Origin of the sequence: Schaalia cardiffensis F0333 (assembly GCF_005886435.1) — a bacterium.
Taxonomy (GTDB): Bacteria; Actinomycetota; Actinomycetes; order Actinomycetales; family Actinomycetaceae; genus Pauljensenia; species Pauljensenia cardiffensis.
Window position 1 is genome coordinate 403,299 of sequence record NZ_CP040505.1, and the last position, 461,373, is coordinate 864,671.

At 61.7% G+C, this 461,373-nt stretch carries 375 protein-coding genes, 3 tRNA genes, 5 pseudogenes, 1 riboswitch and 1 other annotated feature (2 of these 385 running past the window's edge); of the genes and pseudogenes, 278 read left to right on the plus strand and 105 right to left on the minus strand.

Going from position 1 to position 461,373, the window contains the following annotated elements:
* Nucleotides 1-438, minus strand: partial view of a hypothetical protein gene (locus FFA61_RS01635; protein WP_005962205.1) — the 5' portion only. Its footprint begins 60 nt before the window's first position; only the first 438 of its 498 coding nucleotides appear in the window; its start codon is at nucleotides 436-438; its stop codon lies beyond the left edge, outside the window.
* Nucleotides 439-615: 177 nt separating this feature from the next.
* Between FFA61_RS01635 and glmS the strand changes: the two genes are divergently transcribed.
* From glmS to tsaD, 27 genes are all read left to right on the plus strand, one after another.
* Nucleotides 616-2,529, plus strand: coding sequence for a glutamine--fructose-6-phosphate transaminase (isomerizing) (glmS, locus tag FFA61_RS01640; protein WP_005962204.1), 1,914 nt, complete (start codon nucleotides 616-618; stop codon nucleotides 2,527-2,529).
* Between the two features lie 179 nt (nucleotides 2,530-2,708).
* Nucleotides 2,709-3,602, plus strand: a complete 894-nt coding sequence (locus FFA61_RS01645; protein WP_005962203.1) for a GRP family sugar transporter — start codon at nucleotides 2,709-2,711, stop codon at nucleotides 3,600-3,602.
* 103 nt (nucleotides 3,603-3,705) lie between these two features.
* On the plus strand, nucleotides 3,706-5,304 hold the full coding sequence (locus FFA61_RS01650; protein WP_005962202.1) for a bifunctional ADP-dependent NAD(P)H-hydrate dehydratase/NAD(P)H-hydrate epimerase: 1,599 nt from the start codon (nucleotides 3,706-3,708) through the stop codon (nucleotides 5,302-5,304).
* An 8-nt stretch (nucleotides 5,305-5,312) separates the two neighbouring features.
* Nucleotides 5,313-6,548, plus strand: coding sequence for an alanine racemase (gene alr / locus FFA61_RS01655; protein ID WP_005962201.1), 1,236 nt, complete (start codon nucleotides 5,313-5,315; stop codon nucleotides 6,546-6,548).
* Nucleotides 6,549-6,800: 252 nt separating this feature from the next.
* Complete coding sequence (locus tag FFA61_RS01660) at nucleotides 6,801-7,322, plus strand: hypothetical protein (protein WP_005962200.1); 522 nt, start codon at nucleotides 6,801-6,803, stop codon at nucleotides 7,320-7,322.
* A complete protein-coding gene (locus FFA61_RS01665) occupies nucleotides 7,303-7,863 on the plus strand; it encodes a hypothetical protein (protein ID WP_005962199.1) in 561 nt (186 codons plus the stop codon). The genes FFA61_RS01660 and FFA61_RS01665 overlap by 20 nt, the downstream gene beginning before the upstream one ends.
* Nucleotides 7,864-7,868: 5 nt before the next feature.
* On the plus strand, nucleotides 7,869-8,648 hold the full coding sequence (locus tag FFA61_RS01670; protein WP_005962198.1) for a DeoR/GlpR family DNA-binding transcription regulator: 780 nt from the start codon (nucleotides 7,869-7,871) through the stop codon (nucleotides 8,646-8,648).
* Between the two features lie 333 nt (nucleotides 8,649-8,981).
* Nucleotides 8,982-10,538, plus strand: coding sequence for an ABC transporter substrate-binding protein (locus FFA61_RS01675; protein WP_005962197.1), 1,557 nt, complete (start codon nucleotides 8,982-8,984; stop codon nucleotides 10,536-10,538).
* Nucleotides 10,539-10,542: 4 nt separating this feature from the next.
* The gene (locus tag FFA61_RS01680) at nucleotides 10,543-11,496 is read left to right on the plus strand and encodes an ABC transporter permease (protein ID WP_005962196.1); all 954 of its coding nucleotides are present in this window, start codon (nucleotides 10,543-10,545) and stop codon (nucleotides 11,494-11,496) included.
* On the plus strand, nucleotides 11,493-12,395 hold the full coding sequence (locus FFA61_RS01685) for an ABC transporter permease (RefSeq protein WP_005962195.1): 903 nt from the start codon (nucleotides 11,493-11,495) through the stop codon (nucleotides 12,393-12,395). The genes FFA61_RS01680 and FFA61_RS01685 overlap by 4 nt, the downstream gene beginning before the upstream one ends.
* Nucleotides 12,392-13,390 carry an ABC transporter ATP-binding protein gene (locus FFA61_RS01690; protein WP_005962194.1) on the plus strand — a complete coding sequence of 333 codons (999 nt, stop codon included), beginning with the start codon at nucleotides 12,392-12,394 and terminating at the stop codon, nucleotides 13,388-13,390. Before FFA61_RS01685 ends, FFA61_RS01690 begins: the two co-directional genes overlap by 4 nt.
* Nucleotides 13,387-14,205 (plus strand): ABC transporter ATP-binding protein, encoded by an 819-nt coding sequence (locus FFA61_RS01695; protein WP_005962193.1) that lies wholly within the window; start codon nucleotides 13,387-13,389, stop codon nucleotides 14,203-14,205. Before FFA61_RS01690 ends, FFA61_RS01695 begins: the two co-directional genes overlap by 4 nt.
* Nucleotides 14,205-15,575 carry a hypothetical protein gene (locus tag FFA61_RS01700; protein WP_005962192.1) on the plus strand — a complete coding sequence of 457 codons (1,371 nt, stop codon included), beginning with the start codon at nucleotides 14,205-14,207 and terminating at the stop codon, nucleotides 15,573-15,575. Before FFA61_RS01695 ends, FFA61_RS01700 begins: the two co-directional genes overlap by 1 nt.
* Nucleotides 15,562-16,494, plus strand: coding sequence for a sugar phosphate isomerase family (locus tag FFA61_RS01705; protein ID WP_138588747.1), 933 nt, complete (start codon nucleotides 15,562-15,564; stop codon nucleotides 16,492-16,494). The genes FFA61_RS01700 and FFA61_RS01705 overlap by 14 nt, the downstream gene beginning before the upstream one ends.
* 3 nt (nucleotides 16,495-16,497) lie before the next feature.
* A complete protein-coding gene (locus tag FFA61_RS01710; protein WP_005962190.1) occupies nucleotides 16,498-17,661 on the plus strand; it encodes an N-acetylglucosamine-6-phosphate deacetylase in 1,164 nt (387 codons plus the stop codon).
* Nucleotides 17,654-18,271: an SIS domain-containing protein gene (locus FFA61_RS01715; RefSeq protein ID WP_005962189.1), complete on the plus strand. Its 618-nt coding sequence runs from the start codon at nucleotides 17,654-17,656 to the stop codon at nucleotides 18,269-18,271. Before FFA61_RS01710 ends, FFA61_RS01715 begins: the two co-directional genes overlap by 8 nt.
* A complete protein-coding gene (locus FFA61_RS01720; RefSeq protein WP_005962188.1) occupies nucleotides 18,268-18,972 on the plus strand; it encodes a triose-phosphate isomerase in 705 nt (234 codons plus the stop codon). Before FFA61_RS01715 ends, FFA61_RS01720 begins: the two co-directional genes overlap by 4 nt.
* 33 nt (nucleotides 18,973-19,005) lie before the next feature.
* Nucleotides 19,006-19,509 (plus strand): YjbQ family protein, encoded by a 504-nt coding sequence (locus FFA61_RS01725; protein ID WP_005962187.1) that lies wholly within the window; start codon nucleotides 19,006-19,008, stop codon nucleotides 19,507-19,509.
* Entirely contained in the window at nucleotides 19,506-20,921 is a 1,416-nt protein-coding gene (locus tag FFA61_RS01730; protein WP_005962186.1) for a xylulokinase, read from the plus strand. The genes FFA61_RS01725 and FFA61_RS01730 overlap by 4 nt, the downstream gene beginning before the upstream one ends.
* 114 nt (nucleotides 20,922-21,035) lie before the next feature.
* Nucleotides 21,036-21,659, plus strand: a complete 624-nt coding sequence (tsaE, locus tag FFA61_RS01735) for a tRNA (adenosine(37)-N6)-threonylcarbamoyltransferase complex ATPase subunit type 1 TsaE (protein WP_005962185.1) — start codon at nucleotides 21,036-21,038, stop codon at nucleotides 21,657-21,659.
* Between the two features lie 10 nt (nucleotides 21,660-21,669).
* Entirely contained in the window at nucleotides 21,670-22,365 is a 696-nt protein-coding gene (gene tsaB, locus FFA61_RS01740) for a tRNA (adenosine(37)-N6)-threonylcarbamoyltransferase complex dimerization subunit type 1 TsaB (protein ID WP_040313528.1), read from the plus strand.
* On the plus strand, nucleotides 22,362-22,886 hold the full coding sequence (rimI, locus tag FFA61_RS01745; RefSeq protein ID WP_005962183.1) for a ribosomal protein S18-alanine N-acetyltransferase: 525 nt from the start codon (nucleotides 22,362-22,364) through the stop codon (nucleotides 22,884-22,886). Before tsaB ends, rimI begins: the two co-directional genes overlap by 4 nt.
* Nucleotides 22,887-23,122: 236 nt before the next feature.
* Nucleotides 23,123-23,824: a succinate dehydrogenase cytochrome b subunit gene (locus FFA61_RS01750; protein ID WP_040313527.1), complete on the plus strand. Its 702-nt coding sequence runs from the start codon at nucleotides 23,123-23,125 to the stop codon at nucleotides 23,822-23,824.
* Nucleotides 23,825-23,840: 16 nt separating this feature from the next.
* The gene (locus FFA61_RS01755) at nucleotides 23,841-25,820 is read left to right on the plus strand and encodes a fumarate reductase/succinate dehydrogenase flavoprotein subunit (protein WP_005962181.1); all 1,980 of its coding nucleotides are present in this window, start codon (nucleotides 23,841-23,843) and stop codon (nucleotides 25,818-25,820) included.
* Nucleotides 25,817-26,560, plus strand: a complete 744-nt coding sequence (locus tag FFA61_RS01760) for a succinate dehydrogenase/fumarate reductase iron-sulfur subunit (RefSeq protein WP_005962180.1) — start codon at nucleotides 25,817-25,819, stop codon at nucleotides 26,558-26,560. Before FFA61_RS01755 ends, FFA61_RS01760 begins: the two co-directional genes overlap by 4 nt.
* A gap of 288 nt (nucleotides 26,561-26,848) precedes the next feature.
* Nucleotides 26,849-27,127, plus strand: coding sequence for a hypothetical protein (locus FFA61_RS01765; protein ID WP_233050484.1), 279 nt, complete (start codon nucleotides 26,849-26,851; stop codon nucleotides 27,125-27,127).
* 28 nt (nucleotides 27,128-27,155) lie between these two features.
* Nucleotides 27,156-28,208: a tRNA (adenosine(37)-N6)-threonylcarbamoyltransferase complex transferase subunit TsaD gene (tsaD, locus tag FFA61_RS01770; RefSeq protein WP_005962178.1), complete on the plus strand. Its 1,053-nt coding sequence runs from the start codon at nucleotides 27,156-27,158 to the stop codon at nucleotides 28,206-28,208.
* A 376-nt stretch (nucleotides 28,209-28,584) separates the two neighbouring features.
* On the opposite strand, the gene FFA61_RS01775 is transcribed toward tsaD, so the two are convergent.
* Nucleotides 28,585-29,808: a THUMP-like domain-containing protein gene (locus FFA61_RS01775; RefSeq protein ID WP_040313738.1), complete on the minus strand. Its 1,224-nt coding sequence runs from the start codon at nucleotides 29,806-29,808 to the stop codon at nucleotides 28,585-28,587.
* Nucleotides 29,809-30,338: 530 nt separating this feature from the next.
* Here FFA61_RS01775 and groES point away from each other — a divergent pair.
* On the plus strand, nucleotides 30,339-30,635 hold the full coding sequence (gene groES, locus FFA61_RS01780; protein WP_005962176.1) for a co-chaperone GroES: 297 nt from the start codon (nucleotides 30,339-30,341) through the stop codon (nucleotides 30,633-30,635).
* A gap of 224 nt (nucleotides 30,636-30,859) precedes the next feature.
* Here the strand turns inward: groES and FFA61_RS01785 are convergent, their stop codons facing one another.
* The 3 genes from FFA61_RS01785 to FFA61_RS01795 form a co-directional block, all read right to left on the minus strand.
* Nucleotides 30,860-31,705 (minus strand): cytochrome c biogenesis CcdA family protein, encoded by an 846-nt coding sequence (locus FFA61_RS01785; RefSeq protein ID WP_005962175.1) that lies wholly within the window; start codon nucleotides 31,703-31,705, stop codon nucleotides 30,860-30,862.
* Nucleotides 31,702-32,520, minus strand: a complete 819-nt coding sequence (locus FFA61_RS01790; RefSeq protein WP_005962174.1) for a DsbA family protein — start codon at nucleotides 32,518-32,520, stop codon at nucleotides 31,702-31,704. Before FFA61_RS01790 ends, FFA61_RS01785 begins: the two co-directional genes overlap by 4 nt.
* Nucleotides 32,521-32,622: 102 nt before the next feature.
* Nucleotides 32,623-32,913, minus strand: coding sequence for a WhiB family transcriptional regulator (locus FFA61_RS01795; RefSeq protein ID WP_040313525.1), 291 nt, complete (start codon nucleotides 32,911-32,913; stop codon nucleotides 32,623-32,625).
* A gap of 351 nt (nucleotides 32,914-33,264) precedes the next feature.
* On the opposite strand from FFA61_RS01795, the gene FFA61_RS01800 reads away from it, so the two are divergent.
* From FFA61_RS01800 to FFA61_RS01815, 4 genes are all read left to right on the plus strand, one after another.
* Entirely contained in the window at nucleotides 33,265-34,188 is a 924-nt protein-coding gene (locus tag FFA61_RS01800; protein WP_005962172.1) for a MerR family transcriptional regulator, read from the plus strand.
* Nucleotides 34,189-34,519: 331 nt separating this feature from the next.
* Nucleotides 34,520-35,803, plus strand: coding sequence for an AGE family epimerase/isomerase (locus FFA61_RS01805; RefSeq protein WP_131247162.1), 1,284 nt, complete (start codon nucleotides 34,520-34,522; stop codon nucleotides 35,801-35,803).
* A 139-nt stretch (nucleotides 35,804-35,942) separates the two neighbouring features.
* On the plus strand, nucleotides 35,943-37,466 hold the full coding sequence (gene guaB, locus FFA61_RS01810; RefSeq protein WP_005962170.1) for an IMP dehydrogenase: 1,524 nt from the start codon (nucleotides 35,943-35,945) through the stop codon (nucleotides 37,464-37,466).
* A gap of 221 nt (nucleotides 37,467-37,687) precedes the next feature.
* The gene (locus FFA61_RS01815; RefSeq protein ID WP_005962169.1) at nucleotides 37,688-38,377 is read left to right on the plus strand and encodes a transaldolase family protein; all 690 of its coding nucleotides are present in this window, start codon (nucleotides 37,688-37,690) and stop codon (nucleotides 38,375-38,377) included.
* 4 nt (nucleotides 38,378-38,381) lie between these two features.
* Here the strand turns inward: FFA61_RS01815 and FFA61_RS01820 are convergent, their stop codons facing one another.
* Nucleotides 38,382-39,110 (minus strand): exonuclease domain-containing protein, encoded by a 729-nt coding sequence (locus tag FFA61_RS01820; protein ID WP_040313524.1) that lies wholly within the window; start codon nucleotides 39,108-39,110, stop codon nucleotides 38,382-38,384.
* A gap of 143 nt (nucleotides 39,111-39,253) precedes the next feature.
* On the opposite strand from FFA61_RS01820, the gene FFA61_RS01825 reads away from it, so the two are divergent.
* From FFA61_RS01825 to FFA61_RS01895, 15 genes are all read left to right on the plus strand, one after another.
* Complete coding sequence (locus FFA61_RS01825) at nucleotides 39,254-40,387, plus strand: GuaB3 family IMP dehydrogenase-related protein (protein WP_040313523.1); 1,134 nt, start codon at nucleotides 39,254-39,256, stop codon at nucleotides 40,385-40,387.
* Between the two features lie 174 nt (nucleotides 40,388-40,561).
* On the plus strand, nucleotides 40,562-42,985 hold the full coding sequence (locus FFA61_RS01830; RefSeq protein ID WP_005962166.1) for an ExeM/NucH family extracellular endonuclease: 2,424 nt from the start codon (nucleotides 40,562-40,564) through the stop codon (nucleotides 42,983-42,985).
* A gap of 62 nt (nucleotides 42,986-43,047) precedes the next feature.
* Nucleotides 43,048-45,303: a bifunctional metallophosphatase/5'-nucleotidase gene (locus tag FFA61_RS01835; RefSeq protein WP_005962165.1), complete on the plus strand. Its 2,256-nt coding sequence runs from the start codon at nucleotides 43,048-43,050 to the stop codon at nucleotides 45,301-45,303.
* Between the two features lie 314 nt (nucleotides 45,304-45,617).
* Nucleotides 45,618-46,229 carry a hypothetical protein gene (locus tag FFA61_RS01840; RefSeq protein ID WP_005962164.1) on the plus strand — a complete coding sequence of 204 codons (612 nt, stop codon included), beginning with the start codon at nucleotides 45,618-45,620 and terminating at the stop codon, nucleotides 46,227-46,229.
* A gap of 152 nt (nucleotides 46,230-46,381) precedes the next feature.
* On the plus strand, nucleotides 46,382-47,473 hold the full coding sequence (locus FFA61_RS01845; RefSeq protein WP_005962163.1) for a BMP family lipoprotein: 1,092 nt from the start codon (nucleotides 46,382-46,384) through the stop codon (nucleotides 47,471-47,473).
* A gap of 93 nt (nucleotides 47,474-47,566) precedes the next feature.
* On the plus strand, nucleotides 47,567-49,111 hold the full coding sequence (locus FFA61_RS01850) for an ABC transporter ATP-binding protein (RefSeq protein ID WP_005962162.1): 1,545 nt from the start codon (nucleotides 47,567-47,569) through the stop codon (nucleotides 49,109-49,111).
* Nucleotides 49,108-50,370 carry an ABC transporter permease gene (locus tag FFA61_RS01855; protein WP_005962161.1) on the plus strand — a complete coding sequence of 421 codons (1,263 nt, stop codon included), beginning with the start codon at nucleotides 49,108-49,110 and terminating at the stop codon, nucleotides 50,368-50,370. Before FFA61_RS01850 ends, FFA61_RS01855 begins: the two co-directional genes overlap by 4 nt.
* 56 nt (nucleotides 50,371-50,426) lie before the next feature.
* Nucleotides 50,427-51,650, plus strand: coding sequence for an ABC transporter permease (locus FFA61_RS01860; RefSeq protein WP_051057834.1), 1,224 nt, complete (start codon nucleotides 50,427-50,429; stop codon nucleotides 51,648-51,650).
* Complete coding sequence (locus tag FFA61_RS01865; protein WP_005962159.1) at nucleotides 51,650-52,090, plus strand: cytidine deaminase; 441 nt, start codon at nucleotides 51,650-51,652, stop codon at nucleotides 52,088-52,090. Before FFA61_RS01860 ends, FFA61_RS01865 begins: the two co-directional genes overlap by 1 nt.
* 49 nt (nucleotides 52,091-52,139) lie before the next feature.
* A complete protein-coding gene (locus tag FFA61_RS01870; RefSeq protein ID WP_005962158.1) occupies nucleotides 52,140-53,423 on the plus strand; it encodes a thymidine phosphorylase in 1,284 nt (427 codons plus the stop codon).
* A 236-nt stretch (nucleotides 53,424-53,659) separates the two neighbouring features.
* Nucleotides 53,660-54,610, plus strand: coding sequence for a sugar-binding transcriptional regulator (locus FFA61_RS01875; protein WP_040313522.1), 951 nt, complete (start codon nucleotides 53,660-53,662; stop codon nucleotides 54,608-54,610).
* A 220-nt stretch (nucleotides 54,611-54,830) separates the two neighbouring features.
* Nucleotides 54,831-55,538, plus strand: coding sequence for a purine-nucleoside phosphorylase (gene deoD, locus FFA61_RS01880; protein ID WP_040313732.1), 708 nt, complete (start codon nucleotides 54,831-54,833; stop codon nucleotides 55,536-55,538).
* Between the two features lie 42 nt (nucleotides 55,539-55,580).
* Nucleotides 55,581-56,234 (plus strand): deoxyribose-phosphate aldolase, encoded by a 654-nt coding sequence (gene deoC / locus FFA61_RS01885; RefSeq protein WP_005962155.1) that lies wholly within the window; start codon nucleotides 55,581-55,583, stop codon nucleotides 56,232-56,234.
* 5 nt (nucleotides 56,235-56,239) lie between these two features.
* Entirely contained in the window at nucleotides 56,240-57,922 is a 1,683-nt protein-coding gene (locus FFA61_RS01890; RefSeq protein ID WP_040313731.1) for a phospho-sugar mutase, read from the plus strand.
* Between the two features lie 536 nt (nucleotides 57,923-58,458).
* Nucleotides 58,459-59,853: a DUF418 domain-containing protein gene (locus FFA61_RS01895; protein WP_005962153.1), complete on the plus strand. Its 1,395-nt coding sequence runs from the start codon at nucleotides 58,459-58,461 to the stop codon at nucleotides 59,851-59,853.
* 310 nt (nucleotides 59,854-60,163) lie between these two features.
* Here the strand turns inward: FFA61_RS01895 and FFA61_RS09495 are convergent, their stop codons facing one another.
* From FFA61_RS09495 to FFA61_RS01910, 4 genes are all read right to left on the minus strand, one after another.
* Nucleotides 60,164-60,286, minus strand: a complete 123-nt coding sequence (locus FFA61_RS09495) for a hypothetical protein (RefSeq protein ID WP_278023273.1) — start codon at nucleotides 60,284-60,286, stop codon at nucleotides 60,164-60,166.
* Nucleotides 60,287-61,195: 909 nt separating this feature from the next.
* Complete coding sequence (locus FFA61_RS01900; protein WP_005962150.1) at nucleotides 61,196-61,567, minus strand: hypothetical protein; 372 nt, start codon at nucleotides 61,565-61,567, stop codon at nucleotides 61,196-61,198.
* Entirely contained in the window at nucleotides 61,564-63,846 is a 2,283-nt protein-coding gene (locus FFA61_RS01905; protein ID WP_005962149.1) for an NAD(+) synthase, read from the minus strand. Before FFA61_RS01905 ends, FFA61_RS01900 begins: the two co-directional genes overlap by 4 nt.
* Before the next feature lie 158 nt (nucleotides 63,847-64,004).
* Nucleotides 64,005-64,742 (minus strand): NUDIX hydrolase, encoded by a 738-nt coding sequence (locus tag FFA61_RS01910; protein WP_051057794.1) that lies wholly within the window; start codon nucleotides 64,740-64,742, stop codon nucleotides 64,005-64,007.
* A 90-nt stretch (nucleotides 64,743-64,832) separates the two neighbouring features.
* Here FFA61_RS01910 and FFA61_RS01915 point away from each other — a divergent pair, with 90 nt between their 5' ends.
* Nucleotides 64,833-65,834 (plus strand): SPFH domain-containing protein, encoded by a 1,002-nt coding sequence (locus tag FFA61_RS01915; RefSeq protein ID WP_005962146.1) that lies wholly within the window; start codon nucleotides 64,833-64,835, stop codon nucleotides 65,832-65,834.
* Between the two features lies 1 nt (nucleotide 65,835).
* A complete protein-coding gene (locus tag FFA61_RS01920) occupies nucleotides 65,836-66,723 on the plus strand; it encodes a diacylglycerol kinase catalytic domain-containing protein (protein WP_005962145.1) in 888 nt (295 codons plus the stop codon).
* A gap of 973 nt (nucleotides 66,724-67,696) precedes the next feature.
* Here FFA61_RS01920 and FFA61_RS01925 read toward each other — a convergent pair.
* Nucleotides 67,697-68,893: an acetate/propionate family kinase gene (locus FFA61_RS01925; RefSeq protein ID WP_005962144.1), complete on the minus strand. Its 1,197-nt coding sequence runs from the start codon at nucleotides 68,891-68,893 to the stop codon at nucleotides 67,697-67,699.
* Between the two features lie 178 nt (nucleotides 68,894-69,071).
* Nucleotides 69,072-70,571, minus strand: coding sequence for a phosphate acetyltransferase (pta, locus tag FFA61_RS01930; RefSeq protein ID WP_005962143.1), 1,500 nt, complete (start codon nucleotides 70,569-70,571; stop codon nucleotides 69,072-69,074).
* A gap of 125 nt (nucleotides 70,572-70,696) precedes the next feature.
* On the opposite strand from pta, the gene FFA61_RS01935 reads away from it, so the two are divergent.
* The 3 genes from FFA61_RS01935 (at nucleotide 70,697) to FFA61_RS01945 (ending at nucleotide 74,271) form a co-directional block, all read left to right on the plus strand.
* Complete coding sequence (locus FFA61_RS01935; protein ID WP_040313520.1) at nucleotides 70,697-71,011, plus strand: DUF3017 domain-containing protein; 315 nt, start codon at nucleotides 70,697-70,699, stop codon at nucleotides 71,009-71,011.
* Nucleotides 71,012-71,584: 573 nt separating this feature from the next.
* Nucleotides 71,585-72,805 (plus strand): NADP-dependent isocitrate dehydrogenase, encoded by a 1,221-nt coding sequence (locus FFA61_RS01940; protein WP_005962140.1) that lies wholly within the window; start codon nucleotides 71,585-71,587, stop codon nucleotides 72,803-72,805.
* A gap of 134 nt (nucleotides 72,806-72,939) precedes the next feature.
* On the plus strand, nucleotides 72,940-74,271 hold the full coding sequence (locus FFA61_RS01945) for a dicarboxylate/amino acid:cation symporter (protein ID WP_005962139.1): 1,332 nt from the start codon (nucleotides 72,940-72,942) through the stop codon (nucleotides 74,269-74,271).
* Between the two features lie 430 nt (nucleotides 74,272-74,701).
* Here FFA61_RS01945 and FFA61_RS01950 read toward each other — a convergent pair whose 3' ends face one another.
* Nucleotides 74,702-76,480 carry an amino acid ABC transporter ATP-binding/permease protein gene (locus tag FFA61_RS01950; RefSeq protein WP_005962138.1) on the minus strand — a complete coding sequence of 593 codons (1,779 nt, stop codon included), beginning with the start codon at nucleotides 76,478-76,480 and terminating at the stop codon, nucleotides 74,702-74,704.
* Entirely contained in the window at nucleotides 76,480-78,213 is a 1,734-nt protein-coding gene (locus FFA61_RS01955; RefSeq protein ID WP_005962137.1) for an ABC transporter ATP-binding protein/permease, read from the minus strand. Before FFA61_RS01955 ends, FFA61_RS01950 begins: the two co-directional genes overlap by 1 nt.
* An 884-nt stretch (nucleotides 78,214-79,097) precedes the next feature.
* Between FFA61_RS01955 and FFA61_RS09170 the strand changes: the two genes are divergently transcribed.
* The 11 genes from FFA61_RS09170 (at nucleotide 79,098) to FFA61_RS02010 (ending at nucleotide 93,699) form a co-directional block, all read left to right on the plus strand.
* Nucleotides 79,098-79,781, plus strand: coding sequence for a DUF4352 domain-containing protein (locus FFA61_RS09170; protein ID WP_040313519.1), 684 nt, complete (start codon nucleotides 79,098-79,100; stop codon nucleotides 79,779-79,781).
* Nucleotides 79,782-79,948: 167 nt separating this feature from the next.
* On the plus strand, nucleotides 79,949-82,231 hold the full coding sequence (locus FFA61_RS01965; protein ID WP_040313518.1) for a 6-phosphofructokinase: 2,283 nt from the start codon (nucleotides 79,949-79,951) through the stop codon (nucleotides 82,229-82,231).
* A gap of 94 nt (nucleotides 82,232-82,325) precedes the next feature.
* Nucleotides 82,326-83,999 carry a glucose-6-phosphate isomerase gene (gene pgi / locus FFA61_RS01970; RefSeq protein WP_005962132.1) on the plus strand — a complete coding sequence of 558 codons (1,674 nt, stop codon included), beginning with the start codon at nucleotides 82,326-82,328 and terminating at the stop codon, nucleotides 83,997-83,999.
* Nucleotides 84,000-84,660: 661 nt separating this feature from the next.
* Complete coding sequence (locus FFA61_RS01975) at nucleotides 84,661-85,650, plus strand: malate dehydrogenase (RefSeq protein ID WP_005962130.1); 990 nt, start codon at nucleotides 84,661-84,663, stop codon at nucleotides 85,648-85,650.
* 504 nt (nucleotides 85,651-86,154) lie between these two features.
* Nucleotides 86,155-87,018 carry a formyltetrahydrofolate deformylase gene (gene purU, locus FFA61_RS01980; protein WP_005962129.1) on the plus strand — a complete coding sequence of 288 codons (864 nt, stop codon included), beginning with the start codon at nucleotides 86,155-86,157 and terminating at the stop codon, nucleotides 87,016-87,018.
* A 280-nt stretch (nucleotides 87,019-87,298) separates the two neighbouring features.
* Nucleotides 87,299-87,382: riboswitch (ZMP/ZTP riboswitch) on the plus strand.
* A gap of 40 nt (nucleotides 87,383-87,422) precedes the next feature.
* On the plus strand, nucleotides 87,423-88,715 hold the full coding sequence (gene glyA / locus FFA61_RS01985; RefSeq protein WP_005962127.1) for a serine hydroxymethyltransferase: 1,293 nt from the start codon (nucleotides 87,423-87,425) through the stop codon (nucleotides 88,713-88,715).
* Entirely contained in the window at nucleotides 88,712-89,608 is an 897-nt protein-coding gene (locus FFA61_RS01990; RefSeq protein WP_005962126.1) for a bifunctional methylenetetrahydrofolate dehydrogenase/methenyltetrahydrofolate cyclohydrolase, read from the plus strand. The genes glyA and FFA61_RS01990 overlap by 4 nt, the downstream gene beginning before the upstream one ends.
* A 60-nt stretch (nucleotides 89,609-89,668) precedes the next feature.
* Nucleotides 89,669-90,904, plus strand: a complete 1,236-nt coding sequence (locus tag FFA61_RS01995) for an arginine deiminase (RefSeq protein ID WP_005962125.1) — start codon at nucleotides 89,669-89,671, stop codon at nucleotides 90,902-90,904.
* A gap of 14 nt (nucleotides 90,905-90,918) precedes the next feature.
* Nucleotides 90,919-91,917: an ornithine carbamoyltransferase gene (gene argF / locus FFA61_RS02000; RefSeq protein WP_005962124.1), complete on the plus strand. Its 999-nt coding sequence runs from the start codon at nucleotides 90,919-90,921 to the stop codon at nucleotides 91,915-91,917.
* A 67-nt stretch (nucleotides 91,918-91,984) separates the two neighbouring features.
* The gene (gene argB, locus FFA61_RS02005; protein ID WP_005962123.1) at nucleotides 91,985-92,902 is read left to right on the plus strand and encodes an acetylglutamate kinase; all 918 of its coding nucleotides are present in this window, start codon (nucleotides 91,985-91,987) and stop codon (nucleotides 92,900-92,902) included.
* A complete protein-coding gene (locus tag FFA61_RS02010) occupies nucleotides 92,899-93,699 on the plus strand; it encodes an exodeoxyribonuclease III (protein WP_005962122.1) in 801 nt (266 codons plus the stop codon). The genes argB and FFA61_RS02010 overlap by 4 nt, the downstream gene beginning before the upstream one ends.
* A 273-nt stretch (nucleotides 93,700-93,972) precedes the next feature.
* Here FFA61_RS02010 and FFA61_RS02015 read toward each other — a convergent pair whose 3' ends face one another.
* The gene (locus FFA61_RS02015; RefSeq protein WP_005962121.1) at nucleotides 93,973-94,521 is read right to left on the minus strand and encodes a 2'-5' RNA ligase family protein; all 549 of its coding nucleotides are present in this window, start codon (nucleotides 94,519-94,521) and stop codon (nucleotides 93,973-93,975) included.
* 266 nt (nucleotides 94,522-94,787) lie between these two features.
* On the opposite strand from FFA61_RS02015, the gene FFA61_RS02020 reads away from it, so the two are divergent.
* The 8 genes from FFA61_RS02020 to FFA61_RS02055 all read left to right on the plus strand — a co-directional run bounded on the left by FFA61_RS02020 (nucleotide 94,788) and on the right by FFA61_RS02055 (nucleotide 105,377).
* Entirely contained in the window at nucleotides 94,788-95,699 is a 912-nt protein-coding gene (locus FFA61_RS02020) for an SGNH/GDSL hydrolase family protein (RefSeq protein ID WP_005962120.1), read from the plus strand.
* Nucleotides 95,696-96,313 carry an aminoacyl-tRNA hydrolase gene (gene pth / locus FFA61_RS02025; RefSeq protein ID WP_005962119.1) on the plus strand — a complete coding sequence of 206 codons (618 nt, stop codon included), beginning with the start codon at nucleotides 95,696-95,698 and terminating at the stop codon, nucleotides 96,311-96,313. Before FFA61_RS02020 ends, pth begins: the two co-directional genes overlap by 4 nt.
* Nucleotides 96,310-99,900 carry a transcription-repair coupling factor gene (gene mfd, locus FFA61_RS02030; protein ID WP_005962118.1) on the plus strand — a complete coding sequence of 1,197 codons (3,591 nt, stop codon included), beginning with the start codon at nucleotides 96,310-96,312 and terminating at the stop codon, nucleotides 99,898-99,900. Before pth ends, mfd begins: the two co-directional genes overlap by 4 nt.
* Before the next feature lie 276 nt (nucleotides 99,901-100,176).
* Complete coding sequence (locus FFA61_RS02035; RefSeq protein WP_005962117.1) at nucleotides 100,177-100,764, plus strand: hypothetical protein; 588 nt, start codon at nucleotides 100,177-100,179, stop codon at nucleotides 100,762-100,764.
* A gap of 259 nt (nucleotides 100,765-101,023) precedes the next feature.
* Nucleotides 101,024-102,304, plus strand: coding sequence for a phosphopyruvate hydratase (gene eno, locus FFA61_RS02040; protein WP_040313517.1), 1,281 nt, complete (start codon nucleotides 101,024-101,026; stop codon nucleotides 102,302-102,304).
* Nucleotides 102,305-102,447: 143 nt separating this feature from the next.
* Nucleotides 102,448-103,497 (plus strand): FtsB family cell division protein, encoded by a 1,050-nt coding sequence (locus FFA61_RS02045; RefSeq protein ID WP_083879441.1) that lies wholly within the window; start codon nucleotides 102,448-102,450, stop codon nucleotides 103,495-103,497.
* Entirely contained in the window at nucleotides 103,494-104,009 is a 516-nt protein-coding gene (locus FFA61_RS02050) for a DUF501 domain-containing protein (protein ID WP_005962114.1), read from the plus strand. The genes FFA61_RS02045 and FFA61_RS02050 overlap by 4 nt, the downstream gene beginning before the upstream one ends.
* 399 nt (nucleotides 104,010-104,408) lie before the next feature.
* Nucleotides 104,409-105,377: a Ppx/GppA phosphatase family protein gene (locus tag FFA61_RS02055; protein WP_005962112.1), complete on the plus strand. Its 969-nt coding sequence runs from the start codon at nucleotides 104,409-104,411 to the stop codon at nucleotides 105,375-105,377.
* 274 nt (nucleotides 105,378-105,651) lie between these two features.
* Here the strand turns inward: FFA61_RS02055 and FFA61_RS02060 are convergent, their stop codons facing one another.
* Both FFA61_RS02060 and FFA61_RS02065 read right to left on the minus strand, forming a co-directional pair.
* Complete coding sequence (locus FFA61_RS02060; protein ID WP_131247423.1) at nucleotides 105,652-106,818, minus strand: IS1249 family transposase; 1,167 nt, start codon at nucleotides 106,816-106,818, stop codon at nucleotides 105,652-105,654.
* A gap of 298 nt (nucleotides 106,819-107,116) precedes the next feature.
* Nucleotides 107,117-107,190 (minus strand) — tRNA-Leu (locus FFA61_RS02065).
* A 130-nt stretch (nucleotides 107,191-107,320) separates the two neighbouring features.
* On the opposite strand from FFA61_RS02065, the gene nhaA reads away from it, so the two are divergent.
* The 3 genes from nhaA to FFA61_RS02080 all read left to right on the plus strand — a co-directional run bounded on the left by nhaA (nucleotide 107,321) and on the right by FFA61_RS02080 (nucleotide 110,586).
* Nucleotides 107,321-108,538, plus strand: coding sequence for a Na+/H+ antiporter NhaA (nhaA, locus tag FFA61_RS02070; protein ID WP_005962110.1), 1,218 nt, complete (start codon nucleotides 107,321-107,323; stop codon nucleotides 108,536-108,538).
* 646 nt (nucleotides 108,539-109,184) lie between these two features.
* Nucleotides 109,185-110,144, plus strand: a complete 960-nt coding sequence (locus FFA61_RS02075; protein ID WP_005962109.1) for a Bax inhibitor-1/YccA family protein — start codon at nucleotides 109,185-109,187, stop codon at nucleotides 110,142-110,144.
* A 46-nt stretch (nucleotides 110,145-110,190) separates the two neighbouring features.
* Nucleotides 110,191-110,586, plus strand: coding sequence for an FKBP-type peptidyl-prolyl cis-trans isomerase (locus FFA61_RS02080; protein ID WP_005962108.1), 396 nt, complete (start codon nucleotides 110,191-110,193; stop codon nucleotides 110,584-110,586).
* A gap of 435 nt (nucleotides 110,587-111,021) precedes the next feature.
* Here FFA61_RS02080 and msrA read toward each other — a convergent pair whose 3' ends face one another.
* Nucleotides 111,022-111,630: a peptide-methionine (S)-S-oxide reductase MsrA gene (gene msrA, locus FFA61_RS02085; protein ID WP_005962107.1), complete on the minus strand. Its 609-nt coding sequence runs from the start codon at nucleotides 111,628-111,630 to the stop codon at nucleotides 111,022-111,024.
* Nucleotides 111,631-111,738: 108 nt separating this feature from the next.
* The gene (locus FFA61_RS02090; protein WP_040314463.1) at nucleotides 111,739-112,947 is read right to left on the minus strand and encodes an IS110 family RNA-guided transposase; all 1,209 of its coding nucleotides are present in this window, start codon (nucleotides 112,945-112,947) and stop codon (nucleotides 111,739-111,741) included.
* A gap of 704 nt (nucleotides 112,948-113,651) precedes the next feature.
* Between FFA61_RS02090 and FFA61_RS02095 the strand changes: the two genes are divergently transcribed.
* Entirely contained in the window at nucleotides 113,652-115,073 is a 1,422-nt protein-coding gene (locus FFA61_RS02095) for an AI-2E family transporter (RefSeq protein WP_005962105.1), read from the plus strand.
* Between the two features lie 1,127 nt (nucleotides 115,074-116,200).
* On the opposite strand, the gene greA is transcribed toward FFA61_RS02095, so the two are convergent.
* Both greA and trhA read right to left on the minus strand, forming a co-directional pair.
* Nucleotides 116,201-116,680: a transcription elongation factor GreA gene (greA, locus tag FFA61_RS02100; RefSeq protein ID WP_005962103.1), complete on the minus strand. Its 480-nt coding sequence runs from the start codon at nucleotides 116,678-116,680 to the stop codon at nucleotides 116,201-116,203.
* 165 nt (nucleotides 116,681-116,845) lie between these two features.
* Nucleotides 116,846-117,526, minus strand: a complete 681-nt coding sequence (gene trhA / locus FFA61_RS02105; RefSeq protein ID WP_005962102.1) for a PAQR family membrane homeostasis protein TrhA — start codon at nucleotides 117,524-117,526, stop codon at nucleotides 116,846-116,848.
* Nucleotides 117,527-117,796: 270 nt separating this feature from the next.
* Between trhA and FFA61_RS02110 the strand changes: the two genes are divergently transcribed.
* A complete protein-coding gene (locus tag FFA61_RS02110) occupies nucleotides 117,797-118,555 on the plus strand; it encodes an isoprenyl transferase (protein ID WP_005962101.1) in 759 nt (252 codons plus the stop codon).
* 553 nt (nucleotides 118,556-119,108) lie between these two features.
* Here FFA61_RS02110 and FFA61_RS02115 read toward each other — a convergent pair.
* From FFA61_RS02115 to xseA, 3 genes and pseudogenes are all read right to left on the minus strand, one after another.
* Complete coding sequence (locus FFA61_RS02115) at nucleotides 119,109-120,044, minus strand: carbohydrate kinase family protein (RefSeq protein WP_005962099.1); 936 nt, start codon at nucleotides 120,042-120,044, stop codon at nucleotides 119,109-119,111.
* Nucleotides 120,045-120,088: 44 nt separating this feature from the next.
* Complete coding sequence (locus tag FFA61_RS02120; protein ID WP_005962098.1) at nucleotides 120,089-120,364, minus strand: exodeoxyribonuclease VII small subunit; 276 nt, start codon at nucleotides 120,362-120,364, stop codon at nucleotides 120,089-120,091.
* 847 nt (nucleotides 120,365-121,211) lie between these two features.
* A pseudogene (gene xseA, locus FFA61_RS09385) lies at nucleotides 121,212-122,453 on the minus strand (exodeoxyribonuclease VII large subunit); the annotation flags it as partial.
* Nucleotides 122,454-122,916: 463 nt separating this feature from the next.
* On the opposite strand from xseA, the gene FFA61_RS02130 reads away from it, so the two are divergent.
* On the plus strand, nucleotides 122,917-123,993 hold the full coding sequence (locus FFA61_RS02130; RefSeq protein ID WP_005962095.1) for a 4-hydroxy-3-methylbut-2-enyl diphosphate reductase: 1,077 nt from the start codon (nucleotides 122,917-122,919) through the stop codon (nucleotides 123,991-123,993).
* A 794-nt stretch (nucleotides 123,994-124,787) separates the two neighbouring features.
* Here FFA61_RS02130 and FFA61_RS02135 read toward each other — a convergent pair.
* Complete coding sequence (locus FFA61_RS02135) at nucleotides 124,788-125,852, minus strand: putative endonuclease domain-containing protein (RefSeq protein WP_005962093.1); 1,065 nt, start codon at nucleotides 125,850-125,852, stop codon at nucleotides 124,788-124,790.
* Between the two features lie 342 nt (nucleotides 125,853-126,194).
* Here FFA61_RS02135 and ychF point away from each other — a divergent pair, with 342 nt between their 5' ends.
* From ychF to FFA61_RS02150, 3 genes are all read left to right on the plus strand, one after another.
* The gene (gene ychF, locus FFA61_RS02140) at nucleotides 126,195-127,277 is read left to right on the plus strand and encodes a redox-regulated ATPase YchF (protein WP_040313723.1); all 1,083 of its coding nucleotides are present in this window, start codon (nucleotides 126,195-126,197) and stop codon (nucleotides 127,275-127,277) included.
* 619 nt (nucleotides 127,278-127,896) lie between these two features.
* Entirely contained in the window at nucleotides 127,897-131,160 is a 3,264-nt protein-coding gene (locus FFA61_RS02145) for a DUF5979 domain-containing protein (RefSeq protein ID WP_242600864.1), read from the plus strand.
* Nucleotides 131,161-131,920: 760 nt separating this feature from the next.
* The gene (locus FFA61_RS02150) at nucleotides 131,921-132,892 is read left to right on the plus strand and encodes a diaminopimelate dehydrogenase (protein WP_005962089.1); all 972 of its coding nucleotides are present in this window, start codon (nucleotides 131,921-131,923) and stop codon (nucleotides 132,890-132,892) included.
* 291 nt (nucleotides 132,893-133,183) lie between these two features.
* On the opposite strand, the gene FFA61_RS02155 is transcribed toward FFA61_RS02150, so the two are convergent.
* Entirely contained in the window at nucleotides 133,184-134,644 is a 1,461-nt protein-coding gene (locus FFA61_RS02155) for an amino acid permease (RefSeq protein ID WP_005962088.1), read from the minus strand.
* 485 nt (nucleotides 134,645-135,129) lie between these two features.
* Entirely contained in the window at nucleotides 135,130-135,726 is a 597-nt protein-coding gene (locus FFA61_RS02160; protein WP_005962086.1) for a 1-acyl-sn-glycerol-3-phosphate acyltransferase, read from the minus strand.
* 258 nt (nucleotides 135,727-135,984) lie between these two features.
* On the opposite strand from FFA61_RS02160, the gene typA reads away from it, so the two are divergent.
* Complete coding sequence (typA, locus tag FFA61_RS02165; RefSeq protein ID WP_005962082.1) at nucleotides 135,985-137,904, plus strand: translational GTPase TypA; 1,920 nt, start codon at nucleotides 135,985-135,987, stop codon at nucleotides 137,902-137,904.
* A 260-nt stretch (nucleotides 137,905-138,164) separates the two neighbouring features.
* Here the strand turns inward: typA and FFA61_RS09390 are convergent, their stop codons facing one another.
* The gene (locus FFA61_RS09390) at nucleotides 138,165-138,506 is read right to left on the minus strand and encodes a putative acetyltransferase (RefSeq protein WP_005962080.1); all 342 of its coding nucleotides are present in this window, start codon (nucleotides 138,504-138,506) and stop codon (nucleotides 138,165-138,167) included.
* 51 nt (nucleotides 138,507-138,557) lie between these two features.
* Here FFA61_RS09390 and fdxA point away from each other — a divergent pair, with 51 nt between their 5' ends.
* The 3 genes from fdxA (at nucleotide 138,558) to FFA61_RS02185 (ending at nucleotide 141,500) form a co-directional block, all read left to right on the plus strand.
* Nucleotides 138,558-138,881 (plus strand): ferredoxin, encoded by a 324-nt coding sequence (fdxA, locus tag FFA61_RS02175; RefSeq protein ID WP_005962078.1) that lies wholly within the window; start codon nucleotides 138,558-138,560, stop codon nucleotides 138,879-138,881.
* 16 nt (nucleotides 138,882-138,897) lie between these two features.
* On the plus strand, nucleotides 138,898-140,040 hold the full coding sequence (dapC, locus tag FFA61_RS02180) for a succinyldiaminopimelate transaminase (RefSeq protein ID WP_005962076.1): 1,143 nt from the start codon (nucleotides 138,898-138,900) through the stop codon (nucleotides 140,038-140,040).
* Nucleotides 140,041-140,171: 131 nt separating this feature from the next.
* On the plus strand, nucleotides 140,172-141,500 hold the full coding sequence (locus FFA61_RS02185; RefSeq protein WP_005962074.1) for a citrate synthase: 1,329 nt from the start codon (nucleotides 140,172-140,174) through the stop codon (nucleotides 141,498-141,500).
* A 291-nt stretch (nucleotides 141,501-141,791) separates the two neighbouring features.
* Here FFA61_RS02185 and dapD read toward each other — a convergent pair whose 3' ends face one another.
* Both dapD and FFA61_RS02195 read right to left on the minus strand, forming a co-directional pair.
* The gene (gene dapD, locus FFA61_RS02190) at nucleotides 141,792-142,775 is read right to left on the minus strand and encodes a 2,3,4,5-tetrahydropyridine-2,6-dicarboxylate N-succinyltransferase (RefSeq protein ID WP_040313515.1); all 984 of its coding nucleotides are present in this window, start codon (nucleotides 142,773-142,775) and stop codon (nucleotides 141,792-141,794) included.
* A gap of 255 nt (nucleotides 142,776-143,030) precedes the next feature.
* The gene (locus FFA61_RS02195) at nucleotides 143,031-143,723 is read right to left on the minus strand and encodes a Maf family protein (protein ID WP_040313720.1); all 693 of its coding nucleotides are present in this window, start codon (nucleotides 143,721-143,723) and stop codon (nucleotides 143,031-143,033) included.
* Nucleotides 143,724-144,104: 381 nt separating this feature from the next.
* Here FFA61_RS02195 and FFA61_RS02200 point away from each other — a divergent pair, with 381 nt between their 5' ends.
* The 5 genes from FFA61_RS02200 (at nucleotide 144,105) to purE (ending at nucleotide 149,375) form a co-directional block, all read left to right on the plus strand.
* Nucleotides 144,105-145,145: an adenylate/guanylate cyclase domain-containing protein gene (locus FFA61_RS02200; RefSeq protein ID WP_005962068.1), complete on the plus strand. Its 1,041-nt coding sequence runs from the start codon at nucleotides 144,105-144,107 to the stop codon at nucleotides 145,143-145,145.
* A gap of 154 nt (nucleotides 145,146-145,299) precedes the next feature.
* The gene (locus tag FFA61_RS02205; RefSeq protein ID WP_040313717.1) at nucleotides 145,300-145,974 is read left to right on the plus strand and encodes a response regulator transcription factor; all 675 of its coding nucleotides are present in this window, start codon (nucleotides 145,300-145,302) and stop codon (nucleotides 145,972-145,974) included.
* A gap of 198 nt (nucleotides 145,975-146,172) precedes the next feature.
* Complete coding sequence (locus FFA61_RS02210; protein WP_040313715.1) at nucleotides 146,173-147,498, plus strand: sensor histidine kinase; 1,326 nt, start codon at nucleotides 146,173-146,175, stop codon at nucleotides 147,496-147,498.
* Nucleotides 147,499-147,545: 47 nt separating this feature from the next.
* Complete coding sequence (locus tag FFA61_RS02215) at nucleotides 147,546-148,700, plus strand: 5-(carboxyamino)imidazole ribonucleotide synthase (protein ID WP_005962062.1); 1,155 nt, start codon at nucleotides 147,546-147,548, stop codon at nucleotides 148,698-148,700.
* A 105-nt stretch (nucleotides 148,701-148,805) separates the two neighbouring features.
* Entirely contained in the window at nucleotides 148,806-149,375 is a 570-nt protein-coding gene (purE, locus tag FFA61_RS02220) for a 5-(carboxyamino)imidazole ribonucleotide mutase (protein WP_040313514.1), read from the plus strand.
* Between the two features lie 258 nt (nucleotides 149,376-149,633).
* On the opposite strand, the gene FFA61_RS02225 is transcribed toward purE, so the two are convergent.
* From FFA61_RS02225 to FFA61_RS02240, 4 genes are all read right to left on the minus strand, one after another.
* Nucleotides 149,634-150,899, minus strand: a complete 1,266-nt coding sequence (locus FFA61_RS02225) for an LCP family protein (RefSeq protein WP_005962058.1) — start codon at nucleotides 150,897-150,899, stop codon at nucleotides 149,634-149,636.
* Between the two features lie 425 nt (nucleotides 150,900-151,324).
* Nucleotides 151,325-152,632 carry an LCP family protein gene (locus FFA61_RS02230; protein WP_005962053.1) on the minus strand — a complete coding sequence of 436 codons (1,308 nt, stop codon included), beginning with the start codon at nucleotides 152,630-152,632 and terminating at the stop codon, nucleotides 151,325-151,327.
* A gap of 32 nt (nucleotides 152,633-152,664) precedes the next feature.
* Nucleotides 152,665-153,078: a DUF2304 domain-containing protein gene (locus tag FFA61_RS02235; protein WP_165544451.1), complete on the minus strand. Its 414-nt coding sequence runs from the start codon at nucleotides 153,076-153,078 to the stop codon at nucleotides 152,665-152,667.
* Between the two features lie 2 nt (nucleotides 153,079-153,080).
* Entirely contained in the window at nucleotides 153,081-153,758 is a 678-nt protein-coding gene (locus FFA61_RS02240; protein ID WP_005962050.1) for a glycosyltransferase family 2 protein, read from the minus strand.
* An 89-nt stretch (nucleotides 153,759-153,847) separates the two neighbouring features.
* On the opposite strand from FFA61_RS02240, the gene FFA61_RS02245 reads away from it, so the two are divergent.
* Genes FFA61_RS02245 through FFA61_RS02255 form a run of 3 tightly spaced genes read left to right on the plus strand, consistent with a single transcriptional unit; the run spans nucleotide 153,848 to nucleotide 156,530 of the window.
* Complete coding sequence (locus FFA61_RS02245; RefSeq protein WP_005962049.1) at nucleotides 153,848-154,441, plus strand: acyltransferase; 594 nt, start codon at nucleotides 153,848-153,850, stop codon at nucleotides 154,439-154,441.
* Nucleotides 154,438-155,544 (plus strand): DegT/DnrJ/EryC1/StrS family aminotransferase, encoded by a 1,107-nt coding sequence (locus FFA61_RS02250; RefSeq protein WP_005962048.1) that lies wholly within the window; start codon nucleotides 154,438-154,440, stop codon nucleotides 155,542-155,544. The genes FFA61_RS02245 and FFA61_RS02250 overlap by 4 nt, the downstream gene beginning before the upstream one ends.
* A complete protein-coding gene (locus FFA61_RS02255; protein ID WP_005962047.1) occupies nucleotides 155,541-156,530 on the plus strand; it encodes a Gfo/Idh/MocA family protein in 990 nt (329 codons plus the stop codon). The genes FFA61_RS02250 and FFA61_RS02255 overlap by 4 nt, the downstream gene beginning before the upstream one ends.
* Here FFA61_RS02255 and FFA61_RS02260 read toward each other — a convergent pair.
* Complete coding sequence (locus tag FFA61_RS02260) at nucleotides 156,520-158,304, minus strand: asparagine synthase-related protein (protein WP_005962046.1); 1,785 nt, start codon at nucleotides 158,302-158,304, stop codon at nucleotides 156,520-156,522. The two genes, FFA61_RS02255 and FFA61_RS02260, sit on opposite strands and share 11 nt — an antisense overlap.
* Nucleotides 158,305-158,704: 400 nt before the next feature.
* Here FFA61_RS02260 and FFA61_RS02265 point away from each other — a divergent pair, with 400 nt between their 5' ends.
* Genes FFA61_RS02265 through FFA61_RS02275 form a run of 3 tightly spaced genes read left to right on the plus strand, consistent with a single transcriptional unit; the run spans nucleotide 158,705 to nucleotide 162,185 of the window.
* The gene (locus tag FFA61_RS02265) at nucleotides 158,705-159,913 is read left to right on the plus strand and encodes a lipopolysaccharide biosynthesis protein (RefSeq protein WP_242600863.1); all 1,209 of its coding nucleotides are present in this window, start codon (nucleotides 158,705-158,707) and stop codon (nucleotides 159,911-159,913) included.
* The gene (locus FFA61_RS02270) at nucleotides 159,910-161,088 is read left to right on the plus strand and encodes a glycosyltransferase (RefSeq protein WP_005962042.1); all 1,179 of its coding nucleotides are present in this window, start codon (nucleotides 159,910-159,912) and stop codon (nucleotides 161,086-161,088) included. Before FFA61_RS02265 ends, FFA61_RS02270 begins: the two co-directional genes overlap by 4 nt.
* 5 nt (nucleotides 161,089-161,093) lie before the next feature.
* The gene (locus FFA61_RS02275; protein WP_005962040.1) at nucleotides 161,094-162,185 is read left to right on the plus strand and encodes a glycosyltransferase family protein; all 1,092 of its coding nucleotides are present in this window, start codon (nucleotides 161,094-161,096) and stop codon (nucleotides 162,183-162,185) included.
* A gap of 226 nt (nucleotides 162,186-162,411) precedes the next feature.
* On the opposite strand, the gene FFA61_RS02280 is transcribed toward FFA61_RS02275, so the two are convergent.
* The 3 genes and pseudogenes from FFA61_RS02280 to FFA61_RS02290 form a co-directional block, all read right to left on the minus strand.
* Nucleotides 162,412-163,605: a glycosyltransferase gene (locus FFA61_RS02280; protein WP_005962038.1), complete on the minus strand. Its 1,194-nt coding sequence runs from the start codon at nucleotides 163,603-163,605 to the stop codon at nucleotides 162,412-162,414.
* Between the two features lie 260 nt (nucleotides 163,606-163,865).
* A pseudogene (gene wecB / locus FFA61_RS02285) lies at nucleotides 163,866-164,927 on the minus strand (non-hydrolyzing UDP-N-acetylglucosamine 2-epimerase); the annotation flags it as partial.
* The gene (locus FFA61_RS02290; RefSeq protein WP_040313512.1) at nucleotides 164,918-166,084 is read right to left on the minus strand and encodes a glycosyltransferase; all 1,167 of its coding nucleotides are present in this window, start codon (nucleotides 166,082-166,084) and stop codon (nucleotides 164,918-164,920) included. The pseudogene wecB and the gene FFA61_RS02290, both read right to left, overlap by 10 nt.
* Nucleotides 166,085-166,372: 288 nt before the next feature.
* Here FFA61_RS02290 and FFA61_RS02295 point away from each other — a divergent pair, with 288 nt between their 5' ends.
* From FFA61_RS02295 to FFA61_RS02320, 6 genes are all read left to right on the plus strand, one after another.
* Nucleotides 166,373-167,638 (plus strand): glycosyltransferase family 4 protein, encoded by a 1,266-nt coding sequence (locus FFA61_RS02295; protein WP_005962032.1) that lies wholly within the window; start codon nucleotides 166,373-166,375, stop codon nucleotides 167,636-167,638.
* Between the two features lie 32 nt (nucleotides 167,639-167,670).
* Complete coding sequence (locus FFA61_RS02300; protein WP_005962030.1) at nucleotides 167,671-168,963, plus strand: nucleotide sugar dehydrogenase; 1,293 nt, start codon at nucleotides 167,671-167,673, stop codon at nucleotides 168,961-168,963.
* Between the two features lie 215 nt (nucleotides 168,964-169,178).
* Nucleotides 169,179-170,987 (plus strand): NTP transferase domain-containing protein, encoded by a 1,809-nt coding sequence (locus FFA61_RS02305; RefSeq protein ID WP_005962028.1) that lies wholly within the window; start codon nucleotides 169,179-169,181, stop codon nucleotides 170,985-170,987.
* A complete protein-coding gene (locus FFA61_RS02310; protein ID WP_005962026.1) occupies nucleotides 170,984-171,907 on the plus strand; it encodes a DMT family transporter in 924 nt (307 codons plus the stop codon). Before FFA61_RS02305 ends, FFA61_RS02310 begins: the two co-directional genes overlap by 4 nt.
* A 283-nt stretch (nucleotides 171,908-172,190) precedes the next feature.
* Nucleotides 172,191-172,940: a glycosyltransferase family 2 protein gene (locus FFA61_RS02315; RefSeq protein ID WP_005962024.1), complete on the plus strand. Its 750-nt coding sequence runs from the start codon at nucleotides 172,191-172,193 to the stop codon at nucleotides 172,938-172,940.
* Nucleotides 172,940-173,329, plus strand: a complete 390-nt coding sequence (locus tag FFA61_RS02320) for a DUF2304 domain-containing protein (RefSeq protein WP_005962022.1) — start codon at nucleotides 172,940-172,942, stop codon at nucleotides 173,327-173,329. Before FFA61_RS02315 ends, FFA61_RS02320 begins: the two co-directional genes overlap by 1 nt.
* Nucleotides 173,330-173,478: 149 nt before the next feature.
* On the opposite strand, the gene FFA61_RS02325 is transcribed toward FFA61_RS02320, so the two are convergent.
* The 3 genes from FFA61_RS02325 to FFA61_RS02335 all read right to left on the minus strand — a co-directional run bounded on the left by FFA61_RS02325 (nucleotide 173,479) and on the right by FFA61_RS02335 (nucleotide 177,361).
* Nucleotides 173,479-174,366 (minus strand): glycosyltransferase family 2 protein, encoded by an 888-nt coding sequence (locus FFA61_RS02325; RefSeq protein WP_005962020.1) that lies wholly within the window; start codon nucleotides 174,364-174,366, stop codon nucleotides 173,479-173,481.
* A 127-nt stretch (nucleotides 174,367-174,493) separates the two neighbouring features.
* A complete protein-coding gene (locus FFA61_RS02330; protein ID WP_005962018.1) occupies nucleotides 174,494-175,519 on the minus strand; it encodes an acyltransferase family protein in 1,026 nt (341 codons plus the stop codon).
* Between the two features lie 102 nt (nucleotides 175,520-175,621).
* Nucleotides 175,622-177,361 carry a hypothetical protein gene (locus FFA61_RS02335; RefSeq protein ID WP_131247155.1) on the minus strand — a complete coding sequence of 580 codons (1,740 nt, stop codon included), beginning with the start codon at nucleotides 177,359-177,361 and terminating at the stop codon, nucleotides 175,622-175,624.
* Nucleotides 177,362-177,539: 178 nt separating this feature from the next.
* Between FFA61_RS02335 and FFA61_RS02340 the strand changes: the two genes are divergently transcribed.
* From FFA61_RS02340 to FFA61_RS02370, 7 genes are all read left to right on the plus strand, one after another.
* Nucleotides 177,540-179,315: a rhamnan synthesis F family protein gene (locus tag FFA61_RS02340; protein WP_005962014.1), complete on the plus strand. Its 1,776-nt coding sequence runs from the start codon at nucleotides 177,540-177,542 to the stop codon at nucleotides 179,313-179,315.
* Between the two features lie 96 nt (nucleotides 179,316-179,411).
* Complete coding sequence (locus tag FFA61_RS02345) at nucleotides 179,412-180,269, plus strand: NAD-dependent epimerase/dehydratase family protein (RefSeq protein ID WP_005962012.1); 858 nt, start codon at nucleotides 179,412-179,414, stop codon at nucleotides 180,267-180,269.
* A gap of 39 nt (nucleotides 180,270-180,308) precedes the next feature.
* Nucleotides 180,309-182,207 (plus strand): rhamnan synthesis F family protein, encoded by a 1,899-nt coding sequence (locus tag FFA61_RS02350; protein ID WP_005962010.1) that lies wholly within the window; start codon nucleotides 180,309-180,311, stop codon nucleotides 182,205-182,207.
* Entirely contained in the window at nucleotides 182,204-183,403 is a 1,200-nt protein-coding gene (locus tag FFA61_RS02355) for an acyltransferase (RefSeq protein WP_005962008.1), read from the plus strand. Before FFA61_RS02350 ends, FFA61_RS02355 begins: the two co-directional genes overlap by 4 nt.
* 105 nt (nucleotides 183,404-183,508) lie before the next feature.
* Nucleotides 183,509-184,375: an ABC transporter permease gene (locus FFA61_RS02360; protein WP_005962004.1), complete on the plus strand. Its 867-nt coding sequence runs from the start codon at nucleotides 183,509-183,511 to the stop codon at nucleotides 184,373-184,375.
* A gap of 5 nt (nucleotides 184,376-184,380) precedes the next feature.
* Nucleotides 184,381-185,610, plus strand: a complete 1,230-nt coding sequence (locus FFA61_RS02365) for an ABC transporter ATP-binding protein (RefSeq protein WP_005962002.1) — start codon at nucleotides 184,381-184,383, stop codon at nucleotides 185,608-185,610.
* Nucleotides 185,611-185,764: 154 nt separating this feature from the next.
* Nucleotides 185,765-186,991 (plus strand): hypothetical protein, encoded by a 1,227-nt coding sequence (locus tag FFA61_RS02370; protein WP_131247153.1) that lies wholly within the window; start codon nucleotides 185,765-185,767, stop codon nucleotides 186,989-186,991.
* A gap of 132 nt (nucleotides 186,992-187,123) precedes the next feature.
* On the opposite strand, the gene FFA61_RS02375 is transcribed toward FFA61_RS02370, so the two are convergent.
* From FFA61_RS02375 to rfbA, 4 genes are all read right to left on the minus strand, one after another.
* Nucleotides 187,124-188,758: a DUF2142 domain-containing protein gene (locus FFA61_RS02375; RefSeq protein ID WP_005961998.1), complete on the minus strand. Its 1,635-nt coding sequence runs from the start codon at nucleotides 188,756-188,758 to the stop codon at nucleotides 187,124-187,126.
* Between the two features lie 79 nt (nucleotides 188,759-188,837).
* Nucleotides 188,838-190,106 (minus strand): lipopolysaccharide biosynthesis protein, encoded by a 1,269-nt coding sequence (locus FFA61_RS02380; protein ID WP_005961996.1) that lies wholly within the window; start codon nucleotides 190,104-190,106, stop codon nucleotides 188,838-188,840.
* A gap of 9 nt (nucleotides 190,107-190,115) precedes the next feature.
* Nucleotides 190,116-190,985 (minus strand): LicD family protein, encoded by an 870-nt coding sequence (locus FFA61_RS02385; RefSeq protein ID WP_005961994.1) that lies wholly within the window; start codon nucleotides 190,983-190,985, stop codon nucleotides 190,116-190,118.
* A gap of 150 nt (nucleotides 190,986-191,135) precedes the next feature.
* The gene (gene rfbA / locus FFA61_RS02390; protein ID WP_005961993.1) at nucleotides 191,136-192,008 is read right to left on the minus strand and encodes a glucose-1-phosphate thymidylyltransferase RfbA; all 873 of its coding nucleotides are present in this window, start codon (nucleotides 192,006-192,008) and stop codon (nucleotides 191,136-191,138) included.
* Nucleotides 192,009-192,203: 195 nt separating this feature from the next.
* On the opposite strand from rfbA, the gene FFA61_RS02395 reads away from it, so the two are divergent.
* Nucleotides 192,204-193,652, plus strand: coding sequence for a sugar nucleotide-binding protein (locus FFA61_RS02395; protein ID WP_005961992.1), 1,449 nt, complete (start codon nucleotides 192,204-192,206; stop codon nucleotides 193,650-193,652).
* Between the two features lie 196 nt (nucleotides 193,653-193,848).
* Here FFA61_RS02395 and FFA61_RS02400 read toward each other — a convergent pair whose 3' ends face one another.
* Complete coding sequence (locus FFA61_RS02400; protein ID WP_242600862.1) at nucleotides 193,849-195,327, minus strand: glucosaminidase domain-containing protein; 1,479 nt, start codon at nucleotides 195,325-195,327, stop codon at nucleotides 193,849-193,851.
* A 237-nt stretch (nucleotides 195,328-195,564) separates the two neighbouring features.
* Between FFA61_RS02400 and FFA61_RS02405 the strand changes: the two genes are divergently transcribed.
* The 4 genes from FFA61_RS02405 to FFA61_RS02420 all read left to right on the plus strand — a co-directional run bounded on the left by FFA61_RS02405 (nucleotide 195,565) and on the right by FFA61_RS02420 (nucleotide 199,603).
* Nucleotides 195,565-196,617: a glycosyltransferase family 2 protein gene (locus FFA61_RS02405; protein WP_005961988.1), complete on the plus strand. Its 1,053-nt coding sequence runs from the start codon at nucleotides 195,565-195,567 to the stop codon at nucleotides 196,615-196,617.
* Between the two features lie 74 nt (nucleotides 196,618-196,691).
* Nucleotides 196,692-197,699 (plus strand): dTDP-glucose 4,6-dehydratase, encoded by a 1,008-nt coding sequence (rfbB, locus tag FFA61_RS02410; RefSeq protein ID WP_040313510.1) that lies wholly within the window; start codon nucleotides 196,692-196,694, stop codon nucleotides 197,697-197,699.
* An 18-nt stretch (nucleotides 197,700-197,717) separates the two neighbouring features.
* Nucleotides 197,718-198,641, plus strand: a complete 924-nt coding sequence (locus FFA61_RS02415; RefSeq protein WP_040313509.1) for a glycosyltransferase — start codon at nucleotides 197,718-197,720, stop codon at nucleotides 198,639-198,641.
* A 5-nt stretch (nucleotides 198,642-198,646) separates the two neighbouring features.
* Complete coding sequence (locus FFA61_RS02420; RefSeq protein ID WP_040313508.1) at nucleotides 198,647-199,603, plus strand: NAD-dependent epimerase/dehydratase family protein; 957 nt, start codon at nucleotides 198,647-198,649, stop codon at nucleotides 199,601-199,603.
* 144 nt (nucleotides 199,604-199,747) lie between these two features.
* Here the strand turns inward: FFA61_RS02420 and FFA61_RS02425 are convergent, their stop codons facing one another.
* Nucleotides 199,748-200,446, minus strand: a complete 699-nt coding sequence (locus tag FFA61_RS02425) for a hypothetical protein (protein ID WP_005961981.1) — start codon at nucleotides 200,444-200,446, stop codon at nucleotides 199,748-199,750.
* Between the two features lie 215 nt (nucleotides 200,447-200,661).
* Here FFA61_RS02425 and FFA61_RS02430 point away from each other — a divergent pair, with 215 nt between their 5' ends.
* Genes FFA61_RS02430 through FFA61_RS02440 form a run of 3 tightly spaced genes read left to right on the plus strand, consistent with a single transcriptional unit; the run spans nucleotide 200,662 to nucleotide 205,501 of the window.
* On the plus strand, nucleotides 200,662-200,931 hold the full coding sequence (locus tag FFA61_RS02430; RefSeq protein WP_408602663.1) for a WhiB family transcriptional regulator: 270 nt from the start codon (nucleotides 200,662-200,664) through the stop codon (nucleotides 200,929-200,931).
* An 8-nt stretch (nucleotides 200,932-200,939) separates the two neighbouring features.
* Nucleotides 200,940-204,104: a glycosyltransferase gene (locus tag FFA61_RS02435; RefSeq protein WP_005961977.1), complete on the plus strand. Its 3,165-nt coding sequence runs from the start codon at nucleotides 200,940-200,942 to the stop codon at nucleotides 204,102-204,104.
* Nucleotides 204,101-205,501 carry a DUF5719 family protein gene (locus tag FFA61_RS02440; RefSeq protein ID WP_005961975.1) on the plus strand — a complete coding sequence of 467 codons (1,401 nt, stop codon included), beginning with the start codon at nucleotides 204,101-204,103 and terminating at the stop codon, nucleotides 205,499-205,501. The genes FFA61_RS02435 and FFA61_RS02440 overlap by 4 nt, the downstream gene beginning before the upstream one ends.
* 238 nt (nucleotides 205,502-205,739) lie before the next feature.
* On the opposite strand, the gene FFA61_RS02445 is transcribed toward FFA61_RS02440, so the two are convergent.
* Complete coding sequence (locus tag FFA61_RS02445; RefSeq protein WP_005961973.1) at nucleotides 205,740-206,156, minus strand: metallopeptidase family protein; 417 nt, start codon at nucleotides 206,154-206,156, stop codon at nucleotides 205,740-205,742.
* Nucleotides 206,157-206,383: 227 nt separating this feature from the next.
* Here FFA61_RS02445 and FFA61_RS02450 point away from each other — a divergent pair, with 227 nt between their 5' ends.
* A complete protein-coding gene (locus FFA61_RS02450) occupies nucleotides 206,384-206,836 on the plus strand; it encodes a DUF3499 domain-containing protein (RefSeq protein ID WP_040313698.1) in 453 nt (150 codons plus the stop codon).
* 554 nt (nucleotides 206,837-207,390) lie between these two features.
* Here the strand turns inward: FFA61_RS02450 and FFA61_RS02455 are convergent.
* The gene (locus FFA61_RS02455) at nucleotides 207,391-208,536 is read right to left on the minus strand and encodes a glycerophosphoryl diester phosphodiesterase membrane domain-containing protein (RefSeq protein ID WP_083879438.1); all 1,146 of its coding nucleotides are present in this window, start codon (nucleotides 208,534-208,536) and stop codon (nucleotides 207,391-207,393) included.
* Nucleotides 208,537-208,683: 147 nt separating this feature from the next.
* Here FFA61_RS02455 and mtrA point away from each other — a divergent pair, with 147 nt between their 5' ends.
* From mtrA to secA, 6 genes are all read left to right on the plus strand, one after another.
* Entirely contained in the window at nucleotides 208,684-209,364 is a 681-nt protein-coding gene (gene mtrA / locus FFA61_RS02460; protein ID WP_005961967.1) for an MtrAB system response regulator MtrA, read from the plus strand.
* Between the two features lie 184 nt (nucleotides 209,365-209,548).
* Complete coding sequence (gene mtrB, locus FFA61_RS02465) at nucleotides 209,549-211,150, plus strand: MtrAB system histidine kinase MtrB (protein ID WP_242600861.1); 1,602 nt, start codon at nucleotides 209,549-209,551, stop codon at nucleotides 211,148-211,150.
* A complete protein-coding gene (locus FFA61_RS02470; RefSeq protein ID WP_005961963.1) occupies nucleotides 211,150-212,823 on the plus strand; it encodes an LpqB family beta-propeller domain-containing protein in 1,674 nt (557 codons plus the stop codon). Before mtrB ends, FFA61_RS02470 begins: the two co-directional genes overlap by 1 nt.
* Nucleotides 212,824-213,198: 375 nt before the next feature.
* Nucleotides 213,199-213,906: a ComF family protein gene (locus FFA61_RS02475; protein WP_175406552.1), complete on the plus strand. Its 708-nt coding sequence runs from the start codon at nucleotides 213,199-213,201 to the stop codon at nucleotides 213,904-213,906.
* A gap of 179 nt (nucleotides 213,907-214,085) precedes the next feature.
* On the plus strand, nucleotides 214,086-214,730 hold the full coding sequence (hpf, locus tag FFA61_RS02480; RefSeq protein ID WP_040313507.1) for a ribosome hibernation-promoting factor, HPF/YfiA family: 645 nt from the start codon (nucleotides 214,086-214,088) through the stop codon (nucleotides 214,728-214,730).
* Nucleotides 214,731-215,779: 1,049 nt separating this feature from the next.
* Complete coding sequence (secA, locus tag FFA61_RS02485) at nucleotides 215,780-218,659, plus strand: preprotein translocase subunit SecA (RefSeq protein ID WP_005961956.1); 2,880 nt, start codon at nucleotides 215,780-215,782, stop codon at nucleotides 218,657-218,659.
* A gap of 47 nt (nucleotides 218,660-218,706) precedes the next feature.
* Here secA and FFA61_RS02490 read toward each other — a convergent pair whose 3' ends face one another.
* Both FFA61_RS02490 and FFA61_RS02495 read right to left on the minus strand, forming a co-directional pair.
* On the minus strand, nucleotides 218,707-219,180 hold the full coding sequence (locus FFA61_RS02490; RefSeq protein WP_040313506.1) for an Rv3235 family protein: 474 nt from the start codon (nucleotides 219,178-219,180) through the stop codon (nucleotides 218,707-218,709).
* Nucleotides 219,177-220,037: a LysM peptidoglycan-binding domain-containing protein gene (locus FFA61_RS02495; protein WP_005961952.1), complete on the minus strand. Its 861-nt coding sequence runs from the start codon at nucleotides 220,035-220,037 to the stop codon at nucleotides 219,177-219,179. Before FFA61_RS02495 ends, FFA61_RS02490 begins: the two co-directional genes overlap by 4 nt.
* Nucleotides 220,038-220,309: 272 nt before the next feature.
* Between FFA61_RS02495 and FFA61_RS02500 the strand changes: the two genes are divergently transcribed.
* Nucleotides 220,310-220,876 carry a hypothetical protein gene (locus tag FFA61_RS02500; protein WP_005961950.1) on the plus strand — a complete coding sequence of 189 codons (567 nt, stop codon included), beginning with the start codon at nucleotides 220,310-220,312 and terminating at the stop codon, nucleotides 220,874-220,876.
* 430 nt (nucleotides 220,877-221,306) lie between these two features.
* On the opposite strand, the gene FFA61_RS02505 is transcribed toward FFA61_RS02500, so the two are convergent.
* Nucleotides 221,307-221,516 (minus strand): helix-turn-helix domain-containing protein, encoded by a 210-nt coding sequence (locus tag FFA61_RS02505; protein WP_005961949.1) that lies wholly within the window; start codon nucleotides 221,514-221,516, stop codon nucleotides 221,307-221,309.
* 150 nt (nucleotides 221,517-221,666) lie between these two features.
* Between FFA61_RS02505 and FFA61_RS02510 the strand changes: the two genes are divergently transcribed.
* From FFA61_RS02510 to FFA61_RS02520, 3 genes are read left to right on the plus strand one after another with little or no spacing between them, the layout of a single operon-like run.
* Complete coding sequence (locus FFA61_RS02510) at nucleotides 221,667-222,293, plus strand: flagellar biosynthesis protein FlgA (RefSeq protein WP_138588749.1); 627 nt, start codon at nucleotides 221,667-221,669, stop codon at nucleotides 222,291-222,293.
* Nucleotides 222,290-223,861 carry a CpaE/TadZ family protein gene (locus FFA61_RS02515; protein ID WP_005961945.1) on the plus strand — a complete coding sequence of 524 codons (1,572 nt, stop codon included), beginning with the start codon at nucleotides 222,290-222,292 and terminating at the stop codon, nucleotides 223,859-223,861. The genes FFA61_RS02510 and FFA61_RS02515 overlap by 4 nt, the downstream gene beginning before the upstream one ends.
* A 4-nt stretch (nucleotides 223,862-223,865) precedes the next feature.
* Nucleotides 223,866-224,330, plus strand: a complete 465-nt coding sequence (locus FFA61_RS02520; protein ID WP_005961943.1) for a DUF6912 family protein — start codon at nucleotides 223,866-223,868, stop codon at nucleotides 224,328-224,330.
* Nucleotides 224,331-224,634: 304 nt separating this feature from the next.
* Here the strand turns inward: FFA61_RS02520 and FFA61_RS02525 are convergent, their stop codons facing one another.
* The 6 genes from FFA61_RS02525 to FFA61_RS02550 all read right to left on the minus strand — a co-directional run bounded on the left by FFA61_RS02525 (nucleotide 224,635) and on the right by FFA61_RS02550 (nucleotide 233,557).
* The gene (locus FFA61_RS02525) at nucleotides 224,635-227,790 is read right to left on the minus strand and encodes an AAA family ATPase (RefSeq protein WP_005961941.1); all 3,156 of its coding nucleotides are present in this window, start codon (nucleotides 227,788-227,790) and stop codon (nucleotides 224,635-224,637) included.
* Nucleotides 227,787-228,995 (minus strand): exonuclease SbcCD subunit D, encoded by a 1,209-nt coding sequence (locus tag FFA61_RS02530; RefSeq protein WP_005961939.1) that lies wholly within the window; start codon nucleotides 228,993-228,995, stop codon nucleotides 227,787-227,789. Before FFA61_RS02530 ends, FFA61_RS02525 begins: the two co-directional genes overlap by 4 nt.
* A gap of 377 nt (nucleotides 228,996-229,372) precedes the next feature.
* Nucleotides 229,373-230,191 (minus strand): histidinol-phosphatase, encoded by an 819-nt coding sequence (hisN, locus tag FFA61_RS02535; protein WP_005961937.1) that lies wholly within the window; start codon nucleotides 230,189-230,191, stop codon nucleotides 229,373-229,375.
* Between the two features lie 354 nt (nucleotides 230,192-230,545).
* Entirely contained in the window at nucleotides 230,546-231,601 is a 1,056-nt protein-coding gene (rsgA, locus tag FFA61_RS02540; protein WP_005961935.1) for a ribosome small subunit-dependent GTPase A, read from the minus strand.
* On the minus strand, nucleotides 231,598-232,872 hold the full coding sequence (gene aroA / locus FFA61_RS02545; RefSeq protein WP_005961933.1) for a 3-phosphoshikimate 1-carboxyvinyltransferase: 1,275 nt from the start codon (nucleotides 232,870-232,872) through the stop codon (nucleotides 231,598-231,600). Before aroA ends, rsgA begins: the two co-directional genes overlap by 4 nt.
* A 169-nt stretch (nucleotides 232,873-233,041) precedes the next feature.
* Nucleotides 233,042-233,557, minus strand: a complete 516-nt coding sequence (locus tag FFA61_RS02550; RefSeq protein WP_040313503.1) for a DoxX family protein — start codon at nucleotides 233,555-233,557, stop codon at nucleotides 233,042-233,044.
* Between the two features lie 293 nt (nucleotides 233,558-233,850).
* On the opposite strand from FFA61_RS02550, the gene FFA61_RS02555 reads away from it, so the two are divergent.
* From FFA61_RS02555 to FFA61_RS09580, 3 genes are all read left to right on the plus strand, one after another.
* Complete coding sequence (locus tag FFA61_RS02555; protein WP_005961929.1) at nucleotides 233,851-234,501, plus strand: sigma-70 family RNA polymerase sigma factor; 651 nt, start codon at nucleotides 233,851-233,853, stop codon at nucleotides 234,499-234,501.
* A complete protein-coding gene (locus tag FFA61_RS02560) occupies nucleotides 234,494-234,853 on the plus strand; it encodes an anti-sigma factor (RefSeq protein ID WP_138588751.1) in 360 nt (119 codons plus the stop codon). Before FFA61_RS02555 ends, FFA61_RS02560 begins: the two co-directional genes overlap by 8 nt.
* A gap of 132 nt (nucleotides 234,854-234,985) precedes the next feature.
* The gene (locus FFA61_RS09580) at nucleotides 234,986-235,060 is read left to right on the plus strand and encodes a 50S ribosomal protein bL37 (RefSeq protein WP_131247257.1); all 75 of its coding nucleotides are present in this window, start codon (nucleotides 234,986-234,988) and stop codon (nucleotides 235,058-235,060) included.
* Between the two features lie 231 nt (nucleotides 235,061-235,291).
* On the opposite strand, the gene FFA61_RS02570 is transcribed toward FFA61_RS09580, so the two are convergent.
* The 4 genes from FFA61_RS02570 to FFA61_RS02585 form a co-directional block, all read right to left on the minus strand.
* The gene (locus FFA61_RS02570; protein WP_005961925.1) at nucleotides 235,292-235,984 is read right to left on the minus strand and encodes a response regulator; all 693 of its coding nucleotides are present in this window, start codon (nucleotides 235,982-235,984) and stop codon (nucleotides 235,292-235,294) included.
* Nucleotides 235,981-237,339 (minus strand): sensor histidine kinase, encoded by a 1,359-nt coding sequence (locus FFA61_RS02575; RefSeq protein ID WP_051057789.1) that lies wholly within the window; start codon nucleotides 237,337-237,339, stop codon nucleotides 235,981-235,983. Before FFA61_RS02575 ends, FFA61_RS02570 begins: the two co-directional genes overlap by 4 nt.
* 401 nt (nucleotides 237,340-237,740) lie before the next feature.
* On the minus strand, nucleotides 237,741-238,340 hold the full coding sequence (locus tag FFA61_RS02580; RefSeq protein WP_005961922.1) for a GDSL-type esterase/lipase family protein: 600 nt from the start codon (nucleotides 238,338-238,340) through the stop codon (nucleotides 237,741-237,743).
* 16 nt (nucleotides 238,341-238,356) lie between these two features.
* Nucleotides 238,357-242,124, minus strand: coding sequence for a multifunctional oxoglutarate decarboxylase/oxoglutarate dehydrogenase thiamine pyrophosphate-binding subunit/dihydrolipoyllysine-residue succinyltransferase subunit (locus tag FFA61_RS02585; protein WP_242600888.1), 3,768 nt, complete (start codon nucleotides 242,122-242,124; stop codon nucleotides 238,357-238,359).
* A 467-nt stretch (nucleotides 242,125-242,591) separates the two neighbouring features.
* On the opposite strand from FFA61_RS02585, the gene FFA61_RS02590 reads away from it, so the two are divergent.
* The 4 genes from FFA61_RS02590 to FFA61_RS02605 all read left to right on the plus strand — a co-directional run bounded on the left by FFA61_RS02590 (nucleotide 242,592) and on the right by FFA61_RS02605 (nucleotide 246,924).
* Nucleotides 242,592-243,905, plus strand: a complete 1,314-nt coding sequence (locus FFA61_RS02590; protein WP_040313686.1) for a hemolysin family protein — start codon at nucleotides 242,592-242,594, stop codon at nucleotides 243,903-243,905.
* Nucleotides 243,902-244,969, plus strand: coding sequence for a CNNM domain-containing protein (locus FFA61_RS02595; protein WP_005961917.1), 1,068 nt, complete (start codon nucleotides 243,902-243,904; stop codon nucleotides 244,967-244,969). The genes FFA61_RS02590 and FFA61_RS02595 overlap by 4 nt, the downstream gene beginning before the upstream one ends.
* A gap of 246 nt (nucleotides 244,970-245,215) precedes the next feature.
* Entirely contained in the window at nucleotides 245,216-246,109 is an 894-nt protein-coding gene (locus FFA61_RS02600) for a M23 family metallopeptidase (protein ID WP_242600860.1), read from the plus strand.
* Nucleotides 246,109-246,924 (plus strand): glycerophosphodiester phosphodiesterase family protein, encoded by an 816-nt coding sequence (locus tag FFA61_RS02605; RefSeq protein ID WP_005961911.1) that lies wholly within the window; start codon nucleotides 246,109-246,111, stop codon nucleotides 246,922-246,924. Before FFA61_RS02600 ends, FFA61_RS02605 begins: the two co-directional genes overlap by 1 nt.
* 1,118 nt (nucleotides 246,925-248,042) lie before the next feature.
* Here the strand turns inward: FFA61_RS02605 and FFA61_RS02610 are convergent.
* Both FFA61_RS02610 and FFA61_RS02615 read right to left on the minus strand, forming a co-directional pair.
* Nucleotides 248,043-249,455 (minus strand): sodium:proton antiporter, encoded by a 1,413-nt coding sequence (locus tag FFA61_RS02610; RefSeq protein ID WP_040313501.1) that lies wholly within the window; start codon nucleotides 249,453-249,455, stop codon nucleotides 248,043-248,045.
* 385 nt (nucleotides 249,456-249,840) lie between these two features.
* A tRNA-Arg gene (locus FFA61_RS02615) sits at nucleotides 249,841-249,916 on the minus strand.
* 442 nt (nucleotides 249,917-250,358) lie between these two features.
* Here FFA61_RS02615 and FFA61_RS02620 point away from each other — a divergent pair.
* Complete coding sequence (locus FFA61_RS02620) at nucleotides 250,359-250,814, plus strand: ribose-5-phosphate isomerase (RefSeq protein ID WP_005961905.1); 456 nt, start codon at nucleotides 250,359-250,361, stop codon at nucleotides 250,812-250,814.
* Nucleotides 250,815-250,887: 73 nt separating this feature from the next.
* On the opposite strand, the gene FFA61_RS02625 is transcribed toward FFA61_RS02620, so the two are convergent.
* The 5 genes from FFA61_RS02625 to FFA61_RS02645 all read right to left on the minus strand — a co-directional run bounded on the left by FFA61_RS02625 (nucleotide 250,888) and on the right by FFA61_RS02645 (nucleotide 255,872).
* Nucleotides 250,888-251,550 carry a YesL family protein gene (locus FFA61_RS02625; protein ID WP_005961902.1) on the minus strand — a complete coding sequence of 221 codons (663 nt, stop codon included), beginning with the start codon at nucleotides 251,548-251,550 and terminating at the stop codon, nucleotides 250,888-250,890.
* Between the two features lie 10 nt (nucleotides 251,551-251,560).
* The gene (locus tag FFA61_RS02630; protein ID WP_040313500.1) at nucleotides 251,561-252,619 is read right to left on the minus strand and encodes a LacI family DNA-binding transcriptional regulator; all 1,059 of its coding nucleotides are present in this window, start codon (nucleotides 252,617-252,619) and stop codon (nucleotides 251,561-251,563) included.
* 105 nt (nucleotides 252,620-252,724) lie between these two features.
* The gene (locus tag FFA61_RS02635) at nucleotides 252,725-253,603 is read right to left on the minus strand and encodes a carbohydrate ABC transporter permease (RefSeq protein ID WP_005961898.1); all 879 of its coding nucleotides are present in this window, start codon (nucleotides 253,601-253,603) and stop codon (nucleotides 252,725-252,727) included.
* Nucleotides 253,600-254,445: a carbohydrate ABC transporter permease gene (locus FFA61_RS02640; protein WP_005961896.1), complete on the minus strand. Its 846-nt coding sequence runs from the start codon at nucleotides 254,443-254,445 to the stop codon at nucleotides 253,600-253,602. The genes FFA61_RS02635 and FFA61_RS02640 overlap by 4 nt, the downstream gene beginning before the upstream one ends.
* Before the next feature lie 95 nt (nucleotides 254,446-254,540).
* Complete coding sequence (locus tag FFA61_RS02645) at nucleotides 254,541-255,872, minus strand: ABC transporter substrate-binding protein (protein ID WP_005961894.1); 1,332 nt, start codon at nucleotides 255,870-255,872, stop codon at nucleotides 254,541-254,543.
* 362 nt (nucleotides 255,873-256,234) lie between these two features.
* On the opposite strand from FFA61_RS02645, the gene argS reads away from it, so the two are divergent.
* Together argS and lysA are read left to right on the plus strand one after the other, a co-directional pair.
* Nucleotides 256,235-257,914 carry an arginine--tRNA ligase gene (gene argS, locus FFA61_RS02650; RefSeq protein WP_005961890.1) on the plus strand — a complete coding sequence of 560 codons (1,680 nt, stop codon included), beginning with the start codon at nucleotides 256,235-256,237 and terminating at the stop codon, nucleotides 257,912-257,914.
* A gap of 2 nt (nucleotides 257,915-257,916) precedes the next feature.
* Nucleotides 257,917-259,344, plus strand: a complete 1,428-nt coding sequence (gene lysA, locus FFA61_RS02655) for a diaminopimelate decarboxylase (protein WP_005961888.1) — start codon at nucleotides 257,917-257,919, stop codon at nucleotides 259,342-259,344.
* 368 nt (nucleotides 259,345-259,712) lie between these two features.
* On the opposite strand, the gene FFA61_RS02660 is transcribed toward lysA, so the two are convergent.
* Nucleotides 259,713-260,525, minus strand: coding sequence for a DUF6630 family protein (locus FFA61_RS02660; RefSeq protein WP_005961884.1), 813 nt, complete (start codon nucleotides 260,523-260,525; stop codon nucleotides 259,713-259,715).
* Nucleotides 260,526-261,048: 523 nt separating this feature from the next.
* Complete coding sequence (gene hrpB / locus FFA61_RS02665) at nucleotides 261,049-263,772, minus strand: ATP-dependent helicase HrpB (protein WP_242600859.1); 2,724 nt, start codon at nucleotides 263,770-263,772, stop codon at nucleotides 261,049-261,051.
* 225 nt (nucleotides 263,773-263,997) lie between these two features.
* On the opposite strand from hrpB, the gene FFA61_RS02670 reads away from it, so the two are divergent.
* From FFA61_RS02670 to FFA61_RS02735, 14 genes are all read left to right on the plus strand, one after another.
* Entirely contained in the window at nucleotides 263,998-264,771 is a 774-nt protein-coding gene (locus FFA61_RS02670; protein ID WP_040313498.1) for an ABC transporter ATP-binding protein, read from the plus strand.
* Nucleotides 264,768-265,523 carry an ABC transporter permease gene (locus tag FFA61_RS02675; protein WP_005961877.1) on the plus strand — a complete coding sequence of 252 codons (756 nt, stop codon included), beginning with the start codon at nucleotides 264,768-264,770 and terminating at the stop codon, nucleotides 265,521-265,523. Before FFA61_RS02670 ends, FFA61_RS02675 begins: the two co-directional genes overlap by 4 nt.
* On the plus strand, nucleotides 265,520-266,113 hold the full coding sequence (locus tag FFA61_RS02680; RefSeq protein WP_005961875.1) for a TetR/AcrR family transcriptional regulator: 594 nt from the start codon (nucleotides 265,520-265,522) through the stop codon (nucleotides 266,111-266,113). Before FFA61_RS02675 ends, FFA61_RS02680 begins: the two co-directional genes overlap by 4 nt.
* Nucleotides 266,114-266,507: 394 nt before the next feature.
* On the plus strand, nucleotides 266,508-267,557 hold the full coding sequence (locus tag FFA61_RS02685) for a PhoH family protein (RefSeq protein WP_005961873.1): 1,050 nt from the start codon (nucleotides 266,508-266,510) through the stop codon (nucleotides 267,555-267,557).
* Nucleotides 267,554-268,003 (plus strand): rRNA maturation RNase YbeY, encoded by a 450-nt coding sequence (gene ybeY / locus FFA61_RS02690; protein ID WP_005961871.1) that lies wholly within the window; start codon nucleotides 267,554-267,556, stop codon nucleotides 268,001-268,003. The genes FFA61_RS02685 and ybeY overlap by 4 nt, the downstream gene beginning before the upstream one ends.
* On the plus strand, nucleotides 268,000-269,319 hold the full coding sequence (locus FFA61_RS02695; RefSeq protein ID WP_005961869.1) for a hemolysin family protein: 1,320 nt from the start codon (nucleotides 268,000-268,002) through the stop codon (nucleotides 269,317-269,319). Before ybeY ends, FFA61_RS02695 begins: the two co-directional genes overlap by 4 nt.
* 4 nt (nucleotides 269,320-269,323) lie before the next feature.
* A complete protein-coding gene (era, locus tag FFA61_RS02700) occupies nucleotides 269,324-270,613 on the plus strand; it encodes a GTPase Era (protein ID WP_040313681.1) in 1,290 nt (429 codons plus the stop codon).
* Nucleotides 270,614-271,150: 537 nt separating this feature from the next.
* The gene (gene leuA, locus FFA61_RS02705) at nucleotides 271,151-272,905 is read left to right on the plus strand and encodes a 2-isopropylmalate synthase (protein ID WP_005961865.1); all 1,755 of its coding nucleotides are present in this window, start codon (nucleotides 271,151-271,153) and stop codon (nucleotides 272,903-272,905) included.
* Between the two features lie 278 nt (nucleotides 272,906-273,183).
* The gene (gene recO, locus FFA61_RS02710) at nucleotides 273,184-273,918 is read left to right on the plus strand and encodes a DNA repair protein RecO (RefSeq protein ID WP_040313497.1); all 735 of its coding nucleotides are present in this window, start codon (nucleotides 273,184-273,186) and stop codon (nucleotides 273,916-273,918) included.
* A complete protein-coding gene (locus FFA61_RS02715; protein WP_005961861.1) occupies nucleotides 273,918-274,739 on the plus strand; it encodes an isoprenyl transferase in 822 nt (273 codons plus the stop codon). Before recO ends, FFA61_RS02715 begins: the two co-directional genes overlap by 1 nt.
* Before the next feature lie 240 nt (nucleotides 274,740-274,979).
* Nucleotides 274,980-275,294: a hypothetical protein gene (locus FFA61_RS02720; protein WP_005961860.1), complete on the plus strand. Its 315-nt coding sequence runs from the start codon at nucleotides 274,980-274,982 to the stop codon at nucleotides 275,292-275,294.
* The gene (locus tag FFA61_RS02725; protein WP_005961859.1) at nucleotides 275,291-276,277 is read left to right on the plus strand and encodes a hypothetical protein; all 987 of its coding nucleotides are present in this window, start codon (nucleotides 275,291-275,293) and stop codon (nucleotides 276,275-276,277) included. Before FFA61_RS02720 ends, FFA61_RS02725 begins: the two co-directional genes overlap by 4 nt.
* Nucleotides 276,278-276,486: 209 nt before the next feature.
* Nucleotides 276,487-276,888 carry a hypothetical protein gene (locus FFA61_RS02730; RefSeq protein WP_131247149.1) on the plus strand — a complete coding sequence of 134 codons (402 nt, stop codon included), beginning with the start codon at nucleotides 276,487-276,489 and terminating at the stop codon, nucleotides 276,886-276,888.
* A 24-nt stretch (nucleotides 276,889-276,912) separates the two neighbouring features.
* Nucleotides 276,913-277,239, plus strand: a complete 327-nt coding sequence (locus FFA61_RS02735) for a DUF4176 domain-containing protein (RefSeq protein ID WP_005961857.1) — start codon at nucleotides 276,913-276,915, stop codon at nucleotides 277,237-277,239.
* Between the two features lie 216 nt (nucleotides 277,240-277,455).
* Here FFA61_RS02735 and FFA61_RS02740 read toward each other — a convergent pair whose 3' ends face one another.
* Genes FFA61_RS02740 through FFA61_RS02760 form a run of 5 tightly spaced genes read right to left on the minus strand, consistent with a single transcriptional unit; the run spans nucleotide 277,456 to nucleotide 281,066 of the window.
* Nucleotides 277,456-277,974 carry a hypothetical protein gene (locus tag FFA61_RS02740; protein WP_005961856.1) on the minus strand — a complete coding sequence of 173 codons (519 nt, stop codon included), beginning with the start codon at nucleotides 277,972-277,974 and terminating at the stop codon, nucleotides 277,456-277,458.
* On the minus strand, nucleotides 277,971-278,363 hold the full coding sequence (locus tag FFA61_RS02745; protein ID WP_040313495.1) for a Fur family transcriptional regulator: 393 nt from the start codon (nucleotides 278,361-278,363) through the stop codon (nucleotides 277,971-277,973). The genes FFA61_RS02740 and FFA61_RS02745 overlap by 4 nt, the downstream gene beginning before the upstream one ends.
* 47 nt (nucleotides 278,364-278,410) lie before the next feature.
* Nucleotides 278,411-279,352, minus strand: a complete 942-nt coding sequence (locus tag FFA61_RS02750; protein ID WP_005961854.1) for a metal ABC transporter permease — start codon at nucleotides 279,350-279,352, stop codon at nucleotides 278,411-278,413.
* Nucleotides 279,349-280,182 carry a metal ABC transporter ATP-binding protein gene (locus tag FFA61_RS02755; protein WP_005961853.1) on the minus strand — a complete coding sequence of 278 codons (834 nt, stop codon included), beginning with the start codon at nucleotides 280,180-280,182 and terminating at the stop codon, nucleotides 279,349-279,351. Before FFA61_RS02755 ends, FFA61_RS02750 begins: the two co-directional genes overlap by 4 nt.
* On the minus strand, nucleotides 280,179-281,066 hold the full coding sequence (locus tag FFA61_RS02760; RefSeq protein ID WP_005961851.1) for a metal ABC transporter substrate-binding protein: 888 nt from the start codon (nucleotides 281,064-281,066) through the stop codon (nucleotides 280,179-280,181). Before FFA61_RS02760 ends, FFA61_RS02755 begins: the two co-directional genes overlap by 4 nt.
* A 562-nt stretch (nucleotides 281,067-281,628) precedes the next feature.
* Between FFA61_RS02760 and FFA61_RS02765 the strand changes: the two genes are divergently transcribed.
* The 11 genes and pseudogenes from FFA61_RS02765 (at nucleotide 281,629) to FFA61_RS02805 (ending at nucleotide 295,202) form a co-directional block, all read left to right on the plus strand.
* The gene (locus FFA61_RS02765) at nucleotides 281,629-282,528 is read left to right on the plus strand and encodes a helix-turn-helix domain-containing protein (protein ID WP_005961849.1); all 900 of its coding nucleotides are present in this window, start codon (nucleotides 281,629-281,631) and stop codon (nucleotides 282,526-282,528) included.
* 193 nt (nucleotides 282,529-282,721) lie between these two features.
* A complete protein-coding gene (locus FFA61_RS02770; protein ID WP_207382551.1) occupies nucleotides 282,722-283,018 on the plus strand; it encodes a GyrI-like domain-containing protein in 297 nt (98 codons plus the stop codon).
* A 766-nt stretch (nucleotides 283,019-283,784) separates the two neighbouring features.
* Nucleotides 283,785-284,078: pseudogene (locus FFA61_RS09585) on the plus strand (hypothetical protein); the annotation flags it as partial.
* 870 nt (nucleotides 284,079-284,948) lie between these two features.
* Nucleotides 284,949-288,335, plus strand: a complete 3,387-nt coding sequence (locus FFA61_RS02775) for an NACHT and WD40 repeat domain-containing protein (protein WP_175406553.1) — start codon at nucleotides 284,949-284,951, stop codon at nucleotides 288,333-288,335.
* 154 nt (nucleotides 288,336-288,489) lie between these two features.
* The gene (locus FFA61_RS02780) at nucleotides 288,490-289,881 is read left to right on the plus strand and encodes a glycine--tRNA ligase (RefSeq protein ID WP_040313492.1); all 1,392 of its coding nucleotides are present in this window, start codon (nucleotides 288,490-288,492) and stop codon (nucleotides 289,879-289,881) included.
* A 45-nt stretch (nucleotides 289,882-289,926) separates the two neighbouring features.
* Entirely contained in the window at nucleotides 289,927-291,141 is a 1,215-nt protein-coding gene (gene dusB / locus FFA61_RS02785; RefSeq protein WP_040313677.1) for a tRNA dihydrouridine synthase DusB, read from the plus strand.
* An 83-nt stretch (nucleotides 291,142-291,224) separates the two neighbouring features.
* Nucleotides 291,225-292,238, plus strand: coding sequence for a type I 3-dehydroquinate dehydratase (gene aroD / locus FFA61_RS02790; protein WP_242600858.1), 1,014 nt, complete (start codon nucleotides 291,225-291,227; stop codon nucleotides 292,236-292,238).
* A 141-nt stretch (nucleotides 292,239-292,379) separates the two neighbouring features.
* Nucleotides 292,380-292,697 carry a hypothetical protein gene (locus FFA61_RS09535; protein ID WP_005961834.1) on the plus strand — a complete coding sequence of 106 codons (318 nt, stop codon included), beginning with the start codon at nucleotides 292,380-292,382 and terminating at the stop codon, nucleotides 292,695-292,697.
* Nucleotides 292,664-292,984, plus strand: coding sequence for a hypothetical protein (locus FFA61_RS09270; protein ID WP_005961832.1), 321 nt, complete (start codon nucleotides 292,664-292,666; stop codon nucleotides 292,982-292,984). Before FFA61_RS09535 ends, FFA61_RS09270 begins: the two co-directional genes overlap by 34 nt.
* 122 nt (nucleotides 292,985-293,106) lie before the next feature.
* The gene (locus tag FFA61_RS02800) at nucleotides 293,107-294,534 is read left to right on the plus strand and encodes a sensor histidine kinase (protein ID WP_005961830.1); all 1,428 of its coding nucleotides are present in this window, start codon (nucleotides 293,107-293,109) and stop codon (nucleotides 294,532-294,534) included.
* Nucleotides 294,531-295,202, plus strand: a complete 672-nt coding sequence (locus FFA61_RS02805; RefSeq protein ID WP_005961828.1) for a response regulator transcription factor — start codon at nucleotides 294,531-294,533, stop codon at nucleotides 295,200-295,202. Before FFA61_RS02800 ends, FFA61_RS02805 begins: the two co-directional genes overlap by 4 nt.
* On the opposite strand, the gene FFA61_RS02810 is transcribed toward FFA61_RS02805, so the two are convergent.
* Entirely contained in the window at nucleotides 295,199-295,600 is a 402-nt protein-coding gene (locus FFA61_RS02810; RefSeq protein ID WP_005961826.1) for a hypothetical protein, read from the minus strand. The two genes, FFA61_RS02805 and FFA61_RS02810, sit on opposite strands and share 4 nt — an antisense overlap.
* A 387-nt stretch (nucleotides 295,601-295,987) precedes the next feature.
* Between FFA61_RS02810 and FFA61_RS02815 the strand changes: the two genes are divergently transcribed.
* From FFA61_RS02815 to FFA61_RS02830, 4 genes are all read left to right on the plus strand, one after another.
* Entirely contained in the window at nucleotides 295,988-297,184 is a 1,197-nt protein-coding gene (locus FFA61_RS02815; protein WP_425326409.1) for a deoxyguanosinetriphosphate triphosphohydrolase, read from the plus strand.
* 75 nt (nucleotides 297,185-297,259) lie between these two features.
* Nucleotides 297,260-297,484, plus strand: a complete 225-nt coding sequence (locus FFA61_RS02820; protein WP_131247145.1) for a hypothetical protein — start codon at nucleotides 297,260-297,262, stop codon at nucleotides 297,482-297,484.
* A gap of 52 nt (nucleotides 297,485-297,536) precedes the next feature.
* On the plus strand, nucleotides 297,537-299,498 hold the full coding sequence (dnaG, locus tag FFA61_RS02825; RefSeq protein WP_005961822.1) for a DNA primase: 1,962 nt from the start codon (nucleotides 297,537-297,539) through the stop codon (nucleotides 299,496-299,498).
* A 428-nt stretch (nucleotides 299,499-299,926) separates the two neighbouring features.
* Nucleotides 299,927-300,415: an S-ribosylhomocysteine lyase gene (locus FFA61_RS02830; protein ID WP_005961818.1), complete on the plus strand. Its 489-nt coding sequence runs from the start codon at nucleotides 299,927-299,929 to the stop codon at nucleotides 300,413-300,415.
* 168 nt (nucleotides 300,416-300,583) lie between these two features.
* Here FFA61_RS02830 and FFA61_RS02835 read toward each other — a convergent pair whose 3' ends face one another.
* Nucleotides 300,584-301,069 (minus strand): hypothetical protein, encoded by a 486-nt coding sequence (locus FFA61_RS02835; protein ID WP_005961816.1) that lies wholly within the window; start codon nucleotides 301,067-301,069, stop codon nucleotides 300,584-300,586.
* Between the two features lie 52 nt (nucleotides 301,070-301,121).
* Complete coding sequence (locus FFA61_RS02840) at nucleotides 301,122-302,291, minus strand: hypothetical protein (protein WP_005961814.1); 1,170 nt, start codon at nucleotides 302,289-302,291, stop codon at nucleotides 301,122-301,124.
* Nucleotides 302,292-302,363: 72 nt separating this feature from the next.
* Between FFA61_RS02840 and FFA61_RS02845 the strand changes: the two genes are divergently transcribed.
* The 4 genes from FFA61_RS02845 (at nucleotide 302,364) to infB (ending at nucleotide 307,287) form a co-directional block, all read left to right on the plus strand.
* The gene (locus FFA61_RS02845; RefSeq protein ID WP_005961812.1) at nucleotides 302,364-302,834 is read left to right on the plus strand and encodes a ribosome maturation factor RimP; all 471 of its coding nucleotides are present in this window, start codon (nucleotides 302,364-302,366) and stop codon (nucleotides 302,832-302,834) included.
* Nucleotides 302,835-302,839: 5 nt separating this feature from the next.
* A complete protein-coding gene (nusA, locus tag FFA61_RS02850) occupies nucleotides 302,840-303,886 on the plus strand; it encodes a transcription termination factor NusA (protein WP_040313491.1) in 1,047 nt (348 codons plus the stop codon).
* A 135-nt stretch (nucleotides 303,887-304,021) separates the two neighbouring features.
* Nucleotides 304,022-304,234, plus strand: coding sequence for a YlxR family protein (locus FFA61_RS02855; protein WP_005961808.1), 213 nt, complete (start codon nucleotides 304,022-304,024; stop codon nucleotides 304,232-304,234).
* 107 nt (nucleotides 304,235-304,341) lie between these two features.
* The gene (infB, locus tag FFA61_RS02860; protein ID WP_040313490.1) at nucleotides 304,342-307,287 is read left to right on the plus strand and encodes a translation initiation factor IF-2; all 2,946 of its coding nucleotides are present in this window, start codon (nucleotides 304,342-304,344) and stop codon (nucleotides 307,285-307,287) included.
* 568 nt (nucleotides 307,288-307,855) lie between these two features.
* Here infB and FFA61_RS02865 read toward each other — a convergent pair.
* Entirely contained in the window at nucleotides 307,856-308,887 is a 1,032-nt protein-coding gene (locus FFA61_RS02865) for an endonuclease domain-containing protein (protein WP_005961804.1), read from the minus strand.
* 1,021 nt (nucleotides 308,888-309,908) lie between these two features.
* Here FFA61_RS02865 and rbfA point away from each other — a divergent pair.
* The 7 genes from rbfA (at nucleotide 309,909) to FFA61_RS02900 (ending at nucleotide 318,750) form a co-directional block, all read left to right on the plus strand.
* Nucleotides 309,909-310,346, plus strand: coding sequence for a 30S ribosome-binding factor RbfA (rbfA, locus tag FFA61_RS02870; RefSeq protein WP_005961800.1), 438 nt, complete (start codon nucleotides 309,909-309,911; stop codon nucleotides 310,344-310,346).
* Between the two features lie 2 nt (nucleotides 310,347-310,348).
* Entirely contained in the window at nucleotides 310,349-311,806 is a 1,458-nt protein-coding gene (gene truB / locus FFA61_RS09540; protein ID WP_005961798.1) for a tRNA pseudouridine(55) synthase TruB, read from the plus strand.
* A complete protein-coding gene (locus tag FFA61_RS02880; RefSeq protein ID WP_005961797.1) occupies nucleotides 311,803-312,792 on the plus strand; it encodes a bifunctional riboflavin kinase/FAD synthetase in 990 nt (329 codons plus the stop codon). The genes truB and FFA61_RS02880 overlap by 4 nt, the downstream gene beginning before the upstream one ends.
* A 617-nt stretch (nucleotides 312,793-313,409) precedes the next feature.
* Nucleotides 313,410-313,679: a 30S ribosomal protein S15 gene (rpsO, locus tag FFA61_RS02885; protein ID WP_005961796.1), complete on the plus strand. Its 270-nt coding sequence runs from the start codon at nucleotides 313,410-313,412 to the stop codon at nucleotides 313,677-313,679.
* A 439-nt stretch (nucleotides 313,680-314,118) separates the two neighbouring features.
* Nucleotides 314,119-316,467: a polyribonucleotide nucleotidyltransferase gene (locus FFA61_RS02890; RefSeq protein ID WP_005961795.1), complete on the plus strand. Its 2,349-nt coding sequence runs from the start codon at nucleotides 314,119-314,121 to the stop codon at nucleotides 316,465-316,467.
* 712 nt (nucleotides 316,468-317,179) lie between these two features.
* Nucleotides 317,180-318,055, plus strand: coding sequence for a sensor histidine kinase (locus tag FFA61_RS02895; RefSeq protein ID WP_131247143.1), 876 nt, complete (start codon nucleotides 317,180-317,182; stop codon nucleotides 318,053-318,055).
* Nucleotides 318,052-318,750, plus strand: coding sequence for a response regulator transcription factor (locus tag FFA61_RS02900; protein ID WP_005961793.1), 699 nt, complete (start codon nucleotides 318,052-318,054; stop codon nucleotides 318,748-318,750). Before FFA61_RS02895 ends, FFA61_RS02900 begins: the two co-directional genes overlap by 4 nt.
* Before the next feature lie 607 nt (nucleotides 318,751-319,357).
* Here the strand turns inward: FFA61_RS02900 and FFA61_RS09400 are convergent.
* Genes FFA61_RS09400 through FFA61_RS09590 form a run of 3 tightly spaced genes read right to left on the minus strand, consistent with a single transcriptional unit; the run spans nucleotide 319,358 to nucleotide 320,080 of the window.
* The gene (locus FFA61_RS09400; protein ID WP_005961791.1) at nucleotides 319,358-319,696 is read right to left on the minus strand and encodes a YlcI/YnfO family protein; all 339 of its coding nucleotides are present in this window, start codon (nucleotides 319,694-319,696) and stop codon (nucleotides 319,358-319,360) included.
* Nucleotides 319,693-319,980 (minus strand): hypothetical protein, encoded by a 288-nt coding sequence (locus FFA61_RS02910; RefSeq protein ID WP_131247141.1) that lies wholly within the window; start codon nucleotides 319,978-319,980, stop codon nucleotides 319,693-319,695. Before FFA61_RS02910 ends, FFA61_RS09400 begins: the two co-directional genes overlap by 4 nt.
* 28 nt (nucleotides 319,981-320,008) lie before the next feature.
* The gene (locus FFA61_RS09590) at nucleotides 320,009-320,080 is read right to left on the minus strand and encodes a hypothetical protein (RefSeq protein WP_423213311.1); all 72 of its coding nucleotides are present in this window, start codon (nucleotides 320,078-320,080) and stop codon (nucleotides 320,009-320,011) included.
* An 18-nt stretch (nucleotides 320,081-320,098) separates the two neighbouring features.
* Between FFA61_RS09590 and FFA61_RS09505 the strand changes: the two genes are divergently transcribed.
* Both FFA61_RS09505 and FFA61_RS02920 read left to right on the plus strand, forming a co-directional pair.
* Complete coding sequence (locus tag FFA61_RS09505; RefSeq protein ID WP_005961787.1) at nucleotides 320,099-320,230, plus strand: hypothetical protein; 132 nt, start codon at nucleotides 320,099-320,101, stop codon at nucleotides 320,228-320,230.
* 87 nt (nucleotides 320,231-320,317) lie between these two features.
* Nucleotides 320,318-321,501, plus strand: a pseudogene (locus FFA61_RS02920) (IS3 family transposase).
* A gap of 192 nt (nucleotides 321,502-321,693) precedes the next feature.
* Here FFA61_RS02920 and FFA61_RS02925 read toward each other — a convergent pair.
* Nucleotides 321,694-322,848: pseudogene (locus tag FFA61_RS02925) on the minus strand (IS3 family transposase); the annotation flags it as partial.
* Nucleotides 322,439-322,570 (minus strand) — a sequence feature (AL1L pseudoknot). It overlaps the preceding pseudogene by 132 nt.
* Between FFA61_RS02925 and FFA61_RS02930 the strand changes: the two are divergent.
* The 6 genes from FFA61_RS02930 (at nucleotide 322,847) to FFA61_RS09595 (ending at nucleotide 327,299) form a co-directional block, all read left to right on the plus strand.
* A complete protein-coding gene (locus FFA61_RS02930) occupies nucleotides 322,847-323,092 on the plus strand; it encodes an IS3 family transposase (protein WP_138588755.1) in 246 nt (81 codons plus the stop codon). The pseudogene FFA61_RS02925 and the gene FFA61_RS02930 overlap by 2 nt on opposite strands.
* Nucleotides 323,093-323,249: 157 nt before the next feature.
* Entirely contained in the window at nucleotides 323,250-325,184 is a 1,935-nt protein-coding gene (locus tag FFA61_RS02935; RefSeq protein ID WP_005961775.1) for a hypothetical protein, read from the plus strand.
* Between the two features lie 148 nt (nucleotides 325,185-325,332).
* The gene (locus FFA61_RS02940; protein ID WP_005961773.1) at nucleotides 325,333-325,632 is read left to right on the plus strand and encodes a hypothetical protein; all 300 of its coding nucleotides are present in this window, start codon (nucleotides 325,333-325,335) and stop codon (nucleotides 325,630-325,632) included.
* Between the two features lie 419 nt (nucleotides 325,633-326,051).
* Nucleotides 326,052-326,462, plus strand: coding sequence for a hypothetical protein (locus FFA61_RS02945; protein WP_040313485.1), 411 nt, complete (start codon nucleotides 326,052-326,054; stop codon nucleotides 326,460-326,462).
* A gap of 18 nt (nucleotides 326,463-326,480) precedes the next feature.
* Nucleotides 326,481-326,717: a hypothetical protein gene (locus tag FFA61_RS02950; RefSeq protein WP_005961769.1), complete on the plus strand. Its 237-nt coding sequence runs from the start codon at nucleotides 326,481-326,483 to the stop codon at nucleotides 326,715-326,717.
* Between the two features lie 123 nt (nucleotides 326,718-326,840).
* Nucleotides 326,841-327,299 carry a M16 family metallopeptidase gene (locus FFA61_RS09595; protein ID WP_138588757.1) on the plus strand — a complete coding sequence of 153 codons (459 nt, stop codon included), beginning with the start codon at nucleotides 326,841-326,843 and terminating at the stop codon, nucleotides 327,297-327,299.
* Here FFA61_RS09595 and FFA61_RS02960 read toward each other — a convergent pair.
* Nucleotides 327,184-328,350 (minus strand): IS1249 family transposase, encoded by a 1,167-nt coding sequence (locus FFA61_RS02960; RefSeq protein WP_131247423.1) that lies wholly within the window; start codon nucleotides 328,348-328,350, stop codon nucleotides 327,184-327,186. The two genes, FFA61_RS09595 and FFA61_RS02960, sit on opposite strands and share 116 nt — an antisense overlap.
* Before the next feature lie 102 nt (nucleotides 328,351-328,452).
* Between FFA61_RS02960 and FFA61_RS02965 the strand changes: the two genes are divergently transcribed.
* From FFA61_RS02965 to FFA61_RS03020, 12 genes are all read left to right on the plus strand, one after another.
* On the plus strand, nucleotides 328,453-329,190 hold the full coding sequence (locus FFA61_RS02965) for an NYN domain-containing protein (protein ID WP_083879471.1): 738 nt from the start codon (nucleotides 328,453-328,455) through the stop codon (nucleotides 329,188-329,190).
* Nucleotides 329,191-329,412: 222 nt separating this feature from the next.
* Entirely contained in the window at nucleotides 329,413-330,156 is a 744-nt protein-coding gene (gene dapB, locus FFA61_RS02970) for a 4-hydroxy-tetrahydrodipicolinate reductase (protein WP_005961763.1), read from the plus strand.
* Nucleotides 330,157-330,190: 34 nt separating this feature from the next.
* The gene (locus tag FFA61_RS02975; RefSeq protein WP_131247137.1) at nucleotides 330,191-330,874 is read left to right on the plus strand and encodes a GNAT family N-acetyltransferase; all 684 of its coding nucleotides are present in this window, start codon (nucleotides 330,191-330,193) and stop codon (nucleotides 330,872-330,874) included.
* A gap of 75 nt (nucleotides 330,875-330,949) precedes the next feature.
* Nucleotides 330,950-331,846 (plus strand): 4-hydroxy-tetrahydrodipicolinate synthase, encoded by an 897-nt coding sequence (gene dapA, locus FFA61_RS02980; protein ID WP_005961759.1) that lies wholly within the window; start codon nucleotides 330,950-330,952, stop codon nucleotides 331,844-331,846.
* Nucleotides 331,847-332,981: 1,135 nt separating this feature from the next.
* Nucleotides 332,982-334,307, plus strand: coding sequence for an MFS transporter (locus FFA61_RS02985; protein ID WP_040313484.1), 1,326 nt, complete (start codon nucleotides 332,982-332,984; stop codon nucleotides 334,305-334,307).
* Nucleotides 334,308-334,357: 50 nt separating this feature from the next.
* The gene (locus FFA61_RS02990; RefSeq protein WP_242600856.1) at nucleotides 334,358-335,284 is read left to right on the plus strand and encodes an alpha/beta hydrolase fold domain-containing protein; all 927 of its coding nucleotides are present in this window, start codon (nucleotides 334,358-334,360) and stop codon (nucleotides 335,282-335,284) included.
* A gap of 33 nt (nucleotides 335,285-335,317) precedes the next feature.
* Nucleotides 335,318-336,451, plus strand: coding sequence for a crotonobetainyl-CoA dehydrogenase (caiA, locus tag FFA61_RS02995; protein ID WP_005961753.1), 1,134 nt, complete (start codon nucleotides 335,318-335,320; stop codon nucleotides 336,449-336,451).
* Nucleotides 336,452-336,476: 25 nt separating this feature from the next.
* Entirely contained in the window at nucleotides 336,477-337,697 is a 1,221-nt protein-coding gene (gene caiB / locus FFA61_RS03000) for an L-carnitine CoA-transferase (protein ID WP_005961751.1), read from the plus strand.
* A gap of 6 nt (nucleotides 337,698-337,703) precedes the next feature.
* Nucleotides 337,704-339,278, plus strand: a complete 1,575-nt coding sequence (locus FFA61_RS03005) for an AMP-binding protein (protein WP_040313483.1) — start codon at nucleotides 337,704-337,706, stop codon at nucleotides 339,276-339,278.
* A 28-nt stretch (nucleotides 339,279-339,306) separates the two neighbouring features.
* A complete protein-coding gene (locus FFA61_RS03010; RefSeq protein WP_005961747.1) occupies nucleotides 339,307-340,182 on the plus strand; it encodes a MaoC/PaaZ C-terminal domain-containing protein in 876 nt (291 codons plus the stop codon).
* Nucleotides 340,183-340,343: 161 nt separating this feature from the next.
* Nucleotides 340,344-341,636 (plus strand): MFS transporter, encoded by a 1,293-nt coding sequence (locus FFA61_RS03015; protein ID WP_083879470.1) that lies wholly within the window; start codon nucleotides 340,344-340,346, stop codon nucleotides 341,634-341,636.
* 2 nt (nucleotides 341,637-341,638) lie between these two features.
* Nucleotides 341,639-342,310 (plus strand): MBL fold metallo-hydrolase, encoded by a 672-nt coding sequence (locus tag FFA61_RS03020; protein ID WP_005961743.1) that lies wholly within the window; start codon nucleotides 341,639-341,641, stop codon nucleotides 342,308-342,310.
* Here the strand turns inward: FFA61_RS03020 and FFA61_RS03025 are convergent.
* Nucleotides 342,274-342,906, minus strand: a complete 633-nt coding sequence (locus FFA61_RS03025) for a TetR/AcrR family transcriptional regulator (RefSeq protein WP_040313482.1) — start codon at nucleotides 342,904-342,906, stop codon at nucleotides 342,274-342,276. The genes FFA61_RS03020 and FFA61_RS03025 overlap by 37 nt on opposite strands.
* 123 nt (nucleotides 342,907-343,029) lie before the next feature.
* On the opposite strand from FFA61_RS03025, the gene FFA61_RS03030 reads away from it, so the two are divergent.
* The 14 genes from FFA61_RS03030 to miaB all read left to right on the plus strand — a co-directional run bounded on the left by FFA61_RS03030 (nucleotide 343,030) and on the right by miaB (nucleotide 357,862).
* On the plus strand, nucleotides 343,030-343,791 hold the full coding sequence (locus tag FFA61_RS03030; protein WP_040313661.1) for an electron transfer flavoprotein subunit beta/FixA family protein: 762 nt from the start codon (nucleotides 343,030-343,032) through the stop codon (nucleotides 343,789-343,791).
* Nucleotides 343,792-343,808: 17 nt separating this feature from the next.
* Nucleotides 343,809-344,681 (plus strand): electron transfer flavoprotein subunit alpha/FixB family protein, encoded by an 873-nt coding sequence (locus FFA61_RS03035; protein ID WP_005961737.1) that lies wholly within the window; start codon nucleotides 343,809-343,811, stop codon nucleotides 344,679-344,681.
* A gap of 15 nt (nucleotides 344,682-344,696) precedes the next feature.
* A complete protein-coding gene (locus FFA61_RS03040; protein WP_005961735.1) occupies nucleotides 344,697-345,995 on the plus strand; it encodes an FAD-dependent oxidoreductase in 1,299 nt (432 codons plus the stop codon).
* Between the two features lie 28 nt (nucleotides 345,996-346,023).
* Nucleotides 346,024-346,320, plus strand: coding sequence for a ferredoxin family protein (locus FFA61_RS03045; RefSeq protein ID WP_005961734.1), 297 nt, complete (start codon nucleotides 346,024-346,026; stop codon nucleotides 346,318-346,320).
* A 175-nt stretch (nucleotides 346,321-346,495) separates the two neighbouring features.
* Entirely contained in the window at nucleotides 346,496-348,187 is a 1,692-nt protein-coding gene (locus FFA61_RS03050; RefSeq protein WP_005961733.1) for a ribonuclease J, read from the plus strand.
* 37 nt (nucleotides 348,188-348,224) lie between these two features.
* A complete protein-coding gene (locus tag FFA61_RS03055) occupies nucleotides 348,225-349,181 on the plus strand; it encodes a PfkB family carbohydrate kinase (RefSeq protein WP_005961732.1) in 957 nt (318 codons plus the stop codon).
* A gap of 54 nt (nucleotides 349,182-349,235) precedes the next feature.
* Nucleotides 349,236-352,133 (plus strand): FtsK/SpoIIIE family DNA translocase, encoded by a 2,898-nt coding sequence (locus FFA61_RS03060; RefSeq protein WP_005961731.1) that lies wholly within the window; start codon nucleotides 349,236-349,238, stop codon nucleotides 352,131-352,133.
* A gap of 20 nt (nucleotides 352,134-352,153) precedes the next feature.
* Nucleotides 352,154-352,783 carry a CDP-diacylglycerol--glycerol-3-phosphate 3-phosphatidyltransferase gene (gene pgsA, locus FFA61_RS03065; protein ID WP_005961730.1) on the plus strand — a complete coding sequence of 210 codons (630 nt, stop codon included), beginning with the start codon at nucleotides 352,154-352,156 and terminating at the stop codon, nucleotides 352,781-352,783.
* 166 nt (nucleotides 352,784-352,949) lie between these two features.
* Nucleotides 352,950-353,264, plus strand: a complete 315-nt coding sequence (locus FFA61_RS03070) for a helix-turn-helix domain-containing protein (RefSeq protein WP_005961729.1) — start codon at nucleotides 352,950-352,952, stop codon at nucleotides 353,262-353,264.
* A gap of 2 nt (nucleotides 353,265-353,266) precedes the next feature.
* Nucleotides 353,267-353,500 carry a DUF3046 domain-containing protein gene (locus tag FFA61_RS03075; protein ID WP_005961728.1) on the plus strand — a complete coding sequence of 78 codons (234 nt, stop codon included), beginning with the start codon at nucleotides 353,267-353,269 and terminating at the stop codon, nucleotides 353,498-353,500.
* A 285-nt stretch (nucleotides 353,501-353,785) separates the two neighbouring features.
* Nucleotides 353,786-354,892, plus strand: coding sequence for a recombinase RecA (gene recA, locus FFA61_RS03080; protein WP_040313481.1), 1,107 nt, complete (start codon nucleotides 353,786-353,788; stop codon nucleotides 354,890-354,892).
* A gap of 6 nt (nucleotides 354,893-354,898) precedes the next feature.
* Nucleotides 354,899-355,492 (plus strand): regulatory protein RecX, encoded by a 594-nt coding sequence (locus tag FFA61_RS03085; RefSeq protein ID WP_005961726.1) that lies wholly within the window; start codon nucleotides 354,899-354,901, stop codon nucleotides 355,490-355,492.
* 341 nt (nucleotides 355,493-355,833) lie between these two features.
* On the plus strand, nucleotides 355,834-356,328 hold the full coding sequence (locus FFA61_RS03090) for a CinA family protein (protein ID WP_005961725.1): 495 nt from the start codon (nucleotides 355,834-355,836) through the stop codon (nucleotides 356,326-356,328).
* 73 nt (nucleotides 356,329-356,401) lie between these two features.
* Complete coding sequence (gene miaB / locus FFA61_RS03095) at nucleotides 356,402-357,862, plus strand: tRNA (N6-isopentenyl adenosine(37)-C2)-methylthiotransferase MiaB (protein WP_217495742.1); 1,461 nt, start codon at nucleotides 356,402-356,404, stop codon at nucleotides 357,860-357,862.
* 595 nt (nucleotides 357,863-358,457) lie between these two features.
* On the opposite strand, the gene FFA61_RS03100 is transcribed toward miaB, so the two are convergent.
* Together FFA61_RS03100 and FFA61_RS03105 are read right to left on the minus strand one after the other, a co-directional pair.
* Nucleotides 358,458-359,015: a hypothetical protein gene (locus tag FFA61_RS03100; protein WP_005961722.1), complete on the minus strand. Its 558-nt coding sequence runs from the start codon at nucleotides 359,013-359,015 to the stop codon at nucleotides 358,458-358,460.
* Nucleotides 359,008-359,454, minus strand: a complete 447-nt coding sequence (locus FFA61_RS03105; protein ID WP_005961720.1) for a hypothetical protein — start codon at nucleotides 359,452-359,454, stop codon at nucleotides 359,008-359,010. The genes FFA61_RS03100 and FFA61_RS03105 overlap by 8 nt, the downstream gene beginning before the upstream one ends.
* A 235-nt stretch (nucleotides 359,455-359,689) precedes the next feature.
* Here FFA61_RS03105 and miaA point away from each other — a divergent pair, with 235 nt between their 5' ends.
* On the plus strand, nucleotides 359,690-360,727 hold the full coding sequence (miaA, locus tag FFA61_RS03110; RefSeq protein ID WP_005961718.1) for a tRNA (adenosine(37)-N6)-dimethylallyltransferase MiaA: 1,038 nt from the start codon (nucleotides 359,690-359,692) through the stop codon (nucleotides 360,725-360,727).
* A 274-nt stretch (nucleotides 360,728-361,001) separates the two neighbouring features.
* On the opposite strand, the gene FFA61_RS03115 is transcribed toward miaA, so the two are convergent.
* A complete protein-coding gene (locus FFA61_RS03115) occupies nucleotides 361,002-361,619 on the minus strand; it encodes a class I SAM-dependent methyltransferase (RefSeq protein ID WP_040313479.1) in 618 nt (205 codons plus the stop codon).
* A gap of 247 nt (nucleotides 361,620-361,866) precedes the next feature.
* On the opposite strand from FFA61_RS03115, the gene hflX reads away from it, so the two are divergent.
* The 3 genes from hflX to FFA61_RS03130 all read left to right on the plus strand — a co-directional run bounded on the left by hflX (nucleotide 361,867) and on the right by FFA61_RS03130 (nucleotide 366,676).
* Nucleotides 361,867-363,528, plus strand: a complete 1,662-nt coding sequence (gene hflX, locus FFA61_RS03120) for a GTPase HflX (protein WP_005961714.1) — start codon at nucleotides 361,867-361,869, stop codon at nucleotides 363,526-363,528.
* A complete protein-coding gene (locus tag FFA61_RS03125; RefSeq protein ID WP_005961712.1) occupies nucleotides 363,521-365,494 on the plus strand; it encodes an ATP-dependent DNA helicase in 1,974 nt (657 codons plus the stop codon). The genes hflX and FFA61_RS03125 overlap by 8 nt, the downstream gene beginning before the upstream one ends.
* 192 nt (nucleotides 365,495-365,686) lie before the next feature.
* On the plus strand, nucleotides 365,687-366,676 hold the full coding sequence (locus tag FFA61_RS03130; protein ID WP_005961710.1) for an L-lactate dehydrogenase: 990 nt from the start codon (nucleotides 365,687-365,689) through the stop codon (nucleotides 366,674-366,676).
* Between the two features lie 219 nt (nucleotides 366,677-366,895).
* On the opposite strand, the gene lexA is transcribed toward FFA61_RS03130, so the two are convergent.
* Nucleotides 366,896-367,603, minus strand: a complete 708-nt coding sequence (gene lexA, locus FFA61_RS03135; protein ID WP_005961708.1) for a transcriptional repressor LexA — start codon at nucleotides 367,601-367,603, stop codon at nucleotides 366,896-366,898.
* 188 nt (nucleotides 367,604-367,791) lie between these two features.
* Between lexA and FFA61_RS03145 the strand changes: the two genes are divergently transcribed.
* Nucleotides 367,792-368,274, plus strand: a complete 483-nt coding sequence (locus tag FFA61_RS03145) for a LysM peptidoglycan-binding domain-containing protein (protein WP_040313478.1) — start codon at nucleotides 367,792-367,794, stop codon at nucleotides 368,272-368,274.
* Between the two features lie 69 nt (nucleotides 368,275-368,343).
* Nucleotides 368,344-369,006, plus strand: coding sequence for a transcriptional regulator NrdR (nrdR, locus tag FFA61_RS03150; protein WP_040313476.1), 663 nt, complete (start codon nucleotides 368,344-368,346; stop codon nucleotides 369,004-369,006).
* 157 nt (nucleotides 369,007-369,163) lie between these two features.
* Here nrdR and FFA61_RS03155 read toward each other — a convergent pair whose 3' ends face one another.
* The 3 genes from FFA61_RS03155 to FFA61_RS03170 all read right to left on the minus strand — a co-directional run bounded on the left by FFA61_RS03155 (nucleotide 369,164) and on the right by FFA61_RS03170 (nucleotide 374,806).
* Nucleotides 369,164-370,972 carry a long-chain-fatty-acid--CoA ligase gene (locus tag FFA61_RS03155; protein ID WP_005961697.1) on the minus strand — a complete coding sequence of 603 codons (1,809 nt, stop codon included), beginning with the start codon at nucleotides 370,970-370,972 and terminating at the stop codon, nucleotides 369,164-369,166.
* Between the two features lie 106 nt (nucleotides 370,973-371,078).
* Nucleotides 371,079-372,284, minus strand: a complete 1,206-nt coding sequence (gene serA, locus FFA61_RS03160) for a phosphoglycerate dehydrogenase (protein ID WP_005961695.1) — start codon at nucleotides 372,282-372,284, stop codon at nucleotides 371,079-371,081.
* A 113-nt stretch (nucleotides 372,285-372,397) separates the two neighbouring features.
* The gene (locus FFA61_RS03170; protein WP_005961693.1) at nucleotides 372,398-374,806 is read right to left on the minus strand and encodes a HelD family protein; all 2,409 of its coding nucleotides are present in this window, start codon (nucleotides 374,804-374,806) and stop codon (nucleotides 372,398-372,400) included.
* A 476-nt stretch (nucleotides 374,807-375,282) separates the two neighbouring features.
* Here FFA61_RS03170 and FFA61_RS03175 point away from each other — a divergent pair, with 476 nt between their 5' ends.
* The gene (locus tag FFA61_RS03175) at nucleotides 375,283-376,440 is read left to right on the plus strand and encodes a proteasome assembly chaperone family protein (RefSeq protein WP_005961691.1); all 1,158 of its coding nucleotides are present in this window, start codon (nucleotides 375,283-375,285) and stop codon (nucleotides 376,438-376,440) included.
* 178 nt (nucleotides 376,441-376,618) lie between these two features.
* Here the strand turns inward: FFA61_RS03175 and FFA61_RS03180 are convergent, their stop codons facing one another.
* A complete protein-coding gene (locus FFA61_RS03180; RefSeq protein WP_005961687.1) occupies nucleotides 376,619-377,494 on the minus strand; it encodes a spermidine synthase in 876 nt (291 codons plus the stop codon).
* A gap of 36 nt (nucleotides 377,495-377,530) precedes the next feature.
* Here FFA61_RS03180 and dinB point away from each other — a divergent pair, with 36 nt between their 5' ends.
* From dinB to FFA61_RS03290, 22 genes are all read left to right on the plus strand, one after another.
* Nucleotides 377,531-378,781 carry a DNA polymerase IV gene (gene dinB, locus FFA61_RS03185; protein ID WP_005961686.1) on the plus strand — a complete coding sequence of 417 codons (1,251 nt, stop codon included), beginning with the start codon at nucleotides 377,531-377,533 and terminating at the stop codon, nucleotides 378,779-378,781.
* Between the two features lie 30 nt (nucleotides 378,782-378,811).
* Nucleotides 378,812-379,204 carry a DUF3040 domain-containing protein gene (locus FFA61_RS03190; RefSeq protein ID WP_005961684.1) on the plus strand — a complete coding sequence of 131 codons (393 nt, stop codon included), beginning with the start codon at nucleotides 378,812-378,814 and terminating at the stop codon, nucleotides 379,202-379,204.
* 833 nt (nucleotides 379,205-380,037) lie between these two features.
* Entirely contained in the window at nucleotides 380,038-380,469 is a 432-nt protein-coding gene (mraZ, locus tag FFA61_RS03195; protein ID WP_005961682.1) for a division/cell wall cluster transcriptional repressor MraZ, read from the plus strand.
* Nucleotides 380,470-380,574: 105 nt separating this feature from the next.
* Nucleotides 380,575-381,552, plus strand: coding sequence for a 16S rRNA (cytosine(1402)-N(4))-methyltransferase RsmH (gene rsmH, locus FFA61_RS03200; RefSeq protein ID WP_005961680.1), 978 nt, complete (start codon nucleotides 380,575-380,577; stop codon nucleotides 381,550-381,552).
* On the plus strand, nucleotides 381,549-381,941 hold the full coding sequence (gene ftsL / locus FFA61_RS03205) for a cell division protein FtsL (protein ID WP_005961678.1): 393 nt from the start codon (nucleotides 381,549-381,551) through the stop codon (nucleotides 381,939-381,941). The genes rsmH and ftsL overlap by 4 nt, the downstream gene beginning before the upstream one ends.
* A 9-nt stretch (nucleotides 381,942-381,950) precedes the next feature.
* Nucleotides 381,951-383,714 carry a peptidoglycan D,D-transpeptidase FtsI family protein gene (locus FFA61_RS03210; protein ID WP_005961676.1) on the plus strand — a complete coding sequence of 588 codons (1,764 nt, stop codon included), beginning with the start codon at nucleotides 381,951-381,953 and terminating at the stop codon, nucleotides 383,712-383,714.
* A gap of 35 nt (nucleotides 383,715-383,749) precedes the next feature.
* The gene (locus tag FFA61_RS03215) at nucleotides 383,750-385,153 is read left to right on the plus strand and encodes a UDP-N-acetylmuramoyl-tripeptide--D-alanyl-D-alanine ligase (protein ID WP_040313472.1); all 1,404 of its coding nucleotides are present in this window, start codon (nucleotides 383,750-383,752) and stop codon (nucleotides 385,151-385,153) included.
* The gene (mraY, locus tag FFA61_RS03220) at nucleotides 385,150-386,241 is read left to right on the plus strand and encodes a phospho-N-acetylmuramoyl-pentapeptide-transferase (RefSeq protein ID WP_005961672.1); all 1,092 of its coding nucleotides are present in this window, start codon (nucleotides 385,150-385,152) and stop codon (nucleotides 386,239-386,241) included. Before FFA61_RS03215 ends, mraY begins: the two co-directional genes overlap by 4 nt.
* A complete protein-coding gene (murD, locus tag FFA61_RS03225) occupies nucleotides 386,223-387,683 on the plus strand; it encodes a UDP-N-acetylmuramoyl-L-alanine--D-glutamate ligase (protein ID WP_005961670.1) in 1,461 nt (486 codons plus the stop codon). Before mraY ends, murD begins: the two co-directional genes overlap by 19 nt.
* A complete protein-coding gene (locus tag FFA61_RS03230) occupies nucleotides 387,667-388,962 on the plus strand; it encodes an FtsW/RodA/SpoVE family cell cycle protein (protein ID WP_005961668.1) in 1,296 nt (431 codons plus the stop codon). Before murD ends, FFA61_RS03230 begins: the two co-directional genes overlap by 17 nt.
* Nucleotides 388,959-390,077: a UDP-N-acetylglucosamine--N-acetylmuramyl-(pentapeptide) pyrophosphoryl-undecaprenol N-acetylglucosamine transferase gene (locus FFA61_RS03235; RefSeq protein ID WP_005961666.1), complete on the plus strand. Its 1,119-nt coding sequence runs from the start codon at nucleotides 388,959-388,961 to the stop codon at nucleotides 390,075-390,077. The genes FFA61_RS03230 and FFA61_RS03235 overlap by 4 nt, the downstream gene beginning before the upstream one ends.
* Nucleotides 390,074-391,480 carry a UDP-N-acetylmuramate--L-alanine ligase gene (gene murC / locus FFA61_RS03240; protein ID WP_005961664.1) on the plus strand — a complete coding sequence of 469 codons (1,407 nt, stop codon included), beginning with the start codon at nucleotides 390,074-390,076 and terminating at the stop codon, nucleotides 391,478-391,480. Before FFA61_RS03235 ends, murC begins: the two co-directional genes overlap by 4 nt.
* 320 nt (nucleotides 391,481-391,800) lie before the next feature.
* Nucleotides 391,801-392,601, plus strand: a complete 801-nt coding sequence (locus FFA61_RS03245) for a cell division protein FtsQ/DivIB (RefSeq protein ID WP_051057785.1) — start codon at nucleotides 391,801-391,803, stop codon at nucleotides 392,599-392,601.
* Between the two features lie 324 nt (nucleotides 392,602-392,925).
* Nucleotides 392,926-394,212, plus strand: a complete 1,287-nt coding sequence (gene ftsZ / locus FFA61_RS03250; RefSeq protein ID WP_005961660.1) for a cell division protein FtsZ — start codon at nucleotides 392,926-392,928, stop codon at nucleotides 394,210-394,212.
* A gap of 3 nt (nucleotides 394,213-394,215) precedes the next feature.
* A complete protein-coding gene (locus tag FFA61_RS03255; protein WP_005961659.1) occupies nucleotides 394,216-394,977 on the plus strand; it encodes a purine nucleoside phosphorylase YfiH/LACC1 family protein in 762 nt (253 codons plus the stop codon).
* Nucleotides 394,978-395,406: 429 nt separating this feature from the next.
* Nucleotides 395,407-395,874, plus strand: a complete 468-nt coding sequence (locus FFA61_RS03260) for a cell division protein SepF (protein ID WP_040313652.1) — start codon at nucleotides 395,407-395,409, stop codon at nucleotides 395,872-395,874.
* Between the two features lie 9 nt (nucleotides 395,875-395,883).
* Nucleotides 395,884-396,186 (plus strand): YggT family protein, encoded by a 303-nt coding sequence (locus FFA61_RS03265; RefSeq protein ID WP_005961656.1) that lies wholly within the window; start codon nucleotides 395,884-395,886, stop codon nucleotides 396,184-396,186.
* Nucleotides 396,187-396,362: 176 nt separating this feature from the next.
* The gene (locus FFA61_RS03270) at nucleotides 396,363-396,983 is read left to right on the plus strand and encodes a DivIVA domain-containing protein (protein WP_005961654.1); all 621 of its coding nucleotides are present in this window, start codon (nucleotides 396,363-396,365) and stop codon (nucleotides 396,981-396,983) included.
* 73 nt (nucleotides 396,984-397,056) lie between these two features.
* Nucleotides 397,057-397,701, plus strand: a complete 645-nt coding sequence (gene lspA, locus FFA61_RS03275; RefSeq protein ID WP_005961652.1) for a signal peptidase II — start codon at nucleotides 397,057-397,059, stop codon at nucleotides 397,699-397,701.
* A 7-nt stretch (nucleotides 397,702-397,708) separates the two neighbouring features.
* On the plus strand, nucleotides 397,709-398,611 hold the full coding sequence (locus FFA61_RS03280) for an RluA family pseudouridine synthase (protein ID WP_005961650.1): 903 nt from the start codon (nucleotides 397,709-397,711) through the stop codon (nucleotides 398,609-398,611).
* Nucleotides 398,612-398,718: 107 nt separating this feature from the next.
* Nucleotides 398,719-402,267 carry a DNA polymerase III subunit alpha gene (gene dnaE / locus FFA61_RS03285; protein WP_005961648.1) on the plus strand — a complete coding sequence of 1,183 codons (3,549 nt, stop codon included), beginning with the start codon at nucleotides 398,719-398,721 and terminating at the stop codon, nucleotides 402,265-402,267.
* Nucleotides 402,268-403,078: 811 nt separating this feature from the next.
* On the plus strand, nucleotides 403,079-404,803 hold the full coding sequence (locus FFA61_RS03290) for an Ig-like domain-containing protein (RefSeq protein WP_131247135.1): 1,725 nt from the start codon (nucleotides 403,079-403,081) through the stop codon (nucleotides 404,801-404,803).
* A 586-nt stretch (nucleotides 404,804-405,389) separates the two neighbouring features.
* Here the strand turns inward: FFA61_RS03290 and FFA61_RS03295 are convergent.
* Nucleotides 405,390-405,623: an RNA-binding S4 domain-containing protein gene (locus FFA61_RS03295; protein ID WP_005961644.1), complete on the minus strand. Its 234-nt coding sequence runs from the start codon at nucleotides 405,621-405,623 to the stop codon at nucleotides 405,390-405,392.
* A gap of 505 nt (nucleotides 405,624-406,128) precedes the next feature.
* On the opposite strand from FFA61_RS03295, the gene hisD reads away from it, so the two are divergent.
* From hisD to thiL, 12 genes are all read left to right on the plus strand, one after another.
* The gene (hisD, locus tag FFA61_RS03300; protein WP_005961642.1) at nucleotides 406,129-407,463 is read left to right on the plus strand and encodes a histidinol dehydrogenase; all 1,335 of its coding nucleotides are present in this window, start codon (nucleotides 406,129-406,131) and stop codon (nucleotides 407,461-407,463) included.
* Nucleotides 407,460-408,578 (plus strand): histidinol-phosphate transaminase, encoded by a 1,119-nt coding sequence (locus tag FFA61_RS03305; protein WP_005961640.1) that lies wholly within the window; start codon nucleotides 407,460-407,462, stop codon nucleotides 408,576-408,578. Before hisD ends, FFA61_RS03305 begins: the two co-directional genes overlap by 4 nt.
* Nucleotides 408,575-409,192: an imidazoleglycerol-phosphate dehydratase HisB gene (gene hisB, locus FFA61_RS03310; RefSeq protein ID WP_005961638.1), complete on the plus strand. Its 618-nt coding sequence runs from the start codon at nucleotides 408,575-408,577 to the stop codon at nucleotides 409,190-409,192. Before FFA61_RS03305 ends, hisB begins: the two co-directional genes overlap by 4 nt.
* 60 nt (nucleotides 409,193-409,252) lie before the next feature.
* On the plus strand, nucleotides 409,253-409,972 hold the full coding sequence (locus FFA61_RS03315; protein ID WP_005961636.1) for a hypothetical protein: 720 nt from the start codon (nucleotides 409,253-409,255) through the stop codon (nucleotides 409,970-409,972).
* A 3-nt stretch (nucleotides 409,973-409,975) separates the two neighbouring features.
* Nucleotides 409,976-410,611 (plus strand): imidazole glycerol phosphate synthase subunit HisH, encoded by a 636-nt coding sequence (gene hisH, locus FFA61_RS03320; RefSeq protein WP_005961634.1) that lies wholly within the window; start codon nucleotides 409,976-409,978, stop codon nucleotides 410,609-410,611.
* A gap of 96 nt (nucleotides 410,612-410,707) precedes the next feature.
* Complete coding sequence (gene priA / locus FFA61_RS03325; RefSeq protein WP_005961632.1) at nucleotides 410,708-411,445, plus strand: bifunctional 1-(5-phosphoribosyl)-5-((5-phosphoribosylamino)methylideneamino)imidazole-4-carboxamide isomerase/phosphoribosylanthranilate isomerase PriA; 738 nt, start codon at nucleotides 410,708-410,710, stop codon at nucleotides 411,443-411,445.
* A 134-nt stretch (nucleotides 411,446-411,579) separates the two neighbouring features.
* Nucleotides 411,580-412,374, plus strand: a complete 795-nt coding sequence (locus FFA61_RS03330; RefSeq protein ID WP_051057782.1) for an SseB family protein — start codon at nucleotides 411,580-411,582, stop codon at nucleotides 412,372-412,374.
* Nucleotides 412,375-412,807: 433 nt separating this feature from the next.
* On the plus strand, nucleotides 412,808-413,497 hold the full coding sequence (gene infC / locus FFA61_RS03335; RefSeq protein ID WP_005961628.1) for a translation initiation factor IF-3: 690 nt from the start codon (nucleotides 412,808-412,810) through the stop codon (nucleotides 413,495-413,497).
* A 42-nt stretch (nucleotides 413,498-413,539) separates the two neighbouring features.
* Nucleotides 413,540-413,734 (plus strand): 50S ribosomal protein L35, encoded by a 195-nt coding sequence (rpmI, locus tag FFA61_RS03340; RefSeq protein ID WP_005961626.1) that lies wholly within the window; start codon nucleotides 413,540-413,542, stop codon nucleotides 413,732-413,734.
* 25 nt (nucleotides 413,735-413,759) lie between these two features.
* Nucleotides 413,760-414,140: a 50S ribosomal protein L20 gene (gene rplT, locus FFA61_RS03345; RefSeq protein WP_005961624.1), complete on the plus strand. Its 381-nt coding sequence runs from the start codon at nucleotides 413,760-413,762 to the stop codon at nucleotides 414,138-414,140.
* Nucleotides 414,141-414,169: 29 nt separating this feature from the next.
* A complete protein-coding gene (locus FFA61_RS03350) occupies nucleotides 414,170-414,988 on the plus strand; it encodes a TrmH family RNA methyltransferase (protein WP_005961622.1) in 819 nt (272 codons plus the stop codon).
* 88 nt (nucleotides 414,989-415,076) lie between these two features.
* Nucleotides 415,077-416,066, plus strand: coding sequence for a thiamine-phosphate kinase (gene thiL, locus FFA61_RS03355; protein WP_005961620.1), 990 nt, complete (start codon nucleotides 415,077-415,079; stop codon nucleotides 416,064-416,066).
* 304 nt (nucleotides 416,067-416,370) lie between these two features.
* Here the strand turns inward: thiL and rpmB are convergent, their stop codons facing one another.
* Nucleotides 416,371-416,562 (minus strand): 50S ribosomal protein L28, encoded by a 192-nt coding sequence (rpmB, locus tag FFA61_RS03360; protein WP_005961618.1) that lies wholly within the window; start codon nucleotides 416,560-416,562, stop codon nucleotides 416,371-416,373.
* Nucleotides 416,563-416,833: 271 nt separating this feature from the next.
* Between rpmB and FFA61_RS03365 the strand changes: the two genes are divergently transcribed.
* The 8 genes from FFA61_RS03365 to FFA61_RS03400 all read left to right on the plus strand — a co-directional run bounded on the left by FFA61_RS03365 (nucleotide 416,834) and on the right by FFA61_RS03400 (nucleotide 424,665).
* The gene (locus FFA61_RS03365; RefSeq protein WP_005961616.1) at nucleotides 416,834-418,471 is read left to right on the plus strand and encodes a hypothetical protein; all 1,638 of its coding nucleotides are present in this window, start codon (nucleotides 416,834-416,836) and stop codon (nucleotides 418,469-418,471) included.
* A complete protein-coding gene (locus FFA61_RS03370) occupies nucleotides 418,468-420,633 on the plus strand; it encodes an ATP-dependent DNA helicase RecG (RefSeq protein ID WP_005961614.1) in 2,166 nt (721 codons plus the stop codon). The genes FFA61_RS03365 and FFA61_RS03370 overlap by 4 nt, the downstream gene beginning before the upstream one ends.
* Nucleotides 420,634-420,649: 16 nt before the next feature.
* Nucleotides 420,650-421,315, plus strand: a complete 666-nt coding sequence (rsmD, locus tag FFA61_RS03375; protein ID WP_005961612.1) for a 16S rRNA (guanine(966)-N(2))-methyltransferase RsmD — start codon at nucleotides 420,650-420,652, stop codon at nucleotides 421,313-421,315.
* Nucleotides 421,312-421,809, plus strand: a complete 498-nt coding sequence (gene coaD / locus FFA61_RS03380; protein ID WP_005961611.1) for a pantetheine-phosphate adenylyltransferase — start codon at nucleotides 421,312-421,314, stop codon at nucleotides 421,807-421,809. Before rsmD ends, coaD begins: the two co-directional genes overlap by 4 nt.
* 7 nt (nucleotides 421,810-421,816) lie before the next feature.
* Complete coding sequence (locus FFA61_RS03385; RefSeq protein ID WP_005961610.1) at nucleotides 421,817-422,530, plus strand: hypothetical protein; 714 nt, start codon at nucleotides 421,817-421,819, stop codon at nucleotides 422,528-422,530.
* Nucleotides 422,523-423,077, plus strand: coding sequence for a YceD family protein (locus tag FFA61_RS03390; RefSeq protein WP_005961608.1), 555 nt, complete (start codon nucleotides 422,523-422,525; stop codon nucleotides 423,075-423,077). The genes FFA61_RS03385 and FFA61_RS03390 overlap by 8 nt, the downstream gene beginning before the upstream one ends.
* A gap of 5 nt (nucleotides 423,078-423,082) precedes the next feature.
* Entirely contained in the window at nucleotides 423,083-423,802 is a 720-nt protein-coding gene (gene rnc, locus FFA61_RS03395) for a ribonuclease III (RefSeq protein ID WP_005961606.1), read from the plus strand.
* Between the two features lie 248 nt (nucleotides 423,803-424,050).
* Complete coding sequence (locus FFA61_RS03400; RefSeq protein ID WP_005961604.1) at nucleotides 424,051-424,665, plus strand: response regulator; 615 nt, start codon at nucleotides 424,051-424,053, stop codon at nucleotides 424,663-424,665.
* 596 nt (nucleotides 424,666-425,261) lie between these two features.
* Here the strand turns inward: FFA61_RS03400 and FFA61_RS03405 are convergent.
* From FFA61_RS03405 to FFA61_RS03425, 5 genes are all read right to left on the minus strand, one after another.
* Complete coding sequence (locus tag FFA61_RS03405) at nucleotides 425,262-426,965, minus strand: sensor histidine kinase (RefSeq protein ID WP_005961601.1); 1,704 nt, start codon at nucleotides 426,963-426,965, stop codon at nucleotides 425,262-425,264.
* Nucleotides 426,962-428,722 carry a thiol reductant ABC exporter subunit CydC gene (cydC, locus tag FFA61_RS03410; RefSeq protein WP_005961600.1) on the minus strand — a complete coding sequence of 587 codons (1,761 nt, stop codon included), beginning with the start codon at nucleotides 428,720-428,722 and terminating at the stop codon, nucleotides 426,962-426,964. The genes FFA61_RS03405 and cydC overlap by 4 nt, the downstream gene beginning before the upstream one ends.
* The gene (cydD, locus tag FFA61_RS03415) at nucleotides 428,722-430,521 is read right to left on the minus strand and encodes a thiol reductant ABC exporter subunit CydD (RefSeq protein ID WP_005961599.1); all 1,800 of its coding nucleotides are present in this window, start codon (nucleotides 430,519-430,521) and stop codon (nucleotides 428,722-428,724) included. The genes cydC and cydD overlap by 1 nt, the downstream gene beginning before the upstream one ends.
* A gap of 188 nt (nucleotides 430,522-430,709) precedes the next feature.
* Entirely contained in the window at nucleotides 430,710-431,831 is a 1,122-nt protein-coding gene (gene cydB, locus FFA61_RS03420; RefSeq protein ID WP_005961598.1) for a cytochrome d ubiquinol oxidase subunit II, read from the minus strand.
* A 16-nt stretch (nucleotides 431,832-431,847) separates the two neighbouring features.
* Nucleotides 431,848-433,392, minus strand: coding sequence for a cytochrome ubiquinol oxidase subunit I (locus FFA61_RS03425; protein WP_005961597.1), 1,545 nt, complete (start codon nucleotides 433,390-433,392; stop codon nucleotides 431,848-431,850).
* A 622-nt stretch (nucleotides 433,393-434,014) separates the two neighbouring features.
* Here FFA61_RS03425 and FFA61_RS03430 point away from each other — a divergent pair.
* From FFA61_RS03430 to FFA61_RS03490, 13 genes are all read left to right on the plus strand, one after another.
* Nucleotides 434,015-436,765 carry an Rne/Rng family ribonuclease gene (locus FFA61_RS03430; RefSeq protein ID WP_005961595.1) on the plus strand — a complete coding sequence of 917 codons (2,751 nt, stop codon included), beginning with the start codon at nucleotides 434,015-434,017 and terminating at the stop codon, nucleotides 436,763-436,765.
* A gap of 823 nt (nucleotides 436,766-437,588) precedes the next feature.
* A complete protein-coding gene (rplU, locus tag FFA61_RS03435; RefSeq protein WP_083879432.1) occupies nucleotides 437,589-437,909 on the plus strand; it encodes a 50S ribosomal protein L21 in 321 nt (106 codons plus the stop codon).
* A 33-nt stretch (nucleotides 437,910-437,942) separates the two neighbouring features.
* A complete protein-coding gene (gene rpmA / locus FFA61_RS03440) occupies nucleotides 437,943-438,203 on the plus strand; it encodes a 50S ribosomal protein L27 (RefSeq protein ID WP_005961587.1) in 261 nt (86 codons plus the stop codon).
* A gap of 160 nt (nucleotides 438,204-438,363) precedes the next feature.
* Nucleotides 438,364-439,896, plus strand: a complete 1,533-nt coding sequence (gene obgE / locus FFA61_RS03445) for a GTPase ObgE (RefSeq protein WP_005961585.1) — start codon at nucleotides 438,364-438,366, stop codon at nucleotides 439,894-439,896.
* Nucleotides 439,893-441,008 carry a glutamate 5-kinase gene (gene proB / locus FFA61_RS03450; RefSeq protein ID WP_005961583.1) on the plus strand — a complete coding sequence of 372 codons (1,116 nt, stop codon included), beginning with the start codon at nucleotides 439,893-439,895 and terminating at the stop codon, nucleotides 441,006-441,008. Before obgE ends, proB begins: the two co-directional genes overlap by 4 nt.
* A gap of 422 nt (nucleotides 441,009-441,430) precedes the next feature.
* Nucleotides 441,431-442,711 carry a glutamate-5-semialdehyde dehydrogenase gene (locus FFA61_RS03455; RefSeq protein ID WP_005961581.1) on the plus strand — a complete coding sequence of 427 codons (1,281 nt, stop codon included), beginning with the start codon at nucleotides 441,431-441,433 and terminating at the stop codon, nucleotides 442,709-442,711.
* A gap of 191 nt (nucleotides 442,712-442,902) precedes the next feature.
* Nucleotides 442,903-443,475: a nicotinate-nucleotide adenylyltransferase gene (nadD, locus tag FFA61_RS03460; protein WP_051057826.1), complete on the plus strand. Its 573-nt coding sequence runs from the start codon at nucleotides 442,903-442,905 to the stop codon at nucleotides 443,473-443,475.
* Complete coding sequence (gene rsfS, locus FFA61_RS03465; protein WP_005961577.1) at nucleotides 443,465-443,881, plus strand: ribosome silencing factor; 417 nt, start codon at nucleotides 443,465-443,467, stop codon at nucleotides 443,879-443,881. Before nadD ends, rsfS begins: the two co-directional genes overlap by 11 nt.
* Nucleotides 443,878-444,603, plus strand: a complete 726-nt coding sequence (locus FFA61_RS03470; RefSeq protein WP_005961575.1) for a histidine phosphatase family protein — start codon at nucleotides 443,878-443,880, stop codon at nucleotides 444,601-444,603. The genes rsfS and FFA61_RS03470 overlap by 4 nt, the downstream gene beginning before the upstream one ends.
* Nucleotides 444,604-445,102: 499 nt before the next feature.
* A tRNA-Ala gene (locus FFA61_RS03475) sits at nucleotides 445,103-445,175 on the plus strand.
* 436 nt (nucleotides 445,176-445,611) lie between these two features.
* A complete protein-coding gene (locus FFA61_RS03480; protein WP_005961573.1) occupies nucleotides 445,612-445,836 on the plus strand; it encodes a hypothetical protein in 225 nt (74 codons plus the stop codon).
* A 158-nt stretch (nucleotides 445,837-445,994) separates the two neighbouring features.
* Complete coding sequence (locus FFA61_RS03485; protein WP_131247129.1) at nucleotides 445,995-446,399, plus strand: DUF8612 domain-containing protein; 405 nt, start codon at nucleotides 445,995-445,997, stop codon at nucleotides 446,397-446,399.
* A 24-nt stretch (nucleotides 446,400-446,423) separates the two neighbouring features.
* On the plus strand, nucleotides 446,424-446,789 hold the full coding sequence (locus FFA61_RS03490; protein WP_005961569.1) for an ATP-binding protein: 366 nt from the start codon (nucleotides 446,424-446,426) through the stop codon (nucleotides 446,787-446,789).
* Between the two features lie 464 nt (nucleotides 446,790-447,253).
* On the opposite strand, the gene FFA61_RS03495 is transcribed toward FFA61_RS03490, so the two are convergent.
* Nucleotides 447,254-448,588 (minus strand): DUF5692 family protein, encoded by a 1,335-nt coding sequence (locus tag FFA61_RS03495; RefSeq protein WP_005961567.1) that lies wholly within the window; start codon nucleotides 448,586-448,588, stop codon nucleotides 447,254-447,256.
* Between the two features lie 179 nt (nucleotides 448,589-448,767).
* On the opposite strand from FFA61_RS03495, the gene FFA61_RS03500 reads away from it, so the two are divergent.
* Nucleotides 448,768-449,793 carry a hypothetical protein gene (locus FFA61_RS03500; RefSeq protein ID WP_005961564.1) on the plus strand — a complete coding sequence of 342 codons (1,026 nt, stop codon included), beginning with the start codon at nucleotides 448,768-448,770 and terminating at the stop codon, nucleotides 449,791-449,793.
* A gap of 408 nt (nucleotides 449,794-450,201) precedes the next feature.
* On the opposite strand, the gene FFA61_RS03505 is transcribed toward FFA61_RS03500, so the two are convergent.
* Nucleotides 450,202-451,224, minus strand: a complete 1,023-nt coding sequence (locus tag FFA61_RS03505; protein WP_005961560.1) for a DUF5692 family protein — start codon at nucleotides 451,222-451,224, stop codon at nucleotides 450,202-450,204.
* A gap of 654 nt (nucleotides 451,225-451,878) precedes the next feature.
* Here FFA61_RS03505 and FFA61_RS03510 point away from each other — a divergent pair.
* The 3 genes from FFA61_RS03510 to FFA61_RS03520 all read left to right on the plus strand — a co-directional run bounded on the left by FFA61_RS03510 (nucleotide 451,879) and on the right by FFA61_RS03520 (nucleotide 455,871).
* Nucleotides 451,879-452,697: a Sir2 family NAD-dependent protein deacetylase gene (locus FFA61_RS03510; RefSeq protein WP_005961554.1), complete on the plus strand. Its 819-nt coding sequence runs from the start codon at nucleotides 451,879-451,881 to the stop codon at nucleotides 452,695-452,697.
* 281 nt (nucleotides 452,698-452,978) lie between these two features.
* The gene (locus FFA61_RS03515; RefSeq protein ID WP_005961552.1) at nucleotides 452,979-454,991 is read left to right on the plus strand and encodes a glucose PTS transporter subunit IIA; all 2,013 of its coding nucleotides are present in this window, start codon (nucleotides 452,979-452,981) and stop codon (nucleotides 454,989-454,991) included.
* A 40-nt stretch (nucleotides 454,992-455,031) separates the two neighbouring features.
* Complete coding sequence (locus tag FFA61_RS03520; protein ID WP_005961550.1) at nucleotides 455,032-455,871, plus strand: PRD domain-containing protein; 840 nt, start codon at nucleotides 455,032-455,034, stop codon at nucleotides 455,869-455,871.
* Between the two features lie 96 nt (nucleotides 455,872-455,967).
* Here the strand turns inward: FFA61_RS03520 and pepN are convergent, their stop codons facing one another.
* Together pepN and FFA61_RS03530 are read right to left on the minus strand one after the other, a co-directional pair.
* Entirely contained in the window at nucleotides 455,968-458,538 is a 2,571-nt protein-coding gene (gene pepN, locus FFA61_RS03525; RefSeq protein ID WP_005961548.1) for an aminopeptidase N, read from the minus strand.
* Nucleotides 458,539-458,641: 103 nt separating this feature from the next.
* Nucleotides 458,642-460,639 (minus strand): M13 family metallopeptidase, encoded by a 1,998-nt coding sequence (locus FFA61_RS03530; RefSeq protein WP_005961546.1) that lies wholly within the window; start codon nucleotides 460,637-460,639, stop codon nucleotides 458,642-458,644.
* A gap of 310 nt (nucleotides 460,640-460,949) precedes the next feature.
* Between FFA61_RS03530 and glpA the strand changes: the two genes are divergently transcribed.
* Nucleotides 460,950-461,373, plus strand: the 5' end (the start) of a protein-coding gene (gene glpA, locus FFA61_RS03535; protein ID WP_083879468.1) for an anaerobic glycerol-3-phosphate dehydrogenase subunit GlpA. The gene runs 1,241 nt beyond the window's last position; only the first 424 of its 1,665 coding nucleotides appear in the window; it begins with the start codon at nucleotides 460,950-460,952; its stop codon lies off the right edge, out of view.

The window sequence follows — 461,373 nt, forward strand, 5'->3', positions numbered from 1 at the left end:
CGGGTGTTCGTCGATGACGAGGGTCGTTTTCTGTTCGGCGGAGCCTCCTTGGCGTTTGAGGACTGTGATCTGTGAATCGCTCGCTGCCTGGTCGATTTGGAATCCGAGGGCTTGAGCGGCGCGGACGAGGTCGTCGTGGACCTGTGGTGCTGAGCTGCCTTCGATGGAATAGCAGGCGCTGACGACTTCTGGTTTCGATTTGGCGAGGGGGCCGGCGGCCTCGGGGATTTCGAAGCTGAGGCGGGCGTGGTCTGCGACGAGCTCGCCGACGATCGGATCTTCAGCGAGGGCTTTTAGACGCGTTGACTGCCCCCACCAGCCGGACTGCGCACCGTATCTGTACCCGCCGAAAACGGTGAGTATGAGGACAACGATGAGAGCTCCCGCGATGATAAGGGGACGATGAGAATCTGCGTTGAATAGTTGTCGAGTGACCATTGTGATTGAAGCTATCCCCCGCGGACTTGGGCTTCAAGAGGGGCGCCATCATGTGGGACGCCCAAGGCAGGGGCCTCGTCGGATGTGGCGAGACTGGTGTCGGATGTGGCGAGACTGGCATCCGCGAGCGCTCTTGTAGGTAGGCGTTTGCGGGCCGTGCATGTTGGAATAGTGTCCATGTGTGGAATCGTTGGACATATCGCTTCTCAGGCTTCGCAGCGTTCGCGCGAGGTCGTCATGGGAGGCCTTGCGCGCCTCGAATACCGTGGATACGACTCGGCGGGCATCGCCCTTGAGACCTCCGGAAGTGTCGAGGTCGTCCGAGCGGTCGGGAAACTCTCGAACCTTGCCGACGCCCTGGAAGCTGCTGATCCTGCGCCCGCGATCGCGGCGATTGGGCACACTCGTTGGGCCACTCACGGGCGGCCGACCGTACAGAACGCGCACCCCCATTCGACGCCGGATCACCGCTTCTCCCTGGTGCACAACGGCATCATTGAAAACGCCGACTCCCTGCGCGCGAAACTGGCATCCCAGGGGGCTCACTTCTCCTCCGATACGGACACCGAGGTTGTCGTCCACCTCCTTCAACGCGCCTTCGACTCTGAAGACCTTGAGCCTTGGGAAGGGCCAGCCGAAGGGCTCGAGGGCGAAGAGCTCCAGGCCGCGCGCAGGCTCGTGGTGGCGATGCGCCGAGTGACCGAGGACCTGGAGGGGACTTTCACTCTTCTCGCACTGTGTGCTGATGCCCCGGGCGCGATCGTCGCAGCCCGTCGCTCCTCGCCCCTCGTCGTGGGACTAGGCCAGGACGAGAACTTCCTCGGCTCCGATGTCCTCGCCTTCGTCGAGCACACTTCGCGTGCACTCGAGATCGATCAGGACCAGCAGGTTCTTGTGACCGCGAAGGGGGTGACGATCATCGGTCACGACGCTTCGGTCATGCCGCACAAGGAGTTCGAAATCGATTTCGCTTCTGATCGTGCGACGAAGGGCGGCTGGGCGACCTTCATGGAGAAGGAGATCCACGAACAGCCCCGAGGTGTCGCCGACACCCTCGCTGATCGTCTCGATTCTCATGGGCACCTCGCCCTCGATGAAGTTCGCATCCCCGAGCATGTTCTGCGTGGAGTCGACAAAATCGTCATGATCGGCTGCGGCACCGCCTCCTACGCGGGACAGGTTGCGCGCTACGCGATTGAACACTGGTGCCGCATCCCCGTTGAGGTCGAGCTTTCCTCCGAGTTCCGCTACCGCGACCCCGTTGTCACGGAGAAGACCTTGGTCGTTGCGATCTCCCAATCGGGTGAAACCATGGACACGATTCAGGCGATCCGCCATGCGCGCGAACAGGGCGCGAAAGTCGTCGCAATCGTCAACACCCCAGGCTCGACGATCTCGCGCGAGTCCGACGCGGTTCTTCTCACCCACGCCGGCCCCGAGATCGCGGTCGCCTCGACGAAAGCCTTCACTTCACAGGTGACGGCCTGCTACATCCTCGGCCTTTACCTTGCGCAGGTTCGCGGAAACAAGTACGCCGAGGAGATCGCCGACTACATGGACAAGCTCTTCGAAGCACCGGCGAAGATCCAAGAGGTCCTCGATCGGGGTGAGGCGGTGCGCGAGTTCGCGCGCGCGATGGCGGATACGACTTCGGTCATCTATCTCGGCCGTCATGTCGGTTTCCCGGTCGCCCTCGAAGGCGCTTTGAAACTCAAAGAGATCTGCTACATTCACGCGGAGGGTTTCGCTGCGGGCGAGCTCAAGCACGGTCCCATCGCCCTCGTCGATGAGGGCCAGCCGGTCATTATCATTGTGCCGACTCCGCGCCGCCCCGAACTGCATAACAAGGTCCTCGCGAATATTCAGGAGGTCCGCGCTCGCGGTGCGAGGACGATCGTCATCGCCGAAGAAGGGGATACGTCGGTGGACGCCTTCGCCGAGGTTGTCTTCCGTGTGCCGCCGATCCCGACCTTGTACGCGCCGCTGCTCGCGGTCGTGCCACTGCAGATCTTCGCTTGCGAGCTCGCGATTGCGAAGGGGCTGGATGTTGACCAGCCTCGCAATCTCGCAAAGTCCGTGACGGTCGAGTAGGCGCCCTCCGACGTCGGTGGCCTCCCCACTCCGATGCGGGGAGGCCGCTTCGCGCTTGGAGGACGAGGACGGTCAAGGTCGAGGCAGCGCGCTCGTCCGAGGGGGACGGAGGCCCCCGATGGGGGAGGGGCGCGGGGCGCGCGGCGGGGAGGGGCGGCGCGAGGTACTACCCTTACGCCGTGGCCGACTTCCTCCTCGCACTCAGCCCCTCGTTGATCCTCGGGACGATGAGCGTCCTCCTCGTCGTCCTCGGGGGTGATGACCGGCAACGGATCCTGGGCCTCATGACGGGAGGATTCCTCACCTCGCTCATCGCAACCCCCTTCCTCGGGGTGACCTGGACTCCTCAGTCCTTCGCGATCGCCTACGCCTCCGGTCTCCTGCTCGGCTGGGGCCTGTTCGACCAGACCGTGTGTCTGCGTGTCCTCGGGGTCTCGCGGACGATGCCGACGTCGACCGGCCTTCAGCTCGTGTCGATGTCCCTGGGCGGAGTGCTCCTCTTCGGCGAGTGGCGTCAGGGGGCGTCCTCGCTCTTCGGCGCGGGCGCGATCGTCGCCCTCGCGCTCGGAGTCTGGCTGGCCTCACGGCATGAGAAGTCGGAGTCGGCCGACGGACTCGATTGGCCGCGCGGCATTCGTCTCCTGGCCACCTCGACGATCGGATTGGTCGCCTACCTGCTGCTCGTCCAGTGGTTCGGGATCGACGGGCGCACGGCGCTCCTGCCGCAGGCGCTCGGCTACATGACGGTTGCGCTCATCCTCACCGCGCCGCGCTTCACGCCCTGGGACGGTCCTGCGGACACCCGACGGTCCGCGCGCACGCTGCGCCAGGTGATCCCGGGCATGATGTGGGGATGCGCCGTTCTCATCCTGCAGGTCAGCGCCGACCGCGTCGGAGTTGCAACGGGTTTCACGCTGTCCCAGCTCGGCATCCTCATCTCCACTCCGGCCGGAATCCTCCTGCTCGGGGAGTCCCGTACCCGCAAGGAGATGCGATGGACGATTCTGGGAGTGGCGCTCGTCATCTGCGGTGCGGTGCTCGCGGGCTTCGCGAAGAGCCTCGACCCCGCCTAAGATCGCGCGGCTCGGCTGCGGTGAGGGGATGGCAGGGTGAGGGGATGCCTTCGCCGGGAGGGGCGGAGAGGAAGAAACCCCGGGAAGGTGGGATGATCGCAGTATGATTCCCGCATTCATCCGCGCTGAAGTTCGCGAGGCTGAGGCCCGCCGGGTGCGGGCCGCGCACGCCGAGGGCGATCCGGATCGTCTCATGCGCTCGGCCTCCCGCGCGGTGGCCGACGAGGTGAGGGACTTGCTCGCCGGGAATCCCCCGGCATCCCCGGACGGGGAGGCGGGCCCGAGGGTCTGCGCACTTGTCGGCGGAGGGGACAACGGAGGCGACGCGCTGTATGCGGCCTCTTTCCTCGCCGAACAGGGGGTGCCGTGCGCGGCCGTCTGCTTGAGCCCTCGCGTCCACGAGCGGGCTCGCGCGGCCGCCGAGGAGCAGGGGGTCGTGTGCCTGCCCGCTCATCTCCCGGCGGGGGACGAGCCGCTGGGCTCCTCCCGTGAACTCGCGGAGGCTCTGGACGCCCCGATCTGGATCGACGGGATCTGCGGGACGGGCCTCGTGGGCGGCCTTCGCGAGCCCCTCGCCTCGCGACTGTGCGAGTTGGAGGGCATCCGTTCCGAGCGGGGCGCGCGCGTCGTGGCGATCGATGTGCCCTCAGGTCAGCTGGGCGACGACGGCGAGGTTGAGGGGCCGCTTCTGAAAGCCGAACGCACCGTCACGATGGGGGCGATGAAGTCGGTTCTCGCACTGCCGCCCGCTTCTCGGGCGGCCGGTCGGGTACGCGTGCACGGGCTCGGACTCGACATGGGGCGCAGCCGGGTCATCCTCATGGAGGAGGCCGACGTTCCGGGGCTCATCCGCGTGCCCGGCCCCGACGATCACAAGTACACGCGGGGAGTCGTCGGACTCGTCGCGGGCTCGCAGACCTACCCGGGTGCGGGTGTCCTGGCGGTTCTCGGCGCGCAGGGCGCAGGACCGGGCATGGTCCGCCTGGACGCGCCGACCCGGGTTGCGGACCTGGCGCTCGCGGCCGCCCCGGGGGTCGTTACGAGGGGCGGACGGATCCAGGCGGGCCTCGTCGGGCCGGGAATGGATGAGGACACCCGGCAGGCGGCCCGAGAACTCGCCGGATTCGCCGCCTCCTCGGGGTTGCCGCTCATCATCGATGCGGGTGGCTTGGAGCTGGTGCCGGACCTGCGCGACGAGGGGATCGGCGAGTTTACGGTTCTCACTCCGCATGCCGGTGAGGCAGCCGCCCTGCTCGGAGCGCTCGGCCGGGCGGCGCCGCGATGGCGGGTGGAAGAGCATCCCGCCGAAGCGGCCCGCGCCCTCGCGCAGGCCAGCGGCGCCCGCGTTCTCCTCAAAGGGGCCACGACCCTGCTCGCCACCCCGGATTCCCGGGTGCTCGTCGCGCCCCGGGGGTCGGCTTGGACCGGGGTCGCAGGAGCCGGAGACGTCCTCGCCGGATTCCTCGCGGGCCTTGCAGCGGGGTGGAAGGCCGATCGGGAACGGGGGCTGCCGGGCCGGGACTTCGACGCGCTCATCGCGGCAGGAGCCATGATCCATGCGCTCGCCGGGGCGGATGCCGCTCGCGCCCACGGCCCCCTCGGCGGCCCGATCGGCGCTCTCGACATCGCACGCGCACTGCCCTCGGTGCTCGCTCGCCTCCTGGCCGAATCCGCGGGGAGAGCGGACCCGGTGAGATACTGAGACTCGTGATGCTCCAAACCTCGCAGGACCCGCTCTTCCCGGGCCGGGTGATCGTCGACCTCGGCGCGATTGCCGAGAACCTGGAAGTATTGCGCTCCTTCGCCCCCGGGGTCGCGCAGATGGCGGTCGTCAAGGCCGACGCCTACGGGCACGGCCTTCTGCCCGTCGCAATGGCCGCCCTACAGGCGGGCGCCACCTGGCTGGGCGTCGCTCAGCTCGCCGAGGCGCGCGCACTGCGCGAGGGCCTGGACGCCGCTGGCATCGACCGGAGCGCCGCCCCGATCCTCGCGTGGGTCGCGCCGAGTGGCGCCGACTGGGCGGGCGCCCTCGAAGCGGGCATCGACCTGTCGGTCTCATGGACCTGGGTCCTCGCCGAGATCTGCGCGGCAGCCCGCGTCACCGGGATCCGCGCCCGGATCCACGTGAAGATCGACACTGGGATGTCGCGCGCCGGTTCCACGCGGGCGGACCTCCCCGCCCTCGTCGCCGCAGTCCGTATGGCCGAAGAGGACGGATTGATCGAGGTCGTCGGAGCGTGGAGCCACTTGTCGCGCGGGGACGACCTGAGCGAGGATGGGCGCGCATCCACCGCCGCGCAGGTGGAGGTCTTCGAGCAGGGGCTCAGGAGCTTCGCAGATGCGGGGATCAAACCGCGGATCCGCCATCTGTCGGCGACCTCCGGCATCCTCTGGCATCCGGAGGCCCACTACGACATGGTGCGCGCGGGCATCGGTATGTACGGCTTGAGCCCGGATCCGCTCACCGCGCGCGGCGCGGCGCTCGGCCTGCGTCCCGCGATGACCCTCCGGGCGCCGCTCACCTCGGTCAAGGTCGTCGAGGACGGTGCCCCCGCCTCCTACGGGGGCACCTGGCGCGCCCCGGGCAGGCGCTGGCTCGGCCTGGTCCCCCTGGGCTACGCCGATGGGATCCTGCGCGCAGGATCGAATGGGGCGCCGGTCCTCGTCGAAGGGCGAAAGGCGATCACGACCCGGGTCGTCGGTCGGATCTGCATGGATCAGTTCATCGTCGATCTCGGTGCCGCCGAGGGCGAGCCGGGGGCGCCGAGCGCACGATCGGGGCGGGCCCCCGCGCGGGTCGGCGATACCGCGACCCTCTTCGGCGACCCCGACCGGGGGGCGCCGAGCGCAGACGAGTGGGCGCAAGCCGCCGGAACGATCAACTATGAAATCGTGACGCGCCTAGGGGAGAGGGTTCCCCGCGTTCATCTGTCCGCTGCCGAGTGACCGGAAGCGGGAGACGAGCCGCTCGCGTGCAGGGCGGCTCAGTTCGGGGCGTCGATGGCATATCCTTTCCCGGCTTCAACCTGCGCAGGGCGGGGATGTGCGCCCCTGCGATGCGTGACGTCCGTGGATCCGAGCGTCGGTCAGTCTTCTCTCATCCGGGTGGGGGCGGCTCCGTCATGTGAGCGGGCTGTGCTTCTTGTCTCGCATTTTGTGAAATGTTATGATTGAAACTGATCGAACGAGGGAGATTGTATGAACGACATTCTTCCGTTCACGGATACCAAAGAAAAAGGGGCGGCAGACTTCTACTTCTGCATCAACGCGACTTTCGCCCACATCCAGCGGACCTTCGCCGAGGAGGGCCTGCATCGTTACTGGGAGGATCTCGGGCGAGACTGGATGAGCCCGGTGTGGATGCGGTGGCGCGAGGGTGGTCTCGATGCCGTGGCCGAGTACATGCGTCGTTCTTTCGAGGTTGAACCGGGCGCGGATGTCATCGTCGAGCGGCACCCGGAATCGGTCGAAGTCGAGGTCCGCACCTGCCCCGCCCTCGCTCATCTGCGCGCCTCCGGTCGCGCTCCCATCGAGACCTACTGCCATCACTGCTACGTGGTCATGAACGCCGCGGCTCGTTGTGCGGGGCTCGCAGTCCGACTCGAAGGGGGGAACGGTTCGTGCCGCCAGTGGTTCGGCGTCGCGGCCGGTGCCGCCGACCAGGATCTCATGGAGATCAGGCCCTGTGTGATGGAGGCGGATGATGCTGGGAACCTATGATTTCTGCGGTCACTACGCCTGGACCTTCGCCTGGCTGAAGGAGCGACTCGGGGACGAGGGCTTGGAGGAATACTGGTTGGAAGCCGTGTCAAAGGACTCGCAGCGGCACGCTCGCGAGGCCTTCGCGGACGGTTTCGACGGGATGGAGCGCTACTGGGGGCGAACTCTGGCCTCCGAAGGGGCGGGATGGACCTCGGGGCGTCATGTCGTCGACGGCGAGGAGGTCATGCGGATCGACATGTACGCATGTCCTTCCAAGGGATTCCTTCTGCGCAACGGACTGGGGTTCGGCATCGACTATTGTTCGCACTGCGCGGCGTGGATCGAACCCGCCCTTGAGGAGGCTGGGTTCTCCGCGGATCATGAGCACGACCATCTCGGACACTGCTGGTGGGAGATACGCGCTCTCGAGAGCGAACGGGAAGCCTCCCTCCCCGCAGACCTGTCGGGTGACGAGGATGTGCGACTCGGGGATGCCTGGTCCGAGGGGACGGTGCATCGTGTCGAACGCGTGCGGTCGACAGGGCGACGGAAGGGGTGAATGCCATGGGTAAGCAGGGTCTCGTGGGTGCCGAACGCAGGAAAACGATCCTGAGAATGGTTCAGGAGAGCGGCAGTGCCTCCGTTGCGCAGCTGTGTGCGACGCTGGGTGTTTCCGCGGCGACGATTCACCGCGACCTGGCCGCGCTTGCGAAGGAGGGGGTCGTGGAGCGGGTGCACGGAGGGATTCTCGCCCCTGCGGGCGGAGCGGATGATCCGCACGTCCTCGGTGAGAAGGCGCACCGTCGCGGCGAAAAGGCGGAGATCGCTCGAACCGCGTTGAGTTTCGTCTCCCCCGAGGTTCACAGCGTCTTTCTCGAAGCGAGCACGACTGTTGCGCAGCTCGGCCTCCTTCTGCGCGAACGCCGCGGCCTCGTCTTCCTCACGAACAGTCCGGAGATCGCACTCGAGCTCGTCGCCGAAGGGCTCGAGGTGACCCTCGTCGGAGGGCAGCTGCGTGCGCGCACCCTCGCGACCGTCGGTCCCGATGCGAATCGTCAGATCGGCTTGTCTCGTGTCGATGTCGCGTTCATCGGCGTGAGTGCCATCGACGTCGACGGCTTGTCCTCGATGAATGCGATCGAGGCGGAGACGAAGACTGCGATCATCGCGGCCTCTCGTGCAGTGATCGCGCTCGGTGACCACTCGAAACTGGGGAAGCGGGGATTGGCGCACGTCGCCCGGGCGGACGCGATCAATGCTCTGGTGACGGACGCGCGTGCCGACGATGCCGCGGTTGAGGCTTTGAGGTCGTGTGGGCTGGAGGTCATCATCGCCGAAGGGTGATACTCCACATCCCCTCTCCTCTTCGAGACGGACGCATTCGCGCCGCATGCGGGATTCCGCAGTGAGTCGTGTGGGTGCGGTGCCGCCGTACGCCATGATCTCCTGCGATCAGTGGCGCCCGGCCTGTGAAAACTCTGCGTGCGGTCATGCGCATCGTGCCGCGAGAAGTGCGCTTCATTCTGCTTTGGAATCCCTGTGATCCGCCCGAATCGCGCTGGGATCGCGCCCTTCATGTGGAAGATTCTGCAATTGTATGGAATGTATTTGAGAGGTATTGCAATGTGATGATTGATATGCTTCAATTGGTTTCGCGCTCCAAGGAAGGAGAGAGACATGCGTACCACACGGACTGGTAGCGTGATCGCCCTGGTCATGAGTGCAGCGATGGTGCTGACGGCATGCGGGGGATCGGACAGGGCGTCATCCGGCGCGTCGAATGGAGGCGCCGCCACAGGGGCAGAGAACAAAGTGGTTCTCATCAGCCGACAGGACCCGGGCACCCTGGACTACACGACGAGCCTCCAGACGGCTCTGCTCAACTGGGTCCCCGGCAACGTCGTCGAGCCCCTCCTCACGATGGACGACAAGGGGGAGATCGGCTCCGGACTCGCCGACGTCGAGGTGAACGACGCGTACACCGAGTACACCTTCACCCTCAGGGGCAACAAATTCTCCGACGGAAGCCCCATCACGGCGAAGGACGTCGTCTTCTCCCTCACCAAGATGAAGGAGAGTCCCATTGCCAACTGGGCCGGCGCCTTCGCCAAGGTCACCTCGATCGAAGCGGTCGGTGAGGAGCAGGTCAAGGTCGTCCTCGAACAGCCGAGTCAGGCATTCATCCGCGGCATGACATCGGTTCCCGGCCTCATCCAGCCTGAGGCGGCTTTCGGGCAGATCGCCACCGCCCCCATCGGATCGGGGCCCTACGTCATCGCTGAATACGTGCAGAACTCTCGGATCGTCCTCAAGACGAACCCCAACTACTCGGGGAAGAAACCGGCAATAGAGGAGGCGGAGATCCGCATCATCAGCGACGGTGCCGCAGCCCTCAATGCTCTTAAGTCCGGCGAGGCCGACGGTATGCCGCTCATTCAGAACGACATGTGGGAGCAGCTGAAGAACCAGAAGCTCGACGAGACAATGACTCTCCTCCAGAACCCGGCCATGGGCGAGAAGCAGTACCTCGTCCTCAACGCCGACGGAGCAAACACCAAGAATCCCGAGGTACGTCGAGCCTTCGCCCAGGCGATCGACCGTGAAGCACTCGTCGCTGCAGTGAACGCAGATTGGGCCATGGTCCCGACCTGCGATTACGGCCTCGAAACCGACCCGTGGGTGGAGAAAGCGAGTCCCGATACCTGCCCCGCGCCGGAGGACCCCGCAACAGCGGCCACACTCGCCGATAAACTCGGACTCGGGAGCGCTCCGAGCCGCTTCGTCTCCCTCAGCGACGTTCCCGATCTCTCCCTCCCCGCGGACGTCCTCATCGAACAGTTCAAGGCTGCGGGGATCACGGTTGATCGCGAGGCGATCGACCTCGCACGCTACAGCCAAACGATCTTCCAAGGCCGCCCGCCCCAGTTCGAGGTGACGAACATGAGCGACCCGGCAGGGATCACCCAGTTCGCCTGCCCGGACCCCCAGTCCGCGGGGTGGACGACGTACTGCTCCTCTGAACTCAACGATCTCATCGTCCGAGCGGATGCGGCGCGCGACGCCGCCGAGTACGACGAGCTCCTTTCACAGGCGAACGAGATCCTCAAAAAGGACATGGTCATCGTCCCGCTCACCTACACCTACGGCATCGGACTTGCCAAACCGAACCTGAAGAACGCCGGCGCGCCGTCGGTCGTCTTCCAGGAGATCCCGGTCTACGAGATGTCGTGGTGATCCCATGGTCTCCTTCGCTCTGAGGCGTGTCGGTTACTTCCTCATCGCCGGCTTCGCCGCTTCGGTCCTGATCTTCATCCTGATCCGAGCCGCTGGTGGCAACGTGGCGGCGATCATCCTCGGCCAACACGCCTCGGCGGAGGCGATCACGAAACTCCAGGAGGAGCTCGGCCTCCTCCGTCCGCTCCACGAGCAGTACTTCACGTGGATGGGCGATCTGCTCACGGGCGACCTCGGGCATTCGTTCCGCACAGGGCAGCCCGTCACCGAACTCGTCGCGGGCGCCCTTCCGGTGAGCATTCCGCTGGCGTTGATGGGGCTCCTCCTCTCCCTCGTCATCGCCATCCCCCTCGGTACCTACGCCGCGGTTAAGCAGGACTCGTTCATCGGCACAATCATCGCCTTCTTCAGCCAGGTCGGCATTGCGATTCCCGTGTTCTGGGCCGGAGTGCTCCTCGCCCTCGTCTTCGGGGTGAAAATGCACCTCCTCCCGACGGGAGGATGGACACCGTGGAGTCAGGACCCGGTGGAGGCATTCAAATCCCTCATCCTCCCGGCTATCGCGATCTCACTGACGCTGAGTGCGAGCCTCACCCGTTACGTGCGCACCGCAGTCCTCGACATCATGAACGAGGAATACATCCGCACCGCGCGGGCGACCGGCATGACCCGCACTGAAGCGCTGATGAAGGTAGGGCTGCGCAACGCGATCCTCCCCGTCATCACAGTCGTCGGCATCCAGATCATCGACCTCATCTCCGGGACGGTCATCGTCGAGACGGTCTTCTCGCTCCCGGGACTCGCACGCATGCTCCTCGCCGCAGTCGCGGCACGAGAAGTCATCGTCGTCCAGAGCACGGTCGTCCTCATCATCCTCTTTGTCCTCATCGTGAATCTCATCATCGACCTGCTCTACGGGCTTCTAGACCCCCGCATCCGCCTGGGAGGCAAACAGTGAGCGTCCAATCCTCGCGCGCGGCCGACGCACGGAGCCGGAGCCGAACGAAGGAGCGCAGAAAGCGACCGGGCAACCGGTGGCTCTCCAACGGATCCGTCGTCGTCGGCGGCGCAATCGTCGCCCTCTACCTCATCGTGCTCATCGTCTCCCTCGTGTGGACTCCGAGCGATCCGAACGCCATCGATCCCGTGAACCGCCTCGCGCCGACCGGGACGCCCGGTCACCTTCTCGGCACGGACTCTCTCGGCCGCGACGTCGTCAGCGCCCTCCTCGCAGGTGCGAAGAACTCCGCGGCGGTCGCTGCCGGTGCCTGCGGCCTCAGCGTCGTGGCGGGCACAGCTCTCGGTCTGACGGCGGCCTCCCTCGGGAGGACGACCGACGAACTCATCATGCGAGCGATGGACGTGTGCGTGTCGATCCCCGGCGTCGTCATCGCACTCGTACTCGCGGCGACGATCGGTTCTGGCATCGCTTCGACGATCTTCGCCCTCCTCTTCTTCTTCACGCCGGCCTTCACTCGAATGGTGCGGGCGAACGCGCTGAGGATCCTCGCCGAGGACTTCCCGAAGGTCGCTGAACTCTACGGACGTTCGAAACCGTTCATCGCCGTCCGTCACGTTCTGCCGAACATCTTCTCGATCCTCCTCGTGCAGGCGAGCCAGTACTACGCCGTCGCGATCCTCACTGAGGCGGGACTGTCCTACCTGGGGGTTGGGGTGAACCGTCCCGAAATCTCCTGGGGAATGATGCTCAAGGAAGCCCAGCAAACCGTCGGGATCGATTCCCCGCTCGCGATGTGGCCGGGAGTGGCGATCATGGTGACCGTTCTCGGCCTCAACATCCTCGGCGACGGCGTCCGCGACGTGCTCGACCCCAAACTACGGAGGGCCGACCGATGACGACCTCGACGATTCTCAGCGTCCGCGACCTGCGCGTCGCGAGCGGTGACCGCGCGGCAGTCAGGGGCGTCGACTTCGAGATCCGACGCGGTGAACGCGTCGGTCTCGTCGGTGAGTCAGGATCGGGGAAGTCGATGACGGCCCTGTCCATCATGGGACTCCTCCCACCGTCATGGACGGCGACGGGCAGCGTCATCCACGACGGGGCGGACCTTTTGACGATGAACGAGAAAGAACTGGCCGACAGGCGCGGCCGCACGATTTCGATGGTCTTCCAGGACCCGATGCTCGCACTCAACCCAGTGCGCAGGGTGGGTGCACAGGTGGCCGATGTTCTGCGTCGGCACGAGCATCTTCCACGGGCCGAGGCCGAGCGGCGAGTCGTCCGGCTCTTCGAGGAAATGGGGCTTCCCCGTGCCGAACACCTCAAGGACGCCTACCCCCACCAGCTTTCGGGCGGGCAGCGACAGCGTGTGATGATCGCGACCGCCGTCGCATGCTCCCCCGACCTCATCATCGCCGACGAACCGACGACCGCCCTCGACGTCACGGTGCAGAAACGCGTGCTCCGCCTGCTCAACCGCACCGTCGAGGAGCGGGGGAGCGCCCTGTTCCTCATCACGCACTCGCTCCCAGTCGTTGCCGCGACCTGTCGGAAGGTCGGCGTCATGTACGGCGGGACGCTCGTCGAGTTCGGTGATGTCCAGGCCGTCCTCGGCGCGCCCCGGCACCCCTACACCCGTGCGCTCCTGAGGTCACAGCCCGTCCTCGACCCGGAGAACTTCCACCCGTCGTCCCGCCTGCCCTTCATCCGCGGCTCGGTCCCGAGTCTCAAGGACATGCCTAAAGGCTGTCCCTTTTCGAATCGCTGCGACGAAGCGCACGAGACATGCAACAGGCGTCCTCCGACTCTCACGGTCGACGGCGTGCGCGTGGCGTGTTGGAAAGCTGGCAGCGACGGGGCCGTCCGGAACGGAGATGAGGTGAGGTCGTGAACAAACAAGGCATCCCCGTACTCGCGGCCGAACAGGCGACGCAGAGGTATCCGCTTCCACGGACGAATCCCTTCCGTCGTGCCGAGGTTCTGACGGCGGTCGAAGCGACGGACTTTTGCGTTCACGCGGGTGAGTCCGTGGGGATCGTCGGGGAATCGGGTTCGGGCAAGACGACGCTGTGCCGAATGCTCGTCGGCCAGGAGAAACCGGCCGGAGGGCGGATCCTCCACCGCGGGCGCGACGTCTGGGCGAGAGGTTTCGACACGCTGTCCTACCGCCGCTCCGTTCAAATGGTCTTCCAGAATCCGAAGTCCTCCTTCGACCCTCGAATGACGGTGGGTGAGGCGCTGAGGGAGCCCATGAGGTCCCTCAAAATCGAAGGCGACGCCGAGTCGCGCATCCTTACCGTCCTCGATCAGGTCGGCCTCGACTCGCGCGTGGTGGAGCGCTTCCCGCACGAGTTCTCCGGAGGGCAACTCCAGCGCCTCGCGATCGCGCGCGCACTCATCCCCGGCCCGGAGGTGCTTGTCGCGGACGAGCCCGTTTCGGCGCTGGACGTGTCGATCCAGGCGCAGGTCCTCAACCTCCTCAAGGACCTTGTACGCGACCTCGGTCTCGCGCTCGTCATGATCGCGCACGACTTGTCGGTGGTCGGCTGCACGACCGAGCGGGTCTACGTGATGTCGAACGCCCGCGTCGTCGAGAAGGGGGAGCCCTCGCGCCTCTTCTTCTCACCGTCGGCACCGGAGACGAAGGAATTGGTGGGCGCAGTCCTCAACGTGGGGGACGGGCTCGCCGGAAAGGGACTCGACTGATGTGCAGGTCATGGAAAGCGGGGGTCGCGGTCGCGGATATCACGCCGCCGCTCGGCGTTGAACTCGGCGGCTATCCCTACTTCGAGCGGGGGAACACAGGTGCGCACGACCCGCTCGTCGCTTCGGTCCTCTGCCTCGAGGAAGCGGGGAGGCGCCTCATCCTCATCGCGACGGACCTCTTCTGGATCACACGAGGACAGGCCGACAGCATCCGCAAGGGAGTCGCCGAGGAGACGGGCATCGACCCATCCGCCGTCATCATCACCTGCTCCCACACGCACAGCGCCCCGTGGATGAGCGTCGTCTTCGAAGCCTCCGATGATCAGCCGGACTTCCAGACGATCATCGACGAGGAGTGGATCGCCTCGGTCCGCCGCGCGTGCATCGGTGCCGTATCCGAGGCGGTGGCCTCGGCCTTCGACGCGCGAATAGAAGTCGGTATCGGCAGATGCGGTGCGGATGAGGGAGTGGGCGGGAACAGGCGCCACCCTGAGGAGGGCCCCGTCGACGACGAGCTCCCGGCCCTCGTCGTCAAGGACCTGTCAGGTCGCGTGCGTGCCGTGTGGACGAAGTACTCGTTGCACCCGACGATCCTCCACGGTGAGAGCACGCTCGTCAGCGCCGACTTCCCGGGCGGCACGCGCGCAAGCCTTCACGAGGCCTTCGACGGCGCCGTCCTCTTGTACTCGATGGGAGCAGCAGGGGATCAGTCGCCAAGGTACTTCGCGCGGACGAAGGACTTCGCGGAGGCCGAACGGATCGGCGCGGAACTCGGGCGCGCCCTCTTCGGCGCCGTCGAATCCGCTTCACCCCTGGGGGAGGGGAGGCTGGCGTTCACGAGCAGGACGGTCGAGCTGCTACCGAGGACGTATTCGCCGATCCGGCGCATCGAGTCCGAGCTCGTCGGACTGAAAGCTGAAGAATCGGATCTCGTCGCGGCCGGGGCCCCCTACCTCGATCGTCAGAACGCGAACCTCGCGGTGCTCGGCAAGGAGTGCGAACTGGGCAACGCGCGGCGGGGTGAGGAGTATGCGAGAGCCCGTTTCGCCAGGTGTGCGCCCTTCGAGGTCACGGTCGTCGCACTCGACCGCAGGACGGCGCTGGTCTTTATGCCCGGCGAGCTCTTCTGCGACTTCGGGCTCTCCGTCCGCGCGGCCTCACCCTTCACCCGGACGTGGGTGTCGACCCTGTCCAACGGCGATCTGCCGGGCTACTGCGTTACCCCCGCTGCCCGCGAGGAGGGCGGGTACGAGCCGGGCAATTCCCTCCTGGAAGTGAATGCCGGAGCGCGTCTCGCGGCGGCGGCACTCGAACTCCTCGCGGATCTCTTCGATGACGAAAGGCATGGTGGCACCGATGACGTTCAATGAACGATTCGCCCCCGCGGACTTCATCCCTTTCCGGGACCGGGACGCGATCGACCGCGTGAACGCGCTGACCGGGGAGGAGTTCCTCCACCACGACAATCCCGGGGTTCGCATCCGCGTCGTGTCCGATGCGGGACTCAACACGATGATGGTCTCCGACATGGTCGGCGAGATCGTGCGCGCAAAGGTCGAGGGGAGGCGCTGTGTCCTTGTCCTGCCGAACCCCAATCCGGCATACCGAGAGGTGGCGCGCATCCTCAACGCCGTGCGGATGGATCTCAGCCACGTCACGACCTTCAACATGGATGAATGGGCCGACGAGGACGGGAACGTCGCCGGTCTGGAGTACCGCCAGAGCTTCATCGCGTCGACCAAACGCTTCTTCTGGGACGAGCTCGATCCGGAGCTCCGCATGCCCGCCGAGCAGTTCATCCATCCGACGACTGAGAACATCAGCCGGTACTCGGAGATGATCGAGGAAGCCGGCGGGGCGGACGTCGTTTACACCGGTCCCGGATGGACCGGCCATCTCGCCTTCGTCGAACCCGGGGCCGAATTCTCCGCAGACCTCGACGAATTCCTCACCCAGGGGGCAAGGATCGTCACCCTTCATCCACTGACGATCGCCCAGAACTCCCTCCACGGATCCTTCGGAGCCTCCGGTGACGTGGCCTCAGTCCCGCCGAAAGCGGCGACTATCGGTCCACTCGACGTGGTGCGGGCCAAGCGTCGCGTCGAAATGCACGGGATCACGACGCGCGGGACATTCTCGAGCTGGCAGCGCACGGCGTCGCGACTGGCGATCCACGGTCCTGTGACTCCGCTCGTCCCGACTTCGATCATGCAGCTCCTCGGAGCGGACTTCTATGTGACGGAGAAGATCGCGGCTCCCGTGGTCTGCGATTTCGAGAGTCAGTACTGAGCCATGAGAACGTGCATCGCAGGAGCTGTGCTCGTCACTCCGAACGGCCTGCTCGAAGGACATCACGTCCTCGTCGTCGACGGGCGGATCGCGCTCATCACGCCGAGGGAGGAGATCGCCGAGGAACCCGGAACGGAGGTCGTCGACGCGACGGGCCTCGTCCTCGGCCCGGGCTTCATCGACATCCACTGTCACGGGGGCGGCGGACGCTGGTTCCATGAGGATCCGCTCCCCGCAGCGCGTTTCCACCTCGAGCATGGGACGACGTCCCTTCTCGCGACGACGATCCTCCATGCGGACGCGCGTGAGCAAGTGGAAGCGCTCGCCGTCGCGGCCGACGCCGCGCTCGATCCTGCGGCCGTGAACGTTGTGGGAGTCAACATGGAGGGCCCTTTCCTCCATCCCGAACTCGGCGCGTATCGGGAGTGGTCGCGCCCGGCGAGACCGCAGGAGTACATGGAGTACGTACGTGCGAGCAGGGGAAGCCTTCGGTGGATGACGATCGCTCCCGAGGTGGAGGGAGTGACGCGAATGGTCGACGACCTTCAGGCGGCGACCCGGGGTGCGCTCACGTTCTCCGTGGGGCACTCGAAGGCGACCCGCGATCAGATCCGAGCGCTCATGCCGCGCGGTTTGCGCGCGGCGACGCATCTCATGAACGCCACGGGTGCTGCAGTCGAGCCTGCTCGCTTCGGCGGGACCCGGGAAGTTGGTGTCGACGAGGCGGTGCTTCTCGAGGACTCCATCAGCGCCGAGGTGATCGCGGACTCCGAGGGGGCGCATGTCCGACCGGACCTGCTCCGCTTGATCTTCAAGGTGAAAGGGCCGGAGAGGACGCTTCTCGTCACGGACTGCACGGCGGAGTGTGGCGGTGCGGGCCATGAAGGTCCCGCTGACCTCAATTTCACGGCTTCGGGGGGTCTTGCGGGGAGTTCGCTGACGATGGACCGTGCAGTGGCGAATTTCGTTCGCCACACGGGCGCGGAACTCGCTCAAGCGTGGGATCTGGGTTCGAGGGTTCCCGCTCGCCTCATGGGATTCGCCGATCGGGGCGAGGTGGCCCCCGGGCTGAGGGCGGATCTCGTCCTCGCCCGTTGGGACGGACTGTCCCTCAAGATCGAGGACGTGTGGATCGACGGTGTGTCCGAAGGAGGACGTCATGACTGAGGAACGAGATGGAGCGGCGATCCTGGCCGCCGAGGAAGCACTGCGGATCGAGGCGGGAGCACTCGCGGTGCTCCGTGAACGGGCGGATCTCGAGCAGATCGTCAGGGTCGCCCGTGTTCTCCTCGAGGCGCCGCGGATCATCACGGTCGGTTCGGGCTCGTCCGGTCTGGCGGCGGCAAAGTTCGCGCACTCGCTGTGCTGTGCGGATAATCCGGCGAAGTTCATGCCTCCGTCGGAAGCGGTCCACGGCGGACTGGGAGCCGTCCACGCCGGTGATGCCGTTGTCATGGTGACCCGGGGCGGGGGGACGGAGGAACTCGTGCCGATCATGCACGTCGTCAATGCCCGAGGGGCGACGCTCATCGGGCTGACCGAGAACCTCGACTCGGAGCTGGCGGCGTGCTCAGACATACTCCTCCCGCTCTACATCACGAGGGAGTCCGATCCGCTCGGCACCATGGCGACGACATCGAACACAGTGGTTGGGGTGCTCTTCGACGCTGTCCTCGCGGCGATGATCGCGATATCGGGCTTCACCTCGGCGGAATTCGGCCTCATTCATCCCGGTGGAGCAGTGGGAACGCGTCTCGCGAAGGAGGTGGGACGATGAAGGACGCCATCCCCGCCGATCGGCCCCTGTTCGAGATCGGTCCGAAGGCGTACCTCTACGGGGCGGACGTCGTCGCCCTCGCCCGTGCGGCGGATCGGGCGTCGGAGGAACACGACGTGACCGTGGTGTTCACTTCGCCGATCCTGGAGGCGCGCGCGGTCGTCGATAGTGTCGAGCACATCCTCGTCTGCGTCCCTCACCTCGATCCCATTCGTCCCGGTCGAGGAATCACGGACATCCTTCCGGAGGCCCTCGTCGAGGCGGGGGTGCGCATGGTGATGCTCAACCACGCGGAGCATCCGATCACGTTCACCGTGCTTGAAAAAACGATGCAGCGTGCCGCGGAAGTCGGGCTCGCGACCGCCGTGTGCGCGAGTTCTCTCGCCGAGGTCCGTGCGGTGGCCTCCCTCGGTCCCGACCTTCTCGTCGCAGAACCGACGGAACTCATCGGGACTGGCAAGCCGTCGGGGTTCGACTACGTCGAGGCGTCGAATCGTGCGGTGCGCGAGATCAATCCGGGTGTGCGCGTCCTTCAGGGGGCGGGGATCTCGACACCTGCGGACGTCGAGGCCGTCATCCGCAACGGGGCGGACGCGACGGGATCGTCGAGTGCGATCGCGACAGCGCCGGATCCGTCGGCCATGGCGGAAGCAATGATTCGCGCGGCGCGTCGTGGGTGGGACGCGCGTCCGCGTTCATGACGGCCCACCATCACCACGGAAAGGGAAGAAACGATGAAGGTGCACCGGGAAACGATCGATCTCCAGTCCACGAGGAACCATCCGACGTTCCATGACGTGACGAAGGAGGTGAAGGCGGCGCTCAAGCGTTCAGGAGTGAAAGACGGAATCGCGGTCGTCTACAGCCATCACACGACGTGTTCAGTCCTGACGCAGGAGTGTTCGCACGACAAGACCTACTACGGCCTCGAGTATCTTCAGCAGGATCTCGTCAACACGATGGAGCGCATCGTTCCGCAGTGCCTCGTCGAGGGACAGTACATGCATCCCGGGCCCGCGCACATCCGTTTCGCCATGGATGAGGCGAAGGAAGAAGGCGAGTGGACAAGCCTGAACACGGACGCGCACCTGCGCAGCGTCTTTTTCGGGCGTTCCGAGACGATCGTCGTGGTGGACGGCGAGCTTGATCTCGGTGAGTTCGGCTACATCTACTTCGTCGACTGGGACCAGATCCGTGATCGTCCCAGGCAGTGCCAGGTCCAGATCATCGGAGAGTGATAACGGTGCTCCCCGTGTGGCTCGGTCTTGACGTCGGGACGACCGGCGTGAGGTGCCTTGCCGTGGACGAGGAACTCCGAGTCGTCGCAAGTTCCTACGCAGAGGCCCCTCCCGTCCATGCCCCGGACGGGAGGGTAGAACAGGATCCGTGGGAATGGGTGGAGGCTTCGTGTCACGTGATCGGAGACGTGGTCGACGAGGCCGGACCATCGAGCGTCCAAGCGCTGGGCATTTCCTCGCAGGGGATCTCCCTCATTCCGGTGGATCGGAGGGGAGTGCCGATTCGTCACGCGATCAGTTGGCTCGACGAGCGCGGTGCGCATGTAATGGACGATCTCGCCGCACGCGTCGATCCGGCAGATGTCGTGGCGCGCACCGGAAAGCCCTGGTCCGGCGTCTACACTCTGCCGAAGATCATGTGGATGAGGCGCTTCGAGCCGGAGAACTACGAACGGGTGGGTGCTTTCCTGCAGCCGATGGATTGGCTCCACCTGTGTTTCGTCGGCGAAGCGGTGACCGACCGCACGCTCGCATCGGCCTCGATGGCGGCTTCGCTCGAGGACGGTCTGTGGGACCGTGACCTGCTGGACGCTCTCGAGATCGACAGCGATCTGTTCCCGAAGATCCGTCAATCCGGAACGGAGGCGGGAGTCCTTCGCCGGGAAATAGGCGAACGTCTCGGGGTCGGAACGATCCCGGTGCGTGTCGGCGGGCAGGACCAGAAGCTCGCAGCAATGGCGGCGGGGATAGGGCCCGATGTAGCGACGCTGTGCCTCGGCACATCGGGCGCGCTTGAGGTCCGGGCGGACGCTCCGCTCCCATGGGGCGGCCCATTGTTCAGTTTCCTTGAACCGGGTCAATGGGTTCGAGAGGCTGCGATTCCGACGGCCGGGGCCGCTCACCGCTGGTTCGTCAGGACCGTGCTCGCCGGTGAGAGCTACGACCTCAGTGACGAGCTCGCAGCCGTGGAGCCCGCGGCCGACGCTCCGTTGTTCTTCCCCCGGTTGTCGGATCCGTCGGAGCACGGGTGGCCGCATGCCCCCGGGGGCGTGATGTGGGGACTCGGCCTGGGGACGAATCGGGCCGACCTTGCGCGGTGCGTATACGAAGGGGTTGCTTTCGAGGTCGGCGACCGCTGGCGCCGGATGGGAGCGGAGGCCGAGACCTTACGCGTGTTCGGCGGGGGCGCCCGCTCGGAACCGTGGTGCCGTGTCATCGCATCAGTCCTCGGCAGGCCGGTCGAGCGCTTGCATGTCGCGGAAGCCTCCGCACTCGGAGCCGCAGTGTCGGCAGGCGCTCCGCGTATGCCGCTCACATCGAGAGAGGTGCTCCCCGACGAGTCCGTCATGGCGTGGGAGGAGGAGCGTTTCGAGCACTGGCGTCTCATCGCCGCGCGCCTCGACGGCGGGTGAGGATTCTCGATGTCCGCAGATCCCGGGAGTGCGACAATGGTCCATGCCGCTGCCGGCGGCTCTCCCGTCGGCCCCGCGTTGTGCGACCGGACATGACCTGACGGAGGAGACCCGATGAATGCCCCGCTTTCGGCGACCACCCGCTCACCCGAGCAGACGCGAGCAGTGGGCAGAGCCCTCGGGGAGGTCCTGCAGGCCGGGGACCTCATCATGCTGCGCGGCGGCCTGGGAGCGGGAAAAACCACCTTCACGCAGGGCATCGGAGAAGGGATGGGGGTGCGAGGCCGGGTCGCCTCCCCGACCTTCATTGTTGCCCGAGTCCATCACAGCCTGTCGGGAGGCCCCGATCTCATCCACGCGGATGCCTACCGGATCCGCGACCTTGAAGACCTTGAAACCCTCGACCTGGATTCCAGCCTCGCCGATTCGGTGATCGTCGTCGAATGGGGCGAGGGGAAGACCGAAGCGATGTCTGAAGAGCGCCTCGAAATTGACGTTGAACGCGCCACCGGCGGCGAGGCGGCCTACGACAGTGACACCATCAACCTTGAAACCATGGACGACGGCGAGCGCCGGGTCGAACTGCGCCCGCGCGGGACCCGCTGGGACGGGGTGCTCGATCGGGTTCTCGCGCGCGCCCGCGAGATCATCGCCGAGGGCGAGGCGCAGGCCTTCGATGAAGGCGAGAAGACGGATGACGCAGGGGCCGAATCGGTTGCCCCCGCCTCCGACGAGTAGGATCGACGCCGTGCTTTCACTGTGCCTCGACACTTCAGCCGCAACCACCGTCGCACTCGTCAACGACACACTGGTCCTGTCTCGCGCCGCCAATAAGTCCACGCGACACCACGCCGAGTCCATCGCCGTCCTCGTGACCCAGGTGCTCACCGAGGCGGGGCTTGCGCCGCAGGGGGCAGCCGCCGGACTTGATCGCGTCTGCGTGGGAACCGGCCCCGCCCCCTTCACCGGTCTTCGCGCAGGCCTTGTGTCTGCTCGCGTGTATGCCCGCGCAGCCGCAATCCCCGTGTACGGAGTGTCGAGCCTCGACGCGATTGCCCGCGCCGCCCTTGATCTTCTCCCCCGCGAGACCCGGGTCCTCGCGATCTCTGATGCGCGCCGCAAAGAGCTCTACTGGGGTCTTTACACTGCTGAGGGTGCCGATGATGTGCACCTCGAGGGGCGTCTCGAGGTCGGAAGCGCCGCCGCTCTGTTGTCCTCCCTCCGACAAAGGGATCTACTCATCGTGAGCGCAGGCCCCATTCCCGCCCACTCAGCTGAAGCGCTCGCGGTCGCGGAATTCGGCCCCCAGGTCGAACTCGACCCCGCGATCTTCTCGCGCATCGTCTCCGCCAGGCTCGCCCGCGGAGAGGCAGACTCCCTGTCGACCGCGCCCCTGTACTTGCGCCGCCCGGAGATTCACGGTCAGCCGATGGAACGCTTATGAGTCCGAGACGGGTCCACATCATCCGTGCCGGAAAATCCGATGCGCAACTCCTCCTTGAGCTTGAGCAGCTCCTCTTCCCTGAGGACCCGTGGACGGAGGGGATGATTCGTGAGGAACTCGCTTCACCTTACTCGGACTATCTCCTCGCCCTAGCCCCTGACGAGGAGACAAGAGCTGAAGATGATGATCCTTCGCAGGTCAGGGGCCTCGCACGGGCCGGGGGCCTCGTCTTCGGATACGGCGGAATCAAAACGCTCGGCGATAGTGCGGACATCATGACCATCGGGATCCTGCCCCAGGCCCGTCGCACTGGGCTCGGCAGAATGCTCGTCAAAGCCCTCCTCGAAGAGGGACAGGGGCGGGGAGCTGGGACGGTCTTCTTAGAAGTGCGAGAATCGAATCAGGGGGCGCGCGCCCTCTACACGAGTGAGGGTTTTAGGGAAGTCGGGAGAATCCGGCGCTACTTCCACAATCCCCTCGAGGATGCGATCACGATGCTCAAGGAACTCGAAAGCAACTGAGTTCTGAGAAGAAAAGACGTTTGAACGAATATCGCGACGATCGGCGTATTAAAAAAGGTCTGGAAGAGATCTTTGAAGTGGCAATACAGACTGCCTCGCAGCGAGGATAATCCCGTGTGAACTCGCTGGGGAATCGGCGTGATTGTGCGGGAAACTCGCAACCCCGAGTAAAAGTTCGCTTCCAGTGGGCCGAGGGTCGCAGAATCGGCACGATTTCAGGGCTTATCCTATTCTTCATGGCCACAACAAACGTCGCAACGAAGAAGCGCCGCGCGTGGACCACCAGCGTCTTCATTAAGCAGCTGATGGCCGTCTCGGGCTTCGTATTCGTCTTCTTCCTGCTTTTCCACTCCTACGGCAACCTCAAGATGTTCCTCGGTCAGGAGGCGTATGACCACTACGCCCACTGGCTCAAAGAAGAGGCATTCGTGCCGATCTTCCCGCACGGCGGATTCATTTGGGTCTTCCGCGCCGCGATGCTCCTCATGCTCCTCATCCATCTCTTCGCCGCCGCCTACACGTGGCGGCGTTCGAAGAAGGCGCGCTCGAGCCGCTACGTCGTGAAGAAGTCAGTCACGGACTCCTATGCTGCGCGCACCATGCGCCTGTCCGGCGTCCTGATCTTCCTCATTTTCGTCTTCCACATCTTGCACTTCACCGTGGGTGCAGTGAAGACGGGCTTCGGCGCCGACGCGACCCCCTACGAGCGCATGGTGGCGTCCTTCCAATCGCCGCTGGTTGTCCTCTTGTACCTGCTCTTCGTGGCACTCGTCTGCCTGCACGTGTCGCACGGTTTCTGGTCGATGTTCCAGAGCCTCGGCTGGGTCCGACCCGCCACGCGCAAGGCCATGCTCATCCTCTCCGGCCTCGTCGGCGCCATCATCCTTGTGATGTTCATGGCGCCGCCGCTTGCCATCGCCGCCGGATTCATCTCCTGAGGAAGGTCGAATACTCATGTCTGACACCCTCATCAAGGGCTTTTATCACGAGGGCGAGAAGATCGCCGACACGAAGGCGCCCCTCGATGTTCCGATTGCACAGTGCTGGGAGCAGCGCAAGTTCTCCGCGGCCCTCGTGAACCCGGCCAACCGCCGCAAGCTCCGCGTCATCATCGTCGGCACCGGCCTTGCCGGTGGTGCTGCCGCAGCCTCGCTGGGCGAAATGGGCTACAACGTCGACGTGTTCTTCTACCAGGACTCGGCCCGCCGAGCCCACTCGATCGCCGCCCAGGGCGGCATCAACGCCGCGAAGAACTACCGTAACGACAACGACTCCGTTTACCGTCTCTTCTACGACACGGTCAAGGGCGGCGACTACCGTGCCCGCGAAACGAACGTCTACCGTCTCGCCGAGGTCAGCGCCAACATCATTGACCAGTGCGTCGCTCAGGGCGTCCCCTTCGCCCGCGAATACGGCGGCCTTCTTGATAACCGTTCCTTCGGCGGCGTCCAGGTGTCTCGCACCTTCTACGCTCGCGGCCAGACAGGACAGCAGCTCCTGATCGGCGCCTACCAGGCCCTCGAGCGTCAGGTCGCAGCTGGAACCGTCACCGAGCACGCGCGCCACGAAATGGTCGAGCTCATCGTCTCCGATGGTCGTGCACGAGGCATTGTCGCCCGCGACATGTCCACCGGAAAGCTTGAGACCCACGTCGCCGACGCGGTCGTCCTCGCCACGGGTGGTTACGGAAACGTCTTCTTCCTGTCCACCAACGCCATGGGGTGTAACGCGACCGCGATCTGGCGTGCGCACCGCAAGGGCGCCTACTTCGGCAACCCCTGCTTCACGCAGATCCACCCGACCTGCATCCCCCAGCACGGCGACCAGCAGTCGAAGCTCACCCTCATGTCGGAGTCGCTTCGTAACGACGGCCGCATCTGGGTGCCCAAGAAGGCGGAAGACTGCGAAAAGGATCCGCGCGAGATTCCCGAAGAGGATCGCGATTACTACCTCGAGCGTATCTACCCCTCCTTCGGCAACCTGGTCCCGCGTGACATCGCCTCTCGCCAGGCGAAGAACATGTGCGACGAGGGACGAGGCGTTGGCCCGAAGATCGACGGTGTTGCTCGCGGCGTCTACCTCGACTTCGCCGATGCGATCCAGCGCATGGGCAAGGATGCCGTTTCTGCGAAGTACGGCAACCTTTTCGACATGTACGAGCGCATCACCGGTGACAACCCCTACGAAGTGCCGATGCGCATCTACCCGGCGGTCCACTACACGATGGGCGGCCTGTGGGTCGATTACGACCTCGAGTCGAACCTGCCGGGCCTGTACGTCGCCGGCGAGGCGAACTTCTCCGACCACGGTGCTAACCGCCTGGGCGCTTCGGCGCTCATGCAGGGCCTGTCGGACGGCTACTTCGTTTTGCCGAACACGATCAACGACTACCTGTCGAAGTGTTTCAACCTGCCGAAGCTCGACGAGAACTCTCAGGATGTCGTCGAGGCTCTTCAGGACGCCCAGTCGCGTATCGACACTCTCATGTCTGTGAACGGATCGCGTTCCGTCGACTCCTTCCACAAGGAGCTCGGGCACATCATGTGGGAGTACTGCGGTATGGAACGCACCGAGGCCGGCCTCAAGAAGGCAATCGGACTCATCCGCGAACTGCGCAAGGACTACTGGCTCAACGTCCGTGTTCCCGGCAAGTCGATCGGCGAACTTAACCAGTCCCTCGAGAAGGCCGGCCGCGTCGCCGACTTCATGGAACTGGGTGAACTCATGTGTATCGACGCTCTGCACCGTGAGGAGTCCTGCGGCGGCCACTTCCGGGCCGAGTCGCAGACCCCCGAGGGTGAAGCGATGCGCCACGACGACCAGTACCTGTACGTCGCCGCGTGGGAGTGGACCGGCGAGGGAGAAGCGCCGATCCTCCACAAGGAAGACCTCATCTACAACAACATCGAGTTGAAGCAGCGGAGCTACAAGTGAACCTCACACTGAAGATCTGGCGCCAGAACGGTCCCGACGACCGTGGCGCGATGCACGAGTACCAGGTGAAGGGAATCTCCGAGGGCTCGTCCTTCTTGGAGATGCTCGACATCCTCAACGAGGACCTTTTCGCCCGCGGCGAAGAACCGATCGCCTTTGATTCGGATTGCCGTGAGGGAATCTGCGGTCAGTGCGGCATCGTCATCAATGGCGTTGCTCACGGCCCGGAGGTCACGACCACCTGCCAGCTCCATATGAGGACGTTCCACGATGGTGACGTCATCACGATCGAGCCCTGGCGTGCGGACGCCTTCCCGCTGATCAAGGACCTCGTCGTCAACCGCAGCGCCCTTGACCGCATCATCCAGGCTGGTGGTTACATTTCAGTGAACACCGGTGCGGCCCCGGACGCTCACGCCACTCCGGTTCCGAAGCAGGACGCGGATCGTGCATTCGAGGCTGCAGCCTGCATCGGCTGCGGCGCTTGCGTGGCGGCCTGCCCGAACGCTTCGGCGATGCTTTTCACCTCGGCGAAGGTCACGCACCTCCAGCTCCTTCCCCAGGGCAAGCCGGAGAACTACAAGCGAGTTGTCAACATGCTCAACCAGATGGACGAGGAGGGTTTCGGCACCTGCTCGAACATTGGTGAGTGCGCGGCGGTTTGCCCCAAGCAGATCCCTCTCGATGTTATTGCGACGCTCAACCGTCAGCTCGGCAAGGCTGCCCTGAAGGGCATCTGAGCCGCATATGGCCATCGCGGCGCCCCGGTCGATTCTCTTTCGGCCGGGGCGCCGTCGTATGCGGCTCTTGGGGAAGAGCTGCATACGGCCTCGCCCCTGCGTCCCGGCCTTGAGTTGGAGAAGAGAGGCCGTGGGGAAGAAGTGAGAATGTGACGAAGACGGGAAGCCTTTGCGAAGAAGAGAGGTCGCAGCGAAGAGGGGAGGAGCTCAACGAAGAGGCAAGGAGCTTGGGGGACACTCGCTGCACCATAGAATATGGTGAGCAAAATCGGGGCGGAGGCGAAGAACATGGCCGAATACACAATCAGCAAGGCGGACACCAGCGAAGCGAAGCCCACAGGAGAACAGCGTCCCGCACGCCGCTTTTGGGTCGCATTGACCATCTTCGCCATGTCTGTGTTCACCCTCCTTTCCGTTCTGGCCCTCATCGGCCTCATATTCGGACCCGCTGACATCAAGGCCCTCGCCGATCACGCCTTGCCCTGGTCCCTCCTCGCCCTCGCCCTCGCAGGAGTCGCAATGGCGATCGCAAAGCGACGCCCCAGAGCTCAAGCGGACGAGGCCTGAAGCGGCCCACGGTTTTACACTGGTCGACGTGAGTGAAGCCCTCGTTCTTGGAATTGAATCGACCTGCGATGAGACCGGTGTCGGGATCGTGCGCGGCTGCGAGCTCCTCGTTGACCGAACCGCCACCTCGATGGACCAGTACGCCCGCTACGGCGGCATCATCCCGGAGATCGCTTCTCGCGCCCACCTTGAATCCTTCCTGCCGACCCTCGACTCGGCTCTCGAGGAAGCAGGCGTCACTCTTAAGGAGATTGACGCGATCGGCGTGGCGGCGGGCCCGGGCCTCGTCGGCTCGTTGACGGTTGGGATTTGTGCGGCGAAGGCCCTGGCCTCTGCTCTCGGCAAGCCCCTGTACGGAGTGAACCACATCATCGGCCACCTCGCCGTTGACAAACTCGCCGACGGGCCCCTGCCACAACGATTCGTCGGCCTGGTCGTTTCTGGCGGGCATTCGAATATCCTCCTCGTCGAGGACATCGCCACCGATGTGAAAGAACTGGGCGGAACCCTCGACGATGCCGCAGGTGAGGCTTTCGATAAGGTCGGTCGCCTCCTCGAGCTGCCTTATCCGGGGGGCCCGCACGTTGACCGACTCTCCCAGCTCGGCAATGTTGATGCGATCCGTTTCCCACGCGGTCTTGCCTCCGGAAAGGACAAGGAGCGCCACAAGTACGATTTCTCGTTCTCCGGCTTGAAGACCGCAGTCGCCCGTTACATCGAAGGCGCCCAGGCCAGGGGTGAAGAGTTTTCCCCCGAGGACGTGTGCGCGGGCTTTTCAGAAGCAGTCAATGATTCCCTCACGTCGAAGGCGGTACGCGCCGCCCTTGATACGGGGTGTTCGTCGATTGTTGTCGGTGGAGGGTTTTCTGCGAATTCGCGTCTGCGTTCTTTGCTGAGCGCACGCGCTGAAGCTGCGGGTATTGAAGTGAGGATGCCTCCACTGCGTTTTTGCACGGATAACGGTGCTCAGATTGCGGCTTTGACCTCTGAGCTTGTCAGAGCAGGAGTGGCGCCCTCCGATTGGGATTTCTCCCCGGATTCGAGCATGGCTCTCACCCACCCTTCCGTGCTGCCGCGCTGAATCCACTGGAGCGCCCTGGTGTGAAGCGGCGGAGCGTCCCTGGGGCCCGCGAGTGCGGGTCCAGGTCTCGGATTTCGTGCGAGCCCGAGCAAAGTTCCCGGGGCGTGGGGACGTGGCTTGCACTCAAACGCCAACTCGACGACCTCCTCCCGAAGTCTCCGGGGCGTGGGGACGTGGCTGTGATGCTCGGGTGTTCGGCAAGCCCGAAGCGGGCTTACTGGACCATGGGCGTGCAAGGGGCCCTGTAGGCCGATCAAGGGGTTCGTGTAGGCCGAGCTTGATGAGCAGAAAGCTCCTTGAGCACATGGGCGCGCACAGCTCAGGCTTCCCCTGCTCTCAAGGCCCCTTTGATCGCATGGGCGTGTGGCCAGTCGGCTCAGGAGCGCCGACGACGGGCAATGATTGCACGGTGACGCCCCGCGACCCGCGTGGCGAAGACGACGGCCTCCCCATCGCCCTTGAGCTTCAAGGACTTGCGCAAAGCGGCCGGATCAATATCCGCGCCTCGCTTCTTCACTTCGACTCGGCCAACCCCCAGGGAACGCAGCGCCGAAGAAATCATCTTCGGCTTGAGGGCGACGACGTCCTCGACTTCGAAGCAGCTGAGGAAGGGCGAAAGGAGGGGAGTGTCGGCGCTCAGGTAGGCGATTGACTCGGAGACGAGAGTGGAGGAGGTTTCCTCAGCGAGGCGGTGAATGAGACCCGAACGGATCACCGCGTCATCAGGTTCGGCGATGAACGCGCCGAGCGGGCCGAGGGGAGCGGGCACCCTCAAAGCGTTCGCGGGGCCCTTTTCGGCGAGGACGAACACCTCATTCCCTTTGATGACGACGGCACTGCGGCCCGCTCCTTCGAGGGCGAGAGGGCCGGTCCAGATCGCCGCTTCGACGAGGGAGGCGTCAACGCTCGTCCATTCGACGCGCGCATCAGCGGGCAGGGCCTCATGAGCGATGCCGGGAGCGACCTTGACGCCGACACGGGGGATCGCCTCGCGCCACGACAGGACGAGGGAAAGCGGAGGAGACCAGGACTCGGGGTCCATGATCCTGGCGGAACCGCCTTGTGCTCCTGTGCGCCTGGCGGGGTCGGCGAAAAGAGCATCGATGCCGCTGTGGGCGAGACTGGGAATATCAAGGTCGAGGACGTTGGCGCGTCTAACCTGCGCTGTGGGGTGGGCAGCGAGGTTGAGACGGGCAGCGCTCGCCGCGTCCTCGTCCAGATCTACTGCGAGCACGGCAAGGTCTTCTTTCGCGAAGGCGAGGGAGTCAGAGCCGATGCCGCATCCAAGATCCGCGATGGATGTCGCTCCGGCGTCACGGTAGCGGCGGGCCCTGCGCTCGGACACGATCTTGCGGGTTGCCTGTTCGAGTCCGTCGCGCGTAAAGAAGAGGGAGCCTGCGTCTTCGCCGAATTTTGTGCGGGCTCGTCGACGCAGATCGAGCTGGGTGAGGACGGCGTTTGCGAGTCTTGTTTCAATGCCGCGCTTGCGCAGGGCCTCACCTGCTGCGAGCGGGTCGCTGGGTGAAAAAGCCTCGGCCTCAAGATCAGCGAGGAGACGGGAGCCCTCGGGAGTCAGGAGCGGGTCGAGCGAAGAAGGCACGGGAGGATTCTCGCATGCGAGGACTCCGTGATGCGCTAAGGCGAGAGTGAGCGCGGCGCAGGGGAGAAGAGGACTGTGGGACGTGGACAGTTCAGAGCGTGCGAGGACGAGCGGCAGGACTGAGTGCTGCAAAGAGTTCAAAGGGAGCTGTGTCGAACGCAAAGAGTAGAGGACGGAGAATTCGAACGTACAGATGGCCGATGGGGCAATCGGCGAGAAGACCTGTACGGAAAAGGCTTTTGAGCGCGGGTGCCCCACAGACTCGCAGTCGTGATGCCCGGGGAATGGCGGGTCCATCTTCACGGGGGCATCTTCAATGGAGAGGCTGATCTGCCGGGGCGCATCATGCGCCTCTTTGGGGGGTTGGCGCTGCGTCTTCGACAATCAGGACTGGCACTCAGGTTGCTCGAGTGCCAGAGCGGGCCTATGCTCGTCCCTGAAGCGCGGCCCAGGCCGCGATCGGGTTCCTCACCCGACCCCCGCGACGGCGGGCGAGGGACGAGCAGTTCTTTGAACGAAAGGGAACGACAGTGTCTGTCTCCATCAAGCCCCTCGAAGACCGCGTTGTGATCCGCCAGGTCGAGGCCGAGCGCACCACCGCCTCCGGTCTCGTCATCCCGGACACCGCGAAGGAGAAGCCGCAGGAAGGCGAAGTCGTGGCAGTGGGCCCCGGCCGCATTGACGACAACGGCAACCGCGTCCCGCTCGACGTCAAGGTCGGCGACGTTGTGATCTACTCGCGCTACGGCGGCACCGAGGTCAAGTACGGTGCCGAGGAGTTCCAGATCCTCTCCGCGCGTGACGTCCTCGCGATTGTGGAGCGCTGAGCGGACTCGCTCGAATAGCTTGTCGGGGCCGACATCCTCATGGGTGTCGGCCCCGATCTTTGTTGGCCGAGGGGTGTGAATGCGGGCTGGGGATCCTATGTGGCCTCAACACCGTGAAGCGACCGTGCGCGCTCGCGCGTCACCACCCCGCTAAGGGGGATACCACAACCCAGAGCGGGCCTATCACAAGCAATAGCGGCGACTATCACAAGCCACAGCCGGGCCTACTCGGATTCTTCTTCGCTCCCGCTCAGCGAGCGCGGCCTCATATACCAGGTGGCGCCGAGCACGGCGGCGAGAGCCACGATCAGTGCCCAGCCCGGCACAAGGGTGGCGAAGGAGAGCACAGACTCCTCCCAGGAGGCGAGCCTCGCGGGGGAAACAAGTCCACTCAGCGGATTCGAGGTGCCCGAAACAAGCAAAAGGACGCCGAAGATCACGAGGAGCAGGCCGGAAAGAAGATTCGTCCACGTCGTTTCCCGTCCGAAGAGAAGCAATGGACGAGGACGCATCCAGGGCCGTTCAAAAAGGCGTGCAGAACGCCAGATCAGGGCGAGCAGGCCCAGGGGGAGCGCCATGCCGCTCGCATAACAGGCCATGAGGAGCGCCCCCTGGAGGGGAGAGCCTCCGAGCCCCGCGGCGACGAGAACGCCACCGAGGATCGGACCTGCGCAACCGATCCCGGCAAAACCGTAACCTGCACCCAGGAGGAAGATCGAAAGCGGATGCGTCCGATCACGACTCTTCGCTCCTGGTCGGGAGCGCCCGCGGAAACGAGGAAGTGAGAATCCGAGTGCCTCAATCGTGCCAAGGATGATGAGCAAGAGGGCGCTGAGCGCTGTGATGAGGGGGAGACTCTCGCGCAGTGCGTGGCTCGCCGCTCCGACGAGCGCACCGAGGGGAATCAAAGCTGCGAGCAGGCCCAACCAGAACAGCAGGGTGCGCCACGCCAGCGCCCGCTTCGACTGGAAGGCGTAGGCGAAGAAGGCGGGGAGCACCATGATCGAACATGGGGCGAAGAGGGTGAGGACCCCTCCCAGGAGGGCGGCAAGGGGAGGCAGAGTGCTCACTGGGCTGCGGCCGCCTGCGCTTCGACGGTCGCCCTGACGGATTCGGGGCCGCGGTATCCGGGGACGAAAGAGTCCCCGATGATCATGAAGGGGGTTCCAGTGATGCCAACGGCGTAGGCATCCTGCTTCGCGGCCTCAACGGCGGCGACGGTCTCAGGAGCGTTCATTGCACGACTGAAAGCCTCAAGATCGCCGACTCCGGCTTGCTTCGCGAACTCAATGAGGGACTCTTGCGTGTATTCCGGGTGCTCGCCCTCCCCGGCGGCCGCGTACACGGCGTCGTGGAACTCCCAGAAGCGGTTTTGTTCACCGGCGGCCCGGCCCGCTTGAGCTGCGAGCGGCGAGGACGCAGTGATCTGCGCAAGATCACGCCATTCGATTCTTAAAGTTCCGTCCTCAATGAGATCGTCGAGGGCGGGGGCGACGTCCTTGGCGAAAAGGGTGCAATAAGGGCAGGCGAAGTCGGAGTAGACGACCATAACGACCTTCGCGTCAACCTTCCCTTTAGCTTGGGCATCGTGGGGGTCTCGTTTCACCTGGCTGTGGAGGATTTCAAGGACGTCTGGGCGTGTCTCTGTCGGAGCCGGAGCGTTCGGGTCCTGGGCGGTCTTGCCCTTTTGAGCGTCGGGGCTTTCCTCGCTGGGAGAAGTGGGGGAGTCGGCGCTCTGGGCAGCTCGAGCTTGAGCGAGTTCGCTGGTGAGACGGTGACGATCCGCGAGGAACACGCCGAGGGTGATGACCAGCGCCGCAATGATGAGGAGAAGGACAGCGACGAGGGGCGAACGGGCCGTGGAGGGGCGGGGGGAAGACAACACGGAAGAAACTCCTGCGAGACGAATAGGTGACACAAGTGTTGCAGAAACGCTTCGGGGGCGCCGTTTCGCGGCGCCCCCGAAGTCGGAGTCGATGCTGGGAGCTCAGGAGACTCGACGGGTCTTGGAGCGGATTTCTTCGCGCCGTTCTTCTTCGGTCATGCCACCCCAGATCCCGTAGGGCTCCTGTGCTGCGAGAGCGTATTCGCGACACTGGTCGATCACCGGGCAGTTTGCACAAATCGCCTTCGCATTCGCGGCGCGTCGACGGCGCGTGGAACCGCGCTCGCCCTCAGGGTGGAAGAAGAGTTCTGTGTCGAGGTTGCGACAGGCTCCGTCGTACTGCCAATCCCACGCATCAACCATTGGTCCGGGGAGTCGGGAGACGTCGGTCATTGAAAGGCACCTCGCTTTCGAGGTCGGAACGGGGAGGGTCCCCGGCGACCTTGCCCAGAGTAGTTGCTTGTGCGTAAGTAGTTCAAGATTCACGTCTAAACTCTCAGTGTTTTCCCAGGAATCAGGTCATTTCTGGGATCTTCCTGCAAAAAGAGGGGGCTTCGAGTGAATAGCCTGTGAACAAGTAATGCTATTCATTCTCTTCGTTGTTCCGGTGGCGAACTCGGCGCTGCCGGGTAAGAATGCAGCTACAGGGCCAAGTGAGTCAGTGGCGCTGAGGCGCCCTGGTCGATCACAGTGCATCAAGCAGAAAAAGCCGCTGCATTTGAAGAGAGGAAGGAAAGGGGACGCATGCCTCGAGCTCATCTCGGCACTGAGCGCAGCGTCGGCGCCCCACTGACAGTGACCGCGGTCTCGGTGAAGCTGGGTATCCCCCCTTCGACTCTGAGGACCTGGGAACGCCGATACGGCCTGGGCCCCTCGGATCGGCGGACGGGGGAGCATCGACGATATGTGGACAGCGATATCGCCAGGCTTGCCCGCATGGTCGAACTCGTGCGCCGCGGAGTCACCCCGGCAAACGCCGCAGCCATCGCCCGCAATTGGAGTGAGAGCGATGAAGCCCCCGATTCTCTGCCACCGCATTGCGTGCACGATCTCGTCACGACAACACGAAACGCAACTCCCAAAGCCCTGCGTGAATGCCTCGCCGCCGCGATCTCGACCGAGGGTCTCGTCCACACCTGGTCCAGGCTCGTCAGCCCCGCCCTCGACCGTTTAAGGGGGGACGCTCGAGGGGAACTGCCCGGCAGCGCCCCCTCGATTCAACTGAACGCGGCCTTCCTCGAAGTCCTCGGCTCCATCGCCAAGCAGCGGCCGCGCCGGAAGAATCCTCTCGCCTCCATCGCGATCCTCACAGACACCATGCATGAACTGGCGGCTCACGTCGTCGGAGTCGCACTCATGTGGTACGGGATCGACGCCCGCGTCGTCACAACGGGGCGGATCGGCATGGAGATCGGCCCGGATCGTTTCCGCGCGCACATCGAGAACCGTCCGATCGAACTCGCCATCGTGATGGGCACTGATGCTGACTGTGAAGTGCTCATCCGAGTCATCGCGCAGGATAGCGAAGTGGATGTTCTCCTCGTTGGCGCCGACGCCCCACCCGTAGTGGACGCTCGAGTGATGCGCGTGCGCACCCCCGCCGCCTGCGTCGAAGAGGTCCTCGCCATGCTCGCCCCAGGGGTGGACCTGACAGAGATCGGCGGCTGAAAGGGGCCTGTCCGCGCAATGAGGTGTGCCCATCCCCATCCTCAACGTGACCGCCGCCGACTCCGAACCCTCGTGCTATGAGGCGTGCCCAACATTGAAGCTATTCGTCTCTTTGCCGAGAGCGGGCCCCTCCCCGCGTTACGAGCTATCCCCGCGCTCGATCGTGCACTGTACCCAGAGCCCCCACCCAAAGCTGTGCTACGCCACATCTCTGCCCGCTCAGTGCATTCCTCGCCTCGCTGAGCGCGCCTTGTCGTGCCGTGAGCATGTCACGCGATGCTACGGTTGAAACTCCCAAGCCCCATTCGCAATGATGCAACCGGGAGTCGTAGTGCACACCCCCTGGAATGAAGAGTCCCTCCTGAAATCTTTCGACGAGGACTTCACAGAGCTCATCAGATTCGCCTCTGCATCCGCCGTCGACTCCGGCTTCGCCGCCCTCGATGCTCACGGCCTCGTTGCTCCCGACTCTCCGGTCGAGCTGTGGATCAGCGCGCGCATGACGTACGTCTTCGCTCTCGCGCAATTGCGCGGACTCGAGGGCGCCGAAGCCCTAGTTCGTCACGGGCTTCGATCCTTGAGGGGGCCTTTCCATGATGACGAGTTCGGCGGCTGGTTTTCCGCCCTCGACTCCCATGACGAGGACGCGGCTCCCGCGCCGGGCGCACGCAAGGAGGGCTACGCCCACGCCTTCGTGATCCTCGCGGCCGCTGCCGCCCAGCTCGCAGGCCACGAGGAGGCGCGAGACCTGCTGGACGAGGCCCTCGAAAATCAGGATCGCCACTGGTGGGAGCCCTCCTTCGGGCGTGTGCGCAACTCCTGGAAGCGGGACTGGAGCGAATGCGAGGACTACCGCAGCCTCAACACGAGCATGCACACCGTCGAGGCCTATCTCGCAGCATTCGACGCGAGCGGGCAGAGGCGCTGGCTCGACCGCGCCCGCGAGATGACGCGCTTCGTTGCAGACCTCGGAGCCCGCTTCGCTTGGCGTCTTCCCGAACACTTCGACGCTTCCTGGCGCGTCCAAGCCCAGATGTTCATCGAAAACTCGGCAGATCCCTTCCGCCCCTATGGGGCGACGCCCGGCCACGGCTTCGAGTGGGTGCGCCTCATCCTCCATGCGCGTGCCGCCCTCATCGCCATTGGCGACACCCCGGGCGCCTGGATGCTCGAGGTCGCGCGCGCCCTCGTGGAACGAGCAGACGAGGACGGGTGGGATGCAGGAAGAGTCGGGGGGATCGTCTACACGACAGACTTCGACGGGCGCCCGGTGGTGTCCACGCGCATGCACTGGGCCGGTGCCGAGGCCGTGAACGCCGCGCTGATCCTCGGCCGAGTCCTCGAAGAAGAAGGGGACGAGGCCGGGGTTGAGGCCTGCACTGAGCGCTTCTCGCGCTACGTATCCTGGATGGACCAGTATGCGCACGAGGGCCCGGGCCGATGGATCCACGAGATCAACGAGAGGGGAGAGCCCGGCTGTTCCGTGTGGCCAGGAAAGCCTGATGCCTACCACATTGCGCAGATGCTCACTTTGCCCAGGATCGGAGTGCATCCGGGCTTCGCGGCGGCACTGAAACAAGCAGCGTCAGCGTGGAAAGAGACGGGGGAGTGCTGAAAGAGAAAACGGCGGCCCCAGGTGAGGAGAACACCGGGGAGGCGTGACTCGCAGCCGGGCGCGTGAGACCTGCCACTCGAAGGGCGGGGAAGGGGCAGGCGGTTAGCCCGCGCTCGCGGCGCACGCCTAAACTCTCCACATGGGTGACATTTCTACGACCGACGCTTTCGGTCTTACCGGGCTGACCTACGACGACGTCCTCCTGCTCCCCGAGCTCACAGACGTCGTCCCCTCCACAGTGGACACCACGTCCCGACTCACCAAGAAGATCTCATTGCGCGTGCCCCTCCTCTCGGCCGCCATGGATACCGTCACCGAAGCGCGCATGGCCATCGCGATGGCCCGTCAAGGTGGAATCGGCATCCTCCACCGCAACCTCTCCATCGAAGAGCAGGCCCAACAGGTGCGCCTCGTGAAGCGCTCCGAATCGGGCATGGTGGAAGATCCCGTCACCGTCGGACCTGAGGCCACGATCGAGCAGCTCGACGAGCTATGCGGACACTACCGCGTGTCCGGCCTGCCCGTCGTCTCCGAAGACGGCCACCTGCTCGGCATCATTACGAACCGCGACCTGCGCTTCGTCCCCCAAAGTGACTGGGCGAGGCTGAAAGTCCGCGACTGCATGACTCCCCGCGAACGCCTCGTCATCGGTCACGTTGGAATCTCTCGTGAAGACGCCAAGACCCTCCTTGCCGAACACCGCGTCGAAAAACTCCCGATCGTGGACGAGGACGACCGTCTCACCGGTCTCATCACCGTCAAGGACTTCGTCAAGACTGAGCAGTATCCGAACGCCACGAAGGATGCTCGCGGTCGCCTCATCGTTGGCGCCGCAGTCGGGTACTGGGGTGACACCTGGGAGCGCGCCACCGCCCTCGCCGAAGCCGGAGTCGACGTCCTCGTCGTCGACACTGCGAACGGTGGAGCCAAGCTCGCTCTCGACATGATCCGCCGCATCAAAAACGACCCAGCATTCGACGGCATTGAGATCATCGGCGGTAACGTCGCCACGACCGAGGGCGCTCAGGCCCTGATCGACGCCGGAGTGGACGCGGTCAAGGTCGGAGTCGGACCGGGCTCCATCTGCACGACCCGCGTCGTCGCAGGCGTGGGCGTCCCGCAGATCACCGCGATCGCTCTCGCTGCGAAGGCATGTGGACCAGCGGGTGTTCCCCTCATCGCCGATGGTGGACTCCAGTACTCCGGTGACATCGGCAAGGCCCTTGTCGCCGGCGCTGACACCGTCATGCTTGGCTCGCTCCTTGCGGGCTGCGAGGAGTCCCCCGGTGAGGTCGTCTTCACCAATGGCAAGCAGTTCAAGCGCTACCGCGGCATGGGCTCTCTCGGCGCGATGAGTTCGCGTGGGCGCAAGTCCTATTCGAAGGACCGCTACTTCCAGGCCGATGTCACTTCCGATGACAAGATTGTTCCCGAGGGAATTGAAGGGCAGGTGCCTTTCACCGGTTCCCTCGCCTCTGTTATCTACCAGCTCGTCGGCGGCCTGCATCAGACGATGTTCTACCTGGGTGCTTCCTCGATTGAGGAGATCAAGAAGAACGGTCGCTTCGTGCGGATCACTTCTGCGGGTCTGCGCGAGTCTCACCCCCACGATGTGCAGATGACCTCTGAGGCGCCGAACTACCACTCGACCTCGGGCCGCTGAAAGGCCAGCTGAACCTGAACTGAGAAGAGACGCCGTGCGCCCCACGCCCCCCGGTGTGACGAGCCCAAGCTCTGTCACGCCGGGGGCCTCCATGGGTTCGCATGCCCCTTGGCTGGTCTCCTGCGTGGCGGATGAGTGACTCGGTGAATCTTCCCCTCATCTGATCGCCTACTCTGAACGGGTTGGAATAGTTTTCTAGATCGCGGGAGGCTCGCGCACCCATGCTTATCCTCATCGACCACGCCAATGTTGATGCCATCAAGGAAACCCTGAAGTACTTGCCGATCGATGGCGTCACAACGAACCCCTCGATCCTCTACCGCGAAGGCAAAGAGCCCCTCGAGGTTCTTCACAACATTCGCGCTGTTCTTCCCACCACCTCTCAGCTGCACGTTCAGATCGTGTCTGAAACCGCGGAAGCCATGGTCGATGAGGCGAGGGCGCTGCGTTCTGAACTGGGCGGCAACCTCTTCGTGAAACTGCCCGTGACCCGTGAGGGCTTCCGCGCGATCCCGCTGATCGTCGCCGAGGGCATGCAGGTCACCGCCACCGGCATCCACTCGTCCATGCAGGGCTTCATGGCCGCGAAGGCCGGTGCCCGCTATGTCGCGCCCTATGTCAACCGCATGGACAACTATGGGATTGACGGCGTACGCGTCGCCACGGAAATCCACAAGACCTTGAGGTCCTATGGCCTCGAAGCTGATGTCCTGGCCGCCTCTTTCAAGAACTCCGAGCAGGTGCTTGAACTCGTCCGTCAGGGAGTCGGCGCGATCACCGCCGCCCCCGATGTCCTCGAAGCCTTGATTAAGAACCCGGCGACGGATGCGGCGATCGCCGAGCAGAACCGCCACTTCGATATCCTCGTCGGCAATAAGAGAAGCTGGAAAGACTTGATCGACGAGAAGTGAGGGCTCAGTGCGCGAGCATCGGCCAAGCCGGGTCGATGCTCGCCTCCCGCCCCTTCGAACGCAAGAAGTTCTCAAAGTCAATGGCCCACTCCCGGTGGGCCTGCACCTGGTAGGCGTGCAACTGTCCAGCACTCATCGCCTTCACAGAATCGAATCGCCTCGCCATTCCCGCCAGAACATCCAGAGTCATCTGCACATCAACTTCGGCGGTGTGGGCGTCGGCAGACGCGTCGACCCCGTAGACCGGAGCCATATCCGTCAAGGTTTTCTTTCCCTTGCGGTAGCGGTCGAGTGCGCGATCCAGGACCAGAGGATCGATGAGGAGCATCGGAGTGGCGTCGAGGCGCTGTGCGAAGGTCCCCATGTTGTGGCGGGCGAGTTCCGCATCGAGGAGGGTGATGTCGTAGGAGGCGTTGAAAGCGACGACGGGAAAGCCTCGACGCCAATGCTCGACCAGGGTGGCCGCGACCTCGTCGAGGACTTCCTCAATCGGGCGGCCCTGCGATTTCGCCATGTCGTTCGTGATGCCGTGAACGGCGCTCGCCTGCGCGGGGATCTCCACCCCAGGATCAGCGAGCCAGGTGCGCACCTGGTCTTCGCGTCCCGCCCTCGCCCCGTCGAGGCGAAGGACGAGGGCGGCAGTGACCAGCCGGTCCGTGGCCGGGTCCACGCCCGTCGTTTCAGTGTCAAAGCCCAGCCAGGGCACTTCGCTCCAAGTCGTCGTCGAGTTCATGCCCCTAGTGTGCGTCATCCCTTATGCATGTGCAGACCGCCCAGGTGAAGAGGACTTCTTGTCTTACCCGCCCCTCCACCCCTGTGCATGTGCAGACCTCCTTGCCTCGGATACGTGAAGAGGCGAGCCGATACACTGGGAAAATGAGCAACGAAGTCGAAATTGGCCGCGGAAAACGCGCCAGGCGCGCCTACAGTCTCGACGACATCGCCCTGCTGCCCGCGCGGCGCACACGCGACCCTGAGGATGTGAATGTCGGATGGCAGATTGACGCCTACCACGTCGACATCCCCGTCATGGCTGCTCCCATGGATTCCGTGATGAGTCCTCAAACGGCAATCGACTTCGGCCGCCTGGGCGGGATCGGTGTCCTTGACCTCAACGGATTGTGGACCCGCTACAAGGATCCCGAGCCGATCCTTGAAGAGATCTCACACTTGAGTGAGGAGGAGTCGATCGCTCGCCTCCAGCAGATCTATTCCGAGCCGATCCAGCCGCGCCTCATCACCGAGCGCCTCGCCCAGATCCGTGATGCCGGGGTCGTGGTCGCAGGCAAGCTCTCGCCGCAACTCACCCAGAAGTACTGGCGTTACGTCGTTGATGCGGGCGTCGACCTTTTCGTCATCCGAGGCTCCACAGTGTCCGCGGAGCATGTGTCGAGCCGCCATGAGCCGCTCAACCTCAAGCGTTTCATCTACGAACTCGATGTTCCCGTCATTGTGGGAGGGGTGTGCACGGATACTGCGGCCCTGCACCTCATGAGGACCGGCGCGGCGGGCGTCCTCGTCGGTTTTGGCGGGGGAGCGGCCCATTCGACCCGTCAGTCCCTGGGAGTCCATGCGCCGATGGCGACGGCGATCGCGGATGTTGCGGCAGCCCGGCGCGACTACATGGACGAGTCCGGTGGCCGCTACGTTCACGTTATCGCGGACGGTGGAATCGGGCGTTCCGGGGATCTCGCACGTGCGATCGCCTGCGGAGCGGATGCAGTGATGCTCGGCGCTGCCCTCGCACGCGCGAAGGAAGCGCCCGGACAAGGATGGCATTGGGGCTCTGAAGCGACTCACCCGGATATGCCGCGAGGGCAGAGGGTCCACGTCGGCACCTCGGGAACCTTGGAGCAGATTCTCTACGGTCCTTCGACGAGGGCGGACGGCTCACTCAACTTTGTCGGCGCACTCAAGCGCACGATGGCTTCAACCGGATACGCCGAGGTGAAGGACCTGCAAAAGGTTGAAGTGGTTGTCAGTCCCTACCGGCCCAGTGAAGCCCGCTGAATCGGTGGCGGTGCCGGGAGACAAAGAATTCTCGGTTGGGGGCTAGATCTTGCCCCCACATGTTGTTACGATTGTAAAATCCGCTCTTTACATTATGTGAAGGGTGGGGTCTTGCATGTCAAAGACGACACCACATCACACTGAAGTGGCGACCCCAAACTGGAGACCCATCGTATGACCATCAGCATGAAGAGACTCCTTTCCGGAGCCGCCGCCCTCGCGCTCGTCACCATTCCGATGAGCGCCCAGGCAGCGGAAAGAGCAGCCGAAGACACACCCCCCTCTCACTCCTCTCCCGAGGCCCCCTCCATAGCCGAGCCCCCACTCGCCCCCGAGGAAAGCCCCCAATCGAAGCAGGCCGAGCCTTCCAATGGCCCTGCAGATTCCACAGCCAATAGCCAAGGAGATGAGGCACTCCACAGTTCTCGGGGCTCAGAGCAGACGGGCTCCGGGAACAACACCGCTGAGCCCGCCGAGACCACACAATCGCGACCAGCCCAGGACCGGGCCCTCACCCCGATCCCTGAAATCCAAAAAACAGGGGACGCCGATGATTCGGCTCTTACAGGGACCACCGTCACCACCCTCGGCGTCGTCACCGGAGCCTATCCCAAGAGCGAGGACGGACTCGCCTCGACCCTTGACGGCTTCACAATCCAGACCCCCGGAAGCGGCGGAACCTGGGATCCGGCGCGTAACTCATCAGACGGCCTCTTCGTCTGGGTGGGCAAGAAGAACCTCGACATCCCGGCAATCGGCTCCTGCGTCCAGGTGAGAGGCACCGTCACCGAATTCCCCGCAACCGGGAAGACAACGCCCGCATCCACACCGAGCCTCACCCAGCTCGCCGTCACGGCGATCACCCCCGCCACGGGTTGTGCTCCCATCTCCCCAACCCCCCTGGACTCCCTGCCGAATGCGGAACAATTCGAAGCCCTCGAATCCATGCTCGTCGCCCCATCGGGAAGCTGGACGATCACCGACAACTACCAGGTGAACCAGTACGGCACCCTCGCCCTCACCCCCGGGAGCGAGCCGCTACGAGCGGCGACCGACGTCGTCGCCCCCGGAGGCACGGCAATCGACTACGAAGCGAAGAACGCCGCTGCCGTGATCTCCCTCGATGACGGGACGAACACGAATCTCACGCAGGACGTGGCAACATCGGTCCCCTACGCCTATTTCGCCAACGGCGCCCCGGCCAGGGTCGGCTACCAGGTGAACTTCACGCATCCTGTCCTCGTCGACGTGCGCCACTCGAACTTCGTCTTCCAGCCGAGCCGCATGGTCGCCGGACACCCCGATCGCTCCCCCGTCGCCATCAGCGGCCAGCGCCCCGCAGTCCCCACAGTCAACGGCGACGTGAAAGTCGCGACCTTCAACGTCCTCAACTACTTCTCCGACCTCGGCGAGAACGAGCCCGGCTGCAAGGGATACCCCGATAGGGAAGGCAACTTCGTCACCACGAAGAAATGCACTGTCAGAGGAGCCTGGTCCTCCCAGGCCTTCAGCCAACAGCAAGCGAAGATCGTCACCGCGATCACCATGATCGACGCCGATGTCGTCGCCCTCGAAGAGATCGAGAACCCGGTGGGCGTTGGAATCGGCCCGGACCGCGACACCGCCCTCAAAACCCTTGTGGACGCTCTCAACGCGGCAGCGGGAAGCCCCATCTGGGCATTCGTCCCAAGCCCCGGGACCGTGCCCGCCAAAGAAGACGTCATCCGCACTGCCTTCATCTACAAGCCGAAGACAGTCACCCCCGTCGGCCAATCCCAGATCCTCGACGACCCGGCTTTCACCGGGCTCGCACGTCAACCCCTCGCCCAAGAGTTCACCCCCGTCGTCACCGACCAGCAGATCGGAAAGAACTTCGTCGTCATCGCGAACCACTTCAAGTCCAAGGGCTCGATCCCGAAGGGCATGGAAGAGGGCAACACCGACATCGGCGACGGTCAAGGCAACTCGAACGCGATCCGCGTCGCACAAGCGAGGGCCCTCGCCCTCTTCGCCGCGAAATTCGAGGACAAACCGACCCTCCTCGTCGGAGACTTCAACTCATACTCCAAAGAAGATCCGCTCACAGTCCTGAAAGACGCGGGCTGGATCCACAAGTCGGAAGGCACCTCACCCTCCTACGTTTATCAGGGACGATCGGGCTCCCTCGATCACGTGTTCGCGAACACGGCCGCCGACCCCCTGGTCGTCGACGTCGCCTCCTGGGCGGTGAATGCAGAAGAGTCCATCGCCTTCGAATACTCGAGGTCGAATGCCAACCTCTTCCTCAAGACCGAGATGGACAACCCCTACCGCTCCTCGGACCACAATCCTGAGATCGTGGGCCTCAAACTCGTCAGCGAAAAACCCGGGGACGGGGGCTCCGACCCTGGAACCCACACGCCGAACACTCCCGCAGATCCCGGAGCTGAACAGCCCCCCTCGGCATCGGGGAAAGGGGCATCGCCCGCAGGAGAGTCCTCCTCGAAAGGGCCGGGCTCTCTCGCCTCAACCGGAACCCACGAGGGGCTCCTTGCAGCAGCGGGAATCAGCCTCCTCCTCGCAGCGGCCCTCGCGATTCGGCGTGCACGCCTTTCCTGATAGCTCTATTCGCCATACAAGGCCGCATCCAACGGCACCCATGAAGAAGAATCGGAGAATCAATGAGTAAGACACTACGGCGGACGATACTCGGCACCGGAGCCGTCTTCGCCCTCCTCCTCGCCCCCACAGCGGCACATGCCGAAACAGAGAGCCATGACTCCGGCGAGAAGCCCGCAACTACAGTCGTCACTCTCGATCTGTACAACCTCACAGACGTTCACGGGCACATCGAACAGGTGAAGAAGAAAGGAGTGGTGCGCGAAGCGGGCTTGCCTGCGATGAACTGCTACCTCAAGCAGGCTCGGACCACGAACCCGAACTCCTCCTTCACTCTCCTCGGCGACAATATCGGAGCCTCGCCCTACACCTCGGGCTCCCTGAAAGACAATCCGACGATTGCCGCGCTCAACACCATGTCCCCTCTGGCGTCAACCATTGGCAACCACGAACTCGACATGGGCCAGGCCGTTTTCAAACAGCGCGTCGACGGTTCGAACCCGGGCGAATTCGTGCAAGTGGGCTTCCCCTATCTTGGCGCGAACATCGAAGGCATGGGCACCTGGATGAAAGGCGGGGTCGAAACCCCCTACCTTGGTGATTACGAGGTCTGGACCTCGCCCTCGGGAGTGAAAGTCGCCTTCATTGGCGCGATCGCTGAGGACGTTCCCTATAAGCTCAGCCCCGGCACCACCGCAGGACTGAGCTTCACCGACCCCCTCGCCAAGATCGACGCGCTCGCCAAATCCATCAAGGATAAGGACGAAGCGCAGATCGTCATCGCCATGCTCGACGACGATGTGAAGAACAACTATCCGAAGGTCAGCGAATACGTTGACGGCATCATGGGGGGCGACACCCACGTGCCCTACGAGTTCGACAAGATCGACTCGGCTGAGAAACTCGATTCGAAGAACCCCCTCCTCGCGGGCGTCGCATCGGGTTCCTACACCGATAACCTCGGTCTGATCCGCATTGCCTACGACACTGCGACGAAGAAGGTCCTCTCAGCCGACACCCAGCTGATCCCTGCGGCGAAGGTCGCTGAATGCGGCGTGGACCCTGAGACCCAGGCAGTCGTCAACCAAGCGGTCGCCGACTCTCAGGAAGCAGGAAAAGCGGTTGTTGGAACGGGATACACTCAGCCCTTCCGCCGTGGCGTCTTCACGGCCCCCGGCGGCAAGACCGACCCGGGGTCGAATCGCGGAATCGAATCGAGCCTTGGAGACTTCGTCGCCGACGCCATGAGGGAGACAATCCTCGTTGAGGGCAACACTCCGGTCGATATTGGCATCATCAACGCCGGTGGCCTTCGCGACGACCTCATCCCGAACGAGGACGGGACCATCACCTACGCGCAGTCCTACTCGGTCATGCCCTTCTCGAATGAGCTCGGCTACGTGTCCATCACCGGGGCGGATTTCAAGAGGGCCCTCGAACAGCAGTGGAAGACCGATCTCAACTCGCAGAACTCGCGCCCGCTGCTCAAACTTGGCATCTCGTCGAATGTGCGCTACACCTATGATCCGGCGAAGCCCTACGGTCAGCGCATCACCTCGGTCATGGTGAACGATGAGCCCCTCGACCCGGCGAAGGTCTACACGATTGGATCGGTGACTTTCCTCCTGGCAGGCGGAGACTCCTTCGATGCTCTGACCGCGGGAGGCCCGGCCAAGACGAATGGGAATCTCGATAGGGATAAGTTCAATGAGTTCCTTGCTGCTCATTCGGGTGCGACTCCGCGAGTGGCGAAGTCGTCGATTGGCTTGAGCCTGCCCACTGAGCCGCTTGCAGATGGTACGAGCCTGTCGATTCCGGTGCGGGGTCTTTCCTTCTCCGAAGGTCCCTCGATCACTCAGAACGTGACCTTGAGCTTTGATGCGTCGAAGGGGAGCTCGCCGGTCGATAACAGTCTTCTTGACGAACACGCCTCCGATGAGGCGGCCGTCATCACCACCGATGGTGCGGGGCGGGCGAATGTCGAGGTGAAGGTCTTCGCTGGGCAGCGCTGCGAAGGACACGTAGAAGGCGATGTTGTGAATGTTCCCGTTTCCGTGTCTACGGACTTCGCTGAGGTTGTTACCGCGAGCCAGGGGCTGAGTGTTCCGGTCATCTGCCCGGCGCACCAGGTTGTGCCCGAACCTGAAGGTCAGCAGCCGACGCCCGGCGAGAACAATACCGGCAAGCCCGGCAAACAGGCGGGCAAGGGTTCGGGCAATAATCTCGCCAAGACCGGTTCCTCTGCGGATGTCCTTGGCCTGGGTGCGCTCGTCCTCGCCCTCGTCGGCGCTGGGATGCTTTCCCGCAAACGGGCCTGATGGGGGACAGGACTCTTTGAGGACCAATGCCTTCTTGTGAGTTTTCGGGAAGGCTAGGGGACGAGGGCGGGGCCGGGCACTGAGCTCGGGCCTTGCCCTCGTCTCTCAACTCAGGGTCACGATTTGCTAACGAGCCTGGAACTCACGATCCAGCGTCGTTACACTTGCAAAATCCAATACTGCGAAATGTTAAAGAATTGTGCTGGGTGACACCGTCGTTGCCAGCGCAGCTCAAACACTTCACAGGAACAGCAGTGCTGCGCCGAAGCTTCTCATCGGCGCAGCACGGGTGAAAAGCCGCCAGGAGACGCTCAATGCCTGTATGGGAAATCATCGGATGGACCGGATCGGCCCTCGTCGTCATCTCTCTCGTCATTCCCTCGATCCGCAAATTCAGAACCTTGAATCTGGTGGGCTCGCTCATTGCGACCGTCTACAACATCACCTTCGGGATCTGGCCCTACGCGGCGATGAACGCAGTGATCGCGATTATTGACATCTACTGGCTGATCCGTCTTCACAAGGGAGCGAAGCAGGAGTACCGGATCCTTCCCGTCGATCCTCAATGTGAAATCGTCGCCGACTTCGTGAAACGACACGAGACCAGTATGAGTGAGAACTTCCCGCGTTTTTCCAAGGAGCAACTCCCGGGTGCGAGCGTGTATCTGACCATGTGCGGCAATGAACTCGTCGGACTCTTCGCCCATGAAGCCAGCGGCGAAGGTGCACGCGTCCTCGTTGATTTCGTGACAGAGCGCCATCGTGATCTCAAGCCGGGCACAGTGCTCTACGCCGATTCGGCAGTGCGCCGCAGCGCGGCCCCAGCCCTGATTGTCGACGAGGGCGTCGCCGCAGATCCCGGATACTTCCGCAAAATGGGCTTTGAAGCGCAAGGAGGTGCACTCGTCAGAGCAGTACATGAATGAATGGGGGCTTGACAGCCCCCGCCTCGACTCAGAGAATTTATCTATGCGTCAATTCGGAGTTTTACAAACGTTCTACTGAGACCTCCGGATCGCTCGGCATGAGTCACCGGGAGACGCAGTTCAACGATGAACAACCACACTGGAGGAATCCAATGAAGAACCTCTCGAAGTACCTCGCCGTCGCCGGCGTTGCTGCTATCGCACTGAGCGGCTGCGCCGGAGGCGCCGCCGACAAGTCCGGAGCTGAAGGGGCCACCAAGGGCGCCGACTTCAAAGCATGCGCCGTCTCCGATGCCGGCGGCTGGGATGACAAGTCCTTCAACGAGTCCGCCTACGAGGGACTCGAAGCAGCAAAGAACAACCTCGGCGTGAAGATCAACACCGCCGAATCCTCATCAGACGCCGACTTCGTTCCAAACGTGGAAGCCATGGTCGACGACGGCTGTGACCTCGTCATCGGCGTCGGCTTCAAGATCGAAAAGGCCCTCCACCAGTCTGCCGAGGCGAACACCGACATCAAGTACGCCCTCGTCGACTCGAGCTTCTCCGACGCCGACTTCAACACCGTCGTCGTTGAGAATGGTCGACCTCTCCTCTTCAACACCGCCGACGCCGCCTTCCTCGCGGGCTACGTCGCGGCAGGCATGACGAAGACCGGTAAGGTCGCCACCTTCGGCGGCATCCAGATCCCCTCCGTCTCGGTCTTCATGGATGGTTTCGCCGACGGTGTCGCCGCCTACAACAAGGCCAAAGGCACCGACGTCCAGCTCCTCGGCTGGGACAAGGCCACCCAGAACGGCTCCTTCACCCAGTCCTTCGACGATCAGGCCCTCGGCAAACAGCAGGCCCAACAGTTCATCGACCAGGGCGCCGACATCATCATGCCGGTCGCCGGCCCCGTCGGCCTGGGCGCCGCAGCCGCAGCCAAGGAGAATGGCTCCACCCTCATCATCGGTGTCGACTCCGACTGGTACGACGCCAACCCCGATTACTCCTCGATCATCCTCACCTCGGTGATGAAGCAGATCGGCGCTTCTGTTGAGCAGACCATCAAGGATTCGGTCGAGGGCAAGTTCTCCTCCGAGCCCTACATCGGCTCCCTCGCCAACGGCGGCGTCTCCCTCGCTCCCTTCCACGACTTCGATGCTCAGGTCCCCCAAGAGCTCAAGGACGAGGTCGAGAAGCTCAGCGAGCAGATCAAGAGCGGCGAGCTCAAGATCGAATCGCAAAACAGCCCGAAGTGATCGAGCGTGAGGGCGCGGCGGCGGAACACCCACCGTCGCGCCCTCTACGTCTGTGCACCACTCAACTCGTCGAAGAATGAAGGACGGCAACCAGTGAAACTGGAACTCCGGGGGATCACGAAACGCTTCGGCCCCCTCGTCGCAAACGACCACATCGACCTCAATATCGAAGAAGGGCGCATCCACGCGCTCCTGGGTGAGAACGGCGCGGGCAAATCCACCCTGATGAACGTTCTTTACGGCCTGCACCAGCCCGACGAGGGAGAGATCCTCATCGACGGTAAGCCCGTTGTCTTCAAAGGCCCAGGAGACGCGGTAGCCGCAGGCATCGGCATGGTGCACCAGCACTTCATGCTGATCCCCGTGTTCACAGTCGCCGAATCCATCGCCCTCGGTGATGAGCCCACAGGCAAAGCCGGACTCATTGACATCGCCAAAGCCAGGCAGATCGTGCGCGAGGTCTCGGCGCGCTTCGGATTCGACCTCGACCCTGACGCGAAGATCGAAGACCTGCCGGTCGGCGCCCAACAGCGCGTCGAAATCGTCAAAGCCCTCTCGCGCGAAGCGAAGGTCCTCATCCTCGATGAGCCGACCGCGGTCCTCACACCCCAAGAAACCGATGAACTCATGACGATCATGCGCCAACTCGCAGACTCTGGCACCTCAATCGTGTTCATCACCCACAAGCTACGCGAAGTACGTGCAGTCTCCGATGACATCACCGTCATCAGACGCGGCGCCGTTGTCGGCACAGCCTCCCCTCAAGATTCCGAGAACGAACTCGCCAACAAAATGGTTGGCCGCGCCATCATGCTCAAAGTCGAAAAGGAGGAGGCGAAACCTGCAGGAGGCGGCCTCGTCTTCGATTCCGTCTCCATGCTCGCCCCCTTGGGCAACGCGATTCTCGACCACGTGTCCTTCAGCATCGAACGAGGTGAAATTTTCGCCATCGCGGGCGTTCAGGGCAATGGGCAGACCGAACTTGCCGAAGCGATCCTCGGTCTAGTCAACCCCGACTCCGGTTCGATTGCCCTCGAAGGGATCGACATCACCCACGCCAACCCGCGCAAATCCTTGGAATCGGGAATCGGTTTCGTTCCCGAGGACCGCTCGAAGGACGGCATCATCGCCTCCTTCTCCATCGCCGAAAACCTCGTGCTTGACCAGTACAACAGGGCGCCCTTCTCCGCCGGTCCCATGCTCAAACTCGGAGTCATCGCGAAGAACGCCGAGGACCTGCGCGAGGAATACGACATCCGCCTGACACGCATCGAGGACCCGATCTCTTCTCTTTCGGGCGGCAACCAGCAAAAGGTCGTCGTCGCCCGCGAAATGTCGAAGGAGCTCAAGCTCCTCGTCGTGAACCAGCCGACCCGCGGCGTCGATGTCGGCTCCATCGAGTTCATCCACAAGCAGATCGTTGCGATGCGGGACAAGGGCGTGCCGGTTCTGCTCATCTCCTCCGAACTCGACGAGGTCGTCGCCCTCGCTGATCGGATCGCGGTCATGTACCGCGGGCGCATCATGGGCATTGTGCCCGCGACGACCCCGCGCGAAGTCCTCGGCCTCATGATGGCCGGAGTTCCGCTTGAGGAAGCATTTGCTTCCGGCTCCAACGCTGAAAAGGAGGAGCGATGACGAAGAAGTCACCGTCCACGGCGGGTATCGTTCTCCGCCACGCCCTCGGATCGAAGTGGTTCGTTTCGATCCTCGCTGTCGTCGTCGCATTCGCGCTCGGCGCGATCCTCATTGTCATGGCAGGAGCCTCCGTTTCTGAGGCCTACTACGCCATGTTCCGCGGCGCGATCTTCGACCCGGAGGCTTCGAGCCTCCAACGTCAGATCAAGCCGATCACGAACTCCTTCTTCTACGCGATCCCGCTGATCATCGGCGGCCTCGGCCTAGGCTTCGGCTTCAGGGCGGGACTGTTCAACATCGGCGGACAGGGCCAGGTCATCTTCGGGGCTCTCGCGGCCGTGTGGGTCGGCTTCAGCCTCCACCTGCCCCCGGTCCTACACACGATCCTCGCACTGCTCGCCGCAATCATCGCGGGCGCCCTCTACGCGGGCATCGCAGGCTTCCTCAAGGCGCGCACCGGCGCGAATGAAGTGATCGTCACGATCATGCTCAACTCGATCGCGGGCCTCGCCCTGGGCTATGTCCTCGCTCAAAAGGCGTGGCAGGTCCCCGGCTCCAACCAGCCGCAAACCCCCGTCGTCGCCGACACTGCGGCTTTCACGCCCCTGCTGCCCAACCCCTTCAAATTGCATGCGGGCCTCATCGTCGCGATCATCGCCGTCGTCGTGTTCTGGTGGATCCTCGACCGCTCCACTTTGGGCTTCGAGGTCAAAGCAGTCGGCGCGAACCCGGATGCAGCCCGTACCGCGGGCATCTCCGTCGGACGCATCACGACGATCACCATGATGATTTCCGGTGCTTTCCTCGGCCTGGCGGGCGCGAATGAAGCACTGGGCACCATCGGATACGTATCGCGCGATGTCGCCGGATCCATTGGCTTCGACGCGATCACCGTCGCCCTCCTTGGACGCAACAAGCCAGTGGGCACCTTCTTCGCCGGCCTGCTTTTCGGAGCCTTCAAAGCGGGCGGATACGTCATGCAGCCCAAGGGCGTCCCGATCGACATGATCCTCATCCTCCAGTCGGTCATCGTTTTGCTCATCGCGGCTCCCGCGCTCGTGCGCTGGCTCTTCCACCTGCCCAAGGGTTCGGAGAAGCCCTTGCGGGCACAGCTCGCCGCCCTCGCCCAGACTCCCGCCTCGGCCACTGCACAGTCCCAAGCTTCGGAGCAAGCCAGCGCCGCCAAGACCTTCGCAGCTGGAACGGGTGATGAAGCCGTGAACCCGACGGCCTCACACAAGGAAGGAGACGCACAGTGAGCTTTGAAAAGACTCTCGCTGAACAGACCGAAGTGCAGCTCAAGCGCTCATGGAAGATGCCGATCGCCTACGTGTTGGGGGCAGTCCTGCTCGCCCTCTTCGCTTCGACGGCCTCCGGAGACGTTCATCTCCGCCTCAACGACAGGTCCCAGTCCTACACGCTTGAGGACATCACCACACCGGGCGCCCCGATCCTGTGGGTCCTCTTCGTCCTCGTCGCCCTTATTGCCGCGTGGTCGCTCTTTTGCACGACGACGAGGCGCACTCCCGCCCGTTGGCTTTCCTCCCTGCTCATGGCCCTCGCCGGAATCGGAACCGTTTTCGGCTTCCTCGTGTACGCGGGCAGCGGTTCCAACGGCGTCGTCACCTTGACCTCTCTTCTCGTGTCGACGATCGCGATCTCCACTCCGCTGATCTTCGGTTCCCTCTCGGGCGTCGTCTCCGAGCATGTGGGCGTCGTCAACATCGCAATCGAAGGCGACCTCCTCGTCGGCGCATTCGCCGGCGTCATGGCGGCCTCCTTCTTCCAAACTCCCTATGCGGGCATCATTGCGGCACCTCTCGCCGGCGCTCTCCTCGGCTCCCTCCTCGCTCTCTTCTCGGTGAAGTACGGAGTCGATCAGATCATCGTCGGCGTGGTCCTCAACGTCCTCGCCCTGGGGTTGACGACCTTCTTCTACGGGACCCTCATGAAGGTCTCCCCGCAGACCCTCAACACGAACCAGTTCTCACTCACACCGATCAAGATCCCCCTCCTTGCGGAGATCCCGGTGATCGGGCCGATGCTGTTCAACCAAACGCTCCTCGTGTACCTCATGTATCTCGCGGTCGCCTTCCTCGCGGTGTTCCTCTACCGCTCCCGCTGGGGTCTGCGCCTGCGCGCCTGCGGTGAGCACCCGAAGGCCGCCGACACGGTCGGCATCAACGTGAACCGCACGAGAGGCAGAAACGCGATCCTCGCCTCGAGCTTCGCGGGTCTGGGCGGTGCTTTCTTCACAATCGGTTCGGGCCTGGCATTCACCGACAACATCTCCGCAGGCAATGGGTACATCGCCCTCGCGGCGATGATCCTGGGTAAATGGCATCCGCTCGGAGCGACCTCCGCAGCCCTCATGTTCGGTTTTGCGCAGGCGGTCGCCAGGATGCTCCCGAACGTGTCACCTGCGATTCCCTCCGATCTCGTGTCGATGATCCCCTACCTCGTGACGATCGTCGCCGTCGCCGGATTCGTTGGAAAGTCGAAGGCACCCGCTGCTGAGAACATCCCCTACGTGAAGTGATGTCCACGATGACGAACACGCTTGATGAGCAGACCTGGAAGACCCTCACCGCCGCAGCTGTCGAAGCCATGTGCTCCGCCTACTGCCCGTACTCGCACTTCCCTGTCGGCGCTGCGGGCCTGACGACTGACGGAAGGATGGTCTCGGGGTGCAATGTGGAAAACGCCGGATACGGCGTGACCCTGTGCGCTGAATGCGGAATGATCTCCGACCTGGTGCGCCACGGGGGTGGGCGCCTGAAGGCCGTAGCCATTGTCAATGGCAATGGCCAGGCCTGCGCCCCTTGTGGGCGTTGCCGCCAGCTCATCTTCGAGCACGGAGGCAACGAGTGCCTGATCCTCATGCCCACTGGGCCGATGGCGATGAGTGAGGTCCTGCCCGGCGCCTTCGGGCCGAGCAACCTCAGTGAGGTCACCAGCGGGCAAGCTCTGGCGAAGTGAAGCGATCCGGGCGCCCCGAAGTTGGGGCGCCCGGTGGGAAGGAAACACAATGGAACTCTTCGACGTCGTTGACGTCATCCGCGTCAAGAGGGATGGGCATGCCCTCACGAAGCCCCAGATCGACTGGGTCATTGATGCCTATACGCGAGGTGCGGTCAAAGATGAGCAGATGGCCGCCCTGGCGATGGCCATCTTCTTGCGCGGCATGAACCGTGAGGAGATCTCGCAGTGGACCAGCGCGATGATCGCATCCGGTGAGCGCATGGATTTCGCTTCCTTGGCGCGCCCAACAGCTGATAAACACTCCACCGGAGGGGTCGGCGACAAGATCACCCTGCCACTCGCCCCCCTCGTCGCCGTTTTCGATGTGGCCGTCCCACAGCTGTCGGGTCGCGGTCTCGGTCATACCGGAGGAACCCTCGACAAACTCGAGTCGATCCCCGGGTGGCGAGCAAGCATGTCGAATGAGGAGATCTACTCCCAGCTCGGCGAAGGCTGCGGTGCGGTTATCTGCGCGGCGGGTGCGGGTTTGGCGCCTGCAGATAAGAAACTCTATGCGCTGCGCGACATCACTTCGACGGTCGACTGCATTCCGCTGATTGCCTCTTCGATCATGTCGAAGAAGATCGCTGAGGGGACGGGTTCTCTCGTCCTCGATGTGAAAGTCGGTTCTGGCGCGTTCATGAAGGACATTGATCAGGCGCGCGAATTGGCGCGCACGATGGTGGACCTTGGGGCGGATGCCGACGTGAAGACCTTCGCTTACCTCACCGACATGTCAACGCCCCTGGGGCTCACTGTCGGCAATGCCCTGGAAGTGCGCGAGTCCGTCGAGGTCCTCGCAGGAGGTGGTCCCGCTGATGTGGTGGAACTGACCTGCACCCTCGCCCGCAAGATGCTTGAAATGTCTGGGAAGACGGATGTCGATGTGGAGGCGGCACTTAAAGATGGTCGCGCAATGGATGTGTGGCGCGAGATGATCGAGGCCCAGGGGGGCGAGGTCGATGCCGAACTCCCGATCGGCGCGGAATCGCATGTCGTGTTCGCGCAAGAAGACGGTGTCCTTCACACATTGGATGCGCTGAGCGTCGGCGTTGCCTCATGGCGTTTAGGCGCTGGGCGTGCGGTGAAGGAGGACCCGGTTCAGGCGGGTGCCGGTATTGAAATCCACACGAAGCCGGGTGATCCGGTGAAGAAGGGACAGCCGCTCTTGACGCTGCACACGGATGACGAGTGGAGAATCCCTCGCGCTCTCGAATCCCTCGAAGGTGGCATTGTGATCGGCGACTCGGCCCCAGACGCGGCTTGTGTCGTGCTCGATGAGATCGGGTGATAATTGCAGGTCATGTGAGAGAAGACTCTTCAGCGCTCACTGTGGCGGGCGCCTGAATCATTGGGGGTCCGCCACCTTGATCGGGTCGCGCAGTGTCCTGTGAAGGGGAATCGCGGCTTCGAGCGAAGGACCTGTGTTCCCAAGGGGGCGGGGTGTTCGCGCTGGGGAGTCTCGTGGAGTCGGCAAGACCTTAAGGAGTCGTACAGACAATGGCTCGTGCAATGAAAGGAGGGCAGATGGACAAGAAGGATGAGCAGGCGATCGACGCGGTGAGGCTCTACTACGAGCATGGTTTCAGCCAGGCCGAGGTCGCATCGAAGATGGGGATTTCACGCCCAACCGTTGCCAAGCTCCTTCAGCGCGGCAAGGAGGCGGGCTTCGTCACCATTGAGATTCACGACCCGCGTGAGAAGTCCTCGCTGCTCGCCACTCGTTTGGAGGAGCGTTTCGCTTTGAAGCATGTGCGCGTGGTCCACCCGGTCGCTTCGAATGAGCGAGAGCTCCTTGAAGAATTGGGGCGCGCGGGCGCGGAGCTTGTCGAGTCCCTTGTGCGCGACGGCATGAGCGTCGGAGTGTCCTGGGGGCGCACGATGAATGCGATCGCTTCGCATCTTCGCCCGACGGTGCACAGGGACGTGGAAATCGTCCAACTCAAAGGCGGGACCTCCCATTCCGATCAGGCGACGAATGATTTTGAGATCATGAGGGCCTTTTGCACTGCCTTCAATGCGAGTGCCAGGTATTTGCCGCTTCCTGTGATCTTCGATGATGTCCGGACTTTGAGGATCGTGGAATCCGACCGGCATATTGCGCAGATCCTTGAGGCGGGGCGACGCACGGATCTCGTGGTCTTCACGGTTGGTGCGCTCGCTCGCGAGGCCCTCGTCTTCAACCTCGGGCATCTTCATGAAGAAGAGATCACACGTCTTCTTGAGCGCTCCGTGGGGGATGCCTGCTCTCGTTTCTTCACCGCGAGCGGCGAGGTCGCCGTCCCTGAGATTGACGCGAGGACGGCGGGGATTTCTTTGGTGGACCTGGCTTCCCGGCCAATCCGGGTCCTTGTCGCCGGGGGCCCGAAGAAGGCTGTGGCTCTCAAAACCGCGATGCGGATGGGCTTGGCGACTCACGTGGTCGTTGATCAGGATCTTGCGCTCGCTCTCCTTCTCGAGGACGAGGCCGGGGACTGAAGCGGGGCGGGAAGCGTCGAGGCCGAAGTTCGGACGGGCAACGAATTGAAGCTGAGGGTCGAGGCGGGGGAGGAGCAGATCTCTCTCGCCGTCTCGCTCCGCCCACGAACGGAACAAATGTCAATTTGTTGATTGACGAAATGATATTTGCTGTTTTACCCTGAAACGAGTCTGGGACGATGAGGTCCCGACCGCCCACACTGGAGGACACATGTCTAAGATGAAAGCCACGCCGCACATCAACCCTCAGGGTCCGATCGCGAAAACGATCCTCCTGCCCGGAGACCCGCTTCGCGCGAAGTTCATCGCCGAGACCTACCTGGAGGACGCCCAACAGTTCAACTCCGTGAGGAACATGCTCGGCTTCACCGGCTACTACCAAGGCACTCAGGTGTCTGTCATGGGCTCGGGCATGGGCATCCCCTCGATCTCCCTCTACGCCTGGGAACTCATCCACGTCTACGGCTGTGAAAAGCTCATCCGCATCGGAACCTGCGGCTCCCTCCAGCCCGAGGTCAATGTCTTCGATGTCGTCATCGCCCAGGCGGCCTGCTCGAACTCGAACTTCATCAACCAGTACAACCTTCCCGGAACCTACGCTCCCATCGGCTCCTTCCGTCTGATCGAGGCCGTGCGCGAGCGCGCGAAGGCGAATGGTGTGACCAGCCACGTCGGCAACATTCTCTCCTCCGACACCTTCTACAACGCCGACCCGAGCTTCAACGATCGTTGGGCGAAGATGGGCATCATCGCCGTTGAGATGGAGACTGCCGGTCTGTATGCGACCGCAGCCGACGCCGGAGTCGAAGCCCTCGGCATCTTCACCGTTTCGGACTCCCTCGTCACCGGAGAGGTCACCACGGCGGAGCAGCGTCAGACGGCGTTCACAGACATGATGGAGCTCGCCCTCCCGCTCGCCCAGATCTGATCGCCCGCACACTCGCATTCGAACTCTCAGGAGTATCACAGTATGAAGAAATCCGAAGTCGCCCAGATGATCGACCACACTCTCCTCAAACCCGAGGCGAGCGGGGCCGATGTCGCAAGGATCGTCAAGGAGGGCGCCGAACTGGGCACCTATTCCGTGTGCGTATCGCCCTCGATGCTTCCCCTTGAAGTTCCCGAGGGGCTCCACGTCGCCTGCGTTGTCGGTTTCCCCTCCGGCGCGGTGAAGCCGGAGATCAAGGCAGCCGAAGCCGCCCGCGCGGTCGAGGATGGCACAGATGAGGTCGATATGGTCATCAACCTCGCCCTCGTGAAGGAGGGGCGAGCCAAGGAACTTGAAGCTGAAATCAAGGCCGTCCGAGACGCCGTGCCCGCACCGAAGATCCTCAAGGTCATCATCGAGTCCGCTGCCCTCAGCGACGAGGAGATCATCATGGCCTGCAAAGCCAGTGAAGCTGCGGGCGCCGACTTCGTGAAGACCTCCACAGGCTTCCACCCCGCCGGAGGCGCCTCCGTGCACGCTGTGCGACTCATGCGCGAAACGGTTGGCGACCGACTCGGCGTGAAGGCCTCGGGCGGTATTCGTGACGGCAAGACGGCCCTTGAAATGATCGAGGCCGGAGCCTCCCGCCTGGGAGTCTCCGCTTCCCTCGCGATCCTCGCAGACATCGAGGAGTGAGAGTGATGAACGACGAGCTTTTTGAATCAGCCCGTCAATGGGCGAACCACGATCCCGATACCGCGACCTCCACTCGCCTCCTCGCCTCCCTTGAGGCGGCGGAAAAGGGAGACGAGGCCGCCCTCGCCGAAGTGACGGCCGCAATGTCGGGTCCCCTCGAATTCGGCACCGCCGGTCTTCGCGGCGAAATCGGCCCAGGCGAGTCCCGCATGAATCTCGCCGTCGTCATCCGCGCCACTGCAGGGCTCGCCGCCTACCTGAAGACTCAGACGGATCGCGCTCCCCGCGTCGTCGTGGGCTGTGATGCCCGCTACGGCTCCGTGGATTTCGCCCGCGCGGCCGCCAGGGTCCTCTCCGCGGCGGGCTGCCACGCCCTCGCACTGCCGGTGAAGAATCCGACGCCGCTGACGTCCTTCGCCGTTCGCGCCCTCGACGCGGACGCCGGGATCATGGTGACCGCCTCTCACAATCCCGCTAAGGACAATGGGTACAAGGTCTACCTCGGTGGAACGGTCGTCTCCGACGCCGGCCAGGGTGCCCAGATCGTGCCCCCGCATGATGCCCGAATCGCTGAGGCGATCGCCGCATGCCCGCCCGCCGACGAGGTCCCACAGGACACGCTCAACATTGAAGACGTCGATCCTCGTGACGATTACGTCGCCGCAGCGACCGCCCTCGCCCGTGGCAGCGCCGAGGAGAAGGCCGCTTTGAAGATCACCCTCACTGCCATGCACGGCGTGGGCGGTGCCCTGACGAAGCGGGTCCTCACCGAAGCGGGCTTCACTCAGGTGGATCTCGTCGCCCAACAGGCCGAGCCCGACCCGGACTTCCCGACGGTCTCCTTCCCGAACCCTGAAGAGCCCGGCGCCCTCGACCTCGCAATGGAGGAAGCCCAGCGCAACGCTTCGGACCTCATCATCGCTGTCGACCCGGACGCGGACCGTTGCGCCCTCGCGATCCCAGATCCCAACGCGGAGAAGGGATGGCGTCAGCTCTCCGGTGACGAGATCGGCTCGCTCCTCGGCGAATACATCGCCCAGAGCGCGCCCGCCGGTTCTGTCTTCGCGAATTCGATCGTCTCTTCGCGTCTGCTGGAGCGCATCGCGAGCGAGCACGGCCTCGGCTATCAGCACACTTTGACCGGTTTCAAGTGGATTGCGCGCACCCCGGGGATCCGCTTCGGCTATGAGGAGGCCATTGGTTTTTGCCCCGACCCGGATCAGGCTCGCGATAAGGACGGGATTTCGACCTCGGTCGTCGCTTCCTCCCTCTTCGCCGGCCTCAAGGCCAAGGGCTCGAGCGGACAAGAGGAGCTGGATCGTATGGCGCGCGCCTACGGCTGCTACCTCACCATGCCGCTGACCTTCCGCGTCGATAACCTCGGGCTCATCACCGAGGGAATGGATCGCCTGCGTTCCAATCCTCCGAAGGAACTCGCAGGTTCTCCCGTCACTGAGGTCACCGACCTATCGAAGGGCTGGGATGGGCTTCCGGGGACGAATGCGATCACGGTCCTCACCGAGGCGAACGATCGCGTGATCGCTCGCCCCTCGGGCACGGAGCCGAAGCTCAAGTGCTATCTGGAGGTCATTCTCCCAGTCGAGGACGGGGCAAAGGTCCCCTGGGAGGCGGCGCGCGAGCGCCTGACCCTCATCAAGGCTGAGTTCGCGAAGGCGATCGGCATCTGACCCGGCGTCGATGGGCATCGCCCCGGCACGTGCTCACGCCGAGGTGATACGGCGCCACGAAGGAAGCGGCCCGGACTCGAGTCCGGGCCGCTTTCGTGTGTTTTGGTGGCTTTCCTGTGTTTGAGCTGTTGTCGTGTGTTTTGGTGGTTTTCCTGTGTTTGGGTGGTTGTTGTGTGTTTGTGCGGCTCTCACCTTTCCGGACTGCTTTCGTGTGTTTGGGCCCGCTACGCACGCTGAAGCATCGTCATTCTCCACGTCATGATCTGAGATGGAGCCCGTCCACGCTCCCGCCCCAATCACGAATCTCCTTTCAGCCGCTTGACACACCACAAAAGATCCGCCGCTGTTTGATTGCAGAAAAAGAGACATGACGGGGCAAATGCCAGCAAGGTGGCGAAAAAGCCAGCAAAGCGGGGGAAAGCCGAGGCTGCGGGGGAAGCCAAGGCTGCGGGGGAAGGCAGCTGAAAGAGGAGATGGGGGACAAATCGGGGCTTTCCCCGACCGTAGTATCTTCCCCCTCTGAATACTCTTAACGCATGTCTTCAGCAGCGTCTTTCACCGGAGCCAATTCCCCGCGATACCCCGCGCCAGATGTTGCGCGCGGTTTCATGCTCCTCCTCATCGCCGTGGCAAACGTCCCCGTGTGGTTGATGTTCTTCCCAGTCCAAGCCGAGCCGGGCGTTGCCGACCGATGGTGGATTTTGATGCGGGGGCTTCTCGTGGACCACAGGGCGTATCCGCTCTTTTCCATCCTCTTCGGTTTTGGCCTCATGACGATGGTGATCCGCCGAACACGGGCCCACGTCGGAGCAAGAAGTACCGAACTTGCCTTGCAGATGCCAGACATGCCCCTCCCAGTGCGCGAGCAATGGCTTGCTGGTTTCACAGTTGAAGCTCAAGCGGATGCGCGCAGGCTCGTGCGCAGGCGCGGATTTTGGATGCTCCTTTTCGGCCTCGTCCACTCACTCCTCTTCTTCGGGGACATCATCGGGACCTACGCGCTTGTCGCCATCATTTTCGCCGGTCTCATTGTGAAGAAGCGATTCAAGGTCATGGCGATCATTGGCGGCGTGCAGATCATCTTCATGCTTGTGTTCATGGTCGCAGGTCAGATGATGTTTGAACTCTTCCCAGGTTTACAGGGGGACCCGGGAGTGGGCGGCCTCAACATCATGCTCCACTGGTACTATCCCCTTGCATCCTTCGGACAGTGGGTGGGCTCCACGATCATGACTGCCCTCATCTCTATCGTCGTGCCCTGCACTTTCCTCGGGGCTTGGGTTGCGACGACAGATGTGATGAAGACGCCGGAGCGCTACCGCGGCCTTCTCATCGGACTCGGCATCGGCGGGCTCACCCTCGCGAGTCTGCTCGGAGCTCCCGAGTCCCTCCACGAGGCTGGAATGCTCAGCTGGTGGATGCCCGGTGCGGGGGCGCTTCACGAGTTCTCCGGGCTCTTTGGGGCGATCGGTTGGCTCGCTCTCCTCACCCTTTTCGCTGGCCCTGCCCGCGAGTCCCTCTCTGGCGCGCATCGCTTCCTCTCCGCGATCGGCAAGAGGTCGATGACTGCCTACATTGGTCAATCGATTCTCTTCGCCCTCATTTTCGCGGTGATGGGCCTGTCAGGAGTTCGCAGCGTCACGCCTCTTCAAGGCCTGGGGATTGCGATCGGAGTGTGGGTCGTCCTCGCCCTCTTCTGTCAGCTTCTCGAAGCGCGCGGATACAAGCGCGGGCCGCTGGAGGTCCTCTTGCGCAGGGCTGTCGCGAAGTCCGCTCGTCCCCATCCACTCCCTCAGATCCCCACTTCGACTCCCACGCAAGAGTTTGTGGCGACCGAGGCCGAGGCGGGGGATTCAGCTGAGGGGAGCGAGGCCAGCGCTGCTGTCGGTGCCGTTGCTGAGGAGGCTGCACCTGCCGAGACCACAGGCTGAAGGTGAGGAGCTTCGGCCGAGGGTTGCGAAGTGTCGGTGCCGTGGTCGAAGGCGCTGACTCTGTGGGGAACGGTGCTGCGCTTACTCAGTCGGAGGTTGAGGTGCGCTTCAGTCGTGGGCTGCGAGCCTGGTGCCGGGGGCGGTGTTTCGGGGAGCTGCGTCTGTGGGGAACGGTGCTGAGCTTGTACAGATGGAGGTTGAGGTGCGCTTCAGTCGTGGGCTGCGAGCCTGGTGCCGGGGGCGGTGTTTCGGGGAGCTGCGTCTGTGGGGAACGGTGCTGAGCTTGTACAGATGGAGGTTGAGGCGAGTTTCAGCCGAGGGATGCGAGCCTGGTGCCGAGGCCGAGGCCGAGGCCGAGGTCGTGGCCGTGGTCGAGAGGCGTGAAGCCTGAAGGAATTGGAGCCGTGCTCGCTACCCGGGGCGGTGCCGACATGCCTTTTCGAGGCTCTGCCCTGAAAGAGGCGTGTGCTTGTGGGGAGACTGCTCGTTTCAAAGAAGGGGCGCTGACGAGCCGGGTGTGGTGGGTTGAGGGGGAGAGACGGCCCCCGCTCCTCCTTTCGGGCTAGGAGCCAGGATGTGTGCCTCTCGGCTGTGTTGGGGGGATTGAGAGCAGAGAGAACCTCGGCGCCGCGCCCAGGGCTGACGAAGGTCTGTACAGGCTTGGAGAATTCAGGATTGTCCCCTGAATATGATTTCGACGTCACTCGCTACCTTGCGTCCCTGCCGAGAGTGTGATTTGGGTGCTTAAACGGGGTGGCGGGTGTTCTTGCGTGCCCCTGAATATGATTTTGGCATCACTCTTTACCTTGCGTCCCTGCCGAAAGCATGGTTTGGGTGCTTAAACGGGGTTGGTGGGTGTTCTTGTGTGCCCCTGAATATGGTTTCGGCATCGCTTGGCGGTCGTCGTTCTTGTCGAAAGCATGGTTTGGGTGTTCCAACGGGTTGGCGGGCGTTCATCTACGCCCCTGATTATGGTTTCGGCGTCACTCGCTGCGCTGCGTCCCTGCCGAAAGGACAATCAGGGGAAAGACGCTGCTGTGGGAGACGCTGCCGGGGCAGATGCTACTAGTGTGCTCGACACGGTCAAAGAACGGGCTACGGATAGTCGAGCACAAGCGCATCATGCGCTGTCGTTCAGGGGTATTTCGAGGCCTATTGCTTCGAGTACACGGGGAGTGAGCAGAAGAAAGCCGTCTTCAATGGATGTCCGCCCCTCAGGGGGAGTCTGCCCGGGGATAGCCCGAGAGACTATCTGGGGTATGTAAAGGTCCGCCCCTCAGGGGGTATCCGCCCTCTCAGAGGAGTCTGCTCCCGCTGCCCGGAGCGACGAGCATGGGGAGCCTCAACGGGTGGAATCCTTCGCGGCGCTGTCAGCGGCGGCGCGAGCTACGAGCGTCAAAGCGATCGCCATAATGACCCCCGTGAGAGCGAGAACCCTCGCGAAAGACGGACCTTCTGAACCCATGAAGAAGGCCGCGAGAAGCAGACCAATGAAATGGAAATCCATCACCAGACTGCCCGCGAGCAAAAGGAGCCAGGCGGCCTCGTGCCCCTTCTGACAGGCCGCTTCGGAAGAATCAAGAGCGAAGGAACGCAAACGAAGAGGATCGGACAGACCGACCGCTCCCGCCCGCGCCCGCACAGCGAGGCGCATCAAAATCCCAGAGGCAATGGCGAAGAAGACGAGCGTGAGAATGACGAGAGGAAAGCTCATCGCTCTTCCTTCGCGGCGCCTGCGCCTAAGACATCATCGGAGTTCTCGCCCGGGCCGACGAGCGCACCACTGGAACAGGTAGGGGAGTCGGCACCCGGGCCAACACCTACTCCACTGGAACAGGTAGGGGAGTCGGCACCGGAGGGGTCGGAGTCAATACAGGACTCGTCCCCAGAGACAATGCCCGATCCGGGCACATCCCTCACAGCGCTCTCCAACTCCCTGATCCACGCTTCGCCACTCGCGTCCGAAGGCATCCGCCAGTCGCCTCGCGGCGATAAAGAACCGCCCGCCATGACCTTCGGGCCGTTCGGCAAAGCGGAGCGCTTGAACTGCTGAGAGAAGAATCGGCGTAGGAAAAGGCGCTCCCACTTCACAATTTCCTCAAGAGAGTAGGAGACGCGCTCAGCCTCGGGGAACCCGGCGGGCCACTCGCCCACACTCGCATCTGCCCACGCCTTTTCGGCGAGGAACGCGATCTTCGAGGGGCGAGCACCCCGGCGCAGCAGGTGGAAGAGCGTGAAATCTTGCAGATTGTAGGGACCGATCGTGTCCTGTGTGGATTGGATCTTCTCACCGGGTTTCGTGGGGATGAGTTCAGGGGAGATTTCTGTCGCGAGGATCGACAAGAGTACTTCGCCCGTCGCATCGGAGAACTGTCCGGAGGTGGCGACCCAGCGGATCAGGTGCTGGATCATCGTCTTGGGGACCCCCGTGTTCACCGCATAGTGGCTCATCTGGTCGCCGACACCGTAGGTGCACCAGCCCAATGCGAGCTCGGAAAGGTCGCCGGTGCCCAAGACGATTCCGCCCCTGTGGTTCGCGATGCGGAACAGGTAGTCGGTGCGCAGCCCCGCCTGCACGTTCTCGAAGGTCACATCGTAGATGTTGGCGCCCTCGGCGTAAGGATGGCCCATGTCTGTGAGGAGCTGGCGGGCCGCGGGCGTGATGTCGATCGTCTCGCAGGGGATGCCAAGGGATTCACACAGGGCGAGGGCGTTCGACTTCGTCCCCTCCGAGGTCGCGAAGCCCGGCAGAGTGTAGGCGAGGATGTCTGTGCGGGGCCGCGACGCCAGGTCCATGGCGCGGGCCGCGACGATGAGTGCGTGCGTCGAGTCGAGGCCGCCTGACACTCCGATAACGATCTTCGGCTTGCCGATGGCGCGCAGGCGTTGAACGAGTCCCGAGACTTGGATCGAGTAGGACTCGTAGCAGTCTTGGGCGAGGCGAGCCGGGTCGTCGGGAACGAAGGGGAAACGGTCGACGGGGCGTTCAAGCCCCAGGTCGGTGCGCGCAGGATTGAGCCTCGTCCTCACTCGCGCGAACTCGCAAGCGGGGGAGTGATCGCCGAGGTAGTGGGCGTTGTCCGTGAAGGAGTTTTGACGCCTCCTCTCGTTGAGGATGCGCTCAAGGTCAACGTCGGCGATTGTGAGGGTCCGTCCGCCCGGGATGAAGCGCTCGCCTTCGGCGAGGAGCTCCCCGCACTCGTAGATCATTGTCTGACCGTCCCAGGCGAGGTCGGAGGTGGACTCGCCCTCGCCCGCCGCGCAGTACAGGTAGGCGGCGTTGAGGCGCGCGGAGGCGGAACGGACGAAGAGGCGACGATCTTCAGCGCGCCCCACCGTGATCGGAGAGGCCGAGGGGTTGCAGATGACGCTCGCCCCGGCGAGGGCCGCAAGGGAGCCGGGGGAGACCGGAACCCACATGTCTTCGCAGATTTCCGCGGCAATGACGAGGCCGAGAACGTCCTCCACTTCGATGAGGGTGGAGGCGAAGGGGGCGTATTCGGGGGAGGAATCCTCTCGAGGCTCTTTCGAGGCCGACCATTTCGACACGTCGAGGAAGGAAGGTGTCTGCGCGCCGGGGGTGACGAAGTGGCGTTTTTCGTAGAACTCCCGATAGTTCGGGAGGTGACGTTTAGGAATGAGGGCGAGGATGCGTCCGCGATGGATGACGACCGCGCAGTTGTACAGGGCAGCGTTCACCCTCACTGGCGCTCCGACAACGATGATTGGGAGGAGATCGAGGGAGGCGAGGGCGAGTTCGTGGATGGCGGTCTCGACCTCGTCGAGAAGAACATCTTGGCCGAACAGGTCGTCGATCGCGTAGCCGGAGAGGGACAGTTCCGGGAAGAGGAGGAGAGCGACGCCGCGCTCGGAGGCTTCTTTCGCGATTGACGTGATCTCTTCGGCGTTGCGCAGCGGCTGGGCGGGGTGGACCGGGGCGGTCGCGACGGCGAGACGAGCAAAACCCTGGTCGTAGAGGGAATGGAAGTTCACGGGGCCTCCTAGGGATCTGGATCATTGTCCCCCAAAACCGGGAGCTTCGTCATCGAGGCGAGGGTGAGGGGGTCGGCTTTGGAAAGCCGTGGGAATCGGTGTCCGGTGCAATCGGAGGCGCCTCGACTCAGGGCGATTGAAGTGCAGGCTCAGGGGAATCACTGGGACTTCCTGGGACGCGAGAGTGGAGGGTCGAGGATGGCGGCATTGGGTGAGATGCCTTCTGCGAGTCGATACAGTGCTGCGGGCCTCCCGACGCCCTCGGCGGACATTTTCCCTGTCGTTTCGAGGAAGCCTACGGTCTTGGTGGCTTTGCGGTGGAAATTGCGCGGGTCGAGGCGGCACCCCCACACGGCCTCGTAGACGGAGCGCAGTTCGGCGATCGTAAACTCTGGTGGGCAGAAGGCGGCCGCGAGGGGCGAGTACTCGATCTTTGCGCGCGCGCGTTCAATGCCGTCGGCGAGGATCTGGTCGTGGTCGAAAGCGAGTCGCGTGGTGGCGTTCGGGCCTGCGAGGTCCTCGACCTTGTGCCACTGAACGGCTGCTGCGTCGCCGCCGGCCTGGGGAGTGGCGAATGTGGGGGCGAAAAGAAGGTAGGCGACGGAAAGGACGGGTCCGCGCGGGTCGCGATTCAAAGGTCCGTAGCTTCGCAGTTGTTCGAGGTGTCCTGGTGGGGTGATGCCGGTTTCTTCGCACAGTTCTCGGCGTGCGGCGTCGGCGAGGTTCTCGTGGGCGAGGAGGAAACCGCCGGGCAGGGCGAGTAGGCCTTTGTCGGGTGCGAGGGCTCTTTCGACGAGGAGGACGTGCAGTGAGCCTTCGGTGACGGTGAGAACGACGAGGTCGACGGCGACCGGCATTGTCGCGGCTGTGGGGGGCAGGGGGTGTGGCGGTCTCATACGCCGATCCTATATCTCGTCATCTTGACGCGAAAGCGGGAGAGGAGTTATAGTCAATATGACGATAACCGATGGTAAGGAGAATCTCTCATGGGAACGCTCAACACATACCCCTTCTTCTCGCGCTACCAGGGCGCAGCAAGTGACTTCATCATCTGCATGCGCGCAGGCACCCTTATCCGTTCAGGCGCGGGCCAAGCCTTCTGGTTCCGCTCTGCAGGGACGGCCCTCGCCCAAGTGCCCCTCATCGAAAGGGAGCAGACCGTCCTCGTCAAAGCCGTCTCCTCCGACCAGCAGGACGTCAACGTCCAGGTGAGCCTCACGCACAGGATCGCCGATCCTCTGGCGGCGGCACAGCGCTTCGACTTCGACCTCTTCCCGCGCTCCAGTTCGACTGAAGCACTCGGTGCCTGGCAGATCGGTGAACTCGTCGCCAGAATCGCCCGCTCCGTTACCATTGCCCGGATCGCGACAATGACCCTTGAAGAAGCCCTCGACTCCGGGATGAACGCCGTCGCCGAGGCACTCAACGCAGCAACGACGGGGGAGGAGCGTCTGGCCTCCACCGGTGTGGAGATCTGCGATGTCTGTGTTTTGTCTGTGCGCCCCGACGAAGCTGTCGAATCGGCACTGCGCACCCCTTTGCTCGAACAACTCCAATCCGAGGCGGACCGGGCACTGTATGAGCGCCGCGCCCTCGCCGTCGAACAAGAACAACAGATCTCGAAGACCGAGCTCGCATCCAAGCTTGAACTCGAACGACGCCGCGCCGACCTGGTTGCGCAGGAAGGCCAGAACGCCCGCCGCCAGGCCGAGGAGAAAGCCGCTGCCGACCTCGTCGAAGCCAACGCCAGCGCCGAACGCAGGAACATCCTCTCCACCGCTCAGGCAGAGGAAATCGCACAAGTCGGCGCCGCAAAGAATGAGGTCGAAAAGGCGCGTCTCGACGCGCTCGCGGCACTTGGCGCAGATGTCCTCAAAGCGCTCGCCCTGCGCGACCTTGCTGGGAATCTGCCCGCCGTCGGTCAGATCAATATCACCCCTGACATGCTCCAGGGAGTACTCGCCGACCTGGTCAAAGGTGGAAAGTGACATGCGAAAACGGGCTGTGATCGTCCATCGGCGCACGGAACTCGAGGAGCTGCTCGATCGACACTCCACCAGGGGACAGGTCGAGTTCTTCCTCACATCGAGGAACCGGAGCCTCGCCGAGGTCCAGGAGGTGCACGACCGCCACCAGGAGACGCTGAGGGTAATGCGCTTGGCGATTCCTTCAACATGGGCGAGGACGGAGGTCGACCGTGATTCGTTGTCACGCTTCCTCTTTGCCCCCGAGGATGTGATCGTCGTGGTCGGACAGGACGGATTGGTCGCCAATGTTGCAAAGTACATTGACGCTCAGCCCGTCATCGGGGTCAACGCGGCACCCGGACGTAACCCGGGAGTACTGGTGCGATGCGCCGCCGAGCAGGGTATGGCGGCATTGCGGGCCTTCGACGAAGAACGCCACGTGGCGCTCGAACAGCTGACAATGGTGCGCGCCGAGGTCGATGACACCCGTTCGCTCACCGCGCTGAACGAAATTTTCATCGGGCATGCCTCGCATCAAAGCGCCCGCTACCGGATCAACGGGGGAAGCTCCTTTGAAGATCAATCATCGTCCGGGATCGTCGTGTCGACGGGTACGGGTGCAACAGGATGGGGAGCCTCCCTCGTCAGGGGACGTTCCATGGGGCCGCTTCCCACTCCTGTGGAGCGCAGCCTCGCGTGGTTCGTCCGCGAAGCCTGGCCTTCGCCCACGACCGGCGTCACCATGACCGAGGGAATCCTCAAGGGGGTAGGAACCCTCGAGGTCACCGTCGCCTCGGACCGGCTCGTCGTCTTCGGCGACGGCATCGAATCGGACCGCTGCGAAGTGTCATGGGGACAGCAGATCCGGGTTGGAATCGCCGAGCGGACTCTTGCACTGGTAACCCCTTGAAAACGTCCACCTCCGCGGGAGCGTCATCTCGCGAGTATGCGCGGATCTGGGAAGGCTCCCCGTGCATGCGCTGACAGAGAGCGCTATTACTCAGCAGCGTGCAATGCTCGGGCTTTCGTGTAGCCCTTTCGGATTCCAGGGTTTCCGTCCGATTCCTGTCGTATGACGCCCGTTTATGCAGGCAAACCTGGAATAGGCGCTTGCCTTGGTCGGGAAAGCTGGAATAGGTGGTCGTACGAATTGAGTTCCACGTTCCAGAAGTCGATCTCATACGAGTGCGTTTCCACGTGAACCTGAGCCCCGCACTCGCGCCCTCGACAGGGGAGCTGATGACCGAAGCCCTAAGGAGGAGCAGGCCATGCCATGGCGGCTGGGAGGGAAAGGGAAGAGGAGCTCTGCGCCCACACGCCGTGAAGATCGTGGGAAGCCCACGCCGTGAAGCCCCTGGGAAACCCACGCCATGAACACCCTGGGAAACCCACGCCATGAACACCCTGGGAAACCTCATGCCGTGAACGTCCAGGGGAAAACCAGGGCAAACACTCCGAAAGAGGCGGAGGCCGCCCCATCTCTATCGAAGCGTGGAAAAACGTCATTACCAAAGTAAACAGAACGTCCTTATCGACGCGCACAGAAAGGGGGCGGCTCGGCTGAAGCCGAACCGCCCCAGCATCCGATCAATGACCGGCCAGATGCTCTGAGATGAGGCTGGGCGCTCTCGGCCCTGGCCAGATGCTCTGAGACGAGGCCGGGAGTTCCCTCAAGAAGTCGGTGCGAGATGTCCCCGATACGGCTGGACGTTCCCCGGGGATGCCGGTGCTGTGTGTCCCCGGACAGTCCCAGGTGATCCCAGCCTCGGCCAGGTGTTCCCCCAAGGGTGCCGGTGCCGGACCCCCAGCTCTGGTCAGGTATTCCCAGGCGAAGCCGGGAACTCCTAGACACGCCCACGTCTTCCCAGAGAAGCCCGGTGTTCTCAGATGATCGAGAGCGTTTGGCGCGCGATCGCAAGTTCCTCATTCGTCGGGAAGACAAGGAGGAGAACCTTCGAGTCGGGGGCCGAAATCACGAGGGGTTCGCTGCTGCGGAGCTCATTCTTCTCCACGTCGATCTTCACCCCGAAAGGAGCGAGAGCTTCGGCGAGCTCTCGACGCACACCGGAATCATTCTCGCCGATTCCAGCGGTGAAGCTCATGACATCAAGGCCACCGAGTTCAGCAGCGTAGGAGCCGACATACTTCAGGAGCCGATTGACGTAGATATCCATAGCGACGCGGGCCTTGTGCTGGAGCTCAGGCTCGGAGCCGTCGCGGATGAATGCCCACACAGAACGCATGTCGGACTCGCCGGTCAGGCCCTTCATGCCGGATTCCTTGTTGAAGATGTGGTCGATCTCGTCGATGCTCAAATTACCCTGGCGTGCCAGGTGGAAAACAACGGCCGGGTCGATGTCGCCAGTGCGGGTGCCCATCATCAGGCCTTCAAGCGGAGTGAGGCCCATCGAGGTGTCGATCGGCTTGCCATTGAGGACTGCGGACACGGAGGCGCCATTACCCAGGTGCATGACGATCTGCTTGAGGTCGTCGCGGCCAAGGCGTTTCGCGACCTCTTGAGAGACGAACTGGTGCGAGGTTCCGTGGGCGCCGTAGCGTCGGACCGCGTACTTTTCAGCGACCTCGGCGTTGAGAGCGTAGGTGGCGGTCTTGTCGGGAAGCTGCTGGAAGAAGGCGGTGTCGAAGACGGCGACATGGGGGACATCAGGCATGAGTTCGCGCGCAACGTCGATGCCCTTGAGGTGGGCGGGGTTGTGCAGGGGAGCCATCGGGCAGAGCTGTTCGATGAGGTCGCGGACTTCGTCGGTCACGAGGGCGGGGCCGTCGAAGTACTTGCCGCCCTGAACGATGCGGTGGCCGACGGCGACGATGCCCGCTTCGTCGAGGGCGGGGCCCTTCGTGTCGAAGAGGCGGAGGACTTCACGCATGCCGATCTCGTGGTCGGGGATGGGAAGTTCTTCGGTGGTGACCTCGTCGCCGTGGGCGTGCTTGATGTTGCCGAGGGAGTCGCCGATGCGTTCGACGAGGCCCTTGGCGATGGCCTCTCCGGTTTCGGGGTCGACGAGCTGATATTTGATGGAAGAGGAACCGGAGTTGATGACGAGGACTGTCTGTGTCACGGGTTTGCCTTTCGGGCGTGAATCTGCGTTTCGAGGAGATCAGGGATGAAGTGCAGGGATGAGATGAGAGCTTGGGACCCAGGTCCAAGCTTGAGTCGCGGGCCGGGATTCAGGTCGCAGGCCCAGGTGTGGGGCGATCCTGCGAGGGCAGGACACCCCGCACACGAGCCTCACACACTCAGCCCTGGGCTTGAACTGCGGTCAGAGCGACCGTGTTGACGATGTCTTCGACGAGGGCTCCGCGCGACAGGTCGTTCACCGGCTTGTTGAGGCCCTGGAGGACCGGTCCGACCGCGACCGCGCCCGAGGAACGCTGCACTGCCTTGTATCCGATGTTGCCGGCCTCAAGGGAGGGGAAGACGAAAACATTCGCGCGACCGGCGACGGGTGAGCCGGGGAGTTTCTTCGCGGCGACCGCCATATCGACGGCAGCATCGAACTGGATCGGCCCTTCGAGGGCGAGCTCGGGGGCCTTCTCGCGGGCGAGGCGGGTCGCTTCGACGACGGCGTCAACGGCGGGGCCAGAACCGGAGGTGCCCGTCGAGTAGGAGAGCATTGCGACTCGCGGTTCGACGCCGAACTGGGCTGCGGTGCGCGCGGAGGTCACCGCGATGTCGGCGAGCTGCTCGGGAGTCGGGTTCGGGTTGACAGCGCAATCGCCGAAGGCCCAGACCTGGTCCTTCATGAGCATGAGGAAGATCGAGGAGACGATCGAGACACCGGGAGCGGTCTTGATGATCTGGAAGGAGGGGACGATCGTGTGGGCGGTCGTGTGTGCCGCACCGGAGACCATGCCATCAGCGTCGCCCATATGGACCATGAGGGTGGCGAAGTAGGAGACGTCCTTGATCTTCTCGCGTGCCTGCTCGATGGTGACGCCCTTCTTGGCGCGAAGGCGCGCGAATTCGGCTGCGTACTTCTCAGCGTATGCCGGGTCGTCAACGGAGACGACTAAGGCCGCTGACAGGTCGATGCCGAGTTCTGCGGCCCTTGCGGACACGGCGTCGGCTTCGCCGACAAGGGTGATGTCCGCGATCCCGCGGGCGAGCACTTCAGCGGCGGCGAGCAGGACCCGATCGTCCTCGGGCTCGGGCATGACGATGCGTTTGCGCTGGGCGCGGGCGCGGTCGATGAGGTCCGCCTGGAAAGCGAGGGGGGTGAGAGCGCTCGGGGCCGGGGTGGCGAGCAGAGCGTCAAGCGCTTGGGCGTCGAGGGGGAGGGGCAGGACCGGCACTTCGGCCTCAACGGTGGGGGCGACGCCAGCGGGCAGGGCCACGGCAACGAGCTTCGCTTGGGTGGCCTCGGCCCGTTGGGCGAACACGCGGATTTCCTCTGCGAGCAGCTCAGCGCCCACGCCCTCAGCATCGAGGACGAGGACGACGCCCGCCTGGGCTGAGGCGGCGAGTTCAAGATTCCACGAGACCGCATCGAAGGTCCTCGCGTCGAGAGCGTCGATGCCGTCAACGAGGACGAAGTCGGCCTTCAGGGCACGTAGAGCTTCGAGGACGTTCGGTAGGGCGGCCTGGGGGGAGGTCGCGGCGGAAGAAGCATCGACACCGACGAGGGCGTTCGTGCGCTCGAAAGAGCCGCGTTCTTCGAGGAGAACGGCGAGTTCGTCTGCCGCGTCGTGTGCGACGTTCGCCGATTCTGGGCCTACAACGATGTAGCGGGAAGTCACTGATGCTCCTTCTTCACGTGAAAATGTGCACGACAGTATGCGTCGTGTGAATATGGTAGCGCCGCCTGAGCGTCGAGGAGGGGCTCGGGCTTGGAATCTTCGTGGCTCCCGTTACTCTTGGACCTATGAGCGAGACCCCTGCATCTTCGACCGGAGGCTCTTGGTGGAGCTGGGCGACTCTTGCGATGGTCATTGTTGGGGTCTGTGGGGCTGTGCTCTTGGCGGCGCTGAATCATCCGCATCGGGCGGTCCTCCTCCTCGTGGCCACTCTTGAAGGCTTGGCAGTGGCGCGCCTGGTGATTCCGGGGCGCCCGTGGTTCTCTTCGCGTTCGAAGTGGATGGATGTCACGTTTTTTGGCGGAGTCGGTCTGCTGATCTGGTATTTCGCGCCCTATACCGCGACTGTGGGCATTGTTTCCTCAACGGCTCTGCCGCTGTGAGTACCTTTCCTCGCGCGTAGAGGTGAATGCCTCAATCGCGAGGTTCACCGCTTCGGCGCTGCCACCTTTCCTTGTGCTGAGAGGTGAATGCTCACTCGGCTCGAAATCGTCACCGAACACGCCCGTCTTTCCTGTGCGTAGAAGTGAGGGGGCGACGCCTTGTAAAAACTATCGGCGAGACGAACCGTTTCCCCGCACATGGTGGCGCGTGCGAAGTGAGCTCACCACACGTCCTGCACGACACGCCGTCCCTCGCTCAAGAGCCCGCCATCCGCCCCCGCCTATTCCAGGTTTCCCTGCACAAACTGGCGTCATACGACAGGAAGCGGGCGGCAACTCTGGAATTGAACGCTCACCCTGGAATTGAAGGGGAAACTCGAAGCAGGAGTGCAGCACGGACAAGTCCTTGCTGACCTCGTCCCTTGTGGTTGCAGTGCTCTTCTTGGAGGCTGCAGCCTGCGAGTCGAAGAAGCGCTTTGCTGTGGAAAGGGCTCGCGACGAGCACACCGATCAGTTAATCTCGATGTCGAGATATTTTGATCCGGGAGGCGTCTCCCGAACAGCGGAGGATCCATGTCGAAAATCAAAGTCCAAGGCCCCGTCGTCGACCTCGACGGCGATGAGATGACCCGAATCATCTGGCAGTTCATCAAGGACCGACTGATCTTCCCCTACCTTGACCTCGACCTGAGGTACTACGACCTGTCGATCCAGAACCGCGACGCCACCGACGACCAGGTGACCATCGACGCTGCCAACGCCATCAAAGAGCACGGCGTCGGCATCAAATGCGCGACCATCACCCCCGATGAGGCGCGAGTCGAAGAATTCGGCCTCAAGAAAATGTGGAAGTCCCCTAATGGCACGATCCGCAACATCCTCGGTGGCGTCGTCTTCCGCGAGCCGATCATCATCGACAATGTCCCGCGCCTCGTGCCCGGATGGACCAAGCCGATCGTTGTGGGCCGCCACGCCTTCGGCGACCAGTACCGCGCCACTGACTTCAAAGTTCCCGGCGCGGGCACCGTCACCCTCACCTTCACTCCCGATGACGGTTCGCAGCCCATCGAGCACGAGGTCATCCGCATGCCCGAGGGCGGGGGCGTCACCATGGGCATGTACAACTTCAACGAGTCCATCGCCGACTTCGCCAGGGCATCATTCGAATACGGCCTGAAGAGGAACTACCCGGTCTACCTCTCGACGAAGAACACGATCCTCAAAGCCTACGACGGCGCATTCAAGGACATTTTTGCCGAGGTCTTCGAACGCGAATACAAGGAGCGTTTCGACGCCGCGGGATTGAGCTACGAACACCGCCTCATCGACGATATGGTCGCCTCCTCCCTCAAGTGGTCCGGCGGCTATGTGTGGGCCTGCAAGAACTACGATGGGGACGTTCAATCCGACACCGTCGCTCAAGGTTTTGGCTCGCTCGGACTCATGACTTCCGTCCTCGTGACCCCTGATGGGCGCACGATGGAGGCTGAGGCCGCTCACGGCACCGTCACCCGCCACTACCGCCAACACCAGAAGGGTGAGAAGACCTCGACGAACCCGATCGCCTCGATCTTTGCGTGGACGAGGGGCCTTGCTCACCGGGGCATGCTCGATTCAACACCCGAGCTCATCGACTTCGCGAAGACTCTCGAAGAGGTCGTCATCTCCACGGTCGAGGGCGGGCGCATGACGAAGGACCTTGCGATGCTCATTTCGGATCAGACTCCGTGGCTGACAACAGAAGAGTTCCTCAACACTCTCGATGAGAATCTCACAGCCCGTCTCTCCAGGTGAAGGAGGATTCGCTGAATCTGCGTTGACACGAGTCGGTTGCGCTTCTCGCATTTTGGGACCTGCTTAGACGGATTTCAGGTCACAGGTAAAGAACGGGCATTCTGTAGGTATCCCCTCAATTTCAAGGAGAGACCATGCGGAAGTTCATGGAGAAGAGCGGCATCCTCGTATGGGTGCTCACGGCGATCATCCTCGCCCTTGTTCTCGGTTCAATCAAGATCGGTGACGCCCACCTCGTACCCCAGGGTGTTGGGCGGATCTTCGCGACCTTCTCGACGTTATTCAGCCAGTTCTTGTCATTCGCGATCCCGCTGATCATCATTGGCCTCGTCACCCCGGCGATCGCCGACCTCGGTCGCGGCGCAGGCAAGTGGCTCGGCGTGACCGCAGCGATCGCTTACGGCTCGACACTGTTCTCCGGCTTCCTGACCTATCTCGCGTGCGCCGTGACCTTCCCGAAGATCCTGCAGGGTGGCTTGGCCGATGTCGCCGAGCCTGGATCTGCTCTCGAAACCTACTTCACCGTGGAAATGCCCGCCGCAGTGCCGGTCATGACCGCCCTGCTCCTCTCCTTCGTTGTCGGCATCGGCCTGGCGATGGTGCCCAGAGGCGTTCTGCGCAAGGGATTCATCGAGTTCCGCGCGATCATCACGAAGCTCATTGAACACATCATCATCCCCCTGCTGCCGCTGCACATTTTCGGTATCTTCCTCAACCTCACCTACACCGGTGAGGCCTGGACTGTTATGCGCACCCTCGTTCGAGTGGTCATCGTCGTCCTGATCCTCGAAGTCGTCATCCTCCTCAGCCAGTACCTCATCGCAGGTGTGATCGGTAAGAAGAACCCCATCAAGTCGCTCCTAACGATGATGCCCGCCTACCTGACGGCGCTCGGCACTTCTTCTTCGGCGGCGACGATTCCCGTGACCCTGCGTCAGACGAAGAAGAATGGCGTCTCCAACCCCGTCGCCTCCTTCACCGTCCCGCTGTGTGCCACCATTCACCTGGCGGGTTCGACCTCGAAGATCTTCGCCTTCGCTTTCGCGATCGCTTTCACCCAGGGGATCGACGTGACCCCCGTCCAGTGGGTCGGCTTCGTGTTCATGCTCGGCATCACAATGGTTGCCGCCCCCGGCGTTCCCGGTGGCGCGATCATGGCGGCGACGGGCCTGCTGTCCTCGATGCTCGGCTTCAATGACGCGCAGGTCGCCCTCATGATCGCCACCTACATTGCCCTTGACTCTTTTGGTACCGCCACGAATGTCACCGGCGACGGTGCGATCGCGATCGTTGTCGATCGTTTCGCCGACGGCAGGATTGGTGCCGAGGGCGACCCGGAGAACGCGCGTGAGCTGTCTTTCGATGGCATGAAGTACCTCGACAAGGTGTCCGTCGAGGGGCTTGTCTCCGCTGAAGAACTCAAAGCTTCCGCCGCTCAGGCCGGTGAGAACGCCGTGTCGAACTGAGGCTGTCGTCACAAGCCTTGCTCATATGAGGTGACGTCTGAGGAAGGTTTCTTTCGTCTAAGTCGAAGGAGCTCCTTACAGACTGAAACCGTGAAGTGCGTGTCCCCGCGACCGAGTGGTCGCGGGGACACCTGCATCTTGGAAACATTTGCCTTCCCAAGTGTGCCGACAGATGCCTGCTTGAGCGCGCAGGCGTGTGCTGTCCCGAGTGCGGGCACGCTCCCAGACCCCCTGTACTGCGCAGAATTGACAGAAAAGTCCTCGGTCGAAGCGCTGAAAGGTTCGCTGTGAAGCCGACACCGGAGCCGTTTAGTCGCACTCTTTACCCAGCCGCTCTCAGCCGCCCTTCGCGGGGACACTCTAAGATGAGGCAGCAGAAAAGCTCACTGCGGGGACGAGAGGTACTCAGAGAGACTCACTGCGAAGCAGTTCAGAGTCCGCGGGCTGCCAGGGTGCGCAGCGGTCCTTCCACAGCCCACAATTCACCCGGAGTCCCATTCTGGACGACACGGCCACCATCAATAACGACAATCCGGTCGACCTCGTCCATGACATCAAGACGGTGGGTGATCTCAATGACCGTCGCATCCGCGAAACACTCACGAAGCGCGCCACGCACACTCGCCGCGAGCTCGGCATCCAAATGGGAGGTGAACTCGTCAAGCACCAGCGTGGAAGGGCGGGCAAGGATCGCTCGAGCCAAGGCCAGACGTTGACGCTGACCACCCGACACCGCTGAACCTCGTTCCCCGAGCATCGTCTGATACCCCTGCGGCATGTGCTTGATATCGGCGTCAATACCGGCGATACGGCACGCTTCACGGACCTCCTCCTCGGAGGCGCAGGGCGCAGCGAGACGAACATTGTCCAAGACGCTCGCACGGAACAGATGAGCCTTTTGAGTGACGAGCGCAAGCTCCCGACTCAGCGAATCGCGCGTGAGCGTTGAAACATCGAATCCGTCAATCGTGATCCGACCCGACTGGGGATCATCGAAACGCAAAAGCAACTGCGCGAGCGTCGACTTACCAGAGCCAGAAGCGCCCACCAGACACGTCCATTCGCCCGCGCGGGCGCAAATCGTGATGTCACGCACTGCCGCTTGAGCGGCCTTCGGATAGGAGTAGACGACGTTTTCCCAACGGATCTCATGCGAGGGTGCGGCAGGGAGTTCAAGTGCCCCATCTGGCACCTCGACCGGGGAATGAACCGTGCGGTAGACCCGCTCGGCGGCAGCGAAGGAATTGCCTAAGGCGGCCGCGAGTTCTTCGACCCCTCTCGCGGTTTCCGTCAAACGCAGGACAGCAGCTGCGATTGCAGCGAGCATGGGTGCCGATAGTGAGCCCGCTTGCACGAGCGGCAGACCGAGAGCGAGAAGGACAATAGGTGCGCCAAGAGTAAGTGCCTGGGTGAAAGCGCGTCTGAGCGCTGAACCCATGATCGCAGGTTTGGAGGCTTCGCCGATGGAACGGTCGATTGAGGCCATGTCCTCGAGTCGGCTCGCCATTCGCCCATAGCCGACGACCTCGGACATCCCCTGGATCGAATCGGTGACGTGCTGAACGAGGCGGGCGCGCTCGGAGGCGACGGCCCGCGACGAACGCAAAGACGCCTTCCACCCGAGCGTGGGAGCCAGCGCGATGGAAGCGAAAAGGAAACAGAAAGCGACGAATGCGAGCAGCCAAGAGCCCTTGACGCCAATCACGACCACAATCGTCACTGGAACGACGACAGCTGAGACGAGGGGAGCGAAAGTGTGGGCGAAGAAGACTTCGATCCGATCCACATCCTTGGTCGCCCTCGACAAGAGATCACCCGAACGTGAAACCGCCATCACGCGAGGGGAGCGGGGAATGAGGGCCCTATAGATCTCGGCGCGCAATAGCTCCAAAGATTTGAAAGCGACGAGGTGGCCGAGGAACTGTTCGCCGTAGCGCAGCAAGGCTTTGAGCGCGGCGAGTCCTGCCATGAAGGCGAGGGTCTTCCAGGGCATCGCCGGAGCTGTGCCCGCGGCAAGATCGATCCCAAGAGCGACGACTGTGAAAGCGCCCAGGGCGAAAAGACCCACCCCGGCGAGGAGATCCGCAATCCGGCAGAGTGAGGATGCGAGAAGCGGGGAGAGTACGGGGCGGGTGACGCGGAAAATCCAAGAAAGGAGGATCCTTCGTGGCACCTGCGTCGAAGAAAGCGTGGAATCAGAAGAAGGCATCAGGCTCTGACCTCCTGGGCTTGTTCGGTGAGGAAGCCATCGCGGACCTCGACGACACGGTCGGCGGCGACGAGGGCGCCCGCGCGGTGTGAGACCGTCACGACGGCGCGGCCCGCAGCTGCCGCAGGAATCGCGGCGAGGATCTGCGCCTCACTGGCGAGATCGACCTGGCTGGTCGGTTCATCCAGTAAGAGCACAGGCCTATTGGCGAGGATCGCTCGGGCCAGGGAAAGACGCTGGGCCTGACCACCGGAAAGACCGAGCCCCTGCTCACCGAGCTGAGTGTCGAGGCCCTGGGGCATGTTGCGGACCTCATCGGCCAGGGAAACAGCTTCGAGGGCCTTCCACATCTCAGCCTCACTCGCCTCGGGCGCGCCCAGCCGCAGGTTATCTGCGATCGAGCCGGTGAACAGCCATGTGGATTGGGCGACGAGGGCGCTGTGGGAGCGGAACTGCTCTTGATGCTCGCCGTCAAGAGGAGTCCCTGCGATGCTGAGTGTTCCCACAGAGGGGAAGAGATCACCGGACAGGAGAGCCATGAGAGTGGATTTTCCAGACCCCGAAGGTCCAACGACCGCGAGGTGCTCGCCCGGGGCGACTGAGAAGTCAACCCCGCTTAGCACTGTTCCGCGCTCCTCATCCCAGGTGGCGCTCACATTCTTCACGAGGATTCCCGCACTCGGAGCCTCGCTGGGCTCTGCGCAAGAGGAAGGGCGTGGGGTCGCTTCCTTGGGGGTCTTTCGCGAGAGCAGCTCACGGATTGCACGCTGGTTCGCAAGCCCCCCCATGCCCACATAGAAGAAGGCACCCACATGATCGAGAGGTTCGAGCAGAACATAGGACACGAGGACGATCGCCAGGGCATCGCCACTCGTGATGTGTCCACCTTCGAGGCGCCATGCTGCCAGGGCGAAGGCGACTGTGATGAAGAACAGGGAGAAGAGCACGTCCGTGATGAGGATGACGAGCTGATTCCCGGCGAGAAGACCCATGACGGCTTTCCGGTTCTCTTCGCCTCGTTGACGCAAAGTGGTGTGGGTTCGCCTCGCCGCTCTCGCCAAGGTGAGGGTCGGAAGACCTTGGATCGCGTCGAGGTACTCAGCGGCTAAGCGCATTCGAGCGCGCCGAGAATCCGAGGAGGGGGCCCGCAGCTTCTTGTGTGCCAGGCCGATCATCATGGGGATCGCGATGACCGCGAGGAGGAGGACCACGGCAGAAAGAGGATCGACAAAGAGTGCGAGTACTGCGAGGGCCAGAGCCGGCGAGAGGCCCGCTGCGAGCGTGGGGGCGAGGAAGGTCTGGCGGTAAACGGCGACTCGTTCAGCCCCGTCCGTGAGGAGGGAGACTGTTGAGCCGGTGCGCTGGCGTGCGGCTCGCCCGGGCCCGAGAGCGAAAAGGTGGGAGAGGGCCCTGGCGCGCAGGAGAGGTTCTTCTCGGCATGCCCCTTTTCGGGCGACGAGGTCGGCCACGCCGAGGAAGAGCGCACACAAGGCGGCACTGATGGCTGCGGTGATGAGTAAAGAGCCCGCGTTCCCGTGAAGGAGAGGATCTGAACCGGCTGGGCCTGTGGGCAGAATCGAGCCGAGGGAGCGCGCCGCACAGATCAAAGCCCAAGCCTGCGCCACACCCGCTAAAGCAGTAAGGGTGAAGGAGACGATGTTCGAACGACGTCCCGAGGAGGTGACCAGGGAAGGGGGACGCGGTGTCGTCCTGCCGGATGAAGCGGGGCTCATGAGACTCCTATTCGACGTTTCCAGCCTCGAAGCGCAATCCTGCTCGGCAGCGCTCAACTAAGGCCATACTTACTTTAGGCGGCTTGGGGATCAGACACCATGTCGTCTCCCGAGCTGGGCGGGTGAATGTGTGGAGCAATGAGTCACGTTTTTGAAGCTGAGCTACAAAGTTGTGCGCCTGAGCTACGAGGGTGTATAGGGTGTATGAGGAGAGGAGGGAGAAAAGATAATCCTTGGCGCGAGTTTTCTGCGATGAGTTCAAGTTGTAATATGTCGGGCTTTCTCCATTGTGTGATCAGGAAGATATAATCCCGGTAATCTATTCATGGGATCGAGTTTTTCGAGGATGACCTCGACGGACGCGTCTCTCTTGTGAGGCGGGCTCGGCACGATCCTCAAGATCATAGGAAGCCTGGAAGATGGAGAAGGACTCAATGACGACCAACGACCCCCTCTCAGGAGAATCGAAGGGGGAGGAGGGCATGCCCTCGTTTTCCCCGGCCCTTGGAGCTGACCCGGCTCAACAGCCGATTGAAGGCGGCTATTCGTCCCCTCAGAATTCCCAGACTCCCAGCGCTCCTCAAACGCCGAATCCTTGGGGCCAGCCGACACCCTCCCCTTATTCTCAACAGCCAACTGCTGAGCAGCCCTACGCATTTCCGCAGCAGGCCCCAGCAGGCGGCCCACAAGGCGGAGCCACTCAGCCAGGTGCGCCTTACCCCCGGCAGGGAACCCCGTACCCCCAGCAGGCAAACCCGTATCAGCAGCAAGGAACGCCATACCCTCAGCAGGGCGCTCCCTACCCTCAGCAGTCAACGGCGTACCCCCAGCAGGGTGCTCCCGGTGGTCCGCAGGCTGGAGCCCCCGTCGGGCCTGGAGCGCAAATGCCGGGTGCCGCTCCCACCAATGGTGCGATGTCCTACATGACGCCTCCGACACCTAAGAAGAGCTCTGGCGGCAAGACTCTCATCATTGTTCTCGTTGCGATCCTGGTCGGACTCGTACTCATCGGCGTCATCGCAACGATGAGCATCAAGGCCCTGTCAGCTTCCTCCCCGACGTCTCCTTCAACGAATCAGGGCTCACATTCGCAAGAGAGGCCCAATACGACGGATACGAACCGAGACACCTCGGCCTCGGAGGATACGCCCCCTGTCTCCATCGGCAAGGAAGGCGAGATCACGGACTGGAAGGTCAATGTCGCCACCTATACCCGGGAGGCGAGTGCGGCGATGATGAAGGACAACTCCTTCAACGACCCTGCTCCTGCGGGCATGGACCACACGCTCATCGACTTGACGCTCACCTACACGGGAAGCAATCAGGAAGGTGAGGATTTCCTTTTCGAGCTCGACTTCTACCTCGTTGATGAGAGCGGAAAGAAGTACTCATGGGCTGATGCTGATGGCGTTGCCCCGGATGACCTTTTCGCGAGTTTCGACACCTCCTTGAAGCCGGGGAAGTCAGTCACCGGCCAGCTGCTCTTCGATGTTCCTGAGAACAGCAGCTACACCTTCCGGATGGAGAGTTCGGACACCGGGCAAAAGGTTGAGATTCCACTGAACTGATCCGTTCCTCCCCCGCGGCGCCCTCCTCAGAGGCGCAACGGGGGAGGACTTTCGTTGAGAGCATGTCCTCGGGTCTGAAAAAGAAGGCTCTTCCAATGAGTGGGACTCGTCATAGACTGGACCAGGACGGCCTTCGGCCCAACCCATTGAGAATGGAGCGACACGTCATGAATATCTCCTCGCAGCTCAACGCATCCGACGACTTCCGCATTGGCGTCCTCACTTCCGGCGGAGACGCTCAGGGCATGAACGCCGCCGTACGCGCAGTGATCCGCACCGCCCTCGCGGTCGGCGCCCGCCCCTATGCGGTGCTCGAAGGGTGGGCCGGCGCAGTCCACGGCGGCGACTCCATCAAACCGATGGGCTGGTCTGATGTGTCGAACATTCTTTCGGCAGGGGGTACCGTCATCGGTACGGCCCGCTGCCCCGAGTTCCGCGAGTACGAAGGGCGCCACGCCGCCGCTCGCCACCTCCTCGAGCACGGCATTGATCGCCTCGTCGTCATCGGCGGCGACGGCTCCCTCTCCGGCACCAACGAGTTCCGCACGGAATGGCCCCAGCACGTGCGTGAGCTCGTCGACGAGGGCGTCATCAGCGAAGAAGAGGCAGCAGCACACCCCGCGCTCATTGTCGTCGGCCTCGTCGGCTCCATCGACAACGACATGGTCGGTACCGATATGACAATCGGCGCGGATACCGCCCTTCACCGCATCGTCGACGCCCTCGACCAATTGACGAGTACCGCCGCATCCCACCAGCGCACATTCGTCGTTGAAGTGATGGGGCGCCACTGCGGATACCTGCCGCTCATGGCGGCCGTGGCGGGCGGAGCCGACTACGTCTTCACCCCCGAGAATCCCGCGGGACCCGGCTGGGAGGACGACCTCGCCGAACATCTGCGCCTCGGACGCGAGGCGGGGCGCCGCGAGTCGATCGTCCTCGTCGCTGAGGGTGCTACCGACCGCGACGGCAACCTTCTCACGACTCAGCACATCGCCGACGCCATCACTGAGAAGACCGGTGAGGATGCGCGTGTCACGATCCTCGGCCATGTGCAGCGCGGCGGCTCGCCCTCGGCCTACGACCGTTGGATGTCCACCCTGCTGGGCTATGCCGCCGTGCAAGAGATCCTCACGACAACCCCCGAAGCCGTGCCCTGTATCCTGGGCGTCCGCCACAATCGCATCACCCGCATTCCCCTGATGAAGGCCGTGCAAGAGACCAGAGCAGTCAAAGACTTCATCAAGGCCGGAGACTTCGAGGGCGCACAAAGGGCGCGCGGCGTGTCCTTCACGGCCATGGTGGGCGTCAACGACATCCTCTCAACGCCCCCTCAGCTCACTCCCGAAGCGACGGGCGTCTCCCGCCGTATTGGTATCCTCCACGCCGGGGGCCTCGCTCCGGGCATGAACACGGCGGCTCGCGCGGCTGTACGCCTCGGCATTGCCCGCGGTTGGACGATGCTCGGGATTCGAGGTTCCTGGAGGGGCCTGGCAGACAATGACGTGAGGGAACTGACCTGGGGCGACGTTGAGGGCTGGGCCTTCCAAGGGGGCGCTGAACTCGGCACCCGTCGGGAAGTCCCCGAGATCGAGCAGTATTACTCCCTGGGGCGAGCAATTGAACGCAATGAACTCGACGCCCTGATCGTCATTGGCGGCCTCAACGCCTACCTCGCGGTGCACGCGATGATGAATGAGCGCGACCGTTACCCGGCCTTCCAGATCCCCGTGGTCCTCATCCCCGCGTCTATCGACAACAATTTGCCGGGCTCAGAACTGTCAATCGGCGCTGACACTGCGCTCAACAACGCGACCTGGGCGCTCGACCGCATCAAGGAATCCGCTGCCGCGACCAAACGCTGCTTCATCGCGGAGATCATGGGACGACGCTGCGGCTATCTCACGCTCATGAGTTCTTTGTCCTCGGGCGCTGAGTACATCTACCTGAATGAGGACGCGGCGAACCTGCAGAAGATCGCCGAAGATTCGCGTCGCATGGTCGACTCTTTCAAGGATGGGCGCAGGCTCTTCCTCATCCTCGTCAACGAAGCCGTCTCGAAGTTCTACGACCGAGAGTTCCTCGCCTCCGTGTACGAGGCCGAATCCGAGGGCTACTACGATGTCCGCCACTCCGCCCTCGGGCACCTGCAACAGGGAGGAGCGCCCAGCCCCTTCGACCGGCTTCTCGCGACCAGGCTCACGAACCGCGCTTTGGAGCACCTTCAGAACCAGTTCACCCGGGGTGAGGCCGAGGGCGTGTACATCGGCCAGATCGGCAACCACATTGAAGCGCGCCTCGTGAAGAACATGTTCGACGACCTTGACATCGTCAACCGTCGTCCCTTCGACCAGTGGTGGTGCGAACTCACCCGCATCCAGCGGATCGTATCGATGCAGGACCCGGGGATGCCCGCCCTGACGATCTCGATCGCTGATTCTGAGGAGTGATACCGCCTCAAGGTTCGAATCGAATTCGCAATTCCCATCAACTCAAGGCCCAACTCAAGACCCCGCTCGCCCTATCAACGAAGTAGGAGAACCCATGACCATCCCCACGCTCGATCCGATGATGACCGCCGCTTGGGAGGCCCTCGACGCTCGCGCTGACGCTTTCGACCCCGACCTTCGCGCCTGGTTCGAGGCCGACCCGGATCGCGCGTCGAAGTGGACGAAAACAGCTGCAGATCTGCGCGTTGACCTGTCGAAGAACCTCATTGACGAGGGCGTGCTCGCCGACCTGCTCGCCCTCGCGCAGCAATGCGGCGTCGGGGAACTGCGTGACCGCATGTTCGCCGGAGAACACATCAACACCACTGAGGATCGTGCGGTCCTGCACACTGCGCTGCGCCGCCCCGATACCGACGAACTCATCGTTGACGGCCAAGACGCGATCGCAGATGTCCACGAGGTCCTCGCGAAGGTTTATGACTTCGCCGACCGCGTGCGCTCAGGAGAGTGGGTGGGAATCACCGGCAAAGCGGTCAAGACAATCGTGAATGTCGGTATCGGCGGCTCCGACCTCGGCCCCGTCATGGCCTATGAGGCGCTCAAGCCTTTCGTCCGCGAGGGGCTCGAATGCCGTTTCATTTCGAACATCGACCCGACTGATGCGGGCGAGACGACGAAAGATCTCGACCCGGAGACGACCCTCGTGATCGTCGCTTCGAAGACGTTCACGACCCTGGAGACGATCACGAACGCGAAGGTCGTGCGCGACTGGTTCCTCTCCAGTTTGCGTGAGAAGGGCCTCGCCCAGGATGAGGCGGGGGAGAAGGAAGCGATCGCGAGGCATTTCGTCGCCGTGTCAACTGCCCTCGACAAAGTCGCCGAATTCGGTATCGACCCGAATAACGCCTTCGGCTTTTGGAGTTGGGTCGGTGGCCGCTACTCAGTGGATTCAGCGGTCGGTACTTCCCTCGCGATCGCGATCGGCCCGGACGGCTTTGAGGAGTTCCTCGCGGGCTTCAACGCGATAGATGAGCATTTCTTGAATGCCGCCCCTGAGCAGAACGTCCCGCTCCTCATGGGCCTGCTCAACGTCTGGTACTCGAACTTCCTCGGCGCGGATACGCACGCGGTCCTCCCTTACTCCCAGTATCTGCATCGTTTCCCGGCCTACCTCCAGCAGCTCACCATGGAGTCGAATGGCAAGTCGGTGCGCCGCGATGGCACTCCCGTCACCTATGAGACTGGCGAGGTCTTCTGGGGTGAGCCCGGCACGAATGGGCAGCACGCCTTCTATCAGCTCATCCACCAGGGCACGCGCATGGTCCCGGCGGACTTCATTGCTTTCGCGAACCCTGCCTGGCCGCTCAAGGACGGCGAGGCGGATATGCACGAGCTGTTCTTGTCGAACTTCTTCGCGCAGACGAAGGCCCTCGCCTTCGGTAAGACCTCGGAGGAGGTGCGCGCTGAGGGCACTCCTGAGGCGATCATTCCGGCGCGAGTCTTCACAGGTAACCGCCCGACGACCTCGATCATGGCTGCATCTTTGACGCCGCGCGTCCTCGGTGAGCTGATCGCCCTGTATGAGCACATCACTTTCGTTCAGGGTGCTGTCTGGGGCATCGACTCCTTCGACCAGTGGGGCGTCGAACTGGGTAAGGTTCTCGCTAAGCAGATCCTCCCGGCGATTACCGGTGATACGGATGCTCTCGCTGCCCAGGATTCTTCGACTCGCGGGCTCATCGAGTTCTATCGCGCAAATCGGGCGTGAACCCTGCTATGCCGCGATGCAGGTGCGTCATGCACGGGCTGCATCGCGGCATGGCAGTGCTGTGTTCCCCGGGTGTTCGGGAGTTCGTATCGAGGACGATCCGCCCTTGTACCAGTGCTGCGGATTCATGGTCGCTGTGTATGGCGATCCGTCCAATCCCGATGATGGGCGCAAAGGTGTGGTGTACGTGACGAATGCCAACATCGAGGTAGGTGGTCCGTTTCTCCCTGAGTGAGGAAGACAGTGATTTGAGAGCCTGTCGTTCTTCCTGCGTTTCGGTTTCTGGTTTGCGTACCTGGCATTGAGACCGGCTTCGCCACCACCTCACACAGGCATTCGTCTTGGCTGCTCTGAGTTCCTCAAGTAGGCCCTCGTCCTGACTCAGGCTTTCTTCTTGGCCAGGCTGTTCTCGCCTCCCCACCTCTCTTTACGCATCTGGACGTGGATGCGGGGCGGAAGTCCCTTCGTGTGACGAAGACACTGAGTTCAGCCCCCCGATTCATGGTCTAGATCACGTGCACAAGGTGTGGACACCTGGGACTGCTTTCCCGTGCTCTCACGGTTCAGAAGCAATACGCTTAGACCATCAGCGCGAACTCGTTCGCCCCTGTCGACGTCGACATCCGGCGTCCTTTTCGACAACACTAAGGAGTGCCGCATCATGGCAGAACCTCGTATCGTCACCGTCACCGGCGCCGCCGGTAACATCGGCTACGCCCTGCTGTTCCGCATCGCCTCAGGCCAGCTCTTCGGCCCCGATGTCCCCGTTAAGCTCCACCTCCTCGAAATCCCCCAGGCCGTGAAAGCCGCTGAGGGCACAGCCATGGAGCTCGATGACTGTGCGTTCCCGACCCTTGCCGGCGTCGAGATTTTCGACGATGCCACCAAGGCCTTCGAAGGCACCAACGTCGCCTACCTCGTCGGTGCAATGCCGCGTCGCCAGGGAATGGAGCGCGCTGACCTCCTCGAGGCGAACGCCGGTATCTTCGGCCCCCAGGGCAAGGCCATCAACGACGGCGCCGCAGATGACGTTCGCGTCCTCGTCGTCGGCAACCCGGCCAACACGAACGCCACCATCGCTCAGAACGCAGCCCCGGACGTCCCGGCCTCCCGCTTCACCGCGATGATGCGCCTCGACCACAACCGCGCTGTCGCGCAACTCGCCCACAAGACTGGTGCTGCTGTCGCCGACATCGAGGACGTCGTCGTGTGGGGCAACCACTCCGCCGACCAGTACCCGGACGTCTCCTTCGCGACCGTTGCAGGTAAGCCTGCCACCGAGCTCGTCGATGAGGCTTGGCTCGCCGAAACCTACCGTCCGGTCGTCGCCAAGCGCGGCGCCGCCATCATCGAGGCTCGTGGGGCCTCCTCGGCTGCCTCCGCTGCGAATGCCGCAATCGATCACATGTACTCGTGGATCCACGGCACCCCCGAGGGCGAGTGGGTCACCGCCGGCGTCATGTCCGACGGCACCCACTACGACGTTCCCGCGGGCCTGTGCTTCGGTTTCCCCGTCACCTCCGATGGTGGCGAATGGCAGATTGTTGACGGTCTGGAGATCTGCGCGGCGACCCGCGCGGGCATCGAGCACAACATCAAGGCCCTCCAGGAGGAGTACGACGCCGTTAAGGCGCTCGGCTTCATCAAGTGAGTGAGGCGAGTCCTTGACTCGCGTCGCGTCCTTAAACGGAAGGTGGCCGCAGACCACAAGGTCTGCGGCCACCGCGCGTATCACGTGCGTCTTCTTCGCAGCGTCGGCTCGGCCCAGTCGGGAGGGCTTTGCGGTGGCGGCCCAGCTCGCTTGGACAGCCCAGCGACCCAGCTCTCAGCCGACGGGGTGCAGCATTCTGACAGCGCCCGCAGAGCTTCCACGTAACGCCCCAGCCAGGGAGCTCTTGCAGGCTATCCCCAGCCCTGCGGCTCAGCCCTAAAGAAGAGGACCCACGAGCTCGCACGCCCAGCCTTTGAGCGACATAAGCTCTTCCAATCCCACCGAGTACCCTCGCCCTCGGCAAACAGGTTCCGGTGAGGTGAAGAAGCACAGAACAAGCCGGTGACGAGGCGATTCACCAGCCCTCGGACTTCCTCGAAGCTCCGCCCATCCCTCACCCTGGGCGATTCTTCGACGCACCCTCAAGTTGGCTAACCTTGCTCCATGACTGAAACTGCTGCGCCTTCGAAGCTCGTCCTCACACTCTCATGCCCCGATCAGCCGGGCATCGTTCACGCGGTCTCCGGCGTTATCGGCTCGGTCGAGGGCAATATCATTCAGTCCCAACAGTTCGGCGACCCGGATTCGGGTCTGTTCTTCATGCGCGTCGAAATCGATTCGCCCGTCGGGCGAGCACCCGTCGAAGAAGCAATGGCGGACATCGCGAAGCGTTTCGAGGCGACCTGGAACATTGACGACCTCGGGCGGCCCCTGAGGACCATCATCATGGTGTCACGCGAAGGCCACTGCCTCACTGACCTGCTCTACCGCCAGCGCTCCCAAGGGCTCCCCATTGAGGTCGTCGCAGTCGTCGGCAACCACCCCGACCTTGCGCCCGTCGCCCAGTTCTACGGAGTTCCCTTCCTCAACATTCCTGTCACGAAGGACACGAAGGCTCGGGCGGAAGCTGAACTCCTCGACCTCGTCCGTTCTGAGAACGTTGAACTCATCGTCCTCGCTCGCTACATGCAGATCCTCTCTGAGAAGGTCTGCGAGGAAATGGCCGGGCGGATCATCAACATCCACCACTCCTTCCTTCCCTCCTTCAAGGGCGCCCGCCCCTACGCCCAAGCCCACGACCGCGGCGTCAAACTCATTGGCGCGACCGCCCACTACGTCACCCCCGACCTCGACGAGGGGCCGATCATCGAACAGGATGTCACCCGCGTCACCCACGCGGACTCGACCCCGGACATGGTCTCCCTCGGTCAAGATGTTGAGCGCCGCGTCCTCGCGCAGGCGGTGCGCTGGCACGCCGAGCGTCGTGTCCTCCTCGACGGGGCGAGGACGGTCGTCTTCGCCCGCTGAACTGAGGAGCTCCTGGCTAAGGCCCAGGTTCCTTCCCCCGTCACAAGCGTCACGTCCAGGCACAAGCGGGGCTAAGCAAGGAATGACGGCTGAGCGGAAGAAGCAGGGCGTCACGTCCAGGTGCAAACGGGACCGAGTTCTGGCGCACATGAGACGAGGTAATAACCTCGACCGACTGAACAGCCCCGCAGCCCGCAACTCCTAACGTAAGCGAAACAGGCCGAGCCCAAGGCCCCGCCGCTTGGATCACTCTGCTTGAAGGGAGCGCTCCGCGATACAGTGGTGGGGTCGTGACTGGCGAACAGGTGGGGAACCACCGGGGAGCGATGAACAGGTACTGGGGCCGCCCGCCTGGGCCCGAATGCCGAGCGAGAAATCGGACGTTCCACAACAAGGAGAACCCTATGGATTCCCTCAATGACATGACTCTGGCCGAGCTCGATCCGCAGATCCGGGCCGTCCTCGACGCTGAACTCGAACGTCAGCGCACGACCCTCGAGATGATCGCCTCGGAGAACTTCGTTCCCCGCGCGGTTCTCGAAGCCCAAGGATCCGTGCTGACGAACAAATACGCCGAGGGCTACCCGGGCCGACGCTACTACGGCGGCTGCGAAGCAGTCGATGTCGCAGAATCCCTCGCGATCGAGCGCGCGAAGCAGGTCTTCACAGGCGCTGACTTCGTCAATGTCCAACCTCACGCGGGCGCCCAGGCGAACGCAGCGGCCCTCATGGCGATGGCGAATGTGGGGGACACGATCCTCGGCTTGTCCCTCGCCCACGGCGGACACCTCACGCACGGCATGAAGATCAACTTCTCCGGCAAGAACTATCACGCCGCAGCCTACGAGGTCTCCCCTGAGACGATGCGCATCGAACCCGAGAAGGTCCGCGAGGCCGCTTTGCGTGAGCGTCCGAAGGTCATCATCGCGGGCTGGTCCGCATATCCGCGTCACCTCGACTTCCAGGCCTTCCGCGAGATCGCAGACGAAGTGGGCGCTGTCCTGTGGGTCGATATGGCGCATTTTGCGGGCCTCGTCGCAGCCGGGCTCCACCCCACTCCGATTCCCCACGCCGATGTCGTCACGACGACCGTGCATAAGACCCTCGGCGGCCCCCGTTCGGGAATGATCCTGTCCTCTCGTGGCGAGCAATGGGGCAAGAAGATCAACTCCGCTGTCTTCCCCGGCCAGCAGGGCGGCCCCCTCATGCACGCGATCGCCGCGAAAGCGATCGCCATGAAGGTCGCGCAGACCGAAGAGTTCAAGGATCGTCAACGCCGCACCCTTGAGGGCGCGCAGATCCTCGCCGAACGCCTGAAGGCCGATGACGCGAAGGGCGCGGGAATCACCCTCGTCACCGGGGGCACGGATGTTCACCTCGTCCTCGTGGATCTTGTGAACTCGAAGCTGGACGGCCAGCAGGCCGAAGACCTCCTCCACGAGGTCGGGATCACCGTCAACCGCAATGCCGTCCCCTTCGATCCTCGCCCCCCGAAAGTCACCTCCGGTCTGCGCATCGGCACCCCCGCTCTTGCGACCCGCGGCTTCGACGCGAAAGACTTCGCCGAGGTCGCCGACATTATCGGCACGACTCTCGTGCAGGGCGCGTCCGGAGCTTCCGTCGACGTCGATGGCCTGCGCGCACGCGTGAAGGCCCTGACCGACGCGCATCCGCTCTACGCGGGGCTGGGCGAATGAGGGCGCCGTGGAACGGGCCCGCCCAGGTCCTCGACGGGAAAGCAACGGCCGACGCCATCAAAGCTGAACTCGCTGAAAGGGTTGCGGCGCTTCGCGAGCGCGGCGTCGTTCCCGGGCTCGGCACAATCCTCGTGGGCGAAGACCCCGGCTCGGTCACCTATGTGGCAGGCAAACACCGCGACTGCGCGGAAGTCGGTATTGAGTCGATCCGCGTGGACCTGCCCGCAAGCGCCACCCAGGAACAGATCGAGGCCGCCGTGGACCGTTTGAACGCCGACCCGGCGTGCACGGGCTACATCGTCCAACTCCCCTTACCCAAGGGGATCGACCAGAACGCGGTTCTTGAACGGATCGACCCGGAAAAGGACGCCGACGGCCTGCACCCGACGAACCTCGGGCGTCTGGTTCTGCGCGGTTCGGGGCCGATCGATTCACCGCTTCCCTGCACGCCAAGGGCCGTTATCGAACTCATGACCCGTCACGGGATCGACCTCAAAGGCAAGCACGTGTGCGTCGTCGGTCGTGGGGTCACGGTCGGCCGCTCCATCGGGCTGCTCCTGATCCGCCGCGAGGTGAACGCGACCGTCACCGTGTGCCACACGGGAACGAAGGACCTGGCCGCCCAGGTCCGACAAGCCGATGTCGTCGTCGCAGCCGCAGGCAGCGCGGGCCTCATCACGAAGGACATGGTGAAGCCGGGAGCGGTCGTCCTCGACGTCGGCGTATCGAGGATCGTCGGCGAGGACGGGAAGTCCCGTCTCGCCGGTGACGTTGCCGATGGGGTCGATGAGAGTGCTTCCTGGCTCTCCCCGAACCCCGGGGGAGTGGGCCCGATGACCCGGGCCCTGCTCGTGACCAATGTCGTGGAGGCCGCCGAACGCGGCGCGAAGTGAAGGCAGCGGGAAGGGGCCGACCGGTCCCTTCCCGCCTTGCGCTCAGAAGGGAAAACAGTCATGCAACCACAGGTCACCTCCGAGGTCGGCCCGCTCCGTTCGGTCCTCGTGCACCGTCCAGGCCGGGAGATGAACAGACTCACCCCATCCAACATGGGTGAGCTCCTCTTCGACGACCTCATCTGGCTCGAACGCGCCCAAGCCGAGCATGATGCGATGACCTCGCTGATGCGCAAACGCGGCATCGAGGTCCTCTATTTCACGGACCTGCTCACCGAGGCCCTCGAGGTTGAAGATGGGCGCGAGGAGGCCCTCGAACTCGTCTTCACTGAGCGCACGGTCGGGCCCGCCGCACTCGACGCCCTCCGTGGATTCGCGGCGGCCCTCGCACCCGCAGAACTTGCGGGAATGCTCATTGAAGGACTCACGAAGCGTGAACTCCTTGAGAGGATCGCAGAGCCGCGCTCCGCGTGGGTCTCGGGCCTTGGTCTTGACGATTTCATTCTCGCACCTCTGCCGAACCACCTCTTCACCCGAGACACCTCCTCCTGGATCGCAGGCGGTGTTGCAGTCTCCTCCATGCGCAAGCCCGCACGTCGGCGCGAGACCATCAACCAGGAGATCGTCTACCGCCTCCACCCCCGCTTCGCTGGGAAAGACATTCCCTTCTGGAAGCACGGAACTCTTGACGGTTCGGCCACGATCGAGGGCGGCGACATCATCAACGCGGGCAACGGGGCCCTCATCATCGGCGCCTCCGAACGCACCACCGCTCAGGGCATTGAGCGTCTCGCGCAGCGCCTCTTCAACGGGGGTGCCGCACGTGAGGTCATCGTCTTGCAGATCGCGAAGAAGCGCGCCCAAATGCACCTCGACACGATCTTCACAATGCTCGACGAGGGAGTCTTCACCGCGTATGCGGGCCTTGGTCGCGTCCGCACCCAGTCGATCCGCCCAGGCGCTCGCGGAGGCCTTGACATCACCGTCCATGAGGCTGAGGAGATGGAGTCCGTCATCGCCTCCGCCCTCGGCCTCGATGAGATCCGCATCCTCACAGTTCCCGCTGACTCTTTGACTGCTGAGCGGGAACAGTGGAATGACGGTTCGAACCTGCTCGCCCTCGAACCGGGGGTCGTTATCGCCTACGAGCGCAACACTGCGTCGAACGACTACTTCGCCTCCCAAGGCTTCGAAGTTCTCACCATTCCCGGCAATGAGCTCGGCCGTGGCCGAGGCGGCGCCCACTGCATGACCTGCCCGATTATCCGCGATACCGTATCCGCACCCCGACTTTGAGGAGACACGAACACATGACACACCCCCTCCACGGACGCCACCTGCTGCGCGAGATCGACTTCACTCCCGCCGAGTGGATGTCCCTCATCGACCTCGCGGCCGAGTTGAAAGCGGAGAAGAAGGAAGGGCGAGAGGTCCCTCGCCTCAAGGGACGCAATATCGCCCTCGTCTTTGAGAAGACTTCGACGAGGACCCGCTGCTCCTTCGAGATTGCGGCCGCCGACCAGGGTGCGCACACGACATTCCTGGACCCGACGGCCTCACAGATCGGACACAAGGAGTCCGTCGCCGACACCGCGAGGGTCCTCGGCCGCCTCTTCGACGGCATCGAGTACCGCGGTGATGAGCAGGCGAAGGTCGATACTCTCGCTGAGCTTTCCGGTGTGCCCGTGTGGAACGGCCTGACCGATGACTGGCATCCCACGCAGATGCTCTGCGATGCGCTGACGATGCGCGAGCATGCGGGCAAACCCCTCTCGGAGGTGTCCTACGCCTACGTCGGTGACGCGCGCTTCAACACGGGTCGCTCCCTGCTCGTCAACGGTGCCCTGATCGGCGCGGATGTCCGCATCGTCGCTCCGAAGCAGCTGTGGCCCGACGAAGAGTGCATCGCGAGCGCGAAGAAGATCGCCGCCGAGACGGGCGCGCGCATCACCCTCACGGAGTCCGTTGACGAGGGCGTCGCCGGAGTGGATTTCGTCCACACCGACATCTGGGTGTCCATGGGCGAACCCAAGGAAGTCTGGGATGAGCGCATTGCCCTGCTTTCCGCCTACCAGGTGAACGCGGAACTCATGGCGAAGGCCGCGCCGAATGCGAAGTTCATGCACTGCCTGCCCGCTTTCCACGACCGCAATACGACGATCGGCGAGGAGATCTTCCAGGCGACCGGTCTTGGTGAACTGGAAGTGACGAACGAAGTTTTCGAGGGCCCGGCGTCCATCGTCTTCGATCAGGCGGAGAACCGCATGCACACGATTAAGGCGGTCATGGTCGCAACCCTTGGCGACTGACACGGCAAGAACACGTGTGGCACGGGACGAACACATTCACGGCGTGCACAGGTGGTGAAGGAGAATCATGGCTGAGGCGCAAGCCCCGCATCTGAACAGTGAGCAGAGGGCCCGAGTCCTGGGTGAAGCACTCGGGTGGATGCGCGAGTTCCGCGGCGACATTGTCGTCATCAAGTACGGCGGTCACGCGATGACCGATCCTGATGCGCAGGAGGCATTCGCCTCCGATGTGCAGTTCCTCCAGCACGTCGGAATGTTCCCCGTGGTCGTGCACGGGGGCGGCCCCCAGGTCAGCGCGATGCTCGACAAGCTCGGCATTGAAACACCCTTCCGCGAGGGGGTGCGTGTCACGACCCCTGAGGCGATGGAGATCGTCCGCATGGTTCTCACAGGTCAGGTGCAGCGCCGCCTCGTGTCGCGCCTCAATCAGCGCGACAGTCTCGCGGTCGGCATCTCCGGCGAGGACGGGGCCCTGTTCAATGCGAAACGCAGGACCGGCGTTGACGAGAAGGGAGAGGAGATCGACTTCGGCCTTGTCGGCGAGATCACGAGCGTCGACCCGAGTGCCGTCCTCGAACTCCTCGACGCGGGGCGCATTCCCGTGATCTCGTCAATCGCGATCGATCAGGACAATGCGCGTCAGGTCCTTAACATCAACGCGGACGCTGCGGCCTCGGCCCTGGCGGTCGCCCTGGGCGCCTCCAAGCTCCTCATGCTCACCGATGTTGAGGGCGTGTACTCGAATTATCCGGATCCGGATTCTTTGCTGCACCATACGACGCCTTCGCAATTGCGGGCCCTGGGGGATGCGATCTCTTCGGGCATGATCCCCAAGGTTCAGGCCTGCCTTCAGGCGATCGAGGGCGGTGTCGACGCGGTTCACGTGGTGGACGGGCGTCAGATGCATTCGGTCCTCATTGAGGTGATGACTGACGAGGGCACCGGCACGATGGTTGTTCCCGACTCTGTGGAGAAGGACGCATGAAGATCTCGACTTGCAATGTGAACGGCGTGCGCGCCGCAGCCCGTAAGGGCCTTGCCGATTGGCTGGCCACCGAGGCGCCCGATGTGCTCCTCCTTCAGGAGGTGCGCGCCGAACCGGAGATCACGGAGGGAATCCTCGGGCCCCAGTGGGAGCTTTTGAGCGAACCCAGCCGTATCAAGGGCCGAGCGGGAGTGGCGATCGCCGTGCGCCGGGGAGCTCTGTCCATCGTTGATGTTCGCCACGGCCTTGACGATCAGGAGAGCGAAGCGGACTCGGGCCGCTGGATCGAAGCGACTTTGAGCGCCGGTGGTGAGTCTTGTCGCCTCGTGTCCGCCTACTTCCACTCGGGGGAGAAGGGGACAGTGAGGCAGGACGCGAAAATGGCGCATATGCCGCGCATCGCGACTCGCATGGGGGAGCTTTTGAGTGAGGGCGGCAAGACCCTCGTGTGTGGTGATTTCAATATCGTCCGCTCCAAGTCGGATATTAAGAACTGGACGCCGAACCACAATAAGCGGGCCGGGGTCCTCGACGAGGAGATCGCCTTCCTTGAGGAATGGCTCGACGCGGGATGGCATGATGTCGTCCGCGAGCTTGCGGGTGAGGTGCAGGGCCCTTACTCGTGGTGGTCGCAGCGCGGCAAGGCTTTCGACAATGACACGGGCTGGCGCATCGACTACCATTTCGCGACTCCTGCGATGGCGTCCGCGGCGAGAGACTTCGTCATCGGCCGTGCGCCCTCATACGATTCGCGTTTTTCAGATCATGCTCCTGTCACGGTGAGCTATTCCTTCTGAGATCCTTCACAGCTTCGCCCCGTCCTCGATGAACGAGTGCGGGGCGAGGCTTGTGCGCGGGGCGGAGCATACGCGGGGAGGAGCATAGGGGATCTCGGCACTGCTTGTGGGAGCGGAGAATCCTCAAGGGGTGGGCGGCAAAGAGCCTGGTGCACGCTCGGTGGTTCGACGCTCGCTGCCTCGTCCAGGCCGCGTTCCGGCCCTAAAGTCGGGTGTTGTTGGCGCCCTGGGCAAGCTTGTGAGCTGGCGGCGAATCCGGGCGTGGACGGGGCTTTAGATGGAGGAAGCTTCGAAGTCGAAGAGAGCCATCGTCGAGTACATGCCGTTCTCGTCGACGCGGTCGAGGCGAAAGCCAGGCACTAGCCAGGAGGCCTCGAAGTTCGCGCCGAGGTCGAGGGCAAGGTCGAGTGCGGGGTCATCCACGTCCTGCGCGAGAGTGACATGCGGGTGGTAGGGGAAACGCTGCTCGATGTCGAGAGGCCCGGTGCGGACTTCGTCGGCGAGGTTCGCGCATTCGGCGGCGCCTTCACTCAGGGACAAGAAAGCGACCTGGGAAAGAGGACGGAAAGAATCAGAGCCTTTGAGGGTGACGCGGAAGGGGCTGTGATGCTTTGCGACTTCGCGCAGGTGACGGATCACCTCTGGACGCTCCCCGGTGGGGAAGGGCGTCGGCGGCAGGATCGTGATGTGCGCGGGCACGCGAGAGCCCTGGAGATCACCGAGGCTCAGGCGCAATTCGGTGAGTTGGGTGACCCAGGGCTCCGGGATTGCAATGAGGACGCCGAGCCAGTCTTGGCCGGGGGAGCGGTGGGGGAGGAACATCAATCACCTGAGGTAGACAATGAGGTCAAAGCGCGTGCCCTATCCTAGGCGCGCTCGTCGACTGGATTCCAAACCGCCACCCTATGAGCATTCCCAAAACCACGGCAAGAAGGATCGAGACAGGGGGAGCGTCCTTCGCGAGAGTGTCCCGCCTGCCGGTCTGTTGTGCGCGAAAAACCTTTCACGGTGTGAACTAAAAGCGTGCGGGCCCTGAGAGGCGCTAGAACACGGGCCCTGACAGACACCGGCAACAGAGAGGAGACATCATGGGAGTCAAGCGTTCCATCGGATATGGACTCGCCGGTTCGAGCATCCTCGGCGTGGGAGTCGCCGCGAAGCGCCTCTTCGCACTCGACCGTCAGCGCGGCGCCTACCGTCGAGCCTGGGAGAGCCATTCCCTCGCGACCCTCAAATGGCTGAGCGACCTCGACGGGCAAGGGGGCACTACTGGCGCCCTGGAAGACAGAGACGAAGAGAACGCGGGAGCGAAGGACGAAGAGAACGCACATGCCCAGCGACCTTTCGTGTACGTCGCCCTTGGGGATTCCTCCGTCCAAGGGATCGGCGCTTCGAGCGTGGAAGAAAGCTACCCGGCGCGTCTTGCCTCCGCCATAGAAACGGCGAAGGGCCAAAAAGTCGCCCTCATCAACATCTCCCTATCGGGGGCCACCAGCGAATCAGTGGAAATGGGGCAGATCCCGCTCATGCGAGGCCTCGGGCTCCTCGATCCCGGAAGCGAACCTGACCTCGTGACCCTGACGATCGGCGGTAATGACGTCATGGTCCCCCAGATCACGCCCAGCGCCTACAGCCTTGCCATCGCCCGGATCCTCGATGCCCTCAAAGGACGGGTCCTCGTCTCCACGATCCCCTCATTCGCGCCGATGAGCCAAGACGCGCGAGCCCAGGACATGTCCGAGCTGCTCGCCGAAGAAGCCCGAGCCCACGGTGCGGGCCTCGTAGACATCAGGGCGCTCTCGCAATCGTGGAGCCTGGCGAGCTACGCCTTCCACTACCACGCGGCCGACATGTTCCACCCGAACACGCAGGCCTACGCCGCATGGGCACAAGAGTTCTACAACGTCTTGGCGAAGGACGCGGGACTGCGCCCCCTCGATGTGGCAAGCGCCCCTCAATGGGGCATCGGCTCGCACAGGGTGGCAGAATCGGAAGCATGACCCCCACCTCTCCATGGCTCGTCGTCGGCCTCGGCAACCCCGGCGCCGAATACGCCTCGACCCGCCACAACGTCGGCCACCTCAGTGTTGACGTCCTCCAACGCCGATGCGGCGAAACGTGGAGCGGACACCGAACGGGAACCCATATCGTCCAGGCGCGCCTCGGGATCCTGCCAGGGGGAGCGCCCGGCCCGAAGGTCATCCTCGCGAAATCCGATTCGTACATGAACACTTCGGGAGGGCCGATCGGCCGGCTCATGAGGTTCTTCGACGTGCCCGCCGAACGCCTCCTCGTCATCCACGACGACCTCGACCTCCCCCCTCACGAGCTGCGACTCAAATTCGGCGGCGGCGAGGGCGGACACAATGGGCTCAAATCCATCTCCCAGGCCCTCGGCACGAAGAACTACCACCGCCTGCGCATCGGCATCGGCAGGCCACCGGGCCGCATGGAGGTCGTCGACTTCGTTCTTTCAACGATCCCCTCGAAAGAACGGCCCGAATGGGAGGTCACCTTCGAAGAGACGGCCGACCTCGTTGAATCCATCGTCACCTGCGGCTTTGCGCACACCCAGCAGGAACTCCACTCGAAGAATGCGAGCACTCGCGCGTGAAACTCACTGGCCTTGCCCCACTCATCGGAACCGACGAGGCCCTCGACCGTGCGACGGGCTCTCTCGCGTCAAAAAGGAACGCCACCCTGGTCGCCCCCCTCGGTGTCCGCCCGCCCGCACTCGCCGCCCTCGCACAGGCAAGTAGTGATCTTCCCCTTGTTGTCCTCACAGCGACGGGGCGCGAGGCCGAACGCCTGACGGCGGCCCTGCGTTCCTGGAGCGACGCAGTCGAGATGCTGCCCGCGTGGGAAACTCTCCCGCACGAGCGACTCTCACCGCAGGTCGACACCATGGCCCGACGCATCGCGGTCCTGCGCCGACTCGCTCACCCCGTCGAAGGCGATCCGCATGCGGGGCCGCTGAGCATCCTCGTCATCCCGATCCGAGCCTTCCTCCAGCCCGTCATCCGCGGACTCGCCGAACGTGAACCCGTACGTGTCCACGTCGGTGACCGAGTCGATTTGCCCGACCTGGCCCGTCGACTCGGCGAACTGGGCTACCAGCGCGTCGACATGGTCGAGGGCCGTGGGCAACTCTCGATCCGAGGCGGGATCCTTGATGTTTTCCCACCCCAAGAGGCCCACCCCGTCAGGGTTGAACTCTGGGATGACGAGGTCGATGAGATTCGCGCTTTCTCCGTCCAAGACCAACGCACCCTGGGCGCCCTCGATGATGGCCTGTGGGCGACAGCATGCCGGGAACTGCTCTTAACGAGGGCGGTGCGCGCCCGCGCCCGTGAACTCGCCGCTGAACTGCCCGGTGCCGCTGAGATGCTCGCCCTCGCTTCCGAGGGCATCCCCGCTCCCGGGATTGAGTCCCTCGCACCAGTTTTGAGCTCTGGGATGGAGCGCCTGCTCGATCTTCTCCCCGCAGGCTCACCGATCATCTGCTCTGACCCCGAGCGCGTGCGCGCTCGGGCTGCGGACCTTCTCGCCACCACCGAAGAGTTCCTCGCCGCAGCCTGGTCCGTGGCCGCCGAAGGCGCCCAGACCCCTCTCGAAGCCTCACAGGCATCCTTCCTCAACTTTGAAGAACTCTGGGCATCCGATTCGCGCCCCTGGTGGGAACTCAGCGCACTGCCGCCCGCTGAACTCGCTGAAGCGCTGGGCGAAAGCGAAGAGGACGAGTCCGGTGCCCAAAAGGACACGAGAGCACTGGTCGTCTCCTCCTCACTCATGGCCATGGGAGCGCGTGAGGTGCGCCCCTACCGGGGGGACTTCGCCGCCGCCTGCACAGACCTCGGCGGGCTTGCGAAAAATGGGTGGACCATCGTCGTCACGACCGAGGGCCCAGGACCGGCGCGCCGTATCCGCACGATCCTCTCCGAAGCCGAAGTGCCGGCGACCCTCGTCGATGACATCCTCGATGCCCCCCAGCCCGGCACGGTCGTTGTCACCACCGCGCAAGCCGGATCCGGTTTCGTCGCCCCCGAACTCAAACTCGCGATCCTGAGCGAATCTGACCTCACGGGCCGAGTCGGGGCCTCCACTCGCGACATGCGTCGAATGCCTTCGCGCCGCAAGAAGGGCGTCGACCCCCTCTCGCTCACACCGGGCGACTACATTGTTCACGATCAGCACGGTATCGGGCGTTTCATTGAACTCGTATCGCGCACGACCGGACGCGGTGAAGCTGCGGTGAGGCGCGACTACCTCGTCCTCGAATACGCTCCCTCGAAGCGGGGCCAGCCCGGCGACCGTCTCTACGTGCCCAGCGACTGCCTCGATCAGATCTCGAAATACACCGGCTCCGACCAGCCGAGCCTGACGAAAATGGGCGGCGCCGACTGGGCGAAGACCAAAGCAAAAGCGAAGAAGGCCGTCAACGAGATCGCGAAGGAACTCATCCGCCTCTACGCCGCGCGCCAAGCGACGAAGGGCCACGCCTTCGCGCCCGACACCCCCTGGCAGCGTGAACTCGAAGACGCCTTCCCCTATGTGGAAACCCCCGATCAGCTCGTCACGATCGACGAGGTGAAGGCCGATATGGAAAAGCCGATCCCGATGGATCGTCTCCTCACCGGCGATGTCGGCTACGGCAAGACCGAAATCGCCGTGCGCGCAGCCTTCAAAGCGATCCAGGACGGCAAACAGGCGGCGGTCCTCGTGCCGACAACCCTGCTCGTCCAGCAGCACATCGAGACCTTCACCGAACGCTATGCGGGCTTCCCCGTGACCATTGCGGCGCTCTCACGCTTCTCAACACCGAAAGAGGCCGAGGAAGTCAAAGCAGGGCTCGCCTCAGGCAAAATCGACCTCGTGATCGGCACACATTCGCTGCTCACCGGCGCAATCTCGTTTAAAGCTCTCGGCCTCGTCATCATTGATGAGGAGCAGCGCTTCGGCGTCGAACACAAGGAAACCCTCAAAGCGATCCGCACGGATGTTGATGTGCTGTCCATGTCGGCAACCCCGATCCCGAGGACTTTAGAAATGGCGGTCTCCGGGATCCGTGAAATGTCGATCCTCCAAACTCCCCCGGAAGAGCGCCAACCGGTCCTCACTTTCGTTGGCGCCTACACGGACGCCCAGGTGAGTGCGGCGATCCGCAGGGAGCTCTTACGCGATGGTCAGGTCTTTTTCGTCCACAATCGCGTCGACTCGATCGCCTCGGTCGCCGCCCATATTCAAGAGCTCGTGCCCGAGGCGAGAGTGCGCGTCGCACACGGCAAGCTCTCCGAGCATCAGCTTGAAGAGGTGATCGTCGACTTTTGGAACCACGAGTTCGACGTGCTCGTGTGCACGACCATCGTTGAAACGGGCCTCGACATTTCGAACGCGAATACTTTGATCGTGGACCGCGCCGACGTGTTCGGCCTGTCCCAGTTGCACCAGTTACGAGGACGAGTCGGGCGCGGGCGCGAACGCGCTTACGCCTACTTCTTCTACCCGGCGGATAAGACCCTCACAGAGACCGCGCATGAGCGCCTCAAAACGATCGCTGCGAACACTGACCTGGGGGCGGGCCTGGCGGTCGCACAAAAAGACCTTGAGATCCGAGGAGCGGGGAACCTGCTGGGGGGAGCCCAGTCCGGTCACGTCGAAGGAGTTGGCTTCGACTTGTATGTCCGCATGGTTGCCGACGCGGTCGCCGCCTACCGGGGGCAGGCCCGAGAGGAGAAGAGCGATCTTCGCCTCGACATCGCCGTCGACGCCCACATTCCTGAGGAGTATGTGCCCGGAGAGCGCCTGCGTCTTGAGGTCTACGCGAAGATCGCGGCGATCACCTCGCCCGAGCAGGAGGCGGATGTTCGCGAGGAACTCATCGACCGTTATGGTCCTCTGCCTCGCGAGGTTGAGCTCCTTTTCCTCATTTCGCGTCTGCGCCGCCTTGTGCGCTCGACTGGGATTGAGGAGATTGTCACGCAGGGCAAGTACGTGCGTGTCGGGCCCGTGGAGTTGCGTGACTCTCAGGTTTTGCGTCTCAAACGCCTCCATCCGGGTTCGGTTATCAAAGCTGCGGTTCGTCAAGTGCTCGTGCCTCTTCCTTTGACGCAGAGGATCGGGGGGACTCCCCTCGTTGATGAGGCGCTCCTTCAGTGGGTCGAGACCCTGGTGACGAAGGTTTTGACGCCCTTCTCATCCTGAGCCGTGACTTTTGAGTCCTCCTTTGTTTCTGTGTTTTCTTGGAGGCGCCCTTGTCTTCTCTTCGCAGTTCTGCTTGTGATGGGGGGCGTCATTCTTCGAAGTGGCGAAAATGCGTGAAAAGCATCGAGGACTCAGCGAACACAGAGCCTGAGGAGGGCAAAAGGCGCGAGCCGAAATCGAATACGCAACGTGCGCGGAGTGAGGAAAAGTGTGTGAGGCGACTCGGGGCTTAGACTGGAGCGCGTCCCTATCGGGCAGCCGTGAGGAAGGACTGAGGTGTTCACTGTGAAGAAAGCGGCCGTTATCGCCGCATCATTCGTCGTCGCTCTTGGGCTCGGAGCCTGCTCCGCTCACCCGGGAAGTGCTTTCGTCCTGAACGGCGTCTCCTACTCGGAGTCAGATCTTGCTGCGGCCTCCGCCCAATACAACGCCATGACTGGAGGTACTCTCACTTCCTCCTCCTTGGTGCCGACCCTTGTGAACGTGGAAACGATCGACGCTGCCGCTCAGATGATCGGTATTACGGTCAGTGACCAGGACGTCGATCTCTACTTCGCTTCCCTGGTGGAACAGGGCAGGATTCAGGCGCCCGAAGAGGGTGAACTCACCCCGGTCATGCGCGAGATCATTCGCTCTACGCTGGTCCAACAGCTGCTTGGTCAGCTCAATGAGCCGCAGCGCGAAGCGATGACAGAAGCGTACGCGCAGCTCAAGGAGACGATGGAGCTTGAGGTGAATCCTCGCTACGCCTCCATGGATGCCGAAGGGCAGACCCTCACTCCGCTCTTCGGTGATGTTGTCCAGGCCACCACGTCAACACACAAGCTCCTCAACGGCGGAGGAGCCCCGCGACCGCAGAACTGAGTTCTGCATTCGCAGCTGCATACGCCGACAGCGCGCTGTATCTGCCGGAAACACTTCGTGCCTCGCACGTGGGACGTGTGATTCTTCCCTCCTCGCGGAAAGTGTGACCTAGGGACCATTGTCGCGCCCGGGCCCCGTCCTCGTCGTCAATGAGGCGAAGCCTCGATACTGATTTGAAAAAGCAGTAGGCCAAGGCGGGTGTGACGTACTACCGTTAGCACTGGACATCGTCCACGAAATTGATCGATTGGAGAATGACGTGGCAAGGATTGAGGCAATTGGAGCTCGCGAGATCCTCGACTCGCGCGGTAACCCCACCGTTGAGGTTGAGGTCATGCTCGAAGATGGCACCCTTTCGCGTGCTTCTGTGCCCTCCGGCGCTTCCACCGGCGCCTTCGAGGCCGTCGAACGCCGTGATGGTGACAAGGGCCGTTACCTCGGCAAGGGCGTTCAGGACGCCGTCGATGCCGTGACCGATGTGATCGCCCCCGAACTCATTGACGAGGACGCCTCCGACCAGCGTCACATCGACGAAGCGATGCTCGACCTGGATGGCACCGACAACAAGGGGCGTCTCGGCGCGAACGCCATCTTGGGCGTGTCGCTGGCCGTTGCACGCGCCGCAGCTGACTCTGCGGGCCTCCCGCTCTACCACTACCTCGGCGGCCCGAACGCTCACGTTCTGCCCGTCCCGATGATGAACATCCTCAACGGCGGTTCCCACGCGGACACCAACGTTGACATTCAGGAGTTCATGATCGCCCCCATCGGCGCCCCCACCTTCCGTGAGGCCCTCCGCTGGGGCGCTGAGGTCTACCACACCCTCAAGTCCGTCATCAAGGGCCGTGGCCTGTCCACCGGTCTTGGCGACGAGGGCGGCTTCGCCCCCAACCTCGACTCCAACGCCGCCGCTCTTGACCTCATCATTGAGGCCATCGAGAAGGCTGGCTTCAAGCCTGGCCGCGATATCGGCCTGGCGCTCGACGTCGCTTCGAGCGAGTTCTTCAAGGACGGCCTCTACCAGTTCGAGGGCGAAGGCCGCTCGACCGACTACATGGTCTCCTACTATGAGAAGCTCATCTCCGACTACCCGCTCGTCTCCATCGAAGATCCGCTCTCCGAGGACGAATGGGATGCCTGGAAGGCTCTCACCGCTGAGATCGGCAACCGCGTCCAGCTCGTCGGCGACGACCTCTTCGTCACCAACCCGGCGCGCCTGCGCAAGGGCATCGAGCTTGGTGCCGCGAACGCGCTCCTCGTCAAGGTCAACCAGATCGGCTCTCTGACCGAGACTCTCGACGCTGTCGAGGAAGCACACCGCAACGGCTACCGTTCGATGACCTCGCACCGCTCCGGCGAGACCGAGGACACCACGATCGCCGACCTCGCGGTTGCGACCAACTCCGGCCAGATCAAGACCGGCGCCCCGGCCCGTTCCGAGCGCGTCGCCAAGTACAACCAGCTCCTGCGCATCGAGGAAGAGCTCGGCGATTCCGCCGTGTACGCGGGCGCTTCCTCCTTCCCTCGCGCCTCTTTCTGAGACGCGAGGGCGTGAGCTTGAGTCCTGTCTGATCTTCTGATCGACGCGTGCCCCGGACCGTGTGGTCCGGGGCACGCGTGTTTCATCGGGGTCATCGGTAAGTCGAAGAGACGCAGGAGCGCGCTTAAGGCACCATTGGACGCATGGCTTCTTCCCCGCGTGAGGGGCGCCCCCATGCGCCCAGACGACCGAACCGTACCAGCGGTGCCGGGCGTTCTCACGCGGGCGCCCAGGAGAAGGACTCATCTGCGAGCGGATCTGCCGGGCGCAGGCGTCCTGCCACAGATTCAGGGCAGGCCTCGAAGACCACGGGTGTGTCGTCGACGGGGAAACACGGCCTTTTACAGGCCTTTCGCGGGAAGAAACCGGCAGGACGCGGCCGGGCTGCGGACGGACACGAGACTCGGATGAAAGAACGCGACGCCTCGAAGAACGCGAGTGCATCTTCGACGGGGAAACGCGTCACCCCGCAGCCTTCTCGTGAGATGAAACGGGACACGAGTACCCCGATCACGCCGGAGAAATCTGATCCGAAGGAACGGCTCGAACGCGCCCGCGCCCTGCGCGAACGACGAAACGCTCCCTCCTCGAGGGAAAGGCCGGTCAACGGCCCCCGTCCCGTTCGACAAAGCGGGAAGGGACGCTCGCAGAAGAAGGAAAAGGCTCCGCGTCGTCAGCACTTCCTCTCCAGGGGCGAGTCTTTCGAACTCGGCGGTCAGAGGTTTTCTGTCCGGTGGCTCTCCTTCATCCTCCTCCTCGGGGTTGTCATGGTGCTCCTCGTGCCGAAGCTGTACGTGTGGATGAAGCAGGAGGAGGAACTGCGCGCCATCACCATCCAGGTACAGCTCGCACAACAGCGCAACGCTGAGATGCAGGAGAAGCTCGAACTGTGGAACGACCCTGAGTTCATTGCCTCTCAGGCGCGCGAAAGACTCGGATACGTGAAACCGGGGGAGACCCAGTACACGGTCGTGGATCCGGGTGAGGGATACCAGGACTTGGCGCAGGTCGCGGCCGCCGCAGTGGAAGGGCCTGCGCGCCCGTGGCTCCAGGTTGTCGCCATCCTCCTGGAGGAGGCCGACCATGCGAAGATAGACGAGGACGGGCACTCGGATCCCGCCGCTCAATCCGGGGCAGCGGACTCGTCCGAAACGGACTCGAATGCCGAGAACACCGAGGAGGACGCGCAGTGACGACCAACCCCACAGACCCGAGCATCGCGACCCCTGCCGATCTTGAAGTGCTTCGTGAGCAGCTCGACCGAGTCCCCAGAGGAGTTGTTGGCATTGCCGCACGCTGCGTGTGCGGTCGGCCCCTCGTCGTGAAGACCGCCCCCCGTCTTGAGGACGGAACGCCTTTCCCGACGACCTTCTACTTGACGTGTCCTCCGATCGTGAAGGGGTGCTCGGTTCTGGAGGCCGAGCACATCATGGAGAGCTTCAATGAGCTCCTCACGAATGATGAGGATATTGCGGCCGCCTACCTTCGGGCACACCGCGACTATATTGCTCGGCGCGATGAGCTCGGTGAGGTCGAGGAGATCGCGGGTGTTTCCGCAGGGGGCATGCCGACTCGCGTGAAGTGCTTGCACGCCCTCGTCGGGCACGCCCTCGCAGCAGGCGCCGGGGTGAACCCGATCGGCGACCTCGCCCTGGAGATGCTGGCTGAGCGCGGACTGTGGAGCAGGGAACGTTGCTCTTGCTGAGCGGAGTTCTTGCTGAACGCGGACTGTCGAAAAGGGAGCGCTGTTCTTGGCGCGCAATGGTCTTGCGGCGCTAGCAGCCTGGTCTCGCAACGACACTCGGCTCATGGTTTTCTCTGAGGGGTGCATCTGGCGTGCAGGTTCTCAATACGTTCCGCCTCAGCACTGGTCCTACGAGCCCCTGCTTCTACTGAGCGCGAGCTCAGCGCCTTGCTGTCTCAGGGCAGCATTTCACAGCGCAGACTTACAGCCTTGAATGCTGTTCTACCTGCGTGTTTGGCATGAACACGCCGCTTGAATCGCACGCCATTCAGGGGGCGACACCGTCCTCGACAATTCCCACAAGGTCTGATCGGGCAGCACCCATAGGGCAAGATCTGGCATCTGTGGGAGAATCTTCCAGTGACTCGAGTAGCTGCCATTGACTGCGGAACCAACTCCGTCCGACTCCTCGTCGCCGACGCAGAGCGCAAAGAGGATGGTTCCATCTCCCTCAAAGACCTCACCCGCCAGATGCGCATCGTCCGCCTAGGACAAGGCGTTGATAAAACCGGCAGGCTCGACCCGGCGGCCATTGACCGCACGATCGACGCGATCGTCGAATACGAGCGCATGATCTCCAGACTCGGTGCGACAGCGACGCGTTTCGTCGCAACCTCGGCCTCGCGAGACGCAGAAAACCGCGATGACTTCGTTGCCGCAGTCCGCGAAGTGTTGAACATTGAACCAGAGGTTGTTGAGGGAACCGAAGAAGCCTCCCTGTCCTTTACCGGCGCAGTCTCTGGCCTCGGAGCCGACGCCACCGCCCCGATGCTCGTCGTCGACATCGGCGGAGGATCCACGGAACTCGTCCTCGGGGACAGTGAGGTGCGCCAGGCGATCTCCATTGACATGGGTGCCGTGCGGGTGACGGAAAAGTTCTTCGCGCACTGCTCGCCCGAGGCAGGCATTCCCCTTGAGGATCAGGAGCGTGCGATCGCCTGGATCGACGAACAACTCGACGCAGCAGAGAAGGTCGTCGACATTGACCGGGTGCGTACCCTCATCGGCGTTGCCGGCACGATCACGACCCTGACCGCTCAGGGCCTGGGATTGACCGCCTACCAGCCAGAACTCATCCACGGCGCGCGCCTGAGCCTCGAAGAGACAGAGGCTGCGATCCGCTTCATGGTCGATCAGCCCATCGCAGTGAAGGCCGCGCTGGGCTTCATGCCCGAGGGACGCCAAGACGTGATCGCGGGCGGCGCGCTCATTTGGAGCAGAATCGTCACACGAGTCCTTGAAAAAGCGGCTACGCGCGGCACCGTCATCTCGACAATCATCACCTCCGAGCATGACATCCTCGACGGCATCGCCATGTCGCTCGCCTGACAGCGCCTCTTCACTGCTCCTTCGCTTCCGCCCTCGTCAATCGACGAGGGCGGAGTGCTTATGCGGGTGGGGGAAGAGAAGAAAAGCTCTTGCCCGCGTGAATGGAAGTTGAAGAGACAGGGCGGGAGGCGAGCAGCGAGGTGGCTCGTGGAGAAGAGAAGGGACTCGGGGAGGTGAGTTCAGCCTGTGATGGATGGCAGCGTGCGATGGGCTGAATCGGGACAAAGGGGTTACCGGCAGGAAAGTGTGGCATCGCTCGGGCGTGTCGTGGGGGTTATGTGCGTCCGGCCCAGCCTTTTCGGGTGTGGAAGCCGGTGTCGGGGCTGTAGGCGTTGTCGTAGTGTGTGGGCCCGTCTGGCCGGGGTTGTTGTTTGTGTGTTGTGGGGATGATCGTGTGGGGTTGCCTGGCGTGTTTGTCCCATTCGGCGAGCACTGTGGCGGCGTTGATGGGGTGTTGGTGGTGGGCGAGGAACCAGTGAATTGCGGTGATTTGGCGAGTCGTGTTCCAGCCTGCATGGGCGCGCAGTAGGGCGCGGATTTGAGCGTTGAGGGATTCGATGGGGTTGGTGGTGGATGCGAGGTTTGGTCGGCCAGGGTCGGTGAGGAATGTGAAGAGCTGTTTGTTCTTGAGGAGGCGTTCGAGCCGGTAGTACACGCGCCTGTCGCGTTCGTGGGTGTACCACCATTTCTTGCCTGTGGCTGCTGCCTTTTCGGGGTCTTGGGACGCGTAGGTGCGTTCTTTGAGGTAGTGGGCGTATTCGGTGTGGAAGGCGGCGAGCAGGCTCGCCCAGTGTGCGGCTTCATCCATGGTGGTGACGCGCAAGAGGGAATGGGACAGGCCTTTGAGGGCTTTCCCGGCGGGCGTGTGGGGGTTGTGGGTCAGGTCCACGGTGTTGTTGCGGTGGACATGCACGAGGCAGCGTTGGACCGGTTGGTCTGGTCCCCACAGGGTGCGGATCGCTGCCAGGGCGCCGCCTGCCCCGTCGGTAGTGATGATGCCCGGTGGGGGAAGTGGGCTGAGGAGCTGGGTGTAGGCCGTAGCGTTTTCTCGTCCGGCGGTAACCCAGTTCAACGGTGTGCGCCCGTCGGTGGCGATGAGGATGACCCAGGAGTGGGAAAGGAAGATCCCGTCAATGAACACCTGGTCATGAATGACGCCGTCCATGACTGGGAGGGGTGGTGGGACTTGCCAACACCACGAGGTGCGCTGGCGGAAGGATCGGCCGGTGAGTGTGCCGTCGCGTTCGGCTTGGCTGGTCTTGCCGGTCGCGTAGTTGATGAATGCTTCCAGGTCGTGGCGGCGAGTTACGTCAGGGCGCTTGAGAACTGTCGAGAATGAGCAGTTCCGGCAACGCCACCGGGGCGTACGAGAAGACGTTTTCCCGTTCGCGTTCATCGGCGCTCGGCAGATCGGGCACTTGGGGCGCTTGTCAACACTCACCCGCTCATATAGGCCCCACCCCTATGGGGAACGCGACTTTACGCGGTCAGATCAACGAAAAGTCCGGGTCGATGCCACACTTCCTTGCCGGTATCCCGGACAAAGCGTGTTGTGGGGTGAATCGGGATAAAGAACCTTCAGCAGGAGAGGTAAAGCGAACGCCGAGCGTGCTCCTGTCCAGGTGAGCGAGGCCGGGAAGGAAGCCTCATTCGAAAGAACGAGAGGAGGGGGCGTGCACGGCGAGGGGAAGAACTGTGAGGAGCCGAAGTGAAACAGGGGCGCGAAAGGACAGACACAGTACCCCCAGTCGGACTCGAACCGACAACACGCCGATTTTAAGTCGGCTGCCTCTGCCAATTGGGCTATGGGGGCGGGCGCGCAAAAGACACCAGACACCATGGTAACGGGCTCCGATAGGATTGGCGGACCTCAACCGACGGAAGGACCCCGCCCCATGAGCCCCGCGAAGACCCACGGGACCCCACGGCCGCATCACCGCCCCATGAGAACCCCCCTCGTTCGCATGCGAGACGCGGTCCTCGAGTTCCTGGGAGACGAGACGAAAGCCGGGCTGCTCGTCATCATCATCGCCCTTCTCGCGTTGATCATCTCGAACTCGCCCCTCTCCGATGCCTATTCGCAGCTCTCACACGCTCACTTCGGGCCCTCCGCTCTTGGCCTCAACCTGAGCGTGCACGAGTGGGCCGCCGACGGTCTGCTCACGATCTTCTTCTTCGTCGTCGGTCTTGAACTGAAAACCGAGTTCGTCACCGGAGCGCTGCGCGACATGAAAGAAGCAGCACTGCCGATGCTCGCCGCCGCATTCGGAATGCTCGGCCCCGCCCTCGTCTATGCGGCATTCCAAGCGGTCACGGGCTCAGGGGCGTGGAGCGGATGGGCCGTCCCCACAGCGACCGATATCGCCTTCGCCGTTGCGATCCTCTCGATCTTCGGTAAGGGCATGCCACCGGCCGCGCGCACCTTCCTCCTCACTCTCGCCGTCGTTGATGACCTGCTCGCGATCCTCGTCATCGCTTTCTTCTTCTCCTCGGGACTCAACTTCATTGCCCTCTTTGCGTCTTTTGCCTTCATTGGGCTTTTCGGACTCCTCACCTCGGAAGGCATGCGCCGCCCCTGGATCCTCATCCCGATCGGAGTCATCGCCTGGGCGTGCATGCTCAACTCCGGCGTGCACGCCACAATCGCGGGAGTCCTCCTCGGCCTGATCGTCCCGGCGACGCGCACGAGAAAAGGGCAGATGACCCACGAGTTCGCTCATACGGTGGGACCCTGGTCGGCGGGCCTGGCCCTGCCGGTCTTCGCTTTCTTCGCCGCAGGAGTCTCAGTCCTGGGAGCCGAAGGCGGCCTGTTCGGGGCGCTCGGCGATCCTGTCACCCTCGGCATTGCACTCGCCCTGCCCCTGGGGAAGTTCCTCGGAATCTGGGGGTCGGTGTGGGCTTTGACGAAGTGGACGAAGCTGCGTCTCGCTCACGGTGTCGACTTGCCCGATGTTGCGGCGATGGCTTTGCTTGCGGGGATCGGTTTCACGGTCGCAATGCTCATCGGCGGCCTGGCCTTTACTGACGAGCTCCTGATCGCGCACGCCCGTCTCGGCGTCATTATCGGGACTTTCGCCTCTGCGATCCTGGGTGCGATTGCTTTGAAGATGCGCATTTCCGTTCATGTTCGAGGTGACGCTGCGAAGCGGAAGAAGCGCTGAGCGTCGGCCGCAGTGCGTGTATTAGCGAGCCTGCTTGGCCTGGTGGCGCCTGCGTGGCTTTGCGTGCTGCGACTGCTCTGCTCGGCAGCTCTGTTTGGCTTGGCGTTGAGCGCCCCGTTCTACCGTGCTTGACGCGCCTGCCGGGCTTTGCGTGCTGCGACTGCTCTGCTTGCCTCGGTGTGCCTGCTCTGCTCGACTGCTCTGCTTGGCTCGGCGTCGAGTGCTCGTTCTTACATGCTTGGCGCGCCGATTGGGACGCCTGATCTACTCGGCTGGCCTGGCTGCTTTGCGTTGCTTGGCGCGCCGATTGGGACGCCTCCTCTGTTTGGCGTGAATGCTCTGTCGTGCTTGGCGCGCCGATTCGGGCCGCGCGTGTGCTTGGCAAGGTGGCTCGCGCGTCTCGGCCACTGGTATCGACCTCGTATCTGGCATTCCGCCACCCATCCAGAGTCTCACCCCGCGCCTCGGGAAACCCATTGAACCGAGCAAAGAGTCGAGCCCATGTGGAAAAGCAAACGACCTACCCACAGGGAGGCGATGTGTTCCTTCTCAATTCCTCTTCGCTCAGAGCGTGGAACTTCACCGCGAAGATGAACATCTGGCGTGGGAGAATCAAAGAGGCTACAACTTCAACTCAGGAGGGCGCATGTCTAACCCTGTTTTCGACAAGCTCGAAACTCAGTGGGCACAGCAGTCCCGCACTCCCGCGGGCTATCCGAGCATGCCGGGCTACCAGCCTGGCGCGTATCCGAACGCTGGGGGCGCTCAGTGGACGCCCGGCACTGCCCAGGGAACGCAGCAGACGGCGGGCACAATCCCCTATGGCGCGCCCTACGGCGAGCCCAACGCGCAGGCTCCCCAGTACCCGGGCGGGCCCCTCGAAGAGGCCTACCGTGCTCCGGCGGCCGACGCGGTTGACCGTGGCGTCATGACTTACGACGACGTCATCATGAAGATGGCGATCTCCATGGGAGTGCTTTTCGCCAGCGCCTTCGTTTCGTGGAGCGTCTCGGCGGTTGATGCCTCTCTTGGCGCGATGCTGAGCCTCGTCGGATTCATCGGCGGCTTCATCCTGGCGATGATGAACACCTTCTCGAAGAAGATCCGCCCTGCTCTGGTCCTTACCTATGCAGGCTTCGAGGGCCTCGCCCTCGGCGCGGTCAGCCAGGTCTTCGAACTCATCTACCCGGGCATTGTCGTTCAAGCCCTCATCGCGACCGCCGCTGTTTTCGGTGTCACACTCGCCCTCTTCGCGTCCGGCAAGGTCCGGAACTCTTCGAAGCTCATGCGTTTCACGCTGATCGCACTTGTGAGCATCCTCGTCTACCGTCTCCTCTCGATGGTGCTCACCCTCACCGGTGTGCTCTCCTCGGGTGGTTTCGACTCCATCACCATCATGGGCATCCCGCTTGGTATTGCCGTCGGTCTGATCGCGGTCTTCGTCGGCGCAAGCTGCCTCATCCAGGACTTCGATCAGGCGAAGATCGGCGTGGAGCGCGGCGTTCCGGCGAAATACGCGTGGGCCTGCGCCTTCGGCATCCTCGTGACCGTCGTGTGGATGTACCTCGAGATCCTCAGGCTCATCGCCCGCTTCCGCAACAACTGAGCAGGACCTTTCTCTCGCCTCATTCGTTTCAAGCCAAGGACCACCCATGGAGAACATCACCGTTACCGGCGACTTCGGTCGCAAGCCCTCCCTCACCTTCGAGAACACCCCTTCCGAAGAGCTCCTCGTCGAGGTCCTCAACGAGGGCGACGGTCAGGTCGTCGAAGCGGGCGACACAATCCACTGCCATTACCTCGGACAGATCTTCAACGGAGGAGTCTTCGACAACTCTTACGATCGCGGCCAAGCCTTGTCCTTCCAGATCGGGGTCGGCATGGTGATCCGAGGCTGGGATGATGGTCTTGTCGGCCAGCGCGTCGGTTCGCGAGTCCTCCTCTCGATCCCGCCGGAGTACGGTTACGGCGCTCGCGGAGTGCCGCAGGCGGGTATTGGCGGAACAGACACTCTCGTGTTCGTCACCGACATCCTCGGTGTTGCCTGAGAAGCACAGCGCTCATGACGAGGGCGATCCCTGCGGGGGTCGCCCTCGTTCTTTGTCATGTGTCTGCTGGATACTCGTCGTTTGTTGGTGGTTCGGCTGTTGGTGGTGTGGTGGGCGCTCGTCGTTTGTTAGGCCCTGGGTTCTCCTCGCTTGCTTGCTGGGCATCGGCCTTGCTGGGAGCACACCGGGTTTGCTGCTAGGGCACCGAGCTTGCCGGTAGGGCACCGACGCTCGTCTTCCGCTCAGCCTTCACGGCATGCTCGGCTCTCGGCGGTGCGCTGGAGCGGCTATACACGGTGATCCTTTGGCGAGTCCGAGGGGCATCAGGAATAGGCACTGCTAGAGGAGTGTCTTCAGAAAATGCGGGCACGGCTAGCGAGCCATACGGTGCGGCTAGCTGGCCATGCTTGGTCGATGTGGGTCTTCAGGCTCGTCTCACACGATCGGACAGGGCACCCCGGTTCGCGCATGGCACTCGTAACCATTCGGATTCTTGAAGAGATATTTCTGGTGGTAGTCCTCCGCATACCAGAATGGGCCCGCATCCTGAACCGAGGCGATCTCGGTGGCAATCGCACAAAAGCCACGGGAAGCGAGTTCCTCCTGGTAGGCATCGCGAGCCCGCAGCGCGGTGTCGAGCTGTTCGGGCGTTGTCGTCCAGATTGCGCTTCGGTATTGAGTGCCGATGTCATTGCCTTGGCGGTTCACCTGGGTCGGATCATGAATCTCGAAGAAACGGGAAATGATCTCGGCAGCGCAGGTTGTTTCCACGGAATACACCACTCGAAGGGTCTCAGCATGTCCCGTCGTGTTCGTGCACACGAGTTCGTAGGAGGGATTCTCGAGCTCGCCGCCCATATAGCCAGTCGCTGTCGCGACAACACCAGGAGCGCTCCAGAAGGACTTGTCGACGCCCCAGAAGCATCCGGCGGCTAGGTAGATGACTTCTTCTCCCTCGCCAGGTTCCTTATCGATTGGCGCGTTGAGTGCGGCCGGGGTGGAGAGGAAGGAAAAAGAGCCATTCGTTCGAAGCTTCGCGGTCATGCGCTCATCGAAGCACCTGAGCCCGTCCTCGTCGACTCGAAAAGCTGGGGATCGCCGAGGGCGTAGAGGCTGCTTCGGCGAAAAAGGGGGGTGCCCCTATGTGGTGTGTCAAGCGACGGTTGGTAGTTGGTGGGTGGGTTGGGGGTTGTAGAGGGTGGCGTTTCGGATCATGGCGTGTAGGGTGAGGATGCGGCGGTGGGCTAGGGCGATGACGGCCTGGTTGTGGCGCTTGCCCTGGGCGATCTTGCGGTCGTAGTACGCCCGGGAGACGGGGTCTGAGCGTAGTGAGGCGAAGGCTGAAAGGAACATGGCCCGTTTGAGCCTCTTGTTGCCCGCGTGGGAGGTGTACTCGCCGCGGATCGAGGAGCCGGAGCGTCGGGTGACGGGTGTGAGCCCGGCGTAGGAGGCCAGGTGCGCTCCGGTGTCGAAGGACCGTCCGAGGGTCTCGGCGATGAAAACGGCGGCGGTCCTGACCCCGATGCCGGGCATGGAGGTCAGGACCTGGTAAAGAGGGTGGGCCTCCACCAGGGCCTCGACCTTGGCAGCGACGTCACGGCGTTGGGCGTGCAGGGCGATGAGTTGGCGGGCCAGGTGGGGCAGGACGATTCCGGCGGCGTCGGTGCCGATGACCACGACGTTCTGGGCCTCCAGCGCGCTGATGATCTCGCCGGCCCAGGCCTCGTGGCGGCGGGCGCCGTGGGCCTTGAGCTTAGCGGCCACTCGTACCCGCCCGGCCTTTCGCAGGGCGGTGGGGACGGGCCACGAGGCGATGACCTCAAGGACGGCGTCGTGCTCCAGCCGTGGACCCAGGACCTTCTCCAGGGCGGGGTGGATCTGGGTGTACAGGCCCCGGATCCGGTTCGAGGTCTGGTTGACCTGGCGGGCCAGGTCCAGGTCGAAGCCCGTGAGCATGGACAGGGCGGCTGCGTCCTGGTCCGAGCCGTTGATGGCCCGCAGCGTGTGCGGCATGGTGCGGCCGGCCTGGGCGATGACCGCGGCGTCACGGGCATCGGTCTTAGCGTTGCCCGGGGTCAGGTCCGCGATGCGCCGCATCGACAGGCCAGGCAGGTAGCCCACGGGGATGCCCATGTCCTGGGCCACGGCAACAGCCAGCGCTCCGATGGTGGCGGGCTGGTCCACGACCACCAGCACCCGCCCGTGCCGGGCCAGCCGCTCGTAGAGGTCTCGCAGTCTGGTCTCGTCGTTGGGCAAGGCCTTGTCGAACAGGCGATTACCGTCCCGGTCCAGGGCGGTGGCCCAGTGGTCGGACTTACCCACGTCGATGCCGATGAACACGTCAATGCTGGAGGTCTGCACGTGCCGCTCCCTCGTCTCGTAGGAGATCGGGCCAGCCTTGAGCCGCCGATCCCGCACCCACGTTACGAAAGACCTCGAGCGGGTCGTTCCCCTGATCAGCGGTGAGCAGCAGCCCCGCGGCGGCCGGTGACAACACCCCCCGGACCATTCAAAGACAGGGGCAAAACATCATGCCGACCACCGCTGGCCCAGCCACCGGCACTCATTCACCGGCAACCACCAACAAGGTAACGGGAAAAGGGGAAAACTCTCTTGCGCCTACCGAAGGGGGCCGAGGGGCGGGAAACGGCGAATCGCTCCGGTCCTCTTCTACCAGCACGTCCCTACCGAAGGGGAGGCGAGGCCGGGCAGACGGGGGATAGGAAAGACTCGAGGCCGGACAAACAGGGTATGGAAAAGGCGCGAGGTCCGGGGGAACGGGGGAGAAGAAAGGCCCGAGGCCGGGGTAACGGCAGATACCTGGGGTCAGAGCACCACCATCGCCGACGCACGCCGTATGAGCGTCGGAAACGGCGGACACGAGGGGAAAGCCGTGAGGCGTATTCGCAAGGGAAAACAGGGCGGAGCTGAGAATCTCAGAAAGAGAGGAAGGCGGCAGACTGCGCAAGAATTCTTCCGGTAGAGATGCTCGCCTGGGCCAGGGCGCAAGATGCACACGGGCTCGGGTAGCCTGGTTTTCAGTTTGAAAGGGGAAGGAAAACCGCATGAGTGACGATAGTTCTCGCGCGTTGAGGAGCATCTCCGAGTTCTTTGAGAGGTTCGCGGGACCGCGCCTGAGCCGCGCCAGCGACTTTGACCCAGAGCCGATGGAGTTTCGCAGAGGCGACCCGTTGGACGGGCGCCGCGATGCGGCCGATGCGGTCCCTTGGGCGATGAAGGTCGCGGCGTCCCTGTCTTGGCGGGCGATCGTCATCGCGGTCGCGGCAGCTGGGATCGTGTGGGGGGCCATGCACCTCTCGATCATCATCATGCCGGTCGCGATCGCTCTGCTCCTCGCGGTCCTTCTTGAACCTCTCGTCGGATGGTTCACCCGTCGGCTGAATTTCCCCCGGACCCTGTCGGCGGTCCTGGGCCTCCTCGTCATGCTCGCGGTCGTCGTTGCCTCCCTCTCGCAGGCCGGTTCTGAGATTTTCCGTCAGCTCCCGCGCCTGTTCACCAAGGCGAACGACGGTATTTCCGAGCTTATGCGCTGGCTCGGAGAAGGGCCTCTCAAGCTTGATACGACGATGATTAACCAGGGCATTGAGAAGGTCCAAGGTGAGTTGGCGAACTGGGCGCAGGCGAACTCCTCCTTCCTCGCCTCCTCCGCGCTATCGGTCACCTCCTCGCTCTTCTCGGTCCTCTCCAGCGTCCTCATCATGCTCTTCTGCCTGTTCTTCTTCTTGAAAGAAGGACGGACAATCTGGTTGTGGGTCGTTCGCCTCTTCCCAGCCCCGGCACGCCAGCCGCTGCACGAGTCCGCGATCCGCGGTTGGGTGACTCTCGGCTCCTACGTTCGAACTCAGATCCAAGTGGCGGCGATCGACGCGATCGGCATCGGCCTGGGAGCGTTCTTCCTTGGGCTGCCGATGGTCCTTCCGATTGTTGTCGTCGTGTTCTTCGCGTCCTTCGTGCCGATCGTCGGAGCCCTCGTGTCTGGTGCGATCGCGGTCCTCGTGGCGCTTGTAGACCAGGGGCTCACGGCGGGCGTCATCATGCTGGTCGTGATCTTCGTAGTCCAACAGGTCGAGTCGAACCTCTTGCAGCCTCTCCTCATGTCCCACGCGGTTTCTCTGCATCCCGTTGCGGTCCTGCTCGTCGTCGCGGCTTCTGGCTCGGTGGCAGGTATTCCTGGGGCGATTTTCGGTGTCCCAATTGCCGCCTTCCTCAACGCGACCTTCTTGTATCTGCATGGGTATGACTCGATGCCCGCTCTCGCGAATGACCCGAAGCGGCCTGGAGGACCACCGGGAATGCTCGAGGACATGGTCGCAGCCTCTTACGCCTCGAAGACGAAAGTCGATCCCCGCGAAGGTGCTAGTGCCGTCGACTCCAAGGACGAGGACGAGAACGCGCAAGACTGCTCAGAAGATGCACCCAGCGTTGAGCCGGAATCCGGAGCCAAGGATGAGGCTCACGAAGAGTGAAAGACGTTGAGAGGGCAGTGAAAGACCCTCTGGGCGATGACAGACCCTCAGTGGCATGAAAGGCCCTCTGGGGGTGAGAAGGATTTCAGCGGGCGCTACGAGGCGCACAGCGGGCTCGCTCACCCCTTTGCGGGACAAGCGGGATGGAACCGATGTGAGAGCGACTGAGTCCAAGAGAGCATGGTGAATCCAAGAGGAACCTGGGTGAACCCGAGGGGAACGCGGGTGAAGCCGAAAGGAACACGGGTGAGCCCAAGGGGAACGCGGGTGAAGCCGAAAGGAACACGGGTGAGCCCAAGGGGAACGCGGGTGAAGCCGAAAGGAACCTGGGTGAGCCCAAGGGGAACGCAGGGGAACCCGAGGTGAAGGCGGGGGCGAAGACAAATTGGGCTGCGCCACGACATACAGGGCTACGGCACGACATACAGGGCTGCGGCACTTCCAGCTGCCATGGTCCCAGAGATTCTTCTACCTGCCTCAAGACGGGGAAGGACGGACATCCCCACCAAAGTGGGCGTATCGGAGTGTTCTTGTTGGTGATAGAGCGGCGGTGGGAACAGTTCCGTGGTCCTGATCGTGCGCCGATGGGAATAACTTCGTGGTGCCAGTAGTCTGCCGATGGGAACAGTGTCGTGGCGCCGGAGCCTACAGACAGGAACAACGCCTGAGTGGGGGATGGATTCTCGACAATGGGCAGGAGGCCGGGATCAAGGTGGATCCCGGCCTCCTGCCTCAGTCCAATGAAGACGAATGCCCCGCGCGAGCTGAGCTTGGCCTGGAGTCGTCGAATAGCAGAGACTGCTGAGTAACGGACCGTGATCGTTCGACTGTGAACAGTTCCGATGATCCAAGAGAAAACTCCGCTCAGCCGAGACCATGCGCGCCCTCAGCCGAGGCGATGTCCGCTCTCAGTCGAGAGGCGACGCGCGCAATGAAGCGCGCCTGCCCCCGCAATGAAGCGGGGGCTTGTTCAACTCGGCCGAGACTGTGCCCTTCTTCATGAAGACCGTGCCCGCTCAATGAAACGCGGGGTCTGTCCAGATCAGCCGAGGATGTGCCCGTTCAGCGGAGCATGCTCTTACTCAAGTGAGGCTGCGTCCTTTCACCCGAGTGAAGCACACTCTTGCTCAGCCGACGAAGGGTTTCGCTTCGATGATCTCGACCTCGATCACGCGACCATTCGGCGCCTCGTAGGAGAGCTTGTCTCCCGGGCGGTGACCAATGACAGCCGCGCCCAGCGGGGCCTGCGTGGAGAAAACCTGCACACCGAGGTCACCACCGGCGTCACGGGAGCCCAGCAGGAAGGTCTGCTCGCGTCCCGCAACAGTCGCGGTCACGACCATTCCGGGCTCGACGACGCCGTCATCCGCAGGGGTTTCGCCGACCTCGGCATGCTCGAGCATCTCCTGCAGGGTTTGAATGCGGGTTTCATTCATGGACTGCTCGTTGCGGGCGGCATGGTAGCCGCCGTTCTCACGAAGGTCTCCTTCTTGACGAGCTGCGTCAATGAGCTTCGCGATCTCAGGACGCTTGACCTCAATGCGCTCTCTCAGTTCCTCCTTCAGAAGGTCGTACTGAGCCTGGGTCAGCCACTGGGTATCTGCCATGAGTACCTCCAAGATAAAAAGGGACCGGCACCGCAGGGGCGCCGGCGTTTCGCTGGTGACAGTGTAGCAAGCAGGCGTGAAGCGGGCATGCGTCCCGTCCTCGTCCTGAATAACATACGCGCGCCCTCGTCCATAATGAGCCGGGCGAAACGAAGAACGGAAAGATCAGGCGAGGACTGCGAGATAAACGGCGACGCACTGGCACGCCCACGCGGCGACCGTGAAAGCGTGGAAGATCTCGTGGAAACCGAACCATTTGGGGGAGGGATTGGGCCTCTTCATACCGTAGACGAGCGCTCCGAGCGTATACAGGAGTCCGCCGACGACGATCAAGATGATGACCGCGGCACCGCCTGCCGTCCAAAGCTGAGGCAGATACGCCACAGCGGTCCAGCCGAGGACCACATAAATGAGGGTGGAGAGCCACCGGGGAGCGCTGGGCCAGAAGAGATTGACAAGAATGCCCGCAGCCGCGCCGGTCCAGACCGTTGAAAGGAGCACGATCTGGTCGTGGCTGTTGAGGAGGGCGACCGTGAGGGGCGTATAAGTTCCAGCGATGAGCAGGAAGATGTTCGAGTGATCGAGCCTCCTCCAGACGACCTCCCAGCTCGGCTTCCAGTAGAAACGGTGATACAGGGCGGAGATTCCGAAGAGAAGGAGAGACGCGGCGAGATAAACCGCAGAAGCCCACTTTTCCGGTGTTGTCGGCGCGAGAACGACGAGGACGATCGATGCTGCCAGGGAAAGCGGTGCCGCAACAAGGTGGAGCCAACCACGAAGGTGGGGCTTGATCGCGACGAGCTGGTTGGGGAACCAGGACATCGGCTTGAGTGAAGCGACTCTCATTGGCCCTCCTGATCGAACAAAACGTAACTTACGTTCCCGTAGGTTACTACACCGTAAGTTTGTGGCGCGAGGTCTTATCTGAGAGCAAAACACTCGCAAGACAGTGTCACTGCTCACCTCTGAAGGTAGTCGAGCGAGGAGGAACGCCCTCGACTCAACACTGGTTTGCCTGATCAGGAGGGCAAAATAACGCTAGGCTTTCCAGGCATAGCAGAAGATCGCCTGACTATTGCAGCCCCACAAGGGAAGCCGAATTAAAGGAGGCGCCCAATGTCCGTGTGGAGTCTCGCCTACGACCTCTACGAGAAGCGCCTGCGCGGAGAACTTGCGAAGGGTTCCATCCCCCGCCACATCGGAGTCATCCTCGACGGGAACCGGCGTTGGGCAAAATCAATCGGAGTTCAAGCCTCACAGGGCCACCGTGCCGGCGCCGATAAAATCTCAGAGTTCCTCGGTTGGGCGGATGAAGTCGGAGTCGAGATCGTCACCCTCTGGATGCTCTCGACCGATAACCTTTCGCGTTCTTCCGAAGAACTGGATGAACTCCTCGGGATCATTGCCGACGCCGTTGACCACCTCGCCGCGCAGAAATGGTGCCTCGCCGTCGTCGGCGACCTCGACCTCCTGCCTGAGGCAATCGCTGAACGCATCCGATCGGCCGTCGCTTCAACTTCCAGCCGAAACACAATGAGGGTGAATATCGCCGTCGGTTATGGAGGACGGCACGAGATCACCGAAGCGGTCCGTCAGATTATTTCCGACGCCGCCGCGAAAGGGATCAGCCTCGAAGAACTTGCGAACACCCTCACCGACGCAGACATTACCGATCACCTGTACACGAAGGACCAACCTGACCCTGACCTCGTCATCCGAACCTCAGGAGAGCAGCGTCTCTCGGGCTTCATGATCTGGCAGTCCGTGCACTCGGAGTTCTACTTCTGCGAGGCCTACTGGCCTGATTTCCGTCGCGTTGATTTTCTGCGTGCAATGCGTTCCTACGGTCAGCGCGAACGCCGCCTCGGACGCTGAGGATTCCCTGCCGAGCCCAGAGGGTGTCTTAATCGAGAGAGCGTCCTTATCGAGAGTGCGTCTTAATCGAGCGGGTGTCCTTGCTGCGATCCTTGTCCTTCATAGTGGAAGCATGGCGGAAGCTCTTCTTCGGCTTGTGCTGGGAGCCCTTTGGCTTGTGTTGGGTTCCCCTCGGCTTGTCATAGGAGCTCTTTCTCGCCTCTTGTTGTTCCCTTGTGGGGGGCGGGTTCGCTGTTGGTTCCTGAGCGGAGGGGCATTCGGGTTCGCCGTTGGTTCCTGAGCGGAGGGTTTGGCGGTGTGTGGAGGGGTTATAGCCCCTCCACTTGTCGTTATCGCCTCCACTCAGGCAAGGGCAGACCGTCAACCCTTCCACAATGGCAGGGGCAGACCGTCAACCCCTCCACAAAGGCACGGGCACTGCAGGCTCCCGGCTCAGCCACGGGGGCACTGATCAGTCGAACTTGCGGCCCAAGCGAACTTGCAGCTCACTCGAGCTCGCGGCCGACTTGAGGTTGCAGCCTAACCGAACTCGCAGCCCAACTGACCTTGCGGCTCAGTCAAGCTCATCGGCCCACGGCGGGTTCGCGCCCGCTCGCGAAACCGTCACATCCGACACCTTAGAAGCATGATCGAGAATCGTCTTCACCGCGTCCAGGCCGATGTTTTCGAGCGCACTGCGCCCCTCGGTACCTGCGAGCCCCAGGCCCCACATTGCGTCGAGGATCCCACCCATGAAGGAATCTCCAGCGCCGACTGTGTCGACGACCTTTACCTCGCCGGGCGTCGCCTCGTAGCGGATTCCCGAAGCAGAAACTGCCAGGCCGCCCTTCTTGCCACGGGTCACGATGATGAGACGCGGGCCCATGCTGAGCCACTTCTCAATCACACTTTCAAGTTCGGCGCCGCCGGTCAGCCACGCGATGTCTTCATCCGACACCTTGATGACATCGGAAACACTGACGAAGCGTTCGACGAGCTTTAGGGCGTTGTCTGGATCGCCCATGACTGTCGGGCGCGCGTTCGGGTCGAAAGTGATGAGGGCATGAGGGCGTGCGTCCTTCACAGCCTCGAATACAGCGTTCGCCCCGGGCTCAACGGCAGCGGAAATCGATCCCGCATGAACGATCAAAGCCATTTCAGACACCGGGATCGGCGGTGTCGGGTTCCAATCGAAATCGAAGGTGTAAGTCGCCGCGCCCTTCTCGTCAATCATGGCCGTTGCGGTCGTCGTGCGCTGGGCGCCGTGTGACTCAGGAGTGATGACGACCCGTGAAGCGGTGAAGTGCTCTTCGATGAGGCGACCACGTTCGTCGTCGGCAAACCATGTTGACAGGACAGCGGGACGTCCGAGTCGGCCAAGAGTCATCGCGACATTGGCGGGGGAGCCACCCGGGATCTCACGGGCATCCTCGGGATGGGAGATAGGAGTGACGATGTCGATGAGAGCCTCGCCGATGGCGAGGATATGGGGCTCAGTCGCGAGGTCCATGGGAGTCCTTCCTCGGGCGACGCGCCGATGCGTCGCGATGGACTTCAGTCTAGTTGGCCCGAATCGGAAGCGGGGGTGTCTGCGCGAGAAAGGGGCACGTCCGCGTGAGAAGTCGGAGCCTCTGCACGAGAAAGACGTGCCGAAGCTGCGTCAAGGATCGCGCGGCACCTGTCGGCGAGGGCCTCGCCCCGTTCCCACAAGGCGAGGGTGTCCTCGAGTGGGGCTTGTCCCGATTCGAGGGAGCGGACGATCCCGATGAGCTCGTCGCGGGCCTGTTCATAGCCCAGGGTCTGGACCTCGGGGAGTTCGTTCTCGGGCATGTCAGTTCTCCTGGATGCTTGGGGCGATAGGCGACGAGGACGAGGATGTCGTCGCCACTTCGGTCGCGGCGGGTTGCTTTGTGGTTTCAGACTTTCCGGCTGTATCGGGCTGCTTTGTGGTTGCAGTTTTTTCGGTCGTATGGGGCTGCTTTGTGTTTTCAGGCTGTTCTTTCATTTCGTAACCTTGGGCCACAGTGGAGTGGTTTTCAGACAATTCGACGCTTTCAGCCTGCGCAGCGAGAACAGTCTGCTCGGCAGAGGTGGGTGGCTCAGTGGCCTCAGCCTGTTCGGCCTGCTGGACTACCTTGGCCCTGCTCGCGCCGCTGTCCCTGGCTTGCACTTTCCGGCGCACAGTTCTCTCCTGCTCGGCGGAGTTGAGTGGTTCGTCGGCCTCGGCCTCCTTGGCGGTCTCGACCGTGTCGGCTTCACCGGCCTTGGCGTGCTCACTTGGAGCCGCAGATCTCTCGCGTTTGCAGACCTTGGCGGCGGCTTCGGCCTCTTTCATCTTCTGAAGCTGAGCAGCGGTGAAAATCCTGGGAAGGACAGGCGCCTCATCCGGGGATGAATCGAATACGAAGGCTCCCCCAGTGGGAGCCCCGTCAACAGACGCTCCGTCAACAAACGCGCTGCCAACAGACGCCCCACCAATAGGCTCCCAACCAGCAGAAGCCCCGCTAGCACGAGGCCTTCCAGCAGACGTCCCAGCAACGGGTTCTGAGGCAGAGGACCCCCAACCAGCAGACCCCAAACCAGTAGATCCCCATCCCGTAGACGCTCCAGCAGCGGGACCTCCGCCGACAACGCCGTCGTTCCCCGAAGCCACTGAGCCCTGTCCACTGACAGGACGGGAACCGATGACCTGGGCGAGCAGTCGGCCCCTGGCGACGATCCCCTCGACAAGGGAACCCTTCGGAACCTGAGAAGCGTCACGGACGAGAGTGCCGTCAGGGAGTTTGAGCATGGCATAGCCGCGATCCAAAGTGCCCTGGGGTGACAGGGCTGCAAGGGACGCGCGAGCCTGAGTGAGCGTCTGCGTCTCGGCCGCGAGGCGGCGCTCAATCGCGTGACGCATATGCGTAGTCGAATGCTCCAACTGGACACGATGCGAATCCAAAACGGCGCCGGGGCCTGCCAGCACGGGCCGAGACAACAGCATCTGCAGGGCGTGCTCTTCGCGCGAAAGACGCGTCCCAATCGCTGCGCGCATCCGAGTGAGCGCCTGCATGACCCCCTCGGATTCTTGACGGATATCCGGCACGATTCGCCTGGCCGCGTCCGTCGGAGTTGAAGCACGATAGTCGGCGACCAAATCGAGGAGGGGAGCATCGCCCTCGTGCCCGATCGCGGAAACAATGGGGGTGGAGGCGCGGGCAGCTGCGCGGACCAGCGCCTCCTCAGAAAAGGGAAGGAGATCCTCGACAGAGCCGCCGCCGCGCGCGATGACGATGACCTCGACATCTTCGATCGCGTCGAGTTCGCTAAGAGCCCTCGTCACTTCAGCGAGGCAACGCTCCCCTTGGACGGCGACTTCGCGGATCTGGAAGCGCGCGGATGGCCAGCGGGCTTGAGCGTTGACGAGGACATCGTCCTTCGCTTTCGCATTGCGCCCGCAGATCAGGCCGATCGTGCGAGGCAGGAAGGGGAGGGGCTTCTTCCGCTCCCCCGCGAAGAGTCCTTCTTCGGCGAGGCGACGGCGCACCATCTCGATTCGGGCGAGCAGATCGCCCAAACCCTCGACGACGACTTCCTCCGCGCGCAGGTTCAAAGTGCCGCGACGCTCCCAGAACACGGGCTTGACGCGGGTCACGACTCGCGCACCCTCGACGAATGCCGGTCCTGAGGCGTCGATCAACGAGGGCCAGGCCGTGACCGTCATCGACGTATCCGACTCGATGTCGCGCAGTACGAAGAACGCCATTTTCGTGCCGGGGCGCGGCTTGTACTCGACGACTTGCCCCTCGACCCACAGGGTTGACATGCGGTCGACGTAGATCTTGATGTTCTCCGTCAGGCGGCGCAGCGGCCACGGATTATCGCGCGTCGTATCGGCCGCTTTCGCGGCGGGTGGGCGTGGAGGGGTGTTCGGCACCCGTCAAGGATGCCACAGTCCGCCCTCTGCTCCTCATCGAGGTGAGGCCAGGCTGGTGACTCAGGAAGGACAGGCGTCAGCTGGGGATCATGCGCGGCGGGATCGGCGAGGTGCACCTTGTCGCCTCGTGCGAATGGGGGAGGATGGACGGGCCAGTGGCCAGAGATCAGCGCAGATCTTGTCCTGCGCGAATCGGGAAAGGTGTCTTCAGTCTGGAAGAGCTGCTGAACTGAGGCGTTACCCCTCGCGAATCGGGAGAGGATTTGCGGCTGAATCCGCGTGTCGCGCGTCGTTGACATGCACACAGCGGGGATAAGACGCCGCATTCACCGTGCCCTGCCTCACTGACCTGCGAAGTGCCAATGAGGGGTGCCAAGCGTCCAATCAGGCTTTCAACGTCGCCCTCGTCACCTCAAGGCTCCCGGCTTCGTCGTCCGCGCTCGCGCGCCGCTAATCTGTGAGCATGACTGACGAGACTCCGGACCTGCGAGCTTCCGCCGCCGACACACTCTCCTCCCTGCCTGATGTCAGCGGCGAGGGCGGGCGCATCCTCCTGGCCGCGCCCCGCGGCTACTGCGCCGGTGTTGATCGTGCCGTGGACGTCGTGGAGAAGGCCCTCGACCTATACGGGGCACCCGTGTACGTCCGCAAAGAGATCGTCCACAACAAGTTCGTCGTCGAGTCCCTCACGAAACGCGGTGCGATCTTCGTTCAGGAGACCGACGAAGTGCCCGAGGGTGCGCGAATCGTCTTCTCCGCTCACGGCGTCTCCCCGCAGGTGCACGAGGCCGCAAAGGCCCGCAACCTGGCGACCATCGATGCGACGTGCCCACTCGTGACGAAGGTCCACCGCGAAGCCGTGCGTTTCGCGAAGGACGACTACGACATCATCCTCGTCGGCCACCAAGGCCACGAAGAGGTCGAGGGCACATACGGTGAAGCCCCCTCCCACATCCAGGTCGTCGGCACTCCTGACGAAGTCGATTCGATCGAGGTCCGCGATCCCGAGCGCGTCGTGTGGATCTCCCAGACCACGCTGTCCGTGGACGAAACCCGTGAAACCGTGAACCGTCTGCGTCAACGCTTCCCGAAGCTCAGCGACCCGCCCTCAGACGATATCTGTTACGCGACCCAGAACCGCCAGGTCGCGGTGAAGACAATCGCACCGAAGGTCGATGTCATGGTCGTCGTCGGCTCGGCGAACTCCTCGAACTCTGTGCGCCTCGTGGAAGTTGCGCTCGAGGCCGGGGCTGGTGGCGCTCACCGCGTCGACAAGGCCGAAGAGCTTAAGCCCGAATGGTTCGAGGGCGCGAAGACCGTGGGCTTGACCTCGGGAGCGTCCGTTCCGGAGATCCTCGTGCGCGAGGTCGTCGAATGGCTGCAGGCCCGTGGTTTTCCGACGGTGGAGGTCGTTCGTACGGAGAACGAGACGATCACTTTTGCCCTTCCGCGCAATCTGCGCGCCGAGCTCGCGGAGAAGGGGCTTGCGGATGCGCGCCCCCACGCGCCCCGCAAAACCGGGCCGAATCACACGAGGTGAAGGGGACGAGGGCAGGTTCTGTGATCTTTCGAGGGCGGGACCTTCTGAAGGGGAGGGCTTGACGCTTTTCGAGGGCGGGGTTGGGCATCCTCTGAGGGTAAAGCTTGTTGCCTTTCGAGCGTGAGATATGAGCTTCTTCTGAGGGGCCGTTCCCACCGTTCGGATATCGGAGTTTGACGGGCCGAGGACCAGGCAAGGGCCTGACTGAGTGACTGCGGAGGGGCTTGCGAGCCTCGCCCATTGGTCTTTCCTCGTTTTCCCTTTCCGAGTCCAGGGTTTGTTGGTATTTGTCGCTCGTGCGGCAGGGAGCTTTCCTCGCTTTCCTCCTTCGATTCCAGGTTTGCCGTCCTATTCCTGCCGTATGGCGCTTGTTTTTGCCGGGAAACCTGGAATAGGTACCCGGATCGGCCGGGAAACCTGGAATCGGTGCCTACCTTGGTCGGGAAACATGGAATTGACGAAGGCAGATGGTATGAGGCTGCTGGGGGGATGAGTGGTGTGGTGAGTGTGGCGTGCGGCTTCGCGAGGGTGATGAGTGCTCAACGCATTTCCAGTTCCAGGGCTTCTCGGCATCCGTTCCTCGTGCGCCAGGGAGGTTTCCCTGGCTTTCGGCGCGTGTTCGACGACATGTATCCCCGTGTCTCAGGGAGGTTTGTCGGGCTCTCCCCTCCGGTTCCAGGTTTACCGTCCTGTTCCTGTCGTATGACGCCTGTTTCTGTCGGGAAACCTGGAATAGGCCCTTGCGATCGTCGGGAAACCTGGAATAGGCCATTGCGATCGTCGGAAAACCTGGACTAGGCGCGAGTGCGTGAACGCGCGACGCGGGAAGTGATCAGCTGTCGGTTCCACAGCGCCTCTCCTTGGACAGGGGACACGATTGGCGCAGAGGTGCATCTGGCGACTCGGCCAACAAGCTTGGCTCGTAGAGCAGCAAGATCCATGAGTTCCTCCCATGCGACGCGGATGACCGTCCACCCTGCATCTTCCAATTCGCGCTGGCGTGACAGGAGCGCGCGGTGAGCACGCTGAAAAGACTCGCGGTCCTCGCCCATTTTGATGAGGCCATCGAATTCGAAAGCGATTTTCAACGAGGGGATCGCGAAATCGAGGAAGTACGAGTGTCCCCGAATGACGACCTCATGCTGTGTGTGGATCTCATAGGGCATAACCGTCGCGAGTGTGAAGAGAAGCGCCTGTTCTCCGATGGTCTCGCATCCGGCGTCGGACAGGGTAAGCACCGCTTCTGCCTGTCGTTTCCCGGGGATGGAGCCGAGACCTCGAAGGCCGTCCAACAACCCTGCCTTCACGATCTCTTCGCGTCGGCGCGATGCAGGCTGGCGAAAGCGGTCGAATCGACTCAATGCCTTGATGATCCCCGAAACTGCGATGACTGCGTCCAAGGGGCGAGCTTTGAGTGCCATCTGCAGTGCGGTCTCTTCGAGTGAATCCACGAGCAGGCCGCCGATTCGCTGTGGCTGGGCTTCTGTGTACTTGCCGTGTGTTGATCGAAGTCGGACCGCTGGGATCTGATGCGTGCTCATGATGACGCCGGGGAGTAAAGAAGGGGTGAATGATCCTGCAACGCGGATCGATACGCAGGGGTTGTGAGCCCAGCAGGGCAGTCCGTGGATCAGCATCGCGGACTCGCGGGTGAAGACGACTTCGCGCCGCATTGTTCGGGCGACTGCGAGGATCCTGGCTTCGGCCGCGGTGGAGAAGGCCTCCCATCGGGGGAGTGCTTCACTTTGCTTCGGAGCGGCGATAGCGACTCCGCGCTTGACTCGGATGAGTTCACGTGAAGCGATAGCGCCTTTGTGATTCCCTCGGAGCATGACGAGGTCTGAGTGCGTCATCTTCATGGGGCGACTATCGCCTATTCCTTCTTCACCGGAACGAGGACGGAGCCCGGGGTGTGGATGGCCTTCGGTGCGGAGCCGGACTGTTGATTTCTGCCCGCAGCTGCGGTTCGTGTCGGCTGTTCACATCCTCTGCTTGTATCCGCGATTCCAGGTTTGCCGTCCTATTCCTGTCGTATGACGCCTGTTTCTGCCGGGAAACCTGGAATAGGCCCTTGCGTTGGTCGGGGAAACGTGGAGTAGGCGTCGCCGCGCCTCGTGGAGAACGGATCAGGCGCCCCCGCGTCTCCGCGAGAACGAAGCACACCCCACGAGCCTCGCTTCGCCGTCTGTAGAATGGCGCTCGTGTCTCTCACCATTGGAATCGCCGGACTGCCCAACGTTGGCAAGTCGACCCTGTTCAACGCGCTGACCCGCGCGACCGTCCTCGCCGCGAACTACCCCTTCGCAACGATCGAACCGAATGTTGGCGTCGTGCCCCTGCCGGACCCGCGCCTGAAGGTCCTCGCCGAAATGTTCCACTCGGAGAAAGTCATTCCCGCGACCGTGTCTTTCGTGGATATCGCGGGCATCGTGCGAGGCGCGTCTGAGGGTGAGGGACTGGGGAATCAGTTCCTCGCAAACATCCGCGAGGCCGACGCGATCTGCCAAGTGACGAGGGCGTTCTCCGACCCTGATGTTGTGCACGTCGATGGCAAGGTCGACCCGGCCTCGGATATTGAAACCATTCAGACCGAGCTGATCCTCGCGGACATGCAGACCTTGGAAAAGCAGATCCCCAGGCTCGAGAAGGAAGTCCGAGGCAAGAAGACCGAGCCGATCGTCCTCGAAACCGCGAAAGAGGCCCTGGCTCTACTGGAGAAAGGCGAGCTGCTGTCGGGACCTGCTGGCGCCGCCCTCGATCAGGACGCGCTCAAGTCCTTCCAGCTCATGACGACGAAGCCCTTCATTTTCGTCTTCAACATGGATCAGGCCGGGATGGAAGATGAGGCTCTCCAGCAGTCACTGCGCGACCTCGTCGCCCCGGCTGAAGCGATCTTCCTTGATGCCCAGTTCGAGTCCGAACTCGTCGAACTCGACGAAGAGGATGCCCGCGAGATGCTTGAGGATTCCGGGCAGACGGAGGCGGGCCTCGACAAGCTCGCCCGCGTCGGTTTTGCGACGCTCGGCCTGCAGACCTATCTGACGGCGGGCCCGAAGGAGGCTCGCGCGTGGACAATCCACCGTGGCGACACCGCTCCCCAGGCGGCCGGTGTCATCCACACGGACTTCCAACGTGGTTTCATCAAGGCTGAGATCGTGTCCTACGACGACCTGGTTGAACTCGGGGGCATGCAGGAGGCGCGCGCCGCAGGCAAGGTCCGCATGGAGGGCAAGGACTACGTGATGGCCGACGGTGACATTGTGGAGTTCAAGTTCAACGTGTGAGTTTCTTCTGATAGTTAGCTCCGGCCTTGACGAAGAGGGGTTGGCTTGGCAGGGTGCGTCGAACGTACTGGTGCTCGGTGTGATTGGCACGGTGCTGGCGGTGGCCGGTGGTGAACTTCTTACGGTGACGTGTCGTTGTGGCGAGGTCTGATGGCGGTGCACCACTGCGGCTGTTGACTGGTTGATGAGGCGAGGAGTGAGCGGTCCCATCCCGGTGTTCCGGGATAAGGCCGCTCATGCGTACCACCCGCATCCAAGACAAGCCTGCCTGTACCGTTTGACTCGCATCGCAAGTGGGGGATCATCGTGACGCTGGAGGCACAAATCGCCTAACCCCCGCTGTAGGCAAACAATGCACCAGATCCCAAAATCGGGTAAAGGGTCCACTATCCCTCGAAGCTGCGCACGGCCCGGGCCAGGTGTGCCTGAGGGTGTTCGCCGACCCCTGCGCCGCAGGTAGAAGGCTGTTCGATCGTGAGTTGTGGTAGAATTTACAACTTATGCGTAGTAGGATCTGGTACGTGTATGTGTCGTCCCTTGCGGCGTGTCCCAGTTCCAGCGGATGATGGAGAAAGGTGAAAGTATGCAGACGTCTATCAGGAGCCTGTTATCTAGGGCGGTGAGTTCGAGAGTGGCCGGTGTTGCCGTGGCGCTCCTGGCGGCCCTGGGTATCGTGGTCCAAGGGCTTGCTGCGCCGGCCGCGGCCGAGGTTAACCCCCAGATCGAGGTCACCAACCTCACCCTCACCAAGGTGAACTCTGCCAACGAGCAGCAGGATGGCCAGCTGTACGTGAAAGGCCTGGCCCTGCTGACGTTTGACTGGGACGCCTCGAAGACAACGCCGAAGGAGGGCGACTCCTTCACAATCACCCTGCCCGAGGAGATGAAGTTCCACTCGACTCTCGTGGTGCCCATGGACTACGACGGGCAGCATGTGGGGCAGTGTACCTTTACTGAAAAGATCGTCACCTGTACCTTCGATGCTGCGATCACCCCGCTGGTCCAGGCGGGAAACAAGGACATTCATGGGGTCGGCAGTTTCCAACTTGATGTCGTTTCGTACACCACCCAGGAGGAGCTGCTCTTCACCGTCAACCATGACAAGACCGTCAAGGTTGACCTCCCCGGGGCCGGCGGAATCCCAAAGCCATCCGGCGGCACTTACCGCCCAGACATGCGTCTCTACAAGAGCTACAACGGCATCATGAAGGAGGGTGATACGCAGGCGTTGTGGTACTTCAACTTCGGTGGGCCGAGGCTTATGAAGGCGCTTGGCGTGACCTTCGACGGCCAGACCTCGCATACCATCACTTTTAATGACACGCTCGGTGCGGGCATGACCTGTCCGCTGCAGCAGATCTACCTTCACGCCATTGACTCTGAGGAGAATCCCTCACAGTCACTCCTTCTAGACTCAGGAACGAAGGAGGGCCCGACGACGGGCGACCAGGGGACTTTCGAGGTCACCGGCGAGTGTGGGGAGATGGCAGCTGACGGGACGACACCGATCACTTTGGTGGCGAAAGGCCCATTCAGAGCGAAGACCAACTATTCGCTCTCTTACAGGACCCTCTTCGTCGGCGGTACCGCGCTTCCGGGCACTGACTACACCAACACGGTGACGGTTGCCGGAACCCAGATCACCGAGAGCAAGACCACGCAGTTTGTCAAGGCGGGGTCGGTGCAGGTGGCGATGAGGCAAGGTGAGGGCACCTTCAGCGTGACCAAACGAATTGCCGCGGACTACGCCCAGCAAGCGGATGCAGGTATGACCTTCACGGTCGCCTTCGACTACGAGCTTCCCGCAGGCACTACCGCGGACAGTTACCCGAAGTGGACGCCGCCTGTGAATGAAGACAATAGCAGTACCCTCAATGCTGACAAGCGCACCGGTACGGCCACGATGGTTGTCAAGCGGGGCGAGGAAATCAGTTTCGCTACGCCGTTCCCGGTGGGCACGACGATTAGCAACCTGCGTGAGGACACCTCGACGGCTAATCCTGCCCTGCCTGCCGGATACACCTGGAAAGACCCCAAGTTCACCATCGGCACGGTTGCAGGCACGAGCCTGACGATTGAGGACCAGAAGACCACGAAGGTCAATCTGTTGAATACGGTGGGAGCTGCGGACAACGGCTTCCAGGTGGTCAAGAAGGCCAGTGGTGCCGAGGGCGCCGCGGCGAAGAAGTTTAGCTTCAGCTACACCTGCACCCTGCCGGACAACACCAAGAAGAACGGACAGATCGCGGATGTCCCGGGTGACGAGACCCCCGTGGCGAGCCCTGAGAAGTTCCCTGTCGGCACCACCTGCGAGGTGACTGAGGACACTGCAGGTGTCGGCATTGACGGTTACACCCTTGACCCGGCTGGCCACGATGCCCAGTCCGTGACGATCGGCATGGGTAGCGAGCCGACGGTCACCGCCACCTTCACCAACACCTATACGCGCGACATGGGTCGTTTCTCGGTGACGAAGACGGTCGCGGGTGACGCGGGCGACAAGGCGCCGGATACTTACACCTTCGACTACACGTGCAAGGCCGATGGTAAGGACCCCATTACGGGCACCATCATCGTCGGCAAGGACGAGTCGAAGAAGTCCGACGAGATTCCCGTGGGCTACTCGTGCACGGTCAAGGAGCGCGTCGACCAGGGCCAGGATGGCACCGCCTACCTTGAGGGCTACACCCTGGACGTTGTCGCCAGCCCCGATGTCACCATCGCCAAGGGTGCGGTCCCGAATATCGACGTGACCAACACCTACACGCTCAACAAGGGAACCTTCTCGGTGAAGAAGGTCGTCCAGGGCGCCACCTTCACCGGTGCGGACAACACCTTCACCGTTCAGTACACCTGCACGCACAACTCGGTCGCTCTCACCGACGAGCAGAAGGCTGGCAGCCTGACGCTGACGGGCAACGGGACGGCTGTCACGAGCCCCTCCCTTCCCTTCGGCACCTCCTGCACAATCAAGGAGGCCGACGGCAGTGCGCAGCGTGCGGGCTACGCCGTGGCGACCGCCTACACCGCCGGTCAGGTGACCGTGGGAACCGCGACTCCTAGCCCCGAGGTCACGGTGACCAACACCTACACGCCGCTTGAGGGTGGATTCGACATCTCCAAGACCGTGGACGGTGACGGAGCCGCACTGGCCAAGGATAAGGAGTTCACCTTCGACTACACCTGCACGCCGCTCACCGGTGCTGCCCAGGTGAAGGGAACCGTCGTCATCAAGGGCGGAGAAATCGGTGCTGTTACGGACGTGCCAGTCGGCTCGTGCTCGGTGTCCGAACGTGACGCCACGATCGATGGAGCAAGCCTCAGCACGGTCCTCACCGTTGACGGCTCTACCAATGGCGTGAACAACGGTACCGCGGTCTTCGACGTGCGGGACGGCACCACCGTCAAGGTTGCTGCGACCAATACCTACGTGCTTGATCGTGGTTCCTTCTCGGTCGCGAAGACGGTTGTTGGCGGCGCGGACTCCTTCACCCGCGACACCTTCGTGTTCGACTACGTCTGCACGGATGGCACCGAGGGACGCCTTGACGTTCTGGGTGACGGGACCGCCGTGGAAGGGCCGCGAGTGCCGACGGGCACGGAGTGCGCGCTGACTGAGCGCGCTCAGACGGCGAACCGTGAGGGGTACACGGTTGTGAGCGAGCTCTCCGATAGTGGCAAGGTCACCATCACTGACAAGGACACGGTCGTGGCCGTGACCGCGACGAACACGTACACGCCGGTGCCGACACCTACGCCTCCGGGCAAGACACTGGCCAAGACGGGTGCGTCGAACGTGCTGATGCTCGGTGTGATCGGCTCGGTGCTGGCGTTGGCCGGTGGTGTGCTTGTCGCAGTGAAGCGTCGACGTGACCAGGTCTGATGACGCCCGGCCAAGGCGACTGCTGACTGGTCGCTGAGGCAAGGAGTGAGCGCCCTCATCCCGGGACACCGGGATGAGGGCGCTCGCCCATGTGCAAGGGCCCCAGATACGACGAGCAGAGCAAAGCCTCCAGATGTGTCCGGGCGTGTCGGTCCAAGGGCTTGGTGTGGTGCTGCGCAGATGACACGGGGCGCGGCGCCCAGGGCTTGACCATCCGCTTTCCTTGGCCTGCTGGACAACGTCTCGCTGTGGGCTGCGATAGGGCTCGGGATCGCGGTCGTTTATCTTCCCGTCTTATAGATTGCGTTTGCGACATCACCGTTGTGCCTGTCGCAGCGGATTACCTGCGCGGGTGTGGCCTTCCTTGTCTTGTGGGCGCAGAGGTTCGCGAAAGTCATGAGACGCCTGCACTCTCGCTTCTGCACACACGAGGCAGTGCGGTGATTTTCACCTAGGTTTGACCTGTGCAAACACCCCGCTTCCGTGCGCGTGAGGCACAGCGATCTGAGTTCGGGTGCTGGAGTGCCCCCGCTCCCGCACAAGCGAGCCCGCCTGAGCCACGTCCGGGCACTGAAATGTCCCGTTCTCATGTTGCGAGCACGCCCGAATGCCTGCAATGATCCCGAAGCACGTGGTCTTCAAGTCCCGCTCCCGCAGAGCAACCTCACCCGATCCTCGTCCGGCCGTTGAGACGCCTTCTTCGATCATTCGGGGAGCGGATCAAGCTTGATTCAATGGACTTTTCGCTTATGGAGGCACGATGATCACGATCGCCATCAACGGTTACGGCAATCTCGGACGAGGCGTGGAAAAGGCCATTTCGAAGAATGACGACCTCGAACTCGCCGTCGTCTTCACCCGCCGCGATCCGAGCACCGTCAAAACCCTCGGCGCGCCGGTCGCGCATGTGGACACGATGGCCGAGTGGGCCGACACCGTTGATGTCTGCATCAACTGCGGCGGGTCGGCGACCGACCTCGAAGAACAGGGACCGGCTGCGGCGAGGCTTTTCAATACCGTTGACTCCTTCGATACCCATTCGAAGATCCCCACCTATTTCGCCGCCGTTGACGAGGCCGCGAAAGCGGCGGGGCATGTCAGCCTGATCTCGACCGGCTGGGATCCGGGGCTCTTCTCAATGCTTCGAGTCCTTGGCGACGCGGTCTTGCCGGATGGAGCCTCCACGACTTTCTGGGGCCCGGGCGTCTCCCAGGGGCACTCCGATGCGATCCGGCGCATCGAAGGAGTCGTTGACGCGCGCCAATACACGCTCCCCGTTGAGTCGACCGTTCATGCCGTGAAGAACGGTGAGGAGGTCGAACTCACGACCCGTTCGATGCACACCCGCGCGTGCTACGTCGCCGCCGAGGAGGGTGCGGACCTTGAGCGCATTAAGCGGGAGATCGTTGAGATGCCGAACTACTTCGCCGACTATGACACCACCGTCACCTTCATCTCCGCTGAGGAGCTGGCCGCTGAACACTCCGGTCTGCCGCACGGGGGGACCGTGATTCGCCGTGGCACCACCTCTGAGGGCGTCCACGAGTCCATCGGATTCGAACTCGCCCTCGAGTCGAATCCGGAGTTCACCGGTTCGGTTCTCACTGCGATGGCACGCGCGGTCGCACGCAAGGCTGCCCGGGGAGAGTCCGGTGCGCGCACAGTATTTGACGTCTCTCTTTCCGAGCTGTCCGCGAAGACCCCGGAGGAGCTCCGCGCCCACTGGCTCTGAGCCTCCCAGTCATAGACGGGAGCCCGAGGCGGCTCGTTGAGCTGCTTCTGAGTTCCTCACCCACGCCCGAATCCTGAGTTCGCGGTACTCCCTCAGACAGGCACCGGGTCCGCGGGGGCGATCCTCACCCACGCCCGGATCCCCGGCAGCGCGCCCCCAGATGTGGCCGGTTCCCCAGGCCGCGTGCTCCCAGACAGATCCGAATCCCGAGGCCGGTGCGTCCCTCAGGCACCCCCGAATCCCGAGGTCGCGCGCCCCTTGCCCCACGCTTGAATCCTGAGTCTCCCTCGTTTACTCGCGGCCGAGGTCGGCAGTCGCGAGGTCGACGGCGGGTTCTTTCGTGACGAGCTTGTGCCCTGCCCACAGGGCGAGGAAGAAGGGGATTCCGATGAAGGGGAGGAGAAGCTCGCCAAGCGGCGCCCCATCCCTGAGCGGACCGTAGGACTGGCCGACAACGATGAGGACGCAAGCCACGAGCGCAACGATCGCACCAGCGGGGAAGAAACGGGCACGGTAGGGGAGGGAATCGAGCGAGATATTCTGAATCGCGAGCGCCTTGCGAAACCTGTAATGCGACCAGGAAATGCCCATCCAGGTGATGAAGCCCGCCAGCGCGGAAACCGTGAGGAGGAACTCATAAGCCTTGCCGTCGCCGACGAGCGAGGTGATGAAGCCCGCAAGACCCACGAGGGTCGTCGCGAGGAGCGCATTGACCGGGACTTGGTGCTTGGAGAGCTTTTTGAGGAAACGCGGAGCGTGGCCCTTTTCAGCGAGTGCGAAGAGCATGCGCGTCGAGGCGTACAGGCCGGAGGTGCCCGCCGAGAGGATGGAAGTCAAAATGACGGCGTTCATCAGCGAGGCGGCAGCGAGAATTCCGGCCTTGTCGAAGACGAGAGTAAAGGGGCTGACCGAAATGTTCGTCTCCGAGGAGTTAAGAAGGCTCGGATCCGTGTAGGGGATGAGGAAACCGATCACGGCGATCGCGCCGATGTAGAACAGGAGGATTCTCCAGAAGATCGTGCGAATCGCGCGCGGGATCGTGCGCCCGGGATCTTCGGCTTCTCCAGCGGCGACGCCGATGAGTTCGGTGCCCTGGAAGGAGTATCCGGCGACGAGGATGACGAGGAAAACACCCTCGGCACCGCCGACGAAGGGCGCCTCACCTGCGGTCCAGTTCTGAGCTCCCGGAGCTTCTCCGATGATCCCGAGGATCATTGCGAGGCCGAGGATCAAGAAGACGATGACTGCGAGGACCTTGATCGTTGCGAACCAGAATTCGGATTCGCCGTAGGCCTTTGTTGAGAGGGCGTTGATGCCGAAGAGGATGAGGAGGAAGAGCCCGGACCACAGGATCGAGGGGACGTGCGGGAACCAGTACTTCATGACGAGAGCTGCTGCGACCAGCTCCGCTGCGACGGTGATCGCCCAGTTGAACCAGTAGTTCCATCCCATCGCAAAACCGAAGGAAGGGGACATAAAGCGGCGTCCGTATTCGCCGAAGGACCCGGAGACGGGTAGGAAGGCTGCCATTTCGCCGAGGGACTGCATGATGAGCCACACCATGAATCCGATGAGGCCGTAGGCGAGAAGGGCTCCGCCTGGGCCTGCGCTAGAGATTGTGGCGCCGGAGGCGACGAAAAGACCGGTACCGATCGCGCCTCCGATGGAGATCATCGTGAGGTGGCGTGACTTCAGGGAGCGGTTCAAAGAGCGGTTGTCACCCGTGGGTGCGGGAGGCGTGGGGGAGGACATAAGGGTGCGTCCTGTCGTTGTGTGAAGTGTGAGCTGATGGGGAAATGCCCTTCGAGCACAGCCCCGAGCACATTCCATAGGGGTGGAAAGAGACGAGGGGCGTTGGGCTGAGGAAGGACGGGACAATGGGGGGGCGAAGGGGAGATGTCAGAAGGACAGAAGGGCGGAGAGCGATACGGGCCGGTGGGACGGGGGAGAGCAGGGCCGATACAAGCTGGAGGAGTGTACAAGCCGCAGAGAGGCGATTCAGGCGGAAGAGTGGAGGCAGGGACCCTTTGGATCTGCAAGCTTAAGGGAGGGGCTCTATTCAACTCCACGCACACAGCAGAGGAGGTTCAGAGCGCATCAGAGGGGGTTCAGACCTGCGAGCGTTTGTTCACAACTGCTCGCTCCTGCGAGTTCGAAGGCACTGTTCTTCAGACCTGAGTCTTCGAAAGGTTCCCGCCCTCAGCAAGCCTTCCCGTTTTCAGCAAGCCTTTGCGCCTTCAACAGGCCTTCCCGTTTTCCGCAGGATCGTCCTCGGCCCGAAGACGAGGAACAGAGGCAAGCTCAGGGTTCACGCCGACCTTGTCGGAGTAGAACTCACGGATCACGTCCATATCAGCTTGGGGATCGCCGCTCAGACGAATCGAACGCCCCCATCCGAAGGTCATGGTTTTGCGGTCAACGAAACCGAGTGCCACAGGCAAGTCCGCGCCCTGAGCGATCCTGTAGAAACCAGACTTCCAGTACTCGCGCGGCGACCTCGTCCCCTTCGGAGTGAGAACGATCGTGAAGCTCTCAGAAGTGTTAGCGGCATCCACCACCTGCCCGACGATGCCGTGCGCAGCCGTCCGATCGACGCCGATCGCGCCGATCCACTTGACGAAAGCGCCGAAGATCGGTTTCTTCACGATCGAGTCCTTCACGAGGAAATGGAAGGGTCGCTCGATCGACCAGAACGAGAGCGCCATAAAGACGCCGTCCCAGTTCGATGTGTGCGGGGCTCCGATCACCATCGTCTTATCAGCGAGGGGTTCGCCTGCGAAGTTCCATCGGGAAATACGCAGGTAGGTGCGCGCGATGAATCTACGGATCTTCATGGGGGACCTCAGACAGTCTTGAAGCGGATCAGCGCCCGCATGTCATGGGGTGCGTCGCCTTCGTGTGGGCGGCGCTCTTGGACGAGAATCGACTCTACGCAGGCGAAGCCTTTCGCGCATCATCGTCCAGGTCTCGCGTGTCCGATGTCGCACGCCCGACTCGGGGGAGGGGCGAGAGCACGGACTAAACTCGGGGATGCTCATGTGCGCCGAAAGGGTGCACACGAGCCTTGAACGCGCCCAATCAGAGGAGAATCCATGCCAGTTCGCCAGGACCTGCGCAATGTCGCGATCGTCGCCCACGTCGACCACGGCAAGACGACTCTGGTTGACGCGATGCTATGGCAGTCGGGCGCATTCTCCGAACGCGACACCGTGGAGAAGACCGGCGAGCGCGTCATGGACTCCGGTGATCTCGAACGCGAGAAGGGCATTACGATCCTCGCGAAGAACACCGCCGTCCACTACTCGGGCCCTGCGGCGAAAGCCCTCGGCCTGGAAGGCGGGGTGACGATCAACGTGATCGACACACCCGGACACGCCGATTTCGGCGGCGAGGTCGAGCGCGGCCTGTCCATGGTCGACGGCGTCATCCTCATGGTTGACGCCTCTGAGGGGCCCTTGCCGCAGACCCGTTTCGTGCTCCGCAAAGCCCTCCAGGCCCAGCTGCCCGTCGTCGTGGTCGTCAACAAGGTCGACCGCCCAGACTCACGCATCGAAGAGGTTGTCTCCGAAACGACTGATCTGCTCCTTTCGCTTGGCGAGGACCTCATGAACGACGGCGTTGAGACCGACGTCGATTCCCTCCTGGACGTGCCCGTCATCTACGCCTCCGCGAAGGCCGGTGTTTGCTCGCTGGAGAACCCGGGCAATGGCATTCTTCCGACTGAGAACCTCGAGCCCTTGTTCGAGACGATCCTCAACAGGATTCCCGGCCCCTCCTACGAGGAGGACGCGCCCCTGCAGGCGCATGTCACGAACCTTGATGCTTCACCCTTCCTCGGTCGCCTCGCGCTTTTGCGCATTCACAACGGAACTTTGACGAAGGGCGCGAGCCTGGGCCTCGCCCGCCACGACGGCACCATCGCGAACGTGCGCGTCACCGAACTGCTGCGCACTGAGGGCCTCGAACGGATCTCCACCGAATCGGCCGGCCCCGGTGAGATCGTCGCTGTCGCAGGCATTGAGGACATTACTATCGGCGAGTCCCTCGTCGACCTCGAAGATCCGCGTCCGCTGCCGCTCATCACCATTGATGACCCGGCGATTTCGATGACCATCGGTATCAACACCTCGCCCCTGGCGGGTCGTGTCAGAGGCGCGAAGGTCACCGCTCGTCAGGTGAAGGACCGTCTCGACCGTGAACTCGTCGGCAATGTGTCCCTCAGGGTTTTTCCGACCGAGCGCCCCGATGCCTGGGAGGTCCAGGGGCGAGGCGAACTCGCCCTCGCGATCCTCGTCGAGCAGATGCGCCGCGAGGGTTTCGAGCTGACCGTCGGCAAACCGCAGGTCGTCACCAAGGAGATCGAGGGCGTGCGCTGCGAACCGATGGAGCGCATGACGATCGATATTCCCGAGGAGCACCTCGGTGCCGTCACTCAGCTCATGGCGGCGCGCAAGGGGCGCATGGAAACCATGTCGAACCACGGTTCTGGCTGGATCCGCCTCGAGTTCGTCGTCCCCGCCCGCGGCCTCATCGGCTTCCGCACCCGCTTCCTCACGGAGACGCGCGGAACCGGCATTGCCTCTTCCATTGCCGAGGGCTATGCCCCCTGGCAAGGAGCGATCGAGCAGCGCCTCACGGGTTCACTCGTCGCAGACCGTGCGGGTCAGGCGACACCCTATGCGATGACGAACCTGCAAGAGCGCGGTTCCTTCATCGTTGAGCCCTCCTCGGAGGTTTACGAGGGCCAGGTCGTTGGCGAGAATCCTCGCGGCGAGGACATGGATGTGAACATTTGCCGTGAGAAGAAGCAGACGAACACCCGTTCAGCGACCGCTGACGTGTATGAGTCGCTCACTCCCTCGCGCAAGCTCACCCTTGAAGAGTCCCTCGAATTCGCGGCGAATGATGAATGCGTTGAGGTGACCCCCGATGCGGTTCGTGTCCGCAAGGTTGTGCTGGATGCCCAGGAGCGTTTCAAGATCGCAGCCCGGGAGCGGCGCGCCCAGAAGTAAGGGGCGTTTCATGAATGCAGCTCGGGAGCGGCGCGCCCAGAAGCGGAGGCTTCTCGCCCCATAAGTGGAGGGGTTGGCGACTTTTGGAGGGGATATAACCCCTCCACTTGTCGTTATCTCCTCCATTTGTTTTGTTGGCGGGGTAGGGCCTCCCTTGCTTGGCGGGGAGTGCTCAACGAGGGGCAATGCCCAATGCGGCGCCTGCAGTATCGCCCAGCCTTCAGCTCATGGACGCCTCCCTCAGCTCATGAACGCCTCCCTCAGCTTATGAACGAGGGCGGGGGCGGCACCTTCTTCCCCGTCACCATCGTCGCCGCCTCTACCCTGACCGGGCCGCGCCGAGTCTCGACCACGACATGATCGAAGCTGGTTTCCAGGAGAGTGCCGAGGGCATCATGCAGCCCATCGGAGAGGCGATATCGGACGACGACGCGTTCACCGGGGCTCCACTTGAGCCAAGGCAGGGGAGGTGGAGTCTGATTTGCGTTGTACGCGCCTTCGGGAATTGACGCTTTCGGAGTGGGCGCCGACTTCGAGGAGAAGGCCGCATCCTCCCGGATCGCAGGGCGATCAGCGCTGTGGGTATGCTCCTCATGTTTCATGAGGGCGATAATAAAGCCAGAGTATTCACCCGACCCCGTCAAGGAGGAGTCATGACCTATGTCATCGCGCAGCCCTGCGTCGATGTGAAGGATCGCGCGTGCGTCGATGAGTGCCCCGTCGATTGCATTTACGAAGGGGCCCGCACGCTCTACATTCATCCCGAGGAATGTGTCGACTGTGGTGCCTGTGAGCCGGTGTGCCCGACCGAGGCGATCTTCTACGAGGATGATCTTCCTGAGCAGTGGTCGGATTACTATCGTGCGAATGTCGACTTCTTTAAGGATCTCGGCTCCCCGGGAGGTGCCCAGAGGACCGGAGCTCAGGACTTCGACGATGAGATGATCGCTGCCCTTCCCCCGCAGAACGCGCAATAAGACGAAGTCATTTGTCATGACTGCTCTTCCCCGTCCGCTCGCCCTTCCCGAGTTCCCCTGGAACCTCCTCACCCCCGCGAAGGAATTGGCGAACTCGCACCCCGATGGGATCTGCGATCTTTCCGTCGGAACCCCGGTCGACCCGACACCGCAGTTCATTCGTGATGCGCTTGTCGAAGCCTCTGACGCACACGGGTACCCCAGTGTCATCGGCACCCGGCAGCTGAGGGAGGCGATCCTCGCCTGGGGTGCGCGTAGGCGCATGACGGATGTCGGAGTAGAGGGCGTCATCCCGACGATCGGCTCGAAGGAAGCGGTTGCCTGGTTCCCGACTCTCCTGGGTGTTCGCCCAGGCGACACCGTTCTCGTTCCCGAGGTCGCTTACCCAACCTATGACATTGGCGCGCGCCTGGCCGGCGCGACTCCGGTACCGGTCGATCCGACTCGGCCCGACACTTGGCCCGATGCCGCCCTCGTCTTCCTCAACTCCCCAGGCAATCCTGACGGCCACGTCCTGTCCATCCCTCAACTCCGGGCCGCTCTCGCCTGGGCGCGAGAACACGAGGCCGTCATCATCTCCGACGAGTGTTACGCCGCGCTCCCATGGACGACGCCGTGGATCCACGAGGGCGTGCCCTCGATCCTCGATGAGGCAGTGTGCGAGGGCGACCCGAGTGGGGTCATCGTCTTGTACTCCTTGTCGAAGCAGTCGAATCTCGCCGGATACCGTGCGGCTGTGGCCTACGGCGATCCGGTGCTCATCGTGCAAGTCGTTGAGCTGCGTAAACACTCGGGGCTCATGGTGCCCACCCCGGTTCAGCATGCAATGACTCTCGCACTTGCCGATGATGAGCACGTCGAAGCTCAGCGGAGGGTGTATGAGGCGAGGCGGGACATGCTCCTTGAAGCGGTGGAGTCCCTCGGCCTCGTCAACGATCCCAACTCTGCTGCGGGCCTGTACCTGTGGGTCGCTAAGCCGGGCAATTCGGACTCGTGGGCACTGGTGAACGCTTGTGCTGAACTGGGTATCCTCGTGGCTCCGGGTGATTTCTACGGCGAGGCCGCCAAAGGACGCGTCCGCATTGCCCTGACGGCGAGTGATGAGAGGATCCGAGCTGCTTGCGAGCGCTTGCGGGCCGCGGGTCCACTCCTTGGATGAATCCAGATTTCTCTCGCAATCGAGATATCGCGAGTATAGGGTGATGAACAGCTGGACTTTCGTCCCGAGGCGGAGCTGAAGCTTTGGACCTCGCCAGTGGGGCCTCACCCCGCCACGTGAAGGGAGAAAACATGACGGAAGAACAGGTTCCCGCCGTTCGCCCAGATGGCATCCTCACTCTCGGGGAATCCAAGATCGTGCTGCCTCGAGTTACCGCCTCCGTAGGAAACGATGGTCTTGGTGTTTCCCGACTCCTCGCTGAGGGCAAGACCGTCACTCTCGACCCGGGATACACGAACACGGCCTCGTGCGAATCAGCGATCACCTTCATTGACGGCGACAAGGGGATCCTGCGCTACCGGGGCTACCCGATTGAACAGCTCGCAAAGAACTCGAGCTTCCTGGAAGTCGCCTACCTCCTGATCTACGGGGAGCTTCCCGACGCCGCGACCCTGGAATCCTTCATTCGCAGCATCCAACGCCACCGCCTCCTGCACGAGGATTTCAAAGCATTCTTCACGGCCTTCCCGCACCGCGGACACCCGATGGCGATCCTCCAGGCGGGTATCGCGGGCCTGGCCACCTATTACGAGGACACCCTCGATCCTCGCGACTCGAAACAACTCGACACCGCCCTCGTCCTCCTTCTTGCGAAGGTGCCGACGATGATCAGCTACATTGCGAAGCGGGCGGCAGGTCTGCCTCTCCTGTACCCGGATTCGGCGCGCGGCTACACCGAAGACTTCATCCGCATGACCTTCGGCATGCCCTATCAGGCCTACGACATTGATCCGGCACTGGTGCGCGCCCTCGACATGCTGCTCATCTTGCATGCCGATCATGAGCAGAACTGCTCGACCTCGACTGTGCGCCTCGTGGGCAGTTCGCAGGCGAATCTGTATGCCTCGGTCGCGGCCGGCGTTGGTGCTCTCGCAGGTCCCCTCCACGGTGGAGCAAACGAAGCCGTTTTGCGGATGCTCCACCAGATTCGTGATACAGGGGAGCCGGTTCAGAGTTTCGTCGACAAGGTGAAGTCGAAGGCCGAGGGCGTGCGCCTCATGGGTTTTGGCCACCGCGTCTACAAGAACTACGATCCGCGAGCTGCCCTCGTGAAGGAGACCGCCCACGAGGTCCTGTCTCGCCTGGGCAAGCGCGATGAACTCCTTGATATTGCGATGGAACTTGAGGATATCGCTTTGAATGATGACTACTTCAAGGCTCGCAAGCTCTATCCGAACGTGGACTTCTACACGGGCCTGATCTATTCGGCGATGGGATTCCCGACGAAGATGTTCACCCCGCTCTTTGCACTCGGTCGCCTGCCTGGCTGGATCTCCCAGTACGTTGAGATGACGACAGACCCGGCCACGAAGATCGGGCGGCCCCGCCAGGTGTATGTCGGTGAGGTCGAACGCGACTACGTGCCTTTGCGTATGCGCACCCCGCGCCTCAGTGTTTGAGGGCCTCAGTGTTTGAGGCGTGCATTCGCGCAGCTCCCGCGCCTCAATGCCTGAGGCGCGTAGAGGTGTGACTGTCCACAAGTCGAACGTTGTGCCTTGGATCCTTGAGGAAAGCCCAGGTCAGAGTTTGAATCGTCCGACTTGTGCACGCTTGATGTCCGACTTGTGCCCCTCAGCCGGGGCTTGACACAAGCAGGCGCAGGGGACAGGCAGCTCTCAGGGGCAAGCAGGCGCAGGGTAGAGACAGCTCTAGGGGACAGGCAGCTCTACGCCAGGCAGTGCTGTGGCACTTCAGATGTGGGGGCTCGCATCCTCGGGAATCTCGATGCTCTTGCCGCCACGGGACAAAGCCTCAATCCGGCCCGACTGCGAATTACGGCGGAACAAGACATTCGACGCGCCAGCGAGCGTGCGCGCCGGAACGCACGGTGGTTCGGCGAAAAGACCATGTGCACCGGGTACGACACCACCGGCCTTCATCACCGCGACTTTCGCTCCTGCAGTGAGGAAGAGTCCGGCTTCAACAACACAGTCATCGCCCAAAGGAATCCCCAGACCTGAATTCGCGCCGAGAAGACAGCGCTTACCGAGGCGGACCCGGTTGCGACCGTCGCCGGAAAGGGTACCCATCGTCGAGGCGCCGCCGCCGACATCTGAGCCATCGTCAATGACGACGCCCTGAGAGATACGCCCCTCAACAGTGCAGCGTCCAAGAGTGCCCGCGTTGTAGTTGACGAAAGCGGCGTGCATGACGCTCGTTCCTTCCGCAAGGTATGCGCCTAAACGAACTTTCGCGCCATCTGCGATGCGCACTCCTTCGGGGACGACGTAGTGGACCATTGCGGGGAACTTGTCGACGGAGAGCACCACGACGGGGTGGCCGAGTGCGGCGCGCAGACGAAGGCGGGTCTCTTCGAAGCCCTCGGCGGCGCAGGGGCCTTGAGCGGTCCACACGACATTGGGAAGACGCGACACGATGCCGTCAAGGTTGATCGTATTGGGCTTGACCAGACGGTGGGAGAGAAGGTGAAGACGCAGGTAAGTGTCGGCTGTGGACTGGGGCCGGTCGCCGAGGTCGGCCTTACAGGTGACGACGGTCGTGCGGACCTGTCGGGCGTCGTCTTGACCCTGCATTGCTGTGAGCGTTTCAAGTAGATCAGCATCCTCGCCGGGTGCCATCGTTCCAAGGTGGGGGCGCGGATACCAGACGTCCAGGGTCTCGCCGTCCATCGTGACGGTCGCCAGGCCGATTCCCCATGCAAGAGTCATATCCATGTGAAGAATCCTAATTCGGAGCCCGGGGGAGGGGGAGCCCGTTTCGTGCATCCGTGCCCGGGGATGCTCTTCACCTGCAGTCTGGTAGGGCGTATTCTCCCCCGCACAATGTCGCGCAGCCCGGCAATGCTCGGCACTTGCCCGCGTGAGAGCTCTACTTACCGACGGTATGCACTTGTTCGTGTCGAGGGCGAGCTCTCCGTTTCTTCTGCGTCTGAGAGCGTCGAAGAAGAGCCGACGCTGTCCTCTATCCCTCTACTCTCGCGAAGGGGTCCTCCGGCGAAAATCCCACAGATCCGGCCAGAACACGCCAAGCTCCGAAGCGAGTTCACGCAACAGAGGCAAAGAAATGCCAACGACGGAGTGATGATCGCCCTCGACCCCCGTGATGAAGGGGCCACCGAGGCCATCAATCGTGAAAGAACCGGCGACGCGCAGCGGTTCACCCGAGGCGATGTAGGCCTCGATCTCCTCGTCGCTGATCTGCCCGAAGTGAACGACTGTCGAGGCTGAACGCGAGAGAGCAGACTCAAGGACGTAAGAGCCATCCTCTTGGCGTCTCAGGAGACTGACCGCGTGTCCGGTCCACAGAGTCGCCGCGTTTCCCCGCATTTCCCGGATCCTCTCGCGCGCGATTTCGGGCAGATGAGGTTTACCGACCATGCGCCCGTTGATCTCGAGCATCGAATCGCAGCCGACCAGAAGGAGAGAATCTGCCCCTTCCTCGTCGAGCAAGGCGTCAGAGGTGAGCGTCGAGGCGACGGCGTCTCGTTTTGCACAGGCGAGGGCGACAACTTGATCATCAGCGCTGGGGGAGGGCGAGTGGGCCTTCACGGATTCGAGCACGGCATCTTCATCGACCTCAGAGACCCTGACGATGGGAGTGATTCCTGCAGCGAGGAGGGTGGAGAGTCGAGCCGGGGACTTGGAGGCGAGGAGGAGTCGCATGAGGCTATTGTCCCTGAAAGCCCCGGCCCTGTGCCAAGAGGGACTCTTCGTGACCGAGAGCTCTTTATCTTGCACGAGGTGAAGGCAGGATGTTCGAGCCGATGCTCGAAACAAGGGAGGCCGTGAGTGCTTCGCAGGGGAGGGGCCGTGAGGGCTTCGGAAGGAGGAGTCCGCGAGCACTTCGCGAGGAAAAGCCTGGGCATGCTGCGCAGGGGAGAGGCCGTGAGTGCTTCGCAGGGAAGAACCTGAGAGTACTTGACAAGGGGGAAAGCTGAAAACAAAGAAGGGAAGCTCAACGTGATGTAGGCTACTAAGCTGGTATTCGCTGCGGTTCCGCTCACGTTGTTTTCGGATCTCATTGGAAGGAGGGGCATCGAACATATGGGAGTCTCGTCGGCTCAAGATGACATTGAGAACTACGAACTTGAACATCAGACCGTCACGAGTTATGTTCCGCGCCTCCTTGGAGGGCCGCTGACGACCAGTGCTCGAATGCTCGCCGAAAGCACAGGGACCACGATCGAACGCGTCAACGACTATTGGGTCTCAATGGGTTTTCAACGCCCCGAACCCGATGAACGTGTCTTCACCGAGCGTGATATCGAGGTGTTCACCACCTGGAACGGGCTCGTCGACTCCGGCGCGATCGACCTCGCGACAAGTCGTTCACTCCTGAGGGCGAATTCGCATCTCGCGGACCGTTTGAGCCTGTGGCAGTTCGAAGCCCTCGTTGAAGACGCGATTCGCAGGCTCGGCCTTGACGACACGACTGCCCGCATGTACGTCATCGACCACATGCGCGACAGTGTCCACGCCTTCGAGGGAATGCTCTTGCACTCGTGGCGCCGTCAAATGGAAGCCCTTCTCGTTCGCCTCGATAAGGAGGTCGCTCAGCGCGGGCACGAGGACTCCCGTACGCGCTTTCCGCTGAACCGTTCCCTCGGTTTCGTTGACATGGTGTCCTACACCTCATCGTCGACGATTCTGGGAGGCGCGCTCGTGGACCTCATCGAGAGATTCGAAGAAGAATCGCGCCTTGCGGTCACGGAGGCGGGCGGCAGAATCGTCAAAACAATCGGAGATGCCGTCTTGTATATTGCCGACGATCTTGCGACAGGGATGAAGGTCGCGACCTCTTTGATCGAGCGTCTCAGCGCAGACGACACGATCCTGCCCGTTCGAGCGTCCTTCGTGCGAGGGGACGTGTTCTCGCGTTCAGGGGATGTCTTCGGCCCGACGGTCAACCTTGCTTCTCGACTGGTGGACATTGCTCCGGTGGGGAAAATCCTCACCGATCCAGCCACAGCAGCCGCGATCGCTGCAGGCAAAGCAGGAAACGGATACGTGCTCGAGGATTTCCCCTCCGCTGAATTGCGGGGCTTTGGACAGGTCACGCCCTATGTCCTCTCCTCTCGCGATTGAAGACGAGCTTTTTCTCTCCCCGGGTTGGACTTGAGAAGCGCCTTCCTTTTGTCTTCCTCTTCTCTGTGATACCCCTGATGAAGTGAGCGTGAGGAGCTCCTCGCAATGGTCAAGGAACATGAAAGAAATAATCTTGAAAGGGTATGATCTTCGTGTGACTACTGTTCTCCTCGTCGAAGACGATCCCGCGATCTCCGAACCCCTGGCCCGCGCTCTCGGTCGTGAGGGCTACGAGGTTCGCGCCCACGGCACCGGCCGAGGCGCCCTCGCCGAGGTTGAAGGGGCTGACCTCGTTGTCCTCGACCTCGGTCTTCCTGATATCGATGGCCTTGAAGTCGCGCGCGAGATCCGCGCCTGCGGCAAAACAGTGCCGATCCTGATCCTCACTGCCCGCACTGACGAGGTCGATATGGTGGTCGGCTTGGACGCGGGCGCCGACGACTACGTGACAAAGCCCTTCCGACTTGCTGAACTCCTCGCCCGAGTTCGCGCGCTGCTTCGTCGGACGAGCACAGAAGTCAACGATTCTGAACTCAGCGCCCAGGATGTGCGCATGGATGTTGCCGCCCACCGCGCTTTCTCCGGCGACAGAGAACTTCAACTCACCGCAAAGGAATTCGAGTTGCTTCGTGTTCTTCTGCGCGCAGCCGGGAGCGTCGTTGAACGCGAGACCCTCATGCGTGAAGTCTGGGGCTCCGATCCGACAGGCTCAACGAAGACTCTCGATATGCATGTGTCCTGGCTGCGACGCAAACTCGGAGACGACGCGACAAGCCCCCACTACATCACGACTGTTCGAGGAATGGGCTTCCGCTTCGAGTTGCGCTGAACATTCGCATCAGGGGCCAGCCTCTCGCCATCTCCCACACCTACCCGCGTCGCCTCTCTAGACGCGGGTAGCCTGTAGATAGAGCCGTGAGCCCTCGGACAAGTGGGGCCAGGCCCGAAAATCGCAGCCCTCGAAGGCAGGCTCACGCCTGAGACAGAGCAGGTTCTTCTGACATCGGATCACGAGGAAAGAGGAGATATGCGAAAACGCGCCGTACGGATGATCCTCACGGCCGTCACCGTCGTCGCCCTCCTCATGGGTGTCCCCGGTGCGATCGCGACCTCCTCGATCGTCTGGGTATCCGACGTGTCCCGCCTCGAATCGAGAGCGCAGACGATTGCGAGAATGATCGACCGGCGGATCGAGAACGGTGACGCGGTCACTCCTTCCCTGATTGAGGCGCTCGTCTCTCCTGCGACGATCAGACAAAGCGGCGTACACGCCTCAGTGTCGACCGCTCAAGGCGACCTCATCACAGTGCGAACACAGGTTACAGCTCCCACGCATGTTGTTTACGCCTCGACGAATCAGGGCACGAACGTGCGTCTCGAGGCCTCCGCATTGCCGACAATCGAACGTATCGGCTTCGTCCTCGTCCTGTATCTCGCTGGAATGGGTGCCTGCATGATTGTCGGCTTCATCCTCGCCCTGAGATTCTCCCGACGACTGTCTGCACCTTTGATCTACCTCGCGGCACAAGCCGAGCAGATCGGTTCGGGCCAGGTAAGAGCGCGGGTCAAACCCTCAGGGATCGAAGAGATCGACCTCGTTCAGGAGGAATTGGCGCGGACAGGAGAACGAATGGCGGGAAGGCTCGCCGCTGAGCGCCGATTCGCTTCCGATGCCTCGCATCAACTCCGAACCCCACTCACCGCCCTGTCAATGCGATTGGAGGAGATTGAATTAATCTCCTCCGAGCCGGAGGTTCAAGAAGAAGCGAAGAGCTGTCTTGAACAGGTTGAGCGTCTCACTGCGGTCGTTGCCGAACTGCTCGACTCCAATGCGAGGAATGTCGGCCAGACCGAAGCGATCCATATTCTCGAAGCTTTCAACACACAGCGTGAAGAATGGGAGGCAGCCTTCGCGCAAGCAGGACGCGAGCTTGTCTTCACAGACGAGGCGGAACTGCCGATCCTCGCCGATGGGGGGAAAGTCTCCCAGGTGCTGGCAACCCTTATTGAGAACTCCTTGCATTACGGCGCTGGCACCACTCGGGTGCTTGCCCGAAAGACAGCGAATCAGCGGGGGGTCGTTATTGATGTTTCCGACGAGGGCGAGGGTATTGCTGAAGACTTGGCACCCAACGTTTTTGAAAAGGGTGTGTCCGGGCATGGCTCGACCGGAATCGGCTTAGCTTTGGCAAAGGATCTGGCTGGGGCAATGGGTGGGAGATTGGAATTGACGCGCAACCGGCCCCCTGTCTTCTCACTCTCCCTCGCTGCGATCCCCGCATCCCTCGACCCCGATCGGGTCATGCCCCGAGGACCCGTCGTCTCGATGGGACGCAGATCGCGTCGATTCTGAAGCCTCCTCGAGGCGAGGCGGGCCTAGCAGCGACTAGATTGAACTGCATGGAGCCCACTCGGAGCACACGCCCGGTCGTCGCCGTCATCGGAGGCGGGCAGCTCGCCCGCATGATGCAGGAGAGCGCGATCGCGCTCGGCATTGAGTTGCGTCCTCTCGTTGAAGCCCCCGACACTTCGACTGCTTTGGTCGTCGCCTCCTCAACAGTCGGCCTGCCCAAGAACGATGAGCTTGTTCGCACGCTCATCGAAGGAGCTGACGTTCTCACTTTCGAACATGAGCACATCCCCCAGACCCTCCTCGCACAACTCGAGGGCTCGCTCGCCATCGAACCGCCCGCCCACGCCCTCCTGTACGCCCAAGATAAGCTCGCGATGCGCGAACGCCTCACCCAGATGGGGGCTCCCTGTCCACGCTGGGCGAGGATCGACACCCTTGAACACTTGCAGGCTTTCGGGGATGAGTGTGGCTGGCCCCTCGTCGTGAAGACACCGACCGGGGGCTATGACGGGCGCGGAGTGCGAGTCATCCACGAGGCTGAGGAAGCGGCCGAATGGTTCGGAAGGGGAGAACTGCTCGCCGAAGAGCTCGTGCCCTTCGTATCCGAGGTCGCCGCACTGTGCGCCCGAAGGCCCTCCGGACAGATCAAGTCCTGGCCTGTCGCGACGAGCGAGCAGGTCGATGGAGTCTGCTCCGTCGTCACCGCTCCTGCTTTCGGCGTGCGTCCCGAAACTCTCGAAGCGGCTCGTGAACTCGGTGAGAGGATCGCTGAAGAACTCGGGGTGACAGGCGTGCTCGCGGTTGAGATGTTCGTTGTCGGCGAGGGCGCCGACGAGCACGTCCTCGTCAACGAGCTTGCAATGCGTCCGCACAATACCGGCCACTGGACTATCGATGGCGCGGTGACGAGCCAATTCGAGCAGCACCTTCGAGCTGTCTTGGACCTGCCTCTGGGGTCGACCGAGCTCCGTGTTCCCGGCTCGAGCTGCGTCATGGTGAATCTTTTGGGTTCGAGTTTCCCCTGTCCGGCTCGCGCCCTCGGACAAGCTTTGGAAGGTCATCCCGAAGCGAAGGTCCATATCTACTCCAAAGCCGTTCGTCCGGGCCGCAAACTCGGCCATGTGACGGTAGTGGACGCCGATCCGGCGCGTGCCCGGGCTGAGGCTGAAGCAGTTGTCACAGCCCTTCGCGGCCAGGTCTGAGAGCTGTGTGTGAGCAAGGCTCCAACCGTGCGGCGAATCCTTGTTGAGCTTGAGCCCTTCGACTCCCCCTTCCCCATTCACGAGGCTTCTAGAAAGGAGCATCCGATGAACGATTCGACCCCTGAGCTCGATATTCCTTTGAGCGCAACCGGCCCCCACCCCCTCGTCGGCGTCGTCATGGGCTCCGACTCGGATTGGCCGACCATGGAACCCGCCGTTGCCGCTCTCGCGGAGTTCGGCATCGCTTGCGAAGTCGGCGTCGTTTCGGCTCACCGAATGCCCGAGGACATGCTTGCCTATGGCCGTTCGGCCTCAGCTCGGGGTTTGCGGGTCATCATCGCTGGAGCGGGGGGCGCCGCACACCTGCCCGGTATGCTCGCTGCTCTCACTGAGCTTGCGGTCGTGGGCGTCCCCGTTCCACTCAAGCACCTTGATGGAGTGGATTCTCTCCACTCCATCGTGCAAATGCCCGCGGGAGTGCCCGTCGCGACTGTTTCTATTGCTGGTGCGCGTAACGCCGGTTTGCTCGCCGCTCGGATTCTCTCCGCTGGTGAGGGGCCCGAGGCCGAGGCCTTGCGCGCCAAGATGCGGGACTTCCAAAAAGGGCTGCGCGATCTCGCCTGGGACAAGGGGGCCGCGCTGGCTCAGAAAGTTCGCCCAAGCTCGCAGGGATGAGAAGAACACCGGGAAACGCCTACTCACTTGGGCTTTGGCTGTGAATGAGGACCCCGTGGAGCGTGCGGTGTCCAAGAGGCGGGAGTGAAGAAGATCCGGCGTGGGGTGCTGAGTTCGCGCGGCCCATGGGTGGTGAAGACCTGAGGGGCCGGGGGTATGACTTAGGGAACCGTGCCCCTCAAGACTCCAGAGAACCCCTGCATGGCTGATTTTGGCTCTGGCTGTTCGGCCGTTTCCTCGCACGCTCCGATGAGGTGTTTAACGACCGAAGGCGTTGAAATCTTCAGTGGTTAAAGTCCCATTGCGGAGCTTTTCAAAGAACTCGGGTGCGGTCTCATCTTCCAGGAGCACTGCCGACGATCCCACATCCGTGAGGAAATCGAGAGACTCGACTGGCGGGATCCCGCTCAAGCCCTGCGTGCCCGCATCCTTGAAAGCAAGGACAAGGCGTGCAATATCGAGGAGAGAGGTGTCCTCGTCAACTGTGAAGGAACCAGAACCTGCACGTTCAACTCGCAAAGTGCGTGCAGGATAAAGAAAAGTCGTCGGAGCGAGAGCCTTTTCAATCGTCTTTGAGACGACTTGGCGTTGACGCTTAGCACGACCGATATCCCCCTCGGGATCCTGGTAGCGCATACGTGAGAAGGCGAGCGCCGTCTTCCCATCAACATCGTGGCAGCCCGCGGTCCATTCGAGAGTAGAAGGATCGTTTCTCACATCGCCGTCATAGCAGACATTGATGCCGTCAACAGCGTCCACCGTATTCGAGACTCCGCCCATGCCGATCTGCACGTAATGATCGACGGTGAGTCCGCTGAGAGATTCAACGGTCTTCACGAGCAATTCAGGGCCGCCATAGGAGAAGGACGCATTGATCTTGTCCCAGCCGTAGCCAGGGATCTCAACATAGGTGTCTCGTGGGATGGAAACAGCTGACTTTTGACCGTTGGGCGCAATATTGACCAGCATGATCGAGTCTGAGCGTTCCGAGCCTTCGAAGTCGTCTTGTACGGCGCCATCATCACGAGAGTCCGAGCCTGCGAGGAGGTATGTGGTCCCCGGCGTGTCCGCAGCTGCGGAAAGAGCGGAGGTGCGGCCTAAGTTCTGGTTCGCATCCCATGCCAAGAAGCCCACCCAGCCGCTCAGGATGAGCACGAGAAAAAGGAACACCTTGAAAAGCCTGCCGCGAAGACGCCGGGCTCGCTTGAGTCGTGGCCGAGGCGCCGAATGTGGCGCTTGAGAGGGGCCGCGACGCGGCGTGAGTGCCGTGGGCCGAGGCTGTTGGTGGTCATTCGGAAAGGCTTCCCCCTGAGCGAGGGCTTGGGGAAAAGCCCCTTGACGCAGACTCTTGCGTTTGGGGGCGAAAGCAGGTGGAAGATCACGCTGAGGCTGATCGGCAGTCGTGGGCAGGAGAGGACGATCAGCTTGGGGCTCGGGGGATGCGGAGTCGACGCGCCACGCGCGCGCCTGGGCATCATCTGCGGCGATGCCATAGACCTGTGGGCGTGAACGAAAGACCGGCATCTGTCCGTCCTGATTCGACTGCTCTTGGGTTCTGCGAGCCCCTTTTGCGCTCGGGCGCTTCGGGCGCGGGGAACCCTCGGCACCGGCTTGGGCGGTGGGAAAGGCCTGAGAGGCCGCTGAGGGGGGCTGAGAGCCTGCAGACCTGGCCTGAGGGGCCATGGGAGCCTGAGGGGCCATGGGACGAGAAGGCCGGGCGGAAGCGGAAGAAGACTGGGAAGGTGCCGTGGGCTGTGAAGAGCCTGAGCGCCGCAGAGAAGACGCCGAAGGGCGCGGCCCACGAGACTCGCGTTCAACCCACGCCTGTTCGCCAGGCGTTAAAGGTCGAGAGGAAGCTGAGGATTCACCCCGTTCAGGTGCGTTATGGGCAGCCTGCGACAAGGGGCGGGAACGCCGCTCCTTGGGGCTGAACGAGGGCGGATGTTCGCTCATTGACTCGGTGGGCAGGTCTTCGGGGGAGCGGGTGCGGGCTCAGGACTCGAAGCTTCAGCGGCTGAAGAATCTGCCGGAGGCTGGGAAGGGTCGGTCTGTGAATCACCCGAGGAATCCCCTGTTTGAGAGGGATCGGATTCTGGCTCAGACTCGCCGGGGAAGGGAACGACCTGCTGGGTGCCGGTCCCATCGGTGTAGGTCATACCTGCAGGAAGGGGCGCGTCGGACTTCAAAACCTCCCATAGGAGAGAAGCATCCGGTTCGACTGCGACTACCCGGTTCGGATCATGCGGCGCGTTCGCCCACGGCAGGGTGACGAAACGGATATTGGCTTTGTCCAAGTTGAGGAGAGAAAGGAGAAGCCCCGCATCAGAATTGATATCCGCAAGATTCGGGGAAACCGTCAAAGAAGCGATCGTCGCCTGCAGGAAGGACAGGAGAGCGGGAAGATCAGTGACGAAGTTCTTCGACAGGACTTCACGCAGCATCGCGGAGACGAGCTCCTGCTGGCGGCCGATCCTCGAAATATCGGAACCATCGCCGATCTCTTTGCGGGCGCGGGCGAAGGCGAGCGCCGTCATGGAGTCGAAACGCTGACAACCGGCGTGCACATCAAGGCCCGCGAGCTCGTCGTACATATCCTCGGGAACGTCGAACCAGACACCCCCGAGTGCGTCGATCATTCCCTTGAATCCCGTGAAGTCCACGATCACGAAAGCATCAATGTGGACGCCGGTGAGCTCCTCAACGGTGGCCTTCGTGCAGGCGATACCACCCGCGAGATCATTCGTGACCGCCCCGGTGGAGAAAGCAGAATTGAACATTCCCGTGTATTCGTAGGTCTGCGCGCCGCTGGACAGAGTGCACGAGGGAATGTCAGTGATGAGGTCGCGGGGAATCGACACAACGGTGACGGACTGACGATCAGCGGAGATATGCGCGATCATCGTCGTATCCGACTGGATCGTGGAAAGTTCTTCAGCGTCGCCGTAGCCCGAATCATCCTGGTTGTATCGCGAGTCCACGCCCGAAACGAGCAGATTGATCGGCTGTCCTTCGAACTGGTCGATTGGAGTGATCTTCTCCGCGGACTGCTCAGAATCCGCAGACAAATGCGAAATGTCGAGCACGGACTTCTTCACCTGGTTCGCGAGGGCGTTGTAGACGAAAACGCTTGTTGTCACTACGAAGAGTGAGCTTGCGAGGAAAACAGCGAGGAGGGCGCGAAGCACACCGAAACGGTACGGCGAGGTTGCCGCATGCTGAATCGGGAGCCGACGGCTCAGAGTTTCGTGTTTGCTCATCAATCCTTGATCGTAGCGTTATATTCGCCGCTTCACCCCATGCACTCCCGGTGCTCTTCGTCATTGTGCGACCCCTCTACGCCTGTGTGAGGCGCAGAATCCGGCTCGTTCTCATCCGCGTTCGCGAGGGCGACGGCGCGAGCGAGGGCCGTGATCCGACGCTCCTGAGCGGCCTCCTTTCGATAAGAACTCACGAGCTGAGCGAAGAAAGCGACGACGAGTGCGTAGACGAGAAGGTTCACTCCTCTTTCCACTCCGAGGCGGTGGGCGACGTGGTTGAGAGTTCCGGGGAACAGGATCGCGAAAACCGCGAACAAGAGGAGAACCAGGATCGAGAGGCGACGCACAGCCAAATGCGACTGGGAACGGACCGGCCTCATGATGACAAGCGCAATGAGGACGAAGCCCACAAGGAGAAGGAGCCTGATCAACCAGTACGAGGGCACGCTCACTCCATCACCAGATCGACGAGAATATTCACAGAATTGAGCAGGGACTGGCCCTTCGCCCTCGAATACTCGGAGTACTCGATGCTCACAGGGTATTCCGCCCAGGCCAGGCCGGTCACGGCGAGCTTCTCAACGATTTCGCTCGCATGCGCCATACGGTTGTGCACGAGGGAAAAAGAGGATAAGGCGTCGCGCCGGATCACTCGCAGACCGTTATGCGCATCCGTCACAGCAAGGCCCGTCTTGCGTCGGGCAGCGCCAGCGGCGCTCTTCAACACCAGTCGACGCATGGGGGACAACCCCTGGGGGCTCTCGGAGAGAAAACGAGAACCGAAAACGAAACCCAGGTCGTTCTTGCGTGCGAGGGCGCACATCCCTTCGGCATCTTCGGCCCGGTGTTGACCATCAGCGTCGAAAGTGACGGCGAAACGGGCTTCAGTCTTCTTCAACACCCAGGTGAATCCCGTTTGCAAAGCCGCTCCCTGTCCGAGGTTCACAGGGTGGGGGATCACCAGGGCTCCTGCCCGTCTGGCGGCGCACACAGTGTCATCGCTTGAGGCGTCGTCGACGCACACGATATTCGGAAAGAACTTTCGCACGGAGGCAATAACGCGAGCGATCATCGGCCCCTCGTTATATGCCGGGATCACCACCCACACGTCCGTGTTCCTCTCCATATGGGGAATTGTCCCACTTGGGCGGCTCTCGCGGGAAGCCGGGTGCGTGAAGGGCGACTACAGTATTCGAAAAGAAGAGGAGGGCAGCGATGATCGAAGCGAGCGCCGATATCGACGAGGGCGTGAGAGTACCGGACTCAACGAAGATCTGGCATCTCGCCCAGGTCCGATCCGGCGCCCGCATTGGCGAAGACTGCATCATCGGCCGGGGCGCATACATCGGAGCAGGAGTCGAAATGGGGGACGCCTGCAAAGTCCAGAACTATGCGCTCCTCTACGAGCCCGCCCGCCTCGGCAAGGGAGTGTTCATCGGCCCGGCCGCAGTGCTGACGAATGATCGCCACCCGCGTGCGATTAACGAGGACGGAAGCCCGAAAACTGCCGAGGACTGGGAGCCGGTCGGCGTTTCAATCGGCGATGGCGCCTCGATCGGCGCCCGTTCGGTGTGCGTCGCCCCCGTGAGCATAGGCCGTTGGGCACTCGTCGCAGCGGGCTCGGTCGTGACGAAAGACGTTCCAAACTACGCGCTCGTCGCGGGCGTGCCCGCTAAGAGGATCGGCTGGGTCGGGGAAGCGGGCCTCCCCCTCATCCCCACGGCAGACCCCTCGCTCTTCGAATGCCCGACAACGGGGACGCGCTACAGGCTCACAGCGCCCGACGCCTTGGAGAAGGACACCCGATGACCCTCGAGAGGATCCCCGCCGCCCAACCCCTCATCGGCGAGGAGGAGATCGAAGCGGTCGGCGCGGTCATGCGCTCCGGCATGCTCGCCCAAGGACCGCAGGTCGCCGCCTTCGAAGAGGAATTCACCGCCGTCCTCGTCCCCGGGACTTCAGCCGTCGCCGTGAACTCGGGAACCTCCGCCCTGCACCTGGGGCTGCTCGCCGCCGGAATCGGCCCCGGCGATGAGGTCATTGTCCCTTCCTTCACCTTCGCCGCGACCGCGAACTCGGTCGCCCTGAGCGGCGCGACCCCCGTCTTCGCCGACATCGACGAAGACTCCTTCTGCCTCGACCCGGCCTGCGTCGAAGCGGCCATCACTCAGCGAACGACGGCGATCATGCCGGTCCACCTCTACGGACACCCGGCCGCGATGGAGGACATCGGACGGATCGCGAAGAGGCACGGCCTCATGGTCTTCGAGGACGCCGCCCAGGCTCATGGAGCCTCCCTCAATGGGAAGCACGTCGGCTCCTTCGGCACCTTCGGCGCATTCAGCCTCTACCCGACGAAGAACATGACCTCGGGGGAAGGCGGAATGGTGACGACCACGGATAGGGAACTGGCACGACGGGTGAGGCTCTTGCGCAACCAGGGGATGGAACACCGCTACGCGAACGAACTCATCGGCTTCAACAACCGGATGACGGACATTCACGCGGCGATCGGCCGAGTCCAACTGAAGAAGATCGAGGCCTGGACCCAGGCTCGCCGAAAGAACGCCGCATTCTTCGACGAGAACCTTCACGGCGTCATCACCCCGCCGCTCGCCCGCGGCGCCCGCCACGTCTACCACCAGTACACGATCCGCATCCCCGACCTTGACCGCGAGCGCTTCATGCGCGCCCTGCGCGAGGAATGGGGCATCGACTCGGGAGTGTATTACCCGATCCCGAACCACCACCTGCCCTCCCTCGAAGGCTTCGCCCCCGGCCTCGATCTTCCCGTGACGCACAAGGCGGCGCGTGAAGTCGTGTCCTTGCCCGTGCACCCCGCCTTGTCGAAAGCCGATCTCGAACGGATTGTTCACGCCGTGAACACGCTCGCGAAAGCAGGGTCACAATGACGATCCGCCTGGGAATCCTCGGCCTGGGCTCGATGGGCCGTCATCACGTCCGCAACGCCCGCGCCACCGAGGGCGTCGAACTCGTTGCGCTCGCGGACTTGGCGGGCGATCGGTTCGGTGTCGCCCCTCCTCTTGAGGTCCTCCCCGGTGTTGAGGATCTGATCGCAGCCGGGATCGACGCGGCGATCGTGGCAGTGCCAACGGCTTTCCATGAGGAAGCGGCTCTCCTCCTCGCTGAAGCGGGAGTGCATACTCTCGTCGAAAAACCCCTGTCCGTGTCCGTCGAATCGGGGCGCAGGATCGCCGAGGCTTTTGAGAGAGCCGACCTTGTCGGCGCCGTCGGATATGTGGAGCGCTGCAATCCGGCTCTGGTGGAAATGCGCCGCAGGATCGCGCAGGGCCAGCTCGGCGAGGTCTATCAGATCGTCACACGCCGCCAATCCCCCTTCCCGGCGCGCATCAGTGATGTCGGCGTCGTCAAGGACTTGGCGACCCATGACGTGGACTTGGCCTCCTGGGTTGTGGGCGCCCCCTACGAGATGATGTTCGCACAGGTCGGCTACCGTTCGGGGCGAGTGCATGAGGACCTGCTCCTCGCCTCGGGGCGTTTTGCGAACGGAGTCCTCGTCAACCATCAGGTGAACTGGCTGACCCCCTACAAGGACCGCACGACGATCGTCATTGGCGAGCACGGCGCCCTCGTCGCCGATACGGCAATGGGGGACCTGAGCTTTTACGAGAACGGGTCTTCCCCACTTCAATGGGAGCAGATCGCGGCCTTTCGGGGCGTCTCCGAAGGGACCGTCACCCGCTACGCGCTCGACAAGCGCGAACCCCTCGCAGTCGAGCACGAGCATTTCAGGGATGCGATCCTCGGGCGGGGCGGTGAGCACGTGTCGATGGCCGAAGGCGTGCGAACCCTTGAAGTCCTCGAGGGCATCCTCGAATCCGCGAGGACGGGGCAAGTAATCCGCTTCAGCGAGTGAGACCGGGCGCCCCCGGTGGGGGCGGGAGGATCTGAGCGTCGTTTCCCCAGCGGTTGTCGAGGAAGAGCGTTGACCACAGGCCCGTCGATGAGGCGCCGCACAGGTGGCTCCTGAACTGCTGGCTCTTCGACAGCGGAGCGCTAAAGGCTTCGAAGGCCATCGGATGATCGAGCATGGTGCGGATCGAACGAGATCTCGACAAGAGGCGCTCCGTCCTCGTTGCGCGCATCGTGGCGAGGAGCGCGCCTTTGAGCCTTGGCGGAAGCGAGTGGTCGTTCGAGGACACGTGCAGGGGCGGGGTGGGCGCTTTCGCGTATCCTTGCACCGCTGCAGCGACGAATCGCGCATACCAGGCGCGGTCCTTCGTGAAGTTCAGCCCGCCTTTGAGCCAGGTCTGCCACATGTCGAGGTCGAGCATTGGCGCCGCCCAGCTCCGCTCGTAGAACTCGTAGGCGCGCATCGAGTGGTTGATGTACTTCGCCTGGCGTTCTCGAAGATTGAACCACTCGACCCAGCTCAGAGCAGAAGCGGGCGAGCCGTCGAATCGGACCTGCTGAGCGGCCCTCAAGATCTCGCGGGAGATGAGGGGTTCTTCGTTGATGCTCCGATCTCTTCCTTGGGCACCGGCGTGGCGTGAGGCGATGAGGCGCGCGAGTTCGCCCGCCGGTGGAGCAGAGAGCACGAAGTCCTCGTCGTGCCCATTGCCGACGATCGTGTGACCGGGAAGGAGGATCGCGTCCTCGTCGATCCAGCCGCTGCGGCACAGTTCGTGCAGGGCGTAGGAGTCTTGAACGTGGGGGAGGGACACTCCGCACCAATTGGCTCGGCGGAAGGCCTCTGCCTCGGGGCCCGACCAGAAGGCGCTGATCTTCTCGGGCGTGTAGTCGACGCTGACCCAGGGCAGGGCGAAGGCCTGGGCGACGCCGTGAGAAATCCCGACTTCTGGTGCTGCGGGCTTGCCGTAGGTGAAGGTCCGGATATTGGAGGCTCCCAAACGGGTGAGCCAGGCGAGGAGGAGACGCGAGTCGAGGCCCCCCGAGAGCGGTACGGCGAGAGTCCTCGAGCCTGCTGCATCGAGCAGACGTGTAAAGCTTTGGTCGAGGGCTTTTTCGAAAAGGGCGTGGAACTCCGCCTCCTCATCAATGAGGACTGAGGGGCGCCGGTAGTCGGCGAAGGACGAGGTCGAGGTGCTTCCATCGGGATTTAAAAGGACGAGGGAGCCCGCCTCCACGGAGGAGACGCCCTCGAGCAGGGTTCGTCTACCGAGGGTATAGCCGAAGGAGGCGAAGATCTTGGCCTGGCGTTCGTCGCGCCGCAGTCCAGGCAGGTGGGCGAGCAGGGAGTTCACATCGTCGGTGATGATCCAGCGTTGACCGTCGAAGGCGTAGAGGAGGCCGAGGGAGCGCATTCGGTCTGTTGCGAGGAGAATCGATTCTCCCAGGGAAGAGATGAGGCTCCAGTGGCCGTATGCCTCGGCAAGGGCTTGGCTGAGGGCTTGCACGGAGGGGGTGGTCGGGGCCCTGGAGGGGGAGGCATTCGAGTCCTTGTGCGCGGGGTTGGTGCTCGAAAGGGGAACGGCGTTCGAGGTGGGAGCGACGCTCGAGACCGGAACGGCTCTTGAAGCGCGAACATCTCGGCGAGCAAGAGAAAGCGGAGAGTCCAGGGCGCGCAGCAGGGCTTTCGCATAAGCGGGAAGCGGGGCCCACACGCGCGTCGAATGATCGGAGGAGTCGAGCCAAGTGGATGAGGAGAGGAGGAGACGAGGGACGGCCACGTGTTCTCCTTTCTTCGCTCAGCCGCTGCCCGAGCGAGAACGTGGACTTTCAAGGGATTCTAACGCTGAGATCGAATGCGCAAACCCATGCGAGCAAGAGGACGATTCCCCAGAGTTTTCGCTCGTGCACATCTCTCGACGTAGATCCACGCATGCGAAAGGGGCGATGCGATCGATGCAGCTGCCGTACAGCCTGCATGCCGCAGACCCACGTGTGCGAAGGCTCAATGCTCGAAGGATCTGATTGAATAGGCCCATGCGGGACCCCCAAGCCGAAGACGCACCCTGGACCGGGGTCGAGTTCGGGGCAGCGAAGGGAAAACCGCAAGCCACACGGCCCAGCTCGAAGATCTCCTCCCTCCTTTCACGAAGCCCAGTGCTTCGCGCAATCCTTACACTGATGTCGGGAACCTTGAGCGCCCAAGTCATCGCCTTCGTGCTCCAGATCTTCATTGCACGCATCTACTCAGATGTCGACAAGGGTCTCCTCGGCGTCTACGGGTCGATCACCGCCCTCGTCATCACAATCGCCGCAGCTCGCTACGACCTTGCGGTCATGCTGCCCAAGGATGAGGCGAGCGCGAGGAGCCTGCACAGGCTCGCCTCCCGATCAATCCTCCTCACGTCGATCATCACCTCCCTCGTCCTCATCGTCATCGCCCGGCCCCTCAAAGACGCCTATCACCACTCAGGAGAACTCGCCCTCTGGTTCTCGGCTGCGGGGATCACGGTGGCCCTCGTCGCGCAAGCCTCGAACCTGCGCTACTGGCTCACCCGAAAAGGCCGATTTAGTGATATCGCAGTGAACAGCGTCATCAACTCCCTCGCCATCGCCGCCTCCCAGCTCTTCTTCGGCCTCGTCTTCCACGGAGGATTCAGCGCGCTCATCCTGGGAACGATGCTCGGACAACTCGTGTCCCTTCTCTTCCTCGTCTCCAAAACGAAAGACGCACGCCAAGGCACATCCGAAGACCCTCCGCTCCGCCAGGTCGCGAGGCGCTACCATCGCATGCCCCTGCTCAACGGGCCGAACGCCCTCGTCGATTCACTGCGCAACGCGGGAATCAACCTCGCGATCGGAGCGGTCGCGATCGCGGCCCTCGGCCAATTCCAACTCGCCTGGAACATCATACAAGTGCCCGTGGGCTTGATCGCGGGGGCCGTCGGACAAGTGTTCCTCAAGAAGCTTGCCGATACTGCGCCGGGACGGATGCGCCCTCTCGTGGCCGACACCTACCGCAGGGCCGCTCTCGCCGCCCTCATCCCCTTCGTGCTCCTCTACATTCTGGCGCCATGGCTCTTCCCCTTCGTGTTCGGGGCGCAATGGGATCAGGCCGGGGACTTCGCGAGGGCCCTGACGCCCTGGCTTTTCATGACGGTCCTCACCTCCCCGGTCTCCAACCTCTTCGTCGTCACCGAGAAACAGCGCCGCATGCTCGTCTTCGGGGTCCTCTACTGCATAGTGCCCCTCGCATGGCTCAGCCTCTCACCCCTCGACCTGCTCGCCACGACCACGATCCTGGGACTGCTCATGGCCGCAATGCTCGCAGGACTCGTCATCATGAGCCTGATCACCGCCTCCCAATACGATGCGGAGGCGCGTCAATGAGGATCCTCTTCGTCGCCTCCTGGTATCCGCGCCCCGGCGCGAAACACTCGGGCACCTTCTTCGAAGAACAAGCCCTCATGCTCGCGCGCGCGGGACACGAAGTCGAGGTTCTCGCCCTCGAAACCTCACCCCTGGGCAGGCGCTGGCAGCGTGACAGCCCGCGCGTGAGCGTTGAGCACGGAATCCGGGTCGTCCGTTTGCACCTGCCCTCCATGCCACGAGCGCTTGGCGCCCTCGAAAAGCAGATTCATCGCAGTCTGATTAGGAGGGCGGCCGCTCTTTTCGAGGAAAGCGGGAAAGCGCAGATCGTTCACGCGCACACGGTCTTCCCTGGTGGTGTTGCGGGAGAGATCTTGGCCGCACGCTGGGGGGTGCCCCTCGTCATCACCGAGCACCGCCCCTCAACCCTCGAGTCCCGAGCCTTCAGATCACGCTCAGGAGCCATCGGGCAGGCCCTCGAGCAAGCCTGCCTGCTCACCACAGTCTCACAGGGCTTCGCCCAGGCTCTCTTCGCCCACTATCCGGGTACGCGCTGGCTCCCCATCGAATTGCCCGTTCCCGATGCCTTCTTCAACGCCGAACGTTCCGTGGGCAAAGAAGCAGGTCCGCTGCGCTTCACCCACGTCTCGCACATCGACGACAACAAGCGCGTCATCGAAACCTGCAGGGCATTCCTCGATGCTTTCAAGGATTCAGGCACGGCCCTCCTCAAGATCGCAGGAGGAAGCCCCGAAGCGATCGAGAGGGTGCGTGCGGCCCTCCCCAATCCCTGCTCCTCGATCGAGTTCCTCGGACGTCTCGAACGCGCAGATGTCGTGTCCCTGCTCGCCGATTCGGATGTTTTTGTGCTGGTGAGCGCCCTCGAAGCGGGCGGGACCGTGTTCTCCGAAGCGCAGGCCGCAGGAGCTCGCCTGATCGCCTCTGCCACCTGGGCGGGATGCTTCGCCCTTGAAGAGGGCAATGGGGAGCTCGTCGGCGTCGACGATGCGCCCGCCCTCGTTGAGGCGATGAGGAGGATCTGCGATCCTTCGCAGTACGCGAATGCGGAGCAGATCCGCGAGCGCGCCCGCGAACGCTATTCGGAGCAGAGCTTCGTATCGCGATGGAGCGAATTGTATGGCGCCCTAGTGGAGTCTCAGGGGCTCGAGGACTCGAAGGAGGAGAGCAGCTCGTGAATCCCATGATGATCTTCCACTCGCCGATGGGGGTGCGCTCAGGCGGATCATCAGGATCTGCGATCCGCCCCTTCATGATGCGCACAGCTTTCGCACAGCTCGGCTATGAGGTGATCGAGGTGAGCGGAACGTGGCGCGAACGCGCCCAAAGCGTGCCCCTCGCGAAGCAGGCGGTAGAAGAGGGCAGAGTCGAGTTTTGCTATTCGGAGCTTGCAACGAGCCCGATCGCCATGACGGAGAAGATCAGCGAGCGCGTCGACCCTGCCCTCGATTTTGATCTTTTCGCATTCTGTCGCGCTCGCGGGGTCCCCGTCGGTGCTTTTTACCGTGATGTGTACTGGCGATTCCCCAGCTTCCTCACTCTTCGGCAATTCCCGTATCGCCTCCTCATGAGACACCACTACAAGCGTGACCTGCGAAGACTCGAAGACAGCCTTGACCTCATGTTCTTGCCCTCCCTTCGGATGGGCGAGTATATTCCGCGGATTTCGCCTGAGAAGTTTCGTGAACTCCCACCCGGCGCCCCCCTTGCAGCGAAGGGGACAGGCACGGGCGTTGAATTGTTCTACGTCGGGGCTCTCGGCGACTTCTACGATCTGCGTGAATGCGTCGCCGCAGTCGCGAAGACACCGGGCGCGTCAATGACCCTGTGCGTGCCTGAAGAGCAGTGGGCCCTTCTCGCCGAGGCCTACCGCCCTTACCTGTCTCATCGTGTTCGCGTCGTTCACGGCCGGGGGGCCGAGCTCGAGCCCCACTTTGAGCGGGCCACCATTGGCGTTCTCGCGATGAAACCGATCGAATACCGCTCCTTCGCCGCGCCCGTGAAGTTCTTTGAGTACATCGGGCGCGCCCTGCCCGTCCTCGCCTCGGCGGGCACTCACGTCGCAGATCTCGTCGCCCGTGAGGGGATCGGCTGGACTCCTGAGTATTCGCGCGACTCCATTGCGAAGACTCTTCGAGAGCTTGTCGCCACTCCCTCACTCGTCGAGGAGGCGGCTTCGCGGGTGGAGGCCCTGCGCGGGGAGCACACCTGGCAGGCCCGTGTCCGTCAGGCGGCGGCGATGCTTGCCGAGGTCGATCAGCGAGGCCGAGCTTAAGCGCTCTTCTACGGGCGTTTGAGCCGTGCTCTACGGGGGGGAGACCCAACGAGCTGTGGTCTACTGAGCCTTGGCCTGCTTGCTCTAGTGGGGGAGGAGTTTGAGGCGGGGTCTACTGAGCCCGCGCCCTCGTGTTTCTCTTAACCTGAGCCCTTGTGACTCTCCCGGGCCACCTTGTCCGCTTTCCCCTGGTCGCGTCGTTCTGATCCTCCAAGCCCGAGTTGTCTCACTTTGAGCCGATGAGTTCGCAGTAATGCGCGCCGAGCTCAGCGGTAGCGCGTTTCAGGCTGCGCTCTGCTTCAACCCAGGAGCGGGCTTCTCGCCCTCTGGAGGCCCGCTCTGATTCACTCATCGACAGCAGGGAGTTAATCGAGGACACGAGGGAGTCGACCTCGTATTCGCGGGCCTTGAGATCGGCGCAGGCGGGGGAGACCATTTCTAGAGCGCCGCCTGTTTCGTTGACGATGACGGGGGTGGCGCAGGCTTGAGCCTCCAAGGAAACGAGGCCGGCCGCTTCGGCCCTCCCATTCCTCGTCCGAGTCGGCAAGACGAGGGCTGCGGCTCGGCGCATCCGTTCACGCACTCCGCGACGGTCCAGGGGGCCGAGCACCGTGATCGAAGGATCGTGGGCCGAAGCCCGGCGAAGCTCCTCACGCAAGGGCCCATCGCCCACGAGGACGAGACGGTGGGGGCGTGACACGCGCGCGTGCGCGCGGAGAAGATCGGGAAGCCCTTTCAACTCTGAGAAGGCTCCGACGAAAAGGATCTCCGGGATCTGCCCGTCCTCGAGCTCCTCTCGCCCGGGCTGGGGGTCTTCGAGCTGTCCGGCGTGTTCTGGGGAGGTGGGCACGCAGGTCGTATCTGTGTGCGGCCTCCACCACTGGGTGTCAACGCCCTGATAGTGAACATGGAGTCTGTCTGCGGGAAAACCCGAACGGAGGGCGACATCAGCGAGGTGGCGTGAAACGGCGAGGAGACGATCGGAGTGCCGCGCGGCCTCCTGATTCATGGCAATCCACGCTCTTCCTGCGCGTTCTGCAAGGCCGGAAGGGGCAGATAGCAGGGAAGGCGCGTAGGCATCCGCGCCATGCAGGGTCGTCACCATTGGGACTGTGAGACGCTTCGAGGCCCGGTGGGCTGGGATCGACCAGGTCGCCTGCTGCTGGTGGATGAGCTGCGGCTCTTGGGCGAGGAGGAGGCGCTCCATCCGAGGTACAGCCCACCACTTCAGGGCCTCCTTCATTCGGAAGGGGAGGCGACCCGGAACGGCTTCGATGATCGGGAAGGGGAGTGGGGGATCTGAGAGCTTCGCCGCTAAGCACAGGAGCGACCAATCGATCTGCGGCATCGCGAGGGCATGCTGAACTGTGAAATAGCTCGGCGGGATCTGCACGGTCCCCTTCACAAGCTGCACCCTCATGAGCTCGGGCCTTGCTTCCCGGTGCCGCGAGCCTCCCCGCGAGTTTTCCCGTTGCCCCTGCTGGCCGCGCCTTGCCCACTGGGGGCATTGCGGCCGCCAGGCGTGTTCACCGTGTGATTCTCGTCCTGCGTAGAATCTGCGCTCCGTTCACAATTGGCACCCCGTCCAGAATCTGCGCCCTGCCCAGAATCTGCGCTCCGCCCAGAATCCGCATCCTGCCCGCACACACCTCCAGGGGCGCTGTGAAGTCCCCTTCCAAAATGGCGGATCAGGCTCGAAGCGACGCCCCTCGCCGCATTCCCATCACCGTAGGGCGCGGCCTTTGTGTCAGCGGGTCGGGGGCGCTGAGCCGCAGCGATGAGCTCCGCGCCCGGCTCAACGAGCACATTCCAACCAAGCTCCACAGTCTCAACCCACTCGGTTTCCGAGCGGACGGTCGTCGCAGGGACGCGCAGCAAAAACGCCTCCTTTTGCAATCCACCCGAGTCCGTGATGATCCCCCGGGCTCGCATCGCACTCGCCACGAGCTGCGGGTAAGGCAGTGGATCATGTGAGATAAGAGAACCTCGATCGATCCTGAAACCAAAGCTTTCACATTTCGCGCGCAAACGCGGATGAGCGAGAAGAACGACCGGATGATCAATGGCCCCCAAGGAATCGAGCAGTCGCTCGAGGCGCTCGGGATCATCCGTGTTATCCGCTCGGTGAATCGTCGCGAGAGAATACTCGCCCGCCTTCAGACTCAAAGACTCCATCAGCTCGAAGACCGGTCTTGAGGACACCTCATCGCGCACGCGCATCAGCACATCCGTCATGACATCGCCGACGACCTCAGTTCGATCCTCCAAGCCCTCGCGCTCGAGGTTCTTGGCCGCAAGACTCGTCGGCGCAAGAAGAAGGTCCGCCGCATGATCCGTGAGGACGCGGTTGATCTCCTCGGGCATCCGACGATTGAAAGAACGCAGTCCCGCTTCCAGATGCGCAAGAGGAATATGGAGCTTCACCGCGCACAACGCCGCCGCGAGAGTTGAATTCGTATCCCCATAAACGAGGACGCAGTCCGCTTCCAATCCGCCCAGGACATCATCGAGGGCGGCGAGCATCCGGCCGGTCTGGACACCGTGCGATCCGGAGCCGACTCCAAGATGCACATCGGGCGGGGAGATCCCCAAATCGGAGAAGAACACATCGGAGAGCAAAGGATCGTAGTGCTGGCCGGTGTGGACGATCCGATGATCGATTCGAGCCTCCCGGAAAGCACGGTCGATCGGCGCGAGCTTGACGAACTGGGGCCTGGCCCCGACGACGGACACTATGCGCATGACCAGCCCCGTGTGCCCAGTTTATTCTCCGATTTCGCTTCGAGCGCCCGGTCGTAGGCGGCTTCGAGCCCCTTCACCTGATCCTCCCACGCCGGAATCGAAGGAGGAGAGGCTTTGAAGGCCTCCACATCCTTGTGGCTGATCCTCGCGATGGCGTCGGCGAGCTCGGCCTCGACGTCCTCGAGCACCCAGGTCGAAGCCCTCTCTCCTAAGAGTCTTCGAGCCTCCACAAGATCAGAACACAGGGGCGGGACCTGGGCGGCAAGAGACTCCATGAGCTTGTTCGGACTCGACAGAGCCATCGACAAGCACAGGTCCTCAATGAGGCACAGGCTCACATCGGCTCCGCGCACATAGGACACGACCTCCTCGGGGGCGACGGGCGCCATCCAGTGAATATTCGAGTGGGCTTGGGTGGCGGCCTCGACCTCGGTGCGGAGTACCCCATCTCCGAGGAACACGATCTCAGCGTTCTTGGCTTTCGTGAAGACTTCGAGGAGAAGCGGAATGGAACGCCCGGGCGCCAGGTAGCCGACGTGGATGTAGAGGAGGCGATCCTCGGGGACGTGCAGGCGCTCCCTCAGATCAACGGTGCCGCCCGCGTCGAGGGGAGAATTCGTCACCGTGATCGGCGAGATTCCCGGGTAGGTCTGCCGATACCAGGCTCCGATCGGCTCATTCACGACCGACACGAGGTCAGCCTTGTAGATCCAGTGTTTTTCGATCAGCCTTTGGATCTTCTGGCGCAGGCCCTTCGAGGCGATCGTTTCTGTTTCAAGCTCGTGGGCGTTGTAAGCGAAGACTGCGCCGGTTCTGCGGGCGAGGGCGTGCACCATGGGCAGGAGGAAGAGGTTCTGAGCGGCGACGGCCTTCACATTTTTGCGCCGGTAATACCAGTAGACGCGCATCTGCCAGAAGAGGAGAAGACGGAGTGCGCCGAAGCGCTCGCGGATTGAGGCCCCCCGGATTCGCTTGAGTTCAATCCCGGGGGCGAGGCTTTCGCGGGCGGGCAGCTGCGTTGAGTCAACTCCGAGGATCTCGGTGCGTTCGAATCGCTCCTGAGTGTGCAGGCTGCGCGCGATCTTTGTGATCCGGCCGGGCTGGGCCAGAGGGGAGGGGTAGATGAGGAGGTTCAGTGCAGGTCCCTTCGCACTCATCCTCTTCTCCTTCACTCAGGCATCGGCGCTGCCGGGAGTTCGGTTCTCCTTCACGTAGGCATTGGGGCTGCCACGAGTCCGGCCCTCAGCGGCGAGTGACAGCCGTCGTCCTTCGGCCAGCTCTGATGCTATCAATCTCAGGGCCTTCGGGCCTGGGACAGCCCCGGACCTTCGACGCTTAGAGGTACATATCAATCCCGGGGCGGCGGGCCTGGGAGACTAGGCTGGTCATCGGCCTTGGAGTTGAGCCCTTCTCAGCCCCGGCACGATCACGGAGGAGGAGAAGTCATGCCCGCTCAGCGCGAGAGCCGAGAGCATGAGAGCCGAGCGCGCCTCCGCCCCTGCGTTGAAACGCGCAGCCATGTCCTTATTGCGACCCGGATCCACATGCCCGAGGCGGCCGCTGCTTCCTTTCGCATCCAGGCAGTTGAACGCGCCCTCGTCGCACGACACGTCCCGGTCGAGGCCCTGACCTCCGCGCCTGCGAAAGACGAGAAGGTGAAGGAAGAAAGGGGGGTTCGGGTCTCCCGCTGGCCGGTCCTTCGAGACAAGAGCGGATACCTGCGCGGATACTTGCCCTACCTTTCCTTCGACATTCCCCTTTTCTTCCGTCTCCTGTTCCACAGGCGCCCGCGGGTCGTCCTCGTTGAACCGCCGCCCACGACCGGGCTCGTCGCCAGGGCCGCCCTGTCTTTCAGGTCGATCCCCTACATCTGGTACGCACCCGACATCTGGTCGGATGCGGCGGAAGCGACCGGCGCCCCCCGCATTGTCAAAAAGGTCGTGCGCTGGATGGAGTCCTTCACCCTGTCCGGGGCGCGCAGCGTCATCGCGATCAACGAGGAAATCGCCGAACGTGTCAGGGCTCTCGGCGCAAAGGACGTGCGCCTCGTGCCCAATGGCATCGACACCGCCACCTTCACTCAAAAGGGCCCCACCCCCACTGCAGATGAGCGCGCAAGGGCCGGGGTGGGGGGCACGTATTTCCTTTACGCCGGGACGGCCTCGGAATGGCAGGGCGCAGAAGTTTTCCTCGAAGCCCTGCGCAGCGTGCGGCGCACCCATCCTCAAGCGCAGATCGTCTTCCTCGGTCAGGGCTCGGCCTGGCCGATGCTCAAAGAAATGGCGAGCAGGATCCACAAGGGCCCCGATGGGCGCACGCCAGTCGTCTTCATCCCCACCCTTCCTCCAGCCCAGGCCGCATCCTGGCACAGGGGGGCTCTCGCGTCCCTCGTGTCCATCAAAACGGGGATCGGCTATGACTTCGCCTACCCGACGAAAGTCCTCGCCGCACTGTCTTGCGGATGCCCGGTCCTTTACGCGGGCGCAGGACCTGCGCGAGACGACATTACGGCGAATGATTGCGGAAGCGCCCTCGCATACGATCCGAAGGAAATCGCGCAGGCGATGCTCCTCGCCCTCGAGGATACGAGGAGCAGCAGGTGGAACGAAGAGGAGAAAAACCGATTGCACCGCTGGGTCGAGGAGAAACGATCCATTCGCGTCACAGGGGAGAAGGCCGCCATGATCCTGCTCGAATCCTTTGCGGACTAGACTTCCCGCGTAGCCAACCTGAGGAGTTCGCCTTGCGCATCGCCGTTGTCGCACTTGGAAAGATCGGTCTTCCTCTCGCCGTCCAGTTCGCGAGCAAAGGGCACGAGGTCATCGGCGTCGATGTGTCGAAGCGTAGAGTCGAGCTGGTGAACGAGGCGAAGGAGCCCTTCCCCGGTGAGGCCCGCCTCCAAGAACTCCTCAGCGAAGCAGTCACCTCAGGAAGGCTTCGCGCCACAACCGACTACGGAGAGGCGATCCCCGACGCGGAGGCTGTGATCCTCGTGGTGCCGCTCGTCGTCGACGAGGATTCCACACCGGACTTCAGGTGGATGGATGCGGCGACGAGCTCGCTCGCCGAGCACCTCAGTGCGAACACGATCGTTTCCTATGAGACGACCCTGCCCGTGGGCACGACCCGTGAACGCTGGAAGCCGATGATCGAGGAGATCTCGGGTTTGAAGGAGGGAAGGGATTTCCACCTCGTGTTCTCACCGGAGAGAGTCCTCAGCGGTCGTGTTTTCGCCGACTTGCGTCGCTACCCGAAGCTCGTCGGAGGGCTGAATGAATCCGGGACCGCGGCGGGCATCGCCTTGTACGAACAGCTCCTCGACTTCGATGAGCGCGCCGACCTTCCCCGAGGAAACGGCGTGTGGGACATGGGCAGCGCCGAAGCGGCGGAACTGGCGAAGCTCGCTGAAACGACCTACCGCGATGTCAATATCGCTTTGGTGAACCAGTTCGCGATCTTCGCGGATCGGGCGGGCATTGATATTTACACGGTGATCGAGGCCTGCAATTCGCAGCCCTACAGTCATTTGCACCGCCCAGGGATCGCCGTTGGTGGACACTGCATTCCCGTCTACCCGCGCTTGTACCTTTCGAGCGATCCGGATGCGGATGTTGTGTCCACGGCGCGAGCCGCGAATGCTGCGATGCCTGAGTATGTCGTTTCCAAGCTCGCAGAACTTCTCGGAGATCTGCGGGGCTTGAGAATCGCAGTCCTCGGGGCCGCCTATCGCGGGGGAGTGAAGGAGACGGCATTCTCCGGGGTTTTTGCGACGGTGGATGCCCTCCGACACAGGGGTGCCCTCGTCCTCGTCAATGATCCGCTGTACACGGATGAGGAGCTCAAGAACTTCGGCTGGGTGCCCTATCACTTCGGCGACGAGGTCGATGCTGCGATCATTCAGGCCGATCACGAGGAGTATGCGGGTCTTGAGCCCGCCGATCTGCCGGGTGTGAGGATCCTCTTCGATGGGCGTGCGATCAGCGATCCCGTGGCATGGAAGGGCGTCCCGCGTCTCCTCGTCGGCAAGGGGTGTTGAAGCGTCGCAAGCGGAGGATCTGCTAACGGGGAAGGGGCCCGCTGGGTGTGGTGCTTCTATGAGGGTCGGCCTAGCGTCCGTCATATGCGAGCTGAGCGCTTCTCCTAGCCTTGAGGGGCTCGAGGTGAGGGATGACACGCAAGCAGCATGTTCACCGTAATTCTGAATGATGTATGTTTGAACGCGTAAGATCGTGAATCAAACATGAACGGCAGATGATGAGCGCTTCCCTCACTCAGACCCAATTCGACGTGCTGCGCGCCCTAATGAACGCAGATGCGCCCCTGACACAGCGTGAACTCAAAGACATCACCGGTTCCTCCCTCGGTCGGGTCAATACGGCCGTCCGCGAATGCGAGGCCCTCGGCTACATCGCCGATCGCACCATCACCCAGGCCGGGCTCGACGCCCTCGCCCCCTACAAGGTCGACAACGCCGTCATTCTCGCCGCAGGCATGTCCTCCCGTTTCGCCCCCATCTCCTATGAACGTCCCAAAGGCACGCTCAGAGTACGCGGCGAAATCCTCATCGAACGTCAGATCCGCCAGCTCCAGGAAGTCGGCATCACCGACATCACCGTCGTCGTCGGCTACAAGAAGGAATACTTCTTCAATCTCGTTGAAAAGTTCGGCGTCACAATCGTCGTGAATCCCGAATACATGACCCGCAACAACAACGGTTCACTCTGGCTCGTCCTCGACCGGCTCGCGAACACCTACATCTGCTCCTCAGACGACTACTTCACCACCAACCCCTTCGAATCCCACGTCTACAAGGCCTACTACTCGGCCGAATACGTCGAAGGACCGACCAATGAATGGTGCATCACCACCGGGGGCGGCGGGAGAATCACAGGAGCGAAGGTCGGCGGAGCCGACGCCTGGACCATGCTTGGACACGTCTACTTCGACCGAACCTTCTCCTCCCGCTTCCGCGAGATCCTCCGGGCCGTCTACCAGCTGCCTGAGACGAGCGGGAAACTCTGGGAGTCGATCTACCTCGACCACGTCAAAGAACTCGACATGGTGATCCGCAAGTACCCGGCAGGAGTGATCTACGAGTTCGACTCCGTCGACGAACTGCGCTCCTTCGACCCGAAATTCATGGAGAACGTCGACTCCGAAGTCTTCGACACCATCTCGAAGGTCCTGAACTGCCCGAAGGATGACATCACCGACTTCTACCCCCTCAAGCAGGGAATCACCAACCTGTCGTGCCACTTCCGCGTCGGTGAAGAGGAATACGTGTACCGCCATCCGGGGGTCGGCACGAGCAAGATCGTTGATCGCCTCGCCGAAACCGAAGCCCTCGAACTCGCACGCGAGATTGGCGTTGATAAGACCTTCCTCGCTTCCGACCCCAAGGAGGGCTGGAAGATCTCCCGTTTCATCCCACAGTGCCGCAACCTTGACGTCACCAAGGACGAAGAACTCGAAACCGCGATGCGGATGAACCGAGAACTGCACGAATCGGGTCGCGTCCTCGCCCGCAGCTTCGACTTCGTAGAAGAGGGGCTGCGCTACGAGTCTCTCCTCAAAGAATTCGGACCGATCGAAGTGCCCGGCTACGAAGAACTGCGCAACAAAGTCCTGCGCCTCAAAGCCTTCGCAGACGCCGACGGCTTCGAACTGGGCCCTTCCCACAACGATTTCTTCCCCCTGAATTTCCTCGTCAGCGCCGAGGGGCGAATCGACCTCATCGACTGGGAATACGCGGGAATGTCAGACATCGCCGCCGACTTCGGGACGATGGTCGTCTGCACCGATGAAATGGACGAAGAACGCGCCGACACGGCACTCAAGTTCTACTTCGGCCGCACCCCCACCGAACTAGAGAAACGCCACTTCTGGTCCTACGTCGTCTTCGCCGGCTGGTGCTGGTACGTCTGGGCCCTCCTCAAGGAGGCCGAGGGCGACAACATCGGGGAAGTCCTCTATGTCTACTACCGTCACGCAGCCGACTACGTGTCTAACCTGCTCGCCCAATACGAGGGCGCGGCCAAGAAAGAAGGAGTGAACGCATGAGATGGGGAGTCTTCTCCGGAGCCCTCTGGGGCCTCGACACGGTTGTTCTCGGACTGGCGCTCTCCCTGCTGCCCTTCCTCGACGCCCCCGAAGCGTCACTCGCCTCCGCGCTCTTGCATGACGCGATCTGCGCGATCATCCTCTTCGCCTACATGGCCCTAAGAGGACGGCTGAAGAACACCCTCGCAGCGATCAAGACCCGCTCCGGCAAAGCGATCGCCTTGGGAGCCCTGCTCGGTGGCCCCTTCGGCATGACCGGCTACCTCATCGCGATCAACAACATCGGCCCGGGTTTCACAGCGATCATCTCAACCTTCTACCCGGCGGTCGGTACCTTCCTCGCCTACATCTTCCTCAAAGAGCGGATGCGCCCGCGCCAGATCCTCGCCCTCCTCGTCGCCCTCGGGGCGATCATCCTCATTGGATACTCCTCAACCGGGGTGACGAGCGAAGGCAATCCGATCATCGGGATCATCGCGGCCCTCGCCTGCGTCTTCGGTTGGGGCTCCGAAGCAGTCATCCTCGCCTGGGGCATGAAGGATGACGAGGTCGATGAGGACTCGGCCCTGCAGATCAGAGAAACCACCTCCGCCCTCGTCTACCTTGCCGTCGTCGGCCCGATCGCAGGAGTCATCGGCTTCACCTTCACAGCCACTCCGACCCCGGCTACGGGGATCATCGCCCTCGCCGCGCTCGCGGGCACCTGCTCCTACCTCTTCTACTACAAGGCGATCAACACGGTCGGCGCTTCGCGGGGCATGGCGCTCAACATCTCCTACTCCGCCTGGGCGGTCATCTTCGCCTTCCTCATCATGGGCACGGCGCCGACTCTGCTTCAGGTGATCTGCTGCCTCGTCATCCTCGTCGGCACGGTCCTCGCGGCCACGCCCAACTGGAAAGAGCTGCGCAGCGGCTGGTGAGAGACGAAAGCCTCGCTCAAGAGCTCTTGGTGCGCCGTGGTTCTGCTCTGCAGTTTTACGATGACGGCTCTGACATCTCGAAGGCATCCTCCTCGTTTCCATCACCACCAGCGCTAGTCCTTGGAACCTGGCCCCAGCTGCCTTCCCCTCACCCTCCTTTTGCCTCCGCCTCCCCAGCGAGAAGACAAAAGGAGGGTGCAGTACCCGGGCATGCCCTTGCCGTGTTCGCACATAGCGGCGATAGGATGAACGGGATCATCCGTTCGTATCATCAAGGAGCTGTATGCCGGACAAAAGCCGCAACATGCTCATCGTCATCCCCGCGTGGAACGAAGAGAAGGTCCTCGGCCCCGTCCTCGAAGAAGTGAAGACGGCCGTCCAGGACTTTGCCGATATTCTCGTCGTCTCCGATGGCTCGACCGATGCGACGGCATCGATCGCCAAAGCCGCAGGGGTTGCGGTGCTCGACCTTCCCCTCAACCTCGGTGTTGGGGGAGCGATGCGCGCCGGATACGTGTACGCAGTGCGCAAGGGCTACGACTATGCGGTTCAGCTCGATGCCGACGGTCAGCATGATCCGCATGAGATTCCCGGGATGCTCGACGCTTTGAAGGAAACGGGCGCAGACCTAATGATCGGCGCCCGCTTCGCAGGAAAAGGAGAATACGAGGCTCACGGGCTTCGCATGCTCGCCATGAAATTCCTCTCCGCGGTTTTGTCACGAATCTGCGCAACCCGTTTGACGGACACGACATCGGGTTTCAAACTCTCAAACCGTGCGGCTCTGAGCTACTTTTCGAAGAACTACCCCGCCGAATACCTTGGAGACACAATCGAGGCACTGGTGATGGCGGCCCGCGATGGGCTCGTGGTACGCCAAACCGCTGTGGAGATGCGCCCGAGAGCCGGGGGAACGCCCTCCCACGGTGGATTCGCTTCCGCGAAGTTCCTCATGAGGGCTTTTCTTGCCCTCGGAATCGCCATCACCCGACCCAAGTCTGGGACGAAACTCGAACGTGAGGTGCAAGCCTGATGCAGTCGACGTATCTGCTTGGAGTCCTTTTCGCCATTGTCATCCTCATCGCGGTGTTCTTCCGTTTGAGGAACTCGGGGATGAAGGAGCGCTACGCGACCTGGTGGATCGTCATCGCGCTCGCCTCCGTTATCGGTTCCTTCTTCCCGCAGCTCCTCCACGCTCTCGCGCACGCCCTCGGCATCCAGGTGCCCCTCAACCTCGCCTTTTTCGCGGCGGGCATTGTGATCCTCCTGCTGACTCTGCGTCTGTCCGTCGACCTCTCACAGGCCTCCGAGGAGAGACGCACTCTGGTCGAGGAGATCGCGATCCTGAACTCCGATATGGGCGTTCTTCGCGGCAAGATCGCGGCGCTTGAAGCGTCGAAGGGCTCCGATTCGAGGGACTGAGTCGCCGGGTTCTGGGCCTGAGCGCCTCCGATTCCAAGGAGTGAGGAGCGCCTCCGATTCGAAGGAGTGAGAGCCGCCCCGGACGGACTGTGGAATCAGGCCTCAGGAGCCGCTCGTACTCCGAACGGAATCAGCCTCAAGGTGAAGCTTCAGGATCTGAAGGCATGCGAGGCCAGCATCTTCACGGCCTTCGTATCCTTCGTTCGGATTGCCTTGGGCAGAAGCGCGACCGCGTGGGCGCGTGATGTCGAATGGAGCTTTGCGGCTCGGACAGCCGCACTCCAGCCATTGCGCTTGGCGATCTTCGCCGCCAACTCGAAATAGCGCTTCTCCCCATCGAATCTGCGACCATCGAAGAGAGCGGTCGCAGATGCGGACTCATTATGCCTGCGATAGGAGAAGCACACGTATGGGTCGAGGAGCAGCGCCTCACCCGCGGCGATCATATCGATGATGAGCGCAAGATCCTGGATGATCGGGAAGCCCTCACGGAAAGGAGTAGACACAAGGGCCTCGCGCTTGAACACGAGGGAAGGCCAGTACAACCAATCGGCCCGAAGAAGAGAGGCCGCCAGATACTCGCCTGAGAGGAGTCGCGGCACCCGAGTGCGCGGCATGGTCAAGCGCTTAATCCGGTCGACGAAAGGATCAACGGTGCTTCCCGTGGAGTCGATGATGCGTACACCGGGCTGAATGATCGCGGCCGCCGGGAAGGCATCGTGCATTGAAAGGACGCGGGAGATGAAATCTGGGTGGGGGATATCATCGCATCCGAGGAGCATGACAAGATCTGCCGTGGCGAGGGAGACGCACTTCTCGTAGTTTGCGGTGATCCCAAGATTGCTCTCATTGCGCAGGTATGAGATGCGCTCGTCGGCGAGGTTTCGGAAATACTCGGCGACACTCGGATCAGGGTAGCAATCGTCGACGACGGTTAAACGCCAATCGGTGCAATCCTGTGAGAGCACGGCTTGCACCGTCTCGAAAAGGTAGGCGGGCTCGCCCCAGAAGGGGAGCATGATGTCGATCGAATGCATGGTGTTCTCCTGGATTGGCGGTCATCAGTCATCTTAGGGGAGACAAAGATCTGCGAGTTGACTGATTCGGGGCTTCGCCGTCCTTCACAGCATGTCGGTGGATTCTGCTCTCCGCCGTCCTTCAGGGTCAGTGAGCGGGCTTACGGATATCACCCCAAGGGTTGCGGCCACGAACCCAGCGCATCGCTGCACGCTCAATGCCGAACCAGGAGGCTGTGGCAAGTGCGCAAGTGATGAGCAGGGTAATGAAGAGGAAGGGCCAGAAACCGAGGAGGTGAACCTTGAGGGCGATGAGGAACTGAATGATCGGGAAGTGGAAGATGTAGACCCCGTAGGAGATGTCATGGACCTTCGTGAAGCCCGGAGAGGGGAGGACCGAGCCGAAATAGAGGACGAGGTATGCCATTGTCGGGGAGGCGAGCTGTTTACCGAAGGCTGGGAAGTACCAGATGAGCAGCAGTGAGATCACTGCCGCGATCAATGCGTACAAGTGACGGATCGGCAGACGATCGCGTAGCTGATACACCATGGCGCCGCCCATGAAATACGGCGTCATGAAGATCAAGAGCTCCAGGTCGTAGTTGTTTCCGATGTAGGGCCTGAGCTGTGCGATTCCCATATGAGCGAGGGTGAAGAGAACGAAGAGGCCAGTGGTGGGCCAGACTCGCTCGCGGATGAACTTCCACGACATGAAGACACCAATGATGATGTAGCACCAGAACTCGTAGGACAGCGACCAGAGGGAACCGTTCCAGGCGCTCAGAGGATGCGTGGAAAGGGTAGTGCCGATGTGGTAGTAGCTGACCTTAAGGAGAAGGTTAGAGTACACATAGTCCAGGGGAGTCGGGGAAGTGCCGAAGTAACCGTCGATCGTGCCCGACTCGATGTACATCGTCAGGGGCGCCAAGAAGAAGGCCACGAAGATGAGGACGAAGACGAATGCGGGGAAAATCCTCACGACGCGGTTGATGAGATAAGGGCCGGCGTCCGAACGGATTCGGGCCCCAGTGATGAGATAACCGGAGATCCCGAAGAATCCGACGACCGCCCAGGAACCGAGATGTTGCCCGAAGATGACGACGCCGTCTCCGGATACTGTGAGCAGCTGCGCATGGGAAAAAACCACGAGAAGCGCGAAGACGAGCCGGAGCATATTGAGGGAGTTATTTCGAGTGGAAAGATCTCTTGGAGTGAAGAGTGTCAACACGTCTAACCGATCTGTGGGCATAGTCGTCAGGGGAGCGAAATGTGGGAATCAGTCGTCGAGGGTCAGAATCTCGACGTCGTGGCGAAGGCCGCAGTAGGACAGGCGGTTCTTCGTAGTCTCGTAGTTCTTGCTTGAGGTGACAAGTGTTGCGTCTTTGTCCCAATCGCGCAGGAGAGGGCAGAGGAGATTGTAGTAGTGCTCGTCCCAGGCGCGGTAGGAGTGGGAGCGTACATCGTGATTGGTCGGGGCGGAGAATTGGATGAGGAAACGGTTCCGATCTCCGTTGAACTCCATGACTTCCGCTTGGCGCCAGAACGCGATCGCCTCGCCCTTATGGGCATCGAAGACCTCGACGAGCTCGTCGTAAGTGCGTTTCTCCTGAGCCGAGGGAACGATGATATCGCGAGCCAACATCGGCACGAGAGTTTTGCGTATGCCCAAGTAGGAGGAGGGCAATACGACGCCGACTATGAGAACGAGAACGGAAAGAGTCCCGAAACAGACGCGCAAAAGTACGCGTTTCCGCTTTGAGAACTGCGTGCCTTTAGGGGTTGCGAGAGCCGTGAATGTTTGAGCGATGAGTTCTGTGCCGATGATCATCGCCATGGTGATGGTGATGATCCACAGCATCTTCAAAGGGTAGTAGCCCCACGGAGAGTCTCCGATCTCACGGAGGGAAGCGAGGTAGAAGACCGAGAGCCAACCTCCCAGAGTCATTGCACCGATTCCGAGGACGGGCGCGGAATGACGCTGTGGGACGAGTGCTCCGTACAGGAGCTCGAGAAGCATGAGACCAATCGCAGCAAGAAGGAGGTGATCCTGGAAGTCTCCTGCGAGCCCGCCGGGACCGGCGGTGAGGTAGTCGCCGTCGGCGCGAAGAGAGGGAAGGGAAACTCCCAGGAAGAAAACGACGACGAACCCCCATGAGAAGAGAAGGAAGACAAGTTGGAGAGCCGTCGACCTTTGAGCTTCGCTATCAGAGAGACGCAGGAGGAGAGCGAGGAGCAGGAGGAAGCCAGGAATGAGGGACGCGGGGGACCATGTGGCGAGTGTGATGACGATGATGAGGGCGAGCCAGGCCATTGACTCGATCGTGTGCATCGTCCGGAACACGATCCATGTGAGGATGAGGACCAGGTAGATCACGGGAATGTTCATGTACCCCTGGTACATGACCGCACCGAAGATGTGGCGGGTGAAGGGGACCCAGCCTGCGAAAAGAGCGGCGGCGATGCGCCAGGGGAGGGGAACGCCTTTGAGGAGGTTGAAGGCGAACCATGCGCCGAAGACGCTCGCGACGACACACACCACGGTCGTTGCCGCAATATTGCCGTAGAGCATGGTGAGCAGATCGGGGTAATCCGTTCCTGGACCGTAGAAGAGCGAATTGATGATTGCGGTCACGAAAACGGGCTTCGCCTCGTCTCCTTGTCCTAGGCCGCCGCGCATATGGATGGTCATCGCCTCGATCGAATTCATCACCATGTCATTGCGGGTGAATTGGATCGGGACTCCGCCCTGGTAGAAACCAATGAGTCTAAGAATGCCGGCAACTCCAATAATGGAAGGAGTGAGGATCACAGGCAAAGCGCCCAAGGAGCGCAGACTCAGGTTCTTGCGATGACGCCAGAGGACGAGGACTACAAGGAAAGCGAGCAGGAGGATCGCGCCCCAGAAGACGAGGGCGATCCCTGTATGGATTCTCCCCCCGATCATGGCGATCGCCATGATTCCGAGGAAGAAGAGGATGGCGGCCTTTGCGGAGTCGCGGAGTACAGGAGAATCCATGCGTTTCAGCCTACCGGACCCTTTTCTCATCGTCTCCATCACTCGTATCGCCTTAGTCACGTCGATTCTTGAAAGCAAAAAGCCTGCACATTCCCCATCAGTGCCGATAGCGGGGAGGACGCGGGGACCGTTATCGTGGAGTGTGTCCCTTGTGCCTCCACGACCTGGGAAGTGCCATATGAGTGTCACGCGCGCCGCGGTCTGTCTCTTCTACGATCAAGCCGCTCGTGTCGACGAATATATGGAGCTCGTGCTGCTCAGCCTCCGCCCCTTCGTCTCCCGCTTCCTCTTCGTCGCCAACGGAGCGCTCCACACGGAAGACGAAGCGCGTCTTCGTCTGATCGTCGACGAGGTCATTGTTCGTGAGAACGAAGGCTTCGATGTCGGGGGATACCGAGCGGGCCTGGAGGCGATCGGATGGGAAGAACTGGGCGCCTTCGATGAGCTCCTCCTCTTCAACAACACTTTCTTCGCGCCGATCAATCCTTGGCACAGCGTCTTCGAAGCGGCGGCCGCTCATTCCGAGGCGTCTTTCTGGGGCTTGACTGAGGCGCCGGAAGTCCGCCCACATCCTTTCGCCGCCAAGCGTGTGATGCCCCGACACATTCAGTCGCATTTCATCGCCGTTCGCTCCCCGTTGCTTAAGGACCCGGAGTTTCGCTCCTACTGGGAAGGAATGCCTCCGATCCGCTCCTACCTCGATTCGATCGAACACCACGAGTCGCGCTTCACCGAGTACTTCGAATCCTTGGGTCATTCCTCCTACGCCGTTTATCCCGCATCCGCTTATGCGAGCGAGAATCCCTCGATCCTCGAAGCGGGTGAACTGCTCGATGCGGGCTGTCCGATCCTCAAACGTCGGATCTTCTTCCACGATCCGAGCTATTTGGATGATCATGGTGTCAAGGGCATAGAACTCATCTCGAAAGCTGTGGAGCGGGGATATCCCGAGGACCTCCTCCTTGCCGGAGTCGCCCGCGTCGCCCCGCCCCGTGTTCTTCTCGTGAATGCAGGTCTCGTCGAGGCCGTCGATGCTTCCACCGCCCCCTGGCCGGATGAGCGCCTCGTTCTTCACGCCATTGTCGATTCTTCAGCGTCCCTGTCCCGTTTGAGGGGGCTCCTTTCGGCCCTTCCCCCTGAAACCAGGGCGGTCATCTCGTGTCGCGAGGAGTTCGTCGAGCAGGTGCGCGAGCAGAGCTCAGCGTTCCCTCAGTGCCTTGAGATCCAAGTCGAACCCTGCTTCACCGCAGTCTTTGAGGGGGAAAGTCGGCAGGAGCGAGGACGTGGACGATTCTCGACAATGCTCCGACTCCTTGCGCAAGAACCCGAGGATGCGCGCAGCCTGTATATCAACTGCGGGGACCTGGGTGATGAGGATCGGGATTCGATCCTGAATGATGCGGATCTGCTCAGGTCTGCGCTTGATCTGTTCCGTACACGTCCAAGGCTTGGCCTGCTCGTAGAGGTGCGTTCCGCGACCGAGGACGAGGCCCCACTGCACCCCCTGAAGCCTGAACGCTTTGAAGCGGTGAGGAATGCCGCGCTCTCATTGGGAATCACCGCGCCCCTCGACTCTCGCCTCCCATTGCTTGAGCCGTCCGCGCCTTTCGCCATTCGTGCCTCGTTCATCACCGCGTGTGCGCACGATCCCCTCAGGGACGAGGACGCGGCTGTGAATGCTCTTACAGTCGAGGAAGAAGAGCTCCTCATCGCATCGGCGGTTGCTTCTGGCGGATTCCACATGCTCCAAGTCGTCGGACCAGGTCAGGGGGGAAGGGAATTCGCGCTTGAGCAGTGGCGTCATGACGCGGCTCGTTGCCGCCCTGATGGGCATAGGGGCGGATTCGCTCAGCGAGCCGCTTTTCTCAGGTCCTTCATCAAGTCCGCTGCTCCGGGTCTCGCCCGCGTGATCGTGCCCGCATACAGGAGGCTGAAAGGAGTCTTCGGCCGGTGAAGCGAGGCGAACAGGGGTGCGGGCCGCAGCGGGATAGGGCTTGGCGCACCGGAGAAGCCTGAGGTGAAAGCGGGCGTGCTGATACAATCCCGAACCATGGTCAAGTCTGTTCTTGTCACTGGTGCGGGTGGCTACATCGGTCGACATGTCGTGAAGAGCCTCCTCGACAGGGGCCTCGAAGTGAAGGCTCTCGACATTCGTTTCGAGGGCGTTGACGAGCGCGCTGAGCGCGTCAGCATTGATCTGTTCTCTGGCGACGCCGATATTTACGAGCAGATGGGCCGCCCCGATGCCGTTCTCCACATGGCCTGGCGCGACGGTTTCAAGCACAACTCTCCGGCTCATCTCGACGATCTTGCCAAGCACTACCATCTCATTGAGAACCTGTACGCCGGTGGCCTCAAACAGCTCGCCGTCATGGGGACGATGCATGAGGTCGGGTATTGGGAAGGCCCTATTGACGAGAACTCGCCCTGCGCCCCCGCATCCCTCTACGGCATCGCGAAGAACGCACTGCGCGAGACCGCGATGCTGTCGGCACAATCTCATGGGGCGACCCTCCAATGGATTCGCGCCTACTACATCGTCGGCGACGACAAATTCGGAAACTCGATCTTCTCCAAGCTTCTTTCCGCAGCGGAAGAGGGGAAGACGAGCTTCCCGTTCACAAGCGGTAAGAACCTCTACGACTTCATCTCCGTTGACGATCTCTCCGATCAGATTGCCGCGATCCTCGACCAGGACGAGGTCGTCGGCATCATTAACGCCTGTACCGGCCAGCCGATGTCTCTCGCCGAGCGCGTCGAAGGCTACATCAAGGACAACGCCCTCGGTATCTCCCTCGAATACGGAGCCTTCCCTGATCGACCCTACGATTCTCCGGGAGTGTGGGGCGACGCGACGAAGATCCGCCAGATCCTCAAAGCCGATCATCGCCTCCTCGGCCGTGAATGAGACGAGTGAGCGGTCCTCACACACCTCGATGGGAGCCCAATGATCCTCGGTGAAAAGCCTTCTCGACTCGGAATCTTCTTCTTCTTCGATGCCGAGGGGCAGGTGGACACCTATGTCGAACGCCTGCTCGAAGGCATGAAGCCCAATCTTGACGAGCTCGTCGTCGTCGTCAACGGCGCCCTGAACGACAAGGGGCGCCATCGGTTTGAGAGCTTCGCAGATCAGCTCATCGTCCGGGAGAACACCGGCCTTGACGTCTGGGCCTACAAGACCGCCCTCGATGCCTATGGGTGGGAGCGCCTCGTCGAATTCGACGAGCTCGTCCTTTTCAACGCAACGATCATGGGTCCGGTGCATCCCTTCGAAGAAATGTTCGGCGAAATGGCGGGCCGTGACCTCGATTTCTGGGGTATCACAGGTTTCCATGCCGTGGACGAGGATAGTGACTTGTCGGCCGAAAAGGTTCGAATCCCAGCCCATATCCAATCGCATTTCCATGTCTACAGGCGTTCCCTTGTCGAATCGGAGCCCTTCCAGAGCTACTGGGACGAGATGCCCGAGATTCGTGACTACCAGGATTCCGTCTCGAAACACGAGAAGACCTTCACAGCACGCTTCGAGAAGCTCGGTTTCACCTCCGGCCTGTACATTGACACCTCCGATCTTGAAGAGATCACCGCGCATCCGATCGTTTTTCAAGCGAAGAAGCTGCTCGCCGAACGCCGATGCCCGATCTTCAAACGCCGCTCCTTCTTCCACGATTACGAAGACGTTCTCTTCCAGGCCGTTGGTAACGCTGCCCTCGACTTGTACGAGTACCTGCGCGATGAGACCGACTACGACACGGACCTCATCTGGGAGAATCTCCTGCGCACTGTTGAACTCACCGACCTGGTGAAGAATCTTCAACTCACGTACGTGCTCCCAACCGGGGCCGTGATCACTGAGCCGAAGCCGAGCAAGGTCGCACTCATCATGCACGTGCACTACATGGAGCTCCTCCCGCAGATGCTCCATTACGCCGCGTCGATGCCCCCCGATTCCGATCTCATCATCACGGTCGGCTCAGATGAGAAGGTCGCCTTCGTTGAAAACGCCTGCAAGGATCTGACGCAAAAGCTGATCGTCCGTAAGATCGTCAACCGCGGCAGAGACGTCTCAGCACTCCTCGTCGGCTGCGCCGACCTCGTCATGGATTACGACCTCGTCTGCTTCATTCATGACAAGAAGGTCGCCCAAGTTCAGCCGGGAACCGTTGGGGAGGGTTTCGCACTCAAGTGCTTCGAGAATGTCGCGCCGAGCGCCCAATTCGTCTCCAATGTTCTTGCGCTTTTTGAGAAAGAACCTCGACTCGGCCTTCTGTCCCCGACTCCTCCGAATCACGCAGACTACTTCCCGATCTCCTCATATGCATGGGGGCCGAACCTCGACAACACGAAGACGCTCCTCGCTGAGCTCGGGGTGAAGGTGAAGATCCACGAGGAGAAGGGGTTGATCGCCCCGCTGGGCTCAACCTTCTGGTTCCGTCCGGCAGCCATGCGCGCCCTCTTCGAGAAGGGCTGGGCCTACGAAGACTTCCCGGCTGAACCTCTCGGGGGAGACGGTACGATCAGTCACGCCATCGAGCGCTCCTACGCCTATGTTGCTCAGAACGCAGGCTATTTCTCCGCGTGGCTCTTCTCCGACAGGTTCGCGCGCATCGAACTAACGAATCTCGCCTTCTACACGCGTGAACTCACCCGTGTCCTCGCCTTGCACACCAACTTGGCGAAGGAACGCGACATGATCAAGTGGGGAATCCTCAATTCTTCCGCTTGGCGGGTCCTCCGGGCAGGAGTGCGCCGCAAACTACCGAAATCATTGCTTCCCGCAGCTACGGCCGCTTACCACGTGATGCGCGCGGCGAAGAACAGCACTCGGGGAGGAGAGGAACAATGAGCCGCACTCCTTCTGAGAAAGGCGCCGTGAAAGCACGGCGCGAAAGGGTCTTCTCGATCGACCTCGTGCGAGCGACGGCGACGATCCTCATTGTCATCACCCACTTCAACAACCCCTTCTTCTCCCAGGGGGGCTACCTCCTCGCGAACCGTCCCTTCGGCGTGTACATCGGCGACCTCGGCGTCTCACTCTTCCTCATCATCTCTGGAACCGTCCTCGCGCTGAATTACCGGCAGCCGATTGATGTGAAGAGCTTTTACTGGAAGCGCTTCAAAGGCATTTACCCGATGTTCTGGACCGCGTGGGTCTTGGGAACCCTCTACTTCTTCATCGATTCGAAGGGACACCCGCTCAATGCGGCGCCCGTGAAATCGCTCATCTGGACGCTCTTGGGCATTGACGGGCTCGTCGCGAATTTCCATCTGACGACGGCGTACCTCCTGGGAGAATGGTTCCTCGGATTCATCATCATCTTCTACTTGGTGTTCCCGCTCTTGAGCTGGGCGATTGAGCGGTTCCCGAAGACGACGGCGCTGATTATCGCTGCGCTGTACCTTGGTTCGATCTTCGGGCTCGGTGCCGCAACTGATGTACCGATGTCCGTGATTCTGACGACGCGTCTTCCCGAGCTCGCCTTCGGCATGTACCTCGTCCGTTTTTCCGCGAGCATCCGACCCCACATGGCGATTCCCACGGCACTCGTCCTCCTGGCTTTCGAAGCACTTGACCGTTTCGGAGCTTCTGGGGCAGCTGCGCTCGTGAACCATGCGGCCTTCAAAGATCTGTCCACCACCATCGTCGGACTCGCCGCTTATGTTTTCCTCATTGCGATCGCGGATTTCGTGTCAATACGTCCGCTCCGGGCGCTCGTTGCACTCATCGCGAAGTACTCCTACCCGATCTTTTTGGTGCACCACGTCATCATCTACAAGCTCTTCACCATGTCGAGCATCGACTGGATGAGTTTCAACCGCGTCCAGGTTGTCACTTTCTTCTTCGCGATTTGTGCTCTCGTATTCGCTCTCGCCGTGGCCCTTGACGCGGTGACCAAGCGGATCATCGTATTCACGAGCGCGGCCTTTGAAGGTGAGTGGTGGCGTCCTGCCATCTTCTCTCTGCCCAAGGTGGACTCCCCGTCTCAGGCTCAAGATGCTCGACCATCTGCGGACGCGAGGAGCCACGCCAATGAACGTTGACTCTGTCATGAGTGCGGGAGTGAGCGCCCCTGTGCAAGAGCATCACTCCTTCACCGCACCCGCATGGATTCGCAGCGGATTTGATGAACAGGAGGGAAAGGTCGAATGAGTGGAATCACCGATCAGCGCAAGGGCGAGTGGCAGCGGATCATTGATCTGACCCTCCGTTTCACGCAACGCTCAGTATCCTCCGAATTCAAGGGCACGGCCCTGGGTCGACTCTGGTCCCTCATCAACCCTCTGGCAACCGTCATCGTCTTCACCATCATCTTCGGACTGGTGTTCAGGGGCTCAGTCGAACCGGGGACGAACTCCGGGATCGACTCTTTCGCGCTCTGGATCGGCATCGGTGTGTTGTGCTGGACCTTCCTCTCGAGCGGAATCATCAAAGGAATGAACTCGCTCGTCGACAATGCCGGACTCCTCACAAAAGTCTATTTCCCGCGTCAGATCCTCGTGTATTCAGCGGTTCTCGCGCTCGTTGTCGACTTCATGTTCGAGTTGCTCGTCCTCGTCGCCATCGCCTTGATCGTCGGGGGCCCCGGGGTACTCACAATGGTTCCCCTTCTCCTCGTCATCACGCTCCTCACTGCCCTTTTCTCGACAGGCCTCGGCCTGATCCTTGCTGTCGCGACCGTCTACTTCCGCGACATCTCCCACCTGTGGCAGATCTTCAATCAAGTCTGGATGTACGCCTCCGGGGTCGTCTTCTCCCTCAGCGTGCTCGGAGACGTCGAGAAGAGGTTGTACGAGATGGGCTGGTCCTTGGGCGGGCGGCCACTGCCGATCACGACCCTCTTCCGTTTGAATCCTGCGGAGACCTTCCTGGAGGCGTTTCGCGCCTGCCTGTACGACTTCGCGCCCCCTTCCCTTCCCGTGCTCCTCGCGTGCATCGCCTGGGGCATTGGGATGTTCCTCTTCGGCAACCTTTTCTTCTCGCGGTACTCCGCCCGCATTGTTGAGGAGCTCTGAAACACATGACACCCCACGCCATCACTGCAAGCGGTGTTTCAAAGAAGTTTCGTCTCTACACGAATCGGAACCAGTCCCTCAAGAGGGCCTTCCTCCAGCGTTCACGCGGCAGTTACGAGGACTTTTGGGCTTTGCGAGATGTTTCTCTCGAGATCTCCGAGGGGACGACCTTCGGACTGCTCGGCCATAACGGTTCCGGAAAGTCGACACTGCTCAAATGCATCGCGAAGATCCTCACTCCCGATGAAGGAAGCATCTCCTCGAGCGGACGTATGGCTGCGATGTTGGAAGTCGGCTCCGGCTTCCACCCTGAGCTTTCTGGACGCGAGAACATCTATCTCAACGGCGCAATCTTGGGAATGAATCGCAAGGAGATTGAAAAGAAATTCATTGATATCGTCGACTTCTCCGGAGTCGGCGACTTCATCGATCAGCCGGTGAAGAACTACTCCTCAGGCATGTACGTGCGCCTCGGCTTTTCCGTGTCGATCCACGTCGAGCCGGAAATCCTCCTCGTCGATGAAATCCTCGCAGTTGGCGATATGGCCTTTCAACGCCGCTGCATGTCGAAGTTCGCGGACTTTCGAGAAGAGGGACGCACAGTCGTCGTCGTCTCCCACGGCCTCGAGCAGATGCGCACTTTCTGCGATGAAGTCGCCTGGCTCGACCACGGTCGCCTCCAGGATGTCGGCCCAGCCGCCGAGGTCATCGACAAGTACTCCGTCGTCGCGAATGAAGTCGAAGAGGTCGAGGGCGGCGGACGTCACTTCGGGACAGGGGAGGCGAGGATCGACAAGATCGAGCTTCTTGATGCTTCAGGGCGTTCAGTCGAACGACTGGAGGTGGGGCAGGAGGCAACGATTCGGATGCACTACACCTGTCAACAGCCCATCAAGGGCGCTGTCTTCGGAGCTTCTATCGACACGCTCGAGGGGACGGTCGTGTGGGGCCTGCACGGCTTGGATGCCGATTTCGTCCCCGAGACCCTCCATCCCGGTAACGGGCATGTCGACCTGAAGATTCCCCAGATGATGCTGAGGCCGAATGAGTACCTCATCTCCGCTGCGATTCAGCCTTCGCACCTGACGGGTGTGGTCGATGCCTTCCAAAAAGGAAAGCGCTTCGAGATGATGCCCGGCCCGCGAATGGAATCAGGAGGGCTTGTTGCTCTCGGTGCCCGTTTCACGGCGATGGAGCCCCCAACGACGATGATCGATTACCACACCCAGCGTTGAAGGAACGAGAAAGCACGATAAACTCGTCAGAAGGTGGAAGAAGATGAGCCACTTTTACAGCCGACTCGACGGTTTTTTCCAAAACTCAAGGAAGAGCTGGGCGGGACTTGCAGTTTTCTATAGCGTGATCGCTTCGGCTTTGACCCTCCCCTTCATGAAACTGCACCGTGCTTTATCTGTCTATGACGAGTTCCAATACATCGATGCGGTTGACAAGGCGCGTCGATGGGATGTGGTTCTTTCCGGCGACAAGACGGATCAGTACGCCAGAATCCTGGCGGCCTGCAGGGGAGCGGGCCTTGTTCCCGAATACACGATCTATCAGGGCCCCTGCGCTTCTTCGGTCGCAGATACTGACACTTTCATCCAGGGGTATACCTCGGCGGACATTCATTCGCCCCTCTACTTCTTCGTGACCGCTTGGCTTTCCTGGCCACTCCAAAGACTCGCGGGGCTCGAACTCCTCACTGCTGCGCGCCTCACTGGAATCATCTGGCTCGCCCTGGGAATGCTGGTCCTCGCGTGGGCTCTTCACCGTCTGGGTGCGCATAGCGCAGTCGTCATCGCCTTGCCCATTGCGGTGGCATCGATGCCGGTATTCAGAGTGACGAATTCCTATGTGACACCTGATGCCCTGAATCTTCTCGCAGGTTCTTTGATCCTGACGAGCGCTTTCCTCTATGCGCGCGGCGAATCGAGTCCATGGATCTTCATTGCGGCGTCATCGCTTTTCTCGATCGTGAAACTGCAAAACGTTTTCGCGGTCGTCGCAGCCCTCCTTTTCCTTTTCTGGAGGGCAGGAGCATCGTGGAGATCTCGACGAGCGGGTGAACGGATGCACCCAGGAATGCCGGATCTTGCTCTCATGACGATCATTCCCTTCCTTGCAGCACTGTCATGGCTCGTGATCCGAAGGTTGACGGGGGTCATCGTTGACCGACCAGCTCTTGACGGGCCTGCGAACTACACCATCAAGAGCCTGTTCACCACGATTGATGACGCTGTGAAGATCATCTTCCAAGGCAATGGGGGGTGGGGGATCTCCACACCCGAATCGTTTTTCGTCTCCTTACTCACGTGGGGCCTTTTCGCAGCGCTCATCGCAACCGCCTTCTTCGATGTCGAAGCCAGCATGGACGAGCGGGTTTTCGCCCGAGCCGGCCTCGTGAGTCTTCTGGCGATCGGTCCGATGTCGATCGCGGTATTCGCACTCGTGTTCCATGCGCATATCGATGTGCTCTCCCGATACGTCATGGTCCTCGTCCCTCTTCTGTGCCTACCGGCTGCGAAGCGCTTCACGAGGCACGGCTCGCCCGCGCTCGTCTGCGTATTCGCATTCGCAGCCTTCGCGTATGCGGTGCTCTTGCGGACAGTGAACTGAGTCGGAGGCTTTTTCGACAGCGCTCCGCCTGCGCTTGCACCCCTGCCGACCTTGCACCGAGAATCCGTTTCAGTGAGTGAGGCCGGTTTTCGCTTCCCTAAAACCTTCGTCAGCACGGGGAAGCTGAGGAGGTCAGCGAGTCCTTTCCTCAGCCTCGACCGCGCTTGCGGCTTCTTTATCTGCCGGTTCAAGAACATCACGCTCGAGAGCGGTCTCGTCCTCGAACACCCTGGCTGTGTGATGCGAAGGCGCTCCGCCCCGAGTGAAAAGGAAGAAGATCAGGGCCCCGGCTGCACCGAGAACGAAGGGGACGGTCCACAAGGGAAGGGGAGGCTGCCACGGCGAGATATAGAGCTTCCAGGTGCCTGCAACGCCCGTGAGCTGACGGTGGAGGTTGAAAACGATCGAATCCGCTTGGACCAACCAGAAGACGAAGGCCCAGGCGCTAATGGCTCGGGCGCTCGGCGCCTCAGGGAAGGAATCGTAATCAGCGAGGACGTATGAGGCCATCACGGGAATGAGCATGATCATCGGCAGGATGTAGCGTCCCTGCCACATGACTCCGAGGCTGCTCGCTTGGGAGGCGTGCAAGACGATGGGGACGATGAGGCAGAAGAGGATGCCTGAAGAGAACACGACAAGGCGTTCACGGCGCTTGGCGAGCATCCAGATGAGCAACAGGGCTCCGATGAATGCACTTGTGAAGAGCAGGAATGCCCACAGGGGCATGGGTGCATGCAGCCATCCGAAAGAACCAACGGCATGAACGATGTAGTCATCCGTGTGCCGCAGGGTGTACATCGCGAGGAAACGAGGTGTGACAAGGGTTGCGGGCGCTTCCTCGCTCGTGAGATTCCCGGTTGTGAGGATCCAGATCGAGGCGGCGAGGGTCGTGAGGAAGGTGACGAGGATTGGGAGCCAAGAGCGTCGATCTTTGATGACCGTCCATGTCTGCTTCCAGGGTTGGAGGGCGATGATTCCGAGGAGGCCGAGGGTCATAAAGAAGGGGGTGAGGCCGCGCGAGTTCGCAAACACGCTCGCGATGAAGGCAAGGAGCCACATCCGAGGCCCCAGTTCGCTCGAAGGTGTTCTGCGAATAACGAGGAGCAGCTGACACCACAGGGCAAAGGCCGAAGAGAGTTCGAGTGCCTGCGGGTTAACGGAACCGGCCAGGAAGAAGACCATCGGCGTCAGGCCCGCAGCGGCGAGCGTGAAAGAAACCCCCGGGAGCTTCGCTTGACTGAGGGAACGGAATCCAAGCGCAAGGAAGAAGGAGGCGAGCGCGCCCGAGAGGATCCTCATGAGGTAAATGCCTACGCGGCTGTGCGAGAACAAAGCCGGCCAGGACACGAGGGCGTAGTACAAAGGGTTGTAACGCGCCGCGGGGGTGGGAGTCTCGACCCAGCCGTCGGGGCTCTCCTGGGTATCGACGAGGGGCGTCTCGCACTCGGAGATCGGCACATCTCGATCGAAAGCATTGCACAGGTAGTAGGAGACGTCCCTGTAGACTTCCGGGATCTCCACGACACGATCAACAAGGATCTCCTCGTTGAAGATCTGGCCGTAAGCGGTGGCTGCGGCTTTCTTGATATGGGACTGCTCATCGGGGGAGGCCGTGAGCGGGTTGTACAGGGACCATGCGGTCGTGAGGATGAAGAAAGCGCTGAATGCGACCCAGAAGACTCCGCGAGGCGAAAGCTCGATTCGTGATCTCTTGGTGTTCCGAGTGAGAAGTCCACTTGAGGGGCGAACACTATCGACAGTCACGTGGGTTCCTCCAGATTCATGTCAGGACCGTGGAAAGGATAGGCGGATCAGGCGCGATCTTTCTCCTGGGCGGAGTCTATCAACCTTGGATCTCACTGATTGAAGGGCAGTTCTCGTCCCTGCGCAGTTCCATGAAGAGGGCGAGGAAGAAATATCCGCTCAGGAGGCTCATTGCTCCCGCGTAGCCGATCGATGCTCCGAGGAGCTGGAAGGGAGGAACGAGGAAGATGAGAAAAACAGTGATCGCGAGTGCGGCGACGGCGTAGCCCACGAAGACGTGGGATTGACGACGCATTGTTGTGAGCGCGTAGTAGAGGATGACACTCGCAGAGTTCATTGCACCGCCGAAGACGAGGACCATGAGCTCAAGAAGGTAGCCGCTAATGTCCTTGCCGGACAGGATATTGAGGATCGCGACGCCTAGGAAGAATGTGACCCCACCGACAAGGAGGAACGAGAGGAGAGTAGCCGAGAGCCCCCGGTAAACGATCCTGAGGAAGCCTCGAACATTATGAGAGACCCACAGGGTCGCCATTCTCGTCAGCAGTGGTCGGAACACAATCGTTGAGAGAAGATTGATCGCGAATGCCGGCATGAACAAAAGAGCGAAGTACCCCTGGTGCTCCTTATCGAGGAAGAAACTGATCGCGAAGCGCGGTGCATTTGCCAGGTAGATGGAGATGAAGGAGGCCAGTGCTAGTGGCAGGCACAAGAGCAGAACGAGGCGAATCCGCTCACGCTGCCACATCGGACGCAGAGAGAACAAGGCCCGCGAGGGGGGAATGAAGACGAGCACCATTGTCGCGAACGAGACCAGGAAAGTGACCGCTGTCGTCGCGAGGAGATCCCCGGTCACCCAGATCCCAATGGAGAACACCGCGGTCGTGACGAAGGAACGGATGAACCCAGCTCTTCCCGCGATATCGAGCCGTCCTTGACGTTGGAGCTCTGAGTAATACACGTCTTCGATCGCATCGAAGACACGAAGGAGCGCAACGAAGGCGATGAGAGCAGAGTCTTTGAGATCCGAGCCGAAAACCCATGAGGCGAGGAGGATACCGAGCACCATGAGAAGGACCGTGAGGATGCGGACCGCCAAGTAGGTGCCGAATGAGAAGCGTCTTTGAACGTCCGTCACCTGGTAGGTGCGGACCTCGTACATGCCCAGAGTCTGGAATTGTTGGCCGATCGCAAGAGCAATCGAGAAGACCCCCGCCGCAGCGACTCCGGCGGCCCTCGTGACGATGATCAACATGATCACAGTGGCGCCAGCCACCATGAAGGACCATGCGGTGTTCCAGAAGTAGTCTCGTCCCAGCGAGGGTGTCCGTTGTTCGGAACTCGTCATCGTAGGACCTCAGAGCAGGCCTTTGAGAGGACCGAAGTCGACTTCGACGGGCTTGTGATTGCGGCGTTGTTCCACAGGAGGGAGCTCCATGTACTCACCGTAGGTTCGGCGCATCATGGCATCATAAGCGGGAGCGATTTGCACGGTGATCCCGTCGAAAGGCACATCCATCGTTGGTTGAATCTCATCGAGATTCACGGCCCAATTCTCAGGATCGCGCATCGAGAAGTCGGTATAGCGTCCGGTGTTCTCGCCCTCGTATCTGCGTGCCGCTGCGTCGAAGAGCTTTTGAAGACGACGAGGAGTGACACGCAGGAGTTTCATCCCGTAGTAGGCGATGCTCGTTGCCGTGTGGATCGCCAGGCGTTTCACACCATGCGTATCAATGAGCATCGGTGTCGGGGTGCCGGTCAGGTAGAGGAGGCGCCCCCACAGCCACGTCGCTCGCGATTGCTTCTTGAAGTCAGAGGGGTCGGTCGGCACCGTGTCGAGGGGGAGGACATCGAGGCAGATCGGCATGCGGTAGTTAGCATTCTTGGCGAATTCGGGAATGAGGAGCGTCCCCGTGAAGCCGAGCTTGGTGAACATATACGGGTATTCGGGAAGAGTGCGAGTGTTGTCGAAGCGATACTTCGGTCCCATGAGCGCGGGAGCTTCGGCGAGGAAACGCTCATAATCACGACGAGTCATCAAAACGTCAATGTCATCATCCCAGGGAATGAAACCTTTGTGGCGGATGGCGCCGATCATCGTCCCTCCGTATACGGAGTAGGGGATGTTGAGTTCGCGGCACGCCTTGTCCATGTCCTCGAGCATCTTCACCAGAGCCTTTTGGATGCGAGCGAGGAGTTTGGGATCATCGATCATGTCCGATGCCATCGGAATGAGTCCTTCCTCGGCGGTAAGAAGGGCTGATTCGCCAAGCCGCCGGATTACCCATGATTGTTGCACAGGGGCGCCCACTTGGGTGAAAAGGAGACGGTCCGGTCATCACGAGGAGGACCGGACCGAAAAGTGGAGCGAATCTCCTTAGACGTCGTCGCGGGCAAGTAAGTCGAGCAGGTATTGGCCGTAACCGGACTTGACGAGAGGTTCAGCCCGCTGACGCAGGCCCTCATCGTCGATGAAGCCCATTCTCCAGGCGACTTCTTCGGGGGCTCCGATCTTCATGCCCTGACGAGCCTCGACGGTGCGGACGAAAGCAGTCGCATCCGCGAGGGAGTCGAAGGTGCCGGTATCGAGCCATGCGGTGCCGCGCGGCAGGACTTCGACTTGAAGCTTCCCCGCCTCCAAGTAGGTGCGGTTGACATCGGTGATCTCGTATTCGCCTCTGGCCGAGGGCTTGAGGTTCTTCGCGATGTCAACAACATTGTTGTCGTAGAAGTACAGGCCTGGGACCGCGTAGTGTGATTTCGGCTTGGCGGGTTTTTCCTCAATGGACAGGGCCGTGAAGTTCTCATCGAATTCGACGACACCGTATGCGCTCGGGTCTGACACATGGTAGGCGAAAACGGCTCCACCATCGGGGTCGACGTGACGGCGCAGCTGGGAGCCCATACCGGGGCCGTAGAAGATATTGTCGCCCAGAACCAGTGCGGCCGAGTCAGTGCCGATGTGATCCGCGCCGAGGACGAAGGCCTGGGCGAGGCCGTTGGGGACTTCCTGGACGGTGTACGTGATGTTCACGCCGAGTTGTGAGCCATCACCGAGGAGGCGGTGGAAGCTCGGGGCATCATGCGGTGTCGTAATGACTAGGACATCTTGGATGCGTGCGAGCATGAGGGTGGACAGGGGGTAGTAGATCATCGGCTTGTCGTACACGGGCACGAGCTGTTTGGACGTCCCCAAGGTGATCGGATTCAGGCGCGTACCCGAACCTCCGGCGAGGATGATGCCCTTCATTGGTGACTCCTTACACGTCGACTGATTATGGAGGTCGTGGAGCCATTATGCCCAGGGGCAGGTGGGGGGCGGGGCGAGTGGGTTCGGCGAGTCCAGCGCCTTGCGTTGCGTCTTCGTCGCCTGAGGGGAAGTCCACTACTATCCTTGGAAGGGTTCGATCGCTTCAAGGGTGGTCGATGTCGTCTAGGAGCGTTCATGTCTGATGCCGTCACCGGGAAGCCTCTCGGAATTGAGGAGACCCCGATCCCTGGCTTCTTGAGGATCGATCTGACCGTCCACGGCGACAATCGCGGCTGGTTCAAGGAGAACTGGCAGCGTGAAAAAATGCTCGCTCTGGGCCTGCCCGACTTCCAGCCCGTGCAGAACAATGTTTCTTTCAACGACGAGGTCGGGGTGACTCGCGGTATCCATGCAGAGCCCTGGGATAAATTCGTTTCAGTCGCAACGGGGCGGGTCTTCGGCGCTTGGGTCGACTTGCGAGAAGGGCCTTCCTTCGGTGCCGTCTACACGACGATCATCGACCCCTCCGTCGCCGTCTACGTCCCACGAGGGGTCGGCAACTCCTACCAGACGCTGGAGCCGAACACCGCCTACACCTACTTGGTGAACGACCACTGGTCGCCTGATGCCACCTACACCTTCCTCAACCTCGCCGATGAGACCGCAGCCGTCGACTGGCCGATTCCCCTCGCTGAGGCGATTCTGTCCGATAAGGACAAGGCCCACCCCCGCATGGCGCAAGTCACTCCCTTCCCAGCTCCCGCCCCCACGGGCAAACGCGTCCTCGTCACAGGAGCCAATGGACAGCTCGGACGTGAACTTATGCGTCAATTGCCCGAGGCCGGGTACCAGACGACCGGCGTCGACTTGCCCGAGGTTGACATTTCCGATGTGAAGGCCATGGACGCCTTCGACTGGAGTCGCTTCGACATCATCATCAACGCGGCGGCCTGGACGAATGTTGACGGCGCAGAGTCACCCGAGGGTCGTCCAATGGCGTGGCGCGCCAATGCGACGGGGCCTGCGAATCTCGCCAAAGCCGCCTCCACGCACGGCTTGGCTCTCGTACATATCTCAACCGAATACGTTTTTGACGGCTCGTGCTCCCCTCATCTCGAAGATGAGGCGCCCTCGCCGCTGGGCGTCTACGCCCAGGCGAAAGCAGGAGGCGACGCCGCAGTTACAGCGGCGCCCAAGCATTATCTTGTCAGGACTTCTTGGGTTGTCGGCGACGGGAAGAACTTCCCGCGCCAGATGCTTGAACTCGCTTCTCAAGGCATCGCACCTCAGGTGGTGTCCGATCAGACGGGGCGCCTGACCTTCACCAGCGATCTCGCCGCCGGGATCCTTCACCTTCTCGAAACGAAAGCGGAGTACGGCACCTATAACCTTTCCGGAGAGGGGCCCGTCGTTTCCTGGGCGGATATTGCCAAACGCGTGTACGAGCTCGCGGGCAGAGACCCGGACGAGGTCACTCCAGTCTCGACCGAAGAGTACTTCTCAGGTCGGGAAGGGGTTGCTCCCAGGCCGCTCGCTTCCGCCCTCGATCTCGGCAAGATCAAAGCCACCGGTTTCACCCCCGCGGACTCCATGAAACGCCTCGATGACTACGTTCGTTCTTTGCTGGAGAGCAAGGGAGACTGAGTCTTCCCCTTGCTCAACAGGCGTGGGTGAGGTCTGTTGAACAGCAAGGGCATGCGCTTGAAGGAGACGCCGGGGGACACGCCCTGCGATGAGAGTTCTTCTGCCCTCGGATCAGGGTTCTTCATCTCGGAGTGCTGCTGCGTCTTGCGAAAGGACCTTGGGCTTTTCAGTGAGGGGGCTGAATCGTGTTCGCCGATCAGAAGTAGGCGTCCATCATTGACACGAGGTCGTAGCCGTAGTTCTTCGCAGTCGCCCAGCCGACGCCGTTCGGATTCTCCTGGATCCCGAGGTATTCGATGTAGGGCGCTGAGCCCTTACGGACGTACGTGAAACGAGGGTCGACCAGTGGATAAGCGAGCGTCGCACTGCTGGCCCAAGGGTCGGCGTAGGCGCGCAGATGCTGGACTTGCGCGCGCACTCCGATCCTGACCGAGGGGAAGGAGGCTCCGGCGGCGCCTCCACCGACGGCACCGAGCCCTGCGAAGTTGAATTGGGAGGCTGTGACGTCTCCGCCGAATTGAAGCCAGCCGGTCTCTTTCATGACTTGGCAGAATACGAGCTCAGGGCTGATCCCTTCGGCTGCCGCCTCCTCGTAGAGGATCGTCGCGAAAGCGGTGATGTCCCCGGCTCCGCCGCTGCTCAGGGCCCACGTAGGATACGGACGGCCCGTGTTGAGATAGACCTGAGTCATTGAGGCGATGAGGGATGATTGAGATGCGCTCGGCTGAGCGATGATCGGGTGCTGATCGATGTAGGAGATCCACCTGCCGGAGGAATCGAAACGACTGAGGCGCCCATTGGTGATCGCCGTTCCCGTTGCCATTGCCCCGCTCGAGGGATCGAGCCAGTACCAGGCGTCGCCGTCACGCAGCCACCCGGTCGTCATCGCTCCACTGGAGGGGTCGAGCCAGTACCAGGAGCCGCCGAGGGCGAGCCAGCCGATGGCCATATTCGCGCTCGAAGGATTGAGATAGAACCAATTCCCTTGGTCCAATACCCATCCGAGGATGCGCCTGCCCGATGAAGCGAAGTACTGCCACTTACCGGACACGAGTGTCCAGCCGGTCGCCATTTTCCCGGAAGAATCGAAGGTGTAGGTCCCATCGTGAAGAGTGCGAACGCTGGTTGCGAGTGAGCCGCCTTGCTGAGGATCGGCGTAATACCAGTTCCCCTCCGAGGCGATCCAGCCGATACTCATCGCACCATTGGACTCGAGGAAGTAGCGAGCACCCCCAGTTGAGATGAACCCGGTCTGCATGATCCCTTCGAGGGGATCGAGGAAGTACCAGTATCCGGCCGAGCGGATCCACCCGCTCTCTTTCGCTCCAGAGGAGGCGAAGTGATACCAGCCGTTCAGGTATCGCCATCCGCTCGCCATGATGCCCGCTGCGTCGAAGTAGTAGTCGACTCCCGAGATCCGCGCCCATGAGTTCTTCAGATAATCGCCGGAAGTGAGGCGCCATTTCCAGTGCGAAGCGCTCTTGACCCAGGTCCCCGAACCCGAATAGTCCAGGATCGATGAGGAGACGACGGTCTTGATGCTGCTCGGCTCCGGCAGGCTCGAGGGAGTCGCCGTCTGCGCTGAAGGCGCGCCAAACGCTTCTTGGGGTCCGAGGGGAACAAGGACGAGTGAGAGCGCGATGCCCAGTGAGCACAGTACGGATGATGAATGCACGCGAAGTCCTATGACGGGAGTGGTCAAAGTGAAGAATCTCTTCAAACTAGCATGAACTGAAGGTGTGGTCATGCGCAAGGGGTATGTCAATCTGTGGCTCTCCGTCGCTTTCGAAGCACTGTGCTCCTCGCCCCTCGGCTTCTTAGCGCGCTACTCTGCCCCCAGCACACGAAAGCTCTCACCCCAGTACGCCGAAAGGAAACGGGGGAGAAGACACGACCCCTGGAGGCGAGCACCTTGAACGAACAGACACGGCCCCTGCGAGTCTCCGTTGCCCTGTGCACCTACAACGGCGAGCGCTTCATTCGCGAACAGATCCAGTCGATCCTCGATCAAAGCCGCCGGGTCGATGAGATCGTCCTTGGAGACGACGATTCTGCTGATGGGACTGTCAGAATCGTCGAAGCCATGCTCGAGGGCAGTGGCATTGATCTTCTCATTCGTCACCATCGCCCCGGCCTGGGGGTGCGCGCCAACTTCTCCGATGCCATTGCGGCGACGAGTGGAGACGTGATCGTCTTATGCGATCAGGATGATATCTGGGTGCCCACGAAGGTTGAACGCCTCCTCGATGCTCTTGAGGGTGTGGAACTCGTGCATTCCGATGCCCAACTCGTTGACTCGAAAGGGGAGTCTCTCGGAGCTCTGCTCTTGGATGAACTGCGTGCGAGCCGGTGGGAGCGCGAGAACCTTCAGAAGGGCGACGCCCTCGCAGTCCTCCTCAGGAGGAACCTCGTCACGGGTGCGACCACAGCGGTCAATGGCGAATTCGCGAGGGCGGCAATGCCTGTGCCCGAAGGATGGATCCACGATGAGTGGCTGGCTCTTCTCGCCGCCCTCGATCATTCCTTGCGCCTGCTCCCCGAGGCTTTGACCCTCTACCGCCAACACGAGAACAACCAGATCGGAGCGAAAAAGGAATCACTCCTTGCCAGGACGGCCCGCATGCTCAAGCCCGATCCCACAGATGATCGTCGGCGTCTCCTGCGAGCGACTTCGGCATCCAGTTACGCTTTCAGGGCTGCTCGAGGCAGCGAGGAGGACCGTGCGCGTCTTCGTGAAGCAGCGGCGCATCAGCGCGCCCGCTCACTCATGCCGAGTGGGAGGATCTCAAGGATCCCGACGATCCTCACTGAGGCTTTCAGCGGCAGATACTCGCGCTGTTCTCGGGGCATCCTCACCCTCGGCCGCGACATCCTCCAAGTGAAGGAGTCCAAGGGCAAAGGCAGAGGTATTTCCCAGAAGAACTCGGAGATTCCCTGTGATCTGCCTGAGAAAAGCGCAGATTAGAGGCAAATGCCAGGAATGGCGTGCGCAGTACGGCATAATTGCCGGGTCAGTCCACTATTCGTAAGGGGTTCGTTGTGAGGATCGTCGTCACCGGTGGGGCCGGTTTCATTGGAGCGAATTTCGTTCATACCCTCCTCGAGGATCACGCCGACGTCGATGTCGTCGTCCTCGACAAGTTCACTTATGCCGGTAATCGCGGCTCGCTCAGCGACATCACCGAGGAGCAGGCGAAGCGCCTGAAGATCGTCGAGGGGGATATTGCGGATGCCGAGCTCGTCGATTCCGTTGTCGCGGGCTCGGACGCCGTTGTTCACTTCGCCGCCGAGTCGCACAATGACAACTCCCTCAACGACCCCTCGCCCTTCATCATGACGAACCTCGTCGGCACCTTCACCCTCCTTGAGGCCGTGCGCCGCCACAAGGTGCGCTTCCACCACATCTCCACCGATGAGGTCTACGGCGATCTCGAACTCGACGATCCGGCGAAGTTCACTCCCTCGACCCCCTACAACCCCTCCTCGCCCTACTCCTCTTCGAAGGCGGGTTCTGATCTGCTGGTGCGCGCCTGGGTGCGTTCCTTCGGCGTTGAGGCGACGATCTCGAACTGCTCGAACAACTACGGCCCCTACCAGCACATTGAGAAGTTCATCCCCCGCATGATCACGAACCGTCTGCGCGGCGTCCGCCCGCGCCTGTACGGAGACGGCCTGAATGTTCGCGATTGGATCCACGTGCGCGACCACAACACGGCGGTGTGGGAGATCCTCATGAGGGGACGGATCGGTGAAACCTATCTGATCGGCGCCGATGGGGAGACCAACAACCGTGATGTCGTGATGATCCTCAACGAGCTCATGGGCTGCGCCCCCGATGATTTCGATCATGTCGCAGATCGTCCCGGTCATGATCTGCGTTACGCGATCGATAACACGAAGCTGTGTGAGGAACTCGGCTGGTCGCCGCGCTTCACCGACTTCCGTTCGGGCCTGGCCGACACCATCGAGTGGTACACGCGCAACGAGGCGTGGTGGGCTCCTCTCAAGGAAGCCGTTGAAGCCAAGTACGCGGCGGAGGGGCACTGATCGGTGGGGGCAGAGCCCATGTCTGCGCATCACTCGCGTCCTCGTGTTCTCGTCCTCATGGCCACCTACAACGGTGGTCAGTGGATCGCAGAACAGATCGACTCCATCTTGTCTCAAAGCGGGGTCGAGGTGAGGATCCTCGCCAGCGATGACGGCTCGACGGACGACACTCTCACAATCCTTGAAGATCGAGGGGTCAGCGTTCTCGAGGCTCGTACGGGCAAGAGAGGATCGGCGCAGAACTTCTGCCACATCATTGCCGCTGCTTCCGCTCAAGAAGACGAGTACGTCGCCCTCGCTGATCAAGATGACATCTGGTACCCGGGGCGTCTCGCCCGACAGGTGAAGATCTTGCGCGAGGGCCCCTTCGACGCCGTCTCCTCGTCAATCGACGCCTTGTATCCGGATGGGACGAAGAAGATCTTGCGCAAGGATTTCCCTGAGCGCAGGCTCGACTTCGTTTGCCAGTCCCCGGGCCCAGGCTCGACCTACGTGTTCACTCCACAGGCCTTCGCGCAATTGCAAAAGGATTTGCGTTCCGGGGTGGTCGACACCGATGCCGTGGGTTTCCATGATTGGCTGCTCTATACCCTTGCTCGTGCGCACATGATGAAGTGGCACATTGATTCGACGCCGACCCTGGCTTACCGTCAACATGAGGCCAATGACATGGGGGCGAATTCCGGGCTCGGGGCGGCACGAACCCGCGCAGCGATGCTGGGAGCCGGCTGGTACCGCGAGCAATTCGCATTGATGGCGAGGACGGCGCGCGCCGTCACCACTGAGCCCGGCATGAGCGCTGAAATGGATCAGACACTGAGCCTCCTTCAGGGCAAGGGGATCGTCAACCGGGTACGGTTGGCGTGGCACTGTCGACACCTGCGCCGCAGAAAGCGTGATCGGATCGTGCTGGCATTGATGGAACTCCTCGGATTGTGGTGAGAAGAATGAAGATACTCGTTGCCGGTGGAAGCGGTTTCGTCGGGTCGCGACTCATCCCCGAACTCCAAAGCCGAGGACACGAGGTGCGTTGCTACGACCTGGTGATCAACCCCGACTTCGCAGAAATCACCACCCAGGGCGACGTCCGCGATCTCGCGGCTTTCACCGCCGTCGGTTGCGATTGTGATGTGATCGTCAATCTCGCAGCTCAGCACCGAGATGATGTGCGTCCACTTTCCCTTTACGACAGCGTCAACGTCGGGGGCGCGAAGAATACCGTTGAGGTGGCGCGAGCCTGCGGGATCTCCCGAATCGTCTTCACATCCACGGTTGCCGTCTACGGCCTCGATGCGGGCGAGTCGGTTGAGACCGACCCGGTGAACCCCTTCAACGAGTATGGGCGCTCAAAGCTCACCGCAGAGGAGGTGTTCCGCGCCTGGCAGAAGGAAACAGGCGCAGACCTGACGATCGTGCGCCCCTGTGTGATCTTCGGGGAGAAGAATCGGGGGAATGTCTACACCCTCATGCGCCAGATCCACAGTGGCAAGTTCCTCAGCGTCGGCGACGGGACGAACCGTAAATCCATAGCCTATGTCGGCAATGTGGCGGCCTTCCTCGCGGATCAGGTTGAGAACTCCCATGGCTATCAGCTCTTCAACTACGCGGATAAGCCGGACCTGACGACGAACGAACTCGTGACGACGATTCGTTCGGCCCTCGACAGGCACCGCTTCCAAGGTCTGCGGCTCCCCCTGTGGTTGGGGCTTGTCGGCGGTTACACCTTTGACGCGCTCGCAGTGCTCATCCGACGCCCCCTGCCGATCTCCTCAGTTCGCATCCGCAAGTTCGCCGCCTCGACGATCGTGGCGACCAAGGCACTGGAAGAGAGCGGCTTTGAGCGCCCCTTCGCGATCGATGAGGCTCTGCGCCGCACCGTGCGAGCTGAATTCGGGACGCACTGAGGCCTGGAGCACCTGAGAGGCCTTGTGGTGAGGCGCCCTTCTTCGTGCATCAACTCGCTTCGACGGTGCTTTCTTGTCAGGTGAGGCTGCCCCTCGCTCGTAGGCTCGGGAACTCAGCCTTCGTTTCACCGCCCCCTCACGTGCTCAGATCCACAGGAGCTGTCCCTCTTTCGCACTGACCTTCTCAGCCTCCGTCTTGGTGTAGTGATCGGGATCGATGAGCACGACTCCGCTTGCGCGCCTCCAGGCTCCGATCAGATGCACCAGAGTCTCCTCGGCCTTCGCGTAGAGCCCAATCCGCACACCCTTCATGCCCTCACTCTCATCCACAACTTCGAAGACCTCCTCGAGGGGCAATAGTGCGCCCGTCGGGGCGCCGATGAGCAGATCGGGCTGGGCCATCACTTCAGCGAGAGCATCGAGGATCCCAGTGGGTAGAGGATCGCCCCTCCACGAAAACGCCAAGTATTCGCGCGGCTGAGCCAGAACAGTCGCCCCCGACTCGCAAGCCGCGAGGGCGTCCTCGTCAATGGTGGAAACGAGGACGAGATCGCCCGGGGCCGCCTCCTCGAGTGATCCAAGGCGCGTCCATCCCAGTGCAAGCAGAGGGACGGTCCACACGATCTCTTGCCAGAGCTCGTGACGGATGAAGAAACGCCCGCTGTGTGCCTCGCCCTCGCCGAAAAGATCCGCGCCGAGCTCTTCGCTCAACAGGTTCGAGATCTTTGAGAACCATCGGGCCAGGACCGGACCGTTGAACTCGACCCGTTCTTTCGAGTACACGGTCAAGACGGGGCCGGCCTGAGAGGCGAGGGTGCTCAAGAGTGCGCGAAGAGAGGTCATGGGTGCACACTAGTCGTTTCGCTCACGCTTGAGCCGTATCTACCAGCGCGAATGAGGCCCTTCAGCATGGAAACGAGCCATGTGCAAGGGGTGTGTGGAATTTTCTCATTTACTCCAACCGGCTTGACTAATGCGTATGACACGCGTGTAATTCTCATATCGACACAAAACTTTGAGGAGACGGCACGGTGTGGAACATCTTCGGTGACGGACCGATCGCGTGGTCCGACGCATCTGATGCCGACTTCTTTGCGCGCGCCGACGGCCCGCTTGCCTGGCAGCAGCATGCCCTATGCGCACAGACCGACCCGGAGGCATTCTTTCCCGAAAAGGGAGGCTCGACTCGTGAGGCGAAGGCCGTGTGCCACTCCTGCGAAGTCCGTGAGGAATGCCTGGAATACGCTCTCGCCAATGATGAGCGCTTCGGCATCTGGGGTGGCCTGTCTGAACGCGAACGCCGACGCCTCCGCCGCTCGGCGGGCTGAGGGTTCTCGTGAGTTCTGGCGTCGTCGCCCTCGTTGTTGCCCGCGATCGGCAGGCGCATCTTGACTCCGTCCTCTTAGCTGCGGCAAGTCAAACACTGCAACCCAATCACATCCTCCTCCTCGACTGCTCAGAAGAGGCCACCCTGAAAACTCCGGGAAACCTGGATGTGCGCAGCGTCCCCACACCGGGGGCTGCCAACCTCGGGGCTGCGATCCAGCAGCTTCGCGATAGCTCTCCCGAGCTCGCTGCGGCACGCTGGTGGTGGATCCTCCACGACGATTCCATTCCCGAACCCTCATGCCTGCGCGCCCTGTGGGAAGTCGCGGACCGTGGACGCACCATCGGCTTCGTCGGCGCTAAACAGATGAGCATGGACGGCACACAGCTCCTGGAACTCGGCATTCACGCCACGAGGAGCGCCCGTCGTCTGGAACGCATCAGCCCGGGAGAAATCGACCAGGGCCAGTACGACTCCACAAGTGATGTCCTCGCAGCAGGCACCGCAGGCGCCCTCATCCGCCCCGAGGCCTGGGACGCCGTCGGCGGCATCGACCCGGTGCTCGGGCCCTTCGGTGATGGCCTCGACTTCGGGCGCCGCCTCCACCTCGCGGGATACCGGGTTGTCGTCGCCCCGAAAGCACGAATCCGTCACGCCCGCCTCGCACTTTTCCCCCAAGGGCACGAGAAAGAGGCACTCCGAAGCGGGGGAGAGGAGGACAATTCTGATCTTCCCCTCCTCAACGCAGCGAAATCTCACCCCGCCCACGATCCACAAGACGCGAGTTTTGCAGCCAGGCGTTTCGCCCAGATTTACAACTGGGCGAAAGCAACGCCCGCGCCCCTGCTCCCCCTCCTCATGCTTTGGCTCGCGATCTGGTCGCCGATCCGCGCCTTTGGGCGTTTAAGCAGCGGAGCCTCCCACCTGGCCGGAGCAGAGCTTTGTGCATGGGCGCAGGCTCTGGGGAAGACGCCCGCGCTTTTCAAAGCGCGCCGCATCCAGGCGCGCGCCTCGAAAGTTCCCACGAAAGCTCTGAGGGGCTTGGAATCGAGTGGACGAGAACTTCGGGAACGGCGCCGAGACCTCGCGAAAGCGCTTGCGCCCGAGGATGAGAATGTCGATCCTCTCCTCATCGAGTCGGCGCGCGCCCATCGGGTGAAATCCCGGCGCATACTCCTCCTCGTCCTCCTCTTCACGGCCCTGCTCGCCCTGGGCCGCTGGTGGGGAATGAACGGGACTCTTGCAGGTGGAGCATGGCGCGCACTGCCCGCCAGCGGCCAAGGCCTGTGGGAGAGCACCTGGTCGAACTGGGTGCCCGGAGGGGACGGGCGCATCGGAGTTGCCGACCCCCTGCTCATTGTGCTCGCACTCTTCGCCTATCCTCTGAGCCTCCTTGGCATCACGCCGACGAGCTTCGCTCGCTACCTGCTCTTCCTCCTTGCGCCACTTGCAGCGGCGAGCGCGTGGCGTTTTTCTTCTCGTCTCACCTCTTCGCCTGCTCTTCGCGGCGCTGGGGCGCTCGCATGGTCGGTCCTTCCCGCCCTGACTCTCTCACAGAGCCAGGGGCGCTTGGCTCCGGCCCTTTTCCACGTGCTGGTGCCCCTTGCTGCCTCCGCGTGGCTGAGCCTCGCAGCCCCTCGCACACCCCTGCGCCTCGAAGGGGCCCGGGGAACGATCGACGCTCCTGAGAACCTGCGTTCCGGTGCTCTTGCCCGCTTCACTGTCGTCGGTGCTGCCATGGTGGCATGCGTCCCCTGGGCGATCCTTCCCCTGATGATTGCCCTGATCATCCTGTGGCGGCGCGGCAGCGCCAGATGGGGAGCACTCGCGGCCTTCATGCCCGCAGCTCTCCTCATCGCTCCGACGATCTTCTCTGCTTTCCGCTTTTTCGCATGGCGGGCTCTCCTCAGCCCCTCAGGACCTGATGCGCCGAGCCTGGAGCCTGTGGCGTGGCAAGCGCTCCTGGGCCTGCCGACTCAGATCTCGCGCGTGGAGGTCCTTGCTCTCTCGCTCATCCCAGGAGCCCTTCTTCTCCTCGCGGCCCTGTTCGCTATCCTCCTTTCCCCGCATGAACGAGGCCGGGGGCTGCCCCTTGTCATCTGCTGCACGGCGCTCGCCCTCTCAGGAGGCGCAGCCCTGTCGCGCTGTGACGTGGGAGTGGAAGGGACGCAGGTGTTGACCGCATGGTCGGCACCTGCAGTGTCGATCGGCTCACTCGGACTGATCGGACTTGCCCTCAAAGCCGCCCCGAGTTCGCCCGCCTGGAACTCGAAGGCCATGCGGCCCTTCTCCTTTCTCGCAGCCCTCGCATCGCTGCTTTTCCTCGTGTCTGGGACCGCTCCGATCCTTGAGCGCATCCTCGAACATGACGCACAAGCCTCCGCTTCGACCTCGCAGCGCCTGGCCTCCCCGACACTCAGCGCCTCCACGGACCTCGTCTCCGTGGTCAGCGCCCAAGCCCAAGCCTCGACCAGAGGTGGGCGCGTCCTCGTCCTCGACTCTGATGCTGAAGTGAGCACCTTGAGCCTTCGACTCTGGCGAGGCCAAGGCCCCTCCTTCCTTGACTCGACGCCGATCACCCGCGCCCAGGATCTGCGAGCACAACTTCACGGCGATGCAATGGATCCGGCGAGCAGCGAATTGGCTGAACTCGCCCTTACCCTCGTCGTCTACCCCGATGAGGCCACGGTCCGTTCCCTCGCCGATCATGGTGTCGACACGATCTTGATCCGCCCGGAATCTGCAGGACTGAAGGCAATGAGTGATGCCCTCGATCGAGCGCCCGGACTGGAAAAAGTCGGCGACACCGATGCTGGTTCCCTGTGGAGGCTTCACCTCGACTCCATGCACACGGCTCGCGCAAGAATCATCGACGGGCACACATGGACGAACCTCGACTCAGGCGCTCTTCGCGTCTCCGGTGACCTACCGGAAGGATCGAAAGGACAGATTGTTCTCGCTGAACGCTTCGACCCCGGATGGAAAGCAACTCTTAACGCTCAGCCTCTTGAGGCCTTTGCTCGCGGATGGAGCCAGGCCTTCACCCTCGAGCAGGCTTCGGGAGACCTCCTCATCACTCACGAGAGCATCTGGGCTCTGCCTTGGAAGATCCTCACCCTTGGCGCCCTCGCCCTTGCCGCGCTCTTAGCGATCCCCTGGAGGAGACGAGCATGAGATCCTCCCTGCCCGCTCTGCTTGCCCTCGCCCTCGCGCTCGGACTCCTCGGTGTAGTGGGTGCGCCGGGGCTCTTTCCGCCTCCCGAAGAACTGCGCAGCTTCGACGCTCCTGTCATGAGCGTGAAACCGAGTTCCGCGGTGCTCGCATGCCCTCCGGGGATCCTCGATCCTTTTGAACCCGAGGAAGCTGCCAACCCTGGTGCCATCTGGTCCACGACAGGGCTGGGTGCAGGGGACGAGCCTTTGAGTCAACTCGTCGTGAGAGCACCTGAAGGTGCGCACCTTGAACTTCCCTCCGGATTCATCCTCGCCGCCCAGAGCGGCGGTGAACTCCTCGGCTTGTCGGCGACCGGCTGTTCTGCCCCGCTCACGGACCAGTGGATTGTCTTGGGGGCGACGCAACTCGGCTCAGACGCCGTCCTCGTTTTGTCCAACCCCTCGCCGCTCCCTTCCAAGGTGACGATCAGCGCGATGGGGGCCGCAGGTCCGCTCGCCGCCCAAGCGCAGCCCCTGACTGTTCCGGCGCATTCTTCGCTCCCTGTGCTCCCACTCGGCTGGTTCGCCGATGAGGACAATCTTGTTCTTCGCATCCAGGCTGAAGGCGCCGGAGTCGCCGCATTCGCTCAACTTTCCGCCCTCGACGGGGAAGTCCCACAAGGAACGACCTGGACTTCGGCGAGTACTCCCACGAACTCTGCCATGATCCTCGGCGTCGGCGGAGAAGAGTCAGCGACTCTGCGCATCGCAGTGCCCGGCGAGGAGCCCGCCACCGTGCGCGCCACGATTCTGGGGGCCGAAGAAGGAAAACCCCTCACTGAAGAGGAGATTACCGTTGACGCGGGAACGGTCCTCGCCATCCCCCTTAATGGGGCATCCGCTCAGGAGGCTGCGCTCGAACTCGAATCCGAGCAGGCGATGATCGTGGCAGTCGAGAGAACATGGAAGGGGGGAGCATTCCCCACTTCGACAATCCCCTGGCGCCTCCTGTCGACATCCCTGCCCTCAAAGCCCTTCACCTCCGCGAAGATCCCTGGGGCCGAAACACTTGGCAGGCTTGTGGCCTCCCAAATGAGCATGTCCACGAGGCGCCAGACTTCCGTGCACACCGAAAGTGGAATGGAGTCTTGGACGGCGAAACTCATAATCGCCCTGTCCCAAAGCGCGGGTGCAGGTAGCGCGAGTATCGAGCTCGCAGGACAGCGAGTCGAACTCCTCGAAGGCAGATCAACGATCCTTGATCTTCCCTCAGCAGACGCTTCGATCAGCGCGAATACGCCGATTCGAGCGGCCCTGCTCATTGAGGCGGTGACGCCCAATGGGACGGTGCATGCGAGCTGGCCGGTGGGGACCGCTGGCCTGATCGCAAGGGAAGCCCAGGTCAGCGTCGAACCCTGATCGGCCTATCGGGAAAACATAGGGCCGTGGTGGCCCTTCAGGAGGCCTGCACGGGCTGTAGTGCCTCTTCCGGAAGCCTGAGGGAGTGGCCTTTCAAGAAGCCTGGGAGAGTGGGGGATTCTCCGGATCCCCTTCTCGCTCCCTTCCCGAGGGCAAAGGCTGGTACATTCCAGAGGGCAAAGTCCGCCCCCTTCCGGAGGGCAAAGGTTCGCCCATTCCAGAAGATGCGCTCGGGGTTTTAGTGCAGCTCCTCCTCGAGCTCATCAGGCGGGATCGCCAGGACCCGCGAGATGCGCTCCACAAGAACCTTACGGAGCGTACGGGGAACATCGTCGTGTGAGCGTAGAACGATTGGCAAGCGATACACGACGATCCTGTCTTTCAAGCCGCGGCGTCGATCCGCGTGGAAGACTCGTCCCAGCACCTCCGAATGGTCTTCCCAAGACGCAGGATCTGAAGGCGGCACATCCTCAGTGGCGAACTCGATGGTGTACACGGCAGGCCACTTCTTCGCCAGATCAACGATCAGCGAGGTTGCGAGCGCATCGAAGCCTTCTCTGCGGGTTTTCCACGCGGGCGTTCCGGGGAAGAACAGGGGGCCGCGAGGACCACGGCCATGAGGATCGCGTCGAGGATGGCGGGAGAGGGAAGGCACCTGCCAAGCCTAGGTCATTCAGACCCGCCACTGAGGAGGACGCGTCCGTTGGGGACTGAAGATCGATCCCTACCTGAGGAGGCCTGGAACTGAGCGTGCCGACAGCTGGGCCTCAGCCCAACGCCAGCTCGATCGAACGCGCCCGCCCTCGCCCGGAGCACGAACCCCTGAGGCTTGCACCAGGGGAGAGAATCTCTCCCGAGCAGAAAGTGCCGTACCCTAGTGAGGTGATTTTGGCAAGACACTGCTCCAAGCCCGGGTGCCAACGCCCCGCAGTCGCGACCTTGACCTACGACTACCAGGACTCCACAGTCGTTTTGGGACCGCTCGCGACCTTTGCCGAACCGAACGCCTACGATTTGTGCGATCACCATGCAGAGCACCTCACCGCGCCAAAAGGCTGGCAAGTCGTGCGCCTCGTGACGAACTTCGAGCCGGCCCCTCCCTCGGGCGATGACCTGCTCGCCCTCGTCGATGCGGTCAGGCGCGCTGCGGAAACGCAACGCCATGCTGCCCCCGAACCCCCTACGCAGTCTTCGGCCGCGATCCGACCCGCCGCAAGGGAAGCAGAACGAGGGCCCTTCGCTCCGAAGAAGGAACCGGATACTTCCAGCCCCCTTGACCCGAACTCGTCCTACGCCAAACGCCGCGCACGCTTCACGGTGATCAGCGACGACTGAGGCTGTTGTTTCCCTCGACAAGGAGAAGGGGCAAGAGGGCACAGGACACCTCCACACAGGTAAATCTCGGGGGTCTGGGCGCCGGATCACGGACGGTGTCTCGGGAGACCTCCACGCAGGCGAAGCTCAGGGCCTCGGGTAGGCCAATGCCAGGGCCTCGGGCAGGCGAATGTCAGGGCCTCTGGCACAAGATCCGCTGGCCTCAAAGTGAAGGACAAGGTGAAGGACAGGGCCTCGGAGCGAAGCTCCCGCTCAGCAAAGACGGAGGCCAAGACCCGAGACTGACACATCACCTCGGAAAGAGCAGAGCCAAGAACGAGCGCCTCTTTGAGAAGAACAGGCGTCTAAGGAACCCGCTCTATACCCCATCCCTGTGTCATGCATCCCCGCGCTGCGATGCGTCCTCTCCCATTCATCGGGCTTCGAGACACATCCTGCAGGGCACGGACGAGCTAACAAGAGGCCCGGTCTCCACCACAGGGCGCGGAAGCTTAGACAGGAGGCTCGGCCTATGTAAGGCGCGGAAAGTCAGGCAGAACGCTCGGCCTCGGAACTCAGCCGAGGCGAGCCTTGTACGCCTGCTCGAGGACAACCCCGAAATTCTCACGTCGCATGCGCTCATCGGTGTACATGAGGGTCAAGAAGGAAACAAGGAGGGGCATAGTCAGAGCCGATATGAGCGCCGAAAGAACAGCGGAGAAGGCGAGAGAAAGATCCGGGGCGCCGAAGAAGAAGAGCCTGAAAAGGGAAGACAAGATACTCGTCAACGCCCCGATTGCGACAGAAACGAGGAGATAACGTCCAAGAGTCCTCCAGAAGACCCCTCTGGTGAGCTCCCATGAACGTTTGAGAGCCGGAAGAGGCCCGAGACCCTCGAGGGTACAAGCCGGGTAGGCATAGAGGAAACGGATCTGGACGAACACGAGACTCAGGAAAGCGACAAGCGTGCACAGCAAGGTGACGAGGACTATCACTCCGATCCGCCCCGGAGTGACCTCAACGTCATTGATGACATCCCCGATGATCCCGATCATGGGAAGCATTCCGATTCCGGACGCGAGCAGAATAATCGCGAAGCTCATGAGGGTGAACAGGACTGCAGTGCCGATCATTGGGATGAGCCTGGGCCAGAAACGACTGAAGGCTTCACGGACATCCACTTTTCTGCGGATAACAGCATCTGAAGAGATGATGTAGAGAGGCCCCATCACCAGGAAACTCACGATTCCCATCAGGGCCACACTGATGAAAAGACCAGAGAACAGGGGAAGGAAGAAACCGCTGAGAATACGGGGAACATCATCAGTGGAGGCATAGCTGAGCTGCCTTGTAAAGGAATCCAAAGAAGAGAAACTCCAATAGGTCATGAACCCTTCGAATACGCCAAGAATGAGCATCGGGACGAGGGGAATGAGAAAGAGGGGAGCCGCAGCGAAACGAAGAATCTCGATGGCACCGCTGAAAAGCTCGCCGAGCCCAAGAGGACGGAAAGGGATCACAGGGCGAAGCGCATCCTTCGCAAGAGGCGGAACCCCCCAGTTCCCTTGCTGCGTCCATGCGGATTCGGGTGCTCCTGCGGGAGTCCAGGTCTGCGCCGAAGGGGTATCCGCACCCTGCCAGCCGCCCCCGTTTCCCGGAGTAACAGGGGGCTGAGGCGCAGAGGAGTAGGAGGGGAATCCCCCGGGTGGCGGAGTAGTCATCGAATGGGCCTTTCGTCATCGGACTTGCGTATTGTCCCAAGAAATCAGCGAAGTATCCAGGGTGAAGACCCTGATGACAAGCCCTGGTTGTCTCTAGTGCAGCGGGTCGGGCCCCATCCGTGATCGAATCGTGACACGATTTAGTGCATGAATTCACGCATTCTCGTGGTGGACGACGATCTTGCACTGGCCGAGATGATCGGAATCGTGCTCGGATCTGAGGGCTTTGATGTCGCGACCTGTTCAGATGGCGTGCAAGCTCTTGACGTCTTCCATCAAGAGAACCCGGACCTGATCCTCTTGGACGTCATGCTCCCGGGCATGGATGGGATTGAGATCTGCACCAGGATCCGTAAGGAATCCGATGTGCCGATCGTGATGCTCACTGCTCGAACGGATACTGCTGATGTGGTTGCTGGCCTCGAAGCCGGAGCCGATGACTACGTTCCGAAGCCTTTCAAACACAAGGAACTTGTCGCCCGTGTCCGAGCAAGACTGCGAGGACGAGAAGAGGCCGTCGACGAACGCCTCGTCCTCGGCGACCTTGTCATCGACGTGTCCGGGCATACGATCCACCGAGGCGGCGAAGAGATCCTCCTGACTCCCCTCGAATTCGACTTACTCGTCGCCCTGGGGCGCGCCCCCTGGAGAGTCTTTTCCCGCGAGGAACTTCTCGAGAAAGTCTGGGGTTACCGCCACGCCGCCGATACGCGCCTTGTGAACGTTCACGTGCAAAGACTGCGGTCGAAGATTGAACGAGATCCAGATAAGCCCGAAGTCGTCATCACCGTGAGGGGAGTCGGGTATCGTGCGGGAACCGGAGCCTGAACCATCTGCTGGCCGTCACGGCCCCCACGAATCGGAGGACTCCTCTGCGAAAACATCGTCCTCGGGAGGTGCATCCCCCCAAACCCCGGGCGCCGCTGAGCCTCAGCCTGTAGAAGGAACTTGCGAAACCCCGAAGGTTTCGACCAAGGGAAGGCGGGGGAGGAGTAAATGGGCAGATGAGCTGTTGCGCGCATTCACCCTGGGGATCGCGCGAATCAAAGGCACACGCCTGTATCGGCGCGTCCAAGCCTCCGCTCCAGCCAGAGCCGTTCGCTCCTCCCTCTCCTTGCGTTCCGCCCTCGCGATCACTGTCGCTGCGCTCGCGGTCATCACGGTCTTCGCACTTCTCGTCTCCGCTCAGCTTCGCACTTCCACTTTTGAGTCGCGGCGCACTCAGATCCTCGACGATGCGGCGTTGCGCTTCTCTTCTGCTCAGGCGGTCTTCGATCAGTCGACCGCGCAGACTCCGGACCAGGTTCAAGAGACCGCCCGACAAGTCGTTTCAACAATCAACTCCTCCGCCGCGGGAGCCGGAGCGGTCTCAGTCGTCCTCTTGCGTTCCCCGGATGCTCATTCGAGTTTCCGCATCAATCAGATCACCGATGGGTCCACGGACCTGCTCATCAGCGAGAGAATGCGCACTGCTGTGCGCCAAGATGGCCGACCCCAGTGGCAATCCGTTGCGATCCCCATGGTGGATGAGGAAGACGCTCCCGGCATTCTCGTCGGGCAAGTCGTCCAATTGCCGAGGGCGGGTAAGCACGAGCTGTACATCATCTATTCCCTCGCCTCTGATCAGCGTCAGGTCAAAATGGTGATTCGCGTCCTCTTCGCGGTGGCGCTGCCGATTCTCATTGGCCTACCGATTGGAGCGTTTTGGCTCCTCTTCTCGATCCTGCGGCCCGTACGTCGAACAGCTGAGGCTGCCAAGCACCTGGCTGCTGGTGATCTTGAGGCTCGCGTGCAAGTTCGCGGAGAAGATGAGATGGCGGATCTTTCAATCGCCTTCAATGAGATGGCCTCGTCTTTGCAGAAGAAGATCCAAGAGTATGACGAATTGTCGCGCCTGCAGCAGCGCTTCGTTTCGGACGTGTCCCATGAGCTGCGCACGCCCTTGACGACGATCCGCATGGCGGATTCGGTGATTTGGGATCATCGCGAGGCCCTGCCCCCAATGGCCAAGCGTTCGGCTGAGCTCTTGCATGAGCAGACTGAACGCATGGATTCGCTGTTCACCGACCTCTTGGAGATCTCCCGCCACGACGCCCGCTCCGCCGACCTCGCAGCTGAGGTCATTGATCTGCGTCAGGTTGTTGCGAAGGTTGTCGCCATGAACGCGGAGCTTGCTGAGCGCCTCGGAGTCGAGGTCCGTTTGGGAGGCAGTGAAGAGCGCTGCGCTGTGGCGATTGATGACCGCAGGATCGAGCGGGTCTTACGCAATCTGCTCGTCAACGCCCTCGAGTTCGCCGAGGGCGGGCCCGTGGACCTGACGATCGGACAATCCGATACGGATGTCGCCGTTCGAGTGAGGGACTATGGGGTCGGAATGAGTCCTGAAACCGCAGCCCACGTTTTCGACCGCTTCTACCGAGCTGACGCTTCGCGTAAACGCACGAGCGGGGGAACCGGGCTCGGCCTGTCGATCGCGGCCGAGGACGTTGCTCTCCACGGGGGGATACTTGAGGCCTTCGGAGAGCTTGGGCACGGTGCTTCCTTCCTCATGACCCTGCCGAAGAAGGCTGGCGATCAGGTACGTTCCGAACCTTTGAAACTGTGGGAGGACTGATGAAAGGGCGCCCTCTGATCCTTGTTTCGCTGCTCGTGCTCGCCCTCTTCGCTGCGGCTTGCACCTCTTTGCCGAAGGCCTCTGAACCTGCGCCTTTCGATGTTTCTGCGCATACGACGAACCCGGTGGAACTGTCCGCGGATGGTCCCGCGAGGAACTCCGATCCAATGACCCTAGTCTCGGATTTCCTTCTTGCTTGCGCTGCAGGGGCGAATGATGATTTCGCCACGGCTCGTCTTTTCCTCAGCTCCGATTCATCGCAGCGCTGGCATCCCGAGCAGCAAGTCCTCATCTACGACACGGCAAGTCGGCCTACTCTCACGCTCTCCTCACCCGCAGGGGAGAACACGGCCGAGGTGAGCATCTCCGCTGTGCCCGTGGCATCCCTTGATGCCTCGGGCGTCTTGTCACGAGCAGAATCTTCACAGATCTCCCAGGCACTGTCCCTGGTGAAGGAATCGGGGCAGTGGCGTATTTCCGCTCCGCAGGATTCTTTCATCGTCTCCAAAGCGTCCTTCCTTGCTTCTTATGAGCGGGTGAATCTGTACTTCCCGGCCCACTCCGGCGATGCCCTTATTGCAGATCCTCGTTGGTTGCCCTCCCGCCGTCTCGCCTCCCACCTGATCGAAGGCCTCGTCGAAGGTCCCTCCAATGCTGTGGCGGATGCGGTGAGCAATGCGATCCCCGCAGGCACTACCGTGCCCTCCGCGCCAGTGGAGGTTACGGATCGCATCGCGAAAGTCCATGTGGAAGGCCCTGTTCCTCCAGAGGGGACGGCCCGAGATCTCCTCGTCTGGCAGATCACCTCGACCTTGGAACAAAGCCCCTCGATCACCCAGGTCGAGATTCTTGTCTCCGATGTTGAGTTGAAGGATGCGGCCCCATTGAAGGATCCCTCGTACCTGCTTGATACACGTTTGGGAATGCTGTCTGGGGCGATCGGGACCTTGAATGCGACGAAGCTCATGTCACTTCCCCTGTCGACTCCTCCTGCGGAGGGGGCTCGTCACCCCTCGATGTCGCCCGTTGACCGGGGGCTTTTCGCCTGGCGTGAAGGAGAAGAGCTGGTCGTCGAGAGGATCGAAGAGGACGCGACTCAGGTCAGGGTTTCAGTGGGGGGCGGAGGGGCTCCTTCGATTGATCGTTTCGGGTGGACATGGTCTGCCAAAGGGGGTGGGCTTGCGGCCGTCTCTTCTCAAGGTGAGGTCCTTGAAATCTCCGGCTTTGATCCGAGTCCTCTCTTTTCTCGCGTTGCCGTGTCTCCTGATGGTGCTCGAGCTCTGCTCATCGGAGCGGATCATTCGGATAAGTCTTTGATGATCGCGACGATTGTGAGAGATAGACAAGGCAAGCCCACTTCGCTGAGCTCGCTCAGTGTCATCGAGGGAATTGTTTCGATGGTCGAGGACGCCTCCTGGGCGGGCACAGATGCTTTCGTGGTGCTGCGCCGCAAACAGAACGAGGACGGGACGGGGAGTGTTGAACTCGCCGAAGTACAACTCGGAGGGTTTTTGACTGCATCTTCTGCGCCTGAGGGGGCTGAGGAGATCAGCGCGGGCTCGGGCCCGGGCAATGTGTGTACGAGGACTCATACGGGCACACTTCATTGCCGTTCAGGGGCGCTATGGCAGGACATGCCTTCGGGCCTCGTCGATATTCGCTACCCGGGCTGAAGAATCCACAGGAGCGGAGGTTCCTCTTTTCTGCACAGCTTCACGAAGGGGAAGGGTAAAGATGAGGGCGCTTCCCTTGACACTAGGCGCATGTGGATTGGAAGAAGTGGCGATTTTGTGCGAGAAGCTGCGAATCTGTTCCTTCCGACTCGCTGCGCAGGGTGTGGAGCTTGGGATGAGGTGGTGTGTGCGGAATGCGCGAAGCAGGTTGAGGCCCCTTGCCACTGGGGAAGTCTTGAAATGCCGGAGCTCTTCGCCATCTCGGATATCCCCTTGCTTGACGGGGGAGCATATGAGGGGCGGAGGCGAGGTCTCATTGTGTCGGCGAAGCATTCCCCCTCATTCGACCCTGAAGAGCTGCTACGACAATCGGGAATGACTCTTGGTCGGGAACTGGGGCGCATGCTCAAAATCGAGGTGTCCTCAGCCTTGGCGCAAAGCGTGGGCTCTGCTCAGGGGGAGGCTCTTGCCCAAGACGCGGGCTCTGCCCAGGACGCGAGTTCTGCCCAGGACGCAGGATTTGCCCAAGGACTGGGCTCTGCCCAGGGGGAGGCTTTTGCCCAACACACAGGTTCTGTCCGAGACGCGAGTTCTGCCCGAGATACGAGGTGTTCCCACAGGAAGGGCTGCACACAAGAGGAACGAGACGCGCGATTGGGTCGACACGCTTTCACAGATAACGCGGAGCGAAAAGAGGGGCTCGCCCTGGCGAAGGGTGCGGAGATCTGGATCATCCCCGCTCCTGCCAGCTGGAAACGCCGTCTGTTCGGACGCCAAGTCACTCCCGCCCTCGCTTGTGGGCTCGCTCAGGGATTGAGCCGGGAAACAGGAGTTCAAGCCAGAGTCGTCGAGGCCGTGGGATTGAGAATCGGAACTCCCTCCCAGTTCGGAGTCGGGGGTGCACAGCGGCGCAAAGCGAAGATCGGGTCCATGCGTGCGCGCCTCCCCTTGCCTGAGCCCGGGAGGATCGTCCTCGTTGATGATGTACTGACGACTGGGGCCACGATGCGAGAGCTCGCAAGGGTGTGCGCAGGGGCTTTGGCCTGCGCAGTCTTCGCGAGAGTGAATCCCCCATCCCTATGACTTAGGTCATAATCTGGGTTATGCTCGTGCCATAGCCAACACGGAGGGGGATCTTTCCTGAAAGAGCCTCCGACGTGCACGGATGGAGGTGATAGCTCAGATCACGGCCCGAGGCAATGACGCGTTCGGGCATCCGATTTGCGGGCAATGGAGCCCGCCTGCTTCCTCTGGAGGAAAATATGGACATCACCGTCGTCGCGCGCAATGCGGAAATCCACCCGAACTTCCGCGCCTACGTCGAGGAAAAAGTCTCAAAGGTCACGCAGTTCTACCCCCGCGCGCAGCGGGTCGACGTTGAACTCACCCACGAGCGCAACCCCCGGCAGGCTGACACCGCTGAGCGCATCGAACTGACCGTCTACGGCAAAGGCCCGATCATCCGCGCTGAAGCGGAATCGGCGGATCGCTACGCAGCGGTCGATATCGCCGCAGGCAAACTCTTCGAGCGCCTCCGCCGCATGCGCGATCGCGCGAAAGACCACAGACGTCGCTACCCGCGCGAACTTGACGAAGTCGAGGTGATTGAAGAAGTCGCACCTGTCGAAGAAGTGCCCGTCCCCGAGGCTCCCGCCCATCTGCGCTCCGCCGAAGATCTCAAGGTCGGTGAAGCCCGCGAAGAGCAGCTCGGTGATTCGCCGATCATTGTGCGCCAGAAGGTTCACGAGGCTGCGCCGATGACCGTTGATGAGGCTCTCGACCAGATGGAAATGGTCGGACACCCCTTCTTCCTCTTCGTCGACAAGGACACGAAGCAGCCGTGCGTCGTCTACCACCGCCACGGCTGGACCTACGGCGTCCTTCGTTTGAACACCACGGTCGAATAGGACGGTGTGTCGCTCCACCACATCAATGAGACGCGGGCCCCGGCGAGTTTGTACGCCGGGGCCCGCGTGCGACGTGTTGCACCGGTGGATACCAGTGAGTTTGTGCGCCGGGGCCCGCGTGGGCGTGTTGTGCTGGTGGGTATTAGCGAGTTTGTGTGAAGCGCTTCGTCTGCGCTGGTCCACAAGTCGAGCGGTGTGTCGCGGAGCCTTGAGGAAACCCCAGGTCGTCATTTGAATCCTCCAACCTGTGCACGCTCGGTGTTCGACTTGGGGTCTGACCCGGAGATGTCGGGCAGAGCGTGTGGCATTTTCGAGCGTTTCGGTGAGGTTTGAGAGGGGAAACGGCGTATTCGGTAGCATCGTCGGTGACTGGTTTTGCGCGGGCAAGGGCCGAATAACCCCAAATATGATCTCGGCGCGTCCCGGCACCTTCACGCCTTGCCGAAACCATAATCGGGGTTGTTGGAGAGCACTCGGTCCTCACTCGTACGACCCCAAGTATGATCTTGGTGCCATCTGGCACCCCCAAGCCTCGCCGAAACCATAATCGGGGTTCCCAGGCAGCAGCGGGTCCCCACACGCACGACCCCAAACATGACCTCGGTGGGTCTGAGTGTCCCTCGGTCCTGCCGAGAGTGTGATTGGGGTTGTTGGAGAGCACTCGGTCCTCACGCGTGCGACCCCAAATATGATCTCGGTCCCACCCGGCACCCCCACGCCTCACCGAAACCACAATCGGGGGAGCAGAACAGGGATGTCGGCGAGTTTGTGTGGAGTGCTTCGCCTGCGCTGGTCCACAAGTCGAACGGTGCGTCTCCGATCCTTGAAGAAGTCCCAGGTCGAAGTTTGAATCTTCCGGTGTGTGCAGGCCTGGCGTCCGACTTGTGGCCTTAGCCGGTCGGCTGAAGGAGGGAGAAATACGCGTCTTCGTGATTCTTCCCTGAGATTTCGGCGCCGAGTCGAGACAAAGCCTGGGAACTCCGTAAACTGGAGCAGCGCATAGGCGCACGCGGGGCACACCGCCCCGGAAACGAACCACAGGAGTCCCCGTGTCCTTGATCGACAAGATCCTCCGAGCCGGCGAAGGCCGCACCCTCAAAAAGCTCGACCAACTCGCCAGCCAGGTCGACGCCCTCCAGGAGGACTTCGAGAAACTCAGCGACGCCGAACTCCAGGCGAAGACCGCCGAGTTCAAAGAACGCCTCGAAAACGGAGAAACCCTCGACGACATCCTCGTCGAAGCTTTTGCGACCGTACGTGAAGCGGCCTGGCGCATCCTGCACATGCGCCCTTTCCATGTTCAAGTCATGGGCGGCATCGCCCTCCACAAGGGCAATATTGCCGAAATGAAGACCGGCGAGGGCAAGACCCTCGTTGCGACTATGCCCGCCTATCTTCGGGCACTGACCGGCAAGGGCGTCCACGTCGTCACCGTGAACGACTACCTCGCCAAATACCAGTCCGACATCATGGCGCGCGTCTACTCCTTCCTCGGCCTGAGCGTCGGCTGCGTCCTCGTCGGACAGACACCCGCTGAGCGGCGCAAACAGTACGACGCGGACATCACCTACGGCACGAATAACGAATTCGGCTTCGACTATTTGCGCGACAACATGGCCCAGCGCGTCGAAGACATGGTCCAGCGCGGCCACAACTACGTCATTGTCGACGAGGTCGACTCGATCCTCATTGATGAGGCCCGCACCCCGCTCATCATCTCCGGCCCTGCCTCGGGAGACGTGAACCGCTGGTACGTCGAGTTCGCGCGTATCGTGAAGGACCTCATCCGCGACGTCGACTACGAGGTCGACGAGAAGAAGAAAACCATCGGAGTCCTCGAACCGGGAATTGACAAAGTCGAGGACGAGCTCGGCGTGGAGAACCTCTACGAGGCTGCGAACACCCCCCTCATTGGTTTCCTCAACAACGCCATCAGGGCGAAGGAACTCTTCCACTTGGACAAGGACTACATTGTCGACGGCGGTGAAGTCCTCATCGTTGATGAGCACACCGGGCGAGTCCTGCCGGGGCGTCGCTACAACGACGGCATGCACCAGGCGATCGAAGCCAAAGAGGATGTCGAGATCAAAGCGGAGAATCAGACTCTCGCCACGATCACCTTGCAGAACTACTTCCGCCTCTACCCCGAGGGCTCGCGGGCGGGAATGACGGGCACCGCTGAGACTGAGGCCGCCGAGTTCTCCTCGACATACAAGATCGGCGTCATCCCGATCCCTACGAACCGTCCGATGATCCGCATCGACCAGCCCGACTTCGTTTTCCCGACAGAAGCCGGGAAACTCAAGGCCATCATCGAAGACATCGCTGAGCGTCACGCGAAGGGGCAACCGGTCCTCGTGGGCACAGCCTCGGTCGAGAAGTCTGAGCTCCTCTCGCGCCTCCTCAAGGACAAGCACATCCCGCACCAGGTCCTCAACGCGAAGCAGCATGCTCGCGAAGCTGCGGTTGTCGCAATGGCCGGTCGTAAAGGTGCCGTCACCGTCGCGACGAACATGGCGGGTCGAGGTACTGACATCATGCTCGGCGGCAACTCCGAGTTCATCGCGCAGGCGAACCTCGCCTCCCAGGGAATTGACCCGAAGGAGAACCCTGAGGAGTACCGGGCCCAATGGCCTCTCGCCCTTGCCGAGGCAGACGCGGCCGTGGAAGCCGAGCGTGAAGAGGTACGCGAACTGGGCGGCCTGTATGTCCTGGGTTCTGAACGTCACGAATCGCGCCGTATCGACAATCAGCTGCGAGGCCGTTCCGGCCGTCAAGGAGACCCCGGCGAATCCAGGTTCTACCTGTCGATGGAAGACGACCTTATGCGCCTGTTCAATTCGGGTATGGCCCAGCGGATCATGGCGTCCGGTGCCTACCCGGAGGATCTTCCCCTGGAGAATCGCATTGTGTCGCGCTCGATTCAGTCCGCGCAGCACCAGGTCGAAGCCCGCAACTTCGAGATCCGTAAGAACGTCCTTAAATACGACGATGTCATGACCGGGCAGCGTGAACTCATTTACGAGGAGCGCCGCCGCGTTCTTGAGGGTGAAGACCTTGAGCCGCAGATGAAGTCCTTCATGGAGTCCCTCATTGTCGGCATCGTCAACGAGAAGACAGCGGGTCTTGCCCCCCGAGAGTGGGATCTTGACGTTTTGTGGGATACGCTGCGCGGCTACTATCCGCCTTCGGTCTCCTATGAGGAGGTCGAGATGGAACACGGCGGGCGCGCCTCCTTGGTCCGTGAGGATCTTGTGTCTGAACTCGTCGGTGACATTCAAGCGGTTTACGAGGACGCTGAGGATGCTCTGAATGAGAATCCGCTTGCTCGCGAGCAGCTCGGTGATGAGCCGATGCGCGCTCTTGAGCGGCGAGTCGTCATCGCGACTGTGGACCGCCTGTGGCGCGAGCACCTCTACGAGATGGATTACCTCAAGGAAGGTATTGGCCTTCGTGCGATGGGTCAGCGCGACCCGCTCGTCGAATATAAGGACGAGGGCGCCCAGATGTTCCAGGCGATGATGGAGCGGATCCGCGAAGAATCGGTCCAGCAGGTTTTCGGCTTCGCCCACCAGTTTGAACGCGCTTTTGAGCAGGCTCGTGAACAGGGGCTCTTCACAGATGGGATCGGAGCAGCGGGATTGAGAGTGAAGTCCTCGCCTGAGGAGGATTCCTCTTCGGCCGATGCCCTTGATGCGATTGCCGCAGCTGAGGCGGCCGCCGAGGCGAAGGCTGCGAAGGAGAAGACTCAGGCTGCGAAGCGGGCGCGAACGGCTCGTGCCGCATCCGTGATGGGAGATTTTGGTCAGAAGAAGGCTCAGAATCTGCGCTACTCCTCGAGTGAGGCACAAGCCGGGACGCCTTCGTCTTCGGGAGGCAATCGCGAGCAACGTCGAAAGGCTGCGAGGAAGGCGCGCAAGCGCCGCTGATTCGCGGCTGATGCTCCCTGTCAGGACGGGGAGTGGCTTTCTTCGAGTTAGGCGATTTCGAGGGCGGTGGCGATCCATCGCCCTCGAAACGCTTCAAGGCGCAAAGCGACCGCGTAGGAGCGCTTTGCTCCTTTCACAACGACGGCAGATTCGACGGCCCCATTGACTTCTTGGAACCTCCACGTCGTTGGTTGGCAGGTCCTTTTACCCACGCCAATGACTTCCTCGTCGAAGCGCAGGTGTTTAAGAGCGGAGAAAAGCGAGGGGATGAGCCAACGCTCGAGTTGGCGCTTGTCTCGAAGCCCGAGAACTGATTCGATGATCGCCCGCGCGAGGCCCGCTGACCAGGCGCCTGCTTCCGGAGCATCGACTTCGAGTCCCGCGTCTGTGCGACGGGACCTGAGCCATTCGCGAGTATCTGATTGTTGCGATGGAGGGACATCGAATCTGAGGTCCCAGCGGAACATCCTGCGAGACGGGGTGTGTAAAGGTGTGGTGGCTGAGATCGGAAGAGAACTCATTTCGACTCCTGAGGAAGGACGAGGACGGTGCCCGGGTGAATGAGCGAGGGATCAGAGCCGACCACAGAGGCATTCGCCGCGTACAGGGCGCGCCAGGCGGCGTCGATTTGTGAATCTGAAGCCCCGGAAGGCAGGAGAGTCTCAGCGATACTCCACAGGCAATCCCCAGGTTCGACGGTGAGTGTGGCGCGAGGCTGAAGCGAGTCGAGTTCGGAACCCTGGTGCGAAAGAGGCCCCTCTCCTGAAGGGGCGCTTCCCGTGGAGGCCTTGAGATCTGATGAGAGAGGAGCACTCTGCAGCTTTGTCGAGCGAGGATCGGGATCAGTAGTGGAGGAGGGCACAGATCTGCGAGTTGAGTGTGTGAGATCTTGCGGGTGAGTCTGATCTGTCCTGGGGAACTGCTCAGGGGAGTGATCGGGGGTTTGAAGATCCTGAGTGGGAGCCTGCGCCTGCTCGGCGTTGTTTTGAGGGCTGGGAGTAAGACGGCCCAGATCCGAGGGAGAAGCCTCAGCCGGATCGGTCGAATGCCACAGCCATGACACTGATTCTGAGTTGCTGGCGGTGCTATCGGTTTCAAGAGGAAGTGGGGTCGCGATTGCAGCCCCACTCATGCCGAAGCCGAGGGTGGCGAGCCCGAGGGCTGACCTGCGCGCGCCTGCGATGACCAGGCGTCGGGCGGCACCAGAACCGATCAACATGACAGCTCTGCCGAAGAAGAGCCTGAGCACTGAGGGGAGGAAAGTGAGTCGTGTCGCCAAGGCCAGCCAAGCTGCGAGGGCCGCGCGGAAAAGGATGAGCGCCACGAATGCGGTGACGGCGGCCGTGAGAAGGAACTCGGGGTGAGCTGGGGATGCCATTGGAAGAAGGCGGGTGAAGCTCGCCGCGAGGAAGAGGGAAGTCGGCGTTGAAACGAAGGCGTGTGCCAGCGTGAGTCGCAGGTCCCGTGACTCACGATCTGTGCAAGTATCCACGATTCACCTCGTTTGTATATGGTTCGTGCCAGTTCATATAAATTCAGTGTGCATCGCCTTTGCTGCTTCGTCAAGGGGGTGTTCAGTTGTCGGCGAGGGATGCACATCTTTGCTCAAAGGAATGGAGAACGCGCTCCAAGAATGCGACTCTGGAAGCTGTGGACCTCGAACTCTTCCTGCACTCCCTCGAAGCTGAATTTGAAGCGCGCCGCCGCGAAGAACACGATGAACTCGTCGGTGAACTCGCCGACGCCGAACGAGTGTCCGTGCGCCTGGCGGACCGGATCGTGCAAGCGAGCGGCAAGAACATCACCCTCATCCTTCGAGGGGGCCAACAACTCAGCGGCACAATCCTCGACGCGACGCGCAACTGGCTCGTGATCCGCGAGAACTCAGGAGCATCCCTCGTGCCTCTCGGAGCGATCGAGGCAGCCTGGCCCCTCAAAGCGGGGTGTGACCTCGGAGGCGTTCGTGCAGGCCTGGGGATCTCCAGCGCCTTGCGCGGGCTTGCAACTCAAGGCTCTCCTGTCGTCATTGACCACGACGCGGGGCGCCATACGGGCATCATCCGTGAAGTCTTCGCAGATCACTTCGACCTGGACATCTCGCCCTCGACACATGAGCTTGATTGCCGGGACCGTAGGTCGAGTCAACGCATCGCCCTCGTCACCTCGGGGATCCGCCGTGTTCGTTCCTTTGATGTACTAAGGCAAGACAGGGGGTAAACGGGCTACGAGCAGGGCGTTGAGCGAACTGAAGCGAGTGGCGGGGGAAGGAAGGTCTTCGAGCAGGACCGCTCCTGCGGGGCTCACTGGGGAAGAGTCGGCGCTGGGGGCTGTTTGAGCAGAGCAAAGCCCACGGGGAGTGGGGCGTGATCACAGGAAGTGTTCTGCGATCGCCAGAGCGTGTCGCGCTTGAGGGAGTGCTTCGCCTTGGCTCGAGGATGTCGCGATCGCAGGGAGTGCCCTGCCTTGAGCGGGAAGGGGGTGCCCTGCCTTGAACGGGAGTCTTGCGTGTCGACAGGGGTGTCGCGGTCGGTGGGAATGCTTCGCCTAGGCAGGAGGGTGTTGCGATCGCGGGGAGTGCCCGGCTTTGCGGGGGAAGGGGCGTGCCCTGCCTTGAAGAGGAATGTGGCGAGTTGAGAGGGGCTAGCGTTTACAGGGAGTGCTCTGCGATGCGCTCGCGGGTGGCGGCGTATTGCTCTTCAATGTAGTGCTCAAGCACGGCCTCCTCGACGCGCCAGGCGCGCTTGCCGCCGACCTGGATCGCGGGAAGCTCTCCAGAGGTGACAAGGGAACGCGCTGCAGACATCGTCAGGTTCAAGGTCTCAGCCACATCGGCGAGCGTCAAGAATCTCGGGGACATGTCCCGAGTATCTCATTTCTTCTCGATTCCTACGAGATCGTCCCTTTTTCTTGTGGATAGTGCGCCCGTCGCTCTTCCCCGGATTCCCGCTTGACGATCATCGCCTGTGGAAAGAGCGCCAAACCCCCGTGAATCGGGGAAGATGGCCGCGTGCGCAATCGACGACGAACCCTCACAGTGACTGGCCCCGTTCCGCTCTGGCGCGACCCGCGCCTCCTCGGTGGCCTCGCCCTTATCGCCGTGTCGATCCTCGCCTGCGTGTGGCTGGTCGCCCAAGCCCGAGCCGGAGTCAGCGTCTATCGCACGACCCGCCCCATCGCCATCGGTGAAAGCCTCGATGCGACGAACACCGCCCTCGCAGATGTCAGGATCGACGCCGAGGCATACCTCGAAGAAGGGGAACTCGTCCCCGGCACGCTTGCCAAGCGATCCATGGGCGAGGGGGAACTCGTCGCGAGAGCATCGACGACGAACGAGGCCGAACAGAGCCTGCGGCGTTTCGTCGTCACAGTCGCCGACGGCTTGCCCAGCTCCACCAAACCCGGGGATACCGTGGAACTTTGGGCTCTTCCCTCAGCCCATCCGAGCAGAGGCACAGAAGAACAATCGCACCTCCTCGCCTCCGCGACTCTCGTGAAAATCATTGATGATGAAGAATCACTGGTGCGCAGCGGACTAAGAATCGAAGTTCTTGTCGATGCAGGAGTTGTGTCCACGGTCCTCGACGCGACCAGCGGCCAAGAATCGCTTGCAGCAGTCCCCGTGGGGGCGTCGTGAGTGCCAGACAGGGTGTCGTCGTCCTCGTCAACCCTGAAGAAGAAGGCGAGATCGTTCGTGCAATCGACCAGACGAGCGGGCTGAAAGTCGTCAGGCGCTGCGCGGACCTCGCTGAAGCGCGCGCGGCGATCCGTGCGAAGGTCGCTGCCCTCGTGGTTCTTGACATGTCCGATCCTGACCTGGACGCCATTACCATTGACGAGCTTCATCGTTTCGGTGCAGGAGTCATCCTCGTCGCAGATCCCGAGGACACTGCGCCAGCCCGAAGCCTTGGGGCTGATGGCTTGTGCGCGCGGGGGCTTCCGTCAATGGTGGTGGACTCTCTACTCGCCCTCCTGCGCAGCGAAGACGCCGAAGAAGGAGTGTCTGCGCTTCCTCTTCCTCCGCCTCCCCCGGATTCAGAATCACAAGGCGACGAACTCCACCTTCTGGAACAGGCTCTCCTCAATCACGAAGCAGGGCGATTCTCGCAAGCTCAGGACAGGGGTGGGAAGAAGGGGCATGTGATCGCTGTGTGGGGCACCTCAGGCGCGCCCGGGCGTTCAACGATCGCGCTCGGACTCGCCCACGCGCTCGCGAAAAAAGGGGAGGTCCTCATCATTGATGCCGACACGAAGGACCCTTCGATCGCGCACATGTCAGGAGTTCCCGTTGACGCCTCCGGATTGGCGGCATTGGCGCGCCGAGTCGTTCGAGGGGGACTCGACGCGCGCGCTGTGCGTGAAAGCGTGGTCAAATGCGCGCCCGGCCTGTTCCTCCTCACGGGGCTTGCCAGTCCCCATCGTTGGCGCGAAGCGGGCCCCGCTGCCATTGTTGAAATCATTGAAACCGCTCGATGCGAGTTCGAGTGGATCCTTGTTGATGTTCCGGCGATCAGTCCTGACACGATGTGTGAGGAAGTGAGCCATCAGGGAAGTCAAGACGATAGTGCGGCGGCGGTCCTTGCAAACGCCGATGAGATCGTGTGTGTCGCGCGAGCGGATGTCATCGGGGTGAACCGTTTGTCTTTCGCCGTTGAGTGGCTTGCGGATCAGCTTCCCGAACAACACGCCAGGATCGTGGTGAATCGGGTGGCTCCCTGCGCCCTCGGGTCTCGCCCCCATAATGCCTTGGATGCGGCCCTGTCGGGGATCGTCCCGGGGGCTCGCGTTCATATTGTTCCAGAAGACGAGGCCGTGGCCACGGGGCTCCTCGAGGGGCGAAGCGTTGTGGTGAATACCCCGAAATCTCCTGCGGCGAAAGCCATTGAAGCCCTCGCCGAGCAGATCGCACCCTCAAAGCCATCTTCGAAGCCGAAGCCCCCGCAGGATTCTCTTGTGGGCTCATATCCTTCCGGGCGCAGGATTGAGGCACGAGGGCGTGGGGGGAGTGCTGAGGAGGCGAGTATTCCTGGGCGTAGAGGGACTCAGGGAATCATGCCTGAAGCTGAGGGGAGTGGGTGGAGCACTCCTGGAGAAAGAGACGCGCAAAGCGATGCAGTGCCAAGAGAAGCTGAGTCGATGAATCGTCCCTCTCGTCCCTGGAGGGGATTTCTTTCACGGCGCAAAGGTCCGAATGTGGAACACTAGGCGTATGCGCGTCTATCTTCCTCTTCTCGGCTCTGAACTTCTCGGTGATTCCTTGTCTTCGCGCAGGGGCTTCACGGTCATCGCGCCGAACGCAGCGGACTCGGAGACGATCGAGGTCCTGGAAGACGATGCCCAGACCGAGGCTGCCCTCGTGTCCTTGATGGAGCTGCGAGAGCGTGAGGGCGAGCCGATGGTGCGTCTGATCGCAGCCGCAGATGTCGCCGATACTGCTCTCGAGGGCGAAGGCGAGGGCGAGGGGGTCGTTGAGACTGCCGAAATCGCTGTTTCTTGGAGCGAGGTCGTCGCAATCCTCGCGGATTCTGGCGAGGCGGCCCCCGCTGTGCTCAAGGTCGTCGAGGCGAGCGAGCAGGATGAGGCTGATGAGGCTGTGGCGGCCTTGTGGGAGCATGCACTCGAATGGTTCGACGTCAGCGAAAGGGAGAGCCTCGCAAGGGCGCTCGGCCTGTGAGGCAGGCGCTACGGCGCATGACTTCGAGGAATACCCCCGAGGCAGGGCCCGTGAGGAGAACACTCGAGGCGGGCGAGGGGAAGGCCCTGCGCACTTGCTCGCCGAGAGACTAGCTTCGCCCGAGGAATCCCGAATAGTCGCTTGCCGAACTGCCTTTGGACTGAGCTGGCTCCTGGGTGACTCAGAGCGGCTCTCGACCGCCTCGCCCCTTGAGTGATTCAGTCCTAGTCGCCTCTGGCGCTCAGTGATTCACCCCTGGTTGCCGCGGGCGCTCAGGGACTCATCTGCCCAGATACTCATCGGCTCAGCCGGTAACCGACAAGCGCGAACCTCCGCGCCCACTGGGCGTCACGGTGATCCTGTCGGGGATCTGCCGGGCCATCTCATCCACGTGACTGATCACGCCGACGACTCGCCCCGAATCCCTCAACTCGTGGAGCTCGGCCATCACGAGTTCCAGAGTCGCAGAATCGAGAGAACCGAAACCTTCGTCAATGAACATCGTGCGCAGCTCAATGCCCCCGGCCTCGGCCGTCACCACATCCGCCAGGCCGAGTGCGAGGGACAAAGAGGTGTAGAAGCTCTCGCCCCCGGACAGGGTCCGCGGCGAACGCGTCTCTTCGGTGTCGTGGTCGACGATCGCCAGGCCGAGGCCTGAACGTCGAGAACGCGTCCCATCATCGGGAGTTGAGACGAGTTCGTAGCGCCCCGAGGAGATGGACAAGAGCCGAGGATTTGCCGCCGCCAAAACCTCATCGAGGCGAGAGACGAGAACCCACGCGGACAGCGGAGTCTGGAGGAGATTCTCTTTCGAAGAGGCGTCTGCGATCCCGGCGAGTCGCTTGAGGGGGCCGAAGCTGTCACGGACTTCATGAAGCTGGGAGAGGGAATGCGAGAAATCCACCTCGGCGCTCTGGATCTGCTTCAGGGCCTGTTCCAAGGAGCCAAGTCGACGCTGCGCCTCGTCTTGGCGTTTCTTCGCCTCATTCAGAGCCTCACGCAAAGGCTCTTCATCTGCCGGCACAAGACCTTCCGCGCGGGAAAGGCGCGAAGAGGCGAGCAGCTGAGTCACAGCCCCGAGCGTGGAATCGTAAGCGGAAACCTCAGCTTCGAGAGCCGTGATCTGTTTTTCGCTCGCATGGAGTGAACGGATCTCATCGTGCGCTTCAGGAGTGTCTTCGAAACCCCCTTCGTCCAAAGCCGATAGAGCCCTCTCATGTGCTGAAGCTGCGAGCTGCGAACAGTGGAGGAACTCGCTCAGTCCTGAGGAAGCTTCCTTCAAGAGGGTGAGAGCGCGAGTGAGTGCGTCATCCAGGTCGCCCAGTGATTCGGCCTTCCCCGCGGCCTCAGCGCATCTGCGCTCATCCGCTTCGAGGGATTCTCGCATGGAGGTGATCTCCACTCGTCTCTCCACGAGCTCGACTCTGGCCGCTAAGCGTTGCTCCTTCACAGCGGCCTCTTTTTCACGTGCTTTCTTCAGATCCGCTTCCAGCTCCGCCTTGAGTTTCTTGACCGCGAAGAGCCTTTCGACCGCCTTCTGGGCCTCCTCGAGTTCCAAAGAGATCGAGGCCGCGTCGCCTCCGGCCCGCCCATTCGCTTCTTTCACAGCCTCCACCAGGGCCAGGTGCGCGCTTGAAGCCGCTGTGAAACGCTCATCCGCTTGAGTCTTCGCCCGGTCGAGGAGGGTGATTGCGTCTCGTGACAGGTCCTCACCTTCAAGGGCGGGCATGGGGGAGGGGTGCTCGAGGGAACCGCACACCGGGCAGGCCTGGCCCTCCTCAAGGTCCTGGGCGAGGGCGCTCGCCGTCTGATTGAGCCACTGCTCATGGGCGATCATCGCTGTGATCTGCGCGTCACGGGCTGCGGCTTTCGCTTCGCCGAGCGCCTGGGAAGCAGCTTTCATCTCCTCAATGAGGCGGAGCGCATCCTGGGCGGCGCTCATCCGGGCTTTCACCCGCTCCAAGGCTCCCTCGACCCCTTCGAGTCCGTTAATCTCAGAGGCCATCGCCTCCAATGCTTCTTCCCCCATCGCAATTCGCTGTGGTGACTCTGCGAGTTGCTCGTCGAGGTGCGCAATTGTCGCTTCGAGTGCTGCGCGCTTGTCAACACGGGCCTCAAGGGCGTGTCGACGATCCTGGAGTCCGGCTTCGAGGGCGAGGAGCTCACGAATCCGTGCACGCTCCTCGGTTCTCAACTCCTTGTGGTTTTCGATCTGGGGAAGGAAAGAGCGAGCGAGTTCTTCGCTCAAAGAGGCCTCATCGAAGGTGAGGATCTGGGCGGCGCTGCAGGCTGTCAAAGAGTGGAGAGCCTGCGTGTGAGCAGCCTTTCGGGCGGCGAGTGCCTGATCTCGCTGCTCAAGGCTCGGCAGGATCGCTGCGACACGGCGGGCCTGCTCGATCTTCTGGCGAGTGGCGGCGATAGCGGGGCTCTGGGCTTCAAGAGCCGTCTTCTCTTCGAGGAGACGAGTCCTCTCCTCTACGAGGGCCCGATCCTCCTTCGCCTGGGCGAGGGCTTGAGCGGCCTTTTCTGCAGCTTCAATGAGGGGCGGTTGGGAGGCCCGGGCCTGGTCGAGAAGCTTTTCGGCAGTGGAGACGATGTGTTCGGCGCGTTCTCGGGCCCACCCCTCATCGGCCAGAGGATCCATGGGGGCAAGGGAAGCGTGATCTTCAGGCTCCGGTGAAGGAGCCTCGGGGGACAGTGAAGGAGCCTCAGGGGACATGGAAGGAGCCTCAAGGGATGCTGAAGGTGTCCCAAGAGGTGCGGGGACCTCAATGTCTTTCAATTCCAGGCGCTCAAGCGCCCCGAAAGCGCGCAGGCACTCTTCTTCGGCGGTGAGAAGCCGGGCCTTGCCGGAGTTTGCCTCACTGACGAGGCGCTTTTGGAAGTCGAGATAGACACCCGTTTCGAAGATATCGCGCAGAATGGACTCGCGATCCTCAGACTTCGCGGTGAGGAATTCGGCGAACTTGCCTTGAGGGAGGACAACAGTCTGCAAGAACTGCTCCTTCGTCAGACCGACGATCCGCTTGATCTCCGAAGAGATCTGGCGGGCACCGCGTTCAATTCCCTCAATGGTGCGGTATCCCTCCGGACAGGAGGGGTCTTCGATGACGCGTACGAGGCTCGCCTGAGAGTTCCGAGCAGATTTATTCCCCTTCGGCACATACTTCGGAGTCCGGGTCACACGATAGATCCCGGCAGGGGTTTCAAAGATGAGGTCGACCTCGCTATGGACCCGGGGTGAGGCGTAGTCGGAGCGTAGACGCTGTGTCGACGCATCCGATTGACGGGCGACATCACCGTAGAGAGCGAAGACGATCGCGTCGATGAGCATCGACTTGCCCGCGCCCGTCGGCCCGGCTAAGAGGAAGAGCCCCGCATCGTCGAAGACCGTGAAGTCGATGACCTCAGTGTCGGCGAAGGGGCCGATCGCGGTGAAAGCGAGTCTGTGGAGCCTCATTGGAGCCCCTCCTTCCTCATATCCGTCCACACGTCCGAGACGATCTGGGCTTCCCTCGCATCGAGTTCCCTGCCGCCAACGGCCGCAAAGAAGTCGAGAGTCACCTCCTGCGGGGCCCTGGAGCGCACGCCCGGCGCCCCAGAGGGGATCGAGGATCGGATCGCGGACTCGTGAAGGATGACGAGGGCGTGGGGGTAGACCTCGCGGATGCGGGAAACCATCTGCTGCGGTCGAGCATCGTCAGTGACGCTGATCGAACAATAGGCGTTGACGAGCGCAGGATCCGGATCGGCCAGCAGGTCTTCCATCGTTCCCCTGAGGAGGGCGAGGGGCCTGTGAACCGGAATTGGTACGAGCTCAATCTCGCACGAGTCCCCGTGCACATCGAGGAGGACAACGGACTTATCGACGCCCGCCTCGGAGAAGGAATAGGCGATGGGGGACCCTGAATATCGCAGGGGCATCCGGGCCCCCGAAATGCTCTGGGGACGGTGCAAGTGCCCGAGCGCTGCGTAAACAACACCCAAGTCAATCTGCTCTTCCCCGCCGAGAGTGTCGAGCACAGCGGCTGGCACACAGCCCACTCCGCCGACCTCGATTACCCGCTCCGAATCTGATGGGGCGCCCCCGGTCAAGAACTCGTGAAGCATGATGATCGCCGGACGCTGATCGCCCGCTTCCCGTCGAAGCTCAAGATCGGCGCGGACTCGCCGAAGAGCGGCCGCGACGACGGCCTCATGGGAGCGGGGCAGGGGAGCGGGAAGACCAGAGTCGAGTGGAGCAAGATCGGAGAGCTCTTGGCGGACAAGATCCGGCTCCAAATAAGGGATCGGGTAGATCAGACAGCCCCCTGGGCCCCCGTGCTCGACGGCGGTGCCGATCGTGTCGACCCCGGTCGTCACGACGAGGCGCTGATCCAACATGGGGGAAAAAAGCCCCAGGCGCGTCGCACTGTCATGGTTGCCTGAAGTGATGATGACGCGGGCCTTCGCACTGAGCTCTTCGAGCATCTTCGAGGTTCTCGCGAGGGCGTTCAGGGGTGGCACCGCACGGTCGAAGAGGTCTCCACTGATGAGGACGAGCTCGATCGAGCGCGCCTCGACGAGCTGAAGAAGCCAGGAGAAGAAGGCATCGACAGAGTCGGAAAGGTCTTGCCCGTGGAGAGTACGTCCGATATGCCAATCGGAGGTGTGAAGGATCCTCATGCTCCAAGTATCTCGAAGCCCACGTGCATCTGCGGACCAGGGAGTCGAATCCTGCTTCTCCGAGCCTGAACGGGGTACCACTACGAAGAGGACACGGCGGTACCCCAGATGAGGCCAGCCATTCGATCCAAGCTCAGGGTTTGCTCCGAAGACTGCGCAGTAGCACCTTTCACCCACCCCTGCGCCACTGAAAACCCGTGATACACAGCCTTCCAAGGCGTTTTCGACATGCAAGAAGGTGGAAGCGAAGCCCCTTCAGGCAGAGCTTTTCAACGTATGACAGGTGAAACCGAAGGTCCCCTCAGGCAGAGTCTTTGAACGCAACTATCGACATACAAGCAGCTGGAAGTGAAGCCCCTCAGGCGGGGCTTGTTCGCCTACTCCTCGTCTGAGGCGGCGAATCCTGGCCAATCGAGAATGCGGAGAAGACGCTCATGAAGGAGACCATTCGTTGCAAGAGCGTTCCCACCCCAGGGCCCCTCTTCTGCGCGAAGCGAGGTGAAACGTCCACCGGCCTCGGTGACGATCGGGACGAGAGCCGCCATATCGTAGAGCTCAAGCTCGGGCTCGCAGGCGGCATCGACCGCGCCCTCGGCGACGAGCATGTAACTCCAAAAGTCGCCGTACGCGCGAGTGCGCCAGAACTGAGACTGCATCCTCAAGAACTCCCCGCCGCGCTCGGCGTGGAGCCACGAGTCCAAAGAAGAGTAGGACAGTGAAGCGTCGGACAGCTCCGCCACGGAGGAGACACTGAGCTTGCGGCCCTTGAACAGCGAGGTTCCAGCGAAAGAACCCTGCCCCTTCGCGGCCCACCAGCGGCGCTTCAATGCGGGAGCGGAGACGACGCCCATCACGACCTCCCCGTCTTCGACGAGGCCGATCAGGGTCGCCCACACGGGCACTCCGCGCACGAAGTTCTTCGTGCCGTCGATCGGGTCGATGATCCACTGCCGACTCGCGTGGCCACTCGTTCCACGCTCTTCGCCGACGACACTGTCACGAGAGCGCGTATGCGCCAGCTGGGAGCGGATCATATCTTCGACGGCGCGATCAGCATCCGTGACGGGGGTGAGATCGGGTTTGGAATCGACAACGAGATCCTGGGCGCCGAAGCGGGCGAGGGTAATGGCGTCCGCCTGGTCGGCGAGGACATGAGCGAGTCTGAGATCGTCGTTGTAGCGCGCGTCAGTGGTCATGCTCCAAAGGTATCGCCCCAGCGTGGCATGTGGTGCCTTCTGCGCTCAGGTGGACGCCCCGGTCCCGGGAAGCGAAATCCGTCAGAACAAGCAGTAACCTTCGCGAGGACGGACGCCCCCGGCCTCGGGAGGTGAAAGACCTCGGGAAATGCAACATCCCGGCCTTGGGAGGTGAAAGCCCTCGGGAAACGCAACACCCTGTCCCCGAGAGACGACAAGCCCCGAGAAGCGAAAAGCCCCGAGAAGTGAACGACCCAAACCTTAGGACGCAAAAACACCCCGCCCCCGAGAAACGACAAGCCCCGAGAAGTGAACGGCCCAAACCTTAGGACGGGAAAACCCTGCCCCAAGGGTTCAGCGCGCCGCCTTCGAGACCGCCTCCGCAGTCGCGACCGAAGCGAGCAGACGACGCGCGGACTCGGCCATGCTCTTCCTCTTCGCCGAGACTTCCTCCTCGACCGGCTCAAAAGGCGAATGCCCCTTCGCCCAGGCGTCGATCGCGCACGAGGGCTCCTCACGAGAATGGGAACACAAGGGCAGGCAGTACCCGGTGGCCTCACCGACCTCGGGGAAAACAGAGAGAATATCCTCCACCGACACATGCCCCACGCCGAAGGAACGCACCCCCGGCGTGTCGACGATCCACCCACCGCCCGCAAGCTCAAAAGCCTCAGAAGAAGTGGAAGTGTGGCGACCTCGCCCGGTGACCTCGTTGACATGGCCGACCGCGCGATTCGCACTGGGAACCAGCGCATTAATGAGCGTTGACTTCCCGACCCCCGAATGACCGACCAGGACCGAGAAACGCCCCTCCAACTCGCGGCGCAACTCGTCCACAGAATCCAGGTTATCGGCGCTCGTCACGATCGTCGTCACATCGAAGGGACGGTAGGCCTCGAGCAGCTCATCAGGCCGGGCGAGATCTGTTTTCGTCAAGCACAGGATCGGCCTCATCCTCGCCTCATAGGCCGCAACGAGGCAACGGTCGATCATCCCCGTGCGCGGCGGCGGATCCGCCAGTGCTACAACAATGCACATGAGCTCCGCGTTCGCGACAATCGCTTTTTCTCCCTTGAGATCGGGCGCATCTTCAAGGGAACGGCGAAGGACCGTCGAACGCTCTTCAACGGCGACGATCCTCGCGAGAGTGTCGACCCGACCCGAAAGATCCCCGGTCACGCGCACACGATCACCCATGATGACCGAGCCGCGTTTGAGTTCCTTCGCGCGAACCGCCTGGACCTCGATCCCCTGGTCTTTGAGGCGTACCCGATAGCGGCCCCGGTCAATCGCGATCACCTGCCCGATCGGTGCTTTCGAACGGTCGGGGCGCACTTTCGTCCTCGGACGCGAGGACTTGCCGGCGCGCACGCGGACGCGGGGATCATCGGTACCGGTGTCGCGTCTCATGAGCGTTCTCCTGAAGTGCCCAGCAGCTCCTCCCACATTCGGGCGAAACCGGGAATCGTTTTCGAGGTTGAAGCGATATCGTCAAGGCTCGTGCCGGGAGCTTTCAAACCGATGATCGCCGCGAAGGTCGCCATCCGATGATCGCCGTAGGCTCTGCGCAGCCCCGGAATCAGGGGAGCGGGAATGATCTCCAGGCCATCTGCGAGTTCCTCAACCCCGCAGCCGGCCCCGCGAAGCTCGTGCGCGAGCGCGGCGAGACGATCAGTCTCATGGCCCCGAAGATGCGCGATCCCACGGATCGACGAGGGTGAACTCGCACAGGCCGCGAGGGCGGCGAGGGTCGGTGCGAGCTCCCCAATCTGCGACATATCAATGTCGATTCCCCGGATACGCCCTCCGTCGGGTCCGGTGACGACCAGATCCGAGCCTTCGCGTTCGACGAGCCCTCCCATGTCGGTAAGGAGCTGCCTCCACGCGTCGCCCGCCTGCTTCGTGCGTTCTGGCCAATCCTGGACCCTCACCCTCCCCCCGCAGATCATCGCTGCCGCGAGGAAAGGACCGGCATTGGACAGGTCCGGCTCGACTGAGAGTTCTTGAGGACGAGGGGCACCCGGAAGAACGCGCCATGAAAGGGGCTCGCCCCCGTCCTCGTTGATCTGTTCAACTACACAACCGCAGCGGCGCAGGGCCTCGCAGGTCATCTCAACGTGGGGAAGAGAAACGACGCGGCCCGGCGCTTCAACAATGAGGGGAACGCCGAGCAGGGGGGCGAGCAAGAGCATCGCTGAGAGGAATTGTGAAGAGGCGGAAGCATCGACGCGGAGCACACCATCGGCGGGCGCGCGCAGCGGACCAGTCACAGTGAAGGGGAGGAAGCCGGGCTCGCCCTCGAATTCGATATGTGCGCCCAGGTGGGAGAGGGTATCGAGGAGTGGAGCGAGGGGGCGTCGACGAGCAGCGGGGTCGCCATCGAAACGGACCGGCGTGTGGAAGAGCGCTGCGAGTGGCGGCAGGAAACGCATGACCGTGCCCGCAAGCCCGCACTCGATAGCCACGCGAGCTTCACCAAGACAGGCGTGCAGATCCAGAGGGTGAACGAGGATCGACCCCTCCTCTTCGCTCTCGAAGTGTGCTCCCAGAGTCTCCAATGCGCTGACGAGCAGACGGGTGTCGCGCGAGTCCAAGACCCCGCGAAGACGCGAGGGGCCAGAAGCGACCGCAGCGAGGTAGAGGAAGCGGGCGCTTTGCGACTTCGAACCGGGAAGCCTCACACACGCGTTCAGGGGCCCCGAAGCGGAAGGCGCCAACCAGGGGGAGACGGGGGAAGACTCTGAGCGCGGTGATGCTTCTGGGGCCCCAATGGACGAGGACGAAACCGTGGGATCGACAGGGGAATTGGGGGTCTTAGATGTCGAGGAACTCACAGGCGAGGGGCCTCGCTCAGGAGTGAGTGTGTGACTGGGTGAGGCTCTGGCGTCCGGCGGCGCGCGCCTCGAGGAGCGCACGGCGGTGTTGACGAGAATATGAGCGCCTCCACGCCGCAGATGGCCGACCCACGCGATCCATTGAGGCGATCGCCAAAGCGCCGACGAGTGCCAAACGCTTATTCAGCTCTTTCATCGTCTCGAAGCGCTCCTCCTTCGACTCCGCGTCCCACACGGGTGCATTCACGAAGGCCATTGGCGCTGCGAGTCCGGCGAGAATGGCCGCTGAGGTGCGTGGAGCCTTTCCGAGGGCGAAGGCCGTACCCGCACCGATCATCACCACGCCCAGAACGCGAGTCGTCACACGCAGATCCTCATCATCAATGGTGAGACCCGGAGTGAGTTTCTCAACGAGGGGCACGACGGCGTGCGCCCGGTCCACGTGCTCCGAGGGGGAGCGCAGTGCTGAGAACCCATCAACGAGGAAGGGTGCGGCGAGCAGAGGGCGGGCTACGAGACGCAGGAGGTTCATGTCTTCCATTGTCGGCCAGAGCCGGGTGTTTCGTCGACCACATCTGACAGATCCTCGGAATAGGGTCAGGCGTTTGGCCGTTGACTTTTCCATGAGCGCATCCCCCCTCCCCTGCGAGCGAGAGCGTGGGTTTATGCACTCCCCAGACGCGGATGCGGTGAAGGGACGCAGGGGAGTGGGACGCTCTTCGGGTGCGGATATAGCGCCCAGAAGCGCCAGAGCCAAGTGGAAAGGACTCGCTCTCGGCGTGCAGGCGAGCGCGCGGATCACAGGTCCGACTACCCTGGGAGCCGATGACTTCCCTGCCGACGACCACAGCGAGCGCGGACACGAGCGCGCAGCACTCGGAGCACAGTGCGCCAGAAGCGGACTCCTCGTCCGCCGAACTCGATGCCCGATTTGCCGCCGAAGCACTGCCCCTCGCCTCCAGGCTTTTCGGTGCGGCTCTCGGAATGACCCGGAACCGGGCCGACGCAGAAGACCTTGTTCAAGAGACCTATCTCAAAGCCTATTCGAGGTTTCACCAGTACGAGCCGGGCACGAATATCACCGCTTGGCTCTACAGGATTCTTACGAACACTTACATCTCCCACTACCGCAAGGCGAAGCGTTCACCCGCCAGGGCCTCAACGGAAGGAGTGGAGGATTGGCAGCTCGCCGAAGCGGCCTCCCACGACCCGATCGGCTTGAAGTCTGCCGAGGTCGAGGCTCTTGCGCAAATGCCCTCCGAAGCGGTGAAGGAAGCACTCGATGCCCTCTCCGAGGAACAGCGCATGGTCGTCGTCCTCGCCGATGTGGATTCGCTGAGCTACAAGGAGATCGCGGCGACTCTGGGAATCCCGATCGGCACCGTTATGTCCCGTCTGCACCGAGGGCGGGCCGCCTTGCGCCGCTCTTTAGCGCATGTGGCGGCCGAGTATGGGATCGGAGGGCACAATGAGTGAACGCATGATCGACAGCATGGACGAGGACGGGCGTGCCTTGCACCAGGTGCCTGATGCTCCTGAACGCAGTTGTGAAGAAGTCGAAGCGGTGCTTTTCGCCCTCATCGACTGTGAGGAATGCGAACAGCTGCGGGTCTCGATTGACTCTGGTGAACTCGAGGGGCCGGATGCGGCTGAACGTCTCGTGCTCCTCGCCCCCGCGACCGGATGCGAGCACTGTGCTGATGCTCTTGCCGCTGAACGTCACCTGCGCGTCTACCTGCGTTCCTGTTTCGAATCGGATGCGCCTGACGGTCTTGAAACGAGGATCGCCACGGCATTGCACCTCTCGATTAATTCCTTCACACGCTGAACACGCCGCCTAAGTCACAGCCCTGATGGGGCGCGGACGTGAGGCCCGTCTCCGTGGTGCTCGTGGTGTTGGCCTCGAGGCGTGATCTGTGCGAAACTAGCCCAGTTCACTGAGAGCAATGAGGAGATCCACATGTCGAAGAGGGGCCGCAAGCGTCGCGATCGTCGCAAGGGTGGCGCGAACCACGGCAAGCGTCCGAACGCCTGAGCCGAGAAGAATCGCGTAAGACCCGGTGACTGTTGTCGCCGGGTTTTCGCATATCCGGAAAAAGCCTCCGCAAGCGCCGGATTTTCCCCCCGCCGAAGCGAGTTTGCGCGGGGGAGCAGGGGTGTCACACGAGCCGACTTGTGGCGTATCGCCGCCTTTTCACCGCTCCGGGGAAGCGTCCGCAAGAGCCGGGCAAGTCGCGCTTGAAGAGGCGAGCATGGGTGAAGAAGATCAGTGTCCTTGAGCGAGGACCGAATCGAGGTCGGCAACCCCGGTGCGCAGCGCGTACAAGACGAGCTGGACGCGGTCTCGAGCCCCCGTTTTCACAAGCAGATGCGAGACATGCGTCTTGATCGTCGGCATGGACACCCACAATCGGTCGCACATCTCCTGGTTCGTCAGCCCCTGCGCGATAAGGGCGAGGACCTCCACTTCCCTTTCGGTTAACTCAGCTGAGACGGGCTCGCTCGGGGCACGCTCCCTTGAAGTCCGGCTCGGGGCCGTGGTTTCGCGCATCGCGCGGATCAGACGGCGCGTCGGTCCGGGGGAGATCACCGAGTCTCCGGAGGCGAGCGTGCGGATCGCGTCAATGAGGCTCTGCGGAGGGGTGTTCTTCAAAAGGAAACCCGAAGCTCCCGCCTCAATGGCGCCAAGGACATAGCCCTCGGTGTCGAAGGTCGTGAGGATGACGATCCTGCCGGACAGCCCCCGGGAGACGAAGCGCCGCGTCGCCTCCAGACCATCGCAGAGGGGCATTTGCACGTCGAGGAGGAGAACATCGACGGAGGAGCGGGCCGCCAAGTCGAGAGCCTCTTTCCCATTCCCGGCCCGCCAGGAAACCTCCATGTCCTCTTGCGCGTCCAGGAGCATCGCAAGTCCCGCTAAGAACAAGGGCTCATCGTCGGCCATCCCAATGCGGATCATTTCTTCTCCTTTCCGCTGCCCGGGCCTTCGGCGGGCAAGTGGGCACGCACGAGCCAACGCCCATCACTTCTCGGAGCGGCGTGGAAGGTACCGCCAAGGGCTTCGGCGCGCTCACGCATCGTCGTCAATCCCGTCCCGACCCGGGGCCCGTCCCCGGCCTTGGAGACGTCCTGAGGAGCGTGAGAGCCGTCCTGAGGAGCGTGAGAGCCGTCTTGAGGGGCGCAGACTTTCTGCGCAGAGCACACCGACACATCGACACCCTCGGCCCGCACCTTCATATCGACGAGGACGGGGCCAGCGCCATGACGCATAGCATTGGATAAGGCCTCGTGCACGATCCCCGAGCACGCCGCATCCACTGAGGCCGGGACAGAAGAATCCGCCTCAAGGGTCAAACGGATGTCGAGTTGGGCAGCACGAACCCGCTCGACAAGGCCGATGAGCCCTTCAAGTCCTGTGCGCGTCTCAGGTGCTAAGGGGGCTCTCCCTGAAGAACACTCGCCTGCGAGAAGAGGGACGCCAGGACCCTCAATCCCAACCGAAGAGTCCACCTGTTCGGACTCCTCCTCCCTTAAGACATCAACGAGACGTCTGAGGTCATCAATGCCGACCCGGCTCAACTCCCCGATCGTGGCGAGGGCCTCCTCGGCCCGAGTCGGGTCGGCGGCGAGCATCGCCCGGGCCCCTTCGGCCTGCATTCCAATGACCGCCAGGGAATGCCCGAGGAGATCGTGGACGTCACGAGCGATCCTTTGACGCTCCTCAACGACGGCCAGACGCCTGCGATCCTCCGCATGGGCCGCGAGCTCTTCGGCTCGGGCGATCGCCTGCTCCACCCGGTCGCGTCTCCTGCGCCCGTTGAGCCCCCACAAGTAGGCCACCCCGATGAGGGACCAGGCGGCGATGAGGACGAAGAACAGGCGCGTGAACAGCGCAATCTCCTCATTGAACAGGGGGGAGACCCTTAACGCCGTCGCAGCCGATCCGAGGGCCAGGACTGCGAGCAGCCCCCACGACCAGGGGCGGGCGATTCTCGACCCGATCGTCTCAGCCGCCACGAGGCAGAGCACGATGGAGAGCACAGAGAGGGAGTTGAAAACGAGCAGATGGAGGGCGAGCATCCCCTCAATGAGGATCACAGAAAGTAAGGAGTGGCGCGTTCGCACCGCTAATGCCGCGCAGCACACCAGGGTGAAGACCCCGAAGAGAGGAAGCTCAGCCTCGGGGCCGAGGGCTTCGCCGACACTGGAGAGCGGGGGCGTGAATGCATGCAGATTCGTGGCAGTGACGAGGCCGAGGAGGCCTGCGCTCACAAGATCGGCGCCGCGAAAGGAGGGGAGTCGGGGCTGTGGCACGCCCCCACGTTAGTCGTTGGCCCGTCCTCGTCTCATCATCCCCTGGTATGAGGAAGCCTGGCTGTTCGCTCGCCCCCCAGGCTCCCCATTATCCCCAGGACTGAGGAATCCTGAGGAATAGCAGGACAAGATCAGAGTGCCATTCGATGACAGTGCTGGGCAATGGGGCGTGGAAGTCACGCATGAACGAACACTGCGCAGGATCGGCGCTCCCCTTCCCGCCTTCGTCGCCTCTCCCGCTTGTGGCTGTGCAGGAGCGATCCTGAGGTCTTGCACTGTGAGTACTGCGGTTCGAGGATCGTTCCCGTCGTTTTCGGCACAGCGGTGTCCGCCCTCGTGCGCTGGGGCAGTCTCTTGCTTCTTGGAGGAGCCCACACACAATGAGGAGAGGAGAACGAGGGTCAGTCCTGAGGCTCAGCCCCCGTCCACTCGTACCAGCCCGAATGCAAGATGAGCCAGGCGATGAGAGCATAGCCGGACTGTCCCGGCAAGGTCAGTCCCGAGGCGCTTTGAGCGCGCGATGCCGCCATGTCTTCGAACCACTGATCGTGGGTGGCCAGAGGAGTGGCGAGATCGACATAGGGCAGGCCCCGGCGTTGGCAGACCTCTGCGCAAGAGCGCGAAAGCTCTTTGACACTGTGATGATCAACTCCGGCCAGGGGAGCGGGGCCGATGACGAAGCAGGGGATCCCCAGGGCCGTCGCTCGATCGGTGATATTTGCAAGGTTGAGGCGTGAACGCGCCGAACTCAGGCCCGCGAGGATATCGTTTGCACCGATGTGGACGAGCAGGCCCCGGGGTCCGCCGGAGGACAGGCGCGACATGACTTCACCCTCCCAACGGGCGCACAGATCCTTCGTCGTCTCCCCCGGGGAGGCGAGCGTCATCAGTGTTGGCGGCTCACTGAACTTCGAGCGCGCGAGGACGCGCCCCACCCATCCGAGCCCTCGCGGGTCCCCGGTGCCGGCAACGAGCTCGTCGCCGATGACGCACAGGCGCATACCGCCCCCTTCGGGTCTAGCGGTCGAATGCGCGCGCGATCAGATCGGCGTTCTGCGCCTTGTGAAGGGACGCGCGTCCGGCCGCAGTCGTCGCCGATTCCGGTCTCGAAACGAGGCGGACGGGCTTCGACCACTCCATGAACATATTGAGAGCGAGGAACGGCCACGCGCCCTGATTCCGGGGCTCATCCTGGACCCAGGAGACCTGAGCGGACGGGTAGGCGTCGAGAACCTCGCGGATCTCGGCTTCCGGGAGCGGGTAGAGCTGCTCGAGCCTCACAATCGCGGTTGAACGATCGGAGCGCGCCTCGCGTTCTCTTAGAAGGTCATAGTAGACGCGACCAGAGCATAAGAGGACGCGAGTCACCGCCGAAGGATCGATTGAAAGATCCATTTCGTCAATGACGGGGCGGAAAGAACCGGAGGTGAATTCTTCAATGCTGGAGGTCGCGGCGCTCAAACGCAGCAGCTGTTTCGGAGTGAAAGCAATGAGCGGGCGCCTGGGCCGCTGGTAGGCCTGACGGCGCAGCATATGGAAGTGGTTCGCCGGAGTGGAGGGTTGAACGATCCACATATTGTCCTGGGCGGCGAGCTGGAGGTAGCGCTCAATGCGGGCTGAGGAGTGGTCGGGCCCCTGCCCTTCGTAGCCGTGGGGCAGGAGCATGACGAGCGAAGAACGCTGTCCCCACTTCTGTTCAGCAGAGCAGATGAACTCGTCGATGACGGTCTGCGCACCATTCGCGAAATCCCCGAATTGTGCTTCCCAAATGGTCAGGGCGTCGGGGCGCTCCACTGAGTAGCCGTAGTCGAAGGCGAGGACCGCGTATTCGGAGAGGGGAGAGTCATAGACGTCAAAGCGCGCCTGGTCGGCGGTGAGGAACTGGAGGGGAGTGAACTCTCTTCCGTCGAGGAAGTCGTGTAGGACCGCGTGACGCTGGACGAAGGTCGCGCGGCGGACATCTTCGCCGGACAGGCGGATCGGCGTGCCCTCCATGAGGAGGGTCCCGAATGCGAGGAGCTCCGCGAATCCCCAGTCGATGGGGCGGGTTCCATAGGCCATGTCGCGGCGCCGTTCGCACAATTGCGCGAGTTTCGGGTGGGGCGTGAAACCGCTGGGGAAGGCGGTGTGCGCATCTCCGATCCTGCGGATGAGGTCCTCTGAGGCGCAGGACTGCCATCCGATCATCATTCCTCGTCCGGGCAGCTGGGATTCGTGCGCGACCCAGTTGGGGACCGCCTCTTCGCCCGCTGGTGAGCCAAAACCCGCCGGGGCTGTGCCCGGGGCTTTGTCAGCTGAAGCTTCGGCGCCCTCGGCTGTGGTCGAGAGCCGCTTTTCGCGGGTCTCTTCGAGGATGCGGGAGAGTTCTTCTTCGTACTCGGCGATGGAGGCCTGGGCTTCTGCTTCGGTGAGTTGACCGCGACCAACAAGATTACGCGTGTAGACGGCGCGCGTGGAGGGGATGCGGTTAATGAGCTCGTACATGACGGGCTGAGTCATTGAGGGGTCGTCGCCCTCGTTGTGTCCTCGCCGCCGGTAACAGACCATGTCGATGAGGACATCCTTGTGGAACGCGGTGCGGTACTCCCAGGCGAGGGCGGCCGCGCGGACGACCGCTTCGGGGTCGTCGCCGTTGACGTGCAGGATCGGGATCTGCAGGCCTTTGGCGAGGTCGGTCGGGTAACGGGTGGAGCGCCCCGAGGTCGGGCCGGTCGTGAAACCGATCTGGTTGTTGACGATCACGTGGATCGTGCCCCCGGTCTTGTAGCCGCTCAACTGACTGAGGTTGAGGGTCTCTTGGACGACGCCCTGGCCGATGAAGGCGGCATCGCCGTGAACGAGGACGGGGATGATCGGCAGTTCGGGGTCGCCGAGCTCCTCTTGCTTGGCCCGTACGATCCCTTCGAGGACCCCGTCGGCCGCTTCGAGGTGAGAGGGGTTGGCCCCCATGTACACCTTCGTCGCGACACCATCGTCCAGGGAGTACACGCCCCAGGTGCCCAGGTGGTACTTCACATCCCCTGAGCCCTGCCCGGTTGAGGGATCCTGGTGGCCTTCGAATTCGGAGAAGATCTGCCCGTAGGACTTGCCCGCGATATTCGCGAGGACGTTGAGACGGCCCCTGTGGGCCATACCGATAGCGACTTCGTGAAGGCCGTTGCGGGCTGAGCGGGCGAGAATCTCGTCGAGCAGGGGGATGAGGGACTCCCCGCCTTCGAGGCTGAAACGCTTTTGGCCGACGAACTTCGTTTGGAGGAACTCTTCGAAGGCTTCAGCGCGGATGAGGGTTTGCAGGATGTGTCGTTGCTCAGCCGCTGAGGGCGCCTCGTAGGGGCCTTCGATGCGTTCTTGGACCCAGGCACGCTGCTCGGGGTCTTGGATGTGCATGTATTCGATGCCGAGGGACCGCGAATAGGTGTCGTGCAGGCGGGTGAGGATGTCGCGCAGGAGCATCTGGTCGACTCCCCCGAAACCCCCGGTGGGGAAGGGCCGGTCGAGGTCCCAGACGGACAGGCCGTAGCGCGTCATATCGAGGTCGGGGTGGTGGCGCACCCGGTAGGCGAGGGGATCGGTGTCGGCTGCGAGGTGGCCGCGCGAGCGGAAAGCGTGGATGAGTTCAACGATGCGGGCTGGCTTGCCCTTTTCCCGTTCGGGGTCGTACTCCACGTCCGCTTCCCAGGCGTAGGGGCTGACGGGGACGTGCAAGGAAGTGAAGACCCTCTCGTAGAAGCCTTCAACGCCTGAGAGCTTCTTGTCGATGAGGCCGAGGAAACGCCCCGAGGCCGCGCCTTGGATGATCCTGTGGTCGTAGGTGGATGACAGGTACATCGTCTTACCGATCGCCATGGAGGCGAGCCTCCTGGCGGAAACCCCCCGGTATTGGGCGGGGTAGTCGGTGGCACCAACACCGATGATCGCGCCTTGGCCGTTCATGAGGCGAGGCACGGAAGTGGTCGTGCCCAAGGTTCCCGGGTTCGTCAGGGTGATGGTCGCGCCTGCGAAGTCGGCGGTTGTCAGTTCGCCCGTGCGGGCGCGTTGGACGATGTCTTGGTAGGCGGCGACGAACTCCATGAAGGTCAGGGTGTCGGCGTCGTGGATGACGGGCACCATCAGGGAACGTTCGCCGTTCTTCATGGCGACGTCGATGGCGAGGCCGAGGCCGACGTGCGCGTGGCGGTGGATGGTGGGTTTTGTGCCTGTCATCTCATAGCGGACGTTGAGTTCGGGCATTTCGCATAGTGCTTCGACGAGGGCGTATCCGATGAGGTGGGTGAAGGACACTTTCCCGCCGGTTGTGCGCGCAAGGTGGGCGTTGAGCAGGGCTCGGTTCTCGATGAGGAGTTTTGCGGGGATCTGGCGTTGAGAGGTTGCGGTGGGGATGGATAAGGAGTCGTCCATGTTGCGCGCGGTTGCTCTGGCAACGCCTTTGAGGAGCGCGCTTTCGTCCTCGTTGAGAGTGTTCGAACTGCGCATCGATGCGGAGTGGGTGCGCAGCTGGCGGGTGTAGGGGCTGCTCGCTTCAGCGATCATCGAGGGCGGGGCCGGGGGGAGGTCGGATCGGGTGACGGATTCCTCGTTCGTTCCCGTTTGCGCTGTGTCCTGGGCGAATGCTTCCTCAGCGAGGATGAGGGCGTTGGTGGGGGCTTGCGCTGTTTCCTGCTCGCGCTGGAGTGGGGACAGCGGGGGTTTGGCGGCGCGGAGCTGCGGGGGTGCGGATTGGGTGGAGAAGTAGCGACGCCATGATTCGTCGAGGGATGCGGGGTCGGCGAGATAGGCCTCTCGCATACGCTGGATGTACCAGTTTTCCGCTCCTGGCTGCTCCTGCTCGCTGGTGGCCACGCGGATCTCCTTTTGCTCGTCATCGAAGCCTTGACGCCAGCATAGGTGCGATCTAGGCCTAAAGGCCCGGATTTGCTGAGATTTGACGAGGCTTCGGCGTTGCTTTAAAAGAAGAACGAGATGAATTTGCAATTGCGTGGGGAGGAATTGAGAAGCATTTGAAGGAAGTTCTTAGTGCTGCACTCGATCCAGAAAGGAAGAACAGGCTCTCGAATAGACGGGGCGCACCCCGCGCCCTTCGACGAGCGGCGGGTGAGATGCGCACGCTCCCGGACAGGCGGAGCTGTTCTCCTCCCCGGTAGACTGACGAGCGATGGACGTAGACAGTACGGGTGATACATCGCATCACCCAACCCGGATTCTCCCCTCCCGTTCTCTGCCTTCAAGGAGCCCCAGTGCTCTTTGACCTCCTCATGCTCCTACTCGGCGTCGTCCTCACAGCGGGGACTTTCATCTTCGTGTCTGCCGAGTTCTCCCTCGTCGCCCTCGACCAGGCAATCGTTGAGAAGCGCGCCGCACAAGGAGACCCGCGGGCGAAAGCCGTCCTCACGGCGACGCGCACCTTATCGACTCAACTGTCCGGAGCCCAGATCGGCATCACCTTGACGACGATCCTCCTGGGCTACACGACACAATCCACTCTCGCGGATCTCCTCTCGAAGGGGCTTGTGAGCACGGGCCTCGCCTACGCCCTCGCGAGCGGCGCGGCCGCAATCATCGCGGCTATTGTCATCAACGCTTTTTCGATGCTTTTCGGCGAGCTCGTCCCGAAAAACCTTGCGCTCGCCCATCCGCTCAAAACCGCCAGGCTCGTCGTCGCCTTCCAGACACTGTTCACCAGCGCAGTCAAACCCCTGATCCTCGTCCTCAACGGGACGGCGAACGGGGTCTTGCGCCTCATGGGTATCGAGCCCCAAGAGGAGATCTCCTCTGCCCGCTCAGCCTCCGAACTCGAAGCGATGCTGCGCTACAGCGCGCAGGAAGGAACGATCGACACCTCCACGGCCTCGCTCCTCATGAATGCGATCCGCATTTCGGATCTGACCGCGGTCGACGTCATGACGGACCGGGGGCGCATGCGCATCCTCGAATCCACCGCCACCGCAGCCGATGTCGTGGCCCTCTCCCACGAAAGCGGCCACTCCCGTTTCCCCGTGATCGGCGATGACCTGGACGACATCATCGGCCTCGTCTCCCTCAGACGCGCGATCGCGGTGCCTTTCGAGCGCCGCGCGGAAGTTCCCGTCGTGTCCTCATCGCTTTTGGCGGAAGCCCCCTCTGTACCTGAGACCGTGCCGATCGGGCCGCTCATGGTTCAGTTGCGCGACGAAGGCCTCCAGATGGCGGTCGTCGTCGACGAATATGGAGGGGTCTCTGGAGTGGTCACCCTCGAGGACGTTATCGAGGAAATCGTCGGTGAGGTGTCCGACGAGCACGATGGGCGCCGAAGGGGGATCCGCACCCGCTCCGACGGGCAAATTCTCGTTCCCGGCCTCCTGCGTCCTGATGAGCTCGCCGAACGCACCAGGATCACTCTTCCCGAGGACGGGGCCTACGACACTCTCGCAGGTCTTGTCATGGCTGAACTTGGACGCGTCGCCCAAGTCGGTGATGTCGTGGTCGTTGAGGGATACACCTTGGAAGTCGTGCAGATGCAAGGACGGCGTATCACTCAGATCGCGATCGCCCCGCCCGAAGCCGCAGAAGAGGAGGAGGTGGAGCTATGAATATCGCCTGGGGACTGATCGTCACCTTTACCCTCCTCTTGCTCAATGCCTTCTTTGTCGCGGGGGAGTTCGCGACGACTTCGACTCGACGTTCCCAGATCGAGGCCCTGAAAGCCGAGGGGGCGCGCGGTTCCGCTCATGCGATGTACGCCCTTGAGCATGTTTCCCTCATGCTCGCGATTTGTCAGCTCGGAGTGACAATCGCGTCAACGACTCTTGGCCTCGTGGCAGAACCTGCGATCGTCAAGCTCGTGGAAGAGCCTTTGGCAGCTTTAGGTGCCTCTGCCTCTTCGGCCCACCTCGTCGCTTTTCTTCTCGCCCTCGCCCTCGTCTTGTTCCTGCACGTCGTTTTCGCTGAGATGGTCCCGAAGAATGTGTCGATTGCGAATCCTGCGCGGATGCTCCTGCTGCTTGCGCCGGTGCTTGTCGCCATCGGCCACCTTCTTCGGCCGATCATCCGCGCCATGGACGAGTTCGCGAACCGTTTCGTGCAGCTGTTCGGCGTGGAACCTAAATCTGAGATCACGGCGACTTTTACGACGGAGGAGGTCGCCTCCATCGTTGAAGTGTCTGCCGCCCAGGGAGCTCTCTCGGATGATTTGGGGTTGTTGAGCGGCGCTCTTGAGTTCTCAGAGGAGTCCGCACAAAGCGCAATGGTTCCCCTCGATGAGCTCATCACTTTGGAGAGCACGACGACGCCCGCACAGGTGGAACGCGAAGTCGCGGTCACGGGATTTTCGCGCTTCCCCATCACCAATGAGGAGGGCGCGATCACAGGCTACCTGCATCTCAAGGACGTGCTCTATGCGAAGGCCGAGGAGCGCGATGTGCCGGTCACCCCGTGGAGGATCCGCAAGATGGGGTCCGTCAATGCCGAGGACGAGGTCGAGGACGCTTTGCGTTATATGCAAAAAACGGGGACTCACTGCGCCCTCGTCGTCGATGATGCCCGGCGGGTGTTGGGAGTGCTCTTCCTTGAAGATGTTCTCGAAGAACTCGTCGGCGAAGTGAGGGACGGGCTCCAGCGCGATGATCTTGCCTGGGAGCGGAGTGAGGAGCGCTAGGCACTCGGAGGGGACGTGGATCGGCATTCAGCCTCGTCTTTTCGTGTGGAACCCGGATCTTCGTGTGGAACCCGGGGTTCTGTGCGGGAAGGGGGAGGATTCGCAGTGAGAGCCCGCTTTTCGCGGGGGTGAAGGTGAGTCTGAGAGATCCGTTTTCGCGGGGGTGAAGGTGAGTCTGTGAGATCCGTCCCCCGAAGCACTTGAAGCTCTGGCTAAGAAGGGCGCAGAAGCGGTAGTTTTGAGGAGTTGTCAACCGCTTTTGGCCGATACGTCGATGTGGAGGAAACCGGCTTGTCAGATCTGCCTTCTGAATGCCCGTACCCGTCTCGTCGCCAGATTCATGCGAGGACCGCTCAAGACGCCCCCATTCCTTCCTCGCATACGCCAAGATCCCTCAGGCGCGGTGCTGTGAGAATCAGTGTTCTCGCGGCTTTGAGTGCGATGACAGTCGCACTTCCCCTGTCGGGAACTCTCGGTGCTGAATGCTCTGTCGAGTTTCCTACCAGAAGCCTCGGCTATCACGCTCAGGCCACATCATGGGCCACACAGATCTCACCTCAGACCGCGACTCCTCTTTCTGGATCTCAGACCGCGGCCTCGCGTACCCGTGTCCGCACGCCTCTCACTCTTACGACCTGCCTGCCTTCGGATGTCTCCGGCAGCGGTGAGCGCAGCCTCGACGTGAATCCGATGACGATCTACTGGCCCCTCATGGAGGGAACCTACGAGGTCACTTCTCCCTTCGGGACGCGCGTGAACCCCGTGTCCGGTCAGGTCCTCGTTCACGAGGGGGTTGATATGGCCGCTCCAATGGACACTCCGCTCTACTCCATCTATGCCGGTGAGGTCGTTGAAGTCGCAGAGAACTCCCATTCGGGGGCGTATGTGAAGATCAAGCACACCGGAGTTGATGGCACGGTCTTCTACTCCGCATACCTTCACCAGTACATGAACAAGATTCGCGTCACGACCGGGGAAAAGGTTGAAGCCGGTCAGGAGATCGGAGCGGTCGGCTCGAATGGCTGGTCGACAGGACCACATCTGCATTTCGAGATTCGCGATTCCACTGACAAGCCGGTGGATCCACAAGAATGGATGGCGAACGCCGGAGCGCTTTACATTGGACAGAGGAACTGCTGATGATTCCCATGTCGTCTCGTCTCGGACCGATCATCCTTGCCCATCGGGGTGGGGACGAGGTCGCGTCGGAGAACTCCTATGAGGCTTTCGACAATGCCAGGACACTGGGGGTGCGTCATATTGAAACGGATGTGCACCTGAGCGCCGATGGGCGTGTCGTCATCAGCCATGACCCGACGGTGGATCGGTGCTTTAACGGGGTCGGCCGGATCGCAGACTTGACGTGGCGCGAGCTGTCGAAGCTCGAGGACTCTCATGGCGCGCACATGATCCTCCTAGAAGAGGCTCTTGACGCCTTCCCGGACATGTATTTCAACATTGATGCGAAAGTCGATGGCGTTGAAGGTCCCCTTGTGGAGATCATTGCCGATGCGAACGCTTTCGATCGTGTTGTCTTGGCGTCTTTCTCCGAGTCTCGACTCCGCTGGATCCGGGCCCGGGCGGCGGGACGGGTCTCAACTTCGATCGGCATGAGTGCGGTGACGCGCCTCGTAGCCGCAGCGAAGACCGCGAGCAAGCCGCGCCTGTGGCGGATCCCGGGCCCGCATCAAGGTGTTTTTGCTGCTCAAGTCCCGATTTCTTACGGGCCTCTGAGGGTCGTGGATCGTCGTTTCGTTGCTGCCGCGCATACTGCCGGTCTCGCGGTGCACGTGTGGACCGTTGACGAACCTGAGGAGATTCTGTCCCTCATTGAGCTCGGTGTTGACGGGATCGTGACGAACCGTCCGCGCTTCGTCAGGGATTTCCTGGCTGAGCGCGGAATGTGGGAGGCGCCACCGGCTCCGGGTGCGCGCGGCCAACTCGCGAGAGACTGAAGGCGAACACGGGGGAGCGCACCCGAGAAAGAGAATTGCTCCCGCGAGGGTGGTGTCGGCGAGGGCGGCAGCAGCACACTCGAGCGCACAAAAACGCTCCTCTCCGATCGGGAAGTATCCTGAGTGAAGGTTGATCCTCGGCTGCGGGGGCGGGGCTGATCCCTGGCGGATAGTTGTTTGCGTTTCGCAGGGGAGGTCCTTGGCTGCGGGGAGGGCCTCCGGCGTCGTCATCGAGCACACGATCCAGGGGGGGAACGTCCTCGGCTCTGGGGATGGCATGGTCTCTTTCTTGGTCAGCTCGTCCAGGCGGTCGGAACGTCCTCGACTGTGGGGATGGCATGGCTATTCACAGATTCGTGGTCGTATTCTTCCGCCCTGCTCCTTGCCACGGGCTACCGGGCAGACTGTCTGGCCTTGTGGGTGAGCGGTACGGGATGTGTGTTTTATTTGGCGTGTCGCTGGGGTTTGGGGGAGGGAGTATCCTGCTCATCCTGCCTGGGCGCGGGAGCATCCTGCCTGGTGGGGTGGGGCGTCCTGTCTGGTGGGGGTGCGCAGGTTTTGCGAACAATCTCGCAGACCCCCTCAACACGATCTCGACCCCTTCAATCTCCGCGCGACCCCGTCGAGATCATGATGGGGGTGGTTGAGTGGGTCTTGGTGTTGGTGTGGTGGCCCCTGAAGGTGGTTTTGGTGTTGTCTCTCGCCTGGTGCTTGCGTCGAGATCATGATGGGGGTGGTTGAGTGGGTCTTGGTGTTGGTGTGGTGGCCCCCCGAACGTAATTTTGGCGTTGTTTCCCGCCTGGTGGATGCATTGAGATCGTCGTTGGGGTGGTTGAGCATCCTCCAGGAGTCGGAGATGCCGATCATTTTCAGTGAGGATCTGGTCGTAACACCATCAAAGACAGGAGCGGAAGGAATGTGGGTATGGAGGAAAGGGACGAGGCATGGGGGTGGGGATGCGCGAACAAGAGGAAGAGTGCTGAGGTGTACTTCTGCCCTGTTTGTGTGTGAGTGAGCTGGGCCTGTTTGTGTGTGAGTGAGCTGGGATTGAGCCCGCTCCTGGCGGAAGGAGCTACGTTTTCTCATTGTGTCCCGCATCCTCCTGAGGACACCTGCCTTCAGGATGTGGAGGTCTCGCCCTCGGCAAGGATCTTCCTGGCGCGAAGGATACGAAGCACGGCGAAGATGATGAGGAGAGCGACGATCACGAAACCGAGCAGATGGGCGAGCAATGACTCAGCGAGGAAAAGGAGAACCATTGCCGTCAGCGTCGGCACAAGGTACTCGAAGGCTTTGACGACGTAGGCGCCAAAACTCGGCATCGCCACACCATCGGCGTCCGCCACGGACTTCACCATGAAGTTCGGGCCGTTGCCGATGTAGGTGATCGCCCCGCACAAGACCGCGCCGAGTGAAATGGGCACGAGGTAGTACTCGGGCACTCCTGCGATGAGGACTCCATCTCCGCCCAGTGCCTTCGCCATTTCGAAGAAGGTCATGTAGGTCGGTGCGTTGTCCAGGACTGAGGAGAGTGAGCCAGAGAAGAGGAAGAAGGTCATCCGGTTGAGCGGAAGGGAAGGAGCGACCTGTTCGAGGTAGCGCAATGCAGGCGCCATCGTTGAGAAGATCCCGATGAAGAGAGTTGCGACCTCAGCTATCGGTGCCCAGGTGAAGGCGTTCTCCTCGAAACGGACAGTTTTGTCGCCGAAGAAGTAGGAAGCGGCTGCTGCCGTGAGCATGACGAGCTCTCGCCAGGGGACAAGCTGTGCGCCGTGAGCTTCGCCGGTTGCGAGGAGTTCACCATCCCACGAGGGGATGAAGGCGACGGAGACGATGACGATTGCGAAGAAGAGAAGATTGAAGGTTCCACGCAGCTTCAGAGGCGTCACCTCAGTGGTGTCGCGCTCAATCGCGGCTTTCGACTCGGTCGCGTAGCGGATCGAATCGATGGAGTAGTAGATGCCGAGGAGCAGTACGAGGACGAAGAGCCATTCTTTCCACAGGCCGAGGGTCCAGGTGAAGGGGACTCCGTGCAAGAAACCGAGGAAGAGTGGCGGATCGCCCAGGGGGGTGAGTAGTCCTCCGCAGTTCGCGACGATGAAGATCGTGAAGAGGACGGTGTGAACGCGGTGCTCGCGCTCTTTGTTCGTCGCGAGGAGCGGGCGGATGAGGAGCATTGCCGCTCCTGTTGTTCCGATGAAGGAGGCGAGTAGACCACCGATGGCTAGAAAGATCGTGTTGTTCCTCGGGGTTGCTTGGATATCACCTTCGAGGTGGATGCCACCTGAGATGACGAAGAGTGAGAGGAGGAGGGCAATGAATTGAACATACTCGACACCGGTTGCGACGAGCGCTCCGTTGCCAGCTTTCATCCACATGTAGACGGAGGTCGGGATTCCCAGTACGAGGGCGACGAGGAGCTGACTGGAGCGTTTCTCCCACCAGTGAGCGGTCGCGGGAAGGATCGGCAGTACGGCAATGCTTGCGAGCATCGCGACGAAGGGGAGGAGCGACCACCACGGGAAAGTCATTGCTGTCCTGTTCTTTCGGGGGAATGCTTCGTGACGCAATCTTAGGAGAATAGCCTGTGAACTTTCAGTGGAAAGTTGCTTCCACCCCTCGAATCCTCCATCTCGAAGAACACATTCACGACTGAAAGAGTATTTCGAGTTCAAACCTTGGAGAGACTTGGGTTCGAGCGGGGGAACGACTTGGGTTCGCGGTTGAAAGAGTATCCGAGTCGCCGCGTTGAAGTGTGAAGCATAGAAGCCGACGGTGTCGAATCCGGGATCTGTTGCGCTCAGCCACATTGAGCGGTGGTAAGTAGCGAGGGGCAATGGTGAGCTGAGGATTCACAATGACCAGCCACGTTGAGCGGTGGTGAGTAGCGAGGGGCAATGGTGAGCTGGGGATTTGTGGTGCCCCGAACAGGATTCGAACCTGCGACCTTTCGCTCCGGAGGCGAACGCTCTATCCACTGAGCTATCGGGGCTAACGAGTCGATAGTCTATCAGCCACTCGCACCACTGCTTGACCACGTCCTCTAAGCTGTTGCGCTTCTGTCCGTGAGCAAGCGCAGGCTGCCCTTCTGCGCTCCACTTTCACTGTGAGCCCCCGCCCCTCGTGTCTGCCTTCAGGGTTTTCTTCTCGCGTGCGCATGCTCGCTTCGGGAGGCGCCTCGCTCCCCCTTATATTCGGCGAAGAGATTCCTACGGGAATGACAAGAGAATGCGCGGCCGGGTGCATACGATCCCCTGCGCAAGAGCTGCACCGGGCCGTTTTTCTACGTGCGCGTGGCCGCAAGTCGATTCAATACGGAGCCGGAGAATTCAAGGTGCGTGTTTCTTCGTGTGCACGGCCGTGAATCCAATTTCGTTCGCATGTGGTGACATACTTGTGACGTTGATCGTCATTCATACCCGAGGAAGGGCCCCATGCGAGTTCATATTGGAACCGATCACGCCGGCTTCGAGCTGAAAGAACAGCTCGTCAAACATCTTGAAGAGAAGGGATACGAGGTCGAAGACCACGGCGCTCACGAATACGACACTCTTGACGACTATCCTCCCTTCTGCCTGGAGGCCGCTGAGGCCGTCGTCGCCGAGCCGGGGTCGCTCGGTGTTGTCATCGGCGGTTCAGGCAATGGCGAACAGATGGCAGCAAACCGCGTGAAGGGGGTTCGCGCCGCCCTCGTGTGGAACGACTCGACCGCTCGCCTGGCACGCGAGCACAACAATGCGAACGTCGTTTCAATTGGCGCACGCCAGCACAGCGTCGAAGAGTGCTTCGCCCTGGTGGACGCCTTCTTGGAGACGCCTTTCTCTCAGGATGAGCGTCACCAGCGTCGCATCAGCCTCATGGACGAGTACGAAGAGACTCACCGCAAGTGAGTTTTCGCCGCATGTGAGTGCATGTGAGTGCTCGCCGCGTTCGGCCCCGGCGAGGTCCTCGACACTGAACCCCTCAATCCTGAGTGCGAGAATCGGAGGAAAAGAGGACGGGGTGCGTGGCGAGCACGCACACGTACATTGAGAAGGCAACCCCGAAGAGCAAGAACCAAAAGCCCACGCGGATCAACCACGGCAGGGATACAGCGGCGAGGGCAAGGGGGCCGATCGCCACGGCAATGGCAAGAATGGAGCGCGGCAGCTTCCCGATTGACACGAGGAGAGCTGCGCGTAGGAGCATCGGGAGCTCTATGACGCTGATCCTTCCCTTTTCACGCAGGCGCTGCGCCATCATCGGCCACACCCACACGTGCAAGAGAAGAAGAAGGACCGCAACGAAGACGAGAACCGCTTGAGCGACGAAGCGTAGAATCGGATCAGCGAGAGAAGAAAAGACCATCCACTCCCATCCCAAGAGCAGGGCAAAAGCGATTTCCCCGAGGAAGAGCAGTGATGCGGCGACTCCTGCGCCACCCAGGGCGGACCTGAGCGCAGGCAGAATCGCGGTTGATTCAGAGTCGATGAGACGCGCGCAGACGAGCGCCATCACGAGCAGGCCCGGACCCGCAGTGAATACGGGGACCGCCAATCCGACGAAAATAAGGTTCGCAAGAATCAGGGTGGCGATCCACGACAAGGTCTGATGGATCGAGGAATCAGGGCCGAGACGGGAACTCACAAGGGCTCCTTCAGCGAATGGTACGGACGGGGCCGGTTGAGCCGCCCCGGTGGAGTGTACCTGGGACGAAAACATGACGGCTCGGGCCGGAGGCGATCTGGTCGAAAAGAAGATCGCAGGTGAGGCGGGCGATCTGCTGAGCAGGCTGGGCGAGGGTCGTGAGCTGCGGGTCCATGAAATCACCGAGGGGCAGACCATCGAATCCGACGAGTGAGATGTTCTCGGGGACCTTCAGCCCCGCTTCGCGGATCGCTCGCATCGCACCGATCGCGAGAACATCCGCGATAGCGAAGATCGCGGTGACCTCGGGTCGTTCAGCGAGGAGTTTTTTCGCGAGCTCATAGCCGTATTGGAGGGTATAGGGGTTGCCTTGATCGAGAACCTCGAATCGGATGAGGTCTTCGTCAACGGGGATTCCCGCGTGCGCGAGGGCATGACGGTATCCGGTGACGCGCTGAGCACCTACGGACACATCAGTGCTGGGGACGCCCAGAACTGCGATTCTGGTGTGGCCGAGTTCAATGAGATGACGGACAGCTTTTTCCGCTTCGAAGGCGTCATCGACTGAGACCGAAGAGTAGAGGGCATCGGGAACCTTGTTGAGGCGCGAAACCGTCGACATGACGAAGGGCGCGTGAAGACGTTCGAATGCGTAGGCTTCATGGGAGAAGGAACCGCCGAGGAAGATCACCCCTGCGATGAGTTCTTCGTCAACGAACTTGATGGCCTCTTCGACCTCATCGGCCCAGTGGGGCACTTTCACGAGGGTGAGGAGATAGTTGCGCTCGCGGACCCGGGTCTCCATCGTGTCGAGCATTTGCTGGAAGAAGAGGTTGTCAATGCCCTTCACGACGAGGGCGACAGCGGGGTTGTGGGAGAGCTTGAGAAGTCTGGCGTGGCGGTTGGGTCGATAGCCCATCTTTTCGGCAACGGCGAGGACTTTTGCGCGCGTCGTTTCGGAGACTTCAGGCTTGTCGTTCAGTGCTCTGGAAACGGTGACGACACCGACCCCTGCGGCCTTGGCGATGTCTTTGATGGTGGGGCGAGCATGACCTTCGCGAGTTCCCATGGCGAAACCTCTTTCAATTCCGATCATGCGGCGGCAGAAAGCATGCGGTGACTGAAAAGCGGTGCGCAGGAGCCCCTTTTGGGGCCCCTGCGCACCGCTGGAGGATCAGCCCTTGACGGCGCCGGCGACGACGCCCTCAATGATGTACTTCTGGCTGAAGAGATAGAAGATCACGATCGGGATGATTGCGAGGACGAGCATGGCCATGAGCGCGCCCATGTCGTTGGAACCGTGAGAACCAACGAGCTGCTGGACGACGACCGGGATCGTCTTGTATGGCGTTGACAGGCCGATCACGAGGTAGGGCAGGAGGTAGTCGTTCCACACCCACATCGTGTTGAGGATCGCGACGGTGATCATGACGGGTTTGAGCATTGGCATGACGATGCGGAAGTAGTTCTGCAGCGGGCCGCAGCCGTCAATCATGGAGGCCTCTTCGATCTCAATGGGGATCGACTTGACGAAGCCGGAGAAAATAAAGACCGACAGGCCCGAACCGAAGCCGAGGTAGAGCAGGATCATGCCGAGCGGGTTGTCGAGGTTGAGGATGTCGGCGAGCTTCACGGTCGGGAACATGACCATCTGGAAGGGCACGACCATTGAGAAGACGAAGAGCAGGTAGAGGGCGTTCGTCCACTTGGTCTTGACGCGGGTGATGTAGTAGGCCGTCATCGCGCAGAAGAAGACGATGACGATGACCGAACCGACCGTGATGAAGAAAGACCAGCCCGCCGCGACGAAGAAGTTCGTCGTCTTCAGACCACTGAAGTAGTTGTCAAGGCCGGACCAGTATTCGCCCAGGGGAAGGGCGAAAGGAGCATCGGAGATGAAGAAACGGCCCTTGAAGGAGTTGTTGAGGATGAAGAGGAGCGGGCCGATGAACACTAGGGTGAGGGCGAACAGGATGATGTAGAGAATGGCTTTGCCAAGCGGATTGTGCTTCGGCTGGTTGTACTGCTGGGGAATGCGGGCATCGGTGCTCATGCCTCGACCTCCTTGCCTCGGGTCGCGCGAAGCTGGATGAATGCGATGAGGGAGACGAGCAGGAAGAAGATCACTGCCTTGGCCTGACCGACGCCCTCAAAGCCAGTGCGCGCGAAGAAGGTGTTCACGATGTTGAGTGCGGCCATCTCGGTCATATTGAGAGGTTGGCCGTTGGTGAGCGCGAGGTTCTGGTCGAAGAGCTTGAAGGAATTCGACAGGGTGAGGAACAAGCAGATCGTAATCGAAGGCATCACCATCGGGATGGTGACGTTCCTCAGGATCAGCCACTTGCCCGCGCCATCGATTTCTGCGGCCTCGATGAGATCCTTCGGAACGGCCTGCAGGCCCGCGATGTAGATGATCATCATGTAGCCGACCATCTGCCAATTCAGCAGGACGATGATGCCGATGAAACCGTATTTTGCGTCTGTGACGAGGGTGGTCTGCCAGTGGAGGAGGACCGCGTTGATGATCGTCTGCCAGGTGTAGCCCAAGACGATGCCGCCGATGAGGTTCGGCATGAAGAACACGGTGCGGAAGAAGTTCGTGCCCTTGAGTTTGCGGGTCAGGACGTAGGCGATCGCGAAAGCGAAGATGTTGACGGTGATCACCGAAACGATCGTGATCGCTGCGGTGAAGAGGAGTGCGTGGACGAAGCCCTGTCTTTCACTGAACGCGTCGATGTAGTTCTGAATACCGATGAAAGAGGCGTTCGTGACGGTCGTGAACTTGCACAAGGAGAGGTACAGGCCGATCGCGAAGGGGGCGAGGAAAGCGAGGGTGAAGGAGATGAGGGTGGGGCCGAGGAAGATCGGCCCGAATCGTTTGAGGCTCTTCAACATGCTGGAGGCTCCTGTAGGCGAGTGGATGGGCGAAGCGGGGTGCACGGGTGGGCGTCACGTGCACCCCGCTGTGAGGATGGAAGGGGGGGTACCGATCAGGCGCCCTTCTCGGCCTTCCACTCGGTGGTGAAGATCTCGACGACCTTATTCCATTCCATCTGGCCAGCGGCGTACTGGGAGAGGGCGGCGCCGAAGTCTTCCTTGAAGGTCTGGCTCGGGAAGGTGGTGAAGACCCACGGAATCGACTTCTTCTCCGAGTCGGACATGTAGCGGACGATCTCCTGGGCGAGCGGGTCGCTCGGCTGCTCGGCATCCGTGAAGGTGTTGAACGGCGGGATGAAGCCGAGGTCCTCGACCATCAACTTCTTGCCCTTCTCGGAAGAGACCAGCCAGTTCACGAAGTCGATGGAAGCCTTCTGATCGGCCTCGGAGGCCTGGGAGTTGATGGAGAAGTAGTTTTCAGTGCCGATGTTGAGGCCCTGCTTCTCCTCGCCCTTGTGGCCGGTGTAGATCGGGAGCATCTTGACGTCTTCGGCGGCGACGGTGTTGCCGGCGACCTCGGAGATCTGACCGAAAGCCCAGTTGCCGTTCTGGACCATCGCGGCCTTGCCGAGGGCGAACTCGGCCATGGAGTCTGTGACGGCCTTGGAGGAGGCGAGCTTCGGGTCGATCGTCGAATCGGTGAGGTACAGATCGAAGATGTTCTTGAACTGCTCGTTGTAGGTGAACTTCAGTTCATCGGAATCCTCGACCTTTGCATCCTGGTACTCGAAGTAGACCGGGAGGTCGGCGAGGTGGGTCTGCCAACGCCAGTCCTCGCCCGGCTTGAGAGAAGTGGAGGCGAAAACGCCTTCGATGCCGAGTTCGCCCTTCTTCGCCTGCATATCATCGGCGACGGCCTTGAGGGTGTCGAAGTTGGTGATTTCGTCCATGGACTTCACCTTCGCGCCGCCGAGGGCGAAGTACTTGTCCATGATCTTCTGGTTGTAGATGATGCCGTAGCCTTCGACGACGTAGGGGACGCCGTAGACCTTCCCGTCCTTGGTGACGGCGAGGGAGGGATCGAGAAGATTCTTGTAGAAGTCGGTCTCTGAAAGGTCTGCCGTGTAGTCGATCCAGTTCTTCAGGCCGACCGGGCCGTTGATCTGGAAGAGGGTCGGGGCATCCGACTTAGCGACCTCGGACTTGAGGGTCTGCTCGTAGGTGCCGGAGGCTGCGGTGACGACCTTGACCTCGACACCGGTCTCTTCGGTGTAGGCCTTTGCGACGTCCTGCCAGATCTGGTCCTGCTCGGGCTTGAAGGAGAGGTAGTAGACGGAGCCCTTGTCATCGGCTGCCTTGTCGGCGCCGGACGAGCAGGCGGTCAGCGAGGTCAGCGCCGCAGCTGCTGCTACGGTTGTCGCTGCGATCTTGATGAACTTCGACATCGCGGGATGTCCTCCTTTGGACAGTTGCGTGCTCTCGCACCAGTGCTTGAGCGGTGATGAGAATTTTTGCGGAATTCGGTCAACGGCTCAGAAGTGTCGGTAACGTTTCCGGTACTGAGGACTATAAGAGTTTGATCGGGGTTTGAGCAAGGCCACAGAGGCTGTGAAGATTACGATTTGGTGACGAAGAAAATGGTGCGATTTCGCGCTGAGTTGAGTGGGTGGGAGAGTTTTTTTCTCACACTCGATCCCCTCGCCGGTAACGTTTCCATCGTGACCTGTGAGAAGAGTCCGCGTAAGCTCGAACTTCCTCGAAAGAGCCAGGTGGCCCGATAGCCGGGCAACGCCATAGGCTTAGGGGCGTGACTCCTGAAGAACTTGCCCTCGCGATCCGCGGCGCACTCCTCGACAGTATCGGCTCCGGCGTCCTCGCCCTCGACCCTGAAGCGGTTCCTGAAACCGTCAAAGTTGAGCGCCCCCGCAACCGCGACCACGGCGACTGGGCGACCAATGTCGCAATGCAGCTCGCCAAGCGCGCAGGCCTCGCCCCCCGTGCCTTCGCTGAAATCCTCGCCGAAGCTCTGCGCCTGGTCGAGGGCATCGACTCCATTGAGATCGCCGGCCCCGGTTTCATTAACATTCGTCTGGGTGCAGCCTCCGCGGGCGAACTCGCCCGAACGATCGTGCAAGCGGCAGACTCGTACGGATCGAACTCTTCCCTGGCCGGAACCTCTATCAACCTCGAGTACGTTTCAGCCAACCCGACCGGCCCCGTGCATCTGGGCGGTGCCCGCTGGGCCGCAGTCGGTGATTCCCTCGCCCGCCTCATGACGGCCTCGGGTGCGAAGGTCACGCGCGAGTACTACTTTAACGATCACGGCTCTCAGATTGACCGTTTCGCCAAGTCGCTGTATGCGCGCGCCATGGGACGCGAAGCCCCCGAGGATGGATACGGCGGCCAATACATCGCCGACATCGCTGAAAAGGTCCGCCACGATGCGCTCCAAGCGGGAGAGGCTGACCCCATCACCCTGCCCGAGGACGAGGCCGTCGAAGCCTTCAGAGCCCGAGGCGTTGAACTCATGTTCGGCGAGATCAAAGAGCGCTTGCGCGATTTCCGCTCCGAGTTCGACGTGTTCTTCCACGAGGACTCCCTGCACGAGTCCGGTGCGGTCGCCCGCGCGATCGATACCCTGCGCGAGCGCGGCGAAGTCTTCGACGAGGACGGCGCCGTGTGGTTGCGCACCACTTCCTACGGGGACGATAAGGACCGCGTCCTCATTAAATCGGACGGGCAGGCCGCCTACTTCGCTGGGGACGTCGCCTACTACCTCGATAAGAGGAACCGCGGGGCTGATTCAGCGATCTACCTGCTCGGCGCGGACCATCACGGATACATCGGCCGCATGATGGCGATGTGCCAGGCATTCGGTGATACGCCGGGTGTGAACATGCAGATCCTCATCGGCCAGATGGTCAATCTCCTCAAGAACGGTGCACCTGTGCGCATGTCCAAGAGGGCTGGCACGATCGTCACCCTCGACGACCTCGTTGACGTGGTCGGTGTTGACGCCGCGAGATACGCCCTCGTCCGCGTGTCGATGGACTCGAATCTTGACATTGACCTGGACCTTCTCGCGTCGCATACGAACGAGAACCCCGTCTACTACGTCCAATACGCGCACGCCAGGACCCGAAACGTCGCCCGCAACGCCGCCGAGCACGGCGTGAACCGCGACGCCGGATTCGATCCCGCAGCCCTCGACACCCCGGCCGATGCTGAACTCCTCGGAGTTCTTGCGGGCTTCCCGGCCCAAGTCGCCCAGGCCGCCGAACTCAGAGAACCACATCGCCTCGCCCGCTACCTCGAGCAGCTCGCCTCCGCCTACCACGCCTGGTACGGCCAGTGCCGTGTGACCCCCCGAGGAGACGACCCCGTCGAGCCCGGACACGTGGCTCGCCTGTGGCTCAACGACGCCGTGACTCAGGTTCTTCATACGGGCCTTGGGCTTCTTGGGGTCAGCGCCCCTGAGAGGATGTGACGATGAGCGAGGCCCTTGATTCCATGGACTTTCGCCCGCTCGGAGAACTCCTGTGCCCAGAACCTGAAGAACGCCCGGACCTGTGGCCCTGGAGTGCACGCAGACGAGAGGATGGAGTCCTCGAAATCGGGGGCGTCGCGCTGAGCGAAGTCGCACAAGAATTCGCCACCCCCCTCTTCGTCCTCGACCGGGCAGACCTTCGCGGACGCGCGAACATTTGGGCGACCGCGATGGCCGAAGAGTTCTGGGACGGCTACGGAATGAACGGCGGCGATGCTTTCTACGCGGGCAAGGCATTCCTGTGCTCGGATGTCGTGCGTACCGTGAGCGAGGTCGGAATGGGGATCGACACGGCCTCACTGGGTGAACTCACCATGGCTGTGCGTTCGGGAGTGGAGCCTTCAAGGATTGGCCTGCACGGGAACAATAAGCTCGACTCCGAGATTGAGCTCGCCCTTCGCGCCGGAGGCGGCAAGGGGATCGAGAGAATTTTCGTCGACTCCCTGCCCGAGGTCGCCCAAATCGAAGCAATCGCCGCGCGCCTCAACACGAGCGCCCGCGTGATGATTCGCGTGAAAACGGGAGTTCACGCAGGAGGAAACGAGTACATTTCGACCGGGCACGAGGATCAAAAGTTCGGTGTTGGTGCCTTCGATGGTCAACTCGAGGAGGTCGTCGCCGCGATCGAGGCTGCGCCCCACCTCGAATTCCGTGGACTTCACAGCCATATCGGCTCACAGATTCAGGGGACCGCCGCATTCGAAGAGGCCGCTTCAATCATCTGCTCTCTTGGGAAGAAGATTTCCGAGATGATCGGACGCCCTGTTGAGGAGATCGACCTGGGTGGAGGTGTTGGTGTGGCTTATACGGGCGATGATGAGCCTCCAACTCCTCCCGTGGAGGTCGTCCGTCAGATCGCGCGAAGCGTTCGAGAGGCGTGCACCAGGCTCGACATGAAGATTCCTCGGGTATCGGTCGAACCGGGGCGGTCAATCGCAGGCCCTTCCACGGTGACGCTCTACAGGGTGGGCGCCGTCAAGGACGCGAATCTCGCCGAGGGATTTACGCGCCGCTATGTTGCGGTCGATGGGGGAATGGCGGATAACATTCGCCCGGCCCTGTATGGGGCCCGCTATACGGCGACCCTCGCGAACCGGGTCTCCGATGCTGAGCTGGTGCGGTCACGGGTCGTCGGTAAGCACTGCGAGAGCGGGGACATCGTCGTATGGGATGTCGATCTGCCCTCGGATGTTCGCGCGGGTGACCTGCTTGCGGTGCCCGTGACGGGCGCCTACGGGTATTCGATGGCTTCGAACTACAACATGCTGACGAAGCCCGGCGTGATCGCCGTTGAAGACGGGGCCGCCGAATGGATCATGCGACCCCAGACGGTCGAGGACCTTCTCGCCCTCGACCCCGGGCTCGACTGAACGCGGTGGAGGTGGGGCGTGCTCGCCGCTTCACCCGCGCTTCATCACCGCGAGCCCAGTGCTCGGTACCCAAGAACCCCCGGAAATTGGGGAACTTGGCTTCATCCCCGCGAGCTTCGACGCGCGGGGATTCATTGGGCGAGCCCGGCGTCTCCGCGTTACAGGATTGCCGTGAGCTCAGCGCTTGGGGATTCATTCCACACCTTCGCCGAGGGAGCGCATGCACAAGGTCGGGCGCGAGCACCACGCGGAGCATTCCCACGAGAGAGGGCGTTGACGACTCGTGGCGCGAATACGATGTCGAGGCCCTGAGAGACCACTTCCTCTCCGACGAACAGCAGCGGGACGAAACCCGGGAACGAGGAGCCTCACATTTGCTCAGCGGGCGCAATCCTGAGAAGAACACTCCTCGCGAGTCTGCGCGCCCTGGCGAATTCTTCTGCGTCGAGCACGAGCATGACGTAGGTGTCGCTCCCGATGTCCATCGCCGCAAGGACATGCTCCGACCAGGAGGAGTTGATCGCAGCACACCACTGCATGATGCAAGCGTCCTCGGACAAAGCGCTCTCGTCGATCCTCGGTAAGGAGTCCGGGAGCAGACCCTTGACAGAGACGAGGAAGTCATCGCGTTCGGTCCTGAGACCGAGTTCCACGGCCTTTCCGCATCCGATCAGCTCCTCGCTGAGCTCCAGCCATGCCTCCTCGAAGTCCCCGCTGTTCTTCGGCAGTGCTGTGGAGAGGAATCGCTGTCCAGATTGAGGATCCCCCAAGAGGAGGTCCACCAATTCGGCGAACCTCTGCGCAGTCCTCTCCTCCTCACCACTTGGGACCTCGACCCATCGCGAGCGGTCGGGGAGAACAGACTTCGTCACAAAAGCCCTCAAGAGCCGGGTTGTTTCCTCGTAGCTCACGTTCGCGATGCGATACGTCGTATCGGCAATCCTCAGGTGGAGATTCGTCACCCCCTCAGCGTCCGCAACTCGTGCCGTTATCGAGGTGCAGCCGTGAATCGGTCGGGGTGGGCGGATCTGCGTGTAGGTGAAATAGCCGTCGCGCATGGCTTTCACAGAGTTATCGATTCCCACGATGTGAAAACCGTCCCGGTCGAAGCTCGGGTTCTTCATGTGCCAGTCGACATAGGTGTTGAAGAAGACCCTCTGAATGAAGGCGTGGAAACTCATGAGTAGTGATCCTTGATATCCCGGTTTCGAAAATTCTCAACAAGTGGCACCCGTCCAGGTCGGGACCGATGAAGAGCTTACGCGGTGGCATTCCTACCCCCGCCTATTCCCTCCTTCAGTTTCCCAAGCGCGAAGACCCCGCGGCATCGAGCGCGGCATATACCTCTCTCGGTGCTTTCAGGAGATGCGTCCCACCGTCGTCGAGAGCGTCTGGAGACAACATGCCCTCAGAAGAAGGCCGCCGGGGCTGATCCCTTCAGGCTGGGCTGATGCCTCCAATTGAACGAAGCATCCCCGCCACGCATTCCCGGAAAGACCGACAGATGAGACGCGTCACCCGTTCCCTTCGACGAGCTCCACGCCGAAGAGGGGGCGCCTCGGAGGGACCCCGCGAGCTTCGCCTTCCCCCAGACCCTGGGGGACAGGAAGGCCCGGGGAGAGTCCCTGGGGAACAGGAAGGCCTGAGAAGAGTACCTGGAGGACATGAGGCCCGCGGAAAGTCCTTGGAGGACTGAAGCTCCGTTCAGCGCCGCGGCTTCGCCCTCGAGGTTGGCTTCTCACTGAAGGGGTTCTCCGGCCAGGGGTGCTTCGGATAACGCCCCCGCAACTGGGCGCGCACATCCCGGTAGGGCCCGGCCCAAAAGCTCTTCAAATCCGAGGTGACGGCCGCGGGCCTTCCCGCCGGATCCGTCAGATGGAGGACGAGGGGGAGCCGCCCACCAGCGAAGACGGGAGAGTCGACCCAGCCGAAAGCCTCCTGGACGCGCAATGACAGGACAGGCCGTGCGCTCGACCAGTCGATGCGGCGCCTCGCGCCCGTCGGGATCTCGATGGACCTCGGAGCCCATTCGTCGATCATTCCGGCCTGGGGCCAGGGAACGAGGGCGCGCAGGGCTTCCTCCAAGCGCATCGAGGACAGAGGTGCACCTCCCGCCAGGCGGGGGAGTTCCAGGGCGAGCCACTCGCGCGCATCGGAGATGAGACGGGCGTCGGAGACATCCGGCCAGGGCTCTGAGCAAGCCTCATGGAGGGCTAAGAGGCGCTCTCGCAGTGAGGAGGCTCCCTCAGACCAATCCAGCGCGGCGAGTCCGCGTGAGGTGAGGAGCTCATCGAGGGCGCGGGCCGCGTCCTCGACACTCGGCTGCGTCCCCACCCCCTCGTTCAAGAGGATCGCCCCCAAGCGTGTAAAGCGCACCGCCCGTAGACGCCCTCCCTCGAAGGAACAGCGGGACTCCTCAGCAAGGAAACCGCCGCCAGCTGTGCGGGCGACCTCCTCCCGGATGGGGACTGCGAGGCGGATGAGCCCGTCTGCGCGCCCCGCCTCGCGCGAGATCTCTGCGATGGCGAGCCAGGGGGATCCTTCCAACGGGGAGTGGGAGGGCAAGGAGGTTCCCTGCCCGTCGATCGTCTGATACGAGGTTCCGCCGGGCCTCTTACGGGCGATCCACCAAGGGCGGGCGCTCGCGATGACGAGGCCGAGAGCCTCCTCCTCCGAGGGAGCGCCGAGCGTATCATCGCTTCCTTCGCGCCCGGATGCCGCGCCCGTAGACGGGGGTGGACACAACCCTTCGAGCCTGCGGGCCTGAGTCTTCACCCGCTCAACGAATGCCCGATCACCCGTCCCCGGCAGGCTCTGGACGAAGGCAGCGGCGTCCGCGTCCCGGACCCGCGGATTCTCGCCGAGAAAGGCGATGAGCCGCGCGCAGCGAGCCTTCCCGATCCTCGGAGCGAGGGAGAGTAGGGCCGCACCGAGCGCAGGATCGAGGGGGAGAGCGGCGGTGGAGCGCCCCAGGGGAGTCACCACCCCCGCGGAGTCGACGAGTCCGAGGATCCTCAGGGTTGTCACAGCCGAGTCCAGGGCGGCGCGGGGCGCGGCGTCGAGGAGTCGCAGTCCGTCGAGGCCACGGGAGTCCCACACGAGCGCTTGCAAGGCGGCGTCCGTGAGGTCCGCAGTCGCGATCTCGGGGAGCGGCTGGGCGGTGCGCCTGGCGAAATCGACCTCGCTCATGCATCGGATGGCGAGGCCGGGCCCGAGGCGGGCCGCGCGTCCCGAGCGCTGCTCCAACTGGGCCTTCGAAGCGGAAACGGTGACGAGGCCGCTCGCGCGCCTGGCGGCATCCAGCCTCGCCTCCCGGGACAGTCCCGCGTCGACAACGATTCTCACACCCGGGACGGTGAGGGAAGATTCGGCGACTGCGGTCGACACGATGATGCGGCGGGGCCGGTCTTGTTCGGCTCCGCTCATGACCCGGTCCTGGGCCGTGGAGGGCAAGGAGGCGTGGAGGGGGAGGACCTCCACCTGTTCGCCGCCGATGAGGTGAAGGCCGAATCCGCCGAGGAATGAGGCGAGCTCGTCGATCTGCCGGGCCCCGGGGACGAAGACGAGGACATCGTCCGCCGCACTGTGAAGCGCCTCTTCGACGGTGCGGGCAACGTGGGCGAGGAAGTCTCGGTTGACGCTGATGCGCCCGTTCCCGTTCGCGTTCAGCGCGCCGCTGCGCGCTGGCGCGTAGTGCAACTCAAGGGGGTGGAGAGCGCCGGGAACGGAGAGGGTCTCGACCTCGTCAATGGCGGTGGACAGGAGGCGCGCCGTGCGTTCGGCCTCCAGGGTCGCCGAGGTGAGGCTGAGGTGGAGGTCCTCACGCATGACAGCGCGCACGTCGAGCAGGAAGGCGAGCGCGAGGTCGGTGTCGATGGCGCGCTCGTGGAACTCGTCGAGCATGACCGCTGATACGCCCTCGAGTGAGGGATCGGCTTGGAGCCGACGAAGGAGGACCCCGGGCGTCATCACCTCGATGCGGGTCTCGGGCCCGACTATTCGCTCGCCACGCACCGTGTAACCGATCTCTTCTCCGAGGCGTGTGCCCAGGAGGGAGGCAAGCCTGCGGGCGGCGGCGCGCACCGCGATGCGGCGCGGCTGGGTGACGAGCACCCGAGCGGGAGTCGCCGAGGCGAGCAGGAGGGGCAAGAGGGTGGTCTTGCCGGAGCCCGGGGGAGCGCTGAGGACGAGGGCCTGGCCCGGGCGGACGGCGTCGCTAAGGCGGGGGAGTGCGTCGACGACCGGGAGCGGGGGAGGGGTGGCGAGGACGTCGTCGAAGCGGTTCACCTCTTCAGTATGACCGGTGCCGAGGGCGGGGGCGTAACCCGGAGCGGGCAGTACCCCGGGGCGAGGAGTACCCCGGAGCGGGTACTCACCCGGGGTGGACAGTACCCCGGGGCGGGGGCGTAACCCGAGGCGGGCAGTCACCCGGAGCGGGGCGGGGCGCTTTTCGTGGCACAAGTCGGACGGTGCATGCGGGTACCGGTGAGTCGTGAATTGGTTTCCGCTGGTCAGCGAGCTTCACGCGAGGGGCGCATCAATCCTGGGGCTGCAAGCGATGGGGGTGATCGTCCGACTTGTGCCGGAGGGGGCTGAAGAAACAAGGATGTGCGGGCGTTGACCGGTGCATCGAGCCTCACTACAATTCATCGCATGATGAATTCATCGTGTGATGAACACATGGCAGGTTCTCGGACACGCACCGCAGTGGACATTCACGAACTCGAGATCATTCGCTCGAAGACCCGCATCCTCAACTCCATTACCGCAACAATCCACGCAGGCGAGATCCTCGGACTGCTCGGCCCATCGGGCTGCGGGAAGACCACCCTCATGCGCGCCATCATCGGTGCCCAGCGCATCCACTCTGGAAGCATCACCGTCTTCGGACGCCGAGCGGGGGACCGCTCCCTGCGCTCAAGAATCGGTTACGTCTCCCAAGACGCCGCCGTGTACCCCGATCTCAGTGTCTTAGACAACGTCACCTACTTCGCCACCCTCATGGGGGTTGGGCGCGCTGAAGCGCAAGCCGTCATCGAACTCGTCGGATTGGCCAAGCGCTCCCGCCAACTCGTCTCCAGCCTGTCGGGAGGACAGCGCTCACGCGCTTCGATCGCCTGCGCCCTCGTCGCAGATCCCGAACTCCTCGTCCTCGACGAACCGACCGTCGGCCTCGACCCTCTGACCCGGGAAGCCCTGTGGGACGCTTTTGATGATCTCGCACGCCAAGGGCACACCCTCATCATCTCCAGTCACGTCATGGACGAGGCGATGAGATGCGACAGGCTGATCCTCATGCGCGAAGGGCGCATCCTCGACATCTTGACCCCCGATGAGCTCCTCAAGAAAACGGAGAAGAGCAGCCCGGACGCGGCCTTCCTCGCCCTCGTTCGCGCCGACGCGGAGAATAAAGGAGACAGCGCATGAACACCCGCACCTGGTGGGCGACGAGTCGAAGAGTCCTCGCGCAACTGCTCGCCGATAAGCGCACCATCGGCCTCATGATGGCGGCTCCGCCCCTCCTTTTGACCCTGCTCTACTACATGTACAGCGAAATGCCGCTCATTCCCGGTTCACAAAGTCTTTTCTCAGGGATTGCACTCACGATGTTCGCCGTCCTTCCCATGTTCTTCATGTTCCTCATCACCTCGATCACCATGCAGCGTGAAAGGGCGAGCGGAACACTCGAACGCCTGTGGACGACGAATCTTCACCGCGCGGACCTCCTCTTCGGATATTCGAGTGCCTTCGTCGTCGTGGCAGTGATCCAAGCGGCGATCCTATGCACAGTCGGCTACTGCTTCCTCGGAGTGCAAACGCAGGGCAATCCCGGATGGGTTGTCCTCAACGCTGCGGCATGCGCCGTCGTCGGCGTATCTCTCGGACTCATGACCAGCGCATTTGCCCGCTCGGAGTTCCAGGCCGTTCAATTCATGCCCATCGTCGTGTTGCCACAGGTGTTCCTGTGCGGGCTCCTCGTGCCCCTGGAACACCTGCCGAGAATCCTTGAACGGATCGCCCTGCTCCTCCCCCTCACCTACGGGGTCAAAGCCATCGAGGCGGTGAAAACCCAGACGGAAGTCTCTTCCGACTACTGGGGGCCTCTCGCGATCGTCCTCGCCTGGGGAATCGGCTCACTCATCCTCGCCGCCCTCACCATGCCAAGGACAAGCGCATGAAAAGAAGCAAAGGCGAGGCCACGCGCGAAAGAATCCTCAACACCGCCCAGGCCGTTTTCGCTCAACTTGGCTACACCCAGGCCTCAGTTCGCCAGATCGCAGCTGCAGCAGGAGTCGACCAGTCCCTCGTCCACCATTACTTCGGGACGAAGAAAGCCCTCTACCTCGAGGCGACCCGCATCCCCTTCGACCCCGAAGATGTGGCGGCCGAGGCGATGGGCCGAGCGGACGAAGAACTGGGGGAGGCCATCATCGAGACGATCATCCGCCTCATGAACTCTCCGGCGGGCATCGCCCATCGCGCGCTCATCCGCTCGATGCTCGCTCCGAAGCGCGAACTCGGCGCGCTGAGGGACTACCTTGTCGAGTTCGTTCTCACAACCGTTGCCAAGCGCATCGGGGGTGATGAGAAGCAGGCCCGCCTGCGCGCCGGGATCATCGGCTCACAAGTCGGCGGTCTCATCATGGCCCGCTACATTGTGGGGATCGAGGTGATCGCAGCCCTGAGCGATGATGAAGTCATCGCGATCTACGGGCCGATCCTTCAGCGCCTCATCGAGATGCCGCTCGAGGCCGGGACTGCACAGTAGAGGAATGCACCGTAGAGGTTGATCTCTTCTCAGGGGGCAGATCTCTTACCCAGGTGCTGATCTCCTCGCGACCTTCTAAGAGGAATCCACCAGGTCCTCGTCCCAGTCCGCAATCCTTGCGACAGCGTGAAGAACGCACCATCTGCGAGGGCGCAATGCGCCTCATGGCCGCAATCCTTGCGACAGTGGGGAGAACCCGTGAGTAGCTCAACCCCCGAACCCTCCCTCCACTCCTTGCGATAGGAAGAACTAGAAACGGGGAAAGAAGATGAAGAAGAAGGTGAAGAAGCAGGGAGAAGGTGGGGAGGCTGCTCAGCGAAGAGATGAAGCTGAGGGAGCCCCGAAGGCCCTCGCTGCGTAGACTGAGGGGAGTACTCGAGACTTCGGAGGGCCAGTGACTGATCAAGACGCGCCGCGCGACATCGCGACGACACGCCACATCACGATCCCGGCCGACCTCGATCCGCTTCTTCTGCTGGGAACCGCCGACCAGGTCCTGCGCTCCCTCGAACGAGGCTTCCCAAGAGTCTCCTTTCACGTCATCGGACGAGACATCGCGATCAGCGGCCTTGCATCCGAAGCAGGGGTCGCTGCTGAACTCGTCGAAGAACTCATCGCCCTGGCCCGCACAGGCCATCCCCTGGAAGCCCCGGCCGTTGACCGGGCGATCTCCCTTCTCGGACAGATGGGACTGAGGGCCTCCCCGAAAGAAGAGATCCTGTCCGTTCGGGGCCATTCGATCTGCCCGAAATCTGAAGGACAACGCGCCTACGTCGAAGCAATTGATCGATCAACTATTGTCTTCGGGATCGGCCCGGCCGGAACGGGGAAGACCTACTTGGCAATGGCTCAGGCGGTCCAGCGTCTCCTCTCTGGTGAAGTCAAACGCATCGTCTTGACCCGTCCAGCGGTCGAGGCGGGCGAAAACCTCGGCTTCCTGCCCGGATCCTTGACCGATAAGATCGACCCCTACCTGCGGCCCCTCTACGACGCCCTGCAGGACATGCTTGACCCTGAAGTCCTCCCCAAACTCATGGCCGCGGGAACGATCGAGGTCGCCCCACTTGCTTACATGCGCGGACGCACCCTCAACGACTCCTTCATCATTCTCGACGAAGCGCAGAACACCACAGCGAATCAGATGAAGATGTTCCTCACCCGAATGGGCTTCAACTCGCAGATCGTCGTCACAGGCGACGCCTCCCAGGTCGACCTCCCGGGCTCGGGACGCTCAGGCCTAGCCGCCATTGAGAAGATCCTCCACGGGATCGAGGGCATCGAGTTCTGCCGACTCACCAGCGCAGATGTCGTCCGCCATGAGCTCGTGGGGGAAATCATCGACGCCTACGGCCGCTGGGAGGACCGCATGGAGGAGAAACGGGCCCTGACGTCCCGCTCCCGAACACTTCGCCGCACGGATCGCCACCAAGGGGGACAAGGATGACCGAGGTCATCAACGAAACCGACTACGAGATCGACGGAGCCGAATTCGCGGCCCTCGCCGACCACGTCCTCACGAACATGCACGTCGCCACAGACGCCGAACTGAACATCCTCTTCATCGACCCGAAACCGATGGAAGACCTCCACATCCGTTGGCTCGACCTTCCCGGCCCGACCGATGTCATGAGCTTCCCCATGGACGAGCTGCGCCCCGGGACCGCCGATCGCCCCACTCCAACGGGCACACTCGGGGACATCTGCATCTGCCCGCAGGTCGCCGAGCAGCAGGCCAAGGACGCGGGGCACACGACCGTGGAGGAGATGCTCATGCTCGCCACCCACGGGATGCTCCACCTCCTCGGCTACGACCACGCCGAAGAAGATGAGAAGAAGGAGATGTTCGCCCTGCAGCGCACCCTCCTCCTCACCTTCCTCGCGACCCGATGACCAGCCCCTGGGGGGAGGGGATCCCCGCGGGCGCCCTCCTCGCTATCGGCGTCGCCGCAGCAGCCATCGCCTCTACCCTCCAGGCGCTCGATGTTGCCTTCCAGCGACTCTCCTTCGCGACCGTCGAGGACCTCGTCGAAGATGAGGCCCATCATGCGCTCCTCCTTTCTGCCCTCATTGAGCAAAGGACGAGGACGACCCTCGTCGTGCGAGGCTTTCGCACCTTCTGGCAGGTCGTTTTCTCAGTGTCCCTCACTCTTGCGCTCGCAGGACTCGGCTTGCCCTGGTGGGCGACGGGACTCCTTGCTCTCTCGTTCATCACCTTCTTGCATTTCGTGTTCATCTCCCTCTTGCCGAGCCGGTGGGGGGCTCGCAAGCCGGAGAGGATCGCACTTCGCGGAGCGCCCCTTACGACACGTCTCGTGAACGCGACCCACGTCCTCGACCCCCTTGTGCGTATGCTTCGCGGCAAGCTGCCTCAGGCGACTCAAACCGAAGCTGAAGCGCGCGCCGCAATGGCGAATGACCTTCGTGAAATGGTCGATCAGGTCGGCGAGACTGAGGGCTTCGAGGCGGAGGACAGGCAAATGCTGCGTTCCGTCCTCGACCTCGGGCACACCCTGGTGCGCGAGGTCATGGTTCCGCGAACCGAAATGGTGACCGCTCGCGCGAGCCTTTCGGCCCGCAAGGCCCTGCGTCTTTTCGTACGCTCGGGTTTTTCTCGAATTCCTGTCGAAGGCGATGATGTTGACGACATTCGCGGCATCCTCTATTTCAAGGATGTTGTTCAGCGTCTTGAGACTTATGGTGCGGATCTTGATCAGAACGCCGAACAGATGATGCGCCCCGTCGAGTTCACCGTCGAGATGAAGCCCGCGGATGATCTGCTGCGTCTCATGCAGGCTGAGCACTTCCACATGGCGATCGTCATTGACGAGTACGGTGGCGTCGCCGGCCTCGTCACCTTGGAGGACCTCATTGAGGAGGTCGTCGGTGAACTCACCGATGAGCATGATCGTGTGATCCTCGAACCCGAGGATCTTGGAGATGGGTTGTGGCGGGTGCCGACGCGTTTTCCGATCTCTGAGCTCGGTGAACTCCTGGGGATGGAGCTCGAGGACGAGGACGTCGACTCGGTTGGTGGCCTGCTCGCCAAAGCCATTGGACGAGTCCCCCTTCCCGGTGCGATCGGCACCATCGGGGGTGTGAAGCTCAAGGCGGAGGAGGCGAGGGGGCGGCGCCGCCAGGTCGGTACGATTCTCGCTGAGCGCAGTGAAGGCGATAATGAAGACCCTGGAACCGGCAGTGAGGACTGAAGACATGCGATTCCCCAGTGACGACGAGCTCATGGCGGGACCGAACGCCTTCGAAGGCATCGAGTTCGACGAAGAGACGCTTTCACGCCTTGAAGCCGGTGAAGATGTGGAGGCAGTGGCCTCCGTTTCGAGCGAAGAGAAGACCGCTAGCACACTCGAGGAGCAGCCCGCCGACGGGAGCACTGACGAGGGCTTTTCCGACAGCGATGACGAGGCCGCCGACGAGGGTGCTTTCGAGGACGATGACGAGGCCGCCGCCGACGAAGCGGCCGACTGGGATGAAGACTGGGAGGAGACAGACCCGGATGAGGTTTTCGCCCGTCTTGAAGATCTGAAAGGCCTGCGCGAGGACGCCAATGCGGGAGCGGGCCTCATGATGCCCGAATATCCTAAGGACTTCCGCGCGGGATTCGTGTCGATCGTCGGGCGCCCGAATGTCGGCAAATCAACCCTGACGAACGCCCTGGTCGGCCAGAAGATCGCGATCACCTCGGGTCGACCGGAAACAACGCGCCACAACATTCGCGGCATCGTCCACAAGGAGAACTCGCAAATCGTCCTCGTCGACACCCCCGGATATCACCGGCCCCGGACCCTGCTCGGCAAGCGCCTCAACGACATGGTGCGCGAGGCCCTCGCCGAAGTGGATTGCGTGGTCTTTTGCCTTCCCGCGGATCAGCGCATCGGACCGGGCGACCAGTTCATCGCCCGTGAACTGCGAGATGTGCGCCGACCGATCATCGCCGTCGCAACGAAGGCGGATCTTGTCAGCCGGGATCGTTTGATGAAGCACCTGCTCTCCATTGACGCCATGGGGGACTTCGCGGCGATCGTGCCGGTGTCCGCGCACACGGGCGAGGGCGTGGACATCCTCTCCGATGTGCTGAGCCAGAACGTTCCCCTCTCCCCGCCCCTCTACCCGGCCGGAGATGTCACCGACGAATCCCGAGACACTTTGATCGCCGAGTTCATTCGCGAGGCCGCTCTTGAGGGGGTGCGTGATGAGCTTCCGCATTCCCTTGCCGTGCAGGTCGAAGAGATCATCGACCGTCCGCAACGCGAGGGGGATACTCGTCGGCCTCTTGTCGATGTGCACGTCAATGTGTATGTGGAGCGCGACTCTCAAAAAGCCATCATCATCGGCAAACGCGGTTCGCGTCTCAAAGAGATCGGCTCGCGTTCGCGTCCGCTCATCGAGGAGCTCTTGGATAAGAGGGTCTACTTGGATCTTCACGTGCGCACAGCGAAGGACTGGCAGTCCGACCCGAAGATGCTCGGACGCCTCGGGTTCTAAGGCGCGGTGCGGCCCTCCCATCTCTTTCGGGGAAGTGGCTGACCGCCTGCCCTAAGCGCCGGTATCCCAGGGTTCTTCCCTTTCTCCTGGGGAAGTGACCTTGCGTTGTCCGAAACTGGGGATGTCGGGCTGAGCGGAAGCCTTCGCGGCCATTCAGTCATCGCAGGTCATTGCAACTGCCGCCCGCGCGCAAGGTTGCGCAGCCTCCAAGGGGCGGCGTCCACGCGCAAGGCAGCGCACACACCCGGGGCAGCGCGTTGGACATGTCGCCGAGCGCGTCGCTGTGCTGGTAGCGCCCACCTGCGCAGGGGCAGCGCACATAGAGTGATCCCAAGATCCACACGCAAAACAGTGTCCACATTGCGCGCGGCGGCTGCATGTGATGTAGATCGCCCCCTACAGTGGGACCATGCGACGAATGGAAACTCTCCTTCTTCTTCGCCGCGACGAGGCCTGAAGGGGTCGGAAACTCGTCGCGGCTGATGTCGTGTCCGGCCCCGAGGCCTCAGGCGAATCCACGACGAAGGAGACATCACTGTGAAAACCACTGGCAGCGTTCCCACCCCCGGCTTAAGCGGAATGCCGTTCGCGAAATACCGCCCGTTCCTCGATACGAACCCGATCTCAGTGCCCGATCGGCGCTGGCCCGATCAGCGCCTGACAAAAGCTCCGCGCTGGATGTCAACGGACCTTCGAGACGGCAACCAGGCACTCATCGAGCCGATGGACTCGATGCGCAAACGGAAAATGTTCGACCTGCTCGTCAATCTCGGATATAAGGAGATCGAGATCGGCTTTCCCGCCGCATCTCAAACCGACTTCGACTTCGTGCGTTCTCTCATCGAGGCCGAGGCCGTACCGGAGGACGTGACGATCTCCGTGCTCACGCAGTCGCGTCCTGAGATCATTGAACGGACCCTCGAAGCCCTTGTCGGTTTCCCGCGCGCTACCGTCCACCTGTACAACGCGACCTCACCGCTGTTTAGAGAACTCGTGTTCCGCAACGATAAGGCACAGACCGTCGACCTTGCGGTCTCCGGTGCCCGCGAGGTCATCGCACAGGCGGAAAAACGCCTCGGCGATGAGACGATCTTCGGGTTCGAATACTCCCCGGAGATCTTCATCGACACTGAACCCGAGTTCGCCCTTGAAATCTGCGAGGCCGTCATGGATGTCTGGCAGCCGGAAGCGGATCGCGAAATTATCCTCAACCTTCCTGCGACCGTTGAACGCGCCACTCCGAATGTGTACGCCGACCAGATCGAATACATGTCGCGCAATCTCTCACGCCGCGAACACATCGCACTCTCCGTGCACCCGCACAACGATCGGGGCACTGGCATCGCCGCCGCCGAACTCGCACTCCTCGCCGGAGCGGATCGGGTTGAGGGCTGCCTGCTCGGACAGGGCGAGCGCACAGGCAATGTTGATCTGGTGACTCTTGGCCTCAACCTGTTCAGCCAGGGCATTGACCCGGGGATCGACTTTTCGCGCGTCGACGAGATCCGTGAAACCGTCGAGTTCTGCACTTCGATGCCGACCTCGCCCAGAGCGCCCTACGTTGGCGACCTCGTTTACACCTCCTTCTCTGGTTCTCACCAGGACGCCATTAAGAAGGGCTTTGCGGAACGTAAGAAGCGTGTGGAAGCGGCTGGTGGGGACGAGAACGCGGTCGTCTGGGAGCTCCCGTACCTGCCGATCGACCCCCATGATGTGGGCCGCTCCTACGAGGCCGTTGTCCGTGTGAACTCCCAATCCGGCAAGGGCGGCGTCGCATACCTCATGTCGGCGACTCATAATCTGGAACTGCCCCGCCGCCTCCAGGTCGAGTTCTCCCGCATCGTTCAGCGTCATACGGATGAGTTCGGCGGGGAGATCGACGGCGATGCTCTGTGGAGCATCTTCGCCGACGAATACCTGCCGTATTCTTCCGCGAAGGGGCTCACTCGCTGGGGCCGCTTCGAATTGGGTCCTTCGCGCGTGCTGACTTCGAGTGACAATCATGTTGAACTCAACGCGGTCCTCAACGATGGGGGAGCCGCGATTGAGATTTTCGCGACCGGCTCGGGCCCGATTGACGCCTTCGTTTCGGCGTTGCACGATCTCGGCCTCGATGTGAGGGTTCTCGACTATTCAGAACACGCGATGAGTCAGGGCCGTGACGCGAAGGCTGCGGCCTATGTCGAAGCTGTTGTCGATGGGCAGATCGTGTGGGGTGTCGGTATTGACTCGTCGATCACTCAGGCGTCGTACAAGGCTGTGATTTCGGCGGTGAATCGCGCCCTGCGCTGAGCGGGGAAGAATGCTCAGCGCTGAGCGGGGAAGAGCGCCCAGCGTTGAGTAGCGAAGCGAAGCGCGCTCGAGTCCTCCGGGATCACCTTCACGCATAGCCGTGCGCTGAGCGTGAATCACCCATTGCGTTGAGTAGTGAAGCGCCACGCTGAACTGTGAGCCCTGGCCGCCCTCGGTGAGTGAATCGACGAGGGCGACCAGGGCTTGCGTGAAGGAGCCCCTCTTGTGGCGCGCCCCGAGGCGCGCCCGCCCCTCGTCAATGGGACAATACCGGGGTGATGAGAAGCTATCGGGACGAGGCGATAGTCCTGCGCACCCACAAACTGGGTGAAGCGGACCGCATCATCACCCTGCTCACCTCCGAGCATGGGCTCGTGCGCGCAGTCGCGAAGGGAGTGCGCCGAACCTCCTCGAAGTTCGGTTCCCGAGTTGAGCCCTTCGGCGTCGTCGACGTCCAAATCGCGAAGGGCCGCAGCCTCGACATCATTACTCAGGTTGAGGTCATTAGCGTCCACGCAGACGCGCTCGCCTCCAACTTCGAGTTGTATACGCGCGCCTCCGTCATGGTTGAAACCGCTGAGAAACTCACCCAGGACTCGGATGAGGGGGCGCGCTCCCAGTACTTGCTCCTCGTCGGTGCCCTCTTCGCCCTCTCACATGTGCGCCACGACCCCTCCCTGATCCTCACTTCATACATTCTGCGGGCCCTCGCGATCGCAGGTTGGGCGCCCTCCTGCTTCGATTGTGCGATCTGCGGCGCCCAAGGCCCCCACTCCTCCTTCTCTATTCACGAGGGCGGGGCCGTGTGCGGACAATGCCGACCCGCGGGAGCGGCGGCTCCCGCTCCTGAGACCATGACCCTCATTGGCGAGCTCCTCTCAGGGGATTGGGCGCGTGCCGACACTGCCGAGGGCTTCGCCAGGAACGAGGCGCACGCCCTCGTCTCCTCCTATGCTCAATGGCACGTGGAACGCAGGATCCACTCTCTGCGAGTCCTGGAAAGGAGCCGATGATGCCTTGTACTCGACCGACCCCGATGGATCGCGCCGGAGGGGACCCGAATGGCAGGCTCACCGGCCCGGGGGAGTGGCATAGACAAGCCCCAATCTTCGCCCGCAATGAGGTGCCCGCGCATGTCGCCCTCGTGATGGACGGGAATGGGCGTTGGGCGAACTCCAGGGGCCTTGCCCGGACCGAGGGGCACCGGGCCGGAGAATACGCGCTCATGGACACGATCGCCGGCGCGATTGACGCGGGCGTGCGCTACCTGAGCGTGTACACCTTCTCCACGGAGAACTGGAAGCGCAGTCCCGCTGAGGTTCGCTTCATCATGTCCTATGCCTCCGATGTCTTGGCCCGCAGGACTGGACAGCTTGACGAGTGGGGGGTTCACGTCCGTTGGGCGGGTCGGCGTCCTCGTTTGTGGAAGTCCGTGATTGATGCTCTTGAGAAGGCGGAGGCTCACACTCATGCCAACACGACCCTTGACCTTGTGATGTGCGTGAACTATGGGGGGCGCGCAGAGATCGTTGACGCCGTCAGGAAGATTGGGCACGAGGTCGCCGCCGGACGTTTAAGGCCCGAGGGGATCACCGAGAAGTCTTTCGGGCATCGCCTCTACTTGCCTGATGTTCCCGATGTGGACCTGATGATTCGCACTTCTGGTGAAAAGCGGATCTCCAACTATTTGCTCTGGCAGCTCGCCTACTCGGAGATGATGTTCGTCGATACGCCGTGGCCGTCTTTTGACAGAGAAGCCTTGTGGGATTGTCTTTTGGAGTATGCGGGGCGCGATCGGCGTTTCGGTGGCGCGGTCGATGCCCTGGGCTCTTGAGGGGTTTGTAGTTTCTTGACCGGTGCCATGCCCGCAAGCTCATCCGCTGGTGGATCGGCCATCTTGCTGCTCCCTGGAAGAGGACATTGCCCTCGTGTCGAGTCTTCGCGAGCACAGTTATTGACCTGAAGCGCGATGCAGATGATTGAATCCCTAGGTTGAGTTTTCGCGAGCACGCTCGTTGAAGGTCGAGAACGCTGACGATTGAGCAGAGCAGGGGCGGACAGATAGAGTGTGAGAATGACAGATCTCATCATCAATGGGGCGGCGCTTTCGAGAGCTCGGAACGAACTGAGTGTGAGCGCAGAGGACTTGTGCGCACTTCAGGTTCCAGATCTTGGTGAGATGGTTCTGGCAGCGGCACCCGGATCAGGTATGGAAGTGAATTATGCGAGGGTGCGCGATGCCCTCATGGAACTCACGAGGGAAGCTGCGGCTCGACTTGTCGAAACCGCTGATGCGATCGCCGCATTCGAATCCGATATGGAAACCACTGACGCTCAAATTGAGGGACACGGGCGCGGCCTTCTTCAAAGTATCGGAGGGGAGCGATGACAACGTGGAGTGATCTTCTCACCTGGGATCCTGAGCCCCTCCGCCAGGCCTCAGCAGAATTGACGATGACGGCTCGAAGAATCTACACGGTCGCGGACGACATTGGGAATGCCCGACCATCCGGAGACGAGTGGAGTGGGAAGAGTGCAGATGCCGCAAGGCGCAAGCTGTCAGATCTGTCGAATGCTCTCGGCGAACTTGCCTCGCAGATCGACAAGACAGCACAGGATCTTGACACGGATGCAGCGCAGGTTGATCGCACGAGGAACAACGTTCGCAGTGCCCTCGACTATGCGGCCTCGCGTGGTCTAACGATCACAGCTGAAGGTTCGGTCGTCGCGCCACCGACTGCTGATGATGCGGCGAGTGTCCATAGTGACCTTGATGAGTGCGCGCGCCTGGTCCAACGGGCGATTGATGCCGCCGCAGAATTCTTCCGATCGTCGACCTGCCTTCAATTCTCTCAGGCAGTGCGGAGCTTCCTCTTCGAACTAGGAAAAGCTCTCGTGCAGGACCACGTTGCTCAGAGGATTGCTGAGGGCATTGCTTCCGCGATCGCCGCAGTGACACCATCTTGGGCAGGGGCTGGAGCGCTCGTTGGCGGTGGCGTCGCAACGGTTTCCATTCCTGACCCTGCCTTGGTCAAAGCCGCGGGAGGCTTTCTCAAATTCGGCGCGGTTGGTATTGGCGCGGCCATAGACTTCACTGGGCAAATGCAGGCGGTGAGAGCCGGGCAGCAGGATGTCGGTGACGCTGTCATTAAGACGGCGGCTCATACTGGAATCGGCATTGGTTCGGCCGTTGCAGCCGGTGCGATTATGGGGTCGGTCTTTCCCGGTGTCGGAACGGTTGTCGGCGCGCTCGGCGGTGCTGTCGTAGGTTCGGTCCTGTCAATTGCTGGGTCGGGGCTCTTTGATGCTGCTTACGATGCTCTCGGGGGCTGGAAGGGCATTGGGAACGCAATTCTCGGGCGGTGGAGGTGAATTATTTTGTGATGTCCGAAAGCACTCCGAAGAGCGGGGGGGTTGTCCTGCGCCGCAGAGATCTTTTCCCAATCGGGCAGTATTACGGCAGAGCCGTGTTTGTTGGGGTAGAAGATGGCGTGCCGTACTTACTTTCAGCTGAGCGAAGCTTTTCGGGACCCCACGCGGCTTCAATCGGCGCATGGGCTGGTGCTTTTGTCCTTTCTCCCGTGCTCTCCCTTGTTGCTTCAGCCCTTCTCGGCGGAGAACCCACGCTAGGAACGCTTCTCCTCGTAGTTGGCCTCGCTGCCCTCCCAGTTGCCGCTGTCATCGAGTTCGGTGCGGTTCGTCAAAGCCTCGAGCTTGAGCGCTCGGAAATCGAAACTCGAGCTCTGCTCGACCTCCTAGTGCGTTCTCGTCCACAGGGCCAGATTCTCGCATTGCTCGCCCCCGCTCATTTTGTTCTCTTCATCGTCCTTGCCGTGTTCGCCGCTTCGACGGCTCGGGTAGATCACCTCATCGGTGCTGCCTTCGCTCTCGGTCTTGCACCAATGTCTGTTTACGCGGCGCGTGCCGCGCATCATCGTCATCAATGGGGCCGTCGGTGGAGCCAGACCCTCCGATCCACATAATTCACCCCACTGAAAGGAATAGATATGTCGGTTTCAACGCTTCGCCCGCTCTTGCCGCTCGGTTCTGTCGTTGTTCTCCACAACGGTGATGTCAAACTGATGATTATCGGGCGCGTCCCCCTCTATCGGGATGAGAGTATTTTTGGCTACTTCGATTACATGGCGATGAGATACCCGGTCGGTTTGACTGAAGACTCGGTCGCATACTTTAACGCCGAGGACATCGCGGAGGTGCTTTTCGAAGGTTTCGCTGATGAGGAAGATGAGGCTATCCAAACGGCCTACACCTCGGCCCTTGCCTCAGGCGGAATTCCTTACCAACGACTGAACACCGCCGATATTCGCTCCTAGTCTTTCAAGAACGTCGAGCTGTGTCCTTACTCGATGACGAGTTCCAATCGGAGTGTTGGTCCTTTGTGTAATCACTGGTGGAGTGCGAGGCTCAAGCCTCAGTTACTCTGCCGCGCGGTGCGGAGCAGACAAGGTGATTCCCGGCGTTGGGACTGACACGCCGACTGCACCCACCCTCCCACGATTGGATGCACTCTACCTTGGTTGGATGCGCCTTCAGTCGATTGCGGGCCTGGGAGCCGGGGCGAGTGCACCGCGCTTGCGGCGGCGTAGGAGGATTCTCGTGACGAGGGCGAGGACGAGGACGAGGATAGTGACTCGGCCCGCGGTTGAACCTGCGATGGCGGCGATTGCCGCTGTCCAGATTGCCAGAAGCCCCAGCCCGTAGAGCAGGGCCCAGAGGACGCAGCCGGGGAGCATGGCGAGAGTGTATGTTCGCCATTTCATCGCGACGATGCCTGCACCGGCGTTCACTGCGGTTTGAACACCGACGGTGAGGAAGCTCAAAGGGATGAGGATCATTCCCCAACGGCCCAAAAGCGTGGCACCTTTACGTGGGATCGGACCTTCGAACCAGCGACCGATCGCCCCCACGATGCCTTGGCGATGCGAGGCGGAAAGAGCACCCCTGGCAGTCAGGCGTCCCAACCAGTAGGTTCCTTGTGCGCGGAAGAATACGGCGAAGAACAAGAAGATGAACAGGTTTGGCCCAGAAGCGGCCCATTCGGGAATCATTCAGCAGACCTCGTACATTTCGAACACAGACCGAAAAGCTCCATCGAGTGGGAGACATCGGTGTAACCATGGGCGGCCGCGACTTCACTGACCCAGGATTCGATCTCGTGCTGCGCGATCTCCGCTGCGGCACCGCAATTGCGGCACACGAGATGATGATGGTGTTCGGTCGACTTGCAGTGGCGGAACAGGGACTCGCCCTCGGCGGAGCGAAGGACATCGACTGTGCCCTCATCGGCGAGGGACTGCAGATTGCGGTACACGGTCGCAAGGCCGACGCGCTGGCCTTGCGACTGGATGTCTTCGAAGATCTGCTGCGCGGAACGGAAGTCGTTCACCCGGGATAGCTCGGCGAATACCGCTTGAAGCTGCTTCGTCATTCTCTGCATAAGGTAACCCTTCTCTTCCTCTCCACAGGGAGCATACCCGGCACGGCTCATACCCGCTCTGCGGGTTCGTTGTGGTGAGCGAGCTCAGGGTGCTCCGCGGAGGCTCTGACCTGGCGCATACGGGTGGCCCGCTGCTTCGCATCGATAATGGTGCGCACCGCGAATCCGAGCGCGTAGATGCCGATGGCGAGAACAACGATCGAGGCCCCGGGTGAAAGGTCCACGAAGTAGGTGAAAGATAGGCCCGTGATGCAGATGAGTGCGCCGTACACCATGGAACGCGCCATTGTCGCCATGAAAGAACGGGCGCTGAGCTGCGCAATGGCGACGGGGATCACCATGAGGGCGGAGACGAGGAGGGAGCCGACGACGCGCATGGCGATAGCGACGGTTAGCGCCGAAAGAATGGCGATCACCATCGACAATCCCCTCACGGGCAGGCCTGTGGAGCGGGCGAAATCCTCGTCGTTCGTCACAGAGAAGAGAGCCGGGGCGATACCAACGCCGACCAGCAAGATGAGAACGGAAAGCGTCGAGATAATGAGGATGTCGTCCCAGGTGACGGTTGCGATCGAGCCGAAAAGATAGCTGTTGAGCTGTGCGGAGGTACCGCCCGCCAGACCGATGAGGAGCACTCCGCCTGCGATTCCCCCGTAGAACAGCATCGCGAGGGCAACATCGGCGGAGGTGTGGCCCGACTGGCGGATCAACTCGATGGTGATCGCGCCCAGCACGGAGACGATCATCGCGCCGGGAAGGGCCCAAGAATCCTGGGGAGTCGCATTCGCGAAAGTGCCCGCGAGCCAGCCCAGTGCTACGCCTGTGAGGGAGACATGACCGATCCCGTCGCCGAGCATCGCGAGGCGCCGGTGAACCAGGTAGGTGCCCATGACGGGGCCGGAGAGGCCGACCAGGAGCGCGGCGATGAGGGAGCGCTGCATGAGGGAGGAGGAGAGAAGAGAAATGAGTCCTTCGATGATGGTGCTCATTGCGCCCCCTTCAAGATGTCGTCGACGAGGGCGGGGCCAGTGGGGGCCGTCGGGTGAGCGTGGTGGTGTCCGCCTTCGTCTGCGTGCTGCTCATGATCGTCGAGGACGTGGGGGGCGCCGTCGTAGCTGATGTGTCCCGATCCGATGTGGAGCTCTCGGTCTAGGAGGGGGCCGAGTTCTCCGAGTTCGTGGAGGACGACGAGGATCGTGGTTGTGGCGTTTTTCGATTCTGAGACAATCTGGGCGAGTCTTTCCCTGGAGGCCTGGTCGATTCCGGCCATCGGCTCGTCCATGATGAGAAGCTCTGGATCTCGTACGAGAGCCCGGGCGATGAGGACTCGCTGAGCTTGGCCTCCTGAGAGGATCGCAAGTGGGTCCTTCGCTCGGTGCGCGAGGCCGACCCTTTTGAGTGCGGCCATCGCTTTGTCCTTGTCTGCCGGGGAGTTCCACCATTTGCGGCGGCCGAGCAGTCCGGACATGACGACTTCGAGGGAGCTGGCCGAAATGGGGCCTCCGAGGCTGATGCGCTGGGGTACGTAGCCGATGCGCTTCCACGGGATGGCTCGCGAATCCTGGTTGTCCACGCCGAAGAGGCGGACCGAGCCTCGAGTGATGGGGGCGGTTGCGAGCAGAGCGTGCAGGAGGGTGGATTTGCCCGAACCATTCGCTCCGGTGAGGGCGACCGTCTGGCCGCTGGGGATGCTCAATGAGATGCCGTGCAGGACCAGGTGGGTGTCCCAGGCGACGTGGAGATCGTGAATATCGACGACGTTGGCGGGTGCCCCCAAGGCTGGGGCACCCGCCGGTGCTGTGAGTGAAATGGTTGTCACTTGCAGTGCAGGGCCGTGCGAAGTGCAGTGATGTTATTGCGCATGGCTGCCGCGTAATCCTCGTTCGGATTCACTTGGCTCTCAATCGGGTCGAGGACGGCGGTTTCGATTCCGAGGTCTTGTGCGAGGGTTTCGGCGACCTTCGGGTCGATGAGGGCCTCGGTGAAGATGGTGGAGACGCCCTGGGCTTTCACGAGTTCGGAGATCTCTTGCAAGCGAGCGGGGGAGGGGGAGGAATCAGGGTCGAGGCCGGAGATTCCCACTTGGGTCAGGCCTGTGCGGTCGGCGAGGTAGCCGAAGGCGGCGTGAGCGGTGACGAAGGTTGTGTGTTCGCAGGTCGCGGTGCCGGAGACGAGTTCGGTTCCGAGGTCTTTCATCGAGTGCGAGACATTCGCGGCGTTCGAGGTGTAGGTCTGTGCGTTCTTCGGGTCGGCGTCGGCGAGGGCCTGTCCGATCAGGGTGGCGGCCTGGCTCATGCGCTCCGGGTCGAGCCAGAAGTGCGGGTCGGTCGACATGTCGTGGTCGTGATCGTGATCGTGATCGGCCTTGTGATCGTGGTCGTGGTCGGCCTCGTGATCGTGATCGTGATCTGCATCGTGGTCGTGATCATCGACGTGGTTCCCCGAGTCGGAGACCTTGACGAGTTGAACAGCCGGCGCAACATCAATGACGGTCTTAGGGGCGTTGTGCTCGACGGCCTCGTCGACGGCACTCTGGAAGCCCTTGAGGTAGACGACGGCATCGGCTTTGCCGAGCTGGTCGACGCTGGCGGGGGAGAGTTCGAGGTCGTGCGGCTCGGCACCGTCTGGGGTGAGTGAGGTGACGGAGGTGAGCTCGCCGCCGATCTGTTCAGTCAGGTACTTGAGCGGGTAGAAGGAGGCCATCACTTTGAGTTGGCCGCCGGTCTGCGCCGTTGAATCGGAGGGGGTGGAAGCTGTGGGCTGAGAGCATGCGGTGAGGGAGGCTGCGGCGAGGGCGGCCGTGGCGAGCGCCAGGGAGCGTCTGATATTCGTGCCACCAGTTTCTTATTAATGGGAATCGTTGTCAAAAGGCAAGGGGTGTTGCATTGCTCTCGCTTTGCGCTGTTTCTTCAAGCAATTGCCTGCTCAATCGTGGAGTAGGGTTCGAAGACGCGTGAGACCGAGGCAGAGGACGAGGCTCCCCGAATCTTCCTCGCTCATCTTCGAGCTGCTGCCCTCGGACCTGGTGCACCGTGCCGTTCTTGAGCGGAGTCACTGTCATCACTGCACTGCGCTCTTGTCGTCAATAAGGATTGGGCCCGAAGAGGCTGAGGAGGAGAACTCAAGGCCAAATGCTACGGAAAGTAGCGAAAATTCGGGCTGATGTCAGCCAGAGTTGCTTGTTTCGCAAGCACTGTTTGACGAACATTGCCGACGATGACTCATCCGACCATGACGAATCTGACCACGACGAAGGAGAAGAACAATGAGCCTCGAAGCGCGAATCAAGAACCTGAGGAAGCAGTCCGGCATGTCGCAGGAGAGCATGGGCGAAAGGATCGGCGTCTCCAGACAGGCCATTACGAAATGGGAGAACGGCACGGGCGTGCCCGACGTGTCCAACCTGATCGCCATCGCCGAGCTGTTCCAGGTGTCCCTCGATGAGCTGCTCTCCGGGGAGAAACGCGAGAGGAAGCAGAGCGACTACCTTTTCGAGAGCAGAACCGAGTACGACCTCGATGGTGTGAAGGACTTCGATATCAACCTGGGCGGAGCCCATACAGTGACGATGAGCTCCTACGAGGGGGAGAAGGTCCAGGTGTCGCTCCTGTCGAACGTCCTGCGGGGCATTCAAGAGGACTACAAGGTCAAAATCGACGACAACAAGAGGGGCATCGATATTGACCTCGTGCGTCTCAAAGGTGCGAGCGAGGCTCAGGCGAAGGAGGGGCTCACGATCCAGATCCTCATCCCGCAGAAATATGCCGGGAACATTGAGCTAGCCGTGAACGCGGGAAAAGTCCAGGTCAATGGAATCGACAGCGACAAGGTTGAGCTGGGAGGCAAAATCTCCGAAATCGTTGTGCAGGACAACAGGGGAGTGTTCGAGATTGATTCGAATCTGGACATGATCGTGCGAGTCATGTCGCACGAGGGAGGCATCGAGATTAACCAGGTCTCCGCCACCTCGCGCATTCTCCTTCCCTCCGGCTACGGGTTCAGGGCCGTGCGCAAAGGCATCGCGACGTCGATCTCCTATGAATGTGACGGCAAGCCCGCCGATAACTTCTCGAAGGATGATGCCGAGAACTACATCGAGTTCAACGGGATCACAAGTGAACTGGTCATCGACATGCCGAGCCTCGCATCAGCCGCGCTCCAGTAGTGATGGCACCCAGCGAGTCCATGTGCCTTTGCGCTTGCATGCACATGGACTCGCTGGCTTCTCACCATGCGTGGGGATGCCGAGCACCCCGCTGCCTTCCCTTCTCTTGGGCATTCCTTTCCCCCAGTGAAGGTGTCGCCGCGATGCGCTCGTAGGCCCGGCGGAGCCGCGGGTGTTCCTTTCCCGAGTGGATGTGTCTGCTGTTGTGAGAGTGGAGGCGATTGCTCTGGGAGGTGAGCCCAAGCGGGTAGCGGCGCGAGAGCTGGGGCTTGACGTCGTCGAAGTCCCTGAGAACGAGTACGCGATCGTCAGGCTTGAGGGCCCGGTCCCCGAGTGCATCCACCGAGGATGGAGGTACGTGATGGAATCGTTCCTTCCCGAGCATGGGTATCGCCACTCGGGCGCTCCGGACTTTGAGGCCTACGGCCCCGGGGACATGTGTGCGACCGACTACGAGATGGAGCTGTGGGTACCCATCGAGAAAATGTAGGGGGTGGCAGCACCCCTGAATAGTGCGGGGCCACTGGCTCCTGTGGAGCGAATTCGAGCGTCGGTTTTCAGAACTCTCTCCTTCGTTCACCACAGTCCGGGCGCAACAGATTCCACGAACGAGGGCGCACCACCCTCGCCAGAGGGAAACTCCACCACAATCAGCGTCAGCTTATGTCTTTCAAGGCTCCTTGCGGCGTGTGGGCGCTTAGAACATTTTCAGGGGCTAATGGGGCTGTGAGTGCGCTGTCAACGCGGCATCCGGCTACCTGAAGAGGTCCCTCAACAATGGGCTCACAGCACCCCTCTTCGCCTTGGGTCGCATCAATCCGCGACATCTCGATGCCTGTTCCTTGGCCGTCGTCTCATCCTTCGAGCAGGAGCAGAGGGTGTCTGCTCCTGCTCACTGAGGAGGGGGCGAGAGTGTTGTGGGAGTCGAGTGCTCGCGTGGACGCAAACGAAGGGCTCCGTGAATGAGAAGAGGGTGAGCTTGGGCGGAGGGCTCAGGTGTGTGAGGGGTGAGTGCACGCCGCCGGGCAGTCTCGCAGGTGTCAGCGCGGGGCGTGGGTGCGGTCGATCGCAACCTGCGTGTAGGGCGGGGCGAGGGCGCATAGAGTCTCATCGGCATATGGCTGCAGTGGTTCACAGGGCCATAGAGGCGAGACGACAGATTCGAGGGGCATTCTATTCGGACTATATTCAGTCAATTCAGACATGTTGGCGCCGTCTTCCTGCTAGTATGGCACTGTTGGAAGGATGGTGTCGTGGTGAGAGTTTTAGATTTCGTCAGCGCGAGGGGTGCCATTCGGAGGCTTGAGGGTCTCTCATCTGCCAATTCAAAGGCCCTGGAGGTCGTCGTCGGCATGCTCGACGCGGAAGGTCGTGTCTTGGTTTCTGAGCTGTTTGAGAAGCTCTACCCCTATGAAGATAAGACTGCGAACCTGAATCGGAATCTCAACCGGCTCATGATGGCTGTGAACAAGGTTGCCGAAGAGCAGGGGGTGGCCTTCAGTATGTGCATCACTCCTAGCAAGCGCGGAGGAGCTAGCTCTCGATGGGTGTGGTTCGAGGGGCCTGAGTTGGAGAGTCCCCAATTTGATGCGGACGTCCTGAGGGCGATTCCTGAGGACCAGCTCGCAGAGCAGCGGGCTGTTGAGAGCGGGGTGCCGACGGTCGTGCTGTTGACATTCAATCCGAATGAAACTCGGGCCGTATGGAAGGAGTTCAGGGGTAGTGAGAAAGAACCGGACCGTCGCGTGGTCCGTGGTGAACGGAGCTACTACCACCTCGCGGACATCAGCGGAATGCGAATCATTCACGCGATCTCGGGACAAACGACAGGGGAAGCGCAGTACGCAGCCGTAGAAGCGGTACAGAATTGGAACCCGACTGAGGTCTACGCTGTGGGGATTGCCTTTGGTGTTGAGCCTGGGAGGCAACAAATCGGTGATGTTCTCGTGAGCGAAGCGATCCTCAACTATATGCATGTCCGGGTCGAGCCCAACGGCCATGATACGCAACGAGGATTTCCCAGGCCCGCATCAGACGTTCTTCTGTCAAGGGTGCGGGAGCTGGAGCATGCTCGCAGGGGACAGGAGGGGTGGCCGAGAATTCATCAAGGCCTCGTGCTGAGTGGCGATGCCCTGGTAGACAATAAGGAATATCGGGATGAGCTCAGGGCGAGACATGCGAGTATTGTTGGCGGAGAAATGGAGGGCTCCGGCATCGAGCGGGCATGTCGGGAAAAAACTCGCTGGTTGCTGGTTAAAGGGATCTGCGACTGGGCGGAAGAGAAGAATAATCCACATAAGGAACGAGACCAGAAAATTGCAGCCGGGCAAGCTGCAAAGGTTGTTCATGCCATCATTGAAAGAGGGACAACCGATTTACCGGCGCGCCGCCCTGTGAATTTAAGTCCGAGTGTCGCCACAATGGGAGATTTTGATCCCGTCTTCGCAGGCGGTGGTTTCATTGACGATCCTCGAGCGATGCCTGTGAGTTTGGACAAGCGGGAATCGACTCCCATTGATGAATCCGGACGGCCAATTCTGGAAGCCCTGCTCGAATGGGTGTCAGACCCGAAGGGGGAACAGTTCTTCGCTCTACTTGGCGAGTATGGCATGGGAAAAACGGTGACCTCCCAACGTCTTGCCAAAGAGCTGGAGAAACGACGAGAAAATGATCCGACCCTTCCCATCCCCCTCTACTTCGACCTTAAGAAGATCATCAGAGCAGACGACGCTTCCTCGCTGAGAGCGACCGTGGAGGTCTGTATGCGCGATGGCTGGCTCCCCAAGGAGTCGAAGCACTACACTTGGGATCGATTTGTCGCATGGTTGAGCGACTCGCCTTGTCTGGTGATTTTCGATGGGCTCGATGAATTGCTGGTCAAGTTCAATGAAAGGACGGGACTGGCTTTCACGCAGCAGCTCCTCGGCGTAATCGCCGTTGTGCCTTCAGAACTGAGATCGCAAACCAAAGTCATGCTCACCTGTCGGACGCAGTACTTCCCTACTCTCAGGGCTCAGAAGAATCACTTTCTTCTGCGGGACAGGACCGACCTTACTGCGCAGAGTTATCGGGCAATGACTTTGTTGCCGCTGACTGAAAAACAGGTGCGAAAGTATTTAGAAGCCGCAGTTCCATCCATCCCGGTTGATGTGGTGATGGAAACCATCAGAAATGTCCACAATCTGAGTGAGCTCTCGGAGCGGCCGTACACGCTCAAACTCATTTCAAAACAGATTCCAGAACTCGAGGATAGGCGTGCTTCTGGAGAGGCAGTATCGGGAGCCACCCTCTACGAACTGATGACAGAGGAATGGCTTGATCGTGATGACCTGAAGCACTACATTTCGCGCGAACATAAGCCGCTCTTGGTGATGGCTCTAGCCGCACACTTGTGGCGCTCTGGGACGAGTCTGCTGCCGGTCTCAGAGCTGCACGACTGGTTCCATGAATGGGTGGCCAGCGAAGCTCGGTTCCAGAGACGCTATTCAAACGCCGACGTTGAACGTCTCGAGGAGGATCTCAGAACCGCCACTTTCCTCAGTCGTGAAGACGCGCCAATTGCCGGCTTCAGATTCGCCCACACCTCCCTGTTTGAGTATTTCCTCGCCCGGCACCTCGCCGAGAGTGCACAGCGGAATGTGTGTGAAGGCTGGAAGATTCCCGTGCCCAGCCGTGAGACGCTCACCTTCCTCGGTGAACTGCTCCAAACAGAGTATTCCGATGCTCTTCAACAGCTCGCGCGTTGGCGGACCAGCTATCGGCCACAGGTGAGTGAGCTTCTCCTTGCCTACGCCCTTCACGCTCATCGACAGGGACTTCCAATGCCCCTTCTGCGGGGGATCAAACTTGATGGCGCTCAGCTCGATGAGATCGTGGTTCAGGGAAGCGCCAGCAGGCAACTTGATTTGACAGGTTCGAGCTTCGTGGGCTGTTCCCTAAGGCGAGCCGTCTTTCAGGAGGTGAATCTGAACCGTGCTGACTTCACGGATGCTCGTTTGACCCAGGCGACCTTCACCAACACCCGCAGTAAAGGCGCGTTGTGGCCGTCGGGCCATCCAGGGGCCACGTGGGCCTCTATGGGGGAGAAAATGACGAGTGTGCATCAACACGGGGAGATTATCCTCTCAACGCTCGGCTCTGGAGAGCTGGCTTTGTCGGCTGATGGTTCGCGTGTGGTCACCGGGGGATGGGATGGGTCTGTTCGTGTGTGGGATGTGGATTCTGGCGAGACTGTGAGTGTGCTGGAGGGCCATACGTCCTCCGTCGAATCGGTCGCGTGGTCGGTTGATGGTTCGCGTGTGGTCACCGGGGGGTTGGGTGGGTCTGTTCGTGTGTGGGATGTGGATTCTGGTGAGACTGTGAGTGTGCTGGAGGGCCATACCTTCGGCGTCGAAAAGGTTGCTGTGTCGGCTGATGGTTCGCGTGTGGTCACCGGGGAGGAGGATGGGTCTGTTCGTGTGTGGGATGTGGATTCTGGTGAGACTGTGAGTGTGCTGGAGGGCCATACCTCCTTCGTCGTCTCGGTTGCTGTGTCGGCTGATGGCTCGCGTCTGGCAGCCGGGGGGTGGGATGGGTCTGTTCGTGTGTGGGATGTGGATTCTGGCGAGACTGTGAGTGTGCTGGAGGGCCATACCTTCGGCGTCGAAAAGGTTGCTGTGTCGGCTGATGGTTCGCGTGTGGTCACCGGGGAGGAGGATGGGTCTGTTCGTGTGTGGGATGTGGATTCTAGCGAGACTGTGAGTGTGCTGGAGGGCCATACCTCCTTCGTCGTCTCGGTTGCTGTGTCGGCTGATGGTTCGCGTGTGGTCACCGGGGGGTTGGGTGGGCCTGTTCGTGTGTGGGATGTGGATTCTGGCGAGACTGTGAGTGTGTTGGAGGGCCATGCCTTTCCCGTCGTCTTGCTTGCTGTGTCGGCTGATGGTTCGCGTGTGGTCACCGGGGAGGAGGATGGGTCTGTTCGTGTGTGGGATGTGGATTCTGGCGAGACTGTGAGTGTGTTGGAGGGCCATGCCTTTGGCGTCGAAAAGGTTGCTGTGTCGGCTGATGGTTCGCGTGTGGTCACCGGGGAGGAGGATGGGTCTGTTCGTGTGTGGGATGTGGATTCTGGCGAGACTGTGAGTGTGCTGGAGGGCCATACCTTCGGCGTCGAAAAGGTTGCTGTGTCGGCTGATGGTTCGCGTGTGGTCACCCGGGGGTTGGGTGGGTCTGTTCGTGTGTGGGATGTGGATTCTGGCGAGACTGTGAGTGTGTTGGAGGGCCGTACCTCCCCCTTCTTCTCGCCTGCTGTGTCGGCTGATGGCTCGCGTCTGGTCACCAAGAGGTGGGGTGGGCCTGTTCGTGTGTGGGATGTGGATTCTGGCGAGACTGTGAGTGTGCTGGAGGGCCATACCTCCCCCGTCGTCTCGGCTGCTGTGTCGGCTGATGGCTCGCGTCTGGTCACCGGGGAGGAGGATGGGCCTGTTCGTGTGTGGGATGTGGATTCTGGCGAGACTGTGAGTGTGCTGGAGGGCCATACCTGTCCCGTCGTCTCGCTTGCTGTGTCGGCTGATGGCTCGCGTCTGGTCACCGGGGGGGAGGATGGCTCTGTCCGTGTGTGGGACGCAAAGAAAGGGGAGCTGCTGAGGACGGCCGTTCACACGCGGAGCGAGCCAGGGCATCCGGCTGGCTTTGCCTCATGGCGTCCAGGCCTTCCCATGATCGACGTGGTCGAGGGGGGTGCATGGCGTAAGCTGTGGATTCGCGATAAGAATAGTCGTGTGAGTCGCCCCGTCATTCCCGGTGTGTCCCACGAGCCTCCTGCGAACTGAGTGCCCCCAAAGCTTCCGGTGCAATTATCATCCACGCACTCCCAGCCTCGCCCAATTACGGGGCCGGGATGCAGGGCTCTTCCTAATCTTCGATAGGATCAGGAGGTCAATGCCGCGCCAGCCAGGTGCGGCCATCACGTGCAAGGAGCATCAAGTGGCACAGGGCCCCTCTCGCCTCGAGTCCGTCATTAGCCTCGCGAAGCGCCGTGGCTTCGTCTTCCCCTGCGGAGAGATCTACGGAGGCACCCGCTCAGCATGGGACTACGGCCCGCTGGGCGTCGAGCTGAAAGAGAACATCAAGAAGCAGTGGTGGCAGTACATGGTCCGCGGACGCGAAGACGTCGTCGGCTTGGACTCCTCAGTCATCCTCCCGCGTGAAACCTGGGTCGCCTCCGGCCACGTCAAAGCCTTCACCGACCCCCTCGTCGAATCCCTGCACACCCACAAGCGCTACCGCGCCGACCAACTCATCGAAGAGTACGCGGAGCGCAAGGGACTGGATCCCGACACCGTCACCCTCGACATGGTGCCCGACCCGGTGACCGGCCAGCCCGGCGCCTGGACCGAGCCTCGCTCCTTCTCCGGCCTGCTCAAAACCTATCTCGGCCCCGTTGACGACGAAGCGGGCCTGCACTACCTGCGCCCCGAGACCGCGCAGGGCATCTTCGTGAACTACGCGAACGTTGCTGCCGCCTCACGCAAGAAGCCGCCTTTCGGCATCGGCCAGATCGGCAAGTCCTTCCGCAACGAGATCACACCCGGGAACTTCATCTTCCGCACCCGCGAATTCGAGCAGATGGAACTCGAATTCTTCTGCGCACCCGGCACGGATGAGGAATGGCACCAGTACTGGATCGACTACCGCCGCGACTGGTACGTCGGACTCGGCATCGATCCTGACAACCTGCGTTTCTACGAGCACCCACAAGAAAAGCTCTCGCACTATTCGAAGCGCACCGTCGACATCGAATACCGCTTCGGTTTCCAGGGCAGCGAGTGGGGCGAGCTTGAAGGCATCGCCAACCGTACCGACTTCGACCTCTCCACTCACTCCGAGCACTCCGGATCGAAGCTCGACTACTTCGATCAGCAAAGCGGCGAACGCTGGACCCCCTACGTCATCGAACCTTCCGCGGGCTTGACGCGTTCCCTTATGGCTTTCCTCATCGAGGCCTACCACGAGGACGAGGCCCCCAACACGAAGGGCGGGGTCGACAAGCGCGTCGTCCTCAAACTCGATCCGCGCCTCTCACCCGTCAAGGTCGCCGTCTTCCCGCTCTCGCGCAAGGAACAGCTCACGGGGCCCGCGAAGGAGCTCGCCGCGCAGCTCCGTCAGATCTGGAGCGTCGAATACGACGATGCCGGAGCCGTCGGCCGCCGCTACCGCCGCCAGGACGAAATCGGCACCCCGTACTGCGTGACCTACGACTTCGATTCCGTCGAGGACCAGGCGGTGACAGTGCGCGACCGCGACACCATGGCTCAAGAGCGCATCCCGCTCGCTGAAGTCAAGAGCTGGCTCATCGACAAGCTCGGCGCCTGCTAAGTGGCCTTGGAATCACCCGCGCACGGTCCGGTTTCCCCCCTGGAGATCGGGCCGCTGCGCATATGGTCTCCCGTCGTCCTCGCACCGATGGCGGGAGTGACCGATGCGCCCTTCCGCAGACTCTGCCGAGAACTCGGCGAAAAGGGGCTTCCACCCCGCCTCGCCCCGGGCGACCCGGCCTGTAAGCGTGAAGCGACCCCCGGCGTTGACGCCCTCGCGGGCCTGTACGTTATGGAGATGGTGACCTCGCGCGCCCTCGTCGAAGGGAACCGCCGTACCCTTGACATGGTCCGTCCAGATCCTTCGGAGAGAGTCCGCTCGATCCAGCTCTACGGCGTGGACCCGGCGACGATGGCGAAGGCGACCGAGATCCTCATCGACTGTGAGCTCGTCGATCACCTCGACCTCAACTTCGGGTGTCCAGTTCCCAAAGTGACCCGCAAGGGCGGGGGAGCTGCCCTGCCGTGGAAGAAGGACCTCTTCGACGATCTCCTTCACGCGGTCGTCGCTGCCGCCGAAAGGGCGGGGAGCAGGACCGGCAAAGAGGTTCCCGTGACCGTGAAAATGCGCATCGGCATTGATGACGAGCACATCACCTACCTTGATGCCGCGCGCACGGCCGTTAATCGCGGAGTCGCGGCGGTTGCGCTCCATGCGCGCACCCAGACGCAGCACTACTCGGGGACCGCCCGGTGGGAGGCCATCGCCCGCCTCAAAGACACGATCCCCGTCCCGGTGCTCGGCAATGGTGATGTCTTCTCCGGCGCTGATGCGCAGCAGATGATGCAAGAAACGGGGTGCGACGCGGTCGTCGTGGGCCGAGGATGCCAAGGACGCCCATGGCTCTTCACAGACATCGTCTCAACCCTCAACGCTGGCCCCGTCTTCCACGATCCAGGGCTCGGTGAGATCGCCTCCATCATTGAAAAGCACGCCCGCTGGGTCGTCGAAGACCAGGGAGACGAGGGGCGGGCGATGCGTGAAATGCGCAAGCACCTCGGCTGGTACCTGCGCGGATTCTCCGTTGGCGGGACGACTCGGCATGCCCTCGCAATGGTGTCGACCCTCGAGGAGCTTCACGAACTCCTCCACGGCCTCGACCTCGACCAGGAGTTCCCGAAGGCCGCGCTGGGGCCGCGAGGGCGCGCAGGAGGGGAAAAGACGCCGCACCTTCCCGAAGGATGGCTCGACTCTCCTTTCCTCACCGACGCAGAGCGGGCGAATCTCCACCTTGCTGAAGATGGCGCGAACGGAGGATGAGAGACGTGGATCCCCATAATCCTCAGTACAGTGCGTTCCCACCTGGGGGAGGCGAGCACGACCTCTTTCCAGTCGGGGCAGGGGTGAATAGCGTCCTCCCGACCGAGGTAGGCGAGGGCGCTGCCGCTCGGGCTGAATCTGAGCGCGGCACCTTCCCGCCCGGAGCAGGCAAGAACAGTGCATTCCCAGCCGGGGCAGCGGTGAATAGCGTCCTCCCGACCGGGGCAGCGGTGAATAGCGCCGTGCATTCGGATTCCGAGCAGATCGAGGTGAGGATCGGACGCGGCTCCTCGCCTCGTCCCGCTGTCGTGCTCGGTGGGCCGACCCGCATTATCACGCCCCTCATGGGAACGACTCCCGCACTCCTCAGCGCCGAAATCGAAGCTGTGTCCGCTCAAGCGGTCGACCTCGTCGAATGGAGAGTCGACCCGCTGCTCGCCGCACTCGAGCCCGCTTCCGACAGGCGTGCTGCTATCGAAGAGGCCTGGGAAGAGGCGGTGTCACAGGCTCCCCTCCCCGTCCTCGCGACGATCCGCACAACAGCCGAGGGCGGTGCGGCAGAACTGAGCGCAAGCGAGTACGCCGAACTCGTGGCGCTGCTCGCAGGCCTCGCGGACGCGGTCGATGTGGAAATCGCCAGGGCCGGGGCTCACTCCCTCATCATTCGTGCCCACGAGGCCGGAGCCGCAGTTATCGCCTCCTTCCACGATTTCAACGAGACTCCGCCCGATGACACCCTTGCTGCCCTCTACGCGCAGATGGCCGAAGCGGGCGCCGATATCCTCAAAGTCGCGTGCCGCGTCACCACCCCCGAGGATGCCCTGCGCGTCCTCGCCGCCCAGATCGGCGCTCACCGCGAGCACCGCCGTCCCATCATCGGCATCGGCATGGGAGAAGCGGGGGCGATCACGCGGATCGCAGGTGCCCCTCTCTTCTCAGCAGCCACTTTCGCTTTTGTCGCCGCCTCCTCGGCCCCCGGCCAGTTCACCGTCGAAGAGACGAGGAGGGGCCTCGACCTCGTGGAGAAGGGGAGGACAGTCGAGAAGAGGAAGAGCGACGAGGAAGAAGAGACAGTCGACAAAGCGAGGGGCCGCTGAAAAGGAAGCCAGCCGAAGAGGAAAACCCAGTCGAAAAGCGGAGGACACACGGCTGAAAGAGCCAAAAGGCTGAGAAAGCCACGCGGACCACGGGCCCACCGCACAACCGAGGATCAGCCGCACAACCGAAGACAAGAGGTAATGACGATTCATGAGCAGGGGCCAAGCGCCCTCGAACAGATCGACTCGCGTCCGCTGAGCCGACAGCACAAGAGCCTCATCGGCCTCGTCATCGTTTTGAACATCTCCGAGTTCTTCGACATGTTCCTCATCGGCTTCGTCGTCTCTTTGCTGACCAAACCCTGGAACCTCTCCGGCATCCAAACAGGCATCATCCTCGCCTGCTCGGGGCTCGGAACCCTTATCGACGCCATCGGAGCGCTCATCGTCGCCTTCTCCGCAAGGACGGGGAGTCCGGCTCGTGGATGGTCTTCTTCAACGGCATCCTCATCGCAATGACATTCGGCGATGGCGCCTTCGGGATCCTCAACGCTTTCGGTGGCGAACAATTCCCCAAGGAGGCGCGCGGCACCGGCCTCGGCTTGGGCTACGGCATCGGCGCGAGCGCGAAGATCCTTGGTCCGCTCATTATGAGGGCCACGATCGGCGGCAGCGCCGTCCAACAGGAGGTCACGCTGCAGGCGGTGTTCCCGGCCTTCATCCTCTTCGCAGCTCTGCTCTTCGTCGGTGGAATCCTCTACCTCTTTGCGAAAGAGACGAAAGGGGCTTCGCTCGAAGAGATCTGAGCGCCTGTGCTCGAGGCAGAGCGAGCGGCGCGTGCTCGAGACGAGGATTTTGGAGCAGTCGAGCATGAGATCACTCGGACAGAGCCGTCACATCAGAGCTCTCGAGTCGACACAATAGGGGCATGAGACTCAGACATACGACGATCCGAGTCCGAATCCTCGCAGCGATCATGCTCGTCGCCCTCGCAACGCTGACGGTCACACAGACCCTCGTCGCCGTGCTCCAGTACCGCCACGTCTATTCTGCGATGACCCAGGATCTTGGGCACGTCGAAGACGAGGTGCGACTCCTGTCCAACACGGGGATCGACCCGCTGACGGGCAAAGGCTTCACGAGCGCGGAGCGGGTGGTGCAGACCTACCTCGAACGCACGGTTCTGTCCACCGGTGAATCGTATATCGCGTACCAGGGGACGCAACTGCGGTGGATTGCCCCCGCCGATGTGGAGCTTCGACCCGAGAACGATAACGCCCTCATGGCCGCCATCCACGCGAGGGTCGGAGGCGAGTCCAGTGTCATCACGACGGTGTCGACCGGCATGGGCGATTACCGGGTCCTCGTCGCACCCGTGCGTAGCGGAAGCGATACCGCCACGCTCATTCGCGTCATCGACATCCGCAGTCGCACCCGCAGCCTGAGCTCCATCTTGGGGACCTCCATCGTCGTCGGCTCGGGCACGCTCTGCCTCGTCGCGGCAGTCGCATACTTTGCCGTGCGCCGCCTCCTGCGCCCCATTGACGAACTCACACGAGCCGCTGAGTCCATTGGCGAAAACGATCTCACATCGAGGGTGGATGTGCGCGGAGGGGACGATCTTGCACTCCTCGCGCGCTCCTTCAACCGCATGCTTGACCGGGTCGAAACCTCTCACAAGAACCAGCTGCGCCTCCTCGATGATGTTGGTCATGAGTTGCGCACACCAGTGACGATCCTGCGAGGACACCTCGAAGTGCTCGATCCGAGTGACCCCGAAGATATTGCGGCCACGAGGAGGCTCCTCCTCGACGAGACCCAGCGGATGGGACTGCTCATCGAGGACATTTTGCTGCTCGCGCAGATGCGCCAGAGCGACTTCCTCCGGCCCGCTCCCGTCGCGGTCGCCGAGCTCAGCGACCGCGTCTTCGAAAAGGTCCGCTTCCTCGGGACACGAACCTGGCAGCTCAGCGAAGTCGCAGATATCGACGCCGTCCTCGATGCGGACAGGATCACTCAGGCGTGGCTCCAACTCGTGGACAACGCCGTCAAATACTCCGCCGAAGGGTCGCACATCGCCCTCGGATCACGCATTGAAGGCGATGAGCTCGTCCTGTGGGTGCAAGATGAGGGAATCGGCGTCGCTGCCGAGGATCTGGAACGGGTGAGGCAGCGATTCTCACGTACCCAGGAGGCAGAGCGAATGGCCCCTGGCTCCGGTCTGGGACTGAGTATCGTGAACTCAATCGCCGAAGTCCACTCGGGGAGACTCGGGATATCTTCACGACGCGGACACGGGTCCGTGTTCTCCCTGCGCCTGCCGCTTCGCACCACGACCGAGGAGAGTGAGACATGAGCACGATTCTGATCGTCGAGGACGAGGAACGAATCGCCTCCTTCATCGCAAAGGGGCTGAGAGCGGCGGGATTCACTCCGACGATCACAGCCTCGGGCCGCGAGGCGATCCAATTCGGGCTGATGGGCGACTTCGACCTCATCATCCTCGACCTCGGGCTTCCCGATATCGACGGCTTCGATGTGCTTGAAGAGCTGCGCGGACAGGGGGTTGCGACACCGATCATCATGCTGACGGCGCGCTCATCGGTCGTGGACCGCGTCGCCGGTTTGGAAAACGGTGCGGACGACTACATGGCCAAGCCCTTCTCTTATGAGGAACTCCTGGCGAGGATCCGCCTGCGCTTGAGGGATTCTGCCTCAGCCTCTCAGTCGAGCACCGCTGCGACCACACTGTCCTACGGCAATCTCACCCTCGACTATCGGACGAGGCAGATCACGGTCGATGGGCGCGTCGTCGACTTATCGGCCCGGGAGTTCACACTCGCCGAGATGTTCTTGCGCAACCCCCGCCAGGTGCTCAGCCGCGAGCAGCTCCTCTCCGCGGTGTGGGGAATGGACTTCGACCCCGGGTCCAATGTCGTGGATGTGTACATGTCCTATTTGCGTTCGAAACTTGGCAAAGAGCGTTTCGAAACGGTGAGGGGAATGGGCTACAGGCTGCTTTAGTCGTCGTCTCGGTCGTCATCCACGTCGTCGATGTCATCGTCATAGTCGTCGTCATCGAGGTCGATGGGCGGGGCCGGGACGATCGGGGTTGGTGCCGGGGTGGAAGTCGTCGGGGGAGGGGGCGGAGCCGGGGTTTCAACAGGCGCAACATTTCCGTTGGTGGGAGGTGAGGGCGGTTGTTCGCCTTCCCCACTGGGGTGTTGTGCGATGGGAGCGCCAGATTGCGATGCCCCCGATTGTGCTGATTGGGCGCCTCCGGATTCGGACATGACGATTCCGGGGGAGACGACTTCCTCGGAGACAACAGTGAGCGCGGATGCGAGCCACCAGGCGACGACGATGGCCACGAGGGTAAGAGCGACGAGGGCCGCGGCGAGTCGACGTTCTGACAGTCCCATGTGCTCGGTCCTTTCCTTTGTTGCTCCCTTCCAGTGAACCCGATGAGCCGTACGATGACCACTTCTAGCGATGAGAATCCTCTAAGGAATCCCGCGAGCTTTGATTGCGTTGTGCGCACCCCTCCCGCAGCGCCCTCGAACTCCTGTCTGTACGCGCTACAGCCTCCCTGCTGCGTTCTTGCAGCCCTCCCCACAGCGCTTTGCGAGCTGTGCGCAGGTCGGAGGCACTCCACAGCTCCCAAACCCTTGAAGACGAAAATGGAAAGCGGCGGCTAGACTGTGGCCGTGAGCGCTCGACTGCAAGGTAATCCCTCGGATGCCGGCCTCGTCCCCGTCTATTCGCAGGCCGATCAGTCCAGGCGCGTCGCAGAGTCCGCGAAGTCCGCGATGCGCACGGCCTTCGAGCGTGATCGCGCACGCATCCTGCACTCTTCAGGCTTGCGCAGACTCGGGGAGAAAACGCAGGTCCTCGGCCCGGCAAGCGATGACTTCGTGCGCACCCGCCTCACGCACTCTCTCGAAGTCGCCCAGGTGGGCCGCGAACTCGGCAAGGAACTCGGCGCCAACCCGGATGTCGTGGACGCGGCCTGCCTCAGCCACGACCTCGGCCACCCGCCCTTCGGTCACAACGGGGAGCGCGTCCTCGACGATCTCGCCGCCGACTGCGGAGGATTCGAAGGCAACGCCCAAACCCTGCGTCTCGTGTCCCGTCTCGAACCGAAAGTCATTGACGAGGACGGGGAGCCCGCAGGCCTCAACCTCACGCGCGCCACCCTCGACGCGATCTGCAAGTACCCCTGGGCGAGGGGGGAGGGTCCCGACCCGGACAAGTCTTCGCGCAAATACTCGGTGTACGAGGACGACCGTGAGGTCTTCGAATGGATGCGCGAAGGAGCTCCTTTCGGGCGGCGCTGCCTTGAGGCCCAGATCATGGATCTGTCCGATGACATCGCTTACAGCGTGCACGATGTTGAAGACGCCGTGGCGACGGGAAAATGCGATGTGCACAGCCTGCGCGATGATGAGGTCCTTGAGAGGGTCATCGCCTCGACTCTCGACTGGTACGGCCCCGGCGTCGCTCGCGCCGACCTTGAATCAGCGATCGAGCGACTCGTGCACTTGGGCGAGTGGATGGGCTCTTTCGACGGCTCCTACGCCGATCTCGCTCGTCTCAAAGACCTCACAAGTGAACTCATCGGACGCTTCTGCTCCGCCGCCGTGTCAGCGACGCGTGTGGAGTTCGGTCCAGGCCCTCTTGGCCGTTACCGTGCGGATCTTGTCGTTCCGCCCTCGACTCGAGCGGAGATTCAAGTCCTCAAGGGGCTGGCGGTTCATTTCGTGATGAGTCCACGCGAGACTGAGCCTGTCTACTATCAGCAGCGAACTCTTCTCGCTGATCTTGTCGACGCATTGGTGGAGGCCGGGCCGAACGCCCTTGAGCCCGTGTTCGCAGCTCAGTGGCGTCAATCCTCGAATGAGGAGGGGCGTGTGCGGGCGGTTATTGATCAGGTCGCTTCCCTGACGGATTCTTCTGCCTCGAAGTGGCATGCGCGCCTGTGCGGGATGCTGTCGAGCCAACTGTGAAGAGCCTCGACACAGTTCACGGGCACAGAGCGTGCCAGAATGTGCTGTCGTGTCCGGCACGCGAGGCGATGATTCATGAGTGCAGTATCGTGCCTGGCCGTTTTCTCATGTCCTGCCGCTCCTCTTGCTCATGGGGCCTGGCTGGGCGTTCACGTGGCCTGGCTGGGGGTTCACGGGGCCTGGGGCGTTCATGGGGTTTGGCTGGGGGTTCATGGGGCCTGGCTGGGCGTCGTGATCTCGGAGGGCATCACCCGTCCCGACGTCTCCGCCTGGACATCGCTGAGGCTCATCGCCTGTTGAGCGGGCGAGCCTACCCGGCGCCCCTCCTGCTGGGCATCGCTAGACTGTGCGCATGGCCGGTCTGATTCGTAAAGAGGACATCGCCCTCGTGCGCGAAGCCGCTCGGATCGATGAGATCGTCGGCGAGCACGTCGCCCTGCGCCCCGCAGGAGTGGGGTCCCTCAAAGGACTATGCCCCTTCCACGATGAGCGCACTCCCAGCTTCCACGTCCGCCCTCACCTGGGGATGTGGCACTGCTTCGGTTGCGGCGAGGGCGGGGACGTCATCTCATTCGTCCAGAAGATCGACCACTTGTCCTTCACAGAGGCCGTGGAGTTCCTCGCCCAGCGTGCGGGCATCACGCTCCACTACGAAGAGGGCGGCACACAAGTTCGCAGCGAAGAACCCGGGAAACGTCAGCGTCTCCTCGAAGCCCATCGGGTCGCTGAAGAGTTCTACCAGCGTCAGCTCGCCTCGGCCGAGGGCGCCGCGGGCAGACAATTCCTCGCGAAACGCGGATTCAACCAGGCGATGTGCACTCACTTCGGCGTCGGATATTCGCCCGACTCCTGGGATGCTCTCACCCGCCACCTGCGTTCGAAGGGCTTCACGGATAAAGAACTCGAGATCGCAGGCCTTGCCTCGCGCGGGAATCGAGGTCTGTACGACCGTTTCCGAGGGCGCCTCATGTGGCCGATCCGAGACATCACAGGGGCGACCGTCGGTTTTGGCGCCCGCCGCCTCAATGAGGACCCGCAATCACCGAAGTATCTCAACACCCCCGAGACGCCGATCTACAAGAAATCACAACTCCTTTACGGGCTTGACCTCGCGAAGAAGGCAATCGCGAAAGAACATCGCATCGTGATTGTCGAAGGGTACACGGATGTCATGGCCGCCCACGTCGCCGGCGAGCCTTGCGCTGTTGCGACCTGCGGCACGGCTTTCGGCTCTGAGCACGTGAAGATCGTGCGCCGCCTCTTGGGCGATGCCGCAGATCCTGCTGCGGGAGTGCTCCTATCGAATGGGCGAGCCCGGGGCTCGGAAGTGATCTTCACCTTCGACGGTGATGCGGCGGGGCAAAAGGCCGCATTGCGGGCCTTCCACGAGGATCAGAACTTTGCTTCTCAAACTTTTGTCGCTGTCGACCGCGAGGGCATGGACCCCTGCGAGGTGCGAATGGCGCGCGGCGACAAGGGGGTTATTGAGCTTGTCCGATCCCGCACTCCGCTTTTCGAGTTCGTGATTCGTTCCGTGATCCGTCAAGTCGATTTGCGCACTGCTGAGGGCAGGGTCCGTGCCCTGTCCGCCTCCGCGCCGATCGTTGCGAGTATTCGTGATCGTGCTTTGCGCATGGAGTACACGCGTTCCCTCGCCGGTTGGCTCGGCATGGACATGCGCAGTGTGGCGGATGCGGTTCGCCATGCTGTTCGTCCGGCGCCTGAGCCCCGCTATGGCGAGGCATCCGATATGGCCGGAGCCGGGCTCCCTTCTCCGGTGCCGCGCAGGCGTGGTCCCGAGGACCCGATCACCCGCCTTGAACGCCAGACGCTCGAGGTTGTTTTGCAGCACCCGGTCTTCGTCATCGGTTCTGGTTTCGAAGACCTTGAAGGGGATTCGTTCTTCGTTCCCACGCACCGGGCGGTGCATGATGCGATTCGCGCGTGCGGTGGCCTTGATGCCTTCGCGAAGCTTTTGCATTCCGCGGAGGAGTATTTCGGCGTCGGCGAGCGTGCGACGGAGGCTGCGAGCCGTCGCTTCGTCGACCAGGTACGCGATGCTGCTGGCGAGCTCGTCGGCGCCGCCGTCACTGAGCTCGTGGTCGCGCCCCTCCCGCAGGACCGTGAGGAGGAAATGCGTTCCTATTGCAGGGGAGTGGTCGCTGCGCTCGTCCGAACGGATCTCACTCGAAAATTGGGGGAGGCGCGCGGGCGTCTTCAACGCATGGACGAGGACGACCCCGAGTACGCTGAGGCGTTCCGTGAGCTCATGCGCTTGGAGAATCGGCGCCAGACTTTCACTGAGAGGAACTGAAGCGCTTTCCGAGTAGGGGAGAGGGGCGCGAAACGAAGGGCTTTGAGGGGCTTCGGGTCTGAGCGTGGGCGATTCTTCGACAGGGGCGAGTTGGAGGGGCGGGAGTCGAAGACTACTGCGCTTTCCGGTGTGCGCGAGGAGGAACATGAACCGCACCGCTATCACAGGTGACCTTCAGCTGCGCTTTCCGGTGCGCGAGGAGGAGCACGAGTGCGAGCAGGAGCACGGGCGCTTCTTCACACACCATCGTGTTGTCCTTCGCTAACGAGAAGCGGGCCTCGCATCTGAAAAGAACTTCTTTCAAACACCACGCCGAACGCCAGGCGCCCAGTGGACTTGGCATCCGCCCTCGTCGAAGCGATCCACTAATCTGAAGCGTGTCCACTCGCGGTCCCACCGAGCGAACGAGCGAAGAAGGAGAACCCCCCATGGCAGAAGTTGAGAGTTTCACGCTCGATCACACGGCCGTCCTCGCGCCCTATGTGCGCCTCATCTGCGTTGAAACAGGGCCGAAGGGGGATGAGATTTCAAACTTCGACCTGCGCCTCGTTCAACCCAATGAGAACGCCATCCCGACCGGGGGCCTGCACACCATCGAGCATCTCCTCGCCTCCTTGCTGCGCGACCGCATGGAAGGCGTCATCGACTGCTCACCCTTCGGCTGCCGCACTGGATTCCACCTCATCACCTGGGGAACCCCCGGTGTAGAGACTGTGACCCGAGCGCTCGTCTCCTCACTCGAAGCGATCGCGACGAGCGTGAATTGGCAAGACGTTCCGGGAACGGATATCACCTCCTGCGGAAACTACCGGGACCACTCGCTGTTCACTGCGCGCGAATGGTGCAAGAAGATCCTCGAAGAGGGTTTTTCCACAAACCCCTTCGTCAGGACGCCCCTGCCCGAGCTTGCCGACTAAGACCTCCTGGCCGACTCAGGCCTCGCCTCCTTCGTCTTCCTCTTGCCCCGGGCTGGCTTCCTTGCCCATATTTCTGCCGTGAGTTCGCTTCCCTGCCGATTCCTCCTGCCATGGGCGGGCTTCCTTGCCGGACGCGGGGGACGAGTCTCTTGCTCGGTTCGGCTCGGCTCAGTCCAAGCCGACACCTTCGCGCAGCTGCTGTTCAAAATGAGCGGCTTCACGCTCACAGGCCTCATCAAGCGGCCCGAAGGCAGCGAGCACGGAGAAGAGCTGATCGTCCTCGCGACGTCGAATCCACACGGTGATCGTCGTGCCATTAGAGACCTGTGTGGACTTGTGGACGACGATCGAATGATTCACACGCTCGGAGAGGATCCGCATGAACACCCGCGGATCCTGTGAAACCGTTTCCACGCGGATGGGTGTGCGCGCTGGATCCATCCACTCGACTGAAAGAACACGGTCCTCGGCACTCCACTTCGCGGTCGCGATTTCGTACCACATTCCCGAATCGAGGACCGACTCCTTGTTGGCGAGGATGATTGCGTGCCTCCCCGCGATGATCCACTCGCCCGACTCAAGCTGCTCCGCAGGGGCGCGCCGATCGCCCTCGGGAAGAAGAACTGAGACTTCGGTGGGAATCAGATTCGGCATAGGAAGATTCTACGGGTGCACTCGACATATGCGAGCGCGCGCGAGCTCAAGCTCAGGCGCTCGCGCCGATCAGGGCGGGGCTGGTCCCGTACTCGTTGAGGAAGGACCACGAACTCAGGTCCTCAAGGGCCTCATGCAAGCCGATCAGTCGTATCGTCTGGTCATCGGAGGAGAGCAGATGCAGATCCGCTAGGAGAAGCCCATTCGCAAGCGAAGCCGCGTCGAGCGAATCGAGAGTACAGCGGGTGGTCCTGTGATCATTCGCACCGGCTGAAAGGTAGTGATCGACACGGGAGAAGAGTTCATGAGAGCGCAACTCGGCATCATCAATGGAGAACTCCACAAGCTGCGCCTTCGGAAGGGACTGGGCCGTGCAATCCCAGGAGGCCACGGTCTCAGCCAACTCAGTCGATTCTGCCAGGCTCTGCGCCGCAGAAAGATCAGCATCAGGAAGAATGGACGAGGCATTCAGAGCTTGAGGATCCAAGCCCCAGCCGCTGAGAAGATCCATTGTCTGACTTGAGATGAAAGAGTGCAGACGAGCATTGAACTCCGCCACCGCGGCATCCTCAGAATCAAGACTCACATTGAAGGCGCCCGCCAAGTCGAGTGCAGAACGGTAGCGCCCCAGAGCGACTGAGGCGAGGGCGCGGGAGTTATCCGACTCCATAAGAGTCGGATCCGCAGCCACAGCCAAATCCCTGCGGGCCGTTGAGGCGAGCCAGGAGACGAGTTCTTCGACCGTCACAGGCGCATCCGCGATAGGGGGAACCTCTTCGGCCCCCTCAGGAGTGTGATCACCCCAGGGGGACCACACTCCGCCAAGAGCGTCCAAACGAGCTTGGGAGTTCGCTGCGACAAGGGAAAGAACCTGGGCGCATTCGGGGCACGAGCTCGCGTCCTCGGCCAAGGAGGAAGCACGGGCCCAAGCGGCGGCCTCCGTGCGGGCCGCAGTCTCACGGAGGGTATCCACTTCGGTGAGTTCAGGAAGGGACGCGCCCCTCGAATCGAAACGCACGCCCGAAGCGCAAGACGACAACAGGAGAGCAAGAGTACCCGCCGTGGCGCCGAGAACTGCGAGCCTGCGTCCTTTCCTGGACGAAGACGCTGTCCTTGAAGAATGCGCATGTTCACTCGCAAGCGCGTGTTCAAAGGACGCTGAAAAGCCCTTCGGAGAGCCGAAGGAGTCGGGGCGTCGCGAGAAGAATCCGAAGATCGTCACCTGGGCATCATCGCATGTTGACCCCCGGGTAGAATAGGAACCCCTTGCCGTGTCGGACACACAGGAGGATTTGTGGCCCAACCCCAACACTTCGAGGCACTCGAGAAGGAGCTCCGCCCCCTCGTTGAAGGATTCGGACTCGAACTCGACGCCGTCTTGAGCGTCAAAGAATCGGGAATGAAAATCGTGCGAGTCATCGTTGAGAGCCCCGAAACAGGCCAGGGGCTCGATTCCGAGTTGCTCGCGCAGGTGTCGCGCGCAGTTTCGCCCCTCGTTGATCAGGCCGACCCGATTGACAGCGAGTACTACCTGGAAGTGTCAACCCCCGGCGCAGAACGCGAACTCCTTGAGCCTCGTCACTGGGTCAAGCAGATCGGGCGCCTCGCGAGCGTGAAGCTGCGCGACGGCTCTCGCCTATGCGGTCGTGTGACATCCGCCGATGACAAGGGTGCAGTGCTCGACGTGGACGCTCAGACCGTTAGGATCGAGTACGCACAGATGAAGAAGGCGCGGGCTCGCGTCGAATTCGGTTCGGAGGAATGAGACGCATGGAAATCGACATGACCGCATTGCGCATGGTCGAGCAGGAGAAGGGAGTCTCCCTCGGCCGCCTCGTGGAAGCGATCGAAGAGGCCCTCCTCAAGGCGTACCACAACATTCCCGGCGCAGTTTCCAAAGCCCGCATCGAGATCGACCAGAAGACCGGTCGCGTCACCGTCATGGCGATGGACGAGGACGAGGACGGCAACGAGATCGGCGAATTCGACGACACTCCGAAGAACTTCGGGCGCATCGCCCAGTCGACCGCCCGCTCTGTCATCATGCAGCGCCTGCGTGACGCTGACGATCAGAAGGTCCTCGGTGGTTTCGCGAACCAGAAGGGCCAAGTTGTCACTGGTATCGTCGACCAGTCCCGCGATGGGCGCATCACGATCATCAAGGTCGGCGACGACTTCGAAGCGGTTCTGCCTGATTCCGAGAAAGCTCCCGGTGAGGCCTACCGTCACGGCGACCGCATCCGGGCTTTCGTCGTCAATGTCGAGCGCACGGAAAAGGGTGCCCGCATCACGCTTTCACGCACGCACCCCGGCCTCGTCGCTGGACTTTTCGAACGTGAAGTTCCCGAGATTCAGCAAGGCCTCGTGAAGATCAAGGCGATCGCGCGCGAAGCGGGTCATCGTACGAAGATCGCCGTCGCCGCGACGCGCGAAGGTGTGAACGCCAAGGGCGCATGCATCGGTCCGATGGGGTCGCGAGTGCGCGCCGTCATGACGGAGCTCAACGGCGAGAAGATCGATATCGTCGACTGGTCGGCGGATCCTGGCCGTTTCGTCGCCAACGCCCTCTCGCCGGCCCGAGTCTCGCGCGTCGTCGTCCACTCGATTGACAATCGCACGGCAACCGCGATCGTTCCCGACTTCCAGCTCTCCCTCGCGATCGGTAAGGAAGGGCAGAACGCCCGCCTGGCAGCCAGACTCACCGACTTCCACATCGACATCCACTCCGACACGGAAACCGGCGACGAGGGCGTGGCCTCGCACTCCTCGATGCCTGATGACGTGACCAGTCGCTCATACTCCGATCCTCAGGATTGAGAAGGGCTCGACTAAGCTGGAGGGGTGTCGCAGTCTGCGCTGAACGAGAGTGAAGCCCTCCCGGGCGCTGCACCCGTTCGTACCTGCGTTGGCTGTGGGAAACGTTCACCGCGTTCGGAACTGCTCCGATTCGCGGTGTACCACGGGGTCGTATCATTCGACCCCGAAGCTCAGCGACCCGGTCGGGGCGCGTGGATCCACCCGGATCTTCGCTGCATCGACAAGGCCCGTAAACGTCGGGCCCTCACGCGCGCGCTCCGCCTCGAGGAGGTTGTCTCCGAAGAGTTGTGGACTCAGTGCGAGCAGGTCGTGTCATCCAAGGCGTCGCCGACGCCTGAACTCGAGTAATGGAAGCGGGTTGGAAGCTGATGGGCACCCGATGAGTACCCAGCGATGAGCTGCCAGCAATACAAGTAACGCGTCTCCGTCCGGAGGCGCTTCCGGACAGGAGAACAGTGGCAAAGTTGCGTGTCCACGAGCTTGCGAAAGAGCTCGGAATCACCAGCAAGGAACTTTTGACGTACCTCAAGGATCACGGAGAGTTCGTCAAGGCATCATCTTCGGCCCTCGAGCCGCCAGTCGTGCGTTCCGTTCGCGAGCACTACAGCTCGAAGGGAACAGGGGAGGAACAAAACCCCGCAGCGAAGACCTCGGCTTCGAAGAAGCCGAGCGCCCCGAAAGCCTCAGCGGCCAAACCCGGGGATAAGAGCACTCAGTCTTCTGCCAAGGCGAAGACCCCTGCGAGCGCGCCCGTGCCCGCCGATCCTCGTGCCGCCGCTTCAACGGGACCGGCCTTTTCTTCCACTCCCAAGCCAGGTGCGACTCCCGCAGCGCCCAAGCCCGGTGCGGCTTCCGCAGCGCCCAAGCCGGGTGCAGCTCCGAAGCCCGGTGCTGCGCCTAAGCCTGCTGCAGCCCCGAAGCCTGGCGCTGCCCCCAAGCCTGCTGCGAGCCCCAAAGCTCCCGCTCCCAAGGCGAAGACCACTGGCCGTGACGGCGCTCCTGCAGCTCCGCGTCCTGGAGCTCCGCGTCCGGCGGGCCCCCGCCCTGGCCCGCGTCCCGCTGGCCCGCGCCCGGGCAATAACCCCTACGCATCCAGTCAGGGAATGCCCCGCCCCGGTGGCACCGGTGGTCCGCGCCCTGGTCCGCGTCAAGGCGGCCCCCGTCCCGGTCAGGGCGGCAGTGAGCGTCCCGCACGCGGCGGTGCTCCCCGTCCAGGAGGCAGCGGCGGTCCTCGTCCCGGTGGCGCACCCCGCCCGGGCGGACGCTCAGGCGGTAACCGCCCGAACCCGGGAATGATGCCCGGCCAGGCGAACTTCGCCCGTAACGCTGCGACTGGCACGAACGATCGTCCCACGCGCGGCGGCGCTGGAGGCCGTGGCCGCGGTACTCGCCCCGGAGCCGGAGGAGGCGCCGGTGCACCCGCAGGCGGCGGTTTCGGCCCCGCACGTGGAGGCGGTCGCGGAGGACGCGGCGCCACGCCGGGTGCTTTCGGTCGTGGTGGCGGTCGCAATCAGCGTGGCCGCAAGTCCAAGCGCGCGAAACGTCAAGAGTTCGAGCAGCAGAACGCTCCCGTCATTGGTGGCGTTTCAATTCCCCGCGGCAACGGGCAGGTCGTTCGTATCCGCCAGGGGGCGTCCCTCGCCGACTTCGCGGAGAAGATCGACGTCAATCCCGCAGCATTGGTGACCGTCCTCTTCCACCTCGGTGAAATGGCGACCGCGACCCAGTCGCTCGACCAGGACACTTTCGAGGCTCTCGGCGCTGAACTCGGCTACGACGTCAAGGTCGTCTCCCCTGAGGATGAGGACCGTGAACTTCTCGAGTCCTTCGACATTGACCTCGAGGCGGAAGAACTCGACGATGCCGAGCACATGCAGCCGCGTCCGCCGGTCGTCACGGTCATGGGCCACGTTGACCACGGCAAGACCAAGCTCCTCGACGCGATTCGTCATACGGATGTCGTCGACACCGAGCACGGCGGCATCACCCAGCACATCGGCGCCTACCAGGTGAACGTCGAGCATGAAGGCAAGACTCGTCCGATCACCTTCATCGACACCCCCGGTCACGAGGCCTTCACCGCGATGCGCGCCCGTGGCGCGCAGGTCACCGACATTGCGATCCTCGTGGTCGCTGCCGATGACGGCGTGATGCCCCAGACCGTTGAGGCGATCAACCACGCTCAGGCCGCGAACGTGCCGATCGTGGTCGCGGTCAACAAGGTCGATAAGGAAGGCGCCTCCCCGGATAAGATCCGTGGTCAGCTGACCGAATATGGACTCGTTGCTGAGGATTACGGCGGCGATGTCATGTTTGTCGACATTTCGGCGAAGGAACGCACCGGTATCCGTGAACTCCTTGAAGCGGTCCTCTTGACTGCGGATGCGGCGCTCACCCTTGAAGCGAACCCGGATACTGCGGCCCGTGGTGTCGCAATCGAAGCGAACCTCGACAAGGGACGTGGCGCGGTTGCAACCATGCTCGTTGAGCGCGGCACCTTGCGCATCGGGGACGCCATTGTCGTCGGTTCTGCTCACGGCCGCGTCCGAGCGATGTTCGATGACACCGGAGCAGATGTCGCCGAAGCTGGGCCCTCACGCCCGGTCGCCGTCCTCGGCCTCGCGTCGATTCCCCGTGCAGGTGATTCTTTCCTCGTCGCCACCGACGAGCGCACCGCACGCCAGATCGCCGATAAGCGCGAAGCCGCAGAGCGGCAGGCCATGCTCGCCAAGCGCCGCAAGCGCGTCTCCCTCGAGGACTTCGACAAGGTCCTCAAGGAAGGCGAGGTCGACACCCTCAACCTCATCATCAAGGGCGACGTTTCCGGTGCTGTCGAAGCGCTCGAGGATTCGCTGCTCGGCATTGATGTGGGCGAGGAAGTCCAGCTCCGCATCATCCACCGTGGCGTCGGCGCGATCACGCAGAACGACGTCAACCTCGCCACAGTCGATAACGCGGTCATCATCGGCTTCAACGTTCGCCCGGCTGAACGAGTCGTGGAACTCGCGGACGCCGAGGGTGTTGAGATCAAGTACTACAACGTCATCTACTCGGCGATCGAGGATATTGAGGCCGCCCTCAAGGGCATGCTCAAGCCGATCTACGAGGAGGTATCTCTCGGCACCGCGGAGATCCGTCAGGTCTTCCGTTCCGGCAAGTTCGGCAATATCGCGGGCTCGATCGTCCGCTCCGGCACGATCAAGCGCGGCACGAAGGCGCGCCTGGTCCGCGATGGTGTCGTCGTCGCCGACAACCTCGAGATCCAGTCTCTGCGTCGTGAAAAGGATGACGTCACCGAGGTCCGCGAAGGCTACGAGTGCGGTATCACGCTCGGCTTCAAGGACATCACCGAGGGTGACCTCATTGAGACCTGGGCGATGCGTGAGAAGCCTCGCGACTGATTCTAGGGAAGGTCCTGTTCTTTCCAGGATGATCCTGCTCGCGCGCTACGCGTGCGCGTAGGAGCGCAGGAGGGGTCCGGGTTGACGCTACAACGTCAACCCGGGCCCTTTTCTTATCCCTGGTCCACAAGTCGGACCTTCTCCTAGGCCTTTTCTTATCCCTGGTCCACAAGTCGGACCATATCCTTGGAAACTCAATGCTGCTGAAACGGTTTGCGCTGATCAGAGGGGAATTAATCGATGTCTGGTTCGGCTTGTGTGCTTCTACCTTGGCCCTTTGTCCGACTTGTGCTCCCGCCTTCAAACGCATTGTCCGACTTGTGCCCAGCTAGGCCATGCAGTCCCGTACTCAGCCGGGCCCTAACGCACCTTGGCGCTCGGCGTGCCCCAAACACCACCTCCGGCGTGAAACTACCCCGAGCTACCCCCGTCATGGCTTATGCTCAGAGCCCGGCGCTGAGCAGGGCCCTAATACGCCTTGACGCTCGGCATGCCCCAAACATCACTCCCGGCATCAAGTTGCCCTAAACACCCCCTCTGGCGTCGAGCTGCTCCCAAACGAGTCCCGTCATTCGCGCATCCCCAAAGCCAGACGCCGAGCCTCGATGATGCGCACAAGTTCGGCGGCTAAACCTTCAGGATCCTGAAGATCCGCCCAATCGAAGCGAATCACAGTCCAACCCGAGGCGACGAGGAGTCGCTCTCGTCGTCGCTCCGCCTCGATCGTTCTGTGGATCTGCTGCACGGATGCCCCATACTTGCCTCGGCCATCGAATTCGATCGCGAGGCGCAGCTCGGGCAGCGCCATATCGACGAAAAAGTGTTGTCCCGCCTCGCACACATGCATCTGGGTGTGAACTCCGCGAACACCGGCCCTCAGCAGATTCCATAAGAGCCAGGCCTCAGCGGGGGATTCACAGGCCGGGTCGGCCCAAGCGAGGATTCTCGAAGCCTGCTCCCATCCTCGGCCTCTGGGGAGCTCATGCAATGCTGCGAGAGATTGACGGCGAACACGGTCACTTGCCATTGGCGCGGGCCTTTCGCCCTCGAAGATATCGAGGATCGTGCGATAAGCCTGACTGACGAGTATGAACGCGATCCGTGGAGGGCTCAGAAGCGCGGTGCTGATTGCTGCAGCATCCAGGTCCTGTGCGAGGATGCCATGCACCCTCACCGAGTGAGTCCTTACATGGGTCGAACCAACGAAGGTGACTGGGACCCGAGGAGCGATGATGATTCCGTCGAGAACAACTGCCGGAAGAACGAGGGCTCCTCGTGAAGTGCCCCGGCCGCCGGTAAAGGAGATCCTCGCAGCGTTTTCGGCGGGGAGAGGCTCGGGTAGGTCAAGCCCGTGGAGAAGCAAAGCGGAACGCCCGACAGCGGTGCTCGCCCGGCGAAGATGACTGACTGCGAACACCCGGGCGATCTCCACCGCTCGTCGTTGCGCCCAGGGGGTTTCGAGGCCGCGCAGGAACTCCGACTCGAGGTGGACACCGCGCGCGATCTTGATGGTGTCGGCGTTCAGGCGGCAGTGCTTGTGGCGGCGCCCGGTGAAGTGCACTCGTTTTTCGACCTGGGTGATGCTCGGCGTTGCGGACATGCGTGCAGCTTCTCTCCCTGTGGGAATCTGAGCGAGTCCGTCAAAGGGGGCCTGTGGACCGGGAATAGGGCGAGATTGAGCTGGGGAGAGTGGGGGTGTTGCAGGCTCGACGGGGGTTCTCGGCTACGGGCTGGGGTGCTGCAGGCTCAACGGGGTCCTTTTGGATACAGCTGGGGCTGCAGGCTCGACAGGGGTTCTTGGATACAGCTGGATCTGCTTGTTGTGGGCGTTCGGCCACAAGTCTGCTCCGGGCTCTACGCGGCTTCTCGATTGCCAATGCGCCCTTGGCTGCGAACGGGCGTTTGGCTACAAGTCGGACGCTCGCCTTGGAAACCTGACGAGGGCGAGCGGGTTTGCGCTGATCAGAAGGAAAATCATGAAGGGGGACTCCGGGTTATGCGTCCCCAGCCCGACTTGCGGTCCGACATGTGCCTCTGCGAGTCCAACTTGTGCCCCTGCGGGTCCGACTTGTGGCCCGCGAGAAGCCCGCGCACCGTTTCTCCAAACCAGCCCCACTTCTCCTGTCAATCCCAGCTCCCACCTGGGCATGGTTGAGCTGTTACCGCCGAGGATCGTGCCCTCGACGATTTCCCAGCTCCCACGTAGACATGGCGCCCTAGCGCTTGGCGGCGCCGTCAGCGCCAACATCAATCCCAGCTCCCACGTGAGCATGGTTGAGTTCGGAGCCGCCGCAGCCATGATCGGCCTGTCAATCCCAGCTCTCACGTGGGGGCGGTGCTCTCGATTGTGCAGAACCCCGTACCATGGGAGACCGGAATACGGGTCGTTTCTCAACTTCGTCTGGCTCAACAAGCCGTGCGAGGCTACGCCACGAATCCGCATGCCGCTACGCTGGCGTGCGGAGTCCTGAAAGGGCAAGCACCTAGTCTGCGCGCCCGCGAGCTTGCGCACAGCTTCGAGTGGACTCCGCGTTGCGCGAGTTCGAGTGGACGCCGCACCTCGGACAGGCTCGGCCAGAGCAGACGCATGGCCAGACGACCCACGACTTTCAGGAGGACTCATGGCAGACGAAGCCCGCCAACGCAAGGTGCAGGATCGTATCCAGCAGACGGTCGCGCGTCTGCTTGGACGAAGGATCAAGGATCCGCGACTGGGCTTCGTGACGATCACGGATGTGCGCGTGACCGGCGACCTACAGCACGCCTCGATCTTCTACACGGTTCTCGGTGACGATGAGGACCGTAAAGCGACGGCTCGTGCTTTCGAGTCGGCGAAAGGCATCATCCGCTCTGAGGTCGGCAAAGCCCTCGGGATCCGCCTGACTCCGACGATCGAGTTCATTCTTGATGCATTGCCCGACTCGGTCGCCGCGATCGAGGGCGCGCTCGCGGCCGCGAAGGCCAAGGACGAACAGATCGCCCGCCACGCTCAGGGAGCCGCCTATGCCGGCGATGAGGATCCTTACCGGCATGATGATGCGGACGAGGACGCGCTCTGAGGATGGCGAAGCGTCCAGATCATTCGCTTCCAGGGATCCTCATCGTCGATAAGCCTTCGGGCATGACGAGCCATGATGTCGTGTCTCGCGTGCGGCGCCTGGCTCATACCCGCAAAGTCGGGCACGGCGGCACTTTGGATCCGATGGCGACGGGCGTTCTGGTCGTGGGCGTGGGCAAGGCGACTCGCCTGTTGACTTTCATTACGGGGCATTCGAAGACTTATGAGGCGACGATCCGTTTCGGCCTGACAACTTCCACTGATGATGCTGAGGGCGCCCTTGTTCAGGCCCTCGGCTGTGCCTCTTTGTCCCTCGATGAGCTTGAACATGCGATGGAGGGTCTTCGCGGGGAGATTGACCAGGTGCCCTCTTCGGTGTCGGCGAAGAAGATTGACGGCAAACGCGCCTACGAACTGGTGCGCGAGGGCGTTGAGGTTGAGCTCAAGGCGAATCGAGTGACGGTTTCGCGTTTTGAGCGCTGTTCGGATCTGCGCCGGGCGACCCTCGACACGCCCTCGGGCCGACTCGAGGTTCTTGACGTGGATGTGGTCGTCGATTGTTCCTCCGGCACCTACATTCGCGCCCTTGCGAGAGATCTCGGTTCGGCGCTTGGTGTCGGGGCGCATCTGACGCGTTTGCGACGCACCCGCGTCGGCGCCTTCACTCTTGAGGACTGCCGCACTTTGGATTCGCTCGAGGACGAGGCCGCGAACTCGCTAGTTCCGTGTCATCCAGAGATGCCGCTGCCTGCGCCGACATCTGCAGGGGCTTTGAAATCCGCTTCTCACGCAGAAGCGCCTTTACCTGCTCCGGGCTTGATTCCGCTGGATGAAGCGGTCACGGCGATGTTTCCGATCATTTCCTTGAACGAGGCCGAAGCTGCGCGTTTTCTTCACGGCAACCCCCCGAAGCGCGGTCCCAAGGAGCTTGAAGCCCTGATGTGGGCCGCCCCCGTTCATAGAGCCCCTGTGCCGCCTACCCCCGGAGTAGCCGCTTCGCCTGCCCCAGAAGCTACTCTTCCTTCTTCCCCTGAAAGCGCTGTTTCACCTACTCCTGAAGCGCCCGCTGCGCTTACCCGAGGGGCGCCCGTTTCGTCTGTCTCAGGAGCCCTCGCTGCGTCTGCCCCAGGCGTCGCTGTGACGCCTTCTCCTGAAGCCCTCGCTGTGCCGACCCCCGAAGTGCCCGCTACGTCTGCCTCAGGGGTGTCTGCTTCACCTGCCCTTGAAGCCCCCAACCCGTCTAGCCCTCGAACATCAGCGAAAGATGCGCTCGCTTCCACAATGCCCGATCATGGAGCAGGCCTCAACGCCCGCACTCGAGGAGAAACCGCCCCCGTCCTCGTCGATGGGGACACCACCATCTTCGCTGCGGCTGATCCGAAGGGGAGAATCCTCGGACTGATCGATGCGTCGAAGCCGCGCCTGAAGACGATCTGCGTATTTTTCGGAGGGGAAGGATGAAGATCTGGTCAACGCTGTCCGATGTGCCCGGAGGCGAGAGGTCTGTCGTCACGATCGGCAACTTCGACGGAATGCACAATGGGCACAGGCGCGTCGTCTCTTCGTGCGTGGAGCGCGCCCGCAAACGCGGCACTGACGCGGTTGCGATCACTTTCGATCCGCACCCCATCCAAGTGCATGCGCCGGAAGCAGGCTTGCAGCTCATCTTCCCGCTTCGCGATCGTCTTGACGCGATGGCAGCATCGGGGCTTGATGCGACTCTCGTCGTCCACTATGACGCGAGTGTGTACATGCTCGAACCAGAGGAGTTCGTCGTCGAGTTTCTCGTGGAGCGTCTCGGTGCGGTCGAGGTCGTTGTCGGAGAGGATTTCCACTTTGGGCGCGCGAACCTCGGGACGATTGACACGCTTCGCGAACTGGGGCGTCGATATGGCTTCGATGTCACAATGGTCACTGATATTCAAGCGCCCGAGGGCAGGCGCTGGTCGTCTTCGTGGGTGAGGGAGCTTCTTGCCGAGGGCGATGTCGCCGGTGCCGCACGAGTCCTCGGACACCTCCATCGCATCCGCGGTACTGTCGAGCACGGTTTCAAACGAGGACGCGAACTCGGATTCCCGACGGCGAACCTGCAGGAGGGGATCGAGGGGGTTGTGCCCGCTGACGGGGTGTACGCCGGATGGGTCGTGCGCCAGGTGCCGGGGACGGAGTCGGCAGAGTTCTTGCCGTCTGCGATCTCGGTGGGGACGAACCCGCAGTTCGATGGTGTCAAGCGGACGGTCGAGGCTCATGTTCTGGGCCGCTCGGACCTCAACTTGTATGGCGAGCGGATTGCTGTTGTCTTCGTGTCGAGGATCCGGCCGATGCTGGCTTTCGACTCGCTTGAAGATCTGCTCGCCCAGATGGATGATGACTTGCGTCAATCGGCGTATGTCCTCGGGGTGGGGGTCGCCTCGAGGATTGATCCTGAAGACGTCACCGCCTGCTGAGTACTGCCTTGGGTGCAGGGCCAGAGCGCTCCGAGGCCAGCAGCTCCGAGGCCAGAGCGTCCCAAGAGTCGGGCAAGGCCAGCGGGGCGCAAGACTTGCGTGGGCGCGCGTCGGCACAGCTTGCCCCGGGGTTGCGCAGCGCGCCGCAGGGGCCGCGCGGTGCTCCCTCGGGGCGGGCGCGGCGTCAGGGCGGTGCGTCACCTGAGACCGAGCGCTTCGCTTTCGGTTTCGCGGGACATTCTTGGGTTGCGCGGCCGCTCGGCCACAAGTCGGACATTCAGAGCCAGATTTAGCCGAGCCGAATGGGAAAAGCTCAGAACGGCGCGGGCTCTAATGGGGCATGGTGCGAGCGTCGTCCGACTTGTGCCCCTTGCCTTTCCCACACCCCAGCTTCTCCCAGCGTCCGCTCTTCCCACGCCCCGAGTCGTCCCCACACCTCTTCCCCCTCCCTTCCGACGTGCCCGATCGCACACCCTTTTGCCCGCGGATCAGCCCATTCCTGTGAAAGTACGTATCTTCGCCCGTGCTAGCCTTGAAAGGCCGTCAGATCGGCCGCGGACTGTCAGCGGTAGGGAATAGCCCTCCCGCCCCGCGCAACGAGTCATAAGGAGAAGCCTGTGCCCCTGAGCAAGGACGTCAAGGATCAGATCATCGCCGAATACGCCACCCACGAGGGCGACACCGGCTCCCCCGAGGTTCAGATCGCGCTCCTCACAAAGCGCATCAAGGACCTGACCGAGCACTTCAAGTACCACACGCACGACCACCACTCGCGCCGCGGCCTGCTGCTGCTCGTCGGTCGTCGTCGCCGCCTCCTCGGCTACCTGGCCTCGATCGACATTGAGCGTTACCGCTCCCTCGTCGAGCGTCTGGGCCTGCGCCGCTGAGCCGTCCCGGTCCGATCCTCTTCTTGAGGACCGGGCCGGTTTTGCTTGCGCGTCCGAACGGGGCGCGCAAGCAATCGACCACGAGGGGCGCGCCCGCAGGTCTCATTCGACTCCTGAGGGCCGCTCCCCATCATCGAGGACGCTGCCGCAAAATCGGAAGAGAACGGGAAGACCACACGGGTCTCCCTGATGCGCACCACTCTCCTGGACGCGCATCACTCTCCCGGATGAGCGCCAGCCCTTCACCCTGAGGCCACTCGAAAGGCCTCGCCGAGGCCTTGAGCCTCTTGCCCGTTCCACTGCGCACCGACCGACGGTTTTCGACAGTGGTTCACGGACCTCCGCGACATTGGGTCGTTCGGATTGATGCCGTGGACTTCGATCGAAGGCCGAAGCCGGGCGCGACTCTCATATCCCCGAAACAAGGAGAAACGCCACCATGATGGAAGGCTCCGACATCATCGCCGCTGAGGCGATCATCGACAACGGCAGCTTCGGCAAGCGCACAGTGCGCTTCGAGACCGGCCGCCTCGCGAAGCAGGCCGCTGGGTCCGCCCTCGCCTACCTGGACGACGAGACCACGGTCCTTTCCGCGACCACTGTCGGCAAGTCCCCGAAAGACCAGTTCGACTTCTTCCCGCTCACCGTTGATGTTGAAGAACGCGCGTACGCTGCGGGCCGCATCCCCGGTTCTTTCTTCCGCCGCGAAGGCCGCGCAGGCACTGAGGCGATCCTCGCCGCGCGCCTGATCGACCGTCCGCTGCGCCCGGGCTTCGTCAAGGGCCTGCGCAACGAGGTTCAGGTCGTCGAGACTGTTTTGACTGTCCACCCGGACGACGCCTACGACGTCCTCGCGATCAATGCCGCGTCGATGTCCACCCAGATCGCGGGCCTGCCTTTCACGGGCCCGATCGGCGGCACTCGGCTCGCCCTCATTGACGGCCAGTGGGTCGCTTTCCCGCGTTGGTCTGAGCTTGAGCGCTCCGTGTTCAACATTGTTGTCGCGGGCCGCATCGTCAAGGCCGAGGACGGCTCCGAGGATGTCGCGATCATGATGGTCGAGGCTGGTGGCGGCAAGAACCAGTGGAACCTCATCCAGGCCGGCGCCCCCGCTCCGACCGAGGATGTCGTCGCTGATGGTCTTGAGGCCGCGAAGCCCTTCATCAAGGTGCTGTGCGAGGCTCAGATCGAGGTCGCGAAGCACGCTTCGAAGGAGACCGCTGAGTTCCCCCTGTTCATCGACTACACGGATGAGCAGTACAAGGCTGTTGAGGAGTTCGTGGGCGACAAGCTCGCGAAGGCGCTCCTCACGGAGGGCAAGCTCGCCCGCGATGAGGCCGTTGACGCGGTGAAGGCTGAGATGCTCGAGGGGCTCGCTGAGAAGTACCCGGAGCAGGAGAAGGACCTCAAGGCCGCTTTCCGCTCTCTTGAGAAGTACACGATCCGTCAGCGCACCCTCCGCGAGGAGATCCGCATGGACGGGCGCACTCCGCGTCAGATCCGTTCCCTTTCCGCCGAGGTCGAGGTCCTCCCGCGCGTCCATGGTTCGGCTCTCTTCCAGCGTGGAGAGACGCAGATCCTTGGTGTGACGACCCTTGCGATGCTCCGCATGGAGCAGCAGCTCGACAACTTGTCCCCGGTGACGGCGAAGCGCTACATGCACCAGTACAACTTCGCGCCCTTCTCGACGGGCGAGACTGGCCGCGTCGGCGCTCCGAAGCGTCGCGAGATCGGCCACGGCGACCTCGCCGAGCGTGCCCTCATCCCGGTGATTCCGCCGCGCGACGAGTTCCCCTACGCGATCCGCCAGGTCTCCGAGACGATGGGCTCGAACGGTTCGTCCTCGATGGGGTCCGTGTGTGCTTCGACTCTGTCGCTCCTGCAGGCCGGTGTCCCGCTGCGCGCCCCTGTTGCGGGTATCGCCATGGGTCTGATGACCGGCGAGGTCGATGGCGTGCAGAAGTCCGTGACCCTGACTGACATCCTTGGTGCCGAGGACGGTTTCGGTGATATGGACTTCAAGGTCGCGGGCACGAAGGACTTCATCACGGCTCTTCAGTTGGATACGAAGCTTGACGGCATCGACTCGCAGGTTCTTCGCGGCGCTCTTGCTCAGGCCCGCGACGCCCGTCTTGCGATCCTCGATCTGATCAACCGGGCGATTGACGGCCCCGATGAGATGAGCCCGAATGCGCCGCGCATCATCACGGTTCAGGTCCCGGTCGATAAGATCGGCGAGGTCATCGGCCCGAAGGGCAAGATGATCAATCAGATCCAGGAGGATACTGGCGCCGATGTGACGATCGAGGACGATGGCACGGTGTACATCGCCTCTGCTTCTGGCCAGTCCGCTGAGGCAGCTCGTCAGATGATCAATCAGATCGCGAACCCGCAGATGCCCGAGGTCGGCGAGCGCTTTGTCGGCACGGTCGTCAAGACCACGTCTTTCGGTGCTTTCGTGTCGCTGACCCCCGGTAAGGATGGGCTCCTGCACATTTCACAGGTGCGTCGTCTTGTCGGTGGCAAGCGCATTGAGTCGGTTGAGGATGTCCTCCAGGTCGGCCAGCAGGTCGAGGTGGAGATCGCTGAGATCGGTGATCGTGGCAAGCTCAGCTTGCACGCCGTCCTTGACGAGGATGCCGCAGCTGCCGAGGCTGCGGGCTCTGAGTCGATGGAGCGCACGGAGCGTCGTGAGCGCCGTGATCGTTCTGAGCGTCGTGAGCGCCGCCCCCGTACTCGCACGCGTCGTAAGCGCGAGGACGAGGAGGAGTCCGCTTCTGAGGAGTGATCCTCGTGTAGGCGGTGCCACTCGCTGATTGAGATGGGGCCGGGGAGCAGTCCACTCCCCGGCCCCACTGTGTCACTACATGTCCGGGGCCGGACCGTTGTGGCGTATTCGCCCTGCTCATGACGTAGCTGGCGTTGCGCGTTCGGCTGATGCGGGGAGAGACTACGGGGAAGATATCGACATTCCTCGATAGTCGCGGATGTCCTCATCGGTGTTGAATGGATGAATGGAGCTGTCCAGCGACACCAGTGGAGGTCAACTGTGATTCGTCGAGTGCTTGGAATGATGGCGGCGATGTCCAGGATGATGGGTATGGTCAATCCTGCAGTCTCCCAGGATGCTGATGACACGTCGAGCGTTTGAGCGTTCGTGTGTCTCCTGTGGAGTTGTTTTGTCGTTTCTTCCCGAATTATCCCGCGTGTCGAGGCGCGTCGCGATAGTGAGGCTATTCCAGCGTTTGCTTTCTGCTGTCAGAAGGACTCAATGCTGGGGGAAGCATTTCACTTATCCGGCGGTCGCGCTGGTTTTTCTCTCATTCGACTGCTACTCTCTGCTCACTTCGGGGAGGATGCCATGGCGTTCCCTTCTAGTAGCAACGATCATTGCCGGAGGCATGGCAGCAGCAGCGTGGTTCTCCACTCTCGGGAGTGTGACAGTCATAGCCGTGAGCTGCCTCGCCATCATCTCACCCGCTAGTCTCCTCGACGCGCTGATGACGACGTTTCTTGTCGTCCTCGCTACAGCTGAGTTGATTTCACAGAATCGGTGGGTTCTCGTAGTGATTTCCGGCGTCGCCGTGTCTGGTGCTTATTATCTTGAGCCTGTTGACCGTTCTGGTGCGTTGCTTGTTTGGTTGTTGCTGCTTCAAATGGTTATCGCTGTTTCGATTGGTCTACTCATGCTGACGAGCAGTAAGCAAATTGAACTGCTCAAACAGCAGGTGGAGTACCTCGCCCATAGGACGAATACAGAGCTCGCCGTGACGCTTCACGACACGGTGATCACGGATCTGACCAAGGCCCTGGTCATGGTCCGCTCCCTCCAAGTGCCCAATCGGGATCAGCCTTTGTACGCACTTGCCGACATTGAACAATCAATAGCGCGTGCCATCACTCAATTGCGTCGTACAGTAACAATGCTGCAACCCCGCAACGACCCGATGAACGAGTCGGTGTCTCATGCGCTTGATGATGCCGCCCAGATGCTTCGTATGGGACGTCGACGACTGCACAGCGCCCTTCCCGACGAACACGAGCTGTCAATGCTTCTGGGTGCCACGCGACTGCGATTCCTCGTTGTTTTCCTCAAGGAAGCACTGATGAACTGCGTGAAGTATGCGCCTGTTAACTCGATTGTCAACGTGTCGGCGGATGTGTCGGAGCGCGGCGTGGAAGTCACCGTCGTATCGGATCTGTCGAAGGAAGAACTGGATCTTCAACTCGAATTGTCGTCCGGACTGGGCATCATGAGTCTACAGAGCCGAGCACAGACGCTTGGCGGTGATGTGTACTTCGGTACAGTGCCCGGACGATGGATAATATCCCTCGTCATGCCGATCGATGCTGTCCGAATCGGGGGAGTGGAATGACCGCCCCCATGTCGACGGCCGAACGTATCCGCCCCATTCGAGTGATTCTGGCGGACGATGATCCCAATCTGCGCGACGCCCTCGCCTCCCTTCTGGGCATGGATCCTCGCATCAGCATTGTCGGGACCGCTGCTGATGGGCGCGAGGTCCTCGCGCTTGTGGAACACCGCCCTGCCGACATCGTCCTGATGGATGTCGAGATGCCCGTGCTTGACGGAGTGGAGACTACTCGGATCATGTCCGAGCTCCACTCATCGGTGAGAGTCGTGATGTTCACGGCCTTCGAGGTCCAGCATCGCCTCAGTGAGGCCTTCGCCGCAGGAGCCTGTTCGTTTCTTACGAAGGATCTACCTGTGGTTGAGATCGTGGATTCTCTCCTCCATATTTATTCGGGGCACCGCGTACTCGCGCCCAGGGCGATGGATTTTGCGCTCGACACGTTGCGATCACTTGGAGAACAACAGGAGCGCACCGAAGGCTGGGCTCGCACCGTTGATTCGCTCTCCATCGGCCAACGGGCCGTATATGAATGGCTCATCCAGGGCGCGACGAATCGGGAGATTGCAGAGCTGACCAATTACTCTGAGGGTACCGTGCGCACCTACGTCACCCAACTCCTCGATTGCTTCGGCTGCTCATCCAGAACTGAACTTGCCGTTCGCGCCGCTCGGATCGGGTCGACTCCGGGTTGTTGACTTTCCTCGATCGAGGGGCGACGGCCCCGGAAATAGGGTTGCGCCATCGATCCTTTGCGTGGGGACTCAAACCGGCTCTTCGTATTTGAGCGTGGGGTAGGTGTGTGGGCCGCCGCCGTTGAGGAGTATTCTGAGGCGGTTGTTGTCGGGGTTACAGACCCCGGCCACCATGAGCACAACACCACGGATGCAACTCGATGATGGCACACTCGATGACGGTGGGCTGCTCGTTGAGTTGCTGCCACAGCGCTAGGTGGGGGCGTGTGATGTCTCGGTGGAACAACATGGGTGTGTGGGCTCTCATCGGTGAGGCGTGCTACTGGCTCGCAGCCGCGGGGCTGGGCGTTAACTTGGCGTATTCGATGATTCGGGGGATTCAGGATTCTGAATTCATGTGGTGGATGGCGATATTCCTGATGCTGTTAGGTGCCGGATTCAAGGAATATGATCAACGTATTCGTCGGCGGAACGAGTCAGGGCCCTGACTCGCGCAAAGACCTGGCATCGATATTGGTCAATAGCCATCGTTCAATGCCGCGGCTACATCTGATGTGCACAGTCTGCTGGCAATCCAAGGATGCCTCCTGGCAGTGATCAATACCGGCGGTTAGGCGGGTTGAAGATACGCTTCGAGGGCGGCGCGGATGACATCGGAGACTGTGAGGTCTTTGGCGTCAGCATATGCATCCAAGCGATTGTTCAGATCCTCAGGCAGCCGTACCTGGCGCCGCGGCGACCGCCCATGACCCGTAGCGCGCGCTCTCCCGAGATTAGGTCGGCCCCCAGTGGTCACGCCATGAGTCACCATGAACGACGCAAGATCGCCCGCGTTGGCGAGCGTCCTCGACCCGAGTGCGGGTCCGAGTTGCTTGAGTTCGCCCCTTTCCGCTGTGTCTGCGAGGGCGCTGTAGCGGGCTTCTTCTTCCTCAGTCAGTGTGTGAGTCACGATTCGTTCTCCCATTCTGTGTGCCCGGCTTCGTAGACCAGATGCTTCCACGCGTCGGTGACCTCCATTGCGTGAAAGATCTTGATATCTGCGCTCCCCCTGATCGAAGCAATCACCTCGATGAACCGCCGTGCTTGAGGGTGCGGCAATCCGACGAAGACCATGGTCTTTTCTCCCGGCTCTCCTTCAATCGAAGCAGCGTTAACGTGATGGAAAACAGCGTGCAGGGCTTCTTGTTGAGATACCCCGTGGCGTCCGGCACTCTTAGTGAATCTAATGGCCACACGAGAATGGTACTACCAATCTATGGTGTTAGCAACCCACAGCGCGTCTGATTGTTGAGGTTGAGCAGTCAAGGATCCGCCCGATGCGAGCGAGGCTCATGCCCTGGCGGCGCAGATCTTGAGCGAGTACGACCAACTACGCATCGCGATCGTCACCTGGATCGAACGCACCTACCACAGGCACCACAGACACGACCACCTCGGCCGCTGGGTCTGTCTGATGAACGGTGTGTGGGGGTTCTTGATCTGAAAGGGTGAAGTGTTGTGGGGGTCTGTTGTAGGTTTTGGTGACACTTGATGTGAGCGCATTTGTGTGTGTTTTGGAAGGATTGTCATTATTCCTCAGGCGTATCCCAAAGAGTTCCGTGAGGATGTTGTGCGTGTGGCTCGAAGTGGTGGTGCCCCGATTCGACAAGTTGCCAAGGATTTCGGTATTACCGAGTCGTGTCTGCGACGTTGGATCGCCAAAGCTGAGAGACCACGCGACGTTGACGCTTCAGCGGCGTCGGAGTCAGCTGAGCTTCGCGCGTTGAGGCGCCGTAATCAGGTTCTCGAGCAAGAATAATGAGATCCTGCGAAGGGCAGCGGCGTTCTTTGCTCGGCAGATCAGACCACAATGAAGATTCCCGCTCGTTTGCGAGCTGGCCGCAGACGGGATCCCCGTCGCCAGGACGTGTCGGGTCCTGGGCTTGCATCGCCAGCACTACTACCGGTGGCTCAAACGCCCCATCACGGATGCGGAAGTCACCCAGGCGTACCGGGCGAATGCTCTGTTCGATGCTCACCGCGATGATCCCGAGTTCGGCTACCGGCTGTTGGCTGACGAAGCACGCGCCCGAGGTGAGATGATGTCGGACCGGACGGCTTGGAAGATCACCTCGAGCAACAAGTGGTGGAGCGTGTTCGGTAAGAATGAGGAGGCGGGGTGCCAAGCCGGGTCCTGCCGTTCATGATGACTGATGCGCTCGAGTGGATGCTCATGGGCAGATCCATCACGAATTCGCTGCTTGTGGGCCCAATGAGCTGTGGTTGACGGACATCACCGAGCACCAAACCGGCGAGGGGAAGCTGTACATGTGTTGCGTCAAAGACGTTTTCTCCAACCGGATCGTCGGTTATTCGATCGCATCTCGGATGAAGTCACGTCTGACTGTTGACGCGTTGAACAACGCCGTCGCCATGCGCGGTGACGTCTCGGGCTGCATTGTCCATTCGGATCGTGGAAGCCAATTTCCGATCGAATAAATACCAGAAGGCTCTCGCCCATCATCATCTCGTCGGATCGATGGGCAGGGTCGCGTCCTGTTCGGACAACGCCGCCGTGGAGTCCCCTTCTTCAGCCTCGTCCAAAAGAACGTCTTGAACCGGCGTGTCTGGACGACTCGGGAGCAGCTGCGGATCGCCTTGGTCACCTGGATCGAAGGACCCTACCACCGGCGCCGCACACAAACCCACCTCGACCGCTTGACACCCATCGAATACGAAACCATCATGATCCCCGCAGCTATCACCACCGCCTAACCCACCCTGTCACCAAACCCTACAACAGACCCTGTCAAGCCCCGGGTTTTGTAGAGGGTGTTTCATCTGGTTGCGGCGGCTGCCTTTTGGGGGGTGTGGGGTCTGGTCTGTTCCGGCGGGGGTGGGGTGTGAGCGTTCTCGTGTTCTTCTGGGGTGTGCATGTTGATCGCGGAAGTGAGGGCGGATGGTGTTGTACCAGTGGACCCATTGGGCCGTCGCGATCTCCAGGTCGTCGATGGAGTTCCAGGGGCCCTTGTTTCGGACCAGCTCGGCTTTATACAACGAGTTGAGTGCCTCGGCGAGCGCGTTGTCGTAGGAGTCGCCCTTGGAGCCGACCGAGGAGACGGCGTCGCAGTCGGCAAGGGCTTGCCCGTAACGGATCGCGGTGTACTGGACGCCCCGATCCGAATGGTGAATGAGGCCTGTTAGGTCGGCGCCGTCGCGGCGTCGACGCCAGATCGCCATTTTCAACGCGTCGAGGGCGAGGTCGGTGTACAAGCTGGTGGAGGTCTGCCACCCCAGGATCCGACGCGAGTAGACGTCGGTGACGAACGCGACGTACACCCACCCGGCGTGCGTCTTCACGTAGGTGATGTCCGCCACCCACAAGATGTTCGGCGCGAGCGCAGCGAAATGCCGATTCACCCGGTCCATCGGACACTGATCCTTGGGTGTGGACCGGGTAGTGTTCGGGCTCTTTGCCCTCCGGATGCCGCTGATACTCATGGCTCTCATGAGGCGCTCCACCGTGCAGCGGGCGACATGACCTGCCCCATGGTGTGCGGCAGCCTCGGACCGGTTGAGCATGACGTGCATCTTCCGAGCGCCGAAGGCCTCATAGTTCTCCTCATAAATCCGGCGGATCTCCCCCCTTCAACACGTCATCACGCTGCGATCGGGCCGATGGGGGACGCTGCTTGCGCGCCCAATACGCCGACGGGGCGACCTGGACACCGGCTGACACCAGCTGCTCACAGATCAGCTCGACCCCGTACTCTGCCCGGTTCTCATCGATGAACCCATCGATGTCTCTTATCGGCGGCCTGGCTCCGCCTGGGCGAAATACGCGCTCGCTTTCCTCAAGATCTCGTTGGCGCGCCGCAGCTCCCGGTTCTCCTTCTCCAACTCCCGGATCCGCTGGGCATCCGCACTCGTCGTCCCCGCCCGAAGACCACCATCAATCTCCGAACGCTTCACCCAGGAACGCAACGCCTCAGGATGGACACCCAACTCACCAGCAATCCGAGCGATCGCACCCTTGGACCGCTCAGGATCCCCACGGGCCTCCAACACCAACCGAGTCGCACGCTCACGCAACTCATCAAGATACTTCCTCGAACTCGTCATGACAGTGATCCTTTCCAATCATCACTGCCTCTATCAAACCCGGAGCGATTCATCGTTCTTCGCGACCCTGAAAGTGGAGTTCTACTACCAGAAACCACACTGCGGCGGAATTGCCACGAAGCACGAAGTCGGCGAATGGATCAGCTTCTACAACCAGACCCGATTCCATTCCACCCTCGGATACATCACACCAGCCCAAGCCTGGACCGACCGGATGGCTGCCAGCCACACCCTGGCGGCCTGACACGCAAGAAGGAAAACCAGAACCACTGCCCAAAAACCTGACAGCACATCATGGGTTTTTCCTTCTGATGACTGATTCGGCGAGTCGTTGCAACTGTGCTTGAGATGCAGGTGCATTGTGAAATCATCTCATCATCCCAAGTCAGAGGAGGTACGTAGTGCTCGGTTATCGAAGCGCGTTCACCGTCGATCTCGACGCTTCTGTCGGCATCGCCGAAGACAATGCTGTAGATGCCCTTCTTGGTGAGGGGTTCACATGGCTCCGCAAGGATAAGAGGCTCCGAGGTATTGACGATCTCGAGCCTCTCCGTGAGCAGACGTTCTCCAACGGTGCCCGCGCGATCTATACTCGCGGCGCCAGAGCGGACATCGAGTACGGGAAGCTCATCTACTTCGATCCTCCTCAGGACGCCGGTCAGTGGGTGACGAGTCTCCTCATTGGATTCGATCACGGAACGAAGAACTCGCGCCCAATGATCGCTCTCGACATCGATGTTCCCCCGGATCCGCGTGCCGACGGTCGGCCCATGTGGTCGAATCGCCCCAGGCTCATCCAGCGTCTCCTCCAGTCCTATGCCTGTGTTGACTCGCGGATGCGTCTCGTTGATGAGCCGACTTGGCTCAAAGGAGGTGATGGGGTCAACGATTTCATCTCCGATTTGCAAGATGAACGCCGTAGGGGCCTCATCATCGCATGCGCTGAGGACAAGACTGTCGATCAGCGTGAGTGGGACAGAATCCTCAGAACGATCACCGCGGAGACTGCAGGGCAAGCTTCAGTTGTCATTCTCGACAGCGCTTCCACGGAGATGTACAACTCTCTAGTTTCGCCGGGCCACAGACTAGCGCCTTATTCGCTGCGAACGTTTCGGCTCTCGGTCGACATCGATGATCCAGCAGACGGACTCCGACATCGGACTCTTGCCGCCCGCACTATGCTTGAGAAAGACGGGGCTCAACTTCGGCGAATGTATGGGCGCATCTGCCGTGAGCATGGAAACGCCGTTCCGCTGAGCAAGTTCCTGCGTCGTCTCGATGTCACTACCGGGTGGGAGCTCGATGTAGCGAACCGATCGGCATCGGCAGTCGTCGATGTGCCCGCAGTGCGCATGCCGGAGAATGTTCCCTCAATCGAGATTCACTCGGTGCCTACAGTCTCGGGTGAGGCGCAGTCCGTAGTCGTCGAATCGCTGTCTTCAGATGTCAGCCACAACGAAGCGGATGCTCGAGTTGAGCATCTCAATGAGCGAATCGTAGAACTTGAAAGCGCTCTTGCGCGAAGAGGTTCGCTTGAGACCGAGCTACGCGAGGCGTTGGACAAAGCGAACACTGCGATTCGGAGCCTCGAGACGGAGCGAGACGAGGTTCGGATCGCCGCCCGGGAGGAAGCTGCGGAGGCTGAGATCAAGTTCGGAGCGCAAATCGATGATCTCAAGCTCGAGATGATGGTGATGGATGAAGAGAGCCGCAGCCGTGAGAAGTCGCTACGCGCCTATCAGTACCAACTCGAACAAGCGCGCAAACTTCTTGGTGACGCCGGAATCGATGCCTCTGGAACATGGAGCGAACCAGAGGATAAGTACATCCAAGAGCTGAAGGAATGGGAGGAGATCATCGATTTCGGAGACGAGAAGTTCCCGAACCTCATTCTCGCCTGCGACTGGGAAGCGACCCGCTCGATCGCCGCGCAGGATTCGGGTGGCTTGTGGTTTCAGACGACGTGGGACATTCTCGCAATGCTGGACGAGTACTGCGACTTCCGGAAAACTCCAGAAGGAAAGGACTTCAACGGCGGGATTCGTCAGTACCTTGATGGCGGTGCCCCGGCCGGCGCTCGCCTCGTCAAGGGCGACCGTTTCAGAGCAAACGAATCCGACACTGTGAAGAACTCGAAGAAGATGGGAGTGGAAAGACGTTTCAGTGTTCCGAAGGAGGTCGATCCATCTGGGGCATGTACGATGTTTGCCCACTTCGTTATCCAGACTCGAGGATCCATCAGTCCTCGCCTCTACTTCGCAGACCGAACGAATGATCTCGGGAAGGTCGTCGTCGGTTATATTGGTAAGCATCTGACGAACACGAAGACCACCTGATGAATGGGTGAGCCATGACGATGATCAACTGCCCAGAATGTCTGACGTTACTCTCCTCCAGCGTTCAAACATATCCCTACTGTTGATTTGAGGAAGGGGAGCGAAGAGCTCTCGTGAATACTTCTTCACATAAAACTACTCTTGTCGATTGGAATCGACCTCGATTACTGAACTCTTCGACGGCCTTTTCCCCTTCAGTGAACATCAGAGAGAGGTGTTCGACGAATCCTTTGACTTAACCGAGTTGCCCGAACAAGTCTTGCCAGCCCTGATGACCCTTCTTCACGACGCGGCACCGCGAGTAAGGCTTTTTCTCAAACTTGATAAAGTAACGCAGCAGGCTTTCTCTTCAGGTGCTGCGAAGTTTAGAATCGACCGTGCGACTGGTGGTGTCATGGTGACATTCTACCCTGAAGGTTATCAAAACATCTGGAAACAGGTTCATTAGGCCAGCCTTGACCACGTCGAGCTCGAGGCCGCCGAATGAGTCCACTGGTACAACACCAAATGACTCCACCAAGCCCTCAACCACCGCACCCCACAAGAAACACAAGACGCATACAATACACAACCACGCCCCAACATCCGTTGGAGCATAGAAGCGGAACAAAACCCAGGATACTTCACTTCGCCTCCCGGCAACCTCGTACTCAACGTGTGTCACCCGTCCGTGCCGCACCACCACGTGTCGTGGAAGCGGGGTATGCCGTGCGTCTTTAGTCGGATGCTACCCGGCGATGAACGCCAAGACAGGCATCATCCCAACAATCGTCAACATTCCTCGATAGAGGAGGACACGTCGCAAATCATAGAATGACGGCGTCGGCCAACAATCACTCAAGCAGCTTTGTCTCAAAGGAGACAACAATGACGACGTTGAAGAGGACTGCGATCGGTGCGCTGACTTCGTGTGCGCTCGTACCCAGCGGCGCTGGAGTCGCATATGGCTCCACTGATGCTGTCACGATGCAAGACCGTGACGACGTGTCTGCCACGGTCGAGAGTACGAGATTTGAAAGAGAATCCGAACAGACGAGAGCGATTCCTGTTGCGGTTGTTGTTGCCGTTCTGATGGGCGGTTACACTGTGGCTTACAACGATGGTGTTGCCCGTGCTGCCACAGGCCAAGTGACATGGAGCATGTGGAGCGGCGACTGGGGATGGAGCCTGATGGGAGCTGCTTATGGACTCGGTCCCGTGGGAATCGCTGGATACCATGGGTGGAGTCACGGGTTCCAGAAAGAATGCCCCAATCACTCGTACTGTTACTACGGGTGAGAGAAGGAGACAAGCGCAATGGCTCAATGGAAGAACATGAGCGCGTGGGGGAAAGTCGGTCTCGTCTGCGACTGGCTGTCGATCGCGGTCCTAGTGATGAGCTTCGGATACGCGATGATCATGAAGGACCAGATTCCTCAGAACACCTGGATGGTGGCATTCCTACTGTTCGCGGTGGGGCGGGGTCTGGGGGACTACGACCGCAATCGGCGTCGGATCATGGACGAGCGAGCCGCAGCCCCCCAGAACGGTTAGTAGCCATCTTCCACTGCCGCACAGTCGGGGAGAGCGTCGTCGCGCTAGCCCCGACTATGCGCTGTTCTGTGCTCGTGTCGCCCCTGGAGGGAGCATCACCGTCGGACGGTTAGAATCATCGCCATGACTCCGCCGATCGAATTGCCCCTTGATGTAACCCGGGCGCACCTGCTTGACGACTCCGAGGGCGATATCTCGCGAAGCGTCACCTCCTCGGGAACTCGAATCATCACCCAGCAGATCCCTACAACGCGCTCAGTCGCACTCGGCCTGTGGGTGCCGGTCGGTTCTCGCGATGAGTCGGCGCAGCACCAGGGCTCCACACATTTCCTGGAGCACCTCCTCTTCAAGGGGACGAAGAAACGCAGCGCCTTCGATATTGCGGTCGCCTTCGACGGGGTCGGCGGCGAATCGAATGCGGGTTACCGGCAGGAAAGTGTGGCATCGCTCGGGCGTGTCGTGGGGGTTATGTGCGTCCGGCCCAGCCTTTTCGGGTGTGGAAGCCGGTGTCGGGGCTGTAGGCGTTGTCGTAGTGTGTGGGCCCGTCTGGCCGGGGTTGTTGTTTGTGTGTTGTGGGGATGATCGTGTGGGGTTGCCTGGCGTGTTTGTCCCATTCGGCGAGCACTGTGGCGGCGTTGATGGGGTGTTGGTGGTGGGCGAGGAACCAGTGAATTGCGGTGATTTGGCGAGTCGTGTTCCAGCCTGCATGGGCGCGCAGTAGGGCGCGGATTTGAGCGTTGAGGGATTCGATGGGGTTGGTGGTGGATGCGAGGTTTGGTCGGCCAGGGTCGGTGAGGAATGTGAAGAGCTGTTTGTTCTTGAGGAGGCGTTCGAGCCGGTAGTACACGCGCCTGTCGCGTTCGTGGGTGTACCACCATTTCTTGCCTGTGGCTGCTGCCTTTTCGGGGTCTTGGGACGCGTAGGTGCGTTCTTTGAGGTAGTGGGCGTATTCGGTGTGGAAGGCGGCGAGCAGGCTCGCCCAGTGTGCGGCTTCATCCATGGTGGTGACGCGCAAGAGGGAATGGGACAGGCCTTTGAGGGCTTTCCCGGCGGGCGTGTGGGGGTTGTGGGTCAGGTCCACGGTGTTGTTGCGGTGGACATGCACGAGGCAGCGTTGGACCGGTTGGTCTGGTCCCCACAGGGTGCGGATCGCTGCCAGGGCGCCGCCTGCCCCGTCGGTAGTGATGATGCCCGGTGGGGGAAGTGGGCTGAGGAGCTGGGTGTAGGCCGTAGCGTTTTCTCGTCCGGCGGTAACCCAGTTCAACGGTGTGCGCCCGTCGGTGGCGATGAGGATGACCCAGGAGTGGGAAAGGAAGATCCCGTCAATGAACACCTGGTCATGAATGACGCCGTCCATGACTGGGAGGGGTGGTGGGACTTGCCAACACCACGAGGTGCGCTGGCGGAAGGATCGGCCGGTGAGTGTGCCGTCGCGTTCGGCTTGGCTGGTCTTGCCGGTCGCGTAGTTGATGAATGCTTCCAGGTCGTGGCGGCGAGTTACGTCAGGGCGCTTGAGAACTGTCGAGAATGAGCAGTTCCGGCAACGCCACCGGGGCGTACGAGAAGACGTTTTCCCGTTCGCGTTCATCGGCGCTCGGCAGATCGGGCACTTGGGGCGCTTGTCAACACTCACCCGCTCATATAGGCCCCACCCCTATGGGGAACGCGACTTTACGCGGTCAGATCAACGAAAAGTCCGGGTCGATGCCACACTTCCTTGCCGGTATCCCAACGATTGGCATCGGATGCGCTGCTCCTGCGTACCTACTGGTATGATGCCATGCCTGGAAATCAATTGTCTGCGGATCAGGCTGAATTGGCGCTGTTACCTTCTGTCAAGCTTCGGCTCGGCGTTCTCAACGGCGCCGGACAACAAAAGGGAGTTGACTCCCTGATTGTCACGGATCTTATCGATTTGGCGCGCCATCGAGCAGTCGTCGATGCGGTCGTGCTCTCCGGGGATGAAGATATTCGCCTGGGAGTGCAGTTAGCACAGAACTATGGTATTCGCGTCCATTTGCTCGGCGCCGGGGACGTGTCAAAGAATATGAGCCGATTGCTGCGCCAGGAAGCGGATACTGTAGGAATACTGCCGAGTGAGTGGTTCACCGAGGTTCTCGAAGTTCCGGGCTTAGTAACAGGGGCGATAACAGCGCCGACGGTCGAAAGCGTGGTTGATTGCCAATCGACGCAGGTCGGCATCGGGAGGCGATCAACACGACGAGTCGAATTGGATCCCATTGAGGGAGAGACGATTAATGATTCGACTAGCAGAGTGGTCCACCAACTCGTCAACGGAATGGACGAAAGAGATAAGGAGCAGATCCGAGCGCAGATCGAGATCGAGGGGAAAATTCCTAGAGAATTCGACGGTCGTTTGATTGCCTCGGTATCGAAGCTCCAGGGGAGTCGACGGTTGACTACCGATGAGCTGAATGCCATTCGGCAGGAGTTCATTCGTGCTGTCGACTGAATACGTTTTAGCATCCGTGCACGTATGAGTCTGCCTTCCCGTATGTGCTCTTAACTGCGAACGCCGCAAACGCCGTCACCACCGATGACGTGCACGCCCTCGCCGCCCAGCTCGTCTCCCGGCCGCGCGCCCGCGCCTCGTGTGAGAGAAATCCGAAGAGATACCCCTCTCGGCGTTCGGCCTTTTCAGCGCCGACGAGGACTCGAGCGATACCCTGGTCTCATGACTATTCGCGTTGCCGTCACCGGAGCTAAGGGCCGTATGGGCTCAACCGTCGTCGAAGCCGTTCGAGCGGCGGAAGGTATGGAGCTCGTCGCAGCCCTCGACGCCGAGGATGAGATCTCCCCCGAGTCCCTTAACGCTGCGGAGGTCGCTGTTGACTTCTCCATTCCGAGCGTGACGGAGTCGAATGTTCATGCCCTGCTCGATGCGGGCGTTGACGTCGTTGTTGGAACGACCGGCTGGACCGAGGAGTCTTATGAGCGAGTTCGCGTGCATGCCGAGGAATTGGGCAGAGCTGTTCTCATTGCGCCGAATTTCGCTATGGGTGCGGTCCTTGCGATGAAGTTCGCAGCTCTCGCCGCCCCGTATTTCGAGTCCGCTGAGGTGATCGAGATGCATCACCCGAATAAGGTGGATGCGCCTTCTGGGACGGCGATCGCAACAGCTCGGGGGATTGGAGCCGCACGCAAGGGCACGGGCCTCGATTCCATGCCTGATGCGACGCAATCGGATCCTGAAGGAACTCGCGGCGGCCTCATTGACGGCGTCCCGGTTCATGCGGTGCGTTTGCGCGGTTTGACCGCCTCGGAGGAGATTCTCCTGGGCAACCCGGGTGAGCAGCTCGTTATCCGCACGGATTCTTTTGATCGGGTCTCTTTCATGCCGGGCGTGATTCTCGCGATCCGCTCGATTCGGGGCCGCGTCGGTCTGACGATCGGCCTCGACAAGATCCTCGACATCTGAGGGTTTCATGACAATCGAGTTCAGGAAAGAGAACTTGCCTGAGTTCAGCGGCGAAAGCCTCTCCGACCCGAGCGGCAACAGTCTCTCCGGCTCCAGCCGCAACAGCCTCCCCGGCACCAGCCGCAACGCTTGCTCGGATCACAGCAGCACCAGCCTCTCCGACGCACCTTTCATATCCGAGAGGGACGACGCAGACACAGCCCCTCGCTTCTCGGTCCGCCCGGCTTGCGCTAAGGATGCGGAGGCGATCGGACGGATTCAGGCGCAGGCCTTGGAGGAAGTACTCGGAGTCGCATCACCTGTTGATGCCTCCGCCTTGGCAGATCAATGGGAGCAGAGCCTTTCAGCTCCTGCGCCCGAGGGATACCAGGTCCTCGTTGCCCTCCACGCGAGCACGCTCGTGGGCTTCGCCCTCGTCGCCCCCGCGGATCCTTTGAGTCTTGACGGGGGAGAGGAGATCCCCGCTGGAGCGCTCATTGCCGAACTGCTCATTGAGCGCGATTTCACTCGCTCAGGGCACGCTTCGCGTCTGCTCGCCGCGATCGCGGAGCTGTCGAAGGCTGAGAACCTGCGCGCTTGGGCGCGTCCTGAAGACGAGGCGAGGACGAAGTTCCTTCATAGTGCCGGTTTTGCGCCAGCCGGGATTCGCCGCACTTTGGAAAAGCCCGATGGGAGTCTTCTCATGGAACACCTGTGGTGGGCGGCAGTGGGCGAGTAGTCCTGCACCTGGGAAGCGGGTCCGAAAACCGAACAATCCACACGCGGGCGCAGCGCCATCCGTATTCTGTATGTCATGAGCCACATTCCAAGCCGACTCTTCGGCAGCCTCGCAACCGCCATGGTCACGCCCTTCACCGAGGACGGGGCTCTCGATGTTGATTCTGCGGTGCGTTTGGCGGCCAAGCTCGTCGATGATGGCTGCGACACGATCCTTCTGTCCGGTACGACCGGTGAATCCCCGACGACTCATCAGCCTGAGAAGAATGAATTGACTGCTGCGGTGAAGGAAGCGGTCGGGGACCGCGCCTTCATCTTGTGTGGTGCGGGATCGAATGACACCGCGCACGCGGTTCGGATCGCCGAGGGCGCCCAGGCTCACGGCGCCGATGGGCTGCTCGTCGTCTCCCCCTATTACAACCGCCCCTCGCAGGTGGGGCTTGTCGCGCATGTTCACGCCATCGCTGAGGCGAGCGACTTGCCCATCATGCTTTACGACATTCCTGGACGCACCGGCTTAGCCTTCTCCGATGAGACCCTCGACGTTCTTGCTCAGCACCCGAGAATCAAAGCGGTGAAGGACGCGACCGGTAATGTCGAGCAGGGCGTAGAACGGATGCACCGCACCGGCTTGGAGTACTACTCCGGGGATGACGGCTTGAATTTCGCGTGGATGACGGGAGGGGCTTCTGGCTTCATCTCCGTTGTTGGGCACGTGGCTGCGAAGAAGTACCGGGAGATGATTGATCTTCTCGACAGGGACAAGGTGTGGGAGGCACGCGAGCTCTCCTATTCACTGCGTCCTCTCGTCGCGGCGATCATGGGAGGTGGACAGGGCGCTGTCATGGCGAAGCACGCCCTTCACCTCCAGGGGGTTATCGATACTCCGAAGCTGCGTCTGCCGCTTGTGGAGGCCGGGGCTGAGGAGATCGAGGGCCTGCGGCTTGCTTTGAAGACCGCAGGGCTCCTGTGAGGTTCACAGTCCTCCTCTGATTGTTCTCCCCTTCGCCGCCTGCAGAGCTCAGGGCTGGCGTACCCGGCGCGACTCCTCTGGAAGTGCTCGCCTTTGGGAGGGGCGAGGCTCAAAAAGGGGCTGCCTGTGCTGTTGTCGAGTCGGCTGCACCCAGGGTGCATGTCTGGGGCGCACCCCTGCGCCTAGCCGTCGCTACCGTACAAGCTGCAGCTGCGGGCGCATGTGGGCTGCTGCGCTCAGGAGGGGCCTCCAGTCGATGCGAGAGCTGCACCCGTGGGCGCGTGTCGGGGAGTCGCGTTCATGCTCCTGCCAGGCCAGGTCATGGGCTGCACCCGTGGGCGCGTTCCTGGAGGCTTTGAGGTCGCAGAGACAGATCGGTCACGCGGGATACTGGTCAAGTCCAGTGGCGTGTCAGGAGTGGTATTTCGGTGCTGCCTTCGGCGCTCAGGGGTGTTCGGCGGGTTCGTGTTCGCAAGTGATCTGCTGGTGGCTGCCGCAGGCACTTGAGTCTTCTTTAACGGTGCAGAAGAAATATCTTTGCCGAATCGCCTGATATTGAATCACCCCGTTGACTAAAACGGGAGTTTCCTTTTCGTTATGCCTTCAGTGTGTCAGACAGTTTCCAACTTGTCAGACATTTTGTATTTGTCGAATACCGCTTCTTTTGTGTTGATAGTTTTGGCATTTCGAAAATGTGATCGTTGGTCAATTTATATACCATTGAGTTGTCAGACAATTTGTCGACGGGTGGGGGTTTGACCTGTAAATTTGTTGCTTTGCGCACCTTTGGATAAATGGACTCAAATCGTCCAGAATGAGTGTGCTGTGGGCGCGATCGGCCTCATTGCTGCTCGAAGTCAATTTTGGACGAGAGATGTCCAAAATGTTCGGAGAAAGTTGAGGGACCAAGGTCGGAACGGAGTTGGTGCCCCTCAGATAACATTGAGAACACAGCGCCCCGTGTGTGTGACTTAAGGTCCTGCTTCATGGTTAACGTTGACCAGAGTGGTGGCCGAGAATCGTCGTGAGCAGAGGGTTCCTCGGAATTCTCGAAGAAGAGCAAGACGGTCGCGGGGCATTCGACAAAAGTTGATCCCCTACCCTTCAATGATGAAAGGCGGCCCCAGTGCTAAGTATGCTCACCCAGGAGCGTTGTGCGAAAGACCTCACAAGTTTTCATCGTGTCTTTCTTCTTGTCCTGGTTTCCATCGGAAGCTCCATCGTCTATACGCCTGCGTATCTGCAGTACGTCTTTGACGAACCCCTCCAAAAGGCTTTGATCGCTGCGGGCGCGGCGAGCCAAGACAATGTCGTCACGACCATGGGCACACTCCTCGCCGCATACTCGTGGACAGCGCTCGTGTGCTACCTGCCCTCGGGGATCGTCGCCGACCGTGTCCGCGTGCGCACCCTCGCGTGGGTGGGATTCGGTTCGACCGCATTGCTCGCCTACTGGTACGCCTTCTTCCCGTCCTACACCGTCCTCATCGGGCTCTTCGTCGGCATGGGCATCACGACCATCCTCATCTGGTGGGGTATCCGCTTCAAGCTCGTGCGCCTCATCTCTGAAGAAGAGGCATACTCGCGCAATATCGGCATCTCCTATGGTCTCTACGGCCTGGCTGGCCTCATCCTCGGTTTCGTCAATGCTGCGATCGTCTCCTTCCTCGCCGATCAGGGCGATATCGTCCCCATGCGGACCCTCCTCCTGGTCCTCGGCTCCATCATCATGACCCTCGCGGTCCTCTCCTTCTTCTTCATCCCCAAGTTCGAGGGTGAGATCGGCTCGAGTGACGAGGGCTTCAGCTTCAAGCAGCTCGGACAGGTTCTTTCAAACCCTGTCGTCTGGCTCGCAGCTCTGACACTCTTCTTCGTCTATTTCTTCTACACCGGCGTCAACCAGACCACCGGCTACATGAAGGACGTCATGATGATCGCGCCGGGCACAGTCCTCATCGTCGGAACGGTCCGTACCTACGGCGTCTCTCTGATCTCTGGCCCCGTTTTCGGCACCATCGCCGCCAAGCTCGGCTCCCCCTCGCGGGTCATCGGATTCGGTTCGGTGGTCGTGATGATCGGACTGGCGGTCTTCGCCTTCCTTCCCGCACAGGCCTCCCTCGCCTACGTGGCGGTCGCCATGGCGATCCTCCTCGCCTTCATCGCCAACGGCGTTTTCGGTATCTGCTCCAGTCAGCTCACTGAAGGCAAAGTCCCGGTCCGCGTCTTCGGTACGGCCACCGGCCTGCTCTCCGTCGTCGGATTCATGCCTGACACTTTCTCCTACATCTGGTTCGGCTCCATCCGCGACGCCCACCAGGACAATCCCACTGTTGCCTACAACCAGATCTTCCTCATCCTCGCTGGTGCCGCACTCATCGCTGCTGTCTGCGCCTTCACTCTCATCGTCGTTGCGCGCAAACGCAACGTTGAAGAGGACGCGGACGCCCGAGAGGACGCGTGAGCACGGTCATGGGTCACAAATACGATGTGCCTCGCCTATGGAGTGAGCAAATGGGCGAGGTCGTCGCCAAGCAGAACGAACTTGCCGAAGGTGCCTACGTCACAGGTCAGAGCCTCGAGGAGATGCGGCAGGCGTATCGCGCCGAGCGCGCCTTCTGGAACGAGGGCGGCCCCTCAGTGGCCGTGTGCGTCGACCAAGAGGTTCCCACCCGTTACGGTGCGGTGCGAGTGCGCCACTACCGTCCGGGTGAGCAGGGGCCCTTACCACTCATCGTGTTCGTCCACGGAGGCGGATGGGTCATCGGCGATGTCGACACTCACGATCGGATCACCCGCACCCTGTGCCACCTCACAGGAGCGGCGGTCGTCAGTATCGACTACACCCTCGCACCCGATGCCCGCTTCCCCCAGCAGATTCACGAGTGCCGCGATGTCGTCGCGCATATTCGTGAGCAAGCTGAAGAATGGGGCATCGCCCCTGAGGACATCTCCTTCGCAGGCGACTCCGCAGGGGCCAATATGGCAGCGGCGACGATGCTCATGATGCGCGACGAGGGCGTGCTCACCCAGACGCGCACGATGCTCCTTTTCTACGGCGTCTACGGGCTCAAGGACTCCATGTCCATGCGCCTGCTGGGAGGGGCATGGGATGGACTGACGGAAGCGGACTACGCCTACTACTTGGATCAGTATTTCGCTGAACCCGAGAACGCCGACGACCCCTACTTCAACGTTCTCGGCTCCGATTTCAGTACGGGAATCCCGCCCTGCTACATCGTTGCCGCCGGCCTCGACCCCTTGCGCGATGATTCGCGCACTCTGGTTGAAATCCTCGGTCTGTGCAGCGTGCCCCACCTCTACAACGAAGTCGAGGGCGTCATCCACGGTTTCCTGCATCACTCCAAGATGCTCGACCAGACCATGGATGTCCTCAAGGAGGCCGCTCGCTTCTACGCCGAACACCCGATCCGCCGCTGAGCACACACGCTCACACACAGAAAGTGACTCACAATGGATTTTTCCCTCTCCGAAGACCAGCAACTCATGGTGGATGCCTTTACCGAGCTCATGCGTTCGCGTAACTGGGACACCTACTTCCACGAGTGCGATGAGAAGCACGAGTACCCCCTCGAATGGGCCGAAGCGATTTGCGAACTCGGTTTCGACCGCATCCTCCTGCCCGAGGAGTACGACGGACTGGGCGCCGACTGGGTGACCCTGACCGCCGCCTACGAGGCCCTCGGACGCGAAGGCGGCCCGACCTACGTCCTCTATCAGCTGCCCTGCTGGGACACGGTTCTGCGTGAAGGCACCGAAGAGCAAAAGGAGAAGATCCTCTCCTTCGTCGGCACCGGCAAGCAGATGCTCAACTACGCGATGACCGAGCCTTCGGCCGGATCCTCGTGGGATGACATGCGCACCACCTATACCCGCAAGGACGGCAAGGTCTACCTCAACGGTCACAAGACCTTCATCACCTCTTCCCTGTACGCGCCCTACCTCGTGGTCATGGCCCGCGACTCGGAGAACATGGACACCTACACCGAGTGGTTCGTCGACATGAGCCTGCCGGGCATCACGAAGGAACCCCTCGCGAAGCTCGGTCTGCGCATGGACTCGTGCTGCGATGTCTACTTCGACAACGTCGAACTCGAGGAGAAGGATCTTTTCGGTAAGGAAGGCAACGGCTTCCGCCGCGGCGTGGCCGACTTCGACCTCGAGCGCTTCCTCGTCGCCCTGACCAACTACGGCACCGCCTACTGCGCCTTCGAAGACGCCGCGAAGTACGCCAACCAGCGCATTCAGGGCGGCCAGGCCATCGCCCGCCACCAGCTCATCCAGCTCAAGTTCGCTGAGATGAAGGTGCGCCTGACGAACATGCGCAACATGCTCTACGAGATCGCTTGGAAGCACGACAACGGCCAGCTCTTGCGCGGTGACTGCTCGATGGCCAAGTACTACTGCTCCGAGGCCTCCTTCGAGGTCGTTGACCGCGCCCTCCAGGTCCTCGCCGGCGTCGGTATCACCGGCGACCACCGCATCCAGCGCTTCTACCGCGACCTGCGCGTGGACCGCATCTCGGGCGGCACCGACGAAATGATGATCCTCACCACCGGCCGCTCCGCCCTCTACCCCTACCGCTGAGCCATTAGAGAAAGGAGCGAAAGCAATGGCACTGCCTACAGAAAAGCCATCATTCGGCGTCCTCGATGGCGTCAAGGTCGTCTACTCCGCCGTTGAGATCGCAGCCCCCACGGCCGCGGCCATCATGGCCGAATGGGGAGCAGATGTCACGTGGATCGAGAACGTGTGGACCGGCGACTCCATGCGCGACACCGCTTGGGTGAAGGAAATGGAGCGCCGCAATATGCGCTCGATCTCCATGAACCCCTTCACTGAAGACGGCAAAGAAGCCCTGCGTGCCATCGTCAAGGACGCCGATATCTTCATCGAATCCGGCAAGGGCCCCATGTACGCTCGCAAGGGCATCACCGACGAGTTCCTCTGGGAGATCAATCCCAAGCTCGTCATCGTCCACGTGTCCGGCTTTGGACAGTGGGGCGATGAAGAGCAGATCAACTCGGCGGCCTACGACCTGACGGTCGCTGCATACGCGGGCATCGTCGCCCAGAACGGCAGCGTCGACCAGCCGATGAACATCTCCCCGTACCTGGGCGATTACATCAACTCTTTGATGATCATCTCCTCGGCCTTGGCGGCGCTGCACCGCGTGGGCGTCACCGGCGAGGGCGAGAGCATCGACATGGCGATGTACGAGACCCTCCTGCGGGTGGGCACCTACTACATGATGGACTACATGAACGCGGACATCCTCTACCCGCGTCCTGGCGCCCGTCACCAGAACCTGTGCGGCATCGGCATCTACGAGTGCAAAGACGGCTTCATCGGGCTGTGCCTGTACGGGGTGTCGCAGAACAAGTACCTGCTCGAGACCATCGGGCTCGGTCACCTATGGGGAACGGAGGAATACCCCGAGGGCACCTCGGCGCTGTGGCTCAATGGCCCCAAGGCCGACCTCATCCAGGAGACCCTGGAGGAGTACCTCAAGACCCAGTCCAAGTTCGATGTGCAGCGCGACTTCGTCGCTCACCGCATCGCCGCTCAGGTCGTCAACGAGTTCCCGGACATCCTGGCAGCCGATCACGTCAAGGCCCGCGAATGCTTCATCGATTCGGAGAAGGCGGACGGCACTCCCGTCAAGGTTCTCAACACCTTCCCGAAGTTCCGTCGCAACCCAGGGGCCTTCTGGCGTCCGATGCCGGCACTGGGCGAGGACACTCGCGACGTCCTCAAGCGCGCGGGGTACTCCGATGAGGACATTGACCGCCTGGTCGAATCGGGCACCGTCAAGGTCAAAGACGAGGACTGATTGGCTGTGACCCGCTCGAAGATCGCGCCGGAGAACACCACGGTTGCCCAACTGTGGGAACGGCAGGTGAAGGACAGAGGAGAACACGAGTTCCTCGTTTTCGAGGACGCCTATTCTCATGAAATCCGTCGCTTCACCTACCGCGAGTTCGATGCGCTTGTGAACAAGTGCGCCAATGCCCTTACCGCTAGGGGGATTGGTGAGAAGAGCCAGGTGGCGCTCTACCTCGATAATTGCATCGAGTTCGTGGAGTGCGCATTGGCACTCGCGAAGATGGGGGCGGTGTCGGTTCCCGTTGATGCCACTTCGGCGCCCTTCGAGCTGGGTCGCATCCTCGGTCTGTGCCAGGCTCAGACTCTCATCACCTGCACGAAGAACCTTGGTGAAGTGCGTTCCAACGTGCCCGACACCGTCAAGGACATCATCGTCGTGATCGAGGGAGGCAACGAGGACGAGGGTGCCTTCCCAGATCTTCCCCGATTGCACGAGCTCACTCGACATGAAGCCAACACCTTCACGTCGAATCCTCGAGTACAGCCCCAGGACGTGTGCGAGATCCTCTTCACCTCGGGCACGACCTCCGCGCCCAAGGGCGTGATGATCACGCACACGAACTTCGTCTTCTCAGGCGACTTCGTCAACTGGGAACTGGATATGAATCCCGAGGATCGCTACATGACCTCAATGGTGGCGACCCGGGTGAACTACCAGCTCTCGGCCCTGGCCCCAGTGCTGACGCTGGGGGCGACGCTCATCATGCTCTCCCACTATCGCGCGTCCTGCTTCTGGCGCCAGGCCCGTCTTCACCGCGCGACCCTCGTCCAGGGGATGGCGATGATCGTGGCGACCATGCTGCGTCAGCCCGTCGACCCGGAAGAGCGCGACCACCAGGTGCGAGAGATGCACTACTTCCTGCCCTTGAGCACCCGGGACAAGGAGACCTTCGAAGAGCGTTTCGGCGTGCCGCTGCTCAACAACTACGGTTCGACCGAATGCCTCATCGGAGCCATCACCGATTTTCCTCACGGGGAACGGCGCTGGCCCTCCATCGGCAAAGTGGGTCCCGGTTACAAGATCCGCATCGTTGACGATGAAGGCTCTGATCTGCCTGAAGGCGAGGTGGGGGAGCTGGTCCTCCACGGTGTCCCCGGGGTGAGTCTCATGGCGGGCTATTGGGACAATCCCGAGGCGACGGCGGAAGTCCTCGACGAGGACGGCTGGTACTACACCCGCGACTACGCCTACGTCGAAGACGGCTGGGTGTATTTCGTGGACCGACGCGTTGACCTCATCAAACGCTCGGGCGAGTCCGTGTCCTCGGCAGAAGTCGAGGGGGTCATCGAAGACCTCCCCGGAGTGCGTGAAGTTGCCGTGATCGGTGTCCCCGACGGCGTGCGAGGCCAAGCGGTCAAGGCCTTCATCGTTGCCGAGGCAAATGCCGCGCTTGATGCCGAAGCAGTCATCGACCACTGCGCGGGCCGCCTCGCAGCCTTCAAGGTGCCCAGTTTCGTGGAGTTCGTCGAGGAGCTCCCGCGGGGCAGCTACGGAAAAGTACAGAAGCACATCCTCGCAAACTCTTGAATCCGATCCCATGAAAGGACAGTGAACAATGGCGATCAATACTGAAATGGTCGGCAAGACCTTCGGACCCTTCGTCCGCGACTACACCTTCCGCGACCTGGAACTCTTCGCTCTCGGATGCGGCGCGGGCATCGACGGCAAGGACGGCCTCGAATACATCAACGAGCACGATGAGCGCGATCCTCACCTCAAGGTGCTCCCCATGTTCGGCGCGATGCTGATCGTCGACTCCGAAGTCACCCGCACCATCGACTACGGCTACAACTACGCGGGCTCGCTGCACTGGGGCTTCGACATCACCTTCCACAAGCCCATCACGAAGATGAGCGACCATCTGGAGACCATGGTGCGCCTCGAGGGGCTCTACGACCGCGGCGAGGGCCGTGGCCTGCTCGCCCAGCACATCGGTGACACCTACGACTCGGACGGCAACCTGCTCTTCACGAACGAATCCTGGGACTGCCTGATTTATGACGGCGGCTGGGGCGGCCCCAAGCCCCCCAAGGACATCGTCGAGATGCCCGACCGTCCTGCGGACGTGGAGATCACCGAAACGATCCCGGAGAACCAGGCGCTCATCTACCGTCTCTCGGGCGACTACCACCCTCAGCACATCGACTGGGATTACGCCGCCGAGAACGGGGAGCCGCGTCCGATCCTGCACGCGATCTCCTACGCGGGTGTCGTCATGCGTCACGCGATCAACGCTTTCGTCCCCGGAGAGCCCGAGCGCATCACCCGCTTCAAGACTCGCATCACCTCACCGGTCCACCCGGGCACGACCCTGAAGACCCGCCTGTGGAAGATCAAGGAAGGCGAGCTGCGTTTCGCACTGGTCGATGCCGATGCTGACGAGACCGGCGCAAAGCCGCACCTGAACTGGGGAATCATCGAGTACCGCTGATCGCGTCTGTGCGGGGGGGCGAAGACGCGATTCCCAGGCGCGGGAGAGGCGCTGAAGATACTCTCCCGCGCCGCCCCTCATAACACCATGTCCCGCGATGAGAATGGAGGGAGAACACCGTGGGCAACAACGAACCCGTCATCGACCTCGAGGACCTCGAGATGACTCCGCTGCTGAGGCGAGTCATCGTCTTCTCATCGGGCGGTCCATTCCTCGAAGGCTATGTTTTGTCCATCATCGGCGTGGCATTGGGAGCGATGGGCTCAGACCTTATCCTCGATGCTCACTGGAACGGCCTACTGGGCGTCTCCGCCCTCGTCGGTCTTTTCCTCGGAGCCTCTTTCGGCGGATGGCTCACGGATCTGATCGGTCGACGCAAGATGTTCGTCATCGACTTGGTGGTCATCGCCATCTTGTCGATCCTGTGCGCCCTGGTCCACACGCCACTGACCCTCGTGATCCTGCGTTTCTTCGTCGGCGTCGCAGTGGGCGCCGACTATCCGATCGCGACCTCCATGATCGCCGAGTTCTCGCCGCGCAAATACCGTGCAGCAGCGATGGGTATTATTGCGGCCGCCTGGTATCTGGGGGCAAACGTCGCAGCCCTCGTGGGTTTCGCCCTCATCAACACGAACCACGGTTGGCGCTACATGCTGGCCTCCTCCGCGGTTCCCTGCATTCTCATCCTCGTGGGCCGCTGGAATATCCCCGAGTCTCCCCGATGGCTCGTCTCCAAGGGCCGGAGCGAAGAAGCTCAGCGCATCGTCCATGAGACCCTAGGGGCCAATGTCCGTCTGCCTGAGGCTGAGGAAGCGGCGAAGACCTCAGTCTCGAAGGTTTTGCAGGGCGTCTACTTGCAGCGCATCATCTTCGTCGGCGTCATCTGGCTGTGCCAGGCGATCCCCATGTTCGCCCTCTACACCTACGGACCGCAGATCATTGCCGCCGTCGGCCTGGGGGAGGGGCGCAATGTCCTTCTCGGCGAACTCCTCATCGGCACCTTCTTCATGCTCGGTACCTTCCCCGCCATGTACCTGTGCGAAAAGATCGGCCGCCGCCCCCTTATTATCGCCTGCTTCGGCGGCATGACCGTGGCCCTGGCCATCATCGGTTTCTTCCCAGGCGCGGGCATCGGCCTGATCATGGGCTGCTTCATCTCCTACGCGCTCTTGTCAGGCGGCCCCGGCAACCTCGAATGGCTCTACCCCAATGAACTCTTCCCCACGGAGATCCGGGCGACCGCTATGGGTTTCGCCATGGCCTTCAGCAGAATCGGTACTGTCGTGTCGATCTACGTCCTGCCCGGGTTTATCGACAATCACGGCATCGGCAAGACAATGCTCGCCGGCGCTCTCATCTCCGCCCTGGGCTTCGGGGTGTCGGTCATTTGGGCTCCCGAGACGCGCGGATACACCTTGGCTGAAACCGGATCTGTGGACTTCAAAGGGCGCTGATAGTGTTCACAATTGAGCATCTCACTGTCGGCGCCTGGAAGGCCGTCTGCTACGCCCTCACCAACGAGGAAGGCACCCTCATCATTGATCCGGGCGCGGAGCCGCGAACGCTCATGCGCTGGCTTGAAGGCAAGAAGGTCATCGGTATTGTCTTGACCCACTGTCACAGCGACCACATTGGTGCGGTCAATGAACTTGTCGAAGCCTATGGTTGCCCAGTGGCCTGCGGCGTTGACGACGTGGACGGGGTTGCAGATGTTCACCGTTCCGGCTTCGACGAGGAAGGCATTGATTACACCGTTGACCATGTCGATCGCTCCCTCGCGGAAGGCGATGTCATCACATGGGGTGGTGACACCCTGCAGGTTCTGCACACCCCGGGGCACACGCCCGGAAGTATCTGCCTGCTCGGCACAGAACAACAGGTCTTGTTCAGTGGGGACACACTCTTTTCTGGGGCGATCGGCTCGACGGTTTTCGTCCTGGGCGACTACGCGGAGCTGATGCGCTCATGCGCCCGTCTTTCCCAGATGGATTCCTCACTGACGGTGTACCCGGGGCATGGGCCCGCGACGACTCTGAGGGCTGAAAAGCCGATGCTGAGCTACCTGGCCCAGAGCGCTTTGCGCGCCGCAGGTCACTCGTCCAACTGGCGTGAGGGTTCGTGGTGGTGAAGTTGATCGTCAACAAGATCGGCCACGTAAGCCGGAACCTTCTCCAAGAAACAGGCGATGACATCGTCGGGAAGACAGAAGGTGCGCATCAGAACGCTCCCTTCGATGGCATCGAGCAGACGCACCACCGAAGTGTTGCGGGGCAACTCACCATTGAGTTTGAAGTCCCACAAACGCTCATGAATGGCCGAAAGGGGAGTGACGAACAGATCCTTGTAGATCTGGCATATGACGGGGTCTTCGGCGTTCCCGGCTTCAACGAAGAGCCGACGAACGGCCGAACGATTCGGACCCAGATATTCCCGGAGGCGGAAGTCCGCTTCGTTGACGAGGATTTCCCAGGGGGAATCCCCACGGGGTCCCGGGCAAATCACCAGGGCGGTGAAGGCATGGTGGAGCAGCTCGTCGCGGTCGTTCCATCGCGAGTACAAGCTCGACTTGCCGACTCCGGCCTCGGCGGCGATCTTCGTCAGATTGAAGCCCGCCCATCCTGCCTCCCCATAAAGATCAAGGGCAGCGCGAAAGACGCGTTCCTCCATTTGAGGGTCACGAGGTCGGCCCGCTTTAGCGGGATTGAGAATCGCAAAACGCGTCAATGCGCGCACTCCTTCCGCGAGGGGGTCACAGGCAATTAGTCTAATCGACCCTCTTCGCATCCCCCAGGGCTTAAGGGCCCCACATAGACCACCAAAAGCACCCCCGTGCAGAAAGGGCAGATGATGAGCATCGTCGTCGCGTACAAGTACGCAGCAAACCCACAAGACACCACCGTCGACGCTTCCGGCGTTGTCGACTGGTCGCGCGCCAAGGCCGCGATCTCGGAATACGACCCGGTCGCCGTCCAGGTGGGATGCACCCTCGCCGATTCCCTCGGCACCGATGTCGTCGGTATCTCCGTTGGCGGCAAGGCCGTTTCTTCGTCCATGGCGAAGAAGGGCGCCCTTTCCAGGGGCATGGACCGCGCCCTGGTCGTCGCCGATGACGCCACCTCGACGTGGAACGCCACCACTGTTGCGAGTGCCCTGGCAGGCCTTGTCGGCAAGGTCGAGGGCGCGAGCCTCGTCCTGACTGGAGACTCCTCGGTCGACGAATCCGCGAAGATTGTTCCCACCCTTATTGCCGGTTTCCTCGGCTGGCCCTGCTTCCAGGAGGTCATCTCCGTCGAAGCTGCGGGTGATGGCTGGACCCTGACCCAGAGCACCGCTGGTGGTACCCGCACCGTCCGCGTCGATGGCCCCGTTGTCGCCGCCGTCGCCACCGATGCCGCCCCCGTGAAGGTCCCCGGCATGAAGGACATTCTCGCTGCTGGCAAGAAGCCCCTCGAGGAGGTTCCCGTGGCCGAGCTTTCGACCGTTGATACGGCTCTGGAGGTCACCGGTCGTGCCAAGCCGGTCGCCAAGGCCCGTCGCAATGAGATGTTCACCGGAGACGACGCCGCCGCCCAGCTCGTCGCCGCCCTGCGCAATGCCGGCGCACTCTGAGAAAGGACTGCAGAACAATGACGAACACTTGGATCCTCACCACCGACGAGCGCATCGCGAACCTCGTTGAGGCTGCCGCTGCGATCGGCGGGACCACCACCGTCATCGCCGTCGCTCCTTCGGCCCCTGCCGTCGGCGGCGTCGACACCATCATTCATGTCCCCACTGCTGAGAACGTTCCCGCCGAAGCTTACGCAGGCGTTGTCGTGGGGCTCCTCGCTGATGCGAAGGGCGATGTGATTCTCGCTGCGAACCGTCCCGCCGAGCGCTCCTTCGCGGGAGCTGCGGCAGCTGCCCTCGCCCTCCCCGTCGTCGTTGGCGCGACGAGCGTCAGCGCTGAAGGCGCCGAAGTTACCCGCTACGGCGGATTGACCAACGAGACCGTCGCCTTCAAGGGTGCCGTACTCATCCTCGAAGGCGGAGCCGCGCCGGAAGCCGGTGGCCCGGCTGCCCAGGCACATGAAGGCGCCCCCATGGGTGCCGCGGTCGTTGACGTTCAGCCCGCAGGCTCCGGTCCTGCGAACCTCGCTGCAGCGCGTCGCATCGTCTCCTGCGGACGTGGATTCAAGGCCGAAGAGGACCTCGGCCTCGCCCGGACTCTGGCCGAGGCCCTCGGCGCCGAGATCGCCTGCTCGCGTCCGCTGGCTGAAGGCACGGCCTGGCTGAGCAAGGACCGCTACGTCGGCGTCTCCGGTATGCACGTCGCACCAGACGTCTATGTCGCTCTCGGTATCTCCGGCCAGGTGCAGCACACCTCCGGCATGGCAGATTCGAAGGTCGTCGTCGCCGTCAACAACGACGCCAATGCCCCGATTTTCCGGATCTCCGACTACGGCATCGTGGGCGACATCTACGATGTCGTGCCCGCACTCACTGCGGCACTGTCCTGAAACGAGAAGAAGAACATGTCCGAGGAAGTTGACTTCGACGTCATCGTCATCGGCGGGGGCGTGGCGGGCGCAGTATGCGCCTACACCCTCGCCGAACAAGGACGGGAGGTCTTGCTCATCGAGCGCGCCGCGGAGCCGGGATCGAAGAACCTGTCCGGCGGTGTGTTCTACTGCCGCGTCATGGAGAAGGTCTTCCCCAACTTCGTTGACGTCGCGCCCGTGGAACGTAGAATCACCCGGAATTGCGTGAGCCTCATCAACGCCAGTTCCTTCGTCAATATCGACTACTGGGATCAGCGTCTGAGTGAACCAGTCAACGCAGTGACCGTGCTGCGCGCCAAACTCGACGCCTGGCTTCTCGAACAATGCGAAGAGGCCGGAGTGACCGTCATGCCCGGCGTGAAGGTCGACTCCCTCATCGTCGAAGGCGAGAAGATTGTCGGTGTGCGGGCCGGCGAGGACGAGTTGCGTTCCCACGTGGTCGTCGCCGCGGACGGGGTCAACTCCTTCATCGCCCAGCAGGCCGGAATCCGAGCCAAAGAACCGATGAAGCACCTCGCCGTTGGCGTGAAATCCGTCATCGGATTGCCTCGCAAGGTCCTTGAGGATCGCTTCAACGTCCGAGGTAAGGAAGGCGTGGCCTACGCGATGGTCGGGGATTGCACCCAGGGCGTCGCAGGCGGTGGGTTCCTCTACACCAACGAGGAGTCCATCTCCATCGGAGTGGTCATGCGTCTCGACGACCTCGAGAAGTCGGGCTTGTCCTCTTCAGACGTCCACGACCACATGCTGCGCCACCCGGCTATCGCCCCGCTCTTGGAGGACGGCACCCTCCTGGAGTACGGATGCCACCTCACCATTGAGGACGGTCCTGCGATGGCATCCCATGATCTGACCCGCCCCGGGCTCATCATCATCGGGGATGCCGCGGGCTTCACCCTCAACACGGGGCTCACCATCCGTGGCATGGACCTGGCGGCGGGCTCTGCGCTCGCGGCGGCTGAAACGATTCGCAAGGCCTTCCAGACGATGGACTTCAGCCAGGAGGCAATGGACGCCTACCGGGGTCTGCTCGATTCTGGTTTCGTCGGCAAGGATATGGCGACCTATGCGAAGACCCCGGCCTTCCTGGAGCGCCCCCGCATGTACAAGGACTACGGGAAGCTCGCCGCCGAGGTGTTCTACGGGATCTTCAACCACGATCTGAAGCCCAGGCGTCATATGCGCAAGGTCGGAATCGACGCTCTCAAGGCGTCGGGACTGAAACTCACTCAGATCATGGGGGATGTCCTGGCGGGCATCCGCGCCCTGTAACGACACTTCCTGAAAAGAGGACTGAGCAATGGCTGAATTCGTCATCGACAGCGTCCCTGCTCGACTGGCCGGGAACACCTACAACCTTGATGAGGAAGAATCCCACATCGAGGTCGATCAGGAGCTCGCCCGCAAGCTCGGCGCCGGCCCTCTGCTCGAGCGCATCTGCCCTGCGCACGTGTACTCGGTTGAAGCCGATGGCACGATCGGCGTGGAGTATGCGGCGTGCCTGGAGTGCGGAACCTGTCTCGCCATGGCTCCTAAGGGTGTGCTCAAGTGGCACTACCCGCGTGGCAGCTTCGGCATTATGTTCCGCGAAGGCTGAAGCGGAAGGCACAAGGTCAGACCATAAGTCTTACCTGGTCACGGCGGCGGGAGTGCTTGGCGCTCCCGCCGCCCGGCTTCTCGAAGGCGCTCGCGCCTGCGCCTGGTGAGTGCGGGGTCTTGGAATGAATCTCTGGTCCGGGGGTGGAGGCGTAAGAACAAGTAGAATCGCCCACATGAAGCCTCTGTACGAAAATCTTCGCGAGCCCGCCCCCCTCGAAGATGGGGCCCTGCGCGTCATCCCCCTGGGAGGTCTGGGCGAGGTCGGCCGTAACATGAACGTCCTCGAACACGAGGGCAAGCTCCTCATCGTCGACTGCGGTGTCCTCTTCCCCGAGGTCTACCAGCCCGGCGTCGACCTCATCCTCCCTGACTTCTCGTGGATCGCAGATCGGCTCGACGACGTCGTCGGCATGGTCATCACACACGGTCACGAAGACCACATCGGCGCGGTTCCCTACCTCGCGAAGCTGCGCGACGACATTCCAATCTACGGCAGCGACCTGACTCTCGCCTTCATTGAACCGAAACTGCGCGAGCATCGTCTTCCCGCCGGTGACATGCACATCGTCAAAAGCGGCGATCGCCTCCAGCTTGGCCCATTCGAGCTCGAGTTCGTGCAGGTCACGCACTCAATTCCGGATGCTCTTGCGATCTGCGTGCGCACAAGCGCGGGCACGGTCCTCATCACCGGCGACTTCAAGATCGACCACCAGCCTCTCGACGGGCGCAAGACCGATCTTGCGGCCCTGGGCCGCATCGGTTCCGAGGGCGTCGACTTGTTCATGATTGATTCGACGAATTCTGAGGTCCCCGGTTTCATCCCCTCTGAATCCGAGATCGGCCCAGTCCTCGACCGGATCGTTGAAGAAGCAGAAGGCCAGGTCGTTGTCGCGACCTTCGCCTCACATGTGCACCGCGTCCAGCAGGTGATGAACGCCGCCGCGAAAGCGGGACGTCATGTCGCCCTCGTCGGGCGTTCGATGGAACGCAATATGCGCATCGCCGCTGAAAAGGGCTACCTCACGGTGCCTGTGGGCCTGATCGTGGACGCCAATGAATTGGCGGCCCTTCCTCCTGAAAAGCGCCTCTACATGGCGACCGGCTCACAGGGCGAGCCGAGGGCGGCGCTCGCGCGGATGAGCGCTGGCTCCCACAAGTTCGTCAATCTCGAAGCGGGGGACACGGTTGTTGTGGCGGCCTCCCTGATTCCCGGCAACGAGACTGATGTGAACCGCGTGATCAACGAGCTCACACAGTTGGGCGCGAAGGTTTTCCACCGTGGCAATGCGAAGGTCCATGTTTCGGGCCACGCCTGCCAGGGCGAGCTCCTCACCTTCTACAACCTGGTCCAGCCGAAGAACGTCATGCCGATTCACGGCGAATTGCGCCACCTCGTGAAGAATGGTCAACTCGCGGTCTCCACCGGTGTCCCCGCAAGTCGGGTCGTCCTCGCCGATGGTGGGGTTACGGTCGACCTTAAAGACGGGCAGGCGCGGATTTCAGGCCAGGTCCCCTGCGAGCTCGTCTTCGTCGACGGTAAATCGATTGGTGAGATCTCCGAAGAAGAGCTCGAGATCCGCAGGATTCTCGGTTCTGAGGGCTTCATTTCTGTGTACGCCGTGGTCGAGCACGATTCGGGCATGGTCCTTTCCGGTCCGACGATCAAAGCGATCGGCATGGCGGAAGATGACGCAGTCTTCGACGAGGTCCTGCCCGATGTGGAGGATGCCCTCAAGGACGCTGCCGCTCCCGGCGGAAAGGACCCCTATGTCCTCCAACAGGCGATGAGGCGCGTCCTCGGACGCTGGGTCGCCCGCAGGCTGCGTCGTCGCCCGATGATTGTCCCCGTCGTCGTCGAGCAGTAACACGCCCGGGCACTCATAGCGCAAAGGACCTCATTCGATGGCTGGACGCTTCATTTCGACCCACTCGGTCGTCCTCGTGCTCCCGATGCACGTCTCGCACACTCCCGTCAGGGGAGGCTCGGTGCATGCTGATGCTGCAAGTTCGCGCCCGGGCGGCGGTTTCACGACACTGTCAGCAGCCGCCGCGCAGGGCGTGCCCGCAGCTTTGGCTTCTCCCCTGGGGACGGGCCCGAACTCCTTCGCGGTTCGCCAGCAGCTCGTCGAAGCGGGGGTGGAAATCCTCACTCAGGAGCTCGTGGGCGACATTGGTGTGGCGATCCAACTCATCGAGAGGAACGGCTCGATGACTTCCATTGTGACGGCTGGAGTGGAGTCCGAGCCTTCACGGACTGCTCTGGATCGGATGGTCCTCAGGCCCGGCGATCTTATCCACATTGCGGCCTCGGACTTGACGACTCCGCATTCGGCGATGGTGCTCGCCGGTTGGGGAGCGGCCCTTCCGGCGTCGGTGCGCCTCGTCGTTTCGGTTTCCCCCGCGGTCGAGCAGGTCCCCGTTGAATCGTGGCGTCAACTCCTCAAGCGTGCGGATATCGTCACGATGAATGTGCGCGAGGCCGCGGCGCTCAGCTCGATCCTCGCGACGCATGAGCCGGGAACGGGGATCCGCAATCTCATGAAACCTGAAGCGGCGCTGGTGCGCAGGACCGGGATCATGGGGTGTGAGCTTCAACGCGAGCAGGGCGCGGAACGCATTCAGGTGCCCGCATTTGAAACCCGTGTCGCGGACACCGCTGGAGTCGGCGACACCCATATCGCCACCATGTGCGCCGCACTCCTCAAAGGCAAGGACATTGAGGAGGCGTGCTCGTTGGCGAATGCTGCGGCGGCGATTGCGATCTCACACGAGTCGGCTCTGCCGGTGCCGACTCTTGAGCAGATCTTGCGCGTTGTGAAGGAGGGGAAGGCGACGGGACTCACGAGCCAGAAGGCCTGATTTCCGGCGCGCCACGGGCCGTCTGGCGCTGGACGCGGGTAGCGTCGAAGCATCATGGCATCACGTACCCCATCGACGGGCAAGACCGGGAGAAATCCCTCTGGTCGCCCCCAGTCTTCGAAGCGTCAAGCGGCCCCCCAAGCCCCCGAGCCGGGACTCCTCGCGAGGTTCTTCGCCTCGATCGGCAGGGGAGTTGCTTCACTGGTTCGCGCTTGGAGGGCAGCAGATCCTCAGATGAAACGCGATGCTCTCGCTTTCGTGTGCATCGCAGCCGCGCTCCTCGTTGCTTTGCGTGAATGGTTCAGGATCTCCGGGCAGGCCGGGGACTTCATTCATCATGCGGCAGCCGGGTCGGTGGGTCTGTTCTCCGTGGTCGTCCCGCTCGCATTGATCGCTTTTTCCATTGAGCTCTTCCGGGCGCGCAGTGGAGAGCAGGCTCTGCCGCATCATGTCGCAGGCGGGATCGGGCTCGTGATCTCCTTGTCTGGCCTCGTGCATGTCACGCAGGGCAATCCCTCTCTTGAGGATGTCGAGACGATCGAGTCCGCAGGGGGAATCGTGGGCTGGTTCGTGGCTCGTCCCCTGACGAATCTGCTCTCCCCCTGGGGGGCGGGCGCGATCCTCGTGCTGGTGGGCATCTATTCGCTGCTTCTTGCGACCCGTACCCGCGTCGCGGAGGTCCCCGCGCGCTTGAGGGAGCTGGCGCGGCGCTTTAAGCGCAGGAGCACGCCGGGTACAACCCCTGAGAATGAGGATCCGGCTCGAGTGGCGCGTCAACGCGCACGCGAGGACCTCGCCGCAGGGGACGATCCTTTCCTTGACGAATACGACGGCGATGAGTCCTTCCGCTCCCCGAATGTTTCCGAGGACTCGACGAGCGTACTGGGAAGCGCTTCGCCTGCACGGCTCCGGGACGCTGAGCCTGCGCCCCTTCACGGCGAGGCCTCATCGGCCGCAAACAGCGGCGAGGTTGAGTCGGCGCCCCAAGCCCAGACCGGTGTTTTAGCGCATGACATGCCGACTGAGAAGTTCTCGGTCGTTGCCGATCCGAATACCGAGGCCATTCCGGCCCCCACCTCTCCCGAAGCCGACGAGCCTGCCCCTGCGCCGATCACGCCAGCACCCGAGGGGGAGGTCTTCCAGCCCCAACTCAACGAGGCGATCTCTTACACCCTGCCTGAGGACTCTCTCCTCGTCTCCGGGCCCCCGCATAAGACCCGCTCGGTGGTGAACGACCAGGTCGTTCACGCTCTCGCCCAAGTCTTCGCCGACTTCAAGATCGACGCGCAGGTCACCGGTTTTTCCCGAGGCCCGACGGTCACCCGTTACGAGGTCGTCCTCGGATCGGGAGTGAAGGTCGACAAGCTCACGAACCTGTCGAAGAACATCGCCTATGCCGTGGCTTCCGCGGATGTGCGCATCCTCGCGCCGATTCCCGGCAAGTCCGCGATCGGCATTGAAATCCCGAACACTGATCGTGAGAATGTCGCCCTCGGTGATGTTCTGCGTTCGAGTGCGGCCCTGCGCAACCAGCATCCCCTGGTCGTCGGTGTCGGCAAGGACGTCGAGGGCGGTTATGTCGTGACGAACCTTGCGAAGACCCCGCACCTCCTGGTCGCGGGCCAGACCGGTTCGGGCAAGTCGAGCTTTGTGAACTCGATGATCACCTCGATCATGATGCGCGCGACCCCCCAGCAGGTCCGCATGATCCTCGTCGACCCCAAGCGCGTGGAGCTCACGATCTACGAGGGCATCCCACATCTGATTTCACCGATCATCACGGATCCGAAGAAGGCCGCCGAGGCCCTCGAATGGGTCGTGCGAGAAATGGACGCGCGCTACAACGACCTATCCGATTACGGGTTCAAACATATTGACGACTTCAATAAGGCGGTCCAATCGGGCCAGGTCCTGGCCAAGCCGGGTCTTGACCGGGTGCTGCGCCCCTACCCGTATCTTCTGGTGGTCGTTGACGAGCTTGCTGATTTGATGATGGTCGCGCCGCGTGACGTGGAGGCGTCGATCCAGCGGATCACGCAGCTCGCGCGCGCCGCGGGGATCCACCTTGTCCTCGCGACCCAAAGGCCCTCCGTTGATGTCGTCACCGGTTTGATCAAGGCGAATATTCCTTCCCGCTTGGCTTTCGCGACCTCCTCGTTGACGGATTCGCGCACGATCCTCGACCAGCCGGGCGCTGAGAAGCTCATCGGTCAGGGTGATGCTCTGTACCTGCCTGCGGGCGCTTCAAAGCCGATGCGCGTGCAGGGCGCGTGGGTGACTGAGTCGGAGATCCACAGGGTCGTCGCCCATGTGAAGCAGCAGATGCAGCCCCACTATCGCGATGATGTCGTGACGGAGACGAAGAGCGTCAAGGTTGCCGAGGATATTGGTGATGATCTTGATGATCTGCTCCAGGCGGCGGAGCTTGTGGTGTCCACTCAGCTCGGTTCAACTTCGATGTTGCAGCGCAAGCTCCGGGTCGGATTCGCCAGGGCTGGGCGTCTCATGGACCTGTTGGAGTCTAGGGAGATCGTTGGGCCTTCGGAGGGGTCGAAGGCCCGTCAGGTCCTCGTTCAGCCTGAGCAATTGCCCGAGGTGCTTGCGATGCTCAGGGGTGAATCCGATTCGATGGATGCCGGGGGACAGGCTCCGGCGACCTCACCGGCTTTGGCGGGGGATGCCTTTGGTTCGGACAATGCGGGGCGTGGGGCGGTCGACGCCTCGGCGGCTTCGGACATGGCAGGTGAGGCGGGCGCGCCCGCAAGCGGGGCCGCACAGATGGTCTCGTCTTTCGTCCCTGACGGCGCGTCTTCTCAGCCAGGGCCGTACACTCCTGGTGACGACGTGATGCAGGATCCCTACGCGGGGCACAACTTCGGTGGGAATCCGCCTCAATGGGTCGATGAGGAGCCCGAAGAGGATGAAGACGCTTGGCAGCTTACAGGCCGCTGAGTCACTGGGAAGGACGGGCAATGCACGACAATGTCTCGCTAGTCGATCGGGAGCACTCGGTTTCACCGTACAACCTGCCGAATGCGCTGACGGTGATTCGCCTCCTCCTCGTGCCCGTGTTCATTTGGCTGATGGTGTCTGAGCTGCCTGGGGCGCGCTGGTGGGCGGTTCTGGTCTTTATGATCGCAGCTTCCACGGATCAGCTCGATGGGCACATCGCTCGCTCGCGGAACCTCGTGACCGACTTCGGCAAGCTCGTCGACCCGATCGCGGATAAAGCGTTGACTCTTGGCGCTTTCGTCATGCTCACCGTCGTCGGCCTGCTGCCCTGGTGGGTGACGGCGCTGATCGCCTTCCGTGAACTGGGCATCACCTGGCTGCGTGCGATCCTGTTGAAGAGGGGGATCGTCGTCGCTGCGAATAAGGGTGGCAAGCTGAAGACGGTGTTGCAGATGCTCGCGATCTGGGTCTTGTTGATTCCGTGGACGACGATCGAGTTCGGGGGAGAGTGGAGCGGGCTTTTTGCGCAGGGCATGCTCGTTTTCGGTTGGACGGTCGCGGGCCTCGCCCTCGTCGTCACTTTGTGGTCGGGTTGGGTGTATGTGGCTGAGGGGATGCGCCTGAAGAAGGACGCCAAGACCCAGAGTTGAGTCTTGTTCGCTCAAGTTCCATGACGAGGGCGAGCAACGCCACAATTCGCAAGATCTGCAGAAACAAGCCGAAAAGTCGGTGTTGAGCTGCAGGAGGAGTGGCCGAGCCGGACTTGAAGGCCGGTATGGAGATGCGCGGCTGAGCCCTGCGCGATAGGCTCACCATATGAACGCTTCTGCCGCTCCCGCTCCGCTGTTGCGGACTGAACTCGGTGATGTCCTGCGCGACCTTCGCCGTCACCAGGGGCGCACTTTGCGTGAAATCTCTTCGGACGCCCAGGTTTCCCTGGGATACCTCTCCGAGGTTGAGCGCGGCCAGAAGGAAGCGTCCTCCGAACTCCTTGAGGCGATCTGCCTGGCGCTCGGCGTGCCGCTCTGGTTCGTCCTGCGTGAGGTTTCTGAACGTATGGCGGTCTCTTCCGGCATCGTCGTACCTGACACGGTGCCCGAAGATCTCGTGCCCGTCACCCTCATTTCCTGAACGTGAAGACTTCGGAGTTCTGGGACGCTGTCGATTCTGTTTTCGGCCCCACCCTCGGGCGCTCTTACGCTGCGGACCTGTATCTGCCCGCGATCTCCGGTACCTGCCTGGAGGCGCTTGAGGCGGGTCTCGCCCCACAAAGGGTGTGGGAGGCCCTGGTCGATGAAACCGGTGTGGGGGAGTCGTGCAAGTGGTTTCACCGCCTCGACGCGAAAGCGAAGCGCTCGCTGCGCTGAGCTCCTGGTGTGCTTGCGTACCGATTCCTGAGGGTCCGCTTCCGTGTCTCAACACGCGCGCATTTCGACGCGAGTCGAACACCTGTTCCATGTATGATCGTTCGCTGACGACACCTGAGGGTTCATCCATCCACAGCCAGGGTTCATCCACAAGCGTGATGGGGGATGGTCCGCAGATGCCTATGGTCGGGCATACCGTCGTTGCGTCGCCCCGGAGAGGGGATGACGCTCCCAGACCGGATCACCCGTGAGCCGGAGAGGCTCGAAGCGTTGAGAGGACATCCCATGGCAGCTGCATCGCGTAAGCGCACGAGCGAACGAAAAGCTGAAGACCGCAAGGGCGATAAGAGGAACAAGGCCCTCGAACTCGCGCTCTCCCAGATCGACAAGCAGTTCGGCAAGGGTTCCGTCATGCGCCTCGGCGATGACACGCGTCCCCCGGTTCAGGTGATCCCCACGGGCTCCCTCGCTCTCGACGTGGCCCTTGGTATTGGCGGGCTGCCGCGCGGCCGCGTCATCGAAATCTACGGCCCCGAATCCTCCGGTAAGACCACCGTCGCTCTTCACGCTGTGGCGAACGCCCAGAAAGCGGGCGGCAATGCCGCATTCATTGACGCCGAGCACGCCCTCGACCCTGTGTATGCGAAAGCCCTAGGCGTCGACATCGACAACCTCCTCGTCTCCCAGCCTGACACTGGCGAACAGGCCCTCGAAATCGCCGACATGCTGATCCGTTCCGGGGGTATCGACATCATCGTCATTGACTCGGTCGCTGCCCTCGTCCCGAAAGCAGAGATCGAAGGGGAAATGGGTGATTCCCACGTTGGCCTTCAGGCGCGCCTCATGAGCCAAGCACTCCGCAAGATCACCGGTGCCCTCTCGGCGACCGGCACGACCGCGATCTTCATCAACCAGCTCCGCGAAAAGATCGGCGTCTTCTTCGGCTCCCCGGAAACCACGACCGGCGGTAAAGCCCTCAAGTTCTACGCCTCGGTTCGCATTGACGTTCGCCGCATCGAAACCCTGAAAGAAGCGGGAGCCCCCGTCGCGAACCGCACGCGGGCGAAAGTCGTGAAGAACAAGATGGCGCCGCCCTTCAAACAGGCCGAGTTCGACATCGTCTACGGCAAGGGCATCTCGCGTGAAGGCTCAATCATTGATATGGGAGTCGAAGCGGGAATCATCCGAAAATCCGGCTCCTGGTTCACCTACGGCGACGATCAACTCGGCCAAGGCAAAGAGAACGTCCGCCAGTTCCTCGCAGACAATCCCGAACTCGCCAAAGAGATCGAAGACAAGATCCTCATCTCCCTCGGAATCGGGGAAGCACCCGAGGCCGAGCCGGAGCCTCTTCCTGAGGTGATCGACCCTTCAGAGGACGCCGGTTTCTGATCCGAAATGGTCCGCTACCTCGATCCTGAAGATCATCCCGAAGGGGCCCAGACGCGGCGAAAGTCGCGCCTCAGCCCAGCAGAGCGCCTCCAACGCCTCAAAGAACGCAATAGTGCCCTCGAAGGAGCAGCAGCGATCGAAGGGGCCCGCGAGCTTGCCCTGCGCCTCTTGGATACGCGCTCGCGTTCCACGGGGGAGCTGCGACAAGCGATCGAATCGAAGGGCTTTTCCGCTGAAACTGCCGAAGAGGTCATCACCAGGCTCAGGCGCGTCGGCCTCATCGACGATGCGGCCTTTGCCAGGGCACTCGTATCCGATCGTTTCACCGGCTCGGGCAAAGTGGGGCGCGCCCTCGTTGAGGAAATGCGCCGCAAAGGCCTGGACCCTAAGACCATCGAGGCCGCCATGGAAACACTGGAGCCTGATGACCTGCGTCAGCGCGCACTCGAACTCGCCAGAAAACGCCTGCGCACCATGTCGCAGGTTCCCAGAGACGCGGCCTTTCGCAGGCTCGCGGGGATGCTCGCTCGCAAAGGGTATTCGCCCTCGATCTGCACAGCGGTTGTGACTCAAGTACTCGAAGAACGCGAAGAAGAATAGGGGAGCAGGCGGGGGAGGGGAGTTCACTTCACCGCTGATCGTTCCCGATTGAGGATTTCATCACTCATCATCCCCGCTCGGAAATCTCAGCGCTGCTCGTCCCTTGGTTGAGAATTTTGTCGCAGACCCCTCCCTTTCGGGGGAATCCAGGAGAAAACACGCTCGCCCGCAACCCTCTTGCGAAAAAGAGAAGGAGCAGACACTCCACTGTGCAGCACTCTCAGCGCGCGTGCCGGGCTCAGCTGCGCTCGCGATCCGCAAGGGAAATCCCCGCTGCGACTCCTAACGTGCGTCCCTCGATCACCCGCGAAACACCCAGCTTTCACGCTTAGCCTGGATGCATGGACGACACTCACCTCATCGAACTCCTCGACACCCTCGCCGAGGCAGAACTCACCCTCGCGCTCGCAGAATCGCTCACCGGGGGTGCTCTATGCGCAAGGCTCGTCGACGTGCCCAAAGCCTCCCGAGTGCTGCGCGGAGGAGTGTGCACCTACGCCACGCCACTCAAAGCGACTCTGCTGGGGGTGGACTCCACACTGCTCGCCGAAAAAGGACCCGTTGACGCTGAGGTCGCCCGCCAAATGGCCCAAGGAGCCCGCAGGCTCATGGGTGCCAAGCTCGCCCTCTCCACCACAGGAGTCGCAGGCCCCGGGCCCGCTGAAGGACACGAGGCGGGAACCGTGCACATTGCTCTCGCCTGGTCGAAAGGAGTCGTACACCGAGAGCTCCACCTCACAGGCGACCGCGCTCACATTCGATCCGGCACAGTCAACGCAGCCCTCGAACTGCTCAAAGAAACCCTCGAATCGGGAGGAATCCTTGACAGCCATTAGACTGCACGCCGTGAATGCCGAGACCACCACCGCCCTGCCCAAGACCTACGCCATCCGCACCCTCGGGTGCCAGATGAACGTCCACGACTCGGAAAGAATGGCGGGATTACTCGAACAGGAGGGACTCCTCCCCGTCTCCCTCGTCCCTGCGGCAGCTGAACGCGCAACGGAAGCGGGGGATTTGGGTGCAGACGTCCTTGTCATTAACACCTGTTCCGTGCGTGAAAATGCGGCGACCAAACTTTTCGGCAACCTCGGCCAGCTTGCCGCCGTCAAACGCGAACGCCCCGGCATGCAGATCGCCGTCGGAGGCTGTCTCGCCCAGCAGATGCGCGAAGGCATTATCGAGAAGGCCCCCTGGGTGGATGCGGTCTTCGGGACCCACAACATCGACGTGCTTCCCGTGCTCCTCAAACGCGCAGCCCACAACCACGAGGCCGCCGTTGAAATCGAAGAATCCTTGAAGGTATTCCCCTCGACCCTGCCAACCCATCGGGAATCCGCATACGCCGCATGGGTGTCGATCTCGGTGGGCTGCAACAACACCTGCACCTTCTGCATCGTCCCGCATCTTCGAGGTAAAGAACGCGACAGGCGTCCCGGTGAGATCCTCGACGAGATCAACGCCGTCGTCTCCCAAGGTGCCATTGAAGTGACCCTACTGGGCCAGAACGTCAACTCCTACGGCGTCGGCTTCGGTGAGCGCGGAGCATTCGCGGCCCTCCTGCGTCAATGCGGCCAGATCGAGGGGCTTGAACGCGTGCGCTTCACCTCGCCCCACCCGGCCGCCTTCACGGACGATGTCATTGCCGCAATGGCGGAGACGCCGAATGTCATGCCGAGCCTTCACATGCCGCTCCAGTCCGGATCGGATGCCGTATTGCGTCAAATGCGACGCTCCTACCGGCGTGAACGCTTCATGGGGATCCTCGAACGGGTTCGCGCCTCCATTCCCGAGGCCGCGATCACGACCGACATTATTGTTGGTTTCCCTGGCGAGACTGAAGAGGACTTCCAGCAGACCCTCGAGGTTGTTGAGCAGGCGCGATTCTCCTCCGCCTTCACCTTCTTGTACTCTCCGCGCCCGGGCACCCCTGCAGCGGATCGCGAAGATCAGATTCCCGCCGAGGTCGCGCTCGACCGCTACAAGCGCCTCATTGCCCTCCAAGAGGGGATCTGCACTGAGGACAATGTGAAGCTCGTCGGCTCCAGCGTTGAGGTCCTGATCTGCGAGAGCGAAGGCCGTAAGGATGGGGCGACCCATCGTGTCACGGGCCGGGCCCGCGACAACCGCCTCGTGCACGTTGCCCTGCCTGAAAATGCGTCGAAGCAGGATCTTCCTCGGCCCGGCGATATGGTGACTGCACGGGTGACGTATGGTGCACCGCACCATCTCATCGCCGACTCCGCGCTCGAAGGCGGATTGTGGCAGCTGCGGCGCACTCGTGCAGGAGACGCGTGGGAGCAGCGTCAAGCTCAAGAGGAGGACCAGCGAGTCTCCTTGGGGATTCCGAGGATTCGAGTGGGCCGCTGAGGAGAGAGAAACACTCGAGTGCTAGTCGCATGTGAAGAAACAGTGGAGCGTTGGTCGCGTGTGAATTGGTGGGGTCTTCGGCGCCTGGCATCTATGGAGCACTGGGCTGCAACTGAGCTGTGAGACTCCGGGTGTCTGCGAAGCAGTGGACTGCGACCGAACTGTTAATCAGTAGTTCCTTGGTCAGTTGTGAAGCAGGGGGGCTGCTGCTGAAACATGAAGCATTGAAGGGTCGATTGCTTAGGGAGCTGTAGCCGCTGACCAGGGAAAATATTTGATCTCGGTCACGATCGAGGCCGCTTGGTGTGAACTCGCAACGTGAGTGTGAATCGACAGTCACAATAGGAGAGCGGTCGTCACAACGGCGTGGGGACCGTGTGCGGCCCCAGATAAGAATCGAAGGTCGAAAAGGGGAGAGCGTGGGTCCGGTCAACGACCAGACCCACGCTCTCTCTCCGTTGTCACTTGTGTACCGGGCTCGCGTGATTTTATGGGTTTCCCGGCGCGCAGGGTTCGTGCGTCCCGTGCTCACTTGGACACTGGGCTCACATGTGCGTCAGGTTTCCCTCGTGCAGGCTCACTGGCGCGTGTGAACTCACTTACCCGCTTCGGCCACAAGAGTCGGCAGAAGTTGAAGCGCCTGCGCCGTCACAGAAACGCCACGCCGCACCATGGCGTGGATCTGACGATCCGAAAGCCCCTCGGCGACGAAGAAACGCGTCGCGAGGATGAAGAAATGGGAAGACTCATCACTGAGTGGGAACACGGTTGGCTGGAGGTGATCAAGATTCCAGGTGTTCGCAATCTCGCCGAGCACCTCGAGCCCGGGACTCTCGTCCTCGAGGGGGAGTTTCGCTTCGAGCTGGAGCCAGGGCGAGTCGGCGGGTTCGAGGTGGAACTGCATGCGAATGCCATTGACCTCGGTGACGGCCACGAACTCATCGGAGGCATGTGGCAGGCCATCGCCCTCAATGACCTTCTCGATGCGCTTAATCGACACGGGCTCAACCTCGACGCCCCACTTTGCGGCGGCCGCATCAGCTTCCATTCCCGGGGCGGGGGCCGGTGCACTCGGCTCATCCTCGGTGGGAGTGGGCAAGGCGAAGCCGTTCTCGTCTTCACCGCCAAAAGTCCAGGACTTCCACTCAGGCATTCGGGGCCTCCTTCGCCCAGGGGTCGACGAATTGCTCGTCAAGGCGGTTCTGCACAGCGATACACGACAGGATGAACTGGGAGATCTCCCCCTTGACCTGCTCATCGGTCGCACCAACAACCCAGTTGAAGCAGTGGAAGAAACGCACAGAGAGCATTCCCTCCTCAGTGGTCACCAGGGTGGCTTTGGGAACGTAGGTCGTCGCGTTGAACATGCGCACCACCTCAGAGAGTGTGTCTCGGTGACAGGCGTGGAAACGACGGGGATATTCCGCAACTCCCTGCGCGGGCGAACCCTCGGGAAGAACAATGCGGATGGTGCGATTCGGAAGGATCGCGGCGATCTGCGTCTGGCCGGCGAGGAAGGGGAAGAGCCCGATCGTCTCCAGTGCTTTCGCGACGCGCTCGATCGTGATCGGATCGGTGCTGGTTGAACTCATGCCCCAACTCTATCGGGCTGGGGAATCTTCAGCGGGCTGGGGGCTCTCTATCGGGCTAGGGGCCCGTACCACTACTGCCCCTCCCATGCGTTCGGCGTCGTCGAGGATGAGTCCACTCCCAGCCGCGCCCCTGACATGCGGGTAGTGCTCCTTCCGTACAATGACGGGGTGGTGTCCTGTTCACCGCAGACCGGCTCAGCCGTGCCAGCTCCTTCCGTACAATGACGGGGTGTCGATGACTGCGGATTTCACAGCCCCTTGTGCCCCTACGCTCCAGCGGCCGGGCGACTTCGTCATCGCCGTTGTCGGACCGACAGCCTCAGGAAAATCGGACTTGGCTCTCGACCTCGCTTCGGCACTGCCCGAGTTTCTCGAATCAGGGGCGGGGGAGATCGTTTCAGCAGATGCTTTCCAGCTCTACCGCGGCATGGACATCGGCACGGCGAAGACCCCTCTCGAGGAGCGGCGCGGCATCCCTCACCATCAGATCGACGTCCTCAATGTGAAAGAGGAGGCCTCCGTCACCCGCTATCAGCAAGCAGCCCGCGCCGACCTCGCTGATATTCGAGGACGAGGGGGTCTTAGCGTGGTCGCAGGCGGATCGGGCCTGTATCAAAGAGCTCTCCTTGATGTGATCGACTTTCCCGGAACCGATCCGCGTGTTCGCGCCGCCCTGGAGGCCGAGGCCGAGGGTCCTTCGGGGTCTCGCGGGCTCCATGCGCGTTTGGAGAGCCTCGATCCTGTATCGGCCAGCCGGATCGACCCGCGCAATACTCGGCGCATCATTCGGGCCCTGGAAGTCATCGAGTTGACGGGCCGCCCCTATTCCTCGCACATGCCTGAAAGACTCTTCCAGCGCCCCTCGATCATGCTGGCAATCCGCCATGATCTTGAGGTCCTCGACGAAAGGATCCGCATTCGGACTGCGCGAATGTTCACAGATGGCCTCATCGAGGAGACTCGTGAACTGATGAAAGAGGGCCTCGAGGAGGGCAGGACCGCTCGACGCGCCACGGGCTACGCGGAGGCGATCGCCGTCGTCAAGGGTGAGATGAACGAGGACGAGGCCCAGAACTGCGTTGAACTTGCGACCCGGCAATTGGCCCGCAGGCAGATCAAGTGGCTGCGCCCTGATCCGAGGGTGTTCTGGCTCGAGGCCGATGATCCAGCGCCTTTGAAGGATCGGGCGATCGCCCTCGTTCGTGAGGCTGTAGACGCTGCGATGGAGCGAGGGGCTGTGGAGATTGCCGAGGGGGATGCGAGGCAGGAATGAGCCTGCGGGCAACTGCGATGGGGCGTGAGGTTGAAGCCCCTGTCGACGGGGATATGAGTTGGGAATGAGCCTACGGGCCGCATACGGGAATCCCCAGATCATGCGGTAATCCTGCGTGCCGCAGGGCAATCCTTCGGGCCATAGCCCAAGCCTGCAGGCCGTGCATGGTCTTTCACCGACCGGTCGCTGTGCGGCTGGTCCTTCTGCCCCCGGTCCTCAGTGATTCAGGCCCCGGTCCTGAGTAATCCAGGCTCAGGCCCCGGCCTTGAGGGAATCAGGCCCCTGGGCGCACCTCAATGATGCGGAAGCCCTTCTTCGAGGCGATCTTACCCGCCGCATAGCCCTGGCCATTGAGCCAGGCGATCAGAGAATCCGCGCCGAGATTGCGCTGCACAACGAAATAGGCGACACCGCCGGGCGTAAGACGATCACACCACCGGCGCAGCAGGGCGTGCAGAGCCTCCTTACCGATGCGAATCGGAGGATTCGACCAGATGACATCGAAGCGAGCATCCTCGGCCTCGACAGCGGCGAGAGCATCCTCTTCGAGCATCGCACGAACATTCGGGCAACCATTGAGGGAGGCATTACGGGCAGTGAGATCAACGGCGCGCGAGTTCACGTCAACAGCCCACACCTCCGCTTCAGGAGAATCCTTCGCCATGGTCAAGGCGATCGGCCCCCAGCCGCAGCCGATATCAAGGAAACGGCCCGACTCTGGCAACTCCGGCGCCTCCGAAAGGAGCTGACGGGTGCCCAGATCAAGGCGAGACGCAGAGAAGATCTTCGCAGAGACGCGCATAGAGAACTCGTGGCCTCGCGCCTCGATGGTGATGGTGCGCAGATCGGAGTCGGCGGCCGGCACCTGATCGGAGAAATACTGTTCGCTCACAGGCACAAGCCTAACGGTACGAAGAGGCTTCTCCTTGCCTTCGCAAGGGGCTCTCGTCCTCAAATCTGACGATACAACGAGGCACTGGCCCCACAAGGAAGCAACACAGCGGGCCGTACACCTCGAAAGGAGCCGAAAAGGCCGCGTCCTCAAAAGGAAGTGTTGTGCTCAAAGTGGGGCGAACACACTCGGCTTCGCCAATATAGGCGTGACACACTGGAAGCCCACCTTGTGAGAAAGGACCTTGATGGACAAGCCCCTCGAAGAGCGCGAGCTGAACGACTCCCTAGACGAAGAGCGCGCACAGAGCATCGTCGCCCGCATCCTCGCCAGGCGCGGCACCGCTCTCGAATCGACCGAGGGACAAGACCACTCCTGGGATGCCGGGATGCTCGAAAGGGAAGCGAGAGCGGGAACCCGACGCATCCAGAGCCAGAGGAACGACCGCGAAGATATTTCCGAGGTCGAATACCGTCAGATCCGACTCGAACGCGTCGTCCTCGTGGGCTTGAGGACAACCCAAAGCGAAGAAGAAGTCGACACATCACTGAGAGAACTCGCCGCGCTCGCGGAAACGGCCGGCTCCCAGGTCCTTGACGCTGTCGTCCAAAAGCGCGTGAAACCAGATCCTGCGACCTACCTGGGCTCAGGCAAAGCGAAGGAACTCGCCGACATTGTGCGCTCCGTCGAAGCCGACACCGTGATCGTCGACGAGGAACTTACACCCTCTCAGCGTCGAGGCCTCGAAGATGTCATCGACGCGAAAGTCGTGGACCGGACCGCGCTGATCCTCGACATTTTTGCCCAACACGCCAAGTCCAGGGAGGGCAAAGCCCAAGTAGAACTCGCTCAACTTGAATACCTGCTACCGCGCCTTCGCGGCTGGGGCGAGTCGATGTCGCGCCAGGCCGGTGGCCGTGTCGCTGCGGGCGCAGGCATTGGTTCGAGAGGACCGGGCGAGACGAAGATCGAACTTGATCGCCGCCGCATCCGCACGCGCATGGCGAAGCTGCGTGAAGAGATCCGCAAAATGGAACCCGCCCGGCGCACTCAACGCCTCTCCCGGCGCCGCGGCGCAGTCCCCTCCGTCGCGATCCTCGGCTACACGAACGCAGGAAAGTCGACCCTCCTCAATCAGCTCACGGACGCTGGAGTCCTCGTCGAAGACGCCCTTTTCGCGACCCTCGACCCGACGGTGCGCCGCACTGAAACCGTAGATGGGCGCGCCTACACGCTCACCGACACCGTTGGCTTCGTCCGCAACCTTCCAACCCAGCTCGTCGAGGCCTTCCGCTCCACGCTTGAGGAAGTCGGGGAGGCCGATCTGCTCGTGCACGTCGTTGACGCCGCACACCCCGATCCCGTCGGCCAAGTGGAGGCCGTGCGCCTCGTCCTCGCCGATATTGAGGGAGCTTCGAGCATTCCCGAAATCATCGTCTTGAACAAGGCCGACCTCGCCTCGCCAGAGCACCTCGCTCTCGTCCGCACCTACTTCCCCGAAGCGGTCGTCGTGTCGGCGAACACGGGCCTTGGCATTGATGTGCTGCGCCACCGGATTGAGGAAGCCCTGCCGCGTCCGAGCCTGCTCATCGACTGCGTCATCCCCTATTCGCGCGGCGACCTCGTGCACACGATCCACGAGGAGGGCGAGGTCGAGCGCGAGGAGTACGTTTCGGAGGGGACGCGCGTCATCGCCCGCGTCAACGAGCGCCTCGGAGCACACATCAAGGAGGCGGGGATCGTCCTGATCGGCGTTGGGGGAGACTCTTTCGCGGGCGCGGGAAGTCTTGAGCAGGCCCTGTCCATCGGCGCGGGAAGCCTTGAGGGGACTATGCCCGACAAGAGGGAAGGCTTTGAAGGCGCTGTGCCTAAGAGGATGGAAAGCCCCAAGGGGAGTCTGGATGACTGAGGGTCCAGATCCGCTCGACATCCTCTCCCTCGTTGTCGAATCGATAGGAGGGAGTGCACGCCCCGGGCAAGTGGAAATGGTCCGTCGGATCGCCTCCGCCATCGAAGACGAGGGACAACTCCTCGTCCAAGCGGGAACGGGTACCGGCAAATCAATCGGATACCTCGTCCCCCTGCTCGCCCATTGCGTCACAACCGAGCAAAAAGCACTCGTCACGACCGCGACCCTCGCGCTTCAACGTCAAATCCTGTCCAAAGACGCCCCCAGAGTCGTGGAGGCCATCGCCGAGAAGACGGGAATCCGCCCGAAGGTCGCCGTCCTTAAAGGCTGGTCGAACTACCTGTGCCTGCATCGCGCGCAAGGCGGCTACCCCACTGAGGGCACCCTCTTCGAGGGAATAGAAACGAACACCGGGAAAGTGTCCGACCTGGGCACACAGGTGCTGAGACTGCGCGAATGGGCGTCAACAACCGACACCGGCGACCGCGATGAACTCGTACCAGGAGTCTCAGACAAAGCCTGGCGCCAGGTTTCAGTCTCAAAAAGGGAATGTCTGGGCAGTTCGTGTCCGCTGATCGAGGAGTGCTTCCCGAAGGTGGCTCGCGAGAAGGCCGGAGAGGCTGACCTCATCGTCACGAACCATTCACTCTTCGGCATCCACTGCACCGGCGAGGCCGAAATCCTGCCCGACTTCGGGCCGGTCGTCGTCGACGAGGCCCACGAGCTTTCCGAGCGCGTCCGCACGCAAGCCAGCCAACTCCTCTCACAGGGGATCGTCACGAGAATCGCCCGCACGATCCGCTCTCAAGCGAAAGTTGATGCCGAGGACCTCGAAAACGCCGGAACAGAACTCGCAGCGGTGCTCGCACCCCTCGAAGACGGGCTCATGCTCGAGCGTCCCGAAGCTCTCGCGGAGACGATGCGCCTCATCGACGACGCCGCCCGACGCGCCGCATCAGCAATCCAAGATTCTGGCGCCGAACAGGCCGGGAAAGTGCTGGCGCGCGCCGCCCTCGACGAGATCACGGGCTTCGTGGATACCTGGTCCCAGGACCCGAAACTGACGATCCTTTCCCTATCCCGTTCGGATCAGGGCTCGGGAGAACTCTTGTCGATCAGCCCCCTCGAAGTCGCGCCCCCACTGGGCCTCAAGGGATTCAGCGACAGGCCCGCGATTCTCACCTCCGCGACCCTTTCTCTGGGGGGTTCCTTCGACGCGATCGCACGCGAATGCGGATTCATGATGACTGAGAGGCCTTTCGAAGGTATCGACGTCGGAACCCCTTTCGCCCCTGAGAAACAGGCGATCATGTACATCGCGAAGCACCTGCCAGAGCCTGGCCCAGGAGGCCTCAGCCCTGAAGCAGGCAAGGAACTCGTTGAGCTCGCGAAAGCATCGGGCGGGGGAATGCTCGGCCTCTTCTCCTCCTGGAAGGCCGCCGAGCGCGCCGCCCAGCTTCTTAGGGAGCACACGGATTTAACAATCTACATGCAAGGGGATGAGACCCTGAGCGCCCTCGTTGATCGATTCCGTGAGGAAGAGGACTCCTGCCTCATCGGTACGCGCTCCTTGTGGCAGGGCGTGGATGTCGTCGGTGGGTCTTGTCGGCTCGTTGTGATTGACCGCATCCCCTTCCCTCATCTCAATGATGCGGTTGCGAAGGCTCGTTCAATCGATGCGGAGCGCAAGGGTTTTTCGGGCTTTCACACGGTGTCCTTGACGCAGGCGGCACTGCTCATGGCGCAGGGCGCGGGGCGTTTGCTCAGATCCGCCCAGGATCGGGGAGTGGTGGCGATCCTGGATCGTCGTGTGCTGACGAAAAGCTACGGCTCCTTCATCCGCCAGTCGATGCCGAAGATGTGGCCGACGACGGATCCGCAGCTCGTGCGCGCTGCTCTCAAACGTCTCGCAACATCACATGAGGCCGCCTCGGGTGGACAAAGGCGTGGGGGAGAAGAAGCGTAGAAGGACGAGGGCGTGAGGTTCCCGCTTCTTCTCTGAGTCTCGTCGAAGGCGGACAAGGTGGACGAAGGGCCCAGCGTGCGTACAGCGGAACTCACAATTCAGGTCCCCGTCGGGTTGCATTCGAAACTAGGTGGTGCATTACGGGGTGTGACCTGACACTATTGGTCCTGGGCCTTATGGAAGGAGCTAAGAGTGGCAGCGAACGCTAAGAGCCTGTACCCGTCCAAATCATCCGGTCGCCCTTCGAAGATCGCGATCGTCGGAGCTGGTGCCGTCGGCACTGCAGTCGCCTACGCCTGTGCGATGAGGGGCGACGCCCGTTCGATCGTCCTTCAAGACATCAACAAGGCGAAGGTCGAGGCCGAGGCACTCGACATCGCGCATGGTATTCAGTTCACCCCCTGCGGATCGGTCGAGGGCTCTGACGACGTGGAGATCGTCCGCGGCGCGGACCTCGTGATCGTCACCGCCGGTGCGAAGCAGAAGCCCGGGCAGTCGCGCCTGGAGCTCGCCGGTTCCACCGTCAACCTCATGAAGACGATCGTGCCGAACCTGCAGAACGTCGCACCCGATGCGCGCTTCATGTTCATCACGAATCCGGTCGATGTCGTGACCTACGTGGCCCTGAAGATCACGGGACTGCCACGCAACCAAGTTTTCGGTTCGGGCACAGTTCTTGACACTTCGCGTCTGCGTTACCTTGTTTCGAGGGAGACCGGAGTCGCGACGCAGAACATCCACGCCTACATCGCCGGCGAGCATGGTGACTCCGAGGTTGCCCTCTGGTCCTCTGCCGAGATCGGCAACGTGCCGCTTGAGCATTGGGGCCCCACCCTCGATGGTGGTCTTTTCGATGCGGCACTGCGCAACAGGATTGCCGAGGAGGTTGTTCGCTCCGCCTACAAGATCATTGACGGCAAGGGCGCAACGAACTACGCGATCGGCCTGTCGGCCTCGAATATCGCCGGCGCCGTGCTGCGCGATGAGAACCGTGTCCTCACGGTTTCGACCCTCCTTGAGGATTGGGAAGGCATCTCGGATGTCTGCATGGCTGCGCCGACGATTGTTGGCCGCGAGGGTGCGGGCCGGGTGCTCAACCCGCCGCTCACCTTGAAGGAGCGTGATGGCCTGACGGCTTCGGCAACGCGTCTGCGTCAGGTCGCACGGGACCTGGGCTTCTGATTCTCGCTGTGTAGAGTCTCGAAGTTGAGGAGATCTCGTCTCCTCTCCGACAACGATTGAGGGGCGGCACCTTAAGGTGCCGCCCCTCTCGTGTCTCCTCGTCCTCCTTCAGCGAGTAATCGGCAGCACCATCCTTTAAGACAAGGATCGTAGGACTTGCTTCTTAGACGAGTGAGCGCGGCACCCTCCTCTCAGGTGGGTGAGCGCAAGACAGTCGATTCAAACGAGAGAGCGCAGCACCGTGACGACCTTGCCGAGGATCGTTGCCTCATCACCGGGGATTGGCGCGTAGTCCTCATTGCAGGGCAGAAGCCAGATGTGACCGTCCTTTTTCGATAGAACCTTGACTGTCGCCTCGCCCTCGATCATTGCGGCCACGATCTCTCCTGGGGTGGCGCTACTTTGTGAGCGGACGACGACGAAGTCTCCGTCGAGGATGCCCGCGTCGATCATTGATTCACCTGAGACTTCGAGCATAAAAAGAGAGCCGTGGCCGGTCAGGCGGGTGGGCAGGTCGAAGACGTCCTCAATGTGCTGTTCGGCGGTGATCGGGGAGCCAGCGGCAATCCGGCCAACGAGGGGAACGCTGGAGCGTTCCTCGTCGACGTGAGCTGCGGGCAGATCGATCGTCACGACTCTCGCGCTGAGAGGTGATTCTGGGTGATCCTCCGTGGAGTCAGAGTCGACGCCGAGTTGAACTCGAGCGCTCTGAGAGAGCTCAAGGGCGCGGGGAAGGCCCGGGACCCTTTGCAAGTAGCCGGAGCGCTCCAGGGCGTCAAGGTGATGCTTCACGGTCGAGGGAGAGGCAAGGCCGACGCGGGCGGCGATCTCGCGGACTGAGGGAGGGAATCCGTGGGCTCGGACCTCTTCGTGGACGACGAGGAGGATCTGGCGTTGCCGCGGGCTCAGCGGGCTGGTCTCAGTCATGACGATTCCTGTCGATCGATGGGAGGACGCAAATGCCTATGGCCTCTGTTCCACTGATAGGGCCAGGCTATCGGAGCCTGGGGCGTGAATGAAACACATGTTCGAGAAAGTCTCGACTTTGCTCACTCATGCTGATATCGTACAGGTGTTCGACGAACAAGTGTTCGATTCGATCGGAGGGTATACCAATGAGTACTCAGAACTCGGCACTTCGCCTTGAACGGCGGCACCTTGTCTCTGTTCCGCCCATTTCAGGTGCGGATGTCGTTGAGATCAGCACGGCTCCTTCTGTTCGCCGTCGTCGCGAAGCCCTGCTCGCAGAAGATCCTGCGATGCATCGTCGTCCATGCGCATCCCGACTTGAGGGAGAGCGAGATGGGGCGTTGGGGGCGCCTTTCTCTTTGGCCTCTGTTGTGCGCTTTGCGCTTGGGCTCATGGCTGCTCTTGCTCTTGGGGTGGCGGGTGTGGGAATTGGAATGCTCTTGTCGCCCGGGGTGTACTCAGGTCCGACAGCCGTGCATGGTGTCGTCGCAGGTGAGTCCATCTGGTCGATCGCGCAAGGCGTGAACACGGATCGCCCCCTTGAGGATGTTGTCACGGACATTAGAGCTCTCAATGATGTTGAAGGGGCTCTCATGGTTGGCCAGCAGATCAAGGTCCCGATTCGTTGAGCCTTCTTCAAATGTGGAAGATGTTTCGGGTGTTACCACTGAGGTGTGTGAAGCGTGTAGCGTGAAGGGGTGCATTGCCCTTTCTGTCATAACCCGGACTCGCGTGTTGTCGATACGCGTATTGCGGACGATGGTGCCTCAATCCGTCGTCGACGGGCGTGCACCGTCTGCAAGAAGCGTTTTACAACCCTTGAAACTTCGACCTTTCAGGTGGTGAAACGCTCCGGAGTCGTTGAGTCCTTCTCGAGGAACAAAGTCGTTTCGGGTGTGAAGAAAGCGTGCCAGGGCAGGCCGGTCACAGATGACCAGCTCGCCCTTCTCGCCCAGCAGGTCGAAGAGAAACTGCGATCGTCTGGCGTTTCGAATGTCTCCTCCGATGAAGTCGGCAAGGCGATCTTGCCCTTTCTGCGTGATCTTGATGAGATCGCCTACCTGAGGTTCGCCTCCGTCTACCATGCCTTCAACAGCCTCGACGATTTTGAAGAAGCGATTGATGCCCTGCGTTCGCGCACACAGGACATTGACTCTCAGGATTCACATGAGGTGAAGTCATCGGGGGAAGGCGTGAAGGGGGAGGTTGGCGCGAAGAAGACCTCCAGCAAGGGAACTGGTGGAAAGACGCCTCCTGAGAAGAATGACACGGCGAAGAAAACAACGCCGAGTACGGGGGCCTCGAAGAGGCGGCGCTCGAGAAAAGCCAAGCCACAGGCCGAGACCCTCCTCGACGCCTAAACGCTTTCGGCCCGTTTTCCGGGCGAGGCATTTTCTATCTTTTGTGAAAAGGAAGAATCGGGGTTAGTGGCAGGAACGAGGAGGAACGTCCTCAGGCCCCAGCCCTGTCGTTTGGAAAGCCCTGGGCGGGCATTCTTCTGCTGCTCAGCATTTCCACTCACTCGCGGTTCTTCAAGCTACGAAGCTTCGCGGCAGCGCTCGCAGCCGCAGAATCGGCTGCGCTTCTCACCTGATCAGCGGCGCTGCGCATCTGATCGGCCGCATTCCGGACCTGACCGGCAGCGGTGAGTACAGAATCAGCGGTGTCGAGAATCTGCTCGCGGACCTTCTTACGCATGACTTTGCCCAGCTGAGAGCGCGGCAGCTCTGTCATGACGACAATCTGGCGGGGGAGAGCGTAGTGAGCGATCGACTTCTCCGCCCACTGGCGCACATCCGTCAAAGTGATCGAGGCGCCTGCTTCAAGGACAATCGCGGCTACCACATTCTCGCCCGCGCTTCCTGCGGGAAGGCCAATGACTGCGATATCGCGAACGCCCGGCATATCTCGAACGGCGTCTTCAACCTGGCTCGGGTACACATTGAAACCGGAGGCATTGATCATCTCTTTGCGACGATCAGCCATATGGATGAAGCCGTCCTGGACGCGCACGAGATCACCGGTACGCAACCAACCATTCCACAAGGCTTCTGCAGTCTCTTCGGGGCGCTCCCAGTAGCCGCTAAAAACTTGCGGGCCTTTCACAATCAATTCGCCGATCTCGCCCTCGGGAACATCCACTCCAGGATCCTCGGGATCAACAATCCGAACCTGAGTCGAGGGGAAGGGAATGCCCAAAGCGCCGGGGCGGCGAGAATCGGACAGGGGAGAGCCAAGGATAATCGGGGAGGCCTCAGTCATGCCATAGCCCTCGACCATGAGGCCACCGGTCGCCTCTTCCCAACGCTTCGCCAATTCCCCAGACAGGGGCATCGCTCCCGAAAGGGAGAAAGTCATTGAGCTCAGATCAACATCCATTGTCTCCGCTGTCTTGAGTAGGCGCTCATACATCGGGGGGACACCAAGGAAGAAGGTGCAGGGCAGGCGCTTTTGGCTCGTGAGGATCATCGTTGTATCGAACTTGGGGAACAACGCGACGCTTGCACCGAGGCGAAGCCCCGCAAAGAGCCCAATCGTGAAACCGAAAGCGTGGAACAAGGGCAGAACGCAGTAGAAGACTTCTGCGCCTTCGTGGAGGACAGGAACCCAGGCGATCGACTGGGCAATATTGGCGAGGATGTTGCGGTGCGTCAGGGCTGCACCCTTCGGAATGCCGGTCGTGCCACCAGTATGAATGAGGAGGGCAAGGTCGTCGGGGCTGACGGGGCGCTCGTTCAACCAGCGGGGTGATTGCATGACCTCGCGATCCCAGGACCGTGTCCACGTGGGGGGCTTGGCGGACAAAGCCGTGCGCTTTTCCTTCGCCGCCTTCACGGGCAGGCGCAGGAGGAACTGGGTGGCCCCCGGCATGGCACGTGTGAGGTCAACGGAGAAGACGGTCGCCTCGTCTTTGAGGAAAGCAAGTTTGTCGATGGACTTCTCCCAGGCGATGACGACTCGAGCACCGTGGGCTTCGAACTCTTTTTCAATTTCGAGGACGGGAGACAGGGGGTTGTGCTCGACGACGATACCCCCGAGAGTCATTGTCGCGAGGATCGCAATGACATGTTGGGGACAGTTCGGCATCATGAGGGCAACGCGATCGCCTGGGGCGACGCCCGCGCGGGCGAGCACTGATGCGGCGCGCCGGACGCGGTCAACGAGTTGCGCGTAGGTGATCGAGCGGGAGAAGAAGTCGAGAGCGACGCGCTGCGGGTATCGGCGTGCCACTTCCTCCACCATTTGCGGCAGCGTAAGTTCGGGGATTGAAACCTCGAGGGCAACGCCGGGCGCGTAGCCGCGTCGAAGATCGTCGGTGAGGGACACAGTGCCTCCGTTGATCGACTTTACCTACGGAACCGTAGGTTACTCTATGAAAAGCTGTCCTGGGATGAGCACGAGGGAAAGATCTCACCCCCAAGCCACGACACCTTCACAGGCGAGTCGTGATCAGACGGATCGTATCCTTCATGGAACGGATCTTCTCAATCGCTTCAACAGGCAACTCGGAGTTGATATCCGTGAGCACGTAGCCTGTTTGCCCCGCAGTTCCAAGGATTTGAGCACCGATGTTCGCGCCAGTCTGGGCGAAAGTGTTGTTGACGGTTGCGAGGACGCCGGGGGTGTTGCGATGGATGAGGGCAATCCGGTAGCGCGATTCCTCGGAAGCACTGAGCTGGAGGTTCGGCAGGTTCACAGACATATCAGTCGAGCCCGTGTTCTCATAGTCGGCGATCTTGCTCGCAACAAAACGACCGATGTCGTATTGAGCCTCTTCCGTAGAACCTCCGATGTGCGGAGTGAGGATCACATTGTCGAGTTTTGCCAGAGGAGAGGTAAAGGGGTCGCCGTTCTTATTGGGCTCTTCGGGGAAAACATCGACTGCCGCGCCGGCGAGATGACCTAAGACGAGGGCATCGTGGAGAGCATCGATATCGACGATGAAGCCGCGCGACAGGTTGATGAAGAGAGCTCCGGGTTTCATCATCGCGAACTCGCGGGCTCCGAAGAGATTAGCGTTGACGAGTTGGCCGTCAACGTGGACTGAAACGATATCCGCTTCACGCAGCACGGATTCCATCGTCGGCATTTGTGTGGCATTGCCGAGGGCGAGGCGCTCGGCGACGTCATAGAAGATGACATTGAGGCCCATCGCTTCCGCGAGCACGGAAAGCTGAGTGCCAATATTGCCATAGCCGATGATGCCGAGGGTGCGGCCTCGGACCTCGTGCGCGCCGTCAGCGGACTTGTCCCAGATGCCGCGGTGAAGACGCGAGTTCTTCACAGTGACGCGTCGACACAAGTCGATGATCTCGCCGATGGCCAGTTCGACCACGGAACGGGTGTTGGAGTAAGGGGCGTTGAACACGCAGATACCCAACTCGGTCGCCGCTTCCAGGTCGATTTGATTCGTTCCAATGCAGAAGGCGCCAATTGCTTTGAGCTGCGGGTTCGCTTCGAGCACTTCACGGGTGACGCTCGTCTTCGAACGCAGGCCGAGGTAGTCGACTCCTTGAAGAGCATGGATCAGTTCGGCCTCGTCGAGGGCTCCGGGGTTGCGAACGACCTCGATACCGTTCTTCACGAAAACTTCGTCGGCAGTCTTATGGGGATTTTCAAGGAGGAGTGCTCGCGTCATGATCGAAATGGTGCCAGAAAACTGGTGAGCACGGGAAACGCGTTTACCTTCTGAACATTCGGCTCGCCCCGAACATCGGGTTCACCATTCCTTAGGCTCGCGCCTCACCGGGCTTACCATTCCTCCATTCCCGCTGGGAGTTCTCCTTCATGAAGGACAGTCACATCGTGGGTGGCTCGCGTCAGGGCGACGAAGAGATCCCCTGGGCCGTCCTCGAGAAGTTCTGCGGGCTCAACGAGGATCACCGAGTCGAATTCGAGGCCCTTCGAGGCCGGAGCGGACAAGAGCGAGACTCGCGAGTCCAAGCCCCGACTTCCCGTCACATCCGCTCCCCACATCGAAGCGCGCTGAGAACCGACGATCACCGCGACGCGGCCTGAGCCTTCACCGGACTCGGCATCGAGACGTTCGAGGGCGAGGTTCACCGCCTGCTTCACCGCGCTCACGAGTCGCTCGTGAGTGTGAACGCTCTTGCGGCCAATCACAGGCTCATGGCCTGCTAAGGATTCGCCCCCTCGCAGGGTCTCGTCTTGCTGCTGGACCTCAGCCTTCGCCTCAGCTTCGCCCCCCGGGTGGGCCTTGCTTCCCGAACAGGCTTCACCTTTCGCCTCGGTTGGGCCCCCCGCTTCGCTCTCAGCTTTGACTCTGACAACTCGGTAGCAATCCTCGACATCTCGCACGGCCTTCATGGGGTGGACGACGGGCTCACCGGCCCGAGCCATCACCGACTCAGCGATAGCGGTCAAAGTCGCCGGGGTCCGGTAGGAGACGGAGAGCACGTACTCGCCCGAATAAGCGCGGCGAGCCGGTCCCAGGGCCTCGACCCAGGTATGGGGGCGATTCTTCCCGCGACGCTGATCAAGGTCTCCCACGATCGTCATCGAGCGGGAGGGACAGCGTCGAAGCAGTGCGCGCCACGCCATCGGCGACAGGTCCTGTGCCTCGTCGACGACGATGTGACCGTAGGCCCACTGGCGGTCAGCGGCCGCCTTCTCCGTCAGGGGGCTCCACTCGACCTCGGCTCTCGCAGATGCGGCGAGCTGGGCGGCGGTCACAATGCCCCCACCCAATCCTTGCCGATCAATTGCCTCCTGAGCTCGCTTGATCTCCTCTTTTGCGGTGGAGTCGCGACGACTCCTCCTCGAGTTCGGCATCGGACCGAGAAGCTCTTCGAGTTCATCGAGCAGCGGCACATCTGCCGGCGTCCATTCACCCCCATGCCGCTCGACAAGTTCCAGATCCGCATCCTTCAAGGGATGCTTCGCCGAGGCATTGAGAGCGCGGAGAAGCTGTGGCCTCGCATACAGGCGCGTGAGAAGAGTCTGAGCACCCGTGGGCATCCACGCCAGGTTGATCGCACGACGAGCATCAATGGAATCTCGAATCTCCGCAGTCCAGCTCGCAATGTCCTCTTCTTCGACTCGCCCGAGCCCTTCCGCGGCTTCGCTTGCGAGACGCTTGGCGAGCGTCTTCATAAGCTCGCGGGCGAAAATCTCTCGCGCCTCGTTGTGCGTCTTATGGGAGTTGCGCGCACGTTTGAAGGCCGCGTTCACGTCCTCGGGAAGAAGATCAACACTGCGGTTCCACACTTCAAGGCGCACAGGCTCGTCAATGAGTCTGGGAAGGGAACGGACCGCCTGGCGCAAAAGTCTGGACCAGCCGGAGCGTCCCTTCGCCTGCGCGACGGCGAAAGCTTCGCTGCCCCTCGCGCTGATCCCGGGAAGCAGGTCGCCAAGAGTCGTGGAAACAACGCCCGTCTCACCTAAGGAAGGCAGGACCTTTTCGATGTATTGGAGGAAAACCCGAGAAGGCCCGAGCAGAAGCACCCCGGAGCGCTCAAGACGCTCGCGCTGCGAGTAGAGAAGATAGGCGATGCGGTGCAGCGCCACAGCAGTCTTGCCGGTCCCCGGCCCGCCTTGAACGACGACTAGGCCATCGTCGGCTGCGCGAATGATTTGATCCTGTTCAGATTGGATCGTCGCCACAATGTCGCCCATTCGCCCATCGCGCGCCTTTGTGAGCGCGGACATGAGGGCCCCTTCTCCTTGAAGATCCAGGGCGCTCGCGGAGTGTGAATCGAGGAGCTCATCTTCGATTGCGGTGACGTTCCGCTTTTTCGTTGTGATGTGGCGGCGCCTGACGACCCCTCGTGGTTCGACAGCGGTCGCCTGGTAGAAGGGCATCGCGGCGGGGGCGCGCCAATCGATGAGAAGAGGGATGCCTTCCTCGGTGAGGAGTGAGAGCCTGCCGATATGGTGGACGAGCCCTTCTTTCGTATCGAGTCGGCCGAAGACGAGGCGTTCTTCGACCCCTTCGAGGCGGGCTGCCATATCTCCCAGGTGAGAGGAGATCGCGTCCCTTTCAGTCCAGCCCTGTGCGTTGCCGACGCCGTGCGTGGCATGAGCCTTCGCTTGGCCTTCACGGTAGGAGCGGCGCAATGCGTCGAGACGCGCGTAGGCGGCGTCAACGAATTCCTGCTCTGGGAGGGGAGGCCTCGAGTGCGTTGAGGGCTGCTCGGCCATGCGCGTCCTTTGCGGTCGGTGAAGAGGGGTAAACCATTGTGCCTCATGTGCAGCCGGAGGCTTCGCCAAGTCCACGGAGAAGAACCGGCCAGGTGTTCTCTTGTGTTCGTGGTGGCCCTCGCCCTCGTTTCGTGGTGTCTGGGGCGTCGTGCTGATGGTGTTCTTTCTTCTTTTTCGTGGTGCCCCCTCGTCCTTGCTCATGGTGCCAAGGCCTTGGCCCCAGTCCTTCTGTGGCTCGGCCCCGGCTTCTGCCTGTCTTGCAGGGTGTGTGGGAGGGGACCTCGGTTTTCGTGTGGCTCGGCCCTCGCCCTCGTTCGCCCCGGCCCTCGCCCTCGTTCGTGATGTCTGTTCTTTCTCGCCTTTGCTCTCGTTCTCCTTCGCTCATGGCGCAACTCGTGGATCTAGGCGCGCATCGCTTTGTCCATCCAGGTAGCGTGGAAGGGGCATGAGAACTGACGACCTGAAAGGAGAGGCCCGTGCGCTCAACCGATGAAGACCTCTTCTGGCGGGGAGATGTCGAGGACACGAAGGCGCGGATCCTCGTCGCCCAGTTCAACGGTGCTTTCGATGCGGGTGGTGCCGCTCGTCTGGCAGTTGAAGAGATGCTGCGTTCGCTGCCCACGGAACGCGTCGCCACTTTCGATACGGATGCTTTCCTCGATTACAGGTCTCACCGGCCTTTCGCGACGGTGAGTGACTGGGTGCTCGAGTCCGTGGAGATGCCCGAACTCGTCCTCGACCGAGTCAAAGACGATCTCGGCAACCCTGTGCTGGTGCTTCACGGTGCTGAGCCGGATGCGAAATGGGAGTCCTTCTCGAGGATCGTCACCGAACTTGCGACCCGAGCGGGTGTAGAGATCGTCGTTTCTTTCAACGGAATGCCCTCGGGGGTTCCCCATACGAGGCCGACGCCCGTTCATGTCCAGGCTACGGAAAAGGCCCTTATTCCTGAACAGCCTCAGATGGCGGCGACCTTGCGTTTCCCAACGCCGATGACGACTTTCCTGCAGGAGCGGCTGGCGAATCAGGGGATTCCGGGGATCGTGTTCCTCGCCGCCATCCCCTTCTACGTCGCGGATGCCGCTTATCCTGCAGGCGCCTCCGCACTCTTGAGTGCTTTGTCGGATCTGGCGGACTTGTCTCTTCCCGTGGGTGAACTCGAACAGGACGCCGCCGAAGAACACACGGCGATCGAGCGAATTTTGGAATCGAACTCTGAGATGCAGCGCACGGTGGCCGCCCTCGAGGAGCACTTCGATGCCTTGAGCGGAGCTGGCAAAGACGGTGTTCCCCCGGGAGAGTGGGCTGAACGCACTCCTTTGAGGTCTGAGCGCAAGACTGAGAAGGACATTGGCGACGTCATTGAGGCGTATCTCGCGAACCTCGCGGAGCAGCCAGAAAAAGACGAGGCAGAAGAGGCGCAAGCGGAAGAAGAATCGGATCCGCTTCAGGCCGCGCTGCGCCGTGTTGAGCTGCGCAGGCTGAACCCGAATGCTCCCAGGAACGTCGGGCGCCCTCGCCATAGCGCTCAGCCTGAATCAGATGAGTCCGCTGCTTCGTCGAGTGCGGGGCCTTCAGCCCAGGGCGAGTCCGCAAGTGGCGAGCAGAACTCGGGCGAAGAATCCTCTCACTGATTCTTTTGAGGGGACTCGACGAACTCGGCACCGTCTTGAAGGGGCCCGTCATAAAAGTGCCCGTAGTGAAGGCTCGTATCTTGAAGGGCGCCGTCTGAAAGGACTGCAGCTCGGGCTTTCGACGCCACGCACACACCTTGAGCCACGCCCACGCCTTGAGCCACGCCTGCGCCTCGAGTCAAGCCCGGGCTTTCGAAGCCAAGTCTTCGCTTTGAGTCGAGCCTGCACCTTGAGCCACGCCCACGCCTTGAGATGAGGGTTCTGGATCGAGAAAGGGCTTGGCACCCGCACACCATTTCTCCAGTGCCCTCCCATGAGTGACTCGGGCAGGAAGTGGCAGTGTGCGCAGTCGCCGATCGAGCTCATCAATCGGATACGCGCAGTTACTCGCAACGACGAGAACATTACCGCGCCGACCCGAGCGACCGACCTTCGGATCCTGGATCGAGCACAGCTGCGAGAACTCTTCTCGAAGCGAGGCGATCTCGCGCCTGGCGTCTTCGCCGCCCCCGTGGGCGCAGTTGAGGAGGAACAACCCCTCAGATTTGAGAACTCGCCTCGCCTCACGGGCAAAGCCAGTGGTGCGCAGATGAGCGGGGACTTTCCCCTCGTCGAAGGTGTCGCGGACGATCACATCGAAAGAGGCGTCTTTCATGGAGCACATGACGGCGCGAGCGTCCCCAACCCGGATGGATAAGGCCGGAGAGCGAGGCAGATCGAACCAATCGCGTACAGCGCCCGCGAGGCCGGGGTCGATCTCGACGGCGCTGTGACGCGAGCCGGGCCGCAGGGTAGCCCAAGCAAGAGGGAGGGCACATGCAGCTCCTCCCAAGTGGAGTGCTCGAATCCTCTGCGGAGCAGGAAATACTGCGTCGAGGGCGCAGTTCGCGTGCTGCATGTACTCGAATTCAAGGATCGAGGGATCATCAGTGTGGATCGCTGAGGATTCGACGCCGTTGAGGAATACGGTGGCAATGGGCCCATCCCAGCGGATCTCGACCTCGCCCGAATCGACTGTGTGGAATTCACTTCCGCGCGCTGATGCCCGTGCCATGGGGGACACTGTAGCGAGACGAGGAGAGGAGGGGATATGTCGAATGCGCCGCGCGACGCCAGGGGGCGCCGCTTTTGGGGAGATGACGATTCAGCGACCCCGATCCTCCATATCGACATGGATTCCTTCTTCGCGCAGGTTGAGCTCGCCGAAGACCCTTCTTTGGCGGGCAAGGAGATCATTGTTGGGGGGACCTCCAATCGTGGGGTCGTTACCTCGGCCACTTATGAGGCGAGGGCGAAGGGCGTGCGTGCGGGCATGCCGATGGCTCGAGCACGACTTTTGTGTCCCGAGGCGAGGGTCGTGCCTTCACGCCGGGGCGCCTATTCGGAGTATTCGAAACGTGTCATGGCGATCCTCTCTTCGGTGACTCCCGAGTTGGAGCAGGTGTCGATTGATGAGGCCTTCCTCGACGTGTCGGGGGCGAGACGGCGCTTGGGTTCTCCGACGAGCATCGGGCGCATGCTGCGGGCTCGAATCCGCGAAGAAGTGGGGCTTCCTGCGAGTGTGGGCATCGCTTCTTCCAAATCTGTCGCGAAGATCGCGTCTTCGAATGCGAAACCCGATGGCCTCCTCCTCATCCCAGAGGATAGGACTGTGGAGTTTCTTCATGGATTACCCGTGGGTGCCCTATGGGGAGTTGGGGCCGTGTCCGCCAAACGCTTCGAAAAGGCGGGCATCGACACGATCGGAGATCTGGCAAAGCTGGAGATGTCTCGGCTGAGCCGCATTGTGGGAGTCGCCAATGCCCACCGGCTTCATGATCTGGCGTGGGGGATTGATCGACGCAGGGTTGCGCCCCACCGCGATGAGAAGTCCATTGGAACGGAGCAGACCTTCGATGAGGACTTGCGAACCCGCGAGGAAGTGGAAGCCTTCCTCCTCAAAGCCTCCCACGAGTGCGCCCAACGTTTGCGCGCTCACGAATGGGTTGCGTCGACGATTGTCCTGAAACTGCGTGATCCTGCTTTCAAAACTCTGACGCGTTCCACGACCCTTCACGCCCCGAGCGACGTCGGGCGCATTGTCTTCGAGGCTGTGAAGGGGCTTTTCGAACGTGAGGTGATGCCTGCGGGTGGAGTTCGCCTCGTGGGGGTCCGCTGCGAGGGATTGTGCTCAAGGGACGAGGGGATCGCTGTCACTTTGGACGAGGACGGCAAGCCCCTCGCCTCGGAGCGTGCGATGGATTCGGTGCTCTCGCGTTTTGGAAGGAATGCGATTGCGCCGGCGACTCTGATTCAGCGCCCTGGTGGAACTGAATCGCTTGAGGGTCACGCGACGGATTAGACTGGGGGTACGGATCTGAAAGGAGGCGTCGTGGCTCTCTCCGATTATGAGAAGCAAGTACTCGAACAGATGGAAGAAGAGTTCCGTCGTGCTGACCCGGCTTTCGCGTCTCAAATGGAGTCTCCCATTGAGGACCATGCCCCACTTCGCCTTTCCCCCCGTCGCATCGCAGCGGGAGCATTGCTCGCCGTTGTGGGCCTTATCGTTCTTGTTGCTGCGGTGTCTCTCGGTTATTCGCTTGTGTCGATCCTCTTGGGCGTCGCTGGGTTCATTTTGATGGTCGGCGGTGTGTGGTTCGCGATCTCTTCGCCGAAAGGCAGTGGGGTTCCTTCTCCGAAGAAGAAGGTGAAGCGCCAGCGGAGTTCTTGGGCGAGTTTCCTTGCGGATCAGGAGCGTCGTTGGCAAGAGCGGGGCCGTCACTGAGTTTTGCTCGGATCTGGAATCCGGGATTCTGAGAGTGCGCGTTGTATGTGCGCCCTTGTGCTTGTGTGGTCCACAAGTCGAACACTGTGTCGTGGATCGTTGAAGTAACCTCAGGTCGAAGTCTGGTCTTTGCGTGTTGTGCAGGGGTTGTGTCCGACTTGTAACCATGGTCGTGCCCCGCGGTGCGCATTGTTATGGGGGTGTGTCCGACTTGTTGGCGGGTGCTGTGCCCGGGCGCGTAAGCACTGTGCCCGGGCGCGTAAGCGCTGTGCCCAGGAGTGAGCGCTGAGCCTCTGGGCGCCCCCACTTTCCACCCCGGGGCGTTCCCTGATCGTCCCCACTTTCCACCCTGGGGAGTGAGTGCTGAGCCAGCGGGGGAGTGAAGGCTGTTTGCCACCATCCTCCCCATGCTGTTCCCTCGTCCCCACTTTCCACCCCGACCCGCTCCCTGTTCATCCCCACTGCCCGCCCCGGGCTGCTCCCTGATGATCGAGGTCTGGGTGCCGGTGAGTTCGGAGCTGTCTCCTCCCCACTTTCCACCCCGGCCGTGCTCCCTGTTCGTCCCCACTTTGCACCCCTGGGCGCTCCATATTCCTCCTTGAGGAGCCCCAGAGCAGGCAAAACACTGATTCGGGCGTCCGATAACCCCCTCTTCTCTCGCACTCCAGACAAGCTCGAGAAAATCTTCCCCACTTCTCACCACAGCAAGTTTTCCGCATGGTTCTGCGGATTGTTGCTCTGTTGTGTGGAGGATCTTCCGAAAAACGGTGCCCTGAAAGTCAGCTTGTGGGGTAAAGTGGGGAAAAGTGTTCCGCGGGGGAAGGCGGTGAAACATGTTCCTTGGCACATACGAGCCCAAGCTCGACGACAAAGGACGCATGTTCCTCCCCGCCAAGTTCCGCGAGGACATGGAGGGCGGCATCGTCCTCACCCGAGGTCAGGAGCACTGCGTCTACGCATTCCCTGCCTCACAGTTCGAGGAAATGACGAAGGACCTCATGAACGCGCCACTGTCGTCGAAACAGGCGCGCGACTGGATCCGAGTCATGCTCTCGGGCGCCTACAAGGAGGTTCCGGATAAGCAGGGGCGCATCAGCGTCCCAGCCGATCTTCGGACCTACGCCGGTCTCGACCGTGAACTCACCGTCATCGGTGCCGGTTCGCGTGCAGAGATCTGGAATGCCAAAGCCTGGCGCGAGTACCTCGCCGTCCAGGAAGAGGTGTTCTCGCAAACCGCTGAGGAGATCATCCCCGGCATGTTCTGACTCGTTGTGCTCGGTCTCCATCCGTGTTCCGACATCACTTCCCCGATGGCGGAGCCCGGTGGGGGACCCGGCTCCACGAGTCGCCCTCGACAGGAAGGAGCGGATGTGGGCACCCCCGACACTTCGGCGCGTCATACGCCCGTCCTTCTTGACGTATGCCTCGACATGCTCGCACTCGGTCTGCCCGATGAAGGGGGAGTCCTTGTTGATTGCACCCTCGGCATGGGCGGGCACTCCGAAGCGGCCCTCAAACGATTCCACGACACCCGCCTTATCGGCATCGACCGCGACCCCCAGGCCATCGCTCTCGCCTCCCAGCGCCTCGCCCCCTTCGCTGATCGCTTCACCGCCGTGCAGACCACCTACGACCACATTGACGAGGTCGTGGCCCAACACTCGCCAAGTGGAAAAGCGGACGCGATCCTCATGGATCTGGGGGTCTCCAGCTTCCAGCTCGACGAGGTCGAACGTGGCTTCTCTTACTCCGCGGACGCTCCATTGGACATGCGAATGGACCCGACGAGCGGGATCAGTGCAGCCCAACTCCTTGCGAGCGCACCCGAGAAGGAAATCGCTCGGATCTTGCGCGTCTACGGGGAGGAACGATTCGCATCCCGGATCGCCCGGCTCATCGTTGAACGCCGAGATACGGAGCCGCTGAGCCGCACCGGTCAACTCGCTGATATTGTTCGCGCAGCCATTCCAGCCCCCGCACGTCGAAGCGGTGGCAACCCTTCGAAGAGGACCTTCCAGGCCTTGCGGATCGCCGTTAATGACGAGCTGAGGATCCTCGAAGATGCGATTCCAGCGGCACTGCGCTCTCTGAACACTGGCGGCGTCCTCGTGGTCGAGTCCTACCAATCTTTGGAGGACCGGATCGTCAAGGAGATCTTCCGAGCGGGCTCCTCGATCGATCTGCCTCCTGGGCTCCCGGTGATTCCCGAGCACATGGCACCGAGCCTTGAGCTGCTCACCAGAGGAGCCCGCATGGCCGACGACGCTGAAATCACCCACAACCCTCGATCCGCTTCCGTACGACTGCGCGGCGTCCGACTCGTTCGCGAATGGAAGGAGCTCTCATGAGAGCAGCAGCCCAAACCGGGCCCGCCTCCCGTCCGGAGCGCCTGCACGCCTCCGTCCAACAGATCCGGGTTATTGAAGGGCAACGCAGCGGGCGCTCCGCCCTCGTCTTCTTCGCGGTCTTGCTCACCGTACTCATCGTTTCGGCAGCCACTTCGATCTTCCTGCACACTCGCATGGCGCAAACGGCCTACGAAATCCGTTCCCAGCAGATCATCCTCAACGAGCTCGATGCTGAAGCATGGTCAATGCAAGTGAGAATCGAGGAGGTTTCCTCGCCCTCCTCGCTCGAGACTCAGGCTCGCGCGCAGGGAATGGTTCCCGCGGGAAACACAGGCTTCATCACTTTGAATACGGGCGTCGTTGAAGGTGGAACGCCCGCCGCGCGCTAAGGCGAAACCATGAATCAATCTGCTCGACGAGCTCGCCACATTCTCCTGATGGTCGTGCTCTTGCTTTGCGTGTGCATCGTGCGCCTCGTCAACCTGCAAATCGTCCAAGCCCCGGAACTCGCGGCCGAGGGCGAAGCGGTGCGCACATCGAAGTCGGACATCGCGGCGAAGCGCGGTCAGATTACCGATGCGACCGGGATGGTTCTCGCTGACTCGATCCTCACCTATGACATCGCAGTGAACCAGGAGAACATCCGCAAGTACGTGCACTATGAGAAACAAGAGGTAGAGGGACAGACGAAGAATGTTGTCGTCGGTTACGGGCCCACTGAGGCCGCTCGCCAGCTTTCCGAGCTGCTGGGCATGAGCACAGCAGAACTGGGCGGCCTTTTCATGGGTTCCTCGAAGTACGAGTACGTCAAGAGGAATGTTGATGCGGTCACCTACCGTAAGATCCGCGCCCTGAACATTTATGGCATCGAATGGGAAGCCGTGTACGAGCGCACTTATCCGAACGGTGCGCTCGCAGCTCCCGTGATCGGAACCGTCGATGCCAATGGGAAGGGATCTTCCGGAATTGAAGCGCAATACACGGACTCACTCAAAGGGATTCCCGGTACGGAGGCCTTCGAAATCGCACCCAATGGAGCGGTGATTCCGGGTGGCAAGCAGACCGTGAAGAATCCTGTTGACGGCGCGTCAGTCGCTTTGACGATCCACGCCGATCTACAGCACCAGGTCCAAGAACTCCTCGACGAAAGGGTGAGTAGGCACCAGGCCGATTGGGGCTCGATCGTTGTTGAAGATGTTTCGACCGGGCAGATCTTGGTCCTTGCGGATTCGAACTCGACGGTGCCCGATAATGCGAATCTGCAGGCCGTTTCCGCCGTCCAGTACGCGGTCGAACCCGGTTCTGTCGGTAAGCTCGTCACCTTCGCCACAGCTCTCGAAGCAGGATCAATCACGCCGACCACCGTTTTCAACGTTCCTTATCAATTGGACCTGGCTGATGCGGGCGGTCCGATCACGGATTTTCATGAGCACTCCGGCGAGGTCTTGACCGCTACGGGAATCCTCGCTGAGTCTTCGAACACGGGGACTGTCCTCGTGGGCCAGACGGTGAGTGACGAGCAGCGTTACACGATGATGCGAGGCCTCGGATTCGGTGAACCCACCGGGATTGAACTTCCGGGCGAAACCGGGGGCAGTGTGCGCCCGGACACCGAATGGCTTGGACGCGACCGGTATGTGTCCATGTTCGGGCAGTCTTATTCGATCTCCCCCCTGCAAGAAGCATCCTTCCTCGCAACCATCGCAAATGGAGGGGTCCGCATCGCGCCTCGGATCGTCAAATCGGTGACGAACGCCGATGGGACTGTTGTCATCCCCGAGGCTCCGACCCCGACCCAGGCAATGAACGCCCAGACAGCGCAAACTCTCATGACGATGATGGAATCGGTCGTCGAAGACAAACTTGGTACGGCAGGGGCAGCCAAAGTTAACGGCTACCGTCTTGGAGTGAAGACCGGCACCGCGGATATCATCCTCGAAGACGGCGGTCATGGCGTCGTTTCAACGACGGCCGGCCTCCTTCCCGTCGATGCTCCGCGCCTGGCGATTTCTGTCGTCCTTTACAATCCGAAGGTCGGGTATATCTCCTCAGATTCCTCCGCGCCGCTTTTCGGAGATGTCGCCAAAGTGGCTGTGAGGAACCTCGGGATTCCCGCATCGTCAAGCTCGCCGGATCTGTATCCGACGACTCCGACGCAGTGACGTCCGCGCTCACGCGGGCCGAGGAAAGGAAGAAGATGGAACGCTCGGCGGGTTGGATCGCTCAGGCTGTCACTGGAACACTGCACGGTCCCGACCGGATGGTGACCGGCCCTGTCGTCACGGATTCGCGCGAAGCTCAGGAAGGCTCCTGTTATGTTGCGCGCCGTGGCGAGATGAGCGATGGACACGATTATGCTCAGGCAGCGGTTGAGCGTGGTGCTGTTGGAGTGATCGTTGAGCGCATCCTCGACCTCGACCCACGGATCGCCCAGATTCTTGTTCCCGAGTCGACGAAAGCTCTCGGCGATTTTGCGAGCGCCCACCTTCATGACCTTCGAGCGAATCAGAGCCTCGATGTGATCGCCGTGACCGGTTCGGCGGGTAAAACCACGACGAAGGACCTCCTCTTCCAGATCTTGTCCGCCGATGCTCCGACCATCGCCCCCAAACTCTCCTTCAATAACGAGGTCGGGCTGCCGCTCACGGTTTTGAGCGCTGATCACACGACCCGACACATGGTTTTGGAGATGGGCGCCTCCGGGCCGGGCCATATTGCCTACCTCACGGAGATTGTCGCTCCGGACGTGGCGGTCGAATTGATGGTCGGCCACGCCCACCTCGGCGGTTTTGGCTCGGTTGAGGGAATCGCGAAGGCGAAGGCTGAGCTCATCGTCGGCTCTGTGCCTGGCGCTCCGGTGATTCTCAACGCTGATGATGAGCGTGTGATGGCGATGGCTCCTCTTGCGAGCGGCCCGGTCTGGACCTTTTCAGCCTCAGGCAAGCCTGAAGCGCAGGTTCGTGCCCTCAATGTCACGAGGGATGCCTTCGATCGCGCGCGCTTCACACTCCTCACCCCCGAGGGCAGGGGTGAGGTTGCTCTTGGAGTCGCGGGCGTCCACCATGTGAATAACGCGCTTGCCGCTATTTCCGGCGCCCTCGTTCTTGGGATCGGATTCGACACAGTTCTCGCCGCGGTGAACGGCGCAACTGCTTTGTCCCCGCATCGTATGGATGTGGTGGACCTTGAAATCGAGGGCGTTCCTTTCACCCTGATTGACGACGCGTATAACGCGAACCTCGATTCGATGCGAGCGGGATTCGCAGCCCTTGCCGCTATCGGCCAGAATCGCCCTCGTTTCGCTGTGTTGTCCGAGATGCTCGAACTCGGCGAGGAATCCGCTGAGCTTCACCGGGCGGTCGGAGATATGGCGCGAGATGGGGGAGTTAAGACGCTTGTCGTCCTTGGAGGAGATTCGCACTTCTACCTCGAGGGGGCGGGTGAAAAGGTCGAGGGCGTGCTCGCTGGAAGTGTTGAGGAGGCCGCAGCCTTGCTCTGTGCGAAACTGGAACCTGGCTGTGTTGTCCTCGTGAAGGGGTCCTACGGTTCACAGTCGTGGAAGGTAGCGGATCTTCTCCGCGAGAAGGGAGTCCAGCGTTGATCGGACTTATTGCCGCATTCGTCATCGCTATCGCGGTCTCGATTCTGGGCACACCGCTTCTCATCGGATTTCTCACGCGCCACCAGTATGGGCAGTTCATCCGCCAGGATGGACCGACTCAACACCTCACGAAGCGAGGGACGCCGACGATGGGCGGCCTCGTCATCATGCTCGCAACTGTTCTTGCTTGGCTGATCGGTTCTTTCATCGCCGGGGTGGGTCCTTCCTGGTCGGGCTGGTCGCTGCTGGTGTTGTTCGTGGGTCTGGGGCTGATCGGCCTACTCGACGATGGCATCAAGATCTTTCGTCAGCGTTCCCTGGGACTTCACGCGGGAGCGAAGATCGTCGGCCAAATCCTGGTCGCCGCCGTTTTTGCCGGAATGTCTTTGCTCCGTCCGAATGTGCATGGCATCACTCCTGGTTCTCTGGCGATTTCCCTTGCTCGTCCCACAGCTGTGACTCTCGCCTTCGCAGGGTTGACGATCGGCGTCATCCTCTATTTCGTGTGGACGAATTTCATTGTCGCGGCCTGGTCGAACGCGGTGAATCTGACCGATGGTCTTGATGGGCTGGCGACGGGCGCGTCGATCTTCGTCTTTGGCGCCTACACGTTCATCACCTACTTTCAGCGCGTCCAGTCGTGCTACTCCGACCACGCGAATCTTGCGGAGGCGGCCTGTTATATGACGCGTGATCCCATGGATCTGGCGGTCTTCTCGGCCGCACTGATCGGTTCTTTGGCGGGGTTCTTGTGGTGGAATGCCTCGCCGGCACGTATTTTCATGGGTGACACAGGTTCTCTCGCTCTCGGCGGTGCGGTCGCGGGCTTGTCGATCCTGACGAACACTGAGTTCCTCGCGATCATCATCGGTGGTCTTTTCGTCGTCATCACCATGTCCGACGTCATCCAGATTCTCGTCTTCAAGAAGACCCGGAAGAGGGTTTTCCGTATGGCTCCGCTGCACCACCATTTCGAACTCAAAGGCTGGCAAGAGGTCACGATCGTTATCCGTTTCTGGCTGATCGCCGCGCTCTTCGCGATCACGGGCGCAGGTGTCTTCTACGCCGAATGGGTGTCGAAGCTATGAGCGGGCGCGTTGTCGTCATCGGCTGGGGCACCTCCGGTCGGGGTGCGGCTCGCGCTCTTCTCGCCCGGGGGCGTGAGGTGCTCGTTTTCGACCAGAATCCCCCGAAGCACAGTTTCGAGGGCCTCGAGTCCATTGAAGTCACCGTCGTCGAGGACGCGAGGGAGCTTGCTCAAGAGGCGATCCTTGCCGGACCGGAGGTCATCGTCGTCTCCCCGGGCATCCCAGCCCACGCCCCGATCTTTGCAGCCGCGAAAGCGGTGGGGATCCCCGTGTGGGGAGAAGTCGAGCTTGCGTGGCGCCTCCAAGAAGGGGGGCCTCATGCGGGGCGTCCCTGGCTTGTCGTGACAGGCACGAATGGGAAGACCACGACCCTTGGCATGCTCGGCTCGATCTTGCGGGCCAACGGTGAGAATGCCATGGAGGTCGGCAATGTCGGTACCCCCATCACGGAGGCAATCGACTCGGATGCGGAGGTCTTCGCCGTCGAAATGTCCTCTTTCCAGCTCCACACGACGCTGAGCGTGTCCCCTGAGGCTTCTGTGTGTTTGAACGTCGACGCCGATCACGTGGATTGGCATGGCTCTGTGGAGGCCTACGCCGCTGACAAAGCACGGGTGTATGAGCGCACGAGGATCGCTTGCGTGTATCCCGCTTCAGACCGGGTGGTCGAAGCGATGGTGGAGAACGCTGATGTTGTCGAGGGCGCACGGGCGATCGGCGTGACTCTTGGTACCCCGTACTTGTCTCAGGTGGGAATTGTTGAAGGAAGCATCGTTGATCGTGCCTTCCTTGAGGAGCGAAAGACCCACGCCATTCATTTGGCGGACCTTGCGGACTTGGAGGGCGCCTACGGGCCGCATCCGGGTGCTGCCGTCATCAACGATGCCCTTGCCGCCGCGGCCCTTGCCCGCGCTCACGGCGTTAGCCCTGAGGCCGTATCTGCTGGTCTTCGTGAGTATCGTCCCCTCGCTCACCGTCGCGCTATTGTCGCGCAGGCAGCGGAGTTGACGTGGATTGACGACTCGAAAGCGACGAATGCGCACGCTGCACGCGCCTGCCTCGCTGGGATTCCGGCAGGTCGCGCCGTGTGGATCGTCGGTGGAGACACGAAAGGGCAGGACCTGACTGGGCTGGTCGCCGAGGTTGCTCCTCTGCTTCGCGGTGCGATCGTCATCGGTGAGGAGCGTGAACCCCTCCTGCGGGCTTTTGCTCAAGGTGCGCCCGCAGTTCCTCTCGTGGAGGTTGACGGACACGAGGATTGGATGTTCTCCGTTGTCAACGAAGCGGTCGCATTATCCTTACCCGGGGACACGGTTGTTTTCGCCCCCGCCTGCGCTTCCTGGGATCAGTTCGAGAACTACGTTCAGCGCGGAGAGATTTTCGTTGAAGCTGTGAAGCGTTTGGCCGCACAATGGGGGAGTACCGATGGAAGCTCTGCGTGAAGGCTGGGCTCGCCTGAGATCGCCAATCTCGAATCCACGTTTCGTTTCCGAAGGGCGTAGCGCGGCGAGCTTGAATCCGGTGGTCACCTACTACCTTATCGTCATTCCCGCGCTGGTCTTGGCGATTATCGGGATGCTCATGGGGTTTTCTGCGCAGACCGTGAGTTCGATCTTTGGTGGTGAGAATCCCTACCTGGACTATATGAAGCCTCTCCTGGTCATTCTGGGGGGTTTGCTGATCGCCTACGGAGTGCACAAGATTCCGATCGTGTTCTTCAAGACCTTCTCCTACCCGGTTTTCGTGTTCGCACTGATCTTGCAGTCCCTCGTCTTGACCCCCTTGGGGAGGGAAGAAGGCGGAAACGTCAACTGGGTGTGGATCCCGGGCTTGCCGTTCTTGATCCAGCCCTCCGAGTTGCTCAAACTCGCTCTGCTCCTCGTTTTGGCGAAGTCTTTGACTCATCCGGGGGCTCGCCTTCACGATTGGCGCCAGATGCTCGTCAAAGCAGGGGGGTTGCTCGGCCTCGCCCTCGTCTTCGTCATGTTCGGTCATGACATGGGCACAGCCATGGTTGTCGCTGGCCTTGCACTTGGGGCCCTGTGGGTGGCGGGGCTGCCTTCACGCTGGTTCGGGGTTGTGATTTTAGCTGCCATGCCCGTCCTGGGCATTTTTGTCGGCAAGAACCCGACGCGAATCCAACGCATTCTTGAAGTCCTGCCGGGTAACACGGAGCGCAATATTTCAAAACCAGAGCAGATCGACCATTCCCTGTGGGCTTTCGGCTCAGGGGGCTTCACAGGCCTCGGACCTGGAGCTTCGCGCGAGAAGTGGGATTATCTCCAGGCCGCGCACACGGACTTCATTCTTGCGATCATCGGGGAGGAATTCGGTCTGCTCGGCTCGATCGCGGTCCTCGTGACAATCGCCTTACTCGTCTGGGGGTTGGTCAGAGTCTGCCAAGCGGCGAAGGACCCCTATGCCGTCATCGTCGCGGGTGGCGTCGCCACCTGGATCGGCTTTCAGACGATCATCAACGTTTTTTCGGTCACGAGAGTCGGACCGGTCGTTGGTGTTCCGCTTCCACTCGTGTCCCACGGGGGCTCGTCTTTCCTCTTCACCGTCATCGGTATTGCAGTAATCGCTTCTTTCGCGAGGGCGGATACTGGTATGACAATGTGGGGGCAGTCGCATGCCTTCAGCTGGATGCGTGATCCTCGCAAGGCACGCAGACGCAGACGCGCTGACCGCGGAAGTGTTGAGAAGGTGACAGAACAATGACTCGTAGGATCGTGTTGGCCGGTGGTGGGACCGCAGGTCATGTGAACCCCCTGCTCGCAACTGCTCTCACTCTGCGCGAACGCAACTTCACGGTCGATGTCTTAGGTACTCGTGAGGGCCTCGAATCTGATCTTGTACCTGCCGCCGGATTCGAGCTGTCCGTTATTGACAAAGCGCCTTTCCCGAGGCGGCCCAACCTTGAGGCCCTGCGTTTCCCCGGGAAGTGGCGCCGTGCAGTCGCCGCCTGTGAGGATGTGGTTCGTGGAGCCGAGTGCGTCGTCGGTTTCGGCGGCTACGTGTCGACCCCGGCATATCGTGCGGCGACAAGGCTCGGCGTCCCGATCGTCATTCACGAGCAGAATGCCCGTCCAGGGCTTGCAAATCGTGTAGGTGCGCGCAGCGCGGCTCTCGTCGCCTTGACTTTTGACAACACCCCTCTTGTCGCCCGCCAGGGGCGAACCGAAGTGACGGGCCTGCCGCTTCGCCCCGCCATTGCACAACTCGCCCACAAGCGCCTTGACCCGAGTCTCGCCCGCCAAGCACGTGTTGAGGCCGCAGCTCGCCTTGAAGTGAACCCGGACCTGCCGACATTGCTCATCACAGGAGGCTCCCTGGGGGCCCTGAGCTTGAACCGGGCTCTTTCTCAAGCCGCCGAGCGTCTACCCGAGGGCGTGCAGGTCATCCATCTGACCGGTCGGGGCAAGGACGGGCCGGTGCGTGAGGCGATCCGAGCAGCTGGAGTCGAGGAACGCTGGCTCGTCTGCGACTATCTGAAGACAATGGAAGACGCCCTCGCACTTGCTGATCTTGTGGTGTGTCGTTCGGGTGCGGGAACCGTTGCAGAAATGACTGCCTTGGGCTTGCCCTGCGTGTATGTGCCCTTACCGATCGGCAATGGGGAGCAGCGACTGAACGCCCATGGGCACGTCGAATCAGGAGGCGCGATCCTCGTGGAAGACTCTGAACTCAACGCGGAATACGCTGCGAGCCGCGTGTTCCCGCTTCTAGGATCTGAGCGCCTCAAAACAATGGCTGAGGCTTCACGCGGACAGGGGCGCGTCCACGCGGCTTCAGACTTCGTTGACCTCATCGAGTCCGTGATCGGAGAATCATGACGACCACAGTTCTCAGGCCCATCGAGGGCTCTTTCCATCTGATCGGTATTGGCGGCGCCGGGATGTCCGTCGTTGCTGAGCTCCTCAAAGAGCGTGGCGCGACCGTGTCCGGTTCGGATCGCTCCGACTCTGATGCCCTCACTCGTCTGAAGTCACGGGGGATCTCCTGCTTCGTCGGTCACGATGCGGCGAATGTTCCAGAAGACGCGACGATTGTCGTATCAACGGCGATCCGCGAGACAAATCCTGAGCTTGTGATCGGACGAAAACGTGGCCAGCGGATCATTCACCGTTCTCGGGCTCTCGCCCTGGCCGCTTCCGGGATGCGTTTCCTCGCCGTGGCGGGAGCGCATGGGAAAACGACGACTTCAGGGATGCTGGCGGTCGCACTGCGGGCGGCGGGACTCGACCCTTCGGTGGCGGTTGGGGGGATCGTCCCCCAGTTCGGCTCGGGCGCTCATCTGGGGACAAGTGATGTTTTTGTAGCAGAAGCCGACGAGTCCGATGCCTCCTTCCTCAACTATCGGCCAAATATTGAGATCGTGACGAATGTCGAGCCCGACCATTTGGATCGGTATGGCACTCCTGAGGCTTTCGAGGAGGTTTTCCTTGATTTTGCGAGGCAGCTTGATGTGGGGGGTGTGCTGATCGTCTGCGCTGAGGATCCGGGAGCGGCCCGTCTTGCGAGTGCTGCCCTTGAACTCGGTATCCGGGTCCTGACCTATGGTCGTCCTGAAACCAGCCTCATTCCAGCGGACATTGAGATTTCTGAACTGGAGCTTAGTGCCCGTTCGGGGAGTGCAATATTCGCGAGCTCGGCTGGAATCGTTCGTGTTGCTGTGAATGTTCCTGGCGTGCATAACATTTTGAATGCCGCGGCTGCGTGGGCGGCTGGAGTGCTACTCGGAATTGAACCGCAGGTGATGGCGAGCTCTCTTGAGGCTTTCACCGGGACTGCCCGGCGTTTCGAGGCGCGCGGCGAGGTGGATGGGCGGCGCGTGTTTGACGATTACGCGCACCATCCAACAGAGGTCGCAGCGTCAATTGCTGAGGCGAGAATTGTTGCTGGGGATGCTCCTGTGGTGGTGGTGTTCCAGCCGCACTTGTTCTCAAGGACCCGGATTTTCGCTGAGCGCTTCGCCCAGGCCCTCTCGGGTGCGGATCGTGTTGTTGTGACTGAGATTTATGCGGCTCGTGAGGATCCTGAACCCGGGGTCACGGCTGAACTGATTTCTTCGAAGATCGAGGGAGCACTCTACGTGCCTGATATGCATGAGGCGGCGCGTCTGGCTGCCCGAGAATGCGGCGAGAAAGGCATTGTTTTGACGATGGGAGCCGGTTCGATCACGGATTGCGCGGACGACGTCCTTGAGGAGTGGTCCATTATGGCGGGCCAGGAGTGAAGCCTCCCTCCCCCCGGCGTCCTCGTTCCTCTCAGGGGCGGGGTGATTCTCAACGACACAGCCCTTCTCCTCGGGCAAGGAGTCCATATCCGAAGGCCCAAGGGGATGCTTCTGCTTCGGCGCGCCCTCAAAGGGGCGAGTCTGGAGCACATCCCCGCCAAGAGCGTGACTTCGCAGCGAAGCCCCGGCCAGAGTGTGCTCCCGGAACGAAGCTCTTCCAAGAGGGTGATGTCGGAGCACAGCCCCGCCGATTGGGCGGCTCTGGAGCACTCCAGCGTCAAGACGGAGTCTCGGCGGCAATGAGGCCCTTGGGAAAACCCGTGGGCCCCCGTTCAAAGGTCTTGAAACGCCCGATCGGTCAGCGAGACGCCGCGGACGTCCTCGGCCCTCAAGAGGCAACGGATTTAGCTCCGAGGCGCGAGGAGAAGGAACGCGCGAAGCGCTCTTTTTACATTCGCACCGCGCTGTGGACGCTGGTGGGAAGCCTCCTCATTGCTGGATTGGTGTGGCTTGTCCTTTTCTCCCCCCTTCTTGCTTTCGATCCGCATCGGATCCGAGTTGAAGGCGTGCAAGAGGGACTGATCAGTGAAGATGACGTAGCGGTAACACTCGACGCTTATAAGGGAATCCCCTTGCCCAGGGTCCCCACTGCAAAGATCGCGGAGCTTATTGAAACAAATCCTGTTGTCGCCGACGCTCAGGTCAGACGCGCATGGCCTGCCGGGCTCGATATCACTCTGAGCTTGCGCACTGGCGCGATGGTCGAAGCAAATGAGAACGGCTTCACGCTTGTTGACGCTTCCGGTGTGGCTTTCCAACGGGTGTCTGAGCGTCCCGAGGGACTTCCCCTCGTGGCACTTCCTCAAGGGGAGGAACGAAAGAACGCTGCTGAAGATGTTGTGACGGTGTGGAGCGCTTTGGGTGATCTTGTCAAACAACGGACTTCCCAGATCACGGCCGATTCGAAGAGCGTGACTCTTTCCCTCGACTCGGGGGCGCTTGTCAAGTGGGGGACACCTGATGATTCCGCTTTGAAGTCTCGGGTTCTCGAGGTGCTCGTCTCTCAGCGTTCGGCGAGTGTTTATGACGTCTCCTCGCCAGCGCATCCGGTGACCTTCTAGCTGTGCTCGCTGCGCTTGAGAGCGTGAGCGTGATGGGATTGAGCTGCTTTTTCCTTCAATAGGGGCGCGTGTCCTCCTTGAAAGAGGCCCGTGAGCAGGGGGATTCTTAGCCGGAGTTCTTCGACAGTCCGAGTGTGGCGGAGAGAAGCCGGTGAGCAGGGGATTCGTGGTGTCCTCAGATTGGAGTTGTCCCCTGGCGCTCACACGCCCGCGTGTCGCCTTGAAGCGGCCCGGGCGCATCTCTACTTTTCTCCCGGACATGAGCATGGTGAAGATCAACCTTCAACTTGAGGGTGAAGGTATCGACTGGTAAGGGAGCACACTATGGCCGCACCGCAGAACCATCTTGCAGTGATTAAGGTCGTCGGCGTGGGCGGCGGCGGTGTCAACGCCGTCAACCGCATGATCGAGGTTGGCCTTAAAGGCGTTGAATTCATTGCCGTGAACACTGACGCCCAAGCACTGCTCATGTCTGATGCTGAAACGAAGCTCGACATCGGCCGTGAATTGACGCACGGACTTGGCGCGGGTGCCGACCCGAATGTCGGCCGCCAGGCCGCCGAGGACCACATCGAGGAAATCACCGACTCTCTTGCAGGTGCAGACATGGTGTTCGTGACTGCGGGCGAGGGCGGTGGCACCGGCACTGGTGCGGCTCCTGTCGTTGCGCGCGTCGCCCGTGAGGCCGGTGCGCTCACGGTCGGCGTTGTGACCCGTCCTTTCTCCTTCGAGGGCAATCGTCGCGCAGCACAGGCCGAAGCCGGCGTGGAAAAGCTGCGCGGAGAGGTCGATACACTCATCGTCATTCCGAACAATCGTCTCCTGGAGATCTCCGACACGAATATTTCCGTCCTCGATGCGTTCCGCGCCGCAGACCAGGTGCTCCTCTCCGGAGTTCAGGGAATCACTGAGCTCATCACAACGCCGGGCCTGATCAACGTGGACTTCAACGACGTCAAGTCCGTCATGAAGGATGCGGGTTCGGCACTCATGGGGATTGGCGCTGCGACCGGTGAAGACCGGGCGCTGCGCGCCGTTGAGACCGCGATCTCCTCGCCCCTCCTTGAAGCCTCCATTGATGGCGCCCACGGTGTCCTCATGTTCTTCCAGGGCGGATCCAACCTGGGGCTCCAAGAGATCTTCTTGTCCTCGCAGCTTGTACGAGAGGCCGCCCACCCGGAGGCGAACATTATCTTCGGCTCGGTCATCGACGATTCCCTCGGTGATGAGATCCGGGTGACGATCATCGCTGCGGGCTTTGACGAGATGGAAGCAGAAGCGAGCTCTTCCCCGGCCTGGCAGGCCTCTACGGCGAAAGCTCCGGCCGCGCAGGCAGCTCCGGATCCTTCTCCAGCTCCTGCTGCCGTGGCCCCGGCACCCCGCCCTGTTCCTGAAGCTGCAGCTCCCCGCCCCCTCGGGGAGGTATCCACGGTACGCCCGCAGCATCGAGCTGTCGTTGACGTCCCCACTCGTACTGGTGCGATCCCCTTGGCAAAACGCTCCCAACGCCCCGTTGAGCGCCATGAGGACCAGTCCCTCGAGGTTCCGCGGATCTTCGACGAGGAAGCTGATAGTGCTTCCGATCTTGACATTCCGGATTTTCTTCGCTGATCCGTGATCTCTCCAGCTCTGAGTGCCCCGGTCCGCCTCGTTGAAGCGGGTCGGGGCACCGCACCATTACGTTCGAATATCGCTCATCATGTCCACGACGATCCGATCCTCGTGGCTCAACGACGCCGTGCCCTGGTTGATGAACTTGGACGCCAGATCCTCTGGATGAATCAAACTCACTCAGCAAGAGTCGGGGTGCTCGCGAAGCACGGGGGAAGGACTTGCCTCGACATTGACTCCGAATCCTCCTTCTTCGATCCTCAGGAGCCGGGTACCCTCATTGAAGCCGATGGAGTCATCGTGGATGGGCGCGACTGGCCAGATGCGCCCGCCGCAGCTGTCATGACCGCTGATTGCATGCCCGTCCTCCTGTCGAGCGCCGATGGACGCATTGTCGCGGCTGTGCACGCCGGACGCAGGGGGCTCCTCGACTCGATCCTGACTCGGGCGTTTCGCCTCATGCGTGCCCTTGACCCCTCCGCTCCGATACAAGCGTTCATCGCCCCTTCGATTTGCGGGCGCTGCTACGAAGTGCCCATCGACATGCAGATCGAATGCGTGCGGTCCAGGCCCGAGCTCGAGTCGACGAGCTCATGGGGGACTCCCGCCCTTGATCTTCCCGGCGCGGCCAGGGCAGAACTGCTGAGTGTGGGCTGCCAGAGGGTCGCGATTGACCCACGCTGCACTTTTGAGGACGACACTCTTCATTCCTATCGCCGAGATCCTTCCTGCGGGCGAAACGCTGCCATCATCAGCCCCCGATAGGTGCTCGACTCGAATAGTGACACACTCACAGATGCTTTGAGCAGGGTGGGGCACCACTACTGGAAGACCAAGACCCCTGGGGGAGGTGGAGCTCGTCTGGTTCGCGAATCCCAGCCGATGCGACCTGGCCACGACCTTTCGGTGAGGTGGAGTTCGCACACTGTGGTTTCGAGCGTGAGGGCAGATGGAAAGCGTGCAAGGTCAGCCGAGCTCGCCAGGGAAAGGTCACAGCGCGGGGAGGTGATTGTCTAACAGAGGGAGACTCTTTCGAGGCAACGTCACGTGACACGGACGAGGGCGAATGTGGGCGTTCGTGAGAACGGAAGCAGACTTTGCCTCTCCCCTTGTGCGACTCGCCGCAGTGCTTGCGCTGAGGATGGATCTATGAGTCGTAACGTGTGGGAAGCCAACACGGGTGAGGAGAAGACAATGGGCGATTCTTTCGGTGCACGGGCACGCAGGTTCATGGGCTGGGTCCCGGCGGAAGATCTTGAGCTTGATGCTGAAGTCTTCGAACAGGCTGAAGAGCCCGAGGAAATTGCTCCCGTGACTGAGCTCGCACCTGTGGAGCGTTCTTTTGTCTCGCCGATTCACCGTGAGACCCGTGAAGAGGCGCCCGCGGCTGAGCCGACGCGCATTGTCACAGTTCATCCGGAGGCTTATGCCGATGCCCTCGTGATCGGCGAGCATTTCCGTGAAGGAACTCCGGTGATCATGAATCTCACCGACACCTCCGAGGATGAAGCGCGTCGCATCATTGATTTCGCGGGCGGCCTCGCTTTCGGACTTCACGGTACCCTCGAGAAGGTCACGAACCGCGTCTTCCTCCTGTCCCCTCAGGCTTTTGAGGTGATCGGTGAGGCGCAGAGATCACGGCGAACCACCCTGTTGAGCTAGGGCTGATCCGTGCTGAGTTTCCTTGGATGGCTGATCTACTCCATCGCAGGCCTCTACCTCCTAGTGCTTGTTGTCCGAATGGTCTTCGATTGGCTCCAACTCCTGGTCCCGTCCTTTTCCCCCAGGGGTGTCCTCGCTCTTTTTGCGAACCTGATATACGCCGCTTCCGATCCACCGATCCGCTGGTTGAGGGCTCGGATCCCGCCCTTACACTTGGGCGGGGGATTCGCTCTTGACGTCGGTTTCATCCTCCTCTTCATTGCTCTCATGATGCTTCAGCGATTCTCCCTGCTCCTCATGTCCTTTGGCTGATCTGCGCGGATCTAGAGGTGAGCGCCACGTTTTTCTTGTTGTCGATGGTGTACGTGTGGCGATTGCGTCGGTTATGATGACAGCGATGTATTAAAGAGCCGTCGGCCGAGACGACCCTGATACGCTTTGGGGAAATCTCCTAGGCGTCATCAAGTCCCATACTGAGAGGCGAGGAAATGGCCCTGCTGACAACCGAGGACGTCCTCAACAAGACTTTCGCGAACGTGAAGTTCCGCGAGGGATACGACCAGGTTGAGGTCGACGAGTTTCTCGATGAAGTCGTTTCGACGATCTTCGCCCTGAACGTCGAGAACCAGGATCTGAAGGACAAGCTCGAAGCTGCCGAGCGTCGTATCGCAGAGCTCTCGAGCGCCGCCGAGGCGATGCCCTATGTTGAGCCTGCTCCGGTTCCTGCAGAGCCCGAGGAGCCGGTGCCTGCCGTTGAAGAGCCGGTCGTCGCAGCGCCGCAGGTCTTCGAGCCGCTTGCCACCGAGCCTGAGTCGGCCCAGTCCGCCACTTCGATGCTCGCCCTTGCTCAGCGAGTGCACGACGAATATGTGCGTGACGGCAAGGAAGAGTCCGAGCGCATCATCGCTGAGGCTCGCCAGAAGGGTGACGAGATCATCGCCGATGCTCAGAACCAGCACGAAACGATCCTCGCTCAACTCGATCAGCAGCGTGGCCTCCTCGAGACCAAGCTCAATGAACTGCGCACCTTCGAGTCGGAGTACCGCACGAATCTGCGCACTCACCTCGAGGGCCTTCTCTCGCAGGTCAACGCCGGCGTCGAGGAGTGACGGCACCCCATTATCGATGACGGCGGTGGCGCGGGGCGCCACCGCCGTCTTCCATGTGTGAAAGGAAGTGTGAATGAGCGGAGCTCGAAGGTTGGGAGCTTCTTTGAGAGGCAGGATCGGCGTTTGTGCGATCCTCGCCATCTTCGTGATCCTCTCCGATCAGGTGACAAAAGCCTGGGCCCTAGATTCTTTGCACAACGGGCGCCAAATCCCCCTGCTCGGCGATTTCATCACTCTTCAGCTTGTTCACAACCCCGGCGCGGCCTTCTCTTTAGGGGCTTCGACCACCTGGTTCTTCACACTCCTCGCCTTCGTGATTCTTGCGTTGCTCGCCTATGGACTGTGGCGAATGAACTCGGCGTCTTCGGCAGGCGCAATCGGGCTTCTCATGGGAGGAGCGATCGGCAACCTTATCGATCGACTGAGCCAACCCCCCTCGTTCGGCCAAGGTCATGTCATTGACTTCATCAACTACACGGACTTTTTCGTCGGCAATATTGCGGATATTTGGATCGTCATCGGTGCGGCCTGGCTCGCCTGGGAACTCATGAGATCACTTCCTGAAGAGGAGCAGAACCCCGCATTAGCCGCGCCTTTATCCGGGCTCGAATCGGAGGCAGAGCCCCGTGATGATGCGGACGATGCAGATGATGCGCCCGCACCCCAGACTCAAGTTCCCACGGACGTGCTCGAAGCGGAAGTCACCGCCCATGAGTGAATCGCGCATGCTTCCGGTTCCCGATGCGCTTGTCGGTGAGCGTGTTGATGCGGCCTTGTCACGAATGCTCGGGATGTCTCGAGCGCAGTGCCAGGCCCTCATTGAAGCGGGGAACGTCCTCGTCAATGGGGGAGTGCCTTCAAAGTCCACGCGCCTGGCTGCAATGGACTTACTGGAAGTGACAATCCCCGCACCCCAAACGCCACCAGTGCCTGTCACGGGGATGGACATCCTGTACGACGACGAGGATATTGTCGTCGTCGATAAGCCCGTAGGAGTGGCCGCCCACACTGGTCCGGGCTGGAGCGGACCGACTGTCCTGGGCAATCTTGAAGCAGCGGGATACCGGATCACCGGTTATGGGCCTCCAGAGCGCCAGGGGATCGTCCACCGGCTCGATGTGGGTACCTCCGGCGCGATGATGGTCGCGAAGTCTGAACTCGCCTACTCGGTGATGAAACGCGCCTTCAAAGAGCGCACCGTGACGAAGATCTACCACGCCGTCGTCGCCGGTCATATGGACCCGCCTTCGGGCACGATTGAGGCTCCGATTGGGCGCCATCCTTCGAGAGAGTGGCGAATGGCGGTAATCGAGGGCGGCAAAGCTGCCATCACGCACTACGACACGCTCGAGTTGATGGCGGGAGCCTCCTTACTTGAGATCCATTTGGAGACGGGCCGTACACACCAGATCCGAGTGCACACCGCCGCCCTCGGTCATCCTTGTGTCGGGGATGTGTTTTACGGAGCGGACCCGAAGACCGCTGAACGTCTGGGCTTGGAACGCCAGTGGCTCCACGCCGTGAGTCTGTCTTTCGCCCACCCGCGTACCGGTGTGTTGACGAGCGTGCGCTCCCCGTACCCGCCTGATTTGGCCAGGGCCTTGGAGCTTTTGAGAAATCCTGCCTGAGTGAAGGGCTGGCACCCTTGGATGCGAGGACGGATAGAGTTCATGCCCGCCACTTGGGCCAGCGTCGGCCTGCTGCCCTTGAACGCGAGGACGGATAGGATCAGCACATGGCTTCCGACTCCTTCGTGCATCTTCACAATCACTCCGAGTACTCCATGCTCGACGGCGCAGCGAAGACGAAAGCGATGGCGCAAGAGGCTGCTCGCCTGGGCCAGCCGGCCCTGGGCCTGACGGATCACGGCTATCTTTTCGGAGCCTACGAGTTCTACCAGAACTGTTTGGACGCGGGCGTCAAACCGATCATCGGACTAGAAGCCTATGTGACGCCGGGGACTTCACGTTTTGACCGTCAAAAAGTCACCTGGGGTGAGCCTTGGCAAAAGTCGGATGACGTGTCGGCCTCTGGCTCCTACAATCACCTCACTCTCATCGCCTATTCGACAGAGGGGATGCATAATCTCTTCCGTCTGGGTTCTTACGCGTCGACGGACGGCCAGTTCGGTAAGTGGCCGCGCGCCGATAAGGAGCTGCTTCAGCGTTTTCACCAGGGCCTGATCGTCTTCACCGGCTGCCCTTCCGGTGCGGTGCAGACGAGATTGCGTCTCGGGCAATGGGACGAGGCCGTTCGTGAGGCCGCTGAACTTCGCGATATTTTCGGGCCTGAGAACTTCTACGTCGAACTCATGGACCATGGCATCGACATTGAGCGACGCACCCAAAAAGAACTCCTCGAGATCGCCAAACTCTTCGATGCACCACTCGTCGTCACCAACGACTCGCACTACGTGAAGAAGGAAGATCGCAAGATCCAGGACGCGCTCTTGTGCATCAACTCCGGCTCTCGCATCACAGACCCGGATCGTTTCAAGTTCGACGGGGACAGCTACTACATCCGTTCGAGCGAAAACATGCGCTCCGCCTGGAGGGAACTTCCCCAGGCCTGTGATTCGACCCTCGAGATCGCTGAACGCTGCGAGGTGAAGTTCACGACCAGCGCCGAGGGCGCGAACTACATGCCCGACTTCCCCGTGCCCGAAGGGGAGGATAAGACTTCCTGGTTCATTAAAGAGGTCGAGCGGGGCCTGAACTACCGTTTCCCGGAGGGAATCCCGGACGCAGTCCGAAAACAAGCGGAGTATGAGGAAGACGTCATTGTCTCCATGGGCTTTCCCGGCTACTTCCTCACCGTCGCGGATTACATCCAATGGGCGAAGAATCAGAATATCCGCGTCGGGCCGGGGCGAGGCTCGGGTGCGGGCTCCATGGTCGCCTACGCCATGCGGATCACCGAGCTCAACCCTCTTGAACACGGCCTGATTTTCGAGCGCTTCCTCAATCCTGAACGAATCTCAATGCCCGACTTCGATGTCGACTTCGATGAGCGCAGGCGTGATGAGGTCATCGCTTATGTCAAGCGCAAGTACGGAGAGGATCGCATCAGCCAGGTCGTCACCTACGGCACGATCAAAACGAAGCAGGCCCTGAAAGACTCTGCCCGCATCCTCGGCATGGACTTCAAGGTCGGTGAGCAACTGACGAAGGCCTTGCCACCGAGTGTGCAGGGCAAGGACATCCCCGTTCATGGGATCTTTGATAAAGACAATCCACGTTATGAGGAGGCCGCGGAGTTCAGGAAGTTCTACGAGGAACATCCTGAATTGCACGAGGTCGTTCAATATGCCCTCGGTTTGGAAGGCCTGACGCGCCAGTGGGGTGTGCACGCCTGTGCGGTCATCATGTCCAGCCACACTCTCACCGACATCATCCCGATCATGAAACGCCCGCAAGACGGTGCGATCATCACACAGTTCGACTACCCGACCTGTGAGACTCTCGGGCTGTTGAAAATGGACTTCCTTGGCCTGCGCAATCTCACGGTGCTTTCGGATGCCCTGGAGAACATCCAGATCAACGGCAAGGAAGACCCCGACCTCGAACATCTTTCTGTCGATGACAAGAAGACCTACGAGCTCTTGTCAGCGGGGGAGACCCTCGGCGTTTTCCAGCTCGATGGGGGTGGCATGCGTGACCTGCTCAAACTCATGAAGCCGGACAACTTCGAAGATATCTCTGCTGTGGGCGCCCTGTACCGGCCGGGCCCAATGGGCGCGAACTCGCATACGAACTATGCGCTGCGCAAGAACGGGCGCCAAGATATTGAGCCAATCCACCCCGAGCTCGCGGATGCGCTCGAACCGATTCTTGGTATGACCTACGGCCTGATCGTCTATCAGGAACAGGTCATGCAGATCGCGCAGAAACTTGCGGGCTACACCCTCGGCCAGGCGGATATCCTTCGTAAGGCGATGGGTAAGAAAAAGCCTGAGGTTCTCGCCAAACAGTTCGAGGGTTTCAAGGCTGGGATGCTCTCGAACGGCTACTCCGAGGAGTCGATTCAGGCTCTGTGGGATGTTGTCGTCCCTTTCTCCGCCTACGCTTTCAACAAAGCCCATTCGGCGGCCTACGGCCTCGTCTCCTACTGGACGGCGTTCTTGAAGGCGAACTATCCGACGGAGTACATGGCGGCTCTGCTGACGTCAACCAAGGACAATAAGGATAAGCGGGCCCTCTACCTTGCAGAGGCCAGGCACATGAGCATCAATGTCCTTCCGCCCGATGTCAACGCTTCGCAGGGGAACTTCGCCCCCGATGGTGAGGCGATCCGCTTCGGTTTGAACGCGATCCAGAACGTTGGTGCGAACGTTGTCGAGGCGATTGTCCAGACCCGGAAGGACAAGGGACAGTTCGCCTCTTTCCATGACTTCCTCGACAAGGTTCCGCAAGTCGTGTGCAATAAACGCACGATCCAATCCCTCATTCGCGCGGGGGCATTCGACTCGATGGGCCATACGCGCCGCGCACTTCTGGCCCGCTGCGATGAGGCGGTGGACGCGATCATTGACGTGAAGCGCAATGAGGCTTTCGGCCAATTCGATCTCTTCGGCGCTTTCGGGGACGAGGAGTCGGCTGCTGATTCTTCACTCGCAGTCGATATTCCGAATATCCCTGAGTTCGACCGCAAGGCGAAGCTCGCCCAGGAACGAGAAATGCTCGGCCTGTACGTGTCGGATCATCCGCTCCGAGGACTTGAAGGCGCGCTTGCACGCTACCAGGATTATGAGATCGCTCAGGTGGTGAGTTCTGAGGAATCGATGGCGGAGCGCGTCGTGAAGATCGCGGGCCTGGTCTCGGGCGTACAGACGAAGGTGACGAAGCAGGGCTCAATGTGGGCGATTGCCACGATTGAAGACCTTTCTGGTTCCGTTGAGGTGTTGTTCTTCCCCCGCACTTACGAGACGATTCAGACTCACCTCGTTCAGGATGTGATCGTTCAGGTGGAGGGGCGAGTCAATGTCCGTGATGAGGGGATGAGCATCTACGGCCAATCGATGACGCTGGTGGATGCGCGTGAGGATTGTGATACTCCGATTGAGGTGGAATTGCCCGTTGCTCGCTGCACGCCAAGCCTTTTGCGAGAGCTCAAGGATGTTCTTGAGTCCTTCCCGGGCGCATCACCGGTGCGTTTACGTATTCGCGAGACAGGTCGTACGACGCTCGTTGAGTTGGATCCGAAGCTGAGGGTCACTCAATCGAGTGCCTTCTTCTCGCAGATCAAAGCAGTGGTCGGTGTCGATGGAGTTCGGGTATCAGGATGAGGCGTTTCTCGGCCTTCGGAATTCAGGGAGCAGCCGGGGTCTGAATTCGCCGCTTGATCTGTCGGATGGCCGATGAAAGCCCAAACTCGCAGACGCTGAAGGGTTTCTTCTCCTCATCGAAGAAGAAACCCTTCCCCATTGACTTGGATCGTCTTTGCGGTGACTGTTTCATCTTTCGCTATATGACGAGGTGTAATAAAGCGGGCTCTCTTGTGGGGAATGTGAAGGGTGGTAAGAATCCCGTGAAGAGAGGTTTTTGGAAGCGGCCTTGTCCTCATTTCTCTTGTCCTTGGCGCGCTAGGAGCTGCGATCCTGATTGTCCTCGTCGCAAGCGCGGCTAAGACTGATTTTAGTAGGAGGCGTTGAGGCGCTGAAGCATTGAGGATGAGTAGCTGTGTCGGAATGTGTTCCTGGTTTCTAGCCGCAGCGTTTCAAGAATTGAAATAATTGTGAGAGTGTGTGATCCATCCCCCGATTGTGGGCTCCCGGTAAATGAAGAGGCCCCTGATAGCTCAAGCGTGCTGCTCCTGAGTTATGTAGGAGTTCACGCTGTTTACGCATGTCGGACAAAGAAGCGGCACACTATTCGGGATGGGGTGGGGGACTTGCTCTTGTGGAGTGTAAAGAGGGAGGAGAATGCTGCGTGACCTGGACGGGCAAGGTGAAGTCTTGCGAGTGCTTGTTTGGCTATGTGATAGTGGAAGCACTGTGTCTTCGGAAGAGCAGTGCGGTGTGTGCTGCGCTCTTTTCTGGGTGATGCTGGTGTTTTTCATCCGCGTTCCGCGGATTCGACAAGCGTGAGGATTAACTCGTGAATACACGAAATGATCGAATGAGCATGAGGCGCTTGGCTGCGCTTTTCGCGTTCATTCTCGCCTTTGCCCTGGTGATTCCGGGGCTGACGATGACAGCGAAGGCCGAAGCGAAGAACGTGGACGTTAAGATCACGAGCTTCGAAATCCAGAATGTGAAGGAAGAGAAGGTCGACCAGATCTTCTTCGGCGACATGTTCCGCCTAGTGATGGACTGGGATGCGAAGCATCTGGGGATGAGTATCCATGAGGGGGACTACTTCGACATCACTTTGCCTGAGGCAATGCGCTTCCCCTCTGAAGTCACGGAGAGGGACTTCGATGTGAAGGATAAGACTTCGGGTAAGGTCGTCGGCTCCGGTCATGTCACACCCGGTGCTGGGAGCATTGGCGGAACAGTGCGCATCACCTTCAACAAGGAGGTGGAGAACAAATACAACCTCCACGGAAGCATGTGGCTCGGCGCCAAGTTTGAAGAGACGAAGATCAACAAGGGTGTGGTGAACGACTTCTCCGTCACCGTCAACGGCAAGGCCACTACTGCGTCCGTTACCCCTCTCGATCATGGCGACATCACCAATGAGGATCTTCTGAAGTGGGGCAAGCCCGTGGAAGGCAAGCCTAAGATTGTGCGCTGGGGAGCGCGCATCAATGGCGCGAAGAAGAACTACAAGAACGTTGTGTTGAGCGATGAACTGGTCGGCGAAGGAGACGAGACCTTCGTCGAAGGTAGCTTCGAACTGTGGCGAGTCGAGTTCAATACCAATGGCACAATCAAGCAGCAGCTGGAAAAGATTGATCTGACTGGAAAGCTGGATCTTTCGCCGGACAAGAAGCGCTTCACCATTGACCTAGGCGATATTAATGGCGAGCAGTACAGCCTCCACTATCAGACGAGCTACAACAAAGCGGGTTCCAGCTTGAAGAACACGCTCAAGCTCGGATCTCAGGACCAGGAGACTAAGCAGCACATCTACACCTACCGTTCGGTTACTTCCGGTGGTGACGCCACTGGCGATCTCGCGTCGAGGATCAAGCTCATCAAGGTCGATGCCGATGATGACACGATCGTCTTGAAGGATGCTGTCTTCGAGGTGACGAAGCCGGGCGATCCCAACTTCGCTCCCCTGGAGTTGACCACGGGTGAGGACGGGACCGTGACCTCGGAGCCGCTCGAACAGGGAACCTACAAGGTCAAGGAGAAGAAGGCTCCCAAGGGGTATGAGCCCAGCGATGAAGAGTTCACGCTGGAGGTGACCCGTGATGGTGGTGCGGTTCAGACGATCACGAATAAGCGCTTGTTCTTCGAGGCGCCGGTGGTCAAGAAGTGGCAGGACTCGAACAACAAGGCCGGTAAGCGTCCTGATTCGGTGAAGGTTCAGCTCTTCGCCAATGGCAAGGAGCTTGGTCAGCCGGTTGTTCTCAATGAGGCCAATGGCTGGTCTCATAAGTGGCCGGGGCTGATCCTGCAGGAGAACGGTGCGGACATCGTCTACTCGGTCAAGGAAGTGGATGTTCCTGCGGGGTACGAATCAGTTGTGACCGGAGACGCTCAAAACGGCTTCATGGTGACGAATACTTTCGTTGAGAAGAACACGGATGGCGGCAAGAAGCTTGCCAAAACTGGTTTTTCCGGTGGTGGGCTGGCCCTCGCTTCTCTTGTCCTTGGCGGGGCGGGTGCAGCGATCCTTGTTGCGCGTCGCCGCAAGCACAGCCAAGACTGACACGACGCGATGCCTTGAGATGCTGAAACGTCGAGGCTGAGCAGTGGGGGCTGAGAACAGGAATGTTCTCAGCCCCCACCACTTCATTGGGAGTCAGCTTCCAGCGAGTTGCGGGGCTTCGTTCGTGCCACTTTGCTGGGGTGTCAGCCGCCCCAGCACTTTGCTGGGTTTCGTTCGTGCAAGTTTGCAGTGGTTTGAGAACCTCGCAATGGTCTGAGCACCTCGCAGCGGTTTGAGCACCTCGGTACTTCGGTGGGGCACCAGCCCCTACCGATTTGCTGGATGAAAGACCTCTGCCGGAGTAAGGGCCAATGCCCGATTGCTATTGACGCGATCGCGCAGCGGCGCAAAACTACACCCGAAACCTTGTCTTTTCGGGCACAACTCGGACGCACTGTTCCGAATCGTGAAGAACTCCCCAGATCAAAGTTCGAATGGTCCGACTCGAGCCCACCCAATGTCCGACTTGTGGCAACTTATGCCCGCTCGGGGTTGGAGGTGTGGCCTCTCCCGGGCTGCCCGAGCGATGAATCCTGCGACCACTACGCGAGGCAGGGCGAAGAGATGCCTCGCCTGATGCGACCCCTCAGTCGATGACGTGGATGCGAGCGCCCGCACGCCCAGTGGGGGAGTCAACTTCGATCATGTCATCGTGTGAAAGCTGTCGTCCACGGCGCGTCTCCACCACGCCATTGACGAGCACATCACCGCCTTGGATGAGTACGCGCGCCATCGCTCCGTCCTCGACAAGGCCCGCCAATTTGAGGAACTGTCCTAAACGGATGACACCGGATACCTCAATGACGGGGACAGTGGACATGAGTATTCTCCTCGCTGGTCGTGATGGCCCCCAGCATCTCACTGATGCGCCTCCAGCGCATTCGACGTCCCGAGCCGTGTGTTCGCTCCCGGAGCTGAGTGACGGGTTCGCCCCTGGAGCTGAGCCTCCTGTGCGCTGCTGGAGATGAGCCGAGTGCTCACCCCAGGAGTTGAGCGATGGCTTCGCCCCTGGAACTGAGCGGTCTGTTCGCCCCTGGATTTCAACCGAGTGCTCACCCTCGGAGTTGAGCGACGGGTTCGTCTTCGAGCTGAGTCGTGTGTTCGTTCACGGAGTTGAGCCGAGTGCTCACCGCCGAGCTGAGCCGAGTGCTCACCGCCGAGCTGAGCCGAGTGCTCACCGCCGAGCTGAGCCGAGTGCACACCGCCGGACCTGAGCCCCATGTGCGCACCTAGAGCTGAGCCTCCTGTTCGCCCCTGGATCTGAGCCGCCTGTTCACCCTGGAAACGAAAAAGCCTGGTGTCAGCGAGTCGCCTATCATGAGCACATGATCTCCACGATGAGACGAATCGACCTCACAGATGGCGCGCTGACAAGGACGAAACTGTCGGACGCGTTGCCGCGGGCAGCCCTCGACACCACAGCAGCGGCCCAGGCCGTCGCCCCCATCATCACTCGAGTCAAAGACGAAGGGGCCCCCGTCCTCTACGAACTCGCTGAACGCTTCGACCATGTTCGCCCCGAGCGTCTGCGAGTCCCCGCCGAAGCACTCACACGCGCCCTCGAGCAACTCGACCCGCAGGTGCGCGAAGCCCTGGAAACCTCGATCGAACACAACCGCATCGGTCACACCCAGCAACTCCCCGCACCCTCCCAGACTCAGATCATCCCCGGCGGCACCGTCGAACAAAGGTGGCTCCCCGTCGGGCGCGTCGGCCTGTATGTCCCCGGCGGACTCGCCGTCTACCCCTCCTCCGTCGTCATGAACGCCGTGTGCGCTCAAGTCGCCAAAGTAGGCTCAATCGCCCTCGCCTCGCCCCCTCAAGCTGAGTTCGGCGGCTTGCCGCACCCGACGATCCTCGCCGCATGCGCCCTCCTCGGTGTCGACGAAGTCTGGGCCATCGGCGGCGCCCAAGCGATCGCTGCCCTGAGCTACGGAATCACCGACGGAGAGGACATTCTTCAACCGGTTGACGTCGTCACCGGGCCGGGCAACATTTACGTCGCAGCCGCCAAAAGACTCGTCCAAGGCACCGTCGGCATTGATGCCGAAGCCGGAACGACAGAGATCGCGATCCTCGCCGACGAAACTGCAACCCCCGAATTCGTCGCAGCCGACCTCATCAGCCAGGCCGAGCACGATCCGGCCGCAGCCTCCGTGCTCGTCACCACCTCAGCCGCACTCGCCGAAGCCGTCGACGCGATCATCCCCACTCAAGCTCGCGCGACCACCCACACTGAACGAATCCTCACCGCCCTATCAGGGCCCCAATCCGGGATCGTCATCGTCGATACTCTCGACGAGGCACTCGAAGTGGTCAACGCCTACGCCGCCGAACACCTCGAGATCCACACCGCGAACGCTTCACAGGTGGCACAGCGGGTCACGAACGCCGGGGCGATCTTCGTCGGCCCCTACACGCCGGTCCCACTCGGCGATTACATTGCCGGTTCTAACCACGTCCTGCCCACCGGGGGGACCGCCCGCTTCGCTTCGGGCCTCAACGTCACCCAGTACCTGCGCAGCCAGCAAGTCGTTGAATACACCGCTGAGGCGCTCGCACAACTCACCCCCCAACTTGATGTACTCGCACGCGAGGAGAACCTGCCCGCCCACGGACAAGCCGCCCTCATCCGGGCGAGGGAGGGGACAAGCCAATGAGCCTCCTCCTCCCGGTGCGCGAAGACCTCGCAGGACTCGAGCCCTACGGCGCGCCACAATTGGATGTGCCCGTGCGCCTCAATGTCAACGAGAACCCCTACGCGCCCTCGCCCGAGGTCATCGCCGATATCACCCGCTCCGTCGCCAAAGCCGCGCCCACTCTCAACCGCTACCCGGACAGGGATTTCACCGAGCTGCGCTACGCCCTCGCCGACTACCTGGAAGTGGAATCAGGAGTCAGGCGCGCCCCGGAACTCATCTGGGCGGCCAACGGCTCAAACGAGATCATGACCCAGATCCTTCAGGCATTCGGGGGCCCTGGGCGCACTCTCGTCTCTTTTGCCCCCACCTACTCCATGTATCACGAGTATGCGCGTGATACGAACACCACCTGGGTGCAGGGAAGGCGCCTCGACGACTTCTCCCTCGACCTCGATGCCGTCGCCCGGGTGCTCGCCCGTGAGCGCCCCGCTGTGCTCGTCCTCGCCAGTCCGAATAATCCGACGGGCACGGCGCTGCCCCAAGAACAGCAGCGGGCGATTATGGAAATGACCCGCGAATCCGGGCCCATCATCAATGGATGCCCCAGCGCGACCCTCGTTGTTATCGACGAGGCCTACGGGGAGTTCCGCCGAGAAGGAGTGCCCTCCGCCCTCGAACTACTCGAGGACGCCCCCCACCTCGTCGTCACGCGCACCATGTCGAAAGCCTTCGGAATGGCTGGCCTACGTCTGGGCTACATGAGCGCCGCGCGCGAGATCATTGACGCCGTCATGCTGGTGCGCCTGCCCTACCACCTCTCCGCCCTCACACAGGCGGCCGCCCTCGCAGCTTTGCGTTACAAAGACTCCCTCATGGCGCAGGTCGGCGCATTGCGCAAGGAACGCGACGGCCTCGTCGACTGGTTGCGCACCCATGGTTTTCACGCCCTCGACTCAGATGCGAACTTCGTTCTTTTCGGCACCTTCGAGGACCGCACAGCGATCTTCGAAGCCCTGCTCGCCCGAGGTGTCCTCATCCGTGTCGTCGGCCCCGAAGGGTGGTTGCGCGTCAGCGTCGGCACCCCTGAAGAGACCCGCCTGTTCACCACTGCACTGGAGGAGATCACTCGATGAGCCTCGTTTTCGACACCCCCCGCCTCGCCGTCATTGACCGCGCCACCTCAGAGTCCACGATCCACGTGGAAATGAACCTCGACGGCACGGGCGCGACCGAGATTTCAACAGGCGTCCCCTTCTGGGACCACATGCTCACCGCCCTGGGTAAGCACTCACTCATCGACTTGAAGATCCAGGCCAGCGGTGACACCCACGTGGACGTGCACCACACGGTCGAAGACACGGCGATCTGCCTGGGACTCGGCCTGAAGGAAGCGCTCGGCGACAAGCGCGGCATCAAGCGCTTCGGCGATGCGACCGTGCCCCTTGATGAGGCTCTCGCCCGCGCAGTCGTCGACGTTGCAGGCCGACCTTATATCGTTCACGAGGGCGAGCCCGCAGGCCAGGAGTATCACCTCATTGGCGGCCACTTCACCGGCTCCATGACGAGGCACGCCCTCGAATCCCTTACCTTCAACTCCGGAATCTGCCTGCACATGAGCGTCCTTAGTGGGCGCGACCCGCATCATATTGTCGAAGCACAGTTCAAGGCGCTCGCACGGGCTCTTCGCAGTGCTGTTGAGCCTGATCCCCGTGTCGAGGGGATCCCCTCGACGAAGGGTGCCCTTTAAGAGCTGCGATACGATCGGCTCAACGCCTTTGTGGCTGCGCCGCAAGAATCTGGAGAAGGCATGTCCATGCGAGACGATGACATTGATGCCGAGTTCCGCGACCTCGTCGCAGGGCTCGCGGATTCCTCTCAGCCTGATGCTGTTCCCATGAAGGCTGCGGAACACACTGCGCAACACGGAGGCGCAGAGGATTTCGCCTCAGAGCTGAGCGGCCTGGAAGCGGCTTTGAAGGACCCGGATGACACTCCGGTTGATGAGCAGCTCCATCTTGACGGCGGCAAGCTCTCCGTCGGTCTTGTGCTCGCACCGATCCCCTCCCCAGAGGCACTCCACGCCCTCTTGGGGCTCACAGGGATTCGTGCGACGGTCGTGCGCCTCAAACCCTGGACTGGAGTATGGCTGCGCGTTGAGACGACTCCGACGGACGAGGACGAACTCGACGCCCTGTTGAATGAGAGCCGTCCGATGCCCGATGACGTGGACGCCGTCGCTCGCACAGTGTCGCGCCTATCGAAGTACGGCGCTGTCGCGATAATGTCTTGGCTGGTCGAAGGCGATGGGGTGGAACCAGGAGTGTCCGGGCGGATCAGTGCGCAACGCTATGTGGCCGGCCAGCCTGAAGAGCCGATCCCGGCGGGGGTCCTCCTCGGGTCGATGCCCCAAGCGACCGAGGATCTCCTCCTTGGGCGCACCACCCCCAGCGATTACAGTGATTCAGTCCTCGCCGAGGGCGGCCCGAAGCGTCGCCCCGGTCCTTTCGGCTTCTTCAAGAAAAGGTGATCCATGGCTGTGCGCCTCGTCGTCTTCGACTACGGTTCGGGAAATGTCCGTTCGGCGTGCCGCGCCCTCGAACATGTGGGGGCCGAAGTGGAACTCACCTCGGATCGTGACGCCTGCCTGAACGCGGATGGTCTTTTCGTTCCCGGGGTCGGCGCCTTCGCCGCCGTCATGGCTCAGCTTCGCGAGGCCAATGGGCCGAACATCATTGAACGTCGCCTCTCGGGAGGGCGCCCCGTGATGGGCGTCTGCGTGGGCCTGCAAGTCATGTTCGAATCCTCCGAAGAAAAAGGCGAGGCCGAGGGGCTTGCGCAATGGCCCGGAGTGGTTCGCCGTCTCAACGCCCCAGTCGTACCGCACATGGGCTGGTCGCCAGTGGAAGCGGGAGCAGGATCGATGCTCTTTTCCGGCGTTGAGGACCAGCGCTTCTACTTCGTGCATTCCTATGCCGCGATCAACGACCCCGCAGCCCCCTTCGACGATGGGTGTACCGTGCCGCCCCTCGTGTCCTGGGCGAAACATGGGGACTCGCGTTTCGTTGCTGCTGTTGAGAACGGTCCGCTGTGCGGCACACAGTTCCACCCGGAAAAGTCCGGCGAAGCGGGTCTCGCTTTGTTGAAGAACTGGCTCTCCTCTCTGTGAACGAAGCGCAGGGCTCCTCGTCCTCGTGCCGCATCATCCTCGCCCTTGACTATGACTTCGCTTCCTCGGCCCACTCGTAGGAATGAAAGGCTTGACATGTCCACACTCATCCTCTTGCCCGCAGTTGATGTCGTGAACGGGCAGGCCGTTCGCCTCACCCAGGGGCAGGCCGGTACGGAAACCGTGTACGGCACTCCGCTCGAAGCGGCCCGCTCTTTCGTTGAAGCGGGGGCGAAGTGGCTGCACTTGGTCGATCTGGATGCCGCTTTTGGTCGCGGCTCGAATGCGGAGCTCCTCCAGTCGATCACCGCGCAGCTGCCGATCAATGTGGAACTGACCGGCGGGATCAGGGATGACGAGTCTTTGAGGCGTGCATTGGAGTGCGGGGCACGACGGGTGAACCTCGGGACGGCTGCGATTGAGAACCCGGAGTGGACGGAGAAAGTGATTGGCGAGTTCGCAGATCGGATCGCCCTTGGCCTTGATGTGCGCGGCGAGACCCTGGCGGGGCGCGGTTGGACGACTCAGGGGCCGAATCTTTTCGAGACGATCGCGCGCTTCGACGCGGCGGGCTGTGCTCGCTATGTCGTGACCGATGTGTCGCGTGATGGCATGCTTTCGGGGCCGAATCTTGAGTTATTGGCGCGCCTGTGTGAGGCGACGGATGCTGCGATCGTCGCATCGGGGGGTGTGTCGAGTCTTCAGGACATTGAAGCGATCCGTGGTCTTGTCGATGCTGGTGTTGAAGGCGTTATCGTGGGTAAGGCTTTGTACTCGGGGCGTTTCACGCTCCCGGAGGCGCTCGACGTGGCCGCTGGGGCGTCTGCACGGTGACCACTGGTCCTGAACCTGTGGGCTTGAGTGGCGAGGGCGGGGCAGTGGAGGGCAAACGGCTCTTGTCTTCCCAGCCCGGGCCTGTATCGGGACCTATTCCCCCGAGTGAGGGGGGCGCAGCCTCAGAGAGGATTGTGAGGCCGGATGCCGAGCAACGCGAGAAGATCGCAGCGCGCCTCGGCTTGAAGAATCGGGATCGCAGTGATCGCGGTCAGGCTCTTCCCCTCACGCGGGCGGCGCTTGAACTTTTCGCCTCTGAAACGCTTGATGCGAATGAGAAAGAGACGAGCTCGGAGGGGGGCAGGGGCAAGGCGCCTAACGAGAGTCGAGTCGAGGCGGGGCTCAATGCGCTCGTCAAGGCCATCTCCTCGGAGCGCGTCATTGTGCCCGTCGAGTTCACACAGACCACGCAGGGGGACAAGGAGAAACACGGCGCGATTGAGTTCGTCCGTGTCCCTACTCCCGCGGGTGATGCCCTCGCCATCTACTCTTCAGTTCAGGCTCTTGCTCATGACCGTCCTTGGGCTCGCCCGATGGCTTATGACGCTTTCAAAGTGTGCCTCGCCGCCCTCGTGGAGACGGGCGGGAGGATCGTCGTGGATCCCGGATCAGCGCAGATTGTCGTTCCACGCCCAGCGGTGGCGGCCCTTGCCCAGCATGACGAGTGGTTGCCGGCGTGGAAGGATGCGGAGCTTGTTTCGCATTTGCGTGATCTGGCCGGGGTGGGAAGAAACGGGATCCTTGACCTTCGAATCAGCTACGAGGGGGAGGGCCTCTTCCGCGTTGATGTGTTGGCCGATGCGGCTTTTGAGCAGGGGATGCTCCGTTCGTCTCTTGATTCGGCGCTGCGCAGGATGGGGAGTTCTCAGCGCTTGATCGCCGCAGTGGATCGTGTGGAGCTGACACCGAGGCTCGTGAGGAAAGCCTGAAAGGGGCGGGCTGCTCTTCATCTGGCGTTTTGCCTTGGTGGGTGTGGGGTTTCAGCGGGTTCGTGCTTCACTCGGGCACAAGTCGGACCTTGCGCTGTGTGTTTGAGGAGCTGAGCGGACCCGAGCTGGGTAAATGCTTGCTTTCGTTCAGCGTCTGCTCCGCTTGTGTCCGACTTGTGCCCGGATTGTCTTGTACTCGGGCTGTGAGCCGATCCACTGGGCGTGAAAGCTCGTGGGTTGGCGACGAATCGCCTCCGCCTGTTAGGGTGGAAACAACCGTTCGGGCGACTGCCCGAGATGCAAGTGGAGTCTCTCCCACCTGGATACCCGCCCCGTCCTCGTGATGGGGTCAGCGATTCGGATCGCACACTTAAGGGAATCGGGTCTGACGGCGGTGCTTTCGCGCTGCTGTTGAGGATGAGCCTCCGTGCGCATGAAGTGCAACGGAGGCTTTTTCGTTGCCCTTCACGAAGAACCGTGGAAGGAGCCACTCATCAGCGAGACGCGCATTAACGAGCGGATCCGAGTTCCCGAGGTCCGCCTCGTGGGACCCGGAGGGGAACAGGTCGGTGTTGTCCGTGTCGAGGACGCGCTGCGCCTGGCCGAAGAGGCCGGACTCGACCTCGTCGAGGTCGCACCCGACGCCAAGCCGCCGGTCGCGAAGCTTATGGACTACGGCAAGTACAAGTACGAAGCCGCCCAGAAAGCGCGCGATGCCCGACGGAACCGGGCGAATACGCAGCTCAAGGAGATCCGCTTCCGCCTGAAGATCGACGACCACGACTTCGGCGTCAAGAAGGGACACGTTGAGCGTTTCCTCTCCGCCGGAGACAAGGTCAAAGTCATGATCATGTTCCGCGGCCGTGAGCAGTCCCGCCCCGAAGCGGGCGTCCGTCTGCTCCAACGCCTCGCGGACGAGGTCGGCGAACTCGCCACCGTCGAGTCCATGCCCCGCCAAGACGGGCGCAACATGACCATGGTCCTCGCTCCGACGAAACGAAAGTCGGACGCGCTCAACGAGCAACGCAAGCGGCGCGAGGCCGAGCGTGAAGAGCGTCGAGGCAAGCGCGCTGAGCGTGCGAGCAGGGACCAGGCGCGCAACGCCACCACGGAGACCAACTGACGACCTCGATTATTCGATGTCGTAACAGAGAAGGAATAGAGAATGCCGAAGAACAAAACGCACTCCGGTGCTAAGAAGCGCTTCCGCGTGACCGGCTCGGGCAAGATCATGCGCGAGCAGGCGGGCGCCCGCCACCTGCTGGAGCACAAGTCCAGCCGCAAGACCCGCCGCCTCGCTACGGATCAGGTCCTGGAGAACGCTGACGTCAAGCGCGTCAAGCGACTCCTCGGCAAGTGACCGGTACGAATAGGAGAACTGAAACATGGCACGTGTCAAGCGTTCTGTTAACGCCAAGAAGAAGCGTCGTACCGTCCTCGAGCAGGCCTCCGGCTACCGCGGCCAGCGCTCGCGCCTGTACCGCAAGGCCAAGGAGCAGGTCACTCACTCCTTCGTCTACTCCTACCGTGACCGCAAGGCCCGCAAGGGCGATTTCCGTCGCCTCTGGATCCAGCGCATCAACGCCGCCTCGCGCGCGCAGGGAATGACCTACAACCGCTTCATCCAGGGCCTCGGCCTTGCCGGTGTCGAGATTGACCGCCGTATGCTCGCCGAGCTCGCGGTGAACGACACCAACGCCTTCAACGCTCTCGTCAAGGTCGCGAAGGACGCCCTCCCCGAGGACGTCAACGCTCCCAAGGCCTGAGCTTGTCGCACTTTTCAGAGCGCCCGACCGTGCTCGCCAATCCTCGCGCCGATCGCGTGCGGAAAGTGGCAGCACTGGTTGGGCGCTCTGCGCGTTCACGCACGGGCCTCATCCTCGTTGAAGGCCCTCAGAGCCTCAGAGAACTTCTCGCGCACCGCAGCAGCGAGGTCGTGGACGTGTATGTTTCCGAGGACGCCGCTTCTTCGCATTCAGAGCTTCTTGAACTCGCACGGCAGCGGACTCGATGGGTGCACGTGTGCACCGAAGAGGTGATCCGTGAGATGAGTGGCGATGCTCAAGGGCTCGTCGCCGTCGCGAAGAAAGACGCGATTTCCTCTGTACTTCAAGAGGTGCCCACAGGCTCGGCTATTGCCCTCATCGCCCAGGGACGCGACCCAGGTAATGTCGGCACTATTATTCGAACCGCCGATGCCATGGGTGCCGCCGCAGTCATCACCGTTGCGGGCACAGTTGAGGTGGGCAACCCGAAGGTCCTGCGAGCATCAGCAGGCTCCGTCTTCCATCTGCCGATCATGACGAGTGAGGACTTCGAGTCCGCTGTGCGGATGGTCCACTCTTTCAAAGGGACAGTACTCGGAACCTCCGGCGGATTCGGGACCCTCGACCTTGACGAGCTTATCGAAGAAGCGCGCACTGGCTCAGGGCCCCTGGCCGCCACTCACGCCTGGGCTTTTGGCAACGAGGCCAAAGGCCTGTCCCCGGCTGAACTCAAAGCTTGCGACTCTCTCGTGTCGATCCCCATGACGGGAGCAGCTGAGTCTTTGAACGTCGCTTCGGCGGCAGCGATGTGCCTCTTCGCCTCCCAGAACGCGCGTCGATTTCGCTGAAAGAGCCTTCGACCTTCAGCGGTGAAGCTGGCCTTGAGCTGGCAGAAGAAGCCTGAGCTCACGCTCAAAGGTTCGTTAGTCTTAAGCCATGGCACGAATCACCGAGTACGACGAAGGCGAACTCATCGCCCAATTCGAGCAGATCTTCCCCAAAGGGGAACGCACGATCCTGGGGATCGGTGATGACTGCGCCCAGATCGCAACACCAGAAGGCTCCTTCATCGTCACGACCGACATCATTGTCGAGGACGAGCACTTCCGCCGCTCCTGGTCGGACCCCGAACAGATCGGTGCGCGAATCGCCGCGCAGAATCTTGCCGACATCGCGGGAATGGGAGGTCGGACTTCGGCCCTTGTGGTGACGGTCGCACTGACTCCAGACACTGAATTGGACTGGCTCCTCGACCTCGTCAGGGGCGTCGGGGAGAGGGCGCGCGAAGCCGGTGCGGGCGTTGTCGGAGGTGATCTGTCACGCGGAGAAACAATGGTCTTGTCGATTACGGCGATGGGCTGGTGTGAGTCCGAGCCTGTGAGGCGTGATGGGGCGAAACCCGGTGACATTCTCGCCTTCTCCGGCCGTCTTGGCCTATCAAACGCAGGGCTGGATCTGCTCCTAGGAGGGCACGTCGACCCGGCTCTTCGCACGAGGGCAGAACTTGGCAGCCTGTACGAGCCTTTGACGACCTACCGGGCACCCAAGCCGCCACTTGAAAGCGGACCTGTTGGAGCGAAAGCGGGGGCGCGAGCGATGATGGATCTGTCTGATGGCGTCGCGAAGGACGGCGGACGTATGGCTCGTGCCTCGAAGGTCGTCATCGAGCTCGACCGGAGGGCCCTTGAAGCTGAAGCGGCGAAGCTCCAGGAGTTCGCGGACATCTGCAAGGTCGATCCTCTCAAGTGGGTTCTTAGCGGGGGAGAGGACCACGGAATCCTCGCGGCCTTCCCCAAGGATGCATCCCTTCCGCAGGGCTTCACACCTATCGGCACGCTTCGAGCTCCCCAAGAGGGCGAGGCTCCCGCACAACTCCTCGACGGCGTCGAGGTGAAGGGCGGCTGGGATCATTTCAAGACAGACTGATGTCACACCTCTCGGTCGCTGAGGCGTTGAATCCAGGCTTAGAGGCGGCAAAGTCATAGGCGACGGGTTCACAGATGAAAGGGCCATAGGCGGCAGGACACCTGCGCTAGTGCAGAGCAGAAGACAAGAAGAAGAAAGCACTGTGCAAGGGGCAGGTGGCTCCGCTTAAGGTGGGAACTCCTGTGGGAACCTCAAACAAAAGGCGAAGCAGAAGAACAAAACAGGGGTCCGCAGGACGAATCCTGCGGACCCCTGATCAGTCGGATTGATCCCTACAAGGGGACCTGCGACAAGGAGCGGCGAATCAGATCGCGCGAGTCACCCTGTCGGACTTCAGGCACTTGGTGCACACATTCAGGCGCTTCGGCGTTCCCTCGACGATGGCGCGAACGCGCTGAATATTCGGATTCCAGCGGCGGTTGGTGCGAACGTGCGAGTGCGACACGCTCTTGCCGAAGCCGGGTCCCTTACCGCACACGTCACAAACGGCAGCCACGATGATCTCCTCGGTTAATGAACTTCTGTCAATCCCACGTGAAGTGGAATGTATTGAGCGGTGAGAACCACCGCAGGCAACTGTGACAGAATAACGGATCTGCGAAGTCAACTCCAAGTCTTGCCGGGCTGTTGGCCCTGTCATCTCGCCCACACGTCTCGACTGATCGCCCACACGCCTCACCTGAAGTCGGCCCACCACCAGAGCTTCAGCACTCCACTGAGCCCGGGCCTCAGACAATAATGGGGACACACCATCATCAGGAGGAACCGTGACGTTGTCCGCGCACACACTCACCCGCGCGCTCAGGCTCGCCGCCGACGAGGCGCACACACTCACTCGCTTCCTCGACGACCTCGACGGTTGGGACGGAGCCGACTGCGACACCGGGACAAACGCGCAGCTCACCTTGGCGCTCATGTGTGAAAGCGTTGCCATCCTCAACGAGGACGCCCCCTTCATTGAAGCCCTCGACTGTGCGATCAACGCCGGAGTGGAACACGGCCACGGGCATATCGGCGTGATCCTCACCCAGGTCCTCGCAGCCTGGTCAAAAGGACTTGCCGGCGCTCGAAAGATCACTCCAGTCCTCGCCCGCACAATGCTCAAGACACCGATCACTGATGAACTGTCCAGGTGCGTCCTATCCCCAGCGATCCAAAACTCTTTGAAACACGCGTCCTCGGCTTTGGACGAACTGGGCTCCACCCTCCCTGAAACCCCCTACCTCGTGTCCTGGTTCTCCCTCGCCGTCCAAAACGGCCTGATCCAGGAGACAGACATCGAATCAGGAGCCCTCGACCCGGGCGCAGCGGTCCTCGCCCTCTTCTTCACTTGCGTGGACTCAGCGCTCAGCGGCGACTCCTCGGTCCTCGAATCCTTCGCGCATATGCTCTCCGAACTCACCGAAGGCAAGGGACGCTCACCGCGCCAGCACGCGCCCTCACCAGGATGCGAATTCGCCGTCGACCTCGTCTGGCAGGGAACAGAATCGGATGCTCAGGCCCTCTTCGACTCAATCAGCCGCGTCGGAGCCCGCTTTTCGAGCGTCGGCACGATCGACCCCTTCGGGGTTGGCCTGTTGCGACTCCACGTCGACACTTCCGCTCCTTTGAGCGCCCGCCCCCGCACGGGGCGGATCATCCGCTTCGCGGTCGCCGATTCACGCCCCGACGAGGAAATCGGCGTTGACGAACTTGCCAACGAAGGAATCTCCCACCGAGGAGTCCGCCTCCTTGAACGCCGCCCCCTGCGGCGAGTGGAACGCGCACGGGTCATCGTGTGCACAAGAGCCCCCGGCATCATCGAAGACCTCGCGAGATGCGGAGCAATCGTGCTCCTCGACCCCCATCGTGAAGACGGGGCTGGGATCTTGTCGATCGCGAGAGCCTCCTCAACAGGGGTCACTCTCTTCATCCCCTGTGACGAGCCCTCCGCTGCCCTCGGTGAAATCATCGCCTCGCGCGTGAACAGAAACGAAGTGGAGCTCTCCGCACCTCCTTCCCCTGGTGGTGCGCTGAGGCGTTTCCTCCTCGCTTCAAGCCACGACGAACTCATGGCGTTCACGATTGTCCAAGCCACAGCAGGTCTCTTCGTCCCCCAGCCTGGAGGCCCGCAAGTTGCCCACACGATGGAACGTATTGTGATCGATGCGGAGAAAAAGGCACTCGACCATTCGGCGACTCGCCCGATTGACTCAGAGGACCCCGCCCTCATCGCGCAGGCCGTGACAGATCTTGAAACGGCAGCTGCATCGAATTGGCGCCTCCTGCTCTCACGCGCCCACGGGCCCGAACTCGTCGCCCTCGTGCGCCAGTTCATCTTCGGAACACGCTCCTGGCAGCGTGACTTCGAAGTCCTCATGGGAGGACAATCCGGACCCTCAATCCTCGAGAGGACGCAAATATGAACCCTCTCGACGCGCCGCTCTCTTTGCGACTGCCCGCCTCGATTGCCCGCAAGCTCACGAAAGCCGGAATCGACACCGTCGAGGACCTCTTGTTCACGCCTCCCCGGCGCTACTACCACTGGGGGGCACTCACTCCAATGAGCCTCCTACGCGCAGGCGAGGAGGCGACGATCCTCGCATGCGTTGAATCCACCAAGCTCGTGACAAACCGCTCCCGCCCAGGAGTTCGCCTCGAAGTGCGCCTCAGCGACGGGCATTCACGCATGAGCGCCACTTTCTTCGCGAAGAACGAACACATGCTCGCCCCCCACATGCGCCTCTTGACACCGGGGGAGTCATTCCTCTTCGCAGGAAAAGTCGCCTCCTACAGGGGTGCCCTCACTCTCACCCACCCCTCCTTTGAGGGCATGAGCGGCGACGAGGACGAAGTGCGTGAGCGCAGTGAACGCCCCATCCCGATCTACCCGCAGACGAAGGGTCTGACAAGCTGGGTAATGTCCCGAGCGATCGGGATGCTCCTTGACTCCCTGAGCGAAGAAGAGATCCCCGAGCTCGTTCCCGCCCGGATCCGGCAAAAAATGAAACTGCCGCCAAGACTCGAAGCCCTCACGATGCTGCACCGACCAGTTTCGGACGAGGAAGCAGCACTGGCCCGACGGGCGCTCGCCTGGGAGGAAGCTTTCGCCCTCGAATGCGTGCTCGCCGGACGAAGGATCGGCGCTCAGTCCCTTCTCGCCCCTGCTTGTGCGCCCAGCCGAGTTGTTGAGGATTTCCTTGGCGGCCTTCCCTTCACTTTGACGCAGGCGCAGGAGTCCGCCCTCAATGAGATCCTCGCTGACCTCGATCAGACGCGCCCCATGCAGCGCCTCCTCCAAGGCGATGTGGGCTCGGGCAAAACTGTGGTGGCGCTCGCGGCCCTGCTTGCCGCACTCGGTGCCGGACATCAGGGGGTCCTTGTCGCTCCGACGGAGGTCTTGGCGGCCCAACACCTCGAGTCAATGAGGGCGCTCGCCGCGGGAATCCTCGTGGAAGGCCGAGAGGTCGATATTCGTCTCCTCACAGCGTCCACGCCCGCCGCTTCTCGCCGTGAGCTTTCACGTCTCATGGCCGCAGGCGAGCCAATCATTGTCGTCGGAACGCATGCACTGTTGAGCGATCCTGGGCTTTTTGCCGACTTGGGGCTTGTCGTCATTGATGAACAGCACAGATTCGGGGTTGAGCAGCGCGATCGTCTGCGCACAGGGGAAGATGGGCGTGCCGCCCACCAGCTCGTCATGACGGCGACGCCGATCCCACGCACCATCGCCATGACTGTCTTCGGGGATCTTGCGCAGACCCGAATGGAGGGGATGCCGAAGGGACGCACCCTGGTCCAGACCTTCCTCGTGGATGCCGAGAACCCGGTGTGGATGCAACGGCTATGGCACAGGGCCGCAGAAGAAATCGCGCGTCAGGGGCGTGTCTACGTCGTGTGCCCCAGAATCGATGAGAGCGAAGAGCTTGCCGACGCCGACGCTGGTGAGTCGGATGGGGCAGGAGCTACCCGCCCACCCCTGGCCTCGGTCAGCGGTGTTGCACAATCCTTGCGGCGAGAAGCAGCTTTGAAGGGCATTGGGATCGGGGAGCTCAGCGGCCGCAATTCGAGCAAGGAAAAAGCGGAAACGATGCAGGACTTCGCGGCGGGCAGGATCGGGATCCTCGTCGCGACGACCGTCATCGAAGTGGGCGTCGACGTCCCAGAAGCGACCATGATGGTAATCCTCGATTCCCAACAATTCGGCATCTCTCAACTCCATCAGCTCCGAGGCCGAGTCGGGCGTTCTTCAACGCCGAGTATCTGCATGGCGGTTCACCGTCACGAGCTTGCAGAAGGGACAATGGAGCGCCTTAAGGCCTTCGCCGAGACGAACAATGGGTTCGAGTTGGCAGAAAAGGACTTGGAACTGCGACGCGAGGGCGATGTTCTCGGCGCCGAACAGTCGGGCAGCGGAACCCACCTGAGATTCCTCTCCGTCCGCAGAGATGCCCGCATTATTTCGGCGGCCAGGAAGGAGGCTCTCGCCCTCGTTGAAGCAGATCCCTCTCTTGCGCAGCACCCGCTTCTTGCAGCGGAACTGTCCAAACGTGGAGGCGATGACCTCGAGTGGATCTCACGCTCCTAAGCCGTAGAGTTAAATCATGACCAGAATCGTTGCCGGCAGCGCGAAGGGGCGCGTCTTGAAAGTTCCCACGAAGGGAACTCGACCGACCTCCGAGCGTGTACGCGAAGCGCTCTTCTCCCGTCTCGACCACATGGGGGTCCTTCAAGGCGCGAGGGTTCTCGACCTGTACGCGGGCTCGGGGGCTCTCGGTCTGGAGGCGGCCTCGCGTGGCGCTTCGAAAGTGGAACTGGTGGAGAAAGCCCCGGGCGCGGCGAAGGTGATCCTTGAGAACATTCGCACGACCAGGCTGCCTGCCCAATGCCGTACGGCCTCCGTCGCCTCCTTCCTTGCCGGGCACTGCGGTCAAGCGCTTGAAGGCGACAGTGACCTTGTCCTCATCGACCCGCCCTACGATGTGGCAGAAGAAGAACTCGCACAGGTCCTGAGGCTGCTCGGACCTTGGCTGACGAGGGATGCGCTCGTCGTCGTCGAACGTTCGACTCGCAGCCCCGAGCCGAAGTGGCCTGACTTTCTCGTCCTCGAAGATGAACGCCGATGGGGGGAGACCGCAGCATGGTTCGCAGGCCCACCCCTCGAATTCGAAGAGGCTCCCGCATTCGATCGAAAGGCAGGGGAGCCTGACACGGGTGGAGATGAAGCGGACGCATCTGAAGCAGAGCGAGCCAAGGAGGAGCACGCATGACTTGCGCCCTCATCGCAGGGTCCTTCGACCCCATCACCCTCGGGCATCTTGACCTCGTGATGCGCGCTTCGCGCTTCAGTGAGGACATTGTTGTGGCCGTCGGCATGAACTCGGCGAAGAACTACCGTTTCACCCATGACCAACGCCTCCACATGGTTCAAGCCGTCCTCGCCCATTTCCCGAAGGTTCGGGTCATGCGAATGGACACCACCTTGCTCGAATGCGCGCTCGAGGTCGGGGCTGATGTCGTGGTCAAAGGGGTGAGGACTGGCGCCGACCTGGACTGGGAACTTGTTCAGGCGACAGTGAACCGGGATTTCGGGGACATTGAGACTCTTCTGATGCCGACCCGTCCCGAACTTGCGATCGTCTCCTCCTCGCTCGTGCGTGAATTGCTCACCCAGGGAATGGACATTTCGCGGTATGTTCCCGCCGCGATCATCCCACTCATGACGGACAATGAAGCAAGTGAGAAGCGCCCGACTCTGAAATGAGGACGAGATGACGAATCCGGAGATGCCGAACTCCACTGAGGACACCTGGGATGACAGCACGGTGTACGGCCCCTCGACCGTGATCGCAGCTCTCGATCAGATCCAGGTACTGATCGACCAGGCCCGTCAGGTTCCACTGTCTGCCTCGATCATCCTCAACAAGGCGGAGATCTTGGATCTTCTTGACCAGGCGCGTGAAGCACTGCCCGACGACCTCCTCCAAGCCGATCTGCTCGTCGCCGACGCCGACCAGGTCATGGGGCGCGCAGATTCAACCGCCGAGTTCACACTCGCGGAGGCGAACGCCCGAGCTGAATCAACCCTTCAAAGGGCGGACGAGAAGGCTGAGCATATTGTCGCCAACGCGACGCAGCAGGCTGAACGCACGATCGCGCGCGCTGACGAGGAAGCGGAAACGACCCTGCAACAGGCCCGAGCTGAGGCTGAGGCGATCCTCGTCGACGCGAACGCACAAGCAGAGCGCCTCATCACGACCGAGAACATTACGCGCATGGCTGAGGATCGGGCCCGTGAAATCGTCACTGAGGCGCGTGAACAGGATCAGCGCTTGCGCGAGGGGGCTGACGACTATGTCGAGAAATCCCTCTCGGAGCTGTCCGGTCTTCTCGCGGAGCTTCAACGGCGCACCCAGGCCGGAAGGCGCACCCTCGCGGAGCGCCACGGCGTCAACTTCACGGAAATCGAGCTCGATAATGACTGATTCGCCCCTCGTCCTCTCACTCGCGCGCCTGCCCAGGCAGGCCGGAGCGATGCTTCATGAGGATCGTGAATGGTCGGCGCCCGCAGACCTTGGCACACCTTCAATGAGCGTGCCCGAAAACACGAGGATCCCCCTGTCAGTTGATCTGACATCCGTCTCTGATGGCGTCCTCGTGCGCGTGAAAACCGAGGTGGAGTTGAAAGGCGAGTGCGTCCGCTGTCTCGACCCGGTCAGCGTCCACCACGAGATCGACGCTTCTGATGTCTACTTCGAGACCGCTCCATCGCCGGGCGAGGAGGATCTTGAAGCCGATGATTTTCTCCTCATCGGCACCCACGACACGATCGATCTGGAGCCACTGCTGCGCGACGCGATTGTCACTCTTGTTGACGAGCGCCCCCTGTGCGGTGAGGACTGCCAAGGCTTGTGCGATGTGTGCGGTGAGAAGCGTGCTGATCTTCCCGCAGACCATTCACATGAGTCCATTGATCCTCGCCTGGCGGCTCTCGCTTCTCTGCTCGAATCGAACCAGAAGGAAGCTGACTGAGCCCCATGTCTCGCGCGAAGAACCTTCCCATCCCACCCAGGACCGATATTGATGCTCTTACTGTCGCGTGGGGCGCCCCCATAGATCCTGAGCTTGTCACTCTTGCGCTGACGCATCGTTCCTATGCGAACGAGGCCGGAGGAATTGCGAACAATGAGCGTCTCGAGTTCCTCGGCGATGCGGTCCTCTCGATCGTGATTGCGGATCGTTTGTTCCATGACCATCCGGATTCACCGGAATCCGATCTGTCACGGATGCGAGCTGCCACTGTTTCCCAAGAACCTCTCGCGATGGCGGCGCGGCGCATTGAATTGGGGGATTTCATCTACCTTGGCAAGGGGGAGGCCGGTTCCGGGGGGAGGAATAAGGACTCGATTCTTTCCGATACTTTTGAAGCGATGATTGGCGCGACCTATCTGACTGGTGGCTTTGAAATCGCAAGGCGCGTCATCTTGAAGAATCTGGATTTCCTTTTGGTGCAGGCCCTTTCTCGGGGTTCTCATCATGACTGGAAGACTCTTTTTGTTGAGCGCGCCTCACAACTTGGCCTCGGTGAAGTGTCGTATGAGATCGAGGGCGAAGGACCGGACCACGATCGAACCTTCACCGCCAGGGCCTTCGTCTCTTCGAAGCAAGAGCCGATTGCAAGGGGGAAGGCTTCTTCGAAGAAGCATGCGGAGACGGCGGCTGCCGAGGCGGCGATGAATGCACTCGCCGAGCTGTGAATCCACTGACTTCCTCGACTTGTGAAAGCTGAGCTGCTCGTTGAGTCTGTGAGCTCCGTGTTCTTGACTTGAGCGTCTCGCCTCAAGGTTTTCCTCAGCACCTTTTGTTCGTGGGCGTCTTTGACTCTTTTTCTCAGACTGTGAAGGGTACGAGGACAATCCTTGTGGATTCTTCCAGGGGCAAAGGACCAAGGACCCGCTAGAATAGTCGTGTGAGTGAGAATCAGATTGCCTCCCCGATTCGAGTAATGATCGTTGACGATCATGAGATCGTTCGCCGCGGTATCGCTGAAATCGTTGATCGCGCCGACACCCTTGAAGTCGTTGCGGAAGCCGGCACCGTTGAAGATGCCCTACGCCGCGCCGACCTCGTGCGCCCCGATGTCATCCTCGTCGACCTGCAGCTCCCCGATGGTACGGGCATCGACATCATGTCGGCATTGGGACAAAGCCACCCCGATATCTTGCCCATCGTTCTGACCTCTTTCGACGATGACGAGGCCCTCGCCGAGTCCCTGGAGAAGGGGGCGCGTGCTTATGTTCTCAAGACGGTGCGCGGAGCTGAGATCACCGACGTCATCAAAGCTGTCGCAGCAGGTCGAGTGCTTCTTGATGAGCGGACCTTGACCCGCCGACGCGCCGACCATGAGGATCCGATTGCGGATCTGACTCCTTCGGAGCGTAAGGTTCTCGACCTGATCGGCGATGGATTGTCGAATCGTGAGATCGGCGAGAAGCTCGGTGTCGCGGAAAAGACCGTGAAGAACCACATCACCTCGCTTTTGTCGAAGATGGGCTTGCAGCGCCGCACACAGGTAGCCGCCTGGGTTGCAGGTCAGCGCGCCGCCGCCTGGAGGAACTGAACTCGTCTCTTCGTGCGCAAGAAGTGCTCGCTTCCCCTTGCCAAGAGAACCGTCTTCTCATCTGGGCGACGGTGCTCCTTGAGCTTTGGAAAGCGAATTGGGCGCAGCGGTGCTTCACTGCCCGGGAAGTGCTTCACTGTCCTGGAAGTGCTCCACTGCCCGAGAAAGTTGTCTCTTCTTTCCTGCCTGACGCCGGGCCGTGTAGTGCGCAGGGGAACAGCTGGGGAATGAGGATCTGGGCGAAGTAGCCGGAGGACGCTTCACGCGCATAGGCCTGGATTCTCGCATGTCACGCGCATAGGCCTGGATCTTCACATGAGGGAGCATTAACAACGAGTGAAGGCTGGGCAGGAGAAGCCTGGATCCTCGCATGGGGGATGGGAGCCTCGGAGGTCCAGTTCCTTGAGCCTCGCGCTTGTGGATCCTCGAATGAGGGGCGGGGAACTCGCTTCAATCAAGAGGCCTGCCCTTTGTCAATCAAGAGGCGTTCTTCACGTGGAAGGCGAGACTCTCACCTCGACCTGCTCGGCGCAAGTCTGCGGGAGGGGCCTGCCCTGTGCATGGCGAAGAACGCCCTCGCTTCAGGTCAAGGGTGCTCAGCTCAGGGGCACTGTCCAAATCAAGGAGGCGCCGAGCCCACCAATACCGCTTCCAAGCTCGAAGCTTCCCCCCAGGCGGCGCGCGCGTTCTTGCATATTGGCCAGTCCCGAATTGCGTGTCCTATTCGGGTCGATGCCCCTGCCGTCGTCCGCGATCGACACTCTCACCTGCCCATCAGCGCCCTGGCCTCTGACATCAACGGTGACCGCGCCTGCGGTGGCATGTGCGTGTCGGGCGATATTCGATAATCCTTCACGCACGATTGCAACCACATCATCGCCGAGCTCGGGGTCGATGAGCTGATCAATTCGGTCGATCATGTCCTGTTCTGCGGCCTCGTCCTCGTTGACTGCCACGCCATCGAGGGTGATGAGCAGGGAGGGGGCGAAACCGAGGAAGGAACGAGTTAGTGAGGACTCTCGGCGGATTCTTTCAACGAGGGCGACGGACTGGTCGGGCTCGCGAAGATTGTGGACGATCGCGCGGATCTGGCGAACAGCCCCGTCAATTCCTGCGAGGGAATGGTCAAGCGCCGCGATGATCGACTCCTTATCGAGATCACCGTCTGTGACCTTCTGTTTGGCTGCCTCGAGGCGCATACCAGTTGCAAAAAGCTCCTGGATCGCAAAGTCGTGCAGGTCACGCCCGATCCTGTCGCGCTCGTCAAGCAAGGCCGCAACATCTTCCGCGTGACGCGCCGAAGCGAGCTCGAGGGCGAGGGCTGCCTGGGAGGCCAAGGACTCGGCAAGAGTTAACTCGGAGGAATCGAACTCGGGGGTACCGATTCGGCGCAGCAGAATGAGAACTCCCGCGGTGTTGCCGCGTGAACGCAAAGGCGCATAGAGAGCGGGACCGAATGCAGAGAGTTGAGGGACGCGCATCGTTTGTGCGCGAGCCATTGAATCGACGATCATGCCGGTGCCTTCGCGGAGCACAGACATTGCCCGCCCCTCCGAGGGGAACACAATACCGAGAAGCGAATCGGCGAGATACCCATCGATGATCTCGGCGGCCCAAGTGTCACCAACAGAAGGAAGAACGATGATCGCGGTGTCGGCCCGTGATACCTCGCGCACAGTGCGGGCGATGAGTTCGAGCGCCTCTTCTTCATCGGTACCTTCCAGCATTGTTGTCGTCAAAGACTGGGAGGCTGAGATCCAGCGTTCGGTGCGGCGGGCATCGGCATACAGATGAGCGTTCTCGACGGCATTCCCAGCCGCGGGCGCAAGGGCAGTCAAGATTTCCGCATCGGAGTCCTTGAAACCACCAGGCTTGCCGATCAAGTAGAGACGACCGTAGACCTGCTCATGAACGAGGACGGACACGCCGAGGAAACTCTCGATCTGCGGGTCGAGGGGTTCGTCAAGCTCAGCAGAGTCGGTGTTCTTAGTGTGCGTGTTCACCGGAATCTGGGCGATGAACTCTTCGAGTTCGGCGGGGTTGTTGATTCTGAGATACCCACTCGCTGGGATCTGGGCTTTGAGGGAGTTGGGGACTTTCGGGGCGTACTCGAAGTCTCGATGTTCGATGAGCATACTCGTTGAGCCCCAGCTGTCGAGGACACACAGAGCCCCATAAGGGGTGCCGGTTAATCGGCAGGCCTGGGCCACGAAGGTATTGAGAGCAGATTTCAGATCGAGGCTGCTCGTCAGATCGAGGGCTGCTTGGAGCAGTTCATGGTCGGAGCGTACGGACATCATTCCTCCTCTTGGGCAAGAGCCCAACGGTACTGTTCCGAATGGGAGAGAAGTTCTGAATGCGTGCCGCGATCGAGAACGCGAGCGCATCTGCCTGCCTCATCCGTGGACTCGCCGCGTCCAATGAGGAGGATTTCATCAGCCGCGTCAAGAGCGGAAAGGCGGTGGGTAATCACGAGGACGCCGCGCGAGCGATCCTTCAAAAGATCAGCAACGAGCGCATCGGCCGTTTCCCCGTCAAGGTGCTCTCCGGCCTCGTCGAGAAGAAGGAGGGGAGCGGGGGAGGCGAGAGCGCGGGCGATGAGCAGGCGCCGCCTTTCACCTCCGGAGACGGTCCTCCCACCCGATCCGATGAGCGTGTCGAGTCCATGGGGAAGGGCGTTCAACCAGTCTTCAAGGCCGACCCGCTTGAGCAGAGCCACCGCTTCATTAGGGCCAAGGGACCCGTTCGCGACGCGCAGATTCTCCAGGACCGTGGAAGCGAAGACATGCGCGTCCTCGGTGGTGACGGTAATGGCCTCGGCAAGTTGGAGACGATCAGCTCCCCAGACGGGGGTGCCATCGAGGCGAAGTGATCCGGAATGCGCGGGAAGGAGACCCGCGAGAGTCAGGGCGAGCGTTGTTTTCCCAATGCCTGAGGGGCCGATGATCGCAATTGAACGCCCCTTTTCAAGGACGAGATCGAGTCCTTCAATGAGCTTAGGGCCGCCGGGCCAGCCGATTGTGAGATCCGAGGCCTCCAGGCGTGGGCTGTCACTCGTGGGAACCGGATGGGTTGGGGTCTCTTCCTCCTCTCCGAGCAGAGCGTCGATGCGGAGCGCCGCGTTCGCGGAGCGTACGAGTTGAACGGCAGCTGGAGCCAGTTCGGCGGTGCCCTCGAAGGAGGAAAGAGGAGTGAGAACGAGGACCGCGAGCATGACGGCTGCGATGATCCCGCCAGTCGTGCCGGGGATCCCGATGAGGAGGGCCGCGATGACTGCGGCTCCCATTGCACTGCGGTCGATGCTGGCGGCGAGAGCGGAGATCCGGGTGGCGCGATGAGAGGCGGCGGTGAGTTCGTCCTCAGTCGAGCAGATCGCGCGGCGTAAAAGGGGCAGGCGACCTGAGACTTGGAGTTCGGAGGCTCCATCGAGGAGGCTCAGAGTTTCGGCGGAGAGTTCGGAGCGTGCGTGCAGAGTGTCGATCTGGACGATGCGCGCCGCCTTCATTGCGAGCAGGGGAGCGCCCACCCCGGAGATCAGCAGACAGAGCGCAATGATGAGTGCCGAGGCCGGGGAGATCAGGGCCAAGCCGATGACGGTGCCGAGGCCGACGAGCCCCGTGACTGTGATGGGCAGGATCGTCTTGACGACGAGATCGCCAACATCATCGACATCTGCACCGGTGCGCGCAAGAAGATCTCCTCGGCGAATCTGTGCGAGCGCATCAACGGGGCGCTTTGACAGTTCCGCGTACAGGTTCTGCCGCAATGAGTCCATGCCCCTCAGGGCGACGCGGTGACTGGCGAGCCTTTGTGTATAGCGCAAGACGGCGCGGGAGACACCGAAGAGTCGAACGGCCGTTGCCGCGACCGAGAGGTACAGGACCGGTGGCTGCTGGGAGGCGAAGGCGATGAGCCAGGCGGAGGTTGCTCCTAGGGCGATCGCAGCGCCGAGTGCTCCCGAACCCAAGAGAACGGAGAAGATGAAGGATTTCGTATCAACCTCGAGCAGGGGAAGGATCCTTGTGAGTGCGCGTCTTTCCTCAACGGTAATCCCCATTATGCGCGCTCCCTCCTTGCATCGGTGGAAGAAGTATGAGTGGTGAGGTCCGCGAGGACTCCGGGCATCTCAATATCGATGATCTCCTCAGGGAGGGTGTCTCCGAGCAGTTCGGGATACTTTTCAAGTTCTTCAGCGCTTGCGGCTTCGGCCTCGATGTTGATGACGTGATCGGCGATGGAGATTAATGACCGGCGGTGTGCGATGACGAGAAGAGTCTTACCTTGGGCGCGCAGCGCTTGAATGGCGTGGATGACTTCGTCTTCGCTGACGGCGTCGAGGTGCGCGGTCGGTTCGTCGAGGACGACGAGTGGGGCGTCTTCGAGGAGAGCGCGAGTCAATGCGAGGCGTTGACGTTGCCCGAGTGACAGGCCAACTCCACCGACCCCGATCATCGTGTCCCAGCCTGTGGTTTGGGACTCAACGACGGTGAGGAAACCGGTGGCGCGCGCCGCATCGATGAGCGAATCGTCCACGTCTAAGCGTGAAAGGTTGTCGAGGATTGTTCCGGGAACGAGGGTCGGCGCTTGGGGAACCCAGGTGATCGACTCCCACCAGCTCGCAAGGTCGACATCGTGAAGATCGAGTGCGGGGCCGTCTTCGGGGACGAGGACGATGGAGCCGCGCGTCGCTTTGAGCAGTCCGAGGATCGTCAAGACGCTCGTTGTTTTTCCCGAACCAGAGCGCCCGGCGAGGACTGTGAAGGAAGCAGGCTCAATACGTGCGTTGAGGCGGTAGGGCGCCCAGGTGCCGCGTGCTGCGACGGACACTCCTTTGAGTTCGATCGTGGTGTGACGAGGATCTGGAGCGGGAAGCGTGCCCTCTGCTTGGTTGGGGCGGGGAGCTTCGATGATATCGAAGGCGGCCTGGGCTGCGGTCACGCCGTTCGCGGAGGCATGGAACTGGGCCCCGACTTGGCGTAGGGGCTCGAAAACTTCGGGGGCGAGCATGATGACGGCGAGGCCGCTTGTCAGGTCGATTCCTCCGACGACGAGGCGCATCCCCACTTCAACGGCGACGAGTGCGACTGAGAGGGTGGCGAGGAATTCGAGGGCTGCGCCGGACAGGAAAGCGACGCGCAGAGTCGACATGGTGGTGCGAGTGTTCTCCCTCCCTAGAGCTTCGAGATGCTTCCTCGGCCCCTTTTCTCGGCCGAGGCCGCGAAGCGTCGGTAGTCCGGCCATGAGGTCGAGCAATTGTGCGCTGAGGCGCTCCATGGCGGCGAGCTTCGCTTTTGAGGAATCCTGGGTGAAACGCCCGATGAGGATCATGAAGATCGGAATCAGGGGGATCACGAGGAAGGCAATAAGGGCGGACCAGGGATCGAGGAGGGCCATGACGAGGAGGGCGAGTGGTGTGGCCGTCGATGTGAGGACGAGTTGAGGGAGGAACTTGACGAAGTAGGGACCGAGGTCATCAAGACCACGGGTGAGGAGGGTTGTGGTCTCTGAAGCGTGGATTGCGCGCCACCTGGGGCCCAGTGCTTGTGCTGCGTTGAGTACTTCTGCGCGCAGATCGCGGATCGTGTGATCGGCTCCGTGCTGGGCGGCGGTCTCACGGGCTGCGACGAGGAGGCCGCGTAGGAGTGTGAGCAGCGCAAGGAGTGTGATGAGCCAGAGGACATCGGCTAAAGCGGCGTGTCCTTCGATGACGGGAGAGACCGAGTGGGAGATGAGGAGAACCTGGGCGATGACGACGAGGGCCGTCAAAGTGCCGAAGAGGGCGGTGAGGAGGATCGGCCGCCTCGCACTGCGGGCGTATTTCAAAAGGCGGGGATCGAATGGGCGCACGACGCCCATTGTGCCAAAAACATGGGCCCTAAACGAGTTGAACCCGGCCTTTAGTCCTAGGCTTTGAGTGTGCGAGAAAATAGCTGGGAAAACGCTGGAAAGTAGGCGCCAACGCTGAAGAAAACAGGGGAAAGAGTCAAGAAAAAACGGAGGCGGCCCGCCGCTGATGCGACGGGCCGCCCACAAGACCAAGCAGATCAGCCGGCGAGGAAGCTCTCGCCAAGGCGGATCTTGTCGAAGAGGAGACCGGTGTTGTGGTCAACATCGGAGACCGAGACTCGCTTGCGGAAGGTCCAGTAGGACCATGCCGTGTAAGCGAGGACGACAGGGACCAAGCACAGCGCGACGATCGTCATGACCTGCAGAGTCGAAGCGGAGGACGAAGCCTGCTCAATCGTGAGCGAATACGCCGGGTCGATCGAGGACTTTTGAACCGCAGGGGCCATCGAGGCGAAGACCCAGGCGACTGCACCGGCGATCGCAAGCGTCGAAAGAGTGAACGACACACCCTCGCGGCGCATGGCCTTTTGCGAGAAGGCAGCCGAAGCAATGATCGCGAGGGCCGCCACAAGGAGCGGAATCCACGCCAGGATATTCGTCGTGTAGACGAACTGGCCCCACAGGAGGAAGGCTGCGGCAACGAGGGTCGCCATCACGGTCAGGGGTGCGGCAATCCCGTTGGCGCGTTCGCGGACATCGCCCTCGGTCTTCAGAGCGAGGAACTGGGCGCCGTGAGCGAGGCAGACCAGCAGGATCGCAACGCCTCCAAGAATCGTGAAGGGAGTCAGGAGGGAGAAGAAACCACCGGTGAGCTGGTGGGTCGCGGTCGCCAAAGAATCGGCAACGGCATTAGGGGCGATGATCTCGCCGGACTTGACGTCCATGACCTCGATCTTCATGCCCTGAACGAAGTTCGCGAAGGCGACACCCAGGAGGATCGGGACGAGCCAAGCGGTGAAAGTGTGGAGCATATCCCAGCGGGCGCGCCAAGCGACGGTCGCAATCTTTGAACGCCACTCGAGGGCGGAGATGCGGATGATTAGCGCGAAGAGGATGAGGAAGAGGGGCAGGTACATGCCGGAGAACATCGTGGCATACCACTCAGGGAAGGCCGCGAAAGTTGCGCCGCCGGCGGTGAGGAGCCACACCTCATTGCCGTCCCAGTGGGGGCCAATGGTGCGCACGGCTTGGGTGCGCTCTTCGTCATTTTTCGCGACGAAGGGGAGTAGGGCGCCGACGCCGAAGTCGAAGCCCTCGGTCACGAGGTAGGCCGTCCACAGGACAGCAATGAGAACGAACCAAAGGATCGAGAGTGTCATGTCAGTCTCCTAGTTCTCAGTAGCCGAAGGACAGAGCGCCGACGGTCTCGCCCTCTTGGGTCTTCTTCGATGAATGGATGCCCTCAAGGGCGTAGCGCTTCATGAGGACGAACCAGATGACGCCGAGAATCGCGTAGAGGAGGGTGAAGCCGATGAGGGTCGCCAGCATCTGAGCGGCGGGCACATTCGGCGAAATGGCGGAGTCGGTCATCAGCATGACGGAGCCGACCGGATCGCCGTTCTCAAGACCCTTGAGGTTCGGCATGACGATCCAGGGCTGACGTCCAATTTCTGTGAAGATCCAACCGAAGGAAGCGGCGATGAAGGGCAGTGGCATGTTGAGGAGTGCAAGACGGCCAAGCCACTTGTTATCCGAAACAGCGCCCTTGCGGGTTGCCCACAGGCCCCAAGCGCCAACGAGGAAAGCGACCATGCCCAGGGCGATCATGAGGCGGAAGCTCCAGAAGGAGGCCATCTGGGGGGGACGGAAGTCGTACTGAGCGGCGTCACCGTACTTCGCAGTGAAATCGGGGTTTGCGTTGAGAAGGTCGACCATGCGTTTCTGGATGTCAGCCACGCCCTGAACCTCGGCGTTGAAGTCGTTGTGCGACATGAAGGCCGCAACTCCGGGAACTTCGACGAACTTGGTGGGCTCGGGGGTGTCACCTTCGAGGGGGCAGGAGCCGAACTGTGCGACAGTGAAGGCAGCCCCCTTGGCGTCCATGCAGATGCCCTCAGCTGCGGCCATCTTCATCGGCTGGAGTTCAACGATTTCCTGGCCCTGGAAGTGGCCGGTGGTGGTAACGCCCAGGCCGCCAACGAGAACGACGACGAAGCCGAAGCGGGCGATCGGGCGCCACACATTGAGGGCTTGCTCACGGCCAAGCTCGGTATCGGAGCGGTGTGCGCGGATCATCCACCAGGTGGCGAGTCCAGCGATCACGGAACCGGCGATGAGCCAGGCGGAGGTGATGACGTGGGTGAATTCCCAGAAGAGGACCGGGTTGGCGACGATCTGGAAGAAGCCTGTGGCTTTATCGAGTTCGGCTCGACCGGTTTCAGCGTTGAAGGTTGCGCCGACAGGGTGCTGCATCCAGGAGTTCGCTCCGAGGATCCACAGGGCGGAGAGCATCGTGCCGATGGCAACGCACCAGATGGAGACGAGGTGGAGGGTCTTGGACAGGCGGCCCCAACCGAAGATCCACAGGCCGAGGAAGGTCGATTCGAGGAAGAAGGCGAGGAGGGCTTCAACGGCGAGCGGTGCGCCGAAGATGTCGCCGACGTATCGAGAGTATTCCGACCAGTTCATGCCGAACTGGAATTCCTGGACGATGCCTGTTGCGACACCGAGGGCGAAGGTGATGAGGAGAAGCTTGCCGAAGAAACGGGTGGCTTGGAGCCAGTGCTCCTTGCCGGTCTTGTGCCAGAACGTCTGCATGAGGGCGACCATCAGCGACATGCCGATGGTCAGCGGGACGAGGATGAAGTGGTAGACGGTGGTAATACCGAACTGCCATCGTCCGATCATTACAGAGTCGAGCGCTGCTTGCGCGAGGGTCATGAGTGCTCGCCTTCCTTGAAGAAAAGCTCGATGGATAGGGGGACGGCTTGACGCTGGTTTGGGACCATCGTCTTATGCTTGCGGCCACGATAGCCTAAAATCCTCTGTCTTCGGAGCCTTGAGAGACTTTAGACCCTGTTTTCTGACATACCCATGGCATTCGCCAGCAAAGCCTGGAATTCTCACTCTTCCAACCCGTGAAAATAAAAGACCTCGTGTATTTCAAGGGGTGTGTGCGACCGTGGGTTGTGTGCGCCCGCCCTCTTCTTCGAAGCTTGTCTTTGAGCTCAAGTCCTACCCGCATATCCGAGCTGCCCTTCGCACCCTAGTGGAGTTGTTCTCACACAAGACAAGTGAACTCTTTCGCGCTCAGAACAAGTGGAATCTTTGTCGCTCGGGGCGGGCCGTGAAGGGGTAGTGGGACGCCGGGATGGGACTGTGCGACAATGGATCTGATATCGGACGTCGTGAGCGCACCCTCGCGGCGTGTGCAGTGCCGACGGTGCCTCAGACTCCGGCATAGCGCTTCGTGCGACGCATGAACCGTCAGGCTTTCCGCCCCCTGCGGGCGAGTACGAGGGCGCAGCCCGGTGCGGGGTGCGTGCCAACAAATGGAGAACCGTTGACTACCGATTCGATGAATTCGACTCCGGAAACCCCCGCAGCGTCACTGCTGTTCCACGCACCCGTGTTCAAAGCCGCGGAGCCGCTGCCTCCGAGTATTCCCTCGCAAGACTTAGAAGAACATGAAGCTCCCAAGCGTCAGCGTCGTACCCGCAAGGCGAAGGACGAGACAGTGAAGGAGGAGGTGGAATCCGAGAGTTCGGACACGCCCAAACGCAAGCGCCGCACCCGCAAGGTGAAAGAAGAGGTAACCCCTGAAGAGGATGGCGCTCAATCCTCTGAGGATCTTGCCGCCCAAGAAGGCGCCGAGGATTCTTCACAGGAGAACGAAGAAGAAGGGACCTCGAGTCATCGTCGGCGTCGTCGCCGCACCCGTCCCTCCGCCTTAGAGGAGAGCGATCCGAACGACCAGGTGACAGCTCTGAAGGGTTCGACTCGCCTTGAGGCGAAGAAGCAGCGTCGCAAAGAAGGGCGGCGTGAGGGCCGTCGTCGTCACGGCATTACTGAGTCCGAATTCCTCGCTCGTCGCGAATCCGTGAAGCGTGAGATGGTGATCCGCGATCACGAGGGCCTCGACCAGATCGCGATCCTCGAGGATGGCCTCCTTGTCGAACACTACGTCGCTCGTCGCACCCAGAAGTCGATGGTCGGCAACATCTACCTGGGTCGCGTGCAAAACGTCTTGCCTTCGATGGAAGCGGCCTTCGTCGATATTGGTCGTGGTCGCAATGCTGTCCTGTACGCCGGTGAAGTGAATTGGGATGCTGTGGGCCTCGAAGGTAAACCACGACGCATCGAATCGGCCCTCAAATCCGGTGACGCCGTCCTCGTCCAAGTGACGAAGGATCCGATTGGGCACAAGGGTGCCCGCCTGACCAGCCAGATCACCTTGGCTGGGCGCTACCTCGTGCTCATCCCCAACGGTTCGATGATGGGAATCTCTCGCAAGCTTCCCGATCGTGAGCGCACCCGTTTGAAGAAGATCCTCAAACAGGTTGTTCCCACGGGTGCGGGCGTGATCGTTCGCACCGCCGCCGAGGGCGCCAGCGAAGAACAGATCCGCGATGATGTTGCACGTCTGACGAAGCAATGGGCTGATATTGAAGCAAAACAGACTCACACGAAGTCCGCGCCGGTTCTGCTTCGCGGCGAACCCGAGCTTGCGGTCCGTGTGGTTCGCGACATCTTCAATGAAGATTTCGCGAAGCTCCTCATCCAAGGTCGCGACACCTATTCCACAGTGAAAGACTACGTCGACGAACTCTCGCCCGAGCTTTCCGATCGGGTCGAGCAGTGGGTCGGCACCGATGATGTCTTCCACGCGCATCGTATCGACGAACAACTCGCGAAGGGCATGGACCGTAAAGTCTGGTTGCCTTCGGGCGGCACGCTCATCATTGATCGCACGGAGGCGATGACCGTTGTCGATGTCAACACCGGCAAGTTCATCGGCGCCGGGGGCACTCTCGAAGAGACGGTGACGAAGAATAACCTCGAAGCCGCAGAAGAGATCGTCCGCCAACTGCGTCTGCGTGACATCGGAGGGATCATCATTGTCGACTTCGTCGACATGGTCCTCGAGTCGAATCGTGACCTCGTGCTCCGCCGCCTCGTCGAGTGCCTGGGGCGCGATCGCACTCGCCATCAAGTCACGGAGATCACCTCTCTCGGTTTGGTCCAGATGACGCGCAAACGCGTCGGCGAAGGGCTCGTTGAAGCCTTCTCCACCAGCTGCGAAGCCTGTGAGGGACGCGGCTTCATCGTCCACGATCATCCGGTGGAGACCACGGGGGCGCAGGATCGTACGGGCAGCGCTCCGAAGAAGGATAAGCGCAAGAAGAACGCTCCAGAGTCGCGTCGTGTTGATGACGATGTCGATCATGAAAAGGCCAAGCAGGCTCTTTCGGCGATCGCGGCGGCGAGCCGCAAAGTGGAGGAGCCAGTCGAGAAGACTGAAAGCGCTCCGGATCACAATGACGGAGATTCTTCGCATCTTGAGGGCGCTCAAGTGAAGGCTGAAGCCTTTGAAGAGCCTCCCGCCCACAAGCGTCCCGCGAGGCGTCGTCGCTCGGGCGCAGCCCAGTCAGTGGACATCCCCGCGAGCGACGAAGAGTCGAAGCCCAAGAACGATTCAGGTGCTCTGGCGGAGTTGGCCTCGCATGTTGAGCCCCACGAGGTTGACGTGGCGAAGGCTGAGGTGAAGACCCAGGAAGTAGCCGTTGAGGAGGAGACGACTGGGCAAGAGCAGGTGGAGAACGACCATCCGGGGGAGCGTCAGCCACGCCCTCGTCGGCGCCGTCGTGCGCTCTCCCTTACTGAAGAGCCGATGATCCCCGCCCTCGAACCCACGCCGAATCGCCGCGAGGCTGAACCCATGCCAATGGAGTCTCAAGAAACGGGTGAGGCCGCGCAGGAGACTCGCCCTCCCGCTCAGAGGCGGAAGGCGACGAAACCGGGCGAGAAGTCTTTTGCGAGTGAGGTTTCCTCCCAGACTGTGCCGCAAGAGGAGAGTGTGAAACGGCGTCGCCGTCGCCAGGTCTCCTCAGAATCGGTAGAACCGGCAGCTCTCACCCCCGCCCTGAGCATTGAACTGCCGAAGCGTCAAGAGGGGCCTTCCACTCCGACAGCTCTCATGTCGACTGACTTGATTGCTCTTCCCGAGGCGAAGGACGCGCCAGAGATGAAGAAGGAAACCACGTCGAAGCGTCGTCGGCGCGTCGCCTCGACTGGCGTCATCAATGCCGGGTGAACTCCTCAGGGCATGAATTTCCGTTCTCGTGATCGGGAGCGGCGATTCGCGTGCGGACAATGGACAGCCCGGGTTCTGATCTCAGTGTGAAGAAAGGGGATCGCCAGCTTGTTGAATGTTCGCTTGGATGCATCGCTGATGTCTGGGCGCAGGCAAGAAGCCCAGCCAAAGAACGCGCCGATTGTGAGGTGAGCTTCTGATGCCAGTACACGGGGAAGGGGACTCAGTGTCACGCACAGTCCAGTTGCCCGAAGAGAGCTGAGTCCTGTGCGCGGGCAAAAGTTGGCGGGTGTCCAGTGCGCCAGGTATCACGCAGTTTCTAATGTCTGTGCGCGTCGAAGGGGCTCATGCGGAGCCCAGGGGCGACGCTTCTTTTGTGCGATCGAGGAGCCGAGTCGTGGGAGGAACTCAATCAGGCGCTTCTCGGATACCCAATGCATCCTCGAAAATGCTGGCGTTGAAAAGCTGGGTGCCTGGGGATCGATGCTGGACCGCCATGTGTTGCAGTGCGTCACATGAGGGGCGCTCCGACCCTCCTGGCGGGCGCATGCCGCACTGCGAGGAGGTTGAAGAGGAACAGAGAATAGCTCCGGGTGCAGCTCCGGCACTATTCGGCAGATGCAAGCCCACGATGCGGCGAGTCTTCGAAAGTTCGAGGTGTGGAATCGCACAGCAAAAATGGGGTTGAGAGAACCCCTGTAAGTTGCCCCTCGCGGCGGTATTCAGCTAAATTTGATCGTCGGCGCAACGAGCGCCAGCGGGATGACTGTTTCTAGGCACTGAGCTGAGAAGTGAGACAGTCCCCGTTCCGAATCGAGAAGAGATGAGCTCCAACGTGGTCTACGCGATCGTCAAGGCTGGCGGCCGGCAGGAAAAGGTGTCCGTCGGTGACGTCGTCGTCGTCGACAAGCTTGCCGAGGAAATCGGCTCCAGCATCGAGCTTCAGCCGCTGATGCTGGTTGATGGCGATGCCATCACCGTCGACGCTGCCAAGCTGGGCAAGGTCACCGTCAAGGCAGAGGTCGTGGATTCCGCTAAGGGTCCGAAGATCTCCATCATCAAGTACAAGAACAAGTCGGGCTACCGCAAGCGCCAGGGACACCGTCAGAAGATGTCGGTCGTCAAGATCACTGAGATCGCCTGACCGCAGACCGATTCGAGCAGAAAGAAGTTTCTGATGGCACATAAGAAGGGCCTTGGCTCCTCCCGTAACGGCCGTGACTCGAACGCTCAGCGCCTCGGCGTGAAGCGCTACGGCGGCCAGTTCGTCAACGCCGGTGAGATCATCGTTCGCCAGCGTGGTACCCACTTCCACCCGGGCGACGGCGTCGGCCGCGGCAAGGATGACACTCTCTTCGCGCTCCGTGCGGGTGCGGTCGAGTTCGGCGTGAAGCGCGACCGTAAGGTCGTCAACGTCGTTGAGTCGGTCTCTGCCTGAGATCAGCCTTGTGGAGGGGCGTCCGGCGCTTGCCGGGCGCCCTTTTCACATCCCCCTCTCCTGCTTGCCGTGACAGGCTGAGTACAGGTGGGCGAATCTTCTACGATTCACCGGGCTCCTCGAAGGACACGGGGCCCTTCAAACAACTTGAGGACATGACATGGCGGATTTCATTGACCGAGTGACCATCCATGCCGCAGGCGGCGACGGCGGCAACGGCGTCGCCTCCATTAAACGAGAAAAGTTCAAGCCCCTCGCCGGACCCGACGGCGGCGACGGCGGTAACGGCGGCTCCGTCATCCTCGAAGTCGACCCTCAAGTGACGACTCTGCTCAGCTATCACCGCTCACCTCATCAGCGCGCCCAATCGGGTACAGGCGGAATGGGGGACTTCCGCCAGGGCAAGAACGGTGAAGACATCATCCTTCCGGTTCCCGATGGGACGGTTGTGAAATCCAAGAAGGGCGAACTGCTCGCAGATCTGACCGGCGCAGGATCACGCTACGTCGTTGCCGAAGGCGGCAAGGGTGGTCTTGGTAATGCGGCGCTCGCATCGAAGGCTCGAAAGGCCCCGGGTTTTGCTCTCCTCGGTGAACCCGGGGAGGAACGCGATGTCGTCCTTGAACTCAAATCCGTTGCCGATGTTGCCCTCGTGGGTTTCCCTTCGGCGGGCAAATCCTCACTCATCGCGGCCATGTCAGCGGCGCGCCCGAAGATCGCGGACTACCCCTTCACGACCCTCATCCCGAACCTCGGAGTTGTTCAGGCGGGGGACACCCGCTACACGATGGCCGACGTACCCGGCCTCATCCCCGGAGCATCACAAGGCAAAGGACTCGGCCTCGACTTCCTGCGCCATATTGAGCGTTGCGGTGTCATCGTCCACGTCCTCGACACCGCAGCTTACGAATCGGAGCGTGAACCTCTCACCGACCTGCAAACAATCGAAGCGGAGCTCGGAGCCTATCAGAGCGACCTCGGCCAGATCGAAGGCTATGTGCCCCTGATGGAACGGCCCCGCGTCATCGTCCTCAACAAAGTCGATGTTCCCGACGGGCGCGACCTCGCCGAGATCACGCGCCCCGACCTTGAACAGTTCGGCTGGCCGATTCATGAGGTTTCAGCCGTTACGCATGAGGGCCTCAAGGAGCTTTCCTTCACTTTGGCTCGCCTCGTCCTCGAACACCGAGCTTCTCTGCCTGAATTGGAAACGGCGCGCCCCGTGATCCGCCCGAAGGCCGTCGATTCGCGGGAGGCGATTACGGTGCGCCTGACCCATAAGGACGGCGAGGAGGTTTACCAGGTTCGCGGTGACAAGCCCGAGCGTTGGGTTCGCCAAACCGACTTCACGAACGACGAGGCCGTCGGCTACCTCGCCGATCGATTGGCGGCAGCCGGGGTGGAGGATGCTTTAATGAAGGCCGGTGCTTTCGCTGGCGATACGGTCGTCATCGGTGATCTCGACTCCGGGATCGTCTTCGACTGGGAGCCGACTCTCACAACCGGGCCCGAGCTTCTTGGCCAACGCGGCACCGACCTGCGCATTGAGCAGAGCTCTCGTCCGACCCGCAAGCAGAAGCGCGAGGTCTACCACCAGGTTATGGATGCAAAGAGTGCGGCTCGTGAAGAGCTGTGGACGGAACGCCAACAGGGCATCTGGACCGATCCCGACGTTGAGAAGGGCTCGAAATGATCGGCTCACTGCGAGGACGCCTAAACGAGGCCGGGCGCATCGTCGTGAAGATCGGCTCGTCCTCTCTGACCCGCGAGGATGGGGGCCTCGACCTCAACCGGATCGACTCGGTTGCCCGCCTTGTCGCACGCTGGCGTACTCCCGACAAAGAAATCCTCATCGTCTCCTCCGGTGCGGTCGCTGCTGGGCTCGATCCCCTCGGGTTTTCCTCGCGCCCGCGGGATCTTGCTTCTGTGCAGGCTGCAGCCGCAATGGGGCAGGGACTCCTCGTCGCCCGTTGGCAGGCCGCCTTCCAGGCTCATCATCTCGATGTGGCACAGCTGCTTCTCACGACCGAGGATGTCATGCTGCGACAGCATTACACGAATGTTCGGGCGAGCCTTGATCGTCTCCTCGGTCTCGGCGTCGTCCCCATCATCAATGAGAATGATGCGGTCACCACTCGTGAGGTCCGTTTCGGAGACAATGACCGCCTTGCCTCATATATGGCGCAGATGGTCGCAGCCGACGCCCTCGTGCTTTTGACGGATATTGATGGGCTCTACACCGCACCGCCGAGCCACCCGGGCTCTGAGCTGATCCGCGAAGTGACCTCCACTGACCAGCTGCACTCGGTTCTCGTCACAGGGGCCGCCTCGAAGATCGGCTCGGGGGGCATGGTGACGAAGGTGCAGGCGGCGACAATGGCCGCGTCCTCCGGCATTGGCGTGGTCCTTGCCAGTGCTGATCATCTTGGTGAAGTTCTCAGCGGTGAGGACGTGGGTACGTGGTTCGAACCCTCCTCGGTTCGTCCTGCGTCGCGGCGCTTGTGGATCGCGCACGCTGCTCCGGCCCGAGGCGAAGTGATTGTCGATGAGGGGGCTTCGCGCGCCATCACCCGCGGGAAGAAGTCTTTGCTTGCCGCTGGGGTGACGTGCGTCATCGGGCATTTTGATTCTGGAGAAGTTGTCGACATTGCGGGACCGACCGGGCTGCTGGGGCGCGGCATCGTCTCCTATGATTCCGATACGATCGCGCAGATGGCGGGCCAGTCAGCTGCGGATCTGCGCTTGGCCGGATGGGCGCATCCGAAGCCCGTTGTGCATCGTGATGATTTGGCGCCGCTGCTCTAAAAGGGACGGGGGCTTGAGAATCCCTGGGCTTGAACTTCTCTGGTTCTGAGCTTCTCTGGTAGTGGGCTTCCCGGGGACTACAGCGTCCCCAGTCCTGGGATTCCCTGGGACTACAGTGTCCTAGGTTTCAAGCTTCTCTGAGCGTGGGCCTCCTGGAGTGTGGTTTCCTAGGCTGGTCACTGCCTTGAACGTGAGTTCGTTGGACCTACTCCTTGTGCTCAGCGAGTTCGTGGCCGCGCGTCCTCCAAGCGCGAGTGGAGGGGTTATCCAACAGCCGGGCAACACCGTTCGAACCTCGATGTCCTCCGAGCACGAGTGGAGGGGTTGACGAAGTCTGGAGGGGTTATATCCCCTCCTTTTGTCGTCATCCCCTCCTCTTGGCGCTTTCCCCTCCTTTTATTTGGCTGTGCGATGATGGGTCAATGGACCAGCTTCCCGATATTTCCGGCCTCACCGACGCTGCCCGAGCCGCTTCACGGGTACTCGCGAATGCGACGACCGGTTTGAAGAACCAGGCGCTCGAAGCGATTGCGACAGCGATCGTCGAACGCTCAGAGGAGATTCTTCGCGCGAACGAGTCTGACCTGGCGCGAGGCCGTGACAATCAGATGAGCGGAGGCCTCCTTGACAGGCTCGCCCTCACCCCCGAGCGCATCGAAGCGATCGCGAATTCAGTCCGTGAGGTCGAAGCCTTGCCGGACCCCGTCGGGGAAGTCATCCGCGGCACACGCAACGAATTGGGGCTGCGCATCACCCAACTTCGCGTGCCGATGGGAGTCATCGGCATGATCTACGAGGCCCGCCCGAACGTCACGATCGACGCCGCCGTGCTCGCCCTGAAAGCTGGCAATGCCGTGATCCTGCGCGGTGGAAGTGCAGCACAAGAATCGAATAAGGCAATCATTGGCGTCATGCGCGAGGCACTCGTCTCCCTCGGACTTCCCGCCGACCTCGTCCAAAGCGTCGACTCTTTTGGCCGCGCGGGAGCAACAGCCATGATGAAGGCGCGTGGCGGCATTGATGTCCTCATTCCCCGAGGAGGCGCAGGCCTCATCCGCGCGGTCGTCGAGAACTCCATCGTCCCCGTCATTGAGACGGGTACCGGGAATTGCCACGTGTACGTTGACTCGGGTGCTGATCTTGAAGCCGCTGAGAAGATCATCATGAACGCGAAAACCCAGCGCGTCGGAGTGTGCAACGCCGCCGAAACCCTCCTCGTCCACATTGACGAGGCCGAGGCCTTCTGCTCGAGCGCGCTGAGACAACTCGCCGCTGCGGGAGTGACTCTCCACCTGGATGAGCGCGCCATGAGTATCGCGAGCGCTTCGGACGCGATCCCGGCGAAATACCTCAAGCCGGTAGTCGAGGACGATTGGGCGAGGGAGTTTTTGTCAATGGACCTCGCAGTGAGGGTCGTTGACTCCATCGACGAAGCGCTCGAACACATCCGCAGGTATTCGAGCGGGCACACTGAGGCGATTTGCACGCGCTCCCTCGCCTCGGCGAATCGTTTCCGCACGGAACTGGATTCGGCCGCGATCGCGATCAATGCCTCCACTCGCTTCACGGATGGGGGGCAGGTGGGGCTCGGCGCTGAGATCGGGATTTCAACTCAGAAGCTTCATGCTCGCGGCCCAATGGGGCTCAGTGAGCTCACGACCTCGACGTGGATCATCGAAGGAGAAGGGACGATCCGCCCGTGAGTGCGCGCAAGGCTCCAGAGTCTCAATCCGAGGCTCTTCCCTTGGGCGTTCAAGGCTCCGAGGACGCGCCCTGCTCGCGAGCCTCATCCGCGTCTCTTGCCGAAGGCCAGGGAGCCCGCCACGAGTGCGCTGTCACGAGCTCGACTCTGAAAGAGTGCACCCGGGCTCGCCCTCGTCGCTCGATCGGCATCATGGGCGGCACTTTCGATCCGATCCACCATGGGCACCTTGTTGCGGCTTCAGAGGTGATGGAGTTCTTCCACTTGGACCAGGTGATCTTCGTGCCGACTGCGATGCAACCTTTCAAGGCCGGACGGAAAGTGACCTCTGCTGAGCACCGTTACCTCATGACGGTCATTGCTACGGCCTCGAACCCGAAGTTCACGGTCTCGCGCGTGGACATCGACCGGGGCGGGACGACCTACACGATCGACACCCTCAGTGATCTCAAAGCCGAATATCCCGAGGACACGGACTTCTACTTCATCACCGGCGCCGATGCTCTCGCGCAGATCGTGCAATGGAAGGACGCGGACAAGCTCTTCGACATGGCTCACTTCATCGGGGTCACGAGGCCAGGGCATGTGCTGGACGCATCGGGGCTGCCGCGCAATTCGGTTTCGCTGGTGGAGGTGCCTGCGATGGCGATCTCGTCTTCCGATTGCCGTTCGCGCGTCGAAGCGGGCAAGCCTGTGTGGTATCTGGTGCCCGACGGCGTCGTCCAATACATCAAGAAGTATGATCTCTACGTCAATGAAGACTGAAGCAGGACCTGAAGAAGGAGACGTTTTGCCCACGACTACCACGGATCTGATCGAGGTCGCCGTCACAGCGGCGCAGGAGAAGCTGGCGAGTGATCCGGTGCTGGTGGATGTGGCGGATCGTCTCGCGATCGCGGGGTCTTTCCTGATCCTCTCGGCTCCCTCTGAGCGCCAGGTCCGTGCGATTGCCGAGGAAATCCTCGACCGGGTCAAAGCCGAATGCGGTGTCGAAGCGGAGCGCATTGAGGGCCGTACGGGAAACCGCTGGATCCTCATCGATTATGGGGATCTGGTCGTCCATGTCCTCACCGATGAGGAGCGCGAGTACTACGCCTTAGAGAAGCTCTGGTCGGATGGGACCATCACGCATCTGAGGGAGCCTCGCGAGAATTCCTTGGTGCTCTCATGAATGGTGCGAAGCGCATCGTCCTCGTCCGTCATGGTCAGACGAACTTCAATCTTGAAAGGCGCTTCCAGGGGGTCGTTGATCATCCTCTGAACGACCACGGTCGCCTTCAGGCTCGCAACGCGGGCCGCATTCTCGCGCGCCGCATTGTCACGCCGAGCCTTCAGCTCGTGCGGATGAAGGGCCTGGACACCGGCGGGCAGGTGCGAATCCTGAGTTCGCCCCTATCGCGGGCTTTTGAGACGGCGTCGATCATCGCCGAGGAGTTTGAGGGCGTGGGTGCGGATTTCATGGGCCCCGTGGTGGATGAGCGTCTCATTGAACGCGCTTACGGGCTCTTCGAGGGCAAGACCGCGGCCGAGGCTGAAGCTGATCATCCTGCAGAGGTGGCGCAGTGGCGCGAAAGCGGCGAGTCCGAGGCTGCGGGGATTGAACGTTCTGATCTTGTGGGTTTTCGCGTGCGGGCTGCAGCCCTTGAGGCCGCCTCTTCGATGGACGAGGGCGGGACGCTGATCCTTGTTTCGCACGGCAGTGCGATCACTCGTGCTCTTGTCACTTTCATGGGCTTGGACCCTTTGGTTTTCGACGAGATGCGGGGCCTGGACAATTGTCACTGGTCTGAAGTGGTGCATGTCGGTGGAGGCGGTTCGGGAGCGTCGGGGCGCGGAGCGTGGCGCCTCGCAGCGCACAACATTGGCTATCGCGAAGATGTTCTCGGAGCCTGAAGCGAATGCGATGCCGCACCCGGGCCAGAGGGGCCTTCAGACCGAGTGGGTGAAGGCAGTGGGCGGGGACGGTGGGACGTGAGGCACGGGGAATTGTGGCTGGACTGCATCGCATAGAACGCGTGAGGAGGCTTCGGGCATACGGGACAGTGCGGGCAGCCCGTGAAGCAGGAGCGAGAGCGCGAGGCTACGCATGGAACGGGTGAGGACGGCGAAGGCGAGGCCTCCGCATACAACAGGCGAGGAAGTTGCGGGCCCTATGGGGTTGAGCGGCACAGCCTGTGAAGCTGGAGCGAGGGGTGCGCGGGGGAGCGTGGCGCGTGCTGAGAAGCCGCGCGGGGGCACTTCTCGTGCTGAGGCCGATGCGGATCCCTGTAAGAGCGATTCCTCCTGGAGTCTCCTTCTTCGTGTGGTGACCAGCACAGATTCTCAATTTTACGAATCGGTGCCCGGACCGCTATAGTTATCGAGTCGCCGAATGGAGACAACAAATCAATACGGGGCTATGGCGCAGTTGGTAGCGCGCTTCCATGGCATGGAAGAGGTCGGGGGTTCGAATCCCCCTAGCTCCACAAGATGAACCGCGAGCCTATTGGCTCGCGGTTTTGTGTTGTTGCGGTCCACAAGTCGGACCTTATGCCTCGAGTCTTAAGGAAAACGCCTGGTCAAAGTCTAAATCCTGCGACTTGGGGCCCAGTAGTGTCCGCCTTGTGGGCAGTTTGGGGTTACAGAGGCTGTTGCGCTGTGCGAAGCAAGGGGGGGTCCCGTACGGGGAGTGAACCTGGAATCGTCGTGCGAAGCTGGGGAACCCTCGCCGCGAAACCCGAAGAGGCGGCATCCGCACGGAATCGCCCTGCGAAGCAGGGAGAGTCAACCCCCTTGAGAACGGCAAGCCGACGGAGAGACGATTCTTAAAGTGACGGTTATTCAACTATTGAAGTGGCGGATAGTTCCTGCTCAACCTGACGGATACTTGCCTTTCAAACTGGCGGATCGTTGACTCTCAATATGACGGACTACCGGGAATGCATCGCCGATCACCAGCTGCGACATGCCCTCGCGCGGGCCGGTGCAGTCGTGATCGAAGGCCCGAAGGCCTTGGGGAAGACCGAAACAACGCTCCAGTGCGCCAGAAGCGTCGTCGAAGTCGATACCGACCCCAACGTCGCACAGCTCGAGGGGATAGCTCCGCAGCTGATCCTCGACGGCGAGACGCCCAGGCTGATGCGATGAATGGCATCTTCACCCCGCGCTCTGGAACTTCGTTTGTCGGCGCGTTGACAAGGAGAAGACGAAAGGACTCTTCATCCTCACAGGGGTCAGCGGCACCGAGCGCGGATATTGCTCGACATAGCGGAGCCGAGCGTTTCGCCCGCGCCCGCATGTCAACGATGACCTTCGCTGAAACTGGACACTCTTCGCGCACGCTCAGCCTCAGCGACATTGTCGCCGGGCACAAGTTCAGCGCGGGGAAAGCAACGCTTAGACTCCGCGAGATTCTTGAGCGCCTGGCATGTGGCGGGTGGCCGGGATTCCTCGATGAGATGACCCCGACCCTCCTCGAGGGGTTTCGCGATTACCTCAGCTCACTCGTTGAAGTGGAGCTGGCGACGGGAATAGGAACCGGCCGCGAACCAGTGCGGGTGCGTCGGCTCCTCGTCGCACTCGCGCGCGGGGTCTCGACCGAAATCTCCATCTCGACCCTTGCTTCCGATGAGGGACTGACAAGCGAGACAGTGTCCTCATACCTCGCCGCCCTCACCTGGGTCTTCGCGATTGAGGATCCGCCCGCCTAGTCGAATCATCTGCGTTCAAAGGCCGTGCTGCGCACAGAAGGGAAACGCCCTCTCGCCGATCCTTCACTCGCGGTCGCCGCGCTTCGAGCCGACCCTCAGAGTCTCTTGTGCGATCTTCGCTACGCGGGGCAGCTCTTCGAATCGCAGGCGGTCCACGATCCGCGCGTGTACTCTGGGCAGCTCGTCAGGCACGCGAGGGTCTCTGCCGGTGCCGAGGTCGACGCCGTCATCGAATATCCGGGCGGCCCCTTGCTTCTCATCGAAATCAAGCTCGGCTTCCATGAAGGCGTCATCGAGGCGGCCTTGGCAAGTCTTGCACGCTTCGCCGCGAAGATCGATTCTGCGCTGCATCCGGATGTCGTGCGGCTCATCATCACCGGCGGCGCTTAGGCCTTCACATACCCAGGACGGAGTCAATGTCGTGCCATTGACTGCTTCGACTAAGGAGGTCACCCCCGGATCATCTGCGGACAGGGGCGCAGCCTTATGCCCACAGCAACTGGTCCGCCCCCGGCACCGACCACCAGGAACCGCACCAACAAGGCCAACGGGCGACTCCTTGCGCAGGTACTTCCCGTTCCCCTTGGGGAATCGAATCCGATCAAGCACGAAGGCAGGCAGGTTATGCGCACAGGTGCTTCCCGCGTCCTTCGGGGAATCCGATCCGCCATGAGGGGGCATGAGCGCAGAGACGAAGAATCACGCGACCGTCATCTTCGTTGACGCGGGTGAGGCTGGTCTGTTGTGACAGCGCATCATTTTGCCCGCGCGGGGGTGATACGCCGAGGAAAATGGAAGATCATGGCCAGGCGCCGCCTCATACCGACTTCGTCGGCATGAGGCGGCGAGAATCCTCAGACGTCCCAGCTCGAATCAGCGCGAGTCTTCGCTGCGATGACCGGATCCGCTGAGAGGGGAGTGCGTGGCTTCGGGTAACGCTTGTCGACCTTCCACCAGGGCATCCAGCCGACCCAGCCGTCACGAGGAGGTGTGCAAGAGGAGGGCTCGAGGCCGAGTTCGCTCGGAGTCTGCTCAATGAAGTCCGTGAGGAAGTACTTGTCTGCATCATCCAAGTGCGTGCGTGCAATGGTGCGGAACTCGGAGAGCTCGCAGTACAAGACTCCCGTGATCGGGTTGCGACGGTACTTGAGGATTTTGTAGAGCCAGTAAACGAACAGGGCAACATTCGCGATGAGGGCCGCCCAGGCGCACACAATGTTCGCCATCGGGTTCATGGTCGCGAAGTTCGTCATGGACGAGGGTTTGACGAGCACCTCCGGGACGATGTTGTTCGCGGCGATCCAGAACATGAGGGTGAAGCAGCGGAACCAGATCCACTGTCCCTTCGCCCAGGTGAAGGCGGGGACCGTGCAGGCAAGAAGCAGAGCGAAAGTGCAGTACCAGGTGTAGTCGGCGAGCGAGTTGTACAAGAATGCGTGGTTCCACAGGTCGTAGCAGATCACCCAGGGCCACACCATGTCGATCCAGATCAGGCCCTTGACCTTCTGCTTCGGGTTCGAGGTGATCATGATCTTGCCGAGCCCCGTGATCGTGATGATATTGAGCAGGCCTGCGAGGGCGGAGAGGATATTCCAGTAGCCACCGATCGTGCGGAAGCCGGTGGCCGGGTCGATGCCGATATGACGATCAGTGAAGTTCTGGGCGGCGGCTTGATACCACTCGGGTGTGCCGACAGCGGCTGCGATGTCACGGGTTTCGGGCAGGCCTGGGATCATGGGGATAGACCTCGCCTCGTCGATCGCCTTGAGGCACTGCCAATCGGATGCGCACTGGTAGTAGGTGTCCGCTTGGAAGTAGATGGTGAGGTCTCGGATGTTCGCCTCCATGATGTTCACGGCGAGGCCGATCCACAGCGCCACGCCGAACCAGATCGCGTAGCGGTGGGCTTTGCCGGGGTGGCGTTTGCCGTAGAAGAGCAGGAAGCCCGTCATTGTGGCGGTTGCGACCATGATGGCGAATTTACCGAAGGGGAACCAGCCGACCATTGGGATGCCGTGCCCGATGACGTAGGGGGTGATCGCGATGCCGCCGATCGTCCAGAGGGCGAAAATCGTCCAGTTCCACCGACGATTGATCTCTGCAATGAGGATCTGCGCGGCGAACACTATGAGCCAGAAGATGTAGACCTTCGGGGTTCCGATTTCCCAAAGTCCAAGAAAAGTACTCACTGATGCTCCTGCGGCATTGAAGGAATGACTTAGGCCAATAGAGTACTCGCGTCTTTAGAGCAAAAGCGGGCCAATAGTCGTAGGTAAAGAGGAAAAATCTTCAGTAGGCTTGATGAGAGGCGTTGTGAGGGAGCGTAATGAGACGCTCTCCCGCTTTCTTACACAAAGGAGTGTACGGAATGACAGGTGCGCGATATTTCAAAGCCGCAGCTATTGCTGGCGCGCTTATCGCCGGGGGCATGTACGGATTCAGTCAGTTCTTCGGCCAAGCGACTGAAGCGGAGAAGAAGTGGCGCTATCCCGCCGATGATTTGATCGACGCGAACTACGACAATGGCTATTCCTCGACCTACGCGATCACGATTGACGCACCCGCCTACGCGGTGTGGAGACTCTTCAAGCAGATCGGCTGCGACAAGTCCGGCTCCTTCTCAACCGAGTTCATGGAGCGCGCCTTCGCTCGTCTGCCCTTCTACAACTCCTACGAGATCCAAGAGGAGTTCCAGCAGCCCGATTCCCTCATGCCCGGTGATATTGCGGCCTTCGACTTCCATGGCATGTCGATGGAGTGGGCTGATGTCGTGCCCGGCAAGTACCTCGTGCAGTGGGTGGATACGAAGAACCCGCCAGCGGCTCCCGGCTCCTACGCCTTCCGTTTCCCGGGTATGACTCACTTCGCTGCCGCGTGGTGCTTCTACGTTGTCCCCCTCAAGGGGGATCGAACGCGCCTCATTAACCACTGGCGCATCGGCTACGAGCCGGCAACCCCCTTCATGAAGGCTCTGAACTGGGTGAACATCGAGCTTGCGGGCGGATGTATGACGAACATCCAGAACCTCTACGTGAAGCGGGTGGTGGAGTTCAAGAAGAAGGAGCAACTCCACTCGAAGATCATGCGCGGCCTGCTCGGCGGACGCTTCTTCGCTTCAAGCACTCCTGCGGGTCGTTGGGATGGGACGCCCTTCTTCGAAGATACCCAGACCCAGTGGATGCGCTTCGGCCGTCAATCGCCTGCAGTGGCCGAGATCCGACCGCCGGTCACGGATAATCCCACTTGGCCGCCGACAGGCCCGGGAACTCCCTGGGAGGACGAGGTCGATGAGGCCTACTTCGATGGGTGGAGTGAACCGGCCTTCTCCTGGGAAGAGCAGATGCGTCAAAAACGTGAGCGCACCTATTTGCACGATTGGGGCAAGAACAACTGAGCTGTCCTAAAGGCTGTGGGCCCGCTTCTACGGGCCCACAGCCTTTGTGTATGTGGCCTTGTTCGAGGAAGCGCGCACATCGCCCCAAGGGCGAGGCGCATGTTGAGATCGGTGGCTTCTTGGGGTGTGCGCGGCATCTGAGGGGGCGAGCTTGAGGAGGTTTAGTGCCTCCTCAAGCTGCCGAGCGTCTTCAATCTCTTGGCTTCTTGAAGGTTTTGAGGCGCGAAAGCTCTATTGACAGTTGAGGCTCCGGCGTTTGCCAGAGCCTCAACGAGTGCCAAGGACTTGAATGCCGAGGTCTGTGACACTTGCCGGAGCCTCAGTGAGTGTCGGGGCTGTGGACCTTGTCGGGCCCCAGCGATTGGTGGGGCCGTGAAGGTTGCCGGAGCCTTAGCGCCAGTTGGAGCTTCAGCGGTAGCCGAGGGCAGTGGCGGTGCTTCCCATACGCGCGGCAATGAGGTCCTGGTCCTCTTCGCTCGCATGATTGCGGATCATTGCCGCGTATGCGGGCGTGTCCGCGTAGAGCTCTTGGGTGAAGGGATTACGACGTGTACGCGCGATTGTGCGGAAGTGGTAGATCGCGACCCCGATGTTCACGATGAGTGCGAGTGCGGAGACGAGGAACATTGCCGTCGGATTGTGGGCGGAACGGTGCGCGAAAGCAGAATCTTGCATGAAGTGCGGGAAGGTGAGGACAACTGCCGACCAGAATGTCAGGGTGTAGGCGCGGTACTGGATCCACGAACCCTTGCCCGAACCGAGGAACGCCGGAATCGTACAGGCCGCAAGCAGAGCCAGGGCTGAATACCACGCACGGTCGGCCAAGCAGTTGTAGCAGTACGCGAAGTTCCAGGCATCGTAAGCGATGATCCACCAGAGGGTGAGGTCGCCCCACACGATTGCTTTGGACTTTCCCTTGGCGACGAAGATCCCGACCCAGCCGGAGATCATGAGGACGTTCAAGATGCCCGCGATGCCGTTCATGATGTTCCACGGACCGCCCCAGGTCACCATTCCCTGCGTCGGGTCAATGCCGTGGATGTTGTAGCACTGGAAATCGCGGAGCACGGCCTCGACGATGTTGAGAGTGAGGATCGCCGGGGGGATCAGCAGATACCAACGGTTGTATCGAAGGCGCGGAACATACTGGAGGGCGACGAGGCAGAGGGAACCAGCGAGGGCCGAGTACTGTTTGACGATCGGGAACCATCCTGCTGAGGCGGTGCCCTGCGTGGAGTAGGGCCACCAGAAGATTGTTAGACCCACCGGGACAATGATGAAGAGCAGGAGAACCGCCCACTTGTTGCGTTGCGCGAACCAAGCGGTTATCGCGAGCGCCGCTGTTACGACGATCAGCATTGCGTAGTCCCACCATTCTCCGGTTTCGAAGAAGAAGAGCGTCGGATAATCCGGCGCGGTAATGTCTGGCATCTCGGCCTCCTTGACGAAAATGTTCCTCTCTATTGTCTACTATGCGCCGATTCGAGGCGACAAATCCACCTCTGGGCAACATGAGGAATTGAGGAGTGGTTCGAAGCGAGAGTGTTTTGAATTCTGAAGGAAAATGAGAATCCAATGAGAGCGGTGGAAAGCAAGAGGTCGTTAAAAGCTTGAATGAATCGCTGATGGACTCAGAGAGAACAATGAGGAATCGTCCCCCTAAGTGAGTGCTGAGAATTGTGAGGGATAAATCCCCTCTTTCTTGGATATTCTTCGCTCAAACAGTGGATAGGGGTGTCGAGTGCCGACGAGGACAACAGATTCAAGTATCTCACTCAAGGCGGGTAGCTCAAGGTGGATACAGTGGCCGAGCCTCGCCGTGGAGAAGGAGATCTCACGCATCTTCACTCAAGACGAGGACAAGTCCTCTCGCACCTCTTGTATCCCTTCTCCTGTCCTTCGCCTCATCCCCATCCACACGCCTTGGCCAAACTGCTCGGAAAGAATCTTCCCGAATCGCCCTGCACACCCCAGGGCTCATGGACAATGAGAGACAAAAGGAACGAACGCCCCGACGCTTGGGCACACCCCGAGAACCCACATCAACGAAGCTGAGGGAAAAGGAAGGAAGCGGAGCTGACACGCATGAGCGTCATCGAGGAACTCGCTGAGGCAGTAAGGAAAGGAGACGTCCTCGTCGTGTCGGGCGCGGGAATGTCAACCGACTCGGGCCTACCTGACTATCGGGGCATGGGCTCGACTCCGAAGGCTCCCATAGACTTCGACATGTTCGTCTCCGACCCCGTCTGGTATCGCTGGCTCTGGTACCGCAATGAGGCGACCTGGAGAATGCTTGATGCCCTCGAGCCCACTCTCGGGCACTTGGCTCTCGCCGCCCTCGAGCAGGAAGGACTCCTCCTTGGTGTTGCCACGCAGAACATTGACCGCCTTGATGCCCGCGCAGGCGTCGTGAGCCTGTGGGAGCTCCACGGACGATATGACACGGTTGTGTGCTTGCAGTGCGGGCGCGCGATGTTGCGCGAGGCGCTTTCAATGCGGCTCCGTGAGCTCAACCCGTGGATCGAGGAGGTCACGGATTTGAACAAAGTGGAGATCACTCCCGAAGCAGATCGGGAGGCTGCTGAAGCCTGTGAATTCCTTGCCGCGAGGTGCGAGCACTGCGCAGGCCCCCTGAAGCCGGGGATCGTCATGTTCGGCGAAAGCCTACCTCAAGAGGTTTTCACTCGAGCTCTTCGAGCTGCCAGAGCCGCGAGGCTCGTGATTGTCGCGGGAACATCGCTCGCGGTCTCGACCGGCATGTGGGTCGTCCAAGAAGCAATCCAATCCGGAGCGATGCTCGCGGTCATCAACCGGGGACCGACACAGGCAGATCGCTTCGCTGATCTCAGGATTGAAGACGGGACCTCGAAGATCTTGAAGGAGGTGGCATCCCGATGCCTCTGAACACCATGGTGCCCCGAGGCCGAAGCACGATCGAAATCGCAACTTCAGGTGAAATGAGGACAGCCCCTTGCATCAGGCAGTCCCGCGCGCGTATGGTGTGGGCAGTTCCGATGATCATCGGAACACAGGGTTGTTACTCTCAAGAGGCAAGGCCTGGGAAACGTTAAGGCGTTTTCCGGGCCCTTTTTGTTTCCGGGGAGACGTTTCATCCATCAGTGGCTTCGGCCATATCAACACAGATCAGGCCCCGACCGGGGCTCTATCGAAGGAGGAGGACACAGATGTCCACCGAACAGCAGATCGCTGAAGCGGTCCTGAGCGGGATCGGCGGTGCGGGCAACATTACGAGCTTCTCGCACTGCGCGACCCGACTCCGCTTCGAGCTCGTTGACGCCTCGAAGGTTGACGCCGATGCTCTGGATAGGACCGATGGCGTCCTTGGCGTCGTCCCCCAGGGTGGCGATCGCTACCAGGTCGTCATCGGCGGAGCAGTCGCCGGCGTCTACGCCGCAATGCAGTCTCTGCCCGGCATGTCGGCGGGCGCAGTGATGACGGATGCGGAAGTCAAGGCTCAGGCCCGTTCGAAAGCTCGCGGCAAATTCGCCTGGCTCGACGCTTTCTTCGAATACCTCTCTGACTCCTTCCGTCCGATTCTCGGCGTCCTCCTCGGAGCCTCGCTGATCATCGCCTTCGCCGCAATGCTTGATGCCCTCGGCATTGTCGATTTCCGTGCTGCCGACAAATCTGCTTCATGGGTTTTTGTTGATGCCCTGTGGCGGGCGGTCTTCTACTTCCTGCCGATCATGGTCGCCTACAACGCAGCGAAGAAGCTCGACGTCGACCCGTGGCTTGGTGGGACCATCATGGCCGCCCTCATGACCCCGGAGTTCATGTCGCTGTCCAATAAGGAACGATTCCCCGAGCTCACCTGTACAACGAATGAGCTTCTCAACACTGAGAGCTGCACGGCCCACATCTTCGGTCTGCCGCTCCAGCTCAATGACTACGGCGGCAACGTCTTCGTCCCGCTCATCATGGTCGCCGTCCTTGCCCTCGTGTACAAGGGTCTGAAGATGGCGATCCCCACGAACCTGCAGATGGTGTTCGTCCCCTTCATCGCCATGGGCATCATGATCCCGGCTACAGCTTTCCTCATCGGCCCCCTGGGCGTCTGGCTCGGCAACGGCCTTGGCATCGGAATGGCCTGGATGAACTCGCACGCGCCCTTCGTCTTCGCGCTCATCATCCCAATGGTGTACCCCTTCCTCGTGCCGCTCGGCCTGCACTGGCCGCTCAACGCCCTCATGCTCGTCAACATCCAAACCCTCGGCTACGACTTCATCCAGGGCCCGATGGGTGCATGGAACTTCGCCTGCTTCGGCGCCACTGCCGGCGTGCTCTTCCTCTCCATGCGCGATAAGGACGTCCAGATGCGCCAGACCGCAACTGGCGCACTCGCAGCAGGTCTCCTCGGTGGTATTTCCGAGCCCTCCCTGTACGGTATCCACCTGCGTTTCAAGAGGATCTACCCGCTCATGCTCATCGGTTGTTTCGCCGGTGGCCTGACGATTGCGATCCTCGGTCTCGCTTCAGGTGGCGTGACGACCTCCGCCTTCGCCTTCACCTCCTTGCTCACGATCCCCGTCTTCGACCCGATGTGGATCTACGCCATCGCGATCGCAGTCGCGTTCTTCACGGCCTTTACCCTGGTTGCCCTCTTCGATTACCGCACCGCTGAGCAGAAGGCTGAAGCCCTCGCTTCCGCAGGTGGCGCTTCTGCTGCTGCCACGGCTGCGGCCCCCATCGAAGAGGACGAAGCCCCGGTGGCAAACGCGGAGCCGACCACAGCGGTCTTCGCTCCCGTTGGAGGCCAAGTGCTCTCCCTCGCGGACTCTGGTGACAAGGTCTTCGCCTCTGGAGCACTCGGAGAAGGCGTCGCCATCGTCCCGAACTCCGGTCGCATCGTCTCCCCGGTGGCGGGCGTGCTGCGCACGGTCGCCAAAACCGGTCACGCCTTCGGCATCAAGACCGATGACGGCGTTGAGGTCCTCGTCCACGTCGGCATTGACACCGTTTCAATGGACGGCGAAGGCTTCGAGGTTCTCGTGGAGAAGAAGCAGCGAGTCGAGGTCGGCGACGCCCTCGTCAATGTGGATCTCGCGAAGGTTGCAAGCGCCGGATACGCGACGACTACGCTCATGACTGTGACGAACTCGAAGACGATGAGCGCCGTGACGCCCATCGTTGACACCGTCGTGAACGCGGGCGACCCCGTCATCGACATCGTCCGCTGAACCAATACCCCTGACCGCGCCCGGAGAGGAGAAGACCGCCGTGGAATTGCTCCGCGTGTTCAACAACAATGTTGTGCTCGCTCGCGAGACTGACGGCACCCAGGTCATCCTCACCGGGCGCGGCCTTGGTTTCCAAGCGAAACCTGGTACTGAGATCGACTCGGCGAAGGTCGTGAAGAAGTTCGTTCCGGCCGATGGGCGCGACCCCGACCATATGGGCCAGCTTCTTGCACAGATCCCGCCCGAGCATGTTCACATGATCGTCACCGCTATGCGTGAGGTCGGGATTGAGGAGACTTCCAGCCCGACCCTGGTCCTCGCCCTCGCAGACCACCTGGGTTTTGCTCTCGCCAGGGCCCGTATCGGTCAGTCGATTGAATACCCCTTGACGGGTGAGGTTGTGCACCTCTACCCGGATGAGTATGCGAGGGCGAGCGCGCTCCTCGACGCTCTTAATCGCACAGCAGATGCGGAACTGCCGAAGGCCGAGGCCACGGCCTTCACCCTCCATCTTGTGAATGCGGGTTTTGCGAGCGGGGACCTGTCGTGGACCTACACGATGACGGGAGTCATTCAGCAGATCCTTAAGGTTGCCGCTCAAGGCCTGGGCATTGGGCTCGATTCAGAATCGATCAGCGCCGGGCGTTTCATCACTCACCTGCGTTACCTATTCGTCCGCATCCGCAAGGACGACCAGCTGGTCGAACAGATGCCGAGTGTCGTCCGCTCGATCATCGAGTCCTATCCGAGGGAGAATGCCTGCGCCAAGACTATCGCCCAGCTCGTCGAACTGCGTCTGGGCACAGTCTTGACCGAGGACGAGATCGCTTACCTGACGCTTCACCTGGCCCGTTTGTCCACGCCTCCGATGAAGAAATAGGGGCGCCGCCCCTGGAAACGGGGCAGTCGGTACCGGGCTCGTCGGCCCCAAGGCGGGCGGCCCCTGGAAGCGAAACAGCTCCAGGGGCCGGAAGCCTCAGTGGCTCGTCGCCTCTTGCACATCCGCGGCCTGGGCTGCGCGCTGGCGGCGAGCCACATCCATGCGCTCACGGATGATGCGCACCAGGGCTGCGGAAGCCTCGGGGTGTGCGTCAAGCCATGCGGCGCCCTGCGCCTCGACATCCACGCCTTCGACGTAGCCGGCAAGAGCAGAGGGGAACATCAAAGTCACGATGTCTTCAGCCGTGTGGAAGGTGTTCTCCTCCCACACTCGCTCGAGGGAATCGAAGTAGTCGCCCACGAAGGGGACATACATGTCGGGCGTGGTGCGGGCCTGGGCCCAGAAACCGGAGACCATTGCCCAACGCGTGTCATTGGGGATGGACTGGTCGGTCATCACCGCATCGAAGACAGCACGCTTCACATCGGCCGAGGCGACTGCAGCGCGGGCTGCGGCAGCGTTCTGGTGACCGGTCATTGTCCCGTCTTCGGCCTCAAGGGCAGCGATCTCAGCCTCGCTTCCGACGCCGCCGCGCACCATGGAAATGAGGAGAGTCCAACGGCAATCCAGATCCAGGTCGAGGCCCTGGAGAGTCTCTTCTCCCGTGTACAGGGCCTTAATAGACGCGAACTGCTCGGGAGTCGTCGCCATGCGGGCGGCGGCGCGCACCAGCATGTTCTGAGCATCGGAGGCCGCAGCCGCAGCCCGGGCGAGGAACAGGAGGTGCGTGCCGACCTTTGCAAGAGCCTCGAGGCGGGTGGCGGGAGAGACGAAGGTACGGACTGCCTCTTCGATGTGCCGCAGGGTGAGGTCGAGCATCGACATGTTCTGCTCACCGGGGATCGCGGTGATCGCCAGGCGCAGGTAGTCGTGTGCGGCCATTTCGCCGTCGCGCGTCATGTCCCACGCGCAAGCCAGGACGATGTTGCGGGTCAAAGAATCAGCGATACGGTCAATGTTCTTCGTCGCGAAGGCAAGCGAGTCCTCATCCATGCGGACCTTCGCGTACGCGAGATCGCCATCGTTGAGGAGGATCATGTCTGAGCGCTTGCGGCCCACGGCCGAGGGAACCGGGGTGCGTTCTCCATCGACATCGAGTTCTTCGCGGAAGTCTTGGACCAGCGTGTCCCCGTCCAGTGAGTATCCGGCGACTCTCATGCGGTGCGGTCTCAGAGAAGCGCCTTGAGAGAAGGCTTCTTGGATGACCGCCAATTCTGCCATGGTTCCGTCCTCGTTCAGGCGGATTTGCGGGCGAAGAAGGGTGACGCCTGCTTCTTGGAGCCAGACCTTCGACCAGGCGTCCAGGTCACGGCCGGAGGCCTTCTCGAGTTCTAAGAGCAGATCCGCGAGAGTCGCATTCGCGTAGGAATGGGCTGTGAGGTAGGCGTGCAAGCCGGTGAAGAAAGCATCGCGGCCAACGTAGGAGACGAGTTGACGCAGGACGGAAGCACCCTTCGCGTAGGTGATGCCGTCGAAGTTCACCTCGATGTCGGCAAGATCGCGGATCGTGGCGGCGATCGGGTGGGTCGTGGGGAGCTGATCTTGTTTGAGTCCCCAATCCTTGCGCAGCATGAAGCCGGTCCACGCGTCGGTGAACTCTGTGCCCTCAGCGAGGGCGAGGTGGCTCATGAACTCGGCGAAGGACTCGTTGAGCCACAGATCGTTCCACCACTTCATTGTCACAAGGTCGCCGAACCACATATGGGCGAGCTCGTGGAGGATCGTGTTCGCGCGAGTCTCAAGTTGAGCCGATGTTGGGCGGGTACGGAACACGTAGGAGTCGCGGAAGGTGATGCACCCGGCGTTCTCCATGGCTCCAGCGTTGTACTCAGGAACGAAGATCTGATCGTACTTCGTGAAGGGGTAGGCGATGCCGTACTGCTGCTCGAAGAATGCGAAGCCCTTGCGGGTGGTGTCGATGATGCGCTGCGCATCAAGATGCTCGATGAGCGAGGCACGGCACCAGACGCCGAGGTCGATGGTGCGCCCATCGGAAGACACCAGGGAGTCACGTACGCCCTCATAAGGGCCTGCGACGATCGCCGTAATGTAGGTCGACATCTTCTCCGTTTCGGCGAAACGGTAGATCCAACGCTCCCCATCGACTTCAGCGGCCGGGGTCGGGGCGTTCGAGAAAACGGTCCAGCCCGCAGGTGCTGTCACCGTCAGGGTGAAAGTCGCTTTGAGGTCGGGCTGCTCGAAGGTCGTGTACACGCGCCGAGCATCCGGGACCTCGAACTGTGAGTAGCAGTAGTCCTTGCCATCGGCAGGATCAGTGAAGCGGTGCAGGCCCTCGCCGGTGTGCATGTACTGGCAGTCGGCCTCGACCTCGAGGACATTGTGCTCAGCCAGATCGTTGAGGGTGATGCGGTGGTCCTGATGCGCTTGGGCGCCCAGCTCGACACCGTTGAGGCGGATCGAGTGGACCTTGTTCGAGACGAGGTCGGCGAAAGTGCAGGCTCCCTCGTTCGCGTCGAACTCGATGCGGGTGCTCGATGCGAAATCAGTCGACCCTGTCGTCAGGTCGAGCGCAATGTCGTAGTGGAGGACTCGGATGACTTCCGCGCGAGCAGAAGCCTCTTCTCGGGTGAGATTCAGGCCCGGCATGGGACACCTTTCGCAAAAACACTTCTGGGATTGGCGTGGCGAGCACGCATCCCGGTCATTTTCCCAAAGATCAGGCCGAATCGCACGCGAGTCGTCTGAGAGCTCACCAGATGTGGACGCGCTCACCCTCTTCGAGGAACATCCCATCGCCCTCGCGCACATCGAATGCGGCGTGGAATTCGTCAATGTTCTTCAAGATCTGGTTGCAGCGGAATTCGGCGGGGGAGTGGGGGTCTACGGCGAGCATCTGGGCTGCGAATTCGGGGCGTGTGGCCGTGCGCCACCCCCTCGCCCAGGCGTAGAAGAAACGCTTGGGGCCGCTGAGACCATCAATGACGGGAGCGCTCTGGGGAGTGAGCCCTTTCGCCTTCAAAGCGTTCACCCAGGTGCGCCAGGCGATCGACAGGCCCGCGAGGTCGCCGATGTTCTCCCCGAGGGTCAGGGCGCCATTGACTGTCGGGGCGTTTTCTCCTTCCAGGTCTTTGGGAGTCAATACGGAGTATTGATCCACGAGGAGGGAGGTCAGTGCTTCGAAACTCGAACGGTCTTCTTCGTCCCACCAGTTCTCAAGATTGCCGTGCGCGTCGAAACGCGAACCTGAATCGTCGAAGCCGTGGCCGATCTCGTGGCCGATGACCGCGCCGATCGCCCCGAAATTCACCGCGTCATCGGCTTGTGGGTCGAAGAATGGGGGCTGAAGGATCGCGGCGGGGAACACGATCTCATTGAGAGTCGGGTTGTAGTAGGCGTTCACCGTCTGCGGGGTCATGAACCATTCATCACGGTCGACGGGCTCTGAGAGCTTCTTGAATTCGCGTCGAATTTCGAATGCGCGAGCCGCAACAACGTGCTCGAGGAGCGTGGCGCGAGGATCGAGGCGAAGATCCGACATATCGCGCCACTTGGGCGGATAGCCGATCTTCGGGCGGAAGGTCGAGAGCTTTTCCAAAGCCTTCGCCTTCGTGCCCTCGCCCATCCACGTGCACTCTCCAATCGCCTCGCCATAGGCTTCAAGAAGGCCCGCCACCAGGGCATCCATACGATCTTTCGAAGCGGGAGGGAAGTGCCTACTCACCCAGATGCGGCCGAGGGATTCTCCGGCGTGGGCTTCGATCAGGCTCAGCGCGCGCTTCCATCTGGGGCGCAACTCCTTCGTGCCTGACAGGATGCGGCCGAAGAAATCGAAGTTCTCCTCGACGAAGGCTGAGGGAAGCAATGAGGCGTTTGAATCGACGAGCGTCGTCAGCATGCTCAAACGCAGGTCTTCGATGGGGGTTTGCGACCAGACGTGGGCGCCTGCAGTGAGGAAGTCGGGCTGCGAGATGTTGACGAGAGTGCCTTCCTCGACGGGCAGGCCGATACCCTCGGCCCAGGCTTGCCAGTCGAAACCGGGGGCGTCTTCCTTCAGCTGCGCCCAGGTCACCTGGTTGTCTGAGAGAAGAGGGTCTCGGTTCGATACTGAATCGCGATGATGCGAGGCGAAAGCCGTTTCCAGGTCCATCAAGATCTGAGCCCCGTCGTGGGCATCGGGAGTGAGTTCGGCGAGGGCGAGGAGCTTTGCCAGGTGGGCGAGGTAGTCCTGGCGGATCTGCTCGTAGGAATCCTCGCGATAGTAGGCCTCATCGGGCAATCCGATGCCTGCTTGGTAGAAGTCGAGCATTCGCGCATTCGAATCATGCAGGTCGGTGCCGACGTGCACGCCGAAGAAGGTCCCGAGGCCGAAGGAAGAGAACTTCCCGGAAAGCGTGGCGAGTTCGCTGCGGTCCTTCGCGTCCTTGACGGCGTCGAATGCGGCTGTAAGAGGGGCGAGGCCATCGGCTTCGATCCGCTCCTCGTCCATGAACGCGGCCCACAGGGTCGTGATGAGTTCGGCGTCCTCGTCTTCGAGGAGATTGGCGGCGGCGTCTTCGGCGATCGCCTTGCCTCGTTCTTCGGAGAGGTCAAGAAGAAAGTGGAAGGTGCCATCAATGGGGCGTTCGGCTGGGATTTCGTGGGTCGCCAGCCAGGTGCCGTTCACATGCCGGTAGAAGTCGTCTTGTGGGCGGATCGACTCGTCGCGGGCCGAAGTGTCGAGGACGTGTGCTAGAAGCTGCTCAGTCATGCCCGCCACTTTAGGGGGCGCGGGGGTGTTGAGGCACAGCGGAGGAGTTGTGGCGTTGACGCGGGAGGTGGAGCCCCTGTTTTCGAGGGCGGAATATCGTGATTCCGGTGCTGTGAAAATGGGGAGAAAATGGTGCAATGATGCGAGTTTCGGTGTGTCGAGCCGCAAATTGAAAGGGTGTGAAATATCCCCGTGAACAGATGTGCAAAAGGTGTGAAACAGGCGTGCAGGAGGCGTTCTTCGGGGCATCATGGGGGCGACGACGGGGTCGTGTGTGCCCCGGCAGCTTCCACTGTGAAGGGAACGAATGGTGAAGACGATCAACATGGACGTTGTCGTCATCGGCGGCGGTTCCACCGGAGCAGGCGTCGTGCGCGACGTCGCAATGCGCGGGTTCAGGACCGTCCTCGTCGAGCGATACGACATTGCACAAGGGACATCAGGACGCTTCCACGGCCTCCTGCACTCGGGCGGGCGCTACATCGCCTCCGACCCCGAATCCGCGACCGAATGTGCCGAGGAGAATGAGATCCTCAAGAGGATCAACTCCAACGCGATCGAAGCGACCGGCGGGCTCTTCGTTGTCACATCCCAAGACGATGAGGAATACGCCGACAAGTTCCTCGAACGCGCAGCCGCCACGAAGGTCCCCGCTCAGGAGATCAGCCTGAAAGAGGCCTTTAAGCGCGAACCCCGACTCGATCCCGGTCTCAAACGGGCCTTCGAAGTCCTCG

What these genes read in the sequence shown, in the direction of transcription:
- FFA61_RS03105 (WP_005961720.1), bottom strand. Translation starts at nt 359,454, where the DNA reads ATGAGTTCAACCAGCACCGATCCGATCACGATCGAGCGCGTCGCGAAA.
- FFA61_RS09535 (WP_005961834.1), top strand. Translation starts at nt 292,380, where the DNA reads ATGACGATTCATGAGCAGGGGCCAAGCGCCCTCGAACAGATCGACTCG.
- argF (WP_005962124.1), top strand. Translation starts at nt 90,919, where the DNA reads ATGACACACCCCCTCCACGGACGCCACCTGCTGCGCGAGATCGACTTC.
- FFA61_RS02280 (WP_005962038.1), bottom strand. Translation starts at nt 163,605, where the DNA reads ATGAGGGTGCAGCTTGTGAAGGGGACCGTGCAGATCCCGCCGAGCTAT.
- FFA61_RS03035 (WP_005961737.1), top strand. Translation starts at nt 343,809, where the DNA reads ATGACGAACACTTGGATCCTCACCACCGACGAGCGCATCGCGAACCTC.
- FFA61_RS02155 (WP_005962088.1), bottom strand. Translation starts at nt 134,644, where the DNA reads ATGTCCTCCCCCACGCCTCCCGCACCCACGGGTGACAACCGCTCTTTG.
- FFA61_RS02740 (WP_005961856.1), bottom strand. Translation starts at nt 277,974, where the DNA reads ATGATTCCCGAATGGGCCGCTTCTGGGCCAAACCTGTTCATCTTCTTG.
- era (WP_040313681.1), top strand. Translation starts at nt 269,324, where the DNA reads ATGCGATTCCCCAGTGACGACGAGCTCATGGCGGGACCGAACGCCTTC.
- dinB (WP_005961686.1), top strand. Translation starts at nt 377,531, where the DNA reads ATGTCGAATGCGCCGCGCGACGCCAGGGGGCGCCGCTTTTGGGGAGAT.
- FFA61_RS02610 (WP_040313501.1), bottom strand. Translation starts at nt 249,455, where the DNA reads ATGACTTTCCCGTGGTGGTCGCTCCTCCCCTTCGTCGCGATGCTCGCA.
- FFA61_RS03370 (WP_005961614.1), top strand. Translation starts at nt 418,468, where the DNA reads ATGAACCCTCTCGACGCGCCGCTCTCTTTGCGACTGCCCGCCTCGATT.
- FFA61_RS02270 (WP_005962042.1), top strand. Translation starts at nt 159,910, where the DNA reads ATGAGGATCCTCTTCGTCGCCTCCTGGTATCCGCGCCCCGGCGCGAAA.
- FFA61_RS03180 (WP_005961687.1), bottom strand. Translation starts at nt 377,494, where the DNA reads ATGGCACGGGCATCAGCGCGCGGAAGTGAATTCCACACAGTCGATTCG.
- recO (WP_040313497.1), top strand. Translation starts at nt 273,184, where the DNA reads ATGAGAAGCTATCGGGACGAGGCGATAGTCCTGCGCACCCACAAACTG.
- rsmD (WP_005961612.1), top strand. Translation starts at nt 420,650, where the DNA reads ATGACCAGAATCGTTGCCGGCAGCGCGAAGGGGCGCGTCTTGAAAGTT.
- FFA61_RS01750 (WP_040313527.1), top strand. Translation starts at nt 23,123, where the DNA reads ATGGCCACAACAAACGTCGCAACGAAGAAGCGCCGCGCGTGGACCACC.
- FFA61_RS02775 (WP_175406553.1), top strand. Translation starts at nt 284,949, where the DNA reads ATGGGAGATTTTGATCCCGTCTTCGCAGGCGGTGGTTTCATTGACGAT.
- FFA61_RS03040 (WP_005961735.1), top strand. Translation starts at nt 344,697, where the DNA reads ATGTCCGAGGAAGTTGACTTCGACGTCATCGTCATCGGCGGGGGCGTG.
- greA (WP_005962103.1), bottom strand. Translation starts at nt 116,680, where the DNA reads ATGGCAGATACCCAGTGGCTGACCCAGGCTCAGTACGACCTTCTGAAG.
- alr (WP_005962201.1), top strand. Translation starts at nt 5,313, where the DNA reads ATGCTCCAAACCTCGCAGGACCCGCTCTTCCCGGGCCGGGTGATCGTC.
- FFA61_RS02380 (WP_005961996.1), bottom strand. Translation starts at nt 190,106, where the DNA reads ATGACGAGTTCCGAACAACGGACACCCTCGCTGGGACGAGACTACTTC.
- FFA61_RS02015 (WP_005962121.1), bottom strand. Translation starts at nt 94,521, where the DNA reads ATGTTCCTCCCCCACCGCTCCCCCGGCCAAGACTGGCTCGGCGTCCTC.
- dapA (WP_005961759.1), top strand. Translation starts at nt 330,950, where the DNA reads ATGAGCCACATTCCAAGCCGACTCTTCGGCAGCCTCGCAACCGCCATG.
- FFA61_RS02550 (WP_040313503.1), bottom strand. Translation starts at nt 233,557, where the DNA reads ATGAACCTCCTGCGTCTCGTAGCCCGCCCTCTGCTCGCCGCACCCTTC.
- FFA61_RS01835 (WP_005962165.1), top strand. Translation starts at nt 43,048, where the DNA reads ATGAGTAAGACACTACGGCGGACGATACTCGGCACCGGAGCCGTCTTC.
- FFA61_RS01870 (WP_005962158.1), top strand. Translation starts at nt 52,140, where the DNA reads ATGGAACTCTTCGACGTCGTTGACGTCATCCGCGTCAAGAGGGATGGG.
- FFA61_RS02475 (WP_175406552.1), top strand. Translation starts at nt 213,199, where the DNA reads ATGACTCTTGGTCGGGAACTGGGGCGCATGCTCAAAATCGAGGTGTCC.
- dapC (WP_005962076.1), top strand. Translation starts at nt 138,898, where the DNA reads ATGACTGCTCTTCCCCGTCCGCTCGCCCTTCCCGAGTTCCCCTGGAAC.
- FFA61_RS03400 (WP_005961604.1), top strand. Translation starts at nt 424,051, where the DNA reads ATGATCGTTGACGATCATGAGATCGTTCGCCGCGGTATCGCTGAAATC.
- FFA61_RS02195 (WP_040313720.1), bottom strand. Translation starts at nt 143,723, where the DNA reads ATGCGACTCCTCCTCGCCTCCAAGTCCCCGGCTCGACTCTCCACCCTC.
- nhaA (WP_005962110.1), top strand. Translation starts at nt 107,321, where the DNA reads ATGAGAACCCCCCTCGTTCGCATGCGAGACGCGGTCCTCGAGTTCCTG.
- nadD (WP_051057826.1), top strand. Translation starts at nt 442,903, where the DNA reads ATGGGCGGCACTTTCGATCCGATCCACCATGGGCACCTTGTTGCGGCT.
- FFA61_RS09170 (WP_040313519.1), top strand. Translation starts at nt 79,098, where the DNA reads ATGCCGGGTGCCGCTCCCACCAATGGTGCGATGTCCTACATGACGCCT.
- FFA61_RS02210 (WP_040313715.1), top strand. Translation starts at nt 146,173, where the DNA reads ATGCGAAAACGCGCCGTACGGATGATCCTCACGGCCGTCACCGTCGTC.
- dapB (WP_005961763.1), top strand. Translation starts at nt 329,413, where the DNA reads ATGACTATTCGCGTTGCCGTCACCGGAGCTAAGGGCCGTATGGGCTCA.
- FFA61_RS02660 (WP_005961884.1), bottom strand. Translation starts at nt 260,525, where the DNA reads ATGAGTTTCCACGCCTTCATTCAGAGGGTCTTCTTCAACACCTATGTC.
- FFA61_RS02135 (WP_005962093.1), bottom strand. Translation starts at nt 125,852, where the DNA reads ATGAAGATGACGCACTCAGACCTCGTCATGCTCCGAGGGAATCACAAA.
- FFA61_RS03385 (WP_005961610.1), top strand. Translation starts at nt 421,817, where the DNA reads ATGACGAATCCGGAGATGCCGAACTCCACTGAGGACACCTGGGATGAC.
- FFA61_RS03060 (WP_005961731.1), top strand. Translation starts at nt 349,236, where the DNA reads ATGGCATCACGTACCCCATCGACGGGCAAGACCGGGAGAAATCCCTCT.
- FFA61_RS02470 (WP_005961963.1), top strand. Translation starts at nt 211,150, where the DNA reads ATGAAAGGGCGCCCTCTGATCCTTGTTTCGCTGCTCGTGCTCGCCCTC.
- FFA61_RS01945 (WP_005962139.1), top strand. Translation starts at nt 72,940, where the DNA reads ATGCGGAAGTTCATGGAGAAGAGCGGCATCCTCGTATGGGTGCTCACG.
- FFA61_RS02640 (WP_005961896.1), bottom strand. Translation starts at nt 254,445, where the DNA reads ATGTTGAAGAGCCTCAAACGATTCGGGCCGATCTTCCTCGGCCCCACC.
- FFA61_RS02945 (WP_040313485.1), top strand. Translation starts at nt 326,052, where the DNA reads ATGACGACGTTGAAGAGGACTGCGATCGGTGCGCTGACTTCGTGTGCG.
- FFA61_RS02200 (WP_005962068.1), top strand. Translation starts at nt 144,105, where the DNA reads ATGGGAGTCTCGTCGGCTCAAGATGACATTGAGAACTACGAACTTGAA.
- FFA61_RS03405 (WP_005961601.1), bottom strand. Translation starts at nt 426,965, where the DNA reads ATGATGTCCGTACGCTCCGACCATGAACTGCTCCAAGCAGCCCTCGAT.
- FFA61_RS02820 (WP_131247145.1), top strand. Translation starts at nt 297,260, where the DNA reads ATGAGTGCAGTATCGTGCCTGGCCGTTTTCTCATGTCCTGCCGCTCCT.
- pepN (WP_005961548.1), bottom strand. Translation starts at nt 458,538, where the DNA reads ATGCCGGGCCTGAATCTCACCCGAGAAGAGGCTTCTGCTCGCGCGGAA.
- FFA61_RS03230 (WP_005961668.1), top strand. Translation starts at nt 387,667, where the DNA reads ATGGAAGCTCTGCGTGAAGGCTGGGCTCGCCTGAGATCGCCAATCTCG.
- FFA61_RS02985 (WP_040313484.1), top strand. Translation starts at nt 332,982, where the DNA reads ATGCTCACCCAGGAGCGTTGTGCGAAAGACCTCACAAGTTTTCATCGT.
- rbfA (WP_005961800.1), top strand. Translation starts at nt 309,909, where the DNA reads ATGGCAGACGAAGCCCGCCAACGCAAGGTGCAGGATCGTATCCAGCAG.
- FFA61_RS02520 (WP_005961943.1), top strand. Translation starts at nt 223,866, where the DNA reads ATGCGCGTCTATCTTCCTCTTCTCGGCTCTGAACTTCTCGGTGATTCC.
- FFA61_RS01975 (WP_005962130.1), top strand. Translation starts at nt 84,661, where the DNA reads ATGGCAGAACCTCGTATCGTCACCGTCACCGGCGCCGCCGGTAACATC.
- FFA61_RS03510 (WP_005961554.1), top strand. Translation starts at nt 451,879, where the DNA reads ATGAGCGTCATCGAGGAACTCGCTGAGGCAGTAAGGAAAGGAGACGTC.
- FFA61_RS01765 (WP_233050484.1), top strand. Translation starts at nt 26,849, where the DNA reads ATGGCCGAATACACAATCAGCAAGGCGGACACCAGCGAAGCGAAGCCC.
- infC (WP_005961628.1), top strand. Translation starts at nt 412,808, where the DNA reads ATGAAGTGCAACGGAGGCTTTTTCGTTGCCCTTCACGAAGAACCGTGG.
- hflX (WP_005961714.1), top strand. Translation starts at nt 361,867, where the DNA reads ATGGACAAGCCCCTCGAAGAGCGCGAGCTGAACGACTCCCTAGACGAA.
- FFA61_RS02130 (WP_005962095.1), top strand. Translation starts at nt 122,917, where the DNA reads ATGACTGACGAGACTCCGGACCTGCGAGCTTCCGCCGCCGACACACTC.
- FFA61_RS02880 (WP_005961797.1), top strand. Translation starts at nt 311,803, where the DNA reads ATGAAGATCTGGTCAACGCTGTCCGATGTGCCCGGAGGCGAGAGGTCT.
- caiA (WP_005961753.1), top strand. Translation starts at nt 335,318, where the DNA reads ATGGATTTTTCCCTCTCCGAAGACCAGCAACTCATGGTGGATGCCTTT.
- lexA (WP_005961708.1), bottom strand. Translation starts at nt 367,603, where the DNA reads ATGACTGAGACCAGCCCGCTGAGCCCGCGGCAACGCCAGATCCTCCTC.
- FFA61_RS02950 (WP_005961769.1), top strand. Translation starts at nt 326,481, where the DNA reads ATGGCTCAATGGAAGAACATGAGCGCGTGGGGGAAAGTCGGTCTCGTC.
- proB (WP_005961583.1), top strand. Translation starts at nt 439,893, where the DNA reads ATGATCGGCTCACTGCGAGGACGCCTAAACGAGGCCGGGCGCATCGTC.
- FFA61_RS02275 (WP_005962040.1), top strand. Translation starts at nt 161,094, where the DNA reads ATGATGATCTTCCACTCGCCGATGGGGGTGCGCTCAGGCGGATCATCA.
- FFA61_RS02325 (WP_005962020.1), bottom strand. Translation starts at nt 174,366, where the DNA reads ATGCATTCGATCGACATCATGCTCCCCTTCTGGGGCGAGCCCGCCTAC.
- FFA61_RS01840 (WP_005962164.1), top strand. Translation starts at nt 45,618, where the DNA reads ATGCCTGTATGGGAAATCATCGGATGGACCGGATCGGCCCTCGTCGTC.
- FFA61_RS01915 (WP_005962146.1), top strand. Translation starts at nt 64,833, where the DNA reads ATGGGAACGCTCAACACATACCCCTTCTTCTCGCGCTACCAGGGCGCA.
- hisB (WP_005961638.1), top strand. Translation starts at nt 408,575, where the DNA reads ATGAGCCTCGTTTTCGACACCCCCCGCCTCGCCGTCATTGACCGCGCC.
- FFA61_RS09390 (WP_005962080.1), bottom strand. Translation starts at nt 138,506, where the DNA reads ATGAAACATGAGGAGCATACCCACAGCGCTGATCGCCCTGCGATCCGG.
- FFA61_RS02530 (WP_005961939.1), bottom strand. Translation starts at nt 228,995, where the DNA reads ATGAGGATCCTTCACACCTCCGATTGGCATATCGGACGTACTCTCCAC.
- FFA61_RS03500 (WP_005961564.1), top strand. Translation starts at nt 448,768, where the DNA reads ATGACAGGTGCGCGATATTTCAAAGCCGCAGCTATTGCTGGCGCGCTT.
- FFA61_RS02635 (WP_005961898.1), bottom strand. Translation starts at nt 253,603, where the DNA reads ATGAGCACCGATGCCCGCATTCCCCAGCAGTACAACCAGCCGAAGCAC.
- FFA61_RS01950 (WP_005962138.1), bottom strand. Translation starts at nt 76,480, where the DNA reads ATGCCTTCTTCTGATTCCACGCTTTCTTCGACGCAGGTGCCACGAAGG.
- FFA61_RS02150 (WP_005962089.1), top strand. Translation starts at nt 131,921, where the DNA reads ATGATCACGATCGCCATCAACGGTTACGGCAATCTCGGACGAGGCGTG.
- mtrA (WP_005961967.1), top strand. Translation starts at nt 208,684, where the DNA reads ATGAATTCACGCATTCTCGTGGTGGACGACGATCTTGCACTGGCCGAG.
- FFA61_RS01680 (WP_005962196.1), top strand. Translation starts at nt 10,543, where the DNA reads ATGGTCTCCTTCGCTCTGAGGCGTGTCGGTTACTTCCTCATCGCCGGC.
- FFA61_RS03280 (WP_005961650.1), top strand. Translation starts at nt 397,709, where the DNA reads ATGCTTCCGGTTCCCGATGCGCTTGTCGGTGAGCGTGTTGATGCGGCC.
- FFA61_RS02735 (WP_005961857.1), top strand. Translation starts at nt 276,913, where the DNA reads ATGTCGGTTTCAACGCTTCGCCCGCTCTTGCCGCTCGGTTCTGTCGTT.
- FFA61_RS02355 (WP_005962008.1), top strand. Translation starts at nt 182,204, where the DNA reads ATGAGCCGCACTCCTTCTGAGAAAGGCGCCGTGAAAGCACGGCGCGAA.
- FFA61_RS02305 (WP_005962028.1), top strand. Translation starts at nt 169,179, where the DNA reads ATGATGAGCGCTTCCCTCACTCAGACCCAATTCGACGTGCTGCGCGCC.
- FFA61_RS01755 (WP_005962181.1), top strand. Translation starts at nt 23,841, where the DNA reads ATGTCTGACACCCTCATCAAGGGCTTTTATCACGAGGGCGAGAAGATC.
- FFA61_RS02745 (WP_040313495.1), bottom strand. Translation starts at nt 278,363, where the DNA reads ATGCAGAGAATGACGAAGCAGCTTCAAGCGGTATTCGCCGAGCTATCC.
- FFA61_RS02555 (WP_005961929.1), top strand. Translation starts at nt 233,851, where the DNA reads ATGACTTCCCTGCCGACGACCACAGCGAGCGCGGACACGAGCGCGCAG.
- FFA61_RS02095 (WP_005962105.1), top strand. Translation starts at nt 113,652, where the DNA reads ATGAGTGACGATAGTTCTCGCGCGTTGAGGAGCATCTCCGAGTTCTTT.
- hisD (WP_005961642.1), top strand. Translation starts at nt 406,129, where the DNA reads ATGATCTCCACGATGAGACGAATCGACCTCACAGATGGCGCGCTGACA.
- nusA (WP_040313491.1), top strand. Translation starts at nt 302,840, where the DNA reads ATGGAAATCGACATGACCGCATTGCGCATGGTCGAGCAGGAGAAGGGA.
- truB (WP_005961798.1), top strand. Translation starts at nt 310,349, where the DNA reads ATGGCGAAGCGTCCAGATCATTCGCTTCCAGGGATCCTCATCGTCGAT.
- mraZ (WP_005961682.1), top strand. Translation starts at nt 380,038, where the DNA reads ATGTTCCTTGGCACATACGAGCCCAAGCTCGACGACAAAGGACGCATG.
- FFA61_RS02075 (WP_005962109.1), top strand. Translation starts at nt 109,185, where the DNA reads ATGTCTAACCCTGTTTTCGACAAGCTCGAAACTCAGTGGGCACAGCAG.
- hisH (WP_005961634.1), top strand. Translation starts at nt 409,976, where the DNA reads ATGGCTGTGCGCCTCGTCGTCTTCGACTACGGTTCGGGAAATGTCCGT.
- dnaG (WP_005961822.1), top strand. Translation starts at nt 297,537, where the DNA reads ATGGCCGGTCTGATTCGTAAAGAGGACATCGCCCTCGTGCGCGAAGCC.
- FFA61_RS03085 (WP_005961726.1), top strand. Translation starts at nt 354,899, where the DNA reads ATGGTCCGCTACCTCGATCCTGAAGATCATCCCGAAGGGGCCCAGACG.
- FFA61_RS01860 (WP_051057834.1), top strand. Translation starts at nt 50,427, where the DNA reads ATGCCGATCGCCTACGTGTTGGGGGCAGTCCTGCTCGCCCTCTTCGCT.
- FFA61_RS02895 (WP_131247143.1), top strand. Translation starts at nt 317,180, where the DNA reads ATGACGACGTTTCTTGTCGTCCTCGCTACAGCTGAGTTGATTTCACAG.
- FFA61_RS02680 (WP_005961875.1), top strand. Translation starts at nt 265,520, where the DNA reads ATGAAAAGAAGCAAAGGCGAGGCCACGCGCGAAAGAATCCTCAACACC.
- cydD (WP_005961599.1), bottom strand. Translation starts at nt 430,521, where the DNA reads ATGGGCGTCGTGCGCCCATTCGATCCCCGCCTTTTGAAATACGCCCGC.
- purE (WP_040313514.1), top strand. Translation starts at nt 148,806, where the DNA reads ATGAACGATTCGACCCCTGAGCTCGATATTCCTTTGAGCGCAACCGGC.
- FFA61_RS03055 (WP_005961732.1), top strand. Translation starts at nt 348,225, where the DNA reads ATGGCTGGACGCTTCATTTCGACCCACTCGGTCGTCCTCGTGCTCCCG.
- FFA61_RS02215 (WP_005962062.1), top strand. Translation starts at nt 147,546, where the DNA reads ATGGAGCCCACTCGGAGCACACGCCCGGTCGTCGCCGTCATCGGAGGC.
- FFA61_RS01820 (WP_040313524.1), bottom strand. Translation starts at nt 39,110, where the DNA reads ATGAACTCGACGACGACTTGGAGCGAAGTGCCCTGGCTGGGCTTTGAC.
- FFA61_RS02695 (WP_005961869.1), top strand. Translation starts at nt 268,000, where the DNA reads ATGACCAGCCCCTGGGGGGAGGGGATCCCCGCGGGCGCCCTCCTCGCT.
- FFA61_RS01705 (WP_138588747.1), top strand. Translation starts at nt 15,562, where the DNA reads ATGACGTTCAATGAACGATTCGCCCCCGCGGACTTCATCCCTTTCCGG.
- FFA61_RS02645 (WP_005961894.1), bottom strand. Translation starts at nt 255,872, where the DNA reads ATGTCGAAGTTCATCAAGATCGCAGCGACAACCGTAGCAGCAGCTGCG.
- FFA61_RS01710 (WP_005962190.1), top strand. Translation starts at nt 16,498, where the DNA reads ATGAGAACGTGCATCGCAGGAGCTGTGCTCGTCACTCCGAACGGCCTG.
- FFA61_RS01795 (WP_040313525.1), bottom strand. Translation starts at nt 32,913, where the DNA reads ATGACCGACGTCTCCCGACTCCCCGGACCAATGGTTGATGCGTGGGAT.
- FFA61_RS02505 (WP_005961949.1), bottom strand. Translation starts at nt 221,516, where the DNA reads ATGTCCCCGAGATTCTTGACGCTCGCCGATGTGGCTGAGACCTTGAAC.
- dnaE (WP_005961648.1), top strand. Translation starts at nt 398,719, where the DNA reads ATGGCTTCCGACTCCTTCGTGCATCTTCACAATCACTCCGAGTACTCC.
- FFA61_RS02295 (WP_005962032.1), top strand. Translation starts at nt 166,373, where the DNA reads ATGCCCGCTCAGCGCGAGAGCCGAGAGCATGAGAGCCGAGCGCGCCTC.
- trhA (WP_005962102.1), bottom strand. Translation starts at nt 117,526, where the DNA reads ATGAGAGTCGCTTCACTCAAGCCGATGTCCTGGTTCCCCAACCAGCTC.
- FFA61_RS02440 (WP_005961975.1), top strand. Translation starts at nt 204,101, where the DNA reads ATGAGATCCTCCCTGCCCGCTCTGCTTGCCCTCGCCCTCGCGCTCGGA.
- FFA61_RS02240 (WP_005962050.1), bottom strand. Translation starts at nt 153,758, where the DNA reads ATGGAGAGGAACACGGACGTGTGGGTGGTGATCCCGGCATATAACGAG.
- FFA61_RS03215 (WP_040313472.1), top strand. Translation starts at nt 383,750, where the DNA reads ATGGAACGCTCGGCGGGTTGGATCGCTCAGGCTGTCACTGGAACACTG.
- FFA61_RS02560 (WP_138588751.1), top strand. Translation starts at nt 234,494, where the DNA reads ATGAGTGAACGCATGATCGACAGCATGGACGAGGACGGGCGTGCCTTG.
- FFA61_RS02395 (WP_005961992.1), top strand. Translation starts at nt 192,204, where the DNA reads ATGTCTGATGCCGTCACCGGGAAGCCTCTCGGAATTGAGGAGACCCCG.
- FFA61_RS03515 (WP_005961552.1), top strand. Translation starts at nt 452,979, where the DNA reads ATGTCCACCGAACAGCAGATCGCTGAAGCGGTCCTGAGCGGGATCGGC.
- deoC (WP_005962155.1), top strand. Translation starts at nt 55,581, where the DNA reads ATGAAGAAATCCGAAGTCGCCCAGATGATCGACCACACTCTCCTCAAA.
- glyA (WP_005962127.1), top strand. Translation starts at nt 87,423, where the DNA reads ATGGATTCCCTCAATGACATGACTCTGGCCGAGCTCGATCCGCAGATC.
- FFA61_RS02760 (WP_005961851.1), bottom strand. Translation starts at nt 281,066, where the DNA reads ATGGCCTCCTTCTACCCGCTCAAGTACCTGACTGAACAGATCGGCGGC.
- FFA61_RS02415 (WP_040313509.1), top strand. Translation starts at nt 197,718, where the DNA reads ATGTCTGCGCATCACTCGCGTCCTCGTGTTCTCGTCCTCATGGCCACC.
- FFA61_RS02525 (WP_005961941.1), bottom strand. Translation starts at nt 227,790, where the DNA reads ATGAGGCTCCACAGACTCGCTTTCACCGCGATCGGCCCCTTCGCCGAC.
- FFA61_RS03090 (WP_005961725.1), top strand. Translation starts at nt 355,834, where the DNA reads ATGGACGACACTCACCTCATCGAACTCCTCGACACCCTCGCCGAGGCA.
- FFA61_RS09495 (WP_278023273.1), bottom strand. Translation starts at nt 60,286, where the DNA reads ATGTCGGCACCGCCCCGGGTAGCGAGCACGGCTCCAATTCCTTCAGGC.
- FFA61_RS02900 (WP_005961793.1), top strand. Translation starts at nt 318,052, where the DNA reads ATGACCGCCCCCATGTCGACGGCCGAACGTATCCGCCCCATTCGAGTG.
- FFA61_RS02765 (WP_005961849.1), top strand. Translation starts at nt 281,629, where the DNA reads ATGAGCCTCGAAGCGCGAATCAAGAACCTGAGGAAGCAGTCCGGCATG.
- FFA61_RS02815 (WP_425326409.1), top strand. Translation starts at nt 295,988, where the DNA reads ATGCGCACGGCCTTCGAGCGTGATCGCGCACGCATCCTGCACTCTTCA.
- FFA61_RS02335 (WP_131247155.1), bottom strand. Translation starts at nt 177,361, where the DNA reads ATGGATTCTCCTGTACTCCGCGACTCCGCAAAGGCCGCCATCCTCTTC.
- FFA61_RS02490 (WP_040313506.1), bottom strand. Translation starts at nt 219,180, where the DNA reads ATGAGTTCTCTTCCGATCTCAGCCACCACACCTTTACACACCCCGTCT.
- FFA61_RS03260 (WP_040313652.1), top strand. Translation starts at nt 395,407, where the DNA reads ATGGGCGATTCTTTCGGTGCACGGGCACGCAGGTTCATGGGCTGGGTC.
- rplU (WP_083879432.1), top strand. Translation starts at nt 437,589, where the DNA reads ATGAGCTCCAACGTGGTCTACGCGATCGTCAAGGCTGGCGGCCGGCAG.
- FFA61_RS01660 (WP_005962200.1), top strand. Translation starts at nt 6,801, where the DNA reads ATGAACGACATTCTTCCGTTCACGGATACCAAAGAAAAAGGGGCGGCA.
- FFA61_RS03170 (WP_005961693.1), bottom strand. Translation starts at nt 374,806, where the DNA reads ATGGCCGAGCAGCCCTCAACGCACTCGAGGCCTCCCCTCCCAGAGCAG.
- FFA61_RS01825 (WP_040313523.1), top strand. Translation starts at nt 39,254, where the DNA reads ATGAGCAACGAAGTCGAAATTGGCCGCGGAAAACGCGCCAGGCGCGCC.
- FFA61_RS02800 (WP_005961830.1), top strand. Translation starts at nt 293,107, where the DNA reads ATGAGACTCAGACATACGACGATCCGAGTCCGAATCCTCGCAGCGATC.
- FFA61_RS02585 (WP_242600888.1), bottom strand. Translation starts at nt 242,124, where the DNA reads ATGCGAGAGGCCTATCTCGCCGACCCCGCATCCCTCGACGAATCATGG.
- FFA61_RS01955 (WP_005962137.1), bottom strand. Translation starts at nt 78,213, where the DNA reads ATGAGCCCCGCTTCATCCGGCAGGACGACACCGCGTCCCCCTTCCCTG.
- FFA61_RS02315 (WP_005962024.1), top strand. Translation starts at nt 172,191, where the DNA reads ATGCCGGACAAAAGCCGCAACATGCTCATCGTCATCCCCGCGTGGAAC.
- FFA61_RS01940 (WP_005962140.1), top strand. Translation starts at nt 71,585, where the DNA reads ATGTCGAAAATCAAAGTCCAAGGCCCCGTCGTCGACCTCGACGGCGAT.
- FFA61_RS03050 (WP_005961733.1), top strand. Translation starts at nt 346,496, where the DNA reads ATGAAGCCTCTGTACGAAAATCTTCGCGAGCCCGCCCCCCTCGAAGAT.
- FFA61_RS03270 (WP_005961654.1), top strand. Translation starts at nt 396,363, where the DNA reads ATGGCCCTGCTGACAACCGAGGACGTCCTCAACAAGACTTTCGCGAAC.
- hpf (WP_040313507.1), top strand. Translation starts at nt 214,086, where the DNA reads ATGGACATCACCGTCGTCGCGCGCAATGCGGAAATCCACCCGAACTTC.
- FFA61_RS02080 (WP_005962108.1), top strand. Translation starts at nt 110,191, where the DNA reads ATGGAGAACATCACCGTTACCGGCGACTTCGGTCGCAAGCCCTCCCTC.
- FFA61_RS02350 (WP_005962010.1), top strand. Translation starts at nt 180,309, where the DNA reads ATGATCCTCGGTGAAAAGCCTTCTCGACTCGGAATCTTCTTCTTCTTC.
- FFA61_RS02420 (WP_040313508.1), top strand. Translation starts at nt 198,647, where the DNA reads ATGAAGATACTCGTTGCCGGTGGAAGCGGTTTCGTCGGGTCGCGACTC.
- FFA61_RS01900 (WP_005962150.1), bottom strand. Translation starts at nt 61,567, where the DNA reads ATGAGCTTTCCTCTCGTCATTCTCACGCTCGTCTTCTTCGCCATTGCC.
- FFA61_RS03480 (WP_005961573.1), top strand. Translation starts at nt 445,612, where the DNA reads ATGACGGACTACCGGGAATGCATCGCCGATCACCAGCTGCGACATGCC.
- FFA61_RS02020 (WP_005962120.1), top strand. Translation starts at nt 94,788, where the DNA reads ATGGGAGTCAAGCGTTCCATCGGATATGGACTCGCCGGTTCGAGCATC.
- FFA61_RS02250 (WP_005962048.1), top strand. Translation starts at nt 154,438, where the DNA reads ATGACCCTCGAGAGGATCCCCGCCGCCCAACCCCTCATCGGCGAGGAG.
- FFA61_RS03470 (WP_005961575.1), top strand. Translation starts at nt 443,878, where the DNA reads ATGAATGGTGCGAAGCGCATCGTCCTCGTCCGTCATGGTCAGACGAAC.
- FFA61_RS02320 (WP_005962022.1), top strand. Translation starts at nt 172,940, where the DNA reads ATGCAGTCGACGTATCTGCTTGGAGTCCTTTTCGCCATTGTCATCCTC.
- FFA61_RS02890 (WP_005961795.1), top strand. Translation starts at nt 314,119, where the DNA reads ATGATGGAAGGCTCCGACATCATCGCCGCTGAGGCGATCATCGACAAC.
- FFA61_RS03530 (WP_005961546.1), bottom strand. Translation starts at nt 460,639, where the DNA reads ATGACTGAGCAGCTTCTAGCACACGTCCTCGACACTTCGGCCCGCGAC.
- FFA61_RS01830 (WP_005962166.1), top strand. Translation starts at nt 40,562, where the DNA reads ATGACCATCAGCATGAAGAGACTCCTTTCCGGAGCCGCCGCCCTCGCG.
- FFA61_RS02290 (WP_040313512.1), bottom strand. Translation starts at nt 166,084, where the DNA reads ATGAGTGCGAAGGGACCTGCACTGAACCTCCTCATCTACCCCTCCCCT.
- hisN (WP_005961937.1), bottom strand. Translation starts at nt 230,191, where the DNA reads ATGACCACTGACGCGCGCTACAACGACGATCTCAGACTCGCTCATGTC.
- rpmI (WP_005961626.1), top strand. Translation starts at nt 413,540, where the DNA reads ATGCCGAAGAACAAAACGCACTCCGGTGCTAAGAAGCGCTTCCGCGTG.
- FFA61_RS02425 (WP_005961981.1), bottom strand. Translation starts at nt 200,446, where the DNA reads ATGACCTCTCTTCGCGCACTCTTGAGCACCCTCGCCTCTCAGGCCGGC.
- fdxA (WP_005962078.1), top strand. Translation starts at nt 138,558, where the DNA reads ATGACCTATGTCATCGCGCAGCCCTGCGTCGATGTGAAGGATCGCGCG.
- coaD (WP_005961611.1), top strand. Translation starts at nt 421,312, where the DNA reads ATGACTTGCGCCCTCATCGCAGGGTCCTTCGACCCCATCACCCTCGGG.
- priA (WP_005961632.1), top strand. Translation starts at nt 410,708, where the DNA reads ATGTCCACACTCATCCTCTTGCCCGCAGTTGATGTCGTGAACGGGCAG.
- FFA61_RS02455 (WP_083879438.1), bottom strand. Translation starts at nt 208,536, where the DNA reads ATGACTACTCCGCCACCCGGGGGATTCCCCTCCTACTCCTCTGCGCCT.
- FFA61_RS03010 (WP_005961747.1), top strand. Translation starts at nt 339,307, where the DNA reads ATGGCGATCAATACTGAAATGGTCGGCAAGACCTTCGGACCCTTCGTC.
- cydC (WP_005961600.1), bottom strand. Translation starts at nt 428,722, where the DNA reads ATGGGGATTACCGTTGAGGAAAGACGCGCACTCACAAGGATCCTTCCC.
- tsaE (WP_005962185.1), top strand. Translation starts at nt 21,036, where the DNA reads ATGAATGCCCCGCTTTCGGCGACCACCCGCTCACCCGAGCAGACGCGA.
- FFA61_RS02265 (WP_242600863.1), top strand. Translation starts at nt 158,705, where the DNA reads ATGTCGGGAACCTTGAGCGCCCAAGTCATCGCCTTCGTGCTCCAGATC.
- guaB (WP_005962170.1), top strand. Translation starts at nt 35,943, where the DNA reads ATGGGTGACATTTCTACGACCGACGCTTTCGGTCTTACCGGGCTGACC.
- FFA61_RS01665 (WP_005962199.1), top strand. Translation starts at nt 7,303, where the DNA reads ATGATGCTGGGAACCTATGATTTCTGCGGTCACTACGCCTGGACCTTC.
- FFA61_RS02720 (WP_005961860.1), top strand. Translation starts at nt 274,980, where the DNA reads ATGACAGATCTCATCATCAATGGGGCGGCGCTTTCGAGAGCTCGGAAC.
- caiB (WP_005961751.1), top strand. Translation starts at nt 336,477, where the DNA reads ATGGCACTGCCTACAGAAAAGCCATCATTCGGCGTCCTCGATGGCGTC.
- cydB (WP_005961598.1), bottom strand. Translation starts at nt 431,831, where the DNA reads ATGACACTCTCGATCCTTTGGTTCGTTCTCATTGCTGTCCTGTGGACG.
- FFA61_RS02590 (WP_040313686.1), top strand. Translation starts at nt 242,592, where the DNA reads ATGCTCCTACTCGGCGTCGTCCTCACAGCGGGGACTTTCATCTTCGTG.
- FFA61_RS03045 (WP_005961734.1), top strand. Translation starts at nt 346,024, where the DNA reads ATGGCTGAATTCGTCATCGACAGCGTCCCTGCTCGACTGGCCGGGAAC.
- FFA61_RS02370 (WP_131247153.1), top strand. Translation starts at nt 185,765, where the DNA reads ATGAAACTGCACCGTGCTTTATCTGTCTATGACGAGTTCCAATACATC.
- FFA61_RS03100 (WP_005961722.1), bottom strand. Translation starts at nt 359,015, where the DNA reads ATGCCTGAGTGGAAGTCCTGGACTTTTGGCGGTGAAGACGAGAACGGC.
- FFA61_RS01895 (WP_005962153.1), top strand. Translation starts at nt 58,459, where the DNA reads ATGTCTTCAGCAGCGTCTTTCACCGGAGCCAATTCCCCGCGATACCCC.
- FFA61_RS01890 (WP_040313731.1), top strand. Translation starts at nt 56,240, where the DNA reads ATGAACGACGAGCTTTTTGAATCAGCCCGTCAATGGGCGAACCACGAT.
- FFA61_RS03070 (WP_005961729.1), top strand. Translation starts at nt 352,950, where the DNA reads ATGAACGCTTCTGCCGCTCCCGCTCCGCTGTTGCGGACTGAACTCGGT.
- FFA61_RS02340 (WP_005962014.1), top strand. Translation starts at nt 177,540, where the DNA reads ATGAGTGTCACGCGCGCCGCGGTCTGTCTCTTCTACGATCAAGCCGCT.
- rsfS (WP_005961577.1), top strand. Translation starts at nt 443,465, where the DNA reads ATGAAGACTGAAGCAGGACCTGAAGAAGGAGACGTTTTGCCCACGACT.
- obgE (WP_005961585.1), top strand. Translation starts at nt 438,364, where the DNA reads ATGGCGGATTTCATTGACCGAGTGACCATCCATGCCGCAGGCGGCGAC.
- FFA61_RS01910 (WP_051057794.1), bottom strand. Translation starts at nt 64,742, where the DNA reads ATGAGACCGCCACACCCCCTGCCCCCCACAGCCGCGACAATGCCGGTC.
- miaA (WP_005961718.1), top strand. Translation starts at nt 359,690, where the DNA reads ATGACTGCGGATTTCACAGCCCCTTGTGCCCCTACGCTCCAGCGGCCG.
- glmS (WP_005962204.1), top strand. Translation starts at nt 616, where the DNA reads ATGTGTGGAATCGTTGGACATATCGCTTCTCAGGCTTCGCAGCGTTCG.
- FFA61_RS09595 (WP_138588757.1), top strand. Translation starts at nt 326,841, where the DNA reads ATGACTCCGCCGATCGAATTGCCCCTTGATGTAACCCGGGCGCACCTG.
- FFA61_RS09270 (WP_005961832.1), top strand. Translation starts at nt 292,664, where the DNA reads ATGGTCTTCTTCAACGGCATCCTCATCGCAATGACATTCGGCGATGGC.
- ftsL (WP_005961678.1), top strand. Translation starts at nt 381,549, where the DNA reads ATGAGAGCAGCAGCCCAAACCGGGCCCGCCTCCCGTCCGGAGCGCCTG.
- FFA61_RS03030 (WP_040313661.1), top strand. Translation starts at nt 343,030, where the DNA reads ATGAGCATCGTCGTCGCGTACAAGTACGCAGCAAACCCACAAGACACC.
- FFA61_RS01800 (WP_005962172.1), top strand. Translation starts at nt 33,265, where the DNA reads ATGCCTCGAGCTCATCTCGGCACTGAGCGCAGCGTCGGCGCCCCACTG.
- FFA61_RS02010 (WP_005962122.1), top strand. Translation starts at nt 92,899, where the DNA reads ATGAAGATCTCGACTTGCAATGTGAACGGCGTGCGCGCCGCAGCCCGT.
- FFA61_RS02570 (WP_005961925.1), bottom strand. Translation starts at nt 235,984, where the DNA reads ATGATCCGCATTGGGATGGCCGACGATGAGCCCTTGTTCTTAGCGGGA.
- ybeY (WP_005961871.1), top strand. Translation starts at nt 267,554, where the DNA reads ATGACCGAGGTCATCAACGAAACCGACTACGAGATCGACGGAGCCGAA.
- FFA61_RS01875 (WP_040313522.1), top strand. Translation starts at nt 53,660, where the DNA reads ATGGACAAGAAGGATGAGCAGGCGATCGACGCGGTGAGGCTCTACTAC.
- rimI (WP_005962183.1), top strand. Translation starts at nt 22,362, where the DNA reads ATGAGTCCGAGACGGGTCCACATCATCCGTGCCGGAAAATCCGATGCG.
- rfbA (WP_005961993.1), bottom strand. Translation starts at nt 192,008, where the DNA reads ATGAAGGGCATCATCCTCGCCGGAGGTTCGGGTACGCGCCTGAATCCG.
- argB (WP_005962123.1), top strand. Translation starts at nt 91,985, where the DNA reads ATGGCTGAGGCGCAAGCCCCGCATCTGAACAGTGAGCAGAGGGCCCGA.
- pgsA (WP_005961730.1), top strand. Translation starts at nt 352,154, where the DNA reads ATGCACGACAATGTCTCGCTAGTCGATCGGGAGCACTCGGTTTCACCG.
- rnc (WP_005961606.1), top strand. Translation starts at nt 423,083, where the DNA reads ATGTCTCGCGCGAAGAACCTTCCCATCCCACCCAGGACCGATATTGAT.
- FFA61_RS02365 (WP_005962002.1), top strand. Translation starts at nt 184,381, where the DNA reads ATGACACCCCACGCCATCACTGCAAGCGGTGTTTCAAAGAAGTTTCGT.
- FFA61_RS03235 (WP_005961666.1), top strand. Translation starts at nt 388,959, where the DNA reads ATGACTCGTAGGATCGTGTTGGCCGGTGGTGGGACCGCAGGTCATGTG.
- FFA61_RS02810 (WP_005961826.1), bottom strand. Translation starts at nt 295,600, where the DNA reads ATGGGACTGTCAGAACGTCGACTCGCCGCGGCCCTCGTCGCTCTTACC.
- lspA (WP_005961652.1), top strand. Translation starts at nt 397,057, where the DNA reads ATGAGCGGAGCTCGAAGGTTGGGAGCTTCTTTGAGAGGCAGGATCGGC.
- FFA61_RS03015 (WP_083879470.1), top strand. Translation starts at nt 340,344, where the DNA reads ATGACTCCGCTGCTGAGGCGAGTCATCGTCTTCTCATCGGGCGGTCCA.
- FFA61_RS01855 (WP_005962161.1), top strand. Translation starts at nt 49,108, where the DNA reads ATGACGAAGAAGTCACCGTCCACGGCGGGTATCGTTCTCCGCCACGCC.
- FFA61_RS02750 (WP_005961854.1), bottom strand. Translation starts at nt 279,352, where the DNA reads ATGAGCACCATCATCGAAGGACTCATTTCTCTTCTCTCCTCCTCCCTC.
- FFA61_RS02120 (WP_005962098.1), bottom strand. Translation starts at nt 120,364, where the DNA reads ATGCCCGAGAACGAACTCCCCGAGGTCCAGACCCTGGGCTATGAACAG.
- FFA61_RS03505 (WP_005961560.1), bottom strand. Translation starts at nt 451,224, where the DNA reads ATGCCAGACATTACCGCGCCGGATTATCCGACGCTCTTCTTCTTCGAA.
- FFA61_RS02360 (WP_005962004.1), top strand. Translation starts at nt 183,509, where the DNA reads ATGAGTGGAATCACCGATCAGCGCAAGGGCGAGTGGCAGCGGATCATT.
- murC (WP_005961664.1), top strand. Translation starts at nt 390,074, where the DNA reads ATGACGACCACAGTTCTCAGGCCCATCGAGGGCTCTTTCCATCTGATC.
- deoD (WP_040313732.1), top strand. Translation starts at nt 54,831, where the DNA reads ATGAAAGCCACGCCGCACATCAACCCTCAGGGTCCGATCGCGAAAACG.
- FFA61_RS03315 (WP_005961636.1), top strand. Translation starts at nt 409,253, where the DNA reads ATGTCCATGCGAGACGATGACATTGATGCCGAGTTCCGCGACCTCGTC.
- FFA61_RS02115 (WP_005962099.1), bottom strand. Translation starts at nt 120,044, where the DNA reads ATGGACCTCGCGACTGAGCCCCATATCCTCGCCATCGGCGAGGCTCTC.
- FFA61_RS02865 (WP_005961804.1), bottom strand. Translation starts at nt 308,887, where the DNA reads ATGTCCGCAACGCCGAGCATCACCCAGGTCGAAAAACGAGTGCACTTC.
- pgi (WP_005962132.1), top strand. Translation starts at nt 82,326, where the DNA reads ATGACCATCCCCACGCTCGATCCGATGATGACCGCCGCTTGGGAGGCC.
- FFA61_RS02230 (WP_005962053.1), bottom strand. Translation starts at nt 152,632, where the DNA reads ATGAGCAAACACGAAACTCTGAGCCGTCGGCTCCCGATTCAGCATGCG.
- FFA61_RS02045 (WP_083879441.1), top strand. Translation starts at nt 102,448, where the DNA reads ATGGCTTCTTCCCCGCGTGAGGGGCGCCCCCATGCGCCCAGACGACCG.
- rsgA (WP_005961935.1), bottom strand. Translation starts at nt 231,601, where the DNA reads ATGAGACGCGACACCGGTACCGATGATCCCCGCGTCCGCGTGCGCGCC.
- recA (WP_040313481.1), top strand. Translation starts at nt 353,786, where the DNA reads ATGGCAGCTGCATCGCGTAAGCGCACGAGCGAACGAAAAGCTGAAGAC.
- FFA61_RS01720 (WP_005962188.1), top strand. Translation starts at nt 18,268, where the DNA reads ATGAAGGACGCCATCCCCGCCGATCGGCCCCTGTTCGAGATCGGTCCG.
- FFA61_RS02630 (WP_040313500.1), bottom strand. Translation starts at nt 252,619, where the DNA reads ATGGGAACTCGCGAAGGTCATGCTCGCCCCACCATCAAAGACATCGCC.
- FFA61_RS03210 (WP_005961676.1), top strand. Translation starts at nt 381,951, where the DNA reads ATGAATCAATCTGCTCGACGAGCTCGCCACATTCTCCTGATGGTCGTG.
- FFA61_RS01700 (WP_005962192.1), top strand. Translation starts at nt 14,205, where the DNA reads ATGTGCAGGTCATGGAAAGCGGGGGTCGCGGTCGCGGATATCACGCCG.
- msrA (WP_005962107.1), bottom strand. Translation starts at nt 111,630, where the DNA reads ATGACCGCGAAGCTTCGAACGAATGGCTCTTTTTCCTTCCTCTCCACC.
- FFA61_RS02830 (WP_005961818.1), top strand. Translation starts at nt 299,927, where the DNA reads ATGGCAGAAGTTGAGAGTTTCACGCTCGATCACACGGCCGTCCTCGCG.
- FFA61_RS02620 (WP_005961905.1), top strand. Translation starts at nt 250,359, where the DNA reads ATGCGAGTTCATATTGGAACCGATCACGCCGGCTTCGAGCTGAAAGAA.
- dapD (WP_040313515.1), bottom strand. Translation starts at nt 142,775, where the DNA reads ATGGATATGACTCTTGCATGGGGAATCGGCCTGGCGACCGTCACGATG.
- FFA61_RS01650 (WP_005962202.1), top strand. Translation starts at nt 3,706, where the DNA reads ATGATTCCCGCATTCATCCGCGCTGAAGTTCGCGAGGCTGAGGCCCGC.
- FFA61_RS03485 (WP_131247129.1), top strand. Translation starts at nt 445,995, where the DNA reads ATGACCTTCGCTGAAACTGGACACTCTTCGCGCACGCTCAGCCTCAGC.
- FFA61_RS02495 (WP_005961952.1), bottom strand. Translation starts at nt 220,037, where the DNA reads ATGGCATCCCCAGCTCACCCCGAGTTCCTTCTCACGGCCGCCGTCACC.
- FFA61_RS02385 (WP_005961994.1), bottom strand. Translation starts at nt 190,985, where the DNA reads ATGGCATCGGACATGATCGATGATCCCAAACTCCTCGCTCGCATCCAA.
- FFA61_RS01935 (WP_040313520.1), top strand. Translation starts at nt 70,697, where the DNA reads ATGAGCGAGACCCCTGCATCTTCGACCGGAGGCTCTTGGTGGAGCTGG.
- FFA61_RS02805 (WP_005961828.1), top strand. Translation starts at nt 294,531, where the DNA reads ATGAGCACGATTCTGATCGTCGAGGACGAGGAACGAATCGCCTCCTTC.
- serA (WP_005961695.1), bottom strand. Translation starts at nt 372,284, where the DNA reads ATGACGCGAGCACTCCTCCTTGAAAATCCCCATAAGACTGCCGACGAA.
- FFA61_RS02225 (WP_005962058.1), bottom strand. Translation starts at nt 150,899, where the DNA reads ATGCCGGTCTTTCGTTCACGCCCACAGGTCTATGGCATCGCCGCAGAT.
- FFA61_RS02330 (WP_005962018.1), bottom strand. Translation starts at nt 175,519, where the DNA reads ATGCTCCGGCTCGTCTTCGCGCTTCTCGTGGTTTTTTCCCATGCGCAG.
- ftsZ (WP_005961660.1), top strand. Translation starts at nt 392,926, where the DNA reads ATGGCCGCACCGCAGAACCATCTTGCAGTGATTAAGGTCGTCGGCGTG.
- FFA61_RS01995 (WP_005962125.1), top strand. Translation starts at nt 89,669, where the DNA reads ATGCAACCACAGGTCACCTCCGAGGTCGGCCCGCTCCGTTCGGTCCTC.
- FFA61_RS01845 (WP_005962163.1), top strand. Translation starts at nt 46,382, where the DNA reads ATGAAGAACCTCTCGAAGTACCTCGCCGTCGCCGGCGTTGCTGCTATC.
- FFA61_RS01865 (WP_005962159.1), top strand. Translation starts at nt 51,650, where the DNA reads ATGTCCACGATGACGAACACGCTTGATGAGCAGACCTGGAAGACCCTC.
- FFA61_RS02675 (WP_005961877.1), top strand. Translation starts at nt 264,768, where the DNA reads ATGAACACCCGCACCTGGTGGGCGACGAGTCGAAGAGTCCTCGCGCAA.
- FFA61_RS03390 (WP_005961608.1), top strand. Translation starts at nt 422,523, where the DNA reads ATGACTGATTCGCCCCTCGTCCTCTCACTCGCGCGCCTGCCCAGGCAG.
- lysA (WP_005961888.1), top strand. Translation starts at nt 257,917, where the DNA reads ATGAGCGAGGCCCTTGATTCCATGGACTTTCGCCCGCTCGGAGAACTC.
- FFA61_RS02160 (WP_005962086.1), bottom strand. Translation starts at nt 135,726, where the DNA reads ATGAAGATCCGTAGATTCATCGCGCGCACCTACCTGCGTATTTCCCGA.
- rpmA (WP_005961587.1), top strand. Translation starts at nt 437,943, where the DNA reads ATGGCACATAAGAAGGGCCTTGGCTCCTCCCGTAACGGCCGTGACTCG.
- FFA61_RS03145 (WP_040313478.1), top strand. Translation starts at nt 367,792, where the DNA reads ATGAGTACTCAGAACTCGGCACTTCGCCTTGAACGGCGGCACCTTGTC.
- FFA61_RS02595 (WP_005961917.1), top strand. Translation starts at nt 243,902, where the DNA reads ATGAATATCGCCTGGGGACTGATCGTCACCTTTACCCTCCTCTTGCTC.
- FFA61_RS02245 (WP_005962049.1), top strand. Translation starts at nt 153,848, where the DNA reads ATGATCGAAGCGAGCGCCGATATCGACGAGGGCGTGAGAGTACCGGAC.
- pth (WP_005962119.1), top strand. Translation starts at nt 95,696, where the DNA reads ATGACCCCCACCTCTCCATGGCTCGTCGTCGGCCTCGGCAACCCCGGC.
- FFA61_RS02255 (WP_005962047.1), top strand. Translation starts at nt 155,541, where the DNA reads ATGACGATCCGCCTGGGAATCCTCGGCCTGGGCTCGATGGGCCGTCAT.
- FFA61_RS02990 (WP_242600856.1), top strand. Translation starts at nt 334,358, where the DNA reads ATGGGCGAGGTCGTCGCCAAGCAGAACGAACTTGCCGAAGGTGCCTAC.
- FFA61_RS01965 (WP_040313518.1), top strand. Translation starts at nt 79,949, where the DNA reads ATGAATATCTCCTCGCAGCTCAACGCATCCGACGACTTCCGCATTGGC.
- FFA61_RS03455 (WP_005961581.1), top strand. Translation starts at nt 441,431, where the DNA reads ATGGACCAGCTTCCCGATATTTCCGGCCTCACCGACGCTGCCCGAGCC.
- FFA61_RS02580 (WP_005961922.1), bottom strand. Translation starts at nt 238,340, where the DNA reads ATGCGCCTGTGCGTCATCGGCGACGAGCTCGTTGCCGGCACCGGGGAC.
- murD (WP_005961670.1), top strand. Translation starts at nt 386,223, where the DNA reads ATGGGTGTCGAAGCTATGAGCGGGCGCGTTGTCGTCATCGGCTGGGGC.
- FFA61_RS02605 (WP_005961911.1), top strand. Translation starts at nt 246,109, where the DNA reads ATGATTCCCATGTCGTCTCGTCTCGGACCGATCATCCTTGCCCATCGG.
- FFA61_RS01990 (WP_005962126.1), top strand. Translation starts at nt 88,712, where the DNA reads ATGAGGGCGCCGTGGAACGGGCCCGCCCAGGTCCTCGACGGGAAAGCA.
- FFA61_RS02185 (WP_005962074.1), top strand. Translation starts at nt 140,172, where the DNA reads ATGACGGAAGAACAGGTTCCCGCCGTTCGCCCAGATGGCATCCTCACT.
- FFA61_RS03425 (WP_005961597.1), bottom strand. Translation starts at nt 433,392, where the DNA reads ATGACCCTCGCGCAAGCAGCGCTCGACTCTGTAATGATCGGACGATGG.
- FFA61_RS03125 (WP_005961712.1), top strand. Translation starts at nt 363,521, where the DNA reads ATGACTGAGGGTCCAGATCCGCTCGACATCCTCTCCCTCGTTGTCGAA.
- FFA61_RS02345 (WP_005962012.1), top strand. Translation starts at nt 179,412, where the DNA reads ATGGTCAAGTCTGTTCTTGTCACTGGTGCGGGTGGCTACATCGGTCGA.
- FFA61_RS03295 (WP_005961644.1), bottom strand. Translation starts at nt 405,623, where the DNA reads ATGTCCACTGTCCCCGTCATTGAGGTATCCGGTGTCATCCGTTTAGGA.
- FFA61_RS01815 (WP_005962169.1), top strand. Translation starts at nt 37,688, where the DNA reads ATGCTTATCCTCATCGACCACGCCAATGTTGATGCCATCAAGGAAACC.
- thiL (WP_005961620.1), top strand. Translation starts at nt 415,077, where the DNA reads ATGGCACGAATCACCGAGTACGACGAAGGCGAACTCATCGCCCAATTC.
- FFA61_RS01725 (WP_005962187.1), top strand. Translation starts at nt 19,006, where the DNA reads ATGAAGGTGCACCGGGAAACGATCGATCTCCAGTCCACGAGGAACCAT.
- FFA61_RS02110 (WP_005962101.1), top strand. Translation starts at nt 117,797, where the DNA reads ATGTCCGTGTGGAGTCTCGCCTACGACCTCTACGAGAAGCGCCTGCGC.
- FFA61_RS01715 (WP_005962189.1), top strand. Translation starts at nt 17,654, where the DNA reads ATGACTGAGGAACGAGATGGAGCGGCGATCCTGGCCGCCGAGGAAGCA.
- rplT (WP_005961624.1), top strand. Translation starts at nt 413,760, where the DNA reads ATGGCACGTGTCAAGCGTTCTGTTAACGCCAAGAAGAAGCGTCGTACC.
- FFA61_RS02670 (WP_040313498.1), top strand. Translation starts at nt 263,998, where the DNA reads ATGATGAATTCATCGTGTGATGAACACATGGCAGGTTCTCGGACACGC.
- FFA61_RS01920 (WP_005962145.1), top strand. Translation starts at nt 65,836, where the DNA reads ATGCGAAAACGGGCTGTGATCGTCCATCGGCGCACGGAACTCGAGGAG.
- FFA61_RS01670 (WP_005962198.1), top strand. Translation starts at nt 7,869, where the DNA reads ATGGGTAAGCAGGGTCTCGTGGGTGCCGAACGCAGGAAAACGATCCTG.
- FFA61_RS01675 (WP_005962197.1), top strand. Translation starts at nt 8,982, where the DNA reads ATGCGTACCACACGGACTGGTAGCGTGATCGCCCTGGTCATGAGTGCA.
- typA (WP_005962082.1), top strand. Translation starts at nt 135,985, where the DNA reads ATGCCAGTTCGCCAGGACCTGCGCAATGTCGCGATCGTCGCCCACGTC.
- FFA61_RS02715 (WP_005961861.1), top strand. Translation starts at nt 273,918, where the DNA reads ATGCCTTGTACTCGACCGACCCCGATGGATCGCGCCGGAGGGGACCCG.
- FFA61_RS02930 (WP_138588755.1), top strand. Translation starts at nt 322,847, where the DNA reads ATGACAGTGATCCTTTCCAATCATCACTGCCTCTATCAAACCCGGAGC.
- FFA61_RS01690 (WP_005962194.1), top strand. Translation starts at nt 12,392, where the DNA reads ATGACGACCTCGACGATTCTCAGCGTCCGCGACCTGCGCGTCGCGAGC.
- FFA61_RS03305 (WP_005961640.1), top strand. Translation starts at nt 407,460, where the DNA reads ATGAGCCTCCTCCTCCCGGTGCGCGAAGACCTCGCAGGACTCGAGCCC.
- miaB (WP_217495742.1), top strand. Translation starts at nt 356,402, where the DNA reads ATGAACGTCCACGACTCGGAAAGAATGGCGGGATTACTCGAACAGGAG.
- purU (WP_005962129.1), top strand. Translation starts at nt 86,155, where the DNA reads ATGACTGAAACTGCTGCGCCTTCGAAGCTCGTCCTCACACTCTCATGC.
- FFA61_RS02835 (WP_005961816.1), bottom strand. Translation starts at nt 301,069, where the DNA reads ATGCCGAATCTGATTCCCACCGAAGTCTCAGTTCTTCTTCCCGAGGGC.
- FFA61_RS02725 (WP_005961859.1), top strand. Translation starts at nt 275,291, where the DNA reads ATGACAACGTGGAGTGATCTTCTCACCTGGGATCCTGAGCCCCTCCGC.
- FFA61_RS02310 (WP_005962026.1), top strand. Translation starts at nt 170,984, where the DNA reads ATGAGATGGGGAGTCTTCTCCGGAGCCCTCTGGGGCCTCGACACGGTT.